Origin of the sequence: Gordonia iterans (genome assembly GCF_002993285.1) — a bacterium.
GTDB classification, from domain to species: Bacteria; Actinomycetota; Actinomycetes; order Mycobacteriales; family Mycobacteriaceae; genus Gordonia; species Gordonia iterans.
Genome location: NZ_CP027433.1, coordinates 1,321,775 through 1,783,147, shown reverse-complemented (window position 1 = coordinate 1,783,147; position 461,373 = coordinate 1,321,775). Strand labels below are relative to the sequence as shown.

General features: G+C 69.4%; 384 protein-coding genes, 3 tRNA genes, 3 rRNA genes, 11 pseudogenes, 1 CRISPR repeat array, 4 riboswitches and 1 other annotated feature (2 of these 407 only partly in view). Of the genes and pseudogenes, 173 read left to right on the top strand and 228 right to left on the bottom strand.

All coding sequences use genetic code 11. The annotated features are described in order from the left end of the window. From C6V83_RS08170 to C6V83_RS08155, 4 genes are all read right to left on the bottom strand, one after another. Positions 1-933: the 5' portion of a wax ester/triacylglycerol synthase domain-containing protein gene (locus C6V83_RS08170; RefSeq protein WP_105941977.1), read on the bottom strand. 537 nt of this gene lie to the left of the window's left edge; 933 of the gene's 1,470 nt are visible here — the first part of the coding sequence; its start codon is at positions 931-933; its stop codon lies beyond the left edge, outside the window. Continuing rightward, positions 923-2,431, bottom strand: coding sequence for an HAD-IB family hydrolase (locus C6V83_RS08165; protein WP_105941976.1), 1,509 nt, complete (start codon positions 2,429-2,431; stop codon positions 923-925). The genes C6V83_RS08170 and C6V83_RS08165 overlap by 11 nt, the downstream gene beginning before the upstream one ends. After that, entirely contained in the window at positions 2,428-4,704 is a 2,277-nt protein-coding gene (locus tag C6V83_RS08160; protein ID WP_105941975.1) for a glycerol-3-phosphate 1-O-acyltransferase, read from the bottom strand. The genes C6V83_RS08165 and C6V83_RS08160 overlap by 4 nt, the downstream gene beginning before the upstream one ends. Positions 4,705-4,836: 132 nt before the next feature. Next, positions 4,837-5,598 carry an IclR family transcriptional regulator gene (locus C6V83_RS08155; RefSeq protein ID WP_105943814.1) on the bottom strand — a complete coding sequence of 254 codons (762 nt, stop codon included), beginning with the start codon at positions 5,596-5,598 and terminating at the stop codon, positions 4,837-4,839. A gap of 161 nt (positions 5,599-5,759) precedes the next feature. Here C6V83_RS08155 and C6V83_RS08150 point away from each other — a divergent pair. Beyond that, positions 5,760-6,576: pseudogene (locus C6V83_RS08150) on the top strand (amidohydrolase family protein); the annotation flags it as partial. A gap of 90 nt (positions 6,577-6,666) precedes the next feature. Here C6V83_RS08150 and C6V83_RS08145 read toward each other — a convergent pair. From C6V83_RS08145 to C6V83_RS08130, 4 genes are all read right to left on the bottom strand, one after another. Beyond that, complete coding sequence (locus tag C6V83_RS08145) at positions 6,667-7,806, bottom strand: acyl-CoA dehydrogenase family protein (protein WP_407646266.1); 1,140 nt, start codon at positions 7,804-7,806, stop codon at positions 6,667-6,669. Positions 7,807-7,959: 153 nt separating this feature from the next. Then, positions 7,960-9,198, bottom strand: a complete 1,239-nt coding sequence (locus tag C6V83_RS08140; protein WP_105941974.1) for a L,D-transpeptidase — start codon at positions 9,196-9,198, stop codon at positions 7,960-7,962. A gap of 373 nt (positions 9,199-9,571) precedes the next feature. Further along, on the bottom strand, positions 9,572-9,769 hold the full coding sequence (locus C6V83_RS08135) for a CsbD family protein (protein ID WP_105941973.1): 198 nt from the start codon (positions 9,767-9,769) through the stop codon (positions 9,572-9,574). A 50-nt stretch (positions 9,770-9,819) separates the two neighbouring features. Beyond that, positions 9,820-10,092, bottom strand: coding sequence for a GlsB/YeaQ/YmgE family stress response membrane protein (locus tag C6V83_RS08130; RefSeq protein WP_105941972.1), 273 nt, complete (start codon positions 10,090-10,092; stop codon positions 9,820-9,822). A 246-nt stretch (positions 10,093-10,338) separates the two neighbouring features. Between C6V83_RS08130 and C6V83_RS08125 the strand changes: the two genes are divergently transcribed. Beyond that, a complete protein-coding gene (locus tag C6V83_RS08125) occupies positions 10,339-10,974 on the top strand; it encodes a response regulator transcription factor (protein ID WP_105941971.1) in 636 nt (211 codons plus the stop codon). 33 nt (positions 10,975-11,007) lie between these two features. Then, a complete protein-coding gene (locus C6V83_RS08120) occupies positions 11,008-11,319 on the top strand; it encodes a hypothetical protein (RefSeq protein ID WP_105941970.1) in 312 nt (103 codons plus the stop codon). Between the two features lie 256 nt (positions 11,320-11,575). Here C6V83_RS08120 and C6V83_RS08115 read toward each other — a convergent pair. Continuing rightward, a tRNA-Lys gene (locus C6V83_RS08115) sits at positions 11,576-11,648 on the bottom strand. Between the two features lie 94 nt (positions 11,649-11,742). Continuing rightward, complete coding sequence (locus tag C6V83_RS08110; protein ID WP_105943812.1) at positions 11,743-11,967, bottom strand: DUF3618 domain-containing protein; 225 nt, start codon at positions 11,965-11,967, stop codon at positions 11,743-11,745. A gap of 136 nt (positions 11,968-12,103) precedes the next feature. On the opposite strand from C6V83_RS08110, the gene bcp reads away from it, so the two are divergent. Then, complete coding sequence (gene bcp, locus C6V83_RS08105) at positions 12,104-12,577, top strand: thioredoxin-dependent thiol peroxidase (protein ID WP_105941969.1); 474 nt, start codon at positions 12,104-12,106, stop codon at positions 12,575-12,577. A 16-nt stretch (positions 12,578-12,593) separates the two neighbouring features. After that, on the top strand, positions 12,594-13,223 hold the full coding sequence (locus tag C6V83_RS08100) for a TetR/AcrR family transcriptional regulator (RefSeq protein WP_105941968.1): 630 nt from the start codon (positions 12,594-12,596) through the stop codon (positions 13,221-13,223). 7 nt (positions 13,224-13,230) lie between these two features. Here the strand turns inward: C6V83_RS08100 and acpS are convergent, their stop codons facing one another. Then, positions 13,231-13,623, bottom strand: a complete 393-nt coding sequence (gene acpS / locus C6V83_RS08095; protein ID WP_105941967.1) for a holo-ACP synthase AcpS — start codon at positions 13,621-13,623, stop codon at positions 13,231-13,233. Then, positions 13,620-23,090 (bottom strand): type I polyketide synthase, encoded by a 9,471-nt coding sequence (locus tag C6V83_RS08090; RefSeq protein WP_105943811.1) that lies wholly within the window; start codon positions 23,088-23,090, stop codon positions 13,620-13,622. The genes acpS and C6V83_RS08090 overlap by 4 nt, the downstream gene beginning before the upstream one ends. A gap of 307 nt (positions 23,091-23,397) precedes the next feature. On the opposite strand from C6V83_RS08090, the gene C6V83_RS08085 reads away from it, so the two are divergent. The 5 genes from C6V83_RS08085 to C6V83_RS08065 all read left to right on the top strand — a co-directional run bounded on the left by C6V83_RS08085 (position 23,398) and on the right by C6V83_RS08065 (position 26,478). After that, a complete protein-coding gene (locus C6V83_RS08085) occupies positions 23,398-24,192 on the top strand; it encodes an LppX_LprAFG lipoprotein (protein WP_105941966.1) in 795 nt (264 codons plus the stop codon). Between the two features lie 29 nt (positions 24,193-24,221). After that, a complete protein-coding gene (locus C6V83_RS08080; RefSeq protein WP_105941965.1) occupies positions 24,222-24,614 on the top strand; it encodes a DUF4189 domain-containing protein in 393 nt (130 codons plus the stop codon). Positions 24,615-24,690: 76 nt separating this feature from the next. Then, complete coding sequence (locus tag C6V83_RS08075; RefSeq protein WP_105941964.1) at positions 24,691-25,119, top strand: HIT family protein; 429 nt, start codon at positions 24,691-24,693, stop codon at positions 25,117-25,119. Positions 25,120-25,525: 406 nt separating this feature from the next. Next, the gene (locus C6V83_RS08070; protein WP_234353925.1) at positions 25,526-25,735 is read left to right on the top strand and encodes a hypothetical protein; all 210 of its coding nucleotides are present in this window, start codon (positions 25,526-25,528) and stop codon (positions 25,733-25,735) included. After that, positions 25,732-26,478, top strand: a complete 747-nt coding sequence (locus C6V83_RS08065; protein ID WP_105941962.1) for an NAD-dependent deacylase — start codon at positions 25,732-25,734, stop codon at positions 26,476-26,478. The genes C6V83_RS08070 and C6V83_RS08065 overlap by 4 nt, the downstream gene beginning before the upstream one ends. A gap of 24 nt (positions 26,479-26,502) precedes the next feature. On the opposite strand, the gene C6V83_RS08060 is transcribed toward C6V83_RS08065, so the two are convergent. Continuing rightward, positions 26,503-28,257 carry a DEAD/DEAH box helicase gene (locus tag C6V83_RS08060; protein WP_105941961.1) on the bottom strand — a complete coding sequence of 585 codons (1,755 nt, stop codon included), beginning with the start codon at positions 28,255-28,257 and terminating at the stop codon, positions 26,503-26,505. A 144-nt stretch (positions 28,258-28,401) separates the two neighbouring features. Between C6V83_RS08060 and C6V83_RS08055 the strand changes: the two genes are divergently transcribed. From C6V83_RS08055 to C6V83_RS08040, 4 genes are all read left to right on the top strand, one after another. Further along, the gene (locus tag C6V83_RS08055; protein ID WP_105941960.1) at positions 28,402-30,189 is read left to right on the top strand and encodes an AMP-dependent synthetase/ligase; all 1,788 of its coding nucleotides are present in this window, start codon (positions 28,402-28,404) and stop codon (positions 30,187-30,189) included. A gap of 80 nt (positions 30,190-30,269) precedes the next feature. Next, on the top strand, positions 30,270-31,433 hold the full coding sequence (opgC, locus tag C6V83_RS08050; protein ID WP_105941959.1) for an OpgC domain-containing protein: 1,164 nt from the start codon (positions 30,270-30,272) through the stop codon (positions 31,431-31,433). Positions 31,434-31,486: 53 nt separating this feature from the next. Next, a complete protein-coding gene (locus C6V83_RS08045) occupies positions 31,487-32,644 on the top strand; it encodes a trans-sulfuration enzyme family protein (RefSeq protein WP_267893986.1) in 1,158 nt (385 codons plus the stop codon). A 474-nt stretch (positions 32,645-33,118) separates the two neighbouring features. Beyond that, a complete protein-coding gene (locus tag C6V83_RS08040) occupies positions 33,119-34,885 on the top strand; it encodes an HNH endonuclease signature motif containing protein (RefSeq protein ID WP_159067470.1) in 1,767 nt (588 codons plus the stop codon). 307 nt (positions 34,886-35,192) lie between these two features. Here the strand turns inward: C6V83_RS08040 and C6V83_RS18175 are convergent. From C6V83_RS18175 to C6V83_RS08010, 7 genes and pseudogenes are all read right to left on the bottom strand, one after another. Then, positions 35,193-35,294, bottom strand: a pseudogene (locus C6V83_RS18175) (IS481 family transposase); the annotation flags it as partial. A gap of 93 nt (positions 35,295-35,387) precedes the next feature. After that, positions 35,388-35,627, bottom strand: a pseudogene (locus C6V83_RS08035) (integrase core domain-containing protein); the annotation flags it as partial. A 26-nt stretch (positions 35,628-35,653) separates the two neighbouring features. Continuing rightward, complete coding sequence (locus C6V83_RS08030; RefSeq protein WP_105940840.1) at positions 35,654-36,799, bottom strand: IS110 family RNA-guided transposase; 1,146 nt, start codon at positions 36,797-36,799, stop codon at positions 35,654-35,656. Between the two features lie 88 nt (positions 36,800-36,887). Beyond that, positions 36,888-37,772 (bottom strand): IS3 family transposase, encoded by an 885-nt coding sequence (locus C6V83_RS08025; RefSeq protein WP_267893963.1) that lies wholly within the window; start codon positions 37,770-37,772, stop codon positions 36,888-36,890. Positions 37,773-37,786: 14 nt separating this feature from the next. Next, positions 37,787-38,104 carry a transposase gene (locus C6V83_RS08020; protein WP_105943810.1) on the bottom strand — a complete coding sequence of 106 codons (318 nt, stop codon included), beginning with the start codon at positions 38,102-38,104 and terminating at the stop codon, positions 37,787-37,789. Then, positions 38,071-39,066, bottom strand: a complete 996-nt coding sequence (locus C6V83_RS08015; RefSeq protein ID WP_407646265.1) for an IS481 family transposase — start codon at positions 39,064-39,066, stop codon at positions 38,071-38,073. The genes C6V83_RS08020 and C6V83_RS08015 overlap by 34 nt, the downstream gene beginning before the upstream one ends. A gap of 249 nt (positions 39,067-39,315) precedes the next feature. After that, positions 39,316-40,848, bottom strand: coding sequence for a DUF7059 domain-containing protein (locus C6V83_RS08010; protein WP_105943809.1), 1,533 nt, complete (start codon positions 40,846-40,848; stop codon positions 39,316-39,318). A gap of 203 nt (positions 40,849-41,051) precedes the next feature. Here C6V83_RS08010 and C6V83_RS08005 point away from each other — a divergent pair, with 203 nt between their 5' ends. Continuing rightward, on the top strand, positions 41,052-41,588 hold the full coding sequence (locus C6V83_RS08005) for a cupin domain-containing protein (RefSeq protein WP_105941956.1): 537 nt from the start codon (positions 41,052-41,054) through the stop codon (positions 41,586-41,588). A 69-nt stretch (positions 41,589-41,657) separates the two neighbouring features. Further along, entirely contained in the window at positions 41,658-43,277 is a 1,620-nt protein-coding gene (locus tag C6V83_RS08000) for a hypothetical protein (protein ID WP_105941955.1), read from the top strand. Here C6V83_RS08000 and C6V83_RS07995 read toward each other — a convergent pair. Beyond that, the gene (locus C6V83_RS07995; RefSeq protein ID WP_105941954.1) at positions 43,249-44,766 is read right to left on the bottom strand and encodes a SulP family inorganic anion transporter; all 1,518 of its coding nucleotides are present in this window, start codon (positions 44,764-44,766) and stop codon (positions 43,249-43,251) included. The two genes, C6V83_RS08000 and C6V83_RS07995, sit on opposite strands and share 29 nt — an antisense overlap. Positions 44,767-44,949: 183 nt before the next feature. Here C6V83_RS07995 and C6V83_RS07990 point away from each other — a divergent pair, with 183 nt between their 5' ends. Then, positions 44,950-45,333: a MerR family transcriptional regulator gene (locus C6V83_RS07990; RefSeq protein ID WP_105941953.1), complete on the top strand. Its 384-nt coding sequence runs from the start codon at positions 44,950-44,952 to the stop codon at positions 45,331-45,333. A 72-nt stretch (positions 45,334-45,405) separates the two neighbouring features. Here the strand turns inward: C6V83_RS07990 and C6V83_RS07985 are convergent. Beyond that, positions 45,406-45,487: transfer RNA gene (locus C6V83_RS07985), tRNA-Leu, on the bottom strand. 48 nt (positions 45,488-45,535) lie between these two features. Further along, on the bottom strand, positions 45,536-45,997 hold the full coding sequence (locus tag C6V83_RS07980; protein ID WP_105941952.1) for an Lrp/AsnC family transcriptional regulator: 462 nt from the start codon (positions 45,995-45,997) through the stop codon (positions 45,536-45,538). Positions 45,998-46,096: 99 nt separating this feature from the next. On the opposite strand from C6V83_RS07980, the gene C6V83_RS07975 reads away from it, so the two are divergent. Then, a complete protein-coding gene (locus C6V83_RS07975; protein WP_105941951.1) occupies positions 46,097-46,717 on the top strand; it encodes a LysE family translocator in 621 nt (206 codons plus the stop codon). A 20-nt stretch (positions 46,718-46,737) separates the two neighbouring features. On the opposite strand, the gene C6V83_RS07970 is transcribed toward C6V83_RS07975, so the two are convergent. Beyond that, positions 46,738-48,444: an ABC transporter ATP-binding protein gene (locus tag C6V83_RS07970; RefSeq protein ID WP_105941950.1), complete on the bottom strand. Its 1,707-nt coding sequence runs from the start codon at positions 48,442-48,444 to the stop codon at positions 46,738-46,740. Then, on the bottom strand, positions 48,441-50,987 hold the full coding sequence (locus tag C6V83_RS07965) for an ABC transporter ATP-binding protein/permease (protein WP_105941949.1): 2,547 nt from the start codon (positions 50,985-50,987) through the stop codon (positions 48,441-48,443). The genes C6V83_RS07970 and C6V83_RS07965 overlap by 4 nt, the downstream gene beginning before the upstream one ends. Before the next feature lie 173 nt (positions 50,988-51,160). On the opposite strand from C6V83_RS07965, the gene C6V83_RS07960 reads away from it, so the two are divergent. Together C6V83_RS07960 and C6V83_RS07955 are read left to right on the top strand one after the other, a co-directional pair. Further along, positions 51,161-51,589, top strand: a complete 429-nt coding sequence (locus C6V83_RS07960) for a transcriptional regulator (RefSeq protein ID WP_105941948.1) — start codon at positions 51,161-51,163, stop codon at positions 51,587-51,589. Beyond that, positions 51,586-51,963 (top strand): DUF3817 domain-containing protein, encoded by a 378-nt coding sequence (locus C6V83_RS07955; RefSeq protein WP_105941947.1) that lies wholly within the window; start codon positions 51,586-51,588, stop codon positions 51,961-51,963. Before C6V83_RS07960 ends, C6V83_RS07955 begins: the two co-directional genes overlap by 4 nt. Before the next feature lie 45 nt (positions 51,964-52,008). On the opposite strand, the gene rdgB is transcribed toward C6V83_RS07955, so the two are convergent. The 4 genes from rdgB to C6V83_RS07935 form a co-directional block, all read right to left on the bottom strand. Further along, positions 52,009-52,665, bottom strand: a complete 657-nt coding sequence (gene rdgB, locus C6V83_RS07950) for an RdgB/HAM1 family non-canonical purine NTP pyrophosphatase (protein WP_267893977.1) — start codon at positions 52,663-52,665, stop codon at positions 52,009-52,011. Positions 52,666-52,672: 7 nt separating this feature from the next. After that, positions 52,673-53,428: a ribonuclease PH gene (rph, locus tag C6V83_RS07945; RefSeq protein ID WP_105941946.1), complete on the bottom strand. Its 756-nt coding sequence runs from the start codon at positions 53,426-53,428 to the stop codon at positions 52,673-52,675. Between the two features lie 83 nt (positions 53,429-53,511). Continuing rightward, on the bottom strand, positions 53,512-53,913 hold the full coding sequence (locus C6V83_RS07940) for a type II toxin-antitoxin system VapC family toxin (RefSeq protein WP_105941945.1): 402 nt from the start codon (positions 53,911-53,913) through the stop codon (positions 53,512-53,514). Next, positions 53,910-54,161 (bottom strand): FitA-like ribbon-helix-helix domain-containing protein, encoded by a 252-nt coding sequence (locus tag C6V83_RS07935; protein WP_105941944.1) that lies wholly within the window; start codon positions 54,159-54,161, stop codon positions 53,910-53,912. Before C6V83_RS07935 ends, C6V83_RS07940 begins: the two co-directional genes overlap by 4 nt. A gap of 405 nt (positions 54,162-54,566) precedes the next feature. Between C6V83_RS07935 and C6V83_RS18305 the strand changes: the two genes are divergently transcribed. After that, positions 54,567-54,731: a hypothetical protein gene (locus C6V83_RS18305; protein ID WP_159067469.1), complete on the top strand. Its 165-nt coding sequence runs from the start codon at positions 54,567-54,569 to the stop codon at positions 54,729-54,731. A 591-nt stretch (positions 54,732-55,322) separates the two neighbouring features. Here C6V83_RS18305 and C6V83_RS07925 read toward each other — a convergent pair. The 6 genes from C6V83_RS07925 to clpS all read right to left on the bottom strand — a co-directional run bounded on the left by C6V83_RS07925 (position 55,323) and on the right by clpS (position 59,599). Next, on the bottom strand, positions 55,323-56,102 hold the full coding sequence (locus tag C6V83_RS07925; protein WP_105941942.1) for a cyclic nucleotide-degrading phosphodiesterase: 780 nt from the start codon (positions 56,100-56,102) through the stop codon (positions 55,323-55,325). Between the two features lie 108 nt (positions 56,103-56,210). Then, positions 56,211-57,020, bottom strand: coding sequence for a glutamate racemase (murI, locus tag C6V83_RS07920; RefSeq protein WP_105941941.1), 810 nt, complete (start codon positions 57,018-57,020; stop codon positions 56,211-56,213). Continuing rightward, positions 57,017-57,580, bottom strand: coding sequence for a rhomboid family intramembrane serine protease (locus C6V83_RS07915; protein WP_105941940.1), 564 nt, complete (start codon positions 57,578-57,580; stop codon positions 57,017-57,019). Before C6V83_RS07915 ends, murI begins: the two co-directional genes overlap by 4 nt. Before the next feature lie 65 nt (positions 57,581-57,645). Then, positions 57,646-58,719, bottom strand: a complete 1,074-nt coding sequence (locus C6V83_RS07910; protein WP_105941939.1) for a P1 family peptidase — start codon at positions 58,717-58,719, stop codon at positions 57,646-57,648. Next, positions 58,716-59,297, bottom strand: coding sequence for an oxidative stress transcriptional regulator AosR (gene aosR / locus C6V83_RS07905; RefSeq protein ID WP_105941938.1), 582 nt, complete (start codon positions 59,295-59,297; stop codon positions 58,716-58,718). Before aosR ends, C6V83_RS07910 begins: the two co-directional genes overlap by 4 nt. Next, positions 59,297-59,599 carry an ATP-dependent Clp protease adapter ClpS gene (gene clpS, locus C6V83_RS07900; RefSeq protein WP_105941937.1) on the bottom strand — a complete coding sequence of 101 codons (303 nt, stop codon included), beginning with the start codon at positions 59,597-59,599 and terminating at the stop codon, positions 59,297-59,299. The genes aosR and clpS overlap by 1 nt, the downstream gene beginning before the upstream one ends. Here clpS and C6V83_RS07895 point away from each other — a divergent pair. From C6V83_RS07895 to glgB, 4 genes are all read left to right on the top strand, one after another. Continuing rightward, positions 59,598-60,941, top strand: a complete 1,344-nt coding sequence (locus tag C6V83_RS07895) for a nicotinate phosphoribosyltransferase (RefSeq protein WP_199832607.1) — start codon at positions 59,598-59,600, stop codon at positions 60,939-60,941. The genes clpS and C6V83_RS07895 overlap by 2 nt on opposite strands. Continuing rightward, positions 60,938-61,528 carry an isochorismatase family protein gene (locus C6V83_RS07890; RefSeq protein WP_105941935.1) on the top strand — a complete coding sequence of 197 codons (591 nt, stop codon included), beginning with the start codon at positions 60,938-60,940 and terminating at the stop codon, positions 61,526-61,528. The genes C6V83_RS07895 and C6V83_RS07890 overlap by 4 nt, the downstream gene beginning before the upstream one ends. Then, positions 61,525-63,522, top strand: a complete 1,998-nt coding sequence (locus C6V83_RS07885) for an ATP-dependent DNA helicase (protein ID WP_105941934.1) — start codon at positions 61,525-61,527, stop codon at positions 63,520-63,522. Before C6V83_RS07890 ends, C6V83_RS07885 begins: the two co-directional genes overlap by 4 nt. 122 nt (positions 63,523-63,644) lie before the next feature. Next, positions 63,645-65,492: a 1,4-alpha-glucan branching protein GlgB gene (gene glgB / locus C6V83_RS07880; RefSeq protein ID WP_105941933.1), complete on the top strand. Its 1,848-nt coding sequence runs from the start codon at positions 63,645-63,647 to the stop codon at positions 65,490-65,492. Positions 65,493-65,695: 203 nt separating this feature from the next. Here the strand turns inward: glgB and C6V83_RS07875 are convergent, their stop codons facing one another. Genes C6V83_RS07875 through C6V83_RS07865 form a run of 3 tightly spaced genes read right to left on the bottom strand, consistent with a single transcriptional unit; the run spans position 65,696 to position 68,209 of the window. Then, the gene (locus C6V83_RS07875; RefSeq protein ID WP_105943807.1) at positions 65,696-66,562 is read right to left on the bottom strand and encodes a tetratricopeptide repeat protein; all 867 of its coding nucleotides are present in this window, start codon (positions 66,560-66,562) and stop codon (positions 65,696-65,698) included. A 53-nt stretch (positions 66,563-66,615) separates the two neighbouring features. Beyond that, positions 66,616-66,996, bottom strand: coding sequence for a DUF3817 domain-containing protein (locus C6V83_RS07870; RefSeq protein ID WP_105941932.1), 381 nt, complete (start codon positions 66,994-66,996; stop codon positions 66,616-66,618). A gap of 28 nt (positions 66,997-67,024) precedes the next feature. Continuing rightward, complete coding sequence (locus C6V83_RS07865; protein WP_105941931.1) at positions 67,025-68,209, bottom strand: acetyl-CoA C-acetyltransferase; 1,185 nt, start codon at positions 68,207-68,209, stop codon at positions 67,025-67,027. A 92-nt stretch (positions 68,210-68,301) separates the two neighbouring features. On the opposite strand from C6V83_RS07865, the gene mce reads away from it, so the two are divergent. Together mce and C6V83_RS07855 are read left to right on the top strand one after the other, a co-directional pair. After that, positions 68,302-68,784 carry a methylmalonyl-CoA epimerase gene (mce, locus tag C6V83_RS07860; protein ID WP_105941930.1) on the top strand — a complete coding sequence of 161 codons (483 nt, stop codon included), beginning with the start codon at positions 68,302-68,304 and terminating at the stop codon, positions 68,782-68,784. Positions 68,785-68,913: 129 nt separating this feature from the next. Then, positions 68,914-69,900 (top strand): hypothetical protein, encoded by a 987-nt coding sequence (locus C6V83_RS07855; RefSeq protein WP_199832605.1) that lies wholly within the window; start codon positions 68,914-68,916, stop codon positions 69,898-69,900. 154 nt (positions 69,901-70,054) lie between these two features. On the opposite strand, the gene nucS is transcribed toward C6V83_RS07855, so the two are convergent. Together nucS and C6V83_RS07845 are read right to left on the bottom strand one after the other, a co-directional pair. Next, the gene (gene nucS / locus C6V83_RS07850; protein WP_105941929.1) at positions 70,055-70,738 is read right to left on the bottom strand and encodes an endonuclease NucS; all 684 of its coding nucleotides are present in this window, start codon (positions 70,736-70,738) and stop codon (positions 70,055-70,057) included. 42 nt (positions 70,739-70,780) lie between these two features. Beyond that, positions 70,781-72,064 (bottom strand): lysine N(6)-hydroxylase/L-ornithine N(5)-oxygenase family protein, encoded by a 1,284-nt coding sequence (locus tag C6V83_RS07845; RefSeq protein WP_105941928.1) that lies wholly within the window; start codon positions 72,062-72,064, stop codon positions 70,781-70,783. Positions 72,065-72,242: 178 nt separating this feature from the next. Here C6V83_RS07845 and C6V83_RS07840 point away from each other — a divergent pair, with 178 nt between their 5' ends. Continuing rightward, positions 72,243-73,409, top strand: coding sequence for an isochorismate synthase (locus C6V83_RS07840; RefSeq protein WP_105941927.1), 1,167 nt, complete (start codon positions 72,243-72,245; stop codon positions 73,407-73,409). Between the two features lie 174 nt (positions 73,410-73,583). On the opposite strand, the gene C6V83_RS07835 is transcribed toward C6V83_RS07840, so the two are convergent. Further along, positions 73,584-73,820 (bottom strand): phosphopantetheine-binding protein, encoded by a 237-nt coding sequence (locus tag C6V83_RS07835; protein WP_105941926.1) that lies wholly within the window; start codon positions 73,818-73,820, stop codon positions 73,584-73,586. A gap of 63 nt (positions 73,821-73,883) precedes the next feature. Between C6V83_RS07835 and C6V83_RS07830 the strand changes: the two genes are divergently transcribed. Together C6V83_RS07830 and C6V83_RS07825 are read left to right on the top strand one after the other, a co-directional pair. Beyond that, positions 73,884-75,218, top strand: coding sequence for an MFS transporter (locus C6V83_RS07830; protein ID WP_234353924.1), 1,335 nt, complete (start codon positions 73,884-73,886; stop codon positions 75,216-75,218). Positions 75,219-75,329: 111 nt separating this feature from the next. After that, positions 75,330-76,478 carry a lipase family protein gene (locus C6V83_RS07825; RefSeq protein WP_105941925.1) on the top strand — a complete coding sequence of 383 codons (1,149 nt, stop codon included), beginning with the start codon at positions 75,330-75,332 and terminating at the stop codon, positions 76,476-76,478. A gap of 131 nt (positions 76,479-76,609) precedes the next feature. Here the strand turns inward: C6V83_RS07825 and C6V83_RS07820 are convergent, their stop codons facing one another. From C6V83_RS07820 to C6V83_RS07810, 3 genes are read right to left on the bottom strand one after another with little or no spacing between them, the layout of a single operon-like run. Beyond that, a complete protein-coding gene (locus tag C6V83_RS07820; protein WP_105943805.1) occupies positions 76,610-77,443 on the bottom strand; it encodes an ABC transporter ATP-binding protein in 834 nt (277 codons plus the stop codon). A gap of 19 nt (positions 77,444-77,462) precedes the next feature. Beyond that, positions 77,463-78,518, bottom strand: a complete 1,056-nt coding sequence (locus C6V83_RS07815) for a FecCD family ABC transporter permease (RefSeq protein ID WP_234353923.1) — start codon at positions 78,516-78,518, stop codon at positions 77,463-77,465. Then, complete coding sequence (locus C6V83_RS07810) at positions 78,515-79,585, bottom strand: FecCD family ABC transporter permease (protein ID WP_105941924.1); 1,071 nt, start codon at positions 79,583-79,585, stop codon at positions 78,515-78,517. The genes C6V83_RS07815 and C6V83_RS07810 overlap by 4 nt, the downstream gene beginning before the upstream one ends. A gap of 234 nt (positions 79,586-79,819) precedes the next feature. On the opposite strand from C6V83_RS07810, the gene C6V83_RS07805 reads away from it, so the two are divergent. The 5 genes from C6V83_RS07805 (at position 79,820) to C6V83_RS07785 (ending at position 101,188) form a co-directional block, all read left to right on the top strand. After that, positions 79,820-87,565, top strand: coding sequence for a non-ribosomal peptide synthetase (locus C6V83_RS07805; protein WP_105941923.1), 7,746 nt, complete (start codon positions 79,820-79,822; stop codon positions 87,563-87,565). Between the two features lie 96 nt (positions 87,566-87,661). Then, positions 87,662-88,693, top strand: coding sequence for an ABC transporter substrate-binding protein (locus C6V83_RS07800; protein ID WP_105941922.1), 1,032 nt, complete (start codon positions 87,662-87,664; stop codon positions 88,691-88,693). Then, positions 88,693-95,475, top strand: coding sequence for a non-ribosomal peptide synthetase (locus C6V83_RS07795; protein ID WP_105941921.1), 6,783 nt, complete (start codon positions 88,693-88,695; stop codon positions 95,473-95,475). Before C6V83_RS07800 ends, C6V83_RS07795 begins: the two co-directional genes overlap by 1 nt. Continuing rightward, positions 95,472-100,139 carry a non-ribosomal peptide synthetase gene (locus C6V83_RS07790; protein WP_105941920.1) on the top strand — a complete coding sequence of 1,556 codons (4,668 nt, stop codon included), beginning with the start codon at positions 95,472-95,474 and terminating at the stop codon, positions 100,137-100,139. The genes C6V83_RS07795 and C6V83_RS07790 overlap by 4 nt, the downstream gene beginning before the upstream one ends. A 158-nt stretch (positions 100,140-100,297) precedes the next feature. Next, entirely contained in the window at positions 100,298-101,188 is an 891-nt protein-coding gene (locus C6V83_RS07785; RefSeq protein WP_105941919.1) for a siderophore-interacting protein, read from the top strand. 14 nt (positions 101,189-101,202) lie between these two features. Here the strand turns inward: C6V83_RS07785 and C6V83_RS07780 are convergent, their stop codons facing one another. Then, on the bottom strand, positions 101,203-102,780 hold the full coding sequence (locus tag C6V83_RS07780) for a (2,3-dihydroxybenzoyl)adenylate synthase (RefSeq protein ID WP_105941918.1): 1,578 nt from the start codon (positions 102,778-102,780) through the stop codon (positions 101,203-101,205). A gap of 22 nt (positions 102,781-102,802) precedes the next feature. On the opposite strand from C6V83_RS07780, the gene C6V83_RS07775 reads away from it, so the two are divergent. The 3 genes from C6V83_RS07775 to C6V83_RS07765 all read left to right on the top strand — a co-directional run bounded on the left by C6V83_RS07775 (position 102,803) and on the right by C6V83_RS07765 (position 106,110). Further along, positions 102,803-103,462 carry an isochorismatase family protein gene (locus C6V83_RS07775; protein ID WP_105941917.1) on the top strand — a complete coding sequence of 220 codons (660 nt, stop codon included), beginning with the start codon at positions 102,803-102,805 and terminating at the stop codon, positions 103,460-103,462. Further along, positions 103,459-104,169 carry an SDR family oxidoreductase gene (locus C6V83_RS07770; protein WP_105941916.1) on the top strand — a complete coding sequence of 237 codons (711 nt, stop codon included), beginning with the start codon at positions 103,459-103,461 and terminating at the stop codon, positions 104,167-104,169. Before C6V83_RS07775 ends, C6V83_RS07770 begins: the two co-directional genes overlap by 4 nt. Before the next feature lie 195 nt (positions 104,170-104,364). Further along, positions 104,365-106,110: a hypothetical protein gene (locus C6V83_RS07765; protein ID WP_105941915.1), complete on the top strand. Its 1,746-nt coding sequence runs from the start codon at positions 104,365-104,367 to the stop codon at positions 106,108-106,110. A 1,676-nt stretch (positions 106,111-107,786) separates the two neighbouring features. Here the strand turns inward: C6V83_RS07765 and rrf are convergent. The 3 genes from rrf to C6V83_RS07750 all read right to left on the bottom strand — a co-directional run bounded on the left by rrf (position 107,787) and on the right by C6V83_RS07750 (position 113,258). Then, positions 107,787-107,903, bottom strand: a 5S ribosomal RNA gene (rrf, locus tag C6V83_RS07760). 210 nt (positions 107,904-108,113) lie between these two features. Further along, positions 108,114-111,259 (bottom strand): 23S ribosomal RNA (locus C6V83_RS07755). A 477-nt stretch (positions 111,260-111,736) separates the two neighbouring features. After that, a 16S ribosomal RNA gene (locus tag C6V83_RS07750) occupies positions 111,737-113,258 on the bottom strand. Together the 16S, 23S and 5S rRNA genes form the textbook arrangement of a ribosomal RNA operon. A 565-nt stretch (positions 113,259-113,823) precedes the next feature. On the opposite strand from C6V83_RS07750, the gene mftM reads away from it, so the two are divergent. Then, complete coding sequence (gene mftM / locus C6V83_RS07745; protein WP_105941914.1) at positions 113,824-114,663, top strand: mycofactocin oligosaccharide methyltransferase MftM; 840 nt, start codon at positions 113,824-113,826, stop codon at positions 114,661-114,663. Positions 114,664-114,782: 119 nt separating this feature from the next. On the opposite strand, the gene C6V83_RS07740 is transcribed toward mftM, so the two are convergent. The 7 genes from C6V83_RS07740 to murA form a co-directional block, all read right to left on the bottom strand. Then, positions 114,783-115,445 carry a MadR family response regulator transcription factor gene (locus C6V83_RS07740; RefSeq protein WP_105941913.1) on the bottom strand — a complete coding sequence of 221 codons (663 nt, stop codon included), beginning with the start codon at positions 115,443-115,445 and terminating at the stop codon, positions 114,783-114,785. Further along, a complete protein-coding gene (locus C6V83_RS07735) occupies positions 115,442-116,755 on the bottom strand; it encodes a MadS family sensor histidine kinase (protein WP_105941912.1) in 1,314 nt (437 codons plus the stop codon). The genes C6V83_RS07740 and C6V83_RS07735 overlap by 4 nt, the downstream gene beginning before the upstream one ends. Positions 116,756-116,757: 2 nt before the next feature. Continuing rightward, the gene (locus tag C6V83_RS07730) at positions 116,758-117,906 is read right to left on the bottom strand and encodes an iron-containing alcohol dehydrogenase (RefSeq protein WP_105941911.1); all 1,149 of its coding nucleotides are present in this window, start codon (positions 117,904-117,906) and stop codon (positions 116,758-116,760) included. Positions 117,907-117,967: 61 nt separating this feature from the next. Then, positions 117,968-119,506 (bottom strand): MadC family VWA domain-containing protein, encoded by a 1,539-nt coding sequence (gene madC / locus C6V83_RS07725; protein ID WP_105941910.1) that lies wholly within the window; start codon positions 119,504-119,506, stop codon positions 117,968-117,970. After that, the gene (locus C6V83_RS07720; RefSeq protein ID WP_105941909.1) at positions 119,490-120,599 is read right to left on the bottom strand and encodes a MadB family AAA-type ATPase; all 1,110 of its coding nucleotides are present in this window, start codon (positions 120,597-120,599) and stop codon (positions 119,490-119,492) included. The genes madC and C6V83_RS07720 overlap by 17 nt, the downstream gene beginning before the upstream one ends. 142 nt (positions 120,600-120,741) lie before the next feature. Further along, complete coding sequence (gene mdo, locus C6V83_RS07715; protein WP_105941908.1) at positions 120,742-122,013, bottom strand: NDMA-dependent methanol dehydrogenase; 1,272 nt, start codon at positions 122,011-122,013, stop codon at positions 120,742-120,744. A 168-nt stretch (positions 122,014-122,181) separates the two neighbouring features. Continuing rightward, entirely contained in the window at positions 122,182-123,438 is a 1,257-nt protein-coding gene (gene murA / locus C6V83_RS07710; protein WP_105941907.1) for a UDP-N-acetylglucosamine 1-carboxyvinyltransferase, read from the bottom strand. Between the two features lie 58 nt (positions 123,439-123,496). Between murA and C6V83_RS07705 the strand changes: the two genes are divergently transcribed. Next, entirely contained in the window at positions 123,497-124,090 is a 594-nt protein-coding gene (locus tag C6V83_RS07705) for a cob(I)yrinic acid a,c-diamide adenosyltransferase (protein ID WP_105941906.1), read from the top strand. A gap of 7 nt (positions 124,091-124,097) precedes the next feature. On the opposite strand, the gene C6V83_RS07700 is transcribed toward C6V83_RS07705, so the two are convergent. From C6V83_RS07700 to rpmE, 15 genes are all read right to left on the bottom strand, one after another. Next, on the bottom strand, positions 124,098-124,559 hold the full coding sequence (locus tag C6V83_RS07700; protein ID WP_325027387.1) for a DUF2550 domain-containing protein: 462 nt from the start codon (positions 124,557-124,559) through the stop codon (positions 124,098-124,100). 96 nt (positions 124,560-124,655) lie between these two features. After that, positions 124,656-125,033, bottom strand: coding sequence for a F0F1 ATP synthase subunit epsilon (locus tag C6V83_RS07695; RefSeq protein WP_105941905.1), 378 nt, complete (start codon positions 125,031-125,033; stop codon positions 124,656-124,658). Positions 125,034-125,042: 9 nt separating this feature from the next. After that, positions 125,043-126,488: a F0F1 ATP synthase subunit beta gene (gene atpD, locus C6V83_RS07690; RefSeq protein ID WP_105941904.1), complete on the bottom strand. Its 1,446-nt coding sequence runs from the start codon at positions 126,486-126,488 to the stop codon at positions 125,043-125,045. 30 nt (positions 126,489-126,518) lie between these two features. Next, entirely contained in the window at positions 126,519-127,481 is a 963-nt protein-coding gene (locus tag C6V83_RS07685) for a F0F1 ATP synthase subunit gamma (protein ID WP_105941903.1), read from the bottom strand. A 1-nt stretch (position 127,482) separates the two neighbouring features. After that, entirely contained in the window at positions 127,483-129,120 is a 1,638-nt protein-coding gene (gene atpA, locus C6V83_RS07680) for a F0F1 ATP synthase subunit alpha (protein WP_105941902.1), read from the bottom strand. Between the two features lie 59 nt (positions 129,121-129,179). After that, complete coding sequence (locus tag C6V83_RS07675) at positions 129,180-129,995, bottom strand: F0F1 ATP synthase subunit delta (protein ID WP_105941901.1); 816 nt, start codon at positions 129,993-129,995, stop codon at positions 129,180-129,182. A 117-nt stretch (positions 129,996-130,112) separates the two neighbouring features. Continuing rightward, positions 130,113-130,676 (bottom strand): F0F1 ATP synthase subunit B, encoded by a 564-nt coding sequence (locus C6V83_RS07670; RefSeq protein ID WP_105941900.1) that lies wholly within the window; start codon positions 130,674-130,676, stop codon positions 130,113-130,115. A gap of 14 nt (positions 130,677-130,690) precedes the next feature. Further along, on the bottom strand, positions 130,691-130,948 hold the full coding sequence (locus tag C6V83_RS07665) for an ATP synthase F0 subunit C (protein ID WP_105941899.1): 258 nt from the start codon (positions 130,946-130,948) through the stop codon (positions 130,691-130,693). A gap of 100 nt (positions 130,949-131,048) precedes the next feature. Continuing rightward, entirely contained in the window at positions 131,049-131,879 is an 831-nt protein-coding gene (gene atpB, locus C6V83_RS07660) for a F0F1 ATP synthase subunit A (RefSeq protein WP_234353922.1), read from the bottom strand. A 202-nt stretch (positions 131,880-132,081) separates the two neighbouring features. Further along, positions 132,082-132,561 (bottom strand): hypothetical protein, encoded by a 480-nt coding sequence (locus C6V83_RS07655; RefSeq protein ID WP_234353921.1) that lies wholly within the window; start codon positions 132,559-132,561, stop codon positions 132,082-132,084. A gap of 46 nt (positions 132,562-132,607) precedes the next feature. Next, a complete protein-coding gene (locus C6V83_RS07650; protein WP_407646273.1) occupies positions 132,608-133,789 on the bottom strand; it encodes a glycosyltransferase family 4 protein in 1,182 nt (393 codons plus the stop codon). Between the two features lie 12 nt (positions 133,790-133,801). Continuing rightward, entirely contained in the window at positions 133,802-134,464 is a 663-nt protein-coding gene (locus C6V83_RS07645; protein ID WP_105943799.1) for an L-threonylcarbamoyladenylate synthase, read from the bottom strand. Further along, positions 134,461-135,378 (bottom strand): peptide chain release factor N(5)-glutamine methyltransferase, encoded by a 918-nt coding sequence (gene prmC / locus C6V83_RS07640; RefSeq protein ID WP_105941898.1) that lies wholly within the window; start codon positions 135,376-135,378, stop codon positions 134,461-134,463. The genes C6V83_RS07645 and prmC overlap by 4 nt, the downstream gene beginning before the upstream one ends. Continuing rightward, the gene (gene prfA / locus C6V83_RS07635; protein WP_105941897.1) at positions 135,375-136,499 is read right to left on the bottom strand and encodes a peptide chain release factor 1; all 1,125 of its coding nucleotides are present in this window, start codon (positions 136,497-136,499) and stop codon (positions 135,375-135,377) included. Before prfA ends, prmC begins: the two co-directional genes overlap by 4 nt. Before the next feature lie 126 nt (positions 136,500-136,625). Next, positions 136,626-136,838: a 50S ribosomal protein L31 gene (gene rpmE, locus C6V83_RS07630; RefSeq protein WP_105941896.1), complete on the bottom strand. Its 213-nt coding sequence runs from the start codon at positions 136,836-136,838 to the stop codon at positions 136,626-136,628. Positions 136,839-137,243: 405 nt separating this feature from the next. Here rpmE and C6V83_RS07625 point away from each other — a divergent pair, with 405 nt between their 5' ends. The 3 genes from C6V83_RS07625 (at position 137,244) to C6V83_RS07615 (ending at position 145,818) form a co-directional block, all read left to right on the top strand. Further along, positions 137,244-142,715, top strand: coding sequence for a glutamate synthase-related protein (locus C6V83_RS07625; RefSeq protein ID WP_105943798.1), 5,472 nt, complete (start codon positions 137,244-137,246; stop codon positions 142,713-142,715). Further along, a complete protein-coding gene (locus tag C6V83_RS07620; protein ID WP_105941895.1) occupies positions 142,715-144,508 on the top strand; it encodes a sulfite reductase subunit alpha in 1,794 nt (597 codons plus the stop codon). Before C6V83_RS07625 ends, C6V83_RS07620 begins: the two co-directional genes overlap by 1 nt. Positions 144,509-144,642: 134 nt before the next feature. Next, a complete protein-coding gene (locus C6V83_RS07615) occupies positions 144,643-145,818 on the top strand; it encodes a diflavin oxidoreductase (protein WP_105941894.1) in 1,176 nt (391 codons plus the stop codon). A gap of 657 nt (positions 145,819-146,475) precedes the next feature. On the opposite strand, the gene C6V83_RS07610 is transcribed toward C6V83_RS07615, so the two are convergent. From C6V83_RS07610 to C6V83_RS07570, 9 genes are all read right to left on the bottom strand, one after another. Then, complete coding sequence (locus C6V83_RS07610) at positions 146,476-146,886, bottom strand: DUF6157 family protein (RefSeq protein ID WP_105941893.1); 411 nt, start codon at positions 146,884-146,886, stop codon at positions 146,476-146,478. An 80-nt stretch (positions 146,887-146,966) separates the two neighbouring features. Further along, the gene (gene rho / locus C6V83_RS07605; RefSeq protein ID WP_105943797.1) at positions 146,967-148,832 is read right to left on the bottom strand and encodes a transcription termination factor Rho; all 1,866 of its coding nucleotides are present in this window, start codon (positions 148,830-148,832) and stop codon (positions 146,967-146,969) included. Between the two features lie 288 nt (positions 148,833-149,120). After that, positions 149,121-150,077, bottom strand: a complete 957-nt coding sequence (gene thrB, locus C6V83_RS07600; RefSeq protein ID WP_105941892.1) for a homoserine kinase — start codon at positions 150,075-150,077, stop codon at positions 149,121-149,123. Positions 150,078-150,086: 9 nt separating this feature from the next. Further along, positions 150,087-151,172 (bottom strand): threonine synthase, encoded by a 1,086-nt coding sequence (gene thrC / locus C6V83_RS07595; RefSeq protein ID WP_105941891.1) that lies wholly within the window; start codon positions 151,170-151,172, stop codon positions 150,087-150,089. Then, on the bottom strand, positions 151,165-152,487 hold the full coding sequence (locus C6V83_RS07590; RefSeq protein WP_105941890.1) for a homoserine dehydrogenase: 1,323 nt from the start codon (positions 152,485-152,487) through the stop codon (positions 151,165-151,167). Before C6V83_RS07590 ends, thrC begins: the two co-directional genes overlap by 8 nt. Further along, on the bottom strand, positions 152,484-153,905 hold the full coding sequence (lysA, locus tag C6V83_RS07585) for a diaminopimelate decarboxylase (protein ID WP_105941889.1): 1,422 nt from the start codon (positions 153,903-153,905) through the stop codon (positions 152,484-152,486). The genes C6V83_RS07590 and lysA overlap by 4 nt, the downstream gene beginning before the upstream one ends. Positions 153,906-153,914: 9 nt before the next feature. Further along, on the bottom strand, positions 153,915-155,567 hold the full coding sequence (argS, locus tag C6V83_RS07580; protein WP_105941888.1) for an arginine--tRNA ligase: 1,653 nt from the start codon (positions 155,565-155,567) through the stop codon (positions 153,915-153,917). A 306-nt stretch (positions 155,568-155,873) separates the two neighbouring features. Next, complete coding sequence (locus C6V83_RS07575; protein WP_105941887.1) at positions 155,874-158,213, bottom strand: protein kinase domain-containing protein; 2,340 nt, start codon at positions 158,211-158,213, stop codon at positions 155,874-155,876. Positions 158,214-158,458: 245 nt separating this feature from the next. Further along, entirely contained in the window at positions 158,459-159,328 is an 870-nt protein-coding gene (locus tag C6V83_RS07570) for a shikimate 5-dehydrogenase (RefSeq protein WP_105941886.1), read from the bottom strand. 84 nt (positions 159,329-159,412) lie between these two features. On the opposite strand from C6V83_RS07570, the gene C6V83_RS07565 reads away from it, so the two are divergent. The 5 genes from C6V83_RS07565 (at position 159,413) to C6V83_RS07545 (ending at position 162,126) form a co-directional block, all read left to right on the top strand. Then, positions 159,413-159,670 carry a hypothetical protein gene (locus tag C6V83_RS07565; protein WP_234353918.1) on the top strand — a complete coding sequence of 86 codons (258 nt, stop codon included), beginning with the start codon at positions 159,413-159,415 and terminating at the stop codon, positions 159,668-159,670. Between the two features lie 3 nt (positions 159,671-159,673). After that, a complete protein-coding gene (locus tag C6V83_RS07560) occupies positions 159,674-160,693 on the top strand; it encodes a hypothetical protein (RefSeq protein ID WP_105941884.1) in 1,020 nt (339 codons plus the stop codon). A 97-nt stretch (positions 160,694-160,790) separates the two neighbouring features. Beyond that, entirely contained in the window at positions 160,791-161,045 is a 255-nt protein-coding gene (locus tag C6V83_RS07555) for a hypothetical protein (protein ID WP_105941883.1), read from the top strand. Beyond that, complete coding sequence (locus C6V83_RS07550) at positions 161,042-161,923, top strand: 50S ribosomal protein L11 methyltransferase (RefSeq protein WP_234353917.1); 882 nt, start codon at positions 161,042-161,044, stop codon at positions 161,921-161,923. The genes C6V83_RS07555 and C6V83_RS07550 overlap by 4 nt, the downstream gene beginning before the upstream one ends. Further along, positions 161,920-162,126, top strand: coding sequence for a CDGSH iron-sulfur domain-containing protein (locus C6V83_RS07545; RefSeq protein WP_105941882.1), 207 nt, complete (start codon positions 161,920-161,922; stop codon positions 162,124-162,126). Before C6V83_RS07550 ends, C6V83_RS07545 begins: the two co-directional genes overlap by 4 nt. A 16-nt stretch (positions 162,127-162,142) precedes the next feature. Here the strand turns inward: C6V83_RS07545 and C6V83_RS07540 are convergent, their stop codons facing one another. Then, positions 162,143-163,207, bottom strand: a complete 1,065-nt coding sequence (locus C6V83_RS07540) for an iron-containing redox enzyme family protein (RefSeq protein ID WP_105941881.1) — start codon at positions 163,205-163,207, stop codon at positions 162,143-162,145. A 94-nt stretch (positions 163,208-163,301) separates the two neighbouring features. Here C6V83_RS07540 and C6V83_RS07535 point away from each other — a divergent pair, with 94 nt between their 5' ends. Together C6V83_RS07535 and C6V83_RS07530 are read left to right on the top strand one after the other, a co-directional pair. Then, positions 163,302-163,649, top strand: coding sequence for a hypothetical protein (locus C6V83_RS07535; protein ID WP_105941880.1), 348 nt, complete (start codon positions 163,302-163,304; stop codon positions 163,647-163,649). 28 nt (positions 163,650-163,677) lie between these two features. Next, the gene (locus tag C6V83_RS07530) at positions 163,678-164,346 is read left to right on the top strand and encodes a hypothetical protein (protein ID WP_105941879.1); all 669 of its coding nucleotides are present in this window, start codon (positions 163,678-163,680) and stop codon (positions 164,344-164,346) included. On the opposite strand, the gene C6V83_RS07525 is transcribed toward C6V83_RS07530, so the two are convergent. The 4 genes from C6V83_RS07525 to C6V83_RS07510 form a co-directional block, all read right to left on the bottom strand. After that, positions 164,347-165,027 carry a PAS and ANTAR domain-containing protein gene (locus C6V83_RS07525; RefSeq protein ID WP_105941878.1) on the bottom strand — a complete coding sequence of 227 codons (681 nt, stop codon included), beginning with the start codon at positions 165,025-165,027 and terminating at the stop codon, positions 164,347-164,349. Positions 165,028-165,098: 71 nt separating this feature from the next. Further along, positions 165,099-165,866: a sigma-70 family RNA polymerase sigma factor gene (locus C6V83_RS07520; RefSeq protein ID WP_199832603.1), complete on the bottom strand. Its 768-nt coding sequence runs from the start codon at positions 165,864-165,866 to the stop codon at positions 165,099-165,101. 209 nt (positions 165,867-166,075) lie between these two features. Beyond that, positions 166,076-166,879, bottom strand: a complete 804-nt coding sequence (locus tag C6V83_RS07515; RefSeq protein ID WP_234353966.1) for an SDR family oxidoreductase — start codon at positions 166,877-166,879, stop codon at positions 166,076-166,078. Positions 166,880-167,099: 220 nt separating this feature from the next. Beyond that, positions 167,100-167,936, bottom strand: a complete 837-nt coding sequence (locus C6V83_RS07510) for a TetR/AcrR family transcriptional regulator (RefSeq protein WP_105941876.1) — start codon at positions 167,934-167,936, stop codon at positions 167,100-167,102. Positions 167,937-168,027: 91 nt separating this feature from the next. Between C6V83_RS07510 and C6V83_RS07505 the strand changes: the two genes are divergently transcribed. Further along, a complete protein-coding gene (locus C6V83_RS07505) occupies positions 168,028-169,035 on the top strand; it encodes an ABC transporter ATP-binding protein (protein WP_234353916.1) in 1,008 nt (335 codons plus the stop codon). Next, positions 169,032-169,880 carry an ABC transporter permease gene (locus tag C6V83_RS07500; protein ID WP_105941874.1) on the top strand — a complete coding sequence of 283 codons (849 nt, stop codon included), beginning with the start codon at positions 169,032-169,034 and terminating at the stop codon, positions 169,878-169,880. The genes C6V83_RS07505 and C6V83_RS07500 overlap by 4 nt, the downstream gene beginning before the upstream one ends. A gap of 31 nt (positions 169,881-169,911) precedes the next feature. Here the strand turns inward: C6V83_RS07500 and chaB are convergent, their stop codons facing one another. From chaB to C6V83_RS07470, 6 genes are all read right to left on the bottom strand, one after another. Continuing rightward, positions 169,912-170,142 (bottom strand): putative cation transport regulator ChaB, encoded by a 231-nt coding sequence (gene chaB, locus C6V83_RS07495; RefSeq protein ID WP_105941873.1) that lies wholly within the window; start codon positions 170,140-170,142, stop codon positions 169,912-169,914. Between the two features lie 276 nt (positions 170,143-170,418). After that, positions 170,419-170,491 (bottom strand) — tRNA-Arg (locus C6V83_RS07490). A gap of 55 nt (positions 170,492-170,546) precedes the next feature. Beyond that, the gene (locus tag C6V83_RS07485) at positions 170,547-173,159 is read right to left on the bottom strand and encodes an AAA family ATPase (protein ID WP_199832602.1); all 2,613 of its coding nucleotides are present in this window, start codon (positions 173,157-173,159) and stop codon (positions 170,547-170,549) included. Beyond that, positions 173,156-174,505 (bottom strand): metallophosphoesterase family protein, encoded by a 1,350-nt coding sequence (locus C6V83_RS07480; RefSeq protein WP_267893975.1) that lies wholly within the window; start codon positions 174,503-174,505, stop codon positions 173,156-173,158. Before C6V83_RS07480 ends, C6V83_RS07485 begins: the two co-directional genes overlap by 4 nt. Before the next feature lie 193 nt (positions 174,506-174,698). Next, positions 174,699-176,513 (bottom strand): hypothetical protein, encoded by a 1,815-nt coding sequence (locus tag C6V83_RS07475; RefSeq protein WP_105941872.1) that lies wholly within the window; start codon positions 176,511-176,513, stop codon positions 174,699-174,701. A gap of 188 nt (positions 176,514-176,701) precedes the next feature. Next, positions 176,702-178,183 (bottom strand): DHA2 family efflux MFS transporter permease subunit, encoded by a 1,482-nt coding sequence (locus tag C6V83_RS07470; protein ID WP_105941871.1) that lies wholly within the window; start codon positions 178,181-178,183, stop codon positions 176,702-176,704. A 206-nt stretch (positions 178,184-178,389) separates the two neighbouring features. Between C6V83_RS07470 and C6V83_RS07465 the strand changes: the two genes are divergently transcribed. The 3 genes from C6V83_RS07465 (at position 178,390) to C6V83_RS07455 (ending at position 187,122) form a co-directional block, all read left to right on the top strand. Then, positions 178,390-179,244 (top strand): hypothetical protein, encoded by an 855-nt coding sequence (locus C6V83_RS07465; protein ID WP_407646256.1) that lies wholly within the window; start codon positions 178,390-178,392, stop codon positions 179,242-179,244. Next, positions 179,241-183,149 carry an ABC transporter ATP-binding protein gene (locus C6V83_RS07460; protein ID WP_234353915.1) on the top strand — a complete coding sequence of 1,303 codons (3,909 nt, stop codon included), beginning with the start codon at positions 179,241-179,243 and terminating at the stop codon, positions 183,147-183,149. Before C6V83_RS07465 ends, C6V83_RS07460 begins: the two co-directional genes overlap by 4 nt. A 166-nt stretch (positions 183,150-183,315) precedes the next feature. Next, positions 183,316-187,122, top strand: coding sequence for a multifunctional oxoglutarate decarboxylase/oxoglutarate dehydrogenase thiamine pyrophosphate-binding subunit/dihydrolipoyllysine-residue succinyltransferase subunit (locus C6V83_RS07455; protein WP_105941869.1), 3,807 nt, complete (start codon positions 183,316-183,318; stop codon positions 187,120-187,122). Positions 187,123-187,218: 96 nt separating this feature from the next. Here the strand turns inward: C6V83_RS07455 and C6V83_RS07450 are convergent, their stop codons facing one another. Further along, complete coding sequence (locus C6V83_RS07450; protein WP_234353914.1) at positions 187,219-187,863, bottom strand: TetR/AcrR family transcriptional regulator; 645 nt, start codon at positions 187,861-187,863, stop codon at positions 187,219-187,221. A gap of 77 nt (positions 187,864-187,940) precedes the next feature. Here C6V83_RS07450 and C6V83_RS07445 point away from each other — a divergent pair, with 77 nt between their 5' ends. Both C6V83_RS07445 and C6V83_RS07440 read left to right on the top strand, forming a co-directional pair. Then, positions 187,941-189,467, top strand: coding sequence for a flavin-containing monooxygenase (locus tag C6V83_RS07445; RefSeq protein WP_105941868.1), 1,527 nt, complete (start codon positions 187,941-187,943; stop codon positions 189,465-189,467). Positions 189,468-189,495: 28 nt separating this feature from the next. Further along, positions 189,496-190,326 (top strand): SDR family NAD(P)-dependent oxidoreductase, encoded by an 831-nt coding sequence (locus tag C6V83_RS07440; RefSeq protein ID WP_105941867.1) that lies wholly within the window; start codon positions 189,496-189,498, stop codon positions 190,324-190,326. Between the two features lie 32 nt (positions 190,327-190,358). Here the strand turns inward: C6V83_RS07440 and C6V83_RS07435 are convergent, their stop codons facing one another. The 4 genes and pseudogenes from C6V83_RS07435 to C6V83_RS07425 all read right to left on the bottom strand — a co-directional run bounded on the left by C6V83_RS07435 (position 190,359) and on the right by C6V83_RS07425 (position 192,981). Beyond that, positions 190,359-191,090: an MFS transporter gene (locus C6V83_RS07435; protein WP_199832601.1), complete on the bottom strand. Its 732-nt coding sequence runs from the start codon at positions 191,088-191,090 to the stop codon at positions 190,359-190,361. A gap of 52 nt (positions 191,091-191,142) precedes the next feature. Further along, a pseudogene (locus C6V83_RS19070) lies at positions 191,143-191,460 on the bottom strand (MFS transporter); the annotation flags it as partial. A 25-nt stretch (positions 191,461-191,485) separates the two neighbouring features. Further along, positions 191,486-192,355, bottom strand: a complete 870-nt coding sequence (locus tag C6V83_RS07430; protein WP_105941866.1) for a glycine betaine ABC transporter substrate-binding protein — start codon at positions 192,353-192,355, stop codon at positions 191,486-191,488. After that, entirely contained in the window at positions 192,352-192,981 is a 630-nt protein-coding gene (locus C6V83_RS07425; protein WP_105941865.1) for a MarC family protein, read from the bottom strand. Before C6V83_RS07425 ends, C6V83_RS07430 begins: the two co-directional genes overlap by 4 nt. Positions 192,982-193,042: 61 nt before the next feature. Between C6V83_RS07425 and C6V83_RS07420 the strand changes: the two genes are divergently transcribed. Beyond that, positions 193,043-194,110 (top strand): magnesium and cobalt transport protein CorA, encoded by a 1,068-nt coding sequence (locus C6V83_RS07420; RefSeq protein ID WP_105941864.1) that lies wholly within the window; start codon positions 193,043-193,045, stop codon positions 194,108-194,110. Between the two features lie 343 nt (positions 194,111-194,453). Here C6V83_RS07420 and C6V83_RS07415 read toward each other — a convergent pair whose 3' ends face one another. The 6 genes from C6V83_RS07415 to C6V83_RS07390 all read right to left on the bottom strand — a co-directional run bounded on the left by C6V83_RS07415 (position 194,454) and on the right by C6V83_RS07390 (position 200,409). Continuing rightward, complete coding sequence (locus C6V83_RS07415; RefSeq protein WP_105941863.1) at positions 194,454-195,032, bottom strand: suppressor of fused domain protein; 579 nt, start codon at positions 195,030-195,032, stop codon at positions 194,454-194,456. A gap of 23 nt (positions 195,033-195,055) precedes the next feature. Next, positions 195,056-196,225, bottom strand: a complete 1,170-nt coding sequence (locus C6V83_RS07410; RefSeq protein ID WP_105941862.1) for an ABC transporter ATP-binding protein — start codon at positions 196,223-196,225, stop codon at positions 195,056-195,058. A 3-nt stretch (positions 196,226-196,228) separates the two neighbouring features. Further along, complete coding sequence (locus C6V83_RS07405; protein WP_105941861.1) at positions 196,229-197,059, bottom strand: carbohydrate ABC transporter permease; 831 nt, start codon at positions 197,057-197,059, stop codon at positions 196,229-196,231. Positions 197,060-197,065: 6 nt separating this feature from the next. After that, positions 197,066-198,256 carry a carbohydrate ABC transporter permease gene (locus C6V83_RS07400; RefSeq protein WP_105941860.1) on the bottom strand — a complete coding sequence of 397 codons (1,191 nt, stop codon included), beginning with the start codon at positions 198,254-198,256 and terminating at the stop codon, positions 197,066-197,068. Next, complete coding sequence (locus C6V83_RS07395) at positions 198,253-199,725, bottom strand: extracellular solute-binding protein (protein ID WP_105941859.1); 1,473 nt, start codon at positions 199,723-199,725, stop codon at positions 198,253-198,255. The genes C6V83_RS07400 and C6V83_RS07395 overlap by 4 nt, the downstream gene beginning before the upstream one ends. Positions 199,726-199,929: 204 nt before the next feature. Continuing rightward, positions 199,930-200,409: a general stress protein gene (locus C6V83_RS07390; RefSeq protein WP_105941858.1), complete on the bottom strand. Its 480-nt coding sequence runs from the start codon at positions 200,407-200,409 to the stop codon at positions 199,930-199,932. A 62-nt stretch (positions 200,410-200,471) separates the two neighbouring features. Between C6V83_RS07390 and C6V83_RS07385 the strand changes: the two genes are divergently transcribed. The 4 genes from C6V83_RS07385 to C6V83_RS07370 all read left to right on the top strand — a co-directional run bounded on the left by C6V83_RS07385 (position 200,472) and on the right by C6V83_RS07370 (position 204,764). Further along, a complete protein-coding gene (locus C6V83_RS07385) occupies positions 200,472-201,785 on the top strand; it encodes a magnesium transporter MgtE N-terminal domain-containing protein (RefSeq protein WP_105941857.1) in 1,314 nt (437 codons plus the stop codon). Continuing rightward, entirely contained in the window at positions 201,782-202,303 is a 522-nt protein-coding gene (locus tag C6V83_RS07380; RefSeq protein ID WP_105941856.1) for a DUF1003 domain-containing protein, read from the top strand. Before C6V83_RS07385 ends, C6V83_RS07380 begins: the two co-directional genes overlap by 4 nt. Before the next feature lie 109 nt (positions 202,304-202,412). Next, positions 202,413-203,528: a lytic transglycosylase domain-containing protein gene (locus C6V83_RS07375; protein ID WP_105941855.1), complete on the top strand. Its 1,116-nt coding sequence runs from the start codon at positions 202,413-202,415 to the stop codon at positions 203,526-203,528. Positions 203,529-203,621: 93 nt separating this feature from the next. Continuing rightward, positions 203,622-204,764, top strand: coding sequence for an Mrp/NBP35 family ATP-binding protein (locus C6V83_RS07370; protein ID WP_105941854.1), 1,143 nt, complete (start codon positions 203,622-203,624; stop codon positions 204,762-204,764). 237 nt (positions 204,765-205,001) lie between these two features. Here C6V83_RS07370 and tatB read toward each other — a convergent pair whose 3' ends face one another. The 4 genes from tatB to sigE all read right to left on the bottom strand — a co-directional run bounded on the left by tatB (position 205,002) and on the right by sigE (position 208,159). Beyond that, positions 205,002-205,544: a Sec-independent protein translocase protein TatB gene (gene tatB, locus C6V83_RS07365; RefSeq protein ID WP_105941853.1), complete on the bottom strand. Its 543-nt coding sequence runs from the start codon at positions 205,542-205,544 to the stop codon at positions 205,002-205,004. Positions 205,545-205,560: 16 nt separating this feature from the next. Further along, entirely contained in the window at positions 205,561-207,060 is a 1,500-nt protein-coding gene (locus C6V83_RS07360; protein ID WP_105941852.1) for a S1C family serine protease, read from the bottom strand. A gap of 3 nt (positions 207,061-207,063) precedes the next feature. Continuing rightward, positions 207,064-207,426, bottom strand: a complete 363-nt coding sequence (locus C6V83_RS07355; protein WP_234353913.1) for a hypothetical protein — start codon at positions 207,424-207,426, stop codon at positions 207,064-207,066. 115 nt (positions 207,427-207,541) lie between these two features. Further along, a complete protein-coding gene (gene sigE / locus C6V83_RS07350; RefSeq protein ID WP_105941850.1) occupies positions 207,542-208,159 on the bottom strand; it encodes an RNA polymerase sigma factor SigE in 618 nt (205 codons plus the stop codon). 199 nt (positions 208,160-208,358) lie between these two features. Here sigE and C6V83_RS07345 point away from each other — a divergent pair, with 199 nt between their 5' ends. Continuing rightward, the gene (locus tag C6V83_RS07345; protein WP_105941849.1) at positions 208,359-209,018 is read left to right on the top strand and encodes an O-methyltransferase; all 660 of its coding nucleotides are present in this window, start codon (positions 208,359-208,361) and stop codon (positions 209,016-209,018) included. Between the two features lie 14 nt (positions 209,019-209,032). Here the strand turns inward: C6V83_RS07345 and manB are convergent, their stop codons facing one another. From manB to rfbD, 3 genes are all read right to left on the bottom strand, one after another. Beyond that, positions 209,033-210,124 (bottom strand): mannose-1-phosphate guanylyltransferase, encoded by a 1,092-nt coding sequence (gene manB, locus C6V83_RS07340; protein WP_234353912.1) that lies wholly within the window; start codon positions 210,122-210,124, stop codon positions 209,033-209,035. A 5-nt stretch (positions 210,125-210,129) separates the two neighbouring features. Beyond that, on the bottom strand, positions 210,130-211,035 hold the full coding sequence (locus C6V83_RS07335; protein ID WP_199832600.1) for a glycosyltransferase family 2 protein: 906 nt from the start codon (positions 211,033-211,035) through the stop codon (positions 210,130-210,132). 67 nt (positions 211,036-211,102) lie between these two features. Further along, positions 211,103-212,005 (bottom strand): dTDP-4-dehydrorhamnose reductase, encoded by a 903-nt coding sequence (gene rfbD, locus C6V83_RS07330; RefSeq protein WP_105941847.1) that lies wholly within the window; start codon positions 212,003-212,005, stop codon positions 211,103-211,105. 187 nt (positions 212,006-212,192) lie between these two features. On the opposite strand from rfbD, the gene C6V83_RS07325 reads away from it, so the two are divergent. From C6V83_RS07325 to C6V83_RS07305, 5 genes are all read left to right on the top strand, one after another. Continuing rightward, positions 212,193-213,950, top strand: coding sequence for an LCP family protein (locus C6V83_RS07325; RefSeq protein WP_105941846.1), 1,758 nt, complete (start codon positions 212,193-212,195; stop codon positions 213,948-213,950). Between the two features lie 77 nt (positions 213,951-214,027). Beyond that, the gene (locus tag C6V83_RS07320) at positions 214,028-215,239 is read left to right on the top strand and encodes an SPFH domain-containing protein (RefSeq protein ID WP_105941845.1); all 1,212 of its coding nucleotides are present in this window, start codon (positions 214,028-214,030) and stop codon (positions 215,237-215,239) included. Positions 215,240-215,250: 11 nt separating this feature from the next. Beyond that, on the top strand, positions 215,251-216,339 hold the full coding sequence (locus C6V83_RS07315) for a hypothetical protein (RefSeq protein ID WP_105941844.1): 1,089 nt from the start codon (positions 215,251-215,253) through the stop codon (positions 216,337-216,339). A 4-nt stretch (positions 216,340-216,343) separates the two neighbouring features. Continuing rightward, positions 216,344-216,817, top strand: coding sequence for a nucleoside/nucleotide kinase family protein (locus tag C6V83_RS07310; protein ID WP_159067468.1), 474 nt, complete (start codon positions 216,344-216,346; stop codon positions 216,815-216,817). Beyond that, entirely contained in the window at positions 216,814-217,527 is a 714-nt protein-coding gene (locus C6V83_RS07305; protein ID WP_105941842.1) for a TIGR03089 family protein, read from the top strand. Before C6V83_RS07310 ends, C6V83_RS07305 begins: the two co-directional genes overlap by 4 nt. 97 nt (positions 217,528-217,624) lie before the next feature. On the opposite strand, the gene C6V83_RS07300 is transcribed toward C6V83_RS07305, so the two are convergent. After that, a complete protein-coding gene (locus C6V83_RS07300) occupies positions 217,625-218,788 on the bottom strand; it encodes an acyl-CoA dehydrogenase (RefSeq protein WP_105941841.1) in 1,164 nt (387 codons plus the stop codon). Between the two features lie 394 nt (positions 218,789-219,182). On the opposite strand from C6V83_RS07300, the gene C6V83_RS07295 reads away from it, so the two are divergent. Further along, positions 219,183-219,431, top strand: a complete 249-nt coding sequence (locus C6V83_RS07295; RefSeq protein ID WP_105941840.1) for a hypothetical protein — start codon at positions 219,183-219,185, stop codon at positions 219,429-219,431. A gap of 23 nt (positions 219,432-219,454) precedes the next feature. Here the strand turns inward: C6V83_RS07295 and C6V83_RS07290 are convergent, their stop codons facing one another. From C6V83_RS07290 to C6V83_RS07255, 8 genes are all read right to left on the bottom strand, one after another. Continuing rightward, positions 219,455-220,045 (bottom strand): TetR/AcrR family transcriptional regulator, encoded by a 591-nt coding sequence (locus tag C6V83_RS07290; protein ID WP_105941839.1) that lies wholly within the window; start codon positions 220,043-220,045, stop codon positions 219,455-219,457. 62 nt (positions 220,046-220,107) lie between these two features. Beyond that, entirely contained in the window at positions 220,108-221,808 is a 1,701-nt protein-coding gene (locus C6V83_RS07285; protein WP_105941838.1) for an AMP-binding protein, read from the bottom strand. A gap of 199 nt (positions 221,809-222,007) precedes the next feature. Continuing rightward, a complete protein-coding gene (locus C6V83_RS07280; RefSeq protein WP_105941837.1) occupies positions 222,008-222,826 on the bottom strand; it encodes a helix-turn-helix transcriptional regulator in 819 nt (272 codons plus the stop codon). Between the two features lie 103 nt (positions 222,827-222,929). Then, positions 222,930-223,799 (bottom strand): 3-hydroxyisobutyrate dehydrogenase, encoded by an 870-nt coding sequence (gene mmsB, locus C6V83_RS07275; RefSeq protein ID WP_105941836.1) that lies wholly within the window; start codon positions 223,797-223,799, stop codon positions 222,930-222,932. A gap of 22 nt (positions 223,800-223,821) precedes the next feature. Next, positions 223,822-224,994: an acyl-CoA dehydrogenase family protein gene (locus C6V83_RS07270; protein ID WP_105941835.1), complete on the bottom strand. Its 1,173-nt coding sequence runs from the start codon at positions 224,992-224,994 to the stop codon at positions 223,822-223,824. A 6-nt stretch (positions 224,995-225,000) separates the two neighbouring features. Further along, on the bottom strand, positions 225,001-226,536 hold the full coding sequence (locus C6V83_RS07265; protein WP_105941834.1) for a CoA-acylating methylmalonate-semialdehyde dehydrogenase: 1,536 nt from the start codon (positions 226,534-226,536) through the stop codon (positions 225,001-225,003). Between the two features lie 62 nt (positions 226,537-226,598). Then, positions 226,599-227,381, bottom strand: coding sequence for an enoyl-CoA hydratase-related protein (locus C6V83_RS07260; RefSeq protein ID WP_105941833.1), 783 nt, complete (start codon positions 227,379-227,381; stop codon positions 226,599-226,601). After that, on the bottom strand, positions 227,378-228,514 hold the full coding sequence (locus C6V83_RS07255) for an enoyl-CoA hydratase/isomerase family protein (protein WP_105941832.1): 1,137 nt from the start codon (positions 228,512-228,514) through the stop codon (positions 227,378-227,380). Before C6V83_RS07255 ends, C6V83_RS07260 begins: the two co-directional genes overlap by 4 nt. Positions 228,515-228,693: 179 nt before the next feature. Between C6V83_RS07255 and C6V83_RS07250 the strand changes: the two genes are divergently transcribed. Together C6V83_RS07250 and C6V83_RS07245 are read left to right on the top strand one after the other, a co-directional pair. Continuing rightward, on the top strand, positions 228,694-229,629 hold the full coding sequence (locus C6V83_RS07250; RefSeq protein ID WP_105941831.1) for a LysR family transcriptional regulator: 936 nt from the start codon (positions 228,694-228,696) through the stop codon (positions 229,627-229,629). Between the two features lie 110 nt (positions 229,630-229,739). Then, on the top strand, positions 229,740-231,098 hold the full coding sequence (locus C6V83_RS07245; protein WP_105941830.1) for an MFS transporter: 1,359 nt from the start codon (positions 229,740-229,742) through the stop codon (positions 231,096-231,098). A 543-nt stretch (positions 231,099-231,641) separates the two neighbouring features. Here C6V83_RS07245 and C6V83_RS07240 read toward each other — a convergent pair. Continuing rightward, positions 231,642-233,339 (bottom strand): HNH endonuclease signature motif containing protein, encoded by a 1,698-nt coding sequence (locus tag C6V83_RS07240; RefSeq protein WP_159067467.1) that lies wholly within the window; start codon positions 233,337-233,339, stop codon positions 231,642-231,644. A 433-nt stretch (positions 233,340-233,772) separates the two neighbouring features. Here C6V83_RS07240 and C6V83_RS07235 point away from each other — a divergent pair, with 433 nt between their 5' ends. Continuing rightward, positions 233,773-234,405 (top strand): Type 1 glutamine amidotransferase-like domain-containing protein, encoded by a 633-nt coding sequence (locus tag C6V83_RS07235; RefSeq protein ID WP_105941828.1) that lies wholly within the window; start codon positions 233,773-233,775, stop codon positions 234,403-234,405. Here the strand turns inward: C6V83_RS07235 and C6V83_RS07230 are convergent, their stop codons facing one another. After that, positions 234,406-235,020 carry an ASCH domain-containing protein gene (locus tag C6V83_RS07230; RefSeq protein WP_105941827.1) on the bottom strand — a complete coding sequence of 205 codons (615 nt, stop codon included), beginning with the start codon at positions 235,018-235,020 and terminating at the stop codon, positions 234,406-234,408. 45 nt (positions 235,021-235,065) lie between these two features. Between C6V83_RS07230 and C6V83_RS07225 the strand changes: the two genes are divergently transcribed. The 4 genes from C6V83_RS07225 (at position 235,066) to C6V83_RS07210 (ending at position 238,144) form a co-directional block, all read left to right on the top strand. Beyond that, positions 235,066-235,446, top strand: a complete 381-nt coding sequence (locus C6V83_RS07225; RefSeq protein ID WP_105941826.1) for a PNPOx family protein — start codon at positions 235,066-235,068, stop codon at positions 235,444-235,446. Further along, positions 235,443-236,279, top strand: coding sequence for a dienelactone hydrolase family protein (locus C6V83_RS07220; RefSeq protein ID WP_105941825.1), 837 nt, complete (start codon positions 235,443-235,445; stop codon positions 236,277-236,279). Before C6V83_RS07225 ends, C6V83_RS07220 begins: the two co-directional genes overlap by 4 nt. Beyond that, positions 236,276-236,992: a GNAT family N-acetyltransferase gene (locus C6V83_RS07215; RefSeq protein WP_105941824.1), complete on the top strand. Its 717-nt coding sequence runs from the start codon at positions 236,276-236,278 to the stop codon at positions 236,990-236,992. The genes C6V83_RS07220 and C6V83_RS07215 overlap by 4 nt, the downstream gene beginning before the upstream one ends. A 138-nt stretch (positions 236,993-237,130) precedes the next feature. Further along, on the top strand, positions 237,131-238,144 hold the full coding sequence (locus C6V83_RS07210) for an NAD(P)H-dependent flavin oxidoreductase (protein ID WP_105941823.1): 1,014 nt from the start codon (positions 237,131-237,133) through the stop codon (positions 238,142-238,144). A 134-nt stretch (positions 238,145-238,278) separates the two neighbouring features. On the opposite strand, the gene purE is transcribed toward C6V83_RS07210, so the two are convergent. Then, positions 238,279-238,791 (bottom strand): 5-(carboxyamino)imidazole ribonucleotide mutase, encoded by a 513-nt coding sequence (gene purE / locus C6V83_RS07205; RefSeq protein ID WP_105941822.1) that lies wholly within the window; start codon positions 238,789-238,791, stop codon positions 238,279-238,281. An 88-nt stretch (positions 238,792-238,879) separates the two neighbouring features. Then, positions 238,880-240,103, bottom strand: coding sequence for a 5-(carboxyamino)imidazole ribonucleotide synthase (locus C6V83_RS07200; protein WP_234353960.1), 1,224 nt, complete (start codon positions 240,101-240,103; stop codon positions 238,880-238,882). Positions 240,104-240,369: 266 nt separating this feature from the next. Between C6V83_RS07200 and C6V83_RS07195 the strand changes: the two genes are divergently transcribed. Next, positions 240,370-240,909, top strand: a complete 540-nt coding sequence (locus tag C6V83_RS07195) for a GtrA family protein (protein WP_105943789.1) — start codon at positions 240,370-240,372, stop codon at positions 240,907-240,909. A gap of 22 nt (positions 240,910-240,931) precedes the next feature. On the opposite strand, the gene C6V83_RS07190 is transcribed toward C6V83_RS07195, so the two are convergent. From C6V83_RS07190 to C6V83_RS07180, 3 genes are read right to left on the bottom strand one after another with little or no spacing between them, the layout of a single operon-like run. Continuing rightward, entirely contained in the window at positions 240,932-242,254 is a 1,323-nt protein-coding gene (locus C6V83_RS07190; protein ID WP_105941820.1) for a HAMP domain-containing sensor histidine kinase, read from the bottom strand. A 20-nt stretch (positions 242,255-242,274) separates the two neighbouring features. Further along, positions 242,275-242,961, bottom strand: a complete 687-nt coding sequence (locus tag C6V83_RS07185) for a response regulator transcription factor (RefSeq protein ID WP_105941819.1) — start codon at positions 242,959-242,961, stop codon at positions 242,275-242,277. Continuing rightward, positions 242,958-243,509, bottom strand: a complete 552-nt coding sequence (locus C6V83_RS07180) for a PH domain-containing protein (RefSeq protein WP_105943788.1) — start codon at positions 243,507-243,509, stop codon at positions 242,958-242,960. The genes C6V83_RS07185 and C6V83_RS07180 overlap by 4 nt, the downstream gene beginning before the upstream one ends. Positions 243,510-243,605: 96 nt before the next feature. On the opposite strand from C6V83_RS07180, the gene C6V83_RS07175 reads away from it, so the two are divergent. Then, complete coding sequence (locus tag C6V83_RS07175) at positions 243,606-244,196, top strand: DUF6069 family protein (RefSeq protein WP_105941818.1); 591 nt, start codon at positions 243,606-243,608, stop codon at positions 244,194-244,196. Between the two features lie 10 nt (positions 244,197-244,206). On the opposite strand, the gene C6V83_RS07170 is transcribed toward C6V83_RS07175, so the two are convergent. After that, complete coding sequence (locus C6V83_RS07170) at positions 244,207-245,019, bottom strand: biotin--[acetyl-CoA-carboxylase] ligase (RefSeq protein ID WP_234353911.1); 813 nt, start codon at positions 245,017-245,019, stop codon at positions 244,207-244,209. A gap of 116 nt (positions 245,020-245,135) precedes the next feature. Here C6V83_RS07170 and C6V83_RS07165 point away from each other — a divergent pair, with 116 nt between their 5' ends. Genes C6V83_RS07165 through C6V83_RS07155 form a run of 3 tightly spaced genes read left to right on the top strand, consistent with a single transcriptional unit; the run spans position 245,136 to position 247,674 of the window. Next, entirely contained in the window at positions 245,136-246,761 is a 1,626-nt protein-coding gene (locus C6V83_RS07165; protein WP_105941816.1) for an acyl-CoA carboxylase subunit beta, read from the top strand. Between the two features lie 26 nt (positions 246,762-246,787). Then, complete coding sequence (locus C6V83_RS07160; RefSeq protein ID WP_234353910.1) at positions 246,788-247,000, top strand: acyl-CoA carboxylase subunit epsilon; 213 nt, start codon at positions 246,788-246,790, stop codon at positions 246,998-247,000. Continuing rightward, on the top strand, positions 247,000-247,674 hold the full coding sequence (locus tag C6V83_RS07155; protein ID WP_105941814.1) for a Maf family protein: 675 nt from the start codon (positions 247,000-247,002) through the stop codon (positions 247,672-247,674). The genes C6V83_RS07160 and C6V83_RS07155 overlap by 1 nt, the downstream gene beginning before the upstream one ends. 16 nt (positions 247,675-247,690) lie before the next feature. Here C6V83_RS07155 and C6V83_RS07150 read toward each other — a convergent pair whose 3' ends face one another. Further along, the gene (locus C6V83_RS07150; protein WP_234353909.1) at positions 247,691-248,590 is read right to left on the bottom strand and encodes a neutral zinc metallopeptidase; all 900 of its coding nucleotides are present in this window, start codon (positions 248,588-248,590) and stop codon (positions 247,691-247,693) included. A gap of 138 nt (positions 248,591-248,728) precedes the next feature. Here C6V83_RS07150 and C6V83_RS07145 point away from each other — a divergent pair, with 138 nt between their 5' ends. From C6V83_RS07145 to metE, 7 genes are all read left to right on the top strand, one after another. Further along, positions 248,729-249,619: a sulfurtransferase gene (locus tag C6V83_RS07145; RefSeq protein WP_105941813.1), complete on the top strand. Its 891-nt coding sequence runs from the start codon at positions 248,729-248,731 to the stop codon at positions 249,617-249,619. An 11-nt stretch (positions 249,620-249,630) separates the two neighbouring features. After that, the gene (locus C6V83_RS07140; RefSeq protein WP_105941812.1) at positions 249,631-250,077 is read left to right on the top strand and encodes a SufE family protein; all 447 of its coding nucleotides are present in this window, start codon (positions 249,631-249,633) and stop codon (positions 250,075-250,077) included. A 19-nt stretch (positions 250,078-250,096) separates the two neighbouring features. Further along, positions 250,097-251,509, top strand: a complete 1,413-nt coding sequence (locus C6V83_RS07135) for a condensation domain-containing protein (RefSeq protein WP_105941811.1) — start codon at positions 250,097-250,099, stop codon at positions 251,507-251,509. Between the two features lie 163 nt (positions 251,510-251,672). After that, a complete protein-coding gene (locus tag C6V83_RS07130; protein WP_105941810.1) occupies positions 251,673-253,487 on the top strand; it encodes an acetyl/propionyl/methylcrotonyl-CoA carboxylase subunit alpha in 1,815 nt (604 codons plus the stop codon). 81 nt (positions 253,488-253,568) lie between these two features. Then, entirely contained in the window at positions 253,569-253,919 is a 351-nt protein-coding gene (locus C6V83_RS07125) for a hypothetical protein (RefSeq protein WP_105941809.1), read from the top strand. 263 nt (positions 253,920-254,182) lie between these two features. Then, a complete protein-coding gene (locus C6V83_RS07120) occupies positions 254,183-259,642 on the top strand; it encodes an ATP-binding protein (protein ID WP_105941808.1) in 5,460 nt (1,819 codons plus the stop codon). Between the two features lie 294 nt (positions 259,643-259,936). After that, positions 259,937-260,174: riboswitch (cobalamin riboswitch) on the top strand. Between the two features lie 129 nt (positions 260,175-260,303). Next, entirely contained in the window at positions 260,304-262,610 is a 2,307-nt protein-coding gene (gene metE, locus C6V83_RS07115) for a 5-methyltetrahydropteroyltriglutamate--homocysteine S-methyltransferase (protein ID WP_105941807.1), read from the top strand. 82 nt (positions 262,611-262,692) lie between these two features. Here the strand turns inward: metE and C6V83_RS07110 are convergent, their stop codons facing one another. From C6V83_RS07110 to C6V83_RS07085, 6 genes are all read right to left on the bottom strand, one after another. Further along, positions 262,693-263,097 (bottom strand): VOC family protein, encoded by a 405-nt coding sequence (locus C6V83_RS07110; protein ID WP_105941806.1) that lies wholly within the window; start codon positions 263,095-263,097, stop codon positions 262,693-262,695. 72 nt (positions 263,098-263,169) lie between these two features. Continuing rightward, a complete protein-coding gene (locus tag C6V83_RS07105; protein WP_105941805.1) occupies positions 263,170-263,769 on the bottom strand; it encodes an NUDIX hydrolase in 600 nt (199 codons plus the stop codon). A 216-nt stretch (positions 263,770-263,985) separates the two neighbouring features. Continuing rightward, positions 263,986-267,375, bottom strand: a complete 3,390-nt coding sequence (locus C6V83_RS07100) for a pyruvate carboxylase (protein ID WP_105941804.1) — start codon at positions 267,373-267,375, stop codon at positions 263,986-263,988. A 154-nt stretch (positions 267,376-267,529) separates the two neighbouring features. Beyond that, positions 267,530-268,675, bottom strand: coding sequence for a bifunctional 2-methylcitrate synthase/citrate synthase (locus C6V83_RS07095; protein ID WP_105941803.1), 1,146 nt, complete (start codon positions 268,673-268,675; stop codon positions 267,530-267,532). A 3-nt stretch (positions 268,676-268,678) separates the two neighbouring features. Further along, on the bottom strand, positions 268,679-269,590 hold the full coding sequence (gene prpB, locus C6V83_RS07090; protein ID WP_105941802.1) for a methylisocitrate lyase: 912 nt from the start codon (positions 269,588-269,590) through the stop codon (positions 268,679-268,681). Further along, entirely contained in the window at positions 269,590-271,152 is a 1,563-nt protein-coding gene (locus C6V83_RS07085) for an MmgE/PrpD family protein (RefSeq protein WP_105941801.1), read from the bottom strand. Before C6V83_RS07085 ends, prpB begins: the two co-directional genes overlap by 1 nt. A gap of 119 nt (positions 271,153-271,271) precedes the next feature. Between C6V83_RS07085 and C6V83_RS07080 the strand changes: the two genes are divergently transcribed. Continuing rightward, on the top strand, positions 271,272-272,777 hold the full coding sequence (locus C6V83_RS07080) for a short-chain fatty acyl-CoA regulator family protein (RefSeq protein ID WP_105941800.1): 1,506 nt from the start codon (positions 271,272-271,274) through the stop codon (positions 272,775-272,777). On the opposite strand, the gene C6V83_RS07075 is transcribed toward C6V83_RS07080, so the two are convergent. Continuing rightward, positions 272,762-274,000, bottom strand: coding sequence for a PucR family transcriptional regulator (locus C6V83_RS07075; protein ID WP_105941799.1), 1,239 nt, complete (start codon positions 273,998-274,000; stop codon positions 272,762-272,764). The genes C6V83_RS07080 and C6V83_RS07075 overlap by 16 nt on opposite strands. A 130-nt stretch (positions 274,001-274,130) precedes the next feature. On the opposite strand from C6V83_RS07075, the gene C6V83_RS07070 reads away from it, so the two are divergent. Next, positions 274,131-275,657 carry a flavin-containing monooxygenase gene (locus C6V83_RS07070; RefSeq protein WP_105941798.1) on the top strand — a complete coding sequence of 509 codons (1,527 nt, stop codon included), beginning with the start codon at positions 274,131-274,133 and terminating at the stop codon, positions 275,655-275,657. A 21-nt stretch (positions 275,658-275,678) separates the two neighbouring features. On the opposite strand, the gene C6V83_RS07065 is transcribed toward C6V83_RS07070, so the two are convergent. Then, positions 275,679-277,247, bottom strand: a complete 1,569-nt coding sequence (locus C6V83_RS07065) for a PucR family transcriptional regulator (RefSeq protein WP_234353908.1) — start codon at positions 277,245-277,247, stop codon at positions 275,679-275,681. Between the two features lie 298 nt (positions 277,248-277,545). On the opposite strand from C6V83_RS07065, the gene putP reads away from it, so the two are divergent. Together putP and C6V83_RS07055 are read left to right on the top strand one after the other, a co-directional pair. Then, positions 277,546-279,102 carry a sodium/proline symporter PutP gene (gene putP / locus C6V83_RS07060; protein ID WP_105941797.1) on the top strand — a complete coding sequence of 519 codons (1,557 nt, stop codon included), beginning with the start codon at positions 277,546-277,548 and terminating at the stop codon, positions 279,100-279,102. Positions 279,103-279,414: 312 nt separating this feature from the next. Continuing rightward, the gene (locus tag C6V83_RS07055) at positions 279,415-280,344 is read left to right on the top strand and encodes a hypothetical protein (RefSeq protein ID WP_105941796.1); all 930 of its coding nucleotides are present in this window, start codon (positions 279,415-279,417) and stop codon (positions 280,342-280,344) included. Between the two features lie 181 nt (positions 280,345-280,525). Here C6V83_RS07055 and C6V83_RS07050 read toward each other — a convergent pair whose 3' ends face one another. After that, positions 280,526-281,773: an acyl-CoA dehydrogenase family protein gene (locus C6V83_RS07050; RefSeq protein ID WP_105941795.1), complete on the bottom strand. Its 1,248-nt coding sequence runs from the start codon at positions 281,771-281,773 to the stop codon at positions 280,526-280,528. A 93-nt stretch (positions 281,774-281,866) separates the two neighbouring features. Between C6V83_RS07050 and C6V83_RS07045 the strand changes: the two genes are divergently transcribed. Continuing rightward, positions 281,867-283,153 (top strand): serine hydrolase domain-containing protein, encoded by a 1,287-nt coding sequence (locus C6V83_RS07045; protein ID WP_407646254.1) that lies wholly within the window; start codon positions 281,867-281,869, stop codon positions 283,151-283,153. A gap of 174 nt (positions 283,154-283,327) precedes the next feature. Here the strand turns inward: C6V83_RS07045 and C6V83_RS07040 are convergent, their stop codons facing one another. The 3 genes from C6V83_RS07040 to C6V83_RS07030 are packed head-to-tail and all read right to left on the bottom strand — an operon-like array spanning position 283,328 to position 284,943. Beyond that, entirely contained in the window at positions 283,328-283,843 is a 516-nt protein-coding gene (locus C6V83_RS07040) for a histidine phosphatase family protein (protein ID WP_105941794.1), read from the bottom strand. A gap of 1 nt (position 283,844) precedes the next feature. Then, positions 283,845-284,678: a CbtA family protein gene (locus C6V83_RS07035; RefSeq protein WP_105941793.1), complete on the bottom strand. Its 834-nt coding sequence runs from the start codon at positions 284,676-284,678 to the stop codon at positions 283,845-283,847. A 28-nt stretch (positions 284,679-284,706) separates the two neighbouring features. Beyond that, positions 284,707-284,943, bottom strand: coding sequence for a CbtB domain-containing protein (locus tag C6V83_RS07030; protein ID WP_105941792.1), 237 nt, complete (start codon positions 284,941-284,943; stop codon positions 284,707-284,709). Positions 284,944-285,004: 61 nt separating this feature from the next. Then, a riboswitch (cobalamin riboswitch) is annotated at positions 285,005-285,079 on the bottom strand. Positions 285,080-285,172: 93 nt separating this feature from the next. Between C6V83_RS07030 and C6V83_RS07025 the strand changes: the two genes are divergently transcribed. Both C6V83_RS07025 and C6V83_RS07020 read left to right on the top strand, forming a co-directional pair. Next, positions 285,173-289,936 carry an ATP-dependent helicase gene (locus C6V83_RS07025; protein ID WP_105943784.1) on the top strand — a complete coding sequence of 1,588 codons (4,764 nt, stop codon included), beginning with the start codon at positions 285,173-285,175 and terminating at the stop codon, positions 289,934-289,936. A gap of 11 nt (positions 289,937-289,947) precedes the next feature. Continuing rightward, positions 289,948-290,751, top strand: a complete 804-nt coding sequence (locus C6V83_RS07020; RefSeq protein WP_105941791.1) for a DNA-formamidopyrimidine glycosylase family protein — start codon at positions 289,948-289,950, stop codon at positions 290,749-290,751. Here the strand turns inward: C6V83_RS07020 and C6V83_RS07015 are convergent. Together C6V83_RS07015 and glpD are read right to left on the bottom strand one after the other, a co-directional pair. Then, positions 290,739-291,155: a pyridoxamine 5'-phosphate oxidase family protein gene (locus C6V83_RS07015; RefSeq protein WP_105941790.1), complete on the bottom strand. Its 417-nt coding sequence runs from the start codon at positions 291,153-291,155 to the stop codon at positions 290,739-290,741. The genes C6V83_RS07020 and C6V83_RS07015 overlap by 13 nt on opposite strands. 169 nt (positions 291,156-291,324) lie before the next feature. Next, positions 291,325-293,067 carry a glycerol-3-phosphate dehydrogenase gene (gene glpD / locus C6V83_RS07010; protein WP_105941789.1) on the bottom strand — a complete coding sequence of 581 codons (1,743 nt, stop codon included), beginning with the start codon at positions 293,065-293,067 and terminating at the stop codon, positions 291,325-291,327. A 48-nt stretch (positions 293,068-293,115) separates the two neighbouring features. Between glpD and glpK the strand changes: the two genes are divergently transcribed. The 3 genes from glpK (at position 293,116) to C6V83_RS06995 (ending at position 295,646) form a co-directional block, all read left to right on the top strand. Then, complete coding sequence (gene glpK, locus C6V83_RS07005; RefSeq protein ID WP_407646253.1) at positions 293,116-294,639, top strand: glycerol kinase GlpK; 1,524 nt, start codon at positions 293,116-293,118, stop codon at positions 294,637-294,639. 134 nt (positions 294,640-294,773) lie between these two features. Beyond that, a complete protein-coding gene (locus C6V83_RS07000; RefSeq protein WP_105941788.1) occupies positions 294,774-295,112 on the top strand; it encodes an ArsR/SmtB family transcription factor in 339 nt (112 codons plus the stop codon). A 48-nt stretch (positions 295,113-295,160) separates the two neighbouring features. Beyond that, a complete protein-coding gene (locus tag C6V83_RS06995; protein ID WP_105941787.1) occupies positions 295,161-295,646 on the top strand; it encodes an SRPBCC family protein in 486 nt (161 codons plus the stop codon). A 21-nt stretch (positions 295,647-295,667) separates the two neighbouring features. Here the strand turns inward: C6V83_RS06995 and C6V83_RS06990 are convergent, their stop codons facing one another. Further along, entirely contained in the window at positions 295,668-297,125 is a 1,458-nt protein-coding gene (locus C6V83_RS06990) for an MFS transporter (RefSeq protein ID WP_199832599.1), read from the bottom strand. After that, the gene (locus C6V83_RS06985; RefSeq protein WP_105941786.1) at positions 297,100-298,503 is read right to left on the bottom strand and encodes an NAD(P)H-quinone dehydrogenase; all 1,404 of its coding nucleotides are present in this window, start codon (positions 298,501-298,503) and stop codon (positions 297,100-297,102) included. Before C6V83_RS06985 ends, C6V83_RS06990 begins: the two co-directional genes overlap by 26 nt. A 153-nt stretch (positions 298,504-298,656) precedes the next feature. On the opposite strand from C6V83_RS06985, the gene C6V83_RS06980 reads away from it, so the two are divergent. After that, positions 298,657-299,148 carry a gamma-glutamylcyclotransferase gene (locus C6V83_RS06980; protein WP_105941785.1) on the top strand — a complete coding sequence of 164 codons (492 nt, stop codon included), beginning with the start codon at positions 298,657-298,659 and terminating at the stop codon, positions 299,146-299,148. Between the two features lie 13 nt (positions 299,149-299,161). Here C6V83_RS06980 and C6V83_RS06975 read toward each other — a convergent pair whose 3' ends face one another. Then, positions 299,162-300,355 (bottom strand): amidohydrolase, encoded by a 1,194-nt coding sequence (locus C6V83_RS06975; protein ID WP_105941784.1) that lies wholly within the window; start codon positions 300,353-300,355, stop codon positions 299,162-299,164. Further along, positions 300,355-301,050 carry an enoyl-CoA hydratase/isomerase family protein gene (locus C6V83_RS06970; RefSeq protein ID WP_105941783.1) on the bottom strand — a complete coding sequence of 232 codons (696 nt, stop codon included), beginning with the start codon at positions 301,048-301,050 and terminating at the stop codon, positions 300,355-300,357. The genes C6V83_RS06975 and C6V83_RS06970 overlap by 1 nt, the downstream gene beginning before the upstream one ends. 53 nt (positions 301,051-301,103) lie before the next feature. Here C6V83_RS06970 and C6V83_RS06965 point away from each other — a divergent pair, with 53 nt between their 5' ends. From C6V83_RS06965 to C6V83_RS06955, 3 genes are read left to right on the top strand one after another with little or no spacing between them, the layout of a single operon-like run. Then, on the top strand, positions 301,104-301,916 hold the full coding sequence (locus C6V83_RS06965) for a purine-nucleoside phosphorylase (protein ID WP_105941782.1): 813 nt from the start codon (positions 301,104-301,106) through the stop codon (positions 301,914-301,916). Beyond that, on the top strand, positions 301,913-303,484 hold the full coding sequence (locus tag C6V83_RS06960; RefSeq protein WP_105941781.1) for a phospho-sugar mutase: 1,572 nt from the start codon (positions 301,913-301,915) through the stop codon (positions 303,482-303,484). The genes C6V83_RS06965 and C6V83_RS06960 overlap by 4 nt, the downstream gene beginning before the upstream one ends. Next, entirely contained in the window at positions 303,481-304,080 is a 600-nt protein-coding gene (locus C6V83_RS06955; RefSeq protein ID WP_105941780.1) for a hypothetical protein, read from the top strand. The genes C6V83_RS06960 and C6V83_RS06955 overlap by 4 nt, the downstream gene beginning before the upstream one ends. Before the next feature lie 4 nt (positions 304,081-304,084). On the opposite strand, the gene C6V83_RS06950 is transcribed toward C6V83_RS06955, so the two are convergent. Continuing rightward, entirely contained in the window at positions 304,085-304,993 is a 909-nt protein-coding gene (locus C6V83_RS06950) for a C40 family peptidase (RefSeq protein ID WP_105941779.1), read from the bottom strand. Then, positions 304,990-305,274, bottom strand: coding sequence for a hypothetical protein (locus C6V83_RS06945; protein ID WP_159067466.1), 285 nt, complete (start codon positions 305,272-305,274; stop codon positions 304,990-304,992). Before C6V83_RS06945 ends, C6V83_RS06950 begins: the two co-directional genes overlap by 4 nt. 87 nt (positions 305,275-305,361) lie before the next feature. Here C6V83_RS06945 and upp point away from each other — a divergent pair, with 87 nt between their 5' ends. Beyond that, a complete protein-coding gene (upp, locus tag C6V83_RS06940) occupies positions 305,362-305,991 on the top strand; it encodes a uracil phosphoribosyltransferase (protein WP_105943781.1) in 630 nt (209 codons plus the stop codon). Positions 305,992-306,020: 29 nt separating this feature from the next. Continuing rightward, complete coding sequence (locus C6V83_RS06935; RefSeq protein ID WP_105941777.1) at positions 306,021-307,301, top strand: primosomal protein; 1,281 nt, start codon at positions 306,021-306,023, stop codon at positions 307,299-307,301. Between the two features lie 284 nt (positions 307,302-307,585). On the opposite strand, the gene C6V83_RS06930 is transcribed toward C6V83_RS06935, so the two are convergent. Beyond that, positions 307,586-308,704, bottom strand: coding sequence for an adenosine deaminase (locus tag C6V83_RS06930; RefSeq protein ID WP_105941776.1), 1,119 nt, complete (start codon positions 308,702-308,704; stop codon positions 307,586-307,588). A gap of 112 nt (positions 308,705-308,816) precedes the next feature. Between C6V83_RS06930 and C6V83_RS06925 the strand changes: the two genes are divergently transcribed. Then, complete coding sequence (locus C6V83_RS06925) at positions 308,817-309,851, top strand: proline-rich domain-containing protein (RefSeq protein WP_159067465.1); 1,035 nt, start codon at positions 308,817-308,819, stop codon at positions 309,849-309,851. A gap of 7 nt (positions 309,852-309,858) precedes the next feature. Beyond that, on the top strand, positions 309,859-310,620 hold the full coding sequence (locus C6V83_RS06920; RefSeq protein ID WP_105941774.1) for a hypothetical protein: 762 nt from the start codon (positions 309,859-309,861) through the stop codon (positions 310,618-310,620). Positions 310,621-310,648: 28 nt separating this feature from the next. On the opposite strand, the gene C6V83_RS06915 is transcribed toward C6V83_RS06920, so the two are convergent. Next, positions 310,649-311,956, bottom strand: coding sequence for a thymidine phosphorylase (locus C6V83_RS06915; protein WP_105941773.1), 1,308 nt, complete (start codon positions 311,954-311,956; stop codon positions 310,649-310,651). Then, positions 311,953-312,363, bottom strand: a complete 411-nt coding sequence (locus C6V83_RS06910; protein ID WP_159067464.1) for a cytidine deaminase — start codon at positions 312,361-312,363, stop codon at positions 311,953-311,955. Before C6V83_RS06910 ends, C6V83_RS06915 begins: the two co-directional genes overlap by 4 nt. Positions 312,364-312,558: 195 nt before the next feature. Between C6V83_RS06910 and sdhC the strand changes: the two genes are divergently transcribed. The 5 genes from sdhC (at position 312,559) to C6V83_RS06885 (ending at position 317,380) form a co-directional block, all read left to right on the top strand. Next, positions 312,559-312,966, top strand: coding sequence for a succinate dehydrogenase, cytochrome b556 subunit (gene sdhC, locus C6V83_RS06905; RefSeq protein ID WP_105943780.1), 408 nt, complete (start codon positions 312,559-312,561; stop codon positions 312,964-312,966). Between the two features lie 16 nt (positions 312,967-312,982). Next, positions 312,983-313,411: a succinate dehydrogenase hydrophobic membrane anchor subunit gene (locus C6V83_RS06900; protein ID WP_105941771.1), complete on the top strand. Its 429-nt coding sequence runs from the start codon at positions 312,983-312,985 to the stop codon at positions 313,409-313,411. Between the two features lie 15 nt (positions 313,412-313,426). Beyond that, a complete protein-coding gene (sdhA, locus tag C6V83_RS06895; RefSeq protein ID WP_105941770.1) occupies positions 313,427-315,181 on the top strand; it encodes a succinate dehydrogenase flavoprotein subunit in 1,755 nt (584 codons plus the stop codon). After that, complete coding sequence (locus C6V83_RS06890) at positions 315,181-315,963, top strand: succinate dehydrogenase iron-sulfur subunit (RefSeq protein ID WP_105941769.1); 783 nt, start codon at positions 315,181-315,183, stop codon at positions 315,961-315,963. Before sdhA ends, C6V83_RS06890 begins: the two co-directional genes overlap by 1 nt. 112 nt (positions 315,964-316,075) lie before the next feature. Continuing rightward, positions 316,076-317,380, top strand: a complete 1,305-nt coding sequence (locus tag C6V83_RS06885) for a D-alanyl-D-alanine carboxypeptidase family protein (protein ID WP_105941768.1) — start codon at positions 316,076-316,078, stop codon at positions 317,378-317,380. A gap of 12 nt (positions 317,381-317,392) precedes the next feature. On the opposite strand, the gene C6V83_RS06880 is transcribed toward C6V83_RS06885, so the two are convergent. From C6V83_RS06880 to C6V83_RS06855, 6 genes are all read right to left on the bottom strand, one after another. Next, positions 317,393-318,457 (bottom strand): YhjD/YihY/BrkB family envelope integrity protein, encoded by a 1,065-nt coding sequence (locus C6V83_RS06880; protein ID WP_105941767.1) that lies wholly within the window; start codon positions 318,455-318,457, stop codon positions 317,393-317,395. 45 nt (positions 318,458-318,502) lie between these two features. Further along, positions 318,503-319,528 carry a tryptophan--tRNA ligase gene (trpS, locus tag C6V83_RS06875; protein WP_105941766.1) on the bottom strand — a complete coding sequence of 342 codons (1,026 nt, stop codon included), beginning with the start codon at positions 319,526-319,528 and terminating at the stop codon, positions 318,503-318,505. A gap of 43 nt (positions 319,529-319,571) precedes the next feature. Beyond that, entirely contained in the window at positions 319,572-320,414 is an 843-nt protein-coding gene (locus tag C6V83_RS06870) for an exodeoxyribonuclease III (protein WP_407646252.1), read from the bottom strand. Between the two features lie 136 nt (positions 320,415-320,550). After that, positions 320,551-321,864, bottom strand: coding sequence for an MFS transporter (locus C6V83_RS06865; RefSeq protein ID WP_407646251.1), 1,314 nt, complete (start codon positions 321,862-321,864; stop codon positions 320,551-320,553). Positions 321,865-321,920: 56 nt separating this feature from the next. Beyond that, positions 321,921-323,111: a PE-PPE domain-containing protein gene (locus C6V83_RS06860; protein ID WP_105941765.1), complete on the bottom strand. Its 1,191-nt coding sequence runs from the start codon at positions 323,109-323,111 to the stop codon at positions 321,921-321,923. 257 nt (positions 323,112-323,368) lie between these two features. After that, complete coding sequence (locus C6V83_RS06855) at positions 323,369-325,006, bottom strand: cutinase family protein (RefSeq protein ID WP_159067463.1); 1,638 nt, start codon at positions 325,004-325,006, stop codon at positions 323,369-323,371. A 219-nt stretch (positions 325,007-325,225) separates the two neighbouring features. After that, a riboswitch (SAM riboswitch) is annotated at positions 325,226-325,354 on the top strand. Between the two features lie 65 nt (positions 325,355-325,419). Here C6V83_RS06855 and C6V83_RS06850 point away from each other — a divergent pair. Next, the gene (locus tag C6V83_RS06850; RefSeq protein ID WP_105941763.1) at positions 325,420-326,727 is read left to right on the top strand and encodes a bifunctional o-acetylhomoserine/o-acetylserine sulfhydrylase; all 1,308 of its coding nucleotides are present in this window, start codon (positions 325,420-325,422) and stop codon (positions 326,725-326,727) included. 70 nt (positions 326,728-326,797) lie between these two features. After that, on the top strand, positions 326,798-327,958 hold the full coding sequence (gene metX, locus C6V83_RS06845) for a homoserine O-acetyltransferase MetX (protein WP_105941762.1): 1,161 nt from the start codon (positions 326,798-326,800) through the stop codon (positions 327,956-327,958). A 17-nt stretch (positions 327,959-327,975) separates the two neighbouring features. On the opposite strand, the gene C6V83_RS06840 is transcribed toward metX, so the two are convergent. The 3 genes from C6V83_RS06840 to C6V83_RS06830 are packed head-to-tail and all read right to left on the bottom strand — an operon-like array spanning position 327,976 to position 329,691. Further along, complete coding sequence (locus C6V83_RS06840) at positions 327,976-328,299, bottom strand: DUF3017 domain-containing protein (protein ID WP_105941761.1); 324 nt, start codon at positions 328,297-328,299, stop codon at positions 327,976-327,978. Positions 328,300-328,301: 2 nt separating this feature from the next. Further along, entirely contained in the window at positions 328,302-329,165 is an 864-nt protein-coding gene (locus C6V83_RS06835; protein WP_105941760.1) for a bifunctional methylenetetrahydrofolate dehydrogenase/methenyltetrahydrofolate cyclohydrolase, read from the bottom strand. A gap of 43 nt (positions 329,166-329,208) precedes the next feature. Beyond that, positions 329,209-329,691: a PASTA domain-containing protein gene (locus C6V83_RS06830; protein ID WP_199832598.1), complete on the bottom strand. Its 483-nt coding sequence runs from the start codon at positions 329,689-329,691 to the stop codon at positions 329,209-329,211. Between the two features lie 105 nt (positions 329,692-329,796). On the opposite strand from C6V83_RS06830, the gene C6V83_RS06825 reads away from it, so the two are divergent. Beyond that, positions 329,797-330,033, top strand: a complete 237-nt coding sequence (locus C6V83_RS06825; RefSeq protein ID WP_105941759.1) for a YgaP family membrane protein — start codon at positions 329,797-329,799, stop codon at positions 330,031-330,033. A gap of 46 nt (positions 330,034-330,079) precedes the next feature. Then, the gene (locus tag C6V83_RS06820) at positions 330,080-330,562 is read left to right on the top strand and encodes a tRNA (cytidine(34)-2'-O)-methyltransferase (protein ID WP_105941758.1); all 483 of its coding nucleotides are present in this window, start codon (positions 330,080-330,082) and stop codon (positions 330,560-330,562) included. A gap of 40 nt (positions 330,563-330,602) precedes the next feature. On the opposite strand, the gene C6V83_RS06815 is transcribed toward C6V83_RS06820, so the two are convergent. The 6 genes from C6V83_RS06815 to C6V83_RS06795 form a co-directional block, all read right to left on the bottom strand. Then, a complete protein-coding gene (locus C6V83_RS06815; protein WP_105941757.1) occupies positions 330,603-332,249 on the bottom strand; it encodes an ABC transporter permease in 1,647 nt (548 codons plus the stop codon). Beyond that, the gene (locus C6V83_RS06810; protein WP_105941756.1) at positions 332,246-333,157 is read right to left on the bottom strand and encodes an ABC transporter ATP-binding protein; all 912 of its coding nucleotides are present in this window, start codon (positions 333,155-333,157) and stop codon (positions 332,246-332,248) included. Before C6V83_RS06810 ends, C6V83_RS06815 begins: the two co-directional genes overlap by 4 nt. A 202-nt stretch (positions 333,158-333,359) precedes the next feature. Then, positions 333,360-334,127: a glucosamine-6-phosphate deaminase gene (nagB, locus tag C6V83_RS06805; RefSeq protein WP_105941755.1), complete on the bottom strand. Its 768-nt coding sequence runs from the start codon at positions 334,125-334,127 to the stop codon at positions 333,360-333,362. 250 nt (positions 334,128-334,377) lie between these two features. Next, positions 334,378-334,884, bottom strand: a complete 507-nt coding sequence (locus tag C6V83_RS18300; protein ID WP_159067462.1) for a reverse transcriptase family protein — start codon at positions 334,882-334,884, stop codon at positions 334,378-334,380. Beyond that, positions 334,869-335,153, bottom strand: coding sequence for a hypothetical protein (locus tag C6V83_RS18295; protein ID WP_159067461.1), 285 nt, complete (start codon positions 335,151-335,153; stop codon positions 334,869-334,871). Before C6V83_RS18295 ends, C6V83_RS18300 begins: the two co-directional genes overlap by 16 nt. Positions 335,154-335,458: 305 nt before the next feature. After that, positions 335,459-338,743, bottom strand: a complete 3,285-nt coding sequence (locus C6V83_RS06795) for an error-prone DNA polymerase (protein WP_105941753.1) — start codon at positions 338,741-338,743, stop codon at positions 335,459-335,461. Positions 338,744-339,017: 274 nt separating this feature from the next. On the opposite strand from C6V83_RS06795, the gene C6V83_RS06790 reads away from it, so the two are divergent. The 3 genes from C6V83_RS06790 (at position 339,018) to C6V83_RS06780 (ending at position 341,506) form a co-directional block, all read left to right on the top strand. After that, positions 339,018-339,383, top strand: coding sequence for a hypothetical protein (locus C6V83_RS06790; protein WP_105941752.1), 366 nt, complete (start codon positions 339,018-339,020; stop codon positions 339,381-339,383). Between the two features lie 85 nt (positions 339,384-339,468). Beyond that, positions 339,469-340,542, top strand: a complete 1,074-nt coding sequence (locus C6V83_RS06785) for an alanine racemase (protein ID WP_234353907.1) — start codon at positions 339,469-339,471, stop codon at positions 340,540-340,542. Positions 340,543-340,969: 427 nt separating this feature from the next. After that, complete coding sequence (locus C6V83_RS06780; RefSeq protein ID WP_105941750.1) at positions 340,970-341,506, top strand: hypothetical protein; 537 nt, start codon at positions 340,970-340,972, stop codon at positions 341,504-341,506. A gap of 83 nt (positions 341,507-341,589) precedes the next feature. On the opposite strand, the gene C6V83_RS06775 is transcribed toward C6V83_RS06780, so the two are convergent. The 3 genes from C6V83_RS06775 to C6V83_RS06765 are packed head-to-tail and all read right to left on the bottom strand — an operon-like array spanning position 341,590 to position 345,213. Further along, positions 341,590-342,822: a hypothetical protein gene (locus C6V83_RS06775; RefSeq protein ID WP_105941749.1), complete on the bottom strand. Its 1,233-nt coding sequence runs from the start codon at positions 342,820-342,822 to the stop codon at positions 341,590-341,592. A 19-nt stretch (positions 342,823-342,841) separates the two neighbouring features. After that, positions 342,842-344,464 (bottom strand): DNA polymerase Y family protein, encoded by a 1,623-nt coding sequence (locus tag C6V83_RS06770; protein ID WP_105941748.1) that lies wholly within the window; start codon positions 344,462-344,464, stop codon positions 342,842-342,844. Continuing rightward, positions 344,461-345,213, bottom strand: a complete 753-nt coding sequence (locus tag C6V83_RS06765) for a hypothetical protein (protein WP_199832597.1) — start codon at positions 345,211-345,213, stop codon at positions 344,461-344,463. Before C6V83_RS06765 ends, C6V83_RS06770 begins: the two co-directional genes overlap by 4 nt. Positions 345,214-345,454: 241 nt before the next feature. On the opposite strand from C6V83_RS06765, the gene C6V83_RS06760 reads away from it, so the two are divergent. Together C6V83_RS06760 and C6V83_RS18290 are read left to right on the top strand one after the other, a co-directional pair. Further along, positions 345,455-346,039: a hypothetical protein gene (locus C6V83_RS06760; protein ID WP_105941747.1), complete on the top strand. Its 585-nt coding sequence runs from the start codon at positions 345,455-345,457 to the stop codon at positions 346,037-346,039. An 81-nt stretch (positions 346,040-346,120) separates the two neighbouring features. Further along, entirely contained in the window at positions 346,121-346,864 is a 744-nt protein-coding gene (locus C6V83_RS18290) for a hypothetical protein (protein WP_159067460.1), read from the top strand. Here the strand turns inward: C6V83_RS18290 and C6V83_RS06745 are convergent. Continuing rightward, positions 346,830-347,486 (bottom strand): response regulator, encoded by a 657-nt coding sequence (locus C6V83_RS06745; protein ID WP_105941744.1) that lies wholly within the window; start codon positions 347,484-347,486, stop codon positions 346,830-346,832. The genes C6V83_RS18290 and C6V83_RS06745 overlap by 35 nt on opposite strands. Continuing rightward, a complete protein-coding gene (locus C6V83_RS06740; protein ID WP_105941743.1) occupies positions 347,483-348,838 on the bottom strand; it encodes an ATP-binding protein in 1,356 nt (451 codons plus the stop codon). Before C6V83_RS06740 ends, C6V83_RS06745 begins: the two co-directional genes overlap by 4 nt. Before the next feature lie 116 nt (positions 348,839-348,954). Between C6V83_RS06740 and C6V83_RS06735 the strand changes: the two genes are divergently transcribed. Together C6V83_RS06735 and C6V83_RS06730 are read left to right on the top strand one after the other, a co-directional pair. Beyond that, positions 348,955-350,289: a PspC domain-containing protein gene (locus tag C6V83_RS06735; RefSeq protein ID WP_105941742.1), complete on the top strand. Its 1,335-nt coding sequence runs from the start codon at positions 348,955-348,957 to the stop codon at positions 350,287-350,289. Next, positions 350,286-350,495, top strand: a complete 210-nt coding sequence (locus C6V83_RS06730) for a hypothetical protein (protein ID WP_105941741.1) — start codon at positions 350,286-350,288, stop codon at positions 350,493-350,495. Before C6V83_RS06735 ends, C6V83_RS06730 begins: the two co-directional genes overlap by 4 nt. A 303-nt stretch (positions 350,496-350,798) precedes the next feature. Here C6V83_RS06730 and guaA read toward each other — a convergent pair whose 3' ends face one another. Beyond that, complete coding sequence (guaA, locus tag C6V83_RS06725; protein ID WP_105941740.1) at positions 350,799-352,382, bottom strand: glutamine-hydrolyzing GMP synthase; 1,584 nt, start codon at positions 352,380-352,382, stop codon at positions 350,799-350,801. Positions 352,383-352,645: 263 nt separating this feature from the next. On the opposite strand from guaA, the gene vapB reads away from it, so the two are divergent. After that, complete coding sequence (gene vapB / locus C6V83_RS06720; protein ID WP_105941739.1) at positions 352,646-352,870, top strand: type II toxin-antitoxin system VapB family antitoxin; 225 nt, start codon at positions 352,646-352,648, stop codon at positions 352,868-352,870. Positions 352,871-352,905: 35 nt separating this feature from the next. Then, entirely contained in the window at positions 352,906-353,145 is a 240-nt protein-coding gene (locus C6V83_RS06715; protein WP_159067459.1) for a PIN domain-containing protein, read from the top strand. A 100-nt stretch (positions 353,146-353,245) separates the two neighbouring features. Here the strand turns inward: C6V83_RS06715 and C6V83_RS06710 are convergent, their stop codons facing one another. The 12 genes from C6V83_RS06710 to C6V83_RS06655 all read right to left on the bottom strand — a co-directional run bounded on the left by C6V83_RS06710 (position 353,246) and on the right by C6V83_RS06655 (position 375,336). Continuing rightward, positions 353,246-353,707, bottom strand: coding sequence for an NADAR family protein (locus C6V83_RS06710; protein ID WP_105941737.1), 462 nt, complete (start codon positions 353,705-353,707; stop codon positions 353,246-353,248). Then, positions 353,704-354,912, bottom strand: coding sequence for a hypothetical protein (locus C6V83_RS06705; RefSeq protein ID WP_105941736.1), 1,209 nt, complete (start codon positions 354,910-354,912; stop codon positions 353,704-353,706). Before C6V83_RS06705 ends, C6V83_RS06710 begins: the two co-directional genes overlap by 4 nt. Positions 354,913-354,928: 16 nt before the next feature. Continuing rightward, positions 354,929-356,425 (bottom strand): MucR family transcriptional regulator, encoded by a 1,497-nt coding sequence (locus C6V83_RS06700; RefSeq protein WP_105941735.1) that lies wholly within the window; start codon positions 356,423-356,425, stop codon positions 354,929-354,931. Between the two features lie 51 nt (positions 356,426-356,476). Beyond that, positions 356,477-356,857, bottom strand: a complete 381-nt coding sequence (locus C6V83_RS06695; protein ID WP_105941734.1) for a type II toxin-antitoxin system VapC family toxin — start codon at positions 356,855-356,857, stop codon at positions 356,477-356,479. Continuing rightward, a complete protein-coding gene (locus C6V83_RS06690) occupies positions 356,854-357,096 on the bottom strand; it encodes a hypothetical protein (protein ID WP_105941733.1) in 243 nt (80 codons plus the stop codon). The genes C6V83_RS06695 and C6V83_RS06690 overlap by 4 nt, the downstream gene beginning before the upstream one ends. Before the next feature lie 498 nt (positions 357,097-357,594). After that, a CRISPR array of direct repeats spans positions 357,595-365,544; the repeat unit is 36 nt; unit sequence CCGTCGACGACTTCGGTCGTCGACCTTCGTTGAGGC. Between the two features lie 75 nt (positions 365,545-365,619). After that, positions 365,620-365,919 (bottom strand): CRISPR-associated endonuclease Cas2, encoded by a 300-nt coding sequence (cas2, locus tag C6V83_RS19065; protein ID WP_105941732.1) that lies wholly within the window; start codon positions 365,917-365,919, stop codon positions 365,620-365,622. Then, positions 365,916-367,532, bottom strand: a complete 1,617-nt coding sequence (gene cas1, locus C6V83_RS06680; protein WP_234353906.1) for a CRISPR-associated endonuclease Cas1 — start codon at positions 367,530-367,532, stop codon at positions 365,916-365,918. Before cas1 ends, cas2 begins: the two co-directional genes overlap by 4 nt. A 27-nt stretch (positions 367,533-367,559) precedes the next feature. Then, entirely contained in the window at positions 367,560-368,585 is a 1,026-nt protein-coding gene (locus C6V83_RS06675; RefSeq protein ID WP_105941731.1) for a CRISPR-associated protein, read from the bottom strand. Next, entirely contained in the window at positions 368,582-371,302 is a 2,721-nt protein-coding gene (gene cas3g, locus C6V83_RS06670; RefSeq protein WP_105941730.1) for a type I-G CRISPR-associated helicase/endonuclease Cas3g, read from the bottom strand. Before cas3g ends, C6V83_RS06675 begins: the two co-directional genes overlap by 4 nt. After that, positions 371,299-372,861, bottom strand: a complete 1,563-nt coding sequence (gene csb2, locus C6V83_RS06665; RefSeq protein ID WP_105941729.1) for a type I-G CRISPR-associated protein Csb2 — start codon at positions 372,859-372,861, stop codon at positions 371,299-371,301. The genes cas3g and csb2 overlap by 4 nt, the downstream gene beginning before the upstream one ends. A gap of 1 nt (position 372,862) precedes the next feature. Further along, on the bottom strand, positions 372,863-374,065 hold the full coding sequence (cas7g, locus tag C6V83_RS06660; RefSeq protein ID WP_105941728.1) for a type I-G CRISPR-associated RAMP protein Csb1/Cas7g: 1,203 nt from the start codon (positions 374,063-374,065) through the stop codon (positions 372,863-372,865). A 314-nt stretch (positions 374,066-374,379) separates the two neighbouring features. Continuing rightward, positions 374,380-375,336: a serine hydrolase gene (locus C6V83_RS06655; protein WP_105941727.1), complete on the bottom strand. Its 957-nt coding sequence runs from the start codon at positions 375,334-375,336 to the stop codon at positions 374,380-374,382. Positions 375,337-375,473: 137 nt separating this feature from the next. Between C6V83_RS06655 and C6V83_RS06650 the strand changes: the two genes are divergently transcribed. Together C6V83_RS06650 and C6V83_RS06645 are read left to right on the top strand one after the other, a co-directional pair. Further along, positions 375,474-376,058 (top strand): HdeD family acid-resistance protein, encoded by a 585-nt coding sequence (locus C6V83_RS06650; RefSeq protein ID WP_105941726.1) that lies wholly within the window; start codon positions 375,474-375,476, stop codon positions 376,056-376,058. Between the two features lie 224 nt (positions 376,059-376,282). Further along, entirely contained in the window at positions 376,283-377,680 is a 1,398-nt protein-coding gene (locus C6V83_RS06645; RefSeq protein WP_105941725.1) for an HNH endonuclease signature motif containing protein, read from the top strand. A 310-nt stretch (positions 377,681-377,990) separates the two neighbouring features. On the opposite strand, the gene C6V83_RS06640 is transcribed toward C6V83_RS06645, so the two are convergent. After that, complete coding sequence (locus C6V83_RS06640; RefSeq protein WP_105943774.1) at positions 377,991-378,311, bottom strand: putative quinol monooxygenase; 321 nt, start codon at positions 378,309-378,311, stop codon at positions 377,991-377,993. A 58-nt stretch (positions 378,312-378,369) separates the two neighbouring features. Continuing rightward, positions 378,370-378,557, top strand: a riboswitch (cobalamin riboswitch). A gap of 25 nt (positions 378,558-378,582) precedes the next feature. Here C6V83_RS06640 and C6V83_RS06635 point away from each other — a divergent pair. From C6V83_RS06635 to C6V83_RS06620, 4 genes are read left to right on the top strand one after another with little or no spacing between them, the layout of a single operon-like run. Further along, complete coding sequence (locus C6V83_RS06635; protein WP_105941724.1) at positions 378,583-379,551, top strand: ABC transporter substrate-binding protein; 969 nt, start codon at positions 378,583-378,585, stop codon at positions 379,549-379,551. Between the two features lie 53 nt (positions 379,552-379,604). After that, entirely contained in the window at positions 379,605-380,612 is a 1,008-nt protein-coding gene (locus tag C6V83_RS06630) for a FecCD family ABC transporter permease (protein ID WP_234353904.1), read from the top strand. Next, positions 380,609-381,445 carry an ABC transporter ATP-binding protein gene (locus tag C6V83_RS06625; protein WP_105941723.1) on the top strand — a complete coding sequence of 279 codons (837 nt, stop codon included), beginning with the start codon at positions 380,609-380,611 and terminating at the stop codon, positions 381,443-381,445. The genes C6V83_RS06630 and C6V83_RS06625 overlap by 4 nt, the downstream gene beginning before the upstream one ends. After that, on the top strand, positions 381,442-382,203 hold the full coding sequence (locus C6V83_RS06620; RefSeq protein WP_105941722.1) for a (2Fe-2S) ferredoxin domain-containing protein: 762 nt from the start codon (positions 381,442-381,444) through the stop codon (positions 382,201-382,203). Before C6V83_RS06625 ends, C6V83_RS06620 begins: the two co-directional genes overlap by 4 nt. 27 nt (positions 382,204-382,230) lie before the next feature. On the opposite strand, the gene C6V83_RS06615 is transcribed toward C6V83_RS06620, so the two are convergent. Then, complete coding sequence (locus C6V83_RS06615; RefSeq protein ID WP_105941721.1) at positions 382,231-383,196, bottom strand: helix-turn-helix transcriptional regulator; 966 nt, start codon at positions 383,194-383,196, stop codon at positions 382,231-382,233. A 128-nt stretch (positions 383,197-383,324) separates the two neighbouring features. Here C6V83_RS06615 and C6V83_RS06610 point away from each other — a divergent pair, with 128 nt between their 5' ends. Further along, positions 383,325-383,726, top strand: coding sequence for a RidA family protein (locus tag C6V83_RS06610; protein ID WP_105943772.1), 402 nt, complete (start codon positions 383,325-383,327; stop codon positions 383,724-383,726). 334 nt (positions 383,727-384,060) lie between these two features. On the opposite strand, the gene C6V83_RS06605 is transcribed toward C6V83_RS06610, so the two are convergent. Continuing rightward, complete coding sequence (locus C6V83_RS06605; RefSeq protein ID WP_105941720.1) at positions 384,061-385,446, bottom strand: cryptochrome/photolyase family protein; 1,386 nt, start codon at positions 385,444-385,446, stop codon at positions 384,061-384,063. Between the two features lie 173 nt (positions 385,447-385,619). On the opposite strand from C6V83_RS06605, the gene C6V83_RS06600 reads away from it, so the two are divergent. The 11 genes and pseudogenes from C6V83_RS06600 (at position 385,620) to C6V83_RS18695 (ending at position 392,225) form a co-directional block, all read left to right on the top strand. After that, positions 385,620-385,802: a hypothetical protein gene (locus C6V83_RS06600; RefSeq protein ID WP_105941719.1), complete on the top strand. Its 183-nt coding sequence runs from the start codon at positions 385,620-385,622 to the stop codon at positions 385,800-385,802. Continuing rightward, on the top strand, positions 385,795-386,196 hold the full coding sequence (locus C6V83_RS18705; protein ID WP_234353903.1) for an amidase family protein: 402 nt from the start codon (positions 385,795-385,797) through the stop codon (positions 386,194-386,196). The genes C6V83_RS06600 and C6V83_RS18705 overlap by 8 nt, the downstream gene beginning before the upstream one ends. 78 nt (positions 386,197-386,274) lie before the next feature. Further along, the gene (locus C6V83_RS06590) at positions 386,275-386,736 is read left to right on the top strand and encodes a MarR family transcriptional regulator (RefSeq protein WP_105941718.1); all 462 of its coding nucleotides are present in this window, start codon (positions 386,275-386,277) and stop codon (positions 386,734-386,736) included. A 58-nt stretch (positions 386,737-386,794) separates the two neighbouring features. Next, positions 386,795-387,403, top strand: a complete 609-nt coding sequence (locus C6V83_RS06585) for a biotin transporter BioY (protein WP_105941717.1) — start codon at positions 386,795-386,797, stop codon at positions 387,401-387,403. Beyond that, positions 387,400-388,080 (top strand): energy-coupling factor ABC transporter ATP-binding protein, encoded by a 681-nt coding sequence (locus tag C6V83_RS06580; protein ID WP_105941716.1) that lies wholly within the window; start codon positions 387,400-387,402, stop codon positions 388,078-388,080. The genes C6V83_RS06585 and C6V83_RS06580 overlap by 4 nt, the downstream gene beginning before the upstream one ends. A gap of 53 nt (positions 388,081-388,133) precedes the next feature. Continuing rightward, entirely contained in the window at positions 388,134-388,547 is a 414-nt protein-coding gene (locus C6V83_RS06575; RefSeq protein WP_105941715.1) for a VOC family protein, read from the top strand. A 7-nt stretch (positions 388,548-388,554) separates the two neighbouring features. Next, on the top strand, positions 388,555-389,157 hold the full coding sequence (locus tag C6V83_RS06570) for an energy-coupling factor transporter transmembrane component T family protein (protein ID WP_105941714.1): 603 nt from the start codon (positions 388,555-388,557) through the stop codon (positions 389,155-389,157). A gap of 44 nt (positions 389,158-389,201) precedes the next feature. Next, positions 389,202-390,140, top strand: a complete 939-nt coding sequence (gene cysK / locus C6V83_RS06565) for a cysteine synthase A (RefSeq protein ID WP_105941713.1) — start codon at positions 389,202-389,204, stop codon at positions 390,138-390,140. Beyond that, positions 390,141-390,767, top strand: a complete 627-nt coding sequence (gene epsC, locus C6V83_RS06560; RefSeq protein WP_105941712.1) for a serine O-acetyltransferase EpsC — start codon at positions 390,141-390,143, stop codon at positions 390,765-390,767. Between the two features lie 161 nt (positions 390,768-390,928). Then, positions 390,929-391,405, top strand: a pseudogene (locus C6V83_RS18700) (MFS transporter); the annotation flags it as partial. A gap of 151 nt (positions 391,406-391,556) precedes the next feature. Continuing rightward, a complete protein-coding gene (locus C6V83_RS18695) occupies positions 391,557-392,225 on the top strand; it encodes an MFS transporter (RefSeq protein WP_234353902.1) in 669 nt (222 codons plus the stop codon). 6 nt (positions 392,226-392,231) lie between these two features. Here C6V83_RS18695 and C6V83_RS06550 read toward each other — a convergent pair whose 3' ends face one another. From C6V83_RS06550 to guaB, 4 genes are read right to left on the bottom strand one after another with little or no spacing between them, the layout of a single operon-like run. Next, positions 392,232-394,064, bottom strand: coding sequence for a GMC family oxidoreductase N-terminal domain-containing protein (locus C6V83_RS06550; RefSeq protein ID WP_105941711.1), 1,833 nt, complete (start codon positions 394,062-394,064; stop codon positions 392,232-392,234). Between the two features lie 50 nt (positions 394,065-394,114). Beyond that, positions 394,115-394,501, bottom strand: coding sequence for a DUF1622 domain-containing protein (locus C6V83_RS06545; RefSeq protein WP_105943771.1), 387 nt, complete (start codon positions 394,499-394,501; stop codon positions 394,115-394,117). 24 nt (positions 394,502-394,525) lie between these two features. After that, positions 394,526-395,692 carry a GuaB3 family IMP dehydrogenase-related protein gene (locus C6V83_RS06540; protein WP_105941710.1) on the bottom strand — a complete coding sequence of 389 codons (1,167 nt, stop codon included), beginning with the start codon at positions 395,690-395,692 and terminating at the stop codon, positions 394,526-394,528. A 22-nt stretch (positions 395,693-395,714) separates the two neighbouring features. Beyond that, positions 395,715-397,226: an IMP dehydrogenase gene (gene guaB, locus C6V83_RS06535; protein ID WP_105941709.1), complete on the bottom strand. Its 1,512-nt coding sequence runs from the start codon at positions 397,224-397,226 to the stop codon at positions 395,715-395,717. 64 nt (positions 397,227-397,290) lie between these two features. On the opposite strand from guaB, the gene C6V83_RS06530 reads away from it, so the two are divergent. After that, positions 397,291-397,680: a DUF5319 domain-containing protein gene (locus tag C6V83_RS06530; protein ID WP_105943770.1), complete on the top strand. Its 390-nt coding sequence runs from the start codon at positions 397,291-397,293 to the stop codon at positions 397,678-397,680. Positions 397,681-397,711: 31 nt separating this feature from the next. Here the strand turns inward: C6V83_RS06530 and C6V83_RS06525 are convergent, their stop codons facing one another. The 3 genes from C6V83_RS06525 to C6V83_RS06515 are packed head-to-tail and all read right to left on the bottom strand — an operon-like array spanning position 397,712 to position 400,000. Next, the gene (locus C6V83_RS06525) at positions 397,712-398,560 is read right to left on the bottom strand and encodes an anti-sigma-D factor RsdA (protein WP_105941708.1); all 849 of its coding nucleotides are present in this window, start codon (positions 398,558-398,560) and stop codon (positions 397,712-397,714) included. Next, complete coding sequence (locus tag C6V83_RS06520) at positions 398,557-399,129, bottom strand: sigma-70 family RNA polymerase sigma factor (protein WP_105941707.1); 573 nt, start codon at positions 399,127-399,129, stop codon at positions 398,557-398,559. Before C6V83_RS06520 ends, C6V83_RS06525 begins: the two co-directional genes overlap by 4 nt. A gap of 52 nt (positions 399,130-399,181) precedes the next feature. After that, a complete protein-coding gene (locus tag C6V83_RS06515) occupies positions 399,182-400,000 on the bottom strand; it encodes a hypothetical protein (RefSeq protein WP_159067458.1) in 819 nt (272 codons plus the stop codon). A gap of 273 nt (positions 400,001-400,273) precedes the next feature. On the opposite strand from C6V83_RS06515, the gene C6V83_RS06510 reads away from it, so the two are divergent. After that, a complete protein-coding gene (locus C6V83_RS06510; RefSeq protein WP_234353901.1) occupies positions 400,274-400,573 on the top strand; it encodes a WhiB family transcriptional regulator in 300 nt (99 codons plus the stop codon). 129 nt (positions 400,574-400,702) lie between these two features. On the opposite strand, the gene groES is transcribed toward C6V83_RS06510, so the two are convergent. Continuing rightward, entirely contained in the window at positions 400,703-401,002 is a 300-nt protein-coding gene (gene groES / locus C6V83_RS06505) for a co-chaperone GroES (protein ID WP_105941704.1), read from the bottom strand. Positions 401,003-401,122: 120 nt separating this feature from the next. On the opposite strand from groES, the gene C6V83_RS06500 reads away from it, so the two are divergent. Beyond that, positions 401,123-402,307 (top strand): alpha/beta hydrolase-fold protein, encoded by a 1,185-nt coding sequence (locus tag C6V83_RS06500; protein ID WP_234353900.1) that lies wholly within the window; start codon positions 401,123-401,125, stop codon positions 402,305-402,307. 167 nt (positions 402,308-402,474) lie between these two features. Here C6V83_RS06500 and tsaD read toward each other — a convergent pair whose 3' ends face one another. From tsaD to rplM, 15 genes are all read right to left on the bottom strand, one after another. Next, a complete protein-coding gene (tsaD, locus tag C6V83_RS06495) occupies positions 402,475-403,503 on the bottom strand; it encodes a tRNA (adenosine(37)-N6)-threonylcarbamoyltransferase complex transferase subunit TsaD (RefSeq protein ID WP_105941702.1) in 1,029 nt (342 codons plus the stop codon). Next, positions 403,500-403,976: a ribosomal protein S18-alanine N-acetyltransferase gene (gene rimI / locus C6V83_RS06490; RefSeq protein ID WP_105943769.1), complete on the bottom strand. Its 477-nt coding sequence runs from the start codon at positions 403,974-403,976 to the stop codon at positions 403,500-403,502. The genes tsaD and rimI overlap by 4 nt, the downstream gene beginning before the upstream one ends. 8 nt (positions 403,977-403,984) lie before the next feature. Then, the gene (gene tsaB, locus C6V83_RS06485) at positions 403,985-404,725 is read right to left on the bottom strand and encodes a tRNA (adenosine(37)-N6)-threonylcarbamoyltransferase complex dimerization subunit type 1 TsaB (protein WP_105941701.1); all 741 of its coding nucleotides are present in this window, start codon (positions 404,723-404,725) and stop codon (positions 403,985-403,987) included. Further along, on the bottom strand, positions 404,718-405,179 hold the full coding sequence (tsaE, locus tag C6V83_RS06480) for a tRNA (adenosine(37)-N6)-threonylcarbamoyltransferase complex ATPase subunit type 1 TsaE (protein WP_105941700.1): 462 nt from the start codon (positions 405,177-405,179) through the stop codon (positions 404,718-404,720). The genes tsaB and tsaE overlap by 8 nt, the downstream gene beginning before the upstream one ends. Beyond that, positions 405,166-406,314, bottom strand: coding sequence for an alpha/beta fold hydrolase (locus tag C6V83_RS06475; RefSeq protein WP_234353899.1), 1,149 nt, complete (start codon positions 406,312-406,314; stop codon positions 405,166-405,168). The genes tsaE and C6V83_RS06475 overlap by 14 nt, the downstream gene beginning before the upstream one ends. Continuing rightward, positions 406,311-407,486 carry an alanine racemase gene (alr, locus tag C6V83_RS06470; RefSeq protein WP_105941699.1) on the bottom strand — a complete coding sequence of 392 codons (1,176 nt, stop codon included), beginning with the start codon at positions 407,484-407,486 and terminating at the stop codon, positions 406,311-406,313. Before alr ends, C6V83_RS06475 begins: the two co-directional genes overlap by 4 nt. Further along, complete coding sequence (locus C6V83_RS06465; RefSeq protein ID WP_234353898.1) at positions 407,483-408,913, bottom strand: NAD(P)H-hydrate dehydratase; 1,431 nt, start codon at positions 408,911-408,913, stop codon at positions 407,483-407,485. The genes alr and C6V83_RS06465 overlap by 4 nt, the downstream gene beginning before the upstream one ends. A gap of 2 nt (positions 408,914-408,915) precedes the next feature. Then, positions 408,916-410,778 carry a glutamine--fructose-6-phosphate transaminase (isomerizing) gene (gene glmS, locus C6V83_RS06460; RefSeq protein ID WP_105941698.1) on the bottom strand — a complete coding sequence of 621 codons (1,863 nt, stop codon included), beginning with the start codon at positions 410,776-410,778 and terminating at the stop codon, positions 408,916-408,918. Positions 410,779-410,806: 28 nt separating this feature from the next. Beyond that, a complete protein-coding gene (locus tag C6V83_RS06455; RefSeq protein WP_234353897.1) occupies positions 410,807-411,760 on the bottom strand; it encodes an alpha/beta hydrolase in 954 nt (317 codons plus the stop codon). Between the two features lie 4 nt (positions 411,761-411,764). Beyond that, positions 411,765-411,998, bottom strand: coding sequence for a hypothetical protein (locus C6V83_RS06450; protein WP_105941697.1), 234 nt, complete (start codon positions 411,996-411,998; stop codon positions 411,765-411,767). Continuing rightward, positions 411,995-412,555 carry a hypothetical protein gene (locus C6V83_RS06445; protein WP_105941696.1) on the bottom strand — a complete coding sequence of 187 codons (561 nt, stop codon included), beginning with the start codon at positions 412,553-412,555 and terminating at the stop codon, positions 411,995-411,997. Before C6V83_RS06445 ends, C6V83_RS06450 begins: the two co-directional genes overlap by 4 nt. Then, entirely contained in the window at positions 412,552-412,857 is a 306-nt protein-coding gene (locus C6V83_RS06440; RefSeq protein ID WP_105941695.1) for a hypothetical protein, read from the bottom strand. The genes C6V83_RS06445 and C6V83_RS06440 overlap by 4 nt, the downstream gene beginning before the upstream one ends. A 114-nt stretch (positions 412,858-412,971) precedes the next feature. Further along, a complete protein-coding gene (glmM, locus tag C6V83_RS06435) occupies positions 412,972-414,309 on the bottom strand; it encodes a phosphoglucosamine mutase (RefSeq protein ID WP_105941694.1) in 1,338 nt (445 codons plus the stop codon). Further along, a complete protein-coding gene (gene rpsI / locus C6V83_RS06430; protein WP_105941693.1) occupies positions 414,310-414,828 on the bottom strand; it encodes a 30S ribosomal protein S9 in 519 nt (172 codons plus the stop codon). Then, a complete protein-coding gene (gene rplM / locus C6V83_RS06425; RefSeq protein WP_105941692.1) occupies positions 414,825-415,268 on the bottom strand; it encodes a 50S ribosomal protein L13 in 444 nt (147 codons plus the stop codon). The genes rpsI and rplM overlap by 4 nt, the downstream gene beginning before the upstream one ends. A 210-nt stretch (positions 415,269-415,478) precedes the next feature. On the opposite strand from rplM, the gene C6V83_RS06420 reads away from it, so the two are divergent. Together C6V83_RS06420 and C6V83_RS06415 are read left to right on the top strand one after the other, a co-directional pair. Beyond that, a complete protein-coding gene (locus tag C6V83_RS06420) occupies positions 415,479-416,015 on the top strand; it encodes a YceI family protein (protein ID WP_105943765.1) in 537 nt (178 codons plus the stop codon). Between the two features lie 75 nt (positions 416,016-416,090). After that, complete coding sequence (locus tag C6V83_RS06415; protein WP_105941691.1) at positions 416,091-416,405, top strand: EthD family reductase; 315 nt, start codon at positions 416,091-416,093, stop codon at positions 416,403-416,405. 36 nt (positions 416,406-416,441) lie between these two features. Here C6V83_RS06415 and C6V83_RS06410 read toward each other — a convergent pair whose 3' ends face one another. After that, on the bottom strand, positions 416,442-417,686 hold the full coding sequence (locus C6V83_RS06410; RefSeq protein WP_105941690.1) for an oxygenase MpaB family protein: 1,245 nt from the start codon (positions 417,684-417,686) through the stop codon (positions 416,442-416,444). An 83-nt stretch (positions 417,687-417,769) separates the two neighbouring features. Here C6V83_RS06410 and C6V83_RS06405 point away from each other — a divergent pair, with 83 nt between their 5' ends. Beyond that, on the top strand, positions 417,770-418,408 hold the full coding sequence (locus C6V83_RS06405; RefSeq protein ID WP_105941689.1) for a TetR/AcrR family transcriptional regulator: 639 nt from the start codon (positions 417,770-417,772) through the stop codon (positions 418,406-418,408). Positions 418,409-418,809: 401 nt separating this feature from the next. On the opposite strand, the gene C6V83_RS06400 is transcribed toward C6V83_RS06405, so the two are convergent. The 3 genes and pseudogenes from C6V83_RS06400 to C6V83_RS19125 all read right to left on the bottom strand — a co-directional run. Then, a protein-coding gene (locus C6V83_RS06400; RefSeq protein ID WP_407646249.1) for an IS3 family transposase occupies positions 418,810-420,119 on the bottom strand; the annotation gives its coding sequence in 2 pieces (ribosomal slippage) (positions 418,810-419,807 and positions 419,807-420,119; 1,311 coding nt in all). 69 nt (positions 420,120-420,188) lie between these two features. Beyond that, positions 420,189-420,634: pseudogene (locus C6V83_RS18690) on the bottom strand (IS3-like element ISPfr13 family transposase); the annotation flags it as partial. Further along, positions 420,635-420,964 (bottom strand): annotated as a pseudogene (locus C6V83_RS19125) (IS982 family transposase); the annotation flags it as partial. A gap of 156 nt (positions 420,965-421,120) precedes the next feature. Between C6V83_RS19125 and C6V83_RS06385 the strand changes: the two are divergent. Next, positions 421,121-422,179, top strand: a complete 1,059-nt coding sequence (locus C6V83_RS06385; protein WP_105941687.1) for an IS630 family transposase — start codon at positions 421,121-421,123, stop codon at positions 422,177-422,179. A 160-nt stretch (positions 422,180-422,339) separates the two neighbouring features. Here the strand turns inward: C6V83_RS06385 and C6V83_RS06380 are convergent, their stop codons facing one another. The 5 genes from C6V83_RS06380 to C6V83_RS06360 form a co-directional block, all read right to left on the bottom strand. Continuing rightward, positions 422,340-424,475, bottom strand: coding sequence for an MMPL family transporter (locus C6V83_RS06380; protein ID WP_234353896.1), 2,136 nt, complete (start codon positions 424,473-424,475; stop codon positions 422,340-422,342). Positions 424,476-424,521: 46 nt separating this feature from the next. Continuing rightward, positions 424,522-424,911 (bottom strand): DUF3817 domain-containing protein, encoded by a 390-nt coding sequence (locus C6V83_RS06375; protein WP_105941685.1) that lies wholly within the window; start codon positions 424,909-424,911, stop codon positions 424,522-424,524. Further along, a complete protein-coding gene (locus tag C6V83_RS06370; RefSeq protein ID WP_234353895.1) occupies positions 424,908-425,372 on the bottom strand; it encodes a DUF2871 domain-containing protein in 465 nt (154 codons plus the stop codon). The genes C6V83_RS06375 and C6V83_RS06370 overlap by 4 nt, the downstream gene beginning before the upstream one ends. Positions 425,373-425,541: 169 nt before the next feature. After that, positions 425,542-426,177 (bottom strand): response regulator, encoded by a 636-nt coding sequence (locus C6V83_RS06365; protein ID WP_105941684.1) that lies wholly within the window; start codon positions 426,175-426,177, stop codon positions 425,542-425,544. Beyond that, positions 426,165-427,346, bottom strand: a complete 1,182-nt coding sequence (locus C6V83_RS06360) for a sensor histidine kinase (RefSeq protein ID WP_105941683.1) — start codon at positions 427,344-427,346, stop codon at positions 426,165-426,167. Before C6V83_RS06360 ends, C6V83_RS06365 begins: the two co-directional genes overlap by 13 nt. Before the next feature lie 91 nt (positions 427,347-427,437). Between C6V83_RS06360 and C6V83_RS06355 the strand changes: the two genes are divergently transcribed. From C6V83_RS06355 to C6V83_RS06340, 6 genes and pseudogenes are all read left to right on the top strand, one after another. Next, on the top strand, positions 427,438-427,761 hold the full coding sequence (locus tag C6V83_RS06355) for a transposase (protein WP_105941682.1): 324 nt from the start codon (positions 427,438-427,440) through the stop codon (positions 427,759-427,761). Further along, positions 427,758-428,489 carry an IS3 family transposase gene (locus C6V83_RS06350; protein ID WP_105941681.1) on the top strand — a complete coding sequence of 244 codons (732 nt, stop codon included), beginning with the start codon at positions 427,758-427,760 and terminating at the stop codon, positions 428,487-428,489. The genes C6V83_RS06355 and C6V83_RS06350 overlap by 4 nt, the downstream gene beginning before the upstream one ends. A gap of 48 nt (positions 428,490-428,537) precedes the next feature. Beyond that, positions 428,538-428,858: a transposase gene (locus C6V83_RS18945; RefSeq protein ID WP_267893972.1), complete on the top strand. Its 321-nt coding sequence runs from the start codon at positions 428,538-428,540 to the stop codon at positions 428,856-428,858. After that, positions 428,816-428,968 (top strand) — a sequence feature (AL1L pseudoknot). Its footprint overlaps the gene before it by 43 nt. After that, positions 428,876-429,127 (top strand): annotated as a pseudogene (locus tag C6V83_RS18940) (IS3 family transposase); the annotation flags it as partial. It overlaps the preceding feature by 93 nt. A 73-nt stretch (positions 429,128-429,200) precedes the next feature. Continuing rightward, a pseudogene (locus C6V83_RS18935) lies at positions 429,201-429,836 on the top strand (IS3 family transposase); the annotation flags it as partial. Between the two features lie 32 nt (positions 429,837-429,868). After that, a pseudogene (locus tag C6V83_RS06340) lies at positions 429,869-430,087 on the top strand (IS256 family transposase); the annotation flags it as partial. Positions 430,088-430,129: 42 nt separating this feature from the next. Here the strand turns inward: C6V83_RS06340 and C6V83_RS06335 are convergent. The 3 genes and pseudogenes from C6V83_RS06335 to eccCa form a co-directional block, all read right to left on the bottom strand. Beyond that, positions 430,130-430,282, bottom strand: a pseudogene (locus C6V83_RS06335) (helix-turn-helix domain-containing protein); the annotation flags it as partial. A 172-nt stretch (positions 430,283-430,454) separates the two neighbouring features. Further along, a complete protein-coding gene (locus tag C6V83_RS06325; protein WP_105941680.1) occupies positions 430,455-431,654 on the bottom strand; it encodes a type VII secretion-associated protein in 1,200 nt (399 codons plus the stop codon). After that, a complete protein-coding gene (gene eccCa / locus C6V83_RS06320; RefSeq protein WP_105941679.1) occupies positions 431,651-435,616 on the bottom strand; it encodes a type VII secretion protein EccCa in 3,966 nt (1,321 codons plus the stop codon). The genes C6V83_RS06325 and eccCa overlap by 4 nt, the downstream gene beginning before the upstream one ends. 144 nt (positions 435,617-435,760) lie before the next feature. Between eccCa and eccD the strand changes: the two genes are divergently transcribed. Then, positions 435,761-437,197: a type VII secretion integral membrane protein EccD gene (gene eccD, locus C6V83_RS06315; RefSeq protein ID WP_105941678.1), complete on the top strand. Its 1,437-nt coding sequence runs from the start codon at positions 435,761-435,763 to the stop codon at positions 437,195-437,197. Further along, the gene (gene mycP, locus C6V83_RS06310; RefSeq protein ID WP_105941677.1) at positions 437,197-438,594 is read left to right on the top strand and encodes a type VII secretion-associated serine protease mycosin; all 1,398 of its coding nucleotides are present in this window, start codon (positions 437,197-437,199) and stop codon (positions 438,592-438,594) included. Before eccD ends, mycP begins: the two co-directional genes overlap by 1 nt. A 23-nt stretch (positions 438,595-438,617) precedes the next feature. On the opposite strand, the gene C6V83_RS06305 is transcribed toward mycP, so the two are convergent. Next, positions 438,618-439,598 (bottom strand): 4-hydroxy-3-methylbut-2-enyl diphosphate reductase, encoded by a 981-nt coding sequence (locus tag C6V83_RS06305; RefSeq protein WP_105941676.1) that lies wholly within the window; start codon positions 439,596-439,598, stop codon positions 438,618-438,620. Positions 439,599-439,632: 34 nt separating this feature from the next. Between C6V83_RS06305 and C6V83_RS06300 the strand changes: the two genes are divergently transcribed. The 3 genes from C6V83_RS06300 to C6V83_RS06290 are packed head-to-tail and all read left to right on the top strand — an operon-like array spanning position 439,633 to position 441,787. Next, on the top strand, positions 439,633-440,298 hold the full coding sequence (locus C6V83_RS06300) for a lipid droplet-associated protein (RefSeq protein WP_105941675.1): 666 nt from the start codon (positions 439,633-439,635) through the stop codon (positions 440,296-440,298). Positions 440,299-440,303: 5 nt separating this feature from the next. Continuing rightward, entirely contained in the window at positions 440,304-441,566 is a 1,263-nt protein-coding gene (gene xseA / locus C6V83_RS06295; protein WP_105941674.1) for an exodeoxyribonuclease VII large subunit, read from the top strand. Then, positions 441,563-441,787 (top strand): exodeoxyribonuclease VII small subunit, encoded by a 225-nt coding sequence (locus tag C6V83_RS06290; RefSeq protein WP_105941673.1) that lies wholly within the window; start codon positions 441,563-441,565, stop codon positions 441,785-441,787. Before xseA ends, C6V83_RS06290 begins: the two co-directional genes overlap by 4 nt. Positions 441,788-441,809: 22 nt before the next feature. Here C6V83_RS06290 and C6V83_RS06285 read toward each other — a convergent pair whose 3' ends face one another. Continuing rightward, positions 441,810-442,376, bottom strand: a complete 567-nt coding sequence (locus C6V83_RS06285) for a DUF4245 domain-containing protein (protein ID WP_105941672.1) — start codon at positions 442,374-442,376, stop codon at positions 441,810-441,812. Between the two features lie 99 nt (positions 442,377-442,475). On the opposite strand from C6V83_RS06285, the gene glpX reads away from it, so the two are divergent. Beyond that, positions 442,476-443,462 (top strand): class II fructose-bisphosphatase, encoded by a 987-nt coding sequence (glpX, locus tag C6V83_RS06280; protein ID WP_105941671.1) that lies wholly within the window; start codon positions 442,476-442,478, stop codon positions 443,460-443,462. Positions 443,463-443,475: 13 nt separating this feature from the next. On the opposite strand, the gene C6V83_RS06275 is transcribed toward glpX, so the two are convergent. Both C6V83_RS06275 and C6V83_RS06270 read right to left on the bottom strand, forming a co-directional pair. After that, the gene (locus tag C6V83_RS06275) at positions 443,476-444,165 is read right to left on the bottom strand and encodes an ABC transporter ATP-binding protein (protein ID WP_105941670.1); all 690 of its coding nucleotides are present in this window, start codon (positions 444,163-444,165) and stop codon (positions 443,476-443,478) included. 8 nt (positions 444,166-444,173) lie between these two features. Next, the gene (locus tag C6V83_RS06270) at positions 444,174-445,295 is read right to left on the bottom strand and encodes an FtsX-like permease family protein (RefSeq protein ID WP_234353893.1); all 1,122 of its coding nucleotides are present in this window, start codon (positions 445,293-445,295) and stop codon (positions 444,174-444,176) included. Between C6V83_RS06270 and C6V83_RS06265 the strand changes: the two genes are divergently transcribed. The 5 genes from C6V83_RS06265 to C6V83_RS06245 all read left to right on the top strand — a co-directional run bounded on the left by C6V83_RS06265 (position 445,296) and on the right by C6V83_RS06245 (position 450,166). Then, entirely contained in the window at positions 445,296-446,465 is a 1,170-nt protein-coding gene (locus C6V83_RS06265) for a sensor histidine kinase (RefSeq protein WP_234353892.1), read from the top strand. It begins immediately after the preceding gene. After that, a complete protein-coding gene (locus tag C6V83_RS06260; RefSeq protein ID WP_105941669.1) occupies positions 446,462-447,094 on the top strand; it encodes a response regulator in 633 nt (210 codons plus the stop codon). The genes C6V83_RS06265 and C6V83_RS06260 overlap by 4 nt, the downstream gene beginning before the upstream one ends. A gap of 132 nt (positions 447,095-447,226) precedes the next feature. Then, complete coding sequence (locus C6V83_RS06255; protein WP_105941668.1) at positions 447,227-447,694, top strand: FMN-binding protein; 468 nt, start codon at positions 447,227-447,229, stop codon at positions 447,692-447,694. Continuing rightward, positions 447,691-448,602, top strand: a complete 912-nt coding sequence (locus C6V83_RS06250) for an FAD:protein FMN transferase (RefSeq protein WP_105941667.1) — start codon at positions 447,691-447,693, stop codon at positions 448,600-448,602. The genes C6V83_RS06255 and C6V83_RS06250 overlap by 4 nt, the downstream gene beginning before the upstream one ends. Before the next feature lie 4 nt (positions 448,603-448,606). Beyond that, entirely contained in the window at positions 448,607-450,166 is a 1,560-nt protein-coding gene (locus C6V83_RS06245) for an FAD-dependent oxidoreductase (RefSeq protein ID WP_159067457.1), read from the top strand. A 14-nt stretch (positions 450,167-450,180) separates the two neighbouring features. On the opposite strand, the gene C6V83_RS06240 is transcribed toward C6V83_RS06245, so the two are convergent. Next, positions 450,181-450,852: a trimeric intracellular cation channel family protein gene (locus C6V83_RS06240; protein WP_105941665.1), complete on the bottom strand. Its 672-nt coding sequence runs from the start codon at positions 450,850-450,852 to the stop codon at positions 450,181-450,183. A gap of 101 nt (positions 450,853-450,953) precedes the next feature. Between C6V83_RS06240 and C6V83_RS06235 the strand changes: the two genes are divergently transcribed. Both C6V83_RS06235 and C6V83_RS06230 read left to right on the top strand, forming a co-directional pair. Next, entirely contained in the window at positions 450,954-452,654 is a 1,701-nt protein-coding gene (locus C6V83_RS06235; protein ID WP_105941664.1) for a fumarate hydratase, read from the top strand. Positions 452,655-452,767: 113 nt separating this feature from the next. Then, complete coding sequence (locus C6V83_RS06230) at positions 452,768-453,826, top strand: multicopper oxidase family protein (RefSeq protein WP_105941663.1); 1,059 nt, start codon at positions 452,768-452,770, stop codon at positions 453,824-453,826. A 13-nt stretch (positions 453,827-453,839) separates the two neighbouring features. Here the strand turns inward: C6V83_RS06230 and C6V83_RS06225 are convergent, their stop codons facing one another. Then, positions 453,840-454,355: a helix-turn-helix domain-containing protein gene (locus C6V83_RS06225; RefSeq protein WP_105941662.1), complete on the bottom strand. Its 516-nt coding sequence runs from the start codon at positions 454,353-454,355 to the stop codon at positions 453,840-453,842. A gap of 61 nt (positions 454,356-454,416) precedes the next feature. Here C6V83_RS06225 and C6V83_RS06220 point away from each other — a divergent pair, with 61 nt between their 5' ends. From C6V83_RS06220 to C6V83_RS06205, 4 genes are read left to right on the top strand one after another with little or no spacing between them, the layout of a single operon-like run. Further along, positions 454,417-455,622, top strand: coding sequence for a benzoate/H(+) symporter BenE family transporter (locus C6V83_RS06220; protein WP_105943761.1), 1,206 nt, complete (start codon positions 454,417-454,419; stop codon positions 455,620-455,622). 40 nt (positions 455,623-455,662) lie between these two features. Beyond that, positions 455,663-457,072: a class II fumarate hydratase gene (locus tag C6V83_RS06215; RefSeq protein ID WP_105941661.1), complete on the top strand. Its 1,410-nt coding sequence runs from the start codon at positions 455,663-455,665 to the stop codon at positions 457,070-457,072. A 28-nt stretch (positions 457,073-457,100) separates the two neighbouring features. Beyond that, entirely contained in the window at positions 457,101-457,661 is a 561-nt protein-coding gene (locus tag C6V83_RS06210; protein WP_105941660.1) for a Uma2 family endonuclease, read from the top strand. Between the two features lie 25 nt (positions 457,662-457,686). Further along, positions 457,687-458,364 (top strand): PIG-L deacetylase family protein, encoded by a 678-nt coding sequence (locus tag C6V83_RS06205; protein ID WP_105941659.1) that lies wholly within the window; start codon positions 457,687-457,689, stop codon positions 458,362-458,364. A 76-nt stretch (positions 458,365-458,440) separates the two neighbouring features. On the opposite strand, the gene C6V83_RS06200 is transcribed toward C6V83_RS06205, so the two are convergent. Beyond that, complete coding sequence (locus C6V83_RS06200) at positions 458,441-459,325, bottom strand: L,D-transpeptidase family protein (RefSeq protein WP_105943760.1); 885 nt, start codon at positions 459,323-459,325, stop codon at positions 458,441-458,443. Between the two features lie 129 nt (positions 459,326-459,454). On the opposite strand from C6V83_RS06200, the gene C6V83_RS06195 reads away from it, so the two are divergent. Further along, positions 459,455-460,069: a class I SAM-dependent methyltransferase gene (locus C6V83_RS06195; protein ID WP_105941658.1), complete on the top strand. Its 615-nt coding sequence runs from the start codon at positions 459,455-459,457 to the stop codon at positions 460,067-460,069. 184 nt (positions 460,070-460,253) lie between these two features. On the opposite strand, the gene C6V83_RS06190 is transcribed toward C6V83_RS06195, so the two are convergent. Next, positions 460,254-461,373, bottom strand: partial view of a PhoH family protein gene (locus C6V83_RS06190; protein ID WP_105941657.1) — the 3' portion only. It continues 188 nt past the right edge of the window; only the last 1,120 of its 1,308 coding nucleotides appear in the window; its start codon lies beyond the right edge, outside the window; the stop codon is at positions 460,254-460,256.

The window sequence follows — 461,373 nt, the reverse complement described above, 5'->3', positions numbered from 1 at the left end:
GTCGACCATCACGTCGTTTCGCTCGTGGTACTTGCGGAAGCCGCCGATCAGCCCGCCCAGGTACACGTCGTTGATCGACGCGTTGGTCGCGGTGGCCGCCGCCTTCAGACTCGTGAACGGGACCTCGAACGCGGCGAACCGCCACGACCCGCTCCGCCCGGCGAGCAGCGGCGAGCCCGGCGGACCGACCAGACCGGCCACCCGCGGCACCGATCGCCCGTACCGCAGCACCCGGCTCAGCGCCCGCTTCGGATTCCGCAGCGCGAGAACGCCTTCGAGCGCCATCCCGGCCAGCCGCGGGATGCGCTCCACCTCCTCGCCGAGTTGCGTGCGGAGCACGTCGAGCGCGCTCGGTTCGTGCACCTCGGGAGCCGGCGGCTGCGGCTTGCCCGGGATGGGATCGCGCGTCGGCGAGTGCAGCTGCGCCAGCGCGATGATCGCGCCCAGCCCGTCGGTCAGCGCGTGGTGCGCTTTGAGGAAGTAGGCGGATCTGCCGTCGGGCAGCCCCTCGATCAGGTAGCCCTCCCAGGGCGGGCGCCGCGGGTCGAGCGGAGTCATCGCCAGTTGCTCGCAGGTGGCAAGCAGCTCGCGCATCGAACCGTCCCCGCCGATCCGGATGCGGCGCAGGTGATAGTGCAGATCGAAGTCCGGATCCACCGACCAGCTCGGCGGTCCCGCCTGCAGCGGCGCCTCGATCACCCGCTGCCGGAAGCGCGGCGCCATGCGGCTTCCCCACTCGTGCGCCGCGACCAGCCGGTCCCAGTCGGGAGTGCAGTCGTACAGCTCGAGCATGCTGATGGTCGAGCGGAGATTGCGGTCTGCATCGCCGCGCCACATCACCGTGTCGACCGGACTCATCCGCGAATCGGTGCCCCAGTCGATCGGCTTGTCCTGCCCGGCCGCCCCGGTCTGTTCGTTCGTCTCACTCGTCATCGCCGGACTCCTGCCATTCGAACACGCCCATCGTCCGCGTCAGCCGACCGTCGTCGAACGCCGTGACCGGCCAGTCGGTGAGCGCGTCGACGAACATTTGCCGCACCTGCTCGGCGTGCTCGCCGACCGTCTCCGGCGACCACGACGACGTGTCCACCGGCGGCAGCACCCGCACTTCCACCACGCCGGGCTTGATCAGCTGCGAACCCCGCCACATCACCTCGCCCGCGTTGCGCAGCACCACCGGCACCACCGGCACACCCGCCTGCATGGCGATGTGGAACGGCCCCTTCTTGAACGACCCGACGCGCGGCGTCGCCGACCGCGTCCCCTCCGGCGCGACGACGAGCGAAACCTGGTCGTCGCGGATCTTCTCGACCACGGGCGTCAGCTGCTCGATCGCCTTGCCCGCGTCCGCACGGTCGATGAACACCACCCCTCCGGCGTCGAGGATCTGGCCGAACAGCGGAAGCTGGCCCACCTCCTTCTTCGCCACCCCGGTCGCGTCCCCGCGGACCAGATGGATCATCACCGGCAGGTCGAGCTTGGACTGATGGTTGAACACGAACACGCACGGCCGCGCCGAGGTCAGGTACTCGCGCCCCGACAGCACGTCGACGTCGACTCCTGCCAGTGCGAATCCGACGTCCAGGCCCGACGTGACCGCCGCCTGCATCGCATCGGTGCGGTCCGACGACACCAGCGACTTGCCGAAGCCGACCGCCGCCCCACCGAGGAAGCTGCCGTAGAAGGCTCCGGTCCGCAGCGCCATGCCCAGCTTGTTGTACGTCGGGTTCTTCAGGTCCAGGATGGGCCAGCCCCGTGCCTCGGCGACCCCGCGCAGCCCCTGCTGCGGAGACACCGCCGCGGGATTGCCGACCGCCTCCAGGTAGGGCACGTCCTCGTTGCCGTCGCTGTAGGCGAACGACGATGCCAGGTCCAGATCCCACTCCCGGGCCAGCCGGCGCACCGCGGCGGCCTTGCCGGGCCCCCACAGCGGCCGTCCGAGCACCCGGCCGGTCACGATGCCGTCGACCACCTCGATGTCGGTCGCCAACGCCCGGTCGGCGCCGATCTCGGCGGCGATCGGCTCGATCTGGAACCGGGTCGCCGACGACGCGATCACGATGCGATGCCCGCGAGCGCGGTGCGCCCGGATGATCTGCCACATCTGCGGCCGCAGTTTGGCCGCCGTCACGTTCTTGAACAGATTCCGTCCCTCGGCGAGGAGCTCGTCGTAGGTCTTGCCCGCGAACGCCGGCCGGGTCGCCTTGAGCACCTCGGCGTAGTCCTGCTCCGAGTAGCAGCCGCGCAGCGCGATCATCAGGCCGTCGCGGAGTTCACCGGCGGTGAAGTCGAGACTGCGCACCCGGGCGCGCAGGATGTCCGCCGCGGAGAATCCGTCGATCAGGGTGCCGTCGTAATCGAAGAACGCGCACACCTTGTCGCCGCCGGGGGCCTCGCGGATCTGCGCCAGCCGTTCCGAAAGCGCGCTCATTCGTTCTCCTCCCGATTCATCGAGCCGGCCTGTTCGGCCTCGATCGCGGCGATCCGGCTCAGCCGCACCCGGATCTCGTTCACTTCAGCGAGCCACTCGGCCCTGGCGCGGAGCTGCTCCTCGATCGGCCCGTCGCCGATCGCACCGCGATTCTCCGCCAGACGGTACGCCGCGTCGTACATGTCTTTGGACACCGAGTCCTTACTCAGAATCACTCCCTGCAGGGCCAGTTGCCGCCCCAGGCCCAGGCAGTCCAGCAGCAGGGCTTCCTTGTCGACGGTCGCGTGGCCGAGCGCCGACAGCCGCCGGGCCACCACGAGCTGCGCGTCGAAGAAAGTCTGCAGGGTGCGTCGGGCCAGGAGTTTGCCCGCGTTGGCGAACAGCGCGTCGTAGACCCACTCGCGCGTCGGGGTCACGTGCCGCCACTCGGTGGAGATCAGGTCGAGCTCGGCCCCGAGTCGGTGCAGGTACTCGTCCTTGACGGGGAAGAAGAACTCGAACTTGAGCAGGTCACGCAGCCGCAGCGCCTCGGCCTGCGCGACGCGCAGCAGCGCTTCGTACGGAACGGCCCCGTCCGGACTCAGTCCGTCCGGACGCACCGTGCCGTCGGCGACCGCGAGCATCGCCAGCTCCACGATGGACCGTCCGACGAAGTGGTGCAACGCGCCGTTGCGGTAGTACGCGGCGACGCCGTGGTTGTCCGGCGCGATCGACCAGACCGTCTCGGGCCCCCCGTCGTACACCGTCAGCACGCCGGCGTCGGTCAGTTCGCCCAGCGTGCGCTGCAGCCCGAGGCCACGGCACAGCGACGGGTCCGGGCCGGGCAGTCCCCGATCGTCGATGTAGGTGAGCAGCGGCGCCAGGATCTGCTCGATCTCGCCCGCCGTGTAGGCCCGGTCCTCCGCGCCGAGCAGGGCGAAGCCGGCCAGCCCGGTCGCGGAGATCGGGGTGGCCGTGTTGATCTCGTCCATCACCTTGAAGGCGACCTTCTCCAGCTTGGCGCGGCCGTCGCCGGCGTCGGCCAGCGCCTGCCGCAGGGAGAACGGCTCCCCGAAGCGGACCCGCGCCTCGCCCCGATACTCGCGCTGCCCCCGCGCGTAGCGCAGCAACCACTTCAGGTCCTCGGGACGTTTCGCACCGCCCGCGGACTCCTGCGCCATCACGGCGATCTCCGGCAGCTGGTCGTAGACGATGGAGGTGGGCACGATGGTGGCGTCGGCGTCGTCGAGGTTCTCCACCGCATCGGCGACGTAGGCGAGCAGACCGAACATCGGCGGGCGCAGCTTCCCGGTCCGGCTGCGGCCGCCCTCGATGTACCACTCCAGGTTGAAGCGCTTCTCGACGATGAACGAGAGGTACGACCGCATCGCCAGCTTGTACACCGGGTCGGAGCCGAACTGTCGCCGGATGAAGATGGTGCCCGCCCGCTGGGCGATCGGGCCCATCGGCCAGAACGCGAGATTGTTGCCCCCGAGGACCAGGTTCGGCGGAAAGTCGTGCTCGTCGAGCACGCTGTTGAGCACCAGCGTGTCCACATACGAGCGGTGCGACGGCAGAAAGATCAACGACGACGACTTGTTGAGCGTCCGGAGCCGCCCGAGCGTGTCCAGATCGGCCGAGACCGTCCAGGCGCGCTCGTACAACCCGCGGAAGGTGGACGTGAAGACGTCGCGCATCAGTCGGCTCTGGGTGGCGACGAAGGAACTCATCTTGTCGGTCGCCTCCTGGGCGACCGATGCCGCCGGGCGCCCGAGCCGGTCCGCCAGTTCGGCGACCGCCTCCTGGAACTTGGCCGACGACCCGATCTGCTCGGCCACCAGGCGCGGCACCTTGTACCGATCACCGACCAGCGCCAGCTCCGAGCGTTCCGCCGCGAGCGCCGCCTGCATGCCGACGAAGCCTTCGAACGACTCCCCCCGCGCCTGTTTGGCTTCGTAGCGCTCGCGCAGTTCGGCCACCGTGGCAGAGGCCCCCTCGGCCACCCGGACCCGATCGGGATGCCGCTTGCGGATCGCCGGCTGGCGCCACGCCGGAGGGCGTCGCGGATTCGAGAGCGCCACGGCGTCGGCCAGCGACACCCGCCGCTCGCCGTCGCGCACCGGAGGCAGCCACACGACGCGCGCCGGCACCAGCTCGGTGGTCGGCGCCAGCTGCTCGAAGTCGGTCTGCGCGACCGTCTGGACCCGGGCGTCGGGACGGCTCCGCGCCGCCCAGTCGTCGATCACCTGCCGTTCGCACTCGGTCCGCGCATCCGCCAGCACGATCACGCTCATCTGTCCGCCCCTCCGTCCCGCACGCCCGTCGCCGACGAGCACCTCACACCGTACGTCGCACTATGATGTGTCACACCCTATCTCGGCGGCGACGCCGACGACGGCCAGCCCGGACAGAGCACACGCTGCGACTCAGCGCTCCCGGGCGCCGATGAGGGCGAGCGAGATCGCGTCAGCGGCGTCTCGCAGGGCCCGGATCGCGCGGGCCTGCATCGCCTCGTCTACTCTCGCGAGCGGACCCGAGACGCCCACCGCCATCGGCGTCGGAGCGCCGGGAACCGCCACGGCGAGTCCGCACACCCCCGGCTCATGCTCCTCGCGATCCACGGCGAAGCCCTGCTCCCGCACCTTCTCGACCTCGGCGAAGACGCCGGACAGCGAGGAGATGCTCGAGTCGGTGAGACGGGTGAGACCTGCCTGGGTGACCAGATGGACGATGCGCGCGTCGTCGAGCTCGGCGAGAACCGCTTTGCCGACCGCCGCCGTATGCAGCGGGCTCCGGCGCCCCACCTCGTTGTTGGTGCGCATGCTGTGCGGGGACGGCACCTGCGCGGTGTAGATCACCATGTCGCCGTCCAGCACGGCCAAGCTGGCCGTCTCCTGCAGTTGCTCGACCAGCCCTTCCAACACCGGGATCGCCACCGCACCGAGCTGTCGGTCGGCCACCTCGCCGAGCCGGATCAGCCGGGGGCCCAACGCATAACGCCGATCCGGGAGCTGCCGCACATAGCCGAGACCGACCAGGGTCCTCAGCAGGCGGTGGATAGTCGGCGGAGGCAACGGAGACTCGGCGGCGAGATGACTGAGGGAGCACTCGCCACCGGCCCTGCCGATCAACTCCAAGATCTCGAAGGCACGTTCCACCGATTGGACGCCGCCGCCCTTCTCCACCATCTCGCCCTCCTCGCGGCCCACAATACAGTCCGCGATACGGAATAACGCAGGCGACAGCCCGAGGTGACTGATCGACGGCCCGTTGTGCCGATGCGGTCGCGCGCCGCACCGTCGCCGGTACCGACGCGCAGGCCGAAGCCCTGGCCGCGCTGGTGCAGCACAAGCTGGTCACCTTCGACTCGATGATGATCGTGCACGCCGAGGACTCGCGGGCGATCGACCATGCGCCGTCGGCGGAGGGCGACCAGTACGCGCGGCTTCTCGCGTCCCGTCCCCGCGGCGCGGAGAACGTCGCCATCGCCGAGGTGATCGAACGGGCCCGGTGGACCGGCGCACGCGCGCACATCCTGCACCTGTCGTCGTCCGACGCGCTGCCGATGCTGGCCACCGCCAAGCGCGACGGCGTGCGGATCACCGTCGAGACCTGTCCGCACTACCTCACCCTGCTGGCCGAGGAGATCCCGGTAGGCGGCACCTCGTACAAGTGCTGCCCGCCGATCCGCGAGGCGGCCAATCGAGAGTTGCTGTGGCAGGGCCTCCTCGACGGCGTCATCGACTGCATCGTGTCCGACCACTCGCCGTCGACCGCCGACCTCAAGGACGTCGAGAACGGCGACTTCGGTGTCGCATGGGGCGGTGTCGCCTCACTGCAACTGGGTCTCTCGCTGATCTGGACGGAGGGCGAAGCGGCGGGGCATCGATCTGCCACAGGTGCTGCAGTGGATGGCGGCCCGGCCGGCCGAGCTGGCCGGACTGGTCCGCAAGGGTCGTATCGCCCTCGGTTGCGACGCCGACTTCACGATCCTCGAGCCCGAATCGGCCTACGTCGTCGACGTGCACCAGCTGCACCATAAGAACGCGGTGAGCCCCTACGACGGTCGAGCCCTGGCCGGCGTGGTCACCGGAACCTGGCTGCGCGGGACCACAGTGGACCTGCAGACGCCGAACGGTCGCCTGTTGCGCCGCGGCGACGTGTAGCCGCCGCCGCGCTCGAGCCGATAGGCGCCTCATCGACTCGGCCCCCGACTCCCGCGATCGCGGGTGCCGGGGGCCGTCGTCGTACTGCGATCACAGAGCGCGCGCGATGATCTCCTTCATGATCTCGTTGGTGCCGCCGTAGATCCGCTGCACGCGGCTGTCGGCCCACATGCGGGCGATCGGGTACTCGTTCATGTACCCGTAGCCGCCGAACAGCTGCAGGCACTCGTCGGCGACCTTCTGCGCGGTGTCGGTGGTCCAGCACTTGGCCATCGCGACGGTCGGGATGTCCAGTTCCCCGCGCACGTGCTTCTCGATGCAGTCGTCGAGGAAGACTCGGCCGACGTGCGCGTCGGTGGCGACCTCGGCCAGCTTGAACTTGGTGTTCTGGAAGCCGAAGATCGGGCGGCCGAACGCGGTGCGGTCCTTGGTGTACTCCAGGGTCTTCTCCAGCGCGACCTCCATGCCGGCGACGGCGCCGACCGCGATGATCAGGCGCTCCTGCGGCAGCTGCTGCATGAGCTGGAAGAAGCCCAGACCCTCCTGCTCACCGAGCAGGTTCGACTGCGGGACGCGCACGCCGGAGAAGTTCAGCTCCGCCGTGTCCTGCCCCTTCATGCCGATCTTGTCCAGGATCCGGCCGCGGCTGAAGCCCTCGCGGTCGGTCTCGACCAGGACCAGCGAGATGCCCTTGGCGCCCTCGGCGGTGTCGGTCTTGACCACCACGACCACCAGATCGGCCTGGCCGCCGTTGGTGATGAAGGTCTTGCTGCCGTCGATGACGTAGTCGTCGCCGTCCTTGACGGCCTTGGTCTTGACGTTCTGCAGGTCGCTGCCGGTGCCCGGCTCGGTCATCGCGATCGCGCCGACGACCTCGCCGGTGGCCATCTTCGGCAGCCACTTCTGCTTCTGCTCCTCCGAGCCGTAGGCGAGGATGTAGTGCGCGACGATGCCGTTGTGCAGGCTGACGCCCCACGAGGTGTCGGCGGTGCGGGCCTGCTCTTCGATCAGCACGGCCTCGTGGGCGAACGAGCCCCCACCGCCGCCGTACTCCTCCGGAATCGACATGCACAGCAGACCCACTTCGCCCGCCTTGTTCCACAGCTCGCGGTCGACGTGGTGCTGCGCGGCGAACTTCTCGATGTTCGGGACGATCTCCTTGTCGCAGAACGCGCGCGCCATGTCGCGCAGCGCCGAGAGTTCGTCGGTTTCCCAGGACGGCTTGGCCATCAGTATTGCCACCTAACTAGAACGAGTTTCGTGGGATCTCGGGAATAGTATCAACGCGCGATGTAACAATGAGACCGGCCCCCGTCGGCGGGGGCCGGTCTCCGTGTTCGTCATACGTATCCGCAGGTCAGATGGCCTGGAAGCAGTGGCCGCTTAGGCGTTGCCCTTCTTCCACACCGACCACGGAATGTTCCAGTCGCCGAGTCCGTCGGTGCCGGACAGGGTCTCGCCCTGCGTGTTCTTCACCGTCACCGGGTCGCCGCGGAGCGTGTTGCGGACCAGCCACTGGGCGTTCTCCGGACTCAGGTTGAGGCAGCCGTGGCTGGTGTTGGTGTTGCCTTGCGCCCACACCGACCACGGAGCGCCGTGCAGGTAGATGCCGCTGTAGGACATCTGGACCGCCCAGTCGACCGGGGTGCGGTATCCGTCGGGAGAGCCGACCGCGACGCCGTACGTCGACGAGTCCATGACGATGTGATCGACGCGGTCGCCGATCATGTAGATGCCGTTCGGCGTGGTGGTGCCCGGCTTGCCGAACGAGGTCGGCATGGTGCGGATCACCTTGCCGTCGCGCTTGATCACCACGGTCTTGGTGTTGTCGTCGGCGACGAGCTCCATCGCGCGACCGACGGTGAAGTTGGACGAGACGTTCTCCTGGCCGAACAGTCCCTTGCCCAGGTTGACGCCGTAGATGTCGACGTCGATCGTCACCTTGGTGCCCGGCTTGAAGAAGTGCTCGGGCCGCCAGCGGACCTCACGATCACTGATCCAGTAGAAGGCGCCGTCGACCTTCGGCGTGGTCGTGATCTTGATGGCGTCCTGGGCCGCCTTGCGGTTCGGGATCGCCTCGTCGAAGCGGACGCCGGCCGTCTGGGCGATGCCGACGGTCTCGCCCTTGCCCGGTAGGATGTATGCCTGGGTCAGGTTGCTCGGCGCCTGTGTGGTGAACGACTGCGAGGTGGTCGTCTTGCCGCCCACGCCGATGGCCTCGGCCTGCAGCGTGTATCGCTTGTCGTACCCCAGCGGCTCGCTGCTGGTCCAGGTGGAACCGTCGTCGCTCAGTTCCCCCTTGACCGGAGTGCCGTTCGCCTTGGGAATGTTGACACCGGTCAGCGCGCCCTCGGTGGCCTTGACGACGATCGGCTTGCCCGGCTGCACGCCGATGGCGTCCTTGCCCAGCGGCTTGCCGCCGTCGTCGGTCACCGCGATGGCCGGACGGACCATGTCCACGAACTCGCCCGACGCGTGCACCTGGTCGCTATAACTGCTGCATGCGCTGAGTGCGGCGGCCGCGACGGCGAGGGTGGCCACTGCCACGGCCGCCTTGCCTCGGCCACTGCGGACCACGGTCCGCTCCCGGCGCCGCAGAGTACGCAGTCGAGTGAACGCCATGATGCTCCAAATCTGAAACCCGAATCCACGACGCCGCACCCGTGCGGACCGGCGCCTCAGTTTGCCATTGTAGGGACACACGCATAGCGACGCATGTCCGGACCGGTTCGAGACGGGCGGCACCCGTGCAGGAACCGACGCCGCTCCCGAATGCGATCGATACTGGCCAGAGTACACAGAACAGGCAGCCGCACGCCAGGCCCGACGGCGCCGTACTCACACAGATGTGATTCACCGTACACGCAGGTCACGCCCATGCACGGTGAGAAACCGCCTCCACCTCCGGCACCGGAAGGGAGAACCCGGCGCGGGGAGGGAGACGGTTCCCACACATGAGGGACGGATGCCGGCGGTGCCGGCCGCCCCTCGGTCGTCAGTTGCCGGTGATCTTGTCCACGACCTCGCCGGCTTTGTCCTTCAGGTTCTCGACGCCCTTCTTGACGGTCGCGGCGGCCTGATCGGCCTTGCCCTCGTTCTTGAGGTCGTCGTCGTCGGCAGCGGCACCGGCCGCCTCCTTGGCGCGCCCCTTCAGCTCCTCCGCCTGGTTGCCGATCTTGTCACCGATTCCCATTGTGTTCCTTTCCCTTGACGCCCACCGGAATGGCGGGCGACACCTCGATGTCACGCATGCCGGCGGCCAGTGATCAAACCCACGATGAAGAGGAGCAGGCACGCTCCGGCAAGACAGGTGAGGAAACTGAAAATCCATCCTCCGCCGGCCGCGTCGACGCCGAAGACTGTCAGCACCCATCCACCGAGAAGACCGCCGACCACACCCACGACGATGTTGAGAAGGATCCCCTGCTGCGCATCGGTGTTCATGAACTTCGACGCGATCCAGCCCGCGAGTCCACCGATCACGATCCATCCGACAATGCTCAATGAGAGCGTCATTTCAGTGCCTTTCGTCGTGCCCGGCCGGTGTCGGCGCATGCGTGCGGAAACCGAGCGAGCTTCTCTCGTCAACATGGAGCTGCCCGACACTGAAGGCCAGGTCTCAGCACTGCTGAGCCGTGTGCGAGGGCACTCCCTGGATCTCGGCGGGGCATCCGAGACCTAACGTAAATGGCCGGCAAAGCACCGTCTACACCCTTAAGGGTGAAGCCGTCCCGGGCGTCGGGCGTTCGGTACGATGTGCCAGTGAATCCGATCAAAGTGGCGATCGTCGACGACTACGAAGTGGTCGTGCAGGGCCTGGCCGGCATGCTTCGCGAATACGAGGACCACGTCGAGGTCGTCGAAATGAATGCCAACACCAGCGTCTCCGCACAGGTCGATATCGCGCTGTACGATTCTTTCGCCAATCCGCAGGGCGATCGCGCCGAAGTCAAGCGGCTCGCCGGTAATCCGTCCGTCGGCAAAGTGGTGGTCTACTCATGGAATCTGAGCGACACCCTGATCGATGCCGCCTTGCAGAACGGCGCCAGCGGATATATCGCGAAGGGCCTGCCCGCATCGGCCCTGGTCTCGGCGCTCACCGCGATTCACCGCGGCGAGCGGGCCGTCCATCTTGATCAGGAAGCGCAGCGCCTGGTGGTCGGCGACTGGCCCGGACGAGAGGAGGGCCTGACCCCGCGCGAGTCGGAGGTGCTGGCCCTCATCACCCAGGGAATGAGCAACCAGGAGGTGGCCGAGTACGCCGGACTGTCGATCAACTCGGTCAAGTCGTACATCCGGACCTGCTACCGGCGCATCGGCGTGACGACCCGATCACAGGCCGTCGTCTGGGGCGTGCAGCACGGCTTCCTCCCGGACCGGCGCCGGATCTCGGACTAGACCGATCTTCCGTTGCCCGAGGAGAATCAGAACATGGACGATCGGCGTACCGGACCCGCGCCGCAGCGCTACAGCGTCGCGTTCGGATGCGGCGGCCTGGTCGTCGGGTACGTCTCGTACACGCTGGTCCGGCAGGGACTCGGGCATGCGATCGGTATCAGCAACTACCCCGAGACCTGGACGTGGTGGGTGCCTGCGCTCGCCCCGGGGTGTGCGGCTGCTGCCGTCGTGGCGGGCTGCTGGCGATGCCCGAGCCGAGGCGCAGCGAGAACCAGGAGCTTCGCGATCGGTTACGGAGTGCTCGCTCTGGCAATAGCCGCGTTCTCGTACGCCTACTACTCGTGACGCAGTGGATCCGGGTCGTCCCACGGCCCGATCGCCGTGCAGCGCCTCCCCGCCGTACTGCCCGAGGCGAGGGTGCCCGGCACTCGCGACTCGTTCTGGCACCCTCAGTCGAGGGTGCTGAGAACGGATCAACGGTGCCGGGTACCCTCGCCTCGGCAAGTATGCGCGGTCGTGCTTCGATGGTGTTCGGGAATCATCGGCCCGCAGAGCAGAAAACCGCCCCTCACAGTTGTTGCTGGTGAGGGGCGGTTCCGTGTGCGCCATCAGGGACTCGAACCCCGAACCCGCTGATTAAGAGTCAGCTGCTCTGCCAATTGAGCTAATGGCGCTTGGCCTTGCGAGAAGAAACACTAACACCAGGGCCGCCGAGAAACGAAATCGGCTGGTCAGACGCGGTAATCGACTCGCTGGAGGCCAGACGGCTCAGCGCTTGACGATCTTGCGGACCACCAACACCACGGCGAGGCCGCCGACGCCGATCAGGCCGAACTTGACCGGCGGAGTGTTCAGGAACGCCAGTGCCTTGGTCTTGGCATCGGCCGCCAGGTGCTGCGGATTGGCACGCTCGGCCAGTTGGTCCAGGGTGTGCGCAAGCTCTTCGCGCGCCTGCGCGATCTGCTGCTCGATCTTCTCGGTGTCGTCGGCCACGCGGTCCTCCACGGTTCATCGCTCACCCGCCTGAGCGGGGTCGTCCCATCGCTGTTCTCGCGGGCAGGAGACCCGCGACGTATCGAGCCTACCCGTGGTGCTCCCACCGGATCGGCCACCCGGATATGGTGAGTTCATGCCAGTTGACGGACGCCTCGTAGTCGGCGACATCGCTCCCCCGTTCACGCTCGACGACGCCGACGGCAAGCCGGTGTCGCTGGCCGAATACGCGGGCCGCAAGGTCCTCGTCTACTTCTACCCCGCCGCGATGACGCCCGGCTGCACCAAGGAAGCCTGCGATTTCCGCGACAACCTGGCTGAACTGAACGACGCCGGCGTCGACGTCATCGGGATCTCGCCCGACAAGCCCGCCAAACTGGCCAAGTTCGTCGAGCGCGACGAGCTCAACTTTCCCCTGCTGTCCGACCCGGACAAGGAAGTCATGAAGGCCTACGGCGCGTTCGGCGAGAAGAAGCTGTACGGCAAGGTCGTCACCGGCGTCATCCGCTCGACGTTCCTGATCGACGAAGAAGGGCACATCGCCGCCGCGCTGTACAACGTGCGCGCCACCGGGCACGTCGCGAAGATCCGCCGGGACCTGTCGCTGTAACGTCCGCGCCGTGCCTGTGCATCACCCCACCGAGCCGCTGCTGCCGCGTAAGCGACCCGCGCAGGAGCGCAGCCGCCGTAAGTTCGAAGACATCCTCCACGGGGCGCGCGAAGTACTGATCGACGACGGTTTCGACTCGCTCACCTGCGAGCAGATCGCGGCCCGGGCCGACGTCCCGATCGGCACCCTGTACCAGTACTTCGCGAACAAGTACGTGATCGTCTGCGAACTGGACCGCGTGGACACCGCGGCCGTTCGCGACGAGCTGACCGCCTTCGCCGGCGAGATCCCCTCGCTCGAGTGGCCGGCACTGCTGGAGAAGTTCCTCGATCACCTGGCCGCCCTGTGGCGCACCGACCCGTCACGCCGCGCGGTGTGGCTGGCGGTCCAGTCGACGCCGGCCACCCGGGTCACCGCCGCGCTCAACGAGCAGATCCTGGCCGAACAAGTCGCGCGCATCCTGGCGCCCCTGGTGCCCCATCAGCGCGAACGCCGAGCCTTGATGGCCCAAGTGCTGGTGCACACCGCCTATTCGCTGCTGAGCTTCTCAGTGCAGGCCGGCCACGACCACGAAGCCATCGTCGCCGAGCTCAAACGCATGCTCGCCGGCTATCTCCTTCTCGAGGAGACAGCCGGCGGGCATTGACTGCGAGTCAGTCGTCTTCGAGGATTGCGACGGCCGCCGCCGTCCCGCCGTCGTGCGTCAGCGAGAGGTGGATCTTGACCCCCGACAGGTACTTCGCCAGGTCGCCGTGCAGGCGCACCTTGGGCCGTCCCCAGTTGTCGGTGATGATCTCGATGTCGTTGACGGCGGTCTCCGGCAGGATCGGCGTGTGCGCAAAACGGCTCGACGACCAGGCCTTGATCACCGCCTCCCGGGCGGCCCAGCGCACCGCGAGATGCCGGGCCGGACCTCCGGGCTTCGAAGCGGCATCGCGCCGCTCACCCACCCGGAAGCCCATCTGCATGTTCGAGCCCGCCTGATCCAGCTGCTCGGCGAATTCATCGACGTCGACGACGTCGAGTCCCACTCCGATCACGCTCACTGGTAGGCCCCCTCGGCATCGAGGCGGACCCGCGGATCCAGCAGCAGCGCCGCTTCGGCATCGTGCTCGTCGACGGCCTCGTCGAACCGGCGGTTCGGGGGCCGCTTGTAGGCCGCCTCCCCGCCGCACATCGCGGCGAGCAGCCGCTGCTGTCCGTCGCGCAGGCGCCGCGTCGCACGCTCGCGGTAGTCCTCCCGCTGCTGCGCGTCCAGCGTCGCCACGAAGGCTTCCGGATGCACGACGGCGATCAGTCCGGACACGTGGCCGAAGCCGAGACTGGTCAGGACGCCCGCCTTGAGCGGGAACCGCTCGCCCATGTGCAGCGGCTCGCGCGCCCACACCAGGTGCGGGTACTCGGCCATCTTCTCGTCGACGCAGTCCAGGCTGCGGTTCGGCGGAATCACGCCGTCGCGCAGCACCTGGCATAGGCCGATCAGCTGGAAAGCGGCCGCGCCGCCCTTCGCATGACCGGTCAGCGACTTCTGCGAGACGACGAACAGCGGAGCGCCGTCCCCCCGGCCGATCGCGTCGGCGAGCCGCTCGTGCAGCTCGGACTCGTTCGGGTCGTTCGCGCGCGTCGACGTATCGTGCTTGGACACCACGGCGACGTCGTCTGCGGACACCCCCAGTGCGGCAAGCGAGTTGGCGAGCGGAGAATCTTCTGCTCCTCGCGCCGCGCCCAGCGCGCCGAGCCCGGGCGCCGGAATCGACGTGTGCACGCCGTCGCCGAAGCTCTGCGCCCATGCGACGACGCCGAGCACCGGCAGCCCCATCTGCGCCGCGACGTCGCCGCGCGCCAGCAGCACGGTGCCGCCGCCGGCCGACTCCACGAAGCCGCCGCGGCGCCGGTCGTTGGCCCGCGAGAAGCGTCGTTCGTCGATGCCCTTGGCCGCCATCGTGGCCGAGTCCGCCGTGGCCGACATGTCGCCGAAGCCCACGATCCCCTCGATGCCGAGGTCGTCGAAGCCGCCGGCGACCGCGAACAGCGCCTTGCCCAGACGGATCTTGTCGACGCCCTCCTCCACGGAGACCGCGGCGGTGGCGCACGCGGCGACCGGGTGAATCATCGCACCGTAGCTGCCGATGTACGACTGCACCACGTGCGCGGCCACCACGTTCGGCAGGGCCTCCTGCAGGATGTCGTTCGCCTTCGCCTCACCGAGCAGGGTGTCGACGTACAGCGAGCGCATGGAGGTCATGCCGCCCATGCCGGTGCCCTGGGTGTTGGCGACCAGCCCGGGGTGGACCCAGCGCATGAGCTCGGCCGGGCTGAAGCCCGCGGTCACGAACGCGTCCACGGTGGCGACCAGGTTCCACAGCGCCACCCGATCGACCGACTCCGCCATGTCCGGGGAGACGCCCCAGCGCACCGGGTCGAACCCGGTCGGAATCTGACCGCCGACAGTGCGCGAGAGCGCGAAGCGCCGTGGCACGCGGATCTCGGTGCCCGCCAGGCGAGTCACCGTCCAGTCTCCGGCCTCCTCGTTCGGGGTCACCCGGGTCCGCTCGGGGTCGGCCGAGACGAAGGCACGTGCCTGCGCCTCCGTCGGCACCGAGAAACTGAGGTCCTGGTCGAGGAACACCGACTCCAGCAGCGGGGCCGAGTTCTCCACCATGGCGCCCTCGTCGGCGTACCGGCGGATGCCGCAGCGCTCGAGCACCGCGTCGTGGTAGCGCTCGGCGATGTCGGCCTCGTCGACCGGATCACCGGTCTCGACGTCGTACCAGCCGGGCTTCGGTGCGGTGTCCCACTGGATCAGGCCGGTGGTCCACGCGAGTTCGAGAACGCCTGCGGCCGAGAGCTTCTCGTCCACCTCCATCTCGAACCGGGTACGTGCGGAACCGTACGGTCCCACCTCTCCGGCGCCGACGATCACCACCAGGTCTTCCGGCCGGGCGTCCAGTTCGGGCCAGTCGATGCGCGGTCCGATCGGGGCCCGTGCCGGGGCAGGCAGCGCTGCGACCAGAGTGCCCTCGGCATCTTCGGTCGTCTCGTCGGCGGTGTCGGCCGCCTGTTGCGCCTGCTCGGCGAGTGCCTTCAGATCGATCGACGCCGCATCGAGCCCGGCGGTGAAGTCGGCCAGCAGCGGAGCAGTCCGCGCGGTCTCCCGCTGCTCGGCAGAGCAGAGCGAGATCAGCTTCCCGGCCATCTCCTCGGTGCTCCACGTGCGGACACCGACGCTCTCGACCGCGTCGACCATCACGTCGTTCGCGCCCATCAGCCCGGTGCCGCGCACCCAGCCGATCAGGGCGTGGGCCAGACTGGTGCGCGAGCCCCACGACTCCGCCTTCCAGCGGGTGACCACCGCATCGAGCGCGGCCTTGCTCTCCCCGTAGGCACCGTCGCCGCCGAACATGCCGCGGTTCGGCGAACCGGGCAGCACGACGTGCAGCCGAGCGGCGAGGTCGTGGTCGGCGCCGATCGCCGACAGCCCGCCGATCAGGCGCTCCACCGACCACAGCAGGACCTTCATCTCCAGCTCGGCGCGTGCGCCCGCGTCGGTGAGGTCGCCGGCCACTCGCGGCGCGGCGAACGGGAACAGCAGCGTCGGCCGCATCACGGGCTTCACCACCGCCGTGCTCGCTCCCAGGTTCTCGGTCTGCTCGGTGCCCAGCCAGTCGATCAGCCCGTCAACGTCGGTGTACGACGCCATGTTGGCCGGGACCACCCACAGCGCAGCACCGGTGCGCGCATGCTCGCGATACAGGTCCTTGTAGAAGGCCAGCCGCTCGGAGTTCAGGCGCGAGGTGGTCGCCACGACCGTGGCGCCGCCGGCGAGCAGCTTGCCCACGACGGCGGCCGCGATGGACCCCTTCGACGCTCCGGTGACCACGGCGACATCACCGACGAACTCGCCGACCGTGTCGTCGACGGCGGCGGCGGCGATCGCCTCGTAGGCGCGGGCGTGGGCCTCGCGGCCCTCGACGGCAGCCTTGTTCTGCCACCACGCGGCGTGCGCGGCGACGGTCTCGCCCGCGCCGGTGAACCGAGCGGCCGCAGCCTGAGCCTCGTCCGTCGCCCCTTGAGCCCCGTCCGTCGCCCCTTGAGCCCCGTCCGTCGCCCCTTCAGCCCCGTCCGTCGCCCCTTGAGCCCCGTCCGTCGCCCCTTGAGCCCCGTCCGTCGCCCCTTGAGCCCCGTCCGTCGCCCCTTGAGCCCCGTCGAAAGGATCCTCCCGCAGCCACAGCAGGGCCAAGTCCTCGCGGGCGCTCGCCCAGCGGTCGTCGATCAGTACCGCACGCTCGGCGTCGAAGGCCGGTGCGACGGCGCGCTGCCATTCCGACCCCAGCTCGGCGCTGACGCGATCGGCGAGCAGACCGGCGTCCGGATCTGCTTCGGGCGCCGACGCGGTGTCGACCAGACCCAGCTTGGCCAGCATGGTCTGCGCAGTCGCGGCCAGCACCCCGTCCGGGCCGGTCAGCTGATCGGCGAACTCGCCGAGGGCGGCCGCGTCCACGGTCGCGCCGCCGCCGGATGCGGCGACGGGCAGTTCGACGGCGATGCCGCGCGCGGCACCCGCACTGCGGACGGCGCGGTCGATCACCGCGTCGAGCGCATCGGTGTTGGCGACCGGACCGTCGAGCAGGTCGCCCAGATCGCCGCCGCGCACGCTGGCGCCCTCCCGGGTGCCCAGCGCCAGCGCGACCAGCGTGTGCAGAGCCCAGCCCGAGCCGAGCTGCCACGCGCCGGTGACGCGGTCGGTCACATACGACTGCCGCTTGCCCAGCGGACCGGCGACCTTCCGGAACTGGTCGGCGACGGCGTCGCCGAGCACCTCACCCAGCGGCTTGTAGCCGCGCGCCAGCGAGTCGACGGTGGCCGACAGGGCGGTCATGTCCGCCTCGGCGGCGCCGTCGATGGCGCCGAGACCGAGCTCGCCGCCGATGTCGAGCAGCAACTGGTTGCGGCGTGACGACACGCCGTCGCACAGCGCCTCGATGGTGTCGACGGCCCCGATCTGGTCGGGGCGCATCTTGGTCCACAGGGAGATCACCGCGCGGACCGCGTCCGACGGGCCGAAGGCGATGTCGTCCGGGCGCGGACCGGACGCCGCGGCGCTGGGCGCCGGGGCGGCGGGACCGGCGGCCGCAGCGGAGGCGGGCGCACCCGCCTCCGGTTCCGGAGCGCCGGTCGGCGACTCCGGCTCCGGCTCCGCACCGGCGTCCTGGCCAGTGAGCAGGGCGGCGTCGGCCTCGGCGTTGACCAGTTCGGCCGTCGCGGAAGCGTACTCCGGCAGCTTCAGGGTGTTACGCGCCAGGCCGGTGAGCGTCGGGGCGGTCTTCACGCCGACCTCCACGAAGCGCTGCGTGCCCAGGCCGCCGGACTCCGGCGACGAGAACAGCAGATCCTGCGTCTCGATCCACCGCACCGGGCTGGCGAACTGCCAGGCCAGCAGCTCGATCAGCACCACGCGGGCCAGCTCGGCCGGGCGCGCCGCCCACGAGTCCCAGTCGGCGAGCACCGCGTCGAGCGGCTCGGACGGCACCAGGTCGGCGATCTCCTGGACAAAGGCGCGTTCCAGGCTGAACAGTCGCGGCACCAGGTTCGGGATGTACCGGCCGACGAGGATGTCCGGATCGATGTCGGCGGGCAGCAGTTCCTCGAGCTTGCCGCGGAACTCGGGCACGCCGGCGCGCAGCACCGTGGAGTGGAAGGGCACGTCGATGCCCGGCACCAGGATGAAGGCACGCTTGCCGCCGAATTCGGCGACGCGGCGGACGATCTCCGATTCCAGACGCTCGAGGCCCCGGACGGTGCCGGCGATGGCGTACTGCGAGCCGAGCAGATTCAGGTTCACCACCTCGAGGTACTCCCCGGCCTCCTCGGCGACCTCCGCGATGAAGCCGACGACGTCGGCGTCGGCGAGCCCGAACTGGCTGGGCCGGATGGCCGCCATGCGGTAGTCGCTCCGTCCGTGCTCGTCCCGGGGCACCAGGTGGTGCATGGCCGAGCCGCGCTGGAACACGACCTCCAGGACGGCTTCCAGCGGAAGCACGCCGGCGCACGCAGCGAGCGCGTTGTACTCGCCCACCGAGTGGCCGCAGGTGATCGCGCCCTCCACGAAGCCGCCGGCTTCGCGCAGTTCGGCCACCTGGGCGACGCCGAGCGTCGCCATCGCCACCTGGGTGAACTGCGTCAGGAACAGGACACCGTCCGGGTGGTGGTACGTCTCGCGGGTGACATTCGGCCCGCTCGCTCCGCTCCCGGCGCCGTTGGAATTCGGCCCGCTCGCTCCGCTCCCGGCGCCGTTCGCGACCAGGGTCGTCGGGTTGTCGCGTACGACGGCCAGGATCGAGAAGCCCAGCGCCTTGCGGGTGTGCGCGTCGGCGCGGTCCCAGACCTCACGGGCGGCCTTGCTGCGCGAGCGCGCGTCCAGACCCATCCCCTTGCTCTGGATGCCCTGTCCGGGGAACGCGTAGACGGTCCGCGGCGCGGCCTGCAAGCCGGTCGCGGCCATCACCAGATCGTCGCCGACCTTGGCGGTCACCTCGATCACGTCGCGGCCGGCGTCCATGCCGACGCGATCGACGCGGACGGTGAGCTCGTCGCCCAGGCGGACCATGCCGAGGAAGCGGGCAGTCCAGCCGAGCAGCGCGCGCGGCGACGGCACCGGCTCGTCCAGGTCCGCGGCGGTGACCACCTGCTGTGCGGCGGCCGAGAGCCACATCCCGTGCACGATCGGATCGCCCAGCCCGGCCAGCCGGGCGGCCAGCACGTCGGTGTGGATCGGGTTCCGGTCGCCGGAGACGACGGCGAAGCCGGTCATGTCCTCCGGAGCGGTCAGTTTGACGGTGCGCACGTGCTTGCGGGTCGCGGTCCGCTCGTCGGCGGCGGCCCCGCCCGCTCGCACCGGGTCGGCCAGTTCCGCCGCGCCGAGGCGGCCGCGGATCGCGAATCGCTCGGTCAGCGTGGCGACCGCGGACGGGCCGGCCGATGCGTCCGCCCGGACGATGTCGACGCCCACTTCGACCACCCGGCCGACGGCGCTGTCGTAGACCTCGCCGAGGCGTGCGGTGACGATCAGTTCGGTGTCGTCGGCGGGAATCTGGCCGGTCAGTTCGATCGCGTGGTCCAGGTGGACCAGATCCAGCAGACCTTCGACGACGGGCAGCCCCTCGTCGGTGGTCGCCGCGCCCAGGACGCTGAAGACCGCGGGCCAGCACGCCACCACCAGGGTGTCCGGTACGGCGAAACCGAGGGGTGCGGCCGGGGTGGTGGGCGCGAAGTTGCGGGGCAGCGTAGCGCCGGTGGCGCCGCTGTGGTCGGCGACGGAGTCGGCGAGCCACGGAACGGTGACCCGCACACCGCCGCTCGCACCGTCCGCGGGGGCGTCGGCATTCAGCTCGCTGAGGGTTCCCCCGGCGGCGACGGCGAGCAGCTCGCGCATCGCGCCGGCGGCCTCCTCGACGCCGACGCGCGGGACGCCGCCGTCCAGGCAGCTCTCGTCCACCGACATCGGGATGCGCACCACGGTGCCCGACACCGGTACGGTCAGTTCGAACGATGCGGGGAACACGCCCGCGTCGGAGAGCAGGACGACCCGTGCGCCGGTCGGGGCGTGATCGGCCGCGTGGCCGTCGTACAGGTCCCACGCACCCAGGTCCCCGAGCAGCCGGATCGGGTTGGTCACGATGCGTCCGGCCCAGCTGACGTCGACCGACTCGAGCAGGACGGTGAGCGGACCCGCAGAGGTCACCTCGCCGGTCCGACGGCGCGCGTCCGCCGGCCACGAGTGCTCGCCCCCGCTGCGCAGGATGTCGGCGGTGTACGCCTCGAAGCGGTCGAGCAACTCGCCCACCGGCTCGTCGGCGCGCGTGATGCCCGCGACCGCGACCGGGCCCGGAATGATGCACACCTCGTCGGCGCGGTAGCGCGCGTCGTGCGCCTGCCACAGCGAGTCGCTGCGCCACCAGCGGCGCACGTCCTTGTCGATCACCGGGACGAAGTTCACCGGCTTGCCGGGGGTCCGACACAGCTCGAGGAAGAAGGCCACGTCGGCCGGGTGCAGCACGTCGGCGTCGATCTCCGGGCAGGCGTCCGCCAACTCGGCGATCGCCGCGTGGGGGTCGGGGATCTCGCCGTCGAACAGTGAGACGAAGGCGCCGGAGTCTTGGTCGGTGCAGCGCGCCTCGGCACGGTGCAGCATGTCGACGAAGCGCTGTTCCCAGGTGACGTCTGCCCAGGGCAGCGGGTCCGGTCCGGCCGGGCCCACAGCCAGTTCGGCGTAGCGGCGCAGCCACTGCCCGTAGGTCATGGTCTCCACGTCGCCGAAGTACGGCTTGGCGGTCCCGGCCATCGCCGCGATGATCTCGTCGCGGCGTTCGGCGACGGCGTCGGCGTCGCCGGCCACCTCGTCGAGCAGCCGGCCGCAACGGGAGGCGGTGTTGTCGATCTCGTGGATGTCCGCGCCGAGCTGGCTGCGGCCCGAAGCCATGCCCGCCTCGCTGTGTCCGGCGCCGATCCAGTCCTCGCAGCCGGCCGTGTCGACCAGCATCTGCTTCACTTCGGGTGCGGTGGTGGCCTCCAGGGTCGCCATCGCGGCGGTGCCGATCAGAATGCCGTCCAGCGGCATCAGCGGGTAGCCGTGACGCGCCGACCACTCGCCGGTCAGGTACGACGCGGCGCGCTCGGGCGTGCCGATGCCGCCGCCGACGCAGATGACGACGTTCGGTCGGTCCCGGAGTTCGCCGTAGGTCGCCAGCAGCAGATCGTCGAGGTCTTCCCACGAGTGATGGCCGCCTGCCCGACCGCCCTCCACCTGCACGATGATCGGGAACTCGGGCACCTCGTTGGCGATGCGGACGACGGCCCGGATCTGCTCGACGGTGCCGGGCTTGAAGGAGACGTAGTGCAGTTGCGCGTCGTTGAGCTCGTGGACCAGTTCGACGGCCTCATCGAGTTCGGGGATGCCGGCGGTCACGATCACGCCGTCGATCGGGGCGCCGGCCGCGCGGGCCTTCTGCACGAGGCGCTTGCCGCCCAACTGCAGCTTCCAGAGGTACGGATCAAGGAACAGCGAGTTGAACTGGACTTCGCGGCCGGGCTCGAGCAGCTCGGTCAGCCGATCGACGTTCTCGGCGAAGATCGCCTCGGTGACCTGACCGCCGCCGGCCAGCTCGGCCCAGTGCCCGGCGTTGGCGGCCGCGGCGACGATCGCCGGGTCGACGGTGGTCGGCGTCATACCGGCCAGCATCATCGGCGACCGGCCGGTGAGCCGGGTGAAGGGGGTGTCGACCACGGTGCGCCCGTCGGGCAGCTCGGCCAGGCGCGGCGCGTAAAGCGCCCACGGAGCCGAGACCTCCGGCACGTTGCCGGGGACGAAGAGGTTCCGCTGACCGCCACGGGTGGCGACCGGGACCGCGCCGACGCCCTGTCCCCGGACGAGCGAGGACGACAGACGCGTGGCGACGTCGGCCGGGCCGAAGTCGAGGAGCCAGCGGGCACCGCTGGCGACCAGTTCGGCGATCTCGGAGACCCAGTCGACGTGTCCGACGAGGATGGCGTCGGCGAAGCGGTGCGCCAGCGCCGGGTCGATGCCGCAGCGCTGCGCCCACTCGGCGACCAGGGTGAGGGCAGGCGCCATGTCGGGGTGGTGGAAGGGCACGGTGGTCATGACGTTCTCGAAGACCGGCGCGAACGGCGACCCACCGGTCAACTTGCGCTTGCGCTCGTCGGCCGACGCGGCGGCCTTCTCCTCGCAGAGCAACTGGAAGGCGCGGAGGTGGCGGGGGGCGCCGGAAAGCACGACGGCCCGCCGTGAGTTGTGGACGGCGACGGCGGGAGCGCCGACCCGCTGGTCGGCCGGCAGCTCGCCGACGTACTGGGCCAGCAGCACCTCGACGTCCTGCGGCGCCACCTGCGACACGGACAGCATCGGAGACGCCTCCGCCGTTCCGGCCAGTCCGCGGCGGCGCGCGGTCAGGGCCGCCGCGGCGCCGATGAGCCGGGCGAGCGCCAGGAGCTGCGCGTCGTCGGCGTCCCGGTCCTGATCGGAGCGGGCGAGGGCTTCGGTGGCGAGGACGCCCTGCGAGTGCCCGACGACGGCGACCGGCGGCACCGCGGCGGTGTCCAGCCCCTGCTTGCCTGCCGAGGCGATGGTCGCCAGCTGGGCGAGCAGGATGCCCGGGAGCGAGAGGGTCGCGTCGGCGAGTTCGCCGTCGGTCGGCACCGCGCGATCCTCGTCGAGGGCGAGCATCCAGGTGATCGGGTCGAACTTGCGGGCTCCGGCCCGGGCCAGCTCTTCGGCGACGGGCGCGAGGATCTCGCGGGCGCCGTCGACCACCTGCGTCATGTGCGCTTCCAGGTCGGCGTCGATCACCACTTCGGCGAAGGTCGGCAGCCAGGGACCGCCTTGACCGCCGAAACTCACGGCGTAAGCCTCGCCTTGAGCCAGGCGGTCGAGCAGGCTCGGTTCCGGTGCGGCGGGTCGGTCGGTGCGCGAACGGGAACGGAACTGGTCGAGGGTCAAGAGGCTCTCCTGAAGGACGTGCGGGGCGAGAAGGGGCTGCTCGGCGACACTGCCGAACGGACTCCATGATGACATCCAAATGTGAGGCTTCCCTCATGTTTTGGGTCGACCGGTAGGTATACCAGCTGGTAGAACGGCGAGTAACCCCGCCTACCAGCCCGTTCGTGGCCTGAGAAATAGTTATCGAATCGTTATATTCACTCCCCCGCGGTATTGCGTAGAAACACTCAAATATCGGGCAGTGCATGGCTCCGGTCCGGACCAGTTGCTACGTTTCTCCCTACCTGAGCGAGAAGGAGACAATCGAATGAAGCGACGCCAACGCGTTCTCGGAGCCGTCGTGGCCCTCGGCGCAGCTGCCGCCCTGGCGCTGACCGCCTGCAGCAGCGATTCGGACACCGAGCCCACCCCGGCGGCATCCGACCCCGCCGCCACCGAGCTGCTGAACAAGGCCGCCGACGCCACGGAGGCGCTGACCGGCGCACATCTGAAGATCACCGTCGACGGCGCCATCCAGAGCATCAACGCCACCGGCGTCGAGGCCGACGTCAACACCAAACCCACCGTGTCCGGCAAGGGCACCGCCACGCTCAACATGGGTGGGAAGACGGCGGAGGCGCCGTTCGTCTACATCGACAACGCCTTCTACGCGAACGTCGACGGCGAGGGCTGGATCAACTACGGCGACGGACGCTCGATCTATGACGTCGCACAGGTTCTGAACCCGGAGACCGGCGTGCCGAGCATCCTCCGCGGCCTGGAGGGCGCCAAGACCGACGGCACCGAGCAGATCGACGGCGTCACCGCCACCAAGGTGACCGGCACCGTCCCGGCCAAGACCGTCGCCGGCCTCACCGGCGCCGCCGGTGAGGACGCGACCACCTCGACCGATCCGCTCGACACCACCGTCTGGATCACCGACGAGAACCAGGTCGCCCGTGTCCTCGTCGAACCCGCTCAGGACACGACGCTGACCATCGACATCTCGAAGTGGAACACCAGCACCGAGGTCACCAAGCCGACCGGTGTTCAGACCCCGACCGTCCGGCCGACGGCTCCGCCGGCCTCCGACGAACCCACTCGCGAACCCGCCGCCGGCTGAGTCCGCACAGAAAGATTCAGGAGATCGACATGTCCATCCGCAAACGTCTCGTCAGTGCCGGGCTCGCCGTGGTCGGCGCAGGCGCGGTACTCGGCGTCTCGAACGTCGTCGAGCCGGCTCCCGCCCACGCGGTCAACTACTACGGTGCACTCGCGCTGTCCCCGTCCACCGGCGCCACCGGCCGAGCCTGGGACTACCAGGACACCGTGAGCGCCCGGAACGCCGCCCGCGCGGCGTGCGGCTACACGGACTGCCGCGTGGTGGTCGCCATGGTCAACGGCTGCGGCGCCATCGCCAAGAGCTCTCAGTACTGGGGTTACGGCGGGGCATCGAACCTGCGGACCGCGCAGTCGTACGCGCTGTACTACGCCGGCGGCGGGTACATCTACGACTGGCTCTGCACCTCGGGCCACTCGAGCTGACCCCGTCCCGCCCGCGAACGCGGCACCCGTCCTCGGGTGCCGCGTTCGCGCGTTCGCACCCCTAGGCTTGTTCCCTATGAGCGACTGCATCTTCTGCGCGATCGTCGCCGGCACCGCCCCGGCCCGCATCGTGTACGACGACGACCACCTCGTCGGGTTCCTCGACATCCGGCCGATCACCGCCGGGCACACCCTGCTGGTCCCGCGCGAGCACTCGACCGGCCTGGCCGACCTGGCGCCGGAGACCGGCGCGCGCTTGTTCCAGGCCGGCCAGCGAGTGGCAGCCGCGATGAAGTCGGCGCTCGGCGCCGACGGCGTCAACCTCGCGCTGAACGACGGCCGGGCCGCCTTCCAGACCGTGTTCCACACGCACCTGCACGTGCTGCCGCGCCAATCCGGCGACAAGCTCCGCTTCGCCAAGGGATTGCTGACCCGTCGCGCCGGCGACGCCGACGCCCTCGCCTGCGCCCTGCGCGCCGAATTGGCCGAACCCAGCGGCACGTGATCGTCGCACCGCCCAGCCTTTCGACACGGCTCCTCACTCCGTTCGTCACCGGCTCAAGGAGCGGACTCGCACGAGCCGCCGCCGGTCGCCCGATGAGCCGCCGCCTGTCGCCCGATGAGCCGCCGCCCGTCGCCCGATGAGCCGCCGCCCGTCGCCCGATGAGCCGCCGCCCGTCGCCCGATGAGCCGCCGCCCGTCGCCCGATGAGCCGCCGCCGGTCGCCCGATGAGCCGCCGCCGGTCGCCCGATGAGCCGCCGCCGGTCGCCCGATGAGCCGCCGCCGGTCGCTCGTTGAGCCGCCGTCGAGCCCGCAAGGGCGAGGCGGCGTGTCGAAACGCCCCATGCACGAGCGCACAATCCGTCAACATAGGTTGACGACGACTCCGATGAGAGCGCACGATGGTCCCATGAAGACCGGATTCGACGAACCCGACGACGCCGATCAGACCCCGATCGAGCAGCTGGCCCGGATCGCCGCTCTACGCCGCGACCTCGCGCGTGAAGAAGAGGTCGCGGTACGGCGGGCCCGGATCGCCGGGTTGTCGTGGGCCGAGATCGGCCTGCTGCTGGGCGTCTCCAAGCAGGCGATGCACAAAAAGTACCGGAAGGTCGGGTGACTCCCCCCGCCCGCGGCAACCTCGCCGTCGCGCGCGAGACCGTCGCGAGGGCGCGGCGCATCGTCGTCTTCTCCGGTGCCGGGATGTCCGCCGAGAGCGGGGTCCCCACGTTCCGCGACGCGCTGACCGGAATGTGGGAACGCTTCGATCCGGAACAGCTCGCCACCCCGAGCGCGTGGCAGCGGGACCGGGCACTCGTGTGGTCGTGGTACGCCGAACGCGCCGCCGCCGTCCGGGCGGTGGAACCGAACGACGGACACCTCGCCGTCGCGCATCTCGCGGAGCGCAAGCAGGCTGAGGGCTCGACCGTTCAGGTCGTCACCCAGAACGTCGACGACCTCCACGAGCGGTCCGGCTCCGGGCCCGCGATCCATCTGCACGGCAGCCTGTTCGCGCCGCGGTGCGAGCGGTGCGGCGCCGGGCTTCCCGCAGACCGGGCTGCGGACCCGGAGATCCCGGCGTGTCCGGCGTGCCCCGGGCTGATCCGGCCCGGCGTCGTGTGGTTCGGCGAATTGCTGCCGACCGATGCGTGGGCGGCCGCCGAGGACGCGTTCGCCGCAGCGGATCTGGTGATCGTCGTGGGCACCAGCGGCGTGGTGCACCCGGCGGCGGGCCTGCCCGAAGACGCCGCCCGGCGGGGCGTCACCGTGCTCGAGGTGAACCCGGAGCCGTCCGAGCTCCGCGGGATCAGCGTGCGGCTGGCGACCACAGCCGCGCAGGGCCTGCCCGCGCTGCTCGACTGACCGGCAACGGTGGGCGTGACGGACTCAGCCGCGACCGCGACCGGCGACCCGCGGGGGCCGTTTGCCCCAGTGGTCCTTCTTGCCCTTGTATCCGCCGCTCTTGCGACCGCCACGCTGCCCGGGCGGGCCCTGGTCGCGGCGGATGTCGATCGGATACTTGCCGATCCGGGTGTGCTTGAGCATCGCGAGGGTCTCGTTGTCGAGATCCTCGGGGAGCTCCACCAGCGTGAAATCGTCGCGGATGCTGATGTTGCCGAAGTCGGCCCTGGTCAGGCCGCCCTCATTGGCGATCGCGCCGACGATGGCGCCCGGGGACACCTTCTGCCGGCGGCCGACCGCGATCCGGTAGGTCGCGAACCGTCCGCCGTTCTTGGGCGTGCGCTCGCGCCGCTCGCCGCGGTCCCGCTCCCGGCGGTCGCCCGCGGGCGGATCCGGGGCCATCAGGAAACCGCCGTCGCGGGTCTCCAGCGCCAGCGCCGCGGCGATGTCGGCCATCGCGACGTCGTTGTCCCGGGCGTACGCCTCGATCAGACCGCGGAACATGTCCAGGTGCTCGGATTCGAGGTTGCGGGTGATCGACTCGCCGAACTTCACCACGCGCTGCGCGTTGACGTCCTCCACCGAGGGCAGATCGATCTCGGTGAGTTCCTGCCGGGTCGCCCGCTCGATGGCGCGCAACAGGTGGCGCTCGCGCGGCGAGACGAACAGCAACGCGGTCCCGGAGCGACCGGCGCGGCCGGTCCGGCCGATGCGATGGACGTACGACTCGGTGTCGTGCGGAATGTCGTAGTTCACCACGTGCGAGATCCGGTCGACGTCGAGACCGCGGGCGGCGACGTCGGTGGCCACCAGGATGTCCAGCGACCCGTCCTTGAGCTGATTGATGGTGCGCTCTCGCTGCGCCTGCACCATGTCACCGTTGATCGCCGCCGCCGACAGGCCGCGCGAGCGCAGGCGTTCGGCGAGTTCCTCGGTCGCCGACTTGGTGCGGACGAAGACGATCATGCCGTCGAAGTCCTCGACCTCCAGCACTCTCGTCAGCGCATCGAGCTTGCGCTGGTGCGAGACCTGCAGGTAGCGCTGCGTGATGTTCGACGCCGTGGAGGTCTGCGACTTGACCTTCACTTCCTGCGGATCGTTGAGGTACTTGCGCGCCAGCCGGCCGATGGTCGGCGGCATGGTGGCCGAGAACAGCGCCACCTGCTTGTGATCGGGGGTGTCGGCCAGGATCCGCTCGATGTCTTCGGCGAAGCCCATCGACAGCATCTCGTCGGCCTCGTCGAGCACCAGGAACTCCAGTTCGGACAGGTCCAGGGTGCCCTTGTCGAGGTGGTCGATCACGCGGCCGGGGGTACCGACGATCACCTGCGCGCCGCGCCGCAGCCCGGACAGCTGGATGCCGTAGCTCTGACCGCCGTAGATCGGCAGGACCTTCACTTCCGGCATCTTCGACGAGTACCGGCCGAAGGCCTCGGCCACCTGCAGCGCCAGCTCGCGGGTGGGCGCGAGCACCAGCGCCTGCGGCTTCCTGGCCTGCGTGTTCAGCCTCGACAGGATGGGAATGGCGAAGGCGGCGGTCTTGCCCGTTCCGGTCTGCGCCAGGCCGACGACGTCGCGGCCGTCCATCAGCGGCGGAATGGTGGCGGCCTGAATGGGCGACGGAGTCTCGTATCCGACCTCGTCGAGAGCTGCGCGCACGCGCTCGTCGATCCCGTACCCGTCGAAGGTGTCCGAGTCCGGAGTGCTAGCAGCTGAACTGGGGTTTTCGGTGCTACTCATCGGCACTCGCGTTCGTTGATCATCGCAGACATCCTACCCCGCGAGACCGCTGTGACATGCACCACTTGACTCGCTGGTAGGGTATCAATTCACGAGGTTCGTCCGGAACCGAAAGCGACACGACTCTTCGAGGGGATTGCACGCATGCAGGAGTTCAGCACTCCGTCCACGCTGACCATTGGCGACAAGGTCACCACCATCACACGGATTCAGAATCTGCGACGAGATCGGCCCACGCTGCCGCTCTTCAAGCGCCAGGGCGACTCCGGCCACTGGCTGACCGTGACCGCGGGCCAGTTCGCCGAAGAGGTCGACGCCGTGGCCAAGGGCCTGATCGCGTCGGGCGTCGGCCCCGGCGATCGCGTCGGTCTGCTCTCGTCCACCCGCTACGAGTGGAGCCTCATCGACTACGCGATCTGGCGTGCGGGTGCCACCACCGTCGCCATCTACGAGACCTCCGCACCGGATCAGGTCGAGTGGATCCTCACCGACTCCGGCGCCAAGCTCCTGGTCGTGGAGAACGCCGACCACCAGGCCAAGCACAGCGCGGTCATCTCCGCGGCCACCGCGCTCCAGGAGACCTTGGTGATCGACGACGGGGCCGTCGCCGAGCTCCGCAAGCGCGGTGCCGACGTCGCCGACTCCGCCCTCGACGAGCGCGAGGCCGGCGCCAGCTCCTCTGACGCCGCCACCCTGATCTACACCTCGGGCACCACCGGCCGCCCCAAGGGCGTCGTGCTGACCCACGCCAACTTTCTGGCCGAGACCGAAGCCGTGAAGACCTCGGTCGCCAGCGGCCTGGAAGAGGGCAAGTCGACCCTGCTCTTCCTGCCGCTCGCGCACATCTTCGCGCGCGTCGTGGCGGTCGGCTGTGTCGAGAACGGCGTGGTCTTGGGCCACACCAGTGACATCCCGAACCTGGTCGAGAACCTCGGCGTCTTCAAGCCGAACTACGTGCTCTCGGTCCCGCGCGTGTTCGAGAAGGTCTACAACTCCGCCCGCCAGAAGGCCGTCGACGGCGGCAAGGGAAACATCTTCGACAAGGCCTCGGCCACCGCCATCGCCTACAGCGAAGCGCTCGACGCCGGCGGCCCCGGACTGGGCCTGAAGATCAAGCACGCGGTCTTCGACAAGCTGGTCTACGGCAAGCTGCGCGCCGCCCTGGGTGGCCAGTGCGAGGCCGCCGTCTCCGGCGGCGCCCCGCTCGGCGCCCGCCTTGGTCACTTCTTCCGCGGCGTCGGCATCCCGATCTACGAGGGCTACGGCCTCACCGAGACTACCGCCGCGGTGACCGCGAACAACGAAGAGCACACCATGATCGGCTCCGTCGGCCGCCCGGTCCCGGGCGTCACCGTCGCCATCGCCGACGACGGTGAAGTCCTGCTCAAGGGCCCGATGGTGTTCGGCGGCTACTGGCAGAACGAAGCGGCCACCGCAGATTCGCTGCGGGACGGCTGGTTCCACACCGGCGACATCGGCACCCTGAACGACGGCTTCCTGTTCATCACCGGCCGTAAGAAGGAGCTCATCGTCACCGCCGGCGGCAAGAACGTGTCCCCGGCCCAGCTCGAGGACACCATCCGCGCGCACCCGATGGTGAGCCAGTGCCTGGTCGTCGGCGACCAGAAGCCCTTCATCGGCGCCCTGATCACCATCGATCCGGAAGCCGCCCCGGGCTGGTTGGAGCGTCACGACCTCCCGGCGACCACCACCATGGAGGAGCTGGCCGCCAACCCGCTGCTGCGCGCGGAGTTCGAGGAGGCGGTCAAGGCCGCCAACGCGAAGGTCTCGGCGGCCGAGCAGATCAAGAAGTTCGACATCCTGTCGACGGACTTCACCATCGACACCGGTGAGCTCACCCCGACGATGAAGCTCAAGCGGAACGTCATTCACGACACCTACAAGCAGGCCATCGCCAACCTGTACTCGTAGTCCCGCGTGAACGCGGAGTAAACGCACGACGGCGCGCCGCCCCGGTTCTCCGGGGCGGCGCGCCGTACTGTCGGTAGACGATGAAGCGAGATCTGGCGATCGATGCCACGCGAGGCCTGGCGATCTGGAGCATGGTGAGTCTCCACTTCGCCAACGGCATGCTGATCGCCGTGCCGACCCATGCCTACCCGCTGGTCGACGGCATGAGCGCCTTCGTCCTGTTGTCCGGGCTCATCCTCGGGCTCGTGTACCACCGCTGGATCGATGCGTCGTCGCTGAGGTACGCCTACGGCCGGCTGGCGCGGCGCCTGGTCGCCCTCTACCTCGCGCAGTTGTTCATCTCGCTGACCGCGGTGGCGGTGTGCACGCGGCTCACCGCCCAGCAGTTCCGGATGATCGCGGTCCTCCCGCCGGACGAGTCCGTCCTCGCGCAGGTCTGGTGGGCGGTGACCATGCGGTTCCTGCCCAGTGGCGGCAGCATCCTGGTGGTCTACTTGATTCTCATGACGCTGGCCTTCGTGGTGCTTCCGCTGCTGCAGCACGGCGCGTGGCGGTGGGTGCTCGCCGGATCAGGCGCGCTGTACGTGTGGAGCCAGGTCGCACCGGCGCCCTGGATGGTCGTCGACTCCCACCCCGGCGGCGGTCCGATCCAGAACTGGCTCGCCTGGCAGGTGCTCTTCGTCCCGGCGATGGTCGTCGGCTGGAACTGGTCGCGGTGGCAGGTGGCCGAGCGCATCGACGCGGCGTTGCCGGTCCTCGCGGCGGTGTGCGTGATCGCCGGAGCGACCCTGGCGCACGGCCTGTGGATCGCGGGCTGGCTGCGCCCGATGACCGACCTCATCGGCAAAGTCGGGCTCGGCCCGCTCCGCGCGCTCGCCGCCTGGCTCGTGGTGGCCACCGTCTACGGGGTCTTCCGCCGCCTCCTACAGTGGATGCGGCACGACTGGTTCCGACCGCTGGTGATGGTCGGATCGCGGAGTCTGGACTCCTACGTGATCCAGGCGGTGGCGCTGCTGGCGGTTCCCACGTGGATCGTCTTCCGGCCGTGGGGCGCCGGCCTGTCGACGGTGATCGTCGTCGCGGTCTTCGCCGCGTGCTGGGGCTGGGCCGAGTTCCGTCACCGGATGGAGATCGACAAACTCCACCGCCTGCCGGTGATCGCCGCGCGGGCCGCCCGTCGTCGTGCCCGAGCCGGGGCGCCCGCTTCGGTCCGACCGCGATCTCACCAAGGAGTGCGACTGTGACCACGCGACCCGATCGGCGCCTGCCCGGCACACTCGGCGAGGCCTCGCTCAGCGTGCACGGCGGCAACGCCGGACCCGAGGGCGAAGACTCGCCCGGCACGCCGATCCGCACGCCGATCACGATGGCGAACTCGTACCATCTCCCGCCCGATCCGGCGACCCTCGACTGGTCGAGCCCCGAACACGTCATCTACACCCGCAACACCGGCCTCAATCAGATCGCGCTGCAGCGCAAGCTGGCCGCGCTCGAACACGGCGAAGACGCACTGGTCCTGGCCTCCGGCGTGGCCGCCCTGCACGCGGTCTTCTTCACTCACCTGCGCTCCGGCGACCACGTCGTCGTCTCCGACACGACCTACGAGGCGACCTACAAGCTGTGGACGACGTTGCTGCCCCGCAAGTACGGGATCGAGGCGACCTTCGTCGACGTCTCCGATCTCGCGGCCGTCGCGGCGGCCATCCGCCCGAACACTCGGATGATCACCACCGAGGTGATCGCCAATCCGACGACCAAGGTCGCCGACATCCCCGCGCTGGCCGAACTCGCGCACCGCCGCGACATCCTGCTGACGGTCGATTCCACCTTCACCCCGCCGCCGCTGTACCGGCCGCTGGACGACGGCGCCGATCTGGTGGTCCATTCGCTGACCAAGTACATCAACGGGCACGGCGATGCGATGGGCGGCGCGGTGATCGGCCGCGCCGACCTGGTGTCCCCGATCCGCGCCGAGGCGATGGTCGACGTCGGCGGCGTGATCTCCCCGTTCAACGCCTGGCTCATTCAGCGGGGTTCGGTGACGCTCCCGTTGCGGCTGGCCCGGCATCAGTCGTCGGCGGCCGACCTGGCGCGTTTCCTGGAAGCCGACGAGCGGATCGCCTACGTCTCGTATCCGGGGCTGGAGAGCCACCCGCAGCACGACGTCGCGGCCAGGTTGCTCGGCGGACGCGGCTTCGGCGGGATCATGGCCTTCGCGCTCGACGGCGATCCGGATCTGCAGAACCGGTTCGTCGCCCAGCTGCGGCTGATCACCTCGGCGGTGTCGGTCGGGCACGACGAGTCGCTGATCGTGCACGTCGGCGCATCCGGCCCACGCGTGGCCGCCTACCCCGAGGGCTTCCGAAAGTACGGACACCTTCGCTTTTCGGTGGGACTGGAGGACGTCGGCGATCTGCGCGCCGACCTGTCCGCCGCCCTCGACGCGGTGTCCTGACCCCCTCACCCGTTGAGCCGGCGCGAGGCCCCCGTCGCTCGTTGAGCCGGTGCGAGGCGCCAGCCGAGCGCCGTGTCGAAACGCCCCCCCTCGCTCGTTGAGCCGGAGCGAGGCGCCAGCCGAGCGCCGAGTCGAAACGCCCCCCTTGCTCGTTGAGCCGGAGCGAGGCGCCAGCCGAGCGCCGAGTCGAAACGCCCCCCTTGCTCGTTGAGCCGGTGCGAGGCGCCAGCCGAGCGCCGAGTCGAAACGCCTCTCACTCGCGAGCACAGGCACCCGGCCCGAAACGCCAGCCGAGCCCCCTCCCTCGTTGAGCCGGTGCGAAACGCCAGCCGAGCGCCGAGTCGAAACGCCCCGCCCACAATGCGAAGAACAGAATTGTCAGAGGGCCGCCGTAAAGTGATCTCAAACACACAAGAAGACTCGGAAATCGCAGTTCGACCAGCGGAAACAGCACTTCGGGGGGAGGTGAACATCATGACCGTCAACGGCATCTCGTACAACGACGACGCTGCCGCCGCGAGTGCGCGCGATGGTTCGGTCGCTGCTCCGGCCGGCGCCGATTCCGCCGCTTTCGATCCCGACGCCGTCATCGCCGGCCTCTCGCCGGCCCAGTTGCTGGCGGTACAGACTTCCGCCGAGCAGCGGCTGACCGCTGAGGCGACCGCGCTGGTGGCCGCCGAGTCCGACGACGGCCTGCTGGGGCTGCTCGATGCCCGTGAACAGACCCGCCGCCGCGCCGAAGTGTTCGACGCCGCCCTCTACATCGAGATCTCCGACCGCGGCGTGTACCGCACCGCCGGACACATCTCAGTCCACCAGCTCTACGCCTACGGCGCGCGCCTGGGTGTGGGTGAGGCCCGCCGGCGGCGGGTCACCGCCGAGGGCATCGGCGCGATGGGCGCCCTGTCTGGTGAGCGTCTCGAACCACAGCTGGCCGAGACCGCTACGGCGGTCGCCGACGGGGACGCCGGCGGCGCCCATGTGGCCGCCGTGGCGGAGATCATGGACAAACTCCCCACGGCGGTCACCCACGACGAGCGGGTGAAGGCCGAGGCCATGCTCGCCGGTGCGGCGCGGCGTCTGGACCCTGCCGCGGTGACGGTGGTGGGCAACCGGATCCTGGCGTGGCTCGACCCCGACGGCACCCTGGCCGACGACCACGACCGCAAACGCCGCCGCACATTCAACCTGCAACCGCAGAACCGGCAACTGATGAGCAAAGTCCGGGCCCTGCTCACCCCCGTCCTGCGGGCCAAACTGGAAGTGATCCTGCACCAGTGGGCCACTACGGGGATGAACAACCCCGACGACCCGGACTCCCCGCGCGGGGCGGCAGACCAGCCCGGCCTGGACCCCGCCGTCCTGGCCGCCGCCGCTGAACGGGATATGCGGACGCTCGGGCAGCGGCAGCATGACGCTCTGGAAGCGTTGTGCGACTGGGCCCTGGCGTTGGCCGGTCAGCCCGCACCCACGAGGATTCCGTCGCAGACGGTGGTGACGGTGACTGATGAGGATCTGGCGCGTCAGGCCGGGATCGGCTGGACCGCGACCGGTACCCGGATTCCGGTGTCGGATCTGGTGCAGTTCGCCGCGGACACGGTCCCGTACCTGGCGGTGTTCTCCCAAGCCACCGGACAAATCTTGTATTTGGGGCGGGCGAGTCGGTTCGCGACGGCGGCGCAAAGGTTGGCGCTGTTCGCCCGTGACCGCGGGTGCACCGCGCCGGGCTGCACGGTGCCGTTCATCCGCACTCAGGCGCATCATATGCCCGACTGGACCGACGACGGTGCCACAGACATCGACCGTCTGGGTGGGGCGTGCGGGCGGCACAACCGGATGAACGGTAAAGCCCCGGGGCGGTGGGAGTCGACCGTCCTGACCTTCGGCCCGGACGCCGGACGTGTGGGGTGGCGGCCCGTGGGCCGTGGCACGCGGTGGCAGAGCAATGTTCTGTTCCACCCCGAACGCCTGGTACCCGGCCCTGAACGGCCGGCACCCGACCCCGGACACGGCCACCCCGCCACCGCGGCGGCCGGACCAGACGACCCCGGACCACCCGGCGACCCCGGACAATCCGAGGACTTCGGACCACCGGAGGTTCTCGGGCATCCCGACGTGCCCTGGGTCACCCGAAGATTCTGGACCGCTCGAGGACTTCGGGGATCCCGACGACCTCGGACCATCCGGGGATCCTCGATCACTCGAGGACACCCGGCCACCCGAGGAACTTGGGCGACCTGAGGGGCAGGACTCCGGCCTGGACGACGGTCGATCGAAGCCGACGATCATCGTCCACTACGGGCCGTCCCCGATCCGGGGGAAGAGTCCCGGTCGACCCGCCCTCGAGCGCCGAACAGATCCTCGCCCAACTCCCTGGCACAGACAGCCTGACCGCGCCACCGCGGCCAGGCCGCCCGTGCTGCCCAGGGCAGCTCCGGATTCAAACGAGCCCACCGCAGCGCCCCTCGCTCGTTGAGCCGATGCGAGGCGCCAGCCGAGCGTCGTGTCGAAACGACTCCACCGGACCGTCATTTCGACACGCCGGGCCCTAGCTGTATTTCCCCGTGAGGTTGTGAACGCGGTCTGCGGGGACTTGGCCGCCGATGCCGGTGTGGGGTCGGTGGTGATTGTAGTGGTGGAGCCATGTGTCAAGCCCCGGGTTTCTTGGAGACTGATTTAGTTGGTTTCCTTGGTTGCCAGAGCCGAGTTGGCCTGGACGTGTGATCGGCCTGCAGTGGCCGTGTCAGGCGGCGTTCTTGTCGTCGGCTGCTTGATCGAGGCTGGCCCAGTAGGCGGCCTCGTACTCGGCGGGCGGGACGTGTCCGAGCTCGCCGTGGAGCCGTCGCTGGTTGTACCAGTCGACCCACTCGGCGGTGGCGATCTCGAGGTCATCGATGCCGTGCCACATCCCCTTGCGTCGCTGCCTGGGGCCGCGGACCAGCTCGGCCTTGTACAGCGAGTTCAGCGCCTCGGCCATCGCGTTGAAGCTCCTATAGATTTTCAAGTCGATCAGGCCGCAATTTCGGGTTCGTCGACGCGGGGTTCGGCGGTGGTATCCGGTGTGGGCAGGAGTCGGAAGAGTTCACGTGCGAGGTAGCGCTTGAGGCAGCGGATGATTTCCCGTTTCGACAGGCCCTCGGCGGTGCGACGGGCGACGTAGTCGATGGTGGGCTGGTGCCAGCGCATCCGCACGATGACGACCCGGTACAGCGCGGCGTTGGCCTGGCGGTTCCCACCGCGATAGAGCCGGTGGCGGTTGTTGGTCTTGCCTGATCCGGCCGGGATCGGACAGGCGCCGCACATTTTGGCGAATGCCGCCTCGGACTTGATCCGGTTGGTGTTGTCGCCGGCGGTGATCAGCATCTGGGCCGCAGTGTCGTAACCGACGCCGACAGCCTCGATGAGCCGGGGTGCAGTGGCCGCGGTGAGTGTCTTCAACGACGCGGCGTGAGCCTTGGCCTCTTCATGCAGCGCCAGCCAACGCTGCGCCATTGAGGACAACACATGTCGCATCGCGGCCTCTGGATCGTTCGGGACAACTACGGCTGGTGCTCCACGGCGAACGGGTGGCAATGGGGTCGGGCCTTCCAGTGCCGCGCACGCGGTGATCAGCTTGTGGTCAGTGAGCTTCTCCAACTTTGCGCGCAGCGCTTCGCTTCCCGTCGCGAGGGTCGCTTTGAGTGTGATCATGGTGGTGGTTCGGGCTTGGACGGCACCGTCGTAGGCAATCTTGACCAGCCTGATCGTCTCCACTGCACCATCGGCGGTCTTCGGTGCCGATAAGCCGTGGCCGGCCAGCAGCTGCCGAGCGGCGTGCTCGGCGTCAATGGTGTCGTTCTTCCCCGCGAGACGACGTTCGGCGGCCCGCGCGGGACGGGCGATCTCATGGACCTGGTGGCCGTGGTTGCGCAGGTAGCGGGCCAGGCCGACGCCGTAGGAGCCGGTGCCTTCAACGCCGAACCCGATCAGACTTCCGGCCGGGCCGACCAACGCCAGACAGAAGGTGACGAGCTCGTCGAATCCGGCGACCGTGGCCGAGATGACCACATCACCGAGTCGTCCGCCGAGACCGTCGATCGCGACTGCTACGTGGTTGTCCTTGTGGGTATCGACACCGATGATGACATCGTCACGGCGGAGCTGCATGCTGGACATTAGGCTATGGATTCCTCTCTCGCATTCTGGGTCCATGGCTCAGCTGGCCGGAGTGGGCGGACAGGACTGCGATGAGACCCTGGTCGAGTCAGGCTCCTATCAGGTCACTGCCCACCCGGCCAGCAGCCTGGGTGAACGCCACCACCCGGGGTCGACAGGTCAACGCGAAGACACCCGCAGGGCCGGTCGTAGCAGGGGTCAGACACCAGGTGGTGACGCATACACGATCCTCGCAGTCGTAACTGTCGCCCTTGGACCCCACCGAGGCGACCACGTCGGCCTCAGCGAGCCGCTGGGTGTAGCGGATCGCTCGGTACTGGGCGCCCCTGTCGGAGTGGTGGACCAGTCCGGTCAGGTCCCGCCCGTCGCGCTGGCGACGCCAGATTCCCATCTGCAGCGCGTCCAGGGCGAGGTCGGTGTAGAGGCCCGTCGAGACCTGCCAGCCCACGATCATCCGCGAGTAGACGTCCAGTACGAACGCCGCGTACACCCACCCCGACATCGTCCTCACATATGTCAGATCCGCTACCCACAACCGGTCGGGCCGCGACGCGGTGAAGTCACGGTCGACCAGGTCAGCGGGCCGGCCGGTCTCCGCCGCGGGCCTGGTGGTGCGGGGATGCTTGTCGCGGAGCACACCCCGCAGCCCGGCGGTCCGCATCAGCCGCTCGACCGTGCACCGCGCCACCGACTCCCGGCCCGGCCCCGCCGACTGGCCGGGCTGGCTCGGCATCTGCCGGTTGATCTCGTGCCACACCTTCCTCGCGCCGTAGACCTCCATGTTCTCCTCGTGCACCTTCCTGATCATCTTGGTCAACTCCTCATCACGGATCGACCGCGGCGAAGCGGGCCGAGCCTTGTAGGCGTAGTAGGTCGACGACGCGATCTCGGCACTCGTGCCCTCCAAGGCAGCCAAGACCGGCTGGACGCCGCCGTGTTCCTCCGCAACGGAGTCCACGAACTCGACCCTCAACGCCGTGGGAACAGCTACCTCGCCGGACGGTCCAGCTCCGCGGCGAAGAAAGCCGATGCCTGCTTCAAGATCGTGTTCGCCCGCCGCAACTCACGGTTCTCCCGCTCCAACTCCGCGATCCGGCCCGCCTCGGCCGAGGTGACACCCGGCACGACACCGCCGTCGATCTCGGCCTGCTTCACCCACGTCCGCAACGCCTCGGGATGCACCCCGAGCTGGTCCGCAATCCGCCTAATCGCACCGACCTTCGATGCCGGATCCCGCCGAGCCTCCACCGCCAACCGAGTGGCCCGCTCCCTCAACTCCAACGGGTACTTACGCTGTGCTGCCATCTTCCTCTGTTCCTCCAGGTTTCGATGTCTCCATCAAACCCGGGGCGGGACAATGCGGTGTAGGCGGTTTCTCGTTCGGCTTCGCTGGCATAGGGTTTCGCGTAGGCCCATTCGGCGGCCAGGGTCCGGTTGAAGCGTTCGACTTTCCCGTTCGTCTGGGGCCGGTACGGCTTGGTCTTCTTATGCTTGATCCCGGTCTCGGCGAGGGCTTCGGCGAACATCGCCGAGCGGTAGCAGGAGCCGTTGTCGGTCATCACTGCGGTCACCTGCAATCCGTGTTCGGCGAAGAACGTGTTGGCGCGGCGCCAGAAGCCGGCCGCGGTCTCCTTGCGTTCGTCGTCGAGGATCTCCGAGTACGCCACCCGGGAGTGGTCGTCGACGGCGTGATGGAGGTAGCGGTAGCCACGCGAGCCCGGTGCTCCCGAACGGGCGGCCCGATCACGGACCGCACCGGCGGTACGGTCGGCGGCCGATCCGCGACCATGCACACGCCAGCCACCGCCGTCGGGGACTCGGCCCTGCTTTTTGATGTCGACGTGCACCAGTCGTCCGGGCCGGTCGACCTCATACCGTTTCGGTTGCGGTCGGCGTACCGGCAGTCCGGTGGCCTGGTCGATGTTGGCCAGCAGCGGCATCTGGTAGCGGTCGAGGACCCGGCCGACCGTTGAACGCGCAATACCCAGGTGATAGGCGATCCGATGCGGCCCCCACCGGCGGGTGCAGCGCAGTTTGATGATCCGGCGCTCGGTGCGGCGCGGCAGCCGGGCCGGTGAATGTGCAGGCCGGGAACTGCGGTCAGTCAGGGACTCGCCGGCACGGTAGCGGTCGGCCCACCGCTTCGCCGTGGCCGGTGAACACTGGAACCGCTCGGCGGCACGCCGCAAGGACCAACCTCGGTCCACGACCAGGGAAGCGAGGCGTCGACGCCCCTCGGGTGTCAAAGGTGCGTTAGCGTGAGTCACGAAGACCTCCGTGGCTAGATCGTGAGTGTGGTAACCCACATCCTGCCCGGAGGTCTTCGTCCTACCTCAGATGTTCACAACGTGTCGGGGAAGTACACCTAGCGGGCCCGTCGGCTCAACGAGCGATCAGACCCCGCCCGACCAACGAGCGAGGCGGTCCCTCGACCAATGACGAAATCCCATCGACCGTTGAGCTACGCCGAGCCTCAAGGGCGAGGCGTGTGTCGAAACGCCCCCGCGAAACGCGGATCACTCTGCGCGATAGAGGATCCCGCGTCCGATCGCTTCCCTCACCGCGGGCAGCGCCGCCTCGGCGAGCGCATCGGTGTCCACCCCGTGAAAGTCGGCGAGCAAGCTCAGCAGCACCCGCAGTGAGACCTCGCCGCGGGCCCCGGCGAGCAGAGCGGTCATCACCTCGTCGACGGGCAGCACTGCACCGGGGCCACCCGGGCGGGTGACCGACGACGAGATCTCCTGCCATCCCGCGCTCCCCTCCTCCCCGCCGGCGCTGAGCGACTGGGTCTCCAGGAACACCGGCGACGTGCACAGGGCGGCGTCGAGCAGATCGGCGTCCGACGTCGCGCGCAGGAAGTCTCGTCGCGCCCACCATGCCTGCGCCTCGAACCCGGTCACCTCCTGACCGGCCCCGGTGATCTCCTCGATCACCACGTCCGGCTCGCGGTCTTCTGCAGGTTTGCGCAGCAGCACCAGGCCCATGCCGATCCCGGCGATCTGCTCGCGCTCGAACCAGTCGAGCCACTGCGCGCCACGCCGCGCCGCACTCTCCGGGGTCTCCCCCGCGTCGGCGATCCACAGTGAGATGTAGGAAATCGGATCGGCGAGCTCACGCTGCACCACCCATGCGTCCAGACCAGTTCCGCGCACCCACGCGCCGATGCGGCGCTCCCAGTCGTCCTCGTCGTGCACGATCCAATTCGCGAGCAACTGCGCCGTGCCGCCGGGTTCCAGGTGATCGGCGACCTGCTCGATCAGCCGCCGGCTGATGCCGTCGCCCTCGATGCCAGAGTCGCGGTAGATGTAGTCTTGCGCGCCGGCACCGACGACGAACGGCGGGTTGGCGACGATCAGGTCGAACCGCTCGCCCGCCACCGGCTCGAACAGGCTCCCCTGCCTCAGATCCCATTCCATGCCGTTCAGCCGGGCGGTGGCCGCGGCCAGCGCCAGGGCGCGCGGATTGGTGTCGGTGGCGACGACGGTGTCGCAATGCGAGTCCAGGTGAAGCGACTGGATCCCGCAACCGGTGCCGAGATCCAGCGCGCGGGCGACAGGCGTCCGGATCACCGCCTGCGCGAGGGAGATCGACGCTCCGCCGATGCCCAGCACGTGATCGTGCGCGAGCGGCCCGGCGCTCAGCAGCGCATCCTGATCGGAGACGACGAGGTGGTCACGCTCGTCGCTCATGTGCGGGCGGATGTCGAGGATCGCGCGAACGCCGTCGTCGTCCCTGCGCAGCACCCCCTGCTCCATCAGCGTGGTGACTGAGATCGGCGAAAACGCCTGCGCCACAGCTTCTTCGGGCTCGGTGCTACCGAGGAGAAAGAGCCTGATCAGGGTGGCGAGGGGTCGTCGTGCGTCGTCGGCCCGATCGGTCGCACGCAGGGCCGGCCACCACGTGCCGCCGACCAGTGCCTCTGCGGCCTGTTCACCCAGCAGTCCGGCGATGCCGTCTGAGGTGTATCCACGGTCACGGAGGACGACCCCGAGGGCTTCGACGACGGCGGGATCGGACAGCGGCACGGCACTCGAGGACGGATCGTTCACCCGCACGAGGCTACCGGTGCGTGGCAGGCTCGACGGGCGATGACCAGTCTGGCCCCGGCGGGCCGCTCCCGGATCGGCGACCTGGTCGCGGTCTGATAGGACGCGGCGACTACCTTCTCGATCCGTCCGGCCACTACCTGGAACTGATCACCCGGCCGTACCTCTGAGCGGCGACCGACTCGCTCCGCATATCCTTGTCGACCGTGGAACAGCCAGAGATCAGCGGCCTCATCGGTGAACGTCTCCGCGAGGCCGGCAACGCCCGCAGACTCTCGGTCGCCGCGCTCACTCCGAGCGCAGACGCACCGCCGTCGACGAGTGCCGAGCCGACCGGAGGCCTCCCCTTGCCGACTCTGCCGACGGTTCCCGCGCTGGCGCGCGGAATCCGCAGCGGTGTGCACCGACTGCTCGCGCGGCGGGGCGCAGCCTCGCAGAACCGGGTCCTCGACGTCCGGACCGAGGACGGAGTCACCACCGAGATCCGCGCACTCGACCTCGTCCCCGGGCCGGACTCGGCCGTCTCCGGCGGTCATCCCCGCGCGACGGCCCAGCTGCTGGTGACCGCCGGGCGGATCCGGGCGGCCTCACCCGAGGGCGCCCTGGAGCTGAACACCGGTGAGGCGCTCACCTGGGACGGCGACGTCGAGCACCGCTTCGTCGCGCTCGACGACCGACCCGCGGGGGCCGTCGTCGTCGTTCACCGTCCCGACGCGACAAGTTCGCGACACTTTCGTATCTAAACCGCTACGACGCCGCCCCTTCTCCGGTAACGTCCCGCCTGTTCAGGTCGGTCGGGTCACTGGAGCAACGTGAAGAAGTCGGGACGCCCGCGCGCGCAGCACTGGTTCGTGGAAGCAACGACCGTCGTGGTCATCGGGACGTTCCTGGCGCAGGCCGCCGCACCGGACAGCCGGGCGGTGGAACTCGCCGCCGCGCCGGCGGCGGCGCACGCAGTGCCCGTCGCCCATCAGGACGCCGGCGCGCCGCCGGCCGAGACCTTCCAGGAGCGGCAAGAGCGCATCGCGGCGAGCCCGAAGCCCCTACTCGAACCGCTCAAGGAGAACGAGGGCGCCGACACCACCTGCGTGAGCGGCGAGTTCACCACGCTCGCCGTCGTCTTCGATTCGCTGGTGCAGTCGACGATCCCGAGTCTGCCGCCCGCGCTGCAGCGCGCCGCACGCCAGCAGCAGAAGCTGATCCGGCGCGACATGCAGAACATCACGGTGTCGACGCTGGCGATCTCCGAACACCCCTGGACGCTCGGCGCCGACGACGACGATCCCGCGGTCAAGTACCGGACCCCGCACTCTCAGGTGCTGCTGTCCGGGCTGCTCAAGATCCGGGACGGCCGCGAGAACGAGGCGATTCCGGTCGCCAACATCACGCTCTCGCAGGCGGTGGAGACGGCCTGGCTGTACTTCTTCACCACGGTGCTGGCGCCGGCGCGGCTCGCCGTCGAGGTGGGCCCGCACGTCTTCGACCTCGGCGGCGCGCCCATCGAGGCACTGAGCTTCGTCTCGTACAGCCTGCTGCTGACGGTCGGCTTCGCCGCCACCCGGCTCGGCCTGACCGCGCTCTACGACGCGATCAGCGCCGCCGTGCTGAATCAGTGCGTCGCCCGGGTCACCGACGAGCAGAAGGACCTAGCCGGCAAGCCGAGCGACGACGTCGTCTACGACATCCCGATCCACCCGATCATCCGCTCGATCGCCGAGCAACTGGGCCTGGCCGATGCCCAGAGCTGCACCCCGATCGGCGACCTCTCGTTGGGGAGGATCGTGACCCGCACCGCCGAGGCGGCCAAGGCGCAGACCGGCCCGGCCGGCAAGCGCCGCATCGACGCCGAGACCAAGCGCATCCTGCGCCAGATGAAGTCCGTCCGGATCCCCCACCACCTGATCCCCGCCGATCCAGCCGACTTCAGCACGCTGGAGACGATGGGCTCCTACATCGGCGGCGCAATCCCCTACCTCGGCGGCGCTCCGCTGGACATCCTGATCGGGCTGGGCCACAACCTCGGCTCCGGCGCGAACCTGGCCGAGACGGTGCCCCTTCACGATCTGACCGTCACCAAGTCGCTCACGGCCGCTTACTACTCGTACTACCTGGCCGTTCACCTGTTCACCGAGATCGGCGACGCGCTGACGAATCCAGCCGGCATCGCTCCCGCACCGTTCCGGATCATCGGCGCGACGCTGAACCTGCCGCTGACCTACGGCCTGGTGACCTACCACCACGTCGTGCGCGGCATGTGCCTGCGCGAGGACGACACCACCGGCACCGGGCTGGGCGCGGAGAAGAACAAGACCGACTACGCGAACGGGGTGCGCACCCCGAAGCCCAGGCAGACATCCACTCCCGGACGCAGCACTCCACGCAGCCGGGCGACCGACCACGACGTCAATGGTCCGCGCCGAGGCCTCCGGTGAGGCGGGCGTGGAAAGCGCTCGTGTAGTCGTTCATCCCGACGAACTCGACGTCCTTGCCGTGCTGTGCGTATTTGGTCTCGATCGCGTCCAGCGCGGCGACAGTCGAGGCGTCCCAGACGTGTGATTGGGAGAGGTCGATCACCACCCGGTCGGGATCGTCGAGGTAGTCGAACATGGTGGTGAGGTCGTTGCTGGAGGCGAACAGCAGTTGCCCCGTGACGGTGTAGCGGGCGGTCTGCTCACCGTTCTGTTCGGTGATCTCGCGCGTGACGTCGACGAGGTGAGCGACACGGCGCACGAACATCACGCTCGCCACGAACACTCCCACCACGACCCCGATCGCAAGGTTGTGAGTCGCGACGACGACGGCGACGGTGACGACCATGACCGCAGTCTCGCTCTTCGGCATCCGCTTGAGCGTGGCGGGCCTGACGGAGTGCCAGTCGAAGGTCGCGACTGAGACCATGATCATGACGGCGACCAGCGCGGCCATCGGAATGATCGCGACCACGTCGCCGAGCGCGACGATGAGGACCAGCAGGAACACGCCGGCCAGGAACGTCGAGATGCGGGTACGTGCACCGGAGGCCTTGACGTTGATCATGGTCTGCCCGATCATCGCGCACCCGCCCATGCCGCCGAAGAAGCCCGACACCAGATTGGCGACACCCTGCCCCCAAGACTCGCGGGTCTTGTTCGAACGGGTGTCGGTGACGTCGTCGACGAGCTTGGCCGTCATCAGCGACTCCAGCAGTCCGACCAGCGCCATCGCGAGCGCGTAGGGCGCGATGATCGTCAGCGTCTCCCAGGTCAAGGGCACGTTCGGGACGAACAGCTCGGGCAGGCTCCTGGGGAGTTCGCCCTGGTCACCGACGTTGGGCACCTGAATCGAGAAGATCACCACCGCGGCCGTGACGAGGACGATCGACACCAGTGGCGCCGGGACGACCTTGGTGATCTTCGGCGTGAACACCATGATCACCAGCCCGGCCGCGACCAGCGGGTAGACCGCCCAGGGCACGTCGACCAAGTGCGGGAGCTGGGCGGTGAAGATGAGGATCGCCAGCGCGTTGACGAAGCCGACCATCACGCTGCGCGGAATGAACCTCATGAGTCTGGCCACCCCGCACACCGCAAGCACGATCTGCATCACGCCCGCGAGCAGCACGGTGGCGATGAAATAGTCCATGCCGTACTCGCGGGCGACCGGGGCGATGACGAGGGCGATCGCTCCGGTGGCAGCGGTGATCATCGCCGGACGCCCGCCGACGAACGCGATGGTGATCGCCATGATGAACGACGAGAACAGGCCGACCTTGGGGTCGACCCCGGCGATGATGGAGAAGCTGATCGCTTCGGGAATCAGGGCGAGGGCGACGACGAGACCGGCGAGGACTTCGCGAGTGAGAATGCGGGGCGACTTGAGCGCCGTCATCACCGACGGCTCGGCGCGGTAGCGGTCGTCGGCGTTCGCGGTCACCGTGCGCATGAAACTGGCCTCCAAGGTCCGCCGCGACTCATGGCTCCGTCGCGAACGAGTCCAACGCGCCGAAACGCGACTATCCCGTTCCCGGGGCATGGTCGCCGGAGATCGCCCGCCGTGTGCGGACACAGGCCACGACTCTAACGTAACGTAAGGGTTGGATCGAATCGAGAGGGAAAGGGCCACGCGATGCCGGAGACCGGGATGATGCAGATCGGGGAGCTTGCTCAGCGCACCAGCCTGTCGCTGCGGACGATCCGCCACTACGACCAGATCGGGCTGCTCACTCCGTCGGGAAGGTCGGCAGGCGGGTTCCGCCTCTACACCGACGACGACTACGACCGACTCATGCTCATCCGCCGAATGAAGCCGCTCGGCTACTCCCTGGAGCAGATGGGCGATCTGCTTCGCGCGCTGGACAGCATGCGGTGCGACGACGAAACCGGGACCGACGGCGCCATCGCCATGTCGCACTTCCTCACCGACGCACAAGAACGGCGGGCCAAGCTCACCGAGCAACTCGCTGCCGCCGACGAGTTCATCCGGCTGCTCAGCGCGCACATCGAACAGTAGGGCGGCGCATCACGAGCTCTGCCGCCGCCATCCGTCCAGGCCTGTCGATCCATCTCGGAGCACCCGATTCCGTGCGCGAGGGGGGACTCGAACCCCCACGTCCGGAGACACTGGAACCTAAATCCAGCGCGTCTGCCAATTCCGCCACTCGCGCATGCGGGTCACACGTTACCCGCAGCCTTCCGTCCGCCGGGAACCCGAGTCAGCGCAGCCCGGTGGGATACGGGCGGTCCTCGACGATCGTCCTCATCACCAGCGTCGAGGTCAGCCGCTGGACGCCGGGGAGCACACCGAGCACCTCGTCCTGCAGCCGCGCGTACGCATCCATGTCGGCGGTACGCACCCGGAGCAGATAGTCGGGGTCGCCGAAGAGCCGCTGAGCGGTGATCACGTTCGGGACCTTCGCCACCTGGTCCTCGAAGGCGAGCAGCGACGCACGATGCTCCTGATTCATCGTGACGAACACCAGCGCCTCAAAGCCGAGTCCCACCTGCTCCGGATCGATCATCGCGCGATAGCCGGTGATCGCCCCCGACTTCTCCAGATCGCGGACACGGCGGTGCGCCGGCGAGACCGTCAGTCCGACGCGGGCAGCGAGGTCGGTCAGGCTGAGCCGCCCGTCCGCTTGCAGCTCCGAAAGAATCTTCCGATCTATCCGATCCACAGCGACTATTCTTCCACAGTCCTCCCAATTCGGCAGAAAGGTCAGGAACACTTTCTCCCTGTTCATCGATACGGTTTGCATACGAAGAAGGGAGACCCCATGGACCTCGCCACCACCCTCGCGTTCGCGCTGCTGGCACTGTCGCTGATCGCCGTCCCCGGCCCGGACTGGGCATTCGTGCTCGGCTCCGGCGTCCGTGATCGAAAGGTCGCCCGGGCGGTCGGCGGCCTGATGGTCGGCTACCTCCTGATCGCCGCGGCGGTGGCGGCCGGCGCCGGCGCCCTGATCGCCCGGACCCCGCTGATCCTCACCCTGCTGACTGTGGGCGGCGCGGTGTACCTCGTGTACCTGGGCGTCACGACGCTCCGCAGCGCATCGAGTACCACGATCAGCGCAGAACTCAGCGCACCGGCCGGCGGTCACCTCCGCCGGGGCGTCGCGGTGAGCAGTCTCAACCCGAAGGGCATCCTGCTGCTCCTGGCGATCCTGCCGCAGTTCACGACACCCGACGGCGGCTGGCCGCTGACGGCGCAGCTCGCGACCCTCGGTGTGCTGTACGTGCTGCTGGCCGGCGGGTTCTATCTCTCCCTCGGGCTGACAGCCGACCGGATGCTGGCCAGCAGACCGCGGGCCGCGCGACTGGTGTCACGGGTGTCCGGCGTCGCGATGGTCGTCGTCGGAGCGAGCCTCGTCGTCGAACGATTCGTGATCGCCCACTGACCCGCGAACCACACGGGACACTAGACCTGCCAGCCCTCCGACTCGCGCCAGCGCTTCCACAGGTCGGCGAACACTCCGCCGCGGGCGAGCAGATCGTCCACCCGGCCTGACTCGACGACGGCGCCCTCGTCGAGCACCACCACCTGATCGGCCAGTGACACCAGTGCCGGGCGGTGCGTCACGATCACCGTCGTCCGTTCCCCGCGCACCTGTTCCAGGGCGTCCACCACGGCGCGCTCGGTGATCGTGTCGAGGGCCGACGTCGCCTCGTCGATCAGCAACAGCCCGGACGGCTTGGCCAGTGCGCGGGCCAGGCCGACGCGCTGGCGCTCGCCGCCGGACAGCGCGTTGCCGGCCTCCCCGACGCGCGAGTCCCAGCCCGACGGCAACGTCTCGAGGAGTTCGGTGAGACGAGCGCGCTCGGCGAGCACCGCCAGCCCGCCGTCGTCGACCGCGCCGATGTTCTGTCGGAGCGTGCCCGGCCGCAACTGAGTGCTCTGGAAGACGACCGAGACCGCGGCCAGCCGCGCCGCAGCGGACACCGTCCCGCCGTCTATCAGTACGGCGCCCTCGGTCGGCTCGCGGAGTCCGGCGAGAACGTCGAGCAGCGTCGATTTGCCCGATCCGGACCCCCCGACGATCACGGTGATTCCGCCCGCGGGCAACGACAGGTCCACGCTCTCCAGGGCCCGGGTGCCGTCCGGGTACACGAACCCGAGCTCGCGGGTCCCGAGCACCCGCGGACGCGCGTCGGTCCGGACCGCCGCAGCACGCGGATCACCTTCGCGCTCGTGCTCCTCGACCAGTTCGCGCACCGTCTGCAACACGCGGGCCGCCGACGCCGACGGCGTCGACAGCAGCGAGAGCGAACCGGTCGTTTCGACGATCCGCAGCAGAACGACGACCATGGCGGCCGCGGTCACGCCGGACAGGTCGCCGGACAGATACAGCGCACCGGTGGTGGCGCCGAAAGCCAGCAGCACCAGCTGCAGCACCACCGAGAAGAGCGTGTCGCCGGGGATCTGCCAGGCCAGCAGCTTCAGACCGCGCGACCGCGACGCCGCCAGCACCTCGTCCACCGTGCCGGTACCCGCGCCTGCGCCGCGCAGAGTCGGCTGGGCCCACGCGAACTCGAGGACGCGGTCGTCCAGATCGCGTCCCGCGTCGGCGAAGGCCTCCTCGGAACGGGCGATCGCCCGGCGGCTCGCGGCGAGCGCGGCGAACATCGCGATGCCGCCGGCCAGCGCGACCAGCGCCAGCTGCCAGGCCACGCCCAGCAGCATCAGCGCGAGCAACGGCGTCAGCAGCAGGGCGTGGATCAGCGGAGACCCCAACAGCACCACCATCGACACCGACTCGGGGGCGGCGGTCGCGACCAGGTCGCGCAGCTTGGACGCCCGCGTGGAGTGCAGTTCCCCCGGGTCGAGCCGCCGGATCGCGGAAAGCCCCGCGGACTCGATCCGATCGATGAAGCTGAAGCCCAGGCGCAGGCCGGCACGAGTCGCGACCATGTCGGCGGCCCAGGCCACGATCAGCTGCAGCACCAGCAGCCCGACCCACGGCCAGGCCTGCGACGGTCGATCCCCGAACAGTGCGTTCAGCAGTGGGATGAGGGTCATCACGGAGGCAGCCTGCAGGGCCGTCGACAGCACGGTGAGCGTCACGAACAACCGTCGCGGGGCCCGTCCCTGGGCGCCGGTGACGGCGACGACGTCGGAGTAGATCATGACAGCGCCTCCATGGCCGATGCGTGCATTCTGGCGTACAGGCCCCCGGCGGCCACGAGCTCGTCGTGCGTTCCCTGTTCGACGATCCGGCCCTCGTCGAGCACCACGATCGAATCGGCCTGCGCGACGGTGTGCAGCCGGTGCGCGATCACCAGGACCGTCCGGCCCGCCAGCAGCCGCGAAAGCCCCTGACGCACCTCCCATTCCGAGTCCGGGTCGGCGGCGGCGGTCGCCTCGTCGAGCACCACCACGCGCGGATCGCCCAGGATCGCCCGCGCGATCGCGATGCGCTGGCGCTGACCGCCCGACAGGCTGTCGCGGTCGATCACCGTGTCGTAGCCCTCGGGAAGCGCCTCGATCACCTCCGCGATGTACGCGGTGCGCGCGGCGGCCACGATCTGCTCACGCGTCGCATCGGGCATCCCGAGCGCGATGTTCTCGGCGACGGTGCCGTGCACCAGCTGGACGTCCTGCAGCACGACGGCGATCTGGCGCCGCAGCGCCTCCTCGTCGAACCGCCGCAGATCGACTCCGTCGAGGCTGACCGACCCGGCATCGGGGTCCCACAGGCGCGCGGCGAGCGCCGCGACCGTGGACTTGCCCGCACCCGACGGCCCGACCACGGCGGTGGTGCCGCCCGGCGGAAGGTCCAGGGTGAACCCGGTGAGCACGTTCCGTCCCGCCGTGTAGGCGAAGTCCACCTGCGAGAAGCGCAGCGCGGCCGGACCGGCTCCGGCCGCGGTGACGGCCTCATCGGGCTCGGGACGCGCCAACTCGGGGGCGGTGAGCAGCAGGTCCAGGGACGACTTGGCGGCCATGCCCTCGCGCAGGCCGTTGGCCGCGTACGACGCCGCCAGCAGCCGGTCGCCGAACGAGGTGCCCAGGATCAGGAACGGCAAGATCGCGGTCGCCGGCATCCAGCCGATCACGATCAGTCCGGTGCCGGCCAGCGCGACCAGGACCATCGAGGTCATCGGCCGGTTGAGCTGGATCAGAATCGCCTTGGTGTCGATGGTGGCGTGCTGCCAGTCCTTCAGGAACCGGCCCATCGCCGAGACCTCGCCGGGCAGATCCACGGTCGCCGCATCGCCGAAGACCCGGCTCACCGGCTGGGCGGTGATGTAGCGCTCGGCGTCGCCGGGCAGGGTCGCGCTCCACTGCAGCATCCGCGTCAGGCGCGGCCGGTCACCCGCGGACATGCGGATCACCAGCACCAGGTAGACCACGACGGGCACCAGCAGCACCAGCGCCAGCGTCCAATTCACCGCGAAGAGGTAGCCGAGGATCACCAGCGGCGTCACGACGGCGGTGACCAGATCCATCACGGCGTGCGTCACCAGGTAGTGCAGTGCGTTGATGTCGTCCTGCGCGAGCTTGCGGACCTCGGCGGGACGTCGTCCGAGGAACCAGCCGAGCGGGAGGCGAGTGAACTTCTCCATCACCTTGCGACGCAGGGCCGCCGCGAAGAACTGGTCGTAGAAGTGCAGCGCGGTGATCAGCATCGCGCTGAGCGCGGTGCCCGCCAGGAGCACGATCACGCCGATCGACCCGATCCGCAGCAGTTCGGTGCGATCAGCTCCGGCGACGAGACGTTGAGCCAGCTCCGCGAACAGGATCAGCGGCACGACGGCCAGCGCGGCCAGCACCAGCGCGAGGACGCCCGAGAGCACGAACGCCGGCCGCGCCGAACTCAGCACGGACTCGGCGGCGACTTGCGGGGTCTCCGGAACCGCAGCGGACGGTGTGCCGCCGGTGGGCTGCCCTGCCGTCGTCCCGCGTGCAGCCTCGGCCGGTGCCTCTGTCTGCTTGCCCATCGCCTTGCCGACGATCCAGTACGCCTGGGCGTGCATGGTGCCCTTGTTGTGGCCGTGGTCTCCGGCGAGCTTGGTGCGGACCAGTCGGGTCGCCTTGCTCTCCGCGGCGACCCATGACTTCCAGCCGCGGTAGTCGTCGTCGCCGAGCGCATCGACCAGGGCGCGTCCGTCCGGACGCGACGGCACCCAGGCCAGATCCAGGTCGGGATGCTCGGGCACGGGAAGGTCGGGGTCGTCGTCGTGCGTGTACTCGATCAGCGCACGGATGGGCACGCCGACGGGGGCGGCGCCGATGATCGAGACGATGCCGGGCCACGCCGCGACGTCCCCCACCAGCAGATACCCGGCGGGCTGCGGGTCGTCGAGCCCCCACCCGTCGCCGCCCATGCGCTGCATCACGAGCTGGTCTCCGGGTTCGGCGTGCTGCGCCCAGTTCGACGCGGGCCCGGCGGGTTCGTGGATGAGGAAGCAGATCGAGAAGGAGCCGGTCGCCGGATCCGGATCCATCAGCGTGTAGCCGCGCTGGTATTCCTTGCCGCCGCCCTCGACGTCGGGGAACCAGGCCCGAATCCACGCCGACGGCTTCTCGCCTTCGGCATACAAGAGCGTGTCGCTCACGAAGTCGATGCGCAGAACCGCCGAGGACACTCGCTCGATCCCGACCACCGTCGCCAGATGTTCCTTGGCGCCGAGGGCGCGGAGCACCGCGCCCTGAAATCCCTTGCCCACGCGAAACCCCGTCTTCTCGGCAGCGAATTTAGGGTCAGCTTACTCGCCTCGCCCGCTCGTCTACCCGCTGGTAGACGCACGACGCCGAACCTGCGCGCCCGCCGACCCGGCGTGGTCGAGGCCACGCCGGGCGGGTTCGAGTTCTCCCCCGCAGGCCAGGTACCGTCGAAGACGTGCACGACTCCCCTCAGGCTCCCCGGCGGCGACACCGTCCGGCGCTGATCGCGCTGGTGATCGTCGCCGGTTGCGCGTGCCTGGCACTGGGCTGGTGGCAGTGGGGGCGTTTCGAATCCTCCTCCGGCACCGGCCAGAATCTGGGTTACGCCCTGCAGTGGCCGGCGTTCGCCGTGGCGATCTTCTGGGCCTACCGCCGCTTCGTGGTGATGGAGGCGGACCCGGAGGTCGCCGAAGCCGAACGCACGCGCGGCGGACCCACGGAGATCCCCGAGGGCCTGCTCCCCGAACGGCCGTCCGCGCACGACCCCGCGGTCGCCGCGCTGGCCGACGACGCCCCGGACCCGGCACTCGCCGAGTACAACCGCTACCTGGCCGAACTCGACGAACCGAGTCCGGCGCCCGCACCACCGAAGGACCCCACGTGACCGAGAACCCGTCGACCGACACCGCGGCAGCCCCGACGTCCCGGCCGGTGACCGTGCCGATCGACAAGATCCGCTCGGCATTCGTCCGATATCGCGTGATGGCCTGGGTCACCGGTGTCTGGCTGCTGGTCCTGGTGGCCGAGATGATCGCCAAGTACGGCTACGACGTCGACCTCGACATCATGAAGTGGGTCCCGATCGTCCACGGCTGGGCGTACGTGCTGTACCTGATCTTCACGGTGGATCTAGCGGTCAAGATCCGCTGGCCCGCGGGCAAGACGATTCTGACCTGCCTCGCCGGAACCATCCCGTTCCTGTCCTTCTGGGTGGAGCACAAGCGCACCCAGGAGGTGCGCGCAGAGTTCGGTCTATAGCGACACCCAGTCGCCACCGTCCCGGCCGGCTCGGGCCGGTGGCGTTCACTCCGTGGCCAGTGAGCGCAGCGCAGGCACGAGCTTGGCAAGCGCCTTGCCGCGGTGACTGAGCGAATCCTTCTCGTCGGCGGTCAGTTCTGCCGAGGTGCGTCCCGCGGCCAGGTCGTCGTCGGGCACGAACAGCGGGTCGTACCCGAAGCCGTTCGCCCCGCGACGTTCGACGACGATGCGCCCCCGCCATTCCCCGCGCGCGACGGCGTCCTCGCCTTCCGGCAGCACGAGGGCGCACACGGACACGAAGGCGGCGCCGCGGCGCTCGGGGGGAACGTCCGCGAGTTGCGCGAGCAGCAGGTCGTTGTTCGCCGTATCGCGGTCCACGCCGTCGTTCGTGGCACCGCTCCATCGCGCGGACAGCACGCCGGGCATCCCGTTCAGCGCGTCGACGGCCAGCCCGGAGTCGTCGGCGAGCGCGGGTAACCCCGTTGCGGCGGCAGCGGCGCGCGCCTTGATCAGCGCGTTCTCCTCGAAACTCGCGCCGTTCTCCACCGGTTCCGGATACGCGCGAACGTCGCCGAGACCGAGCACGCGCAGGCCGCGGATGCCCGCGCCGTCCATCACCCGCCGCAGTTCTGCCAGCTTCTTGGCGTTGTTGCTGGCCAAGAGCACCGTTCCGGCCGGGGCCGCGCCCGCGGAGTCGCTCACGCCGCCCTCACTCGGCGGTCGGGAGCTCGCCCGGATACGGCTCGGCCAGGGCGGCGCGCTGCGCCTGCACCAGTTGATCGATGCCCACCGAGGCGACGTCGAGCAGTTTGTCGAGGGTGCCGCGCGGGAAGGTGGCCCCCTCGCCGGTCCCCTGGATCTCCACGAAGGTGCCCGCATCGGTGGCGACCACGTTCATGTCGACCTCGGCCCTCGAGTCCTCTTCGTACGGAAGATCCAGCCGGACGCGGCCGTCGACCACGCCCACGCTCACCGCGGCGATGATGCAGCTCAGCGGCTGCGGATCGGCCAGCTTCCCGGCCGCGCCGAGCCAGGTGACGGCGTCGGCGAGGGCCACGTAGGCGCCGGTGATGGCGGCGGTGCGGGTGCCGCCGTCGGCCTGCAGGACGTCGCAGTCGATGGCGATGGTGTTCTCCCCCAGCGCGGCCAGATCGATGCACGCGCGCAGCGACCGGCCGATGAGGCGGCTGATCTCGTGGGTGCGGCCGCCGACCTTGCCGCGCACCGACTCTCGGCTGGAGCGCTCGTGGGTCGCGCCCGGCAGCATCGCGTACTCCGCCGTCAGCCATCCGAGGCCGGAGCCCTTGCGCCAGCGCGGCACGCCCTCGGTCACCGAGGCGGTGCACAGCACGCGGGTGTTGCCGAAGCCGACCAGGACCGAGCCTGCCGGATTGGTGGTGAAACCGCGGGTGAAGGTGATGGGCCGGAGTTCGTTGTCAGCGCGTCCGTCTGCTCGTGTGGTCACGTCTGAACTCTATCGCGGGCCGGGCATTGCGGGCACAGGCAGCCCGGCCGCCCCAGCGGCCTTCCCGATCGAGGTGCTCCGCGTCATCGAGGAATCACGGTGACCGGCACCGGCAGTCCCGGCGCCCGGGCCAGCCGCCCGTCCCGAGTCAGCACATCACCCTCGACAGCGAGGGCTGCGGCAACGTAGAAGGCATCGGCGACTCGCACTCCGTGACGCAGCGGCCAAGCAGCGGCGAGCAGATCCTCGGGGGCAATTCGCTCTATCGGCATCGTCACCAGCAAGTCGATCGCCGTACTCGCTTCGTCAGCGGTGAGCATCCCCCGGCGTTCGAGCCTCGCGAGGGCTGATCCCACCTCCGCATCGAGGATTCCAGGCGACCACAGCTCGCGCCCCATCATGGCGGCGAGGCCGGATTCCCGCCCGCGCAGAGGCAGGATCGAGTCGACCACGAGGCTCGCGTCGACGACTGCTGGTCGAGTCACTGATCGAAACGCTCGTCGGGGTCGTACTCCGCCCGCGCCTCCGCGATCGCTTCGGAGGTGTCGAACTCGCGCAGGACCGGATTCTCGCGTCGCACGCGTTCAGCCCACTCCGCGAAACGTGGACGACTCAGATCTCGCCGAAGTACCCGGGTGACGTACTCCGACATCGTCGAATGCTCGGCACGCGCGCGCACTCCCAGTTCGGCGTGCAGATCGTCGGGGAAGTTCTTCACCTGCAGGTTCGCCATGGCATGACTCTAGCATGCTTATGTCATGCCGGACGATGGGTCTCAGCGGTCGCGCTTCCGGAGTCGCCTCAGCCGATCGCCCAATGACGGGCCCGCGACCGGTGCAGGCCGCTCCGCTACCAGGTCGACGATTCGTGACCACGGGACCTCAGCGCGAAACGCCGCACACTGACTCGACGGATTGCGACCGGCCGCCTCGATACGCGAGACACCGCACCGCAGGGTAGCTTCCGTCTCTCCCAGCGCTTCGGCCAACCACAGCAGACCCGGCGCGCAACGGAAGTGATTGTAGAAGTGCTTACCACTGGTCGAGGGGTTCTTCCGGCCGTATGCACCCGGACCGTTGTACTCGCCCAGCCACCCGAGCAAGTGCTCTCGTTGATCCTTGTACCGAGTGGAAGCCGGGTGATCTCGCTCGAACTGATCGGTCACTGGCTGCGCCGCCGGCAGCGACTCCACGAGGGCGCGCAGATCATCGACATGAACATCGCCGTCGACGACGATGCAGGACTCACCATTCATCTGCCATCCACCTCGAAAACCTGGTCGCCTTGTGACCTTAGTCGTTGATGGCCTTGACCGCGACGCGTGCGGTCGATGGCTTGGGGAAGAAGCACCGAAACGGGCCGTCATCAGTCACTGACGAGCACGCGCCAGCACAAGACCAACTCTTTGGGGACTACTCTTGGTGCTGCTGGCGCCTACGCTTCGTGTCAACCCCCTGTCGAGCAGCGGCTTTCGCAGCAGCTCGGGACACATATCGCACGGTTGCGAATGCAGCGGAATCTGAGTCAGCAGAGACTCGCCGAGTAGGTCGGTATCAGCACCAACCACCTGCAACTACTGGAAAGCGGCAGGCGCTCGAGGTGCCGCTGGCGGAGTTGCTGGACGAAAGCGCCTGAAACCGACGCTGCCGGTTGCGAGAGGTGGTTTCGACACGGGCTCCTGCGTCACCCGGCTCAACCAGCTGCGAGTCTGCGTCTTCGTCGCGGGCCGGGCATCGCGGGCACCGGCAGCCCGACCGGCACACCGCGACAACTCGGCACCACCGCGACATCTCGCCCGTCACCGCGACAGCTCGTCACCACCGCGACGATCGCGGGTGTCTCGACGGTGCCGACCAGTCGCGGTGCCTTTCGAAACTGTCTCGACGGCGCCGCCCTAGCCCGGGAACGGCGGGCGGACCTCGATGACCTGGCCCTGATGGACCAGTTGCAGCGGGCCCTGGTACTCCTCGCGAGCTTCGTCCAGGATCACGTCGGCGTCGGTCCACGGCACCACGTGGGTCAGGGCGAGCGAGCGCACGGCGGCGCGGGTGGCCAGGCGCCCGGCTTCGACGCCGGACAAGTGCATGTCGGCGGGGCGGGCAGCCGGGTCGTGCGTCCAGGAGGCCTCGCACAAGAACAGGTCGCTCTCGCGGGCCAGGTCGACGACGACGTCGGCGTACCCGGTGTCACCGCTGTAGACCAGGACCTCGCCGTCCGGGCCGGTGATGCGCAGACCGAACGTCGACGGCGGGTGCGACACCTTGAACGGCTCGACGGTGAGCCCGTGAACGGTCACCACCTGCCGGTCCACCCATTCGTGCACTTCGTACGTGTCACTGATGTCGTCGATCTCGCCGGGGTACTCCGACGACGCGGCGCCGATGCGCAGCGCGGTCCCGGGCGGCCCGTACATCAGCGATCGCCCGGTGGCGTTCTCCGGCGCCCACCGGCGCCACACCAGCATTGCGGGCAGGTCCAGACAGTGATCGGCATGCAGGTGCGAGAGCAGCACCGCGACTCGGTTCGGGTTCGCGTGCTGCAGCAGTTCACCGAAGACGCCGTGTCCGCAGTCCACCAGCACCGGATCGTGCCCGTCGGCCTGCAGCAGGTACCCCGAGCACGGCGCGCCGGGGCCGTTCACACTGCCGGAACACCCGAGGACCGTCAAACGCATGGGGAACACTCTGCCACGCCGGGCCCGGAAACCCGTACCAAACCCCGGCCTTGACCGAAGAGTTACCCGGTCATTGTGACAACAGCCGATACCAGAAAGTGGCGGGGCTTACACGTGGGTCACATGTCCCACGGTGGGACCGAGAAATCGGGTCGAGAGCCGCCGGAACGACTCCGGATCGCCGGTCGCCGAGAACACCCGAGCGGCCCCCCGATCGGAGTGCGGATGCAGCGTGTCGGTCTCGGTGAGCACCCGGAAGGTGTCCTTGGCCGTCTCCTCCGCACTCGACACCAGCGTCACCTCGTCACCCATCACCAGCTGGATCACACCGGCGAGCAGCGGATAGTGCGTGCAGCCGAGGACGACGGTGTCGACGCCGGCCTCCTGCAGCGGTTCCAGGTAGCCCTCCGCCAGCCCGAGGATCTGCCGGCCGCTGGTGATCCCGCGTTCGACGAAGTCGACGAATCGCGGACAGGCCACCGCCGTCACCTCCAGGTCCGGCGCGGCCGCGAACGCGTCCTGATAGGCGCGCGAGGCCACCGTCGCCTCCGTGCCGAGCACTCCTATCCGGCCGTTCTTGGTCGCCACCACCGCGCGGCGGACCGCCGGGAGCACCACCTCGATCACCGGGATCGGCGCGTACCGCTCGCGGGCGTCGCGCAGGCACGCCGCCGATGCGGTGTTGCACGCGATCACGATCGCCTTGACCCCGCGGCGCATCAGTTCGTCGCCGATCGCCAACGCGTGCCGACGGATCTCCGGGATGGTCAGCGGGCCGTACGGACCGTTCGCGGTGTCGCCGATGTAGAGCACGTCCTCGTCCGGCAGCTGATCGATGATCGCCCGGGCCACGGTGAGTCCGCCGACCCCGGAATCGAAGATCCCGATCGGAGCGAGGTTCGTCTCGCCGTCGTTCATCTGGCCGTCAGCGATGGGGTGCCTCCCGAGTCCGGGGAACCGCCGCGTCGGTCGGTTCCTGCGAGTATCCAGGCTGCCAGGATCCCACCCAGCGCGCCGAACAGGTGCCCCTGCCAACTGACCGACCCGCCCTGCGGCAGAACGCCCCAGAGAATGCCGCCGTAGACCGCGAGCAGCGCCAGACCGCCGAGCACCTGCAGAAAGCGCCGGTTGAACAGGCCGCGCACCATCAGATAGGTCAGCCAGCCGAACACGATGCCCGAGGCGCCGACCGTGACCGTGCCTGCCGGTGCGAGCAGCCAGACGCCGAAGCCGGAGACCACCCACACCACCGCGGTCACCACCAGGAACCGGCCGGCCATCAGCAATAGGAAACCCAGCACGGCTCCGGGGATCACGTTGGCGATCAGATGCGCGAAGTCCGCGTGCAGAAGCGGCGCCCACAGGATCCCGGCCAGGCCGTCGGCCGAGCGCGGCCGGATCCCGTCCTGATCGAGTTGGTAACGCGTCGCCGCGTCGACGGCCTCGATCACGAACAGCCCCATCACGATGAACACCATCGTCGTCGCGCACCGCCGCCATCTGGGCCACGGACGACGTTCCGGTGCCGGTGCGAGCGAGCCCGTCACCGTGTGCTCCCGGCCCCGAAGGCCGAGCCGAGCACGTCCCGGTACGCGGGGATCGCTCCGACCGTCGTCGCGGCGACCACCGCGGAGACGACGGCTCGCTGCACCGCGGTCGCCGCGGCCTCGCACAGCGCGGCGGTCAACGGTGCGGCGGGGTCCATTCCCAGCGGCATCGGCGTCGCCTTCGCGTCCGCCGTCCGCGCACCGGTCGCGACGGCGAACAGGGTGTCGCCGTCCAGCGGAGAATGCGCAGGCCGGATCGCCCGGGCGAGGCCGTCGTGCCCGGACATGGCGAGTCTGCGCGTGGCGGCCACCGACAACGCCGCGTCCGTCGCGACCACGCCGATCGTGGTGTTCAGCGGCGTGCCCTTGTTCGCGAGTCCCGCGTAGACCGCCACCTCGCCGGGATCGGGTGGCACCAGCCCGTGATGCTCCAGATCGTCGCCGCCCCACGGCAACCCGGTACCCGGATCGATCACCGCTCCGACCGGATTGGCGACGACGAGCGCACCGACCGTCAGGCCGCACGCCGGGCCGTCGTCGAGCGTGATCGACGACGTCCCGATCCCGCCCTTGAGTGCTCCCGCCCGGGCACCGGTCCCGGCGCCCACGGTCCCGATCGCGAACTCCTCGCCGACCGCGGCCAGCGCCTGGGCACCGAAGTCCGCGTCGGGCCGGTTCTCCCAGGCGCCGACGGGCAGGTCGAAGATCACCGCGGCCGGCACGATCGGCACCACATGGCCGAGCAGGTCCATCGGCAGGCCGCGGCTCTGCCGCTCCAGCACCGACATCACGCCGTCGGCGGCCGCGAGCCCGTAGGCGCTGCCGCCGGACAGCACGATCGCGTGTGCCCCGAGCACCGTGTTCACCGGATCGAGCAGATCCGTCTCCCGCGTGCCCGGGCCGCCGCCGCGAACGTCCACCGCGGTGGTCGACCGGTCCGGGACGGTCACCACCGTCGTCCCCGTCGCCCAGCCGCGTCCGGCTTCGCTGAGCGTGCCGACCGTCACCTCGCGGTCCAGCCTCGTCGTATGCCCCACACCGATCCCGGGGACATCGGTGATCCTGTTCAATACGCTCCCGTCAGCGCTTCGACCAGCAGTTCCTGCACCACCGTCAGCCACTGGTACACGTCGTAGTGCCCGGCGTACGGATCATCCGCGCAGGGTGCGTGCGGCTCGTCGGTGATCCCGAGCATCGCACCCAGAGCCAGCCGGACGTCGTTCAGCGCGGTGAGCCACTCGTCGGCCTGCGCCGGGGTCAACTCCACGTCGCCGCCGTCGGCCGGCAGCGTGTCCAGCAGGACCCGCGCCGCAGCCAGCTTGGCATCGATGATCTGCGGCTCGTTGATACTGCGCAGCCCGCCGTTCAGATCGGCGGCCACCGGACCGGCGGCCGGCGCCTCCTCCTGATCGGGGCGGTGAAAGTCCGGCAGCAGCCGACCCAGCGTCACGTCGCGCGGGGCGGTGGTGTGTCCGGTGCGGATCCCGGTCAGCTCGGTCAGCTCGTCGCGCGGTGCCGAGTCGGCGCGCTCGATCAGCAGCTCGGACGTCGAACCCACCATCGAGGCGAGCAGTTGGCACTCGTAGCTCTCCAGGTTGGAACAGATCCTCAGGTCGGCACCGTCCCCGCGCCGCGTCCACGTCCGCATTACTCGTCGTGCTGCATCGTCGCCCACAGGCCGGCCGCATGCAGTTTGCGGACATCGCTCTCGACCTTCGACCGGTCGCCGGAGGAGACCACGGCCTTGCCCTCCTGGTGGACCTGCAGCATCAGCTCCCGCGCCTTGGGCTCGGGATAGCCGAAGATCTTCTGGAAGACATACGAGACATAGTTCATCAGGTTCACCGGGTCGTCCCAGACGATCGTCACCCAGGGTCGATCGACCACAGACTCGGGTTCGGCGACCGCCGTCCCTGTGCTCGTCCCGGGTGCCGCTTCCTCCAGGGCCATGAGCTATAGGGTAGCGAATGTGACCAGTACCGCGCTGCTGACCGATCAGTACGAGCTCACCATGATCTCCGCTGCGCTGGCGGCCGGCACCGCCGACCGCCGAAGCGTCTTCGAGGTCTTCGCCCGGCGGCTGCCCGACGGCCGCCGCTACGGCGTGGTGGCCGGCACCGGCCGGGTGCTCGACGAGCTCGAGCGATTCCGCTTCGGCCCCGACGAGATCGCCGCACTGCGCGAACGGTCGATCGTCGACGACGACACGCTTGCCTGGCTCGCGGACTACCGGTTCTCCGGCGACGTCGACGGCTACGCCGAGGGCGAGCTGTTCTTTCCCGGCTCCCCCGTGTTCACCGTCCGCGGCGGCTTCGCCGAGTCGGTGCTCCTGGAGACGCTGATCCTCTCGATCCTCAACCACGACAGCGCGGTCGCCTCCGCCGGCGCCCGCATGGTGTCGGCGGCGGCCGGACGGCCCATCATCGAGATGGGCTCGCGCCGCACGCACGAGCGCGCTGCCGTGGCCGCCGCCCGCGCGGCCTACCTGTCCGGACTCGCCGCCACCAGCAACCTCGAGGCCGCACGGACGTACGGGGTGCCCAGCGCAGGCACCGCGGCTCATTCCTGGACGCTCTCGTTCACCGGCGACGACGGTCCCGACGAGCGCGCTGCCTTCGCCGCCCAGATCGCCCGGCTCGGCACCGGAACCACCCTGCTCGTGGACACCTACGACATCACCACCGGCGTCCGCAACGCCGTCGAGGTGGCGGGTCCCGCGCTGAACGCCGTGCGCATCGACTCCGGCGACCTCGGCGTTCTCGCCCGTCAGGTGCGCGCCCAGCTCGACGAGTTGGGCGCGGTGAACACCAAGATCGTGGTCTCCGGCGACCTGGACGAGTACGCGATCGCCTCGCTGCGCGCCGAGCCGGTCGACCTGTACGGCGTGGGGACCTCGCTGGTCACCGGCAGCGGCGCCCCCACTGCCGGCATGGTCTACAAGCTGGTCGAGGTCGACGGCGTGCCGGTGGCCAAACGCGCCAGCCACAAAGAGAGCCAGGGCGGCACCAAGCGCGCGGCGCGGGCGGCCCGCGACACCGGGACGGTGGTGGAGGAGATCATCTACCGGGACGGCGCCGCACTGCCGGAGAAGGTCGCCGGTAATCTGAACGTCCGCGCCCTGCAGATCCCCCTGATGCGCGCCGGCCGCCGCGTCCCGGACCTGCCCGACCTGGAGGCCTCCCGCACCCACCTCGCGCGCGGACTGGTCAGTCTTCCCTGGGAGGGACTGGGTCTGAGCCACGGCGACCCGGCCATCGGCACCCGCTTCGTCAACACCCCGGAGGCATCATGAGCCGCGACGCGCACCGTGCGCTGATCGTCGTCGACATCCAGAACGACTTCTGCGAGGGCGGCTCCCTGGCCGTGCGCGGCGGCGCGGCCGTCGCGGGCGCGGTGACCGGCCTGATGGCCGAGTACCCGACCGTCGTCGCGACCCGTGACTACCACATCGATCCCGGCGACCACTTCTCCGACGAGCCCGACTACGTCGACTCGTGGCCGCCGCACTGCGTCGTGCACACCGACGGCGTGGCCTTTCATCCGTCGCTGGACACCGAGCCGTTGGCCGCGGTGTTCTCCAAGGGCGCGTACAGCGCCGCGTACTCCGGATTCGAGGGCGCCGACGACGACGGTGTCGCGCTCGCCGACTGGCTGCGCGAACACGGCATCGCCGAGGTGGACGTGGTCGGCATCGCGACCGACTACTGCGTGCGGGCCACCGCGCTGGACGCCGCACGCGCCGGACTGAAGACCCGGGTGCTGCTCGACTACACCGCGGCGATCTCCCCGGAAAGCTACGCCGGCGCCGCGGCCGAGCTGCGCGCGGCGGGCGTGGAACTGGTCGGCGAACTGCTCTACACGGGTTCCTCGGCCGAGTGAGTCCTCCCGACGTACCCGAACTGCTCGATGCCGCCGTCGCCGCTCTCGGCGGCTCCCGCCGTGAAGGCCAGATCGCGATGGCGACCGCGGTGGGCGACGCGATCGACCGGCAGCGGCATCTCGCCGTCCAGGCCGGCACCGGCACCGGCAAGTCGCTCGCCTACCTGGTTCCGGCGATCCGGCACGCGGTCCAGTCCGGCGACACCGTCGTCGTCTCCACCGCGACCATCGCCCTGCAGCGGCAGCTGACCGAGCGGGACCTGCCCCGCCTCAGCGCCGCTCTGACCGGCCCGCTGAAGCACGAGCCGTCGTTCGCCATCCTCAAAGGCCGCGCGAACTACTTGTGCCTCAACAAGATCCACTCCGGTGCCGCGGAGGAGCCGGAGGACGGGATGTTCGACGCCTTCGACCTGTCCCGGATGGGCCGGGACATCAAGCGGATCCGCGAGTGGGCGAGCGACACCGACACCGGAGACCGGGACGACCTCTCCCCCGGCGTCGACCACAAATCGTGGCGGCAGGTCAGCGTCAGCTCCCGCGAGTGCGTCGGAGCCGCCGCGTGCGAGTTCGGCGACGACTGCTTCGCCGAGGCCGCCCGCCGCCGTGCCGCCGACTCGGACGTCGTGGTGACCAATCACGCCATGCTCGCCATCGACGCGATGAGCCCGGCGACGATCCTGCCCGAGCATTCGGTCGTCGTGGTCGACGAAGCGCACGAGCTGGTCGACCGGATCACCTCCGTCGCCACCGAAGAGGTCTCTTCGGCGGGCGTCGGCTATGTCAGCCGCCGCGCGGGCAAGCTGATCTCCACCGAGACCGCGGAGACACTGGCCGGAGCCGCCGCCCAGCTGGAGGAACTGCTCGACGAGGCCCGCGTCGGCGAATGGCTGCGGTTGCCGGCCGGGGCCGCCGAGGTGCTCGCGTCGCTGCGCGATCGACTCTGGGAGGCCCGCTCGGAGATCTCCCCCGCAGGCGAGAAGAAGCCGGCCGATCCGGATGCCACAGCGGCCCGGCAGATGGCGATCAGCGCGACGGAGAACCTGCACGACACCGTCGTGCGCATCCTCACCGTCTTCGGCGAAGCCGATCCCGCGCAACGGCACGACGTCATCTGGCTCGCCGAGGAACGGATCCGCGGCGGCGATACGAAGCGCAGCCTGCACATCGCTCCGCTCACCGTGTCCGGCCTCCTGCGCACGTCACTGTTCACCGATTCCACGGTGATCCTGACCTCGGCCACGCTGACCGTCGGCGGCAACTTCAACGCGCTCGCCCGAACCTGGGGACTGCCACCGCATACCGACGACGATGCGGACTCGGAGGACCGCACCTGGCGCGGCCTCGACGTCGGCTCGCCGTTCGACTATCCACGCTCGGCGATCCTGTACGTCGCCGGGAAGCTCCCGCCGCCGGGCCGGGACGGCCCGGCGGCCGCGACGCTCGACGAGATGGTCGATCTGATGAACGCCGCCGGCGGCCGGACACTCGGACTCTTCTCCTCCATGCGGGCGGCCACGCAGGCCGCCGAGGCGCTGCGCGAGCGGGTCGGCTTCCCGATCCTGTGCCAGGGCGACGAGATGACGTCGTCGCTGATCGAGAAGTTCGCCGCCGACGAGGCCACCTGCCTGTTCGGCACCCTCTCGCTGTGGCAGGGGGTGGACGTTCCGGGACCGTCGTTGCGCCTGGTGATGATCGATCGCATCCCCTTCCCACGGCCCGACGACCCACTGCTCGCCGCCCGGCAGCGGGACACCGATGCGCACGGCGGCAACGGATTCCTCGCCGTCTCGGCCAATCACGCGGCACTGCTGCTGGCCCAGGGCGCCGGCCGCCTGCTGCGCGCGGACGGCGACCGCGGAGTGGTCGCCGTCCTCGATTCACGACTGGTCACCGCTCGCTACGGCGGCTACCTGATGGCGGGACTCCCGCCGTTCTGGCGCACCACCGATCCGGCCGCCGTCCGGTCCGCGCTGCGCCGGCTGAGCGCATCATGACCGCCGAGCAAGGCCGTGACCTCTGGGAACACCTGGGCGCCCACCCGGTGTTGTCGACTCCTCCGTCGCTCAATCATCGAAACACCTCCCCTCCCTCGATGGTTGAGCGAACCTCCCTCTCGATGGTTGAGCGAACCTCGCTCTCGATGGTTGAGCGAGCGCAGCGAGTCGAAACCACCGCCGACACCGTCGTCGGGACCCGCTTCGCCGTCTGGGCCCCGAATGCCCGCGCGATCTCCGTCGTCGGGGACTTCAACGACTGGACCGGCGGAGCCCACCCGATGCACCGCGGCGCGGACGGCGTGTGGTCGGCGACCGTGTCCGGTGCGGCCGTAGGCGACCTCTACAAGTACCGCATCACCGGCGCCGACGGCGTGGTCCGGCACAAGGCCGATCCGCTCGCGTTCGCCGCGCAGCGCCCGCCTGAGACCGCTTCGGTGGTGACCGCTCCGTCGTCGTACGTCTGGCACGACGACGACTGGCTCGCCCGCCGTACGAGTCGGCATCACCCGGCCCGGCCGCTGTCGGTCTACGAGGTGCATCTGCCGTCCTGGCGACCCGGCCTCGGATACCGGGACATCGCCGATCTGCTCGCAGATCACGTTCTGGCGCAGGGATTCTCGCATGTGCAGCTACTTCCTGTCACCGAGCATCCCTACGGTGCATCCTGGGGCTATCAAGTCGGCTCGTACTTCGCGCCGACCGCGCGACTCGGGACCGGCGACGACTTCCGATACTTGGTCGACCACCTCCACACCCGAGGCGTCGGCGTGCTGCTCGACTGGGTTCCCGCGCACTTTCCCAAGGACGATTTCGCGCTCGGCCGGTTCGACGGCACCGCGCTGTACGAGCACGCCGATCCACTGCGGCGAGAGCAGCCCGACTGGGGAACCTACGCCTTCAATCTCGGCCGCCAGGAGATCCGCGACTTCCTGATCGCCAGCGCTCTGTTCTGGTGCACCGAGTACCACATCGACGGCCTGCGGGTCGACGCCGTAGCGGCGATGCTCTACCTCGACTACTCGCGCGAACCCGGTCAATGGCGGCCGAACGACCGCGGCACCCACGAGAACGACGAAGCCGTGGACTTTCTCCGCGACCTGAACGACGCAGTGCACCAGCGGATCCCGGGCGCATTGATGATCGCCGAGGAGTCCACCGCCTGGCCCGGCGTCACCGCACCGACCGAACACGGCGGCCTCGGCTTCGACCTCAAGTGGAACCTCGGCTGGATGAACGACGTCCTGGACTTCGTCTCGCTTCCCCACGAGGAACGACGACGCGCCCAGGAGCACCTCGTCTTCTCGCTGACCTACGCCACCGCGGAGAACTTCGTGCTGCCGCTCAGCCATGACGAAGTGGTTCACGGCAAGGGCACTCTCTGGTCCAGGCTTCCCGACGGATCCGACCGCGCGGCCGGCGTCCGCGCCCTCCTGGCCTACCAGTGGGCGCATCCGGGCAAGAAGCTGCTGTTCATGGGCCAGGAGTTCGGTCAACCCGCCGAATGGTCCGATGTCGACGGTCCGGCGTGGGAGCTGCTCGACGCACCCGCGCACGCCGGGATCGCGCGCGTCGTCACCGACCTCAACCAGCTGTATCGGGAGTTGCCCGCGCTGCACGAGCTCGACTGCCGCACAGACGGATTCAGCTGGCTCGACGCCAACGACACCACCAACACGGTGATCGGCTTCCTGCGGCGGGGAACGTCACCGGACGCGCCCGGACACACCGTCGCGTGCCTGTTCAACTTCTCGACTCGAGATCTGCACGACTACCGGATCGGGCTGCCGTCCGGCGGCGTCTGGCGCGAGATCCTGAACTCGGCGGCGCGCGACTACGCGGGCCACGGCGTCGGCAACCTCGGCGCGGTCCAGGCGCTTCCGGAACCCAGCCACGGTTACGACTTCAGTGCGCGTCTGACGCTTCCCGCGGAGTCCGCGGTGTTCTTCGTTGCGCCGGTCGCCGGATAGGCGTTTCGACACGGACTCGGCTGGCGCCTCGTCCGGCTCAACGAGCGATGGAAAGCCGAGCACCCCCGTCGCTGGTCGAGTAGTCGAGCCGCGAGGCGAGACGTATCGAGACCACCGGCCGACGCCGGACAGCGCGCTCACCTCGCTCGTTGAGCCGGTGAGGAACGAGCCGTGTCGAAACGCCTACGCGGACAGACTCGCCCTCAGTACAGCGCGAGCGTGAGCTTGCGCCGCGCGGCCACCACGATCGGGTCCGAGGGCTCGAAGAGCTCGAAGAGTTCCAGGAGGCGCGTGCGGGCCCGATCCCGATCGTCGCCGGACGTCGAACGGACGACGGCCAGGATCCGCTCGAAAGCGGCCTCCGGCTGCTGGCTCAGCAGCAGGACGTCAGCCGCGGCGAGCTGCGCGTCGAGGTCGTGCGGTGCCGCGTCGTCGACGATGGACGGATCGTGTCCCTGCGCCCGGGTGATGAACTCCAGGTGCCGCACCATCGACGCCGCCTCGGTGTTGCCGGGGTCGGTCTCGGCGATGCCGCGGTAGGCGGCGAGCGCCCCGTCGACGTCGCCGGAGTTCATCAGCTCCTCCGCCGCAACCATCCGCGGATCCTGCTGCTCGGCGGGCTCCGGAGCGCCGCCGAACGACGGACCGATCTTGGCGAGCACCTCGTCGAGCCAGCCCTGGATCTGCGCCTCCGGCTGCACGCCGTTGAAGGCCGCGACCGGCTGACCGCCGGCGAGCGCCACCACCATCGGCACCGACTGCACCCCGAAGGCCTGTGCGATGCCGGGGCTGGCGTCGATGTCGACCCGGGCGAGCACCCACTGCCCGCCGGCCCGCTGCGCGAGCCCGGACAGCACCGGAGCGAACTGGATACACTCGGCCGAGCGCGGCGTCCACAGTTCGACGACCACCAACTGCTGCGCCGAACGGCCGATGACGTCGGTCTCGAAGGTCGCGTCGGTCACGTCGATCACCGTGCCCCCGCTTCCGCCGGCAGGAGTTCCCGCCGGCGTGCGCCGCGCCGCCTCGGCCTGCGCGGCGAGCGCGGAGAGGTCGACGGCGCCGGACATCGCTGCTGCGGCCTGCAGGCCCGCTGCGGCCTGCCGCCGGTTTCTCGGATCAGTCACACCGACAGTCTTTCACGATCCTCGCCGGTCGCGCCCGCATCCTGCGCCGGGTCGTTCAGGTGCCCCCGGCGCTGTGCCCACCACTCGAAGAGCAGTGAGAAGAACGGCGGAATCGACGCCAGCAGCGCCAGCGCGGTGACCTTCCAGTTCCACTTCAACTCGACGGCGGTCCACAGCGTGATGACGACGTACGCCACGAAGGCGATGCCGTGCAGCATGCCGGGCACCATCGTCGCCGAGTCCACACCCGCGCCGTACTTGATGCCCATGCCGATCAGCAGCAACGCCCAGGTGATCGCCTCGATGAGTGCGATCAGGCGGAACCGGGGCGCCGGATGCGCCAGGTCGAACCACTTCTCTCGCCAGGTCTGATTCATGTCCTCGTCTCCGTTCGCGTTCGCTCGGTCAGGCCTTCGGGACCCGCACGATGAGGGCATCGCCCTGACCGCCGGCGCCGCACAGCGCGGCCACGCCCACACCGCCGCCGCGTCGCTTCAGCTCGAGTGCGGTGTGCAGCGCCACGCGTGCGCCGGAGGCGCCGAGCGGATGCCCGATCGAGATGGCGCCGCCGTTGACGTTCACCTTGTCCGCATCCAGGCCGAGCTTGCGCGTGGAGGCCAGGCCGACGGCCGCGAAGGCCTCGTTGATCTCCACCACATCCAGGTCCGCCGGGCTGATGCCCTCGCGCTCGCAGGCCTGCGCGATGGCGTTGGCCGGCTGCTCCTGCAGCGAGGAGTCCGGACCGGCGACGTTGCCGTGCGCGCCGATCTCGGCCAGCCACTGCACACCCAGCTCCTCGGCCTTGGCCTTGCTCATCACGACCACGGCGACCGCACCGTCGGAGATCTGCGAAGCGTTGCCCGCGGTGATCGTGCCGTCTTTGCGGAACGCCGGGCGCAGGCGCCCCAGCGACTCGACCGTGGTGTCGCCGCGCACGCCCTCGTCGGCGGAGACGACGACCGGGTCGCCCTTGCGCTGCGGGATCTCGACCGGGACGATCTCGTCGTCGAACACACCGGAGGCCTGCCCCTGCGCGGCCAGCCGGTGGCTGCGCGCGGCCACCTCGTCCTGCTCCTCGCGGGTGAAGTCGTTGCGCGACTCGGTGAGTCCACCCATCGGCTGGTCCGTGAAGACGTCGTGGAGGCCGTCGTAGGCGAGATGGTCGACGAGCGCGGTGTCGCCGTACTTGAAGCCGCTCCGGCTGCCGGGGAGGAGGTGCGGCGCCTGGGTCATCGACTCCTGGCCGCCGGCGACGACACAGTCGAACTCGCCGGCGCGGATCAACTGGTCGGCCAGGGCGATGGCGTCGATCCCCGACAGACACATCTTGTTGATGGTCAGCGCGGGCACGTCCCACCCGATCCCGGCCTTGACCGCGGCCTGACGCGCGGGCATCTGGCCGGCGCCGGCGGTGAGCACCTGGCCCATGATCACGTAGTCGACCTCGGAGGCCGGCACACCGGAGCGATCCAGGGCGCCCTTGATGGCGATCGCGCCCAGCTCCACTCCGGAGAAGTCCTTCAGCGAGCCGAGAAGGCGGCCGAAGGGGGTGCGGGCACCGGCGACGATGACGGTGGTGTTGTCGGACATCTACTGCACTCCTACACAGATTTGCAACGTGGGCCTGCGGCAGACCCCGGCCTCGTGACGAGGCACATTCGCTTCAACGCTACCGTGGAGACATGAGTGATTCCGCATCCACGTCCGTGACCCCGGCCACTGTTCCGCTCGCGGGGACCGGGGACCTCGTCCTCGGCATCGACCACGTGGGCATCGCCGTTCCGGACCTCGACGCCGCCCTGGCCTGGTACCGCGACAACCTCGATTTCGTGAACCTGCACGAGGAGGTCAACGAGGAGCAGGGCGTACGCGAGGCGATGGTCGGACCGGCCGGCGGCGACGGCGCCCTTATCCAGTTGCTCGCCCCGCTCGGCCCGGAGTCGACGATCGCGAAGTTCCTTGATCGCAGCGGTCCGGGACTGCAGCAGATGGCCGTCCGGACGCGCGACCTGGATGCGCTCACCGAGCGGCTGACCGCCAACGGCGTGCGACTGCTCTATCCGGCCGCCAAGCGCGGCACCGCGAACTCGCGGATCAACTTCGTCCATCCCAAGGACGCGGGCGGGGTGCTGCTGGAGCTGGTGGAGCCGTCGCAGGAGCACTGACGGCCGGTCGCCGAGCACGGGTCCGACGCCCGGGACTTTAGTCACACCAGTCACACTGTTACCAAACCGCTGCACAACGCGCCGTCAGAATTCTGGAATTCTCTCGACTACGGCTTTAGAGTTTGCCTCATGTCAGCACCAGGCCAGCGTCACAGCCCCTTCTCCATCGTCATGCGCGGCTACGACCGCGATCAGGTCACCGACCACATCCGCCAGCTCGAAGCCGACCTGGCGATGATGGCCGCCGACCGTGATTCCGCCCATGCCCACGCGGACGAACTGCTCAATCACCTCGACGAGACCCGCGCGCGCGTCCGCAGCCTCCAGCAGGACGTTGACGCGCTGTCGGTGCCGCCGACCACCGTCGCCGGCATGAGCGAGCGCCTCTCGCGCATGCTCGGTCTGGCCACTGAGGAGGCCGGCGAGATCCGCGCCACCGCGCGGGACGAAGCCGCCGAGTTGGTGTCCGTCGCCCGCCAAGAGGCCGACGAGACTCTCTCCGAGGCTCAGGACGAAGCCGCGCGCACCCTGGAGCTGGCCAAGCAGCAGGCCGACAAGCTGATCGCCGACGCCGAGGCGCGCGCCGCCGCCGTCGACGAGACCGCCGCCGAGCTCAAGGAGTACACCGCCCGCGACCGCGCCGAAGCACAGCGCGAGATCGCCGCCCAGATGGCGGAGGCGAAGGAGCGCGCCCGCGAGATCGTCGCCGCCGCCGAGTCCGATGCCGCCGGCCTGCGCGGCGCGGCCCACCACATCGCGGCGGCCCGGCTGGCCCGCTCTCGCGATCTGGCCTCCGCCGCCCACGACGCGCACCGGCAGATCCTGGATCACCTGGCGGCGCTGCGCGAGCACCTCGGGGCCCTGCCCGGCGCGCTGGAACTCTCCGACGACGAGCTCGCCCTGACCGGGGCCACCGAGACCGGCGACCTCGACCTGCTCAACCGCACCCTCGCGGGCCGCGACCTGTTCGAAGCCGAGGCGCTGCGCCCGATCGAGATCACCGACGTGATCACCGCGGTGGACGGCGAGTACGACGACGAAGACGGCGCCGGGCGGGTCGTGGGCTTCGCCCCTGACCACGACTCCGACGGACCCTCGGCCCGCGCCTCGGCCTGACCGCGACGCATCCGAGACCGGGGTGCCCGGCACCGCCGATTCGGTCTGGCACCCTCAGTCGGAGGTGCCAGAACGAGTCCACGGTGCCCGGCACCCTCGTTTCGGCCGGGCACCCGGACCGACCAGTCCGTAGAGCTCCCGAACTGGCCGGACCTTAGAAGAGCCGGAACTCGGTGCTCTCGGTGCCGCGCAGACGGTCGTAGTCCAGGGTCACGCAACGGATCCCGCGATCGTTGGCCAGCGTCTTGGCCTGCGGCTTGATCTGTTGCGCCGCGAAGATCCCGGCGACCGGAGCCAGCGTCGCGTCACGATTGAGCAAGTCCAGATAGCGCGTCAGCTGTTCGACGCCGTCGATCTCGCCGCGCCGCTTGATCTCCACGGCCACGGTCCGGCCGGCCGCATCGCGGCACAGCAGATCGACGGGGCCGATCGCGGTCATGTACTCGCGCCGGATCAACGTGTACCCGTCGCCGAGGGTGGTCACGTGCTCGGCCAGGAGTTCTTGCAGGTGCGCCTCGACGCCGTCCTTCACCAGGCCCGGGTCCACTCCGAGCTCGTGGGCGGAGTCGTGCTCGATCGCGTTGATCGTGATCCGCAGCTGCTCACCGGCCTTGTTCTCCACCACCCAGACCGCCTGTGCTGCGGTCTCTTCCGGCGCAGGCTCTTCGCTGAGCCAGCACGGCGGACTCATCCAGTTCAGCGGCTTGTAGGCGCGATCGTCGGCGTGCACGCTGACCGAACCGTCGGACTTGATCAGCAGCAGCCGCTTGGCCATCGGGAGGTGGGCGGTCAGGCGGCCGACGTAGTCGACCTGGCATTCGGCAATCACGAGGCGCACGGCTGTCAAGCGTAGCGGTTCGAGGACCGGGCGCGACCGGCGCTACGCCGTCGCGGCGACCGCCGAGCGAGCCGACCGGGTCCCGGCCCCGGCCAGTGCCTCGACGATCTCCCCGGACCGCACCGCGACGTTCGACAGCAGACTCGAGGTCAGACCGTGCGAGTGCTCGCAGTTGCCCTGGACGTAGATCCCACCGGTGATCTCCGGATCGGTGCGGAGCCGGTAGTCGCGTTCCAGAACCGGCTGGCCGTGAGCGTCGGAGTGACACGAACGCTCCAGGTCGCCGAGCAGCCGGCCGACCGGCACCGCCTCGAAACCGGTGGCGAAGACCACCGCGTCGCACCGGAGCACGGAGGTCTCGCCCGTGAGCCGGTTGACCACCTCCAGCCGGACCTCGTCTGCGTCCTCGGTCAGATCGGCCACCTCGGAGGCGCCGTGGACAAAGAACCGCCGCTCGCCGGCCACCCGTTCGGCGTACTCGCGGCGGTACAGCTCGGCGATGAGGTCGGGATCGACCGCTGAGTAGTTGGTGCTGCGGTGGTAATGCATGAGGCGCGTCTGCCACGCCGGATCGGCGCCGTAGTACTCGTCGACCGTCGACGCGTCGAAGATGCGGTTGGCATAGGGGCTGTCGTCGGCGGGCGTGTAGCCGTACTTGGCGAAGACCGCGTGCACGTGGGCACCGGTGGTCACGAGAAGGTGCTCGGCCACCTCGGCGGCGCTCTGCCCCGCTCCGACCACCGCGAACCGGCCCTCACGCGGCTCCCCGAGCTCGTCGAGCCTGGTCAGCAAGTCGTGGTTGTGGAACACCCGGCGGCTCGCCGCGACGCCCGTCGGGAGCTTGGCTGCGATGCCGCCGCCGAGCACCAGGTTCCGGGCGCGGTGCACGCCGCCGGCGGTACGCACCTCGAAGACGCCGTCGCGCCACTGGACCGCAGCGACCTCGGTCGCGTAGTCGACCGGCGTCGACACCCGCTGCGCGGCCCAGCCGAGGTAGTCGGCGAACTCCGACCGGAGCGGAAAGAAGGTCTGCAGGTTGATGAAGTCGGCGAGCCTGCCCCGGTCGGCCAGGTACGCCAGGAAGGTGTACGCGCTGCGGGTGTTGCGCTGCGTCGCCAGGTCTTTGAAGAACGACACCTGCATCGTCGCCCCCGGCAGCAGCATGCCGGGATGCCATTCGAATCGTGCCCGACGTTCGAAGAAGCGCGCCGTCAAGGGCGTCGCCGCGGTCTCGTTGTGCTCCTCGATCGCAATCGCCAGCGCCAGGTTCGACGGCCCGAAACCGATGCCGAGCACGTCGTAGGTCTGGGTGGACTCACTCTGCACAGCAAAACTCCTCGAAAATCTCCGCAGCGCCGGGACGTGCTCGCTACACTCCGATAGGTGAGTCTAACCTAAGCTCAGCTATGGTTGCCCCGGAGTGTGCCCACGAACGCGTCACACGCCATTCTCGGAAGGCCCCGAGAGACCGGACAGGCAAGCAGAGTGAGGAGCTCGAGCTCAAGTGTCGACGACGACCCACCGCACCGACGGCGAACCGCTGGCCGGCGATATCCCCGCGCCCCGTGAACGTCCGGGTTTCCTATTGTGCCGCAACGACTATCGCGTTAGGGGCCACGGCTGGACACAGCGCTTCGACGATGCTTCGGCGGCCGCGGACGCACTGCGCGCGGGCACCGTCGACGCCGTCGTGGGGGCGTTGCCGTTCGACGTGCGCGATCGGTCGGCCCTGATCGCGCCGCACGTACTTCAGGTGCACGACGGCCCCTGGACGCCGGTCGCGCACTCCCCGATGCCGCCCGTCCGCGTCGACGCGCTGAACCCGCCGATCGACGTCCACCGGCGACGCGTGGCCGCCGCCGTGGCTGCGCTCGGTGAGCCCGGCGCGCAGCTGGCCAAGGTCGTCCTCGCCCGCAGCATCGTCCTGCGCGGCGACCGGCGCATCGACCCCTGGAATCTCGCGGCGGCCCTGCGCACCGGCGACCCGCACGGTTCGGTCTTCGTCGCCGATCTCGCCCCGTCCGGCCGCGCCTCGACGCTCGTCGGGGCCAGCCCCGAGGTCCTCGTCCGCAAGCGCGGCCGCACCGTGAGCTGTCGTCCGCTCGCGGGATCGGCCGCGCGCAGCACCGATCCGGCCGTCGACGCCCAGCGCCGCCGGACGCTGGCGGCCTCGGCCAAGGACCGCGCCGAGCACCGCTTCGTGGTGGAGGCGATCGCCGACGCGTTGAGTCCGTTCTGCCGGACGCTCGAGGTGCCCGCGGCCCCGGAGGTGATGGCGACTCCGGCGATGTGGCACCTCGGGACTCCGATCCGGGGCGAACTGGCCGACTCGGCGAGTTCGGCCCTGGATCTCGCGCTCACCGTCCATCCCACTCCCGCGATCTGCGGGACCCCCACCGCGCAGGCCCGCGACCACATCCTGTCCACCGAGGAACCCCGCGGGTTCTATGCCGGTGCGGTCGGGTGGGCGCGCGCAGGCGTCGACGGGGGCGACGGCGAGTGGATGGTCGCCATCCGGTGCGCGGAGGTCCACGCCGACGGCCGGTCGGCCCGGACCTGGGCGGGCGGCGGGATCGTCGCCGCGTCCGACCCCGACGACGAGGTCGCCGAGACCGAGGCGAAACTGGCTACCGTGCTTCGCGCGATGGGGATCGACTCGGGGGACGTGTAGTGCCTCGCGTGCGAGGGCCGCACGGGTGCCGGCGACATCCGCACCGGGCCGAAAAAGGGATGCCCGGCACCGAAACTCGCGCTGGCACCCTCCGTCGACGGTGCCAGACCGGAGCCGGGGTGCCGGGCACTCTCGTCTCGCTCCCTCCGGCGCGCGTCCGGCCCGCAGAAGCGGTCAGTCCGCGGTGAGTTCGCGCACCCACGAGCCGATCACCGGATCGGCGGCCAGGACGGCGATGTCCGCACGCTGCGCGCCGGCCGCGCGCCACCGTTCGATCAGCGACATCAGCCGTACCGAGTCCAGCCCCAGATCGAGGACGTTCGTGTCGTCGTCGAGCTGCTCGACGGGCACGTCGAGCACCTCGGCGAGGTCGGCGACGATGGTGTTCCGGTCGAGAGTCGAGACGGACATGACCACTCCTTCGGTAAGGCTAACTATGGTTTACGGCGGTCAGCATACTCAGACGGAAGGACGATGATGGCATCCGGTGCCGTGCGCGGCCTGCTCATCGACATCAGCCCGCTGCGGATCAGCGCCGCGTTCCGACGGGTGTTCGTCGCCCGGACGATCTCCCTGCTCGGCATCGGAATGCTCGCGGTCTCGGTGCCGGTGCAGATGTGGGATCTGACGGGATCGTCTGTTCAGGTCGGCGCGGCGACCGCCGTCACCGGTGTCACCACCTTCGTGGGAATGCTGGTGGGCGGCAGCCTCGCCGACCGCTTCGACCGCCGGAAGCTGATTCTGATCGGCCGGTCGGCGGCCGCCCTGGCGTTCGCCGGGCTGGCACTCAACGCGTTCGGGCTCTTCGGCGGCCGCCCGCTGGTCTGGGTCCTCTACGCCCTGGCGGGCGTCAACGGGCTGATCGGCGCGCTGTCGGCCGCGGCGCTCATGGCCGCCGTGCCCACGCTGATCCCCCGCGAGAAGCTGGCCGCGGTCGGAGCGCTGAGTTCGCTCACCGTCCGCCTGGGCACCGCCCTGGCCCCCGGCCTCGCCGGCGTGATCATCGGCGCCGCGGGGGTGGCGTGGACCTACACCGCCGCCGCCGCGCTCGCGACGATCACCGTCCTGGTGCTGCTCGGCCTGCCGCGCCTGCCGCCCCACGCCGCACTGGCCGGCGCGGCGGACACCGCCCCGGGCCCGTCCGCCGATTCCGGCACCCCGGACCCGACACGTGTGCGCGCCGCTCCCCCCTCGTTGCCGGCGTTCTTCGCCGACTCCCCCGTCGTGCTGTCGGTGATGCTGCTCGGAATGCTGACGATGCTCGCCTCGGGCCTGGTGGCCCTGCTGCCGGCCCTGGTGTCCGAGCGGTTCGGCGATCAGGCGGGAGCGGTCGGCTACCTGATGGCGGCCACCGCCGCCGGCGCCCTGGTCGCCACCCTCACCAGCGGCTGGATCGGCGCCGCCGCCCGTCCGGGCGTGGTGCTCCTCGCGGCGGCGATCGCCGGCTTCGCGCTCATCGCCGCACTCGGCACCGCTGCGGCGCTCTGGATCGCGCTGCTCCTGGTCCTGGTGATCGGCTTCGTCGACGCCGTGCAAGAAGTGGTGCGCTACATGTTGATTCAGCAGCACACGCCCGGGCCGCTGCTGGGCCGGGTCAACGGCATCTGGATGGCACAGGAGGTCAGCGGTGTGACCGTCGGCGCCCTGGCCGCCGGCGCGCTCGGTGCCTTCTGGTCGGCCCCCACGGCGATCGTCTACTACGGCCTGACCCTGCTGACGCTCGGCGTCCTCGCCGCCGCCGGACTCGGTTCGTTGCGTGCCGTACGACGGCCCGACAGCCGCGAATCCGCTGTGACACAAGCAACTTAGGTTAGCCAAACTTGCTCTGTTACCCTTCGGTACGGCGCACCCCTCATCGGTAGATGCCCTGCCTCACGAGGCCGTCCCCCACGACCGGCCGAGACCACAGAAAGAGATCTGGTGCTTCGACGTGTACTGGCCGCACTCGGTGCGGCCGCCCTGCTGACGAGTCTGCCGGTGGCGACGTCCCCGGCCCAGGCGGCGAGCCGCGGAGACGTGCTGAGCGCCGTGGACATCACCGACCGGCCCGACTCGACGATCGCCGGTGCGGGCCGCGTCATCTCGATCACCTATCTCTCGGAGAACGCGAAGGGCGAACTGGTCCCCGTCAAGGGCAGTGTGTCCATTCCCACGAAGGCGCCCGGCCCCGCGGGCTACCGGATCATGACCTGGAACCACTCGACCGTGGGGCTCGGCGACTCGTGCGGGCTCAGCGAGAAGCTGGGCACCGGAGGCAAGCGCGACCCGTGGCTCGGCCCCTGGCTGAAAGACGGCTACGTGCTGGCCGCCACCGACTACGCCGGCATCGGCGGGCCCGGCGATCACGCGTACCTGCACGGCCCCACCGCGGGCAAGAACGTGCTCGACATGGTCCGGGCCACCCGCACCGTCGTCGCCCGGTACTCCGACCATCGAGCCTCCAACGCCTTTGTGCCGTTCGGTGGATCGCAGGGCGGCCACACCTCGCTGTGGGCAGGCCACCTGGCGCCGACCTACGCCCCGGAGCTGCAAGCCGCCGGCACCATCGCGCACTCCGTGCCGACCGGCCTGCCGGAGTACTTCGCGACGATCCGGCCGGGATTCCCGCCCGCCCTCGCCCCCGATCACACCACCTACTTCACCTATGTGCTGGCCGGGCTCAAGCAGGTGCACCCCGAGGCGAAGGTCGACTCCTACCTGACGCCGCAGGGCCGTGCGCTCGTGGAGGCCGCCAAGCACCGCTGCTATGAGGAGCAGAACGCCGCCACCCGCGGGATCGGGGTGGGCTCGCTGGTGACCCGGCCACTGACCGAAGGCCCGCTGATGCCTGCCCTGCGGACATACGCGCGCGTCCCGGACAAGGGTTATCCGAGCCCCGTGCTGGTGCAGCAGGGCACCGCCGACGTCGTCGCCTTCGCACCGCTCACCGGCGATCTGGTCTCCGCCATGCGGGGCAACGGCGTCGACGTCACCTACCTGACGTACCCGGAGAGCCACGGACTCACCATCGCGCGCGTGCACGAGGCACGCGCCTGGGCCAACGGCCTGAAGACCTGGCCGAAGGACTGAGCCGGGTCTGATCGGTGACGACGGCGGCCCGGCGAGGGGATCACTCTTCTCGCCCGGCCGTCGTGGATCTCGACTCCGCTCGATCAGCGAAGAAGCGCTCGATCAGCGGAGGGCAGCTCGATCGCGCGAGGTCAGCGCCGGACTCTGGGCACGACGAGCGGGGTGTGGGACTCCGGGTCGTCGATGATCCGGCACGGGAGAGAGAACACCTCGTCGATCAGCGCCGCGTCGACGATCTCCCCCGGAGCGCCCTGGGCGACGATCGCGCCGTCCTTCATCACGACCAGGTGATCGGCGTAGCGGAACGCATGGTTCAGGTCGTGCAGCACCGCGACCAGGGTGCGGCCGCTCCGGTTGAGCTCGGCGCACAGGTCGAGCAGTTCGATCTGGTGCGCGATGTCCAGATAGGTCGTCGGTTCGTCGAGCAGCACCAGCGGCGTCTGCTGCGCCAGCACCATCGCGATCCATACTCGCTGCCGCTGGCCGCCGGAAAGTTCGTCCACGAGGCGCCCGGAGAGCGCATCGACCCGGGTCGATGCCATCGCCTCGGCGACGGCGGTCTCGTCGTCCGCCGACCATTGCCGGATCAGGCTCTGGTGCGGGAACCGGCCGCGCGCCACCAGATCCGCCACCCGGATGCCGTCGGGGGCGGTGGAAGTCTGCGGCAGCAGTCCGAGCCTGCGCGCGACCTCTTTGGCCGGCAGCGAGGCGATCTCGGCGCCGTCGAGCAGCACCGAGCCCTTCTCCGGCGGCAGCAACCGCGACAGCGCACGCAGCAGGGTGGACTTGCCGCAGGCGTTCGGCCCGATGATCACCGTGAACGAGCCGTCCGGGATCTCGACGCTGAGGTCGCTGCTGATCACCCGCTTGTCGTAACCGAGGGTCACTTCCTCGGCGACCAGCCGCGGACCGTCGGCGACCGGCGGGGGCACGTACGCCGACCGCCCGAACCAGCTCGTCTTCATCCTGTTCACCTTCGACATGTCAGTTCTTCTTGGTCTCCCTGGCGATCAGCCACACCAGGTACAGGCCGCCGATCGAGACGGTCACGACGCCCACCGGGAGCTGCTTCGGGAACAGCCACTGCGCCGCCAGGTCCGAGACCGACAACAGCACGGCGCCCATCACCGCGGCCGGGACCATCGCGACTCCGGCCGACCCGGTGAGCCGCTTGGCCAGCTGCGGCGCCGCCAGCGCCACGAACGCGATCGGCCCGGCCGCCGCGGTGGCCAGCGCGGTCAGACTGACGCCGAGCACCAGCAGCGCCAACCGGGTCCGCTCGGGCCGAACCCCGAGCGCTGCGGCGGCGTCGTCGCCCATCTCCAGGATCTTCATCCGGACGGCGAACGGGATCAGCAGGGCCAGCGCCACTGCCATCACCAGCGCGACGATCCACACCTTGCTCGCGTTGTCCTCGCCCTGCAGGGTGCCCGCACCCCAGGCAGCCGCCGCCATCGCCGTGTCCAGGTCCGCGGTCAGGATGAGCCAGGTGTTCAACGACGCCAGCATGGCGCTCACGCCGATTCCCACGACGATCAGCCGGAAGCCCTGCACGCCCTGTGTGAAGGCCAGGACGTAGACCGCGAGGGCGGTGCCGATGCCGCCGATCAACGCCCCGGTCGAGGTGCCGAGATAGCTTGTGCCGCCGCCGAAGACGACGATCACCAGCAGCGCGCCCGTGTACGCGCCGGTGTTGAAGCCGATCACGTCGGGGCTGCCCAGCGGATTGCGGGTGAGCGACTGGATGACGGCGCCGCTGATGCCGAGCGCGGCGCCGAGCAGAACGGCCAGCAGCGCCCGCGGCAGTCGCCGGCCCATCACGTACTCTTCGCGCGGCGTCCCCTCCCCGAAGAGCGTGACGAGCACCCGATCCACCGGAATCTGGTAGTCGCCGATCATCAGCGCGGCGATCAGGGTGGCGAAGGTCAGCATCGCCAGCACCAGGACCACCACTGTCACCCGGATGTCCACACGTCCGGAGAACCGGCCGTCCGCGGCCTGGACGACGGCCATCGGCCGCCCGAACTGCACCCGATTCACAGGCCGCTCGCCTTGCTGCGGCGGACCAGGGCGATGAGGACCGGCGCGCCCACAAAGGCGGTGACCACTCCGACGGGCAGTTCGTTGCGCTCGAGCACCACGCGGGCCAGGATGTCGGCGACCAGGAGCAGGATCGGCGCGGCTACCAGGGTGTACAGCAGGATCCAGCGCTGCTCCGGGCCGACGATCCACCGGCACACGTGCGGGATCATCAATCCGACGAAGCCGATCGGTCCGGCGGCCGCAGTCGCCGCGCCGCAGAGCAGCGTCACCGCCACGACGCCGAGCACCCTGGTGCGGACGACGTCGGCGCCGAGCGACCGCGCCAGGTCGTCGCCGAGGGCGACGGCGTTGAGGGACCGCGCCACCACGGCCGCCAGCGCCACCCCGACGATCAGGAAGGGCGCGATGGCCAGCGGGGCGTCGAGCGGCCGCCCGGCGATCGATCCCGCGCTCCAGAAGCGCATCTGGTCGAAGGCCACCGGATCGACCAGCATCAGGCCGACCGTGATGCCGCCGAGCAGGGCACTGACCGCCACGCCGGCCAGGGTGAGCCGGACAGGAGTCGCCCCGGCGACGCCGCGAGAGCCGACCAGGTACACCAGTGAGGTGGCCAGGATCGCGCCGAGTAAGGCGAACCAGATGTTGGTCCAAATGGTGGTGAATCCGAACAGGCCGACGGCCAGGGCGACGAAGAACGCGGCACCGGCATTGACACCCAGGATGCCCGGATCGGCCAGCGGATTGCGGGTCATCGCCTGAATCAGCGCACCGGAGACACCCAGGGCCAGGCCGACGAGCACACCCAGAACGGTCCGCGAGACGCGGGCCCGCACCGAGTTGTGGTCGACGCTGAGCGGGTCGAAATGCGCGATACCGTCCCAGACGGTGCTGAGCGGGATGTGCTGCGATCCGACCAGGACGCTGGCGAACATCACACCCGCCAGGACGGCGAGCAGCACCACGACGCCCGCCGCGCGGCGGGCGTTGGTACGGGCCACCCCCGCGTCCGCCGGGTGCGCGCCCGGCTCTGCCCGGTCCGCGGCCTCGACGGCAGCGGCGGTCATGTGTGCACCTGGCGCACTCCGGTCTCCACTCCCCGGGTCTCCATTCCCGGTCTCCACTTCCCTCGCACCTGTGGCTCGGATCACCGGCCCCCGATGCCCTACAAACAGTTCGGTAATGCTTACCTTAAATGGAGCTGTCACGCGCGTCGGACCGGGGCCGGGATCACCCGTGCCGGCACCGCATCGGCTCCGCACCGAACGAGGCCGACTGAACAGGAATGCGACGGATCGACCATGAAACTCGCTGAGATCATGCCGCTCACCCCCGTGCAGGACGGCCTGTTGTACGCCTCCTCCCTGAACCCGGACGGGCCCGACCCGTACACGGTCCAGGCCGACATCGGACTCGCCGGCGACCTCGACCCCGAGCGTCTTCACCGCAGCGCGCAGGCCGTATTCGAGCGACACCGGAACCTCCGCGCCGGCTTCCGGCGCCGCAAGAACGGCATGCCCGTGGCCCTGGTGCTCGACGGCGCCGAGATCGGCTGGGCGTTCGAGGATCTCGCCGCACTCGATCACGGCTCCGCAGCCCGCCGCTGGTCGGCGATCGCCGCCGCCGCGCGGGACGAGCGCTTCGACCTCACCACTCCCCCGCTGCTCAGGCTGACGCTGGGGCGATTCGCCGACGACCAGTGGCGGCTGCTGTTCACCCACCATCACCTCATCCTCGACGGATGGTCGTCGCCCCTGCTGTTCCGGGAGATCCTGCTGGCCTACGGCGCCGGCGGTGCCGCCGACGGCCTGCCTCCCGTCCGATCCTTCCGCGACTACCTGGCCTGGCTCGACGCCCAGGACGCCGGAGCCGCCCTGGCGCGCTGGCAGCGAGTGCTCGACGGTGCGGCGGCCACGCTGATCTCCGCGTCCGGCGCCCCGGCCCTCGGCGCGCGACCGGCCGAGCGGCGAGTCGGCTGCCCGGGCGACTTCGGCGACCGGCTGTCCGCCCGGGCCCGCGCGGCCGGTCTCACCGTGGGCACGCTGATCCAGACCGCGTGGGGCGTCGTCCTGGGAATGGAGACCGGACGCTCCGACGTGGTCTTCGGTGCCACGGTATCGGGCCGCAGCCCCGAGTTCGACGGCGCCGAACGCCTCATCGGGATGACGATCGGCGCGATCCCGATCCGGGTGCGGGCAGCGGGCGGGCAGGAGCTGCTCGACGTGGCCGCGACCCTCCAGCGCGAACAAGCGACCGTGCTGGCCGACCACTGGGTGGGCCTGCCGGCCATCGCGCGGTCGATCGGTGCCGGTGAGCTGTTCGACACCCTGCTGGTGGTCGAGAACCACCCGGCATCGTCGTCGGCCCTGCAAGAAGCCGTGGCGGCGAGCGGACTGGAGATCATCGAGATCGCCCCGCGCGACTCGACTCACTACCCGCTGACCGTCCAGGTGATCGTCCAGCCGCACCTGGAGATCCGACTGCACCACCTGCCGAGCGCGGTGAGTCCCGAACGCGCAGGACGCCTGGCCGACGCCCTGGTCGGGGTGCTGAATCTGATCGCCGACCGCCCGGCGATCACCGTCTCCGCGCTCTCGATGCTCGACACCGGCGCCCTCGACGCTGTCCTTGCGCTGGGCTCCGGAGCAGCAGAAACGGCCGCAGACCTCGATGCCGCACTCGTCCCCGCGCACCGGAACGCGACGGAGGCGGCGGTCGAGAGCGGCGGGACCGCACTGTCGGCGACCGAGCTGGAGATGCGGATCGACGCGCTCGCCGCCCGTCTGAGCCGGGCGGGGGCGGGACCCGACGCGATCGTCGCCGTCGCCCTGCCGCGTGGCATCGCTGCGGTGACCGCGATTCTGGCGACCCTGCGCGCCGGGGCAGCCGTGCTGCCGCTCGATCTGGAGTACCCGCCGGACCTCCTGGAGTTCATCGTCGCCGACGCCGATCCCGCCGCGATCGTCACCACCGCCGGCGCAGCGGTACCGGCGCACGCCGCCACCCGGTTGCTGATCGACGACGACACGGGGCCGACCGACACCCGACTCGACAACCCAGCACTCGACGGACGAGCACTCGACGAACGAGCACCCGACGAACGAGCACCCGACGAACGAGCACCCGACGAACGAGGGCCCGCCGCGCCGCCCCCGGACCGGAGCGCGGCGCACGGCTCCCACCTGGCCTATCTGGTCTACACCTCCGGATCCACGGGACGCCCCAAGGCCGTCGCCGGAACCCTGGACGGCCTGGCCGCCCGGCTGTCGTGGGCGGCGCGCGCCTGGCCCGCCGCCTCCGGCGACGCCCGCCTGCTGAAGAGCTCATTCGCGTTCATCGACGGGCTCACCGAGCTGTTGGGGGCCTACGCCGCAGGCGCCCGGATGGTGGTCGCCACCGATGCCGAGCGGACCGACCCGGCCGCGCACGCCGAGCTGCTGACCCGGCATCGCATCGCGCAGGTCACCGCGGTGCCGTCGCTGGCCCTGACGCTCGCCGCGGTCGCGCCGGAGGCCTGTGCCCCCGTCACCCGGTGGGTGCTGTCGGGCGAACCGCTGAGCGACGACGTGGTGCGCGCCGTCCGGGCCGCGTCACCCCGCGCGCAGATCGTCAACTCCTACGGGTCGTCCGAAGTGGCCGGCGACGTGACCGTCGCCGAGCTCGCCGGCGAGGGCGACGACTCGTCCGGCCCGGCGCCGGTCGGCCGACCGGTCCCCGGCACCCAGATCGTCTTGCTGGACGAGCTCCTCCGCCCGGTGCCGCCCGGCACGGTCGGCGAGGTGTACGCGTCCGGCGGTCAGCTCGCCCGAGGCTATCTGGGCAGGCCGGCGCTGACCGCCGCACGCTTCGTCGCGAATCCCTTCGGACCCGGTCGCCTGTACCGCACCGGCGACCTCGGGTGCTGGGGCCCCGACGGCGGTCTGGAATTCCACGGACGCACCGACGGCCAGGTGAAGATCCGGGGTCATCGAGTCGAGACCGTCGGGGTCGAGGCCGCCTTGCGCGAGGTCCCGGGCATCGCCTCGGCGGTGGTGTTCGCCCGTCCGGACGCCACCGGTTCGCACACCCTCTGGGCATACGCGACGGCCCACGACGACGCGGCCGCCCTCGACGTCGACCGCATCCACCGGCAACTCGCCGCGCGGCTGCCTTCCTACCAGGTGCCCACCGTGGTGATCCGCGACGCGTTGCCGACCCTGCCGAACGGCAAGGTCGACCGGCGCGCCCTGCCCGATCCGCGCCGCGTCGCACCGGCGACTGATCAGCGTCCGCGCACCGACACCGAGACCGCGGTCGCGGCGCTCTTCGCCGACCTGCTCGGGCTGGAGTCGGTGGGCCGCGACGACGACTTCTTCGGCCTCGGCGGGCATTCGCTGTTGGCGACCCGGCTGGTCCATCGGCTCACCGCCGAGCACGAGATTCCGCTGACCGTGCGCACCGTCTTCGAGCACCCGACGGTGACCGCGCTCGCCGCCGAACTCGACCGACGTGCGGCCCGGCCGACCGACGACACGCCCCTGGAGCTGCCGTCCGCACGCCCGGATCCGTTGCCCGCCAGCGCCACTCAGCGCAGCGTCTGGTCGGCCGAGCAGGTGATGCGAGCCACCGACAGCACCCCCGGAGCGGCCGCCTACAACCTTCCGTTCGCGGTATCCCTGCGCGGGCCCCTGGACGTCGAAGCACTCGGCGTCGCGGTGCAGCGCCTGGCCGACCGGCACGAAGCACTGCGCACCGGCCTGCGCGAGGAGTCCGGTCTCTGGGCGCACATCGCTCCCGTCGGCACACCGGTGAGCATGTCCGTCCACACCGACGACGCCCGGGCCGCGCTCGCCGCCCGGCGCGAGCAGCCGTTCGACCTGGGCACCGAACCGCCGCTCCGGGTCGACGCAGCCCGCCTCGGCGACGACCACTGGCTGTTGCAGCTCACGGTGCACCACATCGCCGCCGACGAGTGGTGTGCGCCGCTGCTGTTCCGGGAACTGGCCGAGACCTACCAGCGGGTCCTCGACAGCGACACCGCCGGGACCGACCCCGGGGACGGCCCCGCGGTCCAGTTCGCCGACGCGGCCCGGTGGCAGGAACAGACGCTGGACCGTCCGGGGCCCGACGGCCTCACGCTGCGCGATGCCGAGCGCGGGCACTGGGCGGAGGTCCTCGCCGGCGCGCCGGACGAGCTGCCGCTGCCGTACGACCGGCCGCGGCCCGATCGTCCCACCGGTCGCGGCGCGGTGGTGGAGTTCGGACTGTCCGACGAGGTCGGCGCCCGCCTCCGCGAGCTCGCGCGCCGCACCGGCGCGACCCCGTTCATGATCGCCCACGCGGCCGTCGCCGCCGTCTGGGCGCGGGTCAGCGGCACCACCGACGTCACGCTGGGCACTCCGGTCGCCAACCGGACCCATCCCGCACTCGAATCGGTGATCGGCATGTTCACCAACACCGTCGTCCTCCGGACCAGGATCGACGGCGACCCGACCGCCGCCGAGTTGATCGCGCGCATCAAAGACGAGGACCTGCGCGCGCTGGACCACCAGATGCTGCCCTTCGCCGAGATCGTCGAGGCGACCGCAGCCGACCGCAGGTACGGCCGGAATCCCTTGTTCCAGACCATGATCCAGTACCGGGGACCAGTGCCGGACCCGGACTTCCCCGGGCTGGACGCACAGATCGAGCCCGTGCCGCCCAGCGGAGCCAAGTTCGATCTCACCGTCGAGTTCCTGGAGCACGCCGACCGCCCGGGCATCTCCGGCCGGATCGAGTACGCGTGCGACCTCTTCGACGCCCCCACCGTCGAGCGCCTGGCCGGCCTCCTCGTCCACGCCTTCGAGGCGATGACCGCCGATCCGGACGCCCGGATCAGCGCCGTCGAGCTGCTGACCGACGACGATCGCGCCCTGACCGCCCGCGCCAACGCCACCGGCCGTCCGGTGCCCGCCGGGCTGGACCTGACGACGCTGGTCGCCCGCGCGGCCCAGGCCGCTCCGGATTCGCCGGCCGTGATCGCCTCCGGGAGCACGCTCACCTACGCCGAATTGAGCGAGGCGGTCGAATCGCTGGCCGGTGCGCTCGCCGCCGCCGGGGTGGGCGTCGACGACGTGGTCGCCGTCGATCTGCCGCGCTCGGCGGCCCTCGTGGTCGCGGTGCTCGCCGCCCAACGCGCGGGAGCGGCGTATCTGCCGCTGGATCGGGATCATCCGGAGAACCGGCGGCGGTTCGTCCTCGACGACGCGCGTCCGGCCGCGGTGGTGACCGACGACCCGGCGGCCGGCTACCGCGGCGTCCCGACGGTGGTCGTGGATGCGCGGGGCACGGCGGCCGGCGCACCGGTGGAAACACTGCCGTCGCCGGAAACGCTGCCCGACCGCCGGGCCGCGTACCTGATCTACACCTCGGGCTCGACCGGCACCCCGAAGGCGGTCGTCGTCGAGCATCGGGCGATCGTGAACCGGTTGCTCTGGATGCAGAGCCGGTACGGCCTGACCGCGGGCGAGCGCGTCCTGCACAAGACGCCGACCGGCTTCGACGTCTCGGTGTGGGAACTGTTCTGGCCGCTGATCGCCGGAGCGACGGTCGTGGTGGCCGAGCCGGGCGCGCACCGGGATCCGGCGGCGATCGCCGCGACGCTGCGCGAACACCGCGTCACCACCGTGCACTTCGTTCCGTCACTGCTGCGCACCTTCCTGGACGAGGCCTGCCCCGCACCCGATACCGGCGATCGGTTCCCCGATCTGCGCCGTATCCTGTGCTCCGGAGAGGCGCTGACCGCACCGCTGCGCGAGGGCGTGCGAGAGCGCCTGAGCGGGGTCCGGCTGCACAATCTGTACGGTCCGACCGAGGCCGCCGTCGACGTCTCCGAGATCGACGTCACCGACACGACCGGGACCGTCGTGCCGATCGGAGCCCCGGTGTGGAACACCGGACTGCACGTGCTCGGTCCCGATCTGGCTGAACGGCCCGTCGGCATGTGGGGCGACCTGTACCTCTCCGGGGTCCAGCTCGCCCGCGGGTACGCCGGGCGTCCGGGTCTGACCGCGACGCGCTTCGTCGCCTCACCGTTCACGGTCGGCGACCACGGGCGGGGCGGCCGGATGTATCAGACCGGCGACGTCGCGCGGTGGACCGCCGACGGCGTGCTCGAGTACGCCGGTCGCAGCGATGCGCAGCTCAAGCTGCGCGGCCAGCGCGTCGAACCCGGTGAGATCGAACAGGCGCTGCTGGCCACGGGTGCGCTGCGGCAAGCGGTAGTCGTCGGCCACCTCACCGCCGACGGCCGGACCGTGCTCGCCGCTTACGGCGTGCCCGCCGGATCCGGCGCCCCGCCCGCGCCCGAGTCGGTGCTGAGCGCCGTCGCGTCCGAGTTGCCCGCGCACCTGGTTCCCGCCACGCTCATGCTGCTCGACCGGCTCCCCGTCACCTCGAACGGCAAGCTCGATCGGCGCGCCCTGCCCGACCCGGTGCTCACCGGAACCGGCGACGCGGCGGTCGGCGAGGCCGAGAGCGCCGTCGCCGACGTCTTCGGCGAGGTCCTGCGGCTGACCGACGCCGCCCGGGTAGCGCGTGACGACGACTTCTTCGCGCTCGGCGGCGACAGCATCGTGGCGATCACCGTCGTCAACCGACTGCGGCGCCGCGGATTCGAGGTCGACGTGCGAGACCTCTTCGAGCAGCGCACGGTGGCGGCCGTCGCCGCTGCGACCCGGCCGGCCGGTGCGGCCGGAGCAGACACCGCCCGGACAGCCGACGCGCGCACCCGTCCCCTGCCGCTGACGCCGATCACCGCTCAGCTCGCGGCCCGCAGCGGGCGCTGGCAGTCCCTGGCGCAGTCGATCACCGTCGCCCTGCCCGCAGGCAGCACCGCAGACCGGGTGAGGGCCGCCCTCGATGCGGTCGTCGCCCGGCACGAGGCCCTCCGGCTGCGCGTCCAGGCGGCCGCCGGCGGCGTCTGGACCGTGCAGCCGGCGCCCGTCGCGCCGATCGCCGCCGACGTGCTGTCGGTGCACCGGTTCCACGACGAGCCCGGCGAGGCGGAGTTCGCCGAGACCGCCGCCCGGGTGCACGCCCGGCTGGATCCGACCGCGACCGGCTGCCTGCAGGCGGCCGCGGTCTTCGGCCCGGACCGGGCGTGGCTGGTGCTCGTCGTGCATCATCTGGCGATCGATGCGGTCTCCTGGCGGATCCTGCTCGACGACCTGGCCGCGGTGGATGCGGACCTGGCCGCCGGGCGGGCGGGGACGCTGCCCCCGCCGATCACCGGCTTCGCGCAGTACGCCGATGCCGTCGCGGAGCTGGCGGCTGCGCCGTCCACGGTCGCCGAGGCCTCGCGGTGGCGTGCGCTGCTGGGGCCGGCGGCTCCGCTCCGCCCGGTCGCGGACGCGGGCGTGCACGGCGACCTGCGAACCACCGAGGTACGACTCAGCGCGGAGCAGACCGATCGGTATCTCGCCGAAGGCTCCGGCTCGACGTCGTTCGTCGCCGCCGTGGCCACCGCTCTCGAAGCGTGGCGGCGCGAGACCTCGCCCGGGGGGCCGGCCACGCCGTTCCTGCTCGACGTCGAGGGGCACGGGCGCGATCTGGTCGAGGACGATCTCTCTGAGACGGTCGGGTGGCTCACCGCACTGTGGCCGGTGCTCTACGACCCCGCCGCCGACGATCCGGCCGCGAGGCTGGCCGAGCAGCTCGCCGCGCCGGAGTACGGCTACGGCCTGGCCCGCTACTGCAATCCGCGGACCGCACGGCTGCTGGCCCGGTCGCCGCGCGCACAAGCGCTGGTCAACTACCTCGGCGCGATGGACCTGCGCGGCGAGCACCCCTGGCAGCCGGTCCCGCAGTCCCGCTGGACGCGGACGACGCCTGCGCCGGACCTGGCGGTCGACCACCCGCTGACGGTGGACGGCCGCATCGAGCACTCCGAGGACGGCGCGTCGGTGCTGGTGGCCGAGCTGACCTGGTCGGACACCGCCTTCTCCGCCGACGACGTGGACGTGATCGCCGACCGACTGCGGAGCGCGCTGGTGCGCCGGGAGGCCGACCCGGATCGCGCAGCCGGGTAGGTTACCCTACCCTTAACAATGGCCTGGGGGCGGGAACGCCCGGACGGCCGCCCACCCGCCGAGTCCTCGGCACCAATCAGTGAAGGAATCCTCACGATGGCAACCACTCCCCACCTGCGTCGCCGGGTGCGCCTGGCAGCGGCTCTGCTCGCCACCGGCACCCTGCTCGCCGCGTGCAGCAGCAGCGGCGACGACACCGCCTCCACCACCGGTTCCAATCCGGCGGTCCCCTGCGCCACCGGCGATCTGACCGGCGAGCGCACCGTCACCGGTACTTTCCTCGGCGACGTCGAGGTGCCGGCGGCACCGCAGCGGATCATCTCCGGCTGGCTCGTGGGCACCCAGTTGCTGGACATGGGGGTCAAGCCGGTCGGCATGCTCGACGACTACAAGCAGAACGCCACCCCCGAGCAGCTCGAGCAGGTCAAAGACGTCCCGGACATCGGATCCATCACCTCCGGTGTGAACACCGAGAAGGTGCTGTCGCTCGATCCCGACATGGTGATCACCTACGTCCGCAAGGACGTCGCGGACCGGCTGGCGGTCAACGAGATGAACAAGGTCGCGGCCCCGACGGTGGCCTTCGAGATCCAGGAGCCGACCCAGGTCTGGAGCAACTACCAGAACGTCGCCGACTCGATCGGCTGCGGCGAGTTCGCCAAGGACAAGCTGAAGGGTCTGGACGACCAGCTCAAGTCGATCGGCACCGACAACAAGGACGCGATCGCCGAGCTCGGCTCCGTGGCCTTCGTCGAGGGTTCGGCCGAGCCGGGCACCTTCCAGATCGCGACCAACAAGTCGCTGGTCTACCAGCGTCTCGAGCTGGCCGGTCTGACGTACTTCAACGGCGTCGACCAGAACCCCGCCCGCTACAACGAGCAGGTCTCGCTGGAGGGCCTGAACCGCCTGTCGTCGGCCAACGTGCTGTTCTTCGAGGCCGACCTGGAAGGCAACCCGACGGCCCGCACCAAAGCGCTTCTGGACAACCCCGCATTCAAGGCGCTGCCGGCGGTCCAGAAGGGAAACTTGTTCGCCTACCGCACGCCGTACGCCTACACCACGGGCGCGGTGGAACTGCAGGCGCAGGACATCGCCGCCGCGGTGAAGGACGCGAAGCCCGTCGACTGATGACCCTGGATCAGTCTTCCCCCGCCCTCGCCGGTGACGATCGGCTCCTCCGTGCTCCGCTCACCGCGGCGCAACGCGAGATCTGGATGGCCGATCAGGCCACCGACGACGCCACCGCGTACACCACGGCGCTGGTCGCCCACATGCGCGGGCCGGTGGACCTCGCCGCGCTCGCGGAGGCCATCGACGCCACCGCGGCCCGGTCGGAGGCGGCGCGCGTCCGCTTCGTGATCGCGGGCGGCGAGGTGCACCAGGAGGTGATCGATCGTCTCCCCCCGTGCGAGGTGATCGACTTGCGGGGGAAGACCGACCCGGAGTCCGCGGCGCGGGCCTGGATCGACGCCGCACTCCTCGACCCCTTCGACACCGCGGCGGGCCCGCTCATCCGGGCGAGCCTGCTGCGGGTCGGCGACGACCACACCCTGGCCTACCTCTCGGCCCACCATCTGGTGCTCGACGGCACCGCCGTCGGGCTGCTCCTGTCGGCGGCGCTCACCCGCTACGGCCGTCACGCGGCAGGCGCCCGTCGCGACGCCGAGGACCGCACCGACACGTCGTGGGCGCTGCAGACCCTGACCGCCTCCGATCAGGAGTATCGCGCGTCGGCCCAGTTCGCCGCCGACCAGGAGTTCTGGCTCGACCACCTCGCGGGCGGCTCACCGGTGCCCCCGCGTCTGCTGGTGGGAGCCGAGCCCGCGGCCCGGCGCGCCGAGATCCTCGCCGTGCCGCTGACCGAGGACGAACACGCCGCGCTCTACCGGCAGGCCCGCGCACTCGGAGTCCGCACCGCAGGCCTGCTGATGGCCGCCCTCGCCGGCTTCCTGTACCGCCGCACAGGCCACCACGACCTCCTCCTCGCCACGCCGATGTCCGGCCGGACCACCGCCGACCTGCGCGCCCACATCGGCACTCTCGCGACGGTGCTTCCGCTGCGGGTCCGGATCCGGGCCGGCGCCACCTGGCGACAACTGGCCGGCGACGTCGACGCCACTCTGAGCGCGGCGGCGCCGCACAGTCGGTTCCGGGGCGAGGACCTCCGGCGCGCCCTCATCGACTCCGGTGCACCCGTCACGCCGCTCGGTGTGGGGGCCAACATCCTTCCGATCAGCGCCCGCGCGTTCGCCGCCGCCGGCCTCGACGCGCGCTTGGAGATCCTCTCCTCCGGGCCCACCGGCGACATCGACGTCTTCTTCGAGGTCGACGCCGCGGCGCGCAGCGTCGCCGTGTACTTCCACGGTCCCGGCGCCCGGCGCACCGAGACGGCCGCGGCCGCCGACGAGTTCGCCGCGTACCTGCGCGCGCTCCTCACCGCACCGGAGACCGTGATCGGCCCTCCGGTGTCGGCGGTGCTGCCCGCGACGACCCCGCCCGCCGCGCGTCCGGGCGCCCCGGAGGGTCTGCCCCTGAGCGGCACTCTGCCCGGTACCGAGGAGTGGGTCGTCGTGCACGACGATCCCGACGGCGCGGCAGAGCCCGACTCGCCCGAACCCGCCGCAGCGCTGTCGGCGGCCGCGACCGTGTTCTCGGTACCGACGCCGCCGCGTGCCGAAGCGGCGCAGGTGCGCGCGGTGATCGACGCCGTCGTCGCGGCGCACCCCGAACTCGCGCTGCGCGCCGAACGCCTCGCGCCCGGACTGTGGGAGTACGTTCCCGGGCTCGCCCCCGACGGTGCGGCGCTGACCGTCCTCGAGGAAGCCCCCCGCGGGACCGTCCTGCCTCGCCTGCTCGACGAGCAGTGGACGGACCGCGGTGCGGGCGGCGTCGTGATGGCGTGGCTGCCCCGCCGCGGGCGCCAGCCCGGCGACCTGATCGTCTCCGCGCATCCGCTGATCGTCGACCCTCCCGGCCGCCGCCTGCTGGCCGCGGACTTCGCGGCCGCCTGGCGTTCCGTGGCCCACGTGATGCCGCTGGCACTTCCGTCCGCCGAGGACCCGGAGTACCTGATCGGCCACTACGCCGACCGCGCATTGGACGCCGACGTGCTCCAGGAACTCGACACCTGGCGCCGGATCGCCGAGCGCACCGCTGCGCGGGCGCCCCGCACCGAACCCGCCGCGGTCGTGCTGACCCGGCCGGCCGCGAAGCCGTTCCACGCCGCCGGGCTGAACGTCGCCGGAACCGGGCTGGCCCTGATCGGCCTGGCCGCGGGACTGGCGCGCGCCGATGCCGGCGACGAGGCGACCGAGGTGGTCGTCGAGCTGTTCCGGGAGGGCCGAGAGCACCCGGGCGCCCGCAGCACGCTTCCACTCGGCGTCCGCACGCCCACCCCGCTCTGGGCGGGCGCCGACCCCGCCCGGGCGCTGACCCGCACCCGGGAGAGCCTGGCGCGGACCGCCGCCGACTACGGGCTGCTCCGCTACCTGCACCCCCAGGCCGGTCCGGTGCTCGCCGTGCAGGCGCCCGGCTATCGCATCCGGATCGACGACGTGCGAGACCTGACCGTCGTGCGTCCGGGCCCGGACGGGACGGACGCGCCGGATCTGACCGTCGCCCTCCACGACGACGCGCTGATCGTCGAACTGCGCTCGCAAGCGCCAGCAGGGGCCGACCGCGATGCCTTCCTCGAAGCCCTGCCGCGCGCTCTCGAGCTGCTCTCCGCGGCCGCGGCGGATCCGGTCAATCATCCCGGTCCCGGCGTCGGCGATCTGGTCGGCGTGCGGCTCACCGAGGCCGAGCTGACCACGCTCCGGGCGCGCACTCCGCTCCCGATCAGCGCGGTGTGGGGCCTCTCCCCGCTGCAGGAGGGCCTGTACTTCCAGTCCGCGGTGTCGGGCGACCTGGACGTCTACAACGCACAGTTCACCCTGACCTTCGACCGGGCACTGGAGCCCGCGCGGTTGTACCGGGCGCTGACCGCGCTGATGACCCTGCACCCCACGCTGTGCGCGGGCTTCACCCACGACGGCGTGCCGGCACCGGTGCAGTTCGTCGTCGACGATCCCGCCCCGCCGCTGGAGACCACCGACCTGCGCGGCCTGACCGGTTCCGAGCTCGCCGCCGCCGAAGACCGGCTGGTCGCCGCCGACAAGACGCGGCCCTTCGCGCTGGACGCGCCGCCGCTCTGGCGCGTCACGCATGTCCGGCGCGACGACGGCGACCGGCTCGTCGTCTCGCGGCGCTTCCTGGTGTGGGACGGCTGGTCCAACGGCATCTTCATCGGGGGCCTGCTCGAGCAGTACGCGGGCATCTCCCCGGCCGCCGCGGCCGACGCCGAGCCGGTATTCGCGCGGTACCTCCGCTGGATCGGCGAACGCGACCGGGCGGCGGCGCTCGCGGCGTGGACGTCGTACCTCGACGGCTACGACGAGCCCTCCCTCCTGCGCCCCGGGGCCGACCCGGTGGTGCGCGGCGGCACCCGCGTGCTCAAGCAATCGCTGAGCGAAGCATGCTCGCAAGGGCTCGCCGCGACCGCCCAGCGCGCCGGAGTCACCCTCAACACCGTTCTGGTGACCGCGCTCGCCCTGGTGACCGGCCGCTGGGCCGGGCGGACCGACACCGTGATCGGGCAGACCGTGGCCGGTCGCCCGTCCGAGGTCGACGGAGCCGACACCGCCATCGGCATGTTCCTCAACACCGTTCCGGTGCGCGCACGGCTCCGGCCCGATGCGGCCGTCGGCGAGTTCCTCCGCGAACAGCAGTCCGGCCGCCTGGACCTGCTCGGGCACGAATGGCTGAGCCTGGGTGAGATCGCCTCTGCGGCAAGAACTCCTGCGCTCTTCGACGTCCTCCTCGTGTTGCAGAACTTCATCGCCGACGACCAACTCGGCGCTCAGTACGGAGTGATCGGCCATGAGAGCGAGGACCACACGCACTTCGCGCTGACCGTGGTGGTCACGCCCGGGCGCGAACTCGCACTGGCAGTGGAGACCCGCTCGGACCTGATCGACGACGCGACGGCCGCAGGCCTGGCCGCCGACCTCGTCGCCGTCCTCGCCGCGCTCGCGCGCCCGGACGCCGATCAGACCCGGCTGGCTCAGTTGCCGATCACCGCCGCAGAACCGCCGCAGCACGGCCGCGAACTGGCCGTGCCCGAGCTGTCGGTGTCGGAGATGCTCGCCGCCACCGCCGCTCGGCAGCCCGATGCCCCGGCGCTCGTCTTCGGCGACGCCACTCTCACTTTCGGGCAGCTCGACGCCGAGATCAATCGGCTCGCGCGCCTGCTGATCGGCCACGGCGCGGGGCCGGAAACCGTCGTCGCCCTGGCGATCGAACGGTCCGCCGAGATGGTCGTCTCACTGTTCGCGGTGCTCCGCACGGGCGCCGCCTATCTGCCGCTGGAACTGGTCCATCCGGCCGAACGGCTGCGGGGGCTGGTCGACGACGCGCGGCCGGTGGCGGCGCTGACCGCCGGGGCCGACGACGACGCTCTCGCGCACGTCTTCGCCGAGGGCCCGTCGCCCCTCGATCTGCGGGACCGGCAGGTCCGTGAGCGCCTCGACGACCTGCCCGCCGGACCGCTCGACGACGCCGAACTCGGCCTGTTCGCGCACGACCGCCCCGGTCGCCTCGACCACCCGGCCTACCTGATCTACACCTCGGGTTCCACCGGCAAGCCCAAGGGCGTGGTCACCGGCTATCGCGGCCTCACCAACATGTACCTCAACCACGAGGACGAGATCTTCCGGCCGTCCGTCGCGCTCTCGAAGTACGAGCGCCTCACCGTCGCGCACACGGTGTCGTTCGCCTTCGACATGTCGTGGGAAGAGCTGCTGTGGCTCACTTACGGGCACACCGTCCACGTGTGCGACGAGGACCTGCGGCGCGACCCCGAAGCGCTGGTCGCCTACTGCGATCGCTGGCACATCGACGTCGTGAACGTCACGCCGACCTACGCCGAGTACCTGCTCGGCGCGGGTCTGCTGAACGACGTCGCCGGGCACCGCCCGGCGCTGGTTCTCCTGGGCGGCGAAGCCGTCGGGACCGGCGTGTGGGATGCGCTGGCCGACGCCGAGCACACCCTCGGCTACAACCTGTACGGGCCCACCGAGTACACGATCAACACGCTGGGCGGCGGCACCGCAGACTCGTCCACACCGACCGTCGGACGGCCGATCAGCAACACCGTGGTGCACCTGCTGGACCCGTGGCTGCGGCCCGTTCCCCCCGGGACGGCGGGCGAACTGTACGTCGAGGGCGACGGCCTGGCGCGCGGCTACCACGACCGGCCCGGGCTCACCGCACTGAGCTTCGTCGCGCACCCGTCCGATCCCGGTCGACGCCTCTACCGCACCGGCGATCTGATGCGCCGGCGCCCCGACGGGCTGCTGGACTACCTGGGGCGCACCGACTTCCAAGTCAAGGTCCGCGGCTACCGCGTCGAGCCCTCCGAGGTGGAGGCCGCCCTGACCGCGATCGACGGCATCGCGCTCGCAGTGGTCGCTCCCCGCACCGAGACCGGCTCGACGACGCTCGCCGCCTACCTGGTGGCCGACGACGACGCGCCCGGCAGCGAGAAGCTGCGCCGGACTCTCGCAGAGACGCTGCCTGCGTACATGATCCCGTCGTCGTACACGCTGATCGACGAGATCCCGGTGACCGTCAACGGTAAACGGGACCTGCGGGCACTGCCCGTTCCCGCCGTCGAAGCGTCCGGGTCGACACGGGCCGGTTCGCTGCTGGAGCGTGTCCTGGCCGAGATCGCCGCCGAGACCTTCGGGCTCCCCGCCGTGGACGTCGACGCCGACCTGTTCGATCTCGGCGCCCACTCCCTGCAGTTGATGACCTTCGCCGAGGCCGTGCGGACCCGGCTGGACGTCGAACTCGCCGTATCCCAGGTCTTCGCCGATCCCACCATCGCCGCGATCGCCGCGGTCCTCGACGGCCAGCCGGCCGCCGCCGACCGCCTCACGGCGCCGGTGATCGAGTTCCGAGCGGGCGGAGAAGCCCCCGCGCCGGGAGCGCAGCGAGCGGGCGGAGAAGCCCCCGCGCCGGGAGCGCAGCGAGCGGGCGGAGAAGCCCCCGCGCCGGGAGCGCAGCGAGCGGGCGGAGAAGCCCCCGCGCCCGCACCGGTCGTCGTGTTGCCGCCGGGCACCGGCCTCGGCTGGCCCTTCGGTCAGCTGCTGCCCAATGTGCCCGACGCACGGGGCGTGTACGCCGTGCAGGCGCCACAAATCGCCGACCTGCCTGTGCCGCAGGAGGGGTCGGACGCAGTTCGGTACTTCGCGGACCGGATCTGCGAAGCCGTGCCCGACCGCCGGATCGTGCTGTTCGGTTGGTCGTTCGGCGGCTCGCTCGCGCCCGCGGTGGCCGACGAGCTGACCGCTCGCGGCCGGACCGTGGAATCCCTGGTGCTGCTCGATGCGTTCGCGCAGTCGCCGGCGGAGTACTTCGCCTACCTCGACACGCTCTCGCCCGACGCCGCCGCGCTCGGCGCTCTCGGAATCGAGGTCCCCGCCGATCGGGCGGGTGAGCTGACCCGCGACGAGGCGATCGACCTGGTCCGCCGCGGCGAATCCTTCTTCGCCGGTCTCGATCCGGCGCTGATCGGTGCGGTGCTCGACTCCAGCAGATGGTCGCTGGAGGTGATGCGCGGGCTCCGCACCCCCTCGGAACCGGTCCGTGTCCCCGTCCTCTACATCGAGGCCGCACCCGCCGGTTCGCTGGCCACCTGGGGCGATGCGTTGGCGCCCGCCCGCCACGTCACGGTCGATCACCCGCACGGCGACTTGCTCGGGCCCGCGGCGGTGGCGGCGTGGGCCCCGGTCTTCACCGATTTCCTGAACACCGATGTCCCGGACACCGCTGAGACAGAAGACGCTGAGACGGAAGACGCTGATCGATGACTCACGACTCCCCCGCGGACGGCCCGTCGATCGACCTCACCATGGGGCAGGCCGCACTGTGGTTCGGCCAGACGCTCGATCCGGACAACCCGACCTTCAACGTCTGCGATGCGGTCGAGCTGACCGGTGAGGTAGACCTCGCGTCCCTCACCCGGGCTGCGCATCTGGCGGTGACCGAATCGGATGCGCTCACCGCCCGATTCGTCGATTCGGGCGAACGCGTCCGGCAACTGCCGGGCGCCTGGGCGCTCGGGCCGCCCGTCCCGGAAACCCTCGCCGGCGACGGCGACCCGTGGTCGCAACTGCACCCGCGCATCCGGGAATGGACGGCGCGACCCCACGACCTCACATCCGAACCGGGAGTGCAGCAGTGGATCCTGCAGCAGGGTGATCGGACGTTCTGGGTCCTCGCCGCCCACCACGCACTGATCGATGCCTACGGCCTCTCCCTGGTGTTCGGCCGGGGCGCCGAGATCTACCGGCGCCTCCGCGCGGGTGCGGACGATCTCGGCCGCCCGCTCGGCACGATCCGCGACGTCGTGACGCAAGACCTGGAGTACCTCGACTCGGACAGGTGCCGGGCCGACGCCGAGTTCTGGGCGGACCGGCTCGCCGAAGGCGCCACCGCGCCGTCGGGAAGTGAAGCGGCACAAGCACGCTCGGTCCGCACGGCACGCACGACCATCGCCCCGCTAGGCCTTTCGACGGAGCTCAAGACAGGCCCTTCGACGGAGCTCAAGACAGGCCTTTCGAAGGAGCTCACGACACGCTCCTGGCCGGCGGCGGTGACCGCCGCCGTGGCCGCGTACCTGGCCCGCCGTACGGGCGAACGACGGCAGACATTGGGCTTCCTCCTGATGAATCGCCTCGGGCTGGCAGCCGCCCGGGTGCCCACCTCGGCGGTGAATCTGGCCCCCCTGACCGTTACCACCGGGCCCGCGGACTCGGCGCAGGAGATCATCGACGCCACCGCGGCGGCCATGCGGCCGCTGTCGGCGCACCAGCGCCACCGCGGCGAGCGGATCGGCGACGGCGGCACCCTGACCGCCGGCTTCGCCCGCCGTATCGGCACCGTCGTGAATGTCAAGCCCTTCGCCAGCACCCTCGACTTCGGCGGCCCCGGTGCCGTCGTGCACTCGGTCGACCGCGGGCCGGTACAGGACTTCTCGGTCACCGTGGCGATCGGCCCGGACGGACGGCCCGAGGTGATCGTCGACGCCGACGCCCGGTCGTACGATGAGGACGCCCTGCACGCACTGCTCGCCGAACTCGTCTCGTTCATCGAATCCTTCACCGCACCAGAGGCTTCGGAGCGCCCGCTGGCCTCGTTCGGGCTGCTCACCCCCGACCGGCGCGCGGAGGTCCTGGTCCTCGGTGACGGCGGCGAGAATCCCGAGGGCGACGTCACCACCCTGGAGATGTTCGACGCCACCGCGGCCGCCCGTCCCGACGACATCGCGCTGGTCGCCCACGATTCACTCCTGAGCTATGGCGAGCTCGCCGAACGGTCTCGCCGGATCGGCGCCGCGCTCGCAGCGCACGGTGTCGGCCCCGATCAGTTCGTGGCGATCGTCGCCGAGTCGTCGGCCGCCGCGGTCGCCGCGATCCACGGCACCTGGCGGGCGGGCGGCGCCTACGTGCCGGTGGATCCGAAGTACCCCGCCGACCGCATCGCCCACCAACTCGCCGACTGCGCCTCGCGGGTGGTGCTGGTCGCCGAGCAGAGCCGCGCGGCGATCGCCGGGTCGCTGCCCGTCGGGACGGTGATCCTCGACCTCGACCGAATCGCCGACGGTCCGCCGGCCGAGCGCGCGACGCCGCCGATCCCGTCGTCGTACCCGGTGCCCGACTCGGCGGCGTACGTGATCTACACGTCCGGTTCCACCGGCCTGCCCAAAGGCGTCGTCGTGAGCCACCGCAGCTTGTCGTCGCTGCTCGGCGCACACCGGCGCCATACGATCACCGGACCGCGGCAACGGGTGCTGAGCACGCACACGCTCTCCTTCGACTCATCGGTCAGTTACATGGCGTGGATGACCGTCGGTCACACTCTGCACCTGATCGACCGCGCCGACGTGACGACCGCCGAGCTCGTGGTCGACTACGTCCGCGAGCACCGGATCGACTTCATCGACGCCGTTCCGGTGCTGATGGACGCCTATGTCCGCGCGGGGATGGTCGAACCGGCGCCAGGACGCCATATACCGCAATGTCTTTCGACCGGAGGTGAGGCCTTCCCGCCGCACCTGTGGGCCGAGCTCGCCGACCGCGGCGACGTGACCGTCTTCAACCTCTACGGGCCCACTGAGGGCACCGTGGACACCACGTTCGCCCGCGTCGCCGACACGCCGGCGCCGTCGATCGGCCGGCCCGCCCCTGGCGGAGCGCTCTATGTGCTGGACCGCCATCTGCACCCGGTCGCCGAGGGCGAGACCGGCGAACTGTACGTCGCGGGCCCTCAGCTCGCCCGCGGCTATCACCGCATGCAGTCGTTGACGGCGCAACGCTTCGTCGCGAACCCCTTCGGTGCGGGCGATCGCCTGTACCGCACCGGAGATCTGGTGCGCTGGAACCGATTCGGGAGCCTGGACTACCTCGGACGGTCCGACGAACAGGTGCAGATCGCCGGCTATCGCGTCGAGTTCGGCGAGGTCGAGTCGCTCGTCGCGCGCGCCGCCGAGCAGATCGGGCTGGTCCTCGACCAGGTGGTCGCCGACGTGCGCACGTCCCGGCACGGAGTGCGCCGCCTCGTCGGCTACGTCGCCCTCGCCGGTGACCGGGCGGATGAGGACTTCGGCGCGCTGCGCGACGCGGTCGCCGAGCTGGCGCCCGCGCATCTGGTTCCCGCGCTTTTCGTTCCGGTGGAGCGGGTGCCGCTCTCGCCTGCGGGCAAGACCGATCGCGCCGCACTGCCGGATCCGTGGTCTCAGCGATCGGCGGCTCCTGCGGCCGCCGGCGGCTCCCCCGCCGAGGTGCTGTGCGGCATCTTCGGCGACCTCCTGGATCTCGACGACGTCGGCCCCGACGACGACTTCTTCAGTCTCGGCGGCGACAGCATCATCGCCATCGGAGTCACCTCGCGCGCCCGGGCGCTCGGCCTGACCGTGACTCCCCGGCAGGTGTTCGAGTTGCGGACTGCCCGCGCCCTCGCCGCCGAGGCCGCCGACGACGCACCGGACACCGCCCCGACCGACCCGGCTCACGCGTTCGGCGAGGTCCCGCTGACCCCGCTGATGCGCCGCGTGCTCCGCGGCGGTCACCTCACCGGCTTCGCTCAAGCCCGCGTGCTGCGCGTGCCGGCGGGCGCCGACGCCGGAGTGATCGGAGAGGCGCTGACCGCCACCGCCGCAGCTCACCCGATGTTCAGCGCGCACCTCGACGACGGCGCACTGCAGGTGCCGTCCCCCACCGGCACCCCGATCCCGCTGGAGGTGGTGGCGCTGACCGCGGAGTCCGGCACCGCTGCCGGGACGCAGGAGCGCATCCGCGCCCTCGCCCGCGACGCCGCGCAGGGCATCGACCCCGCGCGCGGGCCGCTGCTGCGGGCGGTGCTGGTCCGCGGACTGCCCGCCGAGAGCGACGCCGACGCGCTGATCGTCGTCGCTCATCACGTGGCCGTCGACGGCGTCTCCTGGCGCATCCTCACCGAGGATCTGCGCACCGCTTACGACCAGGCGAGCGCGGCCCGCGCCGCCCGGATCCCCGCCGAGGGGACGTCCTTCCGGGAGTGGGCCCGTACGCTGGGAGAACGTGCCGGATCCGCCGAGATCGCGGACACCGCCGCGCAGTGGGAACACCCGGGCACCGGCCCCGGTGAGATCGCCGTGACCGTCCGGCCGCTCGACCCGACCGTCGACACCGCCGCCCGCGTGGAACGACGGGAGGTGGACGTCCCGGCCGAGCAGGTGGTCTCGGCGCTTCCCACGCTGTACAACACCGGTCCCACCGAGGTCCTGCTCGCCACGCTGAGCGTCGCCGTCGCCGCGGTCTTCGGCCGCCCCGACGCCGGTCCCGCGCACGGTCGACAGGACCGCCGACTGTTCGTCGACCTCGAAGGCCACGGCCGCGACGAGACGCTCGCGCCGGGGTCGGACTTGTCCCGGACGGTCGGCTGGTTCACCGCGTTCTGGCCGGTCCCGATCGACCTGCCCGCAGACGGCGACCCCACCTCGCTCGAGGCCGTGGACGCGACGATCAAGCAGGTCAAGGAACGGCTGGCGCGACCGCAGTACTCGGGCCTGGAGTACGGCCTGCTCACCGAGTTGCGCGCCGGCGCCCGGCCTCGTCCGGCCTCGCCGGTCCTGTTCAACTACCTGGGGAGGCTGACGACCGGCGAAGGCGCGCAGACCTTCTCGGCGCTGTGGCCGAGCCGCCCGCTGCTCGTGGTGCGCGACCCCGGCATGCCGGTTTCGCATCCGCTGGAGGTCAACGCGATCACCGTGCCCACCGAGTCCGGTGCCGTGCTGCGTGCAGAGATCTCGTGGGCGAGCACCTTGATCGGGGCCGAGCAGGTGGAGGCGGTCGTGCGAACATGGACGCAGATTCTCGGCGCGCTCGACGACCGGGCCGCGCACGACGGTCTCGGCGGCGTCACGCCGTCAGACTCGCTCATCGCGGATCTGACCCAGGACGAGATCGACGAGTTCGCCGGGGAGTTCGCCTGACTCCGCGCCGGCCGGCCGGCGGGCCGATCGACTCGACCGCGAAAGCCGGGCCGGAACCGTCGACGGTCGAGCGAAGTCGAGACCACCACCGTCGATGGTCGAGCGAAGTCGAGACCGTCCAAGTCCACACCCAACCCAGAATCAAAGGAGAACCCCGCATGCCGGCCCTGCTGTTCACCGTCCAATCCGTCGAGGACGTCACCCCGCACATGCGGCGCGTCACCTTCGCCGGGGATCCCGTCGCCGCCTACATCGCCACCGGCCAGTTCCCGAACATCAAGCTGATCTTCCCTCGTGACGACGGCGGCTACGGCGTTCCCGAACTCGACGACCCGGACTGCGGCGAAGACACCCTCATCCGCACCCGGCCCGAACTGCACGAGCGGGTGCGGACCTACACGGTGCGCCGCTTCGATGCCGACTCATCCACTCTCAGTATCGATTTCGTGATGCACGGCGATGAAGGTCTGGCCTCCGGATGGGCCGCGCGTGCACAGCCCGGCACCACGCTGGGCATCGCCGGCGGCGGCGGACGTTCCCTCAGCCTCGCCGGGGACTACGTGATCGCAGGCGATGAGACCGCCCTGCCCGCGATCGGGAACATCCTGGAGAACCTGCCCGCCGAGGCACGTGGCACCGCGTATGTGGAGATCTGCGACGACTCCGCGCGTCAGGAACTGACGCGTCCCGAGGGCATCGAGTTGCGCTGGCTCTCCCGCGAGGGCGCACCCGCGGGCACCGGCACCCTGCTTTCCGATGCGGTGGCCGCCCACCCGCTCACCGAGGCCACGTTCGCCTGGGCAGCGGCTGAGTCGGCCCAGGTCCTCGCGATCCGGAAGGATCTCCGCAAGCGCGGTCTGGCACGACGCTCGATGCTAGTGATCGGCTACTGGCGCCGCGGTCTCACCGAGAACGGGTACGCCAAGAAGGCCAATCACGACCGCGACCTTCGCGAGTACGACGACCACGAGCATGACCACGACCACGAGCACGAGCCCCGGGTGGGCGCCGCGGTCCGCGGCCTGGCCGCCCGCCTGCGTCGTCACTGACGCCGGCGGCGGCTTCAGCCGGCGAGCGACTCCCGCAGCTTCTTCCGGCTGACCTTCCCGACGCCCGTCTCGGGGAAGCTCTCGAGGATCTGCAGGGTGTCGGGGAGCTTCCACTCGGCCAGACCCGCCTGGCGCATGAACGCACGGAGCTCGGGCAGCTTCGGCGGCGCCTGCGCGTCGGCGGGAATCACGTAGGCGCAGGTTCGCTGACCGAGATAGGCATCGGCGGTGCCGACGACGATCGCGTCGCGAACCCCCGGGTGCGCCAGCAACTCCTCTTCCACCTGCTCCGCGGACACTTTCTCACCCCCGCGGTTGATCCGGTCGGCGCCGCGGCCCCGGACGATGAGGTTGCCGGCGGCCGAGAACTCCACGACGTCGCCCGTCCGGTACCAGCCGTCGGGCGCGAACGACTCTGGGCTGCGACCACCCCAGTAGCCACGGATCGTGTACGGCCCCTGCGTCTCCAGGAATCCCGGGCCGTCGTGCACCACGGTCCCGTCCTCGTCGACCAGGCGCAGCTGATCGTGCTCGGACATCGGACGTCCCTGGGTGGCGATCACCTCGTCGACGGGGTCGTCGAGCCGCGTGTAGCAGACCAGCCCTTCGGCCATGCCGAATACCTGCTGCAGTCGAGCGCCGAGCGCCGGCCCGATGCGTTCGGCCAGTTCGTCGGGGCAGCGCGCCCCACCCACCTGAACGGTCTCCAGACTGGAAAGGTCGTGCGTCGTACCGCGTTCGGCGGTCTCGGTCCACAGCCGCGCGAGCGGCGGCACCATGCCGACCATCGTCACCCGCTCGCGCTCGACCAGGTCCCACGCCACCGACGGGAGCGGCTGCTCGGCGAGCACCACGCGCCCGCCCGCGTGGAAGGCGCCGAGGATGCCCGGCGAGCTCATCGGGAAGTTGTGCCCGACGGGCAGCACGACCAGATAGACGGTCTCTTCGTCGACGCCGCAGATCTCGTTGCTGCGACGGACGCTGTAGAGGTAGTCGGCGTGCGTCCGCGGGATCAGTTTCGGCACGCCGGTGCTGCCGCCGGAGAGCTGGAGGAAGCCGAGTTTCTCGGGTTGCGACCGCCCGTGATCGATCGGTTCGGCCCACAGGTCCTCGAGGCCGTCGGAGTCGATCAGCAACCGGATGCTGTCGACCTGGTCGGTCACCGTCTGCGCCAGTGCCCGGTAGTCGAAGCCCGGCCGCCCGGCCGGCGAGACGATCGCGACGACCCCGGCGGCGCGGGCGATGCCGACCAGCTCCGTTTCCCGATGCGCAGGCAGACCGAAGACCGGCACCGCCCGCAGCCGCCAGAGGGCGAACAGCACCTCGACAAAGGCGACGCAGTTGGGGATCTGGAGCAGAACGCGCTCGTCGGGTGCGATCCCCTTCGCGGCCAGGCCGGCTGCCAATCGGCCGACGCGCGCGTCCAGTTCGGCGTACGTCAGCGATCGTTGAGCGTCGACCACGGCGACCCGGTCGGCGAAGTGCGGATCGTTCGCCTTGCTGGTCAGCAGGTCGTCGAAGGTCTCGTCGGTCCAGAGACCCTCCGCGCGATAGCGTTCGGCGAGCTCAGCAGGCCAAGATGACACGTGCATGCGGTAAGGCTACCCTAATGCTATGCCCATTCCGCGCATCGCCCCGTACGAGATACCGTCGGGCCCGTTTCCCGCCCACGTCGAGTGGCAGCTGAATCCCGACCGTGCCGCGCTGCTGATCCACGATATGCAGCGCTACTTCATCGACGCCTACGATACCGCGCAGGAGCCCATGTCCAGCGCGCTGCCGAACATGGTGGCGATCCGCGAGCGGTGCCAGGCCGCAGGCATCCCCGTCGTGTTCACCGCGCAGCCCGGTGATCAGCACCCGTCCCGGCGCGGCATCCTCTCCGAGTTCTGGGGCCGCGGACTGTCGGCCGGGCACGACGAGGAGATCGTTCCCGAACTGGCCCCGCGCACCGGCGACATCCACGTCACCAAGTGGCGCTACTCGGCCTTCCAGCGCACCGACCTGCGTCAGCTCCTGGGTCACCACGGTCGGGACCAGCTGATCGTCGTCGGCGTGTATGCCCACATGGGCTGCATGATCAGCGCCACCGAGGCCTTCATGAGCGACGTCGCCCCGTTCTTCGTCGTCGACGCGATGGCCGACTTCAGCCGCGACGAGCACCAGATGGCCGCCGAGTACATCGGCAAGCGCGCCGGCCGGGTGCTCACCACCGCGCAGGCGCTCGACTCCCTCGGGACGGACTCCGCGGTGCGCAGCCACGCCGCATCATGACGGTCCCCGGAATCGCCGGAACCACCGTCGCGGTGACCGGGGCCGCGGGCGGTATCGGATCCGCGGTCTGCACCGCCTTCCGCGAGGCCGGAGCCGTCGTGCAGGGCTGGGACGTCGCCGGCGGCGACCAGGTCGACCCGCTCGACGTGACCGACGCGGGCGCCGTCGCGCAGGGTTGGGCGCACGCCGAACAGCGGCTCGGCCCGATCGACGTCCTGATCTCGTGCGCGGGCATCATGAGCGACGACTGGGATCGCTGCCTCGCGGTGAACGCCACCGGCGTGCGCAATGTGCTCGACGCCGCGCTTCCGGCGATGCGTGCTCGACGCCGCGGCAGCGTCGTCGTCGTGTCCAGCAACGCCGCCACTACACCGCGCGCGGCCTTTCCCGCCTACGCGGCGTCGAAGGCCGCCGCGACGGCCTACACCCGCAGCGTCGGCATCGACGCCGCCGTCGACGGCGTCCGGGTGAACGTGGTCTCGCCCGGCTCCACGGACACCCCCATGTTGGCCGGGATGGCCGGCGACGACCTGCGCGCGGCGGTCCTGGCCGGGGAGCCGGCACGGTACCGACTGGGGATCCCGCTGGGCCGCATCGCCGACCCCGGGGACGTCGCCGCCACGATCGTCTTCCTCGCCTCCGACGCCGCTCGGCACATCACGCTGCACGACCTCCGCGTCGACGGCGGCGCCACCCTCGATCAGTAGGGCGCGAGAACGTTACGCTGTCGCGCGAAAAGTGATCAGGGACACCCCCGCCGGGGCTTACTATTGCGTAAGGCTACGCCAACCTTTCTGTCAGGTGGGTCGGCGTCCCGTCTGCACACGGCGCTGCCGTGGACGAGGACCGCATCGTGCGTGCATCCCCGATCGCTCGCCGATACGCGTTGAGGAGTGGAGTACATGGTCAGGTCGACGACGGACGATCGCGGGAAGACCCAGCCGAAGTCGAGCCAACGCTGGTTCGTCCGCGCCACCGCCGTCGGTGTCCTCGGCGGGCTCGCCCTCAACGCCGCGGTGCCCGAAGGCAAAGCCGAGATCTTCAGCCCCGAGGTGATGGCCGCGGCTGCTGTCTCGGTCGCCAAGAAGCGCACCCCGCCCAAGCCCGAGCCGGCCGAGACCTATCAGGAGCGTCAAGACCGCATCGCCGATTCCAAGCGCTCGATGCTGGCGCCTCTCGCGGAGAACCAGGGCAAGGACACCACCTGCGTCAGCGGCGAGTTCACCACGCTCTCGATCGTGTACGAGTCGATCATCGAGTCCCTGATGCCGAGCCTGCCCCCGCAGATCCAGGCCGCTGCTCGCGCGAACAACAAGGCCGTCCAGCAGTGGATGGCGAATGTCCACGTGTCCACCTTGGCGGTGTCGGACAACCCCCGCACGCTCGGCGCGGACATGGACGACCCGCAATACCGCACGGCGCTCTCCCAGATCGTCGTGAACAACCTCCTCAAGATCCGCGACGGGAAACAGAACGAGGCCATTCCGGTCAAGAACATCACCTTGAGCCAGGCTGTCGAGTCGGCCTGGTTGTACCTGTTCGTCGGCGTGCTGGCGCCGGTGCGCTTCGGTCTAGCCATGCTGCCGGGTCTCGGGTCACCGCTGTCCAAGCCGCTCGCAGGTACACCGCTCAGCCCGATCGCCGGATTCGTCACCTACAACACGCTGCTCACGCTGGGCTTCACCGGCGCTCAGCTCGGACTGCAGTATCTCTATCAGGGCATCAGCAACGCCGTGCTCAATCAGTGCGTCGCCCGGGTGACCGACGAGCAGAAGGACGACGCGGGCAAGCCCAGCGAGACCGTCACGTTCGACATCCCCATCCACCCGCTGATTCAGGGCGCCGCGAACCAGCTCGCACTGGCCGACAACGACACCTGTTCCCCGATCGGCGACCAGTCGCTCGGCCGCATCGTCAAGCGCACCGGCGAGGCCGCCAAGGCGAGCGCGCCGAACCCCGCCGCCAAGCGCGCGATCGACCGCGAGGTCGGCAAGATCCTCCGGCAGATGAAGGGCGTCCACGTTCCGCACCACCTGATCCCGGCGGACCCCGCGGACTTCACTCAGGCCGAACAGCTGGCCTCCTTCATCGGCGGGATGGTGCCGTACATCGGCGGTGCCCCGCTCGACATCGTCATCGGTCTGGGGCACCACCTCGGCACCGGCAAGAACCTCGGCGAAATGGTCAGCCTCCACGATCTGACGGTCACCAAGTCGCTCACCGCCGCGTACTACTCGTACGCGCTGTCGCTTTACCTCTTCCAGCAGATCGGCGGCCTGCTGGTCTCCCCCATTCCCGTTCCCGGACTTCAGGACGTCACTGTCGCTCCGGTCAGGATGATCGGCGCCGTACTAGGCCTGCCGCTCACCTACGGACTGGTCACGTTCCACCACGTCGTGCGGTCGATGTGCTTCGTCGAGGACGACACCACCGGGACCGGCCTGGGCGCCGAGGCGAACAAGAAGGACCCGGAGGCGCACGCCAAAGCCGTCGCCGCCAAGAAGAAGGCCGACGCAGAGAAGGCCAAGAAGGCGCGCAAGACCCGCCAGTCCAGCAAGCCCCGAAAGTCGACGCCCCGAGTCACCAAAACGCGCCAGGTGGGCGTGCCGGGCACCCCGGGTGGCGTAACCCTCCCCGTCTACGAGTAGATCCCGCGGCCTCCCGTCTCCAGACATCTCGACGTGAGAGACCACCGACCTCAGTGGTCGAACCAACCGCCGTGTCGATGGTTGAGCGAACCGCCGTTCGTTGGTTGAGCGAACCGCCCTCTCGTTGGTTGAGCGAACCGCCCTCTCGTTGGTTGAGCGAACCGCCGTGTCGTTGGTTGAGCGAGCCACCGTTTCGATGGTTGAGCGAGCCACCGTTTCGATGGTTGAGCGAGCGGAGCGAGTCGAAACCAGACCGTACGACGCCCCCTCGATGGTTGAGCGAGCGGAGCGAGTCGAAACCACGCCCGCCCGCGTTCTGCCGCACGCCTGGTTCGGTGTCCGCGACGGTCGTGGCGCGGTCGCGACGGTCGGCTGTGGGAGCGACGGTCGGGTGTGTCGCTGGTGTGCTCGGTTGTCGCGGTCGTGTGCCGAGTGTCGCGGCTGGCGGGGGGCGGGTGCGGGGGTGGGTGGTTTCGACTCCGGCTCACTGCGTTCGCCGGGCTCAACCAGCGAAACAGCAGTCTCGCGTCTAGCCGGCGCACCCGACCGTGGGGTGGGCCGCCGTTTCGATGGTTGAGCGAGCCCCCGTTTCGATGGTTGAGCGAGCGGAGCGAGTCGAAACCACGCCGCCCGCGCTCTACTGCGCTCCTGGTTCGATGTCCGCGACGGTCGTGGCGCCGTCGCGACGGTCGGCTGCAGGAGCGACAGGCGGGTGTGTCGCTGGTGTGCTCGGTTGTCGCGGTCGTGTGCCGAGTGTCGCGGCTGGCGGGGGCGGGTGCGGGGCCGGGTGGTTTCGACTCCGGCTCACTGCGTTCGCCGGGCTCAACCAGCGAAGCAGCAGTCTCGCGTCTGGCCGGCGCACCCGACTGAGGGGTGAACCGCCGTTTCGATGGTTGAGGGAGCCGCCGTTTCGATGGTTGAGCGAGCGGAGCGAGTCGAAACCGGACCGTGTGACGCTCCCTCGATGGTTGAGCGAGCGGAGCGAGTCGAAACCACGCCGCCCGCGGTCTGCCGCATGCCTGGTTGGGTGTCCGCGACGGTCGTGGGACGGTCGCGACGGTCGGCGCTGTGGGAGCGACGGTCGGGTGTGTCGCTGGTGTGCTCGGTTGTCGCGGTCGTGTGCCGAGTGTCGCGGCTGGCGGGGGCGGGTGCGGGGCCGGGTGGTTTCGACTCCGGCTCACTGCGTTCGCCGGGCTCAACCAGCGAAAAGCCAGCCTTGCCTCTGAACGGCCCACCCAACCGAGAGGTGAACCGCCGTTTCGATGGTTGAGGGAGCCGCCGTTTCGATGGTTGAGCGAGCGGAGCGAGTCGAAACCGGACCGTGTGACGCTCCCTCGATGGTTGAGCGAGCGGAGCGAGTCGAAACCACGCCGCCCGCGGTCTGCCGCATGCCTGGTTCGGTGTACGCGACGGTCGTGGGACGGTCGCGACGGTCGGCTGTGGGAGCGACGGTCGGGGTGTGTCGCCGGTGTGCTCGGTTGTCGCGGTCGTGTGCCGAGTGTCGCCGCTGCCAGGGGGCGGGTGCGGGGCCGGGGTGGTTTCGACTTCGGCTCACTGCGTTCCCCCGGGCTCCTCCAGCGAAACAGCAGTCTCGTCTCTGGCTGGCCCGCTCAACCGTGGGGATGCGAAGAAGGCCCCCGGAACCTAGGGGTTCCGGGGGCCTTCTCTGTGGTTGTGTTCGGCGGTGTCCTACTCTCCCACACTGATTAAAGTGCAGTACCATCGGCGCTGGAGGGCTTAGCTTCCGGGTTCGGAATGGGGCCGGGCGTTTCCCCTCCGCTATGGCCGCCGTAACTCTGTGAAATTAACGGTTGCGCGGGACGCAACGATGAACGACTGAAGACTGTAATTCATTTGATAGCGGCCTACGGCCACAACGAACCTCCTTCGTCGCTTCGTTGTCGAATCTCCTACGTCGATTCGAAAAACCCGCGTGTGCGTATTATTTCAGAGGTGCATAGTGGATGCGGGATCAATACTTGCGTTGTTGGTGTTTGGGTGTTGTTGGTAAGTCCTCGGCCGATTAGTACCAGTCACCTGAACACATTGCTGTGCGTACAGTTCTGGCCTATCAACCCCATGGTCTGTAGGGGGCCTTACCCCACCAATGGTGGGTGAGAAACCTCATCTTGGAACAGGCTTCCCGCTTAGATGCTTTCAGCGGTTATCCCTTCCGAACGTAGCTAACCAGCGGTGCTCCTGGCGGAACAACTGGCACACCAGAGGTTCGTCCGTCCCGGTCCTCTCGTACTAGGGACAGGTTTCCTCAAGTTTCTAGACGCGCGCGGCGGATAGAGACCGAACTGTCTCACGACGTTCTAAACCCAGCTCGCGTGCCGCTTTAATGGGCGAACAGCCCAACCCTTGGGACCTACTCCAGCCCCAGGATGCGACGAGCCGACATCGAGGTGCCAAACCATCCCGTCGATATGGACTCTTGGGGAAGATCAGCCTGTTATCCCCGGGGTACCTTTTATCCGTTGAGCGACACCGCTTCCACTTGCCGGTGCCGGATCACTAGTCCCGACTTTCGTCCCTGCTCGACATGTACGTCTCACAGTCAAGCTCCCTTGTGCACTTACACTCAACACCTGATTGCCATCCAGGCTGAGGGAACCTTTGGGCGCCTCCGTTACATTTTAGGAGGCAACCGCCCCAGTTAAACTACCCACCAGGCACTGTCCCTGAACCCGATCAGGGTCCGAGGTTAGAAGCCCAATACGATCAGAGTGGTATTTCAACAACGACTCCACACACACTGGCGTGCCTGCTTCACAGTCTCCCACCTATCCTACACAAACCGTACCGAACACCAATACCAAGCTATAGTGAAGGTCCCGGGGTCTTTTCGTCCTGCCGCGCGTAACGAGCATCTTTACTCGTACTGCAATTTCGCCGAGTCTGTGGTTGAGACAGCAGAGAAGTCGTTACGCCATTCGTGCAGGTCGGAACTTACCCGACAAGGAATTTCGCTACCTTAGGATGGTTATAGTTACCACCGCCGTTTACTGGGGCTTAAATTCTCAGCTTCACCACCACAAAGGTGATTAACCGGTCCTCTTAACCTTCCAGCACCGGGCAGGCGTCAGTCCGTATACCTCGTCTTACGACTTCGCACGGACCTGTGTTTTTAGTAAACAGTCGCTTCTCTCTGGTCTCTGCGACCACCCCCAGCTCAAGCAGCAAGTGCCGTCACCAGACGTGGTCCCCCTTCTCCCGAAGTTACGGGGGCAATTTGCCGAGTTCCTTAACCACAGTTCTCTCGATCGCCTTAGTATTCTCTACCTGACCACCTGTGTCGGTTTGGGGTACGGGCCGTGTACCAACTCACTAGAGGCTTTTCTCGGCAGCATAGGATCACAGAATTCACCTCAACGGCTACGCATCACCTCTCACACACCATGAGACACGGATTTACCTATGCCTCGTGCTACCGGCTTACACCACGACAACCAACCGCGTGGCCCTGCTACCTTCCTGCGTCACCCCATCGCTTGACTACTACACACAAGGTCCCACGCAGCCACACCCAGATCACCCCGAAGGATGAAAAAGATGCTTTTGGGTGGTTAGTACATGCGATTCGTCATTGGGCGCGGATACACGGGTACGGGAATATCAACCCGTTGTCCATCGACTACGCCTGTCGGCCTCGCCTTAGGTCCCGACTCACCCTGGGCGGATTAACCTGGCCCAGGAACCCTTGGTCATTCGGCGGACAAGTTTCTCACTTGTCTTTCGCTACTCATGCCTGCATTCTCACTCCCACACCCTCCACAACCCGTCACCAGACTGCTTCCTCGAGTGCAGGACGCTCCCCTACCCAACCACACCACTACACCACCCCCCACAGGAGATGATGGATGTTACACGTGTGATTGCCGCGGCTTCGGCGGTGTACTTGAGCCCCGCTACATTGTCGGCGCAGGACCACTTGACCAGTGAGCTATTACGCACTCTTTCAAGGGTGGCTGCTTCTAAGCCAACCTCCTGGTTGTCTCAGCAATCCCACATCCTTTTCCACTTAGTACACGCTTAGGGGCCTTAGCCGGCGATCTGGGCTGTTTCCCTCTCGACTACGAAGCTTATCCCCCGCAGTCTCACTGCCACGCTCTCACTTACCGGCATTCGGAGTTTGGTTGACGTCAGTAACCTAGTAGGGCCCATCGGCCATCCAGTAGCTCTACCTCCGGCAAGAAACACGTGACGCTGCACCTAAATGCATTTCGGGGAGAACCAGCTATCACGGAGTTTGATTGGCCTTTCACCCCTACCCACAACTCATCCCCTCCATTTTCAACTGAAGTGGGTTCGGGCCTCCACCACATCTTACTGTGGCTTCACCCTGGCCATGGGTAGATCACTCCGCTTCGGGTCTAGACCCAGCGACTCAACACGCCCTATTCAGACTCGCTTTCGCTACGGCTACCCCACCACGGGTTAACCTCGCCACTGAGCACTAACTCGCAGGCTCATTCTTCAAAAGGCACGCCATCACCAACCACCCCAACGGGTGCGCCAGCTCTGACGGATTGTAAGCGTCCGGTTTCAGGTACTATTTCACTCCCCTCCCGGGGTACTTTTCACCTTTCCCTCACGGTACTCGTCCGCTATCGGTCACCAGGAAGTATTCAGGCTTACCGGGTGGTCCCGGCAGATTCACAGCAGATTCCACGAGCCCGCTGCTACTCGGGAAACACCGAAGCCAGGCATTGCGTTTTCAGTTACCGGACTCTCACCGTCTACGGCAGACCATCCCAGGCCACTTCACCTAACACAACACTTTCTCACTGACCGCTATGCCGGCAGACACAGCAACGATGCTCCCACAACACCACACGCACAACCCCTGCCGAGTATCACATACGCGCGGTTTAGCCTCATCCACTTTCGCTCGCCACTACTCACGGAATCACATATTGTTTTCTCTTCCTATGGGTACTGAGATGTTTCACTTCCCCACGTTCCCCCCGCACCGGCTATACATTCACCGGGCGGTAACACCACACAACTGGTGCTGGGTTTCCCCATTCGGACACCCTCGGATCACAGCTCGTTTGACAACTCCCCGAGGACTATCGCGGCCTACCACGTCCTTCATCGGCTCCTGGTACCAAGGCATCCACCGAACGCCCTAAAACACTTACAACAACACCCACAAACACACCCCACACCTAACCGGCACGAGACACGAATGTGGACACCTACACACAACATGAGTAAAACTGCATCTTCGTTAAAAGAACAGAAACCATAAATCGTATAAATTGCAGTACAAACACCAAAACAAGATTTTTGATGCTCGCATCCACTATGCACTTCTCAAACAACACACACCCACCCACCCCAGACACGCACCCAACCAGCACGCCGAAAGTCAGTGAACACCAAGAAAACCCCTCCACCCCCAAACACCCCCAAGGGTGCCGGCAGCAGGCCTGTTTCCTCAGAACCCCGATAGTGTGTGACATCCGCTACGCCGGTCACCCGACCACAGCCCACCCCGCACCGATCCGTCACAGTGACGAACCAGCACACCGGGATGGCTTCTCATGTTTCACCCTCGAACAAACACACAGCCGGCCATGAACAGACCAGAAACTGTTTGTTGTAGTTTGCTCCTTAGAAAGGAGGTGATCCAGCCGCACCTTCCGGTACGGCTACCTTGTTACGACTTCGTCCCAATCGCCGATCCCACCTTCGACGGCTCCCCCCCTCACGGGTTAGGCCACCGGCTTCGGGTGTTACCGACTTTCATGACGTGACGGGCGGTGTGTACAAGGCCCGGGAACGTATTCACCGCAGCGTTGCTGATCTGCGATTACTAGCGACTCCGACTTCATGGGGTCGAGTTGCAGACCCCAATCCGAACTGAGACACGCTTTAAGGGATTCGCTCCACCTCACGGTATCGCAGCCCTCTGTACGCGCCATTGTAGCATGTGTGAAGCCCTGGACATAAGGGGCATGATGACTTGACGTCATCCCCACCTTCCTCCGAGTTGACCCCGGCAGTCTCCTGCAAGTCCCCACCATTACGTGCTGGCAATACAGGACAAGGGTTGCGCTCGTTGCGGGACTTAACCCAACATCTCACGACACGAGCTGACGACAGCCATGCACCACCTGTACACCAACCACAAGGGAATATGTATCTCTACATACGTCTGGTGTATGTCAAACCCAGGTAAGGTTCTTCGCGTTGCATCGAATTAATCCACATGCTCCGCCGCTTGTGCGGGCCCCCGTCAATTCCTTTGAGTTTTAGCCTTGCGGCCGTACTCCCCAGGCGGGGTACTTAATGCGTTAGCTACGGCACAGAATCCGTGAAATGGACCCCACACCTAGTACCCACCGTTTACGGCGTGGACTACCAGGGTATCTAATCCTGTTCGCTCCCCACGCTTTCGCTCCTCAGCGTCAGTTACTACCCAGAGACCCGCCTTCGCCACCGGTGTTCCTCCTGATATCTGCGCATTTCACCGCTACACCAGGAATTCCAGTCTCCCCTGTAGTACTCAAGTCTGCCCGTATCGCCTGCACGCCTGCAATTGAGTTGCAGGATTTCACAGACGACGCGACAAACCGCCTACGAGCTCTTTACGCCCAGTAATTCCGGACAACGCTCGCACCCTACGTATTACCGCGGCTGCTGGCACGTAGTTGGCCGGTGCTTCTTCTCCAGGTACCGTCACAAAAGCTTCGTCCCTGGCGAAAGAGGTTTACAACCCGAAGGCCGTCATCCCTCACGCGGCGTCGCTGCATCAGGCTTGCGCCCATTGTGCAATATTCCCCACTGCTGCCTCCCGTAGGAGTCTGGGCCGTGTCTCAGTCCCAGTGTGGCCGATCACCCTCTCAGGTCGGCTACCCGTCGTCGCCTTGGTAGGCCATTACCCCACCAACAAGCTGATAGGCCGCGGGCCCATCTCACACCGCAAAAGCTTTCCACCACCAACCATGCGATCAGTGGTCATATCCAGTATTAGACCCAGTTTCCCAAGCTTATCCCAGAGTGCAAGGCAGATCACCCACGTGTTACTCACCCGTTCGCCACTCGAGTACCCAGCAAGCTGGGCCTTTCCGTTCGACTTGCATGTGTTAAGCACGCCGCCAGCGTTCGTCCTGAGCCAGGATCAAACTCTCCAACAAAAACACAATCAGAGAAAAGACCTGACCAAAAAACAATCCAAAAAAAATCAACTGGCAAAAAAAATCAATCTCATCCAAAAAGACAGACCAACTCACACCAGATGACAAAACAAATGGCACAAGAAAATCCATCACACACTATCGAGTTCTCAAAAAACACACACCCACCAACACGCCCAAACACACAGCCCGAACGAACATCAGCAAGCAAGAGTCACGCCACCCGACACACGGGCAACTGTTCCAGCCTAGGAGGCCAGAACTTTTCGGTCAACATGTCGTCCGTCACAAACTGTGAGGTTCGTTGTGAACGCCCGTCGACCAGAGGACTTCATTCTAGTTAGAATGAGACCTCCGTGTCAACCCCGATCCGGAAGATTCTTTCGAAACTTTCTCGTCGGCGACCTGAGTTAAGTTACACATGCCGCTCCGACTTCACAAATCCCGAGGTCAGAGCGGTGTCGACGACGCAAGGGGGTGGAGACGGCAGACCTGTCCCAATGGCCAGTCACGGCACCCGTTCGGACAGGTCCCCAACGGTCGCCACCAGGCCTAACGTGCGACTATGAACGAAATCGACGCGACCCACCGGCCGGTCCGACAGATCCTCGCCGGCCCGGGAGGATCATCGGGCGCGGCACACCCGAGTGCGCGCGGGCCGCTTCCCCTTCGGGTCCGCAGCCGCGCGGATCGAGTGAAGATCGAGCACCGACTCAGTCCCGCGCAGATCAGCGACGATCGGATCGTCAGTGCGCTGGGGCAGCTCATGGAGGCGGGCCTGCTGGTAGGCCAGAACGAGTTCGAGCGCGCGTTCGTGGCCGTGGTCGAGAGCTGCGGCGTGCCCGCGGAGACTGCGTGGCGCTGGTTCTACCGGAACTCAGTCGCTGAACTGCGCAGCGGTCAGGCCTCATTCAGCCCGGTACACCTGCGCGCTCGGTCGCTCCTGGTCGGCGATGAGGTACTGGAGGTGGGTTCGTGCTTCGGGTTCTTCGCGCTGCAGTGTGCCCAGGACGGGTACCGGGTGGCGGCAATCGACATCGAGCCGGCCGCCCTCCGACTCCTGGACGCCGCGGCCCGGGAGTTCGGCCTGGACATCACCACGCAGGTCGGCGACGCGCGCGATCTTCCGTTCCCGGCATCGTCGGTCGACACCGTGACCCTGCTCCATCTCTTGGAGCACCTGGATTCGAGCGATGTGCACCGCGCGATCGCCGAGGCGCTGTGCGTTGCGCGTAGGCGCGTGATCATCGCGGTTCCGTACGAGGAGACGCCGAGTGAACACTTCGGCCACCGGCAATGCCTCACCGAACACGACCTCCGGGACTGGGCGGCGCCGTGGTCGTCGTCGCACCGCATCGACGTCTTCGACGACCACGGCGGCTGGCTGATCCTGGATCGCCGCTGAGTCACTTCGGGGTCTCGACTGCGCTCGACCAGCGAGAACCTGCTCGACCAGCGAGAACCGGCTCGACCAGCGAGAACCGGCTCCACCCGCGAGAACGGGGTTCGACCAGGCGTGACGCCTCAGATGAGGCCGCGTTTGCTCGCCACGTAGACGGCGTCGGTGCGCTTGGAGACGCGGAGCTTGCGGATCACGTTCCGAATGTGGAACTTGACGGTCGATTCGGAGATGAACAGCCGCTTCCCGATCCCCGCGTTGGACATGCCGTCGGCCAGCAGGCGGAGCACCTCGCGCTCCCGATCGGTCAGTTCTTCGGCGACGTTCCGCTCCCCCGACATGGTGCGCATGACGATGGTCGAGCTGCGCGGATCGAAAGCGCTGCCACCGTCGGCGAGCGCTCGGATCGCCCGGACCAGTTCTGTGGTGTCGACGTCCTTCACCACATAGCCCCGAGCACCCGCCCGCACCGCGCGGATCACCAGATCGTCGTCGAGGAAGGTGGTGAGGACCAGCACCGCGACATCGGGATTCCACCGCTTGAGCTCCCCGATCAGCCGCATGCCCTCGTAATCGGTGCCGGCGGTGAGTTTGAGATCCACGACGACGACATCGGGGTCGGTGTGCGCCACCTCGGCCAGTGCCGCATCCACCGAGCCGGCCTCCCCGACCACGGCTACCTCGGGCTGACGTTCCAGCACCGCACGCAACCCCTCGCGGAGCAACGCGTGATCGTCGACCAGCACGGTTCTGATCGGACGCCGCTCCTCGTTTCCGTCCCTGCTCATTCTGGCGCCCTTTCGCTGATCGGCACGTCGACCGAGATTCGGATCCCGCCCAGTCGGGATCGGCGGATCCGGAGCCCGCCGCCCAGTTCCGCCGCCCGGGAGGCCATGTTCGCCAGGCCGCGGCGCCGTCCCGCCGCGTAATCGCCCGAGGAGGATGCGCGCAGCAGGACCCGGAGTCGTTCCGGGTCGCCGGTGCCGTCGTCGTCCATAGACAGCGTGATGCGGTCCCCGGCGAAGGTCAGCAACACGGCGACTCTGGCGGCCTGGGCGTGCCGGGCGGCGTTGAACAGTGATTCGCCGGCGATCCGCAGGAGCGCGTGCTGCACCTCGCCGGGCACCTCCCGCGGTCGGCCGCGCACCCCCACCGAACTCTCCATCGTCTCCGGCAGGTGCAGATCGCACAGGCCCTGCAGAGTGTCGGCGATGCTGAGCGACGGCACGCCCGCGTCGTTGAGCGTGTAGATGGCGTTGCGCAACTCGGTCATCGCACTGCGGGTCAGTTCGACGGCCTTGTCGAGGTGCTCGGCATCCGTGCCGGTCACCGCCCCGCGACTCAGTTCGATCTGCAGTCCTGCCGACAGCACCGACTGCCCCACCGAATCGTGCAGTTCGCGGGCGATGCGCGACCGCTCGGTGTTCAGGAGCGCGGTGCGCTGCACGGCCGACAGCTCGCGCTGGGTGCGTTCGAGCTCAGCGTTGCGTTCGGCGAGTTCCTGCGCGCGGCGCCGGGTCTCCAGCAGGAGTTCGGAGTTGACCATGGCCACCGCGGCCTGTCCGGCCAGGATCTGCAGAACCACCAGGTCTGAGGAGTCGACGATCCGCTCGGGCGCAGTCCACGCGGACAGGCCGCCGACGACGCGCCCGTGGTGCTCGATCGGTACGTGCACGTGATGGTCCTCGACGATCGGCGCCTCCAGCACCGCCTTCTCGCCGCGCAGCACGTCGATCAGCCGATTCAGCACCTCCACCGGGAGGTCGGACGGCGGATGCGCGACAGACACCCCCTCGAAAGCCAGTACGCCTTCCGTGCGGGCCGCGATGAGGTGCCGGGGCGCCGTCTGCGCCAAGTGACCGTCGGCCAGCGCGAACAGCACCCATTCCGCGTCGAGGTGGTCGAGCAGAGCGTTCAGCACGGCCACCACGAGATTCTCCGGCCCCTGATCGGTCTGCACCAGCGCCTTGGACACGCCGCCCATCGCGGTGATCACCCGCTTGAGCCGCGCTTCTGATCCTCGATACTCCGCGTAATGCCCACCCTTGACGCTGTGCAGCCCGACCAGGCTCTCCAAGTCGACGTCCGGCGTGTTCACGGCTACAGCGCCTGCCGGTAGACGTCCAGGATCTCCGGGGCCGCCGCGCTGCGCGGATTGGTCAGCATGCACGAGTCGACCATCGCCCGTTGCGTGAGCAGCTCGAGCAGTCCCGGCTCCACGCCGAGTGGAGCGAGTGTCGACGGCATGCCGACGCGCGCGGCCAGCCCCGCGATCGCATCGGCCAGCCGATCGGCGACGAGCTGCGCGCTGCCGGCGGTGTCCAGTCCGACCGCCTCGGCCAGCTCGGCGAAATCGTCGGCGCACACGTACGCGTTGTACCGGATCACGTGCGGCAGCAGCACCGAGTTGACGGTGCCGTGCGGCGCGTCGCAGTAGCCGCCGACCGGATGGCTCATCGCGTGCGTCGCACCGAGGATGGCGTTGGTGAAGGCCATCCCGGCCCGCAACGACGCCAGCGACATCTCGGCTCCCGCCCGCTCGTCGGTCGGATCCTGGACGAGCCGCTCCAGGTTGGTCCAGATCCCGATGAGCGACTCCACCGCCAGTGCATCGGTGAGCCGGCCGCGGGCCAGCGAGACGAAGGCTTCCACACTGTGGGTGAGCGCATCCATGCCCGCCTGCGCGATCACGTCCGGCGGTGCGCTGGTGATCAGAATCGGATCGATCACCGCCACGTTCGGCACCAGTGTCCGCCCGACGATGGTCACCTTGGTGCGTCGTTGCTCGTCGTTGATCACACAGAACTGCGACACGTCGGCGCCGCTGCCCGCAGTCGACGGCACGGCGACCAGTGGCGGGAGCGAACGCGTCGCGCGGTCGATCCCCTCGTATTCGAGGATGTGGCCCCCGTTGCTGGCGAGCACCGCCACGCCCTTGGCGGTGTCGATCACCGAACCTCCGCCGAGCGCGACCAGACCGTCGCCGTGATGCCGCCGGAAGGCCTCGTACCCCGTGGCGACCTCCGCGGCCCGCGGGTTGGGCGTCACATCCAGGAAGACGGCCGGGTCCAGGCCGCGAGCGCGCAGGTCCGTGAGTACCCGGTCCAGCCACGGTGTCTGCGCCAGTCGATGATCGGAAACGACGAGGGGCCGACCGATGCCGAGGGCGGCGACCACGTTGCCGACCTCGGACAGCGCCTCGGGACCGAAGACGATCTCCGGGGTGTGGAACTTGGCCACCCGGTCCATCCGGCCTCGATCACCGCGACGCGCTGGTCCCTCCGTCACCGTCCTGCCTTCCTGACGACGCTCACCGCAGCGCCGCCCCCAGTTCGTCGCACTTGTCGAGGACCTCGGCACCGTCGCGCGCACTCACCACCGCCGCACAGTGCTCAGCGTAGTCGCCGAGCGCGCAGCCCGTCTGCGTCCAGTACCGTTCGGCTTCGGGGGTCACCCAGGCGACCCGGAACGCCCGGCGGGCCACCTCGGCGAACAGATCCAGGCGCGGGTCGAAGGCGTTGTGGCGGGCGTCCCCGACGACGAGCACGCTGGTGCGGGGCGAGATCAGATCGGCGTGCTCGTCGAGCAGCTCGTGCCACATGCGCCCGTAGTCGCTGGTGGCCGACAGGTCCAGCCCGTCGGCGGCGAGCACGGCCGCCAGCGCTCCGTCCGGCGACGCCGTGCGCAGTGCGTCGGTCACGCGGACGGGCCGGTCGACGAAGGCGACCACCTCGCACCGGTCGCCGAAGCGGTGCAGCGTCTGTGCCAGCCGCAGGACGAATCCGGTGACGGGCCGCACCGAGATGGACACGTCCACCAGCACGAGCATCCGCACCGGCCCCGGGGCCGCCTTGCGCCGCCACAACTCCAGCGGCACGGCGTCGGTCGCGAGCGCGGCCCGCATCGTGGCGCGGATGTCGAGGCGGCCGTCGTCGACCCGACGGGTCACCCGGCGCGGCGCACCCCGCATCCGCTGCACCAGCCGGTGGCAGGCGCGGTCGATGTCGGCTTGATCGCGATGCACCCGCGAGGGCGGATCGTCCTCGACGGCCACCAGGGCAGCTCCCTCCAGCCGCTCGGTGAGTGCCTCCACGAAGCGGTTCAGCGCCGCCTCCAGTTCTGCGATCGCCTGGGCGTCGAGGCCGTCGGTGCCGTCGACTCCGTAAGCATGCCGCCCGTCGGAGGCATCCAGGGCGCGCAACAGCGACGCCGCGTCCGCGAGCTCGAGCGTGGTGCCCTCCACCCGGGTCGCCGCCGCAGTCAGCTCCCCGACCTCGGCGGCGCCGGCGTGATCCACCTCGACGGTGTAGGTGACGCCGCCGGCGACGCTCTTCGAGTCGGTGTCGACCTGAAGCTCTTCGGCCCCCGCCGACACCGAGAAGTCGTTCTCCTCGCGGTGTGCGCTCTGCGCGTTGCGCTCGCGGGCGTCCGGGTCGTCGACCATCAGCTCGCCGATCTCGACGGTGTGCTCGTCGGCTCCGATCATCCGGCCGGCCCCGGTGAAGTCATCGTCCCACTCGATCTCGTCGGGCAGCCCGCCGGCGAGCAGGCCGCGCACCCGTGGCAACTCCTCGTCGACGCCCCTCGCATGCCGACCGCGGAAGAACAGCGAGAACGCTTCCTCGAAGGGCTCGCGCTCGTGTCCGTACTTCACCGAGACGGCCCGGAGCGCGGTCTGCAGCCGAGCGACGTCTCCGCCGCCCACGATGTCGAGTACGCGACGGATCTCGATCACCTCGGCCGGCGACGCGGCGACCGAGAAAATCCGAAGCACCCGCCCGAACTCGACCGCGATCCGGTCGAGGACCCCGCCGCCCGGCTCGGCGGCCGGGTCAGTGGCGGGAGGCATTGCTACGGGCACGACCGGCTCCGAAGGCCCGTTCGGTGACGTTCCCGGCGGGACTGCTCCCGTCGACGGCGACCGGCGTCGTGGCCGCCGTCGTCCTCGGCCGGTCGGCGCCGAGGACACGCCGCACGTGTTCCAGATCCGTCCCGAACTTCACCAGGAGCGACATCAGCGCGGGGTGCCGGCCGGCGATTCCGGTCCCGGCGTCGTCGCCGGCCGGCAGCCGCATGGCCGCCCGGGACGCGTCGATCACCTCGGCGATCGACGGGCTCTTGCGCAACGGAAGCTCGCGCAGCTGCCGGGCGAGCTCCACGACGTCGGCGATCACCGACTCCTCCACCTCGGGAGCCCGGACCGCCACGATCCGACGCTCGCGGTCGGCATCGGGATACTCCACCTGGAAGTGGAGGCACCGCCGTTTCAGGGCCGGCGACAACTCGCGGGTGTCGTTGGACGTGAGGATCACCCACGGAGCCGACCGCGCGGTGAACGTGCCCAGTTCGGGCACGGTCACCTGACGTTCGGCGAGCACCTCCAGCATCACCGCCTCCATCGCCTCGTCGGTGCGGTCGATCTCGTCGACCAGCAGCACGGTCGGATGCTCGGAGGTGATCGCCCCCAGCAGCGGGCGCGGCACCAGGAAGTCCTCGGTGTAGACGCCGACCTCGGTGCGCGCCAGCGCCGCCGATGCTTCCGCAAGAGTGTCGTAGGCGGACAGTTCCGTTCCGATGCGGTCGCGGAGCATCTGCACGTGCAGCAGTTGGCGCGCGTAGTCCCACTCATACAGGGCGCGGGAGTCGTCGAGGCCCTCGTAGCACTGCAACCGGATCAGTTCCCGGCCGGCCGCGGCGGCGAGCGCCTTGGCGAGCTCGGTCTTGCCGACCCCGGCCGGCCCCTCCAAGAGCAGCGGCCGATCGAGCAGGGTTGCCAGGTGCACCACCACGGCCAGATCGGGTTCGATCAAATAGCCCTGTTCGGCGAGCGCCGAGACCAGGTGGTCGACGGTCTCGAAGTCGACCGCGGTAGGAGAAGTCGCAGTCGGAGAAGTCGCAGTCGGAGTAGTCGCGGTGGCGGACGCAGCGGGGGCTGTGGTCATGGCGGTGGAAGTCACGGTGTCCTCGGGTGGGCTGGCGGTCGGTTGTCCCCGGTTTCCGGGGCGGGCCCGCCGCACGCGCTCCCGGACGGAAGACGCGTTCGGCGGACCCACGGATCGTGCGGTCGGCCCGCGGGCCGGCCGATCAGTAGCTGTCGACCATCGCGTGCCGGACCATCGGGATCATCGACTCGACGGTGCAGGTCCGCGGATTGCCGGGAGTGCACCAGTCACCCATCATGTGCTCGGAGATCGCCCGGATCTGCGCCTCGGACGTATCCACGCCCTCGCCCTTGCCTGCGTACTTGCCGGTGTTCATCCGGTTCTTCTCGTAGCTGTTGACGTTCAGCTGACCGAAGTTGTCCGGGATGCCGACGTCCTTGGAGATCCGGATCGCCTCCTCCACGGCGGCATCCGCCGCCTGGACCGTCGTCATGTTGCGGGTGTCGACGCCGAGCAGCGCGGCGATGTCGGCGTACCGCTCGTAACGCGCCGGCAGGTTGTACTCCCAGACACGCGGCAGGGCGATCGCGTTGTTCAGACCGTGATGGCTGTCGTAGAACGCGCTGAAGGCGTGCGAGAGCGAGTGGATCAGGCCCAGACCCCCGGAGTTGAACGCCTGCGCCGCGATGTACTGGGCGTGCATCATGCCGGTGCGGGCTTCGAGGTTGTGCGGCTCGTAGACCGCGGTGCGCAGGTGGTCGCGAATCAGCTCGATCGCGTACTTGGCGTTGCCGAGCGAGGGCGCGAAGTCGAGTCGTGACACGTACGGTTCGGTGCAGTGCGCCAGCACGTCGAACCCGCAGAACGCGGTGAAGTGCTCGGGGCACGAGTAGTAGAGAAGCGGATCGTCCATCGCCAGGTCGACCAGACAGGTGTCGTCGAAGGCCACCCACTTGTGCGGGTTGTCCATGTCTGAGGTGTCGGTGATCACGTAGGCCCACGACGTCTCCGAACCGGTGCCGGCGGTGGTGGAGACGGCGATGTGCTTGGGATTCTCCTTGTTGGTCGCCTTGGAGAAGCCCTCGAACTCGTTGATGTTGCGGCCGTCGTGCGCGATCACCATCCGCGCGCCTTTCGCGGCATCGTGGCTGGACCCGCCGCCGACGGAGATGATCCCGTCGCATTTCTCGCTCTGGTAGCGAGCCGCCGCGTCCATGCAGTTGTAGTCCTTGGGATTGGACTCGACCTCGTCGAACACCACCACGTCGACGCCCTGGTACTCGATCTTGCCCTTGAGCTCGTCGATGATCCCCGAGCCGCGCAGACCGGTGGTCATCAAGAGCACGCGGGTCATCCCCAGATCCTTGGCCTCCACGCCGATCATGTCGTGGGCGCCGACGCCCAGCTTCGCCTTCGGGAAGGGGTGGAACTCCTTGATCGGGAAGTCCCAGATCTGATTCAGTTCGATGGCCATGGCCGGTTCTCCTCGTGTCGAACAATCGTGTGTGTCTGCGAATGTGTCTTCGGACACATTCAGACTGTTCGTAGAGGTCAGGCCCCCACAAGGGCCCCTGACCCCCGGCACACGGGATCAGCCCTCAGGGTCAGGCACCACGCCTGTCCGAAGGGACAGGCACGGCGGTCAGCCGCTGATGCGCTCGATGGTTCCGCCCAGGCGCCGCAGGTTCTCCTCGAAGTGCGGGTAGCCGCGATCGATGTGCTCGATGTCGTGCACCTCGGTGACGCCGTCGGCGACCAACCCGGCCAGCACCAGGCCCGCCCCGGCCCGGATGTCGCTGGACCAGACCGGCGCACTGGACAGTTCGGGTACGCCGCGGATCACCGCGTGGTGTCCGTCGGTACGCGCATCCGCGCCGAGACGCTGCATCTCCTCGACGAACCGGAAGCGCGCCTCGAAGACGTTCTCGGTGATCAGCGAGAGACCCTCGGAGATCGCGGCCAGGCCGATCGCCATCGGCTGCAGATCGGTCGGATATCCGGGAAACGGCAGCGTCGCCGTGTTGACCGCCTCCGGTCGCCGATCCTGCGTCACACGAAAACCGTCGTCGAGCCGGCGCACCTGGGCCCCGGCGTGCTCCAGCTTGCCGAGCACCAGGTTCAGGTGCCGGGAGTCGATGCCCCGCACGGTGACGTCGCCGCGGGTCATCGCCGCCGCGATCCCCCACGTGCCGGCCACGATCCGGTCGCCGACCACGTGGTGAGTGGTCGGCGCGAGGGCATCGACACCGACCACTGTCAGCGTCGAACTTCCGAGTCCGCTCACCCGCGCGCCCATCTGGTTGAGCAGCTGACAGAGATCGACGATCTCCGGCTCGCGGGCCGCGTTGTCGATGGTCGTGACCCCGTCGGCCAGCACCGCGGCCATCAAGATGTTCTCGGTGGCGCCCACCGACGGGAACTCCAGCGCGACTTCGGCCCCGGTCAGCCGATCGGCCTCGGCCACCACACAGCCGTGCTCGATCGCGCTGTGCGCACCGAGCGCCCGCAGGCCCGACTGATGCATGTCGAGAGGACGGGAACCGATCGCGTCGCCGCCCGGCAGGGCCACGATGGCCTTACGACACCGCGCCATGAGCGGACCGAGCACGCACACCGAGGCGCGGAACTGCTTCACGGCATCGAAATCGGCGTGATACTCCGGCATGGCGGGCGAGTCGATCACCACCCGATCGCCGCGTGTCTCCACCTCGGCACCCAGACCGCGCAGCACTTCAGCCATCAACGGCACGTCGGCGATCTCCGGCACGTTGGTCAGCACCGTCCGGCCTTCCGCGAGCAACGCGGCCGCCATCAGCTTCAGCACGCTGTTCTTGGCGCCCCCGACAAAGACCTCACCGGACAGACGCGCTCCGCCGGTCACCAGATACCGATCACTCACGGCGCTAGCTTAGGGCATACGGCGCGAGCCGCTCAGCCCACGGGCGTACGTTGGCACCATGGCAGTGCACCTGACACGGATCTACACGCGCACCGGCGACGACGGCACAACGGGGCTCTCGGACTTCTCCCGAGTCGCCAAGACCGACCTGCGGGTGGCGGCCTACGCCGACTGCGACGAGGCCAACAGTGCGATCGGTCTCGCGCTCACGCTCAGCGGCGACGTACCCGACGACATCGCCGAGGTCCTGCGGACCGTCCAGAACGATCTGTTCGACGCAGGCGCCGACCTCTCCACACCCGTCGTCGACGAGCCGAAGCACCCTCCCCTGCGGATCGAGCCCGGTTACATCGACGCACTCGAGGCGTGGTGCGACCGATTCGGCGAGGAACTGACCCCGCTCGACTCGTTCATCCTGCCCGGTGGTACCGCGCTGTCGGCCCTTCTTCACCAGGCCCGGGTCGTCACCCGACGCGCCGAACGCGCGGCGTGGGCCGCCGTCCAGGCGCGCCCGGACGACACCAGTGCGCTTCCGGCCAAGTACCTGAACAGGTTGTCGGACCTGCTCTTCATTCTGGCGCGCGTCGCGAACATCCGCGCCGGACTCGGCGACGTGAAGTGGGTGCCCGGCGCGCAACGCCTGCGCGAGTGAGCGCGTCTCAGACGGTCGGCCTCGGACGACGCGCTCGGCGCGGCGGCCGCGCCTCGAGCCACGAGAGGAACCCCGTCACCAACACCGGCCCCATCGCCAGTTCGTATTCGCGGGCGCCGTGCACGTGGTCGGTGACGCTGAGCTCGAGTACCACCATGTCGGGATCCATGATCTCCAATTCGGTGCCCTCTGGAGAACGTCGTCCGGTCAGATCCACGTGGCGGCGCGACAGGACCGCCGTCGGTCCCGGCCTCAATGCGGTGAGACGGTAGTAGACCAGTGCGGGCTCGGTGTAGTGCACGGAGCCGTGCCGCCAGCCCTCGTCCGAACCGGCCGGGAGCTTGCGCAAGAGCACCGGGGTCCCCGCACGACGCACCTCGCGCACCCGATAGAGCAGGCCGCCGGCCAACAGGAGCCCGACCAGCAGCACCGCGAGTATCAGCCACCACCACCAGGGCACCGTCGTCACCTTCCCTTCAGCGCATCGACTCGGACGAAAAACGCAGCGACCAGCCGCCCCACCTTCGGGGACAGCTGGTCGCTGTCGGTCATTGCGCGGCCGTTCTCAGCCGACGGCTTCCACCGCGCGGATCCGCGAACGAGCGGTCAGGTACTCCTCGGAGCCCTCCTCGCTGCTTTCGAGCACCGCGCGTTCGGCCGCCTCGTCGATCTCCTCGGCCAACTGCGCCGACTCGGCGAGCACCTTCACCGCGTCCGAGTCGACGGACAGGAATCCACCCTGCGCCGCGATCGCGAGTTTGGTGCCGTCCGCCCCGGTCACCACCACGCATCCGCCGAGCACGAGCTCGGCGAAGATGGGCGCATGGCTGGCCAGGATGCCGACCTCGCCGTCCGTGGTCTGCGCACGCAGGAACGTTGCGTCCCCGGAGTAGAGCACGTGGTCCGGCGAGACGACGTCCACTCGGAAAGTCTTCTCAGACATGGCCGGAGACTACTTTCCCTCGATCTTCGCCGCAGCGGCGAAGACGTCGTCGAGGCCGCCGCAGCTGTTGAACGCCTGCTCGGGCAGGTGATCGAACTCGCCCTTGCAGAGACGATCGAACGCGTCGATGGTCTCGGCGAGCGGCACCACGGAGCCTGGCTGACCGGTGAACTTCTCGGCGACCAGGAAGTTCTGGCCGAGGAACTTCTGGATCCGGCGCGCGCGCGCGACGGTGACCTTGTCCTCTTCGGAGAGCTCGTCCATACCCAGGATGGCGATGATGTCCTGCAGCTCCTTGTACTTCTGCAGGATCCGCTTGACCTCGTTGGCGACCCGGAAGTGCTCGTCGCCGACGATCGAGGCCTCCAGGATCCGCGAGGTGGAGGTCAGCGGATCCACGGCCGGGTAGATGCCCAGCTGCGAGATCGGGCGCGAGAGCTCGGTGGTCGCGTCCAGGTGGGCGAACGTCGTCGCCGGTGCCGGGTCGGTGTAGTCGTCCGCGGGGACGTAGATCGCCTGCAGCGAGGTGATCGAACGGCCCTTGGTCGAGGTGATGCGCTCCTGGAGCTCACCCATCTCGTCAGCCAGCGTCGGCTGGTAGCCCACGGCCGAAGGCATCCGACCGAGCAGGGTCGAGACCTCCGAGCCCGCCTGGGTGAAACGGAAGATGTTGTCGATGAACAGCAGCACGTCCTGGTGCTGAACGTCGCGGAAGTACTCGGCCATGGTGAGGGCCGAGAGGGCGACACGCATACGCGTCCCCGGCGGCTCGTCCATCTGGCCGAACACCAGGGCGGTGTCCTGCAGAACGCCCATCTCCTCCATCTCGAGGTGCAGGTCGGTGCCCTCGCGGGTGCGCTCACCGACGCCGGCGAACACCGAGGTGCCGGAGAACTCACGGGCGATACGGGTGATCATCTCCTGGATGAGCACGGTCTTGCCGACGCCGGCACCGCCGAACAGGCCGATCTTGCCGCCCTTGACGTACGGGGTCAGCAGGTCGATCACCTTGATGCCGGTCTCGAGGATCTCGGTCTTGCCCTCGAGCTGATCGAAGGCCGGGGGCTTGCGGTGGATGCCCCACTGCTCGCCGTCGCGGCCCAGGCCAGGCTCGTCGAGGCAGTCGCCCAGAGCGTTGAACACGTGGCCCTTGACCACGTCGCCGACGGGCACCGAGATCGGCTTGCCGGTGTCGGTGACGGTGGCGCCGCGGACCAGACCGTCGGTCGGCTGCATGGACACGGTGCGCACCACGTTGTCGCCGAGGTGCTGGGCGACCTCGAGAGTGAGCACCTTGGCCACCGCCGGGAGGGTGATCTCAGCGTGCAGGGCGTTGAACAGCTCGGGTACGGCGCCGCGCGGGAACTCGACATCGACGACGGGGCCGATGACGCGGGCGACGCGACCGGCGGTCGCCGAAGCGGCCGGGGTCGGGTCGGTGACTGCTGCAGTCATGGTTTCTTCTTCTTTCCTCGTTATGTCTTGTCAGTTGTGCGCGAGCGCTTCGACGCCGCCGACGATCTCGCTGATTTCCTGGGTGATCTGCGCCTGCCGGGCCGCGTTGGCCTGACGGCTCAGCGTCCGCTCGAGCTCGGTCGCGTTGTCGGTCGCGGCCTTCATGGCGGTACGACGCGCCGCGCTCTCCGAAGCCGCCGCTTCGAGCAGGGCGGCGAAGATCCGGGCGGCGACATACTTGGGCAACAGCGCGTCCAGCAGCGCATCCGCGTCGTCGCCCTCGAACTCGATGTCGGCGCCGACGGTGCTGCCCGGCGATTCGTCGAGCATGTCCTCGCCGAGATTCATCTTCTCCAGTTCGAAAGAGACGTCGATCGGCGCCATGCGGCGAACCACGGGCTGCTGCGACAGCATGGACACGAAGCGCGTGTACACGATGTGCAACTCGTCGACGCCCTCGATCTGGCCGCTGCCGTCCGGCAGCGCGACCGTCTCGCCCGAACCGGCGAGGAACGACTCGACCAGGTGCCGGACCGCCGGTGCGCCGTCGGCGAACACCGGCTGCTGCGAGAAGCCCGACCAGCTGCCGGCGATCTCCCGATCACGGAAGGTGTAGTACCCGATGCCCTTGCGGCCCATCACGTACAGCACCGGCTGCTTGCCCTCTTCGCGCAACAGCGAGAGCAGCTCCTCGGTCTCCTTCAGGACGTTCGCGTTGTAGCCGCCACACTGGCCGCTGTCGCTGGTGATCACCAGGACGGCCGCGCGCTTAGGCTCCGGGCGCTCGTTCAGGAGCGCGACCGAATCCAGATTCGCCCGGGCGGCAAGGGTAGCCACCACCGCGGTGATCTCCTCGGAGTACGGCCGGGCGGCGGCCACGCGGGCCTGCGCCTTGGTGATCCGCGAGGTGGCGATCAGCTCCTGCGCCTTCGTGATCTTCTTGGTCGACTGGATCGACCTGATCCGCGACCGGAGTTCCCGAATGGTGGCCATGTTACTTCGTCTTCTTCGTCACTCGGATCGTCTCGGACTCGACGTCCTCCGGGTTCATGGCGTCCGCCGGAACCTCGACGACGCTGCTGCCGTCGCTGGCCCGGAAGCCGGCCTTGAAGTCGTCCGTCGCCTTACCGAGCGCCGCCTTGTCCTCGTCCGACAGCTTCTTGGCGCCGCCGGCGATGTTCTCGTAGACGCCCTTGGCCGAATGGTGCAGAGCCTCCAGGAGTTCGGCTTCGAAGCGGCGGATGTCGGCGACCGGCACCGAGTCCATGTAGCCGGCACCGCAGAGGTACAGCGAGACGATCTGGTCTTCGACCGCCGCCGGGCTGTACTGGTCCTGCTTGAGCAGCTCCACCCAGCGGGCGCCGCGCTCGAGCTGTGCCTTGGACGCGGCGTCCAGGTCCGAGGCGAAGGCCGAGAAGGCCTCCAGCTCGCGGTACTGTGCCAGCTCCAGACGGAGCGACCCGGAGACGTCCTTCAGGCCCTTGGTCTGGGCGGCGCCGCCGACGCGGGAGACCGAGATACCGACGTTGATCGCCGGGCGGACGCCCTTGTTGAACAGGTCCGACTCCAGGAACACCTGGCCGTCGGTGATCGAGATGACGTTGGTCGGAATGAACGCCGAGACGTCGTTGGCCTTGGTCTCGATGATCGGCAGGCCCGTCATCGAGCCGCCGCCGAGCTCGTCGGACAGCTTGGCGCAACGCTCCAGCAGGCGCGAGTGCAGGTAGAAGACGTCACCCGGGTAGGCCTCGCGGCCCGGCGGGCGGCGCAGCAGCAGCGAGATGGCGCGGTAGGCCTCGGCCTGCTTGGAGAGGTCGTCGAACACGATCAGGACGTGCTTGCCCTGGTACATCCAGTGCTGGCCGAGAGCCGAACCGGTGTAGGGGGCGAGCCACTTGAAGCCGGCCGAGTCCGACGCGGGAGCCGCGACGATGGTGGTGTACTCCATCGCGCCGGCCTCTTCGAGCGCGGTCTTGACACCGGCGATGGTCGAGCCCTTCTGGCCGATCGCGACGTAGATGCAGCGCACCTGCTGCGTCGGGTCGCCGGTCTCCCAGTTCGCCTTCTGGTTGAGGATCGCGTCGATGCAGACCGCGGTCTTACCGGTCTTGCGGTCGCCGATCACCAGCTGGCGCTGGCCGCGGCCGATGGCGGTCATGGCGTCGACCGCCTTGATGCCGGTCGCGAGCGACTCCTCGACGGGCTGACGCTCCAGCACCGTGGCGGCCTGCAGCTCCAGGACGCGCTCGGTCTCGGCCTCGATGGCGCCCAGGCCGTCGATCGGCGCACCGAGCGGATCGATCACGCGGCCGAGGAAGGCGTCGCCGACCGGCACCGACAGCACGTTGCCGGTCCGCTTGACCTCCTGGCCCTCTTCGATGTTCTCGTAGTCGCCCAGGATCACGGCGCCGACCGCGTCGAGGTCGAGGTTCAGTGCGACGCCGCGGATGCCGCCGGGAAACTCCAGCAGCTCGTTCGCCATCGCGCCGGGCAGTCCGCTCACGTGAGCGATGCCGTCGCCGGTGTCGGTGACGACGCCGATCTCTTCACGAGTGGCCTCCCCGCGCACCTCGTCGGTGTAATTTGCGATCGCGCTCCGAATGTCATCGGAGGAGATGGTCAACTCGGCCATATTCCTGCCTGCTCTTCCTGGGCTTTCTAAAGGGTCTGGGAATCGTTCTTAGGGGGTGGTCACCGCAGGCTGCGGCGCAGTGCCGCCAGCTTGCCGGCGATGCTTCCGTCGATGCGCTCGTCGCCCACGCGGACGACGACCCCACCGAGAAGCTCGGGATCGATCTCGACGTGCAGCGTGACCGGCGCGTCGAAGACTGCGGACAGCTTCTCCGACAGCTGGGTGCGCTGCGCGGCCGACAGCTCGCCGGCGGCCGACACGTACGCGACCTTGCGGCCGTTTGCCGCTGCGGCGAGTGCGGACAGGTCGTCGAGGACGTCGCCGGGGGCTTCGTCCGCGGCGACGACGGCCTGAGCGGCCAGTCGGCGGGTGACGTCGTCGACCTTGCCGGCGACCAGCGAGTCGAGCAGCCGAGCGCGGTCGGCCTGCGACCGCGCACGATCGCTGAGAGCCTGCTCGAGCTCGGAGTTGCCCTTCACGGTGCGGGCGAGGCGGAACAGTTCGTCCTCGACGGTGTCGAGACGGCCCTGCGACTTGGCGGCCTGCAGCATGGCCTCGCGGCCGAGCTCCTGCAGAGCGGTCGCCAGGTCGGCGTCGCGCGACCAGCTGCGCGCGGCGGCCGAGGCCACCGTCTGCTGGGTGATCTCGCCGACCTTGCCGGCGAGCAGACCGCGCGCGACCGCCGCTCGTGCGTCCGGCGCGGTGGCCGAGTCGGCCAGGGCGGTACGCAGCGCACGGTGGTCGGAGACGGTCTCGGCGAACGACAGCAGTTCTTCGCCGACGGTGACCGCCTCGTCGCTCGTGACACCGCGCAGGGCGGCTTCCAGCTCGACGCGAGCCCCGTCGAGGGCTTCACGGCTTGACGCTGCGTACATCTACCTACATTCCTTCTCGTGGCGTGACACGGCAGAGCGAGGGACGCGGCATCGGTGTACAGGTGCGGCGGAGGACCCTCCGCCGACCTGTCGCCTGTCCGTCGCTCATCGGTGCTCTTACTTCGCGGCTTCGCCGGCGACGTCGTCGAGCTCCGCGAGGAAGCGGTCGACGGTGCTCGCCTGCTTGACGCCGTCCGACAGCTCGCCCGCGACCAGCTTCTCGGCCAGGTCGACCGACAGGCGCCCGACGTCGGTGCGCAGTTCGGCGACCACCTGCTGGCGCTGGGCCTGCAGCTGTGCCGCGCCGTTGGCGATGATGCGGTCGCTCTCGGCCGTGGCCTGGGCCTTCATGTCCGTGATGATCTGCTTGCCCTGGGCACGCGCTTCGTCACGGATCTCGGCGGCCTCGTCGCGAGCACCGGCGAGCTGCTCACGGTAGGCCGCGAGCGAGGCGTTGGCCTCGGCCTGTGCGGCCTCGGCGCGTTCGATGCCGCCCTCGATGGTCTCCCGGCGCTCGTCGAGCACCTTCTGGTAACGCGGGGTCACGAACTTCCAGAAGACGAACAGGACGACGGCGAAGGCGACCAACGACCAGATGATGTCGTACCACGCCGGCAACAGCGGGTTTTGATCGGTCTCGCCTTCGGCGGCGAGGTAGATCAGCTCAGTGGTGTTGATCATGTCTACGACTCAGATCAGAAGATGAAGCCGACGACGATACCGATCAGCGCCAGTGCCTCGGAGAGTGCGATACCCAGGAACATGGTGGTGCGGATCTGACCGGCGAGCTCGGGCTGACGGGCGATACCCTCGATGGCCTTGCCGGCCACGATGCCCACGCCGATGCCCGGGCCGATGGCGGCCAGGCCGTAGCCGATGGCGCCGAAGCCGGAGCCCTCGAAGGTGGTCTTGGTTTCGGCCGCGTCGGCGAGAGTCTGGGCGATGTAGCTCATCTTGCGATTCCCTTTCTTGGTGGCTCCCCGCCCGGTCGGGCGAGTGAGTCAGTCTGTGGTCCCGGTCGGGCTCGACCGAGTGTCGGTAGGTGTCAGTCGGTCAGTGCTGGTCGGCGTGCAGCGACAGGTCGATGTAGACCGCCGTCAGCAGCGCGAAGATGTAGGCCTGCAGGACGATGATCATCAGCTCGAAGAGCGTGAACCCGATGCCGGCGATCAGCGAGAACGGCGCGAACACGATGTGCCAGGTCCCGCTGAAGACGAAGAACTGGGTCGCGGCGAAGAACAGCACCAGCATGATGTGACCGGCCAGCATGTTGGCCATGAGTCGCACCGTCAGCGTGAACGGCCGCAGGATGAAGGTCGAGATGAACTCGATCGGGATCAGCAGCGGCTGGATGGCCAGCGGCACGCCGGGCAGCACGATCGAGGACTTGATGAATCCGAAGAAGCCGTACTTGGCGAAGCCCACCCACAGGTAGGTGATGTAGGCGACCGCGGCCATCACCATCGGCATGCCGATCCGCGCGTTCGAGGAGATGTTCAGGAACGGGATGATCGACGACAGGTTCAGGAACAGCGTCGCAAAGAAGATCGACGCGATGATCGCGAAGAACTTCCGGCCGTTCTCTTTGCCGAGGATCTCTTCGGCGATGTTGATCCGGACGAAGTCCAGGGCACTCTCGACGACGTTCTGCAAGCCGGTGGGCACCAGCTTGGGGCTGCGCATGCCCACGTAGAACAACAGGGCGACCAGGACCGCAATGGCCAGCCGCATGATCATCAGGCGGTCGAGCGCGAACGGCGTTCCGGCGAAGGCCACGGCCTCCGGGAAGAAGTCGGCAAGACTCGGCGCGTGGAACTCGTCGGCGGCAAGGATGACGCTCAGCGTTCTCTCCCGTGTTCGGGACCGGGGCGTCGTCGTGGACACCCGGTCCGATCGGCAATCTGTGCGGGCACGAGATGTCGGCAGCGCCGTCGGGCGTTGCGGTCAGAGTGCTCGTGCGCTCAGAACTTTATCAAGTGGTTACCCTTGCCTGCGAATCCGCCCCCAGGTGAAGGCGGGTGACAGGCCCCTCAGCAACCTACTATCGAGCGTAGTAGCTGGTCGTTTCGCCCGAATATGGAACGCGTCACTTCTTGGTGGAGTGAGTGTCGTCGTCGATGTACGGCTGTTTGGTGCTCAGCACGCCCCACACCTCCGATCCGAGGACGGCGACGATCGCGCCGATCAGCATGCTCACCAGAGCGCCCTTGGAGTAGAAGGTCATGTTGCCCAGCACGGCCATCACCACCAGCACCACCACCATCTTGAGGAACCAGCCGCCCATCACCGCGGCCATGGTGGCCGACGGCTTGAGATTGGCGGTGGCCATGATCGTGATCACGGTGAGCAGGATGAACGCCCCGCCCACACCGGCGCCGATGAGTACCCCGTAGAGACCGGGCGTGCCCTTCCACGGCCACCAGATGAGCAGGCCGATCAGGGTGAGGGCGAGCAGCCCGAGCAGCCCGTAGCGGAGACCGTTCTTGAGCGGCGCGAGCGAGTCGTACGACGTGTCCGGCAGCGGCTCGTCGGGGGTCAGGGCTGGGTTCTCGTCGTTCGTGGACACGCGCACCAGGCTACGTCATCGGCGCGGCCCGGCCGCTATGCCGGGTTCACGCCGAACGCCGGGCCAGACGCCGGCTCATCCTGGGCGCGAACGTCGCGATCAGCGCGATCAGCAGCCCCGCTGTGAAGAACGGCGCCACCGTCACCGGCCTGAACAGCGTGCACGCGGCCACCGACAGCGCCAGCACGCCGACCCACAAGTAGATGAGCAGCGCGACGCGCCGCTGCGAATGACCCATCTCCAGCAGGCGATGGTGCAGGTGCATCTTGTCGGGGGTCGCGAAACCCACGCCGGCCCGCGTGCGCCGGATCACCGCCAGCACCATGTCGAGCAGGGGCACGAACATCACCGCCGCCACCAGCACCAACGGCGAGAGCAGGGTGAACAGGTCGGCGGTGCCGTACGCGCTGCGGGCGGGCCGGCCGGAGGCGCTGGTCGCCGCCGCGGCGAGCATCAGACCGATCAGCATGGCGCCCGAGTCGCCCATGAAGATGCGGGCGGGCGAGAAGTTGTGCGGCAGAAAGCCCAGGCAGGCTCCCGCGAGCGCGGTGGTGATGAGAGCCGCCGGGTAGTAGCTGACGTCACCGCCCTGGTCGTCCAGCAGGCCCAGCGAGAAGATCAGGATCGCCAGCGCGGCGATCAGCCCGAGTCCGGCGGCCAGCCCGTCGAGGCCGTCGACGAAGTTCATGGCGTTGATGGTGGTCACCGTGATGACCACGGTGAGGATCCCGGCCTGCAGCGGGTCGAGCACCACGGTGCCGATGTCGGCGAACGGCACGTAGAGCAGGTACCAGCTGACGCCCATCACCACCAGCACGCCGGCGGCGGTGATCTGTCCGACGAACTTGGTCAGCGCATCCAGGCCCCACCGATCGTCGATCACGCCGACCAGCACGATCACCAGGCCCGCGGTGACCACCGCGGTCAGATCGTGGGTGTAGGCGAAGCCGCGGTTGAGCGCGGGCAGCTGCGCGGCGAGCGCGACGGCGCAGACGATGCCCGCATACATCCCCACGCCGCCCAGACGCGGGGTCGGGATCACGTGAACGTCGCGGTCACGCGGAACGGCGACCGCTCCGGCGCGGATCGCGAAGACCCGGACCAGGGCCGTGAGCAGATAGGTGATCCCGGTCGCGGTGAGCCCGACCAGAGCGAGCTCGCGCAGCGGCACGCCGGCGCCGCTCACGGCGTCGAGGGCCAGCGGCCCCAGTCCGCTTCCGGTGTCGATCACGCTGCCACGCTACTCGGCGGTGGGACGCAGATCCGCGGGCTCGACGTCGAGCACCTCGGCGATCGCGTCGATGCTCACCGCTCCCTCGCGCAGCACCACCGGCGACTCGCCGGTCAGGTCGACGATCGTCGAGGCCACCGCGTGGTCGGCGGGACCGCCGTCCAGGTACACCGCGACCGAGTCCCCGAGCTGCTCGCGTGCCTGCGCGACGGTCGACGACGGCTGGCCACCGGACACGTTCGCGCTGGAGACCGCCATCGGACCCACCTCACGCAGCACCTCGATGGCGACCGGGTGCAGCGGCATCCGCAGCATCACGGTGCCGTCGGTGTCGCCCAGGTCCCAGGCCAGGGAGGGAGCCTGCTCCACGACCAGGCTCAGTCCGCCCGGCCAGAACGACTGCACCAGTTCGCGAGCCTGCGGACTCACCCGCTGCACCAGGCCGTCGACGGTGTGCCACGAGCCGACGAGCACCGGCACCGGCATGTCGCGCCCCCGGTGCTTGGCCGCGAGCAGCGCGGCCACGGCTTCGGCGTCGAACGCATCGCAGCCGATACCGTAGAGGGTGTCGGTCGGCAGGACCACGAGGCGGCCGCCGCGCGCGGCCCCGATGGCCGCGTGCAGACCGGCCGCTCGCTCCTGCGGGTCACTGCAGTCGTAGACGGCGCTCACGGGTTCCATCCTTGCACGCCCGCATCCGGTGCCCGAGCAGCGCCGGTCCGGCGGGCGGTGACGAACCGCGGCCGCCCGGAGAGGTCCGACCGACTGGTCACCTCAGCGAAGCCGCCACCTGCGGTGAACGCCGTGACGGTCGGTCCGGCGGTGGTGTCGTCGTGCTCGACCGCCACCGCTCCCCCGGGCGGCAGCGCCGCGCGAAAGCGCGGAACCAGCGCCTCGATCAGCGCCATGCCGTCGGCACCGGAGAACACCGCGTCGGCCGGATCGTGCGCCACTTCCGGCGCGACCCGGGCCGCGGCCGGCACATACGGCGGATTGCACACGATCAGCTCGCAGGCGCCGATCCGCTCCCAGGTCTGCGGGTCGGTCACGTCACCGGCGACCACCCGGACTCGGCCGGCGACCGACGGCGGCTGCGCGGCGACGTTGCGGCGCAGATACTCCAGCGCCGCGTCAGAGCGTTCGACGGCGACGACCTCCACGCTCGGCACCGCGGTCGCGATCGCCAGGGCGAGCGCACCGCTGCCAGCACAGAGATCGGCGACCGGGATCGGCCCCCGAGTGCGTGCGGCGCATTCGGTCACGGCCCACTCCACCAGGAGCTCGGTCTCCGGGCGCGGTACGAACACGCCCGGACCGACCTCGAGATCGAGCCCGGCGAACGGCGCGCGACCGGTCAGGTGTTGCAGCGGAATGCGCTCGCCGCGCCGGGCGATCAGGTCCTCGTAGGTACGCCGGGCCTCGGCGGGCACCTCGTCCACCAGGAGCAACCTTCCGGGTTCGACGCCGAGCACGTGCCCCAGCAGCCAGGTCGCGTCGGCGGCGGCGCTGTCGACGCCGGCCGCGGCGAGCCGCGCAGTTGCCGCGGCCCGGAGCCCGGTCGCGGAGATCGGTGCGCGCGGGGTCACTGCTCGAGGCGGGCCTGTTTGTCGGCCTCCACCAGCGCGTCCAGCAGCGCGTCGAGGTCACCGCCGAGCACCGCGTCGAGGTTGTTGGCCTTGAAGCCGATGCGATGGTCGGCGATGCGGTTCTCCGGGAAGTTGTAGGTGCGGATCCGCTCGGAGCGGTCGACGGTGCGGATCTGTGCTGCCCGCCCCGCCGAAGCTTCGGCGGCCGCCTCCTCCTCGACCGCGGCCCGCAGCCGGGCCGCGAGCACCTGCATGGCGCGCGCCTTGTTCTGCAGCTGGGAGCGCTCGTTCTGGCAGGTCACCACGATGCCGGTGGGCTCGTGCGTGATGCGCACCGCGGAGTCGGTGGTGTTGACGCCCTGGCCGCCCTTGCCCGAGCTGCGGTAGACGTCGATGCGCAGGTCTTTCTCGTCGATCTGGATCTCGGCGACCTCGTCGGGCTCGGGATAGACCAGCACGCCGGCCGCCGACGTGTGGATGCGGCCCTGCGACTCGGTCACCGGCACCCGCTGCACGCGGTGCACGCCGCCTTCGAACTTCAGGCGCGACCAGACGCCGTCGCGGGAGGCTTCACGGGCCTTGATCGAGAGCGTCGCATCCTTGTAGCCGCCGAGATCGGATTCGGTGACGCCCAGGACGGTCGCCTTCCAGCCGCGTTTCTCGCAGTACTTGAGGTACATGCGGACCAAGTCCGCAGCGAAGAGGGCGGACTCCTCGCCGCCGGCGCCGGACTTCACCTCGACCACCACGTCGTCGCCGTCGTGCGGATCGCGCGGGGCGAGCAGGTCGGTGAGCTGGGCGTCGAGCTCGGCGACGGTCGCCTCCAGCACCGGCACCTCGGCGGCGAAGGCGGCGTCGGCCTCGGCGAGCTCGCGGGCCGCTTCGAGGTCGTCGCGGGCGGCGACCAGCTTGGTGTAGGTGGCCATCACCGGCGCCAGCTCGGCGAAGCGCTTGCCCACGCGCCGGGCGTTGGCCGGATCGTCGTGGAGCGCCGGATCGGACAGTTGCTGCTCCAGGCCGGCATGCTCGGCCAGGACGTCGTCGATCGCGGTGGCCTGCCTGCTCACAGTGTGGTTACTCCTGAAATCGTGGGCCTCGCCTATTGAGAGGACCTCGCCCATTGAAAGGACCTCGCCCATTGAGAGGACCTCGCCCATTGAGAGGACCTCGCCCATTGAGCCTGTCGAAATGACGACGACGCCCGGCCTGCGATCGCTAGGGATCGTGAGCCGGGCGTCGTGGGAAAGCTACTTGGCGCGCTTGCCGTACCGCTTCTCGAAGCGGGCCACGCGGCCGCCGGTGTCGAGGATCTTCTGCTTGCCGGTGTAGAACGGGTGGCAGTTCGAGCAGACCTCGACGTTGATCCGCCCGTTCTTCTCGGTGCTGCGGGTCTCGAAGGTGTTGCCGCAACCGCAGACGACGGTGGTCGCCACGTACTCGGGGTGAATACCCTGCTTCATGAAATGTCCTTAGGGGTTGTGGTCGCCGGGTCATCGAGCATGGAGCCCGATGTGAACCGGAACCGGACTGACTGTCCGATTATTCCACAGGCCGTCGTGCGAGGTGAAATCGTGCCGCGCGGTCATCGGCGTCCGCATTCCGCGGATCCGCGCGGCCGGCGAGGAGAGTCCGCGCATCGACTCGCATGGCGCCCATCGCCGCGGATCGGGACGCATCGGTCGAGCGAATCCGCGGAGCGCCGCTACGAGGCCGCCGCGACGGCTCGACGTGACGGACGTTACCTATCACATTAGGTTGCCCTAAGTTAGGCTTGATCCACCCGTGTGCCGCTTCACCGTCGCAGCGCCCACAGATTCCCCTTTGCCCCCGACCCGGGCATTCCTGTCTTCTGCGAGGTGAGTCCGTTGCGACCCGAGTTCCATGCATCCCCCGCTCTCTGGGACCCCTCCGACGAGAAGAGCAGCTGCGGCGTCGGCTTCATCACCCGCAAAGACGGCGTGCAGAGCCACGAGGTGATCACCCTGGCGGCCGAGGCCCTCTGCTCGGTGCCGCACCGCGGCGGCATCAACGCCGAAGGAGTCGGCGACGGCGGCGGCGTGTCGATGGACCTCTCGCAGGCGTTCTTCCGCACGGTCACCGGTCGCGCCGATCTGCGCCTGGGACGCTTCTGCGTCGGCAACTTCTTTCTGCCGAACGACGACGACGGGGCCGCGCGCGCCGCCCGACTGATCACCTCGACGATGACCGACCGCGGTTTCACCGTGCTCACCGAACGCGAGGTGCCGGTCGACGACTCGGTGCTGCCGGCCGCCGGGCCCGCCGCCCAGCTGCCGATCCGTCAGTGGGTGTTCGCCGCACCCGAGCCGTGCCCCGCCCCCGCGGCGCTGGACCAGGTGGTCCAGGAGGCGCTGCTGCACATCGAGGCGATCGCCTACGCCGATCCCGCGCTCGCCGGCCTGTACCCGCTGTCGCTCTCGGCACGCACCCAGGTACTCAAGGGCCGGCTCTCGTCGCACGAGGTGATCGGGTACTTCACCGACCTGCACGACCCGGTACACGCGGTGCACACGCTGTACTTCCACACCCGCTTCTCCACCAACACCGATCCTCACCCGACGATGGCGCAGCCCTTCCGCTACCTGGCGCACAACGGCGAGCTGAACACCGACAAGAAGAATCGGATCGCACAGGTCACCGCCGCGGCAGCGGCACGACGGACCGTCGTCCGCCCGCCCGGGCAGTCCGACAGCTCGCGCCTGGACCAGACGGTGGCGACCCGGGTGATCGAGGATCAGCTCGACCTGGTGACCGCGATCGTCTCGATGATGCCGCCGGCCTGGGAGAACGACACCACGCTCTCGCCCCGGGTGCGCGCCATGTTCGAGTACTTCTCTTTGTACGAGGAGAAGAACGACGGCCCCGCCGCCGTCGTCTTCGGCGACGGCACCGTGATCGGCGCCCGCCTGGACCGACTCGGACTGCGCCCGCTGCGCACCGTGGAGACCGCCGACTACCTGTGCGTGTTCTCCGAGGCCGGCCAGATCGACTTCGAGCCGTCGACGGTGCTCGCTCGCGGGCGCGTGTGCGCCGGCGGCATGATCTACTACGACCACCGCGAACAGCGGACGTACACCACCGACGAGGCGTACGAGAAGCTCGCCGCCGCCGCGGACTACCCGGCGCTGCTCGCCGCCGCCAAGGTCGATCTGGCCGAGCTGGCGGCAGAGCGGAACCAGCTCGGTCTGAAGGTGGGCGAGGAGATCCCGGTGGTGCTCGACGGGCAGCCCCTGGACGGGGGTCTCGACTCCGCTCGACCGGCATGGGGCTCTGCTCGACCGGCATGGGGCTCCGTTCGACCGGCATGGGGCCCTGCTCGACCGGCGACGGACCTCACCGACCTTCAGTACTACCGCGCCTACTACCTGGACCAGGAGAGCTTCCGCTTCTTCGCCGACCCCATGCTGGAGACCGGCGGAGAGCTGATCTCGGCGATGGGCTTCGGTCTGGCGATCAACCCGCTGACCGACCGGGAGCCGAGCGTCGCCCGGTTCTTCAGCCAGCGCTTCGCCCAGGTGACCAATCCGCCGCTGGACAGCATCCGCGAGGCCGACGCGATGTCGCTGCGCGTCGCGCTGGGCGCGCGGCCGCAGGTGTTCACCTCGGCACGCGAACGCGGAGGTCAGATCGACGCCGGCACCCAGATCGTCGTGCCTTCGCCGGTGCTCTCGGTGGCCCAGCTCCGCACGCTGGCGACACAGCGCCGGGTGCCGGTGGCCGAATTCGCCACGCTCGCCCCCGTCGCCGACGGGGCCGACCCGGCCCCCGCGCTGTCGTCCGCGATCGAGACGCTGTGCGACGACGTCGTCGCGTTCGCCCGGGGCACCGGGGGCATCGCCGTGCTCAGCGACCGCGGGATCGGCCCGGACGCCGCGGCGCTCCCGATGGTGTTCGCCGTCTCCGCGGTGAACCAGCGGCTGATCGCCGAGGGGCTGCGGCTGCGAGTGAGCGTCGTCGCCGACAGCGGCCAGGTCGAGTCCAGTCACCACCTGGCACTGCTCCTGGGGTTCGGCGCATCCGCGGTGCACCCGCACACGATGGCCCGGCGGGCGGACGAGAAGTACGGCCCCGACCCGGCCGCCGCCGACGCGGCGTTCGACCGGTGGCGCAAGGCCGCCGAGAAGTCGCTGGGCAAGACGATGGGCCGCGTCGGCCTCTGCACGGTGGAGAGCTACATCGGCGGCGAGTTCTTCGAACCGAACTTCCTGGACACCACCGACCCCGACCTGCACCGCTGGTTCGGCGCCCTGCGCGCGCCGGCCGGCGGGGTGGGACTGGAGCCCATCGCTCGGGCGTTGTACGACGCGCACTGCTCGGCCGTCGCCGCTCCGCTCGCCACCGACCGCGACCTGCCGTTGCTCGGCCTCTTCAAGGAGCGCGCCGACGGCGCCGGCCACTCGTTCGGGGCCACCGCGGTGCGCCGCTGGGAGGAGATGAACGGTGCCGGTTTCACCTACGACGGCGCGGACCGGCCGTCGGCCGAGGCCGACGCCGCCGGAGCTCCCGAGGCCCTGCAGAAGCTCACCCTCGCCGAACTCGACGGTGCGTTCGGACTCACCGCACGCGCCTACACCGGCAGCGGATACGACCGGCTCACCGACGAGCAGGTCGACGCCTTCGCGATCACCGACGCCTACCGTGCCTTCTCCGCGGATCTGGCCGCGGCCCGCGCCGAACGGCCGAGCACTGTGCGCGACGTGCTGGCGATCTCCCCCGACGGACCCGAGGCACCGCTGACCGAGGTGATGCCCGCGCACGAGATCACCGCCACCTTCGCCTCCGGCGCCATGAGCCACGGCGCGCTGGTCGCCGCGGCCCACGAGGCGGTGGCGCACGGCACCAACATGGTCGGGGCCCTCTCCAACAGCGGCGAGGGCGGTGAGCACCTGTCGCGGTACGGCACCCTGCGCGCCTCGGCGATCAAGCAGTTCGCCTCGGGCCGGTTCGGCATCTGGGCGGGGTACCTGGCCGACCCGAACCTGCAGGAGCTGGAGATCAAGATCGGCCAGGGCGCCAAGCCCGGCGAGGGCGGTCAGCTCCCCGCACCGAAGGTGACGGTGGAGATCGCCGCGGCCCGCGGCGGCACCCCCGGCGTCGAGCTGGTCTCCCCTCCCCCGCACCACGACACGTACTCCATAGAGGACCTCGCGCAGCTGATCCACGACTGCAAGGCCGCCCGCGTGCGGGTGATCGTCAAGCTGGTCTCGTCCGAGGGCATCGGCACCATCGCCGTCGGCGTCGCCAAAGCCGGCGCCGACGTGATCAACGTGGCGGGCAACACCGGCGGCACCGGTGCAGCCGCGGTCTCCAGCCTGCGCTACGCCGGGCGCGCCGCCGAGATCGGGCTCGCCGAGGTCCATCAGGCGTTGTGCGCCAACGGATTGCGCAGCAAAGTGACCCTCAGGGCCTCCGGTGCGCATCAGACCGGGCGCGACGTCGTCGTGTCGGCGCTGCTCGGGGCCGACAGCTTCGAGTTCGGCACCGCCGCACTGATGTCGATCGGCTGCGTGATGGCCAAGAACTGCAACGTCACCTGCCCGGCGGGCCTCACCACCAACCCGGAACTGTTCGAGGGCGACCCGCGTGCGATGGCCCAGTACCTGCTCAACGTCGCCGCAGAGGTCCGCGAGGTGCTCGCCGGCCTCGGTCTGCGCAGTCTGCGCGAGGCGCGGGGCCGCGCCGACCTGCTGAGCGTGATCGACCACCCGGCGATGGTCGGCGCCATCGCACCGGACGCGCTGCTGGCCGTGGTGCCCGAACTGGTGATCGCCGAGCCGATCTACTACGAAGCCGACTTCTCGGTGGACGAGACGCTGTTCGCCCAGGTCCGGGCCGCACTCGTCGACCGCCGCGCTGAGCGCACGACCACCGAGTCGGTGCACCTGGGCAACCGCGACAAGAGCGTCGGCGGCCGGCTCGCGATCGACGTCGAACGTCTCCTGAACTGGGAACTCCGCGAAGACGAAGCGGCGGCCCTGCCCGCGGTCCTGTCCGACGAGCGCGGCCGGCGGTATCTGGCTCCCGACGCCGTGACGATCCCGACCACCGGCTCGGCGGGCCAGAGCTACGCGGCGTTCTGCAACGACGGTCTGCGCATGCGGCACAGCGGCACCTGCAACGACGGCGTCGGCAAGTCCATGTCCGGCGGCACGGTGGTGATCTCGTCGCCCGGCGGCGGCGCCAACTCGGTCGGCGGGAACGTGCTGGTGGGCAACTTCGCCCTGTTCGGCGCCACCGGTGGGCGGCTGTTCGTCGAAGGCGAGGCCGGCGACCGGTTCGCGGTCCGCAACTCCGGTGCCACCGCCGTCGTCGAAGGCGTCGGCGAGTACGGCTGCGAGTACATGACCAACGGTGCGGTGCTGAACCTGGGCGGCTACGGAAAGGGCCTGGCCAACGGGATGTCCGGCGGCTTCCTGTACCAGTACGACCCGGCCTGCCGGGTGGAGAAGTTCGTCAGCGCCGACTCGGTGATCCTCGGATCGATCACCGGCGTCGACGATCCGTTCGCCGCGCTGCACCACGACGCCGTCTTCCAACTGCTGCGCTGGCACGCCGACGCGACCGGTTCGGCGCTGGCCACCCGCCTGCTCCAGAACTGGGAAACCGAGCGCCACTACTTCGTGTACGCGATGCCCAGGGCGCTGGTCGCGCACCAGGACTCGGCGACGATCATGGCGACGCTGGATCGTCGTGCGTTGCTCGACGAGTTGTCCGGCGCGATCGCGGTGGACCAGGTCCGTGCGCTCAAGCGGGCATCCCGCGCGGCGGTCCCGGTCCTCGACGGCGCCGTCCCCGCGTTCGGGCACACCGACGACGCGACCACGTACGCCCTGCTGAGCGCGTTCACCGTGTTCGAACTGGCTCGCGAGGTCGCGGCCGCACGGCTCCGCAAGACCCGCCACGGCAGCCGCCTGGTGGCCAACGAAAAGACGATCGCGCACGCGGCCCGCAACCTGGTGCTCACCGAGGACTTCGATCTGCTCGGACGCGTCGCGCGATACGCCCGCGACATCCTGTCCGAGTACCCCGCCGAGCACCTGGCGGCGCTGATCGGCGCCAAGCGGGTGGCCGACTACAAGCAGGCGCTCGCACTGCGGAACGTCCGCTCGATGGACGCCCCGGCCACCTACGGCTGGCTGCTGCTGCAAGACGCGCGCAACCGCGAGGTGCTCGGCGAGCTGACTGGCTTCGCCGAGCTGTTCGCCGCACGCGCCGTCCCCGACGTCGCCGAGGCCATGCGCAACGCCGCGCAGGCCCAGGCGTCCACCCACTCCGACCCCGCGGCCGCGGCCGCAGCTCTCGTGAAGGCCGGTCTCTGATGGAACTCCCTTACATCCCCGCCGACATCCCGTTCACCGGCGACCAGAAGGCCTGGTTCGCCGGGTTCATGGCCGGACTGAACACCCGGATGGCCATGCCGACCGGCGTCGCCGACGCCGCCCTGGCCGGCACCGCCACCTCCACGCTCGCCCCCGCAGGCGGCCCCGGTCCGCTGCTGATCGCCTACGGCACCCAGACCGGCAACGCCGAACTGATCGCCGACCAGGCCTCCGAGGCGGCCGCCGCCCTCGGTTTCGGCGTCCGGACGGCGGACATGAGCGACCTCACCGCCGCGGACCTCGCGGTCGCGGGCAAGCTCCTCGTCGTCGTCTCCACGTACGGCGAGGGCGACATGCCCGACGCGGCCGAGGATCTCTGGTCGCAGCTGGCCGCCGCGGACGCCCCACGCCTGGAGGGCCTGCGGTTCGCGGTGTGCGGCCTGGGCGACTCCATCTACGACGGCTTCTGCCAGGCCGCCAAGAACCTCGACGGCCGGCTCGCCGAGCTGGGTGCGCAGCGACTGGTGGACCGAGTCGAGTGCGACGTCGACTTCCAGCGCCCGGCCGGTGCATGGCTGCCCGGCGCCCTGCAGGCGCTCGCCGATGCTCCGGCGGCCGGTGCCGTCGCCGCTGGGGGCCCGGCCGCGACGCCCGCGGCCAAGGACGCGAAAGCCCCGTGGGGACGCAAGAACCCGTACCCGGCGACCCTTCTGGCGAACTCGATCCTCTCCGGGCCGACGTCGAGCAAGGAGGTCCGGCACCTGGTGATCTCCCTGGGCGACAGCGGCATCGAGTACCAGCCCGGCGACGGCATCAGCATCGTCGCGGTGAACGACGACGCCCTCGTCGACCGACTCCTGGACCGGATCGGCGCCACCGGCGACGAGCTGATCACCGACCGCAAGACGCAGCGAACGCTGCGCGAGGCGCTGACCCACCACTACGAGATCTCCACGCCGTCGAAGTATCTCGTCGACTACGTCGCCTCACGCACCGGCGACCCCGAACTCACGCACATGTCGGCCACCGGCGACGCCGAAGCCCTCGACGCGTGGCTGTGGGGGCGCGACGTGCTCGACGTGCTGAACGTCGACCCGGGCCTGACCCTCACCGCCGAGGAACTGATCGGCGAACTGCGGCCGCTGGCCCCGCGCGTGTACTCCATCTCGTCGTCGCCGAAGGCCCACCACGGGACCGTGCACCTGACCATGGCGACCGTCCGGTACACCTCGGACAACCGCGAGCGGGGCGGCGTCTGCTCCACGTACCTGGCCGACCGCTGCCCGGAGGACACACAGGTGCGCGTCTTCATCACGCCGAACAAGGCCTTCCGGCTGCCCGACGACGACGCCCCGATGATCATGATCGGACCCGGCACCGGCGTCGCGCCGTTTCGCAGCTTCCTGCACGAGCGCGCCGCCCGCGGCGCGACCGGCGACAACTGGCTCTTCTTCGGCGACCAGCACCGCGACGCGGACTTCCTGTACCAGGCCGAACTCGATCAGTTCGTCTCCGACGGACTGATCACCCGGCTCGATCTCGCGTTCTCCCGCGACCAGGCGCACAAGGTGTACGTGCAGGACCGGATGCGTGAGCAGGGTGCGGGGCTGTACCGCTGGCTCGAGCGCGGCGCGCACGTGTACGTCTGCGGCGATGCCCAGCGGATGGCGCACGACGTCGATGCCGCGCTCATCGAGATCGTCGCCGAACACGGCGGGATGGATGCCGAGAAGGCCGGCCTGTACCTGAGCGATCTGAAGAAGGCGAAGCGCTATTGCCGGGACGTGTACTGAAACGACACGTCGTCGATCCTGCACACGCCGGTCGATCCTGCACACGCCGGTCGAGCCTGCACACGCCGGTCGATCCTGCACACGCCGGTCGAGCGGAGTCGAGACCACGCTGAACCGCGGAGTACATTGCGACTATGACCGTCGAAACTGAGCGGCCCGCGCGCCGCGCCAAGAAGGTCCGCTGGTCCCGCCGCAATCCGTACGAGGCGCGCGTCGTCGAGAACACCCTGCTGACCTCTCCGGAGAGCGACAAAGAAGTCCGTCACCTGGTGCTCGACGTCGCCGACGCCGGTCTGGAGTACGAGCCCGGCGACGCCGTGTCGGTGCTGCCGACCAACTCCCCGGAGCTGGTCGCCGCCATCATCGCCCGCCTCGGCGTCCCACCGGAAACCGAGATCACCGACCGCAAGGGTTCGCAGACCCTGTACAACGCCCTCACCCACGGGTTCGAGATCACCTCGGTGTCCCAGTACCTTCTCGACCACCTGGCGAAGGCACTGGGCAACCCGGTCGCCGCAGCGCTGCTCGACGGCGACCGCGCCGAGCTGGACGCCTGGTCCCGCGGGCGCGACGTGCTCGATCTGCTGAACCTGGAGCCGGACTGGGCGCCCACCCCGGAAGCGCTGCTGGCCGAGCTCCGCCCGCTCGCGGCCCGCACCTACTCCATCTCGTCGTCGCCCAACGTCCACGCCGGCACCATCCACTTGACGCCGGCGACGGTCCGGCACTTCGCCACCGAGGACTGGGGCGACGGCCGCGACCGCGGCGGTGCGGCCTCGACCTATCTGGCCGATCGCGTGGAGCCCGGCGACACCGTCGGCATCTACCTGACTCCGAACAAGAGCTTCCGCCTCCCCGAACCGGACACCGACATCATCATGATCGGACCCGGCACCGGCATCGCACCGTTCCGCGGCTTCTTGCACGAGCGCGCCACGCGTGGCGGCCAAGGCCGCAACTGGCTCTTCCACGGTGCCCGCCACCGCGACCACGACTTCCTCTACCGCGACGAGATCCACGCCTTGCACGCCGACGGCGTCCTGGATCGCTTGGACGTGGCGTTCTCGCGCGAACAGGAGGAGAAGGTGTACGTCCAGCACCTGATGGACGGTCACGGCGAGGACATCTATCACTGGCTGCGCGACGGCGCCGTCCTGTACGTGTGCGGCGACGCCGACGCGATGGCCAAGAGCGTCGACGAGGCACTGACCTCGATCATCGCCGCCCACGAGAACCTCGACGAGGACGCCGCCCGCGCCCGCCTGGACGAGTTGCGGGCCGAAGGGCGCTACCGCCGAGACGTCTACTGACCTCTCCCCTCGCTCGTTGAGCCGATCGAGCCGCTAGGCGAGATCGAGTCGAAACGTCGCCCTCCACACCTTTCGACACGCGCCTCGGCTAACGCCTCGGCCCGGCTCAAGGAGCTACTAACAGTCACCCCCTCGCTCGTTGAGCCGACGACGAACGCAGTGAGGAGGCGTGTCGAAACGGCCCCTTCGCCGATCGTGACACGCCTCGCTCGTTGAGCCGATCGAGCCGCTAGGCGAGATCGAGTCGAAACGTCGCACTCCACCTTTCGACACGCCCCTCGGCTCACGCCTCGGCCCCGCTCAAGGAGCGAGAACACCCGATCGTGACACGCCTCGCTCGTTGAGCCGATCGAGCCGCTAGGCGAGATCGAGTCGAAACGTCGCCCTCACCCCTTTCGACACGTCCCTCGGCTCACGCCTCGGCCCCGCTCAAGGAGCGAGAACACCCGATCGTGACAGGCCTCGCTCGTTGAGCCGATCGAGCCGCTAGGCGAGATCGAGTCGAAACGTCGCACTCCACCTTTCGACACGCCCCTCGGCTCACGCCTCGGCCCGGCTCAAGGAGCGACAAACGCCGGCCGGGTCAAGAAGCGACAAACGCCGACCCGGCTCAAGGAGCGACGAACGCTGATCGAGCGGAGTCGAGATCCCGAGGAGTCACGCGCGCTTGGAGCGCATCGCCTTGAGCTGCTTGAGGTTCGGGTCCGCGGACAATTCACGGTAACGGTCGGAACCGAGCGGTACGACAGCGACGCGCGCCTGGTCGTCGTAGTGCAGGCCCCACCCGTACCGCTTGCCGAGCGGGGAGGCCCGCAGGCACGCCTGCGACTTCGCGAAGAAGGCGGCGCGCGCCTCCGCCCGATCGGCGTCGGGGACCGCGTGTCGCCGTGCATACACCTCGAAGAGCACATCGTCGCTGGTGTACTCGTACGGATGCTCGGCGAGGAGCCCGAACTGGAGCTCGGCCACCGAGGGCGCCTTCTTGCCGGCCGGCGGCTCCTCCGCGGCGCTCACCGGGCAGTCGTCTGCCACCGCGATGAAGGTCTCGACGTAATCAGTGCTTCCCATGTCACCAGTGTGCACTGCAGAGGTCGAGTTCCGACACGGTCTCGCCCGCGCGGGCTCGACCGGCTCGGGCGAGCGATGACTCAGTCCTGGTTGAGAGTCCCGGGGGCCGTCTTCTGAACCTGCATGAGGAACTCGACGTTGTTCTTCGTCTTCTTCAGCTGCGAGATCAGCAGGTCGATCGCCTGCTGACTGTCCAGGCCGGCGAGGAGGCGGCGCAGCTTGTGCACGACGGCGAACTCGTCGGGCGAGAGCAGCAGCTCGTCCTTGCGGGTGCTCGACAGGTTGACGTCGACGGCCGGGAAGACGCGGCGCTCAGAGATCTTCCGGTCGAGCTTGAGCTCGGCGTTGCCGGTGCCCTTGAACTCTTCGAAGATCACCGTGTCACCGGTCGAGCCGGTCTCGACCAGCGCCGACGCGATGATCGTCAGCGAGCCGCCGTGCTCGATGTTGCGGGCCGCACCGAGGAAGCGCTTGGGCGGGTACAGCGCGGTGGAGTCGACGCCACCGGACAGGATCCGGCCCGACGCGGGCGAGGCGTTGTTGTACGCGCGGCCGAGCCGGGTGATCGAGTCGAGCAGCACGACGACGTCCTTGCCCTGCTCGACGAGGCGCTTGGCGCGCTCGATGGCGAGCTCGGAGACGCTGGTGTGATCCGACGGCGGACGATCGAACGTCGAGGCGATGACCTCGCCCTTGACGCTGCGCTGCATGTCGGTGACCTCTTCGGGCCGCTCATCGACCAGCACCACCATCAGGTGGCACTCGGGGTTGTTGGTGGCGATCGCGTTCGCGATGTCCTGAAGGATCGTGGTCTTGCCGGCCTTCGGCGGCGACACGATCAGTGCACGCTGCCCCTTGCCGATCGGCATGATCAGGTCGATGACGCGGGTGTCGAGCCGCTCCGGGGTGGTCTCCAGACGCAGACGCTGATTCGGGTACAGCGGCGTCAGCTTGGAGAACTCGGGCCGCTTCTTGGCGAGTTCGGGGTCGCCGCCGTTCACGGTGTCCAGGCGGACCATCGGGTTGAACTTCTGGCGCTGGTTGCCCCCGCTCTGGTTCTCACTGCCTTCCCGGGGCACCTTGACCGCACCGGTGATGGCATCGCCGCGGCGCAGACCGTAGCGGCGCACCATGTTCATCGACACGTAGACGTCGTTGGGCCCGGCGAGGTAGCCGGAGGTCCGCACGAAGGCGTAGTTGTCGAGGACGTCGAGGATTCCGGCGACGGGTGCGACGGTGTCGCCCTCGTTCAGTTGCGGCTCGCCGCCGCCGTCTCCGCCGCGGTCGCGGCCGCGGCGGTTGCGCTCGCGGAAGCGACGGCCGCGGCGGCGTCCGCCGCCCTCGCCGTCGTCATCGTTCTGGTTCTGGTTCTGGTTGCCCTGGTTGCGGTTGCCGCCGCCCCGGTTCTCGTTCTTGGTGTTCTCGTTCTTGCCGTCGGCGTTGCGGCCCTGGCCGTCGCCGCTCTGTTTGCCGCCGTCGCCGCGGTTGCCGTCGCCGCGGTTGCGGTCCCCGCGCTCGCGGCGGCGCTCGCCGGCCTGCTCGGACTTCCCGCCGGCGGGCTTGTCCCCTGCGGCGGGCTTGTCGTTCTCGGTCTGCGCCGCCGGCGCGGCGGAGGCCTCTGTCTTCGGGGCTTCCGTCTTCGGGGCTTCCGTCTTCGGGGCTTCCGTCTTCGGGGCTTCCGTCTTCGGGGCTTCCGTCTTCGGGGCTTCCGTCTTCGGGGCTTCCGTCTTCGGGGCTTCCGTCTTCGGGGCTTCCGTCTTCGGGGCTTCCGTCTTCGGGGCCTCGCGCTTCGGGGCCGCCGACTTCGGCGCCTTCGACGGGGCGCTCGCGGCACCGCCGCCCTGCTGATGCGCACGGATCGCGTCGATCAGATCCCCCTTACGCATCCCCGAGATGCCCTTGATACCCAGCTCGCCGGCCAGGCCGCGCAGTTCGGGAAGCAGCATGGCCGACAGGCCGCGCTTGGCGGGGGTGGAAGTGCTCACGTCCGTATCGGTCACGGATGTCCTTTCGTTCCCTGCGGCAGAGGCCGCCGGGTTCCCACTGAGATGCAGTGGTGCGGAGATGCAGTAGTACTGAAATCTGTGCTCAGCCGCGGCGAGAAGATCGCTACCGGTCCGCTACTGCCGGGCGAGAGTCGCCGGCGGCAATGGTGACTGCCGAAGAAGCGATGAATGAACATCTTGGCGGCGGAACGACCCCAGTGTAGCACTGCCTACCCGCGGGTTCGGCAATCAGGTGTGTCGCGCGACACCGACGCCGATCGGCAGCGGGGTCATCGTGAAGCCGTGGTCGGCCGCCAACGTTGCTTCGGCCTCGCCCAGGCGCTCCGTGCCCAGCACCACCACCGAGGGCCCCGCACCGGAGACGGTGGCCGCATGGCCGCGCTCACGGAGATCGGCGATCAGGCCGGTGGTCTCCGGCAGCGCGGGCGCCCGGTAGCCCTGGTGCAGGCGGTCCTGCGTCGCATCGAAGAGACAGCTGGGGTCGTCGGTCAGGGCGACGACGACCAGCGCGGTACGGCTCAAATTGAACACCGCGTCGGCGCGCGGAACGGAGTGCGGGAGCAGCCCCCGGGTGACGTGCGTGGAGGATTCGATCTCCGGAACGAAGGCGGTCGCCACGATGTCCGGGTGCAGCTCCAGACGGCGCGCGAAGTAACCGTCGTGCCCGTCCATCCACGTGACGACGGCGCCGCCGAGCACACTCGCGGCGGCGTTGTCGGGGTGCCCCTCGAACTCCCCGGACAGCTGCACCAGTTCACTTTCGCCGAGCCCGGCGCGGCGACCGTCGGCCGCCAGCAGTTCCGAGGCGGCCGCCAGTCCACCGACCACCGCTGTGGCCGACGAGCCCAGACCCCGCGAATGCGGGATCACGTTGGCGCACCGCAGGTGCAGGCCCGGCGCGCTGACCCCGGCGAACTCGAGACCGCGGATCACTGCGCGCGCCACCAGGTGGCTGCCGTCGCGCGGAACGGCGTCGGCCCCTTCTCCGGTGGCCTCGACCGTGACGCCGCCGTCGGTGACGGTCACGGTCACCTCGTCGTACAGCCCGAGCGCCAGGCCCAGGCAATCGAAACCGGGACCCAGATTGGCGGTGGACGCGGGAACGCGCACGGTGGCCGACAGACCCGGCGCCAGTTGCAGCCGTGCGTCGGGCGCGCCGATCGGCGCTGCGGGAGTGGCACTCATGGACATCGTCTAGCCCACGCCGAGGGCGCCGGCGACCGCCATCGGGTCCACGGGGATCGCTTCGACCTGCGGCATGTCGCGCAGCGCGGTGTCGGGGTCCTTCAATCCGTTGCCGGTCACCGTGCACACGACGAGCGATCCGGGCTTCACCCAGCCCTCGGAGTGCGCGGCGAGCAGCCCGGCGACGCTGGCTGCCGACGCGGGCTCGACGAAGACGCCTTCCTTCCCTGCGATCAGGCGGTACGCCTCGAGCAACTTCTCGTCGGTGGCCGCGCGGAACATTCCGTCGGACTCTTCCTTGGCGGCGACCGCCTGGTTCCAGCTCGCCGGGGCGCCGATCCGGATGGCGGTGGCGATGGTCTCCGGGTTGGTCACCGGTTTGCCGAGCACCAGCGGCGCCGCGCCCGCGGCCTGGGTGCCGAGCATGCGCGGCAGCGAGTCGGTGATTCCGGCCTCGCGGTACTCCTTGTAGCCCTTCCAGTACGCGGTGATGTTGCCCGCGTTGCCGACCGGCAGGGAGTGGACGTCGGGGGCACGGCCCAGCACATCCACGATCTCGAACGACGCCGTCTTCTGGCCCTCGATCCGGGCCGGGTTCACCGAGTTGACCAACTCGATCTCCGGGAAGTCCGCCGTCACCTTCCGGGCCAGCTCCAGGCAGTCGTCGAAGTTGCCCTGCACCTGGATCACCTTGGCGCCGTGCATCACGGCCTGCGCGAGCTTGCCCATCGCGATCTTGCCTTCGGGAATGAGCACGGCGCTGGTGATCCCGGCGCGGGTGGCGTACGCGGCGGCGGAGGCAGAGGTGTTGCCCGTCGAGGCGCACAGCACCGCGCGCTTGCCGTTGTTCACCGCGGTCGTCACGGCCATCGTCATGCCGCGATCTTTGAACGAGCCGGTCGGGTTCAGGCCCTCGACTTTCAGGTACACCTCGCAGCCGGTGAGCTCGGAGAGGTGCGGTGCGGGAACCAGCGGCGTGCCGCCCTCCAGGAGGGTGACGATCGTCCAGTCGTCACCGACCGGCAGGCGGTCGCGGTAGGCCTCGATCAGGCCGGGCCAGCCGCGGTGGACGGGGCTGTGGGACTGGTTACTCATTGGTTCCCTCCAGGCGGAGCACGCTGGACACCTTGATAACGGCATCCATTTCTTCAAGTGCCGCAACAGTTTCCGACTGCGCACGGTCGGCGGCACGGTGGGTGACGATGATCAGGCGTGCGTCTTCGCCCGCGCCTTCCTGGCGCATGGCGGAGATGCTGACGCCCTTCTCGGCGAACGCGCCGGAGACCTGCGCCAGCACACCCGGCCGGTCGGCGACGCGCATCGACACGTAGTAGCGGGTGGGAACGTCGTCGATCGAGGCGACCGGCAGCGAGGCGTACGTCGACTCGAGCGGGCCGCGTCCGCGGTAGACCCGGTTGCGGGCCGCCATCACGAGGTCGCCCATCACCGCCGAAGCGGTCGGTGCACCACCGGCGCCCTGGCCGTAGAACATCAGCCTGCCGGCGTTCTCGGACTCGACGACGACGGCGTTGAACGCGCCGTTGACGGTGGCGAGCGGATGCTCCAACGGGATCAGCGCCGGGTACACGCGCGCGGAGATCTTCTCCGCCCCGCCGTCGTTCAAACGCTCACAGATGGCGAGCAGTTTGACGGTGCAGTCGAACTTGGCGGCGGCGGCGAGGTCGGCGGCGGTGATCGCGGTGATGCCCTCGCGGTAGACGTCGTCGGCGGTGACGCGCGAGTGGAAGGCGATCGAGGCCAGGATGGCGGCCTTCGCAGCGGCGTCGTAGCCCTCCACATCCGCCGACGGATCGGCTTCGGCGTACCCGAGACGCCCGGCCTCGGCGAGCACCTCGTCGTAGTCCGCGCCGGTCTCGGCCATCGCGGACAGGATGAAGTTGGTGGTGCCGTTGACGATGCCGGCCACTCGATTCACCGAGTCGCCCGCCAGCGACTGGATGAGCGGACGGATCACCGGAATCGCGCCGCCGACCGACGCTTCGAAGTACAGGTCGACGCCGTTGCGGGCGGCGGCCTCGGAGAGTTCGCCGGCGTGCACCGCCATCAGCGCCTTGTTCGCGGTGACGACTGACTTACCGGACTCGAGCGCGCTCAGGATCAGCTGCCGCGGCGGTTCGATGCCGCCGATCAGCTCCACCACCAGGTCGACGTCGTCGCGGACCACAAGTTCGGCCGGATCGTCGGTCAGCAGCGCCGGATCCACCGCGCGGGGGCGGGAGACGTCACGCACCGAGACGCCCCGCAAGACCACCGGCGCCCCGACACGTTCACGCAGGTCGTCCGCGCTTTCGGTGAGGATGCGAACCACCTCGGTGCCCACACTGCCCATTCCCAGGACCACGACGCCGATCGGGCGCTCGTCGTTCCGGCTGTCCACAGAGTCGCTCATTCGCCACTCACCTCCAGGCTCAGGAAATCGGCGACGGTCTCCCGCCGCAGGATCTGACGGGCTCGCCCGTCGGCGACAGCCACCACGGCGGCGCGCGGCTGCATGTTGTAGCGACTCGACATCGAATAGCAGTATGCCCCGGTCGCCCCCACCACGAGCAGGTCACCGGATTCGACATCCGCAGGCAGCCAGCAGTCGCGGATCACGATGTCGCCGCTCTCGCAGTGCTTGCCGACCACGCGGCACACCACCGCGGGAGCGGAGGATTCGCGCGAGGCCAGGCGGACGTCGTACTCGGCGTCGTACAGCACGGTGCGGATGTTGTCGCTCATCCCACCGTCGACCGAGACGTAGCGGCGCACCGCGGCGCCGTCGAGCGCGACGTCTTTGACGGTGCCGACACGGTACAGCGTGACCCCGGCCGGGCCGGCGATGGCGCGCCCCGGTTCGACGGCGATCTTCGGCATCGGAAGTCCGAGTTGCGCCGACTCGCGTTCGACGATCGCGGCGAGCGAGTCGGCGAGGGTCTGCACCGGCAGCGGATCATCGCTCGGCAGATACGAGATGCCCAGTCCCCCGCCCAGGTCGAGCACCCGGATCTGAGTGGTCTTCTCGACGCCGAACTCCTCGACCACCTGCGCGAGCAGACCGAGCACCCGGTGTGCGGCGAGCTCGAAGCCGTCGATCTCGAAGATCTGGGAGCCGATGTGGCTGTGCAGGCCCACCAGCCGGAGGTTCTCCGTCGCGAACACCGCGCGCACCGCGTCCATCGCGACGCCGCCGGCCAGCGCGAAGCCGAACTTCTGGTCTTCGTGCGCCGTGGAGATGAACTCATGGGTGTGGGCCTCGACGCCGGGGGTCACCCGCACCAGGACGTCGGCCACCACTCCCCGTTCACCGGCGAGCCGGTCGAGTCGCTCGATCTCGATCATGGAGTCGAGCACCACATGCCCGACACCCGCGTCGAGCGCGGCGTCGAGCTCGGCCTCGCTCTTGTTGTTGCCGTGCAGGGCGATCCGTTCGGCGGGGAACCCGGCGTGCAGCGCCACCGCCAGCTCACCCCCGCTGCACACGTCCAGTGAGAGACCCTCGGACTGAACCCACTTGGCCACCTGGACCGAGAGGAAAGCCTTCGACGCGTAGTGCACGGTGCCGTACTTGCCGAACGCCGACTGCATGGCCGCGCAACGTGAGCGGAAGTCGGCCTCGTCGTACACGAACAGCGGTGTGCCGTACTCCTCGGCGAGTGCGTCCACCGTCACTCCGCCGATCGCCACCACGCCGTCACCGTTGCGGGAGGTGTTGTGCGGAAAGACGTTCGCCGGGATCTCGGCCATCGCTTCGGGCGAGCTCGGCCGCTCCGCGAGATGCGGGGCGGCCAGGATCGCTGCGTGCCGGGGACCTGCGGGGTGTGCCATGGTGTGTCCCTACATCCGTTCGGGGGCGCTGACGCCGACCAGGTCGAGGCCGTTCGCGAGCACCTGCCGGGTGGCGGCACACAGCGCGAGCCGGGCGCGGTGGACGTCACCGGGCTCCTCGTCGCCCTGCGGCAGCACCCGGCATCGCGAGTAGAAGCGGTGGTACGACCCCGCGAGCGATTCCAGGTAGCGCGGGATCCGGTGCGGCTCACGAAGTTCGGCTGCGGTCGCCACGACGTCACCGAAATCGCCGAGGGTGCGGATCAGCTCGCCTTCGGCGGGATCGGTCAACAGATCGAGGTGCGCTTCGTCGGCCTCCAGCCCCAGCTCGGCGGCGTTGCGCGCCAGTGCGCTCAGGCGCGCGTGCGCGTACTGCACGTAGTACACGGGGTTCTCCGCGGACTGCTTGCGGAGCAGGTCGAGATCGATGTCGATGTTGACGTCGATCGACGAACGGATCAGCGCGTAGCGAGCTGCGTCGACGCCGACCGCTTCGACGAGGTCGTCGAGCGTGATGACCGTGCCGGCCCGCTTGCTCATCCGGACCGGCTTGCCGTCGCGGACCAGGTTCACCATCTGGCCGATGAGCACCTCGACGCCGGCCGCGTCGTACCCGAGGGCCGCCGCGGCGGCCTTGAGCCGCACCACATATCCGTGATGGTCGGCGCCGAGCATGTAGATCAGGTGGTTGAACCCGCGGTCGTGCTTGTCCTTGAGGTACGCGATGTCGCCGGCGATGTACGCGGCGTTGCCGTCGCTCTTGATCACCACACGGTCTTTGTCGTCGCCGTAGGCGGTGGAGCGCAGCCACCAGGCGCCGTCGGCCTCGTAGAGGTTGTCGCTGGCCTTGAGTTCGGCGATGGCGCTCTCCACCAGCCCGCGGTCGAACATGGAGTTCTCGTGCGTGTACACGTCGAAATCGGTGCCGAACTCGTGCAACGTCCGCTTGATGTGCGCGAACATCAGGTCTACGCCCTGCGCGCGGAAGGTCTCCAGGCGCTCGGCCTCGGGAAGCGCCAGCACGTCCGGATGGGCCGCGACGACGCTCGCGGCGATCTCGTCGATGTACTCGCCGGCGTAGCCGTCTTCGGGGGTCGGCTCGTGCAGCGCCGCGGCCAGCAGGGATCGGGCGAAGCGGTTGATCTGCTCACCGTGGTCGTTGAAGTAGTACTCCCGGGTCACCTCGGCCCCGCGTGCCGACAGGACCCGGCCGAGCGCATCGCCGACGGCCGCCCATCGGGTGCCGCCGAGATGGATGGGACCGGTCGGGTTGGCCGACACGAACTCGAGGTTGACCACCGAGTCGGCCAGCTCGTCGCCGCGCCCGTACGCGGCGCCCTGCGCGCGGACGGTGGCGACCGTCGCGTTCTGCGCGGCGGCCGCGAGCCGCAGATTGACGAAGCCCGGCCCGGCGAGGTCCGCGTCGGCGATGCCGTCGGACGCGCGCAGTTCGTCGACCAGCCAGCCGGCCAGTTCCCGCGGGTTCACGCCGGCCCGCTTGCCCAGCTGAAGTGCGATGTTGGTGGCGTAATCGCCATGCTCGGGGTTGCGCGGACGCTCCACCACGACGGTCTCGGGCACGAGCGAGCCGTCGAGGTCGTGCGCCTCGAATACGGCCAGCGTCGCGGCACGGATCAATGCAGCGAGATCGGTGGGAGTCACGGTTCTCCATCCTAGGGTTTGTCCAGTCCATCGCGACAATCGGCCCGGCCCCCTTCCCCGCACCGCCGGCCGCCGGCCCTCGGCGGATGTGGATAACCCGCCGAAGCTGTGGATAAGCGCGGCGCGGCGGTCGTCTCCGGGGTCTCTCGTCGAGTCATGACGACGCAGCACTCCCGCGTACCCGAGTCCCTCGGGTTGCTGACGCCGTCCGAGTGGGCGGCCCTGCCCCGCGACGAGCACATGGGCACCGAGCTGCAAGAGGGGATCCTGTTCGGGTCACCTACCGGTTCCGACGGCGGGAGCGGGTCATCCCAGCAGCACGCGCTGCGGGACGGTCTCGCCCTCGCTGTCCTGAACGGTGCTGACGACGCCCCAGCAGAACAGTTCGCCGTCGGCTTGCAGGGCGCATGCTCCGCTGCTCCCCTGCACGACGCTGATCGCCCCGCTGATCCCGTTGACCTTGGTCGGGGCCTCGACGTCCGCGTCGTCACCGGACTGGCCGTTGCCGATCTGGCCCCGGTTGTTGTTCCCCCAGCAGTAGACGTCACCGTCGGCGCTCACCGCGCAGGCGCTGGTGACGTCGACGGACACGACCGTGGGCGACGAGATCCCCGAGACCTGCGTCGGCACGTCGATCGAGTCACCGCCGCCGACCCGGTATCCCCAGCAGTAGACCTGTTCCTCGGCGATCGCGCACGCCGTCGTCCGGTAGGAACGGGTGTCGTCGTCGCTGTTGGTCACGATCGTGAGCCCCAGGCTGATCTCGGAGACGTCCTTCACCCCGTTCACCTTCTGCGGCGTGGCGCGGCGGTCCCTGGTTCCGTCGCCGAGCTGCCCCGCGGAGTTGTTGCCCCAGCAGTACAGGTCCCCGGGGTCGACCACGGCGCACACCGTGCCGGTGCTGGTCGCCACGGTTCGGGGCTCGCCCGGCAACGCCACCTTCACCGGCTGCTTCCGCGACTCGCTGACGCCGTCGCCCAGGGTGCCGTCCTTGCCGAAGCCCCAGCAGTAGACGGCGCGTTCGGGATCATCGCCCTTCCTGGCGATGGCGCACGTCGCAGCCCACCCGGTGGTCACCGCGGTCGCGTCATGCAGATCGGGCACCTCGAACGGCGCCGAGCGGTCGGATTCGGCGCCGTCGCCCACCTGCCCGGATCCGTTCGAACCCCAGCAGTAGACCTTGCCCTCGGCCGTGGCGCACGCGGTGACCGGGAACCGCTGCAGATCCTCGGTCTCGTAGCCGCCGAGGCTGACAGTCGTGACCCCGGAGAGCGAGGCGACCTCGCCAGGCGACCAGTTGTGCGACGTCGTGCCGTTGCCCAGCTGCCCGTAATGGTTGCTGCCCCAGCAGTACAGCTTCTCCTCTGAGATCGCGCACGTGGTGCCGCCGCTGCGAGCCAGCTGCATCCCCGGTTGCGCCAGGCCGGGTTCCTCGGGCGGCGCGCTCGACGGCCACCAGAGCGGCGCGGTGCCGCCCACTGCGGCGATCAGCACCACGACGGCGGCGAGCACGAACCACTTGGTCCGCGACTTCTTCGCCGGCGGCGGGAACGATCCGGGCCCGAACGGCGCAGCCTGGAAACCGGAGGCGCCCTGCCCCGGAGCCGAGTAGGGATTCGCGTGCGGACCCGACTGACCGGGACCATATCGGGGCTGACCGTACTGGGACTGGCTGAACGGGGCCGGAGTGCCGGGAGCCGACGCCGGTCCCGACGGGAAGCTCTGTCCCGGTGAGGAACTCGCGCCGGAGAGCGACTGCGAACCCGAGTCCGGGGTCGCCGCGCCGCCGGGAACCGCGGCGATCGTGGTGGCGGTTCCGGCTGCGGTCTGCGCCAGCGCCCGGTTGAACTCCGCGGCGAACGTCCGGCAGTCGGGATAGCGGGCCGCCGGGTCCTTGGCCATCGCGCGCTGGAGCACGGGAGCGACGGGGGCGAGCGACGGGACGGCCGCTGCGAGTGAGGGCACCGGCTGCTGCAGGTGCGCCGTCATCACGGCGGCCGAGGTGTCTCCGGGGAACGGCGAGGCCCCGGTCAGCAACTTGTACACGGTGCACGCCAGCGAATACTGATCGCTCCGGCCGTCGGCGGCCCGGCCGCCGATCACCTCCGGTGCGGTGAACGCCATGGTCCCCACTACCGAGTTCGCCGCCGTGAGCTGAGGCGAGTCGGCCAGCTTGGCGATGCCGAAGTCGAGCAGGACGGCGCGGTCGAGGCGACCGTCGTCGTGCCGGGTGACGACGATGTTGCCGGGCTTGATGTCGCGATGCACCACTCCGCGGGCGTGCGCGTAGTCCAGCGCGTCGCCGACCTGGGTGAGGACCTGTCCCGCCTCGGCCGGAGTCAGCCGGGTCTTCCCCAGATCCGGACCGGACAGGTGGGTCATCGTGAACCACGGGCGGTCGTCGGCGATCCCGTACGCAAAGATCGTGACGATGCTCGGATGGTCCAGCGATGCGACAGTGCGGGCCTCGTTGGCGAAGCGCTCGGCGAACTCGCGGTTCGACGCCCCCGAGACCGACACCACCTTCATCGCCTCGCGGCGGCCCAACTGCGGATTCTCGACGAGATAGACCTCGCCCATGCCGCCGCTGCCGATCAGCGACACCACCTGGTAGCCGGCAATCATCGAACCGGGTGCAGCAGACATTCGGCGTCCCCCTCGTTGGACTTCTCCACAAACCAGACAGAGAATACTCGGCCAGGCCGGATACGTCGTCGCCAGGTGAGACGCAAACACGTTCCCCCAAATCGGGGGTGCCCGGCACCTCTATCTCGATCTGGCACCCACAGCCGAAAGTGCCACGACGAGTCTGCGGTGCCCGGCACCCTTGTCTCGACCGACATCAGGAATCGGTGGGCGTCGCGGATCGCCGAGGCGCCGCGGCCCAGGTGTCAGGAGATTCCGGCGCGCGAATACTCCGACGCCTCCCGGACCAGTTCCGGCGACGGAGCGACGCCCGTGTACAGCGTGAACTGGGCGGCGGCCTGACCGGCGATCACCGCATCGCCGCTGATCACCGGCTTCCCCGCCGCCCGCATCCGCCGCACGAAGGGCGTGTCCGGTGGCACGGCCACCACGTCGAACCCGGCCAGCGCGGCGTCGACGACGCCGACGGGGAACGGAAGACCTCCACCCGGCTCGGCCCGCGATACCGGGTCCCCGGCCATGCCCACCGGCGTGGCGTTGACCACCAGGTCGAAGCGGTCGTCGTCCGACACCTCCGGACGATGGAGAAACCCGTAGCGCCCGGCCAACGCGGTCCCGGTGGTCCGGTTCCGCGCCACCACCGTGACATCGTCGAACCCCGAGTCGCGCAGTGCGGCGACCACGGCCTTGGCCATGCCGCCGCTGCCCGCCACGGCCACCCGCCAGGACCGCTCGAAGCCCGACTCGGTCAGCAGATCGGCGACGGCCTGGTAGTCGGTGTTGTAGGCGCGGAGCACACCGTCGTCGTTGACGATCGTGTTGACCGACTCGATGGCCGCGGCCGACGGCTCCATGACGTCGACCAGGTCGATGACCGTCTCCTTGTACGGCATCGACACCGCCGCCCCGCGGATCGGCAGGCCCCGGATACCGGCGACCGCCGCCGCGATGTCGTGCGGCGCGAAGGCCTTGTACACGTAGTTCAGGCCCAGCGCGTTGTAGAGATAGTTGTGAAAACGCGTGCCGATGTTCGACGGCCGCGCGGCCAGGGAGACGCAGAGAGTCGTGCCGGAGTCGAGAACGCGGGCATGCGGCGGATCGGGCAACGCTGTCATGGCGTCGAGCCTACGAGATCATGCGAACGGGTCCGACCCAGATCTGTGCGAGTCCGGCCTGGGCGGCATGGCATGATCGGCCGCATGCGGGTTAGCGGATTCACGGCGTTCCTGGCGGCACTCGGCCTGGCCGGGGTGATCTGGATGATCGTCGACGTCGTCCGGCTCGGCGCCGGCGAGGTGCCGGGGAGCACCTGGGCGTGCGGAGTGCTCGGTGCGATCCTCGCGGCGACCGCCCTGTACCGCGAGCTCGGCGGCACTCCCTTGCTGGCCGCAGACCCCGCGCACCAGAGCCAGGCGCAGCAGTTCGAAGATCAGCAGCGCCGCGACGGGCTGCGCTGACCGATGACCGAACCGACTGTCGCACAACAGCTTCTCGACGCCCAGGTCCGCTGGACCGTCGCCCGGCTGACCGGCGACGAACTGCCCCGCCTGGTCACCGCCCTCGTCGACGACGTGCTGGCCGCCGCCGAGAAGACCACGGTCGGCGAGCTGATCGACGCCGAGAACGTGAAGGCGCTGGCCCGGCTGCTCGCCGCCCGGGTGCCGCCGAGCGCGGCCGCCACCACGTTCGTCGAGTCGGGCGCGGAGATCCTGCTCGACAACCCGTCCGGCGAGTACACCCTCGCCGAACTGATCGACCGCGACAACGCCGAGCGGCTCACCGACGAGTTCCTGGCGCTCACCCCCGTCGTCGAACGCGTTCTGGACGAGCTCACCGCCAGCCCGCTGACCGCGTCGCTCGCGTCGCGCTTCGTCAGCCGCATCGTGAACGACGTCGTGGCCGGCAACCGCGCCATGGCCGAGAAGATCCCCGGCGTCGGGTCGCTCGTCTCGTTCGGCGCCGGCGCGGCGGGCAAGGTGATCGGCAAGACCGGCGAGCAGTTCGGGGAGATCTTCGAACCCGCCGCCGCCAAGGGCGCCGAGTTCATGATGGGCCGGCTCAACAAGATCATCGTCGCCACCCTGAACGATCCCCAGACCCGCACGGCGGCGCTGGAGGTGTACGACATGTACGCCGAGCGGCCGGCGGGCCGCCACGATTCGGTGCTCACGCTCGACGATGCCGTCCGCATCGGCGGCCTCGGCCAGGACATCGTGATCTCCGCCGCCGTCAGCGAACCGGTGCTGGCCCTGATCGACGCGTTCGTCGACGCCTTCTTCCGCACCTATTCCGGCCACCCCGCCTCGGTGCTGCTGGAGGACGTGGACCTGCGCCGCGACGACCTCGTCGCCCACGCGACGACGATCGCCCCGAAGATCCTGGCCGCCGCCGCGGACAGCGGCGAACTCGAGCGCGCGGTCCGCGATCAGCTCGCCCCCTTCTACGCATCCGACGAGGTGGCTCAGATCCTCGGCGGCTGACCGGTGTGCCCCGACCGTGGTTTGAGCGCGACCGCCACGGGTACTCCCGCGGTGCGGAGACCTTCCTTCTTTCCGCATCGACGATGAGGAGGCGGCCATGGGCGTCTGTGACATCTGCGGTAACGAGTACCGCCATCCGCTGCTGATCTCGGTCGAAGGCCGACCGGGCCGCGGCGTGTACGACAGCTTCGAGTGCGCGATCGCCGGTCACGCGCCGCGCTGCGCGCACTGCGGCTGCACCGTGATCGGACACGGCGTGCAAGACGGCGACACCGTGTACTGCTGCGCTGCGTGCGCACGCAAGACCGGGGCCGTCGCCCTGGTGGACCACGTCGGAGGCGAAGCACCGTGACCCGTCGACTCGAACCGACCCCGGGCATGGTCGAACCGGCGCCGATGCCCCGCAGACCGGGACCGTCGCCGATGTACGACGATCTGCTCCCGGCCAGCTTGGCCGGCCCCCGCCTCGTGCTCGCATCGCGCTCCGCCCTCGACCGGGTACAGCACGATCCGCTCGTCCCCGAAGGCACCGAGGAAGAGGCGCAGGACTACGAGCGCCACCACCGTCCCGGGACCCGAAACGTCTACCGCCCACAGGCGGACACCGCGCTGCTGATCCGGGCGCTGGGCGACGTCGACCTCACCGGGCGCCGGGCGCTCGATCTGTGCACCGGTTCCGGGGTGATCGCGGCCGCGGCCGTCGCCGGCGGCGCGCGTTCCGTGGTGGCCGTGGACTCGTGTCCGCACGCCGTCGCGGCCGCCCGCGCGCTGCGCACCGGTCCCGAATGGGCCGCGGTGCACTCGACGGTCGCCGAATTCGCCGACGCCGAGGGCTTCGACGTGGTCACGTGCAATCCGCCGTACGTTCCCGCGCCCGGCGGCGCCGCGGGGCCGCTTCCCGGCGGCCCCGCCCACGCCTGGGACGCGGGTCCGGACGGCCGGGAGGTGCTCGACGTCCTGTGCGCGCGAGCGGCAGATCTCGTCGCGCCCGGCGGCATCCTTCTGCTGGTCCAGTCGACGCTCGCCGATCCGGACGCGACACGGAGGCTCCTGGAGCACAACGGCTTCCGGGTCACCGAAGCCGGGCGCGGACGAATCCCGTTCGGTCCGGTGCTGCGTTCCCGCCGGGACTGGCTGATCCGCAGCGGCAGGGTGCGGCCGGGCCAGCGCTGGGAGACCCTGACGGTGCTCCGAGCCCGCCGCGATCCGATTCCCGCGGCAGTCCGATGACCGCGCGTCAGCACGGACCGGCTCGCCGCGTACGGATCGTGCGCGGCGGGCCGGTCGTCGTCGACGGTCCGATCGAGATCGAGCACGAGGGCGAGACGATCCGGTGCGACCGCTTCCAGGTGGCGCTGTGCCTGTGCGGACGCAGCCGGATCAAGCCGCTCTGCGACGCCAGCCACCGACGGGTACGGCGCAGCACCGGGTAGCGCAGCACACCGTCGTTCAGTCGATCGCGAGGAGAGTCTCGCCGGCGCGCCACGCGGTGAGGAAGGCCGCTTCGAGCCGGTCCTCCACCCATCCGAACGCCCGGATACCGGCCACCACGTCGGCCTCCAGCGAGGGTTCGGCCGCCAGCAGTCCGGCGACCACCTCGTCGCGCATCACCAGCTCGTGCACCGCATCGGCCTCGACGTGCTCCCGGTAGAACAGCCGCACCGGTTCGGGCGCCCCCAGGCGTTCGAGCCCGGCGAGGAGCCGTGCCGACCCCGGCGACGAGGTGACCTCGGTCGCCGCGAAATGCCCGACCACGGCGCCGCGCCGCGCGCGGCGCAGGCCCAGGGCCGTCATCAGGGTGACCGGCGCCAGGACCACCGCGGGCGATGCGCCCAGATAGCTCAGGTAGCCCGCGTCCAACCCGAAGGCGATCAGGAGGTCGGCGTAGAGCTTCTGATGCACCCGCTCTGCCCGGCCCCCGCCGTACTCGTCGTACTCCACCGCCACGAACGGAGCCTTCGCCTGGGCGGGCAGGCGAGGGATCGCCCAGGCGTGCGGGTCGGCCTCCTTCAAGTGGTAGAGCGAGCGCGCGGCGAAGTAGTCGGCGAACTCGCGCTCGGTCCCGTGCGTGCGCAGCCAGTCCGAGGCGCTCGCGTCACCCGGACCGGCGCGCAGCAGCGCGTCGAACTCCCCGGTCGCCGAACCGGCATCCGTCGCACACTCCCCGTCGATCACGGCGAGCATCCGGTCCTCCAGCTCCACCCGGATCGCCACCAGTGCCGGGTCCCACTCACGCGCCGGATCCACGCTCGCCCATCCGCCGTAGTGCAACTCCTGCAGGACGACGAGCGCGAGCTGCGCATCCTCGCCGAGCGGATCGACGTCGGTGAGATCGACGCGCCGCGGCGCCGCATGATCGGTCAGCGCGGCGATGACGGCCCCGGAGACGGGCCCGCGCGGCGCAGGCAGGTCCGGCTCGCGGAAGCGGCTCGGTGTGTCCGGAGCGCCGTCGGCACGGCTGGGCGCTTCCGACCGGTGACGAGTGGACCGGTGGCGGGTCGAGGTTCGGTTCATGTCGTGACGGGTACCCCGCCGTCCGCACCGGTAAACCGATCGTCTCCGGGTCGAACGGTGATTGAGATGCGCCGGTATCGGGTATCTCTGACTCATGACGAATCAGTATCCGCAGCAACCGCCCGCCGAGTCCGGACCGGGACGCCGGGATGTGGAGAAGCGCTGGTCCGACGCGTCCGACTATCGTGCGCCGACGATCTACGGAGTCACCGTGATCGTCATCGCGATGGGCGTCCTGGCCGCGTTCGCCGCGCTCGGCGGGGAGAGCCGGGGCCTGGCCGCCGCCGTGCCGGGCGTGTTCCTCGCCGGCGGCATCGGCGGCCTGATCTTGGGGGTGCGCGCCTACGCACGCAAGCAGTCGTGGGTGCCGTGGCAGGGGGTGGCCTGGTTTCTGCTGATCCTGATGCTCGGCGCGCTCGTCCTGCCGCTGTCCGCGTGGTGACCGCATCCTGCGGGAGAGGAGGATCACGGTGAATCCGGCCAGATCTCTGCTGACCGGGGCCGTCCGAGCGGCGGCCCGACTCCGGCGCGCCCGCACCTTCCATCCCGCCGGCGCGATGTGCGTCGGTTTCGCGACCCTCGGCGACGAGGACCTGCCGTTGCGCTCGGGCGCCGTGACGCTGCGGATCTCCAAGGGTCTGGGCACCCCGGGCGGCCTGCCCGACATCGTCGGGGTCGCGGTCCGGCTCCAGACGTCGTCTCCGGGCGGCTCCGCCGACGGCGACTGGGACGTGCTCCTCGCCGGCCGGATGCCCGGACTGGGCCCGTTGCCGGTCCCGGCGCCGGCACGCACCTGGCACGACGTTCCGCTCTCGAGCATCAGCCGCTTTCGGTACGACGGCGAGGACTGGCGCATCGACGGCCGCCTCCTGGTCCCCCGCCTCAGCGGGGGATTGAGCGTGCCGCGGCTGCGTGGCCGTCTCCTGCGCGCCAACGGGGTCCTCGCTCTCGGGGCGCGCGGGAGGTCCGGATCGACGCGGCCGCTGGGGATCGTGAACTTCACCGCCGAGGCAGCGGGCTCGGACCTCCGCTTCGACCCCGTGCGCGCGGTGCCCGACGGCGTCCGCCCGGTCCCCGACTGGCTCGCCCGCCTGCGCGCGGACGCCTATCGCGCCAGCCGCGACGCCTGCACCGGCTGATCAGTCCTCGAAGGGGGCAAGCACCACGAGGTCGAACTCCCGGCGCAGCGCCTCGCCGATCGAGAGGCGCGCCGGGGCCGCGTCCACGATCGCGCGGCACAGGTCCCGCAGCTTCCGGTTCTCCTGCTGCGATCGCCACCGGAGCACGTCGAACGCGCGCTCCTCGTCGATGCCGTACATCACCATCAGCATTCCCTTGGCCTGCTCGATCGGCGACGCGTGCTCGCGGAAGTCCTGGACGCGCGAATCGACCTGTGCGCGCACCGAATCGCCGACGATGACGCCCAGATCGACGTAGTAGCCCTCGGATCCGGCAACTCTCCCGTCGTCGGCGAAGGTCCGGCCGATGACGGCCACCGAGTGCACGCGACCACCGGTGTCGACGATCCGGTGCCTACTGGAGAAATGGGTGCGCGTCTCGCGCATGGTGGCCACGAGCGCGTCGAAGGCGGCCCGATCGTCGGGATGCTTGTGGCTGCGCAGCAGGTCGGTGGTGGGCACCACCTCGTCGTGCAAGTACCCGTGCATCACGGCCACCTCGGGCGACCACTCCCAGACGTCGTCGTCGAACCAGTAGCGAAAGCTGCCGATCCGCCCGCTGAGCGCCGGCGTGTCCGACAGGTCCGGCGGGTCGGCAGTCTGTCCGGCTCCCTCGGGCTGGTCCCGCGCAGGGGTAGTCATACCTCGCCACGCTACGCGCGCGGCCCCCGCAACGGCGGCCGAGCGGGCCCTTACCCGTCACGGCCGCTGTCTCAGGCCGCCGCCGGCGTCGGCTGCAGGCGGCTTCGCAGCTCGTCGAGCGAACGGCGAAGCAGCCGCGAGACGTGCATCTGCGAGATGCCGACCTCGTCGGCGATCTCGCTCTGCGACTTGAGGGCTAAGAAGCGCAGACCGAGGATCCGCCGCTCCCGGGGCGCGAGCCCGGCCACCGCGTCCGCGAGTCGGACGGAGTCGTCCACGCGGTCGTAACCGCGCTCGGTCGTCACCAGACGGTCCACCAGCCGCTGTCCGTCCTCCTCGGGGCCGAGCCGCCGGTCCAGCGACACCGCCGCCGTCGACGAGCAGTCGTCGAGCGCCTTGCGGACCTGTGCGGCCGTCACTCCCAGACGGGCGGCGACGTCGTCGTCGGTCGGGACGGATCGCAGCTCCTGCGCCAGTTCCTCCCGGACGGAGAAGACCTTGTCGCGCAGTTCCCGGGATCCGCGCGGCGCCCGGAGCACCGGGGCCCGGTCGCGGAAGTGCCTGCGCACCTCCCCCATCACCGTCGGCACGGCGAACGACAGGAAGTCGCTGCCGGCCCGCGGGTCGAACCGGTCCACGGCCTGAATCAGGCCGAGTCGGGCCACCTGGAGCAGATCGTCGTACGGCTCGCCCCGGCCGCTGAATCGCCGGGCCACGTTCTCGGCGAGCGGGAGTGCCAGGACCACCGCGTCCTCGCGCAGGCGGGCGGCCCGCCGGCCCCGGCTCTCGGCACGTCGTCGCAGCAGGGCCTTCACATCGTCGTATCGGTCGGGGGTCATCACTCACGGGCTCCTCTCGTGCTTCAGGCCCGTCGACGGCACAAGCGGAGACGGGCTCCAGCGGAAGGCGGCGCGGTCGGGCCGGGATCGGCGCAAACCGGAGTCCCCTGTGGGAACGCCGGGACCGTCGCCTCGAGAAATCCGGCTGTGAGTTCAACCGGGTGACCCCCACGCTACTCCGGATCCCGGAGCCGGCAACCCCCTGCGGCTCAGCCCGGGAGCGTCTCCCCGCCGATCGGGGCGAGCACCTGACCGCTGTAGTACGACGAGAGGCGGTCGGCGGCCAGGAAGACGTACGACGGCGCGATCTCGTCCGGCTCGGCCGCCCGCCCGTAGGGCGCCTGCGAGCCGAACTCGCCGACCTGATCGGCGGGCAGCGTCGCCGGGATGAGCGGCGTCCAGACAGGTCCCGGTGCCACGCAGTTGACCCTGATCTTCCTGTCCATCAGCGCCTTCGCCAGCGAGTAGGTCAGCACGTGCACTGCGCCCTTGGAGGCCGCGTAGTCGATCAGCTGCTTGTTGCCGCGGAGCCCGTTGATGGAGCCGGTGTTGACGATCGCACCGCCCGGCGTCAGATACGCGAGCGCGGCCAGTGACGTGAGGTAGTAGCTGTCGACGTTGACCGCGAAGGTGTGCGCCCACTGAGCAGGATTCAGCGCCGCGAAATCGTCGACCGGCGACTGATAGGCGACGTTGTTGACCAGGATGTCCAGCGTGCCGAACGCCGCGACGGTCCGCTCCACCACGTAGCCGCAGTTCTCCGGCTCGGCGAGGTCGGCGCGGACGCTGAGCGCCTGGACGCCCTGCTCCTCGATCAGCGACACGGTGTGCGCGGCGTCGTCGTCCTCGTCGCGGGAGAGGTAGGCGATCGCCACGTCGGCGCCCTCCTTGGCGAACGCGACGGCCACCGCTCGCCCGATCCCGGAGTCGCCGCCGGTGATCAGCGCACACCGGCCCCGGAGCAGGCCGCTGCCTCGATAGTCACGCATCTCGTCGCGCGGGCGCTCGGCCATCTCCCCGGTGCCGCCGGGGTAACCGATGGTCTGTTCGGGGTGCTCACCTGCGGCGCCTGGCGAGCCGGGACCGTCGGTTCCGGGCCGGTACTGCGGCCCGCCGCCGGGTTGCCTCGAAGCGCGGTCGGTCAGGGGGATGTCGGCCAGGGGGATCGGTTCGTCTGGTGAGTTCATGCGTGCGGATGCCCGATTCCACACCACCCGAAACCCGGGAGCGCGGTCAGCTCTCGAACTCGTCGATCTGCCGCGCGACGTCGTCGTCGTAGGAGGCCATGCAGTCGTCGAATGTGGGAATCGCGGCACCGCCGTCGGCGAGGGCCTTCTCCACCGAGAGCGCGACGGTGTCGAGCAGACCGCCGAGCGGGACGTCGTACGGGCCGGGTGCGGTGTCGAAGGCGCCGGCGCTCCACAGCCGCGTCATGGTCGGATAGCGCGCGGGGTCGAAGTACTTCTCCCAGAACTCGGCGGTCGAACGCCAGTAGTCGTCGTAGCCGACGCCCTGATCACGTGCGTCGGCCTCCTCGGCGGAGACCGACCGGGCGAAGCCGACGACGAAGTTCTGGACCACACTGAGGATCTCGGCGACCTGCTTGGCCGACAGCCCGGTGTCGACGAGCGTCGCGAATCCAGCCTCCTCGACGTCGATCACGTGCGGCCCCAGCGGCAACCGCCACGAGTTGACGTCGGCGAGCCAAGCATGGGTGCGAAAGAGCTGCCACAGTCCACGCGCGTGCTGTTCCAGCGCGTCCCGCCACGCCAGACCGGCGGCGGCGAACTGGAAGTCGGCGTAGGCGCGGTCGACCATCGCATCGAGCAGTTCCCGCTGGCTGCCGACGTGCGTGTAGAGCGTCATCGCGCCGACGCCGAGTTCCCGCGCCACCGCGCGCATGGAGGCGGCGGCCAGCCCGCCGGTGTCGGCGAGCGCGATCGCGGCGTCGACGACCTGCTCCCTGGACACCTTGGCCGGGCGGCCGCGTGCGGCCTGCGCAGGAGCCGAATCCCACAGCGCCGCGATCCGGCGCCGGACCTCGTCCAGCGACTCCCCTTCCCCGCGCATCTGGCGCCTCCCCTCGTCGTCCGTCTGCGAGTACCGTACACCGTACAGTTATCCCTTGCGGATCATTTCCGTACGGCGTACCGTTTTCCGCATGGCCAATTCAATACACCGTACGAAAACCAGGATGGTCGAGGGCCGGGGCCTCACCAAGACCTTCACCCGGAAGAAAGAACTCGTCGAAGCCGTCAAAGGCATCGACCTGCACGTCGACGAGGGCGAGCTGGTCGCCTTCCTCGGCCCGAACGGCGCCGGCAAGTCCACCACGCTGCGCATGCTCACCTCGCTGCTCAAGCCCACCTCCGGCACCGCGACCGTCGCGGGGCACGACGTCCTCACCCAGCCCGACGAGGTCCGGGCCCGCATCGGCTACATCGGTCAGGGCAACGCCGCCGGGCACTCGTACCGGGTACTCGACGAGCTGCGCAACCAGGGGCGCTTCTACTCCGTGCCCGCCGACGTCGCCAGGGAGCGCGCCGCGGAACTGCTGGAGGCGCTGGAACTGAGCGGCATGGAGAAGCGGACCGTGCTCTCGCTCTCGGGCGGTCAGCGGCGGCGGCTCGACGTCGCGATGGGCCTGATGAACCACCCGTCGCTGCTGTTCCTCGACGAGCCGACCACCGGCCTGGACCCGCACGCCCGCGCCAACCTGTGGGAGCACATCCTGAAGCTGCGCGAGCAGAACGGCATGACCATGCTGCTCACCACGCACTACCTCGACGAGGCCGACTCGATGGCCGAGCGGATCGTGCTGATCGACCACGGCGAGGTGATCGCCGATGCCACGCCCGCCTCCCTCAAACGCGAGTACGCCGACGACACCGTGACTCTGCTGTTCGACCGCGGCGACGGCGCCCTGTCCGAGCGCGTCCGGAGCCTGCTGCCCGGCGAGTACGTCACCTCGGCGCAGGACCGGATCGACGACGACGGCCACGTCGAGTTCACCCTGCACACCAAGAACGGTCCAGCGCTGGTGCCGCCCCTGATGATCGGGCTCGCCGACGCCGGCATCACCCCCCTGTCCGCCGACGTCAAACAGGCCAGCCTGGACGACGTCTTCCTCAATCTCACCGGCCGCAGTCTTCGGGAGGAAGCAGCATGACCGACATCTCCACTCCGTCCGCAGCATCGAGTTCGACGACGATCACCCCCGTTGCCGACCCCTTGCCCAAGCGGACCCCGATCGCGAAGTTCGCACACGACACCTGGGCGGTGTTCCTCCGCGAGATGATGCTCGTGCTGCGGGACCCCTTCACCCTGATCTTCTCGCTGCTGCAGCCGCTGGTGTTCCTCGCCCTGTTCGGGCCGCTGCTGGAGGGCATGCTCGGCGGCGCCGACATCGGCGGCGAGTCCGTGCTGCAGTGGTTCCTGCCCGGCGTGCTCGTGATGATCGCCATCTTCGGCACCGGCATGGTCGGCGGGAACCTGTTGTACGAGTTGATGACCGGTGCCTATGAGCGCATCCTCGCCGCGCCGATCAGCCGGGCCTCGATCCTGGTGGGTCGGGCGCTGAAGGAGTTCGCACCGCTCGTGGTGCAGGCCTTCCTCATCACCCTGGTCGCGATCCCGTTCGGGCTGAAGTTCCATCCGCTGCAGGTGCTGATCGGGCTGGTGATCCTGGGGGTCTTCGGGATCGGGCTCGGCTCGCTGTCGTACGCGCTCGGCCTGCTCGCGAAGAATCGCGAGTGGGTGTTCTGGGGTGTACAGCAGTCGGTCATCTTCCCGCTGCTGCTGCTCGGCGGCATGATGCTGCCGCTGGACACCGGGCCACGCTGGATGCAGATCGTCTCCAAGGCGAACCCGCTGACCTACATCGTCGACGCCGAGCGCGCGCTGTTCTCCGGCGCCGTGTGGGACCAGGCGGTGCTGAACGGCCTGATCGCCGCCGTGGTCACGTGCGCGGTCGGCCTGTGGATCGGCGTCTGGAAGGTACGGCGCACGATCTGAGCGGCGCTGCGGCGCCTACGGCGAGGCGGCGTCAGTCCTTGTGCCAGCGGTCGTCGTCGCCCTTGCTGTAGCCGGCCTTCTTGACCGCCGCCCAGGCGACCTTGTGCGCGACCTCGTCGCGGCTCTCGCCGCCGCGACGGTCCGCCGGCTTCCGGTACTCGTCGTAAGCGCTGTTGAACGCCTCCTTGTAGACGTCCTGGGCGTGCCCCGGCAGCACGTTCTGGACGTTCTCGGGCAGTTCGGCGCGGTCGTCGTAGGGCATCTCGGCTCTCCTTGCTCTGTAGTCGAGGACTCTGGTCGTGTCCCGGAGTACCCAGGATCGTCCACCGCTACACGCCGGCCCTGCCCCGTCGGCGCGGTCCCGCCCCCCCCTGTCCACAAGGCATCCGTCCGGGAATCGCGATGGTTCTGCGCCGTCGCGTGCGGAGAAAGGGTTGGTGGGGAACCACTTCACAGCACTGTTCGGTTGCGAAGTCGACATCCTGGGCACAGACGGCGCTGGCCAGGACAAAAATAGTCCTGACCAGCGAGTTCTCTGTGCCCCCCGCAGGATTCGAACCTGCGACCTTCTGCTCCGGAGGCAGACGCTCTATCCCCTGAGCTAGGGGGGCTCATCGGGCGAGAGCAACATTAGCGCACGCGTCCCGGAAGTCCCAACACCGGGGTCTACACCTCGACCACCGTCGCCTCCGGGACTGCGGCGTAGCGATCGGGCATGCAGGTCAGCACGATGATCTGCGCGTCGTCGGCGGCGCCGCCCAGGACCCGCGCCATCGACGCGAGACGCTCGGGATCGGAGTAGCCCAGCGCGTCGTCGAGGATCACCGGAACCCCGTCGCTGCGGTCGACGATCATCGCGCAGGCGAGCCGGGCGATCAGGCCGAGCTGTTCCCGCGCGCCCCCGGACAACTGCTTCACGTCGACGGTCACGTCGTCCAGGGTCCGGCTGACGATGGTGAAGTCGTCGTCGACCTCGAAGCGCACCGACTCCCCGAACACCGGCGCCGCGAGCTCTTCCAGCCTCCGGGTGAACGGCGCGACGTACCGCGACCTACTCTCGGTCCGTTTGGCGGTCAGCGTCTCGTAGAGCAGCCGGGCGCCCGCGGCCCGCTCACGGACCCGTGCCAGCTCGGACTCGGCGGCGTGTGCGGCCGCCCTCGCCTGCGCGAGATCGTCCATGCGGTTCTCTTCGCGGCACTGTTCCAGGCGGTCCCGGAGCGCCGCGCGCCGCTCCCGCAGCTCTGCGAGCCGGCCCCGGATCCGGTCGAGGGCCTGCTCGGCCTCGGCGCAGGACGCGTGCAGGGCGGCGAGATCGGTCTTCTCGGATTCCCGGCGACGTTCGACGACGACTGCCGCCGCCCGCTCATGGTCTTCGCGCGCCAGCGCCACCGCACCGTCGAGGGCCTCGTCGCTGATCCGCGACCGCTGCTCCAGCAAAGCGGCGCGCTGCGCGCGGGCGTCGCTGCGGGCTCGCTCGATCGCGGCCGCCTGTGCCTGCGCCTGGGCGCGCAGGTCGGCGGCCTCGGACCGCTTGGCGAACACCGCCCGTTCGGCGCGCGAGAGTTGATCCATCGCTTCGCGTTCCGCGGAACGCAGACTCTCGACAGCCGGGTGCCGACCGGTGTCGGGCTCGCCGGCGGGGTCGTCCGGCAGGGCCGCCTCCAGGGCGGCGCGCTCGGCGCTCAACTGCTCCGGTGTCGCCGTGCCGAGGGTCCGGCGAACGGCCGCATCGACCGCGTCGAGCCGGCGCTGCGCCGCGCCGCGCTCGGCGGCGCGAACCGCCACCCGATCCAGTTCGGTCACGCCGCAACGCTCGAGCAGGTCGCGCTCCTGAGCACGCAGTGCTGTCAGCTCGTCCGCCCGTGCCTGTGCGTCTGCGACGCCCCGGACCACCACCCGCACACCCGAAGCGGTGATCACCGACTCCCCCACCGCCGCGAAGGTCTCCGCGGAGTCGACGGCCCGGCCGTCGACCGACACCTCGCCGTCACCGGTCCGGGTCACCTCGACGGTCGCGGCGACGGCGTCGATCGCGGCCTGGGTCGCGGCGATCCTCTTGTCCAGCCTCGCGGCGAGGGAGACATCCTGCGCCGTCACCGGATTGCCCTCGACAGCCGCCGTCGCCTCCGCTCGCTCGGCCAGCAGTTCGCTCACCGTCGCCAGCGTCTGGTCGATCTGCGCGATCCGCGCCCGATCTGCCCGCAGCCGTTCAGCCGTCTCGGCGGCGGCCAGCTCGGTGCGGATCCGCTCGAGCTCCCGCAGCGATCCGGCGAGCTGTTCCTGAAGCCCGGACGCCTCGGCATCGGTCCGGGAGGCCGCGCGCTCCAGGTCGGCGCCCCTCGCGGTGTCCTCGGAGATCAGCTGCTCCAGAGTCGCAAGCCTGCGCTGGGCGGCGTCCCGCTCGACACGGTCCCGCTCGGCGTGCCGGAGCGCGGACTCCCTTTCCGCGGCCTGTGCGACGGCCTCGCGCAGGCTCGCCTGCACCGCCTCGGCCTCGGCGAGACGGCGGCCTGCGTCAGAGAACTCTTCGGCCGCATGCACTTCGGCGTCGATCGCCTCGCTCACCGCACGCTCGACCCCGGGCAGGTCCGCGGCCGCATCCTCGGCGCTCTTGAGCCTGGCCAGCCGTGTGTCGACGTCCGCCCGCGCCGCCTCGGCCTTCTTGACCGCGGCGGCGAGCTCACCGGCCGGACGGCCCGACTTGAGCGTGAAGTATCGCTGGTACTCGGCCGCGGCCGCGTCGATCAGGGCCTGCCCCTCCGCATCACCGTCGGCCGAGACCTCCCCGGCGGACGGCGTGGCGACCCGGTCCAGCGCGCGCGCGAGCGCCGACGAGTCGGTGAGCGCCCCGAGATCCGGCGCTTCTGTCTGGGACAGCCGCAGTGCCTGGAAGAGTGTCTTGTCGAGGGTCTCGTTCTGAATGGCGACGACGCGCTCGTGCGCTTCTCTGCCGGTGAGCTGCTCACGGCGCGGCTCGGTGATCGTCAGCGTGGTCTCCGGGCGCCGGTTGTACCGCTTGAAGTAGGTGAACCGGTACGGGCCGCAGCTGATCTCGGCGGTCACCTCGCTGCCGACGTCGCGCCCTGCAGGCTGCACCGCCCTCACCTCGGCGCTCTTGGAGTCGGCGCGGACCCGCAGGAGCAGATCGAAAGCGTCCATCATCGACGACTTGCCCGCCTCGTTCGACCCCTCGACCACCGTGATCCCGGCGTCGGCGAACCGCACTTCTCGTTCGGCGATGCCGCGGAAGTCCTTGAGCTGCAGGCGATGAAGCCTCACGATCGATCACCCCGCGCATCGCCGCCGGTCAGCCGGAACAACAGAGACAGCGCACTGTGCGCGGCTGCCGCATCCTCCGGATCGTCCGCCCCAGCGCGTTGGACCAGCTCGTCGGCGGCCTGAGCGGCGTAGCCCTGCAGCCCGAGACCGGCGACGTCCGACGGGTCCGCGACCACCCGCAGGTCGTGGTGACGCTCCCAGAACCACAGTGCCGCAAAGTGATCGGTGAACTCGTCGACGAGTTCCTGGAAGGTCGCCTCGTCCGCGAGCCCGAGCGTGCCGACCACCGCCAGTTTCACCACGGTCCGCGGCTTGTCCGGCAGAGCGGCGAGCCGCGCGCGGAGACATTCCAGATCGGCGGGTCCGGTCACGTCGTGCCGGATCGTGGTGAAGGTCCAGCGACCTACCCGGTGCGGGATCACGTCGACCGAATGCGAGCCGGTCTCGACTCCGCTCGACCAACCTGGAACGTCGACCGAACGCGAGCCGGCGTCGACCCCGCTCGGCCCGCGTGAAGTGGCGTCCTGCCGCGGCGCGCCCCGGCGCAGGGTCACCTGGAGCACCTGGCCGGAGTCGCTCTCGACGTGGTCGAAGTCGGTCACCTCGGGAGCACCCGAGTACCAGATCCGTTGCGAGTCACCGACTTCCGTGGCGGAGTGCCGGTCGCCGAGGGCGATGTAGTCCACCAGGCCGGTGTCGACGGCCTCGCGCAGGCGGGACGCGGCGACGATCGCCGGACCCGAGCCCGGACTGAAGGTGTCGACACCACCATGCCCGACGACGATCCGCAGATCGTCGGACGGCGCGAGCCGGGCGAGCTGGTCGGCGATGAGGTCCGACTCCGGGCGCTTGCTGGTCCAGGGTGCGGCGATCAGCGTGACCCCGTCGCGGACGCGGACCGCGCCCGCCCGATCCAGCACGTGGACGTTCGCCGGGCATGCGCTGCGGAAGGTCGTGCTGCGGTAGACGCTCGTCGTGTCGAGGGGATCGTGGTTCCCCGGAAGGAGATACACCGGCACCGGGTACGCGCCGAGAGCGTCGAGCGTGCGGCGGATGATCCGGGACGAGACGCGCGGGTCATCGAACACGTCGCCGCAGACCACCACGAACTCGGCGCCCGTCGACGCGGCGAGCCGGCCGATCTCGACCACGGCGCCCTCGCGCGCGGCGTCGTACGTCGCCTGAGCGTCGCCCGGCAGGAAGTGCCGGGTCATGCCGAGCTGCCAGTCGGCGGTGTGCAGGAAGGTGACCTCCCGCTGCGGCGCCGACGTCGGCGGCGCCTTCGGCTCGGTCGACGGCGCGTCCGGAGGTTCCACTCCGGGAAGGTCGAACAGCGGCATGCTCATTCCGGCCCCCTTTCACGTCGATCAATCTCGTTGGAACGATCGTATGAGGGGGTACCGACAAATCCGGTCAGGCGCGCGCCGCGTTCGCCTGACAGCGAAAGCCCGCGACGCCACGGGAGACCGATACGGGTACGCCGACCGCCCGGGACAGGGCCGAGCGGCCGGCGTGCTCGAAGCGTGCGCCGTGCAGGCGTCAGGAAGCGGGAGCGAGCTCCACGTCCGAGTCGCTCGACGGCGAGGTGTCGTCGTTCGACGGCGAGGTGTCGTCGCTCGACGAGGCGTCGCCCGTGTCGGCGTCGCCGTTGGACTCGGACTCAGTCGCGTCCGCCTTGGTGTCCGTCGTCCCGGCGAGCTCGTCCTGATCGGCGTCCGGCTCGATTCCCGACGATCCGTTCGCGCTCTCGTCCTGCTGGCTGTCCTCAGCGTGGCCGAGGCCGTCGAGCGACGGGGTCGACCTGTCCCCCGACTTGGTGGAGGAGTCGGCGTCCTCCTCGCCGGACTCACTGCCGCCGAGCCCGATCTCAGAGCTCGCCGCCGCCAGGCTCGCCTGCTCTGCCATGAGCGGATCGACGTCGACGGTGGTGAACGAGCTGGCATTCTGCGCCAGCCCGGTCGGCAGCAGTCCGCCCAGGTCGGACAGCGCACCCAGCAGATCCCCGAGGTTGCTGAGGATCTGAACCATCGGCCCCTCGGTGAGACTCGGGAATTGACCGTTGAACAGATCGTTCGTGTTCCACGGGCTGATGGTGTACAGATCCAGGATGTTGAACGCCGAGAATCCCAGCGACGGAATCAGATCCGCAAAACCGGTCGGTGTGCCGAAGGCGACGCTGGGCAGGCTGAGGTAGTTGACGAAGTCGGGCGCGTCGAACCCCGGAATCAACTGCCCCACTAGACCACCGTCACCGTGGACCTTCGCGATGCCAGGGAACAAGCCTACCGTCGAACCCAGCCAGTTGACGGTGATGGGCGCGCCGTTCGCCACGGTCTCGAAGCCGTAGCTGCTAGTTAGCGCCGCCAGGTAGTCCGGACCGTTGAAGCTCAACCGCCCGAAATCCTTCAGGAGGTAGATCGGCTGGCCACTCAGCGCATTGCCGACGATCGCCCCCAACTGCGTCGGATCCGTCAAGTAGGTGAGAATCGACAGCGGATTGGTCAGACCGAGCTGCACCTCACCGGTTGGTTTGTTGTATCGTCCGTCGATCAGTGCCGCGATGTTCACGCAGCTGCCTGCGGAGCCCGAGTTCGCGAACGCGAAACCACCGAGGCAGAACACCTGGTCAGCGGGCAGACTCTCGCGAGTGATCTCGCCACCGCTGATTGTCGTGATGACGTCACCCAATGTCGGGAGGTCGAGCAAGTCTCCAAGATCGATCTCGAGGTCGTCGAGTATGTCACCCAACAGGCCTCCCAGGATTCCGCCGCCCAAGAGACCACCGAGGATGTCGTCGACCTCGAGGTCCCAGAGATCATCGAAGATCTGAGTTATGCCGTCAGTGGCCATCGCCACGCCGAGAATCGAGATCGCCGTCGCACTCGTACCCTCGCCGATGGGAATAGCGACCGCGGCACCCGGCAAGATCGAAATGGCCAACTCATGCCCGGGTGTCAATCCGAGTTCGTCGAGGACCCAATCCACGATCGGATCCAGAATCTCCACCGGAAGCCCGAGCCCGCTGAGCAGGCCTGTGATCTGGTCGCGAAGATACTGCGGGCCGAGCGCGACTCCGCCGAGATAGCCGCCGCTCTCGATTCCGAGCGCTTCCACGAGGCTGTCCCCGATCCGAGTGCCCTCGGTGTGGATGCCGGCGAGTGCATCGGTGATCGCCGGAACACCCGCGTCAGCGACTCCAGCTCCGGGCCCGAGCGCGAGGCTCGCCGTGACGGCGGCGGTCGCGGTCAGGACCGTGGCGCCGGTGGCGCCTTTGCGGACGGTCGATCCGGACACGTTGAAACTGAAACCGGAACGGGTGACCGTCCGGGTACGGCGTGCGTTGTGTTTGCCCATGACTGTGGACTCCTGCGGTGATGGTCCAGACCCCCCGGGTGTCACAGACCGACTTCGAATAGGTGTGACGAAGATAACGTGACCGCGGTCCGTTCACAGCGAAAATTCAGAAATCTCGCGTGTCAGTCTTCCCACCGAACTTCCCAGCGAATCACCGAGGGTGCGCGGCACGCACACGGCAACGACGATCAGCGCGGGGTCTGGTGCCCCGGGCGGACCAGGAACAGCGTGGCCGTCGCACCGACGACGAGCACCGCGGTGCCCAGGTACAGCGACTGCCCCATCGCCGCGGCAAAGCCCTCACGCAGGCCCGCCGGCAGCTGCGAAACAGTCTGTGCCTCATGCCGTTCCATGCTGACGCCGGGGAGCTCGACGGCCAGGCGGGTCATCATCAGCGCACCGATCGCGGCGGTGCCGATCACCGAGCCGATCACGCGCGTGGTGTTGTAGACGCCCGCGCCCGCACCGGCGACGTGCCACGGCAGATTCCGGGTCGCCGTGGCCGCCAGCGGCGCCCAGATCCCCGCGCTGGACACGCCCATCAGGAAAGTCGGCAGCAACAGCAGCCACACCGGGGTCTCCGGTGTCATCAGCCACGCGGCGGCGCCGAGTGCGACGGCGTAGCCGAACAGGCCGGCCGAGACCACGTTGCGCGGGTGCACCCTGTCGAGCACCCGCCCCACGATCGGCGCGAGCACGCCGGTGAGGACGGCCATCGGCACCAGCATCAGCGCCGAACGCGTCGGCGACATCCCGCCGACGAACTGCAGGAAGAACATGAGCGGAATCATGGTGCCGGAGACGGCGAAGCCCATCGAGGCGATCCCCACATTGGAGAGTGTGAAGTTTCGGTCCCGGAACACGCTCAGCGGCACCAGCGGTTCGCCGCGCATCCGCGCCTCCCACAGGACGAACAGACCCATCACCGCGACACCGGCCGCGATCAGGCACCACACCCAGGCCGCCCATTCGAAGGTCTCGCCTTCCAGGATCCCGAACACCAGCGCCGTGAGTCCCACCGCGGACAGCGCCACCCCGATCCAGTCGAAGCGGTGGTCGTGCGTCGCGACGGTCGGCACCAGCGCCTGCGCCAGCACCAGGCCCACCAGCCCCACCGGCAGATTGACGAAGAAGATCCACTCCCAGCCGAACGCGTCGGTGAGGATCCCGCCGAGCAGCGGCCCCACCAGCGTCGCCACTCCGGCGACCGTGCCCCACACGCCCATCGCCGCACCCCGCCGCTCCGGCGGGAACATCCGGGTCACCAGCGCCATGGTCTGCGGAGTGATCAACGCCGCGCCGACGCCCTGCAGCGCGCGGGCCGCGATCAACTCGCCGATCGACGACGAGAGCCCGCACCACACGCTGGCGACGGTGAACACCACCAGCCCCACCTGATAGATCGTCTTCGGCCCGAACTTGTCGCCGAGGCGCCCGGCGATCAGCAGCGGCACCGCGTAGGTGAGCAGGTAGGCGCTGGACACCCAGACGATTCCGGTCACCGAGGCGTCCAGCGCCTCCATGATCTGCGGCTGGGCGACCGCCACGATCGACATGTCCACCAGGATCATGAAGAAGCCCACGCAGAGCGCCAGCAGACCCGCCCACGGCCGATCGGTGACCGGCGTGAACTGCGGCGGACGCGCACCGGCCTGGGTGGGAACGGTCATACCGGGCAGCCTCGTCTCTCCTGGCCGTCGTCCCTCACGACGCGGCGCGCATCGGTCACTCTGGCATAGCCTGGAGACCGACCACCACCCCGGAACGACGGTGATGGACGACACCCCCGGCGAGGGAACAGCCGACCCCGCCGGAGCGTTGGAACGATGTTGTCCGCGGACCCGACAGCGCCCCGGACCAGAACGGAGCATCACCCATGTTGCGTAAGAAGAAGTCAGCCGCCGATCCGCACGCCCAGCTCGACGTCTACCGCGGCGCGCAGTCCCCCGTTCCCGTCGGAGACACCGCCGTCGCTGCCCTGGCGGCCGACCCGGACGAGAACGACACCCGCGCGGTTTCGCTGGTCAAGCGCATCGTCGAGAAGGCCCATCGCCTGCAGGAGCCGGCCGTCGCCAAGTACGTCGCCCGGCTCCGCGAGAAGTACCCGAACGACTCCCCCGAGCAGTTGCTGCGCCGCATCGAACGGCGCTACCTCAACACCGTGACCGTGTCCGGCGGCGCCGTGGGCGCGACCGCGTCGATCCCCGGTGTCGGCACCGTCGCCGCGATCTCGGCGCTCAGCGCCGACACCGCCGTCTTCATCGAGGCCTCCGCCCTGCTCGCGCTGGCGACCGCCGAGGTGTACGGGATCTCCCCGCAGGAGTCGGAACGACGACGAGCACTGGTCCTCTCGGTGGCCATGGGCGAGGAGGGCATCACCGCCCTGGGCAAGGTCGCCGGTGTCCGCGGCACCGACGCCCTCACGCGGCTGGCCGGCCCGGCCCTCTCGACCAAGCGGCTGACCGCCCTGAACAACGTCCTGACCAAGCGCATGGTGAAGAAGTTCGCGATCCGTCGCGCGCCCATCCTGGCCGGCAAGCTGATCCCCGGCGGGATCGGTGCGGCGGTCGGCGGCGCGGGCAACCGCGCACTGGGCACCCTGGTGCTGCGCAACGCGCGCCAGGCCTTCGGACCGCCTCCCCGCTTCTGGGACATCGACGGCACCGTCGTCGAGCCGGCGTCCGTCACCGGATCCCGCGGCCTCCGGTCGATCGACGGCGAGCGTCTTTGACACCTGGGCCGATCGCCCGGCTGGCGGGCCGCTGCTGGCGCCACCGCAGGCTCGCCGTCGTCACCGCCGCCGTGACGCTGGGGGCGGTGGCGGTGGACCTGACCGCCCCGCTGCTGGCCCGCGCGGCCATCGACCACGCGACCGGCGCCGTCACCGGCGGCCCGGCCCTGGGCGTGCTGATCGCCTTGCTCCTGGCGGCCGCGCTGGTGCGCTACGCGTGCCAGTTCGGGCGGCGGCTGACCGCCGGACGACTCTCCATCGTCGTCCAGGACGACCTGCGGCGGTCCATGCTCGACACGCTCCTGCACGTCGACGGCCGGGCGCAGGACTCCATCCGCACCGGGCAGGTGGTGTCCCGGTCGATCTCCGACCTCCAGGTGGTGCAGAGCCTCCTCGCGATGACGCCGCTCGCCCTCGGCGGTGCGGTGCAGGCGGTTCTGGCCATCGGCATCATGTGGTGGCTCTCGCCGCTGCTGACCCTGGTCACACTGACGATGGTGCCCCTGATCGCGTTGGTGGCCTACCGCGGCCGTCGCCGTCTGTTCGCCGCCACCTGGTCCGCGCAGCAGGCCGCGGCCGAACTGGCCGGCCACGTCGAAGAGACCGTGACCGGAGTCCGCGTGGTCAAGGGTTTCGGCCAGGAACGACGAGCCACCGACGAGCTCACCGCTCTGGGCGGCACCCTGTATCGGCTGCGCCTGCGCGCCGCGCGCCTGTCCGCGCGCTTCACCCCCACCCTGAGCGCCGTGCCGCAACTCGGTCTGGTGCTGGTGATCGCCGTCGGCGGCTGGCTGACCCTGCGCGGCGAGCTCACCGCCGGCACCTTTCTGGCCTTCGCCACCTACCTCGCCACCATGACCGCCCTGGCCCGCATCCTGACCAATCTGGTCGTGGCCTCCCAGCTCGCCGCCGCCTCCGCCGACCGCGTGTTCGGCGTCATCGACCATCCGCGCGACCCGGCGCTCGACAACACCGAGACGCTCCCCGACGGTCCGCTCGGCCTCGCCCTGGACGACGTCCACTTCGCCCACGGCGGCCGCCCCGTACTGAGCGGCGTCAGCCTGACCGTCGCCCCCGGCGAGTGCGTCGCGGTGGTCGGCGGTCCCGGATCGGGCAAGTCGTCGCTGGTGTCCCTGTTCGACGGCACCTATCCGGCCGATTCCGGCACCGTCGCCGTCGTCGATCAGGCCGGGCGGACGTACGACGTCGGCGCCCTCGCCCCGGATGCGCTGCACGCGGCGATGGCGGTCGCCTTCGACGAGCCCTTCCTCTACTCGGACACCGTCGCGGCCAACGTGGCCCTCGGCCCGCTCCCACCCCCGCCGCCGGACGACCCCGCCCTCCGAGTCGCCACCGACCGGGCCGCGGCCACGGGGTTCGTCGAGGCGCTTCCCGAGGGCTTCGCCAGCCCCGTCGGCGAACGCGGCCTCACCCTCTCCGGCGGACAACGGCAGCGGATCGCCCTGGCACGCGCGTTCCACGCGCGGCCCCGCATCCTCGTGCTCGACGACGCCACCTCCGCCGTGGACGCGATCACCGAGACCGACATCCTCGGTCGGCTGCGCAGCACCGGGACGGACGAGGGCGCCGGTCCGACCACGATGCTGGTGCTGGCGCATCGCCGATCCACGCTGGCTGTCGCCGATCGGGTCGCGGTGCTCGACGGCGGTCGGATCGTCGACGTCGGCACGGTGGCCGAACTCGACGCCCGGTGCGCGCGCTTCCGGGAACTGATGTCGCCGCTGGCGCCGTCCGAACCGTCGGCCGACCATTCCCGGGCGAGTTCCCCCGAACCGACTGCGGCGCAGCTCTGGCCGGACGACGCGCCAGTCCCCGAACCCGCCCGCACTCAGGTGAGCGCCGCGAAGTCCCGGCCGGGCGCCCCCGGCGGCGGGGGCGGCGGCCAGATCGCGAGTGCGCTCGGCGCGGTCCCGGCCACCCCCGAACTCGAAGCGGCCGTCGCCGCGCTGCCGCCGGCCGACGAGGACCCGCGCGTCGACGTCGACGCCGCGCGACGGGAGGATCCCTCGTTCTCCCTCCGCCAGATCCTGCGGCCGGTCCGCGGCCTCCTGATCGTGGTGCTGGCGACCGTGGTGCTCGACACCCTGATCGGCCTCGCCTTCCCGTCGTTGGCACGCGTGGTGCTCGACGCGGCCGCCGCCCAGCACGCCGACGTGCTGTGGGCGGCCACGGCGGCCGGCGTGGTCCTGGTGGTGCTGGGCTGGGCGGCCGGCGCGGTGAACACCGTGTTCGCGGCCCGCGCCGGGGAGCGCGTGCTCTACGGCCTGCGCGTGCGCAGCTACGCCCACCTGCAGAGACTCGGCCTCGACTACTACGAGCGCGAACTGTCCGGGCGGATCATGACGCGGATGACCACCGACGTCGACGCTCTCTCGAACTTCATTCAGACCTCGCTGACCAACGCGGTGGTCGCGCTGCTCACCGTGTTCGGCGTCCTCGCCGCCCTGCTGGCGACCGACTGGCGCCTCGCTCTGGCGATCGTTCCGGTGTTCCCGATCCTCGCCCTCGCGACCGTCTGGTTCCGGCGCGTCGCCGGCGACGCGTACACCAGGGCGCGGGAACTGGTGTCCGCGGTCAACGCGGACTTCCAGGAGAACATCGCCGCGCTGACCCCCACGCGCGCCTACCGACACACCGAGATCGCGCGCGAGCGCTTCGCCCGGCGGTCGGACGCCTGGGTGGCCGCCCGCATGGTCAGCCAACGCGCCGTCGCCCTGTACTTCCCGTTCATCACCTTCTGCGCGGACGTCGCCGCCGCCGTCGCGATCGGCGTCGGCGCACACCAGATCGCGCAAGGGGGCCTCTCGGCCGGCACGCTGGTGGCCTTTGTGCTGTACCTGGCCTTGCTGTTCGGCCCGGTCCAGCAGCTCACCACAGTGTTCGACGCCTACCAGCAGGCCGCGGTCGGCCTCCGCCGGATCGGCGATCTGCTGGGCACCCCGAGCTCCCTGGTCGAGCGACAGGCGGTTTCGACTCCGCTCAACCAGCGAGACGATCACACCCCGCCGACCGATCGACAGGCGGTTTCGACTCCGCTCAACCAGCGAGACGACCGGGGAGGCGCCCGGGTCTGTCTGGACGGGGTCTCGTTCCGGTACGCCGGCGCACAGACCGACGCGCTGCACCAGGTGGACCTGCACCTGGAGCCGGGCACCTCGCTGGCGCTCGTCGGGCCGACCGGCGCCGGCAAGTCGACCGTGGTCAAACTGCTCGCGCGGTTCTACGACCCCACGCACGGCCGCATCACGTTCGACGGCGACGATCTGCGCGACCTCGATCTGCACCGCTACCGCGCCCGGCTCGGCGTCGTCCCCCAGGAGGCGCACCTGTTCGCCGGGACCGTGGCCGACAACATCGCCTACGGCCGGCCGGATGCGACCCGTGAGCAGATCGCCGAGGCCGCGCGACGAGTCGGCGCCTCGGCGATGATCGCCGGACTGCCCACCGGGATGCGCACACCGGTGACCGAACGCGGGCGCAGCCTCTCCTCGGGACAGCGCCAACTGATCGCGCTGGCGCGGGCCGAACTCGTCGAACCGGACCTGATCCTGCTCGACGAGGCCACCGCCCACCTCGACCAGGCCACCGAGGCACAGGTCCTCGCCGCGGCGACGGCCCTGCGGAGCAGACGCACCAGCGTCATCGTCGCCCATCGGCTCGCCACCGCCGCCCGTGCCGACCGGGTCGCGGTGGTCTCCGGCGGCGAGATCGTCGAGCTCGGCACCCACGACGACCTCCTCGCCGCCGGTGGCGCGTACGCGGCGCTGTGGGCGGCGGGCACCGAACCCGACGACGCCCAGTCCGACGACGCCCAGTCCGACGACGCCGAGTCAACCGGTGCCGAGTCCGCCGAATCGACGACCCGTTCCGGCGTCGCGCCGTGATTCCCGCCACTTACTCGTCGGTCACCCCGGGTTCGGTCGACAAGACCAGGCGAGAGCGGCGCGCGGCGCGTAACATCGACGGTTGGCCGGGCACGTGTTCTTCCCGACTGCGCGCCGGCCGTGCGATGAACAACACACCCGAGCACTTAAGAGGCGAGACGACGCTGTGAGCAGTTCGACATCCGAGACCGACTACGGGCAGAACGAGTGGTTGGTCGAGGAGATGTACCAACGATTCCAGACCGACCCGGGATCGGTCGATCCCAGTTGGCACGAACTCCTCAAGTCCTACAAGCCCAACGGCAGCGGCGCCTCCTCGACTCCCGCCGCACCGGCCGAGCCCGCCTCCGCCGCACCCGCGCCGGAGGCAGCGGCCCAGCCGACCCCGGCCCCACGGACTGCGGCCCCCGCCCAGGCGCCCGCGCAAGCCGCCGCCTCCACGCCGTCCAAGCCCGGCCTCACCCTGGACGCCGAGCCCGAGCGCGGTCCGCAGTCCGCGGCGCGCAAGGCGCCGCCCGCTCAGTCCGCCGGTTCCAAGGCCGCCTCCGGCGTCAGCCGCACCGCCGCCGCGAACAAGCGGACCGCCGATCCCGTCGCGGACGAGGCCAAGGTGATCCGCGGTCCCGCGGCCGCCATCGTCAAGAACATGAACGCCTCGCTCGAGGTGCCCACCGCCACCAGCGTCCGGGCCATCCCGGTCAAGCTGATGATCGACAACCGCATCGTCATCAACAACCAGCTGGCGCGCACCCGAGGCGGCAAGGTCAGCTTCACCCACATCCTGGGCTACGCGATCGTGCAGGCCCTCAAGGACTTCCCGAACCTGAACCGGCACTTCAGCGAGATCGACGGCAAGCCGAACGTCGTCACCCCCGCCCACACCAATCTCGGCCTCGCCATCGACCTCCCGGGCAAGGGCGGCACCCGCACGCTGGTGGTCGCCGCCATCAAGGGCTGCGAGACGATGGGCTTCGGCGAGTTCTGGGCCGCCTACGAGGACATCGTCCGTCGCGCCCGCGAGGGCAAGCTGACCGCCGAGGACTTCTCCGGCGTCACCATCTCGCTGACCAACCCGGGCACCATCGGCACCGTGCACTCGGTGCCCCGCCTGATGCCGGGCCAGGGCGCCATCATCGGCGCCGGCGCGATGGAGTACCCGGCCGAGTTCCAGGGCTCCAGCGACGAGCAGCTCGCCGACGCCGGCGTCGGCAAGGTGATGACCCTCACCTCCACCTACGACCACCGCATCATCCAGGGCGCCGAGTCCGGCGACTTCCTGCGCCGCATCCACCACCTGATCCTCGACGACGCGTTCTGGGACGAGATCTTCACCGCGCTCCACATCCCGTACGAGCCGATCCGCTGGCGCCGCGACATCCCGGCCGGCGCGGTGGACAAGAACACCCGCGTCCTCGAGTTGATCGCCGCGTACCGCAGCCGCGGCCACCTGATGGCCGACACCGATCCGCTGATGATGGAGAGCGATGCCCGCGCCGCCCATCCCGACCTCGACGTCCTGACCTACGGCCTCACCCTGTGGGACCTGGACCGCACGTTCAACGTCGGCGGCTTCCACGGCCAGCAGCGGATGAAGCTGCGCGACGTGCTCTCGATCCTGCGCGATGCGTACTGCCGCCACGTCGGCGTGGAGTACACCCACATCCTCGACCCCGAACAGCAGCGCTGGCTGCAGGAGCGGGTCGAGGTGAAGCACGTCAAGCCGCCGGTCGCCGAGCAGAAGTACATCCTGTCCAAGCTCAACGCCGCCGAGGCCTTCGAGACCTTCTTGCAGACCAAGTACGTCGGCCAGAAGCGCTTCTCGCTGGAGGGCGCCGAGTCGGTGATCCCGATGATGGACGCGGTGATCGACCGCAGCGCCGAGCACAGCCTGCAAGAGGTCATCATCGGCATGCCGCACCGCGGCCGCCTCAACGTGCTGGCCAACATCGTCGGCAAGCCCTACTCCAAGATCTTCACCGAGTTCGAGGGCAATCTGGGCAACGCGCAGGCGCACGGCTCCGGCGACGTGAAGTACCACCTCGGCGCCGAGGGCGTCTACTACCAGATGTTCGGCGACAACGAGATCAACGTCTCGCTGACCGCCAACCCCAGCCACCTGGAGGCCGTCGACCCGGTGCTGGAAGGCATCGTCCGCGCCAAGCAGGACATGCTGCCCGTAGAGCAGCAGTTCGACATCCTCCCGCTGATGCTGCACGGCGACGCCGCGTTCGCCGGGCAGGGCGTGGTGCCCGAGACCCTCAACCTGTCGATGCTCGAGGGCTACCGCACCGGCGGCACCGTGCACATCGTGGTCAACAACCAGGTCGGCTTCACCACCGCCCCCGAGTACTCACGGTCCACGCAGTACTGCACCGACGTCGCCAAGATGATCGGAGCGCCGATCCTGCACGTCAACGGCGACGACCCCGAGGCCTGCGTGTGGGCGGCTCAGCTGGCCGTCGACTACCGCGAGGCGTTCAACCGCGACGTGGTGATCGACCTGGTCTGCTACCGCCGTCGCGGACACAACGAGGGCGACGATCCGTCGATGACCCAGCCGGCCATGTACGACGTGATCGACAGCCTCCGCAGCGTCCGCAAGAGCTACACCGAATCGCTGATCGGTCGTGGCGACATCTCCACCAAGGAGGCCGAGGACGCCCTGCGCGACTACCAGGGGCAGTTGGAGCGGGTCTTCGTCGAGGTCAAGGAGCTCGATCGGTTCCGGCCAGAGCCGTCGCCGTCGATCCTGGCCGACCAGGAACTCCAGGTGAACCTGAAGACCGCCGTGCCGCAGGCCGCGCTGGCCAAGATCGGCGAGGCCTTCGCCAACGTCCCGGAGGGCTTCACGCCGCATCCGCGGGTGAAGCCGGTGCTCGAACGCCGGCTGGAGATGTCGCAGGGCGGCGACGTGGACTGGGCCTTCGCCGAGCTGCTCGCCTTCGGCACCCTCGTCGAGGAGGGCATCACGGTCCGCCTGTCCGGCCAGGACTCGCGGCGCGGCACCTTCACCCAGCGCCATTCGGTGCTGATCGACCGCGAGAACGGTTCGGAGTACACCCCGCTCAACACCATCGCCACCGAGGGCCCGGGCCGCTTCCTGGTCTACGACTCCCCGCTGAGCGAGTTCGCCGTCCTCGGCTTCGAGTACGGCTACGCGATCGGGAATCCCGAGGCGTTGGTCCTCTGGGAGGCTCAGTTCGGAGACTTCGTCAACGGGGCCCAGTCGATCATCGACGAGTTCATCAGCTCGGGAGAGGCCAAGTGGGGCCAGCGCAGCGACGTCGTGCTGCTGCTGCCGCACGGTCACGAGGGCCAGGGCCCGGACCACACGTCGGGCCGCATCGAGCGCTTCCTGCAGCTGTGCGCCGAGGGGTCGATGACCGTGGCGCTCCCCTCCACCCCGGCCAGCTACTTCCATCTGCTGCGCCGCCACGTGCACGACGGCATCAGCCGCCCGCTGATCGTCTTCACGCCGAAGTCGATGCTCCGCAACAAGGCCGCGGTCTCGCCTCTCGATGAGTTCACCGAGGGCAAGTTCCTGTCGGTGCGCGACGATCCCCGCTTCGCGGGCAACTTCAAGGGCGAGGGCAGCCAGCTCGACCGCGCCGGTGTCGAGCGCGTCCTGCTGGTGTCCGGCAAGCTCTACTGGGAACTGGCTGCTCGCGCCAAGAAGGACGATCGCAGCGACATCGCGATCGTCCGGATCGAGCAGCTGCACCCGGTGCCGCACCGCCGGCTGGCCCGTACCCTGTCGCAGTACCCGAACGCGAAGGACTTCGTGTGGGTTCAGGAGGAGCCGGCCAACCAGGGTCCGTGGCCGTTCCTGGGACTGTGGCTGCCGGACCTGCTTCCCGATCTGCTCTCGGGCCTGCGGCGGATCTCGCGCCGACCGATGTCGGCGCCGTCGTCGGGCTCGTCGAAGGTGCACGCGGTGGAGCAGGCCGAGATCATCGACGAGGCCTTCAGCTGACACCTCGCTGATCGAGCAGTCCCTCGCTGATCGAGCAGTCCTCGCTGATCGAGCGGAGTCGAGATCCCTCGGCTCCGCTCGATCCGTGTGCGGGCCCTACGCGTCGACGGAGGCGGCGGCGCCGGCGAGCGCCAGCAGCGACGACGTGATCAGGGCGAGCACCTGATCACGGCTCATCACCGGGTCGGCGATCCACCGGGTCATGACGTCCTCGACGAACGCGATCCATCCCAGCACCGCCGCTTCGACCGTGGGCGTCACTTCGATGCCCATCGCCGGGGCGAAGGCGAGCACCCGGCGAGCCACCGCGGCCCGGGTCTCCTCGGTCACCGCCCGCATCTTCGGATCGGCGCTGAGCGCCCCGCGCAGCACCGAGGCGTACGCGGTCGGGTTCACCTCCACGTACTCGACGTAGGCGGCGAGCGCGGCCGCCGCGATCTCGGCGGGATCGTCAAGACCCGCGGGCGGACGGGTCAACGCGAGCATCTCATCACCCTGCTCCCGCAGAATCGCCAACTGAAAGTCCTGCTTGGACTCGAAGTAATGGAACATCAGGCCCCGGGATACCCCGGCCGCCTCCGCGACCGCGTCCATGGTGACGTCCTCCGGCCGCAGCTCCCTGCTGAGGGCGAGCCCGAGATCGAGCAGCTGGCGCCGCCGCTCCGCGGGGCTCATGCGACGGCGACGGCCCTTCGCCGAAAGGCTGTGCGCGGCGGGCGCCTCGTCGTCGTACGTCGTCATGCGACCACCGTAAGCGACTATTGGCAGCTTCTCAACAACTATTGACGCTCTGTCAGTAAGTCTCTACTGTGAGCACCATGACAACACGCGATGTAGAGATCGCCATCATCGGGGCCGGCTTCTCCGGGCTCGGCGCCGCGATCAAAGCCCAACAGCACGGCTTCGACGACTTCCTGGTCCTCGACCGCGGCACCGACTTCGGCGGCACCTGGCGCGACAACACCTACCCCGGTGCGGCATGCGACGTCCCGTCGCACCTGTACTCGTACTCGTTCGCACTGAACCCGGGCTGGAGCCGCTCCTACTCTCACCAGGAGGAGATCCACCGGTACATCAACGACGTCGCCGCCGAGCACGGCATCGGCGCCAAGACCTGGTTCGGCACCGAAGTGACCCGTGCCGCCTGGGACGAGGCCGCCGGACGCTGGACAGTCGACTTCGAACGCGACGGCGAAGCCGGCCGGGTCACCGCTCGCCACCTCGTCGGCGCGATCGGCCCGCTGTGTGAGCCCAACCTGCCCGATATCGAGGGCATCGACTCGTTCGCCGGAAGGGTGGTGCACTCCGCGCGCTGGGACGCCGACTACGACTTCGCCGGCAAGCGCGTGGCGGTGATCGGCACCGGCGCCTCGGCCATTCAGCTCGTTCCCGAACTGGCGAAGATCGCCGGTCACCTGGAGGTGTACCAGCGCACCGCGCCGTGGATCGTCCCGCGTACCGAGCGACCCTACCTGCCCGCCGAGAACTGGGCCTTCAAGAACGTCCCCGGCCTGCAGAACCTGGTCCGGGGCGCCATCTACACCGCCAACGAGACCGTCGCCGCGGGCATGACCTACGCGCCCAAGGCCCTCAAGCCGGTGGAGGCGCTCTGCCGCGCCAACATCTTCCGAGGCATCCGCGACCCGGAACTGCGCAAGCAGGTGACGCCGACCTTCGCGGTGGGCTGCAAGCGGATCCTCAAGTCCAACGACTGGTACCCCGCTCTGGATCGGCCGAACGTCGACCTCGTCACCACCGGCATCGAGCGCATCACCGCCGACACAATCGTCACCGCCGACGGCGCCGAACATCCGGTGGACGTGATCGTGGTCGCCACCGGATTCCACGTGACCGACTCCCCCGTGTTCGACGCGATCATCGGCGCCGACGGCCGCAGTCTGGCCCAGGTATGGGACGAGATCGGCATGCAGGGCTACAAGGGCGCCTTCGTCCACGGCTTTCCGAACCTGATGCTGCTGATCGGACCGTCCACCGGCCTCGGCCACACCTCGATGGTCTACATGATCGAGTCTCAGCTGAACTACCTGGTCGACTACCTGAAGAAGACCGCGGCGGCCGGCATCACGCGCACCGACGTCACCCTCGACGCGCAGCAACGCTACAACGCCGGCATCCAGCGCAAGCTGCGCCGCAGCGTGTGGGTCAACGGCGGCTGCTCGTCCTGGTACAAGGACGCCAACGGCAACATCACCACGCTGTGGCCCGGGTTCACCTTCGACTTCCGCAACGCCACCCGGCGCTTCGACATCGCCGCGTACGACGTCGCGACGTCCGCCCCCACCGACACCCCGGCCGCCGCCGAGCCCGCTCCGGCCACCGTCTGAACCTCCATACAGAACAAAGGACACTCATATGAAAGACTTCCGCGACAAGGTCGTCGTGATCACCGGCGCCGGCTCGGGAATCGGCCGCGAACTCGCCCTCGCCGCCGCCAAGCGCGGCGCCAAGGTCGCCATCTCCGACGTCGATCCGGACGGCCTGGCCACGACCGAACGCCTGGTGAAGGAGTCGGGTGCGCAGGTGCACAGCCAGCTGCTCAACGTCGCCGAGCGAGAGGCCGTGCTGACCTACGCCGACACCGTCGCCGAACACTTCGGCCGGGTGAACGCCGTCGTCAACAACGCCGGCATCGCCCACCACGGCGAGGTCGAGACGATGGAGTTCAAAGACATCGAACGCATCATGGACGTCGACTACTGGGGCGTCGTGAACGGCACCAAGGCGTTCCTGCCGCACATCATCGCCTCCGGCGACGGCGCCATCGTCAACATCTCGTCGCTGTTCGGCCTGCTCGCCGAGCCCGGCCAGAGCGCCTACAACTCGGCCAAGTTCGCCGTCCGCGGCTTCACCGAAGCCCTGCGCCAGGAGATGCTCCTCGACCACCCCGAGGTCAAGGTCACCTGCGTACACCCCGGCGGCATCAAGACCGCCGTCGCCCGGAACGCGACCACGTCGGGCAGCCACGACCAGAAGGCATCGGCCGAGTTCTTCGACAAGTACCTCGCCCGCACCTCCGCAGCGAAGGCGGCGCAGATCATTCTGCGCGCCGTCGAGAAGGAGAACGGCCGGGTGCTGGTCGGCGCGGACGCCAAGGTGATCGACCTCGGTGTGCGCCTGGTGGGCTCCTGGTATCAGGGGATCACCGCCAAGGTGACCAAACTCGCGCTCTCCCGCATCGGGTGACCCAGTGCGTCCGCGGCGCGCGCATCCGGTAGTCAATCGGGTGCGGGCGCCGCGGTCTGCTTTCTCTCCACCCCGAGAGGCGTGGTGATGTTCTCGAGCGACTTGCCGGCCGCGTCGATGCCCCAGACGAACGCGATGAGCCCGCCGGCGATCATCATGCCGGCGCCGAAGTAGTAGCCCACCGCCAGCGGACCCCGGGACGTCCCCGCACCGATCATCGCGCCGAAGATCACCGGCCCCAGGGCGCCGAACACCTGGGCGACGGAGAAGAAGTAGCTGATCACCTGGCTCCGGATCTCCAGCGGGAACACCTCCGAGACCGTCAGATATGCGCTCGAGGCCCCCGCCGAGGCGAAGAAGAAGGCGATACACCACAGGATCGTCTGGGTCAGCGCGTTCAGCACGCCCGCGTGGAACAGCCCCGCCGACACCGCGAGCGTGACGCCCCCCAGACCGTACGTCAGCAGGATCATCTGCCGCCGCCCCCACGTGTCGAACAGCCTGCCCAAGAGCAGCGGCCCGAGCAGATTGCCGATCGCGAACGGGAAGAAGTAGTACTGCGTCGACGCCGGGGTGGTGCCGTAGAAGTTCTGCAAGACCAGCGCGTAGGTGAAGAAGATCGCGTTGTACAGGAACGACTGCGTGATCATCATCGTCGCGCCGACGAGCGTTCGGCGCGGGTACTGGCGGAACAGAATGTGCAGGATCTGCCGGGCCGTGGCCTGCGGAACGTTCCTGACGGCGACCTCGGTGTCCGCGCTCACCGCGGGGCAGGGTCCACGTCGGATCCACCTTCTGTTCCCGCATGTGCTCGGTGACGGTGTCTTCGAGCTGGTCGACCATCGCTTCGGCCTCGTCCAGCCGGCCGTGCGTCATCTGCCAGCGCGGGCTCTCCGGGAGTGTGCGCCGGACGAAGATGACGAGGATGCCGATCACCGGGCCGATGAAGAACCCGATGCGCCAGCCCCAGTCCACCGGGAAGTCGGCGGTGTTCAGCAGGAACATGTTGGCGACCGCGCCGAGCGCCGCGCCGCCCCAATAGGTGCCGTTGATGGAGATGTCTGCCCGGCCGGCGCGAAGCTCGGAGCTGACATGGATCACACTGTGACACGCATCACGCTCGGTACGCGGCATTCGGACCACCGTGTCACTAGTTCGCTCAGGAGTGTCCGTCTCCGAACCATCCGGCAGCCACCGCGCCGGGGTCCTCGCCGTTCGCCACCCGGTCGGCCATTGCGGCCAGATCGGCGGTGCTCAGCTCCCCGGCGATCCGCCCGAGCGCCCGGAGTGCCGACTTCCCCAGGGCAGCACTGCGGTAGACCGGAACCAAGTCCTGCGCACGAGGTGCGCCGTCGGACTTGAGCGCCGAGATGCCGTGCACCTCGGCCGCCCCCGCGGTCTCCAGCGCGGGCAGCACTCCGAGCGCCTGTCCCGTGAGCACCCGGTTCAACACCGCCTGCACGTCGTCGACTCGCTCCACCGGTCCCGGCCGGCACACCTCGAAAGCCGACAGCGTCTGCTCCGGAAGGTCGTGGTCGACGACGACCAGCGGCAACCCCGGCGGGAACGCTGCGCAGTCCTGCAGCGTGGCGACGCCGTACCGCTCCCGCAACTCCGACGAGACGACCAGCTGCGGGCGGTTGCTCACCCCCGTCGGGTCCCCGACCGCGACGCCCTGCGGCAGCGCCCGCGCCACCTCCGCCAGCAGCTCCTCCCCGGCCATCGCGGACGGGTGCGCCGACAGCTGGGTAAGCAGATCTCCGGTGAACGCCGGGAACAAGTCCACCTCGCCGGTGGTGATCGATTCCATCAGTTTCGCGTCTGATCCGACGGGCGCACCCGCAGTGGTCGCCGGGGTCCCCGCCCGAGTGAGTCCGGCCGCATAGACCGCGGCCGCGGCCCGCATGGCGGGATCGTCGGACGAACCGATCAGCAGCGGCGGCGGCGCGTCATCGCCACAGGCCGTGAGGCCGAGGACCGTGGTCACGACGATCACGCACGAGATCAGCAGGCGCAGAGGATGACTCATCGGAGACCACCGTAGTCGGTCACGAAGCCCATCACCGAGGTCGCCATCAACTGCACCGCGATCGCCGCCAGCAGCAGGCCGGCGATCTTGGCCAACAGCGTGATGCCGCTGATCTTGAGCACCTTGATCACCGGCTCGGCGAACAGGAGGGCCAGGAAGACCACGAGATGCGCGGTCACGATGCCCGCCCCGATCGCCACATAGGCGCCGGCCTCCCCGTGGGCCTCCCCGACCGCGACGATCACCGCGGCGATCGCCCCCGGCCCGGCCAGCAGCGGAGTCCCCAACGGCACCAGAGCCACGTTCACCTCGTCGTCGGACTCCGGGGCCGTGGACGCCCCGGTCCCGGTCAAGAGCTGCAGCGCCACCAAGAGGAGGAGCAGTCCGCCGGCGCCTTGCAAAGCCGGGATGGACACGTGCAGGTAGCCCAGGATCGCCCGCCCGGCCACGGCGAACACGGCGATCACGAACAGTGACACCAGCGGCGCCTGCCAGGCCGCACGCCTCCGGTACTCCGGCGAGCGCCGCCCGACCAGCGAAAGGAAGATCGGGATCTGACCGGGCGGATCCATGATCACGATCAGCGTGATGGCCGTCGTCGTATAGACGGCGAGGTCGAAGGGCACGGTGGCGAGTCTAGTGTCTGAGACCACGCACCCGGCCCCGTCGAGCCGATACGATCGCGGCGTGCGCTCACCGTCCCCCGGATCCTCCGCCGTCGTCGACTGCGCCGTCTACGTCGACGGCATCCGGCAGCCCGGACACGACGACTACACCGCGGCCTACCGTCACGTCCGCGACACCGGCGAAGGCTTCGTCTGGCTCGGCCTCCTCGCGCCCACCGAAGACCAGATGACCGCGGTCGCCGAGGTCTTCGGCCTCCACCACCTGGTGGTCGAAGACCTGGTGCACGCCCACCAGCGCCCCAAACTCGAACTGTACGACGGCGTCGTCTTCCTGGTCCTGCGCTCCATGCACTACGTCGACAACGACAGCCTGGACCGGGCCAACGACGTCGTCGACGGCGGCGAGATCATGGTGATCTCGAGCAAGGACTTCGTGATCACCGTCCGGCACGGCGATCACACCGCGCTCGCGGGCGTGCGCGCCGCACTCGAAGCACGCCCCACCGCACTCGCGTACGGGCCGGCGGCGGTGGTGCACAACATCGCCGACCACGTGGTGGACACCTACGTCGAGGTGGTCGAGGCGATGCAGTCCGACGTCGACGACCTCGAAGAACGCGTCTTCGCCGTCTCGACCGCAGACCTCGACATCGATGTCGTGTACCTGTTCAAACGCGAGGTGCTGGAACTCCGGCGCGCCGTGGTTCCGCTCTCCGGGCCGCTCGCCTGGCTGTCCGGGCACCAGCACGCACCGCTCGCCCGGCACATCGAACATCACTCCGACCTGATCGGCGGACACCGCGAAGAGGAGATCCGCCGCCACTTCCGCGACGTCGCCGACCACCTGAGCACCGTGATCGACATGGTGAACGAGTACGACGAGCGGCTCAGCTCGCTGCTGCAGGCCGCGGCCACAAAAGTGAACATCCAGCAGAGCACCGACATGCGCAAGATCTCGTCGTGGGCCGCCCTCGCCGCGGTGCCCACCATGATCGCCGGCATCTACGGCATGAACTTCGAGTTCATGCCCGAGCTCGACTGGGACTTCTCCTACCCGGTGATCCTGCTGATCATGGGGTCGGTGTGTTTTCTGCTGTGGCGGACGTTGCACCGGCATAAGTGGTTGTAGCCGTTTGCTCGGTTCGCTTCGTGGGGTCCGCGACGGTGACGACCTCGCTTCGGCAGTCCTCTGCTCGCCCCGAGATCGACCACAACATCCAGATCTTGCGGAGGGCTCAGCGAGGTCGTCACCGTCCCGACTCCCATGCGGACCGAGTACTCACGGCACATCGCCCGAATCGTGACTCGCTCCCGAGCATCGTCGCTGTCCGCGGATCGGCGCGCTCAGCGTGCGGATCCGCGGATAGCCCCGCTCACACCCGGGGCGACGTCGCCGAACCCGATGGGTGAGCCGAGCGACGAAGGAGCTCGTGTCGAAGCCTTGCCCGCGCCGCGGGTGGTGACACGGGGCACTAGGTCGGGGTCACTCCGCCGCGCGTGGGGTCGGTGACGTCCACCGCGGCCTCGGCCCAGGCCTCGCGCAGGGCCGCGGCGCCCTTGAGGCGCACCCACGCGGCCTCGTTGGCCGTGATCGGGACGGCACGCAGAAAGCGCACCGGGTCGCTCGGCGGATCCAGCGGCAGGTCTTCGACACCGGAGTCCGCCGAGAGCAGCAGTGCTGAGCAGACGGCGCCGCCCCACAGCGGCTCCTGCAGATCGATCAGCGAATCCTCGCCCAGGATCAGCCCCTCCACCGCGGGCGCCGCCGCGACCGTCGCCAACGACTTGTGCAGGCCCGCCAACGCCACGGCGGGTGTCAGGCGCACCACCAGTTCCGCGCGCGGCCCGCGCACCGGGTCGGGGGCCGGATCCGACGGATCGTGCATCGGATGCCGCGCACAGCCGACCGTCGCGAACACCACGTCTCCGCCGTCCGCGAACCTCAGCACGTCGATGGGTTCGACGCCGAGGAAAGTCACGCTCGCCTTCTGCGGCGGGGTGCCGATCGCCTCGATCAGGTGCGCGGTGACGATGTCGGGAACTGAGCTCACCCGTCGAGTATCGCCTACCGCGGTCAGCGCAGCGACTGCCCCGTCTCGGTGTCGAAGACGTGCAGCAGCCGTGGCTCCATCGCCAGCTGCAGGGTGCCACCGCGCGGTACCTGCGTATACGGGAGCAGCCGCGCCACCTTCTGGCCGCCGGAGGTCGTGGCGCCCAGATCTTCGGCGAGCTGATTGAGCAGATCCGCGGCCTGTCCCGGAGCGTCCAGGGTGAAGTAGTAGTACTTGTCCGAGCCCATCGACTCGACGATGTCGACCGTGGCCTCGAAGGTCGTCATGATCGACAGCCGGTCCGGCTCCATCTGCGTGGCATCCGCGAGGTGCTCGGGCCGCACGCCCACCAGCACCTCGCCCTTGCAGCCGGCGCGCTGCGCGTTGGCCACGATCTGCGCGTAGTCGGGCAGATCGATGTGGCCGACGGCCGAGTCGATGCCCTGCTGGGTCAAGCGGCCCGGGATGAAGTTCATCGCCGGCGAGCCGATGAAGCCGGCCACGAACAAGTTCACCGGACGGTCGTACAGCTCCTGCGGAGCGCCGACCTGCTGCACCACGCCGCCGCGCATCACCACGACGCGGTCACCGAGCGTCATCGCCTCGGTCTGGTCGTGCGTGACGTACACGGTGGTGACGCCCAGTCGATTCTGCAACTCGGCGATCTCGGTGCGCATCTGCACGCGCAGCTTCGCATCGAGGTTCGAGAGCGGCTCGTCCATCAGGAAGGCCCTGGGATGTCGGACGATCGCTCGTCCCATGGCCACGCGCTGCCGCTGACCGCCCGAGAGATTGGCCGGCTTGCGGTCGAGGTACTCGTCGAGATCCAGGATCCGGGAGGCCTGCGCCACCTTCTCGGCGATCTCCGCCTTCGGCAACTTCTGCAACGTCAGCGGGAAGGCGATGTTCTCGCGCACGGTCATGTGCGGATAGAGCGCATAGCTCTGGAACACCATCGCGATGTCGCGGTCCTTCGGTGCGACGTCGTTCATCACCTGCCCTCCGATGGACAGGGTGCCGCCGGAGATGTCCTCCAGTCCGGCGATCATGTTCAGCGTCGTCGACTTGCCGCAGCCCGACGGGCCCACCAGGATGACGAACTCACCGTCGGCGATGTGCAGGTTCACCCCCTGCACCGCCGTCGAGCCGTCCGGGTACTGCTTGGAGACGTTGTCCAGAACGATGTCGGCCATGGGTTATCCCTTCACCGCGCCGGAGGTCAAACCGGCCACGATACGACGTTGGAAGAAGAGCACGAAGATGATGATCGGAATGGTGATCACCACGGCGGCCGCGGCGATCGACCCGGTGGGTTCCTCGAACTGACTGGCACCGGTGAACTGGCTGATCGCGACCGGGGCCGTGACGGCGCGTTCGGTCGAAGTCAGCGAGAGCGCCAGGAGCAGATCGTTCCAGGCGAAGATGAACACCAGGATCGCGGCGGTCACCACTCCCGGCGCGGCCAGCGGCACGATCACCCGGCGGAATGCCTGCGCCTGCGTCGCGCCGTCCATCATGGCGGCCTTCTCCAGATCCCACGGGATCTCCCGGAAGAACGCCGAGAGGGTGTAGATCGCCAGTGGAAGTGCGAAGGCGGTGTAGGGGATGATCAGGCCGACCCAGGTGTCGAAGATGCCCAGCCGGCGCTCGATGTTGAACAGCGGCGTGACCAGTGAGATCTGCGGGAACATCGCGATCAGCAGCGCGACGCCGACGAGCAGCTTCTTTCCGCGGAACTCCAACCGGGCCACCGCGTACGCGGCCATGGTGCCCAGCACCACCGCGACCAGCGTGGTGAGCAGCCCGACGCCGATCGAGTTGATCAGCGCGGAGGTGAACATGCTGGTCTCGAAGATGGACTTGTAGTTGTCCAGCGTCCACTGCCGGGGAATGAAGTTCCCGTCGGTGACGCTGCCGGGCGGCTTGAACGAGAGGCTGATGATCCACCACAGCGGGATGATCGCGTACAGCACCACCAGCAGGTTGACGACGGACCACCCGACGCGGCGATTGACCGTGCTGCTCATGTCCGGCTACCTCCCCTCGTTGTCGGAGCCGGGCGCGGCGGCGCCGAACAGCTTGATGAAGATGAACGCGATGATCGCCACGCACAGGAAGATCAGGATGCTGATGGCCGAACCGATGCCCAGGTTGAACGCCTTGAACAGGTTGTTGTAGCCGAGCATGGAGACCGAACCGGTGTCGTGGTTGCCCTTGGTCAGGATGTAGATGTTGTCGAAGATCCGGAAGGCGTCGAGCGTGCGGAACAGCAGCGCCACCAGGATCGCCGCCTTCATCATCGGCAGCGTGATCTTGAACAGGCGCGTCCACGGACCGGCTCCGTCGACCTGAGCGGCCTTCAGCAGGTCGTCGGGCACCAGGGCCAGGCCGGCGAGCAGCAGCAGCGCCATGAACGGCGTCGTCTTCCAGACCTCGGCCAAGATGATGATGAACATCGACGACCAGTGATGGGTGAGCGGGTCGTAGCCGTCGGGCAGGAAGAGATTCGCCAGATAGCCCGTGCCCGGCGTCCACGCGTAGTACCAGGAGAACGCCGCGGCGACGGTCACGATGCCGTACGGGATCAGCACCACCGTGCGGATAGTGCCCTTGCCGAAGATCGTCCGGTGCATCACCAGAGCGATCGCCATGCCGAGCACCAGCTCGATGGCCACCGACACCACGGTGATGAACACCGTGACCCACAGTGCGTTCCACCAGTAGCCGTCGGTGAGCACGGTCGCGTAGTTGGAGAACCAGACGAACTCGCTCTCGTCCGGTGCGGTCAACGTGGCCCGGTTCAGCGACAGCCAGAAGGCGTAGATGATCGGGTAACCGGTGACCAGCAACATGACGAGCGCCGCGGGAGCCACCAGCAGGTACGCCAGACGACGTTCCCCCGCCCGCCGCTCGGTCGCCTTCCCCGTGGGCTTGCCGGTCTTCGCCGGCGCGGCCGGGGCCGGATCGAGCAGGTCGGTCGCCGCGCCCGTCGCGGCGGCGCTCACCGGCGGCGCCGGACGACGCTGCTGCGGTTCGAGCACCGGTCCGCCGGCGCCTTCGGAGACGGGTCCGCGTTCGGGAACCGGGGGCACCGGCGGCACTCCGGGGGCACCCGCGGCCGGGGTCGGGCCCGGCCTGCCCAGCTTCTCCGGCGGCACCCACACGTCCGAGTGGACGGGCGGGACCGGTTCGCCCGGGCGATGTTCGTCATCACCGGTGGTCATGGGATGATCCCCTCCCCGTCGATGGCCTTCTGCACTTGTTCAGCCAGTTCGTCGACCTTGGTCTCCGGGTCCCACTGGCCCACCGGACTCAGCGTGGCCGTGACCAGGGTGGACACCGCCTGGTACTGCGGGGTCGCCGGGCGCGGTGCCACGTGCTCCTCGGTCAGCTGGAGCCGGATGTCGTCGCCCATCGGGTACGCGACCTTGAAGTCGGCCTCGTCGTACAGTGATTCGACCGTCGGCGGCAGTGCACCCTCCAGGGCGTACACGCGCTGGGCATCCTTGCTCGTCAGGCACGTGGCCACCTTCGAAGCGAGCTCCGGCTGCTGCGACGTGGACGCGACGGCGATGTTCAGGCCACCCAGCGTCGACTTGGCGGGCTTGTCCTCGGACACGGCCGGATACGGGGCGAAATCGAAGACGGTGCGCACGACCCGGTTGATCGGCACCAGTTCCTCCGCCGTCGGCGGGTTCTCCTCGTCCAGGATCTTGTCGCTGTACGGCGCGAGGATGTCCTTGAGGAAGGGCACGTCGCCGGTGGCGCCGTTCTGGCGCGCCGACTGGAACACGAACGGCCAGTTGACCTGGAACGACGCCTCACCCTTCTCCATCCCGTCGCGGGCGGTGCCCTCGTTCGAGTTGGTGATCGACGGATCCGCGCCCGGGTAAGTGGCGACCTGCTTCAGAATGCGCAGTGCGGTCAGCGTCGCCTCGCGATGCTCGGGAGTGTCGTTGAGGGTCTGCTTGGACGGATCGTCGGGATCGAGGATGTTCCCGCCGGCGCTCTGCAGCACCGAGTTGAACCAGACCATCAGGCCCTCGTACTGGCTGCCCTGCACCATGATCTTGGTCGGGCCGCCCGGGTTCTGGCGGAAGATCTCCTCGGAGTCGGCCACCATCTGGTCCCAGGTCTTGGGTGCGGTCGCCCGAGCACCCAGGTACTGCTTCAGCGCGTCCGGCCGGAACCACAGCAGCTGGGTATTGGTCCAGATCGGCAGCGCGTACAGGCGGGGCGCGTCGTCGTCCGGACGCTTCCACATGGCGGTCTCGACCGGGCCGGCGAGGTTGGTGTCCTGCACCTGCGCGGCGAGCGCCTCCGGCACCGGCACGATCCAGCCCGCGTTGGCGAACTCGGCGGTCCACACCACGTCCATGGCCATCACGTCCAGGCCCTTGTCGTTGCCGGCGAGCCGTCGGGCCAGCTGGAGGCGCTGACCGTCGGCGTCCTTCGGCAGGACCGTGACCTTGGCCTCGTACTCGCCGCCCGACTCCTTGGAGCAGATCGCCGCGCGGGCGGTGATCTCGCCCGCACCGTCCGCGGGCGCATAGATGTTGATGACGCCCTGCGTGTATCCGGCGCTGCACGCCACCAGCGCGGGCGCAAGCACCACGGTGGTCGCTGCCGCGGCCGCGAGCCGGGTTCGCAGACGCCGCCGTCGACGTCGTCCGGAGAATTCCTCTGAGCCCATCGCGCCAAACGCCTCCTGAACCATGGTGGTCACCACCGGCGCGCCTTAACGCAGCCTGTGAATCTCATGCGGGGCTAACGTTAACCTACTGTCCCGGTGACACAGCGCACATTTGCGCTACGCGGAGTGTCACCGCTGGTCAGGAACGCGGACAGCACCCGACCGAAGCCGGGTGCTGCGCGAGAGTCATTGCGCGAGAAGGTGTTACAGCGACAGCTTGGCCAGCATGTCGCGGGCCTGTTCGGCGCTTCCGGGATCGCAGAGGACGTCGTACCGGCCGGCGACCAACTGCATCGTCGAGGCGAAGTCACGCTGGCCGCGCGTCGCCGCGTACGGAATCGCCGCGCTGATGATCCCGAAGACCACACCGGCCACCACGCAGAAGACGATCGGCGCCCAGAAGTCGCCGCCGACGAAGATGCTGATGATCAGGCCCACGAACAGACCGAACCACGCACCCGACGCGATCCCGCCACCGAGCACCTTGCCCCACGTCAGTCGGCCGACGACGCGCTCGACCTGCATCAGGTCCACACCCACGATGGTCAGCTTCTCGACGTGGAACTGGTTGTCGGACAGGTGATCGACGGCCTTCTGCGCCTGTTCGTAGGTCTCGTACGAGCCGACCGGCCACCCGGTGGGTTTGGTCGGCAGGCCCGGAGTCGGGCGGATCGGCTGAGTCATGTCTCCCCCTGTGGGACGGGTTCTCTCGTTTTGACCGTGGGCGGGGCTTCTACCCTTGAGGCATGACGCCCACGCTCAAGGTCTTCGTCGCCAGATTAGTCGGTCTCGTGGTCCTCGGCCCGGACGGCGAGTCGATCGGGCGCGTGCGCGACGTCGTGGTGTCCATGCATCTGCCGGGCCGCCGCCCCCGGGCACTGGGCCTGGCCGTCGAGCTCGCCGCCACCCGCCGCCGCATCTTCGTGCCGATGGGCCGGGTCACCAACATCGACGCCGACGCCGTCACGCTGACCACCGGCCGGATCAACATGCGCAAGCTCCAGGTGCGGCCGAACGAAGCCCTGGCGATCGGCCAGATCCTGGAAAGCCGTGTGCAGACCGACGATCCGGACCACCCGGAGGTGCACGGGATGGACCTGGAGATCGTCGACCTGGAGATCGAACGGGCCCGCGCGCTCGACTTCGTGATCAGCCGCGTCGCGCTGCGGACGATGCGCAAGGGCCTGCGCCGGCGAGGCGAGACCGTGGTCGTGCCCTGGAACAACGTGCGCGGGCTGACCGCCCTGAACCTGAACCGACCCGGGCACGGCGTGGAACTGGCACTGACCCAGTTCGAGGGGATGCGGCCGGCCGACGTCGCCAGCGCGCTGCGCGAACTCCCCGACCAGCGGCGCGAGCAACTGGCCGCCGCCCTCGACAACGAGCGGCTGGCCGACGTGCTGCAGGAGATGTCCACGGTCGAGCAGACCGCGATGCTGGCCTCGCTGAAGCCGTCGCGGGCCGCCGATGTGCTGGAGGCGATGGATCCCGACGACGTCGCCGACCTCCTCGGCGAGCTCCCGCGTGCCGAAGCCGAGGCACTGCTGTCCCGGATGGATCCCGAGGAGTCCGAGCCGGTCCGCCGCCTCCTGCTGCACTCGCCGGACACCGCGGGCGGTGTGATGACGCCCGAACCGATCATCGTCTCGGCCGGCGCGACCGTCGCCGAGGCGCTCGCGCGCATCGCGAACCCGGACATCCCGTCGGCCACCGCGACGATGGTCCTCGTCGTGCGTCCGCCGACCAGCACGCCCACCGGCAAGTTCCTGGGGGCGGTGCACACACAGGCGCTGTTGCGCGAGCCTCCGGCCAACCTGGTGGTCGGCGTGCTCGACGACGACATCCCCCGCCTGACCCCCGACGCCTCCCTGGAGGACATGACGCGCTTCTTCGCGACCTATAACCTGGTGCTCGGGCCGGTGGTGGACGAGAACGGACACCTGCTCGGAGCGGTGGCCGTGGACGATCTGCTCGACGCCGTCCTCCCCCGCGACTGGCGCGAACAGGAACCGGAGATGCAGTTGGGGAACGACGCAGTCGACAGGAGCCCGCGGCGATGACCCCCCGCCGCCTCGACACCCCCAGCGGGGGCCGGCGTCGCTTCGGCAGCGGCATCGATGCCGACGTCGTCGGCATCTACGCCGAACGGGTCGCCCGGTTCCTCGGCACCGGCTCGTATCTGGCCATCCAGACCATCGTCGTGGTGGTCTGGATCTTCCTCAACCTCGGCGTCTTCACCTTCGGTTGGGACCCCTACCCGTTCATCCTGCTGAACCTGGCGTTCTCCACCCAGGCCGCCTACGCCGCGCCGCTGATCCTGCTGGCGCAGAACCGCCAGGAGAACCGGGACAAGGTGTCGCTGGACGAGGATCGTCGTCGTGCCGCGCAGACCAAGTCCGACACCGAGTTCCTGGCCCGTGAGCTCGCCGCCGTCCGCCTGGCCGTCGGCGAGACCGTGACCCGCGACTACCTGCGCCGCGAACTCGACGATCTGCTCGACGACTTGGTCGAGCGGCTCGGCTCCCGTTCCTCGCCCGGCGACGACGGCAAAGCCGCCCCGGAGGCGGATCGCCAGTAGTGTGACCCACGACCTTACCGCAGGGTATGGTAGATCACAGTCTGCGGTCGCAGGGGTCGGCAAGAGTCCTGCGACCGCGCCACGTCATCGACTGGAGTCAGCAGAACCGATGGGGATCAAGTTCTCGCGGCAGGGCACCCGCCGCACCGGGTTCGTCCCGTGGCGCGGCGTCGTCGTCACCACCGGTGTCACGGCCGTCGCCGCAGCCATGCTCACCGGCGCCACCGCCAGTACCGTCGCGCATCCGGGATCCGGGAACGGTGTGACAGTCGTCGATGCGGCTCAGGGCGCCGACCAGTCCGCGATCGCGCAGGCGGTCCCGGCGCAGGCGCCCGCCCTGTACGGATTCGCCCCGCCGGCGGCGACGGCCGCACCCGCGGTCGATCCGCAGTTCCGGATCGCCGCGAACCTGCCCAACGGCCCGCTGGGCATCCCCGGCGTGGTGCTGCAGGCCTACAAGCTGGCAGCCACCCGCGTGGCCGCCGAGAGCCCGCAGTGCAAGCTCCCCTGGTTCCTGCTCGCCGGCATCGGCCGCATCGAGTCCGGTCACGCGGGCGGCGGCAACGTCAACGAATACGGCGACACCAGGACCAAGATCCGCGGGCCGGTGCTCGACGGCTCGCTGGCCGGCAACGAGGTGATCACCGACACCGACGGCGGACGCTGGGACGGCGACCCGCGGCACGACCGCGCGATGGGCCCGATGCAGTTCATCCCGAGCACCTGGAAGGCGTGGGGCAGCGACGCGAACGGCGACGGAAAGGCCGATCCGGACAACATCTTCGATGCCACCTACTCGGCCGGTCGGTACCTGTGCGCCGGGGTCACCGACATCATGGCCGACAGCAACAAGGTCGGCGCGGTGCTCCGCTACAACCGCTCCATGCCGTACGTGAACAACGTCCTCGGCTGGGCCGCCGCCTACGCCACCGGTGTGATCCCGACCAACGGCATCCCGGAGATGAGCCACGCTCCCGCGGAGAACGACAAGGACAAGAAAGACAAGGACAGGAAGAAGGACGACAAGAAGAAGGACGAGAAGGACGACAAGTCCACCTCGCCGAGCTCACCGTCGCCCAAGTCCACCCCGCCCCCGCAGCACTGCCTGGGCGCACTGTGCCTGCCGCCGGGAATCGGCCCGCAGCAGCCGGCTCCGCAACCGAAGGCCACCCCGAAGAAGTCGGCGCCGAACCGCGCGCCGGCCACCAGGACGCCGGCCCGCTAGGCGTCTCGTCGTCGTCGGCGAGCCGCACCGGATCCGCCGGCTCCGCCACGCCTGCTCCGAACCCCCGAAGTCGAGACCACTACCCTGGAAGTCGTGAGCATTGTAGGCACCCCCACCGAGGCCGCCGTCCGTTCGGCGCTGAGCAAGGTGTCCGATCCGGAGATCGGCCGCCCCATCACCGACCTGAACATGGTCAAATCGGTCGCCGTCGCCGACGACGGCACCGTCGACGTCGGGGTCTTCCTCACGACGTCCGGGTGCCCGCTCAAGGGCGAGATCAGCGACCGGGTGGTCGCCGCCGTGTCCGACGTCCCCGGCGTCGGCGAGGTCCGCGTCGAGCTGGACGTGATGAACGACGAGCAGCGCACCGCGCTCCGCAAGATGCTCCGCGGCGACCGCGCCGAACCGGAGATCCCGTTCTCCAAGCCGGGCAACCTGACGCGCGTGTACGCCGTCGCCTCCGGCAAGGGCGGCGTCGGCAAGTCCAGCGTCACGGTGAACCTGGCCGCCGCGCTGGCCGACCGCGGCCTGTCCGTGGGCGTGCTCGACGCCGACATCTACGGCCACAGCGTCCCGCGGATGCTCGGCAGCGACGCCAAGCCGACGCAGGTCGAATCGATGATCATGCCGCCCATCAGCCACGGCGTGAAGTTCATCTCGATCGGCCAGTTCACCGACGGCAACACTCCGGTCACCTGGCGCGGCCCGATGCTCCACCGCGCTTTGCAACAATTCCTGGCCGACGTCTACTGGGGCGATCTCGACGTGCTGCTCCTCGACCTCCCGCCCGGCACCGGGGATGTGGCGATCTCCATCGCCCAACTGATCCCGGGGGCCGAGATCCTGGTGGTGACCACGCCGCAGCAGGCCGCCGCCGAGGTGGCCGAGCGCGCCGGCGCCATCGCTCTGCAGACCCGGCAGAAGATCCTCGGCGTGGTGGAGAACATGTCGTGGCTGGAGCTCCCGGACGGCACCCGCATGGAGCCCTTCGGGTCCGGCGGCGGCGAGAAGGTCGCTGAACGCCTGACCCGCGCGGTGGGCGCGCCCGTCGAGCTGCTCGGCCAGATCCCGCTGGAGCAGCAGCTGCGCGAGGGCGGTGACGCCGGCACCCCCGTGGTCCTGTCTGCTCCGGAGTCGGCGTCGGGTTCGGCGCTCCGCCGCGTCGCCGACAAACTCGCCGTGCGCCGCCGCGGCCTCGCCGGCATGAGCCTGGGCATCGACACCGTCCGGCACTGAGCCGGGTCTCGATACGCTCCTGCCCTTCGACTGCGCGTCGTCGCAGGCTCCGCCGCGCGCTCAGGCAGCGTCGCTACTCGACCACCAACCAGGAGACGACCAGCAATCGGGAGCCTCCCGGCACTGCGCCGAAATCGGTGGTCGAGGCCGAATCGGTGGTCGAGTAGGCGAGGCGCCAGCCGAGCCGTATCGAGACCCGGCACATCGCCACTAGAGCGCCCGCCACACGGCCAGGGGCTACGTGGCGTCCCAGTCGGTCACGTCGTGACGGCGGGGCGCCGTCGCCGGAGGCGCGGCGTGGTCGGCGCCCAGGCGGCTCGGATCGACCTGAGTCGCTCCCCCGCCGGCGTTCGACGCACCGCTGCTCGACGATCCCTGTGTCACGCGGGTCTCGGTGTCGGCCAGACGGGCCGCATCCGGCCCGGCGGTGCCCGGGTGCGGGTTGGCCGCGGCCGGGCCGGACAGGCTCAGCGACTCCCGGACGGTCGACTCCATCTGGTCCAGCGGCGCGGAGTCGCCCTCGAACAAGTGCTTGGTGACCAGCGCCTTCGGCGTCATCTGGCGCAGCTCGTTGAGTTGTTGCAGCGGCTCGCGGAAGGAGTCGAAGTCGGTTCCCATCTGGTCCTGGAGGTCTTTGGACGCTCCGGTCGCGTAGTCGCGGACCTTGCGGATCGACTGCATGGTCCAGCTGATCGCCCCCGGCAGCCGCTCGGGACCGAGGATCACCAGCGCGGCGACGACGAGGACCAGGATCTCGCCCCACCCCAGATTGCTGAACATCGCCGTGCCCTCGCGGTCAGTCCGCGGCCGGGGTGATGGATCCGGTGAACACCCGGCCGTCGCGCCAGTACTTGAACTTCACCTCGCGGCCGACCTGCGACATCCGGACCGCGACGGTCAGCTCGTTGGCGCCCTCGATCGGCTTGCCGTCGAACTCGGTGACGACGTCGTTCAGCTTGAGACCCGCCCGGGCGCCCGGGCTGCCCGGTCCCACGCTCTCGATCTTGGCGCCGAACACCTTGTCGTTGCGGACCGTCGATGCGGACACCCCGATCTGCGGATGGGTCACCTCGCCGTCGGCGATGAGGGCCTTGACAATCGGCTCCACCTCGTCGATCGGGATCGCGAAACCCAGGCCGATCGATCCGCCGCCTGCGGTCTGCGCCGCGGTGTTGACGCCGATCACCCGGCCCTGCGTGTCGACCAGCGGTCCGCCCGAGTTGCCCGGATTGATGGCCGCATCGGTCTGAATCGCGTTGAGCACGGCGTCGGTGTCGCTGGTGGCGTCCGGCCGCAGCGGCACCGGACGGTCCACGGCGCTGACGATGCCGGTCGTGACGGTGCGGTCGAGGCCGAGCGGTGCGCCGAACGCGATGACCGGCTGGCCGATCTCCAGCTGACTGGACTTGCCGAGCGTGGACACCGTGAGGTTCTCCACGCCGTCGACCTTGATCACGGCGAGATCGGTCTTGACGTCGCGACCGGCGATCCGGGCCGGGACCCGCTGGTGGTCGGAGAAGACCACCTCCAGCTTGGCGTTGCGGTCCTGTGCGGCGATCGAGATCACGTGGTTGTTGGTGACGATGTAACCGTCTTTGCTGACGACGAACCCGGACCCGTTGCCGCCGCCGGAAGGGGTGCGGACCTCGATCATCACCACCGAGGGCGCCACGGCCTTCGCGATCGCGGCGATCTCGGTGGATGCCGGCTCGGCGTCGTCGACGTCGAGCTCGACGCTGTGAGAGTTCAGCGGGGGGACGGCTTCGGCGGTGTAGCGCCCGATCAGGCCGCCGGCCACTCCGATCAGCACGGCGACGAGCGCGAGCGTCAGCAGCGCCCACCACTGGACGCGACGACCGAACAACAGGTCGCCGATGCCGAGCTTGGGTCCGGGGGCGAGCGTGGTCGACGACGACGGCTCGCTCAGCGCCGGCGCATCGAGTTGCGCCGGGCTGGCCGGATCGCGCCAGGGGTCGTCGGCCGGCGACTCGTCGTCGCCGCGGCCGAAGGTCGCGTGGGGGTCGCGCTCCAGCGAGGACGCGGCCCCGGCCGGGCGGCCGAAGGCCTCGGCGAGCACCGGGTCGGGTGGGGAGATCTCCGGTTGCGGACGCGGCGAGGGCGCGGTGCTGAACGATCCGTGCACACCGGGCGGGCGGCCGAAGACGGCGGCGGTCTGCGGAGACACCGGTGCGCCGCGGCTCGCCGAGCGCGGGCGGCGCTCGGCGGTCGTCGGGGCGTCGTCGGCGGGCGTGGCGGCGTCATCGGCCGGCGACGACCAGTCGGGGCTGTCGGTCACGGGTCAGCGGCTCCGCCGGTTCAGGTCCCGCAGGTCGTACTCACGGGTCGGGATCTTGCCGAGCTCGCCGATCAGGCCCGACGGTGCGCACACGTCGTCGCACGACCGCAGCAGGGAACGGGCGCTCGCCTGCGCGGCCACCTCGGCGGCGCACTGCCGGCATAGCGCCAGGTGATGTTCTGCGCGGCCGCGTGCGTTGCCGTGCAGCACACCGTCGACGTAGGCGACCACTGCGTCGGCGGCGAGATGGTCAGTCGAGGCGAAAGCACTATCCGCCGGAGACCGGCCTACCGGAAACTCGGGGTTCGGAGCGAACGTCGCACCGGCCGGCGACCAGCGCCGGGGCCTGGAGGATCGATCAGCCACCCGTGTCACCCCTTTCGCTGCCGAGCGGTCTCCGACGCGCACGCGACGGATGCTCTGCCAGCTTATCCGAACCACGCGGGAGGCGGGTCGCGGCACCGGCCCCGGCAGCGGCCGGTCAGGCACGGCTGCCGACGGCCACCGAACGGCTGTCTGTGTGTCCGCGCGCCTCCAGGAAGGCGCGGATACCCGCGCGACCGCGGTGGATGCGGCTGCGGACGGTACCCATCTTCACGCCCATCGTCGCGGCCACCTCCTCGTACGAGAGACCCTCGATGTCGCACAGGACGACGGCCGCGCGGAACTCCGGCGCCAGCGAGTCCAGCGCCTGCTGCAGGTCCGGGTCCAACGATGCCTCGGCGTACGCCTGCTGCGGATCGGGCGTGTCGGAACTGATGCGCTCGTATCCGGTCTCCAGCGTCTCCATCCGGATCTTGTTGCGCCGCCGGACCATGTCCAGGAACAGGTTGGTGGTGATGCGGTGGAGCCAGCCCTCGAAGGTGCCGGGCTTGTAGTCGGTCAGGGACCGGAACACCCGGATGAAGGTCTCTTGGGTGAGGTCTTCGGCATCGTGCTGGTTGCCCGAGAGACGGTAGGCGAGGCGGTAGACGCGGTCGGCGTGCTCGGCGACCAACTCCTCCCACGACGGCATCAGCGTCCGGTCCCCGGTCGCGTCGAACCCTGCGGTGCCCGCGAACGGCGATGTGCCAGCGTCGTACTTCTGAGGTGCCTTCACCGGTCTTTCCGACCCCTTTCGTGGACTGCACGGTGCAACGCCCCCGGCGTCGCGATTGTTCCGCTCGTCGAGTCAAAGCCTGTCGCACCCGCTTGTGGTGTCCCTGTTACCGGCCTGAGTGTTTACTGAGGATGCGAGTTGGGCCACGTCCGGCGTGCCGTGACCGCAGGTCAGCGCTGGTCATGGCACTCTCGTGTGCATGAGTGACACGCCCGCCGAACCCTCGCGCTCCCCCGCCGCAGACCTCGCCGCCTACGCGGACGCCGCGATCATCGAGGACGACGCGCTGCGCGCTGCGCGGGCCCGCGCCGAGGAGTTGGGGGCGGCGACCGTCTCGCCGGCCGCCGGGGCGCTGCTTTCGCTGCTGACCCGCGTCTCACACGCGCAGCACGTCGTGGAGATCGGGACCGGCGCCGGCGTCAGCGGGCTGTGGCTACTGGCCGGGATGTCGCCGTCGGGCATCCTCACCACCATCGACCCGGAGACCGAACACCATCGGGCGGCCCGCCAGGCGTTCGGCGACGCCGGCATCGCGCCGAGCCGCACCCGGCTGATCACCGGCGCCCCGACCGACGTCCTGACCCGGCTCGCCGACGATTCCTACGACGTCGTGTTCGTCGACGGATCCCTGCTCAACTACCCGGTCTTCGTGGCCGAAGCGGTGCGGATTCTGCGTCCCGGCGGGGTGGTGGTCCTGAACAACGCCTCCGCGGACGGCACCATCGCCGACCGCGAGGCCACCGATCCGCGCACGCTCGCCGCCCGCGAAGCCGCCCAGCTGATCGCCGACGACGATCGCCTGCTCCCGGCCGTCATCCCGGTCGGTTCGGGTCTGCTCGCCGCCGCGAAGACCCGGTAGCCCTCGCCGGCGCGTCAGACGTCGGTGGAAAAGCGGATCCCGTTCTCGGGAATCTGTACGCCCGGCCACACCCGGGCGCCGCGCAGCAGCTCGCAGCGGCTCCCGATGTGCGCCTGGTCGCCGATCACGGTGTCGCGCACCAGCGAGCACGCGCCCAGCCGCGCACCGAAGCCCACGATGCTGCGCTCGACCACCGCCCCGGCTTCGATGATGGCGCCGTCGAAGATCACCGCTCCGTCGAGCCGGGCGCCCGGACCGATCTGCGCGTCGGCGCCGACCACGGTCCCGCCGATCAGCACCGCATCGGCCGCCACGTGCGCGCCCTCCTTGATCAGCGCCTCGCCGCGCGATCCGCCCAGCGCGGGCGACGGCGCGATGCCTCGGACCAGGTCGGCCGAGCCCCGCACGAAGTCCTCCGGGGTGCCCATGTCGCGCCAGTACGCACTGTCCACGTGCCCCTGGATGTGCCTGCGCTCGGCGAGCAGGCGCGGGAACACCTCCCGCTCCACCGACACCGGCCGCCCGGTCGGGATCTCGCCGATCACGTCGCGGTTGAACACGTAGGTGCCGGCGTTGATCTGGTTGGTCGGCGGATCTTGTGTCTTCTCCAGGAAGGCCGTGACGCGCCCGGCGGCGTCGGTCGGCACACACCCGAAGGCGCGCGGGTCGCCGACGCGCACCAGGTGCAGCGTCACCTCCGCACCCGAGCTCCGGTGCGTCGCGAGCACCTCGCGGATGTCGGTGCCTCCGAGCACGTCGCCGTTGAACACCAGCACGGTGTCGGCGGTGAGGACGTCGTAGACGTTCCGGATGCCGCCGCCAGTGCCGAGCGGCTCGGATTCGGTGACGTAGGTGAGCTTCACTCCCAGGTCGGCGCCGTCGCCGTAGTACTGCTCGAAGGTCTCCGCCTTGAACGACGTGCCGAGCACGATGGCGGTCACGCCGGCGTCGCGGATCCGGGAGATCAGGTGCGTCAGGAACGGCAGCCCCGCCGTCGGGAGCATCGGCTTGGGCGCCGACAGCGTCAGCGGTCGCAGACGGGTTCCCTTGCCGCCCACCAGGATCAGGGCTTGCACATCGGGAGCCTCGGGCGTTTCGGAAGCCACGGGGGTCACCTCTCGTCGTTCGGGTTCGGCTGCGCCTTGCGCTGGGCGCGCAGGGCGGCGGCGACGTTGATCTTGGAGCGCACGGTCAGTCCGGCCTTCAGTCCCCAGCGCACCGGCGCCCACGCCGGACCGGGATGGCGGTCGGCGAGGAATCGGTAGGCGCTCTCGTGGTGGGCCGGGATCATCTTCTCCGGGTGTCTGGCGACCGAGTGGCTCTTGGCGTGCATCGCCGCGGCCGTCGGCACGTAGACGTTCAGCCAGCCCGCCCGGGCCAGTCGGTCGCCGAGGTCGACGTCTTCCATGAACATGAAGTAGCGGGTGTCGAAGCCGTCGACGCTCTCGAACGCGGCACGCCGGACCAGCAGGCACGAGCCGGACAGCCAGCCCACGGGCCGCTCCGTCAGCTCCGCGCCGTCGTTGCGGTAGGCCGCGGTCCACGGATTGTTCTTCCACACCGCGCCGAGGAGGGCGTGCCCGGTGCCGTGCTTGAGGTCCGGCACGCGCCGCGCCGACGGATACACCGCGCCGTCCGGCTCGGTGATCAGCGGCCCGAGGGCGCCGGCGCGCGGCCAGCGCTGCGCGGCGGCCAGCAGTTCGTCGATGCAGCCGGGCGACCACTCGATGTCCGGGTTGGCGATCACGATGTACTCGATCGACGGGTCCACCTCGGCGATGCCGCGGTTCATCCCGCCCCCGTAGCCGAGATTGCCACCGGTGTTCACCAGAGTCACGGTGTCGTGTTCGGCGGCCGCGCGCTCGGGCGCGCCGTCGTCGCTGCCGTTGTCGGCGATCACCACCTGCACGTCGCGGGTGGTCGCCGCGGGCAGCGTCCGCAGGAAGTTGTGGAGGTAGTCCCCGGACGAATACGTCACGGTCACCACCGCGACCGCGTCGTTGCGCTCGGAAGTCACTCGGACAGCCTAGGCCATCACGCTGCGAAAACCTCGCCGGTGCGGTCCGGATCGACGCAGACGAGACTCAGGACACGATTTCGGCGTCCAGCGCGTCGGTCAGCGCCGCGCGCCAGTCGCGGAGCGGAGTGAGTCCGGCCTCGACCCACGACCGGCCCGAGAGCACCGAGTACGCCGGCCGCGGCGCCGGCCGCGGAAACTCCGCGGTGCTGCACGGCCGGACCCGCTCCGGGTCGGCGCCGATGCCGGCGAACACGGCCTGCGCCAGCTGGAACCAGGTGGCGCGGCCGGCACCGGCCGCATGCAGCACGCGTCCGGCCGTCGGGTCGCCGGGAGCGCCCACCGCGCAGATCAGGTCCCAGAGCCCGGCAGCCAGATCCAGCGCGTACGTCGGTGAGCCCCACTGATCGTCGACGACGGAGATCTCCGACTCACCGGCCGCCAGCCTCCGCATGGTCCCGACGAAGTCCCGCGACTCCGGTCCGCCGATGTACACCCACGCGGTGCGGACCACTGTGGTCTGCGGGTCCGCGGCCCGCGCGGCCCGCTCGCCGGCGAGTTTGCTGGCCCCGTAGACCGAGGTCGGCTGGGTCGCCTGGTCGAGGTCGCCGGGCTCCAGCGGTTCGGCGCGGCGCGCGCCGACCGCGAAGACGTAGTCGGTGGAGATCTGGATCAGTCGGGCACCCGCCGCCGCCGTGCACTCGGCGAGCCGGGCCGGTCCGGCGGCGTTCAGCGCGTAGGCGCCCTTCCAATCGGCCTCGGCGTCGTCGACGGCGGTGTACGCCGCGGCGTTGACCACCACGTCGCCGCGCCGAAGGCCGGCGAGCGCGGCGTCCACCGAGGCCTGGTCGGTCAGGTCGACCTCCGCCGAGCCGTACGGCGCCAGCCGTGTCCCGGCCGGGGCGAGCGCACGCAACGCCCTGCCCACCTGCCCGGTGGCGCCGACGAGGTGCACTGTGCGCTGCGACATGCGTCCCATCGTGCCGCAAGGGCAGTGCGGCCGGCGACGCGCGGCGCGCCCGGCCGTCGGACATCACATGCGGTCATCGGCGTTGCGCACCCGGCGACCGTCCGCCGGGCCAGTACGGTGGAAGCAACAGTTGTCACATCCGCCCCACCGGGCGGCGGGGTGATCGAGCCGAGAGGACCGCGCGAGGGTGGAGCCACGTCGAGAGCGCCGTGACCGGCCGGCTGGATCCCGGGGCGAGCCCGGGTCCGGCGGATCGTCGCGCCGTCCGCGCCGGACCCCGCCCGAGGACGGACAGCCGCGGGCGGACGCGGCCGGGCGGCCGGCACCGAAACGGCAACCGCGGCCCCGGACGCAGCGCAGCACCCCGGTCTCGACCCGCGAACGCACGGGGCGGCGCACCAGTTCGGCCGAGATTCACACCCGGCCCAAGGCCCGCGCCGCCGACGCTCCCCCAGCGCGCGGGCGTACCGCGCGCCACCGCAACGGCAGCCCCAAAGACCTGCTCCCGATCGGGCGCGGTCTCGCGGCACTGCTCGCCGTGGTGGTGCTGGTGACCACCGGCTACGGCTGGAACAAGGTCTCCAGCCTCAACTCGAGCGTCACCCTGCTCGGCGACCTCGGCCTCGGCGGCGGGGCCGACGGCGCCGTCGACATCCTGCTGGTCGGCACCGACTCCCGGCTGGACGCCAAGGGCAATCCGCTCACCGAGGAAGAGCTCAAGTGGCTGCGGGTCGGCGACGAGGTCACCACGTCCACCGACACCATCCTGCTGATCCGTATCCCGAACGACGGCTCGGCCGCCACCGCGATCTCCATCCCGCGCGACTCATACGTGGAGGTGCCCGGCATCGGCAAGAGCAAGATCAACGCCGCCTACGGCTCGACGCGCGAGGGCGTGCGCCGTTCACAGGTCGAGGCCGGTGTCGACGAGAAGACGGCCGAGACCGAGGGCATCAAGGCCGGCCGGAAGGCGCTGATCGAGTCGGTCGCGAACCTCACCGGGGTGACCGTCGACCATTACGCCGAGGTCGGACTGCTGGGATTCGCCCTGCTCACCGACGCGGTCGGCGGCGTCGACGTCTGTTTGAAGCGGAGCGTGCGCGAACCGCTCTCGGGCGCCCGGTTCCGCAAGGGCCGCCAGACGCTCGACGGCGGGCAGGCGCTGAGCTTTGTGCGGCAACGCCACGGTCTCCCCCGCGGGGACCTCGATCGCATCACCCGCCAGCAGGTCTACATGGCGTCGCTGGCGCAGAAGATCCTCTCGACGCAGACCCTCACCAACCCCGGCAAGCTCAACGAGCTGGAGAACGCCGTGTCCCGGTCGGTGGTGATCGACGACGGATGGAACGTGCTGACCCTCGCCGAACAGCTCAAAGATCTGTCCGGCGGCGACGTCAAGTTCACCACCATCCCGGTGGTCACCGACCACGGGTGGAGCGACGACGGCATGCAGAGCGTCGTCGAGGTGGATCCGGAGCAGGTCAAGACTTTCGTCGACCGGCAGCTCGGCACCAACGCGACCGATTCGGCGGGCGGCCGCGGCGCGGTGACGGTGGACGTGGTGAACGCCGGCACCGTCACGGGCCTGGCCGCGAACGTGTCCGGCCTGCTCACCGCCAAGGGCTATCAGGAGGGCGAGACGACCAGCCGGCCGATCAACGAGTTCGACTCGATCGTCTTCGCCAAGTCCAGAGACAGCGAGGCCGCCAAGCAACTGGTGCGCGACCTCGGCGGCGACATCGAGATCCGGGAGGATCCGTCGCTGCCCGACGACAAGCTCCGGGCGGTGCTGACCAACACCTACACCGGTCTCGGCGCGATCTGGAACACCGGCCCGCAGGGCGACAACACCCAGGACGCGACCTCGCCGCAGGCAAGGAAGAACGACGTCAAGAACACTCCCGCGATCAAGGCCGACACCGACGGCCCCGTCTGCGTCAACTGACTCGATATAGTGGGAATCGCGGTCGGAACCGTCCCGGCTATCCATCCAATCCGCAGCTCCGCACTCAAAGGAATCCAATGGTGTTCAAGAAGATCACGAGCCAACTGGTCGACATCATCGAGTGGCTCGACGACTCCCGCACCACCCTCGCGTGGCGGTTCCCGCGGTACAACAACGAGATCAAGAACGGCGCACAGCTGATCGTCCGGGAGGGCCAGCAGGCGGTGTTCGTCTACCGCGGTCAGCTCGCCGATCAGTTCGGTCCCGGGCACTACGAGCTCACCAGCGAGAACCTCCCGATCCTGTCGACGCTGCAGGGCTGGAAGCACGGCTTCAACAGCCCGTTCCGCAGCGAGGTGTACTTCATCAACACCCGCCCGGTGACCGAACTCCGGTGGGGCACGGCCAACCCGGTGACCATTCGCGACCCCGACTTCAAAATGGTTCAGGTCCGCGCGAACGGGCTGTGCGTGATCCGGGTCGCCGATCCGGCGGTCTTTCTCCGCGAGGTGATCGGCACCGACAGCAACGTCGACCTCGACGAGGTCCAGGAACTGGTCCGCCGGACGCTGACGCTCGCCTTCTCGGACATGGTGCTGCAGACGGGCCTCGGCGTGCTCGACCTCCAGGGGCGACAGGTGGAGCTGTCCGAGCAGCTCAAGGAGTTCGCCGATCCGCGGATGCGCGAGTACGGCCTCCAGGTGCAGTCGATCATGCTGAACGTGACGCTGCCGCAGGAGATCACCGAGGCGATCACCCGCGGCGTCGCCCGCGGCGTCGAGGAGCAGGGCTTCCTCGATCAGGTCTCGGACATGCAGCGGTATCAGCAGGGCAAACTCGGCGATGCGATGGTCGCCGGCGCCGGCAATCCCGGCGGCTCCTCGGTGGGCGATTTCCTCGGCGCCGGCATGGGCATGGCGATGGGCCAGCAGATGGGCGGGATGGTCGCCGGACAGCCACAGCAGGCCCAGCAGGCCCAGCAGCCGAACCCCCAGCAGGCCGCGCCTCCCCCGATGCCCGGCGCCGCTCAATACCACGTCGACCAGGGCGGTCAGGCCGCCGGGCCGTTCCCGATCGCCCAGCTGCAGTCCATGGTCTCCGCGGGCACGCTGACCCCGCAAACGGTGGTGTGGAAGCAGGGAATGGCCGGCTGGACGCCGGCCGGCCAGGTTCAGGAGTTGTCGGGCCTGTTCTCCGCACCGCCGCCGCTGCCGCCGCAGGGTCCCCCGCCGGTGCCTCCCCAGAGCCCGCCGCCGACGCCTCCGCAGGGTCGGGTGATCCGAGACTGACGCGACGACCCATGGTGCAGACTCATCCGTGCCTGCAGTGCGGCGCGAACCTCGCTTACGACCCGGCGTCGGGCGCTTTGCTGTGCCGCAGCTGCGGCTACCAGCGCCCGGTCGAGGTCGACGCCGGCCGCCCGGTGCCCAGTCACAGCCTGCTCGCCATGCGGAGCGATCCGCAGATGCGCGGGCTGCTCGGGGCTGTCTCGATGGACTCCGCCGTCTACGAGATCGTCTGCCAGAACTGCGGCGGCACCACCACGTTCACCGGCACGCTGACGGCGACCAAGTGCCCGTTCTGTGCGACGCCGATCCAGCGGACCGACATCCACGACGCTCCCGACCGGCTCAAGGTCGACGGCGTCCTGCCCTTCGCGGTGTCCGACAAGCTCGCGCACGAGCATGTCGACAAATGGATCAACTCGCGCTGGTTCGCCCCGACGGAGTTCAAGAAGTACCGCGAGGTCGGCGCGCTGAGCAGCGTGTACATGTCGTACTTCGCCTACACCACCGAGGCGTACTCGGAGTACACCGGGCAGCGCGGCCGCCGCTACACGGTGACGGTCGGGTCCGGCGACAACCAGCGAACCGAGACCCGGGTCGACTGGACTCCGGTGCGCGGGCGGGTCCGCAACTCCTTCCGCGACGTCCCCACGCTGGCGAACAAGAACCTCGACGGCCGGCGCGTCGAGGCCCTCAAGCCGTGGCCGATTCACGACATCAAGCCGTTCAGCACCGAGTTTCTGGCGGGGCACCTCTCGAACACCTACGACCGCGGCCCGGAGGACACCTTCGAACTGGCGCGTCAGGAGGAGATCGACCCGACGATCCGCGAGACAGTGCGCCGCGACATCGGCGGGGACGAGCAACGCATCCACCGCGTCGACTCGCGCTTCGATCCGCTCGACTTCCGGTACCTGTTGATCCCGCTGTGGCTGCTGACCGTGGTGTACGCCGGCAAGCCGTTTCAGGTGTACATCAACGGGGTCACCGGCGAAGTCCAGGGCCAGCGCCCATACAGCTGGGTCAAGATCGTCTCGGCGGTGGTCGGCGTGATCGCCGTGATCGCGGCGGTCTGGCTGATAGTCCGAGTGGTCGGAGGGTGAATCGATGACGATGTTGATCCTGGTGGTGATCGTGCTGCTGGCGGTGTTCGTGGTGGGTGCGATCGCCGTCGCGGTGGCGCTGACCCGGAGCAGCCGTCGCGTACAGGCGAACGACGGCGCCGCGCTGGAACTCTATCCCGGTCACGACACGTCCGAGGTGCCGTCGTCGTGGGCCCGCGGGCACGACCCCGAGGCGCGCCTGCACCGCCGGATGCGCGACTCGCTGTCGGCGCTGCGCCGGTCGCCCGACTTCGACGCGACCTACCTGGACACGCGCGTGCAGCTCGAGCTGGCCGCCGCCGATCTGGATCGCCGGCTGATCGCCACCGCGCCCCTGCGCACCGAGCAGAAGCAGGAGTTCCTGACCGCGGCCGACGCCGCCGTGCAGTCGCTCGAGTCGGTGGTCTCGACCATGCTCACCGGTCGGGCGCCCGCGCCGGCGGAGCTCGACGTCGCGCTCAAGCGGCTGCAGGCATGAGCGGTACGACGATCACCGGCGCCGTGTTCGCCGCCGTCGACGACCGCGCCCGCCCGCTGCTCACCTACTACGGCGCCGGCCAGCGTGTCGGCCTGTCCGGAGCCACGCTGGAGAACTGGGCCGCCAAGATCGGCAACTACCTGCGCGACGAGGCCGGTCTGGCGCCCGGCGACGCCGTCGTCGTCGACCTGCCCGAGCATTGGCAGAGCGCCGCGGTGCTCCTCGGTGCGTGGTGGGCCGGACTGCGCATCTCGATGCACGACGACGCGACGTCCGCCGACGAAGCGCGCGTCGCGTTCACCACGCTCGACCGCGTGGACGGCCACCGGGAGGTGGAGGACCTCGTGGTGGTGCCGCTCGATCCGTTCGGCGGCCGCGTGTCCGGGCTGCCGGCGTTCGCGAACGACTTCGGCGACACCGTCCGACCGCACGGCGACCAGTTCTCCCCCGGCGGCACCGGGCCGCTGGCCCTCGGCGAGCTCACCGTGGAGCAGGTGCTGACGCGGGCCGGCGACGCCGGACAGGCAGACGGGGTGCGGCCGGGAATGCGTGTGCTCTCGACGCGGCCGTGGCAGAGCGCGGACGGCGTCGTCGTGCATCTCCTGGCGCCGCTACTGGCCGGCGCCGCACTGGTATGGGCCGATCCGGCTGCCGGACTGGACCTTTCATCGATCGCCGAGACGGAGAAGACCGGCCTCACACTCGACTGAGTGCGAGGCCGGCCTGTCCTGAGCTCCGTCGAAGGGCTTGTCCTGAGCTCCGTCGAAGGGCCTGTCCTGAGCTCCGTCGAAGGGCCTGTCCTGACGGTCAGCGCAGCAGGGCGCGCGCCATCACCAGGCGCTGGATCTGGTTGGTGCCTTCGTAGATCTGGGTGATCTTCGCGTCGCGCATCATGCGCTCCACCGGGAAGTCGGTGGTGTAGCCGGCACCGCCGAACAGCTGCACGGCGTCGGTGGTGACCTCCATCGCGATGTCCGAGGCGAAGCACTTGGACGAGGCGCTGATGAAGCCGAGGTTCTTCTCGCCGCGCTCGGCACGGGCGGCAGCGGTGTACACCATGAGGCGCGCGGCCTCGACCTTGGTCGCCATGTCGGCGATCATGAACTCGACGCCCTGGAACGAGCTGATGGTCTTGCCGAACTGCTTGCGGTCCTTGACGTACTCGATCGCCGCGTCGAGGGCGCCCTGCGCCACACCGACGGCCTGGGCGCCGATGGTCGGACGGGTGTGGTCGAGGGTGGCCAGTGCGGTCTTGAAGCCGGTGCCCTCCTCGCCGATGATCCGGTCGCCGGGGATCGTGCAGTTCTCGAAGTACAGCTCCGCGGTGGGGCTGCCCTTGATGCCGAGCTTGTGCTCCAGCGGCCCGACGGTGAAGCCGGGGTCGTCCTTGTGGACCATGAACGCCGAGATGCCGTTGGCGCCCTTCTCCGGGTCCGTCACGGCCATCACGGTGTACCAGGTGGACTTGCCGCCGTTGGTGATCCAGCACTTGGAGCCGTTGATCACCCAGCTGTCGCCGTCCTTGCGGGCACGGGTCTTCATCGACGCGGCGTCCGAGCCGGCCTCGCGCTCGGACAGCGCGTACGAGGCCATCGCCTCGCCGGAGGCGATCGACGGGAGGACCTGGGCCTTGAGCTCGTCCGAGCCGGACAGGATGAGGCCCATGGTGCCGAGCTTGTTGACCGCGGGGATCAGCGACGCGGAGACGTCGACCCGGGCGACCTCCTCGATCACGATGCAGGCCGCGACCGAGTCGCCGCCCTGACCGCCGAACTGCTCGGGGACGTGGATGGCGTTGAAGCCGCTGGCGACCAGGGCCTCGCGCGCTTCCTCCGGGAAGCGGGCGTTCTCGTCGACGTCCTTGGCGTGCGGGGCGATCGCCTTCTCGGACAGATCGCGGATCGCCTCGCGCAGAGCCTGATGCTCCTCGGGAAGCTGGAACAGATCGAAATCGGGGTTGCCGAACGCCATGGTGTCTACTCCTCTGTGGCCACTCGCACGTGGCACTGCGTGCCACGCATGGTCTGAACCAAGTGGACCACGTCCCGCTGACCGGGTCAAGCTGCACCGAACCTGCCGCCGTGTCCGTGCACCGCTCTCCCGCTGTGCGACGATCCGTGTACCACGCGAACTCCCGAAGGACTCCGATGTACCCGACTCCCCCGGCCGGGGCCGACCCGCGCGACCGCTGGTTCCACGGCGGCCCACGATCCGGCCCGCCGTCACCCGGCCCCGGCGCGCCGCCGCCCGGTGCGGTGCTGACCCGGATCCCCGGTACCCCGGACGTGTCGCGGCGGGTGAACCGAGCGGGTAGCACCTGGGATTTGCGGGTCGGCGCCTCCGTGGCGCTGGCGTTGTTCGTGCTGTGGGCCGTGTCGAAGGGCGATTCAGCCGGACCTGGATCGGCGTCTGTCTGGGCGACCACACCCAGACACTGGAACGACGGCTTATCACCCGCGTCTACGTCCGAGAAGGCATCTTCGTTCTGCTGTGCCCGGCGCAGCACCGGGGAGGCCCGAACAAGACGATGTTCGTGCCCGCCGAGCTGATCCCGCCGTTCATTCAGCAGGAACTGCTCCCCGGGTACCCGGCGGTCACCGACACGGGCCGCTGAGCTGGGCCGTCACTGCGGGCGCGTCACTCCTCGGCGAGCGTCTGGCGCAGCCGCGCCAGCTCACCACCGAGAACCTGGGCGGTGGCCGCCGCATCTCCCCGGCTCATCCGGCGGAGCAGATAGTTGTGCACCCCGGTGACCGCGGCGGCGTAGGCGACGATGCGGCTGCGCGACGTCGCCGGCCGTGTGCGCCCCAGGAAGTCCTCGAACAGCCGCTGATAGCGCGAGGCCATCACCAGCTCCCGGTCCCGAAGCGACGCGACCTGCGAGACCACGGCGTAGCGGCACTCGGCGAACTCGCGGTCGGCGGCGAAATGTGCGAACACGAGCTCGGCGGCCTCGGTGACCGCAGTCCACGGATCGCGCCCGTCCTCGGCGGCTGCCTCCAGGTGCCCGGCGACCTCCTCCAGCAGCGACTCGTGGTCGGCGAAGACCAGCCCCTCCTTGGAACCGAACTGGCGGAACAGAGTCCGTCTCGAACTTCCGGCCGCCGCGGCGACGTCGTCGACCGTCGTGGCGTCGTAGCCGCGCTCGGCGAACAGTCGGATCGACTCGGCCACGACGCGGCGGCGGAAGTCCGCCGGCGCCGCGGTGGTCTGCCCGGACACGGTCATGAGAGCAAGTATGTCGCATCGCCGGGGCACGCTGTGCCACCGCCGGCCATCGGCCGGGTGCATCAGGCGCGGGCGAAGAAGTCCTCGTAGCGGTACTCGCCGGCCGGGCGGTCGTCGGCGTGCTCGTTCTCGCGCTGCCGCAGCTCCACGCGCCGGATCTTCCCGGAGATGGTCTTGGGCAGATCGAAGAACTCCAGCCGCCGGACGCGCTGATACGGGGCGAGCTTGTCCCGGGCGAACGCGAGGATCGACTCGGCGATCTCCTGCGACGGCTCTTCCCCCGGCGCGAGCACGATGTACGCCTTGGGAACGGTGAGCCGCAGCGGGTCGGGAGCGGGCACGATCGCCGCCTCCGCCACCGCGGGATGCTCGATCAGCACCGACTCGAGTTCGAACGGCGAGACCTTGTAGTCGGAGGACTTGAAGACGTCGTCCATCCGGCCGATGTAGGTGAGGTAGCCGTTCTCGTCGCGCAGGGCGACGTCGCCGGTGTGGAAGAAGCCGCCGTGCATCGCTTCCTGCGTGCGCACCGCGTCGTCGCGGTACTCGGTCATCAGATTGGGCGCAGGCGTCGACAGGTCCAGGCACACCTCGCCCTCGCCGACGCCGTCGACCCGGACCCCGCTCACCGGATCGACCAGCACCACGCTCGCGCCCGGCAGCGGCCGGCCCATCGACCCGGGCTCCACCCGCTGACCGGGAGTGTTGCCGACCACGGCGGTCATCTCCGTCTGGCCGAAGCCGTCCCGGATCGTCAGTCCCCACGCCTGAGCGACCTGGCTGATCACCTCGGGGTTCAGCGGCTCGCCCGCGCTGATCGCCTCGCGCAGGCTGCCCGCGCCGCCGCTGAGATCGGACTTGATCAGCATGCGCCACACCGTCGGCGGAGCGCACAGGCTGGTCACCGCCTCGTCCCGGATCACGGTCAGCAGCTGCGCGGCGTCGAAGCGCGCGTAGTTCAGGACGAACACGCACGACTGCGCGAGCCACGGCGCGAAGAAGTTCGACCACGCGTGCTTGGCCCAGCCGGGGCTGGAGATGTTCAGGTGCACATCGCCCGGTTTCAGGCCGAGCCAGTACATCGTGGTCAGGTGCCCCACCGGGTAGCTGTAGTGGGTGTGCTCGACGAGCTTGGGCCGGCTGGTGGTGCCGCTGGTGAAGTACAGCAGCACCGGATCGTCGGTGGCGTTGCCCGGATGGGCAGGCGGTTCGACGACGACAGCAGCCGTGTCGGGGTACGCCGACCAGCCCTCACCGCCGCCGACGGCCACCCGCAGGTAGTCGCCGGGCACCTCGTCGAACTTGGCGGCGTCCGCCGCGTTGCACACCACGGCGCGGGCCCGGCCCCGCTCGAGCCGGTCGACCAGATCGGCGGGACCGACCGCCGTCGTCGTCGGCATCACCACCGCCCCCAGCTTGATCACCGCGAGCATCGTCTCCCACAGCTCGACCTGGTTGCCGAGCATCACGATCACGCTGTCGCCGCGCCCGACTCCCGAGTCGGCCAGGTCGCGGGCGAGAACGTCGGACCGGCGCGCCAGCTCGTCGTAGGTGTACGACGCGCGGCTGCCGTCCGCCTCGGCGATGGTCAGCGCCGCGGCGTGGTTGCCGCGGGCGAGGGGGTCGAACCAGTCGTGGGCGAAGTTGAATTGCGGCCCCACGTCCGGCCATCGGAAATCGGCGACCGCCGTGTCGTAGTCGGTGCGCAGATCGATGAGGCGATCGCGGGCGGCGGCCAGCGCCTCTCGCGGCTGGATGGTCATCTGGATACTCCTCGTGGGGTTCGATGGGCTCGTGGTTCGATGAGCGTCGCGTGCGCGTCGAACGGCGTCTGTGCTCGGGACCGGCTGTCGTCGATGTGAATCCCATCGCTCCACAGGCACCGAGTGATGTACTCAACACTCTGCGGAATCCGGCCGCTCGCGGACACCCTCCAAAGTGGGTGCCGGGTCGCCGGTCTCGTCAGATGATGAGCCGGTCCCGGCGCGCCGCCACGACCGCCTCGTGGCGGCTGTGGGCGTTCAGTTTCGCCATCGCCGACTTCATGTAGCTCTTGACGGTGTGCAGAGTCAGCCCCAGCGACTCGGCGATCCGCGCGTTGGAGTAGCCCAGCCCCGCCAGGGTGAGCACCTCGGACTCGCGGGGTGTCAAGACGCTCTGGTCCGCGGCCGGGCCGTCGCCGGATACGTGGGACAACGTCGAGCCGATCTCCTCCAGCGCGTCGCGGACCGCACCGTCGTCCACGAGGCGCATCACCTCGCGCAGCTTGGCGTGCGCCTCACGCATCTGCTGACGCAACACCCCGCTCTCGGTGTCCGAGTGGGTCCAGGTCTCACGCGCCTCGGACAGCGTCTCGGCGGCGACGATCTGCTGTTCGAGCGCCTTGGCCTCGGCGACGACGAGATCCTGCACCCGATCGCCGACGACCTCGTCGCCGCGGTAGGCGCCGTAGATCACCGCGATCGGGTTCCGGCGGACGACGACCGGGCTGGCGACCACGGCCCGGATGCCCTCGGCCCGGATGAGCTCGTCGTACCGGTGGGTGATGGCCCGGGCCTCGAAGTAGTCGTTCACCGCGCCCGGCCGCTGCAGTGCGACCACCCGGCCGCCCAGTCCCTCCCCGAGGCTGACGCGCAGCCCGGAGAGGACACCGGCCGTCGGCCCGCTGAAGCGGCTGAGCAGCAGACCGCCCTCGGCGGTGACCGGGCCGCCGAACGCCACGGACACGCCGGTCCGGTTGCGCAGCCTCGCCAGCGCTGCGTCGAGGTGGCGGCCGTCCATGCTCACATTCTGGCCTCCTGCTCCGGCTGCCGCGGGGAAAGATCGGGAACGGCCCCGGTCGGTCCGCACCATCGGGATCGAAGCGCCGCCGTGCACGATGCGGTCAGCGCAGGGTCTCGATGATGGCCGAGAAGTCCTGGCCGCCGTGCTGCTCGGCGAAGTCCGAGTACAGGCGCGCCGCCTCGGAACCGAGTGGGGCCCGGCTGCCGGTGCTCGCGACGGCGTTCATCGCCAGCCCGAGGTCCTTGTTCATCAGGGCGGTCGCGAAGCCCGGCGTGAAGCCCCGGTTGGCCGGCGATTCCGGGGCGGGCCCGGGCACCGGGCAGTTGACCTCGATCGCCCAGCAGTTGCCCGTCGCGCCGGTCACGACGTCGTACAGTGCCTGCGCGGACAGACCCAGCCGCTCGGCCAGCACGAACGCCTCCCCGACCGCGATCTGCTGCACCGCCAGCAGCATGTTGTTGCACACCTTCGCGGCCTGCCCGGCGCCGCTCTCACCGCAGTGGATGATCTTGCCGGCCATGGGCTCCAGCACTGGCCGCGCGGCGTCGAACGCCTCGGTGTCCCCACCGACCATGAAGGCCAGCGTGCCCGCGACCGCGCCCTTGACACCGCCCGACACCGGCGCGTCGACCTGCGTCAGCCCGGCTTCGACGGCGCGCGTGTGCGCGGCACGGGCATCGTCGACCGAGATGGTCGAACTGTCGATCAGCAGCGTGCCGGCGCCGGCGACGGGCAGCACCTCGTCGTACACCGCGTGCACCACGGCCCCGTTGGGGAGCATCGTGATGATCACCGCGGCGCCGGAGGCCGCCTCAGACGCGGTGTCGTGCACCTGCACGCCGGTCTCGGCTGCGGCCTCACGAGCAGCGGGCATCGGGTCGTACCCGTGCACGGTGTGGCCGGCGGCGGCCAGATTGGCGGCCATCGGACCGCCCATGTTCCCCAGTCCGAGGAATGCGATTGTCTTCACGGTGCTCTCTTCCTTCGTTCGATCAGGCGTCGCGGTACCGCGTGGCGATCGAGCGCCCCACGACCATCCGCATGATCTCGTTGGTTCCTTCAAGGATCCGGTGCACCCGCAGGTCCCGGACGATCTTCTCGATCCCGTACTCGGTCAAGTAGCCGTACCCGCCGTGCAATTGCAGCGCCCGGTCGGCGACGGCGAAGCACGCGTCGGTGACGAAGCGCTTGGCCATGGCGCACTGCTCCACCACATCCGGATCGCCCGCATCCAGCGCCCGGGCCGCGGTGGCGAGCATCAGTCGAGAAGCCTGCAACTCGGTGGCCATGTCGGCCAGAGTGAACCGGATGGTCGGCTCGTCGATCAGCGCGCCGCCGAACGCCTTTCGCGAGGCGACATAGGCCGCGGCCTTGTCGAAGGCCGCCTGTGCTCCGCCGAGCGAGGAGGCGGCGATGTTGATCCGCCCGCCGTTGAGCCCGCGCATGGCGATGCCGAATCCGATCCCCTCGGTCTCGCCGAGGAGCGCGGACCGGGGGACGTGCACATCGTCGAAGATCACCTGCGCGGTCGGCTGCGCATGCCAGCCCATCTTGTGCTCCTGCGCACCGAAGCTCAGCCCGGGTGCGTCAGCCGGCACCAGGAAGGTGGAGATCCCCTTCGGCCCCGCACCGCCGGTGCGGGCCATCACCACGTACAGGTTCGACGCTCCCGCGCCCGAGATGAACTGCTTGACGCCGTTGAGCACGTACTCGTCGCCGACCCGCTCGGCCCGAGTGGCCAGCGCAGCCGCATCCGATCCGGCTCCGGGTTCGGTCAGACAGTACGAGGCGATGGTCTGCATGCTCGCCAGCCGCGGGATCCACTCCGCCCGCTGCGTCGGAGTGCCGTAGGCATCCACCATCCAGGCGCACATGTTGTGGATCGAGAGGAACGCCGCCACCGCCGGATCGGCGTAGGCCAGTTGCTCGAAGATGCGCACCCCGTCGAGCCGGCGCAGGCCCGAGCCGCCGACGTCGTCCCGGCAGTAGATCGCGCCCATGCCGAGTTCGGCGGCCTCGCGCAGCTCGGCGACCGGGAAGTGCCGCTGCGCATCCCAGTCGAGAGCGTGCGGCGCCAGCTTCTTGGCGGCGAAGGCCGCGGCGGTCTCGACGAGGACGCGCTCGTCGTCGTCGAGGCCGGCAGTGCCGCCGGAGATCTCCGTCATCGCCCCTCAGTCCATCGTCGGGATGACGAACTCGGCGCCGTCCTTGACGCCGGACGGCCAGCGGGAGGTGACCGTCTTGGTCTTGGTGTAGAACTGGAACGCCGTCGTGCCGTGCTGATTGAGGTCGCCGAACCCGGACCGCTTCCAGCCGCCGAAGGTGTAGTAGGCGACGGGCACCGGGATCGGCACGTTCACACCGACCATGCCGGCCTGTACGCGCGACGTGAAATCGCGGGCGGCGTCGCCGTCGCGGGTGAACACGGCCACCCCGTTGCCGTATTCGTGCTCGTTCGGCAGCGCCAGAGCCTCCTCGTAGTCGGCGGCCCGGACGATGCACAGCACCGGGCCGAAGATCTCGTCGGTGTAGATGGTCATGTCCTTGGTGACGTGGTCGAACAAGGTCGGTCCCACGTAGTAGCCGCCCTCGATGCTCTCGCCGTCGAAGCTGTCGCGGGCCGGGCCGCGGTGGCGGCCGTCGACGACGACCTCGGCGCCCGCCGCCTCCCCGGCGTCGATGTAGCCGAGCACCCGCTCCCGTGCCGCCGCGGTGATCAGCGGCCCGTAGTCGGACTCGGGGTCGAGCGAATGCCCGACGCGCAGCGCCTCGACCTTCTCGACCAGCTTGCCGCGCAGCGCCTCCGCGGTCTGCTCCCCGACCGGGACGGCGACGCTGATCGCCATGCATCGCTCCCCGGCGCTGCCGAAGCCGGCGCCGAGCAGTGCGTCGGCGGCCTGATCCAGGTCGGCGTCCGGGAGGATGATCATGTGGTTCTTGGCGCCGCCGAAACACTGCGCGCGCTTACCGTGCGCGGCGGCGGTGGAGTAGATGTAGTCGGCGATGTCGGAGCTGCCGACGAAGCCGACGGCCTTGACGTCGGGATGGGTCAGCAGTGCGTCGACCGCCTCCTTGTCGCCGTGGACCACCTGGAAGACGCCGTCGGGCAGACCGGCCTCGGTGAAGAGCTCGGCGAGACGGACCGGAACGGACGGGTCGCGCTCGGAGGGCTTCAGGATGAAGGCGTTGCCACAAGCCAGGGCCGGCCCGGCTTTCCACAGCGGAATCATGGCCGGGAAGTTGAACGGCGTGATCCCGGCGACGACGCCGAGCGGCTGGCGCATGTCGTAGACGTCGATCCCCGAGCCCGCGCCCTCGGTGTAGGAGCCTTTCAGCAGGTGCGGGGCGCCGATGCAGAACTCGATCACCTCGACGCCGCGCTGGATGTCGCCCTTGGCGTCCGGCAGGGTCTTGCCGTGCTCCAGCGACAGCAGCGTCGCGAGCTCCTCGATGTTCTCGTTGACCAGGTCCACGAAGCGCATGAGCACGCGGCCCCGCCGCTGCGGGTTCCAGGACGCCCACTCACGCTGGGCCCGGCCGGCGATCTCGACGGCGGCGCCGACCTCGGCTGCCGAGGCCAGCGGCACCTGCGCCTGCACCTGTCCGGTGCTCGGGTTGTAGACGTCGGCGCGGCGCGAGGACGCCGGCGCACCGGCGATGGTCGTGGTGCGCTGGCCGCCGATGTAATGGTCGATGGTCTGGGTCACGGGTTTCTCCTGATCTGGGATTTCTCTGGGTGTGCGGGGCGGGCCGGGTGTGCGGCCCCGGGTCAGCGGTGCACGAAGTTCGGCGGGCGCTTCTCGACGAAGGCAGCCATCCCTTCGGCGCGGTCTTCGGTGGCGAAGGTGGCGTAGAACAGGTTGCGTTCGGCGCGCACGCCCTCGGCCAGGCCGCCCTCGAAGGCGCGGTTGACCGCCTCCTTGGCGAGCGCGTTCGCGATCTGCGACTTGCCGGCGATCTCCGCGGCCACCTCGATCGCCACCGCCACGGTCTGCTCCGCCGGGACCACACGGGCCACGAGTCCGAGGCGTTCGGCCTCGTCGACCTTCATCCGGCGCCCGGTGAGGATCATGTCCATCGCCTTGGCCTTGCCGACCGCTCGGGTCAGCCGCTGGGATCCGCCGATGCCGGGGATGGTGCCCAGATCGACCTCGGGCTGACCGAATACCGCGGTCTCGCCGGCGATGATGATGTCGCAGAGCATCGCCAGTTCGCATCCGCCGCCCAGGGCGTAACCGTTGACCGCGGCAATGGTCGGAGTGCGCAACTCGGCAAGTCGGTCCCACGCCGCGAAGAAGCGCTGGGTGAGGACGTCGCTGCAACTCAGCGCCGCCATCTCCTTGATGTCCGCGCCTGCCGCGAAAGCGCGGTCGGAGCCGGTGAGGACGATCGCGCCGATCTCCGGGTCGGCGTCGAACGCACGGGCTGCGCCGACCACCTCGGTCATGAGCTCGCTGTTGAGGGCGTTGAGCGCCTGCGGCCGGTCGAGCCGGACCACACCGACCCGGCCGCTCGTCTCGGTCGTGATCGTGGCGTATCGGGATGCGGTCATCGCAGGGTCTCCTCGAGGGTCGTGGCGGCGGTTCCGGGGCCGAAGGTCAGTTCCAGACCGGCAGGCAGCGGTGCGGTGAAGGCGGCGACCTCGTCGGCGGGCACCGCACGCGTGTCGTCCTGCTGCCACGTGGGCCGCCGGTCCTTGTCGATCACCTGGGCGCGGATGCCCTCAGCGAGGTCGCCGTGCTGCAGGCAGCGCAGCGAGGTGCGGTACTCGCGCCGCAACGCATCCCGCAGCGACGAGTCCTCGCGAGCGGCCCGCAACGCGGCCAGGGTGGCGGCCGCGGCGGTCGGCGACTTCGCCGCGAGCGCCTCGGCGGCCGCCACCGACTCGGCGGTGCCCAGCGCCCGGCAGTTCTCCTCGATCTCGGCCACCGTGTCGGCGGCGAAGGCCTCGGCGATCCACTCGCGCTGCTGTGCCAGGGACGATTCCGGGGGATCAGCGGCCACGGCGGCGAGCGCATCGTCGACCGATACCGCGACCAGGCCCGCGCGCAGAGCGCCGAGTCGTTCGGCGGGCACGTAGTGGTCGGCGAGGCCCAGTGCGATCACGTCCGCACCCGACAGCTGGGTCGCGGTGAGGGCCGCATAGGTGCCCAGCTCACCCGGGACCCGGCTCAACAACCAGGTGCCGCCGACGTCGGGCACCAGCCCGATACCGGTCTCCGGCATCGCCAGCCGCGTCCGGTCGGTCACGACACGGACGCCGGCGTGCGCGGAGACGCCGACGCCACCGCCCATCACGATGCCGTCCATGATCGCCACGTAGGGCTTCGGATAGTCGGCGATGGCCGCGTTGAGACGATACTCCTCGCGCCAGAACGCGGCGGAGTCGCTGGCGGCCGCGGCCTCGTCGCCGGCGCCACGAAGCGCGACGGCATCGCGATGGATCGCGACCACGTCGCCGCCGGCGCACAGGCCGCGCGTGCCGGCCCCGTCGAGGACCACCGCGCGCACCCGGGGATCGACGGCCCAGTCGTCGAGCACCGCCGTCAGGATCGCGACCATCTCACGATTGAGCGCGTTGATCGCCGCCGGCCGGTTGAGCGTGAGCGTGCCGATGCCGTCGGACTCCTCGGCCACCACCACCGCTTCCGCGTGATCACTCCTGGGCCGATCACTGTGGGGCATCGTCTCTCCTCGGTTCTGGTCGTCTGACGGGTCTCGTCTCACCGCCGCCGCTGTGTGTTCTGCATCTCATCGTCAAGGCAGTCGGCGGTGGCGTCAATGCGCAGAGATGCACCACCGGGCGGGCAGTTCTGCACGCAGACGTGCTCCCCGAGGCTGGTGTTTCGCCTACGATCTGACCCATGCCCCCTCCGCCCCGCGCCCCGGTCGATCCACGGTCGATCCGCGCGGACGACCTGCGGTACCTCCTGACCGTGGCCCGGGCCCGGAACCGGGCCTCGGCGGCCGCCGAGTTGGGCGTCGACGCCAGCACGGTGACGCGCCGCATCCGCGCGCTGGAACGCGCGCTGGGTACCCGCCTGCTGCAGCAGGGTGCCGCCGGCTGGTCGCTGACCGAGCGCGGTCGCGCCGTCGCCGAATCCGCGCACCCCATCGAAGCGGCCGTCGAGCGCGCCGTCGGCGCCGTGGCCGGCGGCGACCAGCACCTGTTGCGCGGCAACGCCCGGGTCACGGCCCCCGACGCATTCGGCGCCTGCTTCGTCGCTCCGGCGATGGTCCGTCTGCGGGCGGCGCATCCCGATCTGACAGTCGAACTCCTCACCGCGACACGCGAACTGAACCTGCACCAGTCCGGATTCGACGTGGCGATCACGCTCGGCGTGCCCGCCAACGCCCGCCTGGTGTCCGAACCGGTCAGCGACTATTCGCTCGGCCTCTACGCCGCGCAGCACTACCTCGCCGAGCACGGCACACCGGAAACCCTCGACGAGATCCGGAGCCATCCGCTGATCTGGTACGTCGACTCCCTGCTTCAGGTCGGCGAACTCGACCTCGACAAGCACCTGCCGGGCGTGACGCCGACTCTCATGTCCACCAACGTCTTCGCCCAGGTGGCGGCCACCCGGTGCGGCGGCGGAGTCGGACTGCTGCCCGCGTTCGTCGCCGACCGCCACGGCGACCTGCAGCGGATCCTCCCGCGCGCAGTCGACGTCCGCCTCACCTTCTCCCTCGCCGCCCGCCGAGACCGGCTCGCCAGCCCCACCGTGCTCGCCATCCGCGATGCCGTGCGCGCCGAGGTCGCCGGCCGCCGCGACGAGCTCCTGCCGGCCGTCGACTGACACCGATTCCGGCATACCCCTCTTTCGGGGGTATCGCGGTGTGAACTGCCACACAATCATCTCTGGATGTGACGGCGACAGGTCGTCCCATCCAGGAGAGGTACCCCTACATGTCAGTTGACACGCCACCGCAGAAGGCTCCGCTGCCCCCGGCGACGCCGACCTCCATGCGGAGAGTCGCCGTCGCGAGTTGCATCGGCACCACGATCGAGTACTACGACTTCTTCATCTACGGCACGGCCGCGGCTCTGGTCTTTCCGCACATCTTCTTCCCGGCGCTCGGCGCGACTGCCGGCACGGTCGCCTCGTTCGCCACCTTCGCCGTCGCCTTCCTCGCGCGCCCGCTCGGGGCCGTCGTCTTCGGCCACTACGGCGACAAGCTGGGCCGCAAGGGCACCCTCGTCACCACCCTGCTGATGATGGGCGTCGCCACCGTGGCCATCGGCCTGCTGCCGACTGCCGCGACGATCGGGGTGCTGGCCCCGATACTCCTCGTCGTGCTGCGCTTCGTCCAGGGCCTCGCGGTCGGCGGCGAATGGGCCGGAGCCAACCTTCTCACCGCGGAGTACGCCCCGGTCGGCAAGCGCGGCTACTATGCCGTGTTCCCCCAGATGGGCCCCGCCCTGGCCTTCGCCCTCTCGAGCACCACCTTCCTGCTCAGCGACATCCTGCTGGGTGAGGACGTGTTCATGAGTTACGGCTGGCGGATCCCCTTCATCGCCAGCGGCGCGCTGGTGATCGTCGGCCTCTACATCCGCCTGAACATCCAGGAGACCCCCGCTTTCAAGGCGCACCAGCGCACCGCTGCCGCCGACGCGGCGGCCGGCGTGAAGAAGCCGCTGCCGTTCCTGGAGGTCATGAAGCTCCAGCCGAAGGAGGTCCTGCTGTCGGCCGGGCTGATGACCTTCCCGTTCGCCTTCTTCTACATGGGCACCGCCTACCTGACCGCGTACGGCACCAAAGCCGACGGCGGCGGGCTCGACCGACAGATGGTGCTCGCCTTCGGCATCGGCGCCGCCGTCATCCTCGCCGCCACCACCCTGCTCGGCGGCGTCTGGTCGGACCGGGTCGGCCGCCGACCAGTGATCATCGGCGCCTCGGTCGCCGCCTTCTTCTGGGCGCTGGCCCTGTTCCCGATCCTCGACATCGGCACCCCGGCCGCGTTCGGACTGGGTCTGGCCGGCACGCTCGCCATCTTCGGCCTGGCATTCGGACCGGTCGGTGCCTACCTGCCGGAACTGTTCGAGACCCGTTTCCGCTACACCGGCGCCGGGGCGGGCTACAACCTCGGCGGCATCCTGGGCGGTGCGATCCCGCCGCTGATCGCCCCCGGCCTGGCGGCCGCGTACGGCGGATTCTCGATCGGTGTGATGCTCGCGGCACTGGCCCTGATCAGCCTGCTGTCCACCGTCGCCCTCGCGGGCCGCACGCGTATGCGGGCAGACGAGGCCGCGGTACCGCTCGACTGAGCATCCGCACGACGACGCCCGGCCTGCGCCCCGATTCCGGAACGCAGGCCGGGCCGCGTGATCGCCGGCCGCCGACACCAGACACCAGTGTCCCGTGTCGAAAGTTCTTTCGCGGTATGCCGGGGCCCGATGAACGTCTGGCGGCGTTGTCCTCGGTCAGGATACCTGCCGGTATCCCTCCCTCGTCCGCCTTGCCGGCCGCCCATCGGACTCCCGGCAACCATCGAGAAACTTCCGACACGGGACACTAGATGATTGATTCCCGGTGATGTGACTGGTGTGTCGCGTGGGATTTTAGTTTGAGGCCGTTCAGGATCGGCGTTGCTAAACGCAACGACAAGGACACCGGTACGGACACCGAGGGCTGGGCACTCACCGGAGCCCAGCCGACGAACGCCGGCGCACTTGCGTACGTCGTCTGTCTGTGGGCCGCTGATCCGGTTGGTGAAGGCGGACGGCGTCGGGTGTCGGATGTCGGCACTCCTGGGCAGCACGGACAGCCTGGCCGCGGTGGTGCGGTCAGACATCCCTGGTTGTTGAGTGTCAAGCTGCGTGGGGTCCCGGCGTAGTTCTTGCAGGCTTTGGAGCTGCGGTAGCGTCCTGGAGCGTCCCCGAACTCGGCGAGCACGGTCCAGGGTCGCCGGGTGGTCCGGAGTCGTCTGGTCCGGCCCCCGCGGTGGGGTGGCCGTGCCCGGGGTCGGGTGCCGGTCGTTCGGGGGCGAGGCGTTCGGGGTGGAACATGATGTTGCTCTGCCACCGGGTGCCGCGTCCGACGGGTCGCCAGCCGACGTGTCCGGCGTCGGGACCGAAGGTGAGGACCGTCGACTCCCAATGGCCCGGGGTGGTGCCGTTCATGCGGTTGTGCCGTCCGCACGCCACACCCAGACGGTCGATATCGGTCTGGCCGTCGTCGGTCCAATCCGGCATGCGTGGGCCTGAGCATGCGTGGCGGAGCTTGCGACGACACGCGGTCGAAGGGTGGTGGGCTTGGGTACGGATGAACGGCACCGTGCAGCCCGGCGCGGTGCACCCCCGGTCACGGGCGAACAACGCCAACCGCTGCGCCGCCGTCGCGAACCGGCTCGCCCGCCCCATATACAAGATTTGTCCCGTGGCTTTGGAGAACACCGCCAGATACGGGACCGTGTCAGCGGCGAACTGCACCAGATCCGACACCGGGATCCGGGTACCAGTGGCGGTCCAGCCGATCCCGGCCTGACGCGCCAGATCCTCATCGGTCACCGTCACCACCGTCTGCGACGGAATCCGGGTGGGTGCAGGTTGCCCGGCCAGGGCGAGGGCCCAGTCGCACAACGCTTCCAGAGCGTCGTGCTGACGCTGCCCGAGCATGCGGGTGTCCCGCTCTGCCGCAGCCGCCAGGACGGCGGAGTCCAGGCCGGGCTGGTCGGCCGCACCACCCGGGGAGTCCGGGTCATCGGGGTTGTTCATCCCCGCAGTGGCCCACTGATGCAGGATCACCTCCAGTTTGGCGCGCAGCACCGGGGTGAGCAGAGCCCGCACTTTGCTCATCAACTGCCGGTTCTGCGGCTGCAGATTGAACGTGCGGCGCCGGGCCCGGTCGTGGTCGTCGGCCAGAGTGCCGTCGGGGTCGAGCCACGCCAGGATCCGGTTACCCACCACCGTCACCGCGGCAGGGTCCAGACGCCGCGCCGCATCAGCGAGCATGGCCTCGGCCTTCACCCGGTCGTCATGGGTGACCGCGGTGGGGAGTTTGTCCATGATCTCGGCCACTGCGGCGACGTGGGCGCCGCCGGCGTCCCCGTCGGCGGCCGCCGTGGCGGTCGCGGCCAGGTGGGGTTCGAGACGCTCACCAGTCAACGCGCCCATCGCGCCGATGCCCTCGGCGGTGACCCGCCGCCGGCCGGCCTCACCCACACCCAGACGCGCACCATAGGCGTACAGCTGGTGGACCGAGATGTGTCCGGCGGTCCGGTACACGCCACGGTCGGAGATCTCGATGTACAAGGCGGCATCGAACACTTCGGCGCGGCGACGGGTCTGCTCCCGAGCATCGAGCAACCCCAACAGACCGTCGTCGGACTCGGCGGCCACCAGTGCGGTCGCCTCGGCGGTCAGGCGCTGCTCGGCGGCAGTCTGCACCGCCAACAGTTCTGCCGGTGACAGGGTCGCGACAAAAGCGGCCGGATCGAGCACCGCACCCTCACCGGCACCACGGGCAGCGGCAGAATCGTTGTTGTACGAGATGCCGTTGACGGCCACGGCGCTCACCTCCCCCGAAGCATTGTTTCCGCTGGTCGACCGGATTTCTCGTTCATCTTGTGTGTCTGAGATCACTCTACGGCGACCCTCTGACAGTTACGCTCTTCGCTTCGCGGGCAGGGCGTTTCGACACGGCGCTCGGCTGGCGCCTCGCACCGGCTCAACGAGCGAGGGGGCTCCGCCGGCGCCTCGCACCGGCTCCAACGAGCGAGGGGGCTCGGCCGGCGTTTCGCACCGGCTCAACGAGCGATGGGCGACGAGAAAGTCGTCGCGGGTCACGTAGAGCGCGGTAGCGAGGTCGTCCAGATCGGTGAACATCTCGGCTCCTACGTCGACGTTGTTGTCAGCAACACCGTTCCTGGGCGACCTCGCTCCCTGATCCCTCGCGACACACCAGTCACATCACCGGGAATCACTCATCTAGTCTCGGCCCATGAACCTCCTACTGCTGTCGTGGGGCGCGAGTGCGGTTCCGGGATTCCTGGCCGACCACACCGGCAAGGAGCCCGGCGACGTCCGGCTCGGTTATCTGAACGACGCGATGCTCCCGTACCAGAACGAAGAGTTCGTCGAGATCGATCGCTACCGGCTGATCGACTTCGGCTACCGGCCGATCACGGTCACCGCGCGCGACGTCCCCACGGCCGAGTCGTTCGCCGACATCCTCGACGGGCTCGACGCGCTCTACGTCTGCGGCGGCGAGACCTTCGTCCTGCTCGACCACCTGCGGCGGAACAGCCTGGCCGACGTCCTGATCGACAAGGTCCGCGACGGCCTCCCGTACATCGGGCTGTCCGCAGGCGCGGTGATCGCCGGGGCCAGCATCGAGCCCGTGTCGACCATGGACGATCCCACTTCCGCACCGGGACTCAGCGACTACCGCGGACTGTGCTTCGTCGGCACATCGATCATCCCGCACGCCGACGGCCGGATCGAGCTCTTCCCGCCCGAACTGATCGCCGACACCGTGCGCGAGTACTCGCCCCGGTTCGATCTGACCCTGCTGCACGACGATCAGGCGCTGCTCGTCTCCGGCGACGAAGTCACCGTCGTCGAGTCCCGCTGATCAGCGCCGCCGCAACCAGTCGAGATAGGCCCGCCCCCTCGGCGCGAGCTCGTAGCCGACGTCGTGACTGATCGTCAGCCCGAGGGCCTTGAGCTTGCGGATGTCGGTCTTCATCGGCTGCAGTTCCACCTCGCGCAGTTCGGCGAGCCGCTTGGACACCACCCGCGGATGCTCCTCGATCCACTGCAGAGTGTCGCGGGTCCAGCCGTCGCCCAGTCGGCGGTCGATCACCGACGTGCGGCGGAGGATCTCCGCGCACGCGGCGTCGTTGGGCAGCTCTTCGCGGAGCGCCAGGCGCGGATCCTCCCCCGCCCACTCGAGGTTGATCCGGTAGACGTGCTCGCCGCCCTTCGATCCACGAGCAGACGGTGCCCGTTTCGTTCTGGGCGCCAGAGCTTTTCGCAGGGCCTGCGCATCCTTCATCCCCGCCGCGCGGGCCGCGCGATCGGTCAGCTTGTCGAGGTCGTTCACTCGCGCGACCCGGGTGAACCGCACGAGTCCGGCCGGAGTCAACTGCGTGCCGCCCACCTTCACCCGCGGCGCATCCCATCGCCGGTATTGCGCGGTCACCGTTCCGGCGCGGATCTGTTCGGCGATCGGCTTGGAGATGAGCACCCGCCGATGCTCCCACCCCGGCCGCCGATAGGCCAGTATGGAGACGTGAGAGTTCCCCGCCTCGTCGCCCGCGCCAACAAATACGTGACCAATCCGATCCAGGGCCTGTGGGCCCCGCGGCTCGCCCCGTGGGCCGTCGTCGAACACGTCGGGCGCATCTCCGGTACGGCCTATTCGACGCCGGTGCTCGCCTGGGTCCGAGACGGCCGCCTCTCGATCCCTCTCGTGTACGGCGCCGACAGCGACTGGGTTCAGAACGTCCTGGCCGCAGGCGAGTTCATGCTGGTCCGCGGCGGGCGGCGGCAGCACATCGCCGGTCCGCGGATTCTTCCGCCGGACTCGCCGGACGTCGTCGGCCTCGCCAAGGTCGTCGGCCGTCCGTTCGACGGCGTCCTGTTCGGCCGAGTCACCGGAGCATCCTCGTGATCGGCGAACTCGACGGCTTCTCCGCCCACGAGTTCACCCACCACGACCCGGCGACCGGGACCATCACGCACCGCTACTACCAGCGGGGCTCGGGACCGGCGGTGATCGTGATCCCCGAGATCCCCGGAATCACCCCCAAGGTGCTCGACTTCGCTCACCGCGTCGCACGCGCCGGGCTCACCGTCTACCTGCCCTCCCTGTTCGGAGACGACGGCGCGTCCCCGCTTCCGGCCGGCGCCTCCGATTACCCGAGAGTCGCGGCGACGATGACCAAGGCCCTCGGAAAGGTCTGCGTCTCAAGAGAGTTCACCATTTTCGCCACGGGCAAGAGCTCACCGGTGGTGGTGTGGCTGCGAGCGCTCGCGGCAGAGGCGCACTCCGAGTGCGGCGGGCCGGGCGTCGGGGCGGTCGGCATGTGCGTGACCGGCGGTTTCGCGCTGGCGATGGCGGTCGACGACCGAATGCTGGCACCGGTGCTGTCGCAGCCCTCGATCCCGCTCGGGTTCACTCCGGGACGGCGTCGCAACATCGACATCTCCTCGCGCGATCTCGAGACGGTCAAGGCACGTTGCGCCAAGGGGTTGCAGGTCCTCGGCGCGCGGTTCGAGGGCGACCGGCTGGTCCCCGGGTCGCGCTTCGAGTTCCTCCGCGAGCAACTCGGCGACGCCTTCATCGGCGTCGAGCTGCCGGATTCGGCCGCCAACCCGGAAGCCCTGATTCCGCCGCACTCGGTCCTGACTGAGCATCTGATCGACGCTCCCGGGCAGCCCACCCGCGACACCCTCGATCAGGTGATCGAGTTCTTCCGGACCAAGCTGGAGGTCGCCGGATGACGATCGACGGCACCGATCACCGGATCGTTCCCGACCTGCGTGTGCTCGACGACCCGTTCGGATCGGCGCTGCGTGGACGCCACCGGCGCTTCGCCCGGTCGCACGGCACGGCGATCGCCTACCGGCCGGACGTCTCGGTGTTCTTCGCCCATCCGCCCGAGCTGACCGACGACGACTACGCCGACCTGGCCGCGCTCGCCGGACCCGGGGGCACCGTGGGACTGCGCGACCGCAGCAGCCCGCTGCCCGGGGACTGGACGGTCGTGGCGACCTATCAGCTGGTGCTCTACACCGGTGAGGAGGTGGTTCCCGCGGACGACCCCGGCCTGGTGCGCCTCACGGCGGACGACGTCCCGGAGATGACCGCCCTGGTCGAGCTCACCGCCCCGGGCCCGTTCGCCCCGCGCACCATCGAGCTGGGCACGTATCTGGGGTTCCGCGATCCGGCGACCGGCCGGCTCCTGGCGATGGCCGGAGAGCGGGCCAAGCCGGACGGCTGGACCGAGATCAGCGCCGTCTGCACGCACCCGGACGCTCGCGGGAGAGGCCTGGCGCGCCGCCTCATCGCCGCGGTGGCCCACGAGATCCGGGAGTCCGGCGACCTGCCCTTCTTGCACACCACCACGGACAATCCCGCGTGCGCCCTCTACCAGTCGATGGGCTTCGTCCGGCGAGACGTGCTCCCCCTGGAGATCGCCCAGATCCCCCGTTGACCCCGCTCGCTCGTTGACCCCTCGCTCGTTGAATCCCCTCGCTCGTTGAATCCCCTCGCTCGTTGAATCCCTCGCTCGTTGAATCCCTCGCTCGTTGAATCCCCTCGCTCGTTGAGCCTGTCGAAACGGAAAGAAGCGATGTTCGATCCCACGTCCCTGACCCACCCGATCGTCGGCGCACCGATGGCCGGCGGCCCCTCGACGCCCGAGCTCACCGCGGCCATCAGCGCGGCAGGCGGGTTCGGCCTGCTGGCCGGCGCGTACCTGTCCCCCGCAGCGCTGCGTGAGGAGATCACGCAGGTCCGGTCGTCGACGTCGGCGCCGTTCGGCGTGAATCTGTTCGTCCCCGAGGAGATCCCGTTCGACGCCGAGGCCTTCGAACGGTACCGGGAGCGCCTGGTTCCGCTGGCCGACCGGTTCGGCGCAGGACTCGCCGAGTCCGTGGCGTACACCGACGACGCATTCGACGAGAAGGTCGCGGTGCTCCTCGACTCCGGCGTCGCGGCCGTCTCGTTCACCTTCGGCATCCCCGCGCCCGAGGTGTTCGCCGCGTTCGCCGACCGCGGCATCGCCGCGATCGCCACGGTCACCGGGCCGATCGAGGCGGAGACCGCGATCGCGGCCGGAGCGACGGCCCTGTGCGCGCAGGGGGTGGAGGCCGGAGGTCACCGCGGCACCTTCCACATCCTCGACGACGATCACGCACTGCCGGTGCGGCAGCTGGTCGAGGCGGTGTGCGGACTCGACGCCCCGGTGATCGCCGCGGGCGGCGTCGGCCGCCGCGACGACGTCGTCGCCCTGCTCGATGCCGGTGCGGCCGCGGTGCAGGTGGGCACACTGTTCCTGCGCTGCCCCGAGGCCGGGACCCGCGCCGCACATCGCGCAGCGCTGTCCGATCCGGCATTCACCGAGACCGCCACCACCCGCGCCTACTCCGGTCGGCTGGCCCGCGGACTGGTCAACGACTTCATCCGGGCACACACCGACGCCGCCCCGCCGGTCTATCCCCAGATCAACACCCTGACCGGACCGCTCCGCAAGGCCGCAGCGGACGACGCCCAGGTGATCAACCTCTGGGCGGGCACCGGCTGGCGCGGCGCCGAGGCGATCCCGGCCGCCGACGTCGTCGAGCAGCTCTCGCCGCGCCCCTGAACTGATCCCGCGCCCACGCGGTCGGATTCCGTACCGACTGTTGGATTCGCTTCGCACTGTCGCGTTATTCCGGCTGCACGAAACCAATCCGGCAGCCGGAGAACGCGGCCGGTGAACCAGCGATGCGGATCTGCTCAGTCCTCGAGAAGGGACCGCCGCAGCTTCTCGTCCTTCTCCAGAACCAGGGCCTCCAGGTCCGCCTGGAACTCGGTCATCTCCGACCGGAGGTGTCCGTCGCTCGCACCCAGAATCCGGACGGCGAGCAGGCCCGCGTTGCGGGCGCCGCCGATCGAGACCGTGGCGACCGGGACGCCGGCCGGCATCTGCACGATCGAGAGCAGCGAATCCATGCCGTCGAGGTACTTGAGCGGCACCGGCACACCGATCACCGGGAGCGGGGTGGCCGAGGCGACCATGCCGGGCAGGTGGGCGGCGCCGCCGGCACCGGCGATGATCACCTGCACGCCGCGGTCGGCGGCGCCGCGCGCATAGTCGATCATCCGCTGCGGGGTGCGGTGCGCCGACACCACGCCCACCTCGAAGGGCACACCGAACTCGGCGAGCGCCTCGGCGGCCAGCTTCATCACCGGCCAGTCCGAGTCGCTGCCCATGATCAGGCCGACGCGGGGTGCGGGGGGATTCGTCATCTAGTGGCTCCTTCGGTTTCGACTCGTTCCTCGCTCAACCATCGAGCGACTCGTTCCTCGCTCAACCATCGAGAGAAACATTCCTCGCTCAACCATCGAGGGAAGCTCCATGCGGGTCCCAGCCGTCGGTCCAGACCCCGTGGCTCATCCAGTGCGCCGCCCGTTCGGCGCGCTCGCGGACGTCGTCGACCGACTGTCCCGGCCGCCCGACGACGTTGACGTGCCCCACCTTGCGGTCCGGCCGCTCGGCCTTGCCGTACAGGTGCACCTTGGCCTCGGGCATCCGCGCCATCAGATGGTGCAGGCGCTCGTCCATGCTCATCGCCGGCGCCTCCCCCGCGCCGAGCACGTTGGCCATCACCACCACACCGGCCAGCGGCGCGGTCGCACCCAGCGGGTAGTCGAGCACCGCGCGCAGATGCTGCTCGAACTGCGAGGTCACCGCACCGTCCATGGTCCAGTGGCCGCTGTTGTGCGGACGCATGGCCAGCTCGTTCACCAGCAACTCGCCGTCGTCTGTCTCGAACAGCTCCATCGCCATGTCACCGACGACGCCGAGCTCGTCGGCCAGACCGAGCGCCATCTGCTGGGCGCGCTGGGCCACCTCGGGGTCCAGGTCCGGCGCAGGCGCGATCACCACGGCGCACTGGCCGTTGCGCTGCACCGTCTCGACCACCGGCCACGCCGCGCCCTGACCGTGCGGCGAGCGCGCGATCATCGCCGACAGCTCCCGTCTCATGGCCACCTTCTGCTCGACCATCAGCACGGTCGACCCGTCGACGACGTCCGCGGCGTCGAACACCGCCAGCGCCTCGTCCCGCGCCTGCTCCGAGCCTGCCGAGGGATCGATCAGCCAGACGCCGCGGCCGTCGTAGCCGCCGCGCACCGCCTTGAGCACGATCTGCCACCCGTGCGCTTCGCCGAAGGCGATCAGCGCCTCCCGGGCGGCCGCGCGCTCCCCGGCGAGATCGGCGAAGTCCGGCACCGGCAAACCGAGTTCGGCCAGTCGTGCCCGCATCAGCATTTTGTCCTGCGCATACTGGAGCGCCGCAGACGGCGGACGCACCGCGACGCCGCGCTCCTCCAGCGCCCGCAGGTGCACCAGCGGCACACCCTCGTGATCGAAAGTGAGCGCCACGGCGCCCTCGGCGGCGCGCAGCAGGTCGTCGAGGTCGTCGTGCGATCCGAGGACCACGTCGGCACTGACCGCGGCTGCGGGATCGTCCGGCGAACCGGCCAAGACGCGCAGGCACTGGCCGAGGGCGATCGCCGACTGATGGGTCATCCGGGCGAGCTGCCCGCCGCCGATCATCGCGACCGTCGGCATACCGGAACTGGAGGGGGCTGGACGCTGACTCACGCGGTCAATCCTGTCATCCCGCGCAGCGGACCTCACATCCTGCCGTAGATTCCGCTCTGGAGATTCCGGTCTGGCGCACCCCGCGCCGTACACTGGTTCCTTGTGCCGGTCCCCGGCGCGCACGCGGTGCCGCCCGGCACCTCCCGCCCCAGCCCGGGCAGACGACGACGAGAACGGACACGATGGCCGACCCCACAGCCGTGCGACTGAGGCGGACGATGCATCAGTTCATCCGGTTCAGCGTCATCGGCGCATCCGGGGTCGTGGTGAACATGGCGGTCGCCATCGTCATGAACAAGCTCAACGGCGGCACCGTCAACGCCCAGAACGTCATCTGGTCCGTCCCCGGCACGGACTTCAACTTCCGGTTCACCGCGCTGGTGTGGATCGTGGCCTTCCTCGTGGCCAACGTCTACAACTTCCAGCTCAATCGGACCTTCACCTTCAAGAGCGCCCAGCACGCCGCCTGGTGGAAGGAGTTCTGGCCGTTCCTGGCGGTGGGCAGTGTGGCCGCGGTGATCGGGCTGATCATCAAGATCGCGCTGACCAATCCCAGCTCACCGATCTACCTGCCGGATCCGCCCTTCCACGAGGAAGCCGGCATCGCCTCCCGCGAGTACTGGTCGCAGCTCATCGCGATTCTGGTCACCGTGCCGGTGAACTTCCTGGTCAACAAGTTCTGGACCTTCCGTGCCGTGCGGCGCAAGCCGATCGTCGAGGAGGAGATCGACCTCGACGACGTGAGCGCTCCGGACTGAGACCCTCCGACGCGCGGCTGCGTCACCGGTGAACCGGGCCCGGCTCGTCCGCACCGCGTTCGGGGCCGTTCGCCGGGAGTCTCGCGGCCAGGCCGGTCTGGGGTCCCGTCGGCACGACGACGGAGAAGACCGCGGGCCTGCGGGACACGAGCGAAAGCCGCCCGCCGTCGGCCTCGACGAGCGCCCGCGCCAGCGACAGCCCGACGCCGGTGCCGCTGCCGCCGGAGAACCCCCGCCGGAAGATGTCCGGGGCGATCTCGTCGGGCACCCCCGGTCCGGCGTCGGTGACGGTGATGCGAACCGCACCGGCCGAACCGAGGTCGTCGACGCGCACGACGGTCGTGCCCGCGCCGTGCCGCAGGGAGTTGTCCAGCAGCGTGCTCAGCGCCTCCCGCAGCCGCCCCGGCCGCCCGGACACCGGGCGCGGCGGCTCGCCCACCACTAGGCGCACCGATCTGCCCTCCGACTCGAAGGGCGCCGCGAAATCGTCCAGGAGCGTCTCGGCCAGGGCGACGACGTCCAGTTCGGTCCGTGCTCCCCCCTCGGCGCGCGAGGCGGAGACCAGTTCGTCCAGTTCGGCCGCCAGCCGCTCCACCTGGGCGACGCCCTCCTGTGCCTCGGCGACGACATCGGGATCGGGATGCAGCGTGAGCTCGTCGAGCCGCAGACTGATCGCGGTCAGCCGGCTCCGCAACTGATGCGAGACGTCGCCGATGATCTGCCCCTCGCGTTCCAGACGCCGCGCGATCTCCGCATTGGCGTCCGCCAGAGCGGCCGAGACCCGGTCCAACTCGTCGATCCCGTAATGCGGCCAGGGGGCCGAGAGATCGCCGCGCGCCATCGCCGCCGCCCGCTCGGCGACCCGGGTCAGGGGCTCGGTGAGCCGCCGAGCGGTGATCGCGGCGATCAGTGCGCCGCCGCCCACCGACGCCGCGATCACCAGCATCAGCAGCCCCACCGCCAGCCATTGGGTGGGCCGGACCTCGCTGCCCGGAATCGACAGGGTCAGGGTGTAGCCCTCGCCCAACGTCACCGACTGGGACAGACGTTCCACCGGCAACGGCGCACCTATCTCGGTGATCCCTTCCGGGCCGGTCAGCCGGAGGTTTCCCTGCGGCGGCACCAGCAACCGGAACTGGTCCAGGTGCAGGTCCTGTGGTCCGGCCAGCTGTCCCGCCGCCTCCTCGGCGAGCACGTACTCCGACATCGTCTTGAGCCGGTCCGCGAGATCGGCGTTCGCGGTCGCCGAGATCCACGCCCACGTGCCGATCGTCAGCGGCACGCCGAGCAGCACCGCCATCGCCAGGAGCGAGGCGATCATGGTCCGGAGCAGGCGACCGCGCATGAGGAGACCGGTCCGTCCCGCTAGGGGTCGAACCGGAAGCCGACGCCGCGCACCGTCGCGATGTGCTTGCGCCGCCCCGGCTGGTCGTCGCCCAGCTTCCGGCGAACCCAGGAGATGTGCATGTCCAGCGTCTTCGACGACCGCAAATCGGTCGAGCCCCACACCTCGTCCATGATCTCGTCGCGGGTGCGGACCTGGCCGGGGGTCTCCATGAGGCATCGCAACAGGTCGAACTCGCGGTTGGCCAGGGTCAGCTCCTCGCCGTCGACGACGACGCGCCGGGCCCGCGCGTCGAGCTGGATGTCGCCGCTGTCGAGCACCACGTCGTCACCGCCCGTGCTGCGCCGCAACAGGGCGCGGACCCGGGCCAGCAGTTCGGCGAGCCGGAAAGGCTTGCCCACGTAGTCGTCCGCACCGGCGTCCAGGCCGACGACGAAGTCCACTTCGTCGGTGCGCGCGGTGAGCATCAGCACGGCGAGCTGCGGCCGCTCCGCGCGGATTCGCCGGCAGACCTCCAGCCCGTCCATGCCGGGCAGCCCGAGGTCGAGGATCACCAGGGCGTAGGCGCCCGAGCGGGCCGCCTCGAGGGCCTCGGGGCCGGTGGGCGCCACCACGCAGTCGTTGCCCTCACGGATCAGTGCGCGCGCGAGCGGCTCGGCGATCGCCGGATCGTCCTCGGCCAGCAGCACCGCGCGCCCGCCCGTCATCGTCGTGCCCGCTCGTCGAAGGACCGGGGCATCGCCCTGGAGGGCCGGTCGGCGTCGTCGTCGAGCACCTGCTCGTACAGCAGCGCGTGCACGCTCTCCACCCGCGGGATGGCGGTGAACGTCAGCGGGTCCTCCGAGGCCGACTGGATCTCCAGAGACCCCGTGCGCAGGATCCGGTCGATCAGCCCGTGCGAGAACTCGACGGTGTTGATGCGGCTGATCGGGATGTCGATGCCCGAGCGGGTCACGATCCCGTTCCGGTAGATCACCCGGCGGTCGGTCACCACGAAATGCGTCGTCAGCCAGGACGCGAGCGGACGGACCAGCCACCACACCGTCGCCAGGCCCCACAGCGCGCCGATCGCCACCGCGCCCCATGTCCGCGCCGGGCCGGCGTCCTGGCTCGACCACAGCACCCCGACGACAACCCCCGCGGCGAGCGTGACCAGCCAGAACATCAGGATCGGTGGGACGAGCCCCTTCCAGTGCGGATGCCGATGCACCACGACCACCTCGCCGGGCGCGAGGTTCTCCCGCGGATATGCCATGAGATCAGGGTAGTCCGGACGGTGACCGGGGTCGGTGACGCTCAGTACACTGAGCATCTGCAGAGAGTGCACGCACGCCACGAACAGGGGCCCGACATGACCTACCCAGATCCGCAGAACCCGCGGCAGACGCCGCCGACGCGGGCCTACAGCCAGGACCCGAACTACTCGACCGGCGGGTACCAGACCGGCGGCTATCAGGATCCGGGTCAGCCGTACCAGGGGCAGCCCGCGGCACCGCAGCCGGCCAAACCCAGCCGCGGCCCGGACATCGACCCGATGATGTACTCCGGCGGCGTGGTGATGACCGGTGTCGTGACCGGTCTGGCCGCGTGGCTGGTGGCCTGGATCATCAGCTCGATCTCGAACAAGGTCACCGAGACCGGCCGACTCGGCATCTGGAATCCGTTCGAGCAGGGCGGCGAGTACTGGTTCGCCGTCATCGGCTTCCTCGCGGCCCTGGTCGGCGGTGCGCTCTGGTACGTCCTGCAGCTGGTCACGCCGACTCCGAGCAGCTTCTACCGCTGGATCGTCGGCCTGCTGATCGTCGCGGCCTTCGTGGTCCCGCTGCTCGCCGACGGCGACATCTGGCGCGGTCTGGCCACGGCCTTCATCCACCTGTGCATCGGCCTGCCGATCCTCTCGCTGATCCCGACGATGGGCAACCGCAGCAAGCGCTCGAGCTGAGCCGGGCGGGTCAGTGCAAACGCAGGTGGGTCACGTCGCCGGCGGCCGCGGTGACCCGCCCCGACGGCCCCTCCACCACGATCCGACCCTGATCGTCGATCGCGGTCGCCGTGCCGATCACCTCGGTGTCCCCCGGCAGCACCAGCCGCACCTGCCGGCCCAGGGTCGCCGAGGCCGTGCGATACTCGTCGGCGAGCTCGCCGACCGCCTCGGGCCAGCGGACCAGCAGCTCCGAGAGCGCCCGCAGATACGCTGCGGACAGCGCAGTCGGGTCCGCCGCGGTCCCGGTCATCCCGCGGATGCACGCCGCGGTCTCGATCGGCGGCTGTGCCTCGGTGAGATCCAGGTTCAGGCCGGTGCCGATCACGGCGACACCGCCGCCGCCGGGCGCCGGGCGGAACTCGGACAGGATCCCGGACACCTTGCGCCCTTCGCCGGGAACCCCCGCCGGGGCCAGGATGTCGTTGGGCCACTTGAGCTCCACGCGCACACCGGTCACCTCGGCGAGAGCCTTGTGCACCGCCATGCCGGCCAACAGAGAGAGCCAGCCGAGCGATTCGGCCTGTCCCGGCGCCACCGCCACCGCGGCCGACACCGCGAGCTGTCCGCGCGGGGTCTGCCACACCCGCGAGTGGCGGCCCCGCCCCGCGGTCTGCAAGCCGGCGATCAGCACGACGCCGTCGAGATCTGACGGCGCCCCCTCGCGACCCAGCAGATCGGCGTTGGTCGAGCCGGTCTCGGCGACCACGTCGATCACCGTCCAGCGGGTCCCGGCCAGCGCGGCGGTCAGGCGGACGGGGTCAGGGAGCACGTCGTCGTTCACGATTGCCCAGAGTAGTCGCCGGAGAGCAGTCGCCGCCGGTCGATCAGAACGTGAGGGATCACTCATCTTCGTGTCGGTGGATGCGCTCCGGCGGCACCTCGTTAGCATGAGTTCTCATGACCACTGCTGCCCGCGACGACGACGCCGCGCCCGACATCCACACGACGGCCGGCAAACTGGCCGATCTGCGCAACCGGCTCGCCGAGGCCGAGCACCCGGTCGGCGAGGCCGCGGTCGAGCGGACCCATGCCAAGGGCAAGCTGACCGCGCGCGAACGCATCACCCATCTGCTCGACGACGGCTCGTTCGTCGAGCTCGACGCGCTGGCCCGGCACCGCAGCACCAACTTCGGCCTGGCCGAGAAGCGCCCGCTCGGCGACGGCGTGGTGGTCGGCTACGGCACCGTCGACGGCCGCGAGGTCTGCGTCTTCAGCCAGGACGCCACCGTGTTCGGCGGCAGCCTCGGCGAGGTCTACGGCGAGAAGATCTGCAAGGTGATGGACCTGGCGCTCAAGACCGGCCGGCCGCTGGTCGGCATCAACGAGGGTGCCGGCGCCCGCATCCAGGAGGGCGTCGTCTCGCTCGGCCTGTACGCGGAGATCTTCCACCGCAACGTCCGCGCGTCCGGCGTGATCCCCCAGATCTCGGTGATCATGGGCCCGGCGGCCGGCGGTCACGTCTACTCCCCCGCGCTCACCGACTTCACCGTGATGGTCGACAAGACCAGCCAGATGTTCGTCACCGGCCCCGACGTGATCAAGACGGTCACCGGCGAAGACGTCACCATGGAGGACCTGGGCGGCGCCCAGACCCACATGACCAAGTCGGGCGTCGCCCACTACGTCGCCTCCGACGAGGAGGATGCCCTCGAGTACGTCAAGGAACTGCTCGGCTACCTGCCGAGCAACAATCGCGCCGACGCTCCGCGGCTGCCCGCCCCGCCGCACGCCGGCGCGATCGAGGACAACCTCACCGAGGAAGACCTCGAGCTCGACACGCTGATCCCCGACTCGCCGAACCAGCCGTACGACATGCACGAGGTGATCCGGCGGCTGCTCGACGACGGCGAGTTCCTCGAGGTCCAGGCCGAGCGCGCGATGAACGTCGTCGTCGGCTTCGGCCGGGTCGACGGCCGCAGCGTCGGCATCGTCGCCAATCAGCCGACCCAGTTCGCCGGCTGCCTGGACATCGACGCCTCCGAGAAGGCGGCCCGCTTCGTCCGGACCTGCGACGCGTTCAACGTGCCGATCATCACCCTGGTCGACGTCCCCGGCTTCTTGCCCGGCACCGACCAGGAGTACAACGGCATCATCCGGCGCGGAGCCAAGCTGCTCTACGCCTACGGCGAGGCCACTGTCGGCAAGATCACCGTGATCACCCGGAAGGCGTACGGCGGCGCCTACGACGTGATGGGCTCCAAGCACATGGGCGCGGACGTGAACCTGGCCTGGCCGACGGCGCAGATCGCCGTGATGGGCGCCTCCGGCGCGGTGGGCTTCGTCTACCGCGGACGGCTCAAGGAGGCCGAGGCGAACGGCGAGGACGTCGACGCCCTGCGCCTGGAGCTCCAGCAGGAGTACGAGGACACCCTGGTGAACCCGTACGTCGCGGCTGAACGCGGCTACGTCGACGCGGTGATCCCGCCGAGTCACACCCGCGGCCAGATCGCCAATGCGCTGCGGCTGTTGGAGCGGAAGTTCGTTCAGCTGCCGCCGAAGAAGCACGGGAACATCCCCCTGTGAGCCCGGCCAGCGAGAAGGAGTCCGCCGTGCGCGAGCCCGACGAGAAGGCGACGCCCTTCCTCACCGTCGTCAAGGGGGCGCCCTCCGACGAGGAGATCGCGGCGCTGACAGTGGTGCTCGCCTCCGCGGGCGCCGGCGGCGAAGGCCCCGATCACACCGTCGTCGACCGGTGGGGTCGGGCGACGGACCTGCACCGGCAGGCGTGGGGCATGCCGACCAGCTACATCCACCGGGGCTGATGGCACCGGCGACGGGTGCCACACGAGTCCTGCTCGGCTCGGCCTCCCCGGCCCGCCGGCGAGTGCTGCGCGCGGCCGGCATCGATCCGCTGGTCCTGATCGCGGACCTGGACGAGGACACTCTGGTCGCCGGGCTCGCCGGCGCTCCGCCGGGCGACGTCGTCACCGCCCTCGCCCGGGCGAAAGCCGAGGCGATCATCGCCGCGGTCGGTGCGTCGAGTGACCCGGAGATCGCCGCCGTCGCTGCCGACGGCGTCGTCCTGACCTGCGACTCGATGCTGCTGCTCGACGGTGAGCTGGCCGGCAAGCCGAAGACCGGGGAGGTGGCGCGCGCCCGCTGGCGGGAGATGCGCGGACGCACCGGCGATCTGCTGACCGGTCACTGCGTCACCCGGATGTCCGGTGGCGCGGTCACCGCCGTCGCGGCCGGTGGCGCGTCGACGGTGATCCGGTTCTCGGACGTCTCCGATGCCGTGGTCGACCGCTACATCGCCACCGGGGAACCGCTCGAAGTGGCCGGCGCGTTCACCCTCGACGGCCTCGGCGGCTGGCTGCTCGACGGCATCGACGGCGACCCGTCGAGCGTGATCGGCATCAGCCTGCCGCTGACCCGGGAACTGCTGAGCGAGGTCGGCGTCGACGTCACGACGCTGTGGTCGGTCGCCGAACCGTGAGCCCGGTGACGCCCGGTCAGGACTGGGGCGCCAGTACGTCCGGCCAGTAGGCCTTCAGACAGTCCACCGGTTCTCCCCCGCCGGTCAAACCGAATCCGCGGCCGAGCGCGGCCACGCGCTCGGGCACGGTCCCATGCCCCTGGTTCGGGAGCGGATCGCCGATGTACACCTTCAGCGCCACCGCTTGCGCGACGTCGCTCAGCGACAGGTCGCTGCGAGCGAACACCGTCGAGGCCCAGTTGCCGCCGAAACAATCAGCCAGCAGTTCGTTGTCGTCGCCTTGCGGACGCTGTGCGACGGGCAGGCGGTACGCCTGCTCCAGGCGCCGCATCACGTTGTGCCCGTACTCATGGGCGACGACGGTCGAGGCGGTGAAGTCGCCGAGCAGGATCCGGCGCTCGCCGAGCAGCCGTCCGTCCCAGATGTCGGCGAAGGTGGCGACCGGCAGGATCACCGACCCCTGCCGTTGCCGGCCGGCGCCGTCGGGCGCACGGTCGAGCGCGCAGTAGAAGGCGTTCGGCGAATCGGTCCGCACCGTGAGCCGCTCGCCGTCCTCGCCCACGCATTCGCTGACGAAGGTGTCGTTCCCCTCGACCAGCACCCGGCCGGCGGTCGCATCCGGGATGTGGAGCTGGGTGAACCAGTCCTGCCACACCTGGTCGAGGTCGTCGAGGACCGCGTTGAGGAACACCGGCACCGTCGTCTCGGCGTTCTCCGGGGTGATGTCGCTGCCGCGGATCCGCTCCGACGAGGCCTTCAGCTCGGGGCAGTCGTCGACGGTGCAATGTTTGGGCGGCGGTGGCGGCTCGTCGGCACCGGGCGAGCGTTCGCCCGTCGACGAGCAGCCGGCCAGCAACGCCGCGCCGGCGAGGGCGGCCAGGGCGAGCCGCAGCCGGCCCGGATGCAGCGAGATCATGGACTGACGGTACCGAAATCGCCCGCCGCCGTCCCCGATCGAACCGGAGCGACGGGCGGCGGCGGACCACCGGTCGTATGCTGAGACCGAACAGCCCGCCGCATCCGGTGGCGGGCATGGTGATTCAGGAGTTCCCTCGTGGCAGTCGACGTCGATCCGAACCCGGCCTTCGCCGCGTACGCACACCCCGAGAGGCTCGTCAGCACCGAGTGGCTGTCGGCGCACCTGGGCGCACCCGGCCTGAAGATCATCGAGTCGGACGAGGACGTCCTCCTGTACGACATCGGCCACATCCCGACCGCACAGAAGGTCGACTGGCACCTGCACCTGAACGATCCGGTGACGCGCGACTACATCGACGGCGAGGCCTTCGCAGAACTCATGCGCGCCAAGGGAATCGAGCGCGACGACACCATCGTCGTCTACGGCGACAAGAACAACTGGTGGGCGGCGTACGCGATGTGGGTGTTCACCCTGTTCGGCCACGAGGACGTCCGGCTCCTCGACGGCGGCCGCACCGCCTGGATGGACGAGCAGCGCGAGACGTCGTTCGAGGTGCCCTCGTACCCACGCAGCGACTACCCGGTGATCGAGCGGAACGACGGCGAGATCCGCGCCTTCGCCGACCAGGTGCGCAGCGCGATCGGCGCCGAGCCGCTGGTGGACGTCCGGTCGCCCGAGGAGTACACCGGTGCGCGCACCCACATGCCCGACTACCCGGAAGAGGGTGCGCTGCGCGGCGGCCACATCCCCACTGCGGTGTCCATTCCCTGGGCCAAGGCCGCCGCACCGGATGCGCGGTTCCGCTTGCGCGCCGAACTCGACGAGATCTACGGCGACCTGGATCCGGCCACCCCGACCATCGCCTACTGCCGCATCGGCGAGCGCAGCAGCCACACCTGGTTCGTGCTGACCTATCTGCTCGGCTTCGATGCGGTCCGCAATTACGACGGATCGTGGACCGAGTGGGGCAACGCCGTGCGGGCCCCGATCGCCGTCGGCGATCAGCCCGGCTCCCTCGAGGGCTAGTCTGGTCGACGATGACCCTGACACCAGCCCTGCAGGAGATCGTCGACGACTTCGCCGCTCTCGGCGACCCGGACCGCGCCACGCTGCTCCTCGAGTTCGCCGACGAACTGCCCGACCTGCCCGCCCACTTGGAGACCGCCGCGATGGAGCCGGTCCCCGAGTGTCAGTCGCCGATCTTTCTGTCGGTCGACGCCGCCGACCCGTCGGCGGTGCGCCTGTACTTCAGCGCCCCGCGCGAGGCACCCACCACGCGGGGCTTCGCCGCGATCCTGCACCAGGGTCTGGACGGTGCGTCCGCCGAACAGATCGCCGCGGTGCCGCTGGACTTCGTCGCCGACCTCCATCTGGCATCCGTGGTGTCCCCGCTCCGGTTGCGCGGGATGACCGGCATGCTCACGCGCATCCAGCGGCAGGTCGCCGCCGCGGGTCGCGGACCGGCGCAACCCGGTCGGCCGTAGTCGAGATCCCTGCGGAGCAATGGAATTCCTCCAGATCCTGGACTCGGAGGTCCGGCCGGGCGGGCTGACCGAGTGGGTCCCGGCCGCGGCCGGCGGCATGGGGTCCTGGCGTCGCGACCCCCGCGGGACGTCGCACAATCACGAGCACCACCTGCGCGCGGCCCACGAGTACCGGCGCCGGACCCAGCGGGAGGGCGGCCGCGAATCGTGGCTCGGCGTCTCGGTGGAGTTCGCCGAACAGATCTCACTGCCCGTCGTGCGCCGTGCCCTGGAGGCGTACATCGACCGGCACGAGGTGCTGCGCACTCACGTCACGCTGAGCGAGGGCACCGAGCGTTTCACCACCGGCCCGGGATCGGTGCACCTGCGCGCCACCCGCATCGGCTGGTACAACGACCCCGCGCTGCTGCTCGACCAGATCGCCGGCTCCATCGATCGCGCCACCGCGCCCGTGCACTGGCCGGCGTACCGGTTCGCCACCGTCGCCCGTGCCGGCAGCTTCACCCTGCTGTTCGCCGCCGATCATTCGCTGGTCGACGGCTATTCGCTGGTCCACGCACAACACGAGTTCCGTGAGCTGTACGCGGCCGCGCGGGACGGACGCCTGCCGGAGCTGCCGTCGACGGGCAGCTATCTCGACTACTCCGGCGCCGAACGCGAGGCCGCCGATGCCGCCGACGAACGTCACCCGGCCGTGGCCGTCTGGCGCGAGTTCCTGGCCGGCGACACCGTGTTGCCCGGCTTCACGCCCCGCCCGCTGACCGCCCCGCACCGGTCAAGTCCGGACAGACCCGCGGCGCCGGCCGATCCGGCCGATCCGGCAGCTCAACGCAGTCACACCACGCTCCTGCTCGACGATGCGGAGACCGAGCGCTTCACCCGGCTGTGCACCGGCCTGGACGGATCTCTGACCGGCGGCTTCCTGGCCGTCGCCGCGCAGACCTACCGCGATCACAGCGAGGCGACACGGTTCGCCACGGTGATGCCGCGCCACACCCGGACCCACGCGGAGTTCCACACCGCGCTCGGATGGTTCGTCGCCTTGGCGCCGATCAGCATCGACGTCTCCGACGCACCCGACTTCCCGCTGGCGCTGCAGCGCGCGATGCTGTCCCTCGATCGCGCCCGCGAGGGTTCGGCGCTCCCCCTCCTGCGTCTGGCGGAGATCCTCGGCTTCGACCCCGAGCCCCGGTTCGTCGTGTCGTTCATGGACACCCGCGGGGTTCCGGGGGCCGCGTCAGCCGACTCCGGCGGCGCGCGCGCCCTGCGCAGTCACTCGTACTCCGACGACGAGGTCTACGTGTGGATCAACCGCACTCCGTCCGGTCTGCGCATGCACACGCGGTATCCGGCGCACGGCCGTGCCCGCGCACTGCAGGATTTCCTCGACGACTTCGGAGACAGGCTCCACAAACTGGCTACGCGCCGGTAACCGGGCACGGTCCTGACGTGCCGAGTTAGCGGCATCCGGGCATGCCCTAGACTCCAAGTGTTGTGCCGGTCTCGCCCCACCCACGGGCATCGCCGGCGTCACCTCACGTCCACGTTGTCCCCGACAACGGCCCGCGACCCGCGAGCCCAGCCCAGGAGAGCCAGTGCCGAACACCGAGATCCCCCAGACGACCATCCAGAAGGTGCTCATCGCCAACCGCGGCGAGATCGCGGTGCGCGTGATCCGGGCAGCTCGGGACGCGGGCATCACCAGCGTGGCCGTCTACGCCGAGCCGGACGCCGATGCGCTGTTCGTCGCCCTCGCCGACGAGGCGTTCGCTCTCGGTGGTCAGACCTCTGCGGAGTCGTACCTGGTGTTCGACAAGATCCTCGACGCCGCCGCGCGCTCGGGCGCCGACGCGATCCACCCCGGCTACGGGTTTCTCTCCGAGAACGCCGACTTCGCGCAGGCCGTGATCGATGCCGGCCTCACCTGGATCGGTCCGTCGCCGCAGTCGATCCGCGACCTCGGCGACAAGGTGACCGCCCGGCACATCGCCGAGCGCGCCGAGGCGCCGATGGCGGCCGGTACCAAGGACCCCGTCTCCGGCGCCGACGAGGTCGTCGCGTTCGCCGAGAAGTACGGCGTCCCGGTCGCGATCAAGGCCGCCTTCGGCGGCGGCGGCCGCGGTATGAAGGTGGCCCACACCGTCGAGGAGATCCCCGAGCTCTTCGAGTCCGCCACCCGCGAGGCGGTCGCCGCCTTCGGTCGGGGCGAGTGCTTCGTCGAGCAGTATCTGGACAAGGCCCGCCACGTCGAGGCCCAGGTCCTGGCCGACCAGCACGGCAACGTCATCGTCGCCGGCACCCGCGACTGCTCGCTGCAGCGCCGCTTCCAGAAGCTCGTGGAGGAGGCTCCCGCCCCGTTCCTCACCGATGAGCAGCGCGAGCGGATCCACTCCTCGGCCAAGGCCATCTGTCGCGAGGCGCACTACCACGGCGCCGGCACCGTCGAATACCTGGTCCAGGGCGACACCGTCAGCTTCCTCGAGGTGAACACCCGCCTGCAGGTAGAGCACCCGGTCACCGAAGAGACCTCGGGCATCGACCTGGTGCGCCAGCAGTTCCGCATCGCCGAGGGCAAGGCCCTGGAGATCACCGAGGACCCCGCTCCGCGCGGCCACTCCATCGAGTTCCGGATCAACGGCGAGGACGCCGGCCGCGGATTCCTCCCCGCACCGGGCCCGATCACCGTCTACCGCGAGCCCGCCGGCCCGGGCGTCCGCGTCGACTCGGGTGTGCGGCAGGGCGACGTGATCGGCGGCCAGTTCGACTCGATGCTCGCCAAGCTGATCGTGACCGGCGAGGACCGTCAGCAGGCGCTGGAGCGGTCGCGCCGCGCTCTCGCCGAATTCGAGGTCGACGGTCTGGCCACCGTGATCCCCTTCCACCGGCACATCGTCTCCCACCCCGCCTACATCGGCAGCGTTGACGAGAACGGGGTCGAGAGCTTCGAGGTCTACACCAAGTGGATCGAGACCGACTGGGACAACACCGTCGAACCGTACGCGGGCGGCGGCGCCCAGCCCGACGAGGACGAGACGCTGCCCCGGCAGAACGTCGTGGTCGAGGTCGGCGGCCGCCGGGTCGAGGTTTCACTGCCCGGCGACCTCAACCTGTCCGGCGGCGGCAACAGCACCAACGGCGCCCTCCGCCGCAAGCCCAAGCCGCGCACTCGCGCCAAGGGCGGTGGCAAGACGGCCTCCGGCGACGCCGTGGCCGCCCCCATGCAGGGCACCGTCGTCAAGGTCGCCGTCGCCGAGGGCGACACCGTCGCGGCCGGCGACCTGGTCGTCGTGCTGGAGGCGATGAAGATGGAGAACCCGGTCACCGCGCACAAGGACGGCACCGTGACCGGTTTGTCGGTGGACGCCGGCGCCGCCGTCACCCAGGGCACCGTCCTGCTGGAGATCAAGTAGCCCGCGGGACTGAGCCCCGTCGAAATACCTGTGTTGAGCCCCGTCGAAATACCTGTGCTGAGCCCCGTCGAAATACCTGTATTGAGCCCTGTCGAAATAAACGCCGGCGCCTGGTACCTCCGCGCGCTGCGCGCCGACGATCGGATCTCCGACGTTCCGGCGCTGACCACGCTCGGCGTCGCCGACCCGGCCGCTTACGTCGCCGGTGTGGACGATTCGGACGACCGGTGCGTGTGGGCGGTGTGCATCCCGACCACCGGCGAACTGGTCGCGCTGATCGGCGTCGCGGGGAATCCGGAGGCGGCCCGCCTCGCCGGGGTGCATCGAGACGGCTACGCCGACGCGCTCGCGGCCGCACAGGGTCCGGTGCGACGCTACGCCGAGCAGGCCCTCGGGCTGGTTCCCGGCGACCTGCTCGAGGAGCTGCCGTGAGGGCGGGGACCGCGAAACGGCACTACCGACGGGTTGACCGGCGGGTAGGTGTGTCTTTTCTCGCACCCGACAGGGTTACGGTCCGGTAGGTACTACCGAACCCGCGGCCAGCGCCTTACCGTGGACCAATCGGCTCCGCAACGGAGCCGGCAGCTTCCGTGTGCGCCCCGCAGTCCGGGGAGCGGCCCGATGCCCGCCGCACCAACGAACGCATGAATCGACACCACGCCGTGCCACCCACGGCGCCGACGCAGAGAGGGCGCATGTTCCGTCGTATCGCGATAGTCAACCGGGGAGAGGCCGCCATGCGGCTGATCAACGCAGTCCGTGACCTGAATGCGGAGACCGGGGATTCGGTGCAGACCGTGGCTCTGCACACCGACGTGGATGCCGGAGCCACCTTCGTCCGGGAAGCCGACCTCACCTACGACCTCGGGCCGGCGTCCGCCCGCCCGTACATCGACCTCGAGGCGCTGAAGACCGCGCTGGTCGAGTCGGGCGCCGACGCGGCGTGGGTCGGCTGGGGGTTCGTCGCCGAGGATCCGGCCTTCGCCGAACTCTGCGAGCAGCTCGGCATCACCTTCATCGGCCCGTCCCCCGAGGCGATGCGCAAACTCGGCGACAAGATCGGCGCCAAGCTGATCGCCGAGGAGGTCGGCGTCCCCGTCGCGCCGTGGAGCGGCGGCGAGGTGGAGACCCAGGAGCAGGCCGTCGCCGCGGCGGAGAAGATCGGCTATCCGCTGATGCTCAAGGCCACGGCCGGCGGCGGCGGCCGTGGCATCCGCCGGGTCGACGACGAGGCCGATCTGGTCGACGCCTACCAGCGCACCCGCGACGAGGCCGAGCGCGCCTTCGGCAGCGGCGTCGTCTTCCTGGAGCGGCTGGTGACCGGCGCACGCCACGTCGAGGTCCAGGTGATCTCCGACGGCGAGACGGCCTGGGCGCTCGGTGTCCGCGACTGCAGCGTCCAGCGCCGCAACCAGAAGGTCATCGAGGAGTCGGCCTCACCGGTGCTCGGACCCGACCAGGTGGCCGAGGTCAAGGCCGCCGCTGAGCGGCTGGCGGTGAAGGTCGGCTATCGAGGCGCGGCCACCGTCGAGTTCCTGTACCACCCCGGCGACCAGATGTTCGCCTTCCTCGAAGTGAACACGCGCCTGCAGGTGGAACACCCGATCACCGAGGTCACCAACGACTTCGACCTGGTCCGCGCGCAACTCCACGTGGCCTCGGGCGGCACGCTGACCGGCGAGAAACCGGTCGAGCGCGGACACTCCGTCGAGGCCCGCCTCAACGCCGAGGACCCCGACCGCGACTTCGCGCCCTCCCCCGGGTACATCGCCCGTCTCGAGCTGCCCAGCGGCCCTGGTGTCCGCGTCGACACCGGCGTCAGCGAGGGCGACACCATCCCCGCCGACTTCGACTCGATGATCGCCAAGATCATCGCCTACGGCAGCGACCGCGAGCAGGCGCTGGCCCGGCTGCGGCGCGCCATGAGCCGCACCCGCGTGGTGATCGAGGGCGGCGCCACCAACAGCAGCTTCATCATCGACCTGCTGAACCAGCCCGAGGTGATCGACGGCAGCGCCGACACCGGCTGGATCGACCGCGTCCGCGCGCAGGGCCGGCTGGTGAGCAATCAGCACTCGTCCATCGCGCTGGCCGCCGCCGCCATCGACGCGTACGAGGAGGAGGAGCAGGTCGAGCGCAACCGGCTGCTCGCCACCGCGCGCGGCGGACGGCCCCAGGTGATGCACGAGAGCGGACGCCCGATCGACTTCAAGCTCCGCGGCGTCGGCTATCGCGTCCGGGTCGCGCGGGTCGGCGCCCAGCGGTTCCGTGTGGTCATCGAGACAGGCGCCCAGTCGCGCACCGCGGACGTCCAGATCGAGCGGTACGACGAGCACACCGGCCGTATCACCGTCAACGGCGAGCGGCACCGCGTGCTCACCGACACGCACGGTCCGATCCATCTGGTCGACGTCGACGGCGTGACCCACCGCGTCAGCCGCGACGAGGGCGGCGTGGTCCGCTCGCCCGCACCGGCCCTGGTGATCGCGACCCCGCTCGAGGTCGGCGCCCAGGTGCAGGCCGGCGATCCCGTGCTGGTGCTGGAGTCTATGAAGATGGAGACGGTGCTGCGCGCGCCGTTCACCGCCCGCCTCAAGGAGTGCGTGGTGGCGGTCGGCGCCCAGGTCGAGACCGGCGCACCGCTGTTGCGCCTGGAACCGGTCGGCGACGAGGACGAGGCGGCCGGCGCCGGCGCGGAAGCCGATGAACTCGACCTGCCGGCCAAGCCCGCCGAGATCGACCCCCAGGAACGAGCAGACGAACTGCGCGAGGATCTGCGCAGCCTGATGCTGGGCTTCGACGTCGATCCCGAAGACAGCACCCGCCTGCTCGACGAGTACCTCGTCGCCCGCCAGGTCGAGATCGACGCGGGCCGCCGTCCGCTCGCCGAGGAGACCGACGTCGTCCGGGTGTTCGCCGACCTGGCCGAGCTGGCCCGTCGTCGTCCGTCCGACGACGACGTCCACGAACGCGTCCACTCGGCCCGCGAACATCTGCACACGTACCTGCAGAGCCTGGACACCGAGCTGGCCGGGCTGCCCGAGCAGTTCGTCTGCAAGCTGAAGGCCGCCCTGGCCAACTACGGTGTCGACGAGCTCGACCGCACCGACGAGCTGGAGGGCGCGGTCTTCCGTATCTTCCTGGCCTTGCAGCGCCTGGACGACATCGTCCCGGGCGTGGCCGCCCTGCTGCGCCGCTGGATGAAGGAGCCGCCGCCCCCGCCCGCCGAGCGTGAGGAGGTCGGCCACACCCTGGAACAGCTGGTGAGCGCCACCCAGGTCCGGTTCCCGTCGATCGCCGACCTGGCGCGCGGGGTGCTCTACGCCTGGTACGGCCAGCCGCGGCTGCGCCGCACGCGCGAACGCGTGTACGCCGCCGTCGACAGCGATCTGACCTACCTGGACGCCAACCCCGACGCCTCCGACCGCGCCGAGCGGATCGCCGAGATGGTCAAGAGCACCGAACCGCTGGTTCGGGTGCTCAGTCGCCGTCTCGCCGACGACTCGCTCGACAACGCCGCCATGCTCGAGGTCCTGACCCGCCGCTACTACGGCAACAAGGGACTGTCCGGCGTGGCCACCCACCGCGCCGGCGGCGTGACCTTCGTCCTCGCTCAGCGCGGCGGATCGGTGCTGGTGTCGGCGGCCACGAGCTTCGCCGGCCTGGACACCGCGATGTGCGGGCTCGCCGAGCTGGCCGACGGCGCCGCCTCGATCGACGCCGACGTCTACGTGCGCTGGGACGATCAGCCCGAGAATCTGGACGAGATGGCCGCCGAACTGCACCAGGTGGTCAGTGCGCGGGCGCTCCCGCCGCAGGTGCACCGCGTGACGATCACCATCGCCGGTCTCGGTGACACGGCCATGCACCACCACGTCACCTTCCGCCCGACGTCCACCGGGATGACCGAAGACCGCCTCATCCGCGGACTGCACCCGTACATCGCGCAGCGGATGCAGATGGAGCGGCTCCGCAAGTTCGACGTCACCCGCCTGCGGTCGTCCGACGACGAGGAGGTCTACCTCTACCGCGCCGTGGCCAAGGCCAACCCCGGCGACGACCGGCTGATCGCCTTCGCCCAGGTGCGCGACCTCACCGCGGTGTGGGAGCAGGACGGCAACATCCTGACCCTGCCGACCGCCGAGCGGACGTTCGAGGCGTGCGTGGACTCGATCCGCCGGGCGCAGGCCAAGCGCCCGTCGTCCAAGCGCTTCAACACCAACCGCATCGTGATGTACATCTGGCCGCCGCTGGAGGTGACCGAGGCACAGCTGGAGCGGACCGTGCGCCACACCCTCGGCACCTCGGCGTCCACCGACGGCGCGGGGCTCGAGGAGATCCTGCTGATCGCGCGGCACCGCGACGAGCGGACAGGCGAACTGACCAAGGTCGCCGTGCGCGTCAGCTTCGATGCCGCCGGCGAGACCCGGATCACCGTGGGCGAACCGGACGACGCCCCGATCGAGCCCGTCGACGAGTACCGCCAGAAGGTGCTCCGGGCGGCCCGCCGCAACACCGTGTACCCGTACGAGCTGACCCAGCTGCTGGGCGAGTTCACCGAGTACGACCTCGACGAGAACGGCGCCCTGGCACCCGTCGACCGGCCCAAGGGCGGCAACACCGCTGCCGTGGTCGTCGGCGTGGTGACCACCCCCACCGCCAAGTACCCGGAGGGCATCACCCGCGTCGTGGTGCTCGGCGACCCGACCAAGTCACTCGGAGCGCTCACCGAGGCCGAGTGCCGCCGGTACATCGCCGCGATGGACCTCGCCGAAGAGATGCAGGTGCCGGTCGAGTGGTACGCGCTGAGTTCGGGCGCCGCCGTGGAGATGGATTCGGGCACCGAGAACCTGGACTGGGTCGCCCTCGCGCTGAAGCGCATCATCGACTTCACCCAGGGCGGGCACGAGATCAACATCATCGTCAACGGCATCAACGTCGGCGGCCAGGCCTATTGGAACGCCGAGGCCACCATGCTGATGCACACCAAGGGCATCCTGGTGATGACGCCGGACTCGTCGATGGTGCTCACCGGCAAGCGGTCGCTGGACTTCTCCGGCAGCGTCTCGGCCGAGGACAACTTCGGCATCGGCGGCTACGACCGCGTGATGGGCCCGAACGGTCAGGCCCAGTACTGGGCGCCCACCCTGGCCGGCGCGATCTCGGTGGTGATGAGCCACTACGAGTTGAGCTACGTGGTGCCCGGCGAGGACGGCCCGCGGCGCGCGGCGTCGTCGGACCCGATCGACCGTGACATCTCGGACTTCCCGCATCAGATCGAGGGCAGCGACTTCACCACGGTCGGCCAGATCTTCTCGGCCGAGGCGAACCCGGAACGGAAGAAGGCCTTCGACATCCGCACCGTGATGCGCGCGGTAGCCGATCAGGACTCCGAGACGCTGGAGCGGTGGGCCGACATGGCCGACGCGGACACCGTCGTCGTGCAGGACGTGCATCTGGGCGGCGATCCGGTGTGCCTGATCGGCATCGAGTCGAGCCCGATCACCCGTCGCGGATTCGTGCCGACCGACGGCCCGGACACCTTCACCGCCGGCACGCTGTTCCCGCTCTCGTCGAAGAAGGCGGCCCGCGCGATCAACGCGGCCAGCGGCAACCGCCCCGTGGTGGTGCTGGCCAACCTGTCCGGCTTCGACGGCTCCCCCGAGTCGATGCGCAAGCTGCAACTGGAATACGGCGCCGAGATCGGCCGGGCCATCGTCAACTTCGACGGCCCGATCGTCTTCTGCGTGATCTCGCGCTACCACGGCGGGGCCTTCGTGGTGTTCTCCAAGGCGCTCAATCCGAACATGACGGTGCTGGCCATCGAGGGCTCGTTCGCCTCGGTGCTGGGCGGCGCCCCTGCCGCGGCCGTCGTCTTCGCCGGCGAGGTCCGGACCCGGACGCAGACCGATCCCCGGGTCCAGGAGCTGGAGGCCAAGCTGCAGGCCGCCTCCGACACCGACTACGCCGCCGCGGCGGCCGAGCTCGACGACGTGCGGGCCACCGTGCGCGCCGAGAAGCTGGCCGAGGTGGCCGCCGAGTTCGACGCGGTGCACAGCATCGAGCGCGCGGTGCGAGTCGGTTCGGCCGACGCGATCATCAAGGCCGCCGAACTGCGTCCGCGCATCATCGAGGCCTTCCGCACGAAGGGCTGATCTCCGCTCGACCCACGACGGCGGCCGTCCCTCCCCCGAGGGCGGCCGCCGTCGTACTCGAGGCGCCCACTGATCGGGCCTGCTCGCTCGATTGAGCAAGCGCAGCCCCTCGACGAACGAGCGAGCACAGCCCCTCGACGATTGAGCGAGCGCAGCGAGTCGAAATCACCCTCCCGGACCGTCGAGACCGAATTAAACTCACCGGCCGAACCGAGGGTGACACCCGTCGAGCCCGCGCGTTAGACTCGGCGGCGCAATCGGTTCGTCCGCTGCGTCGTCACTCAGGAGCCCCTGCGACCGTCGCGGACGTCGAGCGGAATCGCTGCTGACGCAGCCGATTCCGCGAGAGGGAATCCGGTGAGACTCCGGAGCTGACCCGCAGCGGGATATCGGAACGACCGCCGTCACACGCACTGGATGCGCAGTTCGCGCGAGTCTGGGAAGCGACGGCCAGTAGGAGCGCCTCGGACGACCTTCGCGGTCGTGGTGCACGCCGATGAGCCCGAAGACCTGCCCGTTGTACCGGGTGCGCCGCAGCCGGTGACGTTCCGCCTCGTGGACCCGGGCGATGTCGAAGCGTGTTCCTCCGTGGGCTCTTCGTCACTCCTCGCTCGGGTAAGGGCGTTCGTCGTCACCTTTGATGCAGGAGATTGAACGAAAGATGGGTTTCACCACCACCGTGCCGGGCACCGCCCGGATCGGCGCCGACCGCGAACTCAAGCGCGCGGTCGAGGGGTACTGGGCCGGCCGCGTCGACGCCGCCGAGCTGGAGAGCGTCGCGGCACAGCTGCGCCGCACCGGCTGGCAGGAACTGCTGACCACCGGGCTGGACTCCGTTCCGGTCAACACATTCTCGTACTACGACCAGATGCTCGACACCGCCGTACTGCTGGGTGCGCTCCCGCCCCGCGTCAGCGGCATCGAGAACCCGCTGGACCGCTATTTCGCGGCCGCACGGGGCGCCGGGAGCCGAGCGAGCGGGCCCGGCCACAACAGCGCTGAGGGTGTGACGCCGCTCGAGATGACCAAGTGGTTCGACACCAACTACCACTACCTGGTGCCGGAGATCGGCCCCGACACCGTGTTCTCTCTCGACGCGTCGAAAGTGCTCTCCGAATTCACCGAGGCCGTCGCACAGGGCATCCCGGCCCGACCGGTCGTGATCGGTCCGATCACCTTCCTGGGCCTGTCCAAGGCCGACGCCGACGGCCCCGAGCCTCTTTCCCGGATCGACGAACTGCTGCCCCTGTACGAGCAGTTGCTGGGCGAGTTGTCCGCCGCCGGCGCACAGTGGGTGCAGATCGACGAGCCGGTCCTGGTGACCGACGTTCCGACGGAGCGCAACGGGCGAAGCGCACTGCCCGAGCTCGCCGAGCGTGTGTACACCCGGCTCGGCGGCCTGATCGACCGGCCGAGAATCCTGGTCCAGACCTACTTCGGCGATGCGGGCGAATCGCTGGCGGCACTCGGCCGCACCGGCGTCGAGGGTGTCGGCGTCGACCTGGTCTACGGCACGGCCGAGTCGGTGCGGTCCGCCGAGCTGAACGGCAAGCTGGTCGTCGCCGGAGTGGTCGACGGCCGCAACATCTGGCGCACCGATCTGGATGCCGCCCTGGCGATCCTCGAAGACCTGCGTCCCGCGGTCGGCGAGCTGGCAGTCTCTACCTCGTGCTCCACGCTGCACGTGCCGTACACCCTGGCTGCCGAGACCGGTCTGGACGAGAATCTCCGCGGCTGGCTCGCCTTCGCCTCGGAGAAGTTCGCCGAGGTCGCGGCTCTCTCGCGGGCCCTCACCAACGGCCGAGTCTCGCAGGCGGACGTCTTCGAGGCCGCGCGGGACGCTCTGGCCACCCGCGCCACCGATGCGCGCCTGTCGGTCGATTCGGTCCGCGAGCGTCTCGCCGCGCTGGGCGAGTCCGATCGTCGTCGTACCGCTGCCGCGACCCGCCGCGAGCGGCAGCACGAGGCGCTGGGTCTGCCGGAGCTCCCGACCACGACGATCGGCTCGTTCCCGCAGACCGGCGACATCCGCAAGGCGCGGCAGCGGCTGCGGCTGGGCGAGATCGACCAGACCGCCTACCGCGAGCAGATGGAGGCGGAGATCGCCGCCGTCATCGCGCTGCAGGATGAGATCGGGCTGGACGTGCTGGTGCACGGCGAGCCGGAGCGCAACGACATGGTGCAGTACTTTGCCGAGCAGTTCGACGGGTTCTTCGCCACGCAGAACGGCTGGGTGCAGTCATACGGCTCCCGTTGTGTGCGCCCGCCGATCCTGTACGGCGACGTGACCCGTCCGACTCCGATGACGGTCGGCTGGATCACCCACGCGCAGTCGCTCACCGGGAAGATCGTCAAGGGCATGCTGACCGGTCCGGTCACCATCCTGGCGTGGTCGTTCGTGCGGGACGACCAGCCGCTGGCGACCACGGCCGATCAGGTGGCGCTGGCCATCCGGGACGAGACCGTCGACCTCGAGCGCGCGGGCGTCGGCATCATCCAGGTGGACGAGCCGGCCCTTCGCGAGCTGCTCCCGCTGCGGTCGGGCGACCGGCAAGCCTACCTGGACTGGGCGGTCGGCGCGTTCCGGCTGTCGACCTCCGGGGTGGCCGACGAGACGCAGATCCACACGCACCTGTGCTACTCGGAGTTCGGGGACGTCATCGGCGCGATCGCCGACCTGGACGCCGACGTCACCTCGATCGAGGCGGCACGCTCGCACATGGAGGTGCTCGACGACCTCAACGCGATCGGCTTCTCGAACGAGGTGGGCCCGGGTGTGTACGACATCCACTCCCCGCGCATCCCGAACGCCGCCGAGATGACCGACCTGCTTCGCGAGGCGCTGTCGGCGGTGCCGGCCGAACGTCTGTGGGTGAACCCGGACTGCGGTCTCAAGACCCGCACCACCGAGCAGGTGACCGCCGCACTGACCGCGATGGTCGACGCCGCCAAGGCCGTCCGCGCCTGAGACCGTCCCCCTCACGAAACTTGCCTTCCTTTTGTTGCGGATTCCGCAACAAAAGGAAGGCAGATTCTCAGTGCCGGTGGGGTTACGCCTCCGCCTGGTAAATCCGGACAAGATTGCCCGCCGGATCACGGACGGCGCAGTCACGCGACCCCCAGGGCTGATTAGCCGGTTCGGACACGATCTCGGCACCGTGCTCGCACAGCCGCCGGAAGGCGGCCTCGAGGTCTGGGCTGCTCAAATGCAGTCCGCCCAGCGCCCCCTTCGCGACCAGACGGCGGACCTGGTCCACGTCTTCCGGCGAGCCGTTCACATGATTGGTCAGCACGATCCCCACATCCGGCTGGTCCGGTGAGCCGACCGTGGTCCAGCTGAATTCGCCCTGCCGTCCGTCGTTGCGGACCTCGAGGCCGAGGGCGTCCCGATAGAAGGTGAGCGCGGCGTCCGGATCGGCGACCTGTACGAAGCAAGTGGCGAGACTCAGATTCATGGCCCCCACGCTATTGCGAACCTGTCGCCGCAGCTTCTCCGATCCTGCTCGATCGGTCGCTCGGCATGGCACTCATCGCCACGCGAAGACCGGCTGCTCCAGGTGCGCGACGCGCGTGGTCCGGCCCCGCACCACCACCTCGGCGAACTGGTAGATCACCGCGGCGGTCGGGGCGTGCACCCAGTGCCCGAAGATGGGGAGCCGGATCACTGGGCGGTCGGACTCGGGGATGGAGTCGAACGCCGGCTCCGAGATCACCTCGTCCAGGGTGGCGAAGTGCAGCCGGTGCACCTCGTCCGGACTCGGATCGGGGGTCACCGCCTCGTCCACCCAGCAGACCACCGGCGTGATCAGATACCCGGACCGCGTCGGGTAGTCGTCGAGCAGGCCGAGCACCGAGTCCGGTCCGAGTGAGACCCCGAGTTCCTCGTCGAGCTCGCGCAGCGCGGCCTGCACGGCCGTCTCCCCCGGATCGAGCCGGCCGCCGGGAAGCGCGAATTGGTACGAGTGGTTGCGCATCGACGCTGGTCGTCGGGCCACCCAGATGCCGCGGTCGCCGTCGCCGGGTACCACGGTGATCGCCACCGCCGCCCGCTTCAGTTCCGGATCCGCGACGGCACGTCGCTCCCACTCGGCAAGCCGCCGTTCCGCCAGATCCCGCGTCAGCTCCATGTCTCAGGTCTACCCCACCAACGGTCCCGTCGAACCGGTGGCATCGACTCAGGGTGGTTTCGACTCGCTACGCTCGCTCAACCATCGAGAAGGACTTGCTCAACCATCGAGAAGGACTCGCTCAACCATCGAGAGGCTCACTCGACGACACTCCGACGGTTGAGCCCGGCGAACGAAGTGAGTCGGAGTCGAAACCACCCGCACGACGACCGGCGATCAGCCCAGTTCGACGAGGAGGTCGCCCGCGCCGACCTCGGTGGCCGGGTGCACCACGACGCGCTTCACGGTGCCGGCGCTCTGCGCGGAGATCGACGCCTCCATCTTCATCGCCTCGATGGTGCCGATCACGTCGCCCGCCGCGACCTCGTCGCCGACGGCCACCGACACCGTCACCACGCCCGCGAACGGGGCGCCGATGTGGTGCGGGTCATCCTTGTCAGCGCGTTCGCGCACTTCGACGGTCACGTCAGCGGAGCGATCGAGGACCGGTACCGGCCGGAGCTCGCCGTTGAGCGTGCACATCACGGTGCGGATGCCGGCCACGTCGGGCTCGCTCACCGCTTCGAGCGTGATCAGCAGCTGGACGCCGTCGCGCAGGATCACCCGGTGCTCATAGCCCTGCTGCAGACCGTAGAAGAACTGGTAGGCCGGCAACCGCGAGGTGTCACCGTACTCCTCGCGGTGGGCGAGGTATTCGGCGGTCGGCCCCGGGAAGAGCAGCCGGTTCAGCGTGGCCTGACGCGCGGTGCCGGGCACCGCCAGCAGCGCCTCGTCCTCGCGAGTCAACTCCTCCTCGGCCAGCTCGGCGGTGCGTCCGGCCAGGATCTGCTCGCGCAGGGGCTCGGGCCAGCCCGCGGCGGGCTCACCGAGCTCGCCGCGCAGAAAGCCCACCACCGAGTCCGGGATGTCGTACGCCGTGGGATCAGCCGCGAAATCCTGCGCCGTGATGCCCTGCGCGACGAAGGCGATGGCCAGATCGCCGACGACCTTCGACGACGGGGTCACCTTGACCGGCCGTCCGAGCAGCCGATTGGCGCCCGCATAGGCCTCCTCGACCGCCTCGAACTGGTCCCCCACACCGATGGAGATGGCCTGCTGGCGCAGGTTCGACAGCTGGCCGCCCGGAATCTCGTGGTCGTAGACCCGCCCCGTGGGCGCGGGGATCCCGGACTCGAAGCGGCCGTACATCTTGCGCAGCGCCTCCCAGTACGGCTCCAGCGAGGTAACCCGGTCCAGATCCAGGCCCGTGTCGTACTCGGTGTGCGCGGCGGCCGCGACGATCGCCGAGAGCGACGGTTGACTAGTGGTGCCCGACAGCGGCGCGCTGGCGCCGTCGACGGCGTCCGCGCCCGCCTCCCACGCGGTCAGGTAGGTGGCGAGCTGGCCGCCGGGGGTGTCGTGGGTGTGCACGTGGATGGGCAGGTCGTACTCCGCGCGCAGCGCACCGATCAGTTTCCGGGCGGCCGCCGGACGCAGCAGGCCCGCCATGTCCTTGATCGCCAGCACGTGCGCGCCTGCCTCGACGATCTGCTCGGCCAGGCGCAGGTAGTAGTCGAGGGTGTACACGTCCTCGGCGGGATCGGCCAGGTCTCCCGTGTAGCTCATCGCGACCTCGGCGACGGCGGTGCCGGTCTCGCGCACCGCCTCGATGGCCGGGCGCATCGCCTCGACGCTGTTCAGGGCGTCGAAGATGCGGAAGATGTCGATGCCGGTGCGGGCCGCCTCGTCGACGAACGCGGTGGTGACCTGCGTCGGATACGGGGTGTAGCCGACGGTGTTCTTGCCGCGCAGCAGCATCTGCAGACAGATGTTCGGCATGGCGGCACGCAGCCGGGCCAGCCGCTCCCACGGGTCCTCCTTGAGGAAGCGCAGCGCGACGTCGTACGTCGCGCCGCCCCAGCACTCGACCGACAACAACTCGGGCGTCAGCGCGGCGACGTACGGCGCCACCGAGACCAGGCCGGAGGTGCGCACGCGGGTGGCCAGCAGCGACTGGTGCGCGTCGCGGAAGGTGGTGTCGGTGACGGCCAGCGCCTTCTGCTCGCGCAGCGCCCGCGCGAAGCCCGCCGGCCCAAGCGCGTCCAGGCGCTGTTTGGACCCGGCCTGCGGATTCGCCAGTTGCTCCGGGGTCAGCGGTGGCAGCTTCTTGTGCGGGTGCACCGCGGTCGGCACCAAACCGTTCGGCCGGTGCACGGTGACGTCGGCGAGATAGTTGAGCAGCCGCGAGCCGCGCTCGGGCGACCGGACGGCGGTCAGCAGTTCGGGGCGGTCGTCGATGAACGACGTCGTGATGGCGCCGGCCTGGAAGTCCGGGTCGGCCAGCACGGCCTTGAGGTAGTCGATGTTCGTGTGCACGCCGCGGATCTTGAACTCGGCGAGGGCGCGCTGGGCTCGTCGCACGGCCGTGGTGAAGTCACGGCCCCGGCAGGTCAGCTTGACCAGCATCGAGTCGAAGTGACCGGTCACCTCGCTGCCGAGCGCGGCGGCGCCGTCCAGACGCACCCCGGTGCCGCCCGGCGCACGGTAGACGCGGATCCGGCCGGTGTCCGGCCGGAAGCCGTCGGCCGGGTTCTCCGTGGTGATCCGGCACTGCAGCGCCGCGCCGTGCACGGCGATCGACTCCTGCGTGAGCCCCAGATCGGCGAGCGTCGCCCCGGCGGCGATACGCAGTTGCGCCGACACCAGATCGACGTCGGTGATCTCCTCGGTGACGGTGTGCTCCACCTGGATCCGCGGGTTCATCTCGATGAAGTAATGCCGGCCCCGCTCGTCGACCAGGAACTCGACGGTGCCGGCGCACGAGTAGCCGATGTGCCGGGCGAAGGCCACCGCGTCGTCGCAGATCCGTCGCCGCAGATCAGGATCCAGATTCGGTGCGGGGGCGAGCTCGACCACCTTCTGGTGGCGGCGCTGCAGCGAGCAGTCCCGTTCATACAAGTGGATCACGTCACCGGTGTGGTCGGCGAGGATCTGCACCTCGATGTGCCGGGGGTTCACCACCGCCTGTTCCAGGAACACGGTGGGGTTGCCGAACGCCGCCTCGGCCTCGCGGGAAGCCGCCGCGATCGCCTCGGCGAGGTCCGCGGGATCGTCGACCCGGCGCATGCCGCGCCCGCCGCCGCCGGCGACCGCCTTCACGAACACCGGGAAGGTCATGTCCGCGGCGGACGCCACCAGTGCATCGACGTCCGACGACGGCTCCGACCCGGACAGCACCGGCAGTCCGGCCTCGCGCGCGGCCTGCACCGACCGCTTCTTGTCGCCGGTCAGCTCCAGCACCCGCGCCGACGGGCCGACGAACGCGATGCCGTTCTCGGCGCACGCCGCGGCCAGCTCGGGATTCTCCGAAGCGAACCCGTAACCCGGGTACACCGCATCGGCGCCGGCGTGCCGGGCGGCGCCGATGATCTCGTCGACCGAGAGGTATGCCTGCACCGGCCGGCCGGGTTCGCCGATCTGATACGACTCGTCGGCCTTGCCGCGATGGACACAGTTGCGGTCTTCGAACGGATACACCGCGACGGTGCCCGCGCCGAGTTCGAATGCGGCACGGAAAGCGCGCACGGCGATCTCGCCGCGATTGGCCACCAGGACTTTGCTGAACATCTCTGCCTCGTTGCTTGGGGTTGGCATGAGCACACCGGGCGACGCGATGCCGTCGTCCCGGCACGAACAACGGGGGTGGACCGGGATCAGCCGACCCACCCCCGAGGTTCGTATATTTTATTGCTACCGCATTCGGGTCCGGAACGGTACCGATTCAGGCGGGAATCGGGCGCTGCACCGGGCCGTCGTACGCCGACAACGGGCGGATGAGCGCGTTGGAACGGGTCTGCTCGACGATATGCGCCGTCCAGCCCGTGATGCGGCTCATCACGAAGATCGGCGTGAACATGCCGATGTCGAAGCCCATCAGGTGGTAGGCCGGACCCGTCGGGAAGTCCAGATTCGGCTTGATGCCGGTCCGCTCCTCCATCAGCTCGGCCAGCTCCCGGTAGATCTTCAGCCACCGGTCCTCGCCGACGTGCTCGGACACGTTCACCAGCGCCTGATACATGGTCGGCACCCGGGAGTCGCCGTTCTTGTAGACGCGGTGCCCGAAACCCATCACCTTCTCCTTGGCGTCGAGCTTGGCGTTCAGCCAGTCCCTCGCGCGCTCGGGGCGGTCGATCTCGATCATGTCGTACATGACGGCCTCGTTCGCGCCGCCGTGCAGGGAGCCCTTCAGCGCACCGATCGCGGCCGTCACCGCGCTGTAGATGTCCGACTGCGTGGACGTCACCACCCGGGCGGCGAAGGTCGAGGCGTTGAAGCTGTGCTCGGCGTACAGGATCATCGACTGGCTGAAGGCGTCGACCAGGACATTCCCCGTCGCTCCGCTCGCCCCTGCTCGTCCATCGGGCACCGCGCCGAAGCACATGTTGAGGAAATTCTCCGCGTAGCCCAGCCCGTGGTGCGGGGCGATCGGCGCCTGTCCGCGCCGGCGGCGGAAGTCGGCGGCGACGATGGTCGGCAGCACTGCGAGCATGCGCAGCCCCTTGTCGAGGTTCGCCTCAGGGGTCGGCACGTCCTCGTCCGGATCCTCGCTGCCGAGGTAGCTGATCATCGTGCGGACGGTGTCCATCGGGTGGCAGTTCTCCGGGATCCGCGCGAGCACGGCTTGCGCCGACCGATCCAGCCGGCGGTTGGCTCGCTCCCGCTGGGTGAACAGCGCGAGCTGCGCGACCGTCGGAAGCTCGCCGTGCCAGAGCAGGTAGGCCACTTCCTCGAAGGACTTGGTGGTGGCCAGGTCCTGCACCGCGTAGCCGCGATAGGTGAGGCTGTTGGTCTCCGGCACCACCTTGGACACGGCCGTGGTGTCGACGACGACCCCCGCCAGCCCCTTGTAGATCTGCTGCTGCGACATTGGTTACTCCCCTGCTCGGGTGTACGTGAAGATGGACGAGTCGAAATCGTTGTAGTCGGCGTATCGGAGGAACTCGTAGAGGCGGGCGCGGTGCTGCATGCCGTCGAGCACTCCCGCCTGCGTGCCGTCGGCGGCGATCTTCCGCAGTCCGGACTCGACCGCACCCATCGCGAGCCGCAGGGTGGTGACCGGATAGATCACGACGTTGTAGCCGATCGCCCGGAATTCGTCGGCGGTGAACAAGTCGGACTTGCCGAACTCGGTCATGTTGGCCAGTAGCGGCGCATCCACCTCGTCCCGGAACCTCTTGAACTCGTCGAGGTCGGCGAGCGCCTCGGTGAAGATCAGGTCGGCGCCGGCGGCGACGTAGTCCTTGGCGCGGGAGATGGCCGCGTCGAGCCCCTCGACGCCGCGGGCATCCGTGCGCGCGCAGATCACGAAGTTCTCGTCCCGGCGCGCACTCACTGCCGCGCCGAGCCTGCGGACCATCTCCCGGACTCCGACCACCTCCTTGCCGTCGAGGTGACCGCAGCGCTTCGGGTTCACCTGATCCTCCAGGTGGCAGCCCGCCAGGCCGGCGTCTTCGAGGACGGCGACGGTGCGGGCCGCGCTCATCGGCTCGCCGAAGCCGGTGTCGGCGTCGATCAGCGTCGGCAGATCGGTGGCCCGGGCGATCGCCCCGCCCCGGGCCGCGACCTCGGTGAGCGTGGTCAGACCGATGTCGGGCAGACCGAGGTCCGCCGAGAGCGCCGCGCCGGAGACGTAGACGCCCTCGAACCCCGCGTCGGCGACGATCTTGGCCACCAGCGGGGAAAAGGCTCCCGGCCAGCGCTGCAGGTCCCCGGACGCGAGTCCGGCCCGCAGCGCGCGGCGCTTGTCGGCGTCGGACAGCCCCGACGAGAACAGCCCCGACATCAGAGGATTCCCTCGCCGGTCGCCGGCGCCGACTCCAGGACCTCGCGTCGCACTCGCACATTCAGCGCGCCCAGGCCGCCGGCCGGGAGGTCGGCCAGATCGATGGCGGCAGCCGTGAAGCGCTCCTGCTCGACCGGGTCGACCACACCGTCCACACCCGGCCCGCTCGCGGAGTTCATGCTGAGCGGAGTCGAAGTGCTCCCGGCGCCGCCGGCCATCCGCGCGAACTTCGCCAGGTACTGCTCGCGGGCGAACGGGCGCGCACCGAGCGGGTGGGCGTCGGCGACGGCGAGTTCGTCGGTGATCACCTCGCCGTTGCGCAAGGTGATCACGGCACGGGCGCCGAAGGCCTTCTCGTTCGGATCGGTCGAGTGGTAGCGGCGCGTCCACTCCGGGTCCTCGACGGTCGAGATCTTCTTCCACAATTCGACGGTGTCCGGGCGCGCGGCGCGCTCGGGCGCGTACGAGCGCTCGTGGTCCCAGTCGCCGTCCTGCAGCGCGACGGCGAAGATGTACATCACCGAGTGGTCCAGCGTCTCGCGGCTGGCGTTCGGATCGAACTTCTGCGGGTCACCCGAACCGGTGCCGATCACGTAGTGCGTGTGGTGGCTGGTGTGCAGCACGATCGACTCGACCTGCGAGGTGTCGCCGACCCGCTCGCGCATCCGGCGGGCCAGGTCGATCGGCGCCTGGCTCTGATATTCGGCCGAGTGCTCCTTGGTGTAGGTGTCCAGAATCCCGCGCTTGGGCTCGCCCGGCCCCGGCAGCGGCACCGTGTAGTGCGCCTCCGGGCCGCCGAGCATCCACGCGATCACCCCGTCCTCGCCCTCCCAGATCGGCGACGGCGCCCCTTCGCCCCGCATGGCCCGGTCGACGGCCTCCACCGCGATCTTGCCGGCGTGCGCCGGGGCGTACGCCTTCCAGCTGGAGATCTCCCCCTTGCGCGACTGCCGGGTGGCGGTGGTGAGGTGCAGTGCCTGACCGACGGCCTGATAGATGGTGTCGATCTCCAGGCCGAGCATGGTGCCCAGCCCCGCGGCGACCGACGGGCCGAGGTGGGCGACATGGTCGATCTTGTGCTCGTGCAGGCAGATGCCCTTCACCAAGTCCACCTGGACCTCGTAGGCGGTGGCCAGGCCGCGGATCAGATCGCGGCCGCTGGCCCCGACGCGCTGTCCGACGGCGACCAGCGCCGGGATGTTGTCGCCCGGGTGGCTGTACTCGGCGGCCAGGAAGGTGTCGTGGAAGTCGAGCTCGCGCACGGCCACCCCGTTGGCCCAGGCGGCCCACTCCGGCGCGTACTCGCCGTCGATGCCGAAGACTCCGGAACCGCCGGCCAGCGGGCGGGCCTGTGCCTGACGACGAGCGCTGGTGACCGGCCGGCGGGCGACGGAGGCGGCGCTCACCGCGGCGTTGTCGAGAATCCGGTTGACGATCATCTCGGCGGTCTCGTCCGGGACCTCAACCGGATCGACGGCGATCTGGGCGATCTTGTACGCCAGGTGCTCTTCCTTCGGGAAGTGCTCGGAGCTGCGGCGCGTGAATACCTCGTGATTGATCATGTTCGCACCGTACGCATTCCGATAACTCCGGGAAAAGGCCTGGCAAGTGCGCATCTTTGCGAATCTTCCACGACGATTCTGCGAATGTTGCGGATACCTCACGCGGTAGGATCTCCTGCATGGCGAAGACCTACGTGGGCGCCCGACTGCGCCGGCTGCGCGAGGACCTCGGCATCTCGCAGGCCGCCCTCGCCCGCCGGCTGGACCTCTCGACCAGCTACGTCAACCAACTGGAGAACGACTCCCGCCCGATCACCGTTCCAGTGCTGTTGAAGCTCACCAGCGAGTTCGATCTGGCACCCGACTTCTTCTCGGCCGACGGCGATGCCCGGCTCACCGCCGATCTCGCCGACGTGCTGCTGGAGCACGGCGAGGGCGCCCTGTCCCAGGCGGAGGTGACCGAGCTGGTCGCCCGTATGCCGGGCGTGGGACGGACCCTGGTGAGTCTGCACCGCCGGCTGGCCGCCGCGACCGGCGAGGTGGAGAGCTACCGCGGTCGCCTCACCGGCGCCCCGCACGACGAGGACGCCGCTGCAGGCACACCCTTCGAGCAGGTTCGCGACTACTTCTACGACCGCCGGAACCACATCGCCGAACTCGACACGGCCGCCGAGGAACTCTTCGCCGCGGCCGGCTTGCGGATCGGCGGCCTCGACCTGCAACTCGCCCGGGTCCTCGAGTCGGAATACGGGATCGACGTCCGCTACGTCGGCCCCGCGCCGGGCAGCCCGGTCGACACCGTCCCCAAGCGCCGCTACGACCCGGCGACGGCGACGCTGACCATCGCGCGCCGGCTGACGCCCGGCCAGCGCGCCTTTCAGCTCGCCACCCAGCTGGCGCTGCTGAGCCAGCGCGCACTGATCGACCGGCTGCTCGACGACGCCGCAGGCCCTTCGACGGAGCTCACGACAGGCCCTTCGACGAGGCTCAGGACAGGCCCTTCGACGAGGCTCAGGACAGGCGAGCTGGACGCGGGATCGCTCCCCGTCGCCCGGACCGGACTGGCGAACTACTTCGCGGGCGCCCTGGTCCTGCCGTACATGCAGTTCGCGACGGCGGCACGGGACGTCCGCTACGACATCGACCTGCTCAGCCGGAACTTCGAGGTGGGCTTCGAGACCGTATGCCACCGGCTCTCGACGCTGCAGCGCCCCGGCGATCGCGGCATCCCGTTCATCTTCGTTCGCGTCGACAAGGCCGGCAACATCTCGAAACGTCAATCCGCCACCGCCTTCCACTTCTCCCGTGTCGGCGGCAGCTGCCCGCTGTGGGTGGTGCACGACGCCTTCTCCATGCCGGGGCGCATCCACACCCAGGTGTCCGAGATGCCTGACGGCCGCACGTATTTCTGGCTCGCCCGGACCACCGATCCGGCTCGACAGGGGCACCTCTCCACGCCGTCGAACTTCGCCGTCGGACTCGGCTGCGACCTCTCGCATGCCGACGAGCTCGTGTACGCGACGGGCGTGGACCTTCGCGATTCGCGCACCGTGGTCCCGATCGGCGCCGGCTGCAAGGTGTGTCCGCGTCCAGCCTGCCCGCAGCGTGCGTTCCCCCTGCTCGGGCGGCCGATCCGGCACGACGAGACCGTCAGCGCGGCGGTTCCCTATCAGCCGGTGGTCTGACCACTCGCGGCCGGCGTCTCCGGCACGCCCAGCCAATGACGGGCCTCGAGCGCCGTCGCGACGGCGATCGCGTTCTCTCCCAACGGCACCGGCAGCAACTCTTCGGCGCGCGCCAATCGGCGCACCACGGTGTTCCGGTGCGTGTAGAGGCGTTCGGCGGTCGCACTCGCGTTGCAGCGTTGGGCGAACCAGACCCGGAGACACTCGGCCACCTCGGGATCGGCCGTCAGCAGGTCGCCGAGAGTGGCGGCGACGAAGTCGCCGACCTTCTCGTCGTCGGACAGTGCGTCGATCATGCGCACCTCGTCGTACCGAGCGGCCCTCCGGTCGGCCCGGGCGCGCTGGAGGATCCGATGCGCGGTGAGCGCCTGGAAGTGGCTGCGGCGGAACCCCTCCCGACCCTCCCCCGGCGAGCCCAGTGCGATCCACACGTCACCGTGATCGCGGACCGCGTCGGCCACGTCCACTCTCGGGGCCGGAAACCACACCCACAGCTGCGAGGCTCCGGCGAGCACCACCAAGCGCCGAGTGATCCCCGAGGTCTGCATGATCGCCTCGCACGCGGACTCCAGTCGTTCGGCCGACACTCGCGCACCGCCCGAGATCACCGCGGCCAGCTGCGGACCGTCGAGCCGGTAGCCGAGCTGCGCGTGCGCGCGCGCATCCGAGATGGGAGCTCCCTCCAACAGCAGCGCGACGGCGGCCCGCCGCTGCGCGTGCGTGTCGCCGGCCAGCTCCGCCCGGGCGACGTCGATCATCTCCGCCAGCGACCGCACGGTGTCGTCGATGTAGGTCGCGATCGACGTGGAGGTGACCTCGAGCAACTGCCGGAGCAGATCGCGGTCGTCGGTCAACGTGAAGCAGACCTGCATCCACAGTTGCCAAGCGACGTTCTGAGAGGTGCGGAACGAGTCCAGGGTGGAGGCATCGAGTCCGCGGCGCACCAGGTCGCGGACGAAGTCGGCCATGTCGTCGTGCGCCCGCACGCTCACGCGTTCGCCCGGGGCGGCCAGATTGGCGGCTGCCCAGTGGTCGATGTTCGCGGCGGTGGTGGCCAGCGCGATCTCGAGGAGTTCGGGATCCTCGGCGATGACGTTCATCCCGGTCCCCTCCAGGACGCTCTCGTCGAGCGCCCGCACCCATTCGGGAGGGGCCGCCAGCACCACTCGCACGCCGGCCCGAATGAGTTCGGCCACCGCGGGATCTACCGGTTCACCACGCATATGGTCGATTATGCACCAGTTTCCGATTGACACCGGTGCACATCGCTCTTGCATCCGACCATCCATACCAACGATCATTGGTACATAGATCGCGGTACCGCCCCGCGCCAGCCCGAACGAACGGAAGCTCATGACCAGCAACTCGTCCACGTCGCCCCGGACCGAGATCCTCGACGTCCTGATCATCGGCGCCGGAATCTCCGGCATCGGCGCCGCGCACTACCTGACCACCGAACATCCGGACAAGACCTTCGAGATCCTCGAGTCGAGGCATGCGATCGGCGGCACCTGGGACCTGTTCAAATACCCGGGCCTCCGCTCGGACTCGGACCTGCACACCTTCGGCTTCGGCTTCAAGCCGTGGATGGACAACCAGGCGATCGCCGACGCCGACCGGATTCTGGAGTACCTGAACGAGGCCGTCGCCGACGACGATCTCACCGGCAAGATCCGGTTCCACCGACGCGCGATCGGCGCCGACTGGAACTCCGTCGACCAGGCCTGGCACGTCGCCGTCGCCGACACCGAGAAGGGCGACGACGCCCCCACCGAACTGGTCAAGGCGCGCTGGATCTTCGCCGGCACCGGGTACTACAACTACGACGAGGGCTTCACCCCAGACTTCCCCGGCACCGAGCGCTTCGCCGGACAGATCGTGCACCCGCAGCACTGGCCTGAGGACCTGGACTACACGGGCAAGAAGGTCGTCGTGATCGGGTCCGGGGCCACCGCCGTCACGCTCATCCCGTCGATGACCGACGACGCCGAGCACGTCACCATGCTCCAGCGCACCCCGACCTATGTGATCCCGCTGCCCCGCGAGGACGCGATCGCCAACGTCATGAAGAAGGTGCTCGGTCCCAACCTCGGCTACAAGCTGTCCCGTGAGAAGAACATCCTGCAGCAGCGCTTCGTGTACGAAGCCGCACAGCGCTTCCCGCGGCCGGTCAAGGCGATCATCCGCGGAACCAATCGCGCGATGCTCGGCAAGGACTTCCCGCTGGACCCGCACTTCAAGCCGCCGTACAACCCGTGGGACCAGCGTCTGTGCGTGGTGCCCGACGGCGACATGTTCTCCGCGCTCCGGCGGGGCGACGCCTCGATCGTCACCGACCGGATCAAGACCTTCACCGAGAAGGGCATCCTGCTCGAGAGCGGTCAGGAGTTGGAGGCCGACATCATCGTGACCGCCACCGGACTGAATCTGCAGATGTTCGGCGGAATGAGCCTCGCGCTCGACGGCGAACCGGTGGACCTGGCCGACACCGTCGCCTACCGCGGCGTGATGCTCTCGGGTCTGCCCAACTTCGCGTTCGCGATCGGCTACACCAACTCGTCGTGGACGCTCAAGGTGGACATGCTGTGCCAGTACTGGTGCCGGGTCTTGCAGCACATGGACGCGCGCGGCTACAGCAGCGTGCGCGCCGTCCCGAACCCGGGCATGGAGACGCGCCCGCTGCTCGACTTCGGCGCCGGCTACGTCCAGCGGGCCCTGGCCCGGCTGCCCAAGCAGGGCACCGTGAAGCCGTGGACCATGTCGATGAGCGTCTACGCCGATCGCAGTCAGCTCAACCGGGGGCCGGTCGACGACCAGTTCCTGGTTTACGAGCGCAACGTGCCGGCCGTGGCCGAAGCGCCGGAGCGTACCGCGGTCTGACCACGGCACGTCCCCGGGCGCTCAGCGGTCGAGCCGCAGAGTCAGGGCCAGCAGCAGTCGGTCGTCCGGGTCGTCGAGCTGCAGCCCGGAGACGGCCTGCGCGCGCTCGATCCGGTAGCGGAGGGTGTTCGTGTGCACGCCCAGCGCCCCCGCGGCGTCCCGGACGTTCCCGTGCGCATCGATCCAGGCCCGGAGCGAGCCGGCCAGGTCCGACCGATGCTGCTCGTCGTAGGCCCGCAGGCGTGTCAGACGTGGATCGACGAGCTCGGGCACCCCGGACAGGCGGTCGAGCATCTCGCGGAGCAGCACCGCGGTGCGCGACTGAGCGAGCGTGGTCACGCGCGGGGCGGCGCCGGACGTCGCGGCCAGCACGCGGTCGCATTCGGCACGAGCGGCTGGAACCGCTTCCAGACCGTCCACCGGGCTGACGATCGCGGCGCGCAGGCGGCCGGCGAGCGCCGCCGGCGATTCGTCGAACCGTCCGACGAGCGAATGGACCCACGCGGCGAGCCGCCCCGAGTCGGTCTCCGGGATCAGCAGATAGGCTCGGGCGCCGATCACCGCGGTCACCGCGCTCGCCGCGAACGCGCTGGCCTGCAGCCGAATCGCACCCCCGAGAGCCGCCAGGGCGTCGCGTTCGCGCCCGGCCGCGCCGTCGACGGCCAGGCCGACCAGCGCGGTCTCGGCCACCGGCGAGATTCCGAGGTACGCGCCCGCCGATGCCTGGTCGATCCCGCCGTGTTCCCCGAACACACGCTGCAGCAGCTGCGCCTCGGTGGAAGGCGCCTCCAAGGTTCGGGTGAGGATCCGGGCGGCCACCACGGCGGCGCCGCGCAGCGTGTCCGCTGCATCCGGCCGCAGCGGGCCGTCGCCCTCCTGCACCCAGATCGACCCGAGATGACGTCCCCCGGGACCGTGCACCCCGATCACCAGGCGGCGGCGCCACGCGTGTTCAGGATGGTCGGGTACGTCGACCACTTCACCGCCGCGCGCGATGGCCTCGAAGACGCCCCAGCGCCGGAGCCGGTCGAGGTACTCCGGCGGCCCTCCCCGTCCGAGGATCGTCTGCACGCGGAGCGGATCGGCTTCCCCCCGTGACGGCGAGTACGCGAGGACCCGAGCGCTGGTCGGGTCCTCGATCGAGACCAGCCCGCCGGTACCTTCGGCGATGACCGAGACCAGCCCGGTCAGGTCCAGATCCGCCGACGAGGCTCCGGCCGCCCACTTTTCCCGGGCCCGGTCCAGCCGGTCCTGAACCACCGCCAGCACCCGGTCCCAGCGGATTCCGGACGCGATCGAGATCGCGCCCAGTCTCGCGTCGGCGGCCGCCCGAGCAAGCGCCGCCGAGCGGGTCACCACCGCCCGTGGACCGTGGTCGTCGGGCAGCGGCCGGCGGGCGAACACCCCGTCGTCGACGCCGACCAGGAGAAGCAGATCCACATCCGGCAGTCCGACGCCCGCGGCGACGTCGTCGCAGTCGGCCATCGCGACGGACGCGATCAGCGGATCGCCAGACAGCGCAACGTCGTCGACGCCCGAGTCGAGGGCGGCGACCAGGTCGCTGAGCGGTACGCCGCCTCCCGTCGTCACCTCTCCAGCATGACACCTGCTCGTACATCTTCACAAAGATATGCGCATTTCTTCGTTCGATTCGACGATGACGTTGAGCCCGGTCACGCGCTGTACTACTTGCTATGACCCAGATCACGGGACCGGCGGCGCATACGGCGCTCCGGACCGGACTCGCCGAAGCCCGCCCGGTTCGACGAAGCCGATGAAGCGCGTCCCCCGGGATTGGTACGTTCAGCGCCTGGGGGCGCACCGCTACACCACCATGGCCCCTCCGCCCGGAGTGACCACGAGCAGCACCACCCGGTGAGGAGACTCCATGTCCATCGCGTCGTCCATCGCATCCAGCGGTCAGGGCTGGCAGTACACCGCCCTCGTCCTGTACTTCGCGGCGATGATCGCCATCGGCCTCTACGCGTATCGCAAGACCCGCAACGACCTGGACGGCTACATGCTCGCCGACCGCGGCCTCAAACCGTGGGTCGCCGCCCTCTCCGCGGGTGCTTCGGACATGTCCGGCTGGCTCCTCATGGGCCTGCCGGGCGCGCTGTACGTCAGCGGCCTGGTCGAGTCCTGGATCTTCATCGGCCTGACCGTCGGCGCGTGGCTGAACTGGACTTTCGTCGCGCCTCGCCTGCGGTCGTACACCGAGGTCGCCAACGACGCGATCACCATCCCGAGCTTCTTCGGCAAACGACTGCACGACAAGACCAACGTCGTCCGCATCGTATGCGGCGTCGTCATCCTGCTCTTCTTCACCTTCTACATCTCCAGCGGCATGGTCGCCTCGGGCAAGTTCGCCGAGTCCGCGTTCGGTTTCGACTACGTGTGGGGAATGCTGAGCGTCGCGGGCGTCACGATGCTCTACACGCTCTTCGGCGGCTTCCTCGGCGCGTCACTCACCGACGTCGCCCAGGGCCTCCTGGTGGTGGTCGCACTGCTCGCGGTCCCCATCATGGGCGTGATCGACCTCGGCGGCTTCGACGCCACCCTGGACGGCATCCGTGCGGTGGACCCGGAGCGGCTCAGCATGTTCGCCGGCGGCAGCGCCCTCGCGATCATCTCCGCGTGTGCCTGGGGCCTGGGATACTTCGGCCAGCCGCACATCATCGTGCGTTTCATGGCGCTGCGTTCACCGGGCGACGTCCCGGTGGCCCGCCGGATCGGCATCGGCTGGATGATCCTGTGCGGCATCGGCGCGGTCGGTACGGCGCTGGTCGGCATCGCCTACTTCGGTCAGGCGGGCAACCCCGATCTCAACGACGCCGAGACGGTGTTCCTGGTGCTCTCCCAGCTGCTGTTCCACCCGTTCATCGCCGGACTGGTCCTGGCGGCCGTGCTGGCGGCCATCATGTCGACGGTGTCCTCGCAGTTGATCGTGTGCTCGTCGGCCCTGATCGAGGACCTGTACAAGCTCGTCGCCGCCAGGGCCGGGTGGCGCGAACTGGCTCCGATCGCCTATGTGCGTCTCGGCCGCCTCGGCGTGCTCGTCATCGCGGTGATCGCCCTGATCATGGCGCTCTCCCCGTCCAACAGCATCCTCACACTCGTCGCCTTCGCCTGGGCCGGCTTCGGCGCGGCGTTCGGTCCGGCGATCATCCTGTCGCTCTACTGGCGTCGCCTGACCACCGCTGGCGCACTGGCCGGCATCATCGCCGGCGCCGCCGTCGCCTACGTCTGGGGCCAGACCTCGCTGAACGAGACGATGTACGAGATCATCCCCGGTTTCCTCGCGAACTTCCTGGTCGCCGTCCCGGTCAGCCTGATGACCAAGCGCAGCGACCCGGACGCGATCGATGCCGAGTTCGACCAGGCCGTCGCCCTCGCTCGGCGCAAGCGCGGCAAGGAGCACCGCGTCCTGGAGCCCACCGCCTGACGACGTTCGTCGCTTCCCGAGTGTCGTTCCGTTTCCCGAGTGTCGACCAGGCTCCCGCGTACCCCCGGGCGTCCGCGGGAGCAGGATCCACACTCGGGAACAGGATCCACGATCGGGAAACGGATCTGCAATCGCGAACAGGATCCGCGCGCGGGAGTCGGCACGATGCGCGGGAGCTGATTCGATGCTCCAGAGCTCACACGATCCTCGGGAACCGGATCCGGCGATCGGCCTGTGCACAAGTCCGCGTCGGCTCGACGAGGCTGTGGACAACCGGTGGCGGCAGCGCGCCGATCCGGGTGCGATGGGCGCATGGATCTTCCGCTGCCACGCGATCTCAACGGTCTCGTCTGGCGCAAGGATGCGCTCGACACCGGGCACACCGAGAAGGAGATCGCGGACCTGATCAAAGGAAGGGATCTCTTCCGAGTGTGCCGCGGCGTCTACGTCGAGGCCGCGCGAGTTCCCGAGGACGAGCGGTTCGCCGAGCTGTACCGTCTACGCTGTCTGGCCGCGGGCACCGGGCCGGGCTCCACCTGGACGCTCAGCCACCAGTCGGCCGCCGCCGTGCTCGGATTGGAGTTGCTCAAACCCGACCGCTCACGCGTGCACGTCACCAACGGCGTGTGCCAGGGCGGCATGCGACGACGACGCCGCCAGGTGCACGCCGCGCCGTTGAACGGCTCGACCGTCTCGGTGAACGGCGCCCACGTGACCGGTGTCGCGCGCACCGCCGTCGACGTCGCGGCCGGTGGCACTTTCGCGCAGAAGCTCGCAGTCTTCGACTCGGCCCTGCGCGCCGGCTGCACGCGCGACGAGCTCGAAGCGATCCTCAAGGAACGACGGCGCGTCGGTGCCGCCGCGATCCGGTACGCGCTGCGGATGGCCGACAAGCGCGCCGCCAACCCCGGCGAATCGTGGAGTCGTGCGCAGATGATCGAAGCCGGACTCCCGGTGCCCGAACTTCAGGAGCACTACATCCTCGAAGACGGGCGCGACGCCTTCGTCGACTGTGACTGGTTCAAGAAGCTGATCGGCGAGTTCGACGGCAAGCGCAAATACCTGCGGGACCGCAGAGCGGGCGAGACCGAGGCCGACGTCGTGCTGCGCGAGAAGGAACGGGAGGACCGTCTGCGCGACCTCGGCCTCGACGTCGTGCGCTGGGACTTCCCCGATCTTGAGCGCAAACGGATGGTGCCGCGGGTGGCGTATCACCTGCGCCGGAACGGACTCCTCGCTTAGTCCTCCGGGTACGTGCACCCCCTGCGGCGAGACGCGTCCCGGTTCCCGAGTGTCGTTCCTGATCCCGAGAGTCGATCCTGCTCCCGCGTACCCCCGGGCGTCCGCGGGAGCAGGATCCACAATCGCGAGCCGGAGCCACACGCGGGAACCGGCACGATGCTCGGAACGACGGCGGTGCGCGTCAGTCCCGGAGCAACCCCTTCGCCACGTGGGTCACCTGGATCTCGTTGGAGCCCGCATAGATCATCAGCGACTTCGCGTCCCGGGCGAGCTGCTCGACGCGGTACTCGGCCATGTAGCCGTTCCCGCCGAACAGCTGCACCGCTTCCATCGCCACCTCCGTGGCCGCACGCGAAGAGTACAGCTTCATCGCCGAGGCGCGCGCGAGGCTCGGCGGCTTGCCGGCCCGGGACGCGTCGATGGCGGCGAACAGCATGTTCTCCACGTTCATCCGGGCCACCTCCATCTCGGCGAGCTTGAGCTGGATCAGCTGGAACTTGGCGATCTCGGTGCCCCACAGGGTGCGGCTCTTGGCATAGTCGACGCACAGGCGCAGGCACTCGTTGATGATGCCCAGGCTCAGCGCCGCGATCCCGATGCGCTCGGCGGTGAAGCCGGCCTTGGCGCCGTCCCCGCCCCGGGAGTCCGAGCCGGTGTCCTCGGTCTCGCCGAGCAGGCGATCCCGCGACAGCCGGACGTCGTCGAAGAACAGCTCGCCGGTAGGCGAGCTCATCATGCCCATCTTCTTGAAGGGCGCCCCCTGGGTCAGGCCCTCCATCCCGGAGTCCAGGACGAAGGTGAGCACTTTGCGCTCGCGCATCGGCGTGCCGTCACCCTCGTCGAGCTTGGCGAACACCACGATGGTGTCCGCGTAAGGGCCGTTGGTGATGAACGTCTTGTTGCCGCGCAGGATGTAGTCGTCGCCGTCGCGCCGCACCGTGGTCTTCATGCCGCCCAGCGCATCCGAGCCGCTGTCGGGCTCGGTGATCGCCCACGCGCCGACCTTCTCCATGGTGACGAGCCCCGGCAGCCAGCGGCGCTTCTGCGCGAGCGTGCCGCGGCTGCGAATGGTCGACACGGTCAGGCCCATCGAGACGCCCATCGACCCGATCAGGCCGAGGCTCACGCCGGCCATCTCCATGTTCAGGATCATGAACATGGGATTGGCGAGCGACTGCGACGTTCCTCGCTTGGCTTCACCGGCGCTCGCGTCCGCGCCGTTCCCGCCGGCCTCCTCGGCAGCCAGTTCCCGCTCCAGGTTCTCCGCGGCCATCGAGTCCATGCCGAACGCCGCGAGCATCTTCCGGGTGATGTCGTACGGCGGCAACTGCCCGGATTCGAGCTCGTCGATGTGCGGACGCACTTCTTTGTCGATGAATCCGCGCACCGCATCGCGCACCATCAGGTCTTCTTCGGACCACTCGAACAAGGCCGGCCTCCCGCCGTGAGAATCGATGTCGTTCCGCCCGACGCCGGGACTAGAACACGTTTCAGTTTCACTGCTGACAGTAGCGTGAACACCGTGACGGCGACAGCACAACCCTGGCCCGGGCGTATCCACGCGCCCGACAGCCTGGCCCGCGAACGGCTCGACGAGCTCACCGACCTCGGCGAGGAGGCGCCGTTCGCGGAGAATCCGCAAGCACCCCGGCGCATCTGGGAAGCGGCGCAGACCTGGTATGCGGCCGGAACCCAGCCCGGGATCAGCGTGTGCGTGCGCGTCGACGGCGAGGTGATCCTGGACCGGGCCATCGGCCACGCCCGCGGCAACGGCCCCGACGAGGTCCTGCGACGGGAAACGGGCGCCGGCGACGCCGAACGAGTGCCGCTGCGCACGACCACCCCGGTGTGCGTGTTCTCCACCGCGAAGGCGATGGCGTCGACGGTGGTGCACCTGCTGATCGAGCGCGGCGACCTTCGACCCGATGATCTCGTCGACGATCTGCTACCCGGCTACGGGGCACACGGCAAGAGGCGCACGACGATCGACCACGTCCTCACCCATCGCGCCGGGGTGCCGATCCCGACCGGCCCACGTCCGGATCTGAGCCGCAGCGAAGACAGCGCCTACGCGCGAGAACTACTCGCCGGACTGCGCCCGATCTATCCGCCCGGAACGATGCATTTCTACCATGCCCTCACCTGGGGACCGCTGATCCGCGAGATCGTCGCCGCAGCCACCGGGCGCAGCATCCGGGACGTCCTGGCAGCGGAGATCCTGGATCCGCTCGGCTTCTCGTGGACCAACTTCGGGGTCGTTCCCGACGACGTCGACCGCGTCGCTCTCAGCTACGTGACCGGCCCGCCGGCGGGCGGCGCGATGGATGCGGCGTTCACCAAGGTGGTCGGCGGCACCCTCGCGAAGACCATCGAGCGCGCCAACGCGCCGGGATTCCTGACGAGCGTGGTGCCGTCGTCGAACACGGTCTCCACCGCGAACGAACTGTCTCGGTTCGCCGAGTTGTTGCGCCGCGGCGGCGAACTCGACGGCTGCCGCGTGCTCTGGCCGTCCACCCTGCGGGCAGCCACCCGGCAGCGTCGCCGGCTCCGGCCCGACGTGGCCACCGGCGGCATGCCGCTGCGGTGGGGCACCGGTTACATGCTCGGCTCGTCGCGTTTCGGCCCGTTCGGGCGGGACGCCCCCGCAGCGTTCGGGCATACCGGACTCAGCCAGATCGCGATGTGGGCCGACCCGGAACGCCGCCTCGCCGCTGCCGTCGTCTCCACCGGCAAACCCACGACGCACCCCGAGGGGCGGCGCTACAACGTCCTGCTCGACACGATCAACCGAGAGATCCCGCGCCGCTGACCGCCGAGCACCGTTGGTGGTCGAGTAGCGGGCGAACGGATCGAGTCCGCGTCTCGAGACCGAAAGCTCACCGCCGGCGGAGCACCAGAAACACGACCGCCGCGACCACCACGAGAAGCAGCAGCGGGACCGCCGCCATCGCGACGTCGGACCAGGCGGGTACGAGGGGGTTCATCAGTTCCTCCAGTTCTCGGAGCCGACCATCGAGCCCGGGCGGACGTCCGCACGGAAGAATCGGTCCGGACCGTCGCACAGCAACGCCTGCGCGACCGGTTTGGCCACGACGAGGCCCACGTCGCCGGAGACGCGGCCGTCAGCGCCGATCGCACCGACGTGGCGCCGGATCCGGGACACGAAGGCGCGGATCGACTCCCCGCCGTGCGGCGTCGCGTCGGGGTCGGCGAACCAGAGTCCGAGGTCTGGGCCCCGGATCTCGTCCGGCCGCAGTCCGCGCCACGCCCCGACGTCCAGCGTCGCCAGTGCCGGGTCGACGTCGAACGACGGCCCCAGCACCCCGGCGGTCTGCCGCACGGACGCTTCCGGACCGGCGCGAACACCGGCCCCCTCCGAGGGCACCGCGGTGCGCAGCGCCGCCACGTCCGCGATGCCGCGTGCGTCGAGCGGTCGAAGCTCCCCGCCGAAGCACACCGCCCGGTTGGGGGCGGTGCGCCCGGCGACGATCAGGAACACGTCAGACGGCCGCCGCGTCGCTCCGGCGCTCTGCGGTGTCCGCGTCGCGCTTCATCATCACGCCCAGGATCAGACAGAAGGCGGTCACCAGCACGGTCCACAGGATCACCTGGTTCGCGATCGCGTAGACGCGGAAGTCGGCGACCACCTGCCCCGGGAAGCCGGCGCCGTAGATCACGCCGTCGTGCTCCACCGGCCCGGGCACCTCCTGGAAGCTCGGCAGCAGGGCGGCGGTGACCGTCATGACCACCAGGTAGCCGACGGAGGCCACGACGCCCGACACCAGTCCGCCGAGCCTGTCCCAGAGCGCCAGCGCGATCCAGATCGCGAGCGCCGCGACCACCAGCGAGACGATCGTCAGGGTCAGGTACGACGCCGACCGCGACCCGATGGTGTCTTCCTCGCCGACGGCGGGCGGGTTCGGCGGGTAGACGAAGAACGGCACGCCGATCACGGCGACGAAGCCGATCACGCCGAGCAGTCCGGCCACCGATCGGGGGTCGGCGCCGGCGAAACGACGTCCGACGTAGGCCCACAGCAGGGTGAAGGCGACGGCGAAGAAGGCGCCGATGCACAGGGCGAAGACCACGGTGCCGGTGCCCGCGCCGATGTTCTCCTGCACCGAGCGGCTGAACAGCTCGCCGTGCTCGTGCCCGCCGTGCTCGTGGGCGTGGCCCATTGCGGCGTGCATGTCCTCCTCGGCGTGCTCGCGGTACTCCTCGTAGTCGATCGCCTTGGCGACCTGCGGCTCGACGAAGATCCGGGCGTAGACGAAGGCGACGATTCCGGCGATCAGTCCGGACAGCAGACCGGCGCCGACAAACTTGCGTTCCATGTTCTCTTGTTCCTCGTGTCCGGTCGGCTCAGTGGCAGGGGAAGCCGAGGAAGTGCCGCGAGTCGTGGATGAACTCGTGGACGTGGGTGTCCTCGCCGAAGAGCGAGACCGCACCCTGGTCGTACCCGAGGAAGTAGTACGCGAGGGCCGCGACCAGCACGGTCGCGGTCAGGAAGAGCGCCGTGGAGGCGGTCTCGAGATGAGGTACGGCCAGGGTGCGGGGGCGCTGTGCGCCGGCGCCGGCCGAATGCGCGGATGCGGTCATGAGGGAACCTGCTTCCGGGATCGTGCGTCCCGTCGTCGTTGAATACCGAATCGCCCGATGCGGTGTTCTGACTCGGCCCCGCCTGGCGGCGGAACCTCACAGTGGCGCGACCGTTCCGGAGTCTCACCGGATTCCCCGCGTCGGGCCCGGATCACTCTACTCCCCCGGACGACCTCCCCCGGACGCCGTCGAAGAGCTTCTGTCGTAGGGCTGGGGTTCAATGGTCCTCATGGCGGGCACAAGCATCGGGACGGACTTCGGTCCGGCCACCCGCCGCTGGTTCACCGGCGCGTTCGGCGAACCGACGGCGGCGCAGCGCGGGGCGTGGAAGTCGATCGCGGCCGGCGATCACACGCTGGTGATCGCGCCGACCGGGTCCGGCAAGACGCTCGCCGCCTTCCTCTGGGCGATCGACCGGATGATCGCGGAACCGCGGCCGGGTCCCGGTGTGCGCGTGCTGTACGTCTCGCCCTTGAAGGCGCTCGCGGTCGACGTGGAGCGGAATCTCTCCGCGCCGCTGGTCGGCATCGGGCACGCCGCGCAGGCTCTGGGCCTCCCGGCTCCCGAGGTCACCGTCGGCGTGCGTTCCGGCGACACCCCGGCGGCGGCACGACGCGCACTGATCAGCCGCCCGCCGGACATCCTGATCACCACGCCCGAATCGCTGTACCTGATGCTGACGTCCGCGGCGCGGAAGACGCTGAGCACCGTGGAGACGGTGATCGTCGACGAGATCCACGCGCTCGCGCCCACCAAACGCGGCAGCCACCTCGCGCTCTCCCTCGAACGTCTCGACGCCCTGCTGCCGGCTCCGGCCCAGCGCATCGGGCTCTCGGCCACGGTCCGTCCGCCGGAGACGGTGGCGCGGTTCTTGAGCGGTGCGGCCCCGTGCACCGTCGTGCGTCCCCCGGCGGTCAAGACCTTCGATCTGAGCGTGCAGGTGCCGGTCGAGGACATGACGGACCTGCCTGTCCTGAGCTCCGCCGAAGGGCCTGTCCTGAGCTCCGCCGAAGGGCCTGTCCTGAGCTCCGCCGAGTCGGAAGAGCTCGACGACGCCTTCTCCCCGACCGCGGGCTCGCTGTGGCCGTTCGTCGAGTCGGCGATCGTCGACGCGATCGAACGGAACCGCTCGACCATCGTGTTCGCCAACTCGCGCCGTCTGGCCGAGCGCCTGACCGCGCGGCTGAACGAGATCTCGGCGGAGCGCGCCGGCCTCACACCGGACGACGGCTTCGACCCGCTCGCCGCCAATCCCGCGGTGCCCGGCGGCATGCCCGCGACCATCAACGGCGCGGTGGTGACCGGCGGTGCACCCGCGGTCCTGGCACGCGCCCACCACGGCTCGGTCAGCAAGGAGCAACGCGCCGAGATCGAGGATTCGCTCAAGTCGGGCCGGCTGCGGTGCGTCGTCGCGACCAGCTCGCTCGAACTCGGCATCGACATGGGCGCGGTGGATCTGGTGATCCAGGTGGAGACTCCGCCCTCGGTCGCGTCCGGTCTGCAGCGCATCGGGCGCGCCGGGCATCAGGTCGGCGAGATCAGCAGGGGAATCGTGTTCCCCAAACATCGCACCGATCTGATCGGCTGCGCGGTGACCGTCTCCCGCATGCTCGACGGCGAGATCGAGCAGCTCACCGTCCCCCGGAATCCCCTGGACATCCTGGCGCAGCAGACCGTCGCCGCGACGGCGGTCGACGACGTGAACGTCGACGAGTGGTTCGACACCGTTCGACGCTCGGCGCCGTATGCCGAGCTGACCCGCGACGTGTACGACGCGGTGCTCGACCTGATCTCCGGCCGCTACCCGTCCGACGAGTTCGCCGGGCTGGCCGCCCGCGTCGACTACGACCGCGCCGCCGGCACCCTCACCGCCCGCCGGGGCACCCTGCGGACCGCGGTGATCTCCGGCGGCACCATCCCCGACCGCGGCATGTTCGGCGTGTTCCTCGCGTCCGGTGAAGCCACGGACGCGCGCGGCCCCCGCCGCGTCGGCGAGCTCGACGAGCAGATGGTCTACGAGTCACGCGTCGGGGACGTCTTCGCGCTCGGCACCAGCAGCTGGCGGATCGTCGAGATCACCCACGACAGGGTGCTGGTGATCCCTGCGCCCGGCCAGCCCGGCCGGCTCCCGTTCTGGATCGGCGACGCGATCGGCCGCCCCGCCGAGCTCGGCGCGGCGATGGGCGCCTTCGTCGGTGCAGCCGGCGACCCGGAGAAGTTCGGTGCGCTCGCCGACCGGATCGGGCTGAGCGAGAACGCCCGCGGGAACCTCGCCGCTCTGCTCGACGACCAGCGCGCGGCGACCGGCACGCTGCCCACCGACCGCACGCTCGTGGTCGAGCGTTTCCGCGACGAGCTCGGCGACTGGCGGCTGATCCTGCACTCCCCGTACGGCCTTCGCGTCCACGCCCCGTGGGCGAGTGCGATCGCCACCCGCTTGCACGAACGGCTCGGTCTGGACGGCGTCGCCACCGCCGCCGACGACGGCATCATCGTGCGCCTGCCCGACACCGACGACACCCCGCCGGGCGCAGAGGTGTTCGACGTCGACCCGGACGAGATCGGCGACATCGCCCTGCGCGCACTGGCCGATTCCTCGCTCTTCGCCGCCCGTTTCCGCGAGTGCGCGGCCCGCGCCCTCCTGTTGCCGCGCCGCGATCCGGGCAAGCGGGCGCCCCTCTGGCAGCAACGCCAGCGCGCCGCCGAGCTGCTGGCCGTCGCCTCCCGCTACCCGGACTTCCCGATCATTCTGGAGACCGCACGCGAATGCCTCGAAGACGTGTACGATCTGCCCGCCCTGATCGACGTCCTCACCCGGATCAAGCGCCGCCGGATCCGGCTGGTCGAGACGGAGACCCCGTCGCCGTCGCCGTTCGCCGCGGCCATGCTGCTCGGCTACGCCGGATCGTTCATGTACGACGACGACGCACCCCTCGCCGAGCGGCGCGCGACGGCCCTGGCGCTCGACACGTCGCTGCTGGCCCAGTTGCTCGGGCGGGTGGACCTGCGCGAACTGCTCGATCCGGTGGTGATCGCCGATACCGTCGCCCGCCTCCAGCGGACCGCGCCGGAGCGCCGGGCGCGAGACGGTCAGGACGTCGCAGACCTGCTGCGCTGGCTGGGACCGCTCACCCGCGACCAGATCGCCGACCGCTACCGCGGCGAGGCAGCTCTCGACGAGGTCCTGGCCGAGCTCACCGGACTCGGCAGACTCGTCACAGTCGTGATGCTCGGCCGGGAGCGCCTCGCGGCGATCGACGATGTCGCACTCCTCCGCGACGGCCTCGGTGTGCCGGCACCGCTCGGTGTCCCGGCCGCCTATCTGGAGGCGCCGGCCGACCCGGTGGGCGACCTGATCCACCGTTACGCCCGCACGCACGGGCCGTTCACAGCCACGGACGCAGCCGCCGACCTGGGCCTCGGCGTCGCCGTGGTCCGGGAAGTGCTCGCCCGGCTGGCCGGGCGGCGCACGGTGATCGAGGGCCAGTTCGTGTCGGACGACGATCCCCCGACCGGCGAACGCAGTCAGTGGTGCCACACCGACGTGCTCGGGCAGTTGCGCCGCGGATCGCTCGCCGCCGGCCGGGCCGACGTGGAACCGGTCGACCACGCCGCCTACGCCCGCTTCCTCCTGGACTGGCAGCACGTCGGCGGCCCGACCCCCCTTGGTGGTCGAGTAGCCGGCACGAACGAAGTGAGTGCCGGCGTATCGAGACCAACCCGCGACCCTCGCCTGCGCGGCGTGCACGGTCTGATGTCGGTGATCGAGCAACTCGCCGGACAGCCGATCCCGGCGTCGGCGTGGGAAGCACTGGTGCTGCCCGCGCGCATCGCCGACTATCGCCCGGCGATGCTCGACGAGCTGCTCGCCGGCGGCGAGGTGATCTGGTCCGGGCACGGACGGATCGCCGGCGCGGACGGATGGATCGCCTTCCACCCGGCCGATTCGGCGCCGCTCACCCTGCGCCCCGCTGACCCGCTGGAGGCGACCGGGCTGCACGAGGCGATGCTCGCCGAGCTGAGCGGCGGTGCACTCCGCTATCCGCAGTTGACCGCGGGGCTCGGCGACGACGAGGAATCCCGCCGCACCGCGCTGTGGGATCTGGTGTGGGCCGGCCTGGTGTCCAACGACTCGTTCTCCCCGGTCCGTGCCCTGCTCACACCCGGACGCTCCAAAAGCGGCTCGTCGACCCCCTCGCATCGTGTCCGCGGAGGCGGGCGCGCTCCACGCCTGCGGACCGCGCGACTGTCCAGTCGCTATCTGGCCGGAGCCGATCTGCCGACCGGGGGCGTCGGCGGGTCCGGATCGGCACCCCCGCTGGTCGGCGGACGCTGGGCGCTGCTGGAACGCGTCGATCTGGACCCGACGACGGCGGCGGCGGCGACCTGCGAGGTCCTTCTGGATCGGTACGGAGTGGTCACCAAGGGTGCGGTCGTGGGCGAGGAGGTGCCCGGCGGCTTCTCCCGGATCTACAAGGCGCTCAGTGTCTTCGAAGACTCCGGACAGGTCCGCCGGGGGTACTTCGTCGACGGACTCGGCGGCGCCCAGTTCGCGGCGGGGCACACCGTCGACACGCTCCGCGAAGCCGCGGTGATTCCGCGCGAGGAACACCTCACCGCGCTCGTCCTGGCGGCCACCGACCCGGCCAATCCCTACGGCGCCGCACTGTCCTGGCCGAACCGCGACGACGACGGTCACCGCCCGGGCCGCAAACCCGGCGCACTGCTGGTGCTGGTCGACGGGCACGCGACACTGTTCGTCGAGCGCGGAGGCAAGCGGGTTCTCACCTTCACCGACGAGTCCGATCGGCTCGAGTCGGCCGCCGGCGCGCTGGCGGAAGCGGTGCGGCGGGGCCGCGTGCCGCGGATTCACGTCGACCTCGTCGACGGCGACCCCGTCCAGCGCACCGAGCTCGGGGCGGTCCTCGCCGCCCAGGGTTTCGCCGCCACGCCCCGAGGCCTGCGCATGAACTACGACCCGCGCCATGCCTGAGGGCGACCGCCATGCCTGAGGGCGACACCGTCTACCGCGCCGCGCACCGGCTGAACGAAGCGCTGGCCGGAAGCACCTTGCTCCGCAGCGACTTCCGGGTGCCGACGCTGGCGACGAAAGACCTGTCGGGAGCCCGCGTCGAGTCCGCGCGCGCCGTCGGCAAGCACCTGTTCGTCGACCTCGCCGGGACCACCGGCTCGACGCTCTCGATCCATTCTCACCTGATGATGGACGGCGCCTGGCACGTCTACCGTCCCGGCGAGAAGTGGCGTCGACCCGGGTTCACCGCCCGGGTCGTCCTGCGGACCGAGGACGTCGAGGCGGTCGGTTTCGACCTGGGGATCCTGGAGTTGACCGCGGACCCGGACGCCGCGGTCGCCCACCTGGGGCCGGACCTGCTCGGTCCGGACTGGGATGCGGAGGCGGCCACGGCGAACCTCGCCGCGCAGCCGGACCGTCCGATCGGTCTCGCGCTGCTGGATCAGCGCAATCTCGCGGGAGTCGGGAACATCTACCGGAGCGAGCTCTGCTTCCTCGCCGGCGTCCACCCGGAGACGCCGGCCGGCGCGGTGGACCTGGGCGGCATGGTCGCCACCGCGCACGGCCTGCTGCAGGCGAACGCGCTGCACGCGTTCCGGTCGACGACGGGCGACCGCCGTCGCGGACGCGAACTCTGGGTGTACGGCCGGGACCGCCGCCCGTGCCGGCGGTGCGGCTCGGGGATCGTGCGGGGCTCCCTCGGCCCGGCGCGAGGTCCGGCCGGCGAGCGGGTGACCTACCGGTGCCCGCGGTGTCAGCCGCCCTACACCGGGTAGCGGTCGGGCTCGGGGCCGAACTTGAAGCGGCGGCCGGTGATCTCCTCGACGTCGATCACCACGTAGTTCATCTTGAGCGTCGGCACCCACGGCTTCAGGGGCAGCTTGTCGGCCTCGGCGATCTCGGAGGTGCCGGTGAGGATGCGAGCGGTGCCCTTGGCCACCACACTCCAACCGATCTTGCTGGTGAAGCCGTCCGTCTCGAACGCGACGCGGCCGTTGACCGCGATCTCCGAGAGCTTGGTGCCCTCCCCCGTGCGGAACAGCACCGTGCCGTCGGCGGCGTAGGCGTTGATCGGGAAGATCTCCGGCTCACCGTCGACGCTGAGCGCGAGCCGCCCGAAGACGCTCTCGGACAGCAGGTTCCAACACTGGTCGGCATCCAGGATGCTGATCGGCTCCATGTGTTCCTCATTTCCCGCAGCCGACGCGGACCGGGGCTGATCCGTCGGCGCGTCACTCGAATCTATGCCGACCATCCTCGTCGCGTGCGATAAGCGGAGACAAGGGCACTTGGGCCCCGGTGCGCGAGATCACTCCGGGGCTGCGCGCCGAGCGCACATTCGGACGGTCCTACTCGGGCGCGGGGACCGGCTCGAGGATCTCGCGACGGGCTTCGGGTGCGGCCACACGCAAGGCGTCGGCCGATTCGTCGTCCGGCTGGCGCTGCGACTCGATCTCAGCAGCGACGCGCGCGCAGTAGTTCTCGATCTCCCACTCGCGCTTCTCGTCGGTCCAGCCGAGGATCGGGGCGATGAGGTCGGCCACTTCGCGGGCGCAGTCGGCGCCACGGTGGCTGTACTCGATCGCGATGCGGGTCCGGCGGGCCAGCACGTCTTCCAGGTGCAGGGCGCCCTCGTACTCGGCGGCGTAGACGGCTTCCACCCGCAGGTACTGCGGTGCGGTCGCGATCGGCGCCAGCAACGACGGATCGTCGGCAGCAAGGCCCAGCACCTCGTCGAGCAGGGATCCGTAGCGGTTCAGCAGGCGCCGTACCCGGTACGGGTGCAGGCCGTAGTGTTCGCCGAGGTGCTCGCACTGGTTCACCAGGGCGAAGTAGCCGTCGGCGCCGAGCAACGGGACCCGTTCGGTCACGGACTTGCCGACCCGGTCAGGAATGAACTCCGCGGCGGCGTCCACGGCATCGGCGCCCATCACCCGATACGTGGTGTACTTTCCGCCGGCGATCGAGATCAGGCCCGGCGCCACCGCGGCGACCGCATGCTCGCGGGACAGCGCCGACGATGCCTCGTCTTCACCGGCCAGCAGCGGGCGCAGACCTGCGTAGACGCCCTCGATGTCGTCGTGTGTCAAGGGTGTCACCAACTCGGCGTTGACCCGCTCGAGGATGTAGTCGATGTCCGCCCGTGTGGCCGCCGGGTGTGCCAGGTCGAGGTTCCAGTCGGTGTCGGTGGTGCCGATGATCCAATGCGTCTCCCACGGAATCACGAACAGCACGGAGTTCGCGGTGCGCAGAATGATCGCGGTCTCGCTGACGATCCGGTCGCGCGGCACCACGATGTGCACACCCTTGGAGGCCCGCACCCGGAAGTGCCCGCGCTGACCGGAGAGGTGCTGCACCTCGTCGGTCCAGACGCCCGCGGCGTTGACGACGCTGTGCGCGCGCACCCGGGTGGTCGCACCGGTCTCGCTGTCGCGCAGCTCGACTCCCGTGATGCGGTCGCCCTCCTTGAGAAAGCCGACGGCCTGCGTCGACGTGCGGACCACCGCGCCGTACTGTGCGGCGGTCCGGGCGAGTGTGAGGCTGTGGCGGGCGTCGTCGACCACCGTGTCGTGGTAGCGGATGCCGCCGACCAGGGCGCCGCGGCGCAGGCTCGGTGCGATGCGGTGCGCTCCCGCCCGCGAGACGTGCTGCTGCCCGGGCACAGACTTGGCGCCGCCCATCCGGTCGTAGAGGAACAGCCCGGCGGCGATGTAGGGGCGTTCCCAGAACCGTTTGGTGATCGGGAACAGGAACGGCAGGGGCTTCACCAGGTGCGGGGCCAGCAGGCTCAGGGAGAGCTCCCGCTCGCGCAGCGCCTCGCGCACCAGCCCGAACTCCAGTTGTTCAAGGTAGCGCAGACCGCCGTGGAACATCTTCGACGAGCGGCTCGACGTCCCCGAGGCGATGTCGCGCGCTTCGACGAGGGCCACCCGCAGTCCGCGAGTCGCCGCATCCAGCGCCGTGCCGACACCGGTGACGCCGCCGCCGATCACGACGAGGTCGAACTGTTCCTCGCCCAGTCGCCGCCACGCCTCGGCCCGCTGGGCGGGCCCGAAAACCGCAGGGCGCTCCTCATTGTATTCGCTCGACACCCCGCAAATGCTACCCGAGGGTAACTGTTCTCGTGGCAGACTGACGACGTGACGATCCCCACCGATTCCCGCAGCCACCGCTACGTCGCCGCCATCGACCAGGGAACCACCTCGACCCGCGCCATCCTGTTCGACCACCGGGGGCAAGCCGTCGCCAGCGAGCAGGTGGAGCACAGGCAGATCTTTCCCCGCGCGGGCTGGGTGGAGCACGACCCGATGGAGATCTGGCGCAACACCCGGCGAGTGTCGGCCTCCGTGCTCGCGTCGGCGCAGGTGACCACGGGCGAGATCGCCGCCTGCGGCATCACCAACCAGCGCGAGACCACGGTCGTCTGGGACCGCACGACCGGCGAACCGGTCTACCACGCGATCGTCTGGCAGGACACCCGCACCGCCGAGTTGTGTGAGGAACTGGGCGGCGGCGAGGGACCCGATCGCTTCCGCGCGAAGACCGGGCTGCCGCTGTCCACGTACTTCGCCGGCCCGAAGGCGCGCTGGATCCTCGACCACGTCGACGGGGCCCGCGAGCGCGCCGAGCGCGGCGATCTCGCGTTCGGCACCATCGACAGCTGGCTGGCCTGGAACATGACCGGCGGGGTCGACGGCGGCAAGCATCTGACCGACGTCACCAACGCCTCGCGCACGCTCCTGATGAACCTGCACACACTGGACTGGGATCCCGAACTCTGCGACGCGATCGGCATCCCGATGTCGATGCTTCCGCAGATCACCTCCAGTTCCGCGGTGCTCGCCTCCCTGCGGACCCGCGGTTCGTTCCCGGACGTCCCGCTCGGCGGAATCCTGGGCGATCAGCAGGCCGCCACCTTCGGCCAGGCGTGCCTGTCCCCCGGCGAGGCCAAGAACACCTACGGGACCGGAAACTTCCTGCTCCTGAACACCGGCACCGAGCCCGTCTTCAGCGATCACGGCCTGCTCACCACCGTCTGCTACCGGTTGGGCGACGAGCCGGCCCGCTACGCACTCGAGGGCTCGATCGCGGTCACCGGATCCCTGGTGCAATGGCTGCGCGACAATCTGGGGTTGATCGGCCGCGCCGCCGACGTCGAAGCACTCGCCGCCCAGGCCGAGGACAACGGCGGGGTGTACTTCGTCCCCGCCTTCTCGGGTCTCTTCGCTCCGCGGTGGCGACCGGACGCCCGTGGCGTGATCGTCGGCCTGACCCGATTCGCCGACAAGCGGCACATCGCCCGCGCCGTCCTGGAAGCCAGCGCCTACCAGACCCGAGAGGTGATCGAGGCGATGGAGGCCGACTCCGGCGTCGCGCTGACCACGCTCAAGGTGGACGGCGGCATGGTGATGAACGACCTGCTCATGCAGTTTCAGTCCGACGTCCTCGGCGTCCCGGTGGTCCGCCCGCAAGTCACCGAGACCACCGCCCTCGGCGCGGCCTACGCCGCCGGGCTGGCCGTCGGCTTCTGGGAGAGCCCGGAGGACATCCGCACCAACTGGGCCGAGGGCAAGCGCTGGACGCCGACGATGCCCGACGACGAGCGCGAGCGCCTCTTCGCCGGCTGGAATCGCGCCGTCACCCATTCCTTCGACCTCGCCTGAACTCGTACGACCGCCGCTCCGCGCTGGTCGAATGGCCGGCGCGAACGACGTGAGTGCCGGCGTATCGAGACCACCCGCACGCCGACCAGCGAGATATCCGTTAACATACAACTAAATGGTTGTATATTGAAGAGGTGACCGAGGACGACGAGGACAGAGCGGACGCACTGTTCCACGCCCTCTCCGACCGGACCCGCCGCGACATCCTGCGGCGCGTCCTGGCCGGCGAGCACTCGGTCACCGCGCTGGCGGAGAAGTACGACATGAGCTTCGCAGCGGTACAGAAGCACGTCGCCGTGCTGGAGAAGGCCGGACTGCTGACCAAACGTCGCAGCGGCCGGCAGCAACTGGCCTCCGGAGACGTCGCCGCTGTGCGTTCGGTACAGACGATGCTCGGCGACCTGGAACAGATCTGGCGCGGCCGGATCGCCCGGGTCGACGAGTTACTGGCCGTCGAATCACCCGATCGCTGACCCGACCCCCTCGAACCCGCCCCACCCGACACCACCAAGGAGCACGCCATGCCCGTCATCGCCGCCACCCCCGATCTCGACGCCCTCACCCTGACCATCACCGCGGAGTTCGCCGCCCCGGTCGACCGGGTCTGGGACGTCTACGCCGACCCGCGCAAGCTGGAGCGCATCTGGGGCCCGCCCGGATACCCGGCCACGTTCGTCGAGCACTCGCTGCCCCCCGGCTCGCGCTGCACGTACTACATGACCGGACCCGACGGCGAGAAGTTCGGCGGCTGGTGGCAGATCACCGCCGTCGACGCGCCCCGCTCGTTCGAGTTCGACGACGGCTTCGCCGACGCGGACCTCAATCCGGTCGCCGACATGCCGGTCTCGAAGAACGTGTACGCCTTCACCGAGAACGACGGCGTCACCCGCGCCGTGTTCACCTCCACCTACGCCGACGCCGCGGGCCTGCAGCAGGTACTCGACATGGGCGTCGTCGAGGGCGCCAGCGCCGCGATCAACCAGATCGACGCGCTCCTGGCCGCCTGAGGCGCCGGTCCGCGTACGCCTTCACGACCGGGGGCCGCTCTGCTCTGCCGCGAGTCGTGCCCGATATCGCCGCGCCACCGTGAACTCGCGGAGGGCGATCGCCACCCCCGCCACCCCGATCAGCGCGTAGCCGAAGCTGAGCACGCGGGCCGAGCCGAGCAAGTCCGGACCGCCGAGCGCGACCAGCAGTCCGGCCAGCGCCGAACCGAACGCCGTCGCGATCAGCTGCACGGTGTTCATCCCGGCGGGCACCTGCGACCGGCCGGCCCCGCCCTCCGAGAGCCGCAGTCCCGACGTGAGCCAGTGCGCCATCGCCATGCCGATGCCGCATCCGGCCACGAACAGGGCCGCGAACCACCCGTAGAGCACCGGCCCCGACGGTCCGGCGAGCTGCAGGGCGCCGTACCCGACGAACCCGGCCGACACGCACACCGGGCCGGCCACCTGGACCGCCCGCCTGCCCCGTTCCCCGACGATGCTGGAGCTGCCGATCGAGGCGACCGTCCAGCCCCACGAGATCGCCGCCCCGAGCAGTCCGGCCGCCAGCGGCGACATCCCTCCGAGCTCCTGACCGAAGAGCGGCACAAAGGTCTCGATGGTCGACGCGAGGGTCATCACCCCGATCGCCAGGTAGATCCACCGCAGCGGCGAAGGCCCGCGGTACACCGACAGCGGCAACACCCGCGCCCGCGCACGCGGTCCCGTCCGCTCGCGCACGACGAACAGGACCGCCAGCCCCAGCGCCGCGACCAGGAGCAGGGCGATCGCGGCCCGCGCCGAGGCGATCGACGCCACGCTCACCAACAGTGTGGCGGCCGCGAGCAGCAGCAGCGCGAGCCACGGGACGCCGCCGCCGTCGTCCGGGTCGCGAGTGCGCGCCGGCAGCGCACGCACAGTCAGCGCGGCCAGTCCGGCCGCGATCACCGACATCAGCACGAACGCGCCCCGCCAGATGCCGAACTGCGCGAACGCGCCGCCGATGATCGGCCCCAGCAGATTGCCCACGCCCCACATCGCCGACATCAACGCGATGGCGCGCTGCCACAGGCGCTCGGGCAGCACCAGCCGGAGCACCGCGAAGCCCAGCCCGGCCAGCAGACCGGCTGCCAGACCCTGAATGCCCCGGCCTACCAGCATCACCGGCATGCTGGGCGCCGCGGCGGCCACCGCGGTGCCCGCCGCGAATACGCCGAACCCCGCCAGATACGCCGCCCGGCCGCCCCACCGGCCGAGCGCCCGGCTCACCAGCATCGAGCTGACCACCGCGGCGACGACGAAGATCGTCATCGTCCACGCGTACAGCCGCTCGCCGCCGATCTCGCGGACCGCGCTGGGCAGCAGGCTCACCGTCACATAGGTGTTGGTGGCGAACAACCCGATGCCGCCGGCCAGCACCACCACCGGTGCGCGATGGTCGTGGTCGAACAGCTCGCGCCAGCGCCCGACGCGACCGTCAGTCGAGGTCGTCGTGCCGCACAAGCTGTCGCGCCGCCTCGGTGATCGACCCGGACAGCGACGGGTACACCGAGAAGGTGTTCGCCAGGTCGGACACTTGAAGCTTGTTCTCCACCGCGAGAGCGATGGGCAGGATCAGTTCGGAGGCGTTCGGTGCGACGATCACGCCCCCGATCACCACACCGGTCGCCGGACGGCAGAAGATCTTGACGAAGCCGCGCCGCAGCCCGCTCATCTTGCCGCGCGGGTTGGTGGCGAGCGGAAGCATCACGGTGCGCGCCGGGTACTCCCCCGCGTCGATCGCCTTCTGCGAGACGCCGACGGTCGCGATCTCCGGGCGAGTGAAGATCGCCGACGAGACCGTCTTCAAGCGGATCGGGCTCACCCCCTCGCCCAGCGAGTGGTACATGGCGACACGCCCCTGCATGGCCGCCACCGAGGCCAGCGGCAGCACCCCGGTGCAGTCGCCCGCGGCGTAGATGCCCGGCACGGAGGTGCGCGACACCCGATCGACGGTGATGTAGCCGCCCCGGTCCACCTTGACCCCGGCTGCATCGAGCCCCAGGTTCGCGGTGTTGGGAGTGGAACCGACCGTCATGAGCACGTGCGAGCCGGTCACGGTCTGGCCGTCGGCCAGGTCGACGGTCACCTCGTCGCCGCGGCGGGTCACGCGCTCGGCGCGCGCATGCTTGATCAGCGAGACGCCCCGCTCGGCGAATGCCTCCTCCAGCACCAGTGCGGCGTCCTCGTCCTCGTGCGGCAGCACCCGGTCGCGACTGGACACGAGAGTCACCTTGACGCCCAACTCGGTGTAGGCGTGGACGAACTCCGCGCCGGTCACACCGGAGCCGACCACCACCAGATGCTCGGGGAGTTCGTCGAGGTCGATCAGCTGCCGCCAGCTGAGGATCCGTTCGCCGTCGGGCTTGGCCGAGGGCAGTTCGCGCGGCGAGGCGCCCGTCGCGATCAACACGACGTCGCCCTCCAGGGTTTCTGTGCCGCCGTCCGGGAGGGTCGCGATCACCCGGTGGGCGCCGACCCCCGGCTGTACCTCCGACAGCGCCGCCCGGCCGTTGACGATCCGGATTCCCTCACTGACGAGCCGTGACCGGATGTCGGCCGACTGCGCGAACGCGAGATCCCGGACGCGCTGGTGAATCGTCGGCAGGGTGACCGTCGCCGCGGACAAGTCGATGTCGATGCCGAGGTCGGATGCCTTGCGAACCTCGGTGCGGATGCCGGTCGACGCGATGAACGTCTTGCTGGGCACGCAGTCCCACAGCACACAGGCGCCGCCGACGCCGTCGCTGTCGATGAGGGTGATGTCGGCGCCGTAGGCCGCACCGGCCAGCGCCGCCTCGTAGCCGGCGGGACCGCCGCCGATGATCACGATCCGTGCCACTTCGTCGTCTCCTCGTCGTCACTGGGCCTCGCGACGGCGGAGCTGACGCGCGCGCGGGCTGTCGCCTCCAAACCTATCGGGTCGCCGCGCCGCGCGGGCGGTTCGCCCACTCGCCGGTTTCCTCCGTCGCAGCAAGGGCATAGGCTTTGCGCCGTGCCTCTCTATGCCGCCTACGCGTCGAACATGGATCCCGCTCAGATGCTGCAGCGGGCGCCGCACTCGCCGATGTCGTCCACCGGCTGGCTGCACGGGTGGCGGTTGACGTTCGCCGGCGACGACATCGGCTGGGAGGGCTCGCTGGCCACCGTCACCGAGGACCGCGAATGTCCCGACTCGAAGGTCTTCGTCGTGCTGTACGACGTCCCGCCCGAGGACGAGGCGAACCTGGACCGCTGGGAGGGCACCGAACTCGGGGTGCACCGGAAGATCCGCGCCCGAGTCGAGACCGCGGACGGACCGGTATTGGCGTGGCTGTACGTGATCGACGGCTACGAGGGCGGCCTGCCGTCGGCGCGCTACCTCGGCGTGATGGCCGACGCCGCGGAGATCGCGGGTGCCCCCGCCGACTACGTCCAGCGGCTGCGGCTGCACGAGGCCCGCAACGTCGGGCCCGGCCCCGACGAGCCGATGGACAACCAGGGCTGACCCGCGGGGACGGTCAGCCGCCCAGGTCTCCGTCCAGGATCACGCCGGCGAGGGTGGCGACGCCGATGCCCAACGCACGCTCGTCGACGTCGAAGTTCGGCTGGTGCAGGTCACACTGCGGCCCGACACCCGGCCACACGCCCAGCCGCGCCATCGCGCCCGGAACGTGCTCGAGATACCACGCGAAGTCCTCGCCGCCCGGCGACTGCGGGGTGTCGACCTCGGCGGCCGGATCGATCGCGGCGACCGACCGGCGTAACAGCCCGATGCTCAGATCGTCGTTCACCACCGGCGGCACGCCGCGCACGTACGTGAGGTCGTAGCTCACCCCGAGCGGCGCGACCAGTTCGCCGACGATGCTGCGGACCAGGGGTTCGAGCTCCTCCCAGACTGCGTGGTCGCCGGTGCGGACGGTGCCGCGCATCCGGCCCTCCTGCGGGATGGCGTTGGGCGCATCGCCGGAATGGACGGCGCCCCAGCTCATCACGGTGCCCGAGCGCGGGTCGACGCGCCGCGCGAGGATGCCCGGAAGCCCGGTGATCAGCACTCCCATCGCGTACACCAGGTCCGAGGTGAGATGCGGGCGGGAAGTGTGCCCGCCCGGGCCGTGCAGGTGCACCTCGATCCGGTCGGCGGCGGAGGTGAGCGCGCCGGCCCGCAGGCCCACGGTGCCCACCTGCAGGTGCGGATCACAATGCAGCGCGTAGATGCGGGCCAGACCGTCGGTCACGCCGGCGTCGATCGCGTCGAGCGCGCCGCCCGGCATCACCTCCTCCGCGGCTTGGAAGATCAGCCTGGCGCTGAACGGGAGCTCGTGTTCCACCCCGGCCAGCAGACAGCCGACGCCCATCAGGATCGCGGCGTGGGCGTCGTGCCCGCACGAGTGCGAGACGCCCTCGACGCGCGAGGAGAAGGGCAGTCCGGTCTGCTCGGGCACCGGCAGCGCGTCGAGGTCGGCCCGCAACCCGATGCGCGGGCGGTCGGCCGGTCCCAAGTCGCACACCACCCCGGTGCCGGCCGGGAGCACCACCGGGTTCAGTCCGGCGCCGCTCAGCACGTCCACCACCTTCGCCGTGGTCGCGAACTCGGCCCGCGACAACTCCGGCGCGGCGTGGATCTCCCGGCGCCAGGAGATCACCTGGTCCAGGTTCTGCTCCAGCCAGGCGCTGATCTCCGGACGCGCGGCGGGGTACGGACCACCGGTCATCAGAGCAGGGTGGCGGGTGTCGGAACGTTCAGATCGGCGAGCAGCGGCTGACGGAGGCCCCGCTTGATGACCGCCTGATTCGGGTTGACCAGGCCGGCTCGCGCACGCGCCACCTCCGCGGCCCGGTCGATCAGCACCTCCGCGGGCACGGCCTCGTCGACGATGCCGACCAGGGCAGCCTCTTCGGCGCCGTAGCGGCGGCTGGTCAGCATGGCCTCGGTGGCGACGGCATCGGGGACGCGGGTGCGCACCAGCGCCGCCATCCCGCGGGTGAAGGGCATGCTGAGCGCGGCCTCGGGCAGCGACCAGAAGCCGCGCCCGGTCCGCATGATCCGGTGATCGGCGCACAGGGCGAGCATGGCGCCGGCGCCGAAGGCGTGGCCGTTGATCGCCGCGATCGTCGGGGCCGGCAGCGTCAGCACCGTGGCGTACAGCTCGTGCACTCTGTCCAGGTAGGCCGGCAGCTCGGCGTAGTGCGCGGCGACGTAGTCGGTGTCCAGACCGTTGGTGAAGAACTTACCGGTGGCCGTCAGCACGATCGGCTTGTCGGCGGCCACCGCCTCGTCGAGCGCCCCGGTGACCTGGTCGAGCCACTCCAGGCCGAACCGGTTCTCCGGGTTTCCCTCATCCAGTTCGACGCCGGGCGAACCGAGGAAGACGACGGCGGCATCATCGGTGACATTCACGTAAGGCATGGCAGAGACTCTATCGCTGCACCCGCTCCGCCCCGCCCCTTAGGGTTGTCCCCATGGACCCCACGCACGAACCGGACGCCGCGGCGATTGCTGCCGCTGCGACGATCGCCGCCGAAACCGACTGCCGCAGACACGATGTCGCCATCGTGCTGGGTTCCGGCTGGGCGCCGGCCGCGGCGGCGTTCGGGGCTCCGGTCGCCGAGGTCGCCATGACCTCGCTCCCGGGATTCAGTACGCCGTCTGCGCGCGGACACGGGGGCCGGGTGCTGTCCGTCCGGGTCGGCACCGCCCGGGTCCTGGTACTGCTGGGCCGCGTGCACGCGTACGAGGGTCACGCTCTGGCCCGCGTGGTGCACCCGGTGCGGACCGCGGCAGCGGCCGGGGTGCACACCGTGGTGCTCACCAACGCCGCGGGCGGCATCCGGGAGGGCCTGCGGGTCGGGCAGCCGGTGCTCATCGCCGATCAGCTCAACTTCACCGGCCGCTCCCCGCTGGCCGGTGCGCAGTTCGTCGACATGGTCGACGCCTACTCGCCGCGTCTGCGCGCCGCGGCCCGCAGCGTCGACCCGGATCTCGCCGAGGGCGTGTACGCGGGTCTGCCGGGCCCGCAGTACGAGACGCCCGCGGAGATCCGGATGCTCGCCGCGATGGGCGCCGACCTGGTCGGGATGTCGACCGTGCACGAGACCATCGCGGCCCGCGCCGCCGGCCTCGACGTCCTCGGATTCTCGCTGGTGACCAATCTTGCCGCCGGGATCACCGGCGAGTCGCTCGATCACAGCGAGGTGCTCGCCGTGGGCCGCGACTCCGCGGCGCGGATGGGCGCGCTGCTGGTGGAGGTGGTCGCCGCGGTGAGTGAGCGATGAACCCCGGGCCCGCGAACGGGGACCGAACGACGGCGGAGGCGCCGCTGCGGTTCGGCACCGCAGGGCTGCGCGGCCCGCTCCGCGACGGCCCGGGCGGCATGAACGTCGACACGGTCACGCGGGCGACGGCGGGGCTGGCGGCCTGGCTGACGAGCACCGGCCGGGGCGGCGGACTCGTCGTCGTCGGGCGGGACGCGCGGCACGGTTCGGAGGAGTTCTTCGCCGCGACCACGCAGGTGCTCGCCGCCGCCGGCTTCGACGTCGTCGCCCTCCCCGACCCCGGTCCGACGCCGCTGGTCGCCTTCGCCACCCGCCGGCTCGGCGCGGTGGCCGGAGTGATGATCACCGCCTCGCACAATCCCCCCGGAGACAACGGTTACAAGGTCTACGTGCAGGGCGGCGCACAGCTGATCGCGCCCGCCGACCGCGAGATCGAGGCGGCGATCGACGCCGCTCCCCCGGCCGCCGCCGTCGCACGGACGCCGGTTGCGCCGGACCGGCGGGCGCTGACCGTTCGCGACGACTACCTCGACCGGCTCGACGAGCGGTTCGGGCCGCCCGTGCCCGCCGCCCTGACCATCGCACTGACGCCGATGCACGGGGTCGGCGGGGCGCTGGCCCGCGAAGCGCTGGCGCGCAGTGGTTTCACCGACGTCCACGTCGTCGCCGAGCAGTTCGACCCCGATCCGGACTTTCCGACCGTCCGCTTTCCGAATCCCGAGGAGCCCGGCGCCACCGACCTGCTGCTGGCACTGGCCGCCGAACGGAATGCCGACCTGGCCCTGGCGCTCGATCCGGACGCCGATCGGTGCGCGATCGGTGTCCCCGATGCCGCGGGACGCTGGCGGATGCTCACCGGCGACGAGACCGGTGCGCTGCTCGGCTCGTGGATCCTGGACCACTGGGACGGCGACCGGGCCCCGGTGATCGCCTCGTCGCTGGTGTCGGGCACGCTGCTGCACCGGATCGCACTCGCCCGGGGCGCCGATGCCCGCCGCACCCTGACCGGCTTCAAGTGGCTGGTCCGCGCGGGCGAACCGTTGGCCTACGCCTACGAGGAGGCGCTCGGCCACTGCGTCGATCCCGTGGCGGTCCGGGACAAGGACGGGATCAGCGCCGCGGTGGCCGTGGCGCTGATCGCCCAGGAGTACGCCGACCGCGGCGTGACCCCGGCCGAGGCCCTGGACGATCTGACGACGCGGTACGGCCGGCATGTCACCGCCCAGCGCAGCCTCCGCGTGGAGCAGCTCGCCGACATCGGCGCGCTGATGCGCCGCCTGCGCACCGCGCCGCCGCCCGAACTGGCCGGACTCCCGGTCGCCGCCGTCGATCTGCTGCACGACGGTCCGGGGCCGCACACCGACGCCGTCGAACTGGCCGGTTCGCGCCCAGACGGCACGACACTGCGGGTGACGGCCCGACCCAGCGGCACCGAGCCCAAACTCAAGTACTACGGCGAGCTCGCCGCCGAGCCCGGGGACCCGCGGTCCGCAGACGATCTGCGTGCAGAACTCGCGCGCGTCCTGCGAGAATTGCCGGACCGACCCCGCACGAGGAGCGCACCATGAGCTACGGCTATCCACAGCCCGGCTATCCGGCGCCGCAGCCGCCGAACCGCACACCGCAGATCCTGGCGATCGTCGCGATCGTGGTGGCGCTGGTCGCGGCCGGAGTCGTCGGCTTCCTGTTCCTGAGGGGCTCGGACAACGACGACGAACCCGTGGCCCAGACACCCGGTGTGGTCACGGTGATCGAGCAGGAGCAGTCGTCGCCGTCGCCCGGCGAGACCACCACGGTGGTGCCTCCGACCGTGACCACGACCGTTGCGCCCGGACCCGAGTCGGTGCCGGTCGCCGGGGCCGACGACCGGGGCTTCCTGTCCGGGCCGCGCTGCCACGACGCCGCCGATCCGGCGATGTTCATCGGGCAGACGGCCCGCTCGCGTGTGGTGATCTGTCAGGTGGGCGCACAGACCGGGCGGTACTACTACCTGGGCTACGCCGGTGGGAAGACCATCGAGGTGGGCTATCCGACGCGCTCGGGCTCGACGTTCACCGCGGTCAACGGCGCCACCCGATACATCGTGTCGCCGTCGTCGCTGGTCATCACCCAGAACAGCGCGACTGTGGCCACTGAGCCGATGGTGCAGTCGTGGGTGCGCTGACCGACTACCTCGGCCGGTAGAAGCCCTCGAACGTCTGGTCCAGGTTGGTGGTGCGGACCGGGTTCACCTGGACCGGGTTGCCGGCTTCCACCATCTGGCCGTTGCCGATGTACATCGCGACGTGGCCGCTCCACACTGCCAGGTCGCCGGGTTGCAGCTGCGACTGGGAGACCGGGAAGCCTGCGGTGTCCTGATCCTGAGCAAGGCGGGGCAGCTCCAGACCGGCCTGGCGGTACGCCCACTGGGTCAGGCCGCTGCAGTCGAAGCCGTCGGGCGTCGTCCCGCCCCAGACGTACGGCACGCCCCGCTGGCTGAGCGCAGCGCGGACCGCGGCGGCGGCGCGTGCATTGGGCGCGTACGCCACGGAACCGTCGGGCAGGGTGATCGGCACCTTTCCCGGCGACACGGACACGCTCTCGGCCGGCGCCTGATGCCGGCCGAGTCCCTTCGCGTCGGTGGCCAGCTCGGCCTGGGTCCGGTTCACCACGGCCAGGCCGCGCCCGAGGTGATCGGCGGCGATCGGCACCAACACCAGCAGCGCCGCCGGCGTGAGCGTCGGCGCCGCCGCGGCGGCCGCGCTGACGAACGAGTCGGCGAGCGCGTTGAGTTCGGTGTTGGCCTGCTTCACCCGACCGGCGGCGGTCTGGACCAGCGTCGCGATGTCCGCTCCGTCGCCACCGGTGTCGGCGTCCTCACGCACCGACCTGATAGCCCGTCCGGCGGCAGCCCGGCCGCCGTCGCCCTGCCAGCCGGTCGTCGTCTCCGCGGCGGCTTTGCGGGCGAGGTCGCCGGCCTGGTCGAGCGCGTTCCGGGAGGCGGTCAGCGTGCCGACCGGGCCACCCGCGGGCAGGTCTCCGGTGCCGAGCGCCGCGATGAGCATCCGCAGCGGTGCGATCAGGAACTCGACGCTCATGCCGTCATCTCCGTCGCGCCGGCCGCGTCGGTGCCGCGGTACGCCAGGCCCGCGACGGTGGTCGCCGCGGCTTGACCGGTGTGGGCGGCGGACAGTGAGTCGAGCCGGGCGGCTCGGGCACTCATCGCGGCCGCGAGAGCCGACAGGAACGGTGCACCGATCAGCCCGAAGGCGGGCGCGTAGGCGGCGGCGTCGAAGCGTTCGGCCAGGGCGCGTTCGGCGACGATGCCGGCGGCGGCGCTCTGCCGGCCGACGATGGCGGACAAGGACGTGTCGTTCACGGTGAGAGGCTTCATGGTCATTTAGACGCAGCGGCGGTGCGTTCGGTTCCACGGCACGTAGGCTTTCCGGGCATGAGCAGCGGTTCGGTGGATGTGCACGTGGTCACGCACCCGTTGGTGCAGTCCCGGATGACGCTGCTGCGCGACGAGGGGACGTCGAACGCCGACTTCCGCGCACAGCTGACCAAGATCACCGCCATGCTCACCTACGAGGCACTCGCTGCGGAGCCGACCACGCCGGTCGCGGTGCAGACGCCCGTCGGACCCGCAGAGTGCGTGGAGCTGGCCGGGCGGCCACTGTTCGTGCCGGTGCTCCGGGCCGGTCTCGGGATGCTCGACGCCGCACTCGGCCTGGTCCCCGACGCGCAGGCCGGGTTCGTCGGCGTGGCCCGCGACGAAGCGACCGCCGAGCCTCACGAGTATCTGGTCTCGCTGCCCGAGGACCTGGCCGGGCGCCGGGTCTACGTGCTCGACCCCATGCTCGCCACCGGAGGTTCGCTGATCCACACGCTGGACGTCCTCGCCGGCCGCGGCGCCACCGACGTCACCGCCGTGTGCGTGGTCGCGGCGCCGGAGGGGGTCGCTGCGCTCCGCACGACGCGGCAACGGGTGCGGCTGGTGGTCGGCGCGATCGACGAGTGCCTGAACACATCGTCGTACATCGTCCCCGGGCTCGGTGACGCCGGGGACCGGCAGTTCGGTCCCCGCAACATGTGAGCTCGCTCCACCCCGGTAGTGTCGTGCGCATGGCCGGAGACATCGTCCCCATTGAACTCGGACTCACCGATGGAAACCTCTTCACCCTGTGGGCGCCCCGCTGGCGCGAGGGCGAGGACGAGTGGGAGGCCTTCCTCGGTCTCGACGAGGACCTGTACGGATTCGACTCGGTCGCCGCGCTGGCCGCATTCGTGCGGACCGACGACGACAACGACCTCGCCGACCATCCCCAATGGGAGACGGTGAAGAAGCTCCAGGCCGAGGAGCTCATCCCGGACGACAAGCACAGCTACGACCTCATCGGCGTCCCTGAGCTGGCCGCCGAGGACCCCCGCGGCGAGGTGATCGCCGAGCTCGAGAACGCGCTGGAGATCACCCGGATCATCGGCGAGGTCTGCGACCTGACCCCGGTCACCAAGTTCTTCACCGCCAACCAGATCCTGTCGGCGGTGACCGTCGGCACCGACAACTTCCGCGGCCGCGAGGGCGTGGACCTCTGGGTCCGCATCGGCCGCCTGATCGCCAAGCACTGGGACGACGTGATCGACGCGCTCGACGAGGTCGTGAGCACCCCGGACGTGGACGCCGAGGCCCTCACGATCGCCGAGGACGAGCTCGACGCCGCCGCGTCCGCCGAGGACGAGGACGAGCCGGAGTTCGATCCGGTGGACCCGCTCGACGACGACGCCGACGACGAGACGGACGAGGACTCCGACGACGACGACTCCGACGACGACGACTCCGACGACGAGGAGGAGGACGACTTCTGGTCCCAGGTCGGCATCGACCCGATCCGGATCTACACCGACGAGGGCGAGTTCCTGACCCTGCGCTGCTACCTGCGCGACGAGCCGGTCTTCCTCGGCGCCAAGGGCAACATCTACGGCTTCAGCTCCGAGCGCGCCCTGACTCGTTACCTCGCCGAGAACAACGATCACGCGCTCGGCAAGGTGTCGACCTACGACGAGGTCCAATCGATGGCGAACGGGGGCGAACTGGAGTACGACGTCCTCGAGGAGAACGTGTACGCGCTCCCGGGCCTGACCGAGGACCTGCTCGACGGCCCGCGCGCCGTCGACGGGCGCCAGCTCGACCTCGCCGTCGAACTGCTGACCGACGCCGCTGATTTCGCCGGGATCGACACCGTCGACGAGGCCCTGGGCAAGACCACGCCGCTCGGCTGGCTGGTCGATTACGCGATCAACCCGGACCCCGATCGCCTGGCGCCGTCCGGTCCGTACGACAACGAGTCCGAGGCCTGGCGCGCGCTGGTGAACGACTTCGAGGAGCGCCTCATCCGCCGCGGCTGACGACCCAGCCGCGAACGGAGCGCCCGGCGTATCGCTGTCGAGATGGTGATCGAGCAGCCGCGAACGGAGCGCCCGGCGTATCGCTGTCGAGGTGGTGATCGAGTAGCCGCGAACGGAGCGCCCGGCGTATCGCTGTCGAGGTGGTGATCGAGTAGCCGCGAACGGAGCGCCCGGCGTATCGCTGTCGAGGTGGTGATCGAGTAGCCGCGAACGGAGCGCCCGGCGTATCGCAGTCGAGGTGGTGATCGAGTAGCCGCGAACGGAGTGAGCGGCGTATCGAGATCTCAGCCGAGCAGCACCGCGTACCCCGGCTTGATCACGTCGTCGATCAGCTCCAGGCGCTTGTCGAAGTGCAGGAACGCCGACTTCATCGCGTTCACGGTGAACCGCTCGAAGTCGGCCCACCCGTAGTCGAACGCCTCGTGCAGCACCATGAACTCGCGGCTCATGGTCGTGTTGCTCATCAGCCGGTTGTCGGTGTTGACGGTCACCCGGAACCGGAGTTTGGCGAGCACGTTGAACGGGTGCTCGGCGATCGAGTCGACGGCCCCGGTCTGAACATTGCTGCTGGGGCACAGTTCGAGCGGAATCCGCTTGTCCCGCACGTAGTTCGCGATCGTGCCAAGCTCCGCCCCCGGGTACTCGCGCTGGTCCGGCCGTGCGTCCGGAGGCAGCACGATGTCGTCGATCACCCGGACCCCGTGGCCCAGCCGGTCGGTCCCGCAGAACGAGAGCGCCTCGTGGATCGACGGCAGTCCGAACGCCTCGCCGGCGTGGATGGTGAAGTGCGAGCACTGTTCGCGCATGTAGTCGAACGCAGCCTGGTGCCGCGTGGGCGGGTTCCCGGCCTCGGCGCCGGCGATGTCGAATCCGACCACCCCGCGCCCCTCGAAGCGCGTGGCCAGCTCGGCGATCTCCAGCGACCGCGCCGCATGCCGCATCGCGGTCAGCAGGCACCGTACGACGATGGGCCTGCCCGCCGCCCGGGACAGGTCCTCCCCCTCCGCGAAGCCAGCCAGCACCGCCTCCACGACCTCGTCCAGCGAGAGCCCCTGCTCGGTGTGCAACTCCGGCGCGAAGCGCACCTCGGCGTACACGACGCCGTCCTCGAACAGGTCTTCGGCGCATTCGCGCGCCACGCGGGTGAGCGCCGGCGCGGTCTGCATCACGCCGACGGTGTGCGCGAAGGTCTCCAGGTAGGTCTCCAGCGACCCGGAGTCGGCGGCGGTGGCGAACCACTCCCCGAGTTCCTCGGCGGTGTCGGCGGGCAGCTTGTCGTACCCGTTCTCGCGCGCCAGGTCCAGCACCGTCGCCGGCCGCAGCCCGCCGTCGAGGTGATCGTGCAAGAGGACCTTGGGAGCGAGCCGGCAACTGTCGATGGTGATCGTCTCGGGAATGCCCATGCCCCCACCGTAGGCAACCCGTGGCCGCTCGGCTGGCCGAGCGTCGATCGGGGTCGGGGTCGGGGTTGGGGTCGAGGACAGGCGAATCCGGCGAAACGGCATGATGGGAGTCATGAGCGAATCCGACGACCAGCGGCCGGCCGCGAACGACGACGCACACTCCGTCCCACCCGCCGAATCGCCGGCCGATGAGGCGCGCGAACCCGACGTGCAGGACGAGGTGACCGAGTTCCAGCCGTCCGCCGATCCCTTCGACGCGCAGACGCTTCCAGGCAACCCCTACGGCACTCCGCAGTACGGCACTCCCCAGTACGGCACTCCCCAGTACGGCACTCCCCAGTACGGCACTCCCTACTATGGCGCGCCCTACGAGGCGAACCAGTTCGGCGCCGATCCGTTCGGCGCGTTCCCGCCCGCGGCCCCGATGCAGACCGCCCCCGATCCGCCGCGGCTGGGCGCGGCGTTCAGCTGGGCAGGAAGTCGATTCTCGGCCAACATCGGCGTGCTGGTCGGCGCCGCAGCGTTGTGGGCCGCCATCATCATCGGCGCGGCGCTGCTGGCGGGCGTCGTCATCGGCCTGGTCGTTCTCGCCGTGAGCGGCTTCGCCGTCGACGTGGACGAATCGGTGTCGATCGGCGCGGCGATCACCAGCGGGGTGATCGCCGGAATAGCCGTCGCCGCGATCACCGGGTTGGCGACGTCGTGCTGGCTGAACGGCCTGATCACCATCGCCGACGGCAAGCGAGCGGATATCGGCGACTTCTTCCGCCCGGTGGCACTGGGCCCGATCCTGCTGGTCACGCTCATCGTCTCGGCGGTCTCGACCGTCGCCGATCTGCTCCTGTCCCAGTACCTCGGCCTGGAATGGATCTCCCTCCTGGTCTCCCTGGCCCTCACCTTCCTGACGATCTGGATGGTGTACTTCGCCGCCGACACCGGCGCCGGGGTCGGTCCGTCCCTCAGCAACGGCCTCAATCTCTCGGCCGGGCGCGCGGGGCCGACCCTCGTGGTGCTGCTGATCGCGTTGCTGATCACGATCGCCGGCGCCCTGGCCCTGCTCGTCGGCCTGCTCTTCGCGATGCCCTTCGCCGGTCTGCTGACTCTCTACTATTTCCGGGCTCTCACCCGCCGCCCGATCGCGCAGTAGCCGGCGGGTGGACAGCGACACGAGCACCCGTCGCCGGTCTCGGGCGCCACGCCCGACCAGCGCTCTGCGATGGTCCTGGGGCCGGCTCCGCGCCACCCCCGGCACGATCATCGGTGCGAGCGCGACGTGGACACTGATCCTGCTGGCCGGCTTGCTCGGCGTCTTCCTGACGGCGGACTGGATCGTCGGTTCGATCGTCACGCACATCCTCCGCACCAGCACCGACGCACGGGGAGCGCTCGATGCGACGATCGCGGTGCAGGACGCTCAGGGCTACCTGGAGAGCGCACTCTGGCTGGTTCCCGTAAGCCTTTCCATCGCTTGCTGGCTGAACGGCGCGATCGTCATCGCCGACGGGCGGCGTCCAGTGTTCACCGACTTCTTCCGGCCGACGGCCCTGGCGCCGGTGCTGTCGATCGTCGCCGTCACCGGCTTGCTCACCGCCGGGCTCGAGGCGCTCTTCGTCGAAGAAGCCGGATTCAGCTGGACTTACCTCGTGTGCGTGGCCGCCGTGGAGATTCCGGCCACCTGGATGTACCTCGCCGCAGCCGATTGCCCGAGGGCGTCACTGCGCGCCGGCGTCGCCGAGGGATTCACCCTGCTGTGCGCCAGACCCGGAGCGACGATCGTGATGCTGACCGTCACCCTCGTCGTCCTCGCCGTCGGCGTTCTCTTTCTCGGCGTCGGTCTCCTGGTGGCCCTCCCACTGACGGAGTTCCTGGCGATCTACTACTTTCGCACCCTCACCGGCCGGTCGCTCGCCCCGTAGGACGTCCGCGCTCGGTCGCCGCGTTCCGCTACGGACCGATGCGCCCGAGCACCCGATCAAGGGGCGGGACGTCCGTCGGCGCCGTCGCGGTCACCTCGTAGGCGCCCTCGAGCCGGGCGAGCGCGGCATCGAACCGGGCCGGATCGTCGGCGTGCAGGGTCAGCAGCGGAGCGCCGGCGACCACCGGCTCCCCCACGGCCGCATGCCACGTCACGCCCGCGCCCGCCGACACCGCGGCCCCCGGCGCCGACCGTCCGGCCCCGAGTTCCCACGCGGCCAGGCCCACGGCCAGGGCATCCAGCCGCGCCAGATACCCGGATTCGGAGACGACCGCGACCTCCCGGTGCACCGCCTCCGGCAGCGACGCGGCCGGATCGCCGCCCTGCGCCGCGATCATCGCGCGCCAGGTGTCCATCGCCTGCCCGCCGGCGAGGTGTTCGGCGGGATCGACGTCCCGCAAGCCGGCGGCGTCGAGCATCTCCCGCGCCAGCGCAAGCGTCAGCTCGACGACGTCGCGCGGTCCCCCGCCGGCGAGCACCTCCACCGCCTCGGCCACCTCGAGAGCATTGCCCGCGCTGCGCCCGAGCGGCGCCGACATGTCGGTGAGCAGTGCGCTGGTCCGCACGCCGGCGTCGGTGCCGAGTTCGACCATGGCACGCGCGAGGTCGGCGGCGTCGTCGTACGTCCTCATGAACGCCCCCGACCCGACCTTGACGTCGAGCACCAGCGCCTCGGTGCCCTCGGCGATCTTCTTGCTCATGATCGAGGCGGCGATCAGCGGGATCGAGGCCACCGTGCCGGTCACGTCGCGCAGCGCGTACAGCGCGCGGTCCGCCGGGGCGAGCTGATCGGAGGCCGCACAGATCACCGCTCCCACCCGCGACAGTTGCGAGCGCAGCCGTTCGGGCGAGACCTGCGCCGACCAGCCCGGAATCGACTCCAGCTTGTCGAGCGTGCCGCCGGTGTGCCCGAGCCCCCGCCCCGAGAGCTGCGGCACCGCGAGCCCGTAGGAGGCGATCAGCGGAGTCAGCGGCAGCGTGATCTTGTCGCCGACGCCACCGGTGGAGTGCTTGTCGACCGTGGTCAGCGGGCGCCCGCCGCGCTCGAGTCCGGACAGGTCCACGGTGATCCCGGAGGCGATCATCGCGGCCGTCCAGTCGGCGGTTTCGCGCCGGCTCATGCCCCGCCACACGATCGCCATCAGCAACGACGACATCTGTTCCGGCGCCACGGTGCCGGATGTGAAGCCGTGCACCACGGCGTCGATCTGCGCGGTGGTGAGCTCTCGGCCGTCGCGTTTGGCACCGATCACGCTGACCGGGTCGACGGCGCTCATCGGCCGCCCTCGACCCGGGCGAGATCGCCGGGACCGAAGGCCTCGGGCAGCAGCTCGGCGAGGGCACGCGGACCGCGGGCGGAGTCGACGAGGAGGCCCTCTCCGCCGAACTCGAGCAACACCTGCCGGCACCGCCCGCACGGAGTCAGGATCCGCCCGTCGGCGTCGCACACCGAGACCGCGCGGAGTCGTCGTACACCCGATGACACCGCTCCGGCGACCAGGGCGACTTCCGCGCACACGCCTAGGCCGTATGAGACATTCTCCACATTGCATCCGGCGACGATGTGGCCCTCTTCACTCACTCCGGCGGCACCGACCGCGAACCCCGAGTACGGAGCATACGCCCTGGTCATCACGCGTTGAGCGGCCTGCCGCAAGGCGGCGAAGTCGATTTCCGACGACATCGGTTCTCCTTTATCACGAGAAACTAAAAGGTAAGGCATACCTAATATCCGGATCTGTTCTAGGTCACATTGTTCCGGAGATTTATGACAACCCTCAGCATGGGTTTAAAGTCAGGAGTCATTGGGCCGGTCGACGACGCGCTGCGCATGGTCTGGCCCACGCAACAAGTCGACACTCTGGAGGCGTACAACGCGATGAGCACCCCCACCGAGGTCGCACCGGATCCGGTGCGCAAACGCTCCCTCTACCGCGGAGATCCCGGCATGTGGGCCTGGGTGCTTCAGCGCATCACCGGCGTCACCGTCTTCTTCTTCCTCTTCGTGCACGTGCTCGACACCGCGGTCATCCGCATCAACCCGAACACGTACACCGAGATCATCGACACCTACAAGACCCCGCTGATCGGTCTGATGGAGATCGGCCTGGTCTTCTGCGTGCTGTTCCACGCAATCAACGGCATCCGCGTCATCCTCATCGACTTCTGGGGCAACGGCCCCAAGTACCAGCGCCAGATGCTGTGGGTGGTCGGCGTCGTCTTCTCCGTCCTGTTCATCGCCGCGGCCGTCCGCCTGCTGCAGCTCCTCGTCAGCCACGCGTTCTAAGGGAGCAGAGAGAACCATGACTTTGGAAGCAAAGACGATCCAGACGGACTACGACCGTCCGGCCAGCCTCGACGCCCCCCGTGCCCCGCGCGCCGGCAGCCGCACCAACTTCGAGAAGTGGGCATGGCTCTTCATGCGCTTCTCCGGCATGCTCCTGGTGATCCTGGCCATCGGCCACATGTTCATCATGCTCGCGTGGGACGAGGGCGTGCACCGCATCGACGCCTCGTTCGTGGCCGCCCGCTGGAGCCAGCCGTTCTGGCAGGTGTGGGACCTCACCATGCTCTGGCTCGCCGAGCTGCACGGCGCCAACGGTCTGCGCACGGTGATCGCCGACTACACGCGCAGCGACCGCACCCGGTTCTGGCTCAACGCCCTACTGCTCATCTCGGTGATCGTGGTGCTCGTCCTCGGCACCTACGCGCTTCTCACCTTCGGCGAATAAGGAGTTACCACCCTCATGCAGGAACACCGCTATGACGTGGTCATCGTGGGCGCCGGCGGCGCCGGGATGCGCGCGGCCATCGAGGCCGCTCCGCGCGCCCGCACCGCCGTGCTGACCAAGGTCTACCCCACGCGCAGCCACACCGGCGCGGCCCAGGGCGGCATGTGCGCCGCGCTCGCCAACGTCGAAGAGGACAACTGGGAGTGGCACACCTTCGACACCGTCAAGGGCGGCGACTACATCGTCGACCAGGATGCCGCAGAACTGATGGCCAAGGAGGCCATCGACGCGGTGCTCGACCTGGAGAAGATGGGTCTGCCGTTCAACCGCACCCCCGAGGGCCGTATCGACCAGCGCCGCTTCGGCGGGCACACCCGTGATCACGGCAAGGCGCCGGTGCGCCGCGCCTGTTACGCCGCCGACCGCACGGGCCACATGATCCTGCAAACCCTCTACCAGAACTGCGTCAAGCACAACGTCCAGTTCTTCAACGAGTTCTACGCCCTCGACCTGAACCTGACCGAGGACGAGAACGGCGAGCCCGTCGCCAGCGGCGTCGTCGCCTATGAGTTGGCCACCGGCGACATCCACGTCTTCCACGCCAAGTCGATCGTCTTCGCCACCGGCGGCTCGGGCCGCATGTACAAGGTGACCTCCAACGCCCACACCCTCACCGGCGACGGCATGGGCATCGTGTTCCGCAAGGGCCTGCCCCTGGAGGACATGGAGTTCCACCAGTTCCACCCGACGGGTCTGGCCGGCCTGGGCATCCTCATCACCGAGGGCGTGCGCGGCGAAGGCGGCATCCTGCGCAACGCCGACGGCGAGCGCTTCATGGAGCGCTACGCCCCCACCATCAAAGACCTCGCGCCCCGCGACATCGTCGCCCGTTCGATGGTCCTCGAGGTGCTCGAAGGCCGCGGCGCCGGTCCGAACAAGGACTACGTCCTCCTCGATGTGACCCACATCCCGGAGGAGACCCTGATGGCCAAGCTGCCGGACATCATGGAGTTCTCGCGCACCTACCTCGGCGTCGACCCGGTGACCGAGCTGGTGCCGGTGTACCCGACCTGCCACTACGTGATGGGCGGCATCCCGACCAACGTCAACGGACAGGTGCTGGCCAACAACGACCAGGTCGTCCACGGGCTGTACGCGGCCGGCGAGTGCGCGTGCGTCTCGGTGCACGGCGCCAACCGCCTGGGCACCAACTCGCTGCTGGACATCAACGTGTTCGGCCGCCGCTCCGGCATCGCCGCCGCCGAGTACGCCAACTCCCACGATTTCGCCCCGCTGCCGGAGAACCCCTCGGCGATGGTCGAGGAGTGGATCGCCCTGATGCTCAGCGACCACGGCAACGAGCGCGTCGCCGACATCCGCACCGAGCTGCAGCAGACGATGAACGACAACGCCGCGGTGTTCCGCACCGAGGAGACCCTCTCCCGCGCCCTCGCCGACGTCCGGGTGCTCAAGGAGCGGTACGCCCACGTCACCGTCACCGACAAGGGCAAGCGGTTCAACAGCGACCTGCTCGAAGCGATCGAGCTGGGCTTCCTGCTGGAGCTGGCCGAGGTGACCGTCCTGGGCGCCCTCAACCGCAAGGAGACCCGCGGCGGCCACGCTCGCGAGGACTACCCGAACCGCGACGACGAGAACTTCATGGTGCACACCATGGCGTACAAGAAGGGCGACGGGCTGATCGCCGAGATCGAACTCGACACCAAGCCCGTGGTCCAGACCCGTTACGAGCCGATGGAGCGGAAGTACTGATGACTGCCACCCTCGAAAACACGGTCGCTGACCAGCCGCCGCTGCCTCCGGTTCCGGACGAGGCGGTCATGGTCACGCTGAAGATCTACCGCTTCAACCCGGAGAACCCGGATGCGCAGGGCTTCGAGAGCTTCCGCGTCCCGGCCCTCCCGTCGGACCGGCTGCTCAACCTGCTCCTCTACGTGAAGGGCTACCTGGACGGCACGCTGACCTTCCGGCGCAGTTGCGCGCACGGCATCTGCGGCAGCGACGCGATGCGCATCAACGGCGTCAATCGGCTGGCCTGCAAGCTCCTGATGAAGGATCTGCTGCCGAAGGACTCGTCCAAGGAGATCACCATCACCATCGAGCCCATCAAGGGCCTGCCGGTGGAGAAGGATCTCGTGGTCGACATGGAGCCGTTCTTCGACGCCTACCGCGCGATCAAGCCGTTCCTGATCACCGACGGCAACGAGCCCACCCGCGAGTACATCCAGTCGCAGACCGATCGTGCCCGGTTCGACGACACCACCAAGTGCATCCTGTGCGCGTGCTGCACCACCAGCTGCCCGGTGTTCTGGACCGAGGGCTCGTACTACGGCCCGGCCGCGATCGTGAACGCCCACCGCTTCATCTTCGACAGCCGCGACACCGGCACCATCGAGCGCCTGGACATCCTGAACGACGCCGACGGCGTGTGGCGGTGCCGCACCACCTTCAACTGCACCGACGCCTGCCCGCGCGGCATCCAGGTGACGCAGGCGATCCAGGAAGTCAAGCGCGCACTCATGTTCTCGCGCTGACGCATCAGACCCTCTCTGCAGCCCCGAAAGACGCCCCCACCGGTTTCCGGTCGGGGCGTCTTTCGTCTCCCGAAGCCGGCCGGGCCCGGGCGCTGGGTAGACTCACACCTCGATGCGCACCTCTTCCGCCCGCCGCTCAGCACGGCGCCCCCTGCTCGCCGCCCTCTGCACGGCTCTGGCCCTGTCGGTGGCGCCGCTGGTCCCGGCGAACGCAGATCCGTCGCCGGCGTCCGGCACGGTGACACTCACCGACACCCCGGTCCCCGGCGACGAGCACTGTCCGTACCGCGTGCACACGCCGCCGCCGGTCGACGACTCCGAAGTGGTCGCCCCCGGCAAGACCACCCCCACTCCCCTGCCGGTCCCGGAGCCTCCCGTCGGCGGGGAGAAGCTCGCCGCGTGCGGCGTCGTCGCCGATCCCGCCGCCGGCCCCGTTCCGGACAAGCTCACCTCCCAGGGCTGGCTGATCGCCGACCTGGAGAGCGGCAACGTGATCGCGGCCAAGGACCCGCACGGCCGATTCCGCCCGGCGTCGACCATAAAGGTCCTGCTCGCTCTGGTCGCGCTGAACGAGCTCGACCTGGACGCGCCGGTCAAGGCAACCGTCAACGACTGGTCGATGGAGGGCGACGCCTGCGGGGTCGGCCCCGGCGGCCAGTACACCGTCCGCGACATCGTCACCGGACTGCTCGTCGTCTCCGGCAACGACTGCGCGAACATGCTGGCGCGCGAGCTCGGCGGTTACGACGAGACGCTGGCGAAGATGAACGCCGAGGCGAAGTCGCTGGGCGCCCTGGACACCCGCGCCGCGACACCGTCGGGCCTGGACTCGGCCGGCATGTCGACATCGCCGTACGACCTCGCCGTCATCTTCCGGGCCGCCATGGCCAACGACGAGTTCCGCCGGATGATCGGTCTGAAGACCTACGAGTTCCCCGGCTACCCGGCGCGCAAGGACGTGCCCGGGGACACGGATCATCCGCCGTACCTGATGGGCACGTCGAACACGCTGCTGCGCGACGGCGTCCCCGGCATGACGATCCTGGGCGGCAAGACCGGCTTCACCGACGATTCGCTGAAAACCTTCGTGGGCGCCGCCGAGTCCGGCGGCCGGTCGATCGTGATCGTGCAGATGTTCGGACTCAACGAGGCAGACAACAGCTACCACCAGCAGGCCGTGCGGATGTACCAGTACGGGTTCGCCGCGAGTCCGTCGATCTCGGTCGGCACGCTCGACACCGGGCGGGCCGGCGACGACCGCGCGGCGATCTCCCGCGACCCCGCGTCCGGCGCGGACTCGCTGGCGATCGGGGCGCTGCCGCTGATCCTCATCGTCGTGGCCGCGCTGACCGGCGCGTCCATGATCGTGCTGTGGTTCCGTCGTCGGCGCCGTCGTACCGGCGGCTACCGCCGCTGATCTCGGCGGCGTTCAGCCCCGGCGGATCCAGCCGTAGATCCCGGCCGCCGCGGCGCCGATGCCGGCTGCGGTGAGCAGCGCACGGGCCTTGGGCGCCTCGGACGTCTCGTACACCGGCGCCAGCACCACCCGATCCGGTTCGGGGGCGGCGCCGTCGAGTTCGTCGACCGTGAGGTACTGCGCGTTGTCGGGGTTCGCGGCCGTCCACGCCGACGCGTAGAGCACGATCCGGGAGGCGAGGTAGGCGAAGACCATCACGCCCAGGAGCGGCCCGAAGGCCACGCCGGCCGGGCTGTTCAGCACCGACTGCAGGTACAGCCCGCCCACCTCCTTCAGGATCGTGAACACGATCGCGGTGGTCAGCGCCGTCCAGCGCACCGCGCGCATGGGAACCGGACGCAGCGGAAGCCGGGCCAGGATGATCGAGAAGATCCACCAGGTGCCCAGGACCGCGATCAGGTTGGTGGCCAGACGCAGCAGCGTGACCTGGTTGCTCAGGAACTCCCAGTCCATCCAGTCGAGCACCTTGGTGGCGACCGGGCCCGACGCGAGGGCGGTCAGCGCAAAGGTCAGCACGAACATGATGCCCAGCCCGACGAAGGTCCCCAGATCGGAGACCTTGGACATGACGGCGTTGCGCTTGATCCGGCCGCCCCACATCTCGCTGAGTCCGGTGCGGACCAGCGACATCCATCCGATGCCGGTCAGGGCAGCACTGATCAGGCCGATGACGCCCACGGTCGCGCGCGAGTCGATCGCCGACTCGATGACGCCGCCGAGCGTCTCGCCCATCTGGCCCGGGAACTCCGCGAGGACGGCGTCGACCATCTGGTCCACCAGATCGGGCCGGCTGGCGAGCACGAAGCCGGCGACGGCGAAGGTGACCATCAGAATCGGCACCAGCGACAGGATTCCGGAGAAGGTGATCGCTGCGGCGTAGACGTTGCCCCGGCGATCGGTGTACCTCTCCAGGGTGTCGAGCAGATGCGCCAACCACCGCCACCGCGTCCGGACGTCCTCGTACAGCGCCGTGAGGCGCGCGATCAGCTGCTTGATCTTCTCTACCAGTGAGCCCATCAGGTCCCTCACGCTACCTCGCGGTCCGGCCCGGGGCGGTGCGGGTCACGGTGCGGCGGGTACGAAGCCGATCTTGTCGTAGACGTCGGCGAGGGTCCTGGCCGCGGTCTCCCGGGCCTTCTCGGCGCCGGCCGCGAGCACGGCGTCCAGGGCCGCGCGATCGGCGAGGATCTCGTCGACGCGGCCGCGCAGCGGCGTCACGAAGTCGGTCAGGGCGTCGGCGGTGTCCACCTTCAGGTGGCCGTATTGCTTGCCCTCGTAGCCGTCGACCAGCTCGTCGACCGAGGCGCCGGTGAGTGCCGCCTGGATGGTGAGCAGATTGGACACCCCCGGCTTGGCCTCGCGGTCGAAGCGGATCTCGGCCTCCGAGTCGGTCACCGCCGAGCGGATCTTCTTGGCCGAGCGCTTGGGGTCGTCGAGCAGGTTGATCAGACCGGCGTCGCTGTCGGCGGACTTGCTCATCTTGGCGGTCGGGTTCTGCAGGTCGTAGATCTTGGCGTACTCGCTCACGATCCGCGCCTTCGGCACCACGAAGGCCGTGCCGTAGCGCTTGTTGAACCGCTGGGCGAGGTCGCGGGTCAGCTCCAGGTGCTGGCGCTGGTCCTCGCCGACGGGCACCTCGTCGACGTCGAACGCCAGGATGTCGGCGGCCTGCAGGATCGGGTAGGTGAACAGGCCGACGCTCGCCGACTCCTGTCCGGCCTTGGCCGACTTGTCCTTGAACTGGGTCATCCGGCCGGCCTCGCCGAATCCGGTGAGGCACTGCAGGACCCAGCTCAGCTGGGCGATCTCCGGCACGTGCGACTGCACGTAGATCGTGGAGCGCTCCGGGTCGACGCCGAGCGCCAGCAGCTGGGCCACGCTGCGCCGGGTGCGCTCGCGCAGCACCGCCGGATCCTGCGGCACCGTGATGGCGTGCATGTCGGGGATGAAGTAGAAGGCCTCGTCGAAGTCGTCCTGCAGGGCCACCCACTGCCGGACCGCCCCCAGGTAGTTGCCGAGGTGGAAGGAGTCGCTGGTCGGCTGGATTCCGGACAGCACGCGGCGCGGCCGAGGGGCAGGGGTGGTCATGGGGCCATTCTTTCAAACGGCGCCGGCCGGCCCGACGGCACGGTCAGCGTGCGACGACGACGGTGACCGGCGCGTGATCGGACCAGCGGCGGTCGTAGGCCGCGGCCCGGTCGACCCAGGTCTTGCGCACCTGCGCCGCCAGCGCGGGCGTGGTCAGGTGGTAGTCGATGCGCCAGCCGGCGTCGTTGTCGAAGGCCTTGCCCCGCCACGACCACCAGGCGTACGGCCCGGCCACGTCGCCGTGCTGATCGCGCACGACGTCGACCCAGCCGCTCGCCAGCCGCCGCGCCACCCACTCCCGCTCGTGGGGCAGGAAGCCCGCGTTCTTGCGGTTGCCCTTCCAGTTCTTGATGTCGCGCTCGTCGGGCGCGATGTTCCAGTCCCCCGCCACCAGCACGTCGCGCCCGGAGCCGAGCAGAGCGTCGAGATGCGGACCGAAGGAGTCCAGGAAGCGGACCTTCTCGTCGTGCTTCTCCACGTCCTTGGGGTCCTCGGTGCGGGCCGCTCCGGAGGGGACGTACACGCTGGCGACGGTCAGCGCGTCGTCGCCGGAGCCGAAGTCGGCCTCCAGGTAGCGGCCGAGCGGATCGAACTCGTCGCTGCCGTAGCCGATGCGGACGCCGGACGGCTCGGCACGCGAGAGCACGCCCACCCCGGACCGCCCGGCCACCGCGGACTCGGCCATGGACAGGTGCCAGCCGGCGTCGAGCACCGGAGCCAGGGCGGTCCGGGCGACCTTCTCGGTGGCCCTGATCTCCTGCAGCAGCACCACGTCCGGGCTCGTCTCGGCGAGCCACGGCAGCATGCCGGGATTGTTCGCGTTGCGTTGCTTCACCGCGGCACGGATGCCGTTGACGTTGACGGACGTGATCTTCAAATCGGGCACGGTGACCACGGTAGCGACGGGTGCCGACACGACGGCCGCGGGGCCCGCGCCGTACGGTCACCCGTTCTAGTGGCACAGGCCGCCGAACTGGACTGACGCACACCACGACCCGGTCCGACGTGACCGTGCTTCGCGGCTACCCCGAGCGCGCACCGGCGGCCACGGGCTCGTCGGCCGCCGCCAGGTCGACGGTCTGTTCCCGGCGGCCGCCGGTGTCGATTCCCCGGCGTCGGCCGTGCACGACGGCCGCCGCGAACATCGCGACACCGGCCAGCGCGAGCACCGCGCCCACCGCCGAGGGCGCCCGGTAGCCGAAGCCCCCGGCGATCACCAGGCCGCCCAGCCAGGCCCCGAGAGCGTTGGCGATGTTCAGCGCCGAGTGATTCATCGCCGCGGCGACCGTCTGCCCGTCCCGAGCGACGTCCATCAGCCGCGTCTGCAGGGCCGGGATCGCCATGCTGCCGGTCGCGCCGACGACGAACGCGAACGGCACCGCCAGCCAGCCGACGCCCAGGATCAGGGCGAACGCGCCCAGCGCCACGCCGACCGACGACAACCCGGCGAACACTCCCAGGTCGACGTTGCGGTCCGCCAGCCGCCCGCCGGCGAGGTTGCCGGCCACCATGCCGAGGCCGAACAGCATGAGCGCCACCGGGACGATCGCCTCGCTCACGCCGCCGACCGAGGTCAGCGCGGTGTTCAGGTAGCTGTAGAAGGCGAAGAGGCCGCCGAAGCCGATCATGCCGACCGCCAGCGTCAGCAACACCTGGGAGTTCCTGAGGGCGCCGAGCTCCGAACGCATGTCGCTGGTCGGCATGTCCCGCAGATCGGGCACCACCCGGATGAGCGCGAGCACGGTCACCGCTCCGATCACGACGACCAGGGCCAGCGCCGACCGCCAGCCCAGAGCCTGCCCGATCCAGGTGGCGGCGGGCACGCCGAGCACGTTCGCCACCGAAAGACCGAGCATCACGTGACCGACCGCCTGGGCCCGTCTGCCGGGCGCGGCCAAGTGCGCCGCGACCAGCGCCGCGACGCCGAAGTACGCGCCGTGGGGCAGTCCGGCGACGAAGCGAGCGGCCAGCAGGGTGGTGTAGTCGGGCGCGACGACGCTCAGGCCGTTGCCGAGCGTGAACGCGGCCATCAGCCAGATCAGGAGACGCCGCCGCGGAACCCGCGCGGCGAGCGCGGTGATCAGCGGGGCGCCGACCACCACGCCAAGCGCGTACGCCGAGATCAGGTTGCCCGCGGTGGGCTCGCTGACCTCGAGCGACGAGGCGATGTTCGGCAGCAGGCCCATCGCGACGAACTCGGTGGTGCCGATCCCGAACCCGCCCAGCGCCAGCGCCAGGATCACCCAGCCGGTGCGCGCCGACCGCGCGGCGGCGGGCGCCGCAGCGAGTCGGTCGGCGGGTTCGGGGGCGCCGGAGCGCGTCGTGAGTTCGTCCACTCAGGGCTCAACGTGTCGCGCTCGCACAATGATTCCGGGATTCGTCATGACGCCCCTCACAGTGCCGCCGGCCCGATCTCGGCCGGAGCCGCGCGCCGTCCCGATTCCAGAGCGGCAGCGGCCGCGACCACGAGCTCGCGGACCGGCGGGGCCACGACGACGTCGACGCTCAGCCCGACTGTCAGCAGGGCAGGCTCGGTGTCACCCGGCGGCGGCACCGGATCGAGCACCGACACCGACGGGGTCACGGTGATCTCCAGACCGGCGACCGGCGCCACCGGAACCTGCGTGCCGGGAACCTGAACGTCCGGAAGCGGAACGCCGGGCGACGTGGCGCGGTGCACGGACTCCAGCGCCGGTTCGACGACCCGCGGCAGTCCCGGCAGTCCGGCGGCCGCGAGCCTCGGATCGAGGTGCTCGTGCGCGGCGCTCACCGTGGCCGGCGGCGCAGCCACGACGCAGTCCGACGTGTGACCGACCGTGTCGGGCGTGCACTCCCACGACCGATCGTCGTGCACCGGCTTGTGCATGCGGGCCGGGTAATACCCGTGCTTGGTGAAGTACCCGACGACTCCGTCGAGCGCACTCACCGGACGGCGGACCGGCGACGGGAGATCGCAGATCGGATCGCCCTCCAGGCAGTACTGGGTCACCGGAACCCGCCCGAAGCCGCCCGGCCGCGGGCCGGACATGGTCAGTCCGGGAATCAGGCCGATGAGCACGTTCTCGATGCCGCGCCCGTCGTCGTTTCCGTCCCGGCGCGGGTCGGAGTACAGCTCGCCGGACAGGCCGTCAGCGGATATCCCGCGCCGCGCCTTGCCGGTGCCGGCCTCGGCGAGCACGTCGCCGGCGATGCGTGCCCCTTGCGAGTACCCCGCGACGACGACCGGCTTGCCGGGACAGCGGCGCTGGTATCCGGCGACCGCCTTCTCGGTGGCGGCTTTGCCGATCGCGACGTCCTCGTCGTACGGCGTGGGCCCGAGCGGCCACAGGTGCGTCGGATAGTCGACGTAGGTCACCTGATAGCCCTGCGCGGCGTAGCGCTTGCCGATGCCGGTGACGCCTCCGGTCGGCAACCCCTCCGCGTTGCGCGGCGCGTTGGTCCCGGCCACGATCACGGCCGCCCCGTTCCCGCAGTCGCGCGGAATCGCGGACGCCGGGGGCGCCCCGAATCCCGCGACCACCGTCGCCACCACGCCGGCGACCACCGCGCCGATCCCCGACCCTGTGCTGAATCTTCTCTGCATGGAGAGAAGGAATCCCGCGCCGGGGCGTCCCGCAACCGGAGGACACCGCTTACGGACATCGTTCAAGAGACTGTCACGCGAATGCGTCTCACGCGCTGCCGTTCGTCACATGCCGGTGAACGAGACCGCACACCGGCACCCGCTTTGTGATGTCCGACTCACCGCGGTCCACAGTGGCGAAATCCGCTCTCGCACTACCGTTTCCGGCACCCTCGTCCGACCGCCGCCGACCCCGCCTGCCGACCGCCGCGCGGACGTCAGCCGACGGCGGCCGGTTCCGGCTCGTCCACGGAAGCCGACTCCGTCTCCCGGGCCGGCTCGGCGGTCGGCGCGGAGTCTCCCTCCGGCGCGGTGCCCGGCACGGGATCGTCCGTCTCCGCGTCGTCCGTGACCGGTTCGGTCGTCGGGGCGGAGGGCGCAGGCACGACGACCCCGTCCTCCCCGTCCGGCCGGGCAGGCGCCGCGGGCGCGATCTCCGGGCCGCGACCGCGAGGCTCCGGCGCGGTCGGCACGAGGTCTGCGGGGCCTCCGGAGCGGTGGGCGTCGGCGGCTCCGGCCGTTCCGGCGACCGCGAAGGCCGCGGCGTCGTCTCCCGACGTCGTCGAGCTGCCGATCGGCCCGTCGCGACCGGTGAGCGCGATCGCGCGCCCGGCCCAGTGCTCGGCGAAGTTCACCGGCAGCAGCCCGATCGACACCAGGCTCTTCGCGAAGTCCTCGACGGAAGCGCCCATCTTCTTCAGGTCGAGTGAGGCCAGCCCTTCCAGGAAGCCGGCGAACACGAACAGGTCCGGAAGGTACGCCCCGTAGCCGAGCTGCGGCAGCGGCGGGAACAGGTTCATCACGGGAACGAGGTACGGCTGCAGGTCCGAGAGCGTCGCGTGCGGGAAGATCCGGTTGAGGTTCGGGATCATCCCCCAGAAGTCGACGACCTCGCGCGCCGGCAGCCCGACGAGCTCGCGCACCGTGTCGACCAGGTCTCCGCGCACGCCGGACATCGCCGACGGCGCACCGACGAGGCAGTGATACGAACTCGACGCGTCCTCCGGCGCCGGTCCGCCGATGCAGTCCCACTGGTTGCCGTTGGTGACCGGCGCCCACATCCGCCACGGGTAGTACCCGTGCTTGGTGAAGTAGCCGACGAAGCCGTCGATCACCCCGAACGGATCGTGCAGCAGGTCGGGCAGATCGCAGATCGGGTCGCCCTTGTAGCAGTACGAGATCACCGGGATGTCGCCGAAGCCGCCCTCGCGCGGTCCCGTCATCGTCAGTCCCGGAATCACGCCGACCAGCGCCAGTTCGATGCCGCGGCCAGCCATCGATCCCTCCTGACGCGGATCGGAGTAGAGCTCGCCCCGCACCTTCTCCTTGGACAGCTTGTGCGAGCCCGGGTGGCCGTCGACGGTGAACTCCTCGTCGTCGAGCCTGCCGTTGGCGAGGTCGGAGAGCACGTCGCCGGCCACCCGGGCACCCTGCGAGTACCCGACCACCACGACTTCCTTCTCCGGACAGTTCGTCTGGTACTCCGCGATCGCCTGCTTGGTCGCGGCCGTTCCGAGCGCGACGTCGGCGTTGTAGCCGACGGTGCCGAGCGGCCACAGCGTCGTCGGGTACTCCGGCTTGATCACCTTGTACTCGTTCGCTCCGTGATACGGGCTGTTCGGGTTGGCGGTGCCGTTCGGGTGCTTACCGGTGTAGCGCTGCTCGACGCCGATCTGCGACGCCGCGCCGTCGTCGTTGGTGCCTGCCACGATCACGACGGCGCCGGCCTTGCAGTCGTAGTCCGGTCCGCCGGCGGACGCGACCCCCACCCCGCCGGGGAGGCCGAGCGCGCCGACCACGGCGATCGCGGAGACGAGAACGACGGCGCGGACGACACGTGCACGCGAGAACTTCATGGCGGCGATCCCCCTGGGCTGCTGCCGGGGATCCCCACGAGCCCCGAGCCCGACCATTGTGAGACGCCTGTCACACTGGGAGTAAGTCCCAGAATGAGGGACACGGGTGTTGTCCGAATCGCACGCAGTAGCACACCGGAGCCGGCTCGAAAGGGGTTTAGCGCACGGCGAGAAGAGTGTTTCCAGCACCGACACACCGGTGCGATATCCTCAAGGACAGGTCATGAGTGTCAGCGCCAAGCCCCGGCTCGCTGAACGGCAACCCTCCAACCGCGGTGGGGTGCTCCGGGTGATGACCTGGTCTTTACCGCACTGAACAAGCGCGAACAGTATCGACAAGCGCGGGTCCGAAGGTCGGACCCAGACCGGGCCGAGCGGCCCGGCCGACCGAGAAGAAAGAGATCGCCTCATCCATGTCTGACGCCACCGACAACGACTGGAGTTTCGAGACCCTGCAGGTGCACGCCGGCCAAGTGGTCGGCGACACCAAGTCCCGAGCCCTCCCGATCTACCAGACCACGTCGTATGTCTTCGACGACACCGACCACGCGGCGAACCTGTTCGCGCTGGCCGAGCCCGGCAACATCTACACCCGGATCATGAATCCGACGCAGGACACCGTGGAGAATCGCCTCGCCGCCCTCGGCGGGGGCGTCGCGGCGCTGCTGGTCTCCTCCGGCCAGGCCGCCACCACCTACGCGATCCAGAACATCGTCGAGGCCGGCGGCCACGTGGTGTCCAGCCCCCGCCTCTACGGCGGCACCTACAACCTCTTCCACTACACGCTGCCGAAGTTCGGCATCGAGGTGTCCTTCGTCGACGACCCCGACGACCTCGAGTCGTGGAAAGCGGCCATCCGCCCGAACACACGCGCGCTCTTCGGCGAGACCATCGCCAACCCGCACAACCAGATCCTGGACATCGAAGGCGTCGCCGGCGTCGCCCACGATGCCGGGCTCCCGCTGATCGTCGACAACACCGTCGCCACCCCGTACCTGCTGAACCCGATCGCCCACGGCGCCGACGTCGTCGTGCACTCGGCCACCAAGTACATCGGCGGCCACGGCACCGCGATCGGCGGTGTGATCATCGACGGCGGCAACTTCGACTGGCGCGTCCAGCGCGACGGCGAGGACCTGTTCCCCGGCTTCACCACCCCGGACCCCAGTTACGGCGGCGTGGTGATCGCCGACCTCGGCGCCCCCGCCTACGCTCTCAAGGCCCGGATCCAGCTGCTGCGCGACACCGGCTCGGCGATCTCGCCGTTCAACGCCTTCCTGCTGGCACAGGGCATCGAGACCCTGAGCCTGCGGGTGGAGCGGCACGTCGCGAATGCGCAGAAGGTCGCCGAGTTCCTGGAGGCGCACCCCCAGGTCGAATCCGTCTCGTACGCCGGCCTGAAGTCCTCGCCGTACTACGAGATCGGCCAGAAGCTGCTGCCGAAGGGACAGGGCGCCGTGATCGGCTTCGAGATCGCGGGCGGTGTCGAGGCCGGCAAGAAGTTCGTCAATGCGCTCGAGCTGCACAGCCACGTGGCGAACATCGGCGACGTCCGGTCGCTGGTGATCCACCCGGCGTCGACCACCCACAGCCAGCTCTCCCCCGAGGAGCAGCTCGCGTCCGGGGTCACTCCCGGACTGGTGCGCCTGGCCGTCGGTATCGAGAACATCGACGACATCCTGGCCGACCTGGACAAGGGCTTCGCCGCGGCGAAGGCCTGAGGCGCACCGAAGAAGCCCGGGATACGACGATGACTCACCTGTCGGACGGCACGGAGGACGGAGTGCTCACGTGTCAGTGAGCTGCGACGCGACCGCGACGCTCAGCGGCGCCGACTGGACCTCCGGTCCGGACGGCGTCTCCGTCGCCGTGCCGATCGGTGATCTGGAGCTGGATTCGGGGCGGCGGCTCGAGGACGTGACGGTCAATTTTCAGCGTTGGGGCACTCCCGACGCCGACCGGAGCAACATCGTCCTCGCGCTGCACGCCCTGACCGGCAACTCGCACGTCACCGGGCCGCCCGACGAACGGTTCTCGATGGGCGGATGGTGGGACGGCCTGATCGGGCCCGGCTGCGCCGTCGACACCGGCGAGTGGTGCGTCGTGGCCCCGAACGCGATCGGCGGCTGCTACGGATCCACCGGACCCGGCACCCTCGCTCCGGACGGACGGGCCTGGGGCAGCCGGTTCCCCCGGCTCACCGTGCGCGATCTGGTCGAGTCGGAGCGTCGTGCCTTCGCCTCCCTCGGGGTGACCCGCTTCGCCGCGGTGGCCGGCGGGTCGATGGGCGGTGCACGGGCGCTGGAGTGGCTGGTCACGCACCCGGACAAGGTCGACGCCGGGCTGGTGCTGGCCGTCGGCGCACGAGCGTCCGCCGATCAGATCGGCACGCAGTCCACCCAGATCGCCGCCATCACCTCCGACGCCGACTGGCAGGACGGCGACTACTACGGCACCGGGCGCGCCCCGACTGCGGGCATGGGCGTCGCTCGCCGCATCGCGCATCTCAGCTACCGGTACGACCGCGAGCTCGACGACCGCTTCGAGAATCTCCCGCAGGGCGAGGAGAACCCGCTGGTCGACGGCCGCTACTCCGTCCAGAGCTACCTCGACTATCAGGCGAAGAAGCTCGCTCATCGGTTCGACCCGGGCAGCTACGTCGCCCTGACCCACGTGCTCAACAGCCACGACGTCGGACGCGGACGCGGCGGCATCGCCGCCGCGCTGGCCGCGTGCGAGGTGCCGACGATCGTCGGCGGCATCGACTCCGACCGCCTGTACCCGCTGTACCAGCAGGCCGAGATCGCCGCCGAACTCGGCAACTGCGTCGGAGGTCTGCACGTGGTGCACTCGGGCGCCGGCCACGACGGCTTCCTCACCGAGACCGAGCCGATCGCCGGTCTGCTCGACCAGACGATGGCGCTGGCCCGCACCGCGCGCACGACCCGCTGAACCCGTCGGACGGTCGTCTACAGCTGATCCCCGGTGCCCAGCGAGTCGATGGACATCGCCAGCCAGATCACGAGAAGTCCCGTAGACGTCATCCACGCGATGTCGAAGGGTTTGCTCCGCACCTGCAGCAGACCGACCGCATCGGTCTTCATCACGGTGCGCAGCACGGCCCCGAGGAGGAAGGCGCCTCCGAAGATCACGCTGCCCCGGCGCCAGCGGTCTACGAGGACGAAGACGGCGCCTACGGCCACCACCCCGAGCACGACGAGGAACGGGATCTGCCGCACCACGCGGTGCCGCAGCCGGGCTCTCCGGATCGTCTCGACCTCGAACGCGGCCACGACTACCCGCCCGCCGCCGCCAACTGCGCCTCGGCCCGTTCGACGACGTTGACCAGCAGGAACGCCCGGGTGAGCGGGCCGACTCCGCCGGGATTGGGCGAGACCGCACCGGCCACCTCCCAGACGTCGGGGTGGACGTCGCCGGTCAGACCGGACTCGGTGCGGCTGACGCCGACGTCGATCACGGCCGCGCCGGGTTTGACCATGTCCGCAGTGATCAGATGCGGCACTCCGGCGGCACCCACCACGATGTCGGCACGGCGCACCTCCGCGGCGAGGTCACGGGTTCCGGTGTGGCACAGCGTCACCGTGCTGTTCTCGCTGCGGCGGGTCAGCAGCAGGCCGATCGGCCGGCCGATGGTGACGCCGCGGCCGACCACGGTCACGTGAGCGCCGTCGAGCGGGATGTCGTACCGGCGCAGCAGATGAATCACGCCGCGCGGAGTGCACGGCAGCGTCGACTCCTCGCCGAGCACCAGACGGCCGAGGTTGATCGGGTGCAGACCGTCGGCGTCCTTCTCGGGGGCGATCCGTTCCAGGGCGGCGTTCTCGTCGAGATGCTTCGGGAGCGGCAGCTGCACGATGTATCCCGTGCAGGCCGGATCCGCGTTGAGCTCGTCGATCGCCGCGTCGAGCTCTTCCTGCGTCGCGTCGGCGGGCAGGTCCTTGCGGATCGAGGCGACGCCGATCTTCGCGCAGTCGCCGTGCTTGCCCTTGACGTACGAGTGCGAGCCGGGGTCGTCGCCCACCAGGATCGTGCCCAGTCCGGGCAGCACTCCGGCCTCACGCAGCCGGTCGACGCGCCTCTTCAGATCGTCGAAGATCTCGTCGCGGGTGGTCTTGCCGTCCAGTCGAATCGCCGTCACGAGACCCCATTGTTCCACTATCGGGCGCGATTCCCCATCCGGGTCACCCGCCCGGGCAGTCGTGGGGTTCGCCGTACTTGACCGCGGACAGGACGGCATCGCCCTCCCCGATCGGCGCTCCCGCGGCGGGCCGCTGCGCGACGACGATCCAGTTCCGGTCCCAGATCTGCTGCCGGCCCTTGCCGGTGGCGTCCTCGCTGCGAGAGAGGAAGACCCCGGCCTCCTGGATCTTGTTCTGCGCGGCCTGCAGGTTCATGCACACCACGTCGGGCATCCGCACCCTCGCGGCGTTGTTCGGGCCGTCGTCGTCGGGTTCCTCGGTCGGCGCCGTCGTCGCACTGACATCCGGATCCTTCGCGTCGTCCTCGGAGGGCGTGACGGTGACCGTGCTCGCCGATGCGGTGACCGTCACGGTCGACGCGGCGTCGTCCGACGTTCCGCACCCGGTGAGCGCCAGCAGCCCGGCGACCCCGAGCACCAGCCCCGCCCGGCGCAGGGAGGTCCGGCGCAAGGATTCAGTGACCATGCGGACGTTTCTACCAGCCGGCTGCCGATCGGCGCCCTCCCGCGCGGACGATCGTCGAACATATACCCCATAGGGTATTGTTCAGATCGGACTGAAAGGACCCGCATGCCACTCTCGCGCTACGAGAACACCGCCCTCACCGTCGACCGCCTGGTGCCCGCGCTGGCCGCGGTGATGTTGTTCGTCAGCATCGCCCTGGTAGCCGCACTCGGACCGTGGTGGTTGTTCCTCACCGGCTTCGTCGCCCTGAATCTCGCCTTCTACGCCTACGCCGGATGGTGCCCCGCATCCCTGATCATGGAGAAGCTCGGTCTGGGCAGATACGCGGTGTGCCGTCGCTGACGCGCACGATCGCAGCACCGCACACCGGCAGTGCGAGAATGGGGAGGTGTCCGACGCCCCGTTCGATTGCCGAATCGTCTACTACCAGCCCTGCATCCCGCCGAACACCGGCAACGCGATCCGTATCGCGGCCAACACCGGTGCGCAGCTGCACCTCATCGAGCCCCTCGGCTTCACCATGACCGACCAGCAGGTGCGCCGGGCTGGCCTGGACTATCACGAGATGGCACACGTGACGGTGCATCCGGACCTCGACACAGCCTGGGACGTGCTGCAACCGGAACGGGTCTTCGCCTTCACCGCGCATGCAACGACGTTCTACACCGACGTCGAGTACCGGCCCGGCGACGTGCTCCTGTTCGGCCCCGAGCCCACCGGTCTGCCCGACGAGGTGCTCGACGATCCGCACGTCACCGAGCAACTGCGGATTCCGATGCTCCCCGACCGCCGCTCGATGAATCTGGCCAATGCGACCAGCGTCGCCCTCTACGAGGCTTGGCGCCAGCAGGGCTTCGCCGGCGCGGTCTGACTGCCGCCCCGTCGGGGTGCAGTGTTCTGGCGTCCCGACACTAGGCCGTGCTGAGATCCCGGTGGCCGAAGCCGACGACGCCCACCGCTGCCAGAACCACCCCGATCGCGGTGAGCAGCCCGACCGCCACCCAGGAGATCGGCCCGGACGGATGTTCCCCGACATGGCCGAAGGGCGAGAGATCAAGCCACAGCTGATCGATCTGCAACAGCTGCCCGAACAGGTTCACGAACGCACCGCCGACGACGGCGACCCAGGTCACCGCCACCAGCCGTGGGAACCAGCCGAACAGCGCCACTGCCAGTCCGAGCAGCAGCCAGACCGGGGCGGTCTGCACCAGGTAGCCGAGCAGCACCGAGCCGACCAATTCGGGATGTCCCGATCCCAGCCCCATGCCCAGCCCGGCCAGCAGCAGCAACCACAGGGACCCGAGCGCGACGACCCCGAGCCAGGCGAACAGCCACCCTCCGCGCCCGACGGCCGTCGCCAGAATCGCCTCCGTCCGACCCGCCTGCTCCTCGGCCCGGAGCGACTGCACCGACAGCACGGCGAAGACCGAGATCAGGATCGCGAAGAACAGGCCCATGAAGCCCAGGTATCCCTCGATCAGTCCGTCGGCGCCTCCCATCACCGCCAGGATCTCGTCCGGCATCATGTCGGCGCTGTCGGCGATCGGTGCGGTGAAGGCGCCGAAGACCAGGCCCGCGACGAGCATCGCGATCGACCACCCGACGAGGCCTCCGCGCTGCAACCGGAAGGCCAGCCCCGTCGGTCCGGTCAGCCATCCCGGCGCGCGCGGCGGGCCCGGTCGGTCCGAGATCATGCCGGCGCCGAGGTCGCGGTGTGCCGCCAGTGCGTAGCCCGTCGCGCACGTCGCCGCGGCCGCGGCCGACGAGATCGCGAGCGGCCACCAGCGATCGTAGGTGAACGGCGCCGTCTGCTGCGACCAGCCGAGGGGCGACAGCCACGAGAGCCAGCTCAGCGAGCCCCCGGCGACCGCCGACATGTCGCCGAGCCCGCGGACCACGAACGCCGCACCCAACAGCGCGCCGGCGATCGCCGAGCCCACGCGCGAGAACGCCGAGAGCTGCGCGGTGATCGCAGCGACACCGGCGAACACCAACCCGGCTGCGGCGAAGCCGAAGCCGAAGAGGAACGAGCCGTTGACACCGGGAGCCGGATCGATACCGGAGGCGACGACCACCAGCCCCGTGCACACGGCGACCAGCACGTTCATCAGCGCGGTCAACAGCAGCGCCGCGGTCAGCTGCGCGTCACGACCCGCCACGCCGGCGCGCACCAACTCGGTTCGACCGGCCTGTTCCTCGGCTCGGGTGTGCCGGAAAACGGTCAGGATGCTCATGATCGCCGCAGCAAGCATGAGGTACAAGCCGTACTCGCCGACGAGCACCCGGGGCAGAGTGACCCCCTCCTCGAAACCGAACGCCGGGCCCGAGACGAGGGCCATGATCGGGTTGCTGGAGAGCGAGGCCATCGCGGCGAGGCCGTCCTCGTCCAGCACGGATTGGAGTGCGGTGGTGAAGTAGACCATCGCCAGAGCCGACCCCAACACCCATGCGGGCAGCCGGATGCGGTCTCGCCGGAGCATGAATCGCAGCAGCGTCATCGTGCCGGTCAGCCGGTTGCCCGGTGCCGCCGCAGGCGCGGCGGTCGCCGGGGCGGTCACGTCGACGCCCCGGCCGCCACCTCGCCGTAGTGGCTGAGCAGAAGTTGCTCGAGAGTCGGCGGCGTGGCAGTCAGCGCCGCCACCTCGCGGTCGGAGAGTAGTTGCAGCACGGTCGGCAGCGCAGCCGCATCCAGGTCGAAGCGCACGTGCTCGCCGTCCACTCGCAGGTCGTGCACTCCATCGACGTCGGCCAGTTCGGGAAGCGGCCGCACGCTGCGCACACTGACCGAGGTGCGCCGCAGGTGCCGCATCTCGTCGAGGGTTCCGGTCTCGACGATCCGCCCCTGCCGGATGATCGAAATCCGGTCGGCGAGCACCTCCACCTGGGCCAGGATGTGGCTGGAAAGCAAGACCGTGGTTCCCGCGTCCGTCGCCTCCCGAATGCAGCGCTGGAACTCGGCCTCCATCAGCGGATCCAGCCCCGCAGTCGGCTCGTCGAGCAGCAGCAGGTCGACGTTCGAGGCGAGCGCGGAGATCAAAGCCACCTTCTGCCGGTTGCCCTTGGAGTAGGTGCGCCCCTTCTTCGTGGGGTCCAGACCGAAGCGGTCGATCAGGTCGTCCCGCTTGCCCTCGTCGACGCCGCCGCGCAGTCGGGCGAACAAGTCGATCGCGGTGCCGCCGGTGAGATTGGGCCACAGCTCGACGTCGCCGGGCACATAGGCGAGGCGACTATGCAGCCCGACCGCGTCCCGCCAGGGGTCTCCCCCGAGGAGCCGGACCCGGCCGGACGTCGCGCGCAGCACGCCGAGCAGGATCCGGATCGCGGTGGACTTGCCCGCACCGTTGGGCCCGAGGAAGCCGTGCACCTCTCCCGTCTCTACGGTCAGATTCAGGTCGTCGAGGGCGGCGAAAGAGCCGAATCGTTTGGTGACTCCGGCCATGTCGATGGCGAGGTCAGGACTGGTCATGGTGTTCCTAACGGTCGTCGACGCCGCCGTCGGGCATCGCGTCGAGGTGAGCGAGGTAGTCGTCGAACACGGCGGTGTCGGTGAGCATTCCCTGCGTGTACAATCACCGACTGCATCATCCAGCCGATCGAGATGCTGAATCCCAACTTCACCCGCAGCCGTTCGTCGCGAGACGGCAGCAGGTCCATTGGGACGTCGTCAGCTACGACCGCTGGTTCTCCGGCTTGTTCTCATACACATAGCGGTAGTAGTCGTAGTCGCGGAGTTTGGAGGCCGCCGCCGGATCCACCACGACGGTGGCATGCGGGGGCCATTGCAGGATCGACGCCGGGCATGCGGCGGACAACGGTCCTTCGACGGCCACGGCGATCGCGTCGGCTTTGCCCTCACCAGTGGCCACGAGCGCCAGATGACGCGCCTCGCAGATGGTCCCCAGGCCCTGAGTGATCACGTGCATGGGCACCTGGTCGAGGTCGTCGTCGAAGAATCGCGCGTTGTCTTGCCGGGTCTTCTCCGTCAGGGTCTTGATCCGGGTCCGCGAGGTGAGTGCCGACGACGGCTCGTTGAACCCGATGTGACCGTTGCTGCCGATCCCGAGGATCTGCACGTCGACCGGCCCGACCTCCTTGATCAGCGCGTCGTAGTTCAGTGCGGCCGCGCGGTAGTCCGGGTCCATGCCGTCTGGCGAGTACACGTCGCCGATGTCGACGTGGTCGGTGAAGTTCTCGCGGATGAAGCGCGCATACGATTCCGGGTGCGTCGGCGGCAGGCCCACGTACTCGTCGAGCAGGACCGCCTTCACCCCGGCGAAGGATAGCCCGTCTTCTCGGTGTCGCCGAATCAGTTCTCGATACGTCGGCAGCGGCGACGATCCGGTAGCCAGACCGAGCGTCGTCGCACCGTCGGTCACAGCACCGGCGATGATGTCGGCCATCACCTGCTCGGGGTGGTCGGTGATCACGACCTCCATGCCTGCCCCTTCCCGGTTCCTTCGTTCGGTGGACGGTTTCGCCTGACACTAACTCGCACGCGGCACGGCTGTGCTCCGATCGCGCGAGCGCGTCCCATCACCACCGCGAGTGTGTCCCGCGACGACGCCGATGCGTCTCCCGCCGATTCAGGACGCAGCTCCCGACCGCCGCGGAGTCGAGACCTCACCACTCCACCTGCGCCGCCATCGCCAGCAGGCGTTCGCGACGACGGGGAGATCCGGTCGACACTCAATCGATCCGCCCGTATACGTGAGCGCGGAAGTCCTGATGCCCGACCCGGTTCTGAGACGCTGCGCCCTCGCGAGCCGCGTTGTGCAGCAGCGCTTTCAGTGCGTCGTACTCGGATCGCCGCGCGTGCAGTCCGCGGTTGACCACCAGGCCGGCGAGTTGCTGTCGCTGATGTTCGCCCATCACCCGGGTCTTGTCCGGGTGCAGCCTGAACCCTTCGGCGACGACGACCCGGGCGACGAACCAGTGCAGTCGTCCGGTGTCCATCCCGTCGCCGGAGAAGGCCAGGTCGTCTGCGTACCGTGTATAGGTGATGCCGTGCTTCGCCGCGTAGCCGCTGATTCTGATGTCGAGCCGACGGAGCACCAGGTTCAGCAGAGCGGGCGACGTCGGCGCACCCTGCGGCAGGTGTCGTTCGCGCAGCAGCGCAGCGTGGTACCAGTCGGTCTGATCTCGGTCGGCGACGGCCAGCACTGTCGTGCACAGACTCGTCAGATAGGTCGCCACTGCGGCGGGACGTCGAACACCGGCCGCGAGACCTGTGTTTCGGTGGGCCAGACACGAGGCTCGGCGGGGACGGCGGAAAGCAGCGCCGAGAGCTCCTCGCGCAGCGCGGCCGGCGGTCGCGCGAACGCGTCGAGAAGCAGCCTGGTGATGTCGTCCGCGATCACCGGATCGACGGCGGTGATCAGTGCGCCGTTCAGCTCGCGGCTGGTCCAGACCTGCGCCGGATCGTCGCCGTCGGAGCTGATCAGCGATTCCACCGAAGCGACCATCCGCGCTGTCGAAGCGGTTCCACCTCCGCAGGCCCGATCCCGTCATCACTCCACCTTCGTTGTTCATGGATGGACGGCGCGACCAGACTTGTCGTCTTCGGCGCGCAGAAGCGCACACGAAGTGTGCCGTGCTGCGCGCGACGTTATGCAGAACAGTTCATGAACCCAGGGGTATCCCCTGAGACGGATCCAGCGATCCCGCTCGCACCGTCCATCCGCTTCGATTCTGGAGGGCAGGCGGCGGCGCGGGAGCAACTCGCGACATAAGGCGTGTCGTACCGCATCGGCGCACGGCCGCATTTCCGTCAGCACCAGTCGCGCGAACGGGTGCCCACGCGCAGGTCCAGCTGCTGTATGCGATCGGCGACGACGGTCACCGCGCCCTCGGCGTTCTGCACCTTTCCGCGAATCAGCAGTGCCGACGCGGTCTGCGCCAGCTTCCGGTAGCGGGTCCACAGCCCGACCGAGCAGACCACGTTCACCATCCCGGTCTCGTCTTCCAGGTTCACGAAAGTGACCCCGGATGCTGTCGCCGGGCGCTGACGGTGGGTCACCGCGCCGCCGACGGTCACACGCGAACCGTCGGGCACCGAGAGCAGCCGGTCGGCCGGCGTCACCCCCATCGCGTCCAGCCGCGGGCGCAGGTACTGCGTCGGATAGGCGTGTGGCGTGATTCCAGTCGACATCGCATCCACCGCCGCCAGTTCGACGTCGGACATCCCCGGCAGCGTCGGCGCCTCCCGCGGGGAGACCACCGGGAGCTGGTCCTCGCGGATCCCGGCTGCCGCCCCGGCTTCCCACAGCGCAGCACGTCGATCCAGCCCCAGCGACTCGAAGGCGCCCGCGGTGGCCAGCGATTCCAGTTGTGCCGCGGTCAGTTCCGTCCGCCGGGAGAGATCGGCGATGCTCCGGTACTCCCCTTGCGCGAGCCGATCGTCGACGATGCGCTGCGCCGCGTCGTCACCCAGTCCCCGGACCGCCCCCAGACCGATTCGCACGTCGAGACCCCGGTTCTCCAGTTCCGCATGCGCGACGGAGACGTTCACGTCCGGCCGATGCACCGTGACGCCGTGTCTCCGAGCATCGGCAACCAGCGATTGCGGCGAGTAGAAGCCCATCGGCTGCGCCCGCAGCAGTGCGGCACAGAACGCCGCCGGATGATGCAGCTTGAACCACGCCGAGTAGAAGACCAGCGACGCGAAACTCTGCGAATGACTCTCCGGGAAGCCGAAATTGGCGAAAGCCGCCATCCTCTCGTAGATCCGGTCAGCCGTCTCGCCGGTGATGCCGTTGACCCTTTCCATCCCCTCATAGAAGCGGGAACGCAGCCGCTCCATCTTCTCCGGCGAGCGCTTGGAACCCATCGCCCGCCGGAGCTGATCGGCCTCGGAAGCATCGAACCCGGCGACGTCGACCGCCAGTTGCATCAGCTGTTCCTGGAACAGCGGGATGCCGAGAGTCCGCTCGAGAGCCTTCTCCATCGACGGATGTTCGACGGTGGGCGCCTCCTGCTCGTTGCGTCGCCGGATGTACGGGTGCACCGAGCCGCCCTGGATGGGGCCGGGCCGGATCAGCGCGACCTCCACCACGAGGTCGTAGAAGTTGCGCGGCTTGAGTCGGGGCAGCGTCGCCATCTGCGCCCGCGACTCCACTTGGAACACGCCGACAGTGTCAGCGCGGCAGAGCATGTCGTAGACGGCCTCCTCAGAGAGGTCGAGCGCGGCCAGATTCACCTCGATTCCCTTGTGCGCCTTCACCAGATCCATCGCATAGTGCAGCGCAGAGAGCATCCCCAGGCCCAGGAGGTCGAACTTCACCAGGCCGACGGCGGCGCAGTCGTCCTTGTCCCACTGCAGGATGCTTCGCCCCTCCATGCGCGCCCACTCGGTGGGGCAGACGTCGGCGATCGGCCGGTCACAGATCACCATTCCACCGGAGTGGATCCCGAGATGCCTTGGCATGGAGGCGATCTCCGCGGCCATGGCGCGCACGTCGTCGGGTGCCGAGTCGGGCACCTTGCTCCACGCATCCTGCTGCCCGGGGGCGTAGCCGAGCGCTCGCGCCATGTCGCGCACTGCCGACCGTCCGCGGTAGGTGATCACGTTCGCGACCTGGGCGCTGTACTCGCGGCCGTGACGAGCGTAGACGTACTGGATCACCTCTTCGCGGCGGTCGGACTCGATGTCGACGTCGATGTCCGGCGGACCGTCTCGCTCGGGCGCCAGAAACCGCTCGAACAACAGCTTGTTCGCCACCGGGTCGACGTTGGTGATGCCCAGCGCGTAGCAGACCGCCGAGTTCGCGGCGCTCCCCCGGCCCTGGCAGAGGATGTCGTGCTGTTTGCAGAAATCGACGATGTCGTGCACCACGAGGAAGTACCCGGGGAACATCAGCGTCTCGATGATGTCCAGCTCGTGATCGATCTGCCGATAGGCATCGGGGCGGTCGACGCGGGTGCCGTAGCGGCGGCGGGCACCCCGCTCGGTCAGCTCCCGCAGCCAACTCGCCTCGGTATGTCCCTCGGGAACGTCGAAAGGCGGCAGATTCGGCGCGATCAGCCCCAGCGAGAAGGAGCAGTCCGCGGCCAGCGCCGCAGCGTTGTCGATCGCCTCGCGGTGCGCCGGCATCAGCCGGGCCATCTCGTCTCCACTGCGCAGATGTGCCCCACCGATGCCCGGCAGCCATTCGGCGATGGTGGCGACGTCGGTGCGCGCCCGCACCGCGGCCACCGCCATGGCGAGCCGTCGTCGCTGCGGGCCCGAGAAATGCGCGCCCGTGGTGGCAACGGTCGGCAGTCGCGCCTCACCGGCCAACGCTGTCAGCACTTCGTTGCGCTCGTCGTCGTCGCTGCAGCCGGAAGCGGTCAGCTCGACGACGACGTTCTCCCGACCGAAGCGATCAGTCAACTCCCCCAGCGTCTTTCGTGCCGACACCGCACCGCCGGCAGCCAGCGCCCGGCGCACCGATCCCTTCCGACAGCCGGTCAAGATCAGCCAGTGTCCCCTCGCCGACGAGGTGAGGAGGTCCGCGTCGTAACTCAGCAGCCCCTTTCGGCCCCTGAGCCCCGTCGAAGGGTCGCCGCTCATGTGCGCGTCGGCGATCACCCGGGACAGCCGCCGATAGCCCTCGGCATCTCGGGCGAGGACCAGCAGGTGCTCACCTGGCGGATCCACCGCTCCCGCACGCGCAGAATCCCGTTGCAGCGAGAGCTCTGCACCGAAGACCGTCGGCATGCCGTACTCGCGGGCGGCCTCGGCGAAGCGAACAACGCCGTAGAAGCCGTCGTGGTCGGTCAGCGCGAGACCTTTCAGATCGAGCCGCTGCGCCTCGGTGACCATCTCTTCGGGCAGCGAGGCGCCGTCGAGGAAGCTGTAGGAGCTGTGCGCGTGGAGTTCGGCGTACGGGACCGCCGAGACGACGGAGCGCACCTCCTCGGGCTGATACGCGCCACGCTTGCGCGACCAAGCCGGGGAGTCCCCGCCGTCGCCCGGGACATATGGCTGCGCGCCGTCGGCACCCGCGGCAGGCGACCGGCCGGAGAGCACTCGCTCCATCTCCGACCAGCTCGGCGGCCCGTTACTCCATCCCACCGGACCATTATAGAACGTATGTTCGATGGCATCCATGTGGCCGCAGACCACCGCTCCAGTGGCGATCGGCGCCCGCGTTCCCCTATTCTGACGGAGTGAGGTCACGTGCCTCGCGCGCTCTCGATGGTGAAGTGCTCACCTGACACATTCGCGGAGGGGACTACCGGCTCCGGCAGGACATGTCCGCAATGGAGATAGTGCGATCCACCCGTCACCGGCGGGCGGATTGTCGTATCCATGCCGCGACAGCGGCGCGAATGAAAGGGCCAGAATCATGGCTACCACCGACAAGGCCACCAAAGAGCAGCAGGCCGTCGTCGACAAGATCGACTCCATGCCCGAGCCCTACCGCTCCATCGGCCGCCGCCTGCACGAGGCGATCCTGTCCGCCGGGCCCAAACTCAAGCCGCGACTCTGGTACGGAATGCCCGGCTACGCCACCGGGCGCAGCACCCCCGTGATCGTGTTCTTCCGGCTCGACGACGAACTGATGACCTTCGGGCTCACCGAGAAAGCACAGGTCCAGCGCGATCCGGCCGCGACCGACGCACTGCTTCCGTGTGCCTGGTACCTGAACGAGTTCGATGAAGCGACCGCAGTCAGGGTCGGCGAGATCGTCCGATCGGCGTTCGGCGAGTAGCTCGCAGCGCGGCCGATCTACCGGCCCGGCATCGAGCCGGAGATCAGCAGCGGCACGCCGCACCGGAGTGTGGAACGCTGGACGCGTGCAGGAGCGCGACGACACGCCGTACCTACTGGTCGACGACGACCGGCTCCGACGCAACATCGAGAGACTGGCCGGCTGGGCCGCCACACAGGGACTGCAGCTGCGGCCGCACGCCAAGACTCACAAGTGCACACAGGTGGCGCAACGCCAGATCGACGCCGGCGCGGCGGGGCTCACGGTCGCGACGATCGCCGAGGCCGAGGCCTTCGCCGACGCAGGCTTCACCGACCTGTTCATCGCGTACCCCCTCTGGCTCTCGCCCACGAAGGCCGACCGCTTGCGGGCTCTGGCCAGCCGTTGCGCGCTGCGGGTCGGCGTCGACTCCGTCGACGGCGCGCGGCGTCTCGCCGCAGGTCTGCGAGGCGCCCCGGTCGAGGTCCTGATCGAGATCGACTCCGGGATGCACAGGACCGGAGTGGCACCCGACGAGGCCGGCGAGATCGCCGCTGCAGCCCGCGACGGCGGGCTGCAGACGATCGGCGTCTTCACCTTTCCCGGCCACGGCTACGGTCCCGGCCCGGCCCGCTCCGAGGCCGCGCGCCAGGAGGCCGAGTCGCTGTCCGAGGCAGCGGAATCCCTGCGCCGCAGCAGAATCGATCCCCGGGTGATCAGCGGCGGGTCGACGCCGACGGTGGCGTTCGCCGACGCCGCAGGACTCACCGAGATCCGCCCCGGCGTGTACCCCTTCAACGACGCACAGCAATGGGAGCTCGGCTCGTGCGACGCCGGCCAGATCGCCCTCGTCGCGATGGCCACCGTGGTGAGCGTGGATGCACGACGGCGAAGAGCGGTCCTCGATGCCGGGAGCAAGACACTCGGTGCCGATCGGCCGCCGTGGACCACCGGCTTCGGCCGGCTGCTCGACTACCCGGATGCGCGGATCGTGTCCCTGTCCGAACATCATGCCGTCGTCGAACACCCCTCCGGCACGACACTTCCAGGCCTCGGCGAGCTCGTGCGTGCGATTCCGAACCACGTCTGCACCGCGGTGAACCTGACCGACGAGCTCGTCGCCGACACTGCCCACGGCACCGAACACTGGCCGATCATCGGCCGCGGCGCCAACCGCTGACAACAGACCCGGTGCGATCGCGGTCCCGATATGAACTTGTCAAAAAACGTGCACCCTCCCCTGAACGGAGAGAGCTGCCCTTCCGGTGACCGGGATCGGGGCCTACAGTGCTGCACTCGGCGTCGTGGCTGTCCGGTCGGGACAACGGTCGGCGACCGGAGCGATACTGACGTCATCGGGCCTTCACGGCGATGACGTGGCGCAGCGCGAGAACAGCTCATGGCGGCGGGGACCTGCCGGTGCGGTCGGGACGGCCACAGTGAAGTTGACCCACACAGCGCTCTGAAGTAGTCATGACCTATTGTGACATCACTCACCGTTCGAACACATGATCGTAAATGTACAAATTTTCCCTCTCATGTTTGGAGGGTGTCGAGGGAACCGGCCTTGACGGGGCGGAAGTGCCGTTTCAGTAGGATCGGCGCTCATGCAGACCGGACGAACCGCCAGGGGCGAACGCTGGACGGTGCGGCGGCGACTTCTCGCCTGGCGGCCGGTCTGGGGCACCACCGGACTGACCGGCTCGGTGCACTGGATCGATCAACGCATGCCGGACCCGGTCCCGGAACCCGAATCCGAACTGAAGCCCGACCAGACAGACGACGAGGGCGGAGCCGGATGGTTGGACACCATGCTGAATCTGCCGGACTACATCGCAGCGGCCTTCTTACTGCCGATCGCGCTGACCGCGGCCTACCTGCTCTCCGGTTTGTCGGCGCTGCTGGCGACCCCGGCGGTCCTGGCGGCGCGCGCCGCCGGGCTCGTGCCTTGGTGCATCGACGTGCGGATCGGCGACGTGCTGGTCGACAAGAGGTTCGCGAGCGGCGGGTCGTCGACACGACAGGTGATCGCCGAGGCCGCCGCCGAATTGCACGACGGCCGGTTCCGCACCCGTCTGGAAAGCGCTCAGCCGGTGACCTCCGGGTTCGATCCGGAGATCGGCCCGGACGATCTCGCCGGCTGAGTCCTCACGATCGGATCGGGAGCGGCTCGTCGACTCCATAGAGATGGAGGGCGCCCGGGCCGCCGGCGAAGAATCCGTCGAAATCAGGTACCGGCGCCACCGGGAGCACCATGACCTGAACTTCCAGCGCGGCGTCGAATCCGGCATCGTGAGCGCCGACCGCCCGAACGTTCGATCCCTGCGGAGCAGTCGTGATCCGGGCGAGCTGCGTGTGCGCTCCGTAGGCAGAGTCGGCTGCGGCCACGTAGTCGGCAAAGGAGCAGTACACGCGCGGAGCGTGCCGTGCTGAGCAGTGCCGGCCTGTTCGGATCCCCGAGGGCGTACTGACCGTCGCAGTTGAACGCCCATCCCCCGGCGCGCGCGGCGACCGACGGCCGATGCAGTTGCATGCCGCACGAGGGGATCAGATGCAGGTCCAGCCCGTCGCCCCGGGCGGGCCACGGACTGCGGTCGACGCTCTTGCGCATCCGGTGATCGGAGTGGTCCAGACAGATCTCCACACCGACCGTGACCGGATCCGACCCGGCCACCCGGAAGATGGCGTACGGGTCGCGCGGCTCGAACTTGAAGTCGCCGCCGGACGTGTCCAGGATCGGGTAGGCGCTCATCTGTTCGGTAATGACGGGCTTGCCCGTGACATCCCACAGGAGCAGGTCCTCGTTGGAGACGAAGTATTTCTCGGTGGTGATCGCCCGGACCCCGAGCCCGACCTCGACGCCGTCGAACTCGGCCGGGCCCAGGATGATCGCGCGATTGCGCACTTCGACCTGTGCGTACGCATGACAGTTCTTGATGAAGTTCACCAGCGCATCGAAGACCACCACGGCCAGCGGCCCGTCTGCCTGTTGCCAGCCTTCCCCGAGCGCCCGCACGACATCGTTGCTCACAATGGTCGAGGACTGCCGCATCACCGCGCCGAGATCGGCGACCTCCGCCGAGATGGCGGTGCCCAGGACCAGCAGGAAGTCGGGATACTCATCTACCGGAAAGTGCTTCTGCAGTTCGTCCAGGATGACGTCGGCAGGGTCAGGATCTCCGGGACCGTGCATGTACGGCCCCATCGGCCCGTGCCAGTAGAACTCCGGCGCGAGAAAGACGTTGAGCACCCCGTCACCGGTCGGCAGCGCTGCCCGCGCAGTGTCGACGGCGGCTTTCAGGGTCTGCGCGCGGCCATAGACGTCGGCTTCGAGATCCGGAGCCGCGCGGTAGGTGCCGGCGACGTTTCCTGCGCCGTTCGGGTCCCCGACCGGCACGATGTCCGCGGGTGTCGTCGGGACGGCATAGCCGATGAATCGGACCCTGTCATAGCGCGGCATGCCCTATCCATACACGCCTTCACTCATACACTCCTTCGATATTCCAGCGGGCGTCTCGGTAACAAAGCAGCAGGGCACGGGCCGGACCAGTCGTCGAATCGAGCAGCACCTGCGCGCGCGCCTTCACCGCATCCACGCGGGGACAGGCGAATCCACCGGGGCCGTCGAGACCGAACGGCCACGGTCCTGCCCACCATCCGATCGGGTGCACGGCACGGCCCAGTCTGATCTCGACGGGTTCTGCGCTGAACGCACCGCGTGGAGTCACCGCGACCGGGCCGCCGTCGGCGCCGAGCAGTTCGGCCTCCCCGCTGGACAGCAGGGACGGGACCGGCCGAGCCAGGGCGTCGGGCCACGCGGCGCGGGGTGAGCGCTCCGGCACCGACTCGTCTCCGTAGGTCACCAGCGACACCCGCTCGGCAGGTCCCCGGCCGCCGCTGCGCACCGGGACCCGGACCGCATCACCACCGAGCAACCCCTGCACCCGGATCAGGCACCGACGCGCCCTGTCACCCAAGACTCCGGCGCCGGTGTCCGCAGGCAGCCCGGCCCCGGTCAGCGCATGCTGCAGAGCACTGGGATTCACCAGTTCGGTCGGTTCCAGCAACAGCCGCACGAGCGGCGAGTCCGGAGCGTCGACGGCCGATCCCGCCGACGTGAGCCACCCTTCCAACTGCCAGCGGATCCGGTCGGCCGTGGCCGCCGGGGTGAGCGGCTCAGCACAGCGCCAGGTCCTCGAGCACCGCTGGCCGCTCTCGGTGACCGCGTGCACGGTCAACCGGGTACACGCGAGAGACGCCGAGGACAGCCGACGATGCAGTTCTTCGGCAAGACGGCGTCCCAGAAAGGCCGCCGTGTCGATGCGGTCCACCGGCGGCTCGCACTCGTGCTCCACCGCTAATCCGAGCGGGATGGGAGCGCGCGACGGACGTCGCCCAGGCTCGGCCCCGGCCAGCCGATGTGCGACGACGCCGTCGGCGGAGAACCGGGAAGCCACGTCGGCGACGTCGAGCTCGGAGAACGCCCCGAGTGTACGGATCCCCAAGCGCCACAGCAGGTTCACCAGATCCTCCCGCCCCGGCGCGGAGAACGAGGGCTCGAGCGCCAGATCGGCGATCGGTCGTCCGGACAGAAACGCCCGGCCTTCTCCCGGCGGAATCACCAGTCCCGAACGCGCGGCCAGCACCGCGGTGAACAACTGGTCGGCCAGCCCGACCCGCGCAACCACGTCGAGCCCTTCGACCGCCGTGATCACCGCTTCGGCCAACTCCGGTTCGCCGCCGAAGTAGCGCGCCGCCCGATCAGCAGCCACCGCCAGCAGCCCGGGGCGCAGCACCTCGGTCATCGGCACGACGCCGGTCACCGCCGTCACCACCGGGTCGAAGAGACGCCCGTCCCGATTCGGATCGTCGGGGGCCACCACCAGGCCTGGACACGCCGCCTGCGCCTGACGCTTGCGCATGCCGCGCCGGACTCCGGTCTGCCGGGCCGCCCGCGAACAGGCGATCACCTTTCCACTCGCGAGCACCGCGATCGGCTCGGTCGGCGCGACCTTCAGTCCCCGGGCGGCAGCCGTCGCCGGCCAGTCCGGACACCACAGCGCGAGCACCCGCGCACTGCTCTTCCCACCGCGCCCGTTCAATTCGCCACCCGCAGACGATTCGGAGTCGCGATACGACCGCCCTCCGGCTCGACACCGACCAGCCGCAGAGCCCCTTCCTCCCCCATTCCGGGCACGACGAGTTCGCAGCGGACTCCGCGCGGGGAGATCCCGCTGCCGGCCGCCCGGACGTCCACCTGCAGTCCGCCGATCCGGCCGTACCCGTTGCGCCGCAGCGGAAGATGCCGGTACCCGGCGATCTGCGCGTGCATGCGCACCCCGGCGCCCGGCCACGCGTCGGGCGGACCGACGGCGAGCAGCGTCGCGCCTTGTCGTCGTGCACGACCGGCCAGCACCCGCGCGCGCGACGGAGTGACATGCTCGACCCCGACCAGCACCAGATCGATCCCGTCGAGCAGCACTCCGGCCACTTCCAGACGATCCCACTGCCGATCGCAGTCGTTCAAGCCCGCCGAATCCGGACCGATCACCGCAATCCGGTCCAGATCGGCGCCCAAGTCCGCCGCCATCGCCAGATTCAGCTGCGGCAGCCCCACCAGCGCCGCGGTGGCGCCCGAGGCGGTGGCTGCCGCCAGCAATGCCACCGGCAGCGTCATCGCACCGCTCACCGCGACCACCCCGCCCGGAGTCAGCCCCCGCCGTGGAAGCAGTTCCGCGAGCGGCTCGGGCACCGGCAGCACCTGCGGGTTCCAGCCGGTGCCACCGACCGAAGCGCCCAGCGACATCGTCGCCAGTCTGCGCCGCAACTCCGCCACGGTGGCAGTCTTCACTGCACCGTCCCTGCCGGCGACACCACTGTCTGCGGCCTCGTCTACCCTCCCCCCATCCGAGTGAACGGACTGATCCCGATCCGGCATGCGCTTCCCCTCACCTGGCGGCCGTTCGGCCGGTTGCCACTCGTTCCGGCGGCAGGGAAGATACCGCTATAGAACTTATGTTCGAGATAGTAGCGACGGGCTCTGACAGCCGTCAACGGCCCAGGTCACGGCTCTCAGAGGTAGATTCCACCGGGTGCAACAACGGATCTATGCCGCGGTGATCGCCCTCCTGTCGATCGTGGCCCTCGCCCTCACGAATTTCCCCTGGGCAGACGGCCGGGACGTCGGGTTCGACTTCGCATGGAACGGATTCGGCAGGGCCGAGTATCTCGGTCAGGACGTCTCCTCCGGATCTCTCGACGACCTGTCCGTCGCCCCGCTGGGGTTGTGGGTTCTTCTCGCCTGTGTGGTCGCGCTCCTGGCCGCCGCTGCCACCGCGGTCCCCGCCCTCGCCGGACCAGCGGGTCCGCTTCGCTGGGTCGCTGCGCTCTGCACCTCAGTCGCCGCCGCAGTCCCGATCACCGTCCTGGCCGATCCCGCCGTATTCCTAGAGGGACCGTTCCGCGCCACAGACAGCGAAGCGATCCTCCGACTCGATCACTACTCCGGGATCGTCTCTCAGATCATGCAGAGCGGCACCCTGATCGCGCTCATCGTCGTCCTGTTCCTGACTTCCGCCGCGTGTGTCGCCGCCGCGGTGCAGGTCAAGCGTGTCCCTACTGTGACGTCAACCGACCCACCAGAATCAGAAACCCCGAGGTCAGAACGATCCGACTAGCCCTCCACCCCCGCTTCTCGTCCCGGATACGCGACAGTAGGGACAGGAAGGCGCGCAAACCCCGCCGAGTAGATTCGAGGCATGCAGCTGCGCCGCCTCTACTTCTCCGCGATCACGCTGGTCGCCGTCTTCGGCCTCGCCACCGTCGTCATGCTGCCGTGGCTCTCCCTGCCCGGGCTCGGGATCGGTTGGAACGGTATCGGTCGTACCTCCGACACCGGACTGGCCGAGTCCGGCTTCGCCCCCGCGGCCCGCGGCTGGTACGTCATCGCCGCGTGCGCCGTCGCCGTCCTCGCGGCCTGCACGCTGCTGCGATCGAGCACCAAGGGCACCGCGCCCGCGCTCTGGCTGGCCGCCCTCTGCTCGGCCGGCGGGGCGGCGGTGCCCATCGTCGTGCTGACTGATCCGGACTGGTTCCTGGGCGGCCTGCTCCGTGAGGTGGGTGCCGTCGCCTACCTCGACCGCGGCTACGACCTGCTCAACGTTCCGGTCCTGAGTTTCTGCGCCGGAGCGATGATCGTACTGACCCTCCTGTGCGGAGCCACCGCGCTCACCGTGAGTCCGCTGCGCTGGCGGATCACCATCACCCGCACCGACGCATCGGACTCCGACGCACAGGACCCCGACACCCCGGACACCGTCGAAGACGACACTGATGACCAGGACCGCGAAGTCGGCGACACCGCAGGCTCCGAGACCGACGAGGACGAGACCGACGGCTCAGTCGACGACGAGGATCACGCCTCAGACGACCAGGCAGACGAGGACGAGACCGAGAACGCGCCCCCGGTCACCCGATCTGGCGATTCACCGCCCAGCGGGTGAGTGCGTTCCGGTTGGACTGCTGCGTCTTGCGCAGCACGTTCGATGCGTGCGTCTCGACGGTCTTGACCGAGATGAACAGCTCCTCGGCGATCTCCCGGTAGGTGTACCCGCGGGCGAGCAGCCGGAGCACCTCCATCTCGCGCTTGGTCAGCGAATCCAGTTCGGGATCCAGTGCCGGCTCGGGCACCGGCGAGCGTCCGGTGAACGAGTCGAGCACGAACCCGGCCAGGCGCGGACTGAAGACGGCGTCGCCCTCGGCGACCCGTCGTACCGCATCAGCCAGCTCACCGCCGCTGATGGTCTTGGTCACGTAGCCGCGCGCGCCGGCCCGGATCGTCGCGATCACGTCGGCGGCCGCGTCCGACACCGACAGCGCCAGGAACACCGGCGCGTCCGAACCCAGCGCATCGGTCACCCCGCGCAACACCGCCACTCCACCACCGCCCGGCATGTGCACATCGAGCAGAACGACGTCGGGTCGTTGTTCGACGATCCCGGCCACCGCCTCGGGCACGGTGCCGGCGTCCCCGACCACCTCCATGTGGTTCTCCGACGCCAGCTCGGCGCGGACACCGGACCGGAAGACCGCGTGGTCGTCGACCAGGAACACCCGATACCTCATGAAGCCTCCTCGTGCTGTTGATGCCGTTCTTGGTTTCGCGCCGAGTCCGGTCCGCCGGCCGCATCCGCCTCGCCAGCCGCATCCGCCTCGCCAGCCGCATCCGCCTCGCCGGCCGTGCTCTGACGGCCTTCGCCCTGCCGAAGCGTCGAGGCCCGCGGGAGTGTGAGAGTCACATTGGTGCCGCGCCCGGGCGCCGAGCGCAGTTCGACGGTCCCGCCGGCCCGCTCCATCCGGGCCCGGATCGACTTGGCGATCCCCTGCCGGTCGTCGTCGACCAGGTCCGGGTCGAAGCCCTTTCCGCGGTCGCGGACAAAGACCTCCACCTGGTCGTCGAGCACCTCGGCGTACACGTCGACCTTTTGTGCGCCGGAATGCTTGGCCGCGTTGACGAGCGCTTCGCGGGTGGCGGCGACCAGCGCGCTGGCCGACCGCGCCCAGGTCTCGTCGCGCAACTCCTCCCGGGTGGTGTCGCCGACGGTCACCGCCTCGATCTCGGTCCCGTACGTCTCCTCCACTTCCGCGGCGAGCGCGGAGACCGCGGCGGCGAACGACTCCCGGCGCTGGGCCGGATCGCCGAACAGCCAGGTCCTCAGTTCGCGCTCCTGGCGCCGGGCCAGCCGCGCGACGGTCTCCGGGTCGCCGGACTGCTTCTGGATCAGCGCGAGGGTCTGCAGCACGGAGTCGTGCAGATGCGAGGCGATCTCCTCGCGTTCGGCGTTGCGGATCCGCTCGGCGCGCTCGGCGTCGAGCGCCCGCAGAAGCCGCATCCAAAGGGGCACGGTCAGCAGCACGACGCCGACCAGGGTGGCGAGAACCGCGAGCACCGTGGAATTGATGCCGCCCAGAGCCGAGCCGCCGGCGAGGACCATCACCACCAGTCCGCCGATCACCAGGACCGCGCCCAGGACCAGTCGCAACCAGGTGAACGTGGATCGGTGCGACCCCGTTCCGACGCCGGTCACATCCACCTCGCGCCAGACCAGTGCCGCGCCGCCGAGAACGAAGATCACCGCGACCGTCTGCTGCGCGGGCGCGTTCGCGGCCAGCGCCGCGCTCGTGATCAGCGCGATCACGCCCAACGTGGCCAGCCCGTAGGCCTGGCGCCGTTCGCGCGGACTCGGCCGCTGCGTGTCGGTGCCGACCGGGCACAGGAACCAGAGCGCGGCGTAGGCGAAAGCTCCCGCACCCGCGAGCGCGGTGAGCACCACGAAGACCACGCGGACGCGAAAGACGTCGACGCCCAGGTGGTCGGCCAGGCCGCCGGCAACCCCGGCGATCACCTTGCCGCCGTGACGCCGCACCAGCTTCGGCGTCGTCTCCTGCGCGTCGTCGTGCGCGATCTGTGTTCTCATCACTTTCGATAGTGGCACGTCTGCACCCCGATCAGTCCGTCCGGCGGCAGAGTTCAGGGGACATCTCAGGGTGCTTCCCGATACCCGCGCTGTTCGGCCGCGGCCAGGATGGAGTCATGAACACCTCGACACTGTCCGACCTCTGGTCGACGCGCCCGGTCCGGCGCCGCAAGGGCCACAAGGTGGCAGGCGTCTGTTCCGGCATCGGCGCCCGCTACAACGTCGACCCGACACTGGTCCGGGTCGCTTTCGTGGTGGCGACGCTGTTCGGCGGCAGCGGTGTGCTCGCCTATCTGGTGGCCGTCGTCGCGATGCCGTCCGACCGCACACGTTCCGACGGCACTCCCCGACCGGACCACGTCGCCGGGATGTCGTTCGGAAAGCTGGTGCTGCTGGGCATCATCGCGATCGTGCTGGTGTCGAGTTTCGGCGGCGGAGGCGTATGGAGCGGCGGCGGGGTGGCCGGCACCATCCTGCTGGGGGTCGGCTGGTGGCTGCTTTATCAGCGCACGCCGGTCCCGCCGCCCGGGACCAGCGCCGACACTCTCAGCAAGATGCACGACGATCCCGCCTGGACGGCGCCCTATCCGGCGGCAGGCCCCGTCGTCGTGCCCGTCGATGCGAGTGCGCCGACCGGTGCCGGAGATCCGGAGGGTGCAGCACCCCCGGACGCCGCCGGGGAGCGGCCGAGCGATGCGCCGGCTGCGGGCACCGCGCCCACTGTTGCGGCAACGTCCCCGTCGGACACGCTGGTCGACCGCAATCAGCCGGTGCCACCGGCCTGGGATCCGCTCGGCGTCGCACCGTTCGCCTGGGACCTGCCCGAGCCGACGCCCGCACCCCAGCCGCCTGAGGTCAAGGTGCCGTCCTCCCCGCTCACCCCCATCACCCTGGGTCTGGCGGTGCTGACCGCAGCAGCCGGCAGCGTGGCGCACCTGCTCGGTGCGGAGTGGTTCACCGTCGGGCGGATCGCTTCGCTGTCGCTCGCCGTCCTCGGTCTCGGCCTGGTGATCGCGGCGTTCCAGCGCCGCCCGGAAGGCACGCACTCGACCGGCCTGATCTGGCTCGCGGCGCTGGGTGCCGGGATCGTCGTCGTATCCACCCTGGTGCAGGCGTCGGATTGGCGGCCGACCGCGGGCGGGATCGGTGAGCGCAAGTATCAGGTCACGCAGCAGTCCGAGCTGCAGGAACAGTACGATCTCTCGATCGGCAACATCCAGCTCGATCTGCGCGAACTCGGCTCGCTCGACGAGGACAAGACGATCACCCTGAACCAGAGCATCGGCGAGATCAGCGTGCAATTGCCCGAGAAGGTCCGGGTCCGCGCGGTGTGCGACGTGACCGTCGGCAACTACGACTGCCCGCAAGGAGTCGTCGGCGGCGGCGAAGACGGACCGGTACTCACCATCAACGCCCGCGTGGGCATGGGGAATGTGGAGATGAAGCGATGACCGATCCGACCGACAACCTGCCCGAGGTGCGCCGCGCCCCCGTCCTCGCCGTCGTCGGTGTGCTGGCCCTGGCGGTCGCCGGCTGGGGCCTGACCGGCGGGCCCGACCTCCCCGACCTGGAGTTGCTGCCGTGGATCCTGATCGGCGTCGGCACCCTCGCCGGCGTCATCCTGATCGCGAGTGGTTTCCGCCGCACCACCCGCTGACCCGCCCATCACTGATCGAGCGAAGTCGAGACCCCACTTGCTGGTCGAGTAACCGGCAGACGGAGTGAGTCGGCGTATCGAGACCCCTTTTGCTGGTCGAGTAGCCGGCGAACGGAGTGAGTCGGCGTATCGAGACCACACGCTCCGGTCGAAGGCGCAGTCGCCGTCCTGTCGGCGGCAGTCGCTATCGTGCCGACCATGAACATGACCGATGCAATCTGTCCGGTTCCGCGAATGCTCGGCTGGTACGACGTCGCCGTCCGCGTCACTTTCACGTCCTGACCGTCACGACTCAGCCGGAGGTCACTCCCACTCGATGGTCCCCGGCGGCTTGCTGGTGACGTCCAGTACGACGCGGTTCACGTCCGGGACCTCGTTGGTGATGCGCGTGGAGATCACCTCGAGGACCTCATAAGGCACGCGCGTCCAGTCGGCGGTCATCGCGTCCTCGGACGAGACGGGCCGGAGCACGATCGGGTGGCCGTAGGTACGGCCGTCGCCCTGCACGCCGACGCTGCGGACGTCAGCCAGCAGCACCACTGGGCACTGCCAGATCTGGTTGTCCAGTCCCGCGGCGGTCAGCTCCTCGCGGGCGATCAGGTCGGCCTTGCGGAGCAGTTCCAGACGGTCCTTGGTGACGTCGCCGACGATGCGGATGGCCAGGCCCGGTCCGGGGAACGGCTGGCGGTTGACGATCTCCTCAGGCAGGCCGAGCTCACGGCCGACCGCGCGGACCTCGTCCTTGAACAGCAGGCGCAGCGGTTCGACGAGGGTGAACTCCAGGTCCTCGGGCAGGCCGCCGACGTTGTGGTGGCTCTTGATGTTCGCCGTCCCGGAGCCGCCGCCGGATTCGACGACGTCCGGGTACAGGGTGCCCTGCACCAGGTACTCGACCTTCTTGCCGGACGCGGCTTGATCGCCCAGGACCTCGGAGACGGCGCCCTCGAAGGACCGGATGAACTCGCGGCCGATGATCTTGCGCTTGGTCTCCGGGTCGGACACTCCGGCGAGGTGGCCGAGGAAGATGTCCTCGGCGTCGACGGTCACCAGTCGCGCGCCGGTGGCGGCGACGAAGTCGGTCTGCACCTGCTCGCGCTCGCCGGCGCGGAGGAGACCGTGGTCGACGAAGACACAGGTGAGACGATCACCGATCGCGCGCTGCACCAGCGCGGCCGCCACGGCGGAGTCCACACCGCCGGAGAGGCCGCAGATGGCGAGCCCGTCGTCGCCCACCTGTTCCCGGACGTCGGCGATCAGCGACTCGGCGATGTTCGCGGCGGTCCAGGTCGGCTTGAGTCCGGCGACCTCGTACAGGAAGCGGGTCAGCACCTCCTGGCCGTGCGGGGTGTGCAGCACCTCGGGGTGGTACTGGACGCCGGCCATCTTGCGCTCGACGCTCTCGAACGCGGCCACGGGCGCACCCGGAGTCGACGCGGTGACGGTGAAGCCTTCCGGGGCCACCTGCACGGCATCGTTGTGGCTCATCCAGACCGGCGCGTTCTCGATGCCGTGGTGCAGGACGCCGCCGTCGCCCGCCACGTTCATCATGGTGCGGCCGAACTCGCGTCCACCGGTGTTGGCGACAGTGCCGCCGAGGGCGTCGGTCATCTTCTGGAAGCCGTAGCAGATGCCGAAGACCGGAATCCCCTGCTCGAAGAGCTGCGGGTCGATCGTCGGCGCGCCTTCGGCATACACCGACGACGGTCCGCCCGACAGCACGATGGCCGCGGGATCCTTCGCGAGGTACTCCTCCAGCGGCGCGTCGTGCGCGATCACCTCGGAGTAGATGCGCGCCTCCCGCACCCGCCGCGCGATGAGCTGCGCGTACTGGGCACCGAAGTCGACGACGAGGACAGGACGCGGGTGGTCAGCCGAGGTTTCCGTCACGGGGTCAGTCTATCGGCCACCGGCAGGTCGAACGCATTCGAGACCCGCCCTCGCTGGTCGACCGAAGCGTCGAGACCGGTAGATCGAGACCGAACCCGCACGCCGCACGGGCGTCGAGGTATTCGACGAGTGCTCGGCGAACCACCTCACCAGGCTTCGCCGACCGTCCGTGGGGTCGTCGTCAGCGGCGTGCCTTCCACCCATCGAAATCGTCGCCGCCCTAGGGACCGGTCTTGATATCATCGGAGCAAGAGGCGATATCCGTGACTGACATCCTGATCCGCAACATCGACGACGACGATCTCAGACACATCGACGCCCTGGCGGCAGAGCTGGGAATCTCCCGGAGTGAACTCTTGCGCAGGGAAACCAAAGACCTGGCGCGGCGGCATGCGCTGCAGCAGGTCACCCTCGACGACATCCGCCGCTCTGTGGACCTGGCGCAGGGCGTCCTCGACGAGGATCTGATGAAGCAGGCCTGGGGCTGAGAGTTGACCCGAACGAGTGGACGCGGTTCCAGACGATGCCGCCCATCTCTGAAATGCCCGTCGCCCCGACATCCGCACACGTCGACCGCCGAGCGCTCGAAGTGCAGGACCGGCTCGCGCAACGCGGGCATCATCGCGCAGCAATAGTCCCCGACCTCCTGATCGCCGCGATCGCCGAGTACGCGGACCTCACCGTGCTGCACGTCGACAAGGATTTCGAACTGATCGCCGGCGTCGCCGACCAGCCGATCGAGCGACTCGCAGGAGACTTCTGACGCAGGACCGACTTGCACCAGATCAAGCAGACCGCGTCCCCGGAAGCGCTGCGTAGGTGCACCGGTGAGGAGTGCGAGTACGGCGCGACTTCCTATGCGTTCACCAGGCGCCTGTGTCGGCCCGGATCCACATGAGCAACTCCCCGAGCATGTTGGTACCACGTTCTTCACATGCCGCGGCGCCGCACGTGCAATCGCCCCAGAAGTTGTCGTGGTGCTCGTTTCCCTCGACCAGTCGAGCGCACCCGGTGGCCTGCAGGCGTTCCGCCATCTGTGGAACCTCGAACTTGACGGCCAGGACCTGGATCATCGCGCCGACGCGACCTCCGACCTGCCAATCCTTCCGCACCGGCACGCTCTGCCCGAGTCGTTTGGCCTCCCCGGGTGACTCGGCGTCGAGGATCTTCCGGCGCGTGCGATCGTCGTCGGCCTTCAGCGCCTGGTAGGCGTGCTCGGCACTGGGTACGCGACCAAGAACGGGCATCTCGAAGTCCACCTGGAAGAAGTTGGACAGGAAATAATGGTCTCCGCGAAACCGATTGATCGCCTCGTGTTCGCTCATGCCCCGATCGTCCCATCCGGCTCCGACACCATCAGCGGCTTCTTCGCTCGACGCTCCTTCTCCCGACTCCAGTTCGGCGCACGCTGCACGCCGTATCGCTCCTGGTATCGCTCCCAGGTCAGAGGTGTCCCGTCAGTATCGAGATGCACCTTGGTATGACGGCCGAGCCGCTCGAACCACAGACCGCACTCGTGGCATTGCGACTGTGCGCCGTCGTCCTCGATGTGGCCGTACTGTCCGAGACGGTACGGCTCGGTCGGCGCCCAGGTGTCCACCGGTCGGGAGCGCAACAGGGCCTTCGTCACGAGGTTCACGGCAACGCCCATCCGGTCAGCGAGGTCTTTCAGGTTCCGGTGCTTCTTCGCCAGATCCACCAGCGCCTCCTCCCACGTCGCGAATCCGGCCTTCCCCAGCCTCCGCGCCCACAGGCTGTCGGCCTCGCCATCAGCACGGGGCACGCTCCGCAGCGTGAATTCCGCGGGGAGGCCGTACTTCTCGCGGTACGACTCGGCGCTCAGCGCGCGGCCGTCGTCGCCGCGGTGCGACGACACATGCCGGTCGAGGTGCTCAAACCACAGACCGCACTCGTGACACTGCGTCCGCGAGCCGTCGTCCGCCAGATACCCGGGGCCGCTCAAGCGATGAGGAGCAGTCGCATCCCACACCGACGCCGGTCGATCCCGGAAGAGGGACTCGGCCGCAGTGTCTTTCCGTCCGCAGTCGACGGCGAGGTCTTTCAGGTTCCGGTGACCCCGAGCGAGCCCGGCCAGCGCCTCCTCCCACGAGGAGTACCCGAGCTGAGCGAGCCGCGGCCGCCAGTCCTCGGTGACCGCCGGAGCGTTCCGCGGAACGCTCCGCAACGCGGCATCCGCGGCCAGGCCGTGCCGCTTCCGGTATGCCTCCGCGGTGAGCGGCCGTCCCTTGCCGTCCACGTGCACACCGACGTGACCGCGCATCAGCATCGCGAACCACAGTCCGCACTCGTGACATTGCACGCGCTCACCGTCGTCTTCCAGGTGGCCGAATGTACTCAGCCGGAACGGTTCGGTCGGCGCCCACGTGCCCTCGGGCCGAATCTTCAGCAGTTCCTTCACCACGGAGGCGTCCTTCACTCCGACCTGATCGGCGAAGTCGCGCAGATTCCGGTGCGACCGCGCCAGGTCGGCGAGCACCTCGTCCCACGTGCCGTACCCGGCCTCCGACAATCGCCGGGTCCATGTTTCACTCGCGCCGCGCCGCCGCCCCAGCTCGCCCTCGAGGCCGGGCCCGGTACTCGTCGAACGTCAGCGGTTCTCCGTCGTCACCGGAGTGCGCCGAGACATGCGAGCCCACTCGCCGGTACCAGAGTCCGCATTCGTGACACTGCGACCGTTCGCCGTCGTCCTCCAGATGTCCGAACCGGCTCACTCGGAACGGCTCGGTGGCAGCCCACGGGTCGCCGGGCGCCTCTCTCGCGAGCACGGCGGGCAGCGCGTCACCGCGCACACCGAGCCGCTCGCCCAGTTCGGAAAGACCGAGATGGTCCTGCGCCATCGCCGCGAGGGCGTCCTCCCACGACGCGAACCCCGCCTCCTGCAGGTGCGCATCCCATTGGCCGGACAGCGTCTCGGGGGCGCCGTCGCTCCGCAGCGGCAGATCCGCCGGCAGACCGTGTCGCTTCCGGTACGCCTCCGCGCTCAGCGGACCGCCGTCGTCGCCGGTGTGCCAGGTCAGGTGGCGATAGAGCACCCCGAACCACAGCCCGCACTCATGGCACTGCACACGCGAGCCGTCGTCGTCGAGCATGCCGAAGACGCTGCTGCACAGTTCTTCTGTCGCATCGAACGGGTTCTCCGGATTACCGACGGTCATGCGTTTCAGCAACGAATCGCCGCGCACCCCGACCAGGTCGCCGAGCTCCGACGGCCCCAGATGCTCGACGATGCCGTGCCGCAACAGCCCGGCCGCCCCCTCGAAGCCCGCTGCGCGCACCTGAGCGTCGAACGTGCGGAACGAGGACACCTGGTGTCCGTTGGCGACCTTGCGTCGCCGCATCGCCCCACGACGCGCTTCGCGATCGAGCCGCCAGTCGGGGTCGAGCCGGTCGAGCGCAGCTACCGCACGCCGTGGCAAGCGTTTGGTCTTCGACTCGTGCCGCGTCCGGCTCAGCCACGCCGACAACCGCCCCGTCGTATTCAGCAGCGTGCCGTACCTGTCGACATGGTCCCGTGCGACGACGACCATCCGCTGCCACAACGGGGGAAGCACCACGCCGTGGGCCATGCCCACCGTCCTCGCCTGCTGATGGGTGATGCCCAGTCTCGCGGCGATGTCGGACCACGTCTTGTCGTGCTCCACCGCCCAGTCCACCGCCGCCTCCCACGACGCCCACCCGGCAGCTTGCAGCCGCTCCGTCCAGAGCCTCCGCGCCCGGTCATCGTACTCGGCGGCCACCGCCCCGCCCTCGACGTAGGTGCCGGGAAGGAAGCGCGGGACCGCCAGCGGGCCAGCCCGATCGACACGCTGCATCGCGTTGGCCCGAGCCGTGTTCCGGACGTCGTCGCTGGCGAGCCTGGTCGCCGCCGGAAGATCCCACTCGTAGCGGTACTCGTCGTCGGACATGCCGTGCGCGAGCCGGATGTGAGTGGTCAGCGACCGGTACCAGTCGCCGCACTCGTGGCACTGTACGTGCGCACCGTCGCAGGCAAGCACGCCTCGCACCGGTTCGCTGCCAGTCATCGTCGTCCCCGCCCGCACTGCACCCCGCACCGCCCCACGCAAGCGACGATGTCACGACAGGAGCTCGACACCACACCGAACGCCTGGAGCACGTGCGAGCCGCGCGTCGGTCGTCAGCAGCGACCCTGCATCGAGAAACTCTGCCAGGGCCACGTAAGCGGCATCGTACGCAGACAGATTGTGACGTAGTTCCCAGATTCGTGACCGCAACCAGTCCATCGGATACCTCGTCAGCGACATCGCTGTGAATCCGCGTTCGGCATAGTCGGCCTGTAGCGCAGTGATCCGTTGCCGACGCTCCAACGTCCGCAGCACGCTGAGCACCTCGCAGTCGATCAGGTGCGGAACGGCGAGTTCGTTGATTCCGAGGGCATCCGGGGAAAGGCCGCCCAGGAGCAATTCGACAATGACGCCTGCATCGACGACCTTCACTCGCGCCGGCCTGCTGTCAGAGCGGACAAGATGTCGTCGCGACTGACCGTGGTTCCGACCGCGGACTGGGTTACTCGCACCACCTCGAGGTTGCGTCTGCTCACCTCCGCTCGCCGGGCGATGGCCTCGAGCTCACCCCGCAAGTACTGCGAGAGCGACATTCCCCGCGCCCCCGCCGCGCGCACCAGCGCGTCGTGCGTCTCGTCCGCAAGCCCGCGAACCTGGATCACCCTGCTCATACGGCTAGAATAGCCACGATGCATGCATTCTGCACCCTCTCGACGCGACGCTGCGCCTCGAACCAGCTAGGGCGACTTCGTGCCTGACAACTCCCTGAAGCCTGCGAGCGCAGCTGGCACACCGTTCTCCGTCACCTCGCTGCCCGTCTCAACCCGCGCAGACGCACCCGGAGCATGCCGCGTGTCGTCGAACGCAAGTACACCAAGAGGCACGCGAGCGAGCCAACCACGCCATCTGGCACCAGCGATCCGGACCGCCGAGCTACACCGGTCTCAGTCAATGACTGAACGGTGTTGAAAGACTGCGCAGCTCTCGACACGACGCGAGAGGTCACCACACCCACCCCAACCGGGCCACGTCTCGCGGCACATCTGCACTGATGAGAGCTCCGCAGAGATTGACCAGTCCGCCAGAGGGCCGCACCGCTCAGTGTGTCGAGGAAGCCCCTCGCAGTCAACGTGGTCTCCGCAGGTCACGGAGTATAGAATCGAGGGGCTCCGTCGACGACTTCGGTCGTCGACCTTCGTTGAGGCCTTTCACCGCATGCACAATCCCTGGGGGTACCTCGCCCGTCGACGACTTCGGTCGTCGACCTTCGTTGAGGCCACATCATCCGAGCGTTGGCCGGTCAAGGTGCACGCCTCCGTCGACGACTTCGGTCGTCGACCTTCGTTGAGGCCCCCGTGAGGTCACCGTCCAGATAGACGACGTACGGGCCCGTCGACGACTTCGGTCGTCGACCTTCGTTGAGGCAGCGCCAAGCCGGTGATGACGACGGGGATCGCGGGCCCGTCGACGACTTCGGTCGTCGACCTTCGTTGAGGCAAGGGGGAGCGGACCATCATCACCAAGCACGGAAAGCCCGTCGACGACTTCGGTCGTCGACCTTCGTTGAGGCACGGCCCGGCACGTCGAGCAGCTGCAAGCCAAGCTAGACCGTCGACGACTTCGGTCGTCGACCTTCGTTGAGGCATCGCCGCCGACCTCGGGCACCTCGCCAGCAAGCCGTCGACGACTTCGGTCGTCGACCTTCGTTGAGGCTGAGAGAGAACGCAGTATGACCAGCACCGAACCGTCGACGACTTCGGTCGTCGACCTTCGTTGAGGCGACTGCTGGAGCGCGTCCTGGACAGGCGGGTTCCGGCGGCCCGTCGACGACTTCGGTCGTCGACCTTCGTTGAGGCCGTCCAACTCGCCACCAGAATTGAAGCGAGGCAACCGTCGACGACTTCGGTCGTCGACCTTCGTTGAGGCGACCCGGCGGTGGTGGCTCAGGCGCAGGCGGCACGGGATCCGTCGACGACTTCGGTCGTCGACCTTCGTTGAGGCCTCTGGGATCCGCCCGAGATCAGGCAGGTCAGCAGCCGTCGACGACTTCGGTCGTCGACCTTCGTTGAGGCTCAGGGGAAGTGACCGAGCGAGCCTCCGTCTGGTCGAGGCCGTCGACGACTTCGGTCGTCGACCTTCGTTGAGGCGCGAACCCCGACACCACGAACGGATGTTGACCCCCGTCGACGACTTCGGTCGTCGACCTTCGTTGAGGCGTTGAACCCGAGATCGAGGACAACGAGGACGGCACCCGTCGACGACTTCGGTCGTCGACCTTCGTTGAGGCTCCTCGATGTAGTTCCCGTTGTCGTTCTTCGACGCACCCGTCGACGACTTCGGTCGTCGACCTTCGTTGAGGCTGGCCGCCGACACCGAATCGCCATGCACCGGTCGCCACAACCGTCGACGACTTCGGTCGTCGACCTTCGTTGAGGCGCGATTGCGTCTCGGGTGTCACCGGCGTACCCGGACCGTCGACGACTTCGGTCGTCGACCTTCGTTGAGGCAGGCCCCCCAACAGTGCTCGCTGCCGCTGATCACGCGACCGTCGACGACTTCGGTCGTCGACCTTCGTTGAGGCGTCCACTCGTCGCTCGCCGACGAACCAGACCTCGGCAAGGCCGTCGACGACTTCGGTCGTCGACCTTCGTTGAGGCCGCTTCGGCGTGACGAATGGCGAGCCGTGGCTGATCCCGTCGACGACTTCGGTCGTCGACCTTCGTTGAGGCCAGACCCAGTGCGTGGCCTGCGGACTCATGTGGCCGTGCCGTCGACGACTTCGGTCGTCGACCTTCGTTGAGGCGAGAACGAGTCTTCGAGGATCTTCATTACCGGCACTACCGTCGACGACTTCGGTCGTCGACCTTCGTTGAGGCCAGACGGGCAACTGGGCGACGTGCTCGGTGGCGTACATCCGTCGACGACTTCGGTCGTCGACCTTCGTTGAGGCCTGATCGCCTTGAACGCGGCGACGTTCCAGTCAATCCGCCGTCGACGACTTCGGTCGTCGACCTTCGTTGAGGCGACCATCCAGGGATTGCTGCTTACCACCCTTAAACCGTCGACGACTTCGGTCGTCGACCTTCGTTGAGGCGCAGTGCGCGGGTCGGTCTCTCGGCGACGACGACGCAGATCCGTCGACGACTTCGGTCGTCGACCTTCGTTGAGGCGATCACCGAGCATGCCGTCTCCGCATGGATCCAGCACCGTCGACGACTTCGGTCGTCGACCTTCGTTGAGGCAGATGTCACACCCGTTGGCCAGGGCAGATTCATACTGCCGTCGACGACTTCGGTCGTCGACCTTCGTTGAGGCGGCTGATAGTGCGGTGCAACCTGCTCGCACCGTGTCTGCCGTCGACGACTTCGGTCGTCGACCTTCGTTGAGGCGGCGGTGTCGGCGGCGGGTACTGCTGTTTCGGCGGCGAACCGTCGACGACTTCGGTCGTCGACCTTCGTTGAGGCGAGATAGCCTGCCCCGAGGGTGAGCTTCTTTCGCAGACCGTCGACGACTTCGGTCGTCGACCTTCGTTGAGGCGCGGCCTTCGTCAACCGGTCCTGGTCGAGGTGCTTGAGCCGTCGACGACTTCGGTCGTCGACCTTCGTTGAGGCCTGGACAAGCAGATCAAGCTCACCCCGAAGACGGATTGGGCCGTCGACGACTTCGGTCGTCGACCTTCGTTGAGGCCCCGAGGTCGACACGTCCTCGTTCCCGGCCCAGCCGATCCGTCGACGACTTCGGTCGTCGACCTTCGTTGAGGCCGCCGCATTCTTCATCGGCCGCGGGGCCGAGCCGGAGGCCGTCGACGACTTCGGTCGTCGACCTTCGTTGAGGCCAGTACAGCTCCAACGACCGGGACCTGTCGAACGCCCCCCGTCGACGACTTCGGTCGTCGACCTTCGTTGAGGCACGTCGGCGGCCCGCCAGATCGTGAAGGCGATGCGGGACCGTCGACGACTTCGGTCGTCGACCTTCGTTGAGGCACCTGGACCATCGACAGCGCAGGCCGCAGCAAGCACACCCGTCGACGACTTCGGTCGTCGACCTTCGTTGAGGCACGGCTAGGGTGATCGCGACCAGTTCAGTGATGTCGCTCCGTCGACGACTTCGGTCGTCGACCTTCGTTGAGGCTTCGAGCGGTTCGGCGTAACGCACGTCAAGGGTGGTGGTCCGTCGACGACTTCGGTCGTCGACCTTCGTTGAGGCTCGTTCGGGGGCAGGGACTCCTGCGCCTCGGTGCGCACCCGTCGACGACTTCGGTCGTCGACCTTCGTTGAGGCACACGGAAACTACGCACCGCACTGTCGGCCATGCCTCCGTCGACGACTTCGGTCGTCGACCTTCGTTGAGGCGCCTACAACAACGCTCCATCCTTGGCGATGAACGCGCTGCCGTCGACGACTTCGGTCGTCGACCTTCGTTGAGGCGCGCTCGCACTGGGGCCTCCCCCTTGCGCGGCGCTCTCCGTCGACGACTTCGGTCGTCGACCTTCGTTGAGGCGCGATCCCGGCGGTCGGTGACCGTGTCGGTGTGGCCGTCGACGACTTCGGTCGTCGACCTTCGTTGAGGCATCGGGTGCGGCCACCGCAGGGTCGGGTCGACCGGCCCGCCGTCGACGACTTCGGTCGTCGACCTTCGTTGAGGCGGGACGGCGAGGCCGGAGACGAGCGCGAACGGCTCGCCGGCCGTCGACGACTTCGGTCGTCGACCTTCGTTGAGGCCGGTCGACACGCACGCTCATCGGAGATCGCCCCGCCCGTCGACGACTTCGGTCGTCGACCTTCGTTGAGGCCTGAAAGCCGAGAGCGTGCTGAGGCCCCTGGCGACGCCCCGTCGACGACTTCGGTCGTCGACCTTCGTTGAGGCAATCGGCTGTAGGCAACACCGCCAGGCAACACCGAGGGCGCCGTCGACGACTTCGGTCGTCGACCTTCGTTGAGGCGCCATCCCTTGACCCGGCGGCGCTGAATGCGTTGGGCCGTCGACGACTTCGGTCGTCGACCTTCGTTGAGGCACGGTGCGCAGCTCCCGCTCCAGTTCCAGCGTGCCGTCGACGACTTCGGTCGTCGACCTTCGTTGAGGCGCCGCCGCCGCGTCACCCGCCGACGTCGCAGCAGCATCCACCGTCGACGACTTCGGTCGTCGACCTTCGTTGAGGCCAACAGGCCGGTATGGAGCCGGAGCGTTTGGAGCCCGTCGACGACTTCGGTCGTCGACCTTCGTTGAGGCGACATCGAGCTCGTCGAGGGCGAAGGCAGAGTGTCCGTCGACGACTTCGGTCGTCGACCTTCGTTGAGGCATCCGCTGATCGCGAGACGCTTCTCGGGGCCGCACCCGCCGTCGACGACTTCGGTCGTCGACCTTCGTTGAGGCTTGAACACCGGGAAGAACCTGCTAGCGCCGCCGACGGAACCGTCGACGACTTCGGTCGTCGACCTTCGTTGAGGCGTCTCAATGATCCCGATTAGATCGTTGACAAGGCCGTCGACGACTTCGGTCGTCGACCTTCGTTGAGGCCGAGACCGGTGTCAGCCCAGATTGCGGCGCGCTGGGTGCCGTCGACGACTTCGGTCGTCGACCTTCGTTGAGGCTTGATATGGAGCGGTCGTCAGATCAATTACGGAAGCCCCGTCGACGACTTCGGTCGTCGACCTTCGTTGAGGCCCGGCGAACACGGCCATATGGCCGCCCGGCTTCAACACCCCCGTCGACGACTTCGGTCGTCGACCTTCGTTGAGGCCAGACGGGGCAGATGTGGCCGTCGTCGGTGAGCCATCCGCCGTCGACGACTTCGGTCGTCGACCTTCGTTGAGGCGACCGGATGACTCGGCTCCGGAATCGGTGGCGTGAGCGCCGTCGACGACTTCGGTCGTCGACCTTCGTTGAGGCATGAACGTGTCGTCATACAGCCGTCCCATGCGGCTCACCGTCGACGACTTCGGTCGTCGACCTTCGTTGAGGCTCCCCCGCCCACTGATCGTACGCGTCTACGATAGCGCTGACCGTCGACGACTTCGGTCGTCGACCTTCGTTGAGGCAGCAGAAAAACGCCGCCCATCTGCCCGGACGCATTCGACCGTCGACGACTTCGGTCGTCGACCTTCGTTGAGGCTCTCACCTCGCGGGGTAACCGTGAGCACTCCGATAGCGCCGTCGACGACTTCGGTCGTCGACCTTCGTTGAGGCGAAACACGCGAGGGGGATGACGCGGACGGGGTGGTCCGTCGACGACTTCGGTCGTCGACCTTCGTTGAGGCGCTCCTGTCCGCGAAGCTCCGGCGGCCGGTAGCCTACCCCGTCGACGACTTCGGTCGTCGACCTTCGTTGAGGCGAATGCTCATCGGGTCTCACCCGCCTCGGCTTCCAGCCGTCGACGACTTCGGTCGTCGACCTTCGTTGAGGCGTGAACCCTCCAAACTCAACCGACGCCGCGAACTGCTCCCGTCGACGACTTCGGTCGTCGACCTTCGTTGAGGCCGGGAACCACACCGTCTCGCCGTCCGATGACGTCGTGACCGTCGACGACTTCGGTCGTCGACCTTCGTTGAGGCAGGGGCGGGGTTCATAGTCTCGGCCCCGTGGTGTACAGGCCGTCGACGACTTCGGTCGTCGACCTTCGTTGAGGCCCGTACTCGCCGGGGGTGAGTCGGTAGGTGTGGGTGCCGTCGACGACTTCGGTCGTCGACCTTCGTTGAGGCGTCATTGAGTCTCACGTGCTTTCAGGACAATCTCAGGCCGCCGTCGACGACTTCGGTCGTCGACCTTCGTTGAGGCCAAAAGTATCCCGACCTGACACCAGGACTGGTCAACCGTCGACGACTTCGGTCGTCGACCTTCGTTGAGGCTCCGGTAAGGTCCATTCCTAGAACGTCATCGCCGTAGGTCCGTCGACGACTTCGGTCGTCGACCTTCGTTGAGGCCGAACTCGTTCATCGGCCCGCTCCCCACATTCGCCCGTCGACGACTTCGGTCGTCGACCTTCGTTGAGGCCATGAGGTACCGGTCGCCCGATTCTTGGAAGACTACGCCCGTCGACGACTTCGGTCGTCGACCTTCGTTGAGGCATAACGTCGTACGCAAGGTCATTACTTACGTAGTACCGTCGACGACTTCGGTCGTCGACCTTCGTTGAGGCCTGGAGGGTGAGCACGGATACGCCCACCATGAGGTGCGGCCGTCGACGACTTCGGTCGTCGACCTTCGTTGAGGCTCGGCAATTTCACTGTGCGGCACGCCAAGCAATTCGGCGCCGTCGACGACTTCGGTCGTCGACCTTCGTTGAGGCAAGGTCTCCATGATCACCGTGCCGTGCTCATCGCGGGTCCGTCGACGACTTCGGTCGTCGACCTTAGTTGAGGCGGGCTGGTCCATGATGAGACTCGGCGGGCGTTGGAGGCCGTCGACGACTTCGGTCGTCGACCTTCGTTGAGGCAAGTAGGGGACCGCTTGCCAGGCATATCGCGTAGCCCAGCCGTCGACGACTTCGGTCGTCGACCTTCGTTGAGGCGATTACTCGATCAGCGGATACCGTACGCCGCTTACCCGTCGACGACTTCGGTCGTCGACCTTCGTTGAGGCCGGGCACCGGTCTCGTCGTCGCGGGCGTCCGACAGCCGTCGACGACTTCGGTCGTCGACCTTCGTTGAGGCTCGTCTCCGAGGAGCAGGCCGCACGAGTCCTCGTCGTCCGTCGACGACTTCGGTCGTCGACCTTCGTTGAGGCGGGCGGCACTGAGCCGATCCGGTTCAGTGCAGGGGAGGCCGTCGACGACTTCGGTCGTCGACCTTCGTTGAGGCCGTATGCCGCTTACTGCGGAGACATTGGCAGAGCTTCCGTCGACGACTTCGGTCGTCGACCTTCGTTGAGGCTTGGTAATACCCACACTAGCGCACCACTAGCGGCCTGCCGTCGACGACTTCGGTCGTCGACCTTCGTTGAGGCACGGCTGAGTCGGGGCGTGCGATAGCTGTGTGGTGCCCCGTCGACGACTTCGGTCGTCGACCTTCGTTGAGGCCAGGCGAAAGCGCCTAAGCGTGAACGCCCCGTCATCCGTCGACGACTTCGGTCGTCGACCTTCGTTGAGGCGCCCGCTATATGCCGTCTGCGCCTACGGGTGGGCATTTCCGTCCGTCGACGACTTCGGTCGTCGACCTTCGTTGAGGCGCCCGCTATATGCCGTCTGCGCCTACGGGTGGGCATTTCCGTCCGTCGACGACTTCGGTCGTCGACCTTCGTTGAGGCCAGAACATCCACCTCACAGCGCACGACAACTTCGCGCCCGTCGACGACTTCGGTCGTCGACCTTCGTTGAGGCGAGGCGGAGCGTGCCGCGGATGACTCCTTCCGGCCTGTCCGTCGACGACTTCGGTCGTCGACCTTCGTTGAGGCGGATACGGGCCGGCTGGTCGCCACCCTGCGCGGCACCTCCCGTCGACGACTTCGGTCGTCGACCTTCGTTGAGGCCCTCAACCTGATGGTGTACGGCTCCTCCGGAAGCCGTCGACGACTTCGGTCGTCGACCTTCGTTGAGGCCTGACGTACGTACTGCGGCGAGACGTGCCAATCATCCGTCGACGACTTCGGTCGTCGACCTTCGTTGAGGCGGGCCGCAGAAGGCATGCGAGATCGCCGGCTGCACCGACCCGTCGACGACTTCGGTCGTCGACCTTCGTTGAGGCTTCGAGGAGGGCGTCACGCTGCGGACTTTCCAGCGCCCGTCGACGACTTCGGTCGTCGACCTTCGTTGAGGCGAGAAGTTGCAGGCCGAGCGGAAACGCAAGTACGAGGACCGTCGACGACTTCGGTCGTCGACCTTCGTTGAGGCCTCGTGGGAGGACGTCTCCGATCTGATGGCGTCCCGTCGACGACTTCGGTCGTCGACCTTCGTTGAGGCCTCCCTTTAGCGAAAAACCTGTGGTGGGGGAGACGTGGGCCGTCGACGACTTCGGTCGTCGACCTTCGTTGAGGCTTACGGTGCGCCTTGTGAAGCGCGCTATGTCGGCTGGTGCCGTCGACGACTTCGGTCGTCGACCTTCGTTGAGGCTTGCCCCACGCCAGGGTGCCAGCTTCTAGATCGTCGGGTCCCGTCGACGACTTCGGTCGTCGACCTTCGTTGAGGCGCGACAGGAGTAGGTCAAGCCCAGCGCCACGACCTTGCCGGAGCGCTGACCTGACTCCCCATCCGAAGCCGGAAATTATACGACGAAGTCTGTGTCGTCGGTAGTAGTCCGGCGACAGCCCAAGTAAGTGATGGACGTGCTTCCTGTCGTCGCCGTGGGTCCAAGTCTGCAGAACAGAACCGAATCAACTCGGCCATCAATTTCTGCATTCACCTTGGCACGCATCCTGACTTCTTGTGCATCGGTAACATCAACCAGGAACACACTGAACTGGATCCGATCACCAAAGGACTGAAGGATATTAGCAAGTCGCGTCCGCCTCCGGTCGTCGACGATATCGTAAGCGACCAATAACCGTGACAGCCGAGCAGTCATCGGGTCCGGATGCCCACGTAGTGGTGGCCGGTGCCGTCGAGAACACCAAGCAGCATCCGTGCCTGCACCTCGATCGCACGACGCCAGCTCACCTTGTACTTGTACACAGGGTGAGTGAATTCCTGTGAAACTCGGCGCTCGTACTCTTTTGTGATCGCCTTTCGCCCGGTAGTCGACAAGCGCATCGCGCCGAGAAGCGAATGAAAGTCGACTGTCGTCAGTTGCCCGTTATTGATCACCGAGAGAACTACAGAGTCGGCGATGATCGGCCGGAACTGCTCCATGAGGTCGAGAGCCAGCGCTGGTTTGTTCCGCACTGCCGAGTGAACAAAGCCCGCGTGAGGGTCGAGACCGCACGCATGCAGAGCTCGGACACACTCGGCGGCCAGCAACCCGTAGGCGTAGTTGAAAGCTGCGTTCAGCGGATCACGTGCTCTTCGCCCGGCACGACCATCGAAGCCGTCGACGAACAGCGGATCAGCCCCGTTCGCGATACAGCTTCCGAATTCTCGGAAATACAATGCCGCAGCCTCACCCTCCAACCCAACGATTTGGGAGACGCTCTGCGCCTGGTCTATATTCCGGCTTATTTCTCGCATCTTCCGAACTATCTCGATAACGTCAGCACGCGAAGACCTCCTGAGCTGTGTCGCCTGATTTGCAACCTTTGGCGCGATCATCTCCCTGGCAATGAAAATGTCTCCGACGGAGGAACGTACATGTTGCTGCAGACGCGGCAGACCATTGGGGGTCCGCGCGGATCGCGCGTGTCCGACGACCCTACCGTTGGACGAGCACCACACGATCCCGTAACCGCGCCACAGCATTTCACGAATCAGCGCCGACGAGACGTCGACGTTCCCATGCACTACCAGTCCGACGACCCGTTCGACCGGTAGTGAGGCGACTTCCTCACGAGCCTTCTGAATCACTACACGCCCCGACTTCAGCGACGCCCGACTCCCAGCGGTGGTCAAATGCAGAACCTCACCACCGGGGTTGCTGACCGCTACACGCCGAACATGATTGAGCTCGTTTCGATGGTGTTCATCGGGCAGGCACACGCTCACGTGAGAACAAAAGCGACAACGCGGATCGTCAACCAGCGGCGGTGGAGCGGTCTGACGGTCGACGATCTCACGAGTCATATCGACCCACTTCCGCGCCTCGTCGAAGTCGGACTCTGTGAGATCAACGGACACGCTCCGGCGATGATTCGTGAAATACACCTCCTGCGACTCGATGACGACTCCGCCGGACTCCAGACACAATCGCTGGAGGGCCAACTGAACGATGTTGGATGCCGTTACTTCCGGAACACGACGAGTCGGCGTCGCCTTGTACTCGACGATCGAAACCCGACCGGGTAAGTGCCTTACTACGTCACACTTGCCCACGATGCCCAGGTCAGAGTGATCAATATCCATCGATGTGGACTCGATCGGGGACACACGCGGCGAATCGACTCGAGCATGAGCAACGAGGCCAGCCTCGATCTGCGCGCTGTCGACCCGCTCCCCGACCGCTTCCAGCCAGGCACGACGCTCACAGAACACCGTGTGCACGACGAGGCTGATCGGCAGTTCCGTTCGATTCCCGCCGTCCATGTCCATCTCAGTTCTCGCCGTCCATGTTCACCTTTAGAAGGGCTCGAAGACGCCGGTGAGAACTTGCCTTTCGGGTGCCGAACTGCTGCCACCCTTCCTGATCGGAAAAACGACGGCGCCGCGCAGCCCCGAACGCCGAAGCTCGTACCGGGCGGCGGACAGGAGAATGCTCCAAGCTCCGTCCGTTGTTCGTTCGCCGAATACCGCGTCAGAGAACGACTTCGATCTGACAATCCGACGGATCTTCGCCAACGAAATCGGAGTTGTCGACATCGGCACAGCCATCAGGCGCGGATGAGTGATATTCGTCGGCCATGCTCCAGGCGTCACTGCTACGCCATCGAGACGCGGATACAAGCGAAATGCGCTGATTCCCCACAACGCGCACCAGGCAACTGCATCATCGACTGGTTGCGGAGGCACTAGCCCGGTGCCGGTCCGGGAGTCGAGCTTGCCCGCCGAATCCTGGACGATGTCACCGGCCAAAGAACTTGCCACCGCGCTCGCGTCGCGTCCGGATAGCTCGATCGCCATCGGCGCGAGGCGATTCCGAGTGAAGTCCTCACCACGGTTCCGCGTCTTCATCTCCCACCGCGACGCACCTTGGTCCGGCAACGCGTCCTTCTCACCAGCCTGCCAGTATCCCGGCTCGCCCAACGCCTGGAGCATCTGGCCGTCAAGCCAGGTAAAATCCGAGTTCGCGTCAATGACTGATCGACGTTGGTCGAATAGCGCTGCCCAAGCCTCGAGGCTCTCCGGAGCAGCAATCCGGGGACTGAACAGTCCGATCTCAGACTTCTTCGAACCCTTCTGGATGAACGTTCTAGCTTGCACCCATGAATCCGGCGCTGCGTGACGGCTAGCGTGCGCCACCACCGACTGAGCCAGCACGTCCATGTCCACCGTTGGCCCAGACACCGTCGGCGCTGGGTTCGATTCGTCACGCCAGCGTAGACGCAGACTCCGGTGCCCAGCCTCCTCGAGAATCGCGATAATACCGAAGCTTGCGAAGTGTGTTAGGGCCGAGGTATGCGACCCTCCGATCACGATCTCGGTCATGCCCCCTCCTTCGAGACCATGCAGTCCGCAGCCCTCAGAATAGCTTCCAAGTAGGCGCACTCCCACGTTCCCCATCGGCGTTCAGTCAGGTCCATGAGTTCTTCCCAGCCCCCTTCGTCGAACAATCCGCGCGCAACTGACATGAGTTCCGGCGTTTCACCGGACAGGACTTCGTCAGCGGAGTGCACGAATCCCGATCGGCCGCGCCCATGACTCGAACCGATCAACCTCAGCACCAGATCCCTGAACTCCGGATCGTCCGATTCGAGCTCAGCAGACGCATATACGACCGACAACTGCTCATGTCGCCATCCCCGCGCCAAGTTCACGCGTGATCGTCGCCGCTTCGGCTCACCGGCGTCCCGACCTGCGCTCTTCGCAAGAACGCGGTTTGAGTCGCCGCCAAGAATCTCCTGGAATCCGGAGTGTCGCTTGCCTTCGTCGTGGAACCTGCCAGCCCGTTCCAGGGCATCGACGAGATACGAAGACAGTCCGAGCCGGTTGCCCAACTCCCTCGCTCTGGCAGCGACATCCTCTTGGTGCGACGACAGGAGGACCGCGGTGCCGGTCCACGACTGGCGCGACTCGTCGTCCGACCGGTCCGGATCCGCATCGGCGATCACCACCCACGCCAACCGCTGACCGGCGTCCTCCGGCAGCGGCGGAGCGGTCACCTTCAGACGCGCCGCTGAGACGCGTAGCTCCCCCGCCTCACCAAGATCCTCGACGAAAGCATCCATAGCACGCTGTGTCGCCTGTTCCTCGGTCTCCCCGTCAGGTCGATCTTCAATCGCATCCCTGACAGCCGACGTCAGATCACGTAAGACGACCCAATCGGGATCATGACCGTCGACATAGACCTCTACGCTCTCCGGTGGGCCCCAGACCGTGGCGTCCGATGACTCGCCGTCCTTCGCCACGATCAGCCGGTTGTCGACGATGGGATGTGAGGCGTCGACAATGAGGACATCCCCGGGTCGAATGTCGATCTGATCATCGCTGAGGTCCACGACGTCGAGTTGCCCGGCCCGACGCAGGAACACGCGCGCGTACGGTGCCTTCGCGCGCCGAATCACCTGATCGACCACCTCTCGGGCCGTTCCGATACCAACCGGATACACCTCGTCGGGAGACACCGGAGTGGCGCGTAGAAGCGCGAGGGCGTCGAGGTCGTCGATAGGCAGCGGCCCACGCCGCACCAGACCGACGCCGGCCGGCTCAGCCGAGAGGTCGTCCCGTATCCAGCGATCAAGGTCGACGGCAGCGATCTGCTCCTCCGACGTCGAGCTGAACGCCTGCACGTCTCCGAGTTCGATCCGGGAGAGCACGGCACGACATCGAGCTCCCTGAGGTGCCGAATCGATCTGGATCTGCACGGGTGCCAGGCCGCTGGGGTCATCAGCTCTGCGCTGCAGCCATTCGAACGATTCGGTGAGTTCATCCTGTTCATAGGGTCCGCTGCCCGCCGTCGGCGCGACCTCCGGCACGACGACGACACACGGCCCGGAATCACGCCGGCCGAGTCGGTTAACCCGGCCCGCTCGCTGGGCGATGGCGGAGCCAGGAGCGAGTTCGGTGACCAGGGCCGCGAGATCCACATCCACTCCGACTTCGAGTGTCTGTGTCGCCACGATTACGCGAACATCGGGGTCTCCATCGACGGTGAACGCCCTGGGATGACGCTCTTGCTGTTCGCGCAAGTCAAGAGGGCGCATGGGACCCACCCACAGAATGACTGCTTCCGGACCGAGTTCGGCCCCGAGCGCACGTGCGACTTCGCGAGCCGTGAACACCGAGTTGACTATGCACCCCACAGTTCCATCACCATCGCGCTCCGCGACCTGCTTCCTGACGAGACCAGCGATCTGCTTCGCGTAGTTTCGCGACGGTCTCCGGGCTCCCGGCCAGTGCTCACTCGCAACCAGTTGTACCGGCTTGGGCTTCTGCAGCCGATCACGAAGAACCGTATCGATAAGAAGGTCGTCAGGTGTGACGCCGACCACCTCTTGTTCTTCTGCCGTCGGTGTCGCAGTGGTCGCCACGACCTGGACCGCCGGAATCGCGATGCCGTCGGCCGACTGCAGGTCGCGAACTCGGCGTGTGGAGATCAGCAGTTGTTCGTTCAGGTGCGCCTCGTCGAGCACCATGACGGTGTCGCGCGCGAGGGCTCCTGCCTCGCGAGGCCAAGCATTCCGCGACGAGCCGTACCCGCCGAAGAGCAGACGACTGCCGAACATGTCCGGAGTCGCGCAGATCACGGCGCAGGCCGCGGGGTCATCGATCCAGTTGGAATCCCTCGGCATACCGCCGCGCAGGATGCTCGACTGAAACGGTTTCGCGACGTCCGCCACGGTACTCAACGCCTGGAGTCCAGCCGAAACACGCTCAGTAATCGATTCCGGAGGCGCCGTCCTCAACGACGTCAGGACAGTCTCCGAGGCATGTCCGTAGTGGGAATCGACGATCGCTCGCCTACCGACTACCACTGCCAGGCGGCGAGGAACTCGAGGTCCGACACCAACGCCGTCCAGCGCGTTGACGAACAGGTGGACGTCGACGACGCTCGACTTCCCAGATCCGGTCGGAGCGTTGATCGCGTCCGGCCAGCGACCGTTCTCGACGATGTACCGGCAAAGTCGCGATTGCCACTGGAACGGGGGAAAACCGTTGACTTCGGAGAAGAATGCCGGGAAGTCGTCCAGACTGAGTTCGCTCATCGTCCTGCTCCGAGAATGTCGGCGACCGCGGGCTCCACGTCCATCGGTACGAGAAGTCCGCCACCGAGATGCCGACTCTGCCCGAGCGCGACGAGTCCCCTCTCGTCGACAAGAGACCCTGGCGCGAGAATCAGCTGGTACGGCTGCACGACGACCCCTTCAGGCACCTTGTGGGCATACCGGCCCACGTTCGAGTCCGGGATCGGCGACGCCTGAATCACCGCCGCTCCCGTCGCTTGGACGCGATCGACGATCTCTCTATACCGCGCGCCTGCGGGACCTTGCGACGGTTTTCCGAGTCGGTCTCGATACACGAACCCGACGGACAGCAGCGCGGAATCGCCGAGTGTCCATTTCCGTCCCTCGACCGCCTTCTGTCGACGTGTCTCGGGAACTACCGCCGCCGAGCACCACAATCTGCGGGCGCCCTCGGCTGGAGTCTCCCAGAACGTGCTCGCCTCCAGAAGCGTTCGATGTCCGAGCCGGATCTCGCCCACGCCACCGCGATAGAGACGACGCACCAGGTCGACAATGGGAGCGACCTCGGCTAGCGCGTCGTCCGAGACCAGCAACGCGAACCCTGGCCCGAGTTCGGCGTGGCTGGACAACTGCATCGACGTCTCGTCGACGTATTGGATCGCCACACGATTCGCGGGCCGTCGCGCGCCCTCCGGGTAGCGTCCGGTGACCGCCGAGTTGGCCTCCGTCCCCAGAGCGGCGACGAGCGCACGATGCATCGCGACTGCCCATTGCACTCGGTGAGGCGCCTCGATGTGCTTGTCGACGGCAATGTGGACGAGGTGTTCCCACGGTGCCGGAGCTTCCTGGTCCTGCGGATCGTCATCGAGCCGGTCATAGCCGAGGTGAATCGCGCAATCGTGCGTGATCCGGGGCGCAAGCGGCTTCTCTGTGCTTTTCCACTTGTCCCCCGACACCGACGGCGTCCGTGCTGGCTGCGCGCGTTCGTACAGCGAGTCGAGTTCGTCGGTCCGACCGGCCGAGGGAACGCTCAGCCTGATGGCGACCGAAGCGAACGGGCTCTCCGACCGCGAACGGCGATGCGTCGGTTCGATCTCACGGACCTCGAGCACGACCGGAGACTCCGTCTCCCCGAGGCACGGCACGTCGGCGCACAGTTCGTCGAGGGAGGAGGCAATCTCTTCGGGAATTGAATCCCAACCCCAACCGATCGGACCGGCGAGCGCCGTCGAGTCCGCGACGAACCGAGTCGACTTCCGCCTTGACGGGTCCGTGTTGACATTCTCGACCACACCCTCATCCATGTAGGCGTACGGCCGATCTGTCGAGACACCAGTCTCCCAGTCCGGGAGCTCGACATACTCCGGTGGATTGTCCTCCAGCCATTGGAGTGCACGTTCGGACGACTCGACACGACGCAATCCACCCGACTTCGGCACCGCAGAAGAACCATTGCCCGCGGCCGCCACGAGAGCGGAATGGAGTCGCAGAGGAGATGGCAGCAGATCATGTCGTTCGCCCGCGGTATGGCCTCGGTACACGCCCAGCGGGAAGCTCGCGCGTATTCCCACAACAGCCATGTCAGTCCTCGGCGTCGGCGTCAGCGTGATTGACGACGATGTCGTTGCCGACCACCGTGAACACCTTGCCGTCCCACGCGATTCCAGCAGTGCGACGGGCTTCAGCGATGGCTGCGGTCAGAAGTCCATCAGCGTCGTCGATCGACAGTGGTTCGAGTTCGATGCTCGTACCGTGACGCCCGTCGATGGACACCCGTGTCGGCCCGGCTTCGCGCAGATTGCAGTTGGCACGCAGATCGAGAGCGGCGTCGGCACGAGCGAGCCCGGCTAGCGCGTATGCCGCGAGGAGGGCTCGGCATGCGGCATCGCCGGCCGGCCCGGCTCCGAATCGCAACTGACGCAGCGCGCTGAACGATACGACGTGCGACCGGATGATCTTGCTGCACGCGACCAACCCGAGGCCGTTGAGGTTCGGCGGGATCGCACCGAGACCCAGCGTCGACGCAGAGACCGTCCCCGACTTCGCCGCCTTGATCTCCGCCTGGATCTTGTCGATCAACTTCGGCGAAAGCTCGGCTTCCTGATCTGCGAGCAACTCCTTGAGCTGCGCGCCCGACAGCCGGACGCTTGCTGCCACCGGGTCGACGCGGGCTCCGCCGCGTTTCGGGACCTCAGTCGCCGTGGCCCCCTGATCTGCCAACACTCCGATGATCTCACCAGTGAGCACGCTTCGGTACCGGCCCTGCCGCGACTTTCGCGTTGAATCCCATCCACCGAAGACCAGAGCGGTCGGCCCCAATTCGAGGATCGGGCGGGCATCAGCGGTGGTCGCATTGCGCGCAGCGACATACGCGGCGTTCTGCGTGACCGGAACTCCGTCGATGCTACCTGCCCGGATATGCCCGTCAAACAGTCTGTGCGGAAGGGTGTAGTCGTACTCCGTCGGGTGCCCTTCCTTGTATTCGACCGCCACCCGTGGCGTGGACGCAAGAGGCTCGACGCCGTCCGCGATCGCCCACGCGATCTCTTGCTCTACCCGATTGAGCTGCGATCCCTTCGAGTCGATGAGGACTACGTGGACAGCTACGCCGTCGACGTACCGCTTCTCGAAGGCATACGTCGCGCCACCCCTGTTCACGAAGCGTGCGGGAGCCACTCCACCGTGCTCGCCCTCCGCTGGCGCCAGTTCGGTGACAGACGTGAGGGTTGCGGCGCCCCCTTGCCTGCATGCCGCGAGAAGTGTGTCCAGTTCAAGCCTTGCCATGGCGGTCTCCCAGGGTTGTCAGTGGGTCGAGATACGTTCGGTGATGTAAGCCACACTAGCAGCGTCGACTCAATCGCGATGTCATCCGAACATATGAATCGCAGTTCTTGCGGTATTACCAAAATTCACTACTACAAATATTTCGCTGGAGTGCGTGGACCCCGAAGGCCCACGCACTCAGTCGAAGCTGGCGTCCAGGACGCCGGACACACATCCACCGCTGCGGTGGCGACGAACATTCACTAACCTCAACGAAGCGACCGCATGTACGAATCTACCCCGGGTGGACGTGTCAGCGCCGCGACCGCTTCTCACTACGTCCAGGTCCGGTTCCCGTCCGCGAACAATCGAGCGACAACACCCGTTACGGTATCGCGCGCATGTGCCGCGCTCTCGTCATCAGAGTCGATGCCCTCGGAAGTCTGCGGAAGCTCGACGGTGCCGTCTGTGTACTGCACGTCCTCGGCGACGTGCACCGCGAGGACGTAGCGGCCATCGGGACCGAACGCACCCGTCGTCAGATGGATCCACCGATCCGCGACACAGCACATCCAGCCCTGCTTCAGCGCGGCCAATTCCGCACGACCGAGCACCGCCGCGAGTCCGAACCGCTGGTCGTAGCCGTCGGCGCCCACGTCGGTCCAGGCTTCGAGGTGACCAAGGATCCGGTCCGTCCACGAGTCCCGTTCGCCGAGCAGATGCGCGTAGAAGCCGGCGAGGTCGGACGCGGTGGTGCGCGTGTGCGGCCACCGCCCGTCCGGCGACGCGGCCGTGCTGGTCAGCCCGAACCGATGTGCGACTGCCCCGACCAGCGCAGGCCCGCCCAGTCGGCCCCAGAGCACGGTGGCGGCGACGCCGTCGGACGCCGACAGCATCGGCCCGAGCAGTGCGTCGTCGTCCACGGTGACGGCCCGTTCGCCCGTGGCGGCCAGAAACGCCGCCCGAGATGCGATGAAGAGCTTCGCCACCGACGCGGTCAGCAGTTGCTCGTTCTCATCGAGACCGACACGTTCACCGGTCGCACGATCGACGAGCACCAGCGAGACGCGGGCTCGTCGTGCCTGGGCCCACGCCTGCACAGCGTCCAAGCGTTCTCCGGCCTCGGCCACCAGGCTTCGCACGGCCGGCGCCGCCGACCCGCCGTCGTGCACGACCTTCACCAGGCAGGCGGGCATACTCACGAGCAGCAGAACGACGAACAGCGCCGCCAGGTACCGACGTCGGTCCCGGCCCGGACCCCCCGCCACCTCGAAGGCGCCGATTCCGGACATACCACCACGGTAACCCTGTGCTCGCAGGTTCGCGCGACGCCTGATTCGAACTCTCGTGAGGCCGCCCGCCGAGCGGTATGGTCAGCACAACTCCGGGTGCGCGGTGCGTTCGGAGACACCAAAACCAAGGGGAGAGAATGACATCCGGCAATTCATTGGGCAGCACACTGCTCGACGGCGTGGATCACATCGTCGACCGCACCTGGAAGAGCTTGCTCGGCATCGGCATCGTGTCGATCATTCTGGGCATCATCGTGCTGGTCTGGCCGGGCAAGACCCTGGCCGTCGTCGCGATCCTGTTCGGCATCTACCTCGTGATCTCCGGCATCTTCCAGGTGATCGCGACCTTCGGCGCCCCGGATGCGAGCGGCTGGTGGCGCTTCCTCACGTTCGTGTCGGGTGCACTCTCGTTCATCCTCGGCATCTTCGCGCTGCGGAACATCGGCGAGTCGCTGATCCTGCTCGCGATCTGGATCGGTATCAGCTGGATCTTCCGCGGCATCGCCGGCTTCTCGCTCTACGTCGGCTCAGCCGGGCTGCCCGGACGCGCGGCGGGCATCCTCCTGTCGATCGTCACGGTGGTCGCGGGCGTGATCCTGATCGTCAGCCCGGTCACGTCGATCGCGACGCTCGCCCTGGTCACCGGCATCCTGTTGATCGTCGTCGGCGTCGTCGAGGTGATCGACGCCTTCACCCTCAAGAGCTCGGCGCCGACCAGCTGACGCCCACACCGCACCGACGGCTGCGCCGGCCGATCCTTTCGATCGCCGGCGCAGCCGTTCGCGTTTTGTCGGCGCCCTCTCCTGATCCGGATTTGTCGGAGGGGTGCCGTACATTACTCAGTACGAACATAAGTTCGAATACTGAGTGGCTGTCTCCGATCGACGTAGGCACGCTCGACCAGCCGAAACGTTGTTCCTTCGACCACACCCGGGAGGTGCCTCCGATGGACTCAGTCGCACTCATCACGATCGCCGACCTGCTGGCCGACGACGTGACCCCGACCGCCACACACGAGCCGAACCTGGCGGACTTCTTCGATGCGGCCAGACCCGTCGATGACGACGGCGAGCTCCTCGCCGTCACCGCGGCACTGCTGCGGCTGCGCAACACCGTCGATCACGCACTCGCCCGAGGGGCTGCCACGATCGAGCGCGTCGGCCTCCCCGCGCGCAAGCACGTCCGCTCGGCGGTGGGGATCCTGACCGAACTCGGGGCCGCCCCCGCAGTCGCGTATCGGGCGGCACGCCTCGGACGAGCCTGCGGCGACACCACCGTCGGCGCCGTGACCCGCGGAATGCGAGACGGAGCGGTGTCGGCCGAGTTGGGCGACGCCGTCGTCACGGGCTTGGACCATGTCGACGACCGCGCGGTCCTGTCCGAGGACGACAGAAGCAGAGTCCTACATTCGCTGCTGGTGCAGACGACACCCGCACGGGTGAAGGAGAAGGCACATGCCTGGGCTATCCGCCTGGCCCCGGCGACCGGCGACGACGGGCAGGTGCCGGTCGCCGAACGGGACGACCTCAACGCGATGACACTCGACCGGACCGACGACGGTCGCGTCGCGGTGACCGTCGACCTCGACGTGGTCGCCGGCGAAGAACTCAGTGCCGCTCTCGATCCGCTGACCCGGCCCGTTCCCGAGCCCGACGGATCGGAAGACAAGCGCTCAGCCAAGCGGCGGCGCGCGGACGCCTTCACCCACATCGTGCGGACCTTTCTCTCGCACTCGGATCGGCCCGAGTCCGGCGGGGTGCTCCCGCACGTCACGCTCACTGTGCCGGCCGCGGTCGTGGCCGACGGACGGCTGGTCGACGCCGTCGCTCGGCCCGAGGGCGATCAGAGTGTCCGTCTGCCGAGGGCCGACCTCGACGCTGATGTCACCGGGGTGCCGTCGCTCGGATTCAGCGGACCGGTCTCGGCGCGCACGGCCGAGCTGGTGATGTGCGACGCGTCAGTCGCGCTCGCGCTGCTCGACGAGCACGGAGTCCCGCTGAACGTCGGACGCGAGAAGCGTCTCTTCCCTCCTGGTCTACGCAAAGCCCTGGCTATCCGTGATCACGGATGCGCTTTCCCGGGGTGCGGACTCCCACCGAGCTGGTGCGACGCCCACCACGCCGAGCACTGGGAGAACGGCGGGCCGACGTGTCTGGACAATGGGGTGCTGCTCTGCCGACGGCACCACACCCTGATCCACCACGGAGGCTGGCAGGTGTTCATCGGCCACGACCGTCACCCCTGGTTCGTCCCGCCCGCCGACCCCGACCATCCGAAACAGAGAACGGAACCGATCCCCTCGAACAGCCGACGAACACTCACTCTGCTGCCCGGTGCCGCCTGACCACGGGTAGGTCCTGCACGACGACCTGACGCCACTGTCCGACAACGACTCTCGCCATCGGTGCGAGCCCCGAGACCACCTGAACAAGTGCCGGAACTCCCCGGCGCTGTGCGTTACTTGAGAACTCCATACAGCTCGCGGTCCCGAGCGGCTCGCGCCACACACGTCCGGTACGGCGCCGGGGACGTGCTGTGAGATGACGTGTGGTGAGATGACGCCCATCTCCGCCCCGCGCGAGCCGCTCCCCGGGCCCGTGGGGAATCGGACGACACCCACCGCGTCGGGACGGGTCACGCACCGCCAGGTCGACTCACTCGACGGCCAGTTCGCCGAGCGCGTCCCACTCGTCGCGGTCCAGTTGCACATTGCGCGCCCGCGGGGTCTCCTGCAGCAGCGGCGGCAGCTCCCGCTGGGCCTTGCGGAAGTGGTCGCTGGTGACGTGCGCCTCGGCGGCGTCGTCCTGGAATGCTTCGACCAGCACGTACTCGTGCGGATCGTCGACGCTGCGCGACCAGTCGAACCACAGATTCCCCGGTTCGGCGCGGGTGGCCTCGGTGAACTCCCGGGACAGCTCCGGCCAGTCGTCGGCGTGCTCGGGCTTGACCTTGAATTTCGCGACGATGAGGATCATGCCCTCCAGTGTGTCACCGGCTGCCGGGCCCGGCCATCGGTCCAGCCGGTCCGCGGTACCATTCTCGCGACGTCGCGGTGTTCGGGAAGTCCGGTGGAAAGCCGGCGCGGTTCTCGCCACTGTGAGCAGGTCCGGGCACGACAACGGGGCACCGCCCCAGCCACTGGGCGCACACCGCGCCCGGGAAGGTGTCGTCCCCGGCAGACCCTGCGTAGCCAGGAGACCGGCCGCGACGTGGACCGATTCCACGAGACATGGAAGGCGGGTCGCTTTGCGCACCCTCACCACCGCCGCTGCCGCGTTCACCGCCGCCGCGCTCACATTCACGCTCACCGCTTGCGGCACCGGCAACGACGACGACGCCGACCGCGGCGCCATCAGCCTGCAGAACTGCGGCCGCACCGTCACCCTGGACGCCCCGGCCACCCGGGCCCTCACCGTCAATCAGGGCGCCACCGAGTCGGCGCTCGCCGTCGGTGCCCAGGACGACCTGATCGGCACGGCCTATCTCGACGACCAGATCGCTCCGCGGTTCAAGGAGGCCTACGACGCGATCCCGGTGATCGCTCCGAAGTACCCCGACCTGGAGACGGTGATCAGCAAGAAGCCCGACCTGGTCGCCGCGTCGTACGGATCGGCGTTCGCCGAGGACGGCATCGGTACTCGGGACGAGCTGGCGAACCTGGACATCGCCACCTACGTCTCGCCCTTCGGTTGCGAGAACAAGGCCGACCGTCCCGCCGCGTCGTGGGATGCGATCGCCGACGAGGTCTCCGACTACGGCACCCTGTTCGGCCGCTCCGACGCCGCCGACGACGTGAACCAGAAGATGCGCGACACCCTGGCCGAGCTGAAGGAGAAGCAGGCCGGCAAGGACACCACCATCATGTGGTGGGACGCCGAGACCGAGGCGCCCTCGGTCGGCGGCAAGAGCGGCGGTCCGCAGCTGATCATCGATGCGGTCGGCGCCACCAACGTCTTCGGCGACCTCGACGGCAACTGGGCCGACACCAGCTGGGAGCAGGTGATCAAGGCCGACCCCGACGTGATCGTGCTGATCGACGCGAACTTCTCGACGGCGGAGTCCAAGCGCCAGTACATCGAGAACGACCCGGCCCTGCAGGGTCTCACGGCAGTGAAGAACAAGTCGTACATCGTGATCCCGTTCTCCGAGTCGACACCGGGCGCACGCACCATCGACGGCGCGGTGACGCTGTCCGAGGCGCTGGAGAAGCGCTGACCTCCACCGCCGATGCGCCCGAGCGCACGCTGCGTTCGCGCATCACCTATCCGGTGCTGGTGGCGGTGCTCTGCGCGCTCGTCGTGCTGAGCATCGCCGCCGGCGTGGTGATCGGCTCGGTCGGCCTGAATCTCGTCGAGGTCGCGTCCGCGGTCGGATCGCGCCTCGGCCTGAGCACCGGCGTCGATCCGGGAACCGAGTACATCGTCGTGGACCTGCGCATGCCACGCGTGGTCACCGCGGCCGCAGCGGGAGCGGGCCTGGCCGTCGCCGGCGCCGTCCTCCAATCGTTGACCGGCAACGTCCTGGCCGACCCCTATCTCCTGGGCATGTCGTCCGGCGCCTCCGTGGGCGCGGTGCTGGTCCTCGTCACCGGAATGGGCGTCGGCATCGGCGCCGGGCTCGGTCCGGTCGCCGTCGCAGCGTTCCTCGGAGCGCTCGGCGCCCTCGCGCTGGTCTTCGCCATCGCGACGACCCGCACCGGCGCCCTCATGCCCAACCGGCTGATCCTGGCCGGCGTCGCCGTCGCGCAGGGCGGCGCGGCGATCTCGTCGGCGATGGTCTATTTCAGCGAACCGCACGCCGCAGCGGCCGTCCTGCGCTGGACCCTCGGCTCGGTGGCAGGTGCCCGCTGGCCGTCGACCGTCCTCGTGGTCGTGACGGTGGCGGCCGCTCTCGCCGTCGTGTGGTCGTACGCCCGCACACTCGACGCCTTCGCGTTCGGCGACCGCGCCGCATCCAGCCTCGGCATCTCCGTCACCGCCACGCGCTGGACGTTGTACATCGTGGTCTCGCTGTGCACCGCGGTGATCGTCGCGAACTCCGGGATCATCGGCTTCGTCGGCCTGGTGATCCCGCACGTCGCCCGGCTGCTCATCGGACCGCTGCATCGCCGCATGCTTCCGGTCGCCGCGCTGGTCGGTGCTCTGCTCTTGATCTGGACCGACGTGCTCGCTCGCAGCGTCCTGCACCAGCAGGAGCTTCCCCTCGGCCTGGTCACCGCGATCATCGGCGTACCGGCGTTCGTCTGGATCCTGCGGCGTCACGGAGCCGCCGCGTGAGTTCGACGACGCCCGCCCCGCTTCCGCCGCCGATCCGCCTCGACGGCGTCGGCTACGCCGTCGGCGACGTCCGGCTCCTGACCGACATCTCCGCGTCCGCTCCCGCGGGACGGTTCACCGGGCTCATCGGCCCGAACGGCTCGGGCAAGACCACCCTGCTCTCGACCGTCGCCCGCTGGACGCGCCCGGACACCGGCCGCGTCCTCGTCGGCGAGCGGGAGGTGCACAGCTTTCCGCGCCGCGAGCTCGCCCGCGTCGTCGCCGCCGTCGAACAGCACTCCAGCACCGAGACGGAGCTGACTGTCGAGCAGATCGTCGACCTGGGCACCATCCCGCACGCCGGCGGCCGATTCCGTCGCGTCGACACCCGAGAGCTGGTCGACGACGCACTGGCCACCATGGGCATCGAGATGCTGCGCACGCGGACCTGGCAATCGTTGTCCGGCGGCGAGCGGCAGAAGACGCAGATCGCGCGGGCGCTGGTCCAACGGCCGCAGGTTCTGCTCCTCGACGAGCCGACCAACCACCTGGACACCTCTGCGTCGCTGGAAGTCCTGGCGCTGCTCCGGTCGCTGGAGATCACCGTCGTCGCCGCACTGCACGATCTCCAGCTCGCAGCCATGTACTGCGATCACCTCGTGGTGCTCGACCACGGCCGGTTCGTCACCGAGGGACCGCCCGCGCAGGTGCTGACCCGCGACCTACTGGCCGAGGTCTACCGGCTCGACGCCGAGATCGCCGAGCACCCGCGCACCGGCGCCCCGTTGGTGGTGCTGTGCGGGACCATCCCGGGCCCGGAGCGGACCATCGGCCTGAATCGGAGGATTCCATGACGGCCGACTGGGTGATCGTCACCGCCCCCACCGACCGCGGCGACGCCCCGTCCAGGGTCCTGACCGGGGCGATCCGACGGTTGCGCGACTCCCGCCCGGAGGTCGAGTTCAGGGTCGCGGTGCTCGGCGGTTCGGAGACGACGATCACCGAGGCGCTCGACGACGCCGCCGCGGCCGGGGCGCAATCGGTTCTGCTGGTCAGCGGCCAGACCCTGGGCGATGCCAAGCAGGACTCGTGGATCGCGCGGATCGTCGGACATTGGCTGCGCACGCGGCCCGCCGGCGCCTCGACCCCCGAGGTGCGCGTGGCACCGCTGCTGACCGAGCATGACGGTTTCGCCGACCTCCTCGAGCACGCGATAGAGCACGGCGGAAAGCCTGCCCGCACCACCACCGCCCCGATCGTCTCCCCGGCGTGGGAGCAGGTGCCGGCCTTCACCCGTCACGTCCTGGTCTGCCGCGGACCCAGGTGCAGCGTCGAGGGCGCCCGCGAGACCGCGGCCGCGCTCAGCCGCGCCTTGGACGAGCGTGGGCTCGACGACGATGACGTCCTCACCACCGTCACCGGCTGCCTGTTCCCGTGCGCCCTCGCGCCGGTGGTCGCGGTCTACCCGGACGGCGCCTGGTATCGGCGCGTCCGGCCCGAGCAGGTGGACAGACTCGTCGACGAACACCTGATCGACGGGCGACCGGTGCCCGAGTGGATCGCTCGCGATCTCCGCGCCGCCGGGCTCGCTGCCGCACCGTCTCCGGAGTAGGTACCGGCGGACGCACCGGGACTGACGTCAATCGCGGTACCACTCAGTGAGGGCGGCGGCCCGCGCACGAAGGGCCTCCCGCAGCGTGTCCGGCGCAACCACCTCGACTCCGGTGTCAAGCTGCCACACCGCCCAGAGCGCGTGTCGCAGATCCTCGAACGTCACGTCCAGCCGCACCCATCCGTCCGGTTCGGGGCTCTCGGCGCGGACGGCCTTCGCCGTGTCGAGCAATTCTCCCCGCCTCGACGGCTGCACGCGGACCGTCACCGGAAGACGACTCTCGGACAGGAACTGCGCGCACCGCTCGGCCCACAGGCGGTCCAGGTCCAGTTGTTCCGGCCGCTCTGCGGGTTCGGCCAACGCCTCGGCCGCCACCATCCGCGACAACCGGAAGGTGCGGTCTGCCCCGGACTTCGTGGCAAGCAGGTAGGTCCGCTCGCGCACGGTGACCAACCCGATCGGGTCGACCGTGTGCCAGCGCGGGTCCTTCTCCGGCGCAGCGTAATGCACGCGCAGCCGCCGACCGGCCAGGACGGCGCCGCGGACTTCGCCCATCACCGAGGCCGAAACGTCGTCGGTCTCGCGCCGCCGCGAGAGCAGGTCGGTCTCGGGTTCGACCAGGAGTCGTCGTGCCGCATCGTCCAGGCCGGCTCGGTGCCCTGCAGGCAGCGCGTCGACGACCTTGCGCATCGCACCCGCCAGCGCCGATCCGAGGCCGAAAGCCTTCTCCCCTCGCCCGGTTCCCGCCGTGAACACGGCGAGGGCCTCGTCGTGATTCAGTCCGGTCAGTTCGGTGCGAAATCCCGGCAGCAGCGCGAACCCTCCGTGCCGGCCGCGCTCGGCGTACACCGGCACCCCCGCGGTGGACAGGGCTTCGATGTCACGCAGCACCGTGCGCTCGGAGACCTCCAGCTCGTCGGCCAGCTGGCGCGCCGTCATCCGGCCCCGCTGCCGTAGCAGCAACACCATGGCGACCAACCGATCCGCACGCACCCGATCATTCTCGCCGAAATACCTGACACAGGTTGTCGTGATTAGCCGGAAAGCTCCCCGGCACGACGTTCCACCGGCCGGAACCGAACGGCCGGGCGTCGTGCTTCACGAACCGAATGGAGACGGACATGTCGGCAATCCGAACAGCAGTGAACCCGGTGACCTGGTCGCTGGCGATGGGCTTCAACCAGGGCGAGGCGGTCACCGGCGCCAGCCGGATCCTGTATCTCTCCGGCCAGACCGCGATGAGCCCCGAGGGCGTGCCGATGCACGACGGCGACATGGCCGCCCAACTCGGATTGGCCGTCGAGAACCTCGAAGCGGTCCTCGCCGAGGCCGGAATGACGCTCGCCCACCTCGTGCGCCTGAACGTCTACACCACCGACGTCGACGGCCTGCTGCCGCACTACGGGGTGCTCGCCGAACGCCTCAGTGCGGCCGGCGTCGCACCGGTCAGCACCATGCTGGGCGTGGCCCGCCTGGCCGTCCCCGGCCAGTTGGTCGAGCTCGAAGGCACCGCCGTGTCGTGACGTCACCGCCTTCGCTGCCCGCGCCGGCGCCGCAGCCGGCAGGGCAGCGAAGCGAGCCAGCAGACACAGACTCGGCGATGCCATGTGGGACTCCCCCTCCGCGGCCGCAAGATCTCGGCGCGGAATCGACTCAGCGACGACGGCCCTCCACCAGCGCAGAATGGATCGCACGCCGGGCAATCACCGGGTTACGACACTGATCCCCGCGTTGCTAGTTTGGAAGACTAGGGCCAGGGCTTTCCCGACACTCAGCTTCCCAAGCTGAGAATGCGGGGTTCGATTCCCTTCATCGGCGCTGGGGTCTGACACCTGGAAGAAGGTTGAGTGTCGGCGTCTACCGCGAACCGCGTGCGGCCGCGTACCGATCGAGCGCCACTCTTCGTTCTTCGGCGTGGTCGACGATCCGCGCCGGATAGCCGTGCGCGTACCCGTCGAGATGCTTCCACGGCTCGTGCACGGCGGGCCCGGCCAGATGCCGCAATTCGGGGATCCAGCGGCGGACGTACTGCCCGTCGGGATCGAACTTGCGGCCCTGCGTCACGGGATTGAAGACACGGAAGTACGGGGCAGCGTCGGTTCCGGTGCCGGCGACCCATTGCCAGCCGTGATTGTTCGAGGCGAGATCGCCGTCGAGCAGATGGTCGAGGAAGTGACGCGCACCGACCGGCCACCACTGGTGCAGGTCCTTGACCAGGAAGCTGGCCACCACCATCCGCACCCGGTTGTGCATCCAGTTCTCGGCCTGCAACTGGCGCATACCCGCATCGACGAAGGGATACCCGGTGCGGCCGGCCTTCCACGCCTGGACCGCCTCGGGATCGTCGTCGTACGCCATCGCACGCAGCTGGTCGCGATAGTCGTGCCACGCCGCCTCGGGCCGATGCCACAGCGCATCGGCGTAGAACTCGCGCCACGCCAGCTCGGTGACGAACTTGTCGATCGATTCGCTCCCCGCCGGCCCGGACAGGTCCGTGCGGTCAGCGAGATCGGCGAGCAGCGTACGCGGATGGATTTCCCCGTAGGTCAAGGGAATCGACAGCCGGCTGGTCGAGTCCAGGTCGGGGCGATCACGCTCGTCCCCGTATCGTCGCAGGCCGCCCCGGAGGAAACCGGCCCACTGCCGGAGGGCCGCGTCCTCGCCCGCTCCACCTGCCCGGTCGAGGAGACCGTCGACCTCGGGCAGGCGTTCGGACTCGACCGACCGGCGCCACCGGACCGTCGCAGGCGGCAGCGGCCGCCGCCACCCGTGTTCGCGCCATGCCCGCAGGAAGGGCGTGAACACCCGATAGGGATCACCGGATGCGGTTCGGACACGGCCGGGCGTGACGGCGTACGGACTGCCGGTCGCGACCAGTGCGACGCCCGCCTCGCGCAGCGCCTGACCGACGCGGCTGTCCCGTCGGCGACCGTAGGGGCGCGTCTCCGCACTGATGTGCACCTGCCCGGCTCCGACCTGTGCGGCGACCTGCGGGACCACCACCTCCGGATCGCCGGTCCGGATCACCAGGGCGCCGTCGGTCGCCTCCTGGAACGCGGCCAGCGACGAGACCAACCGTCGCGCTCGCGGTCCCGCTGCGGCGAGCAGTCGCGGATCGAGAACGTAGAGGCCCACCACGTCGGCGCCGTCCGCGGCCGCGGTGAGCGCGGGATGATCGGCGAGCCGCAGATCCCGGCGGAACCACATCACTCGCGCAGCGGTCGTCCCGTTCTCGGTCACCATCGCGCCGACGCTAGGCCCGTGCACCGGTGCCGTCAACCGCCCATCGGTCACGACCCCGCCGCCACGCGCACGACCGGGTTTCGCGATTCACCGGACAACGTGATCCAGTTCACCTATTTTGAAACTGTTCCATTTGGAACAGTTTCAAATGACATTGACGTTCGGAGAACACGATGACGCTGTCCATCAAGGACGTGCTCGCCGCCAAGGGGCTCCACCCCGACGCCGGCGAACTCGCCCGCATCGAATCCACTTGGCAACAGATCGCCGGACTGCGGCGGGACCTGACCACCGTCGACACGGCGGACGCGGACATCGCGCTCCGCAACATCCCCGGGGGCGATCACCATGGCTGACGAGCTTCTCAACCAGTCGGCGACCGCACTCGGCGAATTGATCCGCACCCGGCAGGTCTCCCCTGTCGAGGTCACCGAGCGACTCCTCGAATACGCCCACGCCGAGAACGACGTCATCAACGCGTACGTCAGCTTCCGCGACGACGCAGCTATGGCCGAGGCGAAGCGGGCCGAGCAGGAGATCTCCGCCGGTGAGTATCGCGGTCCCCTCCACGGAGTGCCGATGGCGCTCAAGCACGACGGTCCGAAGATCCCACCGGGACCCTGCAGCGGAATCACCATCCCGATCCGGAACGCGTCCGCGCCCGCTGCCGAACTCTCCGGCACCGTGGCCACCTCCGTCACTGCACTTCCGGTCACGTCTGCGGGGAACGGCGATCCCGCTCACCGATGACAGCGCGCTCACGCAGGGTATGCTTTCAGATGATTCTATTTCAATAGTCGATATTTCTAGGCCGTACGGGAGCGAGTCATGAGCGACGTCCACGACGACCGCGGCGCGACGATCACGTCGCCCGCGTCCCCCGTCGTTCTCAAGGCGTTGCTCTTGCACGGCCACCGCCTGCAGGTCGCCGCCTCGGCGGTCGGCGGCGCGTTCGGACTCACCGCCGACGAGTGGCTGATCCTGGATGCGCTGAGCGCCGGCGAGGGTCTGTTCATGTCCGAGGTGTCCGCACGGAGTCTCTCCTCGGGTGCGTCGCTGACGCGCGCCGTCGACCGGCTGGTCACCCGATCCCTGGTCTACCGAAGCCCCAGTCTGGTCGATCGGCGCAAAGTGCACGTGCACCTCAGCGACCTGGGGCGGTCGGTGCATGCCGAGATGACCGCTGAGCTCGCGGCACTGGACGACGGCCTCCGCGCGGCCCTGGCGGACGTCGAGGTCGATGCGGAGTCCGTGGTCGCCGCGCTCACGGAGTTCGCCGACCCGCGCTGACAGTCCCGTGTCGGCCCCGCCGACCACCCCAGCGCTCAGGGCGACCTAACCTTGTCGTGTGCCAGGCTTTCTCAAGTTCTCCGTCAGCGACCTCACTCAGGCCGCGGTCTTCGCCGCCCTGATCGTGGTGCTCGGCATCCCAGGAGCGTTCAATCTCGCCAGCGGTATCCCGATCACCCTGCAGACGCTCGGGGTGATGCTCGCCGGCGCGGTCCTCGGGCCGCGCAAGGGCACCCTCGCCGTGGTCATCTTCATGGTCCTCGCCCTGGTCGGTCTGCCGATCCTCGCCGGCTGGATCAACGGCATGACTTCACTGGCCACCCCGGGACGCGGCGGCTTCTTTCTGGGCTTCCTCCCGGGCGCCTTCGTCATCGGCGTGCTGACGGCGTTCATGATGCCCAGGTACCGGATCTGGCTCGGTGTGATCGCGAACTTCCTCGGCGGCGTCGTCGTCATCTACCTGTGCGGGATCCCCTACTACATGGTGGCCGCCGACCTGCCTTTCTCCGTCGTGATGGGGTACATGACCCCCTACCTGACCGGCGACGTGATCAAGGCGGTCATCGCGGCTCTGGTCGCGGCAGGCATCCATCGCGGACGGCCCGGCCTGATCGCTCCCCTGCGGCTGCGCCGCAACCAGTTCAGCCGGCACGCCGACCCCGCATGACCACGGTCGAGTTCGACGCCGTCTCGCATTCCTTCGGTGACCGGGAGGTCCTGAAGGACGTGACGCTCGAGCTCACCCAGCACCGGATCGGGATCATCGGCGCCAACGGCAGCGGCAAGTCGACCCTGGCCCGGATGATCAACGGCCTGGTCCTCCCCGATGCCGGAACGGTCACCGTCAACGGCCTGAACGTCGCGAAGAACAAGCGCAAGGTACGCCGGCAGGTCGGCTTCATCTTCTCCGACCCGGACCGGCAGATCATCATGCCCACCGTCGTCGAGGACATCGAGCTCTCCCTCACCCGCACAGTGTCCGACAGAACCGAACGACGACGACGCGCCCTCGACGCGCTCGCCGGGTTCGGGCTGTCGGATCACGCCGACCAGCCCGCGCACACCCTGTCCGGCGGCCAGAAGCAGTTGCTCGCACTCGCCTCGATCATGATTCTCGGACCGTCGATCCTGATCGCCGACGAGCCCACCACCATGCTCGATCTGCGGAACGCGACCATGCTGCGCGACGTCCTCGCCGGCCTCGACGAACAGCTCGTCGTCCTGACCCACCACCTCGACATGCTGGCCGCCTACGATCGCGTGCTGGTCCTCGACGACGGCCGCGTCGTCGCCGACGACGAACCCGCCCCGGCGATCTCCTTCTACCGCCGCCTCATGTCGTAACCGCGGCGCATACTGAACAGGCACCTCCCCAACGCAGAACGGCGGTGAGCACAATGTCCTTCCACGCATACCTCTTCTTCAGCGGCGACTGCGCCGCAGCATTCGAACGCTACGGTGAGATCTTCGGCGGCGAGGTCACCGTGATGCGCAACGGCGACGTCCCGGCCGAAGACCGGATGCCGGGAACACCGGACGAGTCGGTGATGCACGCGTCCCTGCGCCTCGGCGAGAACGCCCTCCTCATGGGCTCGGACGATCCCACCGGCGACGACGGCCGCAAGGTCGGCTTCTCGGTGTCCTACACGGCACCGGACCTGGCGGCCGCCGAACGCGTCTACGAGCAGCTCGCCGACGGCGGCGAGGCGCAGATGCCGATCGCCAAGACCTTCTGGTCGGAGGGCTTCGGCATGTGCACCGACCGCTTCGGCGTCCCGTGGATGATCGACGTCGACCAGGCGCCGGAGTGACCCTTCGATGACCATGCTCGGCACCTATGTGCCCGGGGCCTCGCCGATCCACCGCCTGCCCGCGGGGTTCAAGCTGGTCGCTCTCGTCGCAGCGATCGTGGCGATCAGCATCGTCGTGACCACTCCGACGGGTGCAGCGGTCGCGCTGGGATCGGTGCTGGGCGTGTTCGCGCTCGCAGGCATCGGGCCCGTACGGGCGTGGCCCCTGATGCGCGGCGCCATGTTCATGGTGGCGGTCATCGTCGCGCTGCAGTGGGTGCTGGTCGACTGGCGCAAGGCCGCGGTGATCGGCGGCATCCTCCTCGCCTCGATCGGCCTGGCGGCGGTGATCACCCTGACCACCCGCACCACCGACCTGCTGGACACCGTCGTGCGAGCGCTCCGGCCCCTGGAGCGATTCGGAGTCCGCACAGATTTAATCGCGATGGCTCTAGCCTTGACAATCCGCTCCATCCCGCTCATCGCGGAAGTCTTCACCCAGGTGGACCAGGCACGACGTGCCCGGGGGCTGCGCTGGGGACCGCGGGTGCTGTTCGTGCCCGCGGTGCTGGCCGCCCTGGAGACCGCGGACGGCTTCGCAGACACCCTGGCCGCACGCGGCCTCGACTAGGCTCGAATCAGACGTAAACGACCACCTGAGTCAAAGGATCAACCGTGTCTTCGAATGTCTTCGACGATGTGACCACCGTTGTGGGTCGCACCCCGCTCGTCCGCCTCAACCGGATCACCGACGGCGCCGGTGCCACTGTGCTCGCCAAGCTCGAGTTCTACAACCCGGCGAACTCGGTCAAGGACCGCCTCGCGGTCGCCATCGTGAACGCCGCCGAGGCCGACGGCACGCTGCCGCCGGGCGGCACCATCGTCGAGGCCACCAGCGGCAACACCGGCATCGCCCTGGCCATGGTCGGCGCCGCCCGCGGCTACCGGGTGGTGCTGGCGATGCCCGAGACCATGTCCAAGGAGCGTCGTGCCCTGCTCCGCGCGTTCGGCGCCGAACTGATCCTGACCCCGGGCGCCGAGGGGATGGCGGGCGCCGTCCGCCGCTCCGAGGAGATCGCCGCCGAGCGCCCCGGGGCCGTACTGGCCCGCCAGTTCGCCAACCCGGCCAACGCCGCCATCCACCACGCCACCACCGGTCCGGAGATCTGGACCGACACCGACGGACAGGTGGCCGCGCTGGTGTCCGGCATCGGCACCGGCGGCACCGTGTCCGGCGCCGGCAACTACCTCAAGGAACAGAACCCCGACGTCAAGGTGTTCGCCGTCGAACCCGAGGAATCGCCGATCCTCAACGGCGGCGAGCCCGGACCGCACAAGATCCAGGGTCTCGGTGCGAACTTCGTGCCCGAGGTGCTCGACCGCAGCGTGTACGACGAGGTGATCGACGTCAACGCCGGCACCGCCATCGAGTGGGCCCGCCGCGCCGCCACCGAGGAGGGCCTGCTGGTGGGCATCTCCTCCGGTGCCGCCCTGGCGGCGGCCGTGCAGGTCGCCCAGCGTCCGGAGTTCGACGGCAAGACCATCGTCGTGGTGCTGCCCGACTTCGGCGAACGCTACCTGTCGACCCCGCTCTTCGAAGGGCTCGTGGACTAGATGTCCGACCCGCAGAGTCCGCGGCCGCCGAGTCCGCGGCCGCCGAGTCCGCTGGCGCACAGACCGCTGCTGCGCACTTTGCGCGAGGATCTGCAAGCGGCCTGCGATCGCGACCCGGCGGCCCGGTCCCGCCTGGTCGTGGCGCTGGCCTATCCCGGGGTGCACGCCCTGTGGTTCCACCGCGTGGCCCACCGGATGTGGACCAGTTCCCTGCCCCTGCGGCTCCCGGCACGACTGCTCTCCCAGGTCGCCCGGTTCCTCACCGGAATCGAGATCCATCCGGGCGCCACGATCGGCCGCCGGTTCTTCATCGACCACGGCATGGGCGTGGTGATCGGGGAGACGGCCGAGATCGGCGAGGACGTCCTCATGTTCCACGGCTCCACCCTCGGCGGCACCAGCATGTCCACGGGAAAGCGGCACCCGACGGTCGGCGACCGGGTCCTGATCGGCGCCGGCGCCAAGGTGCTCGGCCCGATCACCCTCGGCGACGACGCGAAGGTCGGCGCCAACGCCGTCGTCGTGCACGACGTCCCGGCCGGGTATGTGGCTGTGGGCGTCGCCGCCAAGACCCGGCCCGGCGCCGAGGCCGTCGACCCGTACGCGGAGCCGGCACTCTACATCTGAACTCTGCTCCTACGGAGCCCTGCACCGATCCGCTCCCCGATGCGCCGCCGCATGATTCACTAGCCCTGGCGCGCCACGACGGTCCGGGTCGGGATCCGGCGGAGGGGAATCTCGTGGCGCGCAGATGGTGGACCCTGGTGGTCGTCTGTCTCGGGACGTTCATGCTGCTGCTCGACGTCACCATCGTGATGGTCGCGCTGCCCGACATGGAACGCGAGTTGGGTGCCTCGTTCACCCAGCTCGAATGGGTCACCGACGCCTACGCGCTCTCCCTCGCCGCGCTGCTGCTGACCGCGGGATCGCTCTCCGACCGCTTCGGCCGGCGACTGGTCTTCGGACTCGGCCTGGTGGTGTTCACCGCGGGCTCCGCACTCTGCGGCGCGGCGGTGAGCCCGGAGATGCTGATCGGTTCGCGCGCGGCCCAGGGCGTCGGCGGCGCCATGCTGTTCGCGACGTCGCTCGCGATCCTCGCCGCCACCTTCACCGGCCGCGAACGCGGCATCGCATTCGGCGTCTGGGGAGCGGTCACCGGCATCGCCACCGCGGTGGGCCCGATCCTCGGCGGAGCGATCACGACCGGCTTCAGCTGGCGGGGCATCTTCTACGTCAACGTGCCGGTCGGCGCCCTCGCTCTGCTCCTGACCTTCCTCGTGATGCGCGAATCCAAGGCGCCGCAGGCCCGCCGAATCGACTGGGCCGGGATGCTCACGTTCACCGGCGGACTCTTCGCACTGGTCTACGCCTTCACCGAAGCGGGCGACACCTCGTGGACCGACACCACGGTCCTCTGTGTACTTCGTGCTGTACCTGCAGAATCAGCTCGGCTACAGCGCTTTCCAGGCCGGCTTACGGCTTCTGGTGTTCTCCGGGGTCACCATGGTGGTCGCGACCGTCGCCGGCCGGCTCACCGACAAGGTCCCCGCACGCTGGATGATCGGGCCCGGCCTGATGCTGGTCGGCGTCGGCCTGTTCACCATGCTCGGCCTGGACGCCGACAGCTCGTGGACCCACCTGATCGCTGGATTCGTCATCGCCGGCGTCGGCGCCGGCCTGGTGAATCCACCGCTCGCCTCGACCGCCGTGGGTGTGGTGACCGTCGACCGCTCGGGCATGGCCTCCGGCGTCAACAACACCTTCCGTCAGATCGGCATCGCCGTCGGGATCGCCGTCTACGGCACTCCCTTCTCCTCGGCGATCTCCCGCGGCCTGCAACAGCGACTGGACGACGCCCCCGCCGTCGACGTCCACGCGATCTCTGGCGCCGTCAGTTCGGGTGAACAGGCGCGGATGCTGGTACACGTCCCGCCCGGCTACCGCGCCGACGTCGCCCAGGCGATCGGCACTGCGTTCGCCGACGGCATGAACCACCTTTTCGTCATCAGCGGCTGCGTCGCGCTGGCCGGAGGTGTCGCCGCGCTTCTGCTGATCCGGCAGAAGGACTTCGTCACCACCGCATGAAGCCCCTCAGGAGTCGGCCCCGCTCTGCTCGGCGACGACGTCCTCTGCCGCGCGCGGCTTCGACGCGGCCTCGCGGACCACAGTGGACGACGCCCCAGTGGACGACGCTGCAGTGGACGACACCGGGGTGATCGGCAAGCGCAACGCACCGGGCGCGCCCTCGGGCACGACCGGCTTCACCGGCGGCACCGGAGTGATGCGCCGATAGCCTTCGCTCTGCGCCGGGCGCGGGTCGGTCTCCCCCTTGTTCGGCCACAGCGATGCGGCGCGTTCGGCCTGCGCGCAGATCGACAGCGACGGGTTCACGCCCAGGTTCGCCGAGATCGCCGCGCCGTCGGTCACGTACAGCGACGGGTAATTCCACACGCGCAGGTACGGGTCGATCACGCCGGTCGACGGATCGTCGGAGATCACGCAGCCGCCGAGGTAGTGCGCGGTCATCGGCATGTTGACGATGTCGCCCCAGGTGCCGCCGGCAATGCCGCCGGGCAGCTTGTCGGCGATCCGGCGCGTGGCCTCGTTGCCCTCCGGGATCCACGTCGGGTTCGGCTCGCCCTTGCCCTGCTTGCTGGTCACGTACTTCAGCGGTCCGCGCTTGCGCACAAAGGTGGTCAGGGAGTTGTTGTTGTTCTGCATCACCAGCGCGATCACCGTCCGCTGACTCCACTTGCGGACCATCAGGAGCCGCACCAGCAGGAACGGGTTCTTCAGCACCGCCCTGAGGAACTGCCCGAAGCGGTGTCGCCGGGTGCCGCCGTCGGTGAGCAGCGTCTGCAGGTAGGCCATGGCGTTGCTGCCCTTGCCGTAGCGGACCGGTTCGATGTGCGTGTTCGATGCCGGATGGAACGACGACGTGATCGCCACGCCCTCGGAGAAGTCGTCGGCCGGATCGTACTTGGCGGACTGCGCGCCCAGAATCGACTCGGAGTTGGTGCGGGTCAGCTCGCCCATCGCGTCCGACAGCTTCGGCAGCGTCGAGTACTTGGCATGGTGCAGGAGGCGCTGCGTGTTGAACGTGCCGGCCGCGACGATCACGTTGTCCGCGGTGAACTGGCGTCGTCGCGCTCCCAGCGGTCCCCACGACGACGACCCGTGCGTCCCGACCACCCAGGTACCGTCCGAGCGCTGCTCGAGACGGTCGACGGTGGTGCGGTCGATGATCGTCGCGCCGTTGGCCTCGGCCATCCCGAGGTAGTTCTTCATCAGCGTGTTCTTGGCCCCGACCCGACAGCCGGTCATACACGCGCCGCACTCGGTGCACGCGGTGCGGCGCGGACCCGCGCCCCCGAAGTACGGATCGTCGACGGTCTGGCCGGGCGTGCCCTCCCCGCCGGTTTTCGCGCCGAAGAAGACGCCGACCGGGGTGGGTCCGAAGGTCTCGCCGGCCCCCATCTCCTCGGCGACCTCCTTCATGATGCGATCGGAGTTGGTGAACGTCGGATTGGTCACCACCCCGAGCATCCGCCGCGCCTGCTCGTAGTGCGGGGTCAGCTCGTCCTCCCAGTCGGTGATGTGATTCCACTGGGGGTCGGTGAAGAACGGGGTCGGCGGCTTGTACAGGGTGTTGGCGTAGTTGAGCGATCCGCCCCCGACGCCTGCACCGGCCAGGATCATCACGTCCTTGAGGACATGGATGCGCTGGATCCCCATCAACCCGAGCTTGGGTGCCCAGACGAACTTGTTGAGCCGCCAGCTGGTCTTGGCGAACTGGTGGTCCTCGAAGCGGCGGCCGGCTTCGATCACGCCGACCCGGTACCCCTTCTCCACCAGCCGCAACGCGCTCACGCTGCCGCCGAAACCGGATCCGATGATGAGGACGTCGAAGTCAGTGCTCGCCATAGTGAAAGATACTAATGATTGTTGTCACAATCAGGATAGGAAGCCCGCCCTTACTTGGCGCGCGTGACCTCGTCGGCGACGACGCTCGCACCGCTGGTCAGCAGCGCGCGCTTCCACGGCAGCACGCCCTCGATCTCGATCTGGATGGAGAGCGACAGCACGGTCCGGATCAGCACGATCAGCCCCAGGATCGCGGCCTCCTCGAGCGACGGGTTCGACGTGATGGTCCGGATCAGATCGGCCGCGACCAGGATCTCCAGACCGAGCATGATCGCACCGGCCAGGGTCCGGCGCACCGTCTGGAAGGCGGCACCGCCGTCCTGACCGCGCAGCAGCGCTCGACCGCCCAGCACGATGGCGATCAGGAATCCGACCACCATCGACGTCGCGCCGAGCGCCTCGAAGGCGACGGCGACCCAGCTGAAGACGTCCTCCATCGACTCCACGACCTCAGCGTACGGTCATCCGCGCACCGACAGACCGACCTTCTGGAACTCCTTGAGATCGGCGTAGCCCGCCTTGGCCATCGATCGGCGCAGCGCGCCGACCACGTTGAGGAGTCCGTCCGGATCGTCCGACGGTCCGGTCAGCACCCGCTGCAGGCTCGCGCGGCCCTCCGCGGGCGCCACCTGAAGGAGCGCGCCGCGCGGTGTGTCCGGGTGCGCGGCGGCCGACGGCCAGTACCAGCCCCGTCCCGGCGCCTCCTCCGACGCAGCCAGCAGGGTGCCCAGCGACACCGCGTCGGCGCCGCAGGCGATCGCCTTCGCGACGTCGCCGGAGGTGTGCAGGTCGCCGTCGGCGATCACGTGCACGTAGCGGCCACCGGTCTCGTCCAGGTAGTCGCGCCGCGCCGCAGCGGCGTCGGCGATCGCGGTCGCCATCGGCACGCCGATGCCCAGCACCTCGTTGGTCGTCGTCGCCCCCTCTGCGGAGCCGTAGCCGACGATCACACCGGCGGCCCCGGTTCGCATCAGGTGCAGAGCTGTGCGGTGGTCGTGCACGCCGCCGGCGATCACCGGGATGTCCAGATCGGAGATGAACGTCTTCAGGTTCAGCGGTTCGGCGAGGAGCCCGTCCTCGCTGCCGGTGTCGACCAGTGTCACGTGCTCGGCGGAGATGATCGTGCCGTGCACGACGAGGATCTCCAGTCCCGCCTCCAGCAGCGCGGGCGTCAGCTCCGGCGCGTGCTGCGGGCTGACCCGGACCGCGGTGGTCACCCCGGCCTCGCGCACCGTCGAGACCGCGGCAGCGAGCAGGTCGGAGCGGATCGGCGCGGCGTGCAGCTGCTGCAGCCGGCGAACCGCCGCGGCCGGATCCGGGTCGTTCTCGGCGATGTCGATCAACTCGCCGATCTTGGCCTCGACGTCGTCGTGCCGGGCCCACAGGCCCTCGCCGTTGAGGACGCCGAGCGACCCGAGCCGGCCAAGCGCGATCACCGACTCGGGCGAGCCGAGAGCATCGGTGGGGTGATTCAGGAACGGCATCTCGAACCGGTAGGCGTCGATCTGCCAGGCGGTCGAGGTGTGCTTCGACGATCGGGTCCGCCGGGACGGCACGATCGAGATGTCTTCGAGTTCATAGGTCCGGCGGGCGGTCCGGCCCATCCCGAATTCGACGAGGTCACGCACGAGGATCGCGCCTTTCTCTGGTTCAGCGGGTGTAGTAGTTGGGCGCTTCGGCCGTCAGGGTGACGTCGTGCGGGTGGGACTCCTTGAGACCGGCCGCGGTGATCTGCACGAACTGCGCCTCCTGCAGCTCGGCGATGGAATGCGCACCGGTGTAACCCATGGCGGCACGCAGACCGCCGACCAGCTGATGGATCACCTGCGCCAGCGGACCGCGGAACGGCACCCGGCCCTCGATGCCCTCGGGGACGAGTTTGTCCTCGGCGAGCACGTCGTCCTGGAAGTACCTGTCCTTGGAGTACGACTTGCCCTGACCTCGGCCCTGCATGGCGCCCAGTGAACCCATGCCGCGGTAGCTCTTGAACTGCTTGCCGTTGACCAGGATCAGCTCGCCCGGAGACTCTGCGGTACCGGCCAGCAGGGAGCCGAGCATCGCCGTCGACGCGCCGGCGGCCAGCGCCTTGGCGACGTCGCCCGAGTACTGGAGACCGCCGTCGGCGATCACCGGAACCCCGGCAGGCTTGCACGCTGCCACCGCCTCCAGGATCGCCGTGATCTGCGGCGCGCCCACGCCCGCGACCACGCGGGTGGTGCAGATGGAACCGGGTCCGACACCCACCTTGACCGCGTCGACGCCGGCATCGATGAGCGCCTGGGCGCCACCGCGCGTGGCGACGTTGCCGCCGATCAGCTGCACCCGTCCGTTCAGTTCACCCTTGAGCCGGGCGATCATGTCCAGCACGCCGCGCGAATGTCCGTGGGCGCTGTCGACCACGAGCACATCGACACCGGCGTCGGCCAGCGCCATCGCCCGCGACCAGGCCTCGTCGCCGGCGCCGACCGCCGCGCCCACCAGCAAGCGCCCGTCGGCGTCCTTGGTCGCGTTCGGATGCTGCTCGGTCTTGACGAAATCCTTGACGGTGATCAGCCCGGTGAGGCGGCCCGCGCCGTCGACGATCGGCAGCTTCTCGATCTTGTGTCGACGCAGCAGCCCCAGCGCGGCCTCGGCCGAGACGCCCTCCTGCGCGGTGATCAACGGTGCGGGCGTCATCACTTCGGCGACCTTGCGGGACTGGTCGTGCTCGAAGCGCATGTCGCGGTTGGTGATGATGCCGACCAGGTCACCGCCGGCGTCGACCACCGGAAGGCCGGAGATGCGGTACTTGGCGCACATCCGGTCGACCTCGTCGAGGGTGTTGTCCGGGGAGCAGGTGACCGGATCGGTGACCATGCCGGCTTCCGAGCGCTTGACGGTCTCCACCGACGACGCCTGCGCCTCGACCGACAGATTCCGGTGCAGCACACCCATGCCGCCGGCGCGGGCCATCGCGATCGCCATCCGGGCCTCGGTGACGGTGTCCATCGCCGAACTCACCAGCGGCACGTTGAGCGTGATGTCCCGAGTGAGCTTCGAGGAGGTGTCCACACCGTTCGGAACCACCTCCGACGCGGCGGGCAGAAGTAGTACGTCGTCGAAGGTCAGGCCGAGCATTGCGACCTTGTCGGGATCGTCTCCACCGGTGCGTACGTGCGTCATCCGTCCATCGTATCGACGGAGTGGGAGGGAGACCGCAGTGGGCCGGATCGGCTACGGTGGAACCGTGCACGACCACTTTCCTCCCGGCATGCCGCCGGATCCGTTCGCCGACGATCCGAGCGATCCCGCCGCAGCCCTCGACGCGCTGGAACCCGGTGTGCCGCTGGACGATCAGGAGCGCGAGGCGGTCACCGAAGATCTCGCCGATCTCGAGGTGTATCAGCGACTTCTCGCCCCTCGCGGCATCCGTGGACTCGTCGTCGTGTGTGAGGACTGTCGCGAAGATCACTTCCACGACTGGGACATGCTGCGCGCCAGCCTGCTTCAGCTGCTGGCCGACGGTTCGGTGCGCCCGCACGAGCCGGCCCTGGATCCGCGTCCGGAAGACTATGTGACCTGGGACTACTGCCGGGGCTTCGCCGACGCGCACGCCTTGTTCCGCGACCGGCGCTGAACTCCGGCCGCACGGGCCGTTCTCCTGCCGGTCAGCGGCTGGGAACCGGTGAGACCTGCTCTGAAGCCGGACGAGACGGCGACCCGGACGACTGCGGAACCGACGACGACGGCGAGGACGGCGTCGACGACGACGGCGGAGGTGACGACGGCTGCGACGAGGGCCCGCTGGGCGTCACCGTCACGGTCACCGACGTCGGCGCTTCGGAGTCGCTGGTGACATCGGTCGGCAGCGACGCCGCGTCCGAACTCCGGGCGGCGGACAGCGGATCGTCCGGCTGGCCGTCGTCGTCGCGCAACCGCTTGATCCACTGCTGCATGCGTTCGCGGGTCGCCGGGTCGCTGACCGGACGCAGGTCACGCTCGGCGCGATCGACCAGCTCGACGGCCTTGCCCGTGTCGCCGGCCGCCAGCGCCTCTTCGGCGCGCTCGAGATTGTTCTGCACGTCGACGGTCGCCTGAGTCTGCGTCGCCTCCTCGGCGAAGACGACCTTCTTGACGTTCCACAGCGGATCGCCGGGCTGTGAGTTCTCCGAGAGAACCAGCAGGCCAGCCGCGGCGACGGCGGTGATCGCGGCGGCACCGGAGATCAGCCGCAGGTGGCGCGTGGCTGCGCGTCGCTTGGCCGTCGTCTCCTGCGCGGCGATCGCCTTCTCGACGTCGGCGAGCGTCGGCTGCACCGGTGCCGGCGCGGCCAGTGACTCGGTGCGCCAGGCGAACAGCAGTCCGCCCAGCTCGCGCTCCGCCGCGTCGGACAGCGGCAGTGCGCTGCCGACGATCAGAGCATCGAGGAACTCGTCGTCGTGCCGGACGGCGTTCAGGTCGACGGACACGGTGTCGTCGTTCGGTCCGCCCGCCGCGCGGATCTGGTCGTCAGTCACCGTTCACCTCCCTGGGTCATGAGCTTCTTCAGTTTCGCCAGCGCCCGGTGCTGCGCGACGCGGACCGCTCCGGCGCTGCTCCCGACCACTTCGGCGGTCTCCTCTGCCGACATGCCGACCACCAGGCGCAATACGAGGATCTCGCGCTGTTTCTCCGGCAGGTTCTCCAGCAGCCGGGCCATCCGGCGGCTGGCGTCGCTGTCGAGCGCGCGCTGCTCGGGCCCGGTGGACGTGTCGATGGATTCGGGCACGGCGTCGACCGGATCGGCCTTCACGCGGGCCGCCGAGCGCATGGCATCGGCGACCTTGTGCGAGGCGATGCCGTAGACGAACGCCATGAACGGGCGCCCCTGGTCTTGGTACCGGGGCACCGCCGTCATCACCGCCATCAACACCTCCTGCGCCACATCGTCGGCCGAGAACAGGTGCCGTTCGCCGGCACCCATCCGTGCCCGGCAGTAGCGGAGAACGGGTTCTCGCACACTCTCGAGCACTGAGCTCAGCGCTGCGCGGTCCCCGCGTGCCGCTTCCCGGACCTTCTGGTCCAGCGCCTCACCTGTCAGTTTCATCGTCTCGCTGTGCTCGAAGTGTTACATCGCCTCTGGTTCCGTTCGCACGAGCTTATCGACCGTGCCGCTCCCCGAGGGTCAGGGGCGCGATCGGCATGCCCCGACGGGCCAGGATCGCACGCAGGCGGTCGGCCTCCGCCGGATACTCTCCGCCCCCGGGCGTCACCCCGGTCAGCAGCGTCGCCGCCGCCCAGCGCAGCGGCGCCAGCCCCAGTTCCCCGGTGCGGTCGAAGACCTCCCGGGCGGCGCGCCGCGCCCCGGGCGTGTCACCGGCCGCCGCCGCCACCGCCGCGGCGATGAGTTCGGTCTTGAGTCGGTGCCGCGGCGAGGGCAGCCGTTCGGCGAGGATCTGAGAGGCGGCCGACGCGGACCGGGCGGTGTCGAGGTCGCCGGAGTACAGCCCCCACTCGGTGCGCACCCACGACACGCGCAACCGGACACGCGGCACGGTGCACCACTCCAGCTCCTCGCCGGCCTCGTCCGGCCCCGGCGGGAAGTGCTCGCCGAGGAATCGGTCGGCCCGGTCCAGAAGCGCGCGCGACCCGGCGAAGTCGGCGACGCCCAGCCCGTCGGCGGCGAGCCCGACGAGCCCGTCCACCCAGGCCGCCGCGAGCCAAGGGCCGCCCTGCCCGGTCGCCGCAGCCGAGGCCAGCCCACAGGCCCGCCCGTCGGCGGCCCGCGCGGCCCGGTGCCCGCCCGCCTGCCGGATCAGCGAACCTCGGGTGCTGGCCGCGAGAGAGGTCACCGCCGCGGAGGTACCGGCGGCCGCGGCGACCTCGTCGAGCACCGTGCGCGCGGCGGCGACCCGTCCGTGGGCTCCGAACTCCACAGCCCGCTCCCAGTGGTGCCGGCCGGTCGGCGCATCGATCATGATCCTCATCTCATCGGATTTCGCGGGGCGTAACACTCGGTGACATCCAGCCGTCGCCGATGCCTGTGCGTCACCGACATGTTTACTCCGCGTTACGCGGCTCCGGCGAAACCGCAGGAGCAGTTCCGTCCGTTAACCTTGCGGAAAAATTGCTGCTCAGAACCCTTGCAGAGGCTGTTTGACTCGTCAGATTTGCACACCCTAGCGTGAGCGATGCAAGCCAGCGGATCACCTGAGGACCACTGGAGAACCACTGAGAATAGGGAGTGCGCCGTGACCATCACCGCAGACCGACTGCCCGGGCCGAACGCCGACTTCTGGGACTGGCAGCGCCTGGGCGACTGCCGCGGGCTGGACTCCTCGGTGTTCTTCCACCCCGAGGGGGAACGCGGCCACGCCCGCATGCAGCGTGAGCGCCGCGCCAAGCAGATCTGCGCATCGTGCCCGGTGATCGAGCAGTGCCGCTCGCACGCGCTCGCCGTCGACGAAGTGTACGGAATCTGGGGCGGCCTGACCGAGCACGACCGGCATCTGCTCCGGCGCCGGCGCCCCGCGCACTCGCTGGCATCCTGACGGGGGTCTCGACTCCGCTCGACCACCGAAGACAGGCTCGACCACCGAACGACAGGCTCGACCACCGAACGACAGAACCGCCCCGGCAGGATTCCTGCCGGGGCGGTTCTGTGTGCGGTCTGGCGGTGATCAGCCGACGACGGCGAGGATGTCGCGCGCCGACAGGATCAGGTAGGCCTGACCGTCGTAGTTGATTTCGGTGCCGCCGTACTTGCTGTAGATGACGGTGTCGCCCTCGGCGACGTCGACCGGGATACGGTTCTCGCCCTCGTCATCCCAGCGGCCGGGGCCGACGGCGATGACCTTGCCCTCCTGGGGCTTCTCCTTGGCCGAATCCGGGATGACCAGACCGGAAGCGGTGGTCGTCTCGGCCTCGATGGCCTGCACAAGGATCTTGTCCTCAAGCGGCTTGATGTTCACGCCTGCCACGATGTCAGTCCTTCTCGTTTCGTGTGATTCGTTCAGAGTTGTCGGCTGGGGTTCGGGTGCCGCGTCGTCGCGGGTGCCGCGGCGGTGATCCGTCAGCCGCCTAGCACTCTACCCACGCGAGTGCCAGCACTCAACCCTTGGGGCCGCCAGTTCGGTCGGACGGCTAACCTGGCTCTCATCGAACCCCCGCCACCTCAACTGACTCCGGCGCTCGACGACGATCCCGACGACCCGTCGCACCAGCGTGTCACGCTCGCCTACGACGGCGCCCCGGACGCCGCCGGGGTCTTCGCCTGGGTCAACCGGATCACCGAAGGCCCCCGTGCCGCCGACGGACAGATGCGCCGGGACCGGTCGGGCCGCTGGTCCACCGAGTTCCGCGTTCCGCGGGGCGCCATGGCGTCGTATCGCTTCTACGTCTGTGCCGACGACGACCCCGCCTTCGTCGACGGCCGCGTGCACTTCTCGCGCGCAGTGGCCCGCGGCGCGGTGAACGATCCCGCGAATGCCGACTCCGTGGCCTCGCCGTTCGGCTCGGTGCTGCGCACCGACGGGGCACCGGATCTGTCCCGCTGGCGCCGCACCGGCCGGCCCGCGATCGCCCTCGCCGCCGCCGGCCCGCTCGACGCCGATCCGGATTCCGGCGACCCGGTCCGGTGGCGCCTCACCGAGCCGATCGGCCGCGACGCCCCCGGCCCGCCGCGTCTGGTGGTGCTGTTCGACGCCGGGGTGTGGTTCGACCGCTGCGACTTGCCGGGCGTCCTGGCGCGATCCCGGCTGCGGCGACCGGTCGCCCTGCTTGGAATCGACGCCCCCGCGCAGCCCGCCTCCCGGTTGCGGCTGCTCGGCGCGAACCGCGACGTCCTGCGGGCCGTCGCCGAGCTGCTGGATCGGGCACGGCGGCGGCTCGGCTGGGACCGGTGCCCGGCTGTGTGGGCCGGCCAGAGCCTCGGCGGACTGTCCGCCCTCGCCGCGGCGGCCTGGTTCCCGGACGCCGTCGACGAGGTCCTCGCGTACTCGCCGTCGATGTGGTGGCGGCCCGGTCTGACCGCCCGCCCGGCCGACTTCACCGGCGAGCGCAGCTGGATCGCCGACGAACTCGCGGCGGCCGGCGACGACCACGGCGCTCGGGCGCCGGTGCACGTGGCGGTGGGCGACTACGAAGACCTGCTGGTCGAGCCGGTCGAAGCGCTCGCCGACGAGCTGGCAGCTGCGGGCCTGCCGGTGCGGTCGACCCGGTACGCCGGCGGCCACGACCTGCCGTGGTGGGCGCACCTGCTGTGGCGGGACCTGAGCGAGAACTGAGTGTCTAGTGTCCCGTGTCGAAAGTTCTTTCGCGGTATGCCGGGGCCCGATGAACGTCTGGCGGCGTTGTCCTCGGTCAGGATACCTGCCGGTATCCCTCCCTCGTCCGCCTTGCCGGCCGCCCATCGGACTCCCGGCAACCATCGAGAAACTTCCGACACGGGACACTAGAGCTTGCTGATCTGCACCGACATGCCCGGATCGGTCGCCACCGTCAGCGGTGACGGCGGAGCTCCCCCGCCGATGACATGCGCGCCCAGCGTGGCCACCATGACCCCGTTGTCGGTGCACAGCCGCGGCTTGGGCACGCGCAGGTCCACGCCCGCGGCGTCGGCGCGCTCGGCGGCCAGTTCCCGGATCCGGCTGTTGGCCGTGGCCCCGCCGCCGAGCACCAGCGTGTCGACGCCGCGCTCGGCGCACGCGCGCATCGCCTTCGCCGTCAGGACGTCGGCCACCGCCTCCTGGAACGACGCCGCCACGTCCGGGACGCGGACCTCGCGACCGGCGCGCACCTCCCCCTCGACGTACCGGGCGACCGCCGTCTTGAGGCCGCTGAAGGAGAAGTCGTACGGGGCATCGCGCGGCCCGGTGAGGCCCCGCGGGAAGGGGATCGCCGCCGGGTCGCCGTCGCGGGCCATCGCATCGATCGCCGGCCCGCCCGGATAGCCGAGGTCGAGCAGTCGCGCCACCTTGTCGAAGGCCTCGCCTGCCGCGTCGTCGATGGTGGTGCCGAGTTCGTCGAGGGGATGTGCCAGATCGTCGATCCCGAGCAGGTGCGTATGCCCGCCGGAGACCAGCAGCGCCACCGCCGACGGCATCGGACCGTGCTCCAGGGTGTCGACGGCGACGTGCCCACCGAGGTGGTTCACCGCGTACAGCGGAACGTCCCACGCCAGCGCATAGGCCTTGGCCGCGGCGACGCCGACCAGCAGCGCCCCGGCCAAGCCCGGACCGATCGTCACCGCGATGGCGTCCGGCCGATCGATCCCGGCGGCCTCGCGCGCCCGCCGCATCGTCGGCACCATGGCCTCCAGGTGCGCCCGCGAGGCCACCTCGGGCACCACACCGCCGTACCGCGCATGCTCGTCCTGGCTGCTGGCCACCTCGTCGGCCAGCAGCGTCGCCGACTCACCGTCCCACGACACGATCCCCACGCCGGTCTCGTCGCACGAGCTCTCGATCCCCATCACGATCACGGGTTGCCGGCCTCCTCCCGCACGGGCCGCACCATGGTGAAGGCATCGGCGCCGGACGGCTGATAGTAGTTGCGGCGCACGCCGGCCACGGCGAACCCCGAGTTCTCGTACAGGGCGATCGCCGGCGCGTTGTCGGTGCGCACCTCCAGGAATACCGGTGCGGCGTGCGCGTCGGCAACAGCCAGCATCGCGTCCATCAGCGCGCGACCGCCGCCGGTCCCCTGGTGTCCCGGCTCGACGGCGATGGTGTGCACCTCGCACTCGTGGCCGCCGGGCGGGCCGAGCACGCTGATGCCCGCGTATCCGGTCACCGGAGCCCCGGCCTCGTCGCGCAGCGCGAAGTAGCGATTGTGCGCGGCCGCGAGCTCGCTGACGAATCCGGTCAACGGCCACGGCGAGTCCCCGGCGAACAGCTCGGCCTCCAGTTCCGCGCAACGCGGCAGATCACGCGGGGTCAACGCATCGACGATCATCGCGCGCACTACAGCAGCGACTTGCGCCGCTGGTCCTTCAGCTCCACGGCGTCCGGCCGGCGCAGATACAGCGGCACCAGCGGTGCGTCGCCCCTTGCCCTCGCCAGATCGCCCCTTGCCCTCGCCAGATCGCCCCTTGCCCTCGCCAGATCGCCCCTTGAGCTTGTCGAAAGGTACGCAGCCACCAGCGACGCCGGGGTCGGAACGGTGGCCGCCGCCACCGGAAGACCGTAGCGATCGGTGAAGCCGGGTGTACCGGCGACGACGGCCGCCCCGCCCGGGTCGACGTCGCCGGGTGCGCTGACTTCCGGTCCGGCGACGCGCTCGCCGCCCGAATAGCGCGCCCAGTACGCCTCGCGCCGGCGGGCGTCGGTCACCACGAGCACCTCGGAGGACTCGGTCACCGCCGCGGCGATCGCGTCCAGCGAGCACACGCCGTGGACGGGCAGGTCGAGCGCGTCGGCGTACGCGGCGGCGGTGGCCATGCCCACCCGGAGCCCGGTGAACGGGCCGGGCCCGCATCCCACCACGACGGCGTCGAGGTCGGCGCCGGTCGCCCCGGCGTCGGCCAGCACCTCACGGATCAGGGTGGTGAGCACCTCCGCATGCCGCCGGTGATCGTCGATCACTCGCTGCGCCGGAGTCTGCCGCTGCCCGTCCGCGGTCAGCCGGACCACGCCGGCCACGACCGACGGCGTCGCGGTGTCCAGCGCCAGGATCAGCCGATCCGGCACTCGGGTCTCACTCATTGCTCACCCATTTCCAGTGCGCGTGCCGGACCTCGGAGTCGTCGTCGCGGCGCAGGCGCACCAGCAGATAGTCGTCGACCAGTCGCTCGGCGACGCCCTCGCCCCATTCGACCACCACCACCGAGTCGGCCAGGTCGGTGTCCAGATCGAGCGCGTCGAGATCGTCGAGCCCGTCGAGCCGGTAGGCGTCGACGTGAATCAGCCCCGGCCGGTCCGGGGCACCCGCGGCGTGCTGCCGCGCGATGATGAAGGTCGGCGACGACACCCGTCCGGTGACGCCCAGGCCGGCGGCGATCCCCCGGGTCAGGGCCGTCTTGCCCGCTCCGAGCGGCCCGTCCAGGATCACCAGGTCGCCGGCGCGCAGCATCGACGCCAGCTCGGCGCCGAACGCCTCGGTGTCGGCCGGTTCGGGCAGTTCCCGCGTGCCCGCAACGCCACGCTCAAGCCCGCTCATCGCGCCCCCAATACCACCGCATCCGCGGCCGCCCGCGGGCGGGCCGCTCCCGCTGCACCAGATTGTCGATCGCGTCGTTCACCAGATCCGGATACTCCATCGGCAGCATGTGCCCGCAGCCTTCGCCGATCACCAGTCGGGAGTCGTCGCCGAGCTCGGAGAACATCCGGACCGAGAGCGGCAGCGGGGTCAGCCGGTCGACGTCGCCGCACATCACCACCGACGGGACCTGCGCGAGCACCGGTAGCGCGGTCGACTCGTCGTGACTCTCCAGCGCATGCAGAAAGTTGACCATCGTCGAGATGGAGGTGTTCTGAATCATCTTCTCCACGGCCCGCTCGGTCGCCGGGCTGTAGTACTCGGGGCCGAAACTGGCGGCCACCAGCACCGGCTGGACGGCCTGCCGGGTGATGCCGCGCCCGGCCTGCACCAGGCGCGGGAAGTACCGGACGGACAGGCGCAGGGCGTCGACGACCGGGTTGTTGAGGCCCTCGCCCAGCCCGGCTTCGGTGATGCCGCGCGCGGCCGTCGAGATCAGTCCGACGCCGCTGACCCGCCCCTTGTAGCCGAACATCTCCGGGTTGCTGCGCGCCATTGCCATGATCGTCATCCCGCCCATCGAGTGCCCGATCAGGACGACCGGGCCGGTGGGCGCGACTGCGCGGATCACCGCGGCGAGGTCGTCGCCCAGCTGCGGGATCGAGCAGCTCGCCGTGGGTGCGGGGTCGCTGCGGCCGTGACCGCGCTGGTCGTAGAAGACCATCTTGATGCGGCGGTCGGCCCATCGCTGAGCCAGTCCGTAACGCTGGAAGTGCCACGAGGCCATCCGCAGAGTGAAGCCGTGAACAAAGATCACGGTCGCCTCGGGCTTCGACGGCGCGGCCTGCGCCTCGAGGCCGCCGCCGGTGAGGACGGTGCGCACAGAAATCCCGACGCCGTCGTCGAGGATCACCGTCGAGGACTCGTCACTGTAGATCGCGGTGAAGTCGACGTCGGCATGCGGGTCGACCGCCGCGCCCTGCTTCTTGCGACGTCGCCGGCGCAGCACGTTGCCGCCGACGGTGGCACCCAGCGAACCGACGTCTTTCAGGCCCGACGACCACGCGACCGGCCGGCGCTGCTCGGGCTCGGTCACGACGCCGTCCCTTCCGCCTCGTCGGCGCCGTCGCCGACGTAGCGCCGCACGGCACGGCCGCGGACGCCGCTGACGATCTCGTAGTCGATGGTGCCGATCGCCGCCGCCCAGTCCGCGGCGGTGGGAACGCGCGGGCGACCGGCCGGGGTGGGGCCGAACAGCACCGCCCGGTCCCCTTCGCGCACGCCGCCGCCGTCGGGACCCAGATCGATCACCAGCTGGTCCATGCAGATGCGGCCCACCCCGGGGAACCGGCGGTCGCCGACCACGGCGTCGAACCGCCCGGACAGCAACCGCGGCACCCCGTCGGCGTATCCGGCGGGCAGCACCGCGACGACCGTGTCGCGCGGCGCGATCCACCGGTGGCCGTACGAGACGCCCTGCCCGGCCGGGATGCGTTTGATCAGTGCGACCTCGGCGGTGAGCGTCATCGCCGGGATCAGCCCGAAATCGCCCTGCTCCGGGATCGGCGAGCAGCCGTAGACCGCCAGGCCCGGGCGCACCAGGTCGCGAGCCAGGTCCGGGCGGGTCAGCGCGGCCGGGGAGTTCGCGATGTGCGTCAGCTCCGGCACCACGCCCAGGCGGCGCAGGTCGTCGGCGGCGGCATCCAGACGCTGCGCCTGCTCGGTGTTCAGCGGGTTGTCCGGCTCGTCGCCACAGGCCAGGTGACACATCATCGCGCGCAGTCGCACAGCGCCCTCGGCCTGTGCCTGTGCCAGGTCGTGGGCCGTCTGCGGCCACTCGTCGAGGGCGATGCCGCTGCGACCCAGACCGGTGTCGACTTTGGCGGTGACGGTGGCGGTGGTTCCGGTGCGCCGGGCCGCCGCCACGACGGCCGCGAGCTGACGCGGTGAGGAGATCGCGATATCGATGTCCGCGGTGATCGCGGCGTCGAAGTCCGCGCCGGGTGCGTGCAGCCAGGAGGTGATGTGCGCGTCGATCCCGGCGGCGCGCAGCGCCAGCGCCTCGGCGAGATGCGCGGTGCCGAGCTCGGCCGCTCCGGCGCGGAGCGCCGCACGGGCCACCGGCACGGCGCCGTGACCGTAGCCGTTGGCCTTGACCACGGCGATGACCGACGTCCCGGCGCATTCGGTGATCACCCCGACGTTGTGCGCGATCGCCGACAGGTCGACGGTCGCGGTGAGCGGTGCGGTGGAGGTCGACACGGTCATCGGCCGGCCTCCCCGATCTCGCGGAGCGCGTCGGGCAATGCCGCGGCCAGCGCGGACGCCCCGATCGGGATGGCACCGTCGTGGCTCGCCAGCCGCGCGGCCACGGCATGCGCCCGCGCGGCGGCCGCTCCGGCGAGTTGCGGCGGCGTCCCGGCGGCCAGCAGGGCACCGGCGATGCCGGACAGGACGTCACCGGCGCCCGCCGTCGCGGCAGCCGAGCCGCCGGCGTCGTTGCCGAGCACGCGGCCGTCCGGTGCGGCCACCAGGGTGATCCGACCCTTGAGCAGGACGGTGCTCCCCGACCGCGCGGCGAGTGCGCGGACCGCGGACAGGCGGTCGTCCCCCACGGGCGCGCCCGCCAGCCGTTCGAACTCTCCGGCGTGCGGCGTCAGCAGCGTCGGCGCGGCCCGCTCGAGCAGTTCGGGCCGACGGGCGACCACCGTGAGGCCGTCGGCGTCGACCAGAACCGGAAGTTCGGTGGCCAGGACCTGCTCCACCAGCGTCTCGGCGTCACCGTCGGTGCCGATGCCGGGCCCGACGACCCACGCCTGCACGGTGCCGGCGTCGGCGAGGCCGGTGACCGCCACTACCTCCGGACGGTGCGTCACCACCTGCGGGGCAGCCGCGCCGACGTAGCGGGTCATACCCGAGGTCGCCGCCACGGAACCGGCCGTGCTGAGCACGGCGGCTCCGGGATACCGGGCCGAACCGGCGACGATGCCGACCACGCCCTGGGTGTACTTGTCGTCCTGCGGACCGGGCCGCGGCCACAGCAGCGCCACCTCCCGGTCGGTCAGGCTCGCCACGTCCTGCGCACCGCTCGCGGTGAGGTCCAGACCGATGTCGACCACTTCGACGCGCCCGCACGAGGGAGCGGCGAGCAGGTGCGCCAGCCGACGCTCACCGAAGGTGACGCAGACCTCGGCCCGCACTGCGGGGTCGTGCACCACGCCGGTGTCCGGGTCGACCCCCGACGGGAGGTCCACCGCGAGGACGGGAGCGGCGGTCGACGCGAACAACTCCGCCGCGGCCGGTCGGAGCGGGCCGCGCCCGCCGAGACCGACGACGGCGTCGATCACGACATCGGTGTCGGCCGCGAGTCGTTCGACGATCCGCCCACCCGCGCGCCGAAACGCGGCGAGCCCGCCGGGGTGCGCGGAATCGGGTGCCAGCAGCACGGCGTCCACGGCGACTCCGCGACGACGCAGCAGCGCCCCGGCGTACAGGGCGTCGCCGCCGTTGTTGCCGGCTCCCACCACCAGTCCGGCGCGTCGCCCGTACACGCCGCCGCACCGGGCCGCGAGTTCGGCGGCGGTCACCCGCGCGACGCCGGCCGCGGCGCGTGCCATCAGCACACCCCCGGTGAGCAGATCGCCGGTCGCTTCTTCCGCGGCACGGATCCGGTCCGCGGTGTAGTAGCCGATCACGGCTACTCGACCGTCACCGATTTCGCGAGGTTACGCGGCTTGTCGACGTCGTACCCCCGCTCCTGCGCGACGGTGGCGGCGAACACCTGCAGGGGCACGGTCGACACCAGCGGCTGCAGCAGCGTCGGCGTGTGCGGGATGGGGATCAGGTGGTCGGCCACTGCGGCGGCGGCGTCGTCACCGGGCTCGGCGATGACGATGGTGCGTGCCCCACGGGCCTGGATCTCGCGGATGTTGCTGATCATCTTGGAATGCAGCACGGCGCGGCCCTCCGGCGACGGCATCACGATGATCACCGGCAGACCGTCCTCGATCAGGGCGATCGGGCCGTGCTTGAGTTCCCCGGCCGCGAAGCCCTCGGCGTGGATGTAGGCGAGTTCTTTGAGCTTGAGCGCTCCCTCGAGCGCGACCGGATAGCCGACGTGCCTGCCGAGGAACAGGACCGTGTCGCTCCCGGCGTACCCGCGTGCCAGCTCGCGCACCGGCTCCATCTGCTCGAGGACTTCTTCCACTGCGGCCGGGATGGCTTCCAGCGCACGGAACTCGCTGACCACCTCGTCGGGGTACTTGGTGCCCACGGCTTGCGCCAGCGCCAGGCCCACCATGTAGGCGGCGGCGATCTGTGCCAGGAAGCATTTGGTGGAGGCGACGCCGATCTCCGGGCCCGCGTGCGTGTAGAGGACGGCGTCGGACTCGCGCGGGATCTGGGCGCCGTTGGTGTTGCAGATGGCCAGGACCCGGGCCTTCTGATCCTTGGCGTGGCGCACTGCCTCCAGGGTGTCGGCGGTCTCGCCGGACTGGCTGATCGCGACCACCAGCGTCGACCGGTCCAGCACCGGGTCGCGGTAGCGGAACTCGCTGGCCAGCTCCACCTCGACGGGCAGGCGGGTCCAGTGCTCGATCGCGTACTTGGCGATCATCCCGGCGTGGTAGGCGGTGCCGCAGGCGACGACGAAGACCTTGTCGACGTCGCGGAGGTCCTGGTCGGACAGGCGCTGTTCGTCGAGCACGATGCGGCCGCCCTCGAGGTGCCCGAGGAGGGTGTTCGCCAGCGCCTCGGGCTGCTCGGCGATCTCTTTGAGCATGAAGTACTCGTAGCCGCCCTTCTCCGCAGCCGCCAGGTCCCAGTCGATGTGGAAGGGCTTTCCGCCGGTGGGGTTGCCGTCGAAGTCGGTGATGTCGAAGGAGTCCGCGGTGATCACCACCACCTCGTCCTGGCCGAGTTCGATCGCGTCGCGGGTGTGCTCGATGAACGCGGTCACGTCGGACGCGACGAACATCTCGTCCTGCCCGACGCCGACCACCAGCGGGGTGGAGCGGCGGGCGGCGACGATGGTGCCGGGGTGTTCGGCCGACATGAACACGACGGTGAACGCGCCCTCCAGCCGCCGCAGCGTCGCATACGCGCTGGCCACGAAGTCGCCCGCGTGCACGCCATGCCGGTATTCGCGAGCCAGCAGGTGCACCGCGGTCTCGGTGTCGGTGTCCGAATCGAACTCGACGCCGAGATCCTCCAGCTCGGCGCGCAGGGGCGCGTAGTTCTCGATGATCCCGTTGTGCACCACCGAGAAGTCCTCTGCGCGGTCCTGGTGGGGATGTGCGTTGCGGTCGGTCGGCTGACCGTGCGTGGCCCAGCGGGTGTGTCCGGTGCCGGTGGTGCCCGACAGGTTCTCCGCCCCGACCTCGGCGATCGCCTTCTCCAGGTTCTCCAGCCGGCCGGCCTTCTTCTCCACGCGGATGGCGCCGTCGCCGTCGGCGATGGCGACGCCGGCGGAGTCGTAGCCGCGGTACTCCATGCGCCGCAGGGCCTCGATGACGATGGGAAGGGCCGGGCGGTGCCCCACGTACCCGATGATTCCGCACATGGTCGTCGAGTTTACCCGCGGAGAATCGTCAGGCGGAGCGCAGACTCCGCTGCGCGCGCGGATCCTCGTCGGCGTCGGGTTTGAACGGTGCCACGCCCAGCAGTTGGGAGAAGTGGTCGACGTCGGCCGGCCGCTGCGTCGCCGGGTCGACGGCGACGAGATCGCCCATCGCCGCGTCCGGATCGGCGAAGGCGGCATAGGCCGGGTTGTCGGTCAACCGGTGCAGCACATAGCCGGTGACCTGCGCACGGACCGCGGCGTGGATCTTCCGTTCGGCCCCGTTGAAGCCGATCAGCGACGTGAGCGTCGGCTTCTCCAGCAGGCCGCGCGCATCGGCTCCGAGCAGCGTGCGCAGCACCACCTCACCGCCGAGGGCGTGAGCCAGGGCCAGCGCGTTGCCGGTCATGGAGTCGATCTCATCGGCGCCGGCCACGATCAGCGCGGGCGCGGTGACGGTCTGCGCAGCAGGCAGCAGGCTCGACGTCGTCGGCGCCGGAAACAACGTGACCAGTGCCTTCACCGGGATCTGCGGCCGGCCCAGGAGCGCCTCGACGGAGGCCGCGCGCACGGCGGCCGCCGCGCCGAAGCCGTGTCCGGCCAGACCGACGCGTTCGGGGTTCACAGTGATGGCGCCTGCGGTGCCCAGCTGCACCGACTGCACGACGGTCAGCGCCGCCCGCAGGTCGGTGCCGAGTTCGATGTCGGAGGCCAGCGGCCCCTGTTCGGAGTCGGGCGCGGCGACCACGATCCCCCAGGACGCGAGATGGAACATCAGATCGCGATAGGCCCTGCTGCCGCGCAGCCAGGCGTGGCCGAAGGCGAGGGCAGGCAGATCTTTGCCGGTTCGCGGCGCGAAGACCTGTCCGGACAGCCCGACGATGCCGAGGTCGCCGCGATCCACTTTGTGTGGTCCGCGACGCGCCAGCTGCTTCATCAGCTTCTCCGGTGGAGGCGGCGGTACGTCCTTCTTGATCCCGAACACGGCTCTACCCTATCGCCGCGTCCGGGCGCGAACGCGGCCCAGTGCGTAAACGCGCCGCACCGAAGCTCACCGGCGCCATCAGCCGGGGCAGGACTTCGGTCTCGGCGCGGTCCACCGCAGCGGTGCGGCCGGGCTCGGCGCGGATCCAGTCCCGTCGGCCCTCGTAGGTACGACGCGCCGCGGCCAGGTCGGCCCGCGCTCGTGCGCCGATCGCCTCCAGGCGCGCCAGCGTGCTCACCGATCGCCCGCCAGCACGAGTTCGCCGGGTGAGCGCCAGTCGTCGTGCAGCGCACCGATTCCGTCGTCCACCGCCCGGGAGGCGGCGAGCCCGGCGGCCCGCACCAGGTCGAGCCGGGCGCTGAGTTCCTCGCGCGCCTCGGCGGGCCCGATGCCGGCTGCGAGCGGCTGCGCCGCGCCGGCCATCACAGCCCGGTAGTCGGCGATCACCTCGCCGAGGATCTCGTGCGCCGCCGTCGCCGTCCGGGCCTGCGTTCCCAGGTCTGCGGCAGCGGGGGCCAGCTGTCCCGACAAGGTGGCCGACGCCACGGCCAGCGCGTCGGCGCCCGCGCCGGTCCAGCTCTGCGGGAGGTCGGTCTGCACCGACTCCAGCAGGCTCAGCGTCTCGCCGACCGACGCGGCGTCGGCCCGCAACGATCGGGCCACCGACCCGAACCCCTCCAGGTCGAATGCCGTCACGGCGGCGTGCGGAGCACTCACCTCGTCGTCGTCGAACGCGAAGCCGCTGCAGTTCCGCCAGCTGCGCAGCAAGACCAAGAAGGCGTCGATCGGGTTCATCGCGGCACCGTACGGTCGACGCCCCCGACCGCCGTCCGGTCCGCTTCGGCCACCGCAGCCATATGAGCGCCGACCCGGGCGGCCAGCTCGTCGACACCCGCACCGCATGCAGTGAGCCGCTGAGCGATCAGCTCCAGCCGGCCGCGTAGCGCCGCAGCCGCTTCACGCTGGGTCGGGGTCCGCGCCCAGTCGTGGCCGGCCGCGAGCCGGTGCGCCGACCCTTCCAGCGCCGCGGCGACGGCGTTCTGCCTGTTGACGAGCAGTTCCAGAGCAGCGGCGTCGAGCCGCAATCCATCGTTCATACCGATTTAGACGCAGCAGACCGCCGTCCGGTTCCCTCGACACGCCGAAGAGTCCGGATCAGGCGACGCGGACCGGCTCGCGAGCGACGGAGCAGTGATGCACCGCCCCCGGGCTCATACGCCGGCGACGACCTGGGCGACCCGCTGCGCGATCTCGCGCGCGTCGTCGGCAGTCGTCGCCTCGACCATGACGCGGACGAGTTGCTCGGTTCCGGAGGGGCGCAACAGGATCCGGCCGGTGCCGTCGAGCTGCGCCTGTGCCGCGGCGACGGCTTGCTGCACACTGTCGGCGGCAGCCACGGCGTGCTTGTCGGTCACCGAGACGTTGATCAGCTCCTGCGGCAGCACCGACATCACCGCGGCCAGGTCCGCCAGCCGGGTGCGGGTCTCGGCGACGCGGCGGGCCAGCAGCAGACCGGTGAGGACACCGTCGCCGGTGGTGCCCGCCGACGGAATCACGATGTGCCCGGACTGCTCGCCGCCGAGCGCATAGCCGCCCGAGCGCAGTTCTTCGAGCACGTAGCGGTCGCCGACGCCGGTCACGCGGACCTCGATGCCGGCCTCCTTCATCGCCAGATGCAGTCCGAGATTGCTCATCACGGTCGCCACCAGGACGTCGTCGGTCAACGCGCCGCGCTCATGCATGGCCAGCGCCAGGATGGCCATGATCTGATCGCCGTCGACGACGGCGCCGGTGGAGTCGACGGCCAGGCAGCGATCGGCGTCGCCGTCGTGTGCCAGGCCGAGGTCGGCGCCGTGCTCGAGCACGGCGGCCTGGAGGTTGCCGAGGTGCGTGGAGCCGCAGCCGTCGTTGATGTTGAGGCCGTCGGGTTCGGCGTGGATGGGGATCACCTGCGCACCGGCGGCGGCGTAGGCCTGCGGCCCGATGTGCGAGGCGGCGCCGTTGGCGCAGTCGACGACGATCGTCAGGCCGTCGAGATGACTGCCGCCGCTGGCGACGAGATGGTCGAGGTAGCGGTGCACCGCGTCGGGGGCGTCGACCAGCCGGCCGACGTCCGCACCGACCGGGCGGGGCCAGGTCCCGCCCATCGCCGCTTCGATCGCGTCTTCGACGTCGTCGGCGAGCTTGTGCCCACCGGCGCCGAAGAGCTTGATGCCGTTGTCCGGCATGGGATTGTGGGAGGCGGAGATCATCACGCCGAAGTCCGCCGCGTAGTCGGCGGTCAGGAAGGCCACGGCCGGGGTCGGCACCACGCCGACCCGGATCGCGTCGGCGCCTGCGGCGGCCAGACCGGCGCACAGCGCGGCTTCCAAGAGTTCGCCCGATGCGCGCGGGTCACGTCCGACCACCACTCGGGGGCGGGTGCCGGAGTCGAGAGCGTCTGCACCGAGAACGCAAACGGCGGCCGAGGCCAGGCCCAGCGCCAGCTCTGCGGTGAGCTGGTCGTTGGCCCGGCCCCGGACGCCGTCGGTGCCGAAAAGACGTGCCACTTAGCGCTTGCTGTACTGCGAAGCCTTGCGGGCCTTCTTCAGGCCGTACTTCTTGCGCTCGACGGCACGCGGGTCGCGCGTGAGGAAGCCGGCCTTCTTGAGGGCCGGACGGTCCTCGGGGCTGACCTCGATCAGGGCGCGGGCGATCGCCAGGCGCAGTGCGCCGGCCTGGCCCGAGGGGCCGCCACCGACCAGCTTGGCGTGGACGTCGAACACGTCCGGACGCTCGACGGTGACCAGCGGAGCCTTGATCAGCTGCTGGTGCACCTTGTTCGGGAAATAGTCCTCGAGGGCGCGGCCGTTGAGCGTGAACTCGCCGGTGCCCGGCAGCAGGCGGACGCGGACGACGGCCTCCTTGCGGCGGCCGACGGTCTGGATCGGACGGTCGATGACGACCGGTCCGCGCGAGACGACCTCGTCGGCCGGGGCGTCGGCCGACTCGGTGGTGTACGCGCCGTCTTCCAGCACGACCTCTTCGTCAACGACCTCGACGTCGTTGTTCACGTTCTCGTTGGTCACTGGGACACCTGCTTGATCTCGAAGGGAACGGGGCGCTGAGCGGCGTGCGGGTGGTTCGGGCCGGCGTAGACCTTCAGCTTCGATGCGATCTGGTCGCCGAGCTTGTTCTTGGGGATCATGCCCTTGATGGCCTTCTCCACGAGACGGTCCGGACGGGTCGCCAGAACCTCGCCCATGGTGCGGGACTTCAGGCCGCCCGGGTGACCCGAGTGGTGGTAGATCTTCTTGTCGTCGGCCTTGTTGCCGCTGAGCGCGATCTTGTCGGCGTTGATGATGATGACGTAGTCGCCGCCGTCCATGTGCGGGGCGTAGGTCGGCTTGTGCTTTCCGCGCAGCAGGTTCGCAGCCTGCACGGAGAGGCGGCCGAGCACCACGTCGGTGGCGTCGATGACGTACCACTCGCGGGTGATGTCACCGGCCTTCGGGGTGTAGGTAGGCACAGTAGTCCTCACTGTTGTTCTCTTCTGCCGGTCGGATGCACTGGCACAGCGTGTTCCCGGCGACCGGTGGGGACCCGGGGCTGAGCGCCACCTCCCGGAGACGGGACGTGGGCCAGGCACCAGCGATCCAGAGTACGCCGGGGCCGTCGCCCCGGTCAAAATGACCGAAGTCCCTGGATGCCTCCTCGCGGGCCTGACAGGGTGGACGCCATGAGCGACACCCGCACCGTGACCGCCGCCGACGGCGAACTGCTCCTGTACACCGGCACCGCCGGGCGAGCCGCCCGCACCGGGCACAAGCTGACGATCCGGATGAATCAGTGGACGGCGGAGACGACGTTCGACGACGACGGCCACCCCACCTCCGTGCAGCTGACCGTCGAGGTCGACTCGCTGGAGGTTCTCAAGGGCGAAGGCGGCCTCGCGCCGTGGACCGGCGCAGAGGCGGGCGTCGCCCGCGGCAACGCCCTCAAGTCGCTCGATGCGAAGAAGTTCCCGGACATCACCTACCGCTCCAGTGCGGTCGTGCGCGACGGCGACGCGTACGCCGTCGAGGGCGAGCTCACCGTCCACGGCGTCACCCGGCAGCATCCGCTGACCGTGACCGCCGACGGCGACGTCTTCTCGTGCGAGACCGTCGTGACCCAGACCGACTTCAAGGTCAAACCGTTCTCGCTCATGATGGGCACCGTCAAGGTGGCCGACGACGTCCACCTGACGATCACCGCGACGGTCCCGGCGTCCTGACGCGGGTGTCCTGATTCCGGACGGTTTCGTCCGAGCGCGTGCCGCCCAGGCCGATCGACCGCTAGCGTCGCGATCATGACTTATCGCCTTCATGTGATGTACGGACACCCGTCCGACCCCGCCGCGTTCGACGCCTACTACGAGGGCACCCACGCCCCGATCGCCACGCAGATCCCCGACCTGCTGTCGGTGGAGATCATGAAGGCCGCTCCCGACCCCGAGGGCAATCAGCCGCCCTACTACCTGATCGCCGCACTGACCTTCCCATCCGCCGAGGCGATGGCGGCCGCACTCGGCTCACCGGCCGGGCAGGCCGCGCTGGCCGACGTGGCGAACTTCGCCGACGGCGGGGTCACCACTGTCTCCGGCCCGGTCGTCAAGCCGCTGTAGCCCGTTCCCGCGGCCCCCCCACGCCGCGACCTGACCCTAGGCCGCGGCTGCGCGGGAGGCGACGTGCGCGGAGTCGCCGATACGGACGTCGTCACCGGCCATGGTGCGCAGGAACGCCTTGGTCTCCCGGTCGCCGCGCCGAGACGCCCGCTCGAGTCCGCCGGACCGCAGTTTGGCGGCGGAACGGAGCAGGTTCACCGGGGTGCGCAACACCGGATACCAGGGCAGCACCACGGGATTCAGCCCGAGGTTCCGCATGGCCTGGGGGCCGAGGAAGCCTTCGGTGATCGACAGGTGCTGGCTGCGGGCGATCCGGCGGCGCAGTCGCGGCGCGGTGTCGTAGTGCCATTGGTCGGGGTCTCCGGCCATCGGCCGGGCGAGCAGCTTCGAGGTCTCGTCCGGGATGGCCAGTGCGGCCGAAGTATGGATGAGCAGTCGCACCGAGTCCCGGAAGTCCCGCGGCAGCAGCTCGTCGCGGACTCCGATCAGCCAGCCGACGTAGCGGGTCAGGTGGGCGATCGCCTCGTACTCGCGCGGACGGTTGATCAGGCCCATGCCGATGCCGCCCACGCTCGGGGCGATCAGCGAGCCGACCAGGGTGGCGGCCATGTCGGTCTGGTTGATCGGCAGGCCCCATTTCCGGTCGTCCCAGTCGGGCATCGCCTCGACGTGCCGACGCACCATCGAGTGGATGAACCGCACGTGCAGGGTGGACTGGTAGCCCACGCCGCCGGGGCGCAGCCCGTCGGGCGTAATCACGTCCAGCGCCCACTGGGTGGTTTCGGCGAAGCGGGCGTTCGACCCCTTCTCCAGCGCGCCGGTGCGCAGCAGTGTCTGGTTGAAGCCGGAGTACTGGTAGCCGCCGATCAGGGCGACGTCGCGGGCGAGGTAGAGGCCGTCGGCCCCGCCGCTGCGCATCACCGCCGCGGCGAGGCGGAGCTTGTCCTCGTCGACCCAGTCGGGAACGGCCTCGTAGGTCTCGAAGAAGGTGCGCAGTTGCGGCGGCGCGTCGGGCACCGCGGCGATCCCCTCGGACAGCGCTTGCCGGAACAGCGGCTTGGTCTCGGCGACGCCCTTCTCGAACATCCAGTCCACCAGCGCGTCCATCTCCTGGTCACCGGCGTAGAGGAGCTCTCCCAGCCGGGCGAACTCGGCATCGCCGGGCACCGGCGGCACGCCGAGAAGCCGGCCGATCACCCGCATGCCTGCCGCCACCGGGACGGGCTTGCGGGGAAACCGAGCGGGCAGCGGGCGGGAGTCTGCATCGACGGGCTGAGTCATGGCTCGGTCCCTTCCAGGGCTGTCGGGCGATATTGGAACACGGCTGTGTTCCAAAACGTACGACCGCGGCTATAGTGCTGTCAATGGGACGCGAGGCGGCCGTCCGCGACTACGGCGGACTGAGTGCACAGCAGCGGCGCGACGAGCGCCGTCGCCGGCTGATCGACGCCGCCCGAACGCTCTGGGGCGGTGCCGGGCTGGACGCGGTGAGCGTCCGCGGCGTGTGCGCCGCGTCGGGTCTGACGCACCGCTACTTCTACGAGCAGTTCGCGAATCGTGACGAGTTGCTGGTGGCGGTCGCCGGCCAGGTCCGCGAACAACTGGTGCAGATCCTGCTGGAGACCAGCGACGCCGCCGGCGGCCCCGCCGACCAGCGCTTCCGGGCGGCGTTGACCGCGTTCCTTCAGGCGTTCTCCGACGACCCGGAGTTCCACCGCATCATGACCACCGACGTCGCCGGCGTCGCGGGACTGGAGACCTGGGAGCACGACACCCTGGACGTGATCGCCGATCTGATGGTCCAGTACGGCGCCGAAGCCGAGGGCGTCGCTCCGCCGAACGGACCCGAGGCCCGGCGGCGAGCCCGCTTCATGGTCGGCGGCGTCAACCATCTGCTCGCAGGCTGGCTCGCCGAGCCGGACGTCACCGCCGCCGAACTCGCCGAGGCGTGCACCGAGTACTGCATGGCCCTCGCTCGGGTTCCGGCCCACGCACGACGCTGAGCACAGGTGCCAGAACGGCCGGCCAGCGCCGACTGCCAGCCTGCAGCCCGCGCTCGACACAATACGGCCGGCGGACATCCCCTCCAATAGGTCCAGCTATGTTTCGGGGCGCCCTGGCCGACCGCACACACGGCGTTCTGCGAGGTCGCCCGCGGGACTCCCGGACCTCTCAAACAAGAACTATGCGAATTCTGGGTTTCCTATGAGGATGCGATCCGGAGGATAAGTGACACTCCAGGAATCGTAGCCCTCATTGTTGGGAACGATCCTGATATTTGCACCCCGATCGAAAGCAACTTCCAACGTGTCAGCCCCGGGTTTCTTGGAGACTGATTTAGTTGGTTTCCTTGGTTGCCAGAGCCGAGTTGGCCTGGACGTGTGATCGGCCTGCAGTGGCCGTGTCAGGCGGCGTTCTTGTCGTCGGCTGCTTGATCGAGGCTGGCCCAGTAGGCGGCCTCGTACTCGGCGGGCGGGACGTGTCCGAGCTCGCCGTGGAGCCGTCGCTGGTTGTACCAGTCGACCCACTCGGCGGTGGCGATCTCGAGGTCATCGATGCCGTGCCACATCCCCTTGCGTCGCTGCCTGGGGCCGCGGACCAGCTCGGCCTTGTACAGCGAGTTCAGCGCCTCGGCCATCGCGTTGTCGTAACTGTCGCCCTTGGACCCCACCGAGGCGACCACGTCGGCCTCAGCGAGCCGCTGGGTGTAGCGGATCGCTCGGTACTGGGCGCCCCTGTCGGAGTGGTGGACCAGTCCGGTCAGGTCCCGCCCGTCGCGCTGGCGACGCCAGATCCCCATCTGCAGCGCGTCCAGGGCGAGGTCGGTGTAGAGGCCCGTCGAGACCTGCCAGCCCACGATCATCCGCGAGTAGACGTCCAGTACGAACGCCGCGTACACCCACCCCGACATCGTCCTCACATATGTCAGATCCGCTACCCACAACCGGTCGGGCCGCGACGCGGTGAAGTCACGGTCGACCAGGTCAGCGGGCCGGCCGGTCTCCGCCGCGGGCCTGGTGGTGCGGGGATGCTTGTCGCGGAGCACACCCCGCAGCCCGGCGGTCCGCATCAGCCGCTCGACCGTGCACCGCGCCACCGACTCCCGGCCCGGCCCCGCCGACTGGCCGGGCTGGCTCGGCATCTGCCGGTTGATCTCGTGCCACACCTTCCTCGCGCCGTAGACCTCCATGTTCTCCTCGTGCACCTTCCTGATCATCTTGGTCAACTCCTCATCACGGATCGACCGCGGCGAAGCGGGCCGAGCCTTGTAGGCGTAGTAGGTCGACGACGCGATCTCGGCACTCGTGCCCTCCAAGGCAGCCAAGACCGGCTGGACGCCGCCGTGTTCCTCCGCAACGGAGTCCACGAACTCGACCCTCAACGCCGTGGGAACAGCTACCTCGCCGGACGGTCCAGCCCCGCGGCGAAGAAAGCCGATGCCTGCTTCAAGATCGTGTTCGCCCGCCGCAACTCACGGTTCTCCCGCTCCAACTCCGCGATCCGGCCCGCCTCGGCCGAGGTGACACCCGGCACGACACCGCCGTCGATCTCGGCCTGCTTCACCCACGTCCGCAACGCCTCGGGATGCACCCCGAGCTGGTCCGCAATCCGCTCAATCGCACCGACCTTCGATGCCCGATCCCGCCGAGCCTCCACCGCCAACCGAGTGGCCCGCTCCCTCAACTCCAACGGGTACTTACGCTGTGCTGCCATCTTCCTCTGTTCCTCCAGGTTTCGATGTCTCCATCAAACCCGGGGCGGGACACGGGGCGCTTCAGTGTGTGCGTCGGTGACGGTCCGGGCGGCCGGGCGTGCGGTGCGCCAGGCCCGGTAGGTGCGTGCCGCGATCGTGCACCCCTGCTCGGTGAGCACTCGGCAGATCGACTCGACGGCAAATCCCTTGTGGCGCAGTGAATCTATGAATCCCATGATCATCGGTTTCGGGGGTCGAGTTCCCCCACGAAGAAACTGGTTGCCGCTTTCAAGATCGCGACGTCCTCGCGCAGGCGCCTGTTCTCGGCCTTCAGTCGCTTGATCTCGGCGAGTTCCTCGGTGGTCGTGCCGGCGCGGGCTCCGTCGTCGACCTGCCACTGCAGGATCCAGCGGCGGACGGTCTCCTTGCCGACACCGAGCTGCTTGGCGAACGCCGTGGCCGCGGCAGTCGCAGTCGCGTACTCAGCTCCATGCTCGCGCCACAGGCGCTCAGCACGGGCCCGACGGTGATTCAAGTCTCCGCCGACCCCGCAGAGTGCGGTCAGGGTGCGGGTGAGCCAGGCCATCGTCGGGGCCAGCGCGCGCAGGCGTTTGTTGTAGCCGGGTTGCTGCGGCAGGTTCGGGAACATGCCGAGCAGGTTCTGGTGGGCGTACCGCAGCCAGCGGCGTTCGCTCGGGTAGCCCAGCAACGCCTGCATGACCGCCAGGGTGAGCAGTTCGGGATCGCTGATGGCCGGTGTGAAACATCCCGGTCGCGGTGCCGGGACTCGCTCGGGGTGGGCGGCGAGAAGGTCGTCGCAGGTGACGTAGAGTGCGGTAGCGAGGTCGTCCAGATCGGTGAGCATCTCGGCTCCTATGTCGATGTTGTTGTTAGCAACACCGATCCTGGGCGACCTCGCGCTCAGATCCCACGCGACACACCAGTCACATCGCCGGGAATCACTCATCTAGTGTCGCGTGTCGTTAATTCATAAACGCTTTGGTGGGTGGGAGAATGGGGTATGGCGAATGCACCTGCTCCGGCTATTGCGCTTCGTGATGGCGATGATGTTGAACTCGACAGGATCTTGCGGTCGACGACGGCCTCGGCTGGTCTGGTGAAACGAGCTCGTATCGTTTCCCTTGCTGCGCAGGGGGTGTCGAACGCGCGGATTCGGGAGTTGACCGGGGCGTCGAGTGCGACGGTGGTCAAGTGGCGGACCCGGTATCTGCACGACGGGATCGCGGGGCTGGCCGATACCGCCCGTCCGGGTCGTCCCCGCCGGGTCGATCACGCCGACATCGTTGCGGCCACCCTGACGCCGCCGCCGAAGAAGTACGACATCACGCACTGGTCCTCACGGCTGCTGGCACGACATTTGAAGATCGGGAACGCCACGGTCTCACGCGCCTGGCGCGAGTACGGAGTCCAGCCCTGGCGGGCCGGGACGTTCAAGTACTCCACCGATCCCGAGCTGGTTGCCAAAGTGACCGACGTGGTCGGCCTGTACCTGGCGCCGCCGGAGAACGCGATCGTGCTCAGCGTGGACGAGAAGTCCCAGATCCAGGCCCTGGACCGGACCGCGCCGATGCTGCCCATGCAGCCCGGGCAGATCGAACGCCGCACCCACGACTACAAACGCCACGGCACCACCACCCTGTTCGCCGCCCTGGAGATCGCCACCGGGCAGGTCACCGCCGCAGTCAAGCCGCGCCACCGCCACCAGGAGTTCCTGGCGTTCCTGCGGCAACTGGATCGCACCTACCCCGACCAGGAACTGCACTTGGTCATGGACAACTACGCCACCGGCAAGACCCCCGAAGTGAAAGACTGGCTCGCCCGACACAAGAACTTCCACGTCCACTTCACCCCGACCTCAGCGTCCTGGCTCAACCTCGTCGAAGTCTGGTTCGGCATCATCGACCGACAAGCCATCCGCCGCGGGATCTTCACCTCAGTCAAAGACCTCAACACCAAAATCCGCGCCTTCATCACCGGCTGGAACGACCGCAAACACCCCTTCGTCTGGACCAAGACCGCCGACGAAATCCTGACGAAAGCCCAACCGGCTAGGAATTAATGAAACGCGACACTAGCGGATGAGACAGGCGAGCCCCAGTTCGGCTGAGAAGACGGCGAGGACCCCGCTGATGGGGGATGGGCGTTCGAGATGATGTGGGCCGATCGGCGCCAAGTGCCCGCGTCCACTTACCGGGACGCGGGCCCTTGGCGGCGGTACCTCAGACGTGGGACGGCTCTATCGCTGGCTTCGCACTCGCCTCAATCACGCTCGGCCACAGCGCCTTGTCTCCGAGTAGCCGCATGATCGCGGGAACAAGGAGCGGCCGGACAATGAAGGTGTCGAGCAGGATGCCGATCGCCATCGCGAGACCGAACTGGAACAGTTCTCGGATCGGTTGGGTGGTCAGCACCGCGAAGGTGGCTGCCAAGATGAGTCCTGCAGACGAAATCACCCCGCCTGATCGGGTGAGCGCTACCCGCAGGGCCGCCCGTGGTGGATGCGCCGATAGCTCTTGCCGGTAGCGGCTCATCAGGAAGATGGTGTAGTCGACACCAAGGGCAACCAGGAACACGAAGATGTAGATCGCAACGCGGTTCCCGATCCCCTCGTCCCCGAGCAGCGTGACAGTAATGAAGGTCGTGATCCCGAGGGTCGCGGTGAACGACAGCACCAGTGTCCCGATCAGGTACAGAGGCGCGAGCACGGACCGCAGCAGCAGTGCCAGAACGGCGGCGACGATCACAAGGACCAGTGCGGCAACGACCCAGTTGTCGCGATCGAGCGCCGCCCGGATATCGGCGGAGTGAGCTGTTTCGCCGCCAACGAGGACCTGCGCACCGTCGATCCCCGCACTGTCCGCTGCAGTCCGAGCAGCGGACGCGAGGGTGTCTACGCGGTCCATTGCCTCAGGGCTGTAGGGGTTGTCGGTGAAGGCGACTTGGAATGCTGCCGTTGTCCCGTCAGCGCTGACCGCGGGTTGCTCGCCAACTCGGGCCACCCCGTCCACGTCCAACAGGCGGCTGGTGATCTGGTTCCAGTCGGGTGACGGTGTCCCGGACTGTGTGGTGACGTAGACGGTGGACGGCGCGATCTCCCCGGGCCCGAATGCGTCAGCGATCATGTTCTGACCGGACTCGGACTGGGTGTCGATGCGGAATCCGCTGATGAAGTCGAAGCTTTCACGATAGCCGGCCAGGCCCGCGGTCATCACGAGAAGACCGAGGAGTGTGGATACCAGCACAGCCTTCGGCGATCGGTCGACCAGATCCGCGATCCGTTCCCAGACCTTGCCGCCGGCGCGTCCCGACGCGGCCTGGGTTGTGGAGGGCCAGAACAGCTTTCCTCCGAAGAGCAACATGAGTGCGGGGGTGAAGGTGAATGCGACCAGCCCCATCGAAGCGACGCCCAGCGCGAGATAGGGACCGAATCCGCGCAGGGCCGGAGAGACCGCTACGAGCAGAGCCAGCATGGCCAGGACGATCGTCGAGACACTCGACAAGATCGCCTCGGACACTCCTTGCAGCGCCCGCATCATGGCGGCGGAGCGATCCGGTTCCTCCGCGAGGGCTTCACGGTAGCGGGCGGTGACGATCAGTGCGTAGTCGGTACCGACGCCGAACAGCAGCACGGTCATGATCGACGCGGTCTGCGAACTGACGTCGAACCAGCCCGCCTCGGCCATCATCGCGCCCACCGTCTCGGCGATCCGCATCGCGACGCCCACACCGGCCAGCGCGACAACCACGAGGACTGGCGACCGGTAAATCACCATCAGGATGATGGCGACCAGCAGGATCGTTCCGAGGAGCAGGATCTTGTCGCCGCTGCTGAACACCTTCACGGTGTCGGTGGCGATTCCTGCAGGCCCGGTGACCGCCGCATCAGCAGGTCCGGCGGCCTCGCTGACCAGATCACGCAGCTCACCGACCGTGTCCTGGAACGATTCGTCGGTCGGGTCGCCTGTCAGCGACACGAGAATCATTTCGCTGTCACCGTCAGTGGTGCGCAGATTGTCGCCGCCGGGGCTGTCGGCGGTGACAGTCGCGGCGATCGCGGGATTGTCGGCTCTCGCACCGTCGATGCTCGCGGTGATCCGGTCCGCTGCCGCCGAGGTCTCGGCCCTGTCGGCGCCGTGTACGACGACGATCGCGGGGGTTCCCTCGCTGCGCGGGAACTCGCGGGCAGCGAGTTCGGCAGCCTGCACGGACTGCGATGATGCGGGCGGATCGTTTGCGCCCGCGTTGTTTTCGACGTCCTCCAGGGCGGGGGCCACGCTTGCGAGTGCACCCGCGAGGATGATCCATAGCAGCACGACGATACCGGCCCGACGCCGGGACCCGAAGAGAGTGTTCATGAAGCGTGATGTCATATCGTGGCGTCCAATCTCGACCGGAACGCGTTCATCGGACCGACGTCGGATAGCGGGAGGGAAAGTCGGAGTAGCGGTCCGCGCCCGGGACGAAGCGCCCGGTGCGGGCAGCCCACACTTCGAACGCGATCGTGGCGAACGGCGGCAGCGAGGACACCAACGCCAGTAATAGGGTCCGCAGGCGCCAGCCAAGCTTGACGTACATCGCGATCGAGAGCACGACGAATGTCACGAACACCGCCCCGTGCAGGGATCCGAAGATGCGGACGCCGACCTCGGTGCTCTTCGCGATCCACTTAAAGTACATGCCGATCAGCAACCCGAGCCAGGTCACCGCTTCCAGCGTTGCCACGATACGGAACGCCCGCGCCAAGATGCGGGCATCCGACGTCGCCGCCGGACGTTGAGGCTGGTCACTCATGCCACTTCTTCCACATTCTTTGATGCGCTGGCTGTTTCGCGACGGTCACGGTGTTCCGGCGCGCGCGCGACTGCGCTTCGCAGTGCGAGGAAGAAGACGACAAAGGCGACGGTCAGCAGGACGTGACCGATCCCAGCGATTCCCGAAATCGCGGCCGATGCTTCCCTGTCGAAGACCTGCATGGTCCCGTGGACGAGCTGCATCGCCACCGTGAGGAGCAGGCCGGCGTGGAAGGTGACGGTGAACCATCGGTAGAGGGGGCTGGTCGAGAGCGCGAACAGGCGCTCGAAGACCGCGACGATCAGTAGGAACAGCACCCCGAGGACCAGGAAATGGGTGTGCACGATGGACAGTTGAGTCGGGCCGTCGAAGTCCTGGGCCTTGGTCAGCTCCCGGTAGTACAGGCCCGACGCCAGACCCGCGACGGCGTACCCGAACGCGGAATTGACAAGTATCTTCACACCTTCTATCCGACCGGAATACGCACTCTGGCACATCGGACGAACGGTGAGATTCATCTACGACTTTGGATAGAGACCGCATGAAGCGGCGCAGTCCGGAGCCACACGGGCGACACACGCAGCCGATACGGCCAGAGGTCGCACCCGACCGTCGGACTGGGCGGTAGATCTAGTCGGTGGTGGCGTCGATGATCCCCCGCGCCCGTGCCTGTGCCACAGCGGCGGTCCGCGATCGCACACCCAGTTTGCCGAAAGTGTTCGTCAGGTGGGTCTTGACCGTGCCCTCGCTGAGGAACATCCGACGCGCTATCTCTCGGTTGGAGAATCCTGCAGCAACAGCCTCCAAGACCTGAATTTCACGTGGGGTGAGGGTCGGGCCCGGATCACGCATCTGCGCCATCAGTTTCGATGCCACCGCGGGTGACAACGCGCTCGCGCCCCCTGCTGCCGCGACGATTGCCGTGAAGAGTTCGGCCGGTGCAGTGTCCTTGAGGAGATAGCCGCTGGCGCCGGCCTCGATTGCCCGCAGAATCTCGGCATCGGTGTCGTAGTTCGTCACCACCAATACCCGTGGAGCGTTCGGCAGGGCCCGGATCTGGCTGGTCGCCTCCACGCCGCTCAGTCCGGTGCCGAACCGCAGATCCATGAGGACGAGATCGATCAACCCGTCACGACACAACGCCACGGCTTCTTCCCCCGTAGAGGCTTCGGCGACGATCGAGACTTCATCCGAATGCCGCTCAAGCAGTGCTCGTAGTCCGGCGCGGACGATCGCATGGTCGTCCGCGAGCATCAGCCGGACCATCGGGGCTCCTCGCCTTGCTGTGCGAGCGGAAACGTCACCGACACTGCGGTGTGGCCGGGCTCCGATTCGATGGACCACTGTCCATCGAGCTGCTCGACCCGGGTCCGCATGGCATTGAGCCCGAAGTTGTGTGCGGACGGATCATCGAGGATCGCGACATCGAATCCCTGCCCGTCATCGACCACGTCCAGGTGTACGGCGCCAGCGCCATAGCCGAGGGTGACCACCGCGTGGCCGGCATCGGCATGGCGGATCACGTTCGAGACCGCCCCCTGGGCGAGGCGCACCAGAGCCGATTCCACCGGCATCGGCAAGGACACCGCCTGTCCCTCCACAAGAAGACGCACGTCACACCTCCCGGCCGCGGCTCGCTCACACACCCGGCCCAACGCGTCGACGAGTGAGCTACCCACCAGATCGGCTGGCGAGAGGGCCGCGATCAGACGTCTCGCGTCCGCCAATCCCGCCGACGCGGTCCGCCGAGCCATGACGATCTTATCTGCAACACCCGGGGGCAGATCTTCGGCCTCAGCGGCGTGCAACAGCATCTGAATGCTGCTCAGCCCCTGCGCGACGGTGTCATGAATCTCGCTGGCCAACCGCTCACGTTCGGCCAGTTCGCCCGCGGAGCGCTCGGTCTTCGCCAGCTCCGCGCGAGTGCGATGCAGGTCTTCGATCAGTTGCTGCCGGCGCTCCGTCTCGTGAAACAGCACCCGAAAACCGAGCCCGACAACGATACCGACCACAGCCCCGAGCAACGACCCGACCAGCGCTACGCCCCACTGTCCCCGAGTGTGGACGCCGATCAGCACGTTGACACCCGTGATCACCGCCACCGCAGACACCGCGGGCACGAGCGGCACCTCGGTCATGAAGAGCAGGATGAGTCCGAACGATACGTACGCCGCGTCGGCGCCCAGAAGCGCCATCGCCACCCACACCACACACAACGATCCCAACCAAGCCAATCGCGCAACCGGAGCACGCAACGTACTGGCACCGACGATGTGAACGACAACGAACAGCGCAGTCAACGCCCCGATCCATCCCGCCGATGCCTCGGAAAGCAGCACCGCCCGCAGCAGGACGATCAACGCCAGCACGACAACGAGAACGTGCAGTCCCAGACGAAGTCGTGCGCCCCGGGTGAACGCGGATTCATCAACCATCACGACACACCATAACGACGGCGATGTTCACCATGAGGTTGCCCCCGTTGAGTGGACATCCTGATCGCCGGGTTTGTGCCGGCAGGAGAGGATGGACCCCATGGGTTCTCGTCAACGGAAGAGTTACACCCCGAAGTACCGTCAGGATGCTGCGTATCTGGTGATCGATACCGGCCGTACCATCGCTGAGGTGGCCCGGGAGATCGGGCTCAGCGAGCAACTGCTGGGCAGGTGGGTGGCCAAGGAACGCGCCGCGATGGACGACCCGCCGCCGGCAATCGATGCCGACGAACGCGCCGAACTTGAACGCCTGCGCCGCGAGGTCACCGAGTTGCGGATTGACAGGGAGTTCCTGAAAAAGGCAGCGGCCTTCTTCGCCTCCGAGCAGTCGAACCCGCCGAGGCGTTCGCTGTGATCGAGGCGGAGGAGGCCGGCTACGGAATCAGTCGCTGCGTACGGCTGCTGGGAGTGTCCCGCTCGGGCTACTACGCCTGGCTCGCCCGCCGGGATGATGAGCCCAGCTCACGCCAGCAGCGACGCGACGAGCTCACACAGAAGATCCGCAAGGCGCATACCGAGTCCGATGGCGTGTACGGGGCTCCCCGGATCCATGCTGATCTGCGCGCCGATGGTGAGGCCGTCTCCCGCAAGACGGTGGCAGAACTCATGCGTATCAACGGGATCGAGGGCATTAGTCCGCGGGCGTGGACGCCGGTGACCACCCTCGCCGACGAGTACCCGCACTCGATCCCGGACCTGGTCGAGCGCCGCTTCGATCAGGGCGAACTGAACGTGGTGTGGACTTCGGACATCACGTACCTGCGGACCGGGAAGGGCTGGCTATACCTGTGCGCGGTCCGCGACGGCTGCTCACGCCGGGTGATCGGTTACGCGTTCTCCGAGTCCCTGCACACCGATCTGGTCGAGACCGCCCTGCGCAACGCACACACCTTCCGCGACCCGGCCACCGGCTGCACCGAGAACGTGATCTTCCACGCTGACCGCGGCTGCCAATACACCTCGAGCCAACTCGCCGCTGTCGCCGATGAGCTCGGTGTCCGGTTGTCTGTCGGGCGGACCGGGGTGTGCTGGGACAACGCTCAACAGGAGAGTTTCTGGTCCACCCTGAAAACCGAGTTCTGAAGCGCCCCGGGTTCAGTGGAGGTTCTCAACTCACGGAGGATGAGAGTCATGGCAGCACCACGGAAGTACCCGGACGAGTTGCGTGAGCGTGCGACGCGGTTGGCGGTCGAGGCTCGGCAGGACCCGGCGCGGAAGGCGGGTGCGCTGCAGCGCATCGCGGAGCAGCTCGGCGTCAACGCGGAGACGTTGCGCGGCTGGGTGAAGCAGGCCGAGATCGACGCCGGCCAGGCGCCGGGGACGACGACCGCCGAAGCGCAGCGGATCGTCGAGCTCGAGCGTGAGGTCCGGGAGCTGCGGCGGGCGAACGAGATCCTGAAGACGGCGTCGGCTTTTTTCGCCGCCGCGGAGCTCGACCGCAAGCTGAAGTAACCGAGGTTCCCACCGCGGTGCTCGTCGAGTACATCGACGGGCACCGCGACCGGTTCGGGGTCGAGCCGATCTGCCGCGTCCTCACCGACGCGGGCACCCAGATCGCCCCGAGCACCTACTACGCTGCCAAGACGCGCCCACCGTCGGCCAGGGCGCAGCGCGACGCAGAGCTGACCGAGGATATCCGGGTCGTCCACAAGGACAACCTCGGCGTCTACGGCGCGCGGAAGATCCACGCCGCACTCAACCGCGAAGGCGTCGCTGTCGCGCGCTGCACGGTCGAACGCCTGATGCGCGCGGCGGGCATCCAGGGCATCCGGCGCGACAAGACCCGCACGACCACGTTCGGGGAAGGCGCCGAGACCGCGGCCCGCGGACCTGGTCAAGCGTGCCTTCACCGCGACAGCGCCGAACCAGCTCTGGGTCGCGGACCTGACCTACATCCGCACCCATGCCGGATGGGTCTACGCCGCGTTCGTCCTCGACGTGTTCAGTCGCCGCGTCGTCGGCTGGCAGGTCTCCACGAGCCTGCGCACAGACCTCGCCCTCGACGCGCTCGACATGGGCCTCTGGGAACGCCGCCGCGCAGGCCAGGACACCACCGGCTTGATCCACCACTCGGATGCCGGAGTCCAGTATCGAGCGATTCGCTACACCGAGCGGCTCGCCGAAGCCGACGCCGTCGCGTCGGTCGGGACGGTCGGCGACAGCTACGACAACGCCATGGCCGAGGCGTTCAACTCGCTGTTCAAGGCCGAGTGCATCCGCAACCCGGCCATGCGCCCGAAAGGCGGCTGGGCGTCGATCAAGGATCTCGAGATCGCCGTCGCTGAATACGTCGACTGGTTCAACCACCGACGCCTGCATGGCGAGATCGGGCACGTCCCGCCCGTCGAGTTCGAGACCACCCATTGGGCATCCCACGAGGTCGCCCGCTACCCTGAAGACCAGGTTCCGATCGGAACCGGTTCCAGATAACCGAGCCTCCACCAAACCCGGGGCGCTTCAGACACTTCCCCAACGACGCCGCCGCGGTGAAGCTGCTGTGGATGGCGATCTGCAACATCGAGGACAAACGCGCCCGCGAACGCGAGAATGAACGCGGCATGCCCGCCGACAAACGCCGCGCACCCGGCCGCCTCGTCGAGGGCGCAGTCACCACCAACTGGAAACGAGCACTGGAGCAACTCTCACTGGCCTACCCCGAACAAATCAACCATCACCTCTAACCCGAACACCTGAACGACTTACACAGAAAACTCGACAGGCTCCCCGGTCGCGGTGCTGTTGCGGCGGACCTCGCGCGAGATCGTGCCCTTGTCACGGCCCAGACCGGCCGCGATCGCGCTGATCGACCAGCCCGCCTTCAACCCAGTCGAGATCTCCGTCCGATCTTCGATCGTCAACCCTCGTCGTGTAGCCACCCAGCAACCCTCTCAGACCAGCAACGTTGCTAGGACGCTATGGCACCGCCGTCCCCACATCAACCGGCACCGCCGGTCCGGCCCTCCCCGCGCAGACCCAGGAACCCCTCCCGCGTCCAGGGCGACTGGTTGAGCGGCGGGACCCGCTCGTTCGCTTTGACCAACGTGATGCTCAGCGTTCGACTCGCACTGTGGAGACGGCAGCCCGGCACGGCGGGTCGATCGGGTCCTCGCCCGTTCCCGGCTGGCACCCGATGCTCACTTGCAGCGGCGCGGCTGTCGGATCCTGCCCGGCGGGCTCGACGGCGACGTACCAGCTGACCGCGGGCCCGGAGGCCGGGACCTCCCGGTAGCTGATCACCGGACGTCCGCCGTAGGTGCTCTCGGCGGCGAACTCGACCACCACGTCGTCGCCGCGCTGGGCCATGCGGTTCGCCATGCTGCGGGCCACCGTCTCGCGGGTCGCCCCCGGCCGCAGCGCGGTGACCACCACGACCAGCCGCCGCCCGTCCTCGTCGTCCGCGAACACCGCGCGCAAGCCCCGTCCGTCGTCGGGCCGGTCACCGGACAGCGCGGTACGCCGCCATCCGTCGGGAACGGACAGGGTCACCGGACCGACGGACTGCGTCGTCCGTACGCCGGCCGCGGACTGCGGCCAACGGGCGATCGCCCCGGCCGCGCCGAGAACCGCCACTGCGACCAACACGAGGATCAGCAGAGCACGCGGCACGATCCGCGGCGTAGACACCGGAGGCTCCGGAAAGCCGAAGTCGATCCGGTCCGTCTGCCGCCAGCGAGCACCGTGCCGCTCCACCAGCCCTCGATCCACCCGTACGACCCGCGCACCGGCCGCCGCACCGTCGAGGACGGGCAGCATTCGATCGGCGACGGCTCCGTCCATCAGGACCAGCTCGCTGCGTACGGCCAGTGTCGCCAGGTCCTCGGTGTCCGTCGCATCACCCGCGGCGCATTCGGCGATCCGCCACATGCTGCCGTCGCGGACCACCCGCTGCGCCGTCCACACCTCGGCGTCCGGCAGATGACCGGATCCCGGAGGCTCGCCCGGCACCAGCAGAGTCTCGACCACCGTGCAGACGGTGATCGCCGCGTCGGCGTGGCTGGCGGCGATCAGCAGAGCGCGCGGCACCAGGTCCGGAGCGACGTGCGGCCGGACCGGACAGATACCCTCGAGCGCCCGGTGCAACCTCGCACGGCGCGGTCTTCCCCAGGCGCTCGGGCAACCGATCGTCGTCGTACGTTCCCCGACGCCCACAGCGGCGAGCCCGGCGGTCAGGACCGCGACGCCGTCGGGGTCGTCGACGGCGCACAGGAAGTCGGCATCGGCGAGGTCGACCACCGTCCGGCCGCTCACCGCGCGACCTGCACGATCTCGCCGCCACGCGCCCGCGAGATCAGCTCCCCACGCCCCGGCGGCAGCTTCTGCATACGGTGACGTCCGACGATGTAGCCCTCGTCCGGGTCCCCCGACAACAGCAGCACATCGCACGAGAGATCACGGAGCCCGGCGATCACCTGATCGAACAGCGCCCGGCCGATGCCTCCCGAACGGCGCGCCAGAATCACCCGGAAGCCGATGTCACGGGCGTGGCCGAGCAACTCGAGCAGGGGTTGGAGCGGATTGCCCATCGCGGTGGCGACCAAGTCGTAGTCGTCGACCACCAGGTGCACTACCGGCCCGCGCCACCAGTCCCCGCTAGCGAGTTGATCGGCCGTCACGTCCTCCCCCGGCAACCGGGCCCGCAGATACTCGGCGAGCTGCGCCATCATCGGTCCGGCCGATTGCGCCGAACTCGCGTATCCGGCGAGGTGGTCGCCGTCGACCAGCCCGAGCATCGTCCGCCGGTAGTCCACCAGGACGAACTTGACCTCCTCCCCCGACCCGGCGCGGGTCAGACCCTGGATCAGCGTCCGCAGGGTCTGGGTCTTGCCCGACTCGGCATCACCGAACACCAACAGATGCGGGGACTCGCGGAAGTCGACGAACACCGGCCGCAGATCCGACTCGCGCAACCCAATCGCCGAACGCTCAGCTCCATGCGCATACCCCTGCGCCGCAACGAGTTCATCGACGAGATCGATCGAGACATCGGTATCGAGCAACCGCACACGCGGCGCGAAAGAGCCCTGGTAGGCCTCCGCACAGTCGGCGACGAACGCCGCCGTCGCGGCCGGCAGGGTCTCCGGGTCCGCGACCCCGTCGACCCGCGGCAGCGCCACCAGCAGATGCAGTCCCTCCGCGGTGATCCCACGTCCGGGCCGTCCCGCCGGCACCGTGGCGGCAGGCTTGCGGCCCATCTCCGAATCCAGCGGATCGCCCAGACGCAGCTCCAGCCGGCTGCCGAGCAGATCCTTCATCGCCGGCCGGATGTCGGCCCAGCGGGCCGCCGCGACCACGACATGGATCCCGTACGAGAGCCCCTGCGCCACCAAGTGATTCACCTCGTCCTCAAGGCTCTCGAACTCGGTCCGGAAGCTGGTGAGGCCGTCGATCACCAGAAACAGGTCGCCCCGCGGAACGTCATCACCCACTCCCTCCCCCGCACCCCACCGTCCGTCGCGGCACCCGGCGCGGTACTCGCGCATCGACTCCAGACCGTGCTCGGCGAAGAACGCCTCCCGCGCCGACAGCACAGCCTTGAGCTCGGCGAAAGACCGGCGGACCGTGTCCCGACGGCTCTTAGTCGCCACCCCGGCCACATGAGGGAGCCCGGCGAGGGCACCCAACGCACCACCACCGAAGTCCAGGCAATAGAACGCGACCTCCTGCGGCGTATGGGTCGCGGCCGCCGCGCAGATCAGCGTGCGCAACGCCGTCGACTTTCCCGACTGCGGCCCGCCGACGACCGCCGCATTGCCGGCCGCGCCGCTCAGATCAAGACACAGCACGTCCCTCCGCTGATCATAAGGCCGGTCTACCACGCCCACCGGCATCCGCAGAGCACCCGAACCGCCCTCAGACAACAGCAGCGAGTCGAGGGTGACCGCACCCTCCAGCGGCGGCAACCACACTTGGTGCGGAGACGGTCCGTGGCCCGCCACACGTCCGACGAGGGTCTCCAACAACGTCGGCACCACTGCGACGCTCTCTTCCTCCGGTTCGGCGGCGTCGAGCGGAAGCGGACGCCGCACGGCGGTGAAGGGCAGCACCTCGGCGCCGATACGGCCGCCACCAGACCCGGCCGCAGGCTTTCCCGCACACGGCGGACGATAGGGACCCGACACGAACGAGGTGCTGAAACGCACCGGAGCGCCCGAATCGGACTTCAAGTACGCAGCACCAGGAGTACTCGGCAAGTGATACGCATCTGGCACACCGAGCACAGTCCGAGACTCGTTCGCCGAGAACGTCTTCAGCCCGACCCGGTACGACAAGTGGCTGTCGAGCCCACGAAGCCGCCCCTCCTCCAACCGCTGCGAAGCCAGCAGCAGATGAATGTGCAGCGACCGCCCCAGACGACCGATGGCCACGAACAGATCCGCGAACTCCGGCTTCTGCGACAGCAACTCCGAGAACTCGTCGACGACGACGAACAACGCAGGCAACGGATCGAGCGGCGCACCCGCCTCCCGCGCCCGCTCGTACTCCGAGACGTTGGCGAAATTGCCTGCCGAACGCAGCAGTTCCTGCCGCCGATTCAGCTCACCGGACAACGCATCCGCCATCCGGTCGACCATCGCGAGCTCCTGTTCCAAGTTGGTGATCAGCGCCGCGACATGACGGACACCCTCAAGGCCCAAGAACGTCGCACCGCCCTTGAAGTCGACCAGCACCAGATTCAGCTCATCAGGCGAGTGCGTCGCGATCAGGGCGACGACCAGGGTGCGCAGGAACTCGGACTTGCCGCTGCCGGTGGCGCCGATGCACAGTCCGTGCGGCCCCATCCCCCCGTGCGCACTTTCCTTGAGGTCGAGGTCCACCGGCGTGCCCTCGGCGGTGTACCCGATCGGCACCCGCAATCGATCCGACGGCGACCGTCCGCGCCACCCACGGGCCGGATCGAACGTCGTCGCATCCGGGATACCCAGCAGCGCAGGCAATCCCGGATCGCTGGCTGTCCGCGACGTCTCCAGCCCGGCCACCGGAAGGCTGCTGGCCGGCCGGTAACGCGCCAGCCCCCGCGCGAGGGCTTCGGTACGCGCGGTCGAGAGCCCGTCGGCCACCGCGAAGGTCTCCAGTCCGACAGACGTCCGCGCAGCCACCGAGCCGGGCTCCACCACCAGCATCAAGCCACGCCGAGCAGCCAGCGACTCCGGATCCGGATCCAGCTCTATCAGCGTCAGGCCTTCGCGACCCGCGCCGATCGCGAGCTCCTCGTCGCCCGTGCGCCGGCCGCCGTCGAGCAGCACCACCAGGTGCGGGCGAGCGGTCGCCGGCGGCGCGGAACGCGCAAAGCGCCCCCGCTCGGCGAGGTCTCCGGCCAGGTCGGTCTCGAGGTCCTCGAGTGCGCCGTAGATCATCCGCACCGAACCGAGCCGATCCCGCGTAGACGGATGCCCCACGTGCGGAAGCCATTTCGCCCAGTCCCAGGCCGGACCGAGCGGATCGTCCGTGACGATCGCGACCATCAGGTGATCGGGTCCGTGCAGCACGGTGAGCTGGACGATCATCGACCTCGCCAAGGCGAGCACCGACTCGCGCGAACCCTCCAGTCCGATTGCCGCGAAGCTGCGGAGCGACACCGCCGTAGGCAATTCACGCACGGCCGCGTGTGCCTGAACGAAGCGGCGCAGTGCCGAGGCCGAGACCGGCTCCAAATCCTCGGCCGGTGCCACCTCCGGCGGCAGCAGCGCCGTCGCCAGAGGCTGCGTGCCCACGCCGACCCGTACTTGCGCGAAGTCGGCGTCGGCCGGGCGCCGCTCCCACATCCGGCAGGAGCCGAGCAACACCGCGATCGCCGACGGGTCCGGATGACTCCACAGGGCGCACGCACGCTGCTGCGCGGCCGTCCGGCTCACCTGGGTGCGCGTCTGCGCCAGGTAGCGCAGGTAGTCTTTGCGGTCCTCGTTCAGCTCCGCCGAGCGTGCCGGACCACCGCGACCGCCGCTGGCGAGCATGCCGACCATCGACATCAGCATCATCAACGGGAACATCAAGAACAGTGGATTCGCCAGTGCCCCACGGCCTCCCGTCGCGAACATCAGCGCCACCATCCCCACGACGGCGATCACCATCACCACCGGCAGCAGCCGCACGAGCATGTTCTGCGGTACCGCACGGCCGAGTTCCGGCGGCGCGTTCAGCGCCAGTTCCCCACCCGGCGTCACGGGCGGCGCCGGCCGCCCCCGGCGCACAAAAGCGACTGTCGATCCCATCGGACTCCCCCCGAAGTCTGTGGCGGCAGGCAATTCCCCCGAACGGCCCCGCGGACGCGCCGACCCGTGGTTGAGTCGACGTCCATCACCGCCTCACGGCGATGGTGAAGGTTGTATCAAGAACCTCGGGGGAGGGTTTGCGGAATGACCGTAACGGCGGAACCGGAGCTGGTCCGGATCTCGATCCTCGGCGCATCGACCCAGGTCGACGTCGCCTTGCCGGCCCACGCACCGATCGCGGCGCTGATTCCGGAAGTGCTGCGCCTTTTGAGGATTCCGGAACCCGTGACCGACGATCCCGACCGGGTCGCCGAACTGCCCCGATGGACACTCACCCGGATCGGGGCACCACCACTGCCCGTCGAACGATCACTGGCCGAGGCGCAGGTGGTCGACGGCGAGCTGCTCCTGCTCCACGACGACGTCCCGGACGCACCCGGCGCGCTCGTCGACGACGTGTTCGACGGTCTGGCGCACCTCACCGATCGCCGCTCGTCCGGGTGGAGCGCCGACTCCGCCCGGTTGTTGGGATACGCGACGTGCGCCACCGCCGCCCTCGTCGCGGCGATCACCGGACGGGCGGCGCCGACAAGCGCCGCACTGACCGGCCTGACGGCCGCCGCGTGTGCTGTCTTCCTGGTGGCCGCGGCGCTGGTGGGCTCGCGGCTGCATGCCGATCCGCGCGGCACAGCCACCCTTTCATGGTGCGCCTTCGTGTCCGCTGCGCTCGCCGGATCGTTTGTGCCGCCACAGGATTCGTCGTCATCGGTGGTGACGTCCAGCGTCTGCGCGTTGACGTCGGTCCTCATCGTGCACCGCGGCACCGGGGTCGGACCTCAGCTGCACGCGTTCCTGGGGACCCTGGCCGGCCTGACGGCCGTCTGCGGGCTAGCGGCCATGGCGCTGACCTCCGAGTGGTCCGCGGTCGCACCGGTCACCGCTGTCGTCGGACTGTTCGTCACCGTGAGCGCGGCCCGCATCGCGATCGCCGCGAGCCGCCTACCGCTGCCGCCGGTGCCCTCTACGCCGCCGTCGGCCCCCGAAACGCCGATGACGGACCCGCCGATCGACGGCATCGACGCGGTGACACCCGATCCGGTGGGGGCTATCGCCGACCTCGCCCTCGTCGATCTGGCCGACCTGCAGCGGCGGTCTGCGCTGGCGACCGACTACCTCACCGGAATCGTGCTGGGAGCGGTCGTCGTGATCGTCGTCGCGGTGCTGACGACCGCTCTCGCCTACGACGGCGAGGTGAAGTCGCTGCTCTTCTGCGGCGCGATCGGGGCGGCCCTGGCTGCGCGGGGACGCACGCACGCCGACCGGATCCAGAGTGCCGCCCTCCTCGCCGGCGGCACCGGGTGCGCTCTCGCCGTGCTTGCCGGCACCTCGCCGCCCGCTCTGTTCTTCGGCGGCATCGCCGTGGCGGCAACGGCTTTCGTCATCGGGTCGACCGCCGAAGGGCACGACTTCTCGCCGTTGCAGCGCCGGAGCCTGGAGATCGCCGAGTACGCGGTGATCGCGCTGATCGTGCCGCTGCTCCTCTGGCTGCTCGACGCCTACCGCCTCGTCCGCGAACTCTGATGCGCCCGGCCCTCTCATGCCGCCTGGCCGTGGCCTGCGCCGGGGCTGCCGCCCTGGCCGGTACGACGGTCACGCCGGGCGCTCTGCTGGCCGGACCGGCCGCGGCCCAGCCGCCGAGGATCACCGCGCTGGTCCCGGTGAGCGCGCAGCCGATCGGCCCCGCCGAGCCGACCGAACGCCGGACCCACTGCGCGCGTCCGGCGTCGTCGTCGACCGCTGACCCGGCCGCGCTGCCGCCCGGGCACCGGCTGCTGAACCTTCCCGAGGCTTGGCGCTTCAGCCGGGGCGCGGGCGTGCGCGTCGCGGTGATCGACACCGGCGTCACTCCCCATGCGCGCCTGCCGCGGGTGCGCGACGGCGGCGACTACGTCCACACCGGCGACGGGCTCTCGGACTGCGACCTGCACGGCACGCTGGTGGCCGGGATCATCGCGGGGCGGCCGTCGTCGTATGACGACTTCGCCGGGGCGGCGCCGGAAGCCGAGCTGATCTCCATCCGCCAGTCGAGCGGCGCCTACGCGCCGGCCAGGGCCGACCGCAGCAACTCGGCCCCGAGCGTCGGCGCCGGCTACGGACCGCTGAGCACCCTCGCCCGGGCGATCGTCCGGGCCGTCGAACTCGACGCGGACGTCATCAACATCTCCCAGGTCGCTTGTGTTCCCGGCACCTCCGCGTTGAACGACGACGCCGTCGTCAGCGCTCTGGACCTGGCACGACGACGAGACGTCGTGGTGGTGGCCGCCGCCGGGAATCTGAGCCAGTACGGCGGCTGCCGGACGCAGAACCCGGTGTCCTCGCCGTCCCCCGCGGCCGCCTGGCGGAACGCGCAGACCCTCGCGACTCCGGCACGGTTCGGCCGAGACATCCTCACCGTCGGCGCGATCGACGCCGGCACCGGCGCGCCCGCCGAGTTCAGCCTGCGCGGACCGTGGCTCACCGTCGCCGCACCGGGCACCGCCGCGGTCAGCCTGATCGGCACCGGTCCGCGGGTCCGCCTGGTAGATGCGCTCGAGGGCGACGACGGGCCGCGCCCGCTGTCGGGAACCAGCTATTCGGCCGCGTATGCATCGGGTGTCGCCGCGCTGGTGCGCGCCCGGTATCCACGACTGACCGCTCCGCAGGTGATCGACCGGATCGTCCGGACCGCCCGGGGCGGAGCCGCGGCCGGGAGCGACGATCCGGACACCGCCGTCGGTTTCGGAGTCGTCGATCCGGTGGCCGCGCTGACGGCCCAGCTGCCGGAGACCGCGGATCTGCCGGATCCGCGGACGCGCCGCGCGGTCGCGGCCCCCTCGCCGGAATCGCCGGACCGACGCGCCGCGCTCGCCGTCGCCGCCACCGCGGCCCTGGGTGCCGCCGTCGTCGCCACGGCCTTCGCCCTGACCCGGCGCCGGTGAGGGTCCGCCTCAGGAAGTCTCTGCTACGACGAGTTCCGCGCCGGCCGCAGCTCGCGCGGGAGCGCGAAGGTGAGCGTCTCCTCGGCGGTGGTCACGGTCTGCACGTCGTGGTAGCCGTGCTCGGCGAGCAGGTCCAGGACGCCCTGCACCAGGATCTCCGGCACCGAGGCGCCGGAGGTGACGCCCACGGTGTCCACCCCGTCGAGCCACGCGAGATCGATCTCCTTGGCGTAGTCGACCAGGTGACCGGCCTTGGCGCCGTTCTGGATGGCCACCTCCACCAGACGCACCGAGTTCGACGAGTTCTGCGACCCCACCACGATCACCAGGTCGCAGTCCGGTGCCATCGCCTTGACCGCGCCCTGGCGGTTCTGAGTGGCGTAGCAGATGTCGTCCGAGGGCGGGTCGTTCAGCAGCGGGAGCTTCTCGCGCAGCCGGTGCACCGTCTCCATGGTCTCGTCCACCGAGAGCGTGGTCTGGCTCAGCCAGATCACCTTGGACTCGTCGCGCACCTGCACGTTCTCGACGGCTTCGGGGCCGTCGACCAGCTGGATGTGCTCGGGCGCCTCCCCGGCGGTGCCCTCGACCTCCTCGTGCCCCTCGTGCCCGATCAGCACGATGTCGTAGTCGTCGCGGGCGAAGCGCTTGGCTTCCTGGTGCACCTTGGTGACCAGCGGGCACGTGGCGTCGATGGTCCGCAGGTTCCGCTCGGCTGCGGTCTTGTGCACTTCCGGGGACACCCCGTGCGCGGAGAAGACGACGAGAGCGCCCTCGGGCACCTCGTCGGTCTCGCTGACGAAGATCGCTCCGCGCTCGGCGAGCGTGTCGACGACGTGCCGGTTGTGCACGATCTCCTTGCGGACGTACACCGGAGCGCCGTGCTTGTCGAGGGCGCGTTCGACGGTTTCGACCGCTCGGTCGACGCCGGCGCAGTAGCCGCGCGGCGACGCGAGCAGGACGCGCTTGGTCGGGGCCTGCGTCGGGGACTGTTCGGTATCGGCCATAACCCCCAGGGTACGGGTGTGGCAGAGTAAAAGCATGAGACGTCCTCCGTATCCTGCACGCGTGGCCGCGGGTGTGCTGGTCACCACGCTCGACGAGACCAAGCGGCTGCCGACTCGGATCATCACCTTCCCGATGTCCGCGGTCAGCCGCGGCCTGCAGGCCGGCATGCGTCTGCAGCAGAACATCGCCGAGATGGCGATCAAGGGTGACGAGTTCTTCGCGCCCTGGTGCGACAAACCCGAAGAACAGCCCGAGTGGGCCCGGTTCGACGAGGACGACGAGCCCGCCATCACCATCCCGCCCGCGCCGAAGCAGCCTGCGGCGCCCGCGAAGGCGACCAAGCGGAAGCCGGCCCGCAAGCCCGCCGTGGCCGACAGCACTGCGGAGACCGATCCCCCGAACGCCGCGGCGGGCCGTTTCGCGCTGTACAGCTCGCCGCCGGCCGACCTGGCCGCCGACACCCCGGACGCGCCTGCCCCCGCGGAGGCAGCCGCACCGGCCGGCGACCAGCCGGAGATCGTCGACTACCTCGAGTACGACTCGCTGACCCTGGCCCAGTTGCGCGCCAAGCTGCGCGGTCTGGGCACCGACGACCTCGGCGAGCTGGCCGACTACGAACGCGCTCACAAGAACCGCACGCCGTTCGTCACGATGATCGACAACCGGATCGCCAGCCACCAGAAGAAGTCGGGCTCCTAGCCGCCGTGACCACACCGAACACCGCGGAGACTCCGTGGCCGGTGCGGACCCTGAGCCTCAAACTCGCCGACTGGATCCACCGTCTCGGCCAGGTCTGGGTCGAGGGCCAGCTGACCCAGATCAGCGCCCGCCCCGGCACGCGCACCGCGTTCCTGACGCTGCGCGACCCGGCCGCCGAGATCTCGCTCTCGCTGACCTGCGACCCCGACCTGCTGCGCCGCAGCCCCGTCCCGCTGACCGAGGGCGCGCGCGTCGTCGTCTACGGACGACCCAGCTTCTACACCGGCCGTGGCACGCTGTCGCTGCGGGTCACCGACATCCGCCCGGTCGGCATCGGCCAGCTGCTCGCCCGAATCGAACGGGTCAAGGCGCTGCTGGCGGCCGAGGGCCTGTTCGACGCCCGCCGCAAACGGCCGTTGCCGTTCCTGCCCCGCACCGTCGGGCTGATCAGCGGCCGCGGCAGCGCCGCCCAGCGCGACGTCGTCGCCGTGGCCACCGCGCGCTGGGCAGGCGTGCAGTTCCGGCTCGCCGAGGCGCCCGTGCAGGGACCGACCGCGGTCCCGGCCATCCTCGAACATCTCGACCGGCTCGATCGCGACCCCGCCGTGGAGGTGATCGTGATCGCGCGCGGCGGCGGGAGCGTGGAAGACCTGCTCCCGTTCTCCGACGAGACGCTGCTGCGCGCCGTCGCCGACTGCCGTACACCCGTCGTCAGCGCGATCGGCCACGAGCCGGACAACCCGCTGCTCGACCTGGTCGCCGACGTGCGGGCGGCCACCCCGACCGACGCCGCCAAGCGTGCGGTGCCGGACGTGGCCGCCGAGCTCGACGCCGTCGACGCGCTGCGCAGCCGCAGCGCGCACGCCCTGCGCAACTGGGTGGCGCGGGAACGGCACCTGATCGACGGCCTGCGGGCCCGTCCGGTGCTGGCCCGCCCGCACCGGCTGATCGACGAGCAGCGCGCCGGCGTCGACCGTGCGCGATCGGATCTGCGGCGCAGCGTCACGCACCGCCTGACCGTCGAACGGCATGGACTGGACCAGCTTGCCGGACGCCTGGCGACCCTTGGACCGGCGCAGACGCTCGCGCGCGGCTACGCCGTCGTGCAGCGATTCGACGACGACGCTGCGCAGCCCGGTCCGCCCGGCCACGCGGCGCACGCCGTACGCAGCATCGACGAGCTTCCGCCCGGCACGCGCGTGCGCATCCGGCTGGCCGACGGCGCCCGGATCGCCGTCGTCGAACCCGAGGAAGGACGGCAGACATGAGCGAATCCGACGAGACGCCCGCGGTGAGCGACCTGGATTACGAGACCGCGCGCGACGAACTCGCCCAGGTGGTGGCCACGCTCGAGCACGGAGGGCTCGGGCTCGACGAATCGCTGGCCCTGTGGGAGCGCGGCGAAGCGCTGGCCAAGCACTGCCGGGCGCAGCTGCAGGGGGCCGCCGAGCGGATCGAGAAAGCCCTGGAGAGCTCCGCCGAGGATTAGCGGGAAGTGATCGGGCCGGCGGCTACTTCGGCAGCGGGGCCGCGTCGACCGTCGCCTCGGCCAGCACCGTCATGTTCTCGTCCGAGCCGCGGCTGACGATGCCGATGCGGACGTCGCCCAGGTCGCTGAGCCAGAGCTTGCGCTTGGTCTCGGCGTTCTCGTAGGTGACCCACTGCGTGCCGGCCACCTCGCGCGTCCCGGTCCCGTAGGCCGCATCCCCGCCCAGCCCGACCACCAGCGCTTCTTCGGAAGCGCCGGACTGGCTCAGCTGGACGTAGGCGCCCGACGGGGTGATCCAGCCGACGTTGCTGGTCAGCGAACCGCCGATGGTCGACGTGGACCCCGAGTTCGACTTCCAGTCGGCGGGGACTGCCGGCTCGCGGATCGGGAACGGCATGGACCGCGCGTCGGCCCGAAAGGCGGCGGCGCTGTTGAAGTCCGGGATCTTCTGCTCGGCGGCCTTGTCCCCGAACGACCACTGGCAGCTGCCCGCGATGCCGGCGATCACCAGAGCGATCACCAGGAGGGGAATCAGCGACCACACCATGTCCCGGCTGTCGGTCAGGATCCGCGGTTTCTTCTCGGCCATGGCCTCGAGTATCGCAGTCGGCCCGGGGCCGGACCGAATCGCCGGTCATGACAGAATTCTGGGAGCACCCCCTGAGCAACGACGCAAGGAGCCGACCAGATGTCGAAGCAAGCCCCGGACCGCAACCTCGCCATGGAACTCGTCCGCGTCACCGAGGCTGCCGCACTGGCGGCGGGCCGCTGGGTCGGCCGCGGCGACAAGAACGCCGGCGACGGCGCCGCTGTGGACGCCATGCGCGAGCTCCTGTCGACCGTCGCGATGCGCGGCGTCGTGGTGATCGGCGAAGGCGAGAAGGACGAGGCGCCGATGCTGTACAACGGCGAAGAGGTCGGCACCGGCGAGGGCCCGGAAGTGGACGTGGCCGTCGACCCGATCGACGGCACCACGCTGATGGCCGAGGGCCGCCCGAACTCGATCGCGGTGATCGCAGTGTCCGAGCGCGGCACCATGTACGACCCGTCTGCCGTGTTCTACATGAACAAGATCGCCGTCGGCCCGGAGGCCAAGGGCGCCATCGACATCGAGAAGCCGGTCTCCTGGAACATCAATTCGGTGGCCGCGGCCAAGGGCATCGACGTCGCCGACCTGACCGTCGTGGTGCTCGACCGCCCCCGCCACGCCGACCTGATCCGGGAGATCCGCGAGGCCGGCGCCAAGATCCGCCTGATCTCCGACGGCGACGTCGCCGGCTCCATCGCGGCCGCCGGAGACTACAGCACCGTCGACATGCTGATGGGCATCGGCGGCACGCCGGAGGGCATCATCTCGGCCGTGGCCATGAAGTGCATGGGCGGCGAGATCCAGGGCAAACTGTGGCCGACCAGCGACTCCGAGCGGCAGAAGGCGATCGACGCCGGTCTGGACCTGGATCAAGTGCTCACCAACGACATCCTGGTCCGCGGCGAGAACTCGTTCTTCTGCGCCACCGGCGTGACCAACGGCGACATGCTCCGCGGCGTCACCTACCGCCCGAACGGCGCGACCACCCGTTCGCTGGTGATGCGCAGCAAGTCCGGCACCGTGCGCAACGTGGAGGCCCGTCACCAGACCGCCAAGCTGCGCGAGTTCGCCCGCATCGACCTCTGAGACGGCCGAACGCTCAGACGGCGACGGCGACGTCCGTCAGCCGTCCGTCGAGCATGTGAACCAGACCGTCCGCGTTGCCCTCGAGCGTCGCGAGATCGTGGGTCACCAGCAGCGCGGCGAGTCCGCGCTCGCGGGCCAGCCGGCAGATCAGCTCGACGATCGCGGTGCCGCGTGCGTGGTCGAGCGCCGACGTCGGTTCGTCGATCAGGAGTACGCGGCGCGGTCCCATCAGCGCGCGGGCGATGTTGACCCGCTGACGCATGCCGCCGGACAGCTGCCGCGGCAGTTTGTCGTGGTGGCCGGCCAGGCCGACGTCGGCCAGCAGATCGAGGGCCTCACCCCGGTGCCGTGCGGGCCGCTCGCCACGCAGGTGCGCGGTCAGCAGGAGCTGCTCGAGAGCGGTGAGGTCGGGCAGGAGGTTGTCGCGCTGAAAGACGAAGCCGATCTGCTCGCGGCGGATCCTGGCACGGTCCTGCTCCGACAGTCCGCCCACCTCGGTGCCGTCGATGGCCACCGTCCCCGAATCGGGCCGGATCAGCGTGCCCGCCACGGCCAGGGCGCTGGACTTGCCGCACCCCGACGGTCCGGTCAGCGCGATCACCTCCCCCGGTGCGACAGTCAGGGACACCTCGGCGAGGGCCTGGACACGGCGATCGTCGCCGTCCGGGTAGGTGAGGTCGACGGCAGACATCTGCAGGCTCATCGGGATTCCTATCGGTTGAGAGCGGTCAGCGGATCGACGGTCGTCAGCGGACGCAGGGCCAGCGCTCCGCCGAGCATGCCGAGTAGGGCCATCGCCGCGGCGGGAAGCAACACCCCGACGACGCTGAGCTGGATCGGCACGGTCCCCGACACCGCCCACGCGATGATCACCCCGGTGACCGTTCCCGCGGTCAGTCCGGCGCCGAGCACCACCGCCGCCTGGCCGAGGCCGTCGCGCAGCAGGTATCCCCGGCCGGCGCCCATGGCCCGCACCACGGCGAGCTCCGGGAGGCGGCGTCCGGTCCACACTGCGAAGAAGGCACTCACGACCACGGCGGAGATCAGCAGCAGCAGACCCTGGATCAGCAGGAGCGAGTTGTGTTCCGAGGAGTACCCCGGGATCAGGTCCAGACGATCGGAGCCGACTGCCGTCGTGACCCCGGCGACCCCCTCGACGTCGCGAGTGAGGACCATCGCGGTCACCTCGTCGCGGTGCGCCACTTGACGCCACAACTCCAGGGGCACCTCCGCGACGGGCGAGTGCGCGAACTCCAGCGTCGGGGAGACTTCGGCGACCCGGGTCGCGACGCCGCCGACCGTCACCTCGTCGCCGACACCCAGACCGAGCGCGCTCGCGGTCTCCGGCCCGATCCGCACGCCGGAGGCGGCCGCCGGATCAGCGCCGTCGCGGCCGAACACCGCGACCGCCGAACTCGTCCCGCCGCGCGCCACGCCGGACATCACGATGCCCAGGGGGCGTGCTCCGGGGTCGACGGCGCGGATCGCCGCGACGGCGTCGGCATCGAGTCTGCTGTCGACCAGGTTCGCTGCGGCCCCGCCCGCGTCGGTCTGCACCGCCAGACCGGTACCGGGCAACGCCTGAATCGCCGAGGTGGACTCCTGCTGCAAGCCGCCGGTGAGCGCGGAGAGCACCACCACCATGAACGACATCAGCGCGATCACGCCCGTCATCAACCCGAATTTTCCCGCCGCGCGGCGGATCTCTCGCCATCCGATGAACACCTCTCCAGCGTGGCCGCTCGCCTCGCTCGGCGAATCGCGCGGAAGCACCGTTTCCGGATCCATCGAAAGTTCGAGGCGGACGGCGCGCCGGATGCGGATACTGGACACGTGTCCGCAGCCGCTCGCGTCTCGCTGACCGCCGACCGGTACATCCAGTGGGGCGGCCACCTGCTGTTCGCCGTACTGATGGCGGTCGGACTGGCCAGGGCGCTCGTCGACGCCCGCGGCCCGGCGGTCGCCGTCGTCGCGGGCGCCGCTGCGGTGAGTGCGTGGTACCTGTTCGGCGTCGCCGCTATCTCACTGCGGCACAAGCAGATCCAGACGCCGTGGACCGTGGTCTTGGTCGCCGGATGGGCGGCGCTGACCCTCTGGTCCCCCGCCTTCGTCTGGCCGGCCTTCGTGCTGGCCATGCTGTGCTGGCACTTCTTGCCCCGGCCGCTCGCGGTCGCCTTCGAACTGCTAATCGTCTCCGTCTCGGTGCTCGCGTCCCTCCGCGGCGACACCGTCGGCGTCGGGGCCGTGATCGGGCCGGTGATCGGCATCGCGACCGCGATCGCGGTGACCGAGGCCGTCCACCGGATCGTCGACGCCGCCGCCGAACGCGCGGCGCTCTCCCGGGAGCTTGCTCTGCTCGCCGAGCGCGAACGGCTGGGCACGCAGATCCACGACGGGGCGGGCCAGGCCCTCGCCGGGATCGTCATGCTGCTGCAGTCGGCCGCCGATCCGTCGACCGCCCCGGCGCAACGACACGCCCAGACGGCCACCGCTCTGGAGATGGCGTCGGCCGCGCTGACCCAGACTCGCATGTTCCTGCGCGGCCTGGACGGCGGCGAAGTGCCCGACGGGCCGTTGACCGTCGGACTGCAGTCCGCGGTCGCGAAGGCTGCACGCCTGGGCCTGCCGACCGAGTTGCACGTCCACGGTGCCCTGGACGGGCTGGACGACGAGGCCGGCGCGCTGCTGCTGCGAGCGGCACAAGAAGCGCTCGCCAACGCCGTCCGGCACGCCGGCGCCACCCGCGCGGTGGTGACCCTCACCGCACTCGGTGACGAGGCCCACCTCGACGTCGTCGACGACGGCGTCGGGTTCTCCCCGGCCCGGGCCGCCGGCGGCACCGGATTCGGGCTCCGCGCCCTGGCCACCCGGGCAGAGCGGTGCCGCGGAGCGCTGACCGTGGACTCCGAGCCCGGCGACGGCACCACGATCCACGTGTGCGTACCCTTGAGCGATCCCGCGCTGCCCACCGAAGCGCCGCCGCCACAAGGAGGTTCGGCGTGATCCGGATCATGCTGGTGGACGATCATCCGATCGTCCGCGCCGGACTCCGCGCCGTCTTGGAGCCGGTGGACGACTTCGAGGTCGTCGCCGAAGCATCCGACGCCGGGGAAGCGACCGCGTTCGCGACCGGGCAGCACATCGACGTGGTGCTGATGGATCTGCGCCTGCACGGCGCCGAGCCGGGCGGTCGGGACGGAGTAGCCGCCACCGCCGACCTCCGCGCTCTGGACCCGGCGCCTCAGGTGCTGATCCTCACCACGTACGCCTCCGACGCCGACGTCGTCCGGGCGACCGAGGCTGGCGCCATCGGCTACCTGCTCAAGGACACCGCGCCGGACGTCCTGATCTCCGGAATCCGCAGCGCCGCCGCCGGCCAGACCGTCCTCAGCCCGCCCATCGCCGCCCGGCTGCTGGACCGCATGACCTCACCGGCCCAGGCGCTGACCGCCCGCGAGCTGGACGTGGTGGAGCAGCTCGCGGTCGGCGGATCCAACCGCGAGATCGCCAAGCGCCTCTTCATCTCCGAAGCCACGGTGAAGTCACATCTGGTGCACATCTTCGACAAGCTCGGCGTCACCAGTCGCACCAGAGTGGTGGCGGTCGCGCGCGAACGCGGACTCGTGTCCTGACGGTCCGCGGCACCGATCCGGCGCACCCGCACAGCGGACTCACAGGATCAAGCATGGATTCGCGGAGCTTTCCTCGCAATGATGGATTCCGACAAACCGTTCGCCGGACTCCGAGCCCCAGGAAGGCCTCCCATGGCAGCCACGACCAGTACGCGCTTTCACCTCCGCAAGACCTTCGCGATCGCTGCCGCCGCGACGAGCCTGTTCCTGTTCAGCGGCTGCTCCGACGACGGCGACGCCGCCACCGCCACGTCGAACACCGTCGCCGTCCGCTCGGCCGACACCGAGGCGAACACCGGTCGATACCGGGCCGGCACCTACACCGCCGAGGGCACCTACACCAACCCCGGCGGCACCTCGGAGGTGACCGTCGAACTCACCCTCGACGACGCGGGCACCATCACCGCGGCTACGGTGACCCCGGAGGCGACCGGCGGCAACTCGCTACAGTTTCAGACCCAGTTCGCCGGCGGGATCTCCGACGAGGTGGTCGGCAAGTCGATCGACGACCTGGACGTCAGCAAGGTGTCGGGGTCGTCGCTGACCAGCGGCGGATTCAATCAGGCGGTCGACAAGATCCGCGCCGAGGCGTCGGTATGACCCGCGGCGCCGGTGCCGACCCGGCGCCCGCGCACACAGCGGAATGGGTCTTCGACGCCATCGGCACGCGCTGGCAGATCGACACGCCGCGCGCCCTCACCGAGTCCGAGCGTCGCACCGTCCTCGAGCTGACCGAGGAGTTCGACCGTGGATGGTCGCGGTTCCGCCCGGACTCGGTGGTCTCCGCGGTCCGCTCGGGCCCGGGACGGTACCGGCTGCCCCATGACGCCGGTCCGATCATGGAGCTCTACCGCACCCTGTTCGAGTTGACCGACGGCGCGATGAGCCCCGCGGTGGGCGACGGACTCGAAGCGCTCGGGTACGACCCGGAGTACACGCTGCGCGCGGGCCCGCCGCGGCCCGCACCGTCGTTCGCCGACCTCGACTGGGTACCCCCGTATCTGGTCACGCCCGTCCCCGTGGTGCTCGACGTCGGGGCAGCCGGCAAAGGCTACCTCGCCGACCAGGTCGCCGGCCTCGTCGCGCAGACCCTGGCCGCGGACCAGAGATCCGAGCACGCCGGCTCCTTCACCGTGGACGCGAGCGGCGACCTGGTCCGCCGGGGCGCACCGATCCGGGTCGCCCTGGAACATCCCTGGGCGCCGACGACCGCGGTCGGGGTCGCCGACCTGACGGACGGCGCGTTGTGCGGGTCGGCGGTCAACCGTCGTGCGTGGGGTGACGGACTGCACCACGTCCTCGACGCCCGCACCGGCGTGCCGGTGGCGGGCCCGGTCGCGACCTGGGTGGTCGCCGACGATGCGCTGATCGCGGACGGGCTGGCCACGGCATTGTTCTTCGTCGCGCCGGAACGTCTCGCCGAGGCGTTCTCGTTCGAGTACGTGCTCATGCCCTCGCGCAGCGAGCTGCGCCGGTCCCCGGGCTTTCCCGGCACCGTTTTCCGCTGACGGAGTGACTGTGAGACATCTGGACGACCTACTCGGACGGGTCACCATGTACCGCCTGGTGACCATCCTGCTCGCTCTGCTCGCCGGGGTCGCGTTCGTGCTCAGCGCCACCGGCGTGCTGGACCGATCGATCTTCCCGCTCCGCCAGATGGCCCTCGCGCTCACGGTTCTGCTGGTCGCATCCGTGGCGTCGAGCCGGCTGTTCGGACTCTTGTTCCGGCTCCGGCCGCACACCGAGTCAGCGGTGATCACGGCGCTCCTGATGTGGTTCCTGTACTGGCCGCCGGCGACGTCGTCGTCGTTCGCCTGGCTCGCCGGGGCCGCGATCCTGGCCAACGCATCGAAGTATCTGCTGGCCGTGCGCGGCCGCCACGTGTTCAATCCGGCGGCAGTCGGCCCACTCCTGGTGGTCGTGATCCAGCAACTGATGAGCATGTCGCCGGGCGATCGGCTGTACACCACCTGGTGGGTCGCCAACGAGCCGATGCTGCCGTTCGTGGTGATCGGGGCGCTGCTGGTGCTGCGCCGTACGCATCGGGTGTGGCTCGGCGCGGTCTTCGTCGCCGTGGGCGGAATCTTGATCTTCGCGAGTCTGCTCGCCCTGGGCACCGAGACGTCGTCCGCGGTCGAGCAGACCTTCTACTCGTATCCACTCGTCTTCCTCGCCGGGTTCATGCTCTCCGAGCCGCTCACCCTGCCGCCCAGGCGGTGCCAGCAACTCGGCGCCGCCGCCCTGGCCGGGGTCGTCGTCTCCCTGCCCGTGCTCTGGCCGGCCCTGACGGACCGGCCCTTCGAGGTGTGGGCCTTCACCTCCACCACCGAACTCGCGCTGATCGCCGCCAACCTGGTCGGTCTCGCCTGCGGGCAGCGCCGCGGCATCCGGCTGCAGTTCCTCGGCAAGCGGGAGCTCTCGGATTCGGTGTGGGAGTTCCGGTTCGAACCGATGCGCCCGGTGCGGTTCACACCGGGCCAATACCTGGAACTGGACCTGCCGAACAGGGGCGCCGACCGCCGCGGCACGCGCCGGATCTTCAGCATCTCCTCACCTCCGGATCAGCGGGAGTTGACCATCGCACTCCGCATCCCCCCGGAGCCGTCGACCTTCAAGCAGGCGCTGGCGGCATGCCGGCCGGGAGACGTCGTGCGCGCGACGAGCGTCTCGGGCGACTTCGTGCTGCCCCGCACCGGTCGGGTCCTGCTGGTCGCCGGCGGGATCGGGATCACTCCGTTCGCCAGCCAGCTGCGGGCTCTCGACACGCACGACGTCGACGCCGTGCTGGTCTACGGCGTTCCGGACGCGCACGACGTGGCCTACCGCGACGTCCTGATCGCCGCGGGGATTCCCGTGGTGCTGGTGGCACCCAGCCCGCCGGACGACCTCCCGCCGGGATGGACGCACGTCACCGGCACCGCGATCCGGGCCGACGAGCTCACCGCAGCGATCACCGACCTGGGCGCCCGCCGCGCCTACGTGTCGGGCCCGCCCGCGATGGTGCACACCGTGCGCGGGTCGCTCCGCCGCCACGTCGCGGGGACGCGCAGCGACTACTTCAGCGGTTACTGACCTGGCCGCCGAGCTCACTCGTCGAGGAGTCCGGCTTTCCGGTCCCGCCGCACATACCACGGTTCCGGGCCGTGCCAGCCCAGACCGAGCGAGGCCAGGCGCAGCGCGGTCGCGATCACCGCGCACGCCAGGCCCATCCACGGCTGGTAGTCGGTGTAGCGGAGCAGCAGGGTCACCACGGTCGCACACAGCAGCGCCGGAATGGCGTACAGGTGCTGCTGTGGGCGCAGCACGCTCGGAATCTGTCCGGTGAGGACGTCACGGATCACGCCTCCGCCGATCGCGGTCGTCATCCCCAGCAACGCCGCGCCCGGCGCGTTCAGCCCGGCCTGGTGGGCGACGACGGTGCCGGTGACCGCGAACAGTCCCAGTCCCACCGCGTCGGTGACGTCCAGGGGCCACCGGGTGAGCCGGACCGGCGGCCGCCACACGCAGATCACCGCCCCCGCCGCGACGGCCGTCCCCAGGTACTGCATGTTGGTGAAGGCCACCGGCGGATTGTTGCCGATGATCAGATCCCGGATCACGCCGCCGCCCAGGGCGGTCGCGACCGCCAGCAGCAGGACACCGACGATGTCGAGCCGGTGACGCACCGCGACCAGACCCCCCGACAGCGCGAACGCCGCCACCCCGGCCAGCTCGCCCACGTGCTGCACGGTCGATACCGCGTCGTTGATACCCGCCACAAGACCACCACCCTAGTGGCCCGGGTCGACCGTCGGCGCAGATCCGACTTAGGATGCACTAATACGCAGGTCAGAACGGGTACGCCGTATCATCTGCCCTTGTGAGTGAATCAGCCCCAGCCCCCGAATTCCTCTACTCCGACCTGCTGCCCGCGGATCACGACGACACCCCGTATCGCCTGATCACGACGGAGGGCGTCTCGACCTTCGAGATGGACGGCCGGACCTTCCTGAAGGTGGATCCGGAGGCCCTGCAGAAGCTGACCGCCGAGGCGATTCACGACATCAGTCACTACCTGCGCCGGGGGCACCTGCGCCAGCTGCGCAAGATCATCGACGACCCGGAAGCCTCCGGCAACGACCGGTTCGTCGCGCTGGATCTGCTCAAGAACGTGAACATCTCGGCCGGCGGCGTCCTGCCCATGTGCCAGGACACCGGCACCGCGATCGTGATGGGCAAGAAGGCCGAGGGCGTGCTGACCGGCGCCGACGACGCCGAGCACATCTCGCGCGGCGTCTACGACGCGTACACCAAGCTGAACCTCCGCTATTCGCAGCTGGCGCCGCTGACGATGTACGACGAGAAGAACACCGGGACCAACCTGCCCGCGCAGGTGGAGATCTACGCGACCGAACAGGGCCCGAAGGGTCCGGAGTACAAGTTCCTGTTCATGGCCAAGGGCGGCGGCAGCGCCAACAAGTCGTTCCTGTTCCAGGAGACCAAGGCGATCCTGAACCCCAAGAAGATCCTCTCCTTCCTGGACGAGAAGATCCGCTCCCTCGGCACCGCGGCCTGTCCTCCCTATCACTTGGCGGTGGTGATCGGCGGTACCTCCGCGGAGTTCGCGCTCAAGACCGCCAAGTACGCCTCTGCGCACTACCTGGACAACCTGCCGACCGAGGGCAGCATGGCCGGCCACGGCTTCCGGGACACCGTGTTGGAGGACGAGGTCTTCAAGCTCACCCAGTCGTTCGGCATCGGCGCGCAGTTCGGCGGCAAGTACTTCTGCCACGACGTCCGGGTGATCCGTCTGCCGCGCCACGGAGCGTCGTGCCCGGTGGCCATCGCGGTGTCGTGCTCGGCCGACCGTCAGGCACTGGGCAAGATCACCGCCGACGGCGTCTTCCTCGAACAGCTCGAAACCGATCCCGCCCAGTACATGCCGGACGCCGGGGTAGCCGAGGACATCGAGGGCGGCGAGGTGGTCCAGATCGATCTCAACCGCCCGATGGACGAGATCCTCGCCGAGCTCACCAAGTACCCGGTCAAGACGCGCCTGTCGCTCACCGGTCCGCTCGTCGTCGCCCGCGACATCGCACACGCGAAGATCGCCGAGCGGCTGGAGGCGGGTGAGCCGATGCCCGATTATCTGAAGAACCACCCCGTCTACTACGCGGGCCCGGCCAAGACCCCCGAGGGCATGGCGTCCGGCTCGTTCGGCCCGACGACGGCCGGCCGGATGGACAGCTACGTCGAGCAGTTCCAGGCCGCCGGCGGCTCGATGGTGATGCTCGCCAAGGGCAACCGCTCCAAGCAGGTCACCCAGGCCTGCGACACGCACGGCGGGTTCTACCTCGGCTCCATCGGGGGCCCCGCGGCCCGGCTCGCACTCGACTGCATCAAGAGCCAGGAAGTCATCGAGTACCCCGAGCTCGGTATGGAGGCGGTCTGGAAGATCGAGGTGGAGGACTTCCCCGCATTCATCGTCGTCGACGACAAGGGCAACGACTTCTTCACCGACCCCTCCGGCGCGGTGAGCGTCCCGGTCAGCGGGGTGCGGATCCGCTCCAAGGAGCGCTGATCACACCTCCGGAACGCGCCGGGTCAGCCCCGGGAAGCGAGCGACGTCGCGGTCGAGGGTGTGGGTGCGAACCCTGAAACCCACCCTGAAATGCGGGGGAAGCCGTTGATCGACTGACGCGACGGCCCGCATGGTCGAGAGATGACCAGCCGTCACGCCCGCACCTCGCTCCCACACTGCGAGCGGCACGCGGCGAGCGGGTCCGGATCAACGTCACCAATCGCCTCGGCGAGGCGAGCACCCTTCACTGGCACGGTATGCGCCTGCCCGCGCGGATGGACGGCGGTCCGCATCAGATGATCGAGCCGGGCGCCACGTGGACGCCTCAGTGGACCGTCGATCAGCCCGCGGCCAGCCTCTGGTACCACCCGCACCCGCACGGCGCGACCGCCCGTCACGTCTACCGCGGGCTGGCCGGGATGTTCGTCATCGACGACGAGGCCGAATCCCGGCTCGACCTCCCGCGCCGCTACGGCGTCGACGACCTCCCGATAATCGTGCAGGACCGCAAGTTCCACGACGACGGCACACTCGACACGTCGGTGTCGCTGTTCCAGTCCGAGGGCATCGTCGGCGACACCGTGCTGGTCAACGGCACACCCGGTCCGTACTTCGACGTCACCACGCGCACGGTGCGCTTGCGACTGGTCAACGGCTCCAACACCCGTCCGTACACCTTCGTGTTCGACGACGACCGCGAGTTCGCCGTCATCGGCACCGACGGCGGTCTGCTGCCCACACCGGTTCCGGTCCGGTCGCTGCCGTTGTCACCGGGCGAGCGCGCGGAGATCGTCGTGACTTTCCGGCCCGGCGAGCGAGTCCGGCTCCGCAGCGCGCCCACCGACACCGAGATCTGGTCGGTGACCAACAGTGGGGATGCGGCGCACAACTTCCACATCCACGACGTCCAGTTCCAGATTCTCGACGTCGACGGTCGCGCACCCCCGCCGCACCAGCGCGGCTGGAAGGACACGGTCTGGGTGCCGCGGAACCAGACGGTCCGGCTGATCATGCGCTTCTCCCACCACACCGACACCGCGGTCCCGTACATGTACCACTGCCACCTGCTCCGCCACGAGGACGAGGGCATGATGGGCCAGTTCCTCGTCGTGCCTCCAGGAACGAGCACCGACCCCGCCGACTACTCGACACGCACGGGCGGGCACCACTGACGAGCGCGGCGCGTCAGCGCGGGGTGACGATCACGACCACCGCCTCCGCCGGTCCGTCGGGTGCGGCGAATCGGTGACGCCGGTCGCTGACCCAGGTATGCGTCTGCCCCTCACCGACTCGGCTCTCCGCCCCGACCGGTCCCGCGAGCACCTGTCCGAGCACGACAGTCAGATGCTCGGTCACGCCGGAACCGTGTGACGGCGACACGTGATCGGCGCCGGCCGGGAACTCCAGCCGGAACACCTCGACGGTGCTGTGCGGCAGGTGCCGCACCGACAGCAGCACCGTGCGCATCCCACCGTCCGCCGCCGGGTGCACTCCCGAGGTCTCGCCGACCAGCGCGGTCAGCGGCACGTCGAGGGGTTCACACAGCGCGTACAAGGTCTCGACGGTCGGATTCCGACCGCCCGCCTCGATCTCGGAGAGCGACCCCTTCCCCACCCCCGCTCGACGGGCCAGCTCCGAGAGACTCAGTCCACGTCCGAGGCGGATCTCCCGCAGGCGACGCCCCACCTCTGCCACATCCATCCCTCGATGATACGTTCCGAGAACAGAACGTTCCGCAAACAGAACGAATCCGGAGGTGGAGATGAATCGGACCCCGATCTCAGTGCCTGTGAGCGCCGGTGTCGTGTGCGCACTGGTGGGTTTCACGTCGTCGTTCGCGGTGGTCCTCGCCGGTCTTCGCGCGGTCGGCGCGAGTCCGGGACAGGCCGCGTCGGGATTGGTCGCCGTGAGCGTCGCGATGGGTGCCGCGTCGATGCTACTGTCGTGGCGCTTGCGCATACCGGTGACGTTCGCCTGGTCCACCCCGGGCGCGGCGCTGCTCATCACCACCGGGACGGTGGCCGGCGGCTGGCCCGCCGCCGTCGGCGCGTTCATGGTCACCGCGGTCCTGCTGGTCACCACCGGCCTGTGGCCGGCTCTCGCGCGCCTGGTGACCCGCATCCCGCACGGCGTCGCCCAGGCCATGCTGGCCGGCGTGCTGCTACCGCTGTGTATCGCGCCGGTCACCGCGCTCGCGGAGGATCCCGCGGCGATCGCGCCGGTGCTGGCGGTGTGGCTCGTCCTCCTGCTCACCCGGCCCCGGTGGGCGGTGCCGGGAGCGTTCGGTGCCGCGGTCGTCGTGATCGCGGTGACGCTCGCCCGGAACCACGACGTCCCAGCCGCATCGGCGTGGATTCCGCACCTGGAGCCGACCGTCCCGACGCTGACGCTGCAGGCGCTGACCGGCATCGCCCTTCCCCTCTACATCGTCACGATGGCGGCGCAGAACGTTCCCGGCGTCGCGGTGATGGCCGGCTTCGGCTATCAGGTGCCGTGGCGCGCCGCCCTGACCGTGAGCGGATTCGGCTCCCTGTTCGGCAACCTCTTCGGCGGGCACGCGATCAACCTCGCCGCCATCAGCGCCGCGCTGGCCGCGGGCCCCGACGCCGACCCGAATCCACAGCGGCGATGGGTAGCGGGCTTCACCACCGGAGCGGTGTACCTCGGACTCGGGCTCGTCTCCACCGGGCTGTGCGCCGCTCTGCTCGCGGCCCCGCCCGGCGTGGTCCAGGCAGTGGCGGGCGTGGCACTGCTGAGCGCCTTCGCCGGAGCGTGCGCGGGAGCGATGGCCGACGAGCCGGCCCGGATCCCGGCCGCGGTCACGCTCGTCGTCGCCGCCTCCGGCACCACCCTCGCAGGGGTCGGCGCCGCATTCTGGGCACTGGTCGTCGGCGTCGTGCTGCACCGGCTCCTCCGAGCGCGCACGATGTCGGAAGCATCACAACCCCGACCCGGACCGGCACGTTAGGGTTAGGCAAACCTAATCGCCACCGTCGAGGAGCAGTCTGATGACCCAGTCCGAGGAGACCCGGTACCGCATCGAGCACGACACCATGGGTGAGGTGAAGGTCCCCGCCGACGCGTTGTGGCGGGCGCAGACGCAACGCGCGGTGGAGAACTTCCCGATCTCGTTCCGACCGCTCGAGCGCACCCAGATCCGCGCGATGGGACTGCTCAAGGCGGCGTGCGCCACGGTGAACAAAGAGCTCGGCCTGCTCGATGCCGCCAAGGCCGACGCGATCGTCTCCGCCGCGATGGAGATCGCCGACGGCGAGCACGACGACCAGTTCCCGATCGACGTGTTCCAGACCGGCTCGGGCACCAGCTCCAACATGAACGCGAACGAGGTGATCGCGTCGATCGCCAAGCGCAGTGGCATCGAGGTGCATCCGAACGACGACGTGAACATGTCGCAGTCGTCGAACGACACCTTCCCGACCGCGACGCACGTGGCCGCGACCGAAGCCGTGGTCAAGGATCTGACGCCCGCGCTGCAGCACCTCGCCGACGAGCTCGGCGTGAAGTCCGACCAGTGGCGCACCGTGGTCAAGAGCGGCCGTACCCACCTGATGGACGCGGTCCCGGTGACCCTCGGCCAGGAGTTCGGCGGGTACGCCCGGCAAGTGGAGGCCGGGATCGAGCGCGTGACCTCGACGCTGCTCCGCGTCGGCGAACTGCCGATCGGCGGCACCGCGGTCGGCACCGGCCTGAACGCACCCGCTGGCTTCGGCACCAAAGTGGTCGCGGAGCTGCAGCGCCTCACCGGCGTCGACGCCCTCCAGCTTGCGCAGGACAACTTCGAGGCGCAGGCCGCGCGCGACGGGCTCGTCGAACTGTCCGGCCAACTGAAGACGGTCGCCGTGTCGCTGACCAAGATCGCCAACGACGTCCGCTGGATGGGCTCGGGACCGCTGACCGGCCTCGGCGAGATCCTGCTCCCTGATCTGCAGCCGGGCAGCTCGATCATGCCGGGCAAGGTCAATCCGGTGCTCCCCGAAGCCGTGACTCAGGTCGCCGCGCAGGTGATCGGGAACGACGCCGCCGTCACCTGGGGCGGCGGCAACGGCGCTTTCGAGCTCAACGTCTACATCCCGATGATGGCGCGCAACGTCCTGGAGTCGATCTCCCTGCTGGCCAACGTCTCCCGCCTGTTCGCCGACCGCTGCATCAGCGGCCTGGTCGCCAACGAAGAGCGGCTGCGCACGCTGGCCGAGTCGAGTCCGTCGATCGTCACCCCGCTCAACAGCGCGATCGGCTACGAGGAGGCCGCGGCCGTCGCCAAGCAAGCGCTCAAGGAAGGCAAGACCATCCGGCAGACCGTGCTCGACCGCGGCCTGATCGGAGACGCCCTCACCGAGGAGGAGTTGGATCGCCGCCTCGACGTCCTGAAGATGGCCAACCTCGACCGCGAGCGGTAGGCGCTCAGCGACGGGCCGAAACACTACGATGACAGCCATGACCACCCAGGCGCACGGACTGCCGTACGGACGTCCGCTGACGTATGCCGACCTGGAGACGATGCCCGACGACGGGCATCGCTATGAACTCGTCGACGGGGTCCTCATCGTGAGCCCCGCTCCCGTCACCAAGCACCAGCGAGCCGTGGCCCGATTGACGGTGGCGCTGTTACCCGAGTGCCCTGAGGGTGCAGAGGTGCTCCCGGCACCGTTCGACGTCGTACTGGACGATCACACCGTGATTCAGCCGGACCTCGTCGTCGCGCGCAAGGCCGATCTCACCGACCGCAATCTTCCCGGCCCACCGCTGCTCGCCATCGAGATCCTCTCTCCGTCCACGCGCGCCATCGACCTCGCCGTGAAGAAGGACCGCCTGGCTCGCGCCGGCTGCCCGCAGTACTGGGTGGTCGATCCCGACGAGCCGTCGATCACCGCGTGGGCTCTGCACGACGGCGAGTACATCGAGACGGCACACGCGACCGGAGCCGAGCAGTTCTCGGTCACCGAGCCGTTCCCGGTGACTTTGACGCCCGACTCCCTCGTCGCCTGACCGCGCGCCGAGTACCGTCGGGACCATGAGCGTCGCCGAGTTCCCGACCGACTGGTCCAGTGCCCTGATCCTCGTCGCACACCCCGACGACCCCGAGTACGGCATGGCCGCCGCGGTGGCGCGGTGGACCTCCGAGGGCAAGAACGTCTCGTACGCCCTGGCCACCTCGGGCGAGGCGGGCATAGAGGGAATGCCGCCGGAGAAGGCGGGTCCGCTGCGCGAGGAGGAGCAACGCGCCTCGGCAGCAGTCGTCGGCGTCGACCATGTCGAGTTCTGGGGCTTCCCGGACAGCGAGGTGTTCAACACGCCGGAGTTGCGCGCGAAGGTCGCCGAGACCGTCGAACGGCTCGCCCCGGACCTGGTCGTAGCGACCTACGGCGGGCCCGAGTGGGGACCCGGATTCCCGAACCAGCGCGATCACATGGAGTTCGCCGCCGCCGTCGTGGACGCCTACGACGCGCTGACCGACCCGCCGCGCGCGCTGTTCGTCAACGGCCCGGGATCCACGCACGCCGTCGACGTCGACGGCTTCGTCGACCAAGCGGTGACGTCACTCTGCCAGCACAAGGTCTACCTCGAGGTCCTCGACCCGGAGACGCCGGTCGTCGACCAGGCCCGGGCAGTAGTGTCGATGGGGACCGGCCCGATCGACGGCTTCCCCGCGGCACACGCCGCCGGATTCACCCAGGTCCGGTCGGCGTAGGCCGCCCCGAGATGCGCACCGGGGCCGCGCGCAGAACAGCTGCACACGGCCCCGGGCGGGGAAACGGCCGGCGACTCTACGAGCCGGTCACCGACTCCAGAAGCTGCGGGATCAACGGGGCGAACTGGTCGAGAATCCCGGTCAGTGCGTCGCCGGACAGCGGGTCACCCTGCGGCCCGGTCAACGACGGCGCGTCCCCGACGTCGGCCGGCGTCGACTTGTTCACGCCGATGCTGATCTTCGGGTTCTTGGCCGGGTCGAGCCACTTGAGGATCTCGACCATCTTCTCGCGCTCGATCGCGACGCAGCCGAGTGTCGGATTGCCGTCGGTCACATGCAAGAACATCGCCGAGGCCTTGCCCGGCGTGTTCGACGGGTTGTGCGCCATGTTGACGGCGTAGTCGTACATCGGGCCGGTGTTGTACAGGTTCTCGCTGTCACCGCCGGGGCTGTTCGGCTGACGGACCATTCGGTTGTACGTCGGCGACTGCATGTTGGAGTCCCACCAGTCCTGGGCGTCGACCTTCTTGTACGGCATCTTGGTGCCCGGATTGTCCTGGCGTCCGAAGGCCTGATCGAGCGGGAAGGTGCCCTGCGGGGTGCGCGGGACGTTGTCCTGCGGCTCCCCGACGCCCTTCTCGCCGACGATGGCCTTGGTCGGCCCGATGACGGGCTTCCACTGGCCGTTCGCGTCCTTCTCGAACGCGGTGAGCGTGCCGGTGGTCGACGACGCCTCCGGCACCGAGACGACGATCATCTGACCGGTGTCGGCGACCGGGTTGCCGGGGTTCGGGCCACCCGGGAGGGGCAGCGCGCGCAGAAGATTCTCCAGCATCGACTGCACGTCGGTGGTCGACGGCGCCGGGCTGGGCGCCGGAGTCGTGGGGTTGGCGGCGGCGGCACCGGCACCGGAGGCGAAGGCCACGACCACGGCCAACACCAGCAGTCCCAATTGCCACATGCGGCTCTTCAGTAACTTCAGCACCACTTCATGGTGCCAAGAGAATCACCGGCGTGCCACTCGGAGAGACCATCGTCACCGGACTGCAATCAACGCGGGCACGCTCACCGCGGGCACTACGCTGGGGGTATGGCGACGACTCCTCCCCGCTGGATCACCGACACCAAGCCCGGCCACAGCGAGTGGTACATCGACCGATTCCGGAAGATGGCCTCCGACGGCGACGACCTCGGCGGCGAGGCGCGGCTGATCGACGCCATGGTGCCGCGACACTCCCGAATCCTCGACGCCGGCTGCGGGCCGGGACGGCTCGGCGCCCATCTCTACGCGGCCGGACACGACGTGATCGGCGTGGACGTCGACCCCAAGCTGATCGCCGCGGCCGAAGCCGACCATCCGGGTCCCACCTGGCTGGTCGGCGATCTGGCCGAACTCGATCTTCCCGCCCGGGGTGTCGACGGGAAGTTCGACGCGATCGTCTGCGCGGGCAACGTCATGGTGTTCATCGCCCCCGATACCGAGGTGCAGGTGCTACGCCGGCTCGCCGCGCACCTCGCGGACGACGCACCCCTGGTGGTGGGCTTCCACACCAACCGTCACCTGAGCCTGGATGCCTTCGACGCCGCGGTCGCCGACGCCGGCCTCCGCCTGGATCTACGGCTCGGCACCTGGGACGTCCGCCCGTGGAGCCCAGAATCAGACTGGGCGGTCTCAATCCTGCGCCTCGCCGGACCGCCCGCGTAGAGAGGCGCGCCACCCGATTTCGACTCGCTTCGCTCGCTCAATCATCGAATTCGGACCGCCCCGACGAAGGAGTCGAAGTCGGACCGCCCCGATGATTGAGCGAGCGAAGCCGACCGACGATTGAGCGAGCGCAGCGAGTCGAAATCCCCCTCTCCTCGATGATTGAGCGACGAAGGAGTCGAAATCACCCCTGCCCGGGGGCGAACTCCTCCAGCATGTCGGTCACCAGCGCCGCGATCTGCGAGCGCTCGCTACGGGTCAGCGTCACGTGCGCGAACAACGGGTGCCCCTTGAGCTTCTCGATCACCGCGGCGACGCCGTCGTGCCGACCCACTCGGAGGTTGTCGCGCTGGGCGACGTCGTGCGTGAGGACCACGCGCGAACCCGAGCCCAGCCGCGAGAGCACGGTCAGCAGCACGTTGCGCTCCAGCGACTGCGCCTCGTCGACGATCACGAAGGAATCGTGCAGCGAGCGGCCGCGAATGTGGGTGAGCGGCAGCACCTCGAGCATGCCGCGGGAGAGCACCTCGTCGATCACCTCGGTCGAGACCAGCCCCTCGAGCGTGTCGAACACCGCCTGAGCCCACGGCCCCATCTTCTCGTCGGCGCCGCCGGGCAGGTAGCCGAGCTGCTGACCGCCGACCGCATACAGCGGTCGGAACACCACCACTTTGCGTTGTTCCCGGCGCTCGAGCACCGCCTCCAGGCCCGCGCACAGGGCCAGCGCGGACTTGCCGGTGCCCGCCTTGCCGCCGAGCGACACGATCCCCACGGACGGGTCGAGCAACAGGTCCAGAGCGACCCGCTGCTCCGCGGAGCGTCCCCGCACACCGAACGCCTCCCGGTCGCCGCGGACCAGCTGCACCTGTTTGGTCTCGGTGACCCGGCCCAGTGCACTGGCGCTGGCGTCCGTGCCGAGCAGCCGGACCCCGGTGTGACACGGCAGGTCGCGCGCCTCGTCGACGTCGACGATGCCCTCGGCGAACAGGTCGTCGATCACTCCGCCGGGCACGTCCAGCTCGTCCATGCCGGTCCAGCCGGATACGACGACGTCCTGCGCGTGGTACTCGTCGGCGGCCAGCCCGACGGCACCGGCCTTGACGCGCAACGGGGTGTCCTTGGAGACCAGGGTGACGTCTTTGCCCTCCGCTCGCAGATTCAGCGCGCACGCCAGGATCCGCGAATCGTTGGAATCGTTCCGGAAGCCGGCGGGCAGCACCGCCGGGTCGGTGTGGTTGAGCTCCACCTGCAGCGTCCCGCCGTCAGGGCCGATCGGCAGCGGGAGGTCCAGCCGCTCGTGCTCG

Coding starts and splice junctions, on each gene's coding strand:
- C6V83_RS08165 (WP_105941976.1), bottom strand. CDS start 2,431: ATGAGCGCGCTTTCGGAACGGCTGGCGCAGATCCGCGAGGCCCCCGGC.
- C6V83_RS08160 (WP_105941975.1), bottom strand. CDS start 4,704: ATGAGCGTGATCGTGCTGGCGGATGCGCGGACCGAGTGCGAACGGCAG.
- C6V83_RS08155 (WP_105943814.1), bottom strand. CDS start 5,598: ATGGTGGAGAAGGGCGGCGGCGTCCAATCGGTGGAACGTGCCTTCGAG.
- C6V83_RS08145 (WP_407646266.1), bottom strand. CDS start 7,806: ATGGCCAAGCCGTCCTGGGAAACCGACGAACTCTCGGCGCTGCGCGAC.
- C6V83_RS08140 (WP_105941974.1), bottom strand. CDS start 9,198: ATGGCGTTCACTCGACTGCGTACTCTGCGGCGCCGGGAGCGGACCGTG.
- C6V83_RS08135 (WP_105941973.1), bottom strand. CDS start 9,769: ATGGGAATCGGTGACAAGATCGGCAACCAGGCGGAGGAGCTGAAGGGG.
- C6V83_RS08130 (WP_105941972.1), bottom strand. CDS start 10,092: ATGACGCTCTCATTGAGCATTGTCGGATGGATCGTGATCGGTGGACTC.
- C6V83_RS08120 (WP_105941970.1), top strand. CDS start 11,008: ATGGACGATCGGCGTACCGGACCCGCGCCGCAGCGCTACAGCGTCGCG.
- bcp (WP_105941969.1), top strand. CDS start 12,104: ATGCCAGTTGACGGACGCCTCGTAGTCGGCGACATCGCTCCCCCGTTC.
- C6V83_RS08085 (WP_105941966.1), top strand. CDS start 23,398: ATGAAGCGACGCCAACGCGTTCTCGGAGCCGTCGTGGCCCTCGGCGCA.
- C6V83_RS08080 (WP_105941965.1), top strand. CDS start 24,222: ATGTCCATCCGCAAACGTCTCGTCAGTGCCGGGCTCGCCGTGGTCGGC.
- C6V83_RS08075 (WP_105941964.1), top strand. CDS start 24,691: ATGAGCGACTGCATCTTCTGCGCGATCGTCGCCGGCACCGCCCCGGCC.
- C6V83_RS08070 (WP_234353925.1), top strand. CDS start 25,526: ATGAAGACCGGATTCGACGAACCCGACGACGCCGATCAGACCCCGATC.
- C6V83_RS08060 (WP_105941961.1), bottom strand. CDS start 28,257: ATGAGTAGCACCGAAAACCCCAGTTCAGCTGCTAGCACTCCGGACTCG.
- C6V83_RS08055 (WP_105941960.1), top strand. CDS start 28,402: ATGCAGGAGTTCAGCACTCCGTCCACGCTGACCATTGGCGACAAGGTC.
- opgC (WP_105941959.1), top strand. CDS start 30,270: ATGAAGCGAGATCTGGCGATCGATGCCACGCGAGGCCTGGCGATCTGG.
- C6V83_RS08040 (WP_159067470.1), top strand. CDS start 33,119: ATGACCGTCAACGGCATCTCGTACAACGACGACGCTGCCGCCGCGAGT.
- C6V83_RS08030 (WP_105940840.1), bottom strand. CDS start 36,799: ATGTCCAGCATGCAGCTCCGCCGTGACGATGTCATCATCGGTGTCGAT.
- C6V83_RS08020 (WP_105943810.1), bottom strand. CDS start 38,104: ATGGCAGCACAGCGTAAGTACCCGTTGGAGTTGAGGGAGCGGGCCACT.
- C6V83_RS07995 (WP_105941954.1), bottom strand. CDS start 44,766: ATGCGCACGGTGACCGCGAACGCCGACGACCGCTACCGCGCCGAGCCG.
- C6V83_RS07990 (WP_105941953.1), top strand. CDS start 44,950: ATGCCGGAGACCGGGATGATGCAGATCGGGGAGCTTGCTCAGCGCACC.
- C6V83_RS07975 (WP_105941951.1), top strand. CDS start 46,097: ATGGACCTCGCCACCACCCTCGCGTTCGCGCTGCTGGCACTGTCGCTG.
- C6V83_RS07970 (WP_105941950.1), bottom strand. CDS start 48,444: ATGATCTACTCCGACGTCGTCGCCGTCACCGGCGCCCAGGGACGGGCC.
- C6V83_RS07935 (WP_105941944.1), bottom strand. CDS start 54,161: ATGGCGAACCTGCAGGTGAAGAACTTCCCCGACGATCTGCACGCCGAA.
- C6V83_RS07925 (WP_105941942.1), bottom strand. CDS start 56,102: ATGCGTTTGACGGTCCTCGGGTGTTCCGGCAGTGTGAACGGCCCCGGC.
- murI (WP_105941941.1), bottom strand. CDS start 57,020: ATGAACGACGGCGAGACGAACCTCGCTCCGATCGGGATCTTCGATTCC.
- C6V83_RS07915 (WP_105941940.1), bottom strand. CDS start 57,580: ATGGTGTTCATCGTGATGGGGCTGTTCGTGATCGAGGCCGTCGACGCG.
- aosR (WP_105941938.1), bottom strand. CDS start 59,297: ATGCGGACGTGGACGCGGCGCGGGGACGGTGCCGACCTGAGGATCTGT.
- C6V83_RS07895 (WP_199832607.1), top strand. CDS start 59,598: ATGAGCTATAGGGTAGCGAATGTGACCAGTACCGCGCTGCTGACCGAT.
- clpS (WP_105941937.1), bottom strand. CDS start 59,599: ATGGCCCTGGAGGAAGCGGCACCCGGGACGAGCACAGGGACGGCGGTC.
- C6V83_RS07890 (WP_105941935.1), top strand. CDS start 60,938: ATGAGCCGCGACGCGCACCGTGCGCTGATCGTCGTCGACATCCAGAAC.
- glgB (WP_105941933.1), top strand. CDS start 63,645: ATGGTTGAGCGAACCTCGCTCTCGATGGTTGAGCGAGCGCAGCGAGTC.
- C6V83_RS07875 (WP_105943807.1), bottom strand. CDS start 66,562: ATGTCCGGCGCCGTCGACCTCTCCGCGCTCGCCGCGCAGGCCGAGGCG.
- C6V83_RS07870 (WP_105941932.1), bottom strand. CDS start 66,996: ATGAATCAGACCTGGCGAGAGAAGTGGTTCGACCTGGCGCATCCGGCG.
- C6V83_RS07865 (WP_105941931.1), bottom strand. CDS start 68,209: ATGTCCGACAACACCACCGTCATCGTCGCCGGTGCCCGCACCCCCTTC.
- mce (WP_105941930.1), top strand. CDS start 68,302: ATGAGTGATTCCGCATCCACGTCCGTGACCCCGGCCACTGTTCCGCTC.
- C6V83_RS07855 (WP_199832605.1), top strand. CDS start 68,914: ATGTCAGCACCAGGCCAGCGTCACAGCCCCTTCTCCATCGTCATGCGC.
- C6V83_RS07835 (WP_105941926.1), bottom strand. CDS start 73,820: ATGTCCGTCTCGACTCTCGACCGGAACACCATCGTCGCCGACCTCGCC.
- C6V83_RS07830 (WP_234353924.1), top strand. CDS start 73,884: ATGATGGCATCCGGTGCCGTGCGCGGCCTGCTCATCGACATCAGCCCG.
- C6V83_RS07820 (WP_105943805.1), bottom strand. CDS start 77,443: ATGAAGACGAGCTGGTTCGGGCGGTCGGCGTACGTGCCCCCGCCGGTC.
- C6V83_RS07810 (WP_105941924.1), bottom strand. CDS start 79,585: ATGACCGCCGCTGCCGTCGAGGCCGCGGACCGGGCAGAGCCGGGCGCG.
- C6V83_RS07805 (WP_105941923.1), top strand. CDS start 79,820: ATGAAACTCGCTGAGATCATGCCGCTCACCCCCGTGCAGGACGGCCTG.
- C6V83_RS07800 (WP_105941922.1), top strand. CDS start 87,662: ATGGCAACCACTCCCCACCTGCGTCGCCGGGTGCGCCTGGCAGCGGCT.
- C6V83_RS07795 (WP_105941921.1), top strand. CDS start 88,693: ATGACCCTGGATCAGTCTTCCCCCGCCCTCGCCGGTGACGATCGGCTC.
- C6V83_RS07790 (WP_105941920.1), top strand. CDS start 95,472: ATGACTCACGACTCCCCCGCGGACGGCCCGTCGATCGACCTCACCATG.
- C6V83_RS07785 (WP_105941919.1), top strand. CDS start 100,298: ATGCCGGCCCTGCTGTTCACCGTCCAATCCGTCGAGGACGTCACCCCG.
- C6V83_RS07780 (WP_105941918.1), bottom strand. CDS start 102,780: ATGCACGTGTCATCTTGGCCTGCTGAGCTCGCCGAACGCTATCGCGCG.
- C6V83_RS07775 (WP_105941917.1), top strand. CDS start 102,803: ATGCCCATTCCGCGCATCGCCCCGTACGAGATACCGTCGGGCCCGTTT.
- C6V83_RS07770 (WP_105941916.1), top strand. CDS start 103,459: ATGACGGTCCCCGGAATCGCCGGAACCACCGTCGCGGTGACCGGGGCC.
- C6V83_RS07765 (WP_105941915.1), top strand. CDS start 104,365: ATGGTCAGGTCGACGACGGACGATCGCGGGAAGACCCAGCCGAAGTCG.
- mftM (WP_105941914.1), top strand. CDS start 113,824: ATGAACGAAATCGACGCGACCCACCGGCCGGTCCGACAGATCCTCGCC.
- C6V83_RS07740 (WP_105941913.1), bottom strand. CDS start 115,445: ATGAGCAGGGACGGAAACGAGGAGCGGCGTCCGATCAGAACCGTGCTG.
- C6V83_RS07730 (WP_105941911.1), bottom strand. CDS start 117,906: ATGGACCGGGTGGCCAAGTTCCACACCCCGGAGATCGTCTTCGGTCCC.
- madC (WP_105941910.1), bottom strand. CDS start 119,506: ATGCCTCCCGCCACTGACCCGGCCGCCGAGCCGGGCGGCGGGGTCCTC.
- C6V83_RS07720 (WP_105941909.1), bottom strand. CDS start 120,599: ATGACCACAGCCCCCGCTGCGTCCGCCACCGCGACTACTCCGACTGCG.
- mdo (WP_105941908.1), bottom strand. CDS start 122,013: ATGGCCATCGAACTGAATCAGATCTGGGACTTCCCGATCAAGGAGTTC.
- C6V83_RS07705 (WP_105941906.1), top strand. CDS start 123,497: ATGGCAGTGCACCTGACACGGATCTACACGCGCACCGGCGACGACGGC.
- C6V83_RS07695 (WP_105941905.1), bottom strand. CDS start 125,033: ATGTCTGAGAAGACTTTCCGAGTGGACGTCGTCTCGCCGGACCACGTG.
- atpD (WP_105941904.1), bottom strand. CDS start 126,488: ATGACTGCAGCAGTCACCGACCCGACCCCGGCCGCTTCGGCGACCGCC.
- C6V83_RS07685 (WP_105941903.1), bottom strand. CDS start 127,481: ATGGCCACCATTCGGGAACTCCGGTCGCGGATCAGGTCGATCCAGTCG.
- atpA (WP_105941902.1), bottom strand. CDS start 129,120: ATGGCCGAGTTGACCATCTCCTCCGATGACATTCGGAGCGCGATCGCA.
- C6V83_RS07675 (WP_105941901.1), bottom strand. CDS start 129,995: ATGTACGCAGCGTCAAGCCGTGAAGCCCTCGACGGGGCTCGCGTCGAG.
- C6V83_RS07670 (WP_105941900.1), bottom strand. CDS start 130,676: ATGATCAACACCACTGAGCTGATCTACCTCGCCGCCGAAGGCGAGACC.
- C6V83_RS07665 (WP_105941899.1), bottom strand. CDS start 130,948: ATGAGCTACATCGCCCAGACTCTCGCCGACGCGGCCGAAACCAAGACC.
- prfA (WP_105941897.1), bottom strand. CDS start 136,499: ATGGGCGAGGTCCTCTCAATAGGCGAGGCCCACGATTTCAGGAGTAAC.
- rpmE (WP_105941896.1), bottom strand. CDS start 136,838: ATGAAGCAGGGTATTCACCCCGAGTACGTGGCGACCACCGTCGTCTGC.
- C6V83_RS07620 (WP_105941895.1), top strand. CDS start 142,715: ATGGAACTCCCTTACATCCCCGCCGACATCCCGTTCACCGGCGACCAG.
- C6V83_RS07615 (WP_105941894.1), top strand. CDS start 144,643: ATGACCGTCGAAACTGAGCGGCCCGCGCGCCGCGCCAAGAAGGTCCGC.
- C6V83_RS07610 (WP_105941893.1), bottom strand. CDS start 146,886: ATGGGAAGCACTGATTACGTCGAGACCTTCATCGCGGTGGCAGACGAC.
- rho (WP_105943797.1), bottom strand. CDS start 148,832: ATGCTGCTTCCCGAACTGCGCGGCCTGGCCGGCGAGCTGGGTATCAAG.
- thrB (WP_105941892.1), bottom strand. CDS start 150,077: ATGAGTGCCACTCCCGCAGCGCCGATCGGCGCGCCCGACGCACGGCTG.
- thrC (WP_105941891.1), bottom strand. CDS start 151,172: ATGAGTAACCAGTCCCACAGCCCCGTCCACCGCGGCTGGCCCGGCCTG.
- C6V83_RS07590 (WP_105941890.1), bottom strand. CDS start 152,487: ATGAGCGACTCTGTGGACAGCCGGAACGACGAGCGCCCGATCGGCGTC.
- lysA (WP_105941889.1), bottom strand. CDS start 153,905: ATGGCACACCCCGCAGGTCCCCGGCACGCAGCGATCCTGGCCGCCCCG.
- C6V83_RS07575 (WP_105941887.1), bottom strand. CDS start 158,213: ATGTCTGCTGCACCCGGTTCGATGATTGCCGGCTACCAGGTGGTGTCG.
- C6V83_RS07570 (WP_105941886.1), bottom strand. CDS start 159,328: ATGACAGCGTTGCCCGATCCGCCGCATGCCCGCGTTCTCGACTCCGGC.
- C6V83_RS07565 (WP_234353918.1), top strand. CDS start 159,413: ATGCGGGTTAGCGGATTCACGGCGTTCCTGGCGGCACTCGGCCTGGCC.
- C6V83_RS07560 (WP_105941884.1), top strand. CDS start 159,674: ATGACCGAACCGACTGTCGCACAACAGCTTCTCGACGCCCAGGTCCGC.
- C6V83_RS07555 (WP_105941883.1), top strand. CDS start 160,791: ATGGGCGTCTGTGACATCTGCGGTAACGAGTACCGCCATCCGCTGCTG.
- C6V83_RS07545 (WP_105941882.1), top strand. CDS start 161,920: ATGACCGCGCGTCAGCACGGACCGGCTCGCCGCGTACGGATCGTGCGC.
- C6V83_RS07540 (WP_105941881.1), bottom strand. CDS start 163,207: ATGAACCGAACCTCGACCCGCCACCGGTCCACTCGTCACCGGTCGGAA.
- C6V83_RS07535 (WP_105941880.1), top strand. CDS start 163,302: ATGACGAATCAGTATCCGCAGCAACCGCCCGCCGAGTCCGGACCGGGA.
- C6V83_RS07525 (WP_105941878.1), bottom strand. CDS start 165,027: ATGACTACCCCTGCGCGGGACCAGCCCGAGGGAGCCGGACAGACTGCC.
- C6V83_RS07520 (WP_199832603.1), bottom strand. CDS start 165,866: ATGACCCCCGACCGATACGACGATGTGAAGGCCCTGCTGCGACGACGT.
- C6V83_RS07515 (WP_234353966.1), bottom strand. CDS start 166,879: ATGGCCGAGCGCCCGCGCGACGAGATGCGTGACTATCGAGGCAGCGGC.
- C6V83_RS07510 (WP_105941876.1), bottom strand. CDS start 167,936: ATGCGCGGGGAAGGGGAGTCGCTGGACGAGGTCCGGCGCCGGATCGCG.
- C6V83_RS07505 (WP_234353916.1), top strand. CDS start 168,028: ATGGCCAATTCAATACACCGTACGAAAACCAGGATGGTCGAGGGCCGG.
- C6V83_RS07500 (WP_105941874.1), top strand. CDS start 169,032: ATGACCGACATCTCCACTCCGTCCGCAGCATCGAGTTCGACGACGATC.
- chaB (WP_105941873.1), bottom strand. CDS start 170,142: ATGCCCTACGACGACCGCGCCGAACTGCCCGAGAACGTCCAGAACGTG.
- C6V83_RS07480 (WP_267893975.1), bottom strand. CDS start 174,505: ATGAGCATGCCGCTGTTCGACCTTCCCGGAGTGGAACCTCCGGACGCG.
- C6V83_RS07475 (WP_105941872.1), bottom strand. CDS start 176,513: ATGGGCAAACACAACGCACGCCGTACCCGGACGGTCACCCGTTCCGGT.
- C6V83_RS07470 (WP_105941871.1), bottom strand. CDS start 178,183: ATGACCGTTCCCACCCAGGCCGGTGCGCGTCCGCCGCAGTTCACGCCG.
- C6V83_RS07465 (WP_407646256.1), top strand. CDS start 178,390: ATGTTGCGTAAGAAGAAGTCAGCCGCCGATCCGCACGCCCAGCTCGAC.
- C6V83_RS07450 (WP_234353914.1), bottom strand. CDS start 187,863: ATGACGACGTACGACGACGAGGCGCCCGCCGCGCACAGCCTTTCGGCG.
- C6V83_RS07445 (WP_105941868.1), top strand. CDS start 187,941: ATGACAACACGCGATGTAGAGATCGCCATCATCGGGGCCGGCTTCTCC.
- C6V83_RS07440 (WP_105941867.1), top strand. CDS start 189,496: ATGAAAGACTTCCGCGACAAGGTCGTCGTGATCACCGGCGCCGGCTCG.
- C6V83_RS07430 (WP_105941866.1), bottom strand. CDS start 192,355: ATGAGTCATCCTCTGCGCCTGCTGATCTCGTGCGTGATCGTCGTGACC.
- C6V83_RS07410 (WP_105941862.1), bottom strand. CDS start 196,225: ATGGCCGACATCGTTCTGGACAACGTCTCCAAGCAGTACCCGGACGGC.
- C6V83_RS07405 (WP_105941861.1), bottom strand. CDS start 197,059: ATGAGCAGCACGGTCAATCGCCGCGTCGGGTGGTCCGTCGTCAACCTG.
- C6V83_RS07400 (WP_105941860.1), bottom strand. CDS start 198,256: ATGACCACCGGTGATGACGAACATCGCCCGGGCGAACCGGTCCCGCCC.
- C6V83_RS07395 (WP_105941859.1), bottom strand. CDS start 199,725: ATGGGCTCAGAGGAATTCTCCGGACGACGTCGACGGCGGCGTCTGCGA.
- C6V83_RS07390 (WP_105941858.1), bottom strand. CDS start 200,409: ATGACTCAGCCGATCCGCCCGACTCCGGGCCTGCCGACCAAACCCACC.
- C6V83_RS07385 (WP_105941857.1), top strand. CDS start 200,472: ATGACGCCCACGCTCAAGGTCTTCGTCGCCAGATTAGTCGGTCTCGTG.
- C6V83_RS07380 (WP_105941856.1), top strand. CDS start 201,782: ATGACCCCCCGCCGCCTCGACACCCCCAGCGGGGGCCGGCGTCGCTTC.
- C6V83_RS07375 (WP_105941855.1), top strand. CDS start 202,413: ATGGGGATCAAGTTCTCGCGGCAGGGCACCCGCCGCACCGGGTTCGTC.
- tatB (WP_105941853.1), bottom strand. CDS start 205,544: ATGTTCAGCAATCTGGGGTGGGGCGAGATCCTGGTCCTCGTCGTCGCC.
- C6V83_RS07345 (WP_105941849.1), top strand. CDS start 208,359: ATGAGTGACACGCCCGCCGAACCCTCGCGCTCCCCCGCCGCAGACCTC.
- rfbD (WP_105941847.1), bottom strand. CDS start 212,005: ATGTCGCAGCGCACAGTGCACCTCGTCGGCGCCACCGGGCAGGTGGGC.
- C6V83_RS07320 (WP_105941845.1), top strand. CDS start 214,028: ATGGTGTTCAAGAAGATCACGAGCCAACTGGTCGACATCATCGAGTGG.
- C6V83_RS07315 (WP_105941844.1), top strand. CDS start 215,251: ATGGTGCAGACTCATCCGTGCCTGCAGTGCGGCGCGAACCTCGCTTAC.
- C6V83_RS07310 (WP_159067468.1), top strand. CDS start 216,344: ATGACGATGTTGATCCTGGTGGTGATCGTGCTGCTGGCGGTGTTCGTG.
- C6V83_RS07305 (WP_105941842.1), top strand. CDS start 216,814: ATGAGCGGTACGACGATCACCGGCGCCGTGTTCGCCGCCGTCGACGAC.
- C6V83_RS07300 (WP_105941841.1), bottom strand. CDS start 218,788: ATGGCGTTCGGCAACCCCGATTTCGATCTGTTCCAGCTTCCCGAGGAG.
- C6V83_RS07290 (WP_105941839.1), bottom strand. CDS start 220,045: ATGACCGTGTCCGGGCAGACCACCGCGGCGCCGGCGGACTTCCGCCGC.
- C6V83_RS07285 (WP_105941838.1), bottom strand. CDS start 221,808: ATGACCATCCAGCCGCGAGAGGCGCTGGCCGCCGCCCGCGATCGCCTC.
- C6V83_RS07280 (WP_105941837.1), bottom strand. CDS start 222,826: ATGGACGGCCGCCACCTCGACGCAGCGCTGGCGAGGCTGCGCAACCGG.
- C6V83_RS07270 (WP_105941835.1), bottom strand. CDS start 224,994: ATGACGGAGATCTCCGGCGGCACTGCCGGCCTCGACGACGACGAGCGC.
- C6V83_RS07260 (WP_105941833.1), bottom strand. CDS start 227,381: ATGACCGCATCCCGATACGCCACGATCACGACCGAGACGAGCGGCCGG.
- C6V83_RS07255 (WP_105941832.1), bottom strand. CDS start 228,514: ATGCCCCACAGTGATCGGCCCAGGAGTGATCACGCGGAAGCGGTGGTG.
- C6V83_RS07250 (WP_105941831.1), top strand. CDS start 228,694: ATGCCCCCTCCGCCCCGCGCCCCGGTCGATCCACGGTCGATCCGCGCG.
- C6V83_RS07245 (WP_105941830.1), top strand. CDS start 229,740: ATGTCAGTTGACACGCCACCGCAGAAGGCTCCGCTGCCCCCGGCGACG.
- C6V83_RS07235 (WP_105941828.1), top strand. CDS start 233,773: ATGAACCTCCTACTGCTGTCGTGGGGCGCGAGTGCGGTTCCGGGATTC.
- C6V83_RS07215 (WP_105941824.1), top strand. CDS start 236,276: ATGACGATCGACGGCACCGATCACCGGATCGTTCCCGACCTGCGTGTG.
- C6V83_RS07210 (WP_105941823.1), top strand. CDS start 237,131: ATGTTCGATCCCACGTCCCTGACCCACCCGATCGTCGGCGCACCGATG.
- purE (WP_105941822.1), bottom strand. CDS start 238,791: ATGACGAATCCCCCCGCACCCCGCGTCGGCCTGATCATGGGCAGCGAC.
- C6V83_RS07200 (WP_234353960.1), bottom strand. CDS start 240,103: ATGATCGGCGGCGGGCAGCTCGCCCGGATGACCCATCAGTCGGCGATC.
- C6V83_RS07195 (WP_105943789.1), top strand. CDS start 240,370: ATGCATCAGTTCATCCGGTTCAGCGTCATCGGCGCATCCGGGGTCGTG.
- C6V83_RS07190 (WP_105941820.1), bottom strand. CDS start 242,254: ATGCGCGGTCGCCTGCTCCGGACCATGATCGCCTCGCTCCTGGCGATG.
- C6V83_RS07185 (WP_105941819.1), bottom strand. CDS start 242,961: ATGACGGGCGGGCGCGCGGTGCTGCTGGCCGAGGACGATCCGGCGATC.
- C6V83_RS07180 (WP_105943788.1), bottom strand. CDS start 243,509: ATGGCATATCCGCGGGAGAACCTCGCGCCCGGCGAGGTGGTCGTGGTG.
- C6V83_RS07175 (WP_105941818.1), top strand. CDS start 243,606: ATGACCTACCCAGATCCGCAGAACCCGCGGCAGACGCCGCCGACGCGG.
- C6V83_RS07165 (WP_105941816.1), top strand. CDS start 245,136: ATGACCACTGCTGCCCGCGACGACGACGCCGCGCCCGACATCCACACG.
- C6V83_RS07155 (WP_105941814.1), top strand. CDS start 247,000: ATGGCACCGGCGACGGGTGCCACACGAGTCCTGCTCGGCTCGGCCTCC.
- C6V83_RS07150 (WP_234353909.1), bottom strand. CDS start 248,590: ATGATCTCGCTGCATCCGGGCCGGCTGCGGCTCGCCCTGGCCGCCCTC.
- C6V83_RS07140 (WP_105941812.1), top strand. CDS start 249,631: ATGACCCTGACACCAGCCCTGCAGGAGATCGTCGACGACTTCGCCGCT.
- C6V83_RS07135 (WP_105941811.1), top strand. CDS start 250,097: ATGGAATTCCTCCAGATCCTGGACTCGGAGGTCCGGCCGGGCGGGCTG.
- C6V83_RS07120 (WP_105941808.1), top strand. CDS start 254,183: ATGTTCCGTCGTATCGCGATAGTCAACCGGGGAGAGGCCGCCATGCGG.
- metE (WP_105941807.1), top strand. CDS start 260,304: ATGGGTTTCACCACCACCGTGCCGGGCACCGCCCGGATCGGCGCCGAC.
- C6V83_RS07110 (WP_105941806.1), bottom strand. CDS start 263,097: ATGAATCTGAGTCTCGCCACTTGCTTCGTACAGGTCGCCGATCCGGAC.
- C6V83_RS07105 (WP_105941805.1), bottom strand. CDS start 263,769: ATGGAGCTGACGCGGGATCTGGCGGAACGGCGGCTTGCCGAGTGGGAG.
- C6V83_RS07100 (WP_105941804.1), bottom strand. CDS start 267,375: ATGTTCAGCAAAGTCCTGGTGGCCAATCGCGGCGAGATCGCCGTGCGC.
- C6V83_RS07095 (WP_105941803.1), bottom strand. CDS start 268,675: ATGTCGCAGCAGCAGATCTACAAGGGGCTGGCGGGGGTCGTCGTCGAC.
- prpB (WP_105941802.1), bottom strand. CDS start 269,590: ATGTCGGGGCTGTTCTCGTCGGGGCTGTCCGACGCCGACAAGCGCCGC.
- C6V83_RS07085 (WP_105941801.1), bottom strand. CDS start 271,152: ATGATCAATCACGAGGTATTCACGCGCCGCAGCTCCGAGCACTTCCCG.
- C6V83_RS07080 (WP_105941800.1), top strand. CDS start 271,272: ATGGCGAAGACCTACGTGGGCGCCCGACTGCGCCGGCTGCGCGAGGAC.
- C6V83_RS07075 (WP_105941799.1), bottom strand. CDS start 274,000: ATGCGTGGTGAACCGGTAGATCCCGCGGTGGCCGAACTCATTCGGGCC.
- C6V83_RS07070 (WP_105941798.1), top strand. CDS start 274,131: ATGACCAGCAACTCGTCCACGTCGCCCCGGACCGAGATCCTCGACGTC.
- putP (WP_105941797.1), top strand. CDS start 277,546: ATGTCCATCGCGTCGTCCATCGCATCCAGCGGTCAGGGCTGGCAGTAC.
- C6V83_RS07055 (WP_105941796.1), top strand. CDS start 279,415: ATGGATCTTCCGCTGCCACGCGATCTCAACGGTCTCGTCTGGCGCAAG.
- C6V83_RS07035 (WP_105941793.1), bottom strand. CDS start 284,678: ATGGAACGCAAGTTTGTCGGCGCCGGTCTGCTGTCCGGACTGATCGCC.
- C6V83_RS07030 (WP_105941792.1), bottom strand. CDS start 284,943: ATGACCGCATCCGCGCATTCGGCCGGCGCCGGCGCACAGCGCCCCCGC.
- C6V83_RS07025 (WP_105943784.1), top strand. CDS start 285,173: ATGGCGGGCACAAGCATCGGGACGGACTTCGGTCCGGCCACCCGCCGC.
- C6V83_RS07020 (WP_105941791.1), top strand. CDS start 289,948: ATGCCTGAGGGCGACACCGTCTACCGCGCCGCGCACCGGCTGAACGAA.
- C6V83_RS07015 (WP_105941790.1), bottom strand. CDS start 291,155: ATGGAGCCGATCAGCATCCTGGATGCCGACCAGTGTTGGAACCTGCTG.
- C6V83_RS06995 (WP_105941787.1), top strand. CDS start 295,161: ATGCCCGTCATCGCCGCCACCCCCGATCTCGACGCCCTCACCCTGACC.
- C6V83_RS06975 (WP_105941784.1), bottom strand. CDS start 300,355: ATGACCGGTGGTCCGTACCCCGCCGCGCGTCCGGAGATCAGCGCCTGG.
- C6V83_RS06970 (WP_105941783.1), bottom strand. CDS start 301,050: ATGCCTTACGTGAATGTCACCGATGATGCCGCCGTCGTCTTCCTCGGT.
- C6V83_RS06965 (WP_105941782.1), top strand. CDS start 301,104: ATGGACCCCACGCACGAACCGGACGCCGCGGCGATTGCTGCCGCTGCG.
- C6V83_RS06960 (WP_105941781.1), top strand. CDS start 301,913: ATGAACCCCGGGCCCGCGAACGGGGACCGAACGACGGCGGAGGCGCCG.
- C6V83_RS06955 (WP_105941780.1), top strand. CDS start 303,481: ATGAGCTACGGCTATCCACAGCCCGGCTATCCGGCGCCGCAGCCGCCG.
- C6V83_RS06950 (WP_105941779.1), bottom strand. CDS start 304,993: ATGAGCGTCGAGTTCCTGATCGCACCGCTGCGGATGCTCATCGCGGCG.
- C6V83_RS06935 (WP_105941777.1), top strand. CDS start 306,021: ATGGCCGGAGACATCGTCCCCATTGAACTCGGACTCACCGATGGAAAC.
- C6V83_RS06930 (WP_105941776.1), bottom strand. CDS start 308,704: ATGGGCATTCCCGAGACGATCACCATCGACAGTTGCCGGCTCGCTCCC.
- C6V83_RS06925 (WP_159067465.1), top strand. CDS start 308,817: ATGAGCGAATCCGACGACCAGCGGCCGGCCGCGAACGACGACGCACAC.
- C6V83_RS06915 (WP_105941773.1), bottom strand. CDS start 311,956: ATGAGCGCCGTCGACCCGGTCAGCGTGATCGGTGCCAAACGCGACGGC.
- C6V83_RS06910 (WP_159067464.1), bottom strand. CDS start 312,363: ATGTCGTCGGAAATCGACTTCGCCGCCTTGCGGCAGGCCGCTCAACGC.
- sdhC (WP_105943780.1), top strand. CDS start 312,559: ATGAGCACCCCCACCGAGGTCGCACCGGATCCGGTGCGCAAACGCTCC.
- C6V83_RS06900 (WP_105941771.1), top strand. CDS start 312,983: ATGACTTTGGAAGCAAAGACGATCCAGACGGACTACGACCGTCCGGCC.
- sdhA (WP_105941770.1), top strand. CDS start 313,427: ATGCAGGAACACCGCTATGACGTGGTCATCGTGGGCGCCGGCGGCGCC.
- C6V83_RS06890 (WP_105941769.1), top strand. CDS start 315,181: ATGACTGCCACCCTCGAAAACACGGTCGCTGACCAGCCGCCGCTGCCT.
- C6V83_RS06885 (WP_105941768.1), top strand. CDS start 316,076: ATGCGCACCTCTTCCGCCCGCCGCTCAGCACGGCGCCCCCTGCTCGCC.
- C6V83_RS06880 (WP_105941767.1), bottom strand. CDS start 318,457: ATGGGCTCACTGGTAGAGAAGATCAAGCAGCTGATCGCGCGCCTCACG.
- trpS (WP_105941766.1), bottom strand. CDS start 319,528: ATGACCACCCCTGCCCCTCGGCCGCGCCGCGTGCTGTCCGGAATCCAG.
- C6V83_RS06860 (WP_105941765.1), bottom strand. CDS start 323,111: ATGCAGAGAAGATTCAGCACAGGGTCGGGGATCGGCGCGGTGGTCGCC.
- C6V83_RS06855 (WP_159067463.1), bottom strand. CDS start 325,006: ATGAAGTTCTCGCGTGCACGTGTCGTCCGCGCCGTCGTTCTCGTCTCC.
- C6V83_RS06850 (WP_105941763.1), top strand. CDS start 325,420: ATGTCTGACGCCACCGACAACGACTGGAGTTTCGAGACCCTGCAGGTG.
- C6V83_RS06830 (WP_199832598.1), bottom strand. CDS start 329,691: ATGGTCACTGAATCCTTGCGCCGGACCTCCCTGCGCCGGGCGGGGCTG.
- C6V83_RS06825 (WP_105941759.1), top strand. CDS start 329,797: ATGCCACTCTCGCGCTACGAGAACACCGCCCTCACCGTCGACCGCCTG.
- C6V83_RS06810 (WP_105941756.1), bottom strand. CDS start 333,157: ATGACCAGTCCTGACCTCGCCATCGACATGGCCGGAGTCACCAAACGA.
- nagB (WP_105941755.1), bottom strand. CDS start 334,127: ATGGAGGTCGTGATCACCGACCACCCCGAGCAGGTGATGGCCGACATC.
- C6V83_RS18295 (WP_159067461.1), bottom strand. CDS start 335,153: ATGGTCGCTTCGGTGGAATCGCTGATCAGCTCCGACGGCGACGATCCG.
- C6V83_RS06790 (WP_105941752.1), top strand. CDS start 339,018: ATGGCTACCACCGACAAGGCCACCAAAGAGCAGCAGGCCGTCGTCGAC.
- C6V83_RS06780 (WP_105941750.1), top strand. CDS start 340,970: ATGCAGACCGGACGAACCGCCAGGGGCGAACGCTGGACGGTGCGGCGG.
- C6V83_RS06775 (WP_105941749.1), bottom strand. CDS start 342,822: ATGCCGCGCTATGACAGGGTCCGATTCATCGGCTATGCCGTCCCGACG.
- C6V83_RS18290 (WP_159067460.1), top strand. CDS start 346,121: ATGCAGCTGCGCCGCCTCTACTTCTCCGCGATCACGCTGGTCGCCGTC.
- C6V83_RS06745 (WP_105941744.1), bottom strand. CDS start 347,486: ATGAGGTATCGGGTGTTCCTGGTCGACGACCACGCGGTCTTCCGGTCC.
- C6V83_RS06740 (WP_105941743.1), bottom strand. CDS start 348,838: ATGAGAACACAGATCGCGCACGACGACGCGCAGGAGACGACGCCGAAG.
- C6V83_RS06735 (WP_105941742.1), top strand. CDS start 348,955: ATGAACACCTCGACACTGTCCGACCTCTGGTCGACGCGCCCGGTCCGG.
- C6V83_RS06730 (WP_105941741.1), top strand. CDS start 350,286: ATGACCGATCCGACCGACAACCTGCCCGAGGTGCGCCGCGCCCCCGTC.
- C6V83_RS06715 (WP_159067459.1), top strand. CDS start 352,906: ATGCCGCCCATCTCTGAAATGCCCGTCGCCCCGACATCCGCACACGTC.
- C6V83_RS06710 (WP_105941737.1), bottom strand. CDS start 353,707: ATGAGCGAACACGAGGCGATCAATCGGTTTCGCGGAGACCATTATTTC.
- C6V83_RS06700 (WP_105941735.1), bottom strand. CDS start 356,425: ATGACTGGCAGCGAACCGGTGCGAGGCGTGCTTGCCTGCGACGGTGCG.
- C6V83_RS06690 (WP_105941733.1), bottom strand. CDS start 357,096: ATGAGCAGGGTGATCCAGGTTCGCGGGCTTGCGGACGAGACGCACGAC.
- cas2 (WP_105941732.1), bottom strand. CDS start 365,919: ATGACTGCTCGGCTGTCACGGTTATTGGTCGCTTACGATATCGTCGAC.
- cas1 (WP_234353906.1), bottom strand. CDS start 367,532: ATGGACATGGACGGCGGGAATCGAACGGAACTGCCGATCAGCCTCGTC.
- C6V83_RS06675 (WP_105941731.1), bottom strand. CDS start 368,585: ATGACCGAGATCGTGATCGGAGGGTCGCATACCTCGGCCCTAACACAC.
- cas3g (WP_105941730.1), bottom strand. CDS start 371,302: ATGAGCGAACTCAGTCTGGACGACTTCCCGGCATTCTTCTCCGAAGTC.
- csb2 (WP_105941729.1), bottom strand. CDS start 372,861: ATGGCTGTTGTGGGAATACGCGCGAGCTTCCCGCTGGGCGTGTACCGA.
- cas7g (WP_105941728.1), bottom strand. CDS start 374,065: ATGGCAAGGCTTGAACTGGACACACTTCTCGCGGCATGCAGGCAAGGG.
- C6V83_RS06655 (WP_105941727.1), bottom strand. CDS start 375,336: ATGTCCGGAATCGGCGCCTTCGAGGTGGCGGGGGGTCCGGGCCGGGAC.
- C6V83_RS06650 (WP_105941726.1), top strand. CDS start 375,474: ATGACATCCGGCAATTCATTGGGCAGCACACTGCTCGACGGCGTGGAT.
- C6V83_RS06645 (WP_105941725.1), top strand. CDS start 376,283: ATGGACTCAGTCGCACTCATCACGATCGCCGACCTGCTGGCCGACGAC.
- C6V83_RS06640 (WP_105943774.1), bottom strand. CDS start 378,311: ATGATCCTCATCGTCGCGAAATTCAAGGTCAAGCCCGAGCACGCCGAC.
- C6V83_RS06620 (WP_105941722.1), top strand. CDS start 381,442: ATGACGGCCGACTGGGTGATCGTCACCGCCCCCACCGACCGCGGCGAC.
- C6V83_RS06610 (WP_105943772.1), top strand. CDS start 383,325: ATGTCGGCAATCCGAACAGCAGTGAACCCGGTGACCTGGTCGCTGGCG.
- C6V83_RS06605 (WP_105941720.1), bottom strand. CDS start 385,446: ATGGTGACCGAGAACGGGACGACCGCTGCGCGAGTGATGTGGTTCCGC.
- C6V83_RS06600 (WP_105941719.1), top strand. CDS start 385,620: ATGACGCTGTCCATCAAGGACGTGCTCGCCGCCAAGGGGCTCCACCCC.
- C6V83_RS18705 (WP_234353903.1), top strand. CDS start 385,795: ATGGCTGACGAGCTTCTCAACCAGTCGGCGACCGCACTCGGCGAATTG.
- C6V83_RS06590 (WP_105941718.1), top strand. CDS start 386,275: ATGAGCGACGTCCACGACGACCGCGGCGCGACGATCACGTCGCCCGCG.
- C6V83_RS06580 (WP_105941716.1), top strand. CDS start 387,400: ATGACCACGGTCGAGTTCGACGCCGTCTCGCATTCCTTCGGTGACCGG.
- C6V83_RS06575 (WP_105941715.1), top strand. CDS start 388,134: ATGTCCTTCCACGCATACCTCTTCTTCAGCGGCGACTGCGCCGCAGCA.
- C6V83_RS06570 (WP_105941714.1), top strand. CDS start 388,555: ATGACCATGCTCGGCACCTATGTGCCCGGGGCCTCGCCGATCCACCGC.
- epsC (WP_105941712.1), top strand. CDS start 390,141: ATGTCCGACCCGCAGAGTCCGCGGCCGCCGAGTCCGCGGCCGCCGAGT.
- C6V83_RS06550 (WP_105941711.1), bottom strand. CDS start 394,064: ATGGCGAGCACTGACTTCGACGTCCTCATCATCGGATCCGGTTTCGGC.
- C6V83_RS06545 (WP_105943771.1), bottom strand. CDS start 394,501: ATGGAGGACGTCTTCAGCTGGGTCGCCGTCGCCTTCGAGGCGCTCGGC.
- guaB (WP_105941709.1), bottom strand. CDS start 397,226: ATGACGCACGTACGCACCGGTGGAGACGATCCCGACAAGGTCGCAATG.
- C6V83_RS06520 (WP_105941707.1), bottom strand. CDS start 399,129: ATGAAACTGACAGGTGAGGCGCTGGACCAGAAGGTCCGGGAAGCGGCA.
- C6V83_RS06515 (WP_159067458.1), bottom strand. CDS start 400,000: ATGATCGATGCGCCGACCGGCCGGCACCACTGGGAGCGGGCTGTGGAG.
- rimI (WP_105943769.1), bottom strand. CDS start 403,976: ATGATCGTCGATGCGTTGACCCCGCGTGATCTGCCGCGTTGCGCGGAA.
- tsaB (WP_105941701.1), bottom strand. CDS start 404,725: ATGAGTGAGACCCGAGTGCCGGATCGGCTGATCCTGGCGCTGGACACC.
- tsaE (WP_105941700.1), bottom strand. CDS start 405,179: ATGAGCGGGCTTGAGCGTGGCGTTGCGGGCACGCGGGAACTGCCCGAA.
- alr (WP_105941699.1), bottom strand. CDS start 407,486: ATGACCGTGTCGACCTCCACCGCACCGCTCACCGCGACCGTCGACCTG.
- glmS (WP_105941698.1), bottom strand. CDS start 410,778: ATGTGCGGAATCATCGGGTACGTGGGGCACCGCCCGGCCCTTCCCATC.
- C6V83_RS06445 (WP_105941696.1), bottom strand. CDS start 412,555: ATGAACCCGATCGACGCCTTCTTGGTCTTGCTGCGCAGCTGGCGGAAC.
- C6V83_RS06440 (WP_105941695.1), bottom strand. CDS start 412,857: ATGAACGATGGATTGCGGCTCGACGCCGCTGCTCTGGAACTGCTCGTC.
- C6V83_RS06420 (WP_105943765.1), top strand. CDS start 415,479: ATGAGCGACACCCGCACCGTGACCGCCGCCGACGGCGAACTGCTCCTG.
- C6V83_RS06415 (WP_105941691.1), top strand. CDS start 416,091: ATGACTTATCGCCTTCATGTGATGTACGGACACCCGTCCGACCCCGCC.
- C6V83_RS06410 (WP_105941690.1), bottom strand. CDS start 417,686: ATGACTCAGCCCGTCGATGCAGACTCCCGCCCGCTGCCCGCTCGGTTT.
- C6V83_RS06405 (WP_105941689.1), top strand. CDS start 417,770: ATGGGACGCGAGGCGGCCGTCCGCGACTACGGCGGACTGAGTGCACAG.
- C6V83_RS06385 (WP_105941687.1), top strand. CDS start 421,121: ATGGCGAATGCACCTGCTCCGGCTATTGCGCTTCGTGATGGCGATGAT.
- C6V83_RS06380 (WP_234353896.1), bottom strand. CDS start 424,475: ATGAACACTCTCTTCGGGTCCCGGCGTCGGGCCGGTATCGTCGTGCTG.
- C6V83_RS06375 (WP_105941685.1), bottom strand. CDS start 424,911: ATGAGTGACCAGCCTCAACGTCCGGCGGCGACGTCGGATGCCCGCATC.
- C6V83_RS06365 (WP_105941684.1), bottom strand. CDS start 426,177: ATGGTCCGGCTGATGCTCGCGGACGACCATGCGATCGTCCGCGCCGGA.
- C6V83_RS06360 (WP_105941683.1), bottom strand. CDS start 427,346: ATGGTTGATGAATCCGCGTTCACCCGGGGCGCACGACTTCGTCTGGGA.
- C6V83_RS06355 (WP_105941682.1), top strand. CDS start 427,438: ATGGACCCCATGGGTTCTCGTCAACGGAAGAGTTACACCCCGAAGTAC.
- C6V83_RS18945 (WP_267893972.1), top strand. CDS start 428,538: ATGGCAGCACCACGGAAGTACCCGGACGAGTTGCGTGAGCGTGCGACG.
- eccCa (WP_105941679.1), bottom strand. CDS start 435,616: ATGGGATCGACAGTCGCTTTTGTGCGCCGGGGGCGGCCGGCGCCGCCC.
- eccD (WP_105941678.1), top strand. CDS start 435,761: ATGACCGTAACGGCGGAACCGGAGCTGGTCCGGATCTCGATCCTCGGC.
- mycP (WP_105941677.1), top strand. CDS start 437,197: ATGCGCCCGGCCCTCTCATGCCGCCTGGCCGTGGCCTGCGCCGGGGCT.
- C6V83_RS06305 (WP_105941676.1), bottom strand. CDS start 439,598: ATGGCCGATACCGAACAGTCCCCGACGCAGGCCCCGACCAAGCGCGTC.
- C6V83_RS06300 (WP_105941675.1), top strand. CDS start 439,633: ATGAGACGTCCTCCGTATCCTGCACGCGTGGCCGCGGGTGTGCTGGTC.
- C6V83_RS06290 (WP_105941673.1), top strand. CDS start 441,563: ATGAGCGAATCCGACGAGACGCCCGCGGTGAGCGACCTGGATTACGAG.
- C6V83_RS06285 (WP_105941672.1), bottom strand. CDS start 442,376: ATGGCCGAGAAGAAACCGCGGATCCTGACCGACAGCCGGGACATGGTG.
- glpX (WP_105941671.1), top strand. CDS start 442,476: ATGTCGAAGCAAGCCCCGGACCGCAACCTCGCCATGGAACTCGTCCGC.
- C6V83_RS06275 (WP_105941670.1), bottom strand. CDS start 444,165: ATGAGCCTGCAGATGTCTGCCGTCGACCTCACCTACCCGGACGGCGAC.
- C6V83_RS06255 (WP_105941668.1), top strand. CDS start 447,227: ATGGCAGCCACGACCAGTACGCGCTTTCACCTCCGCAAGACCTTCGCG.
- C6V83_RS06250 (WP_105941667.1), top strand. CDS start 447,691: ATGACCCGCGGCGCCGGTGCCGACCCGGCGCCCGCGCACACAGCGGAA.
- C6V83_RS06225 (WP_105941662.1), bottom strand. CDS start 454,355: ATGGATGTGGCAGAGGTGGGGCGTCGCCTGCGGGAGATCCGCCTCGGA.
- C6V83_RS06220 (WP_105943761.1), top strand. CDS start 454,417: ATGAATCGGACCCCGATCTCAGTGCCTGTGAGCGCCGGTGTCGTGTGC.
- C6V83_RS06215 (WP_105941661.1), top strand. CDS start 455,663: ATGACCCAGTCCGAGGAGACCCGGTACCGCATCGAGCACGACACCATG.
- C6V83_RS06210 (WP_105941660.1), top strand. CDS start 457,101: ATGACAGCCATGACCACCCAGGCGCACGGACTGCCGTACGGACGTCCG.
- C6V83_RS06205 (WP_105941659.1), top strand. CDS start 457,687: ATGAGCGTCGCCGAGTTCCCGACCGACTGGTCCAGTGCCCTGATCCTC.
- C6V83_RS06200 (WP_105943760.1), bottom strand. CDS start 459,325: ATGTGGCAATTGGGACTGCTGGTGTTGGCCGTGGTCGTGGCCTTCGCC.
- C6V83_RS06195 (WP_105941658.1), top strand. CDS start 459,455: ATGGCGACGACTCCTCCCCGCTGGATCACCGACACCAAGCCCGGCCAC.